General features: G+C 65.4%; 406 protein-coding genes, 4 tRNA genes and 5 pseudogenes (1 of these 415 only partly in view). 202 read left to right on the top strand and 213 right to left on the bottom strand.

The window, feature by feature from the left end; translation table 11 throughout:
* The 3 genes from gmhB to U0042_RS21365 all read left to right on the top strand — a co-directional run.
* Positions 1–459, top strand: partial view of a D-glycero-beta-D-manno-heptose 1,7-bisphosphate 7-phosphatase gene (gene gmhB / locus U0042_RS21375; protein WP_114809247.1) — the 3' portion only. It extends 105 nt beyond the left edge of the window; the window shows 459 of its 564 coding nt (coding positions 106–564); its start codon lies beyond the left edge, outside the window; the stop codon is at positions 457–459.
* A gap of 72 nt (positions 460–531) precedes the next feature.
* Complete coding sequence (locus tag U0042_RS21370; protein ID WP_114809248.1) at positions 532–1,293, top strand: lysophospholipid acyltransferase family protein; 762 nt, start codon at positions 532–534, stop codon at positions 1,291–1,293.
* An 81-nt stretch (positions 1,294–1,374) separates the two neighbouring features.
* Entirely contained in the window at positions 1,375–2,316 is a 942-nt protein-coding gene (locus tag U0042_RS21365; protein WP_114809249.1) for a M48 family metallopeptidase, read from the top strand.
* Position 2,317: 1 nt separating this feature from the next.
* Here the strand turns inward: U0042_RS21365 and gloA are convergent, their stop codons facing one another.
* On the bottom strand, positions 2,318–2,704 hold the full coding sequence (gene gloA, locus U0042_RS21360) for a lactoylglutathione lyase (RefSeq protein WP_114809250.1): 387 nt from the start codon (positions 2,702–2,704) through the stop codon (positions 2,318–2,320).
* A 225-nt stretch (positions 2,705–2,929) separates the two neighbouring features.
* Here gloA and U0042_RS21355 point away from each other — a divergent pair, with 225 nt between their 5' ends.
* The 4 genes from U0042_RS21355 to U0042_RS21340 all read left to right on the top strand — a co-directional run bounded on the left by U0042_RS21355 (position 2,930) and on the right by U0042_RS21340 (position 6,587).
* Entirely contained in the window at positions 2,930–3,955 is a 1,026-nt protein-coding gene (locus U0042_RS21355) for a LysR family transcriptional regulator (RefSeq protein WP_114809251.1), read from the top strand.
* A 126-nt stretch (positions 3,956–4,081) separates the two neighbouring features.
* Positions 4,082–5,038: a 2-dehydropantoate 2-reductase gene (gene panE, locus U0042_RS21350; protein ID WP_114809252.1), complete on the top strand. Its 957-nt coding sequence runs from the start codon at positions 4,082–4,084 to the stop codon at positions 5,036–5,038.
* Positions 5,035–5,472, top strand: a complete 438-nt coding sequence (locus tag U0042_RS21345; RefSeq protein WP_114809253.1) for a MarR family winged helix-turn-helix transcriptional regulator — start codon at positions 5,035–5,037, stop codon at positions 5,470–5,472. The genes panE and U0042_RS21345 overlap by 4 nt, the downstream gene beginning before the upstream one ends.
* Before the next feature lie 155 nt (positions 5,473–5,627).
* Positions 5,628–6,587 carry a DMT family transporter gene (locus U0042_RS21340; protein WP_114809254.1) on the top strand — a complete coding sequence of 320 codons (960 nt, stop codon included), beginning with the start codon at positions 5,628–5,630 and terminating at the stop codon, positions 6,585–6,587.
* Here the strand turns inward: U0042_RS21340 and rsmA are convergent.
* From rsmA to U0042_RS21320, 4 genes are all read right to left on the bottom strand, one after another.
* Entirely contained in the window at positions 6,556–7,401 is an 846-nt protein-coding gene (rsmA, locus tag U0042_RS21335) for a 16S rRNA (adenine(1518)-N(6)/adenine(1519)-N(6))-dimethyltransferase RsmA (protein WP_114809255.1), read from the bottom strand. The genes U0042_RS21340 and rsmA overlap by 32 nt on opposite strands.
* Before the next feature lie 46 nt (positions 7,402–7,447).
* Positions 7,448–8,473, bottom strand: coding sequence for a 4-hydroxythreonine-4-phosphate dehydrogenase PdxA (pdxA, locus tag U0042_RS21330; RefSeq protein ID WP_114809256.1), 1,026 nt, complete (start codon positions 8,471–8,473; stop codon positions 7,448–7,450).
* A 29-nt stretch (positions 8,474–8,502) separates the two neighbouring features.
* A complete protein-coding gene (locus tag U0042_RS21325; RefSeq protein WP_232833226.1) occupies positions 8,503–9,861 on the bottom strand; it encodes a peptidylprolyl isomerase in 1,359 nt (452 codons plus the stop codon).
* Positions 9,862–9,966: 105 nt separating this feature from the next.
* On the bottom strand, positions 9,967–12,339 hold the full coding sequence (locus U0042_RS21320; RefSeq protein WP_114809258.1) for an LPS-assembly protein LptD: 2,373 nt from the start codon (positions 12,337–12,339) through the stop codon (positions 9,967–9,969).
* Positions 12,340–12,582: 243 nt separating this feature from the next.
* On the opposite strand from U0042_RS21320, the gene U0042_RS21315 reads away from it, so the two are divergent.
* Both U0042_RS21315 and murU read left to right on the top strand, forming a co-directional pair.
* Positions 12,583–13,674 carry an aminoglycoside phosphotransferase family protein gene (locus U0042_RS21315; protein WP_114809259.1) on the top strand — a complete coding sequence of 364 codons (1,092 nt, stop codon included), beginning with the start codon at positions 12,583–12,585 and terminating at the stop codon, positions 13,672–13,674.
* Positions 13,675–13,690: 16 nt separating this feature from the next.
* Positions 13,691–14,422: an N-acetylmuramate alpha-1-phosphate uridylyltransferase MurU gene (gene murU / locus U0042_RS21310; protein WP_114809260.1), complete on the top strand. Its 732-nt coding sequence runs from the start codon at positions 13,691–13,693 to the stop codon at positions 14,420–14,422.
* Here murU and U0042_RS21305 read toward each other — a convergent pair.
* The gene (locus tag U0042_RS21305) at positions 14,406–16,346 is read right to left on the bottom strand and encodes an ABCB family ABC transporter ATP-binding protein/permease (protein WP_114809261.1); all 1,941 of its coding nucleotides are present in this window, start codon (positions 16,344–16,346) and stop codon (positions 14,406–14,408) included. The two genes, murU and U0042_RS21305, sit on opposite strands and share 17 nt — an antisense overlap.
* A 177-nt stretch (positions 16,347–16,523) precedes the next feature.
* On the opposite strand from U0042_RS21305, the gene U0042_RS21300 reads away from it, so the two are divergent.
* Positions 16,524–16,919, top strand: a complete 396-nt coding sequence (locus tag U0042_RS21300; RefSeq protein WP_114809262.1) for an acyl-CoA thioesterase — start codon at positions 16,524–16,526, stop codon at positions 16,917–16,919.
* Positions 16,920–16,956: 37 nt separating this feature from the next.
* On the opposite strand, the gene U0042_RS21295 is transcribed toward U0042_RS21300, so the two are convergent.
* Together U0042_RS21295 and U0042_RS21290 are read right to left on the bottom strand one after the other, a co-directional pair.
* Complete coding sequence (locus U0042_RS21295) at positions 16,957–20,073, bottom strand: EAL and GGDEF domain-containing protein (RefSeq protein ID WP_114809263.1); 3,117 nt, start codon at positions 20,071–20,073, stop codon at positions 16,957–16,959.
* A gap of 146 nt (positions 20,074–20,219) precedes the next feature.
* A complete protein-coding gene (locus U0042_RS21290; protein WP_114809264.1) occupies positions 20,220–20,702 on the bottom strand; it encodes a nitrate reductase associated protein in 483 nt (160 codons plus the stop codon).
* A gap of 150 nt (positions 20,703–20,852) precedes the next feature.
* Between U0042_RS21290 and fdhD the strand changes: the two genes are divergently transcribed.
* Complete coding sequence (gene fdhD, locus U0042_RS21285; RefSeq protein WP_114809265.1) at positions 20,853–21,677, top strand: formate dehydrogenase accessory sulfurtransferase FdhD; 825 nt, start codon at positions 20,853–20,855, stop codon at positions 21,675–21,677.
* Between the two features lie 107 nt (positions 21,678–21,784).
* Here the strand turns inward: fdhD and U0042_RS21280 are convergent, their stop codons facing one another.
* From U0042_RS21280 to U0042_RS21195, 18 genes are all read right to left on the bottom strand, one after another.
* Complete coding sequence (locus U0042_RS21280; RefSeq protein WP_114809266.1) at positions 21,785–22,558, bottom strand: enoyl-CoA hydratase; 774 nt, start codon at positions 22,556–22,558, stop codon at positions 21,785–21,787.
* Positions 22,559–22,680: 122 nt separating this feature from the next.
* The gene (locus U0042_RS21275; protein ID WP_114809267.1) at positions 22,681–23,880 is read right to left on the bottom strand and encodes an acetyl-CoA C-acyltransferase; all 1,200 of its coding nucleotides are present in this window, start codon (positions 23,878–23,880) and stop codon (positions 22,681–22,683) included.
* 30 nt (positions 23,881–23,910) lie between these two features.
* Positions 23,911–26,349: a 3-hydroxyacyl-CoA dehydrogenase/enoyl-CoA hydratase family protein gene (locus tag U0042_RS21270; RefSeq protein ID WP_114809268.1), complete on the bottom strand. Its 2,439-nt coding sequence runs from the start codon at positions 26,347–26,349 to the stop codon at positions 23,911–23,913.
* Positions 26,350–26,473: 124 nt separating this feature from the next.
* Entirely contained in the window at positions 26,474–28,261 is a 1,788-nt protein-coding gene (locus U0042_RS21265; RefSeq protein ID WP_114809269.1) for an acyl-CoA dehydrogenase C-terminal domain-containing protein, read from the bottom strand.
* Positions 28,262–28,336: 75 nt separating this feature from the next.
* Positions 28,337–28,936, bottom strand: coding sequence for a TetR/AcrR family transcriptional regulator (locus tag U0042_RS21260; RefSeq protein WP_017772698.1), 600 nt, complete (start codon positions 28,934–28,936; stop codon positions 28,337–28,339).
* 236 nt (positions 28,937–29,172) lie between these two features.
* Entirely contained in the window at positions 29,173–30,432 is a 1,260-nt protein-coding gene (clsB, locus tag U0042_RS21255; protein WP_419150534.1) for a cardiolipin synthase ClsB, read from the bottom strand.
* Positions 30,433–30,464: 32 nt separating this feature from the next.
* Positions 30,465–30,947 (bottom strand): dihydroneopterin triphosphate diphosphatase, encoded by a 483-nt coding sequence (gene nudB, locus U0042_RS21250; protein WP_114809512.1) that lies wholly within the window; start codon positions 30,945–30,947, stop codon positions 30,465–30,467.
* A gap of 224 nt (positions 30,948–31,171) precedes the next feature.
* Positions 31,172–32,974, bottom strand: coding sequence for an aspartate--tRNA ligase (gene aspS, locus U0042_RS21245; protein ID WP_114809271.1), 1,803 nt, complete (start codon positions 32,972–32,974; stop codon positions 31,172–31,174).
* Positions 32,975–33,039: 65 nt separating this feature from the next.
* Positions 33,040–33,699: a DUF502 domain-containing protein gene (locus U0042_RS21240; RefSeq protein ID WP_114809272.1), complete on the bottom strand. Its 660-nt coding sequence runs from the start codon at positions 33,697–33,699 to the stop codon at positions 33,040–33,042.
* 76 nt (positions 33,700–33,775) lie between these two features.
* Complete coding sequence (locus U0042_RS21235) at positions 33,776–34,138, bottom strand: FmdB family zinc ribbon protein (protein ID WP_114809273.1); 363 nt, start codon at positions 34,136–34,138, stop codon at positions 33,776–33,778.
* 141 nt (positions 34,139–34,279) lie between these two features.
* On the bottom strand, positions 34,280–34,888 hold the full coding sequence (locus tag U0042_RS21230; protein ID WP_114809274.1) for a methyltransferase domain-containing protein: 609 nt from the start codon (positions 34,886–34,888) through the stop codon (positions 34,280–34,282).
* A gap of 175 nt (positions 34,889–35,063) precedes the next feature.
* On the bottom strand, positions 35,064–36,644 hold the full coding sequence (gene ubiB / locus U0042_RS21225) for a ubiquinone biosynthesis regulatory protein kinase UbiB (protein ID WP_114809513.1): 1,581 nt from the start codon (positions 36,642–36,644) through the stop codon (positions 35,064–35,066).
* A gap of 15 nt (positions 36,645–36,659) precedes the next feature.
* Positions 36,660–37,295, bottom strand: coding sequence for a ubiquinone biosynthesis accessory factor UbiJ (locus tag U0042_RS21220; RefSeq protein WP_114809275.1), 636 nt, complete (start codon positions 37,293–37,295; stop codon positions 36,660–36,662).
* 121 nt (positions 37,296–37,416) lie between these two features.
* Positions 37,417–38,454 (bottom strand): Tim44 domain-containing protein, encoded by a 1,038-nt coding sequence (locus U0042_RS21215; protein WP_114809276.1) that lies wholly within the window; start codon positions 38,452–38,454, stop codon positions 37,417–37,419.
* A 36-nt stretch (positions 38,455–38,490) separates the two neighbouring features.
* A complete protein-coding gene (ubiE, locus tag U0042_RS21210; protein ID WP_114809277.1) occupies positions 38,491–39,222 on the bottom strand; it encodes a bifunctional demethylmenaquinone methyltransferase/2-methoxy-6-polyprenyl-1,4-benzoquinol methylase UbiE in 732 nt (243 codons plus the stop codon).
* An 86-nt stretch (positions 39,223–39,308) separates the two neighbouring features.
* Positions 39,309–39,722, bottom strand: coding sequence for a gamma-butyrobetaine hydroxylase-like domain-containing protein (locus tag U0042_RS21205; protein ID WP_017772687.1), 414 nt, complete (start codon positions 39,720–39,722; stop codon positions 39,309–39,311).
* Positions 39,723–39,730: 8 nt separating this feature from the next.
* A complete protein-coding gene (locus tag U0042_RS21200) occupies positions 39,731–40,159 on the bottom strand; it encodes an HIT family protein (RefSeq protein WP_114809278.1) in 429 nt (142 codons plus the stop codon).
* 42 nt (positions 40,160–40,201) lie between these two features.
* A complete protein-coding gene (locus U0042_RS21195; protein ID WP_114809279.1) occupies positions 40,202–44,311 on the bottom strand; it encodes a DUF3683 domain-containing protein in 4,110 nt (1,369 codons plus the stop codon).
* Between the two features lie 464 nt (positions 44,312–44,775).
* On the opposite strand from U0042_RS21195, the gene ilvA reads away from it, so the two are divergent.
* Genes ilvA through queF form a run of 3 tightly spaced genes read left to right on the top strand, consistent with a single transcriptional unit; the run spans position 44,776 to position 48,063 of the window.
* On the top strand, positions 44,776–46,299 hold the full coding sequence (gene ilvA, locus U0042_RS21190) for a threonine ammonia-lyase, biosynthetic (protein ID WP_114809281.1): 1,524 nt from the start codon (positions 44,776–44,778) through the stop codon (positions 46,297–46,299).
* 40 nt (positions 46,300–46,339) lie between these two features.
* Positions 46,340–47,242, top strand: a complete 903-nt coding sequence (locus U0042_RS21185) for a 5'-nucleotidase (protein WP_114809282.1) — start codon at positions 46,340–46,342, stop codon at positions 47,240–47,242.
* On the top strand, positions 47,239–48,063 hold the full coding sequence (queF, locus tag U0042_RS21180; protein WP_114809283.1) for an NADPH-dependent 7-cyano-7-deazaguanine reductase QueF: 825 nt from the start codon (positions 47,239–47,241) through the stop codon (positions 48,061–48,063). Before U0042_RS21185 ends, queF begins: the two co-directional genes overlap by 4 nt.
* Before the next feature lie 8 nt (positions 48,064–48,071).
* Here queF and U0042_RS21175 read toward each other — a convergent pair whose 3' ends face one another.
* From U0042_RS21175 to U0042_RS21165, 3 genes are all read right to left on the bottom strand, one after another.
* Positions 48,072–48,461, bottom strand: a complete 390-nt coding sequence (locus U0042_RS21175) for a RidA family protein (RefSeq protein WP_114809284.1) — start codon at positions 48,459–48,461, stop codon at positions 48,072–48,074.
* Positions 48,462–48,577: 116 nt separating this feature from the next.
* Complete coding sequence (locus U0042_RS21170; protein ID WP_114809285.1) at positions 48,578–50,059, bottom strand: N-acyl-D-amino-acid deacylase family protein; 1,482 nt, start codon at positions 50,057–50,059, stop codon at positions 48,578–48,580.
* Between the two features lie 3 nt (positions 50,060–50,062).
* Positions 50,063–50,953 (bottom strand): MurR/RpiR family transcriptional regulator, encoded by an 891-nt coding sequence (locus tag U0042_RS21165; RefSeq protein ID WP_114809286.1) that lies wholly within the window; start codon positions 50,951–50,953, stop codon positions 50,063–50,065.
* A gap of 190 nt (positions 50,954–51,143) precedes the next feature.
* Here U0042_RS21165 and U0042_RS21160 point away from each other — a divergent pair, with 190 nt between their 5' ends.
* Positions 51,144–52,436: an amino acid deaminase gene (locus U0042_RS21160; RefSeq protein ID WP_114809514.1), complete on the top strand. Its 1,293-nt coding sequence runs from the start codon at positions 51,144–51,146 to the stop codon at positions 52,434–52,436.
* A 31-nt stretch (positions 52,437–52,467) separates the two neighbouring features.
* Here U0042_RS21160 and U0042_RS21155 read toward each other — a convergent pair whose 3' ends face one another.
* Complete coding sequence (locus U0042_RS21155; RefSeq protein WP_114809287.1) at positions 52,468–52,932, bottom strand: MarR family winged helix-turn-helix transcriptional regulator; 465 nt, start codon at positions 52,930–52,932, stop codon at positions 52,468–52,470.
* Positions 52,933–52,963: 31 nt separating this feature from the next.
* On the bottom strand, positions 52,964–54,559 hold the full coding sequence (locus U0042_RS21150) for an MDR family MFS transporter (protein WP_114809288.1): 1,596 nt from the start codon (positions 54,557–54,559) through the stop codon (positions 52,964–52,966).
* 137 nt (positions 54,560–54,696) lie between these two features.
* Between U0042_RS21150 and U0042_RS21145 the strand changes: the two genes are divergently transcribed.
* Entirely contained in the window at positions 54,697–55,590 is an 894-nt protein-coding gene (locus tag U0042_RS21145; protein WP_114809289.1) for an EcsC family protein, read from the top strand.
* Here the strand turns inward: U0042_RS21145 and U0042_RS21140 are convergent.
* From U0042_RS21140 to U0042_RS21130, 3 genes are all read right to left on the bottom strand, one after another.
* Positions 55,563–56,552 (bottom strand): alpha/beta hydrolase, encoded by a 990-nt coding sequence (locus U0042_RS21140; RefSeq protein WP_114809290.1) that lies wholly within the window; start codon positions 56,550–56,552, stop codon positions 55,563–55,565. The two genes, U0042_RS21145 and U0042_RS21140, sit on opposite strands and share 28 nt — an antisense overlap.
* 138 nt (positions 56,553–56,690) lie before the next feature.
* On the bottom strand, positions 56,691–57,125 hold the full coding sequence (locus U0042_RS21135; protein WP_114809515.1) for a CHRD domain-containing protein: 435 nt from the start codon (positions 57,123–57,125) through the stop codon (positions 56,691–56,693).
* Positions 57,126–57,500: 375 nt separating this feature from the next.
* Positions 57,501–58,862: an MFS transporter gene (locus U0042_RS21130; protein WP_114809291.1), complete on the bottom strand. Its 1,362-nt coding sequence runs from the start codon at positions 58,860–58,862 to the stop codon at positions 57,501–57,503.
* A 105-nt stretch (positions 58,863–58,967) separates the two neighbouring features.
* Here U0042_RS21130 and U0042_RS21125 point away from each other — a divergent pair, with 105 nt between their 5' ends.
* Positions 58,968–59,882, top strand: coding sequence for a LysR family transcriptional regulator (locus U0042_RS21125; RefSeq protein ID WP_114809292.1), 915 nt, complete (start codon positions 58,968–58,970; stop codon positions 59,880–59,882).
* Positions 59,883–59,984: 102 nt separating this feature from the next.
* On the opposite strand, the gene U0042_RS21120 is transcribed toward U0042_RS21125, so the two are convergent.
* Positions 59,985–60,959: a threo-3-hydroxy-L-aspartate ammonia-lyase gene (locus tag U0042_RS21120; RefSeq protein ID WP_114809293.1), complete on the bottom strand. Its 975-nt coding sequence runs from the start codon at positions 60,957–60,959 to the stop codon at positions 59,985–59,987.
* Positions 60,956–61,657 (bottom strand): helix-turn-helix transcriptional regulator, encoded by a 702-nt coding sequence (locus tag U0042_RS21115; protein ID WP_232833227.1) that lies wholly within the window; start codon positions 61,655–61,657, stop codon positions 60,956–60,958. The genes U0042_RS21120 and U0042_RS21115 overlap by 4 nt, the downstream gene beginning before the upstream one ends.
* A gap of 174 nt (positions 61,658–61,831) precedes the next feature.
* Between U0042_RS21115 and U0042_RS21110 the strand changes: the two genes are divergently transcribed.
* Positions 61,832–62,707, top strand: a complete 876-nt coding sequence (locus U0042_RS21110) for a formate/nitrite transporter family protein (protein WP_114809294.1) — start codon at positions 61,832–61,834, stop codon at positions 62,705–62,707.
* Positions 62,708–62,821: 114 nt separating this feature from the next.
* Here U0042_RS21110 and U0042_RS21105 read toward each other — a convergent pair whose 3' ends face one another.
* Both U0042_RS21105 and U0042_RS21100 read right to left on the bottom strand, forming a co-directional pair.
* Complete coding sequence (locus U0042_RS21105; protein ID WP_114809517.1) at positions 62,822–63,343, bottom strand: single-stranded DNA-binding protein; 522 nt, start codon at positions 63,341–63,343, stop codon at positions 62,822–62,824.
* 164 nt (positions 63,344–63,507) lie between these two features.
* Entirely contained in the window at positions 63,508–64,695 is a 1,188-nt protein-coding gene (locus tag U0042_RS21100; protein WP_114809295.1) for an MFS transporter, read from the bottom strand.
* Between the two features lie 104 nt (positions 64,696–64,799).
* Between U0042_RS21100 and uvrA the strand changes: the two genes are divergently transcribed.
* Positions 64,800–67,682, top strand: a complete 2,883-nt coding sequence (gene uvrA, locus U0042_RS21095) for an excinuclease ABC subunit UvrA (RefSeq protein ID WP_114809296.1) — start codon at positions 64,800–64,802, stop codon at positions 67,680–67,682.
* Between the two features lie 49 nt (positions 67,683–67,731).
* A complete protein-coding gene (locus tag U0042_RS21090; RefSeq protein ID WP_114809297.1) occupies positions 67,732–68,817 on the top strand; it encodes an AI-2E family transporter in 1,086 nt (361 codons plus the stop codon).
* A 61-nt stretch (positions 68,818–68,878) separates the two neighbouring features.
* On the opposite strand, the gene purU is transcribed toward U0042_RS21090, so the two are convergent.
* From purU to U0042_RS21065, 5 genes are all read right to left on the bottom strand, one after another.
* On the bottom strand, positions 68,879–69,748 hold the full coding sequence (purU, locus tag U0042_RS21085) for a formyltetrahydrofolate deformylase (RefSeq protein ID WP_114809298.1): 870 nt from the start codon (positions 69,746–69,748) through the stop codon (positions 68,879–68,881).
* Between the two features lie 79 nt (positions 69,749–69,827).
* Entirely contained in the window at positions 69,828–70,673 is an 846-nt protein-coding gene (locus U0042_RS21080) for an NUDIX hydrolase (protein WP_114809299.1), read from the bottom strand.
* Between the two features lie 14 nt (positions 70,674–70,687).
* Positions 70,688–71,302, bottom strand: a complete 615-nt coding sequence (locus U0042_RS21075; protein ID WP_114809300.1) for a LysE family translocator — start codon at positions 71,300–71,302, stop codon at positions 70,688–70,690.
* A 125-nt stretch (positions 71,303–71,427) separates the two neighbouring features.
* A complete protein-coding gene (locus tag U0042_RS21070) occupies positions 71,428–71,994 on the bottom strand; it encodes an adenine phosphoribosyltransferase (RefSeq protein WP_114809301.1) in 567 nt (188 codons plus the stop codon).
* A 128-nt stretch (positions 71,995–72,122) separates the two neighbouring features.
* Positions 72,123–74,120 carry a cation:proton antiporter gene (locus U0042_RS21065; protein WP_114809302.1) on the bottom strand — a complete coding sequence of 666 codons (1,998 nt, stop codon included), beginning with the start codon at positions 74,118–74,120 and terminating at the stop codon, positions 72,123–72,125.
* Between the two features lie 158 nt (positions 74,121–74,278).
* Between U0042_RS21065 and kdsD the strand changes: the two genes are divergently transcribed.
* The 11 genes from kdsD to U0042_RS21010 all read left to right on the top strand — a co-directional run bounded on the left by kdsD (position 74,279) and on the right by U0042_RS21010 (position 83,814).
* Positions 74,279–75,262, top strand: a complete 984-nt coding sequence (gene kdsD, locus U0042_RS21060) for an arabinose 5-phosphate isomerase KdsD (RefSeq protein ID WP_114809303.1) — start codon at positions 74,279–74,281, stop codon at positions 75,260–75,262.
* The gene (locus U0042_RS21055; RefSeq protein WP_114809304.1) at positions 75,262–75,810 is read left to right on the top strand and encodes a KdsC family phosphatase; all 549 of its coding nucleotides are present in this window, start codon (positions 75,262–75,264) and stop codon (positions 75,808–75,810) included. The genes kdsD and U0042_RS21055 overlap by 1 nt, the downstream gene beginning before the upstream one ends.
* A complete protein-coding gene (gene lptC / locus U0042_RS21050; protein WP_114809305.1) occupies positions 75,807–76,406 on the top strand; it encodes an LPS export ABC transporter periplasmic protein LptC in 600 nt (199 codons plus the stop codon). The genes U0042_RS21055 and lptC overlap by 4 nt, the downstream gene beginning before the upstream one ends.
* A 32-nt stretch (positions 76,407–76,438) precedes the next feature.
* Positions 76,439–77,116, top strand: a complete 678-nt coding sequence (gene lptA, locus U0042_RS21045; protein WP_114809306.1) for a lipopolysaccharide transport periplasmic protein LptA — start codon at positions 76,439–76,441, stop codon at positions 77,114–77,116.
* Positions 77,113–77,895 carry an LPS export ABC transporter ATP-binding protein gene (gene lptB / locus U0042_RS21040; protein ID WP_114809307.1) on the top strand — a complete coding sequence of 261 codons (783 nt, stop codon included), beginning with the start codon at positions 77,113–77,115 and terminating at the stop codon, positions 77,893–77,895. The genes lptA and lptB overlap by 4 nt, the downstream gene beginning before the upstream one ends.
* 290 nt (positions 77,896–78,185) lie before the next feature.
* The gene (locus U0042_RS21035; protein WP_114809308.1) at positions 78,186–79,694 is read left to right on the top strand and encodes an RNA polymerase factor sigma-54; all 1,509 of its coding nucleotides are present in this window, start codon (positions 78,186–78,188) and stop codon (positions 79,692–79,694) included.
* 171 nt (positions 79,695–79,865) lie between these two features.
* Positions 79,866–80,225, top strand: coding sequence for a ribosome hibernation-promoting factor, HPF/YfiA family (gene hpf, locus U0042_RS21030; RefSeq protein ID WP_114809309.1), 360 nt, complete (start codon positions 79,866–79,868; stop codon positions 80,223–80,225).
* 275 nt (positions 80,226–80,500) lie between these two features.
* A complete protein-coding gene (gene ptsN, locus U0042_RS21025; protein WP_017772651.1) occupies positions 80,501–81,016 on the top strand; it encodes a PTS IIA-like nitrogen regulatory protein PtsN in 516 nt (171 codons plus the stop codon).
* A gap of 152 nt (positions 81,017–81,168) precedes the next feature.
* Positions 81,169–82,137 (top strand): HPr(Ser) kinase/phosphatase, encoded by a 969-nt coding sequence (hprK, locus tag U0042_RS21020; RefSeq protein WP_017772650.1) that lies wholly within the window; start codon positions 81,169–81,171, stop codon positions 82,135–82,137.
* A 66-nt stretch (positions 82,138–82,203) separates the two neighbouring features.
* A complete protein-coding gene (gene rapZ, locus U0042_RS21015) occupies positions 82,204–83,097 on the top strand; it encodes an RNase adapter RapZ (RefSeq protein ID WP_114809310.1) in 894 nt (297 codons plus the stop codon).
* Between the two features lie 81 nt (positions 83,098–83,178).
* The gene (locus tag U0042_RS21010) at positions 83,179–83,814 is read left to right on the top strand and encodes an LON peptidase substrate-binding domain-containing protein (protein ID WP_114809311.1); all 636 of its coding nucleotides are present in this window, start codon (positions 83,179–83,181) and stop codon (positions 83,812–83,814) included.
* 32 nt (positions 83,815–83,846) lie between these two features.
* Here U0042_RS21010 and mutY read toward each other — a convergent pair whose 3' ends face one another.
* Together mutY and mutM are read right to left on the bottom strand one after the other, a co-directional pair.
* Positions 83,847–84,953, bottom strand: a complete 1,107-nt coding sequence (mutY, locus tag U0042_RS21005; protein WP_114809312.1) for an A/G-specific adenine glycosylase — start codon at positions 84,951–84,953, stop codon at positions 83,847–83,849.
* 35 nt (positions 84,954–84,988) lie between these two features.
* Positions 84,989–85,819: a bifunctional DNA-formamidopyrimidine glycosylase/DNA-(apurinic or apyrimidinic site) lyase gene (gene mutM / locus U0042_RS21000; protein ID WP_114809313.1), complete on the bottom strand. Its 831-nt coding sequence runs from the start codon at positions 85,817–85,819 to the stop codon at positions 84,989–84,991.
* An 87-nt stretch (positions 85,820–85,906) separates the two neighbouring features.
* Here mutM and U0042_RS20995 point away from each other — a divergent pair, with 87 nt between their 5' ends.
* From U0042_RS20995 to hisC, 8 genes are all read left to right on the top strand, one after another.
* Positions 85,907–87,754 carry a tetratricopeptide repeat protein gene (locus U0042_RS20995; RefSeq protein ID WP_114809314.1) on the top strand — a complete coding sequence of 616 codons (1,848 nt, stop codon included), beginning with the start codon at positions 85,907–85,909 and terminating at the stop codon, positions 87,752–87,754.
* Positions 87,754–88,422: a lipoprotein insertase outer membrane protein LolB gene (gene lolB / locus U0042_RS20990; RefSeq protein WP_114809315.1), complete on the top strand. Its 669-nt coding sequence runs from the start codon at positions 87,754–87,756 to the stop codon at positions 88,420–88,422. Before U0042_RS20995 ends, lolB begins: the two co-directional genes overlap by 1 nt.
* A gap of 21 nt (positions 88,423–88,443) precedes the next feature.
* Positions 88,444–89,325, top strand: coding sequence for a 4-(cytidine 5'-diphospho)-2-C-methyl-D-erythritol kinase (ispE, locus tag U0042_RS20985; RefSeq protein WP_114809316.1), 882 nt, complete (start codon positions 88,444–88,446; stop codon positions 89,323–89,325).
* Between the two features lie 52 nt (positions 89,326–89,377).
* Positions 89,378–89,454, top strand: a tRNA-Gln gene (locus U0042_RS20980).
* A 42-nt stretch (positions 89,455–89,496) separates the two neighbouring features.
* Positions 89,497–90,453, top strand: a complete 957-nt coding sequence (locus U0042_RS20975) for a ribose-phosphate pyrophosphokinase (protein WP_114809518.1) — start codon at positions 89,497–89,499, stop codon at positions 90,451–90,453.
* Between the two features lie 155 nt (positions 90,454–90,608).
* Positions 90,609–91,223, top strand: a complete 615-nt coding sequence (locus tag U0042_RS20970; RefSeq protein WP_114809317.1) for a 50S ribosomal protein L25/general stress protein Ctc — start codon at positions 90,609–90,611, stop codon at positions 91,221–91,223.
* A gap of 138 nt (positions 91,224–91,361) precedes the next feature.
* Positions 91,362–91,961 carry an aminoacyl-tRNA hydrolase gene (gene pth, locus U0042_RS20965; protein WP_017772639.1) on the top strand — a complete coding sequence of 200 codons (600 nt, stop codon included), beginning with the start codon at positions 91,362–91,364 and terminating at the stop codon, positions 91,959–91,961.
* Positions 91,962–91,980: 19 nt separating this feature from the next.
* Positions 91,981–93,051 carry a histidinol-phosphate transaminase gene (hisC, locus tag U0042_RS20960; protein ID WP_114809318.1) on the top strand — a complete coding sequence of 357 codons (1,071 nt, stop codon included), beginning with the start codon at positions 91,981–91,983 and terminating at the stop codon, positions 93,049–93,051.
* 31 nt (positions 93,052–93,082) lie between these two features.
* Here hisC and U0042_RS20955 read toward each other — a convergent pair whose 3' ends face one another.
* The 3 genes from U0042_RS20955 to rsmD all read right to left on the bottom strand — a co-directional run bounded on the left by U0042_RS20955 (position 93,083) and on the right by rsmD (position 94,746).
* The gene (locus tag U0042_RS20955; RefSeq protein WP_114809319.1) at positions 93,083–93,340 is read right to left on the bottom strand and encodes a YfhL family 4Fe-4S dicluster ferredoxin; all 258 of its coding nucleotides are present in this window, start codon (positions 93,338–93,340) and stop codon (positions 93,083–93,085) included.
* 156 nt (positions 93,341–93,496) lie between these two features.
* Positions 93,497–94,006, bottom strand: a complete 510-nt coding sequence (gene coaD, locus U0042_RS20950; protein ID WP_114809320.1) for a pantetheine-phosphate adenylyltransferase — start codon at positions 94,004–94,006, stop codon at positions 93,497–93,499.
* A gap of 110 nt (positions 94,007–94,116) precedes the next feature.
* Positions 94,117–94,746, bottom strand: coding sequence for a 16S rRNA (guanine(966)-N(2))-methyltransferase RsmD (rsmD, locus tag U0042_RS20945; protein WP_114809321.1), 630 nt, complete (start codon positions 94,744–94,746; stop codon positions 94,117–94,119).
* Positions 94,747–94,969: 223 nt separating this feature from the next.
* Here rsmD and ftsY point away from each other — a divergent pair, with 223 nt between their 5' ends.
* Complete coding sequence (gene ftsY / locus U0042_RS20940) at positions 94,970–96,319, top strand: signal recognition particle-docking protein FtsY (protein WP_114809322.1); 1,350 nt, start codon at positions 94,970–94,972, stop codon at positions 96,317–96,319.
* Positions 96,320–96,431: 112 nt separating this feature from the next.
* Here ftsY and maiA read toward each other — a convergent pair whose 3' ends face one another.
* Both maiA and U0042_RS20930 read right to left on the bottom strand, forming a co-directional pair.
* A complete protein-coding gene (gene maiA / locus U0042_RS20935; RefSeq protein WP_114809323.1) occupies positions 96,432–97,076 on the bottom strand; it encodes a maleylacetoacetate isomerase in 645 nt (214 codons plus the stop codon).
* Positions 97,077–97,103: 27 nt separating this feature from the next.
* Positions 97,104–97,802 carry a fumarylacetoacetate hydrolase family protein gene (locus U0042_RS20930; protein ID WP_114809324.1) on the bottom strand — a complete coding sequence of 233 codons (699 nt, stop codon included), beginning with the start codon at positions 97,800–97,802 and terminating at the stop codon, positions 97,104–97,106.
* Positions 97,803–98,068: 266 nt separating this feature from the next.
* Between U0042_RS20930 and ybiB the strand changes: the two genes are divergently transcribed.
* Both ybiB and leuA read left to right on the top strand, forming a co-directional pair.
* Positions 98,069–99,049, top strand: coding sequence for a DNA-binding protein YbiB (gene ybiB / locus U0042_RS20925; protein WP_114809325.1), 981 nt, complete (start codon positions 98,069–98,071; stop codon positions 99,047–99,049).
* Positions 99,050–99,403: 354 nt separating this feature from the next.
* Positions 99,404–101,092, top strand: a complete 1,689-nt coding sequence (gene leuA, locus U0042_RS20920; RefSeq protein ID WP_114809326.1) for a 2-isopropylmalate synthase — start codon at positions 99,404–99,406, stop codon at positions 101,090–101,092.
* A gap of 34 nt (positions 101,093–101,126) precedes the next feature.
* On the opposite strand, the gene U0042_RS20915 is transcribed toward leuA, so the two are convergent.
* Complete coding sequence (locus tag U0042_RS20915) at positions 101,127–101,510, bottom strand: nuclear transport factor 2 family protein (protein WP_114809327.1); 384 nt, start codon at positions 101,508–101,510, stop codon at positions 101,127–101,129.
* A 48-nt stretch (positions 101,511–101,558) separates the two neighbouring features.
* Complete coding sequence (locus U0042_RS20910) at positions 101,559–102,122, bottom strand: acyloxyacyl hydrolase (protein WP_114809328.1); 564 nt, start codon at positions 102,120–102,122, stop codon at positions 101,559–101,561.
* Positions 102,123–102,478: 356 nt separating this feature from the next.
* Between U0042_RS20910 and rpoH the strand changes: the two genes are divergently transcribed.
* The 6 genes from rpoH (at position 102,479) to U0042_RS20880 (ending at position 110,669) form a co-directional block, all read left to right on the top strand.
* Complete coding sequence (gene rpoH, locus U0042_RS20905) at positions 102,479–103,414, top strand: RNA polymerase sigma factor RpoH (RefSeq protein WP_114809329.1); 936 nt, start codon at positions 102,479–102,481, stop codon at positions 103,412–103,414.
* Positions 103,415–103,743: 329 nt separating this feature from the next.
* A complete protein-coding gene (cydD, locus tag U0042_RS20900; RefSeq protein ID WP_114809330.1) occupies positions 103,744–105,522 on the top strand; it encodes a thiol reductant ABC exporter subunit CydD in 1,779 nt (592 codons plus the stop codon).
* On the top strand, positions 105,519–107,354 hold the full coding sequence (gene cydC, locus U0042_RS20895) for a thiol reductant ABC exporter subunit CydC (protein WP_232833228.1): 1,836 nt from the start codon (positions 105,519–105,521) through the stop codon (positions 107,352–107,354). Before cydD ends, cydC begins: the two co-directional genes overlap by 4 nt.
* A 362-nt stretch (positions 107,355–107,716) precedes the next feature.
* Complete coding sequence (locus U0042_RS20890; RefSeq protein WP_114809331.1) at positions 107,717–109,306, top strand: cytochrome ubiquinol oxidase subunit I; 1,590 nt, start codon at positions 107,717–107,719, stop codon at positions 109,304–109,306.
* A gap of 18 nt (positions 109,307–109,324) precedes the next feature.
* Positions 109,325–110,461, top strand: coding sequence for a cytochrome d ubiquinol oxidase subunit II (cydB, locus tag U0042_RS20885; RefSeq protein WP_114809332.1), 1,137 nt, complete (start codon positions 109,325–109,327; stop codon positions 110,459–110,461).
* Positions 110,462–110,471: 10 nt separating this feature from the next.
* Entirely contained in the window at positions 110,472–110,669 is a 198-nt protein-coding gene (locus U0042_RS20880; protein ID WP_114809333.1) for a hypothetical protein, read from the top strand.
* Positions 110,670–110,820: 151 nt separating this feature from the next.
* Here U0042_RS20880 and nagE read toward each other — a convergent pair whose 3' ends face one another.
* The 5 genes from nagE to U0042_RS20855 form a co-directional block, all read right to left on the bottom strand.
* A complete protein-coding gene (gene nagE / locus U0042_RS20875; protein WP_114809334.1) occupies positions 110,821–112,605 on the bottom strand; it encodes an N-acetylglucosamine-specific PTS transporter subunit IIBC in 1,785 nt (594 codons plus the stop codon).
* Between the two features lie 127 nt (positions 112,606–112,732).
* A complete protein-coding gene (ptsP, locus tag U0042_RS20870) occupies positions 112,733–115,360 on the bottom strand; it encodes a phosphoenolpyruvate--protein phosphotransferase (protein ID WP_114809335.1) in 2,628 nt (875 codons plus the stop codon).
* Between the two features lie 12 nt (positions 115,361–115,372).
* On the bottom strand, positions 115,373–116,389 hold the full coding sequence (locus U0042_RS20865) for an SIS domain-containing protein (RefSeq protein WP_114809336.1): 1,017 nt from the start codon (positions 116,387–116,389) through the stop codon (positions 115,373–115,375).
* Positions 116,382–117,482 carry an N-acetylglucosamine-6-phosphate deacetylase gene (nagA, locus tag U0042_RS20860; RefSeq protein ID WP_114809337.1) on the bottom strand — a complete coding sequence of 367 codons (1,101 nt, stop codon included), beginning with the start codon at positions 117,480–117,482 and terminating at the stop codon, positions 116,382–116,384. The genes U0042_RS20865 and nagA overlap by 8 nt, the downstream gene beginning before the upstream one ends.
* 88 nt (positions 117,483–117,570) lie before the next feature.
* A complete protein-coding gene (locus tag U0042_RS20855; RefSeq protein ID WP_114809338.1) occupies positions 117,571–118,305 on the bottom strand; it encodes a GntR family transcriptional regulator in 735 nt (244 codons plus the stop codon).
* Positions 118,306–118,644: 339 nt separating this feature from the next.
* On the opposite strand from U0042_RS20855, the gene U0042_RS20850 reads away from it, so the two are divergent.
* Positions 118,645–119,574, top strand: coding sequence for a bifunctional helix-turn-helix transcriptional regulator/GNAT family N-acetyltransferase (locus U0042_RS20850; protein WP_114809339.1), 930 nt, complete (start codon positions 118,645–118,647; stop codon positions 119,572–119,574).
* Positions 119,575–119,627: 53 nt separating this feature from the next.
* On the opposite strand, the gene chrA is transcribed toward U0042_RS20850, so the two are convergent.
* The 3 genes from chrA to U0042_RS20835 all read right to left on the bottom strand — a co-directional run bounded on the left by chrA (position 119,628) and on the right by U0042_RS20835 (position 124,109).
* Positions 119,628–120,839 carry a chromate efflux transporter gene (chrA, locus tag U0042_RS20845; RefSeq protein WP_198665218.1) on the bottom strand — a complete coding sequence of 404 codons (1,212 nt, stop codon included), beginning with the start codon at positions 120,837–120,839 and terminating at the stop codon, positions 119,628–119,630.
* 259 nt (positions 120,840–121,098) lie between these two features.
* Positions 121,099–121,911 (bottom strand): MetQ/NlpA family ABC transporter substrate-binding protein, encoded by an 813-nt coding sequence (locus tag U0042_RS20840; RefSeq protein ID WP_114809341.1) that lies wholly within the window; start codon positions 121,909–121,911, stop codon positions 121,099–121,101.
* Between the two features lie 233 nt (positions 121,912–122,144).
* Positions 122,145–124,109: a methyl-accepting chemotaxis protein gene (locus U0042_RS20835; RefSeq protein WP_114809342.1), complete on the bottom strand. Its 1,965-nt coding sequence runs from the start codon at positions 124,107–124,109 to the stop codon at positions 122,145–122,147.
* A gap of 261 nt (positions 124,110–124,370) precedes the next feature.
* Here U0042_RS20835 and U0042_RS20830 point away from each other — a divergent pair, with 261 nt between their 5' ends.
* A complete protein-coding gene (locus U0042_RS20830) occupies positions 124,371–124,661 on the top strand; it encodes a YciI family protein (protein WP_114809343.1) in 291 nt (96 codons plus the stop codon).
* Positions 124,662–124,725: 64 nt separating this feature from the next.
* On the opposite strand, the gene U0042_RS20825 is transcribed toward U0042_RS20830, so the two are convergent.
* The 5 genes from U0042_RS20825 to U0042_RS20805 form a co-directional block, all read right to left on the bottom strand.
* Positions 124,726–125,352 (bottom strand): SCO family protein, encoded by a 627-nt coding sequence (locus tag U0042_RS20825; RefSeq protein WP_114809344.1) that lies wholly within the window; start codon positions 125,350–125,352, stop codon positions 124,726–124,728.
* 4 nt (positions 125,353–125,356) lie between these two features.
* Positions 125,357–126,262, bottom strand: coding sequence for a heme o synthase (cyoE, locus tag U0042_RS20820; RefSeq protein ID WP_017772609.1), 906 nt, complete (start codon positions 126,260–126,262; stop codon positions 125,357–125,359).
* A gap of 8 nt (positions 126,263–126,270) precedes the next feature.
* The gene (locus tag U0042_RS20815) at positions 126,271–127,380 is read right to left on the bottom strand and encodes a COX15/CtaA family protein (RefSeq protein WP_114809345.1); all 1,110 of its coding nucleotides are present in this window, start codon (positions 127,378–127,380) and stop codon (positions 126,271–126,273) included.
* A gap of 73 nt (positions 127,381–127,453) precedes the next feature.
* Positions 127,454–128,134 carry an SCO family protein gene (locus tag U0042_RS20810; RefSeq protein ID WP_198665219.1) on the bottom strand — a complete coding sequence of 227 codons (681 nt, stop codon included), beginning with the start codon at positions 128,132–128,134 and terminating at the stop codon, positions 127,454–127,456.
* Positions 128,135–128,225: 91 nt separating this feature from the next.
* Complete coding sequence (locus U0042_RS20805; RefSeq protein WP_114809347.1) at positions 128,226–128,951, bottom strand: SURF1 family protein; 726 nt, start codon at positions 128,949–128,951, stop codon at positions 128,226–128,228.
* 99 nt (positions 128,952–129,050) lie between these two features.
* Between U0042_RS20805 and U0042_RS20800 the strand changes: the two genes are divergently transcribed.
* Positions 129,051–129,260: a twin transmembrane helix small protein gene (locus U0042_RS20800; protein WP_017772605.1), complete on the top strand. Its 210-nt coding sequence runs from the start codon at positions 129,051–129,053 to the stop codon at positions 129,258–129,260.
* Positions 129,261–129,416: 156 nt separating this feature from the next.
* Here the strand turns inward: U0042_RS20800 and U0042_RS20795 are convergent, their stop codons facing one another.
* The 8 genes from U0042_RS20795 to U0042_RS20760 all read right to left on the bottom strand — a co-directional run bounded on the left by U0042_RS20795 (position 129,417) and on the right by U0042_RS20760 (position 136,607).
* Complete coding sequence (locus U0042_RS20795; RefSeq protein WP_114809348.1) at positions 129,417–130,274, bottom strand: cytochrome c oxidase subunit 3; 858 nt, start codon at positions 130,272–130,274, stop codon at positions 129,417–129,419.
* Positions 130,275–130,416: 142 nt separating this feature from the next.
* Positions 130,417–130,644 carry a DUF2970 domain-containing protein gene (locus U0042_RS20790; protein WP_114809349.1) on the bottom strand — a complete coding sequence of 76 codons (228 nt, stop codon included), beginning with the start codon at positions 130,642–130,644 and terminating at the stop codon, positions 130,417–130,419.
* A 34-nt stretch (positions 130,645–130,678) separates the two neighbouring features.
* The gene (locus U0042_RS20785; protein WP_114809350.1) at positions 130,679–131,320 is read right to left on the bottom strand and encodes a cytochrome c oxidase assembly protein; all 642 of its coding nucleotides are present in this window, start codon (positions 131,318–131,320) and stop codon (positions 130,679–130,681) included.
* 31 nt (positions 131,321–131,351) lie between these two features.
* Positions 131,352–131,486 (bottom strand): cytochrome oxidase small assembly protein, encoded by a 135-nt coding sequence (locus U0042_RS20780; RefSeq protein ID WP_017772601.1) that lies wholly within the window; start codon positions 131,484–131,486, stop codon positions 131,352–131,354.
* Between the two features lie 97 nt (positions 131,487–131,583).
* Entirely contained in the window at positions 131,584–133,197 is a 1,614-nt protein-coding gene (ctaD, locus tag U0042_RS20775; RefSeq protein WP_114809351.1) for a cytochrome c oxidase subunit I, read from the bottom strand.
* A 43-nt stretch (positions 133,198–133,240) separates the two neighbouring features.
* Positions 133,241–134,827: a cytochrome c oxidase subunit II gene (gene coxB, locus U0042_RS20770; RefSeq protein ID WP_114809352.1), complete on the bottom strand. Its 1,587-nt coding sequence runs from the start codon at positions 134,825–134,827 to the stop codon at positions 133,241–133,243.
* 75 nt (positions 134,828–134,902) lie between these two features.
* On the bottom strand, positions 134,903–135,379 hold the full coding sequence (locus U0042_RS20765; RefSeq protein WP_114809353.1) for a DUF2244 domain-containing protein: 477 nt from the start codon (positions 135,377–135,379) through the stop codon (positions 134,903–134,905).
* A gap of 262 nt (positions 135,380–135,641) precedes the next feature.
* Positions 135,642–136,607 (bottom strand): methyltransferase domain-containing protein, encoded by a 966-nt coding sequence (locus U0042_RS20760; protein ID WP_114809354.1) that lies wholly within the window; start codon positions 136,605–136,607, stop codon positions 135,642–135,644.
* Positions 136,608–136,691: 84 nt separating this feature from the next.
* Between U0042_RS20760 and U0042_RS20755 the strand changes: the two genes are divergently transcribed.
* Both U0042_RS20755 and trmL read left to right on the top strand, forming a co-directional pair.
* Entirely contained in the window at positions 136,692–137,525 is an 834-nt protein-coding gene (locus tag U0042_RS20755) for a phosphoribosyltransferase family protein (protein WP_419150448.1), read from the top strand.
* 25 nt (positions 137,526–137,550) lie between these two features.
* The gene (trmL, locus tag U0042_RS20750) at positions 137,551–138,021 is read left to right on the top strand and encodes a tRNA (uridine(34)/cytosine(34)/5-carboxymethylaminomethyluridine(34)-2'-O)-methyltransferase TrmL (RefSeq protein ID WP_114809356.1); all 471 of its coding nucleotides are present in this window, start codon (positions 137,551–137,553) and stop codon (positions 138,019–138,021) included.
* Positions 138,022–138,083: 62 nt separating this feature from the next.
* Here the strand turns inward: trmL and U0042_RS20745 are convergent, their stop codons facing one another.
* The 4 genes from U0042_RS20745 to U0042_RS20730 form a co-directional block, all read right to left on the bottom strand.
* Positions 138,084–139,082 carry an NAD(P)H-dependent glycerol-3-phosphate dehydrogenase gene (locus U0042_RS20745; RefSeq protein ID WP_114809357.1) on the bottom strand — a complete coding sequence of 333 codons (999 nt, stop codon included), beginning with the start codon at positions 139,080–139,082 and terminating at the stop codon, positions 138,084–138,086.
* Between the two features lie 21 nt (positions 139,083–139,103).
* Positions 139,104–139,577 (bottom strand): protein-export chaperone SecB, encoded by a 474-nt coding sequence (gene secB, locus U0042_RS20740; RefSeq protein ID WP_114809358.1) that lies wholly within the window; start codon positions 139,575–139,577, stop codon positions 139,104–139,106.
* A gap of 157 nt (positions 139,578–139,734) precedes the next feature.
* Positions 139,735–139,995 carry a glutaredoxin 3 gene (grxC, locus tag U0042_RS20735; RefSeq protein WP_114809359.1) on the bottom strand — a complete coding sequence of 87 codons (261 nt, stop codon included), beginning with the start codon at positions 139,993–139,995 and terminating at the stop codon, positions 139,735–139,737.
* Entirely contained in the window at positions 139,992–140,417 is a 426-nt protein-coding gene (locus U0042_RS20730) for a rhodanese-like domain-containing protein (RefSeq protein WP_114809360.1), read from the bottom strand. Before U0042_RS20730 ends, grxC begins: the two co-directional genes overlap by 4 nt.
* A gap of 177 nt (positions 140,418–140,594) precedes the next feature.
* On the opposite strand from U0042_RS20730, the gene gpmA reads away from it, so the two are divergent.
* The 3 genes from gpmA (at position 140,595) to U0042_RS20715 (ending at position 144,114) form a co-directional block, all read left to right on the top strand.
* A complete protein-coding gene (gene gpmA / locus U0042_RS20725) occupies positions 140,595–141,341 on the top strand; it encodes a 2,3-diphosphoglycerate-dependent phosphoglycerate mutase (protein WP_114809362.1) in 747 nt (248 codons plus the stop codon).
* A 273-nt stretch (positions 141,342–141,614) separates the two neighbouring features.
* Positions 141,615–143,198: a S41 family peptidase gene (locus U0042_RS20720; protein WP_114809363.1), complete on the top strand. Its 1,584-nt coding sequence runs from the start codon at positions 141,615–141,617 to the stop codon at positions 143,196–143,198.
* A 157-nt stretch (positions 143,199–143,355) separates the two neighbouring features.
* Entirely contained in the window at positions 143,356–144,114 is a 759-nt protein-coding gene (locus U0042_RS20715) for a HesA/MoeB/ThiF family protein (protein WP_114809364.1), read from the top strand.
* A gap of 45 nt (positions 144,115–144,159) precedes the next feature.
* On the opposite strand, the gene ptsP (U0042_RS20710) is transcribed toward U0042_RS20715, so the two are convergent.
* From ptsP (U0042_RS20710) to U0042_RS20680, 7 genes are all read right to left on the bottom strand, one after another.
* Positions 144,160–145,902 (bottom strand): phosphoenolpyruvate--protein phosphotransferase, encoded by a 1,743-nt coding sequence (gene ptsP, locus U0042_RS20710; RefSeq protein ID WP_114809365.1) that lies wholly within the window; start codon positions 145,900–145,902, stop codon positions 144,160–144,162.
* Positions 145,903–146,118: 216 nt separating this feature from the next.
* The gene (locus U0042_RS20705) at positions 146,119–146,388 is read right to left on the bottom strand and encodes an HPr family phosphocarrier protein (RefSeq protein ID WP_114809366.1); all 270 of its coding nucleotides are present in this window, start codon (positions 146,386–146,388) and stop codon (positions 146,119–146,121) included.
* A 66-nt stretch (positions 146,389–146,454) separates the two neighbouring features.
* A complete protein-coding gene (locus U0042_RS20700) occupies positions 146,455–146,952 on the bottom strand; it encodes a PTS sugar transporter subunit IIA (protein ID WP_114809367.1) in 498 nt (165 codons plus the stop codon).
* 262 nt (positions 146,953–147,214) lie between these two features.
* The gene (gene gshB / locus U0042_RS20695) at positions 147,215–148,171 is read right to left on the bottom strand and encodes a glutathione synthase (protein WP_114809368.1); all 957 of its coding nucleotides are present in this window, start codon (positions 148,169–148,171) and stop codon (positions 147,215–147,217) included.
* 154 nt (positions 148,172–148,325) lie between these two features.
* Complete coding sequence (gene gshA, locus U0042_RS20690; RefSeq protein ID WP_114809369.1) at positions 148,326–149,615, bottom strand: glutamate--cysteine ligase; 1,290 nt, start codon at positions 149,613–149,615, stop codon at positions 148,326–148,328.
* Positions 149,616–149,886: 271 nt separating this feature from the next.
* On the bottom strand, positions 149,887–151,395 hold the full coding sequence (locus tag U0042_RS20685) for an ammonium transporter (protein WP_114809370.1): 1,509 nt from the start codon (positions 151,393–151,395) through the stop codon (positions 149,887–149,889).
* A gap of 26 nt (positions 151,396–151,421) precedes the next feature.
* Positions 151,422–151,760: a P-II family nitrogen regulator gene (locus tag U0042_RS20680; protein WP_006048089.1), complete on the bottom strand. Its 339-nt coding sequence runs from the start codon at positions 151,758–151,760 to the stop codon at positions 151,422–151,424.
* 409 nt (positions 151,761–152,169) lie between these two features.
* Here U0042_RS20680 and U0042_RS20675 point away from each other — a divergent pair, with 409 nt between their 5' ends.
* Both U0042_RS20675 and U0042_RS20670 read left to right on the top strand, forming a co-directional pair.
* Positions 152,170–152,424 (top strand): accessory factor UbiK family protein, encoded by a 255-nt coding sequence (locus tag U0042_RS20675; RefSeq protein ID WP_114809371.1) that lies wholly within the window; start codon positions 152,170–152,172, stop codon positions 152,422–152,424.
* Between the two features lie 106 nt (positions 152,425–152,530).
* Positions 152,531–154,069 carry a YifB family Mg chelatase-like AAA ATPase gene (locus U0042_RS20670; protein ID WP_114809372.1) on the top strand — a complete coding sequence of 513 codons (1,539 nt, stop codon included), beginning with the start codon at positions 152,531–152,533 and terminating at the stop codon, positions 154,067–154,069.
* Between the two features lie 341 nt (positions 154,070–154,410).
* On the opposite strand, the gene U0042_RS20665 is transcribed toward U0042_RS20670, so the two are convergent.
* On the bottom strand, positions 154,411–155,088 hold the full coding sequence (locus tag U0042_RS20665) for a hypothetical protein (protein WP_232833229.1): 678 nt from the start codon (positions 155,086–155,088) through the stop codon (positions 154,411–154,413).
* Positions 155,089–155,226: 138 nt separating this feature from the next.
* Between U0042_RS20665 and U0042_RS20660 the strand changes: the two genes are divergently transcribed.
* Positions 155,227–155,751, top strand: coding sequence for a peroxiredoxin family protein (locus U0042_RS20660; protein ID WP_114809521.1), 525 nt, complete (start codon positions 155,227–155,229; stop codon positions 155,749–155,751).
* Between the two features lie 120 nt (positions 155,752–155,871).
* Here the strand turns inward: U0042_RS20660 and U0042_RS20655 are convergent, their stop codons facing one another.
* The 6 genes from U0042_RS20655 to U0042_RS20630 form a co-directional block, all read right to left on the bottom strand.
* Entirely contained in the window at positions 155,872–157,227 is a 1,356-nt protein-coding gene (locus U0042_RS20655; protein WP_198665229.1) for a sigma-54-dependent transcriptional regulator, read from the bottom strand.
* 20 nt (positions 157,228–157,247) lie between these two features.
* Complete coding sequence (locus tag U0042_RS20650; protein WP_114809373.1) at positions 157,248–159,293, bottom strand: ATP-binding protein; 2,046 nt, start codon at positions 159,291–159,293, stop codon at positions 157,248–157,250.
* A 4-nt stretch (positions 159,294–159,297) separates the two neighbouring features.
* Entirely contained in the window at positions 159,298–160,581 is a 1,284-nt protein-coding gene (locus U0042_RS20645) for a dicarboxylate/amino acid:cation symporter (RefSeq protein ID WP_114809523.1), read from the bottom strand.
* 649 nt (positions 160,582–161,230) lie between these two features.
* On the bottom strand, positions 161,231–162,232 hold the full coding sequence (gene lipA / locus U0042_RS20640) for a lipoyl synthase (protein WP_114809374.1): 1,002 nt from the start codon (positions 162,230–162,232) through the stop codon (positions 161,231–161,233).
* A 13-nt stretch (positions 162,233–162,245) separates the two neighbouring features.
* Positions 162,246–163,022 carry a lipoyl(octanoyl) transferase LipB gene (lipB, locus tag U0042_RS20635; RefSeq protein WP_114809375.1) on the bottom strand — a complete coding sequence of 259 codons (777 nt, stop codon included), beginning with the start codon at positions 163,020–163,022 and terminating at the stop codon, positions 162,246–162,248.
* 56 nt (positions 163,023–163,078) lie between these two features.
* Positions 163,079–163,405 (bottom strand): DUF2917 domain-containing protein, encoded by a 327-nt coding sequence (locus tag U0042_RS20630; RefSeq protein WP_017772573.1) that lies wholly within the window; start codon positions 163,403–163,405, stop codon positions 163,079–163,081.
* A gap of 100 nt (positions 163,406–163,505) precedes the next feature.
* On the opposite strand from U0042_RS20630, the gene U0042_RS20625 reads away from it, so the two are divergent.
* Positions 163,506–164,465 carry a transcriptional regulator GcvA gene (locus tag U0042_RS20625; RefSeq protein ID WP_114809376.1) on the top strand — a complete coding sequence of 320 codons (960 nt, stop codon included), beginning with the start codon at positions 163,506–163,508 and terminating at the stop codon, positions 164,463–164,465.
* A gap of 20 nt (positions 164,466–164,485) precedes the next feature.
* On the opposite strand, the gene U0042_RS20620 is transcribed toward U0042_RS20625, so the two are convergent.
* The 8 genes from U0042_RS20620 to U0042_RS20585 all read right to left on the bottom strand — a co-directional run bounded on the left by U0042_RS20620 (position 164,486) and on the right by U0042_RS20585 (position 171,587).
* Complete coding sequence (locus U0042_RS20620; RefSeq protein ID WP_114809377.1) at positions 164,486–164,755, bottom strand: DUF493 family protein; 270 nt, start codon at positions 164,753–164,755, stop codon at positions 164,486–164,488.
* 183 nt (positions 164,756–164,938) lie between these two features.
* Positions 164,939–166,168 carry a D-alanyl-D-alanine carboxypeptidase family protein gene (locus U0042_RS20615; RefSeq protein ID WP_114809378.1) on the bottom strand — a complete coding sequence of 410 codons (1,230 nt, stop codon included), beginning with the start codon at positions 166,166–166,168 and terminating at the stop codon, positions 164,939–164,941.
* Between the two features lie 452 nt (positions 166,169–166,620).
* Positions 166,621–167,265, bottom strand: coding sequence for an alpha/beta hydrolase (locus U0042_RS20610; RefSeq protein WP_114809379.1), 645 nt, complete (start codon positions 167,263–167,265; stop codon positions 166,621–166,623).
* Positions 167,262–167,579: a (2Fe-2S) ferredoxin domain-containing protein gene (locus U0042_RS20605; RefSeq protein WP_114809380.1), complete on the bottom strand. Its 318-nt coding sequence runs from the start codon at positions 167,577–167,579 to the stop codon at positions 167,262–167,264. Before U0042_RS20605 ends, U0042_RS20610 begins: the two co-directional genes overlap by 4 nt.
* A 229-nt stretch (positions 167,580–167,808) precedes the next feature.
* Positions 167,809–168,378 carry an ABC-type transport auxiliary lipoprotein family protein gene (locus U0042_RS20600; protein ID WP_232833242.1) on the bottom strand — a complete coding sequence of 190 codons (570 nt, stop codon included), beginning with the start codon at positions 168,376–168,378 and terminating at the stop codon, positions 167,809–167,811.
* 164 nt (positions 168,379–168,542) lie between these two features.
* A complete protein-coding gene (locus U0042_RS20595; protein WP_114809381.1) occupies positions 168,543–169,508 on the bottom strand; it encodes an MlaD family protein in 966 nt (321 codons plus the stop codon).
* A 70-nt stretch (positions 169,509–169,578) separates the two neighbouring features.
* Positions 169,579–170,457 (bottom strand): ABC transporter ATP-binding protein, encoded by an 879-nt coding sequence (locus U0042_RS20590; RefSeq protein ID WP_114809382.1) that lies wholly within the window; start codon positions 170,455–170,457, stop codon positions 169,579–169,581.
* Positions 170,454–171,587 (bottom strand): MlaE family ABC transporter permease, encoded by a 1,134-nt coding sequence (locus tag U0042_RS20585; RefSeq protein WP_114809383.1) that lies wholly within the window; start codon positions 171,585–171,587, stop codon positions 170,454–170,456. The genes U0042_RS20590 and U0042_RS20585 overlap by 4 nt, the downstream gene beginning before the upstream one ends.
* A gap of 103 nt (positions 171,588–171,690) precedes the next feature.
* Here U0042_RS20585 and U0042_RS20580 point away from each other — a divergent pair, with 103 nt between their 5' ends.
* The 3 genes from U0042_RS20580 (at position 171,691) to U0042_RS20570 (ending at position 173,729) form a co-directional block, all read left to right on the top strand.
* Entirely contained in the window at positions 171,691–172,596 is a 906-nt protein-coding gene (locus U0042_RS20580; RefSeq protein WP_114809384.1) for a biotin--[acetyl-CoA-carboxylase] ligase, read from the top strand.
* Positions 172,593–173,363 (top strand): type III pantothenate kinase, encoded by a 771-nt coding sequence (locus tag U0042_RS20575; RefSeq protein ID WP_114809385.1) that lies wholly within the window; start codon positions 172,593–172,595, stop codon positions 173,361–173,363. The genes U0042_RS20580 and U0042_RS20575 overlap by 4 nt, the downstream gene beginning before the upstream one ends.
* Positions 173,364–173,489: 126 nt before the next feature.
* Positions 173,490–173,729 carry a hypothetical protein gene (locus U0042_RS20570; RefSeq protein WP_114809386.1) on the top strand — a complete coding sequence of 80 codons (240 nt, stop codon included), beginning with the start codon at positions 173,490–173,492 and terminating at the stop codon, positions 173,727–173,729.
* A 130-nt stretch (positions 173,730–173,859) separates the two neighbouring features.
* Here the strand turns inward: U0042_RS20570 and rfaE2 are convergent, their stop codons facing one another.
* The 5 genes from rfaE2 to U0042_RS20545 form a co-directional block, all read right to left on the bottom strand.
* Positions 173,860–174,342, bottom strand: coding sequence for a D-glycero-beta-D-manno-heptose 1-phosphate adenylyltransferase (gene rfaE2, locus U0042_RS20565; protein ID WP_114809387.1), 483 nt, complete (start codon positions 174,340–174,342; stop codon positions 173,860–173,862).
* A 31-nt stretch (positions 174,343–174,373) separates the two neighbouring features.
* Positions 174,374–175,255 carry a ferritin-like domain-containing protein gene (locus U0042_RS20560; RefSeq protein WP_114809388.1) on the bottom strand — a complete coding sequence of 294 codons (882 nt, stop codon included), beginning with the start codon at positions 175,253–175,255 and terminating at the stop codon, positions 174,374–174,376.
* Positions 175,256–175,826: 571 nt separating this feature from the next.
* Complete coding sequence (locus U0042_RS20555; protein WP_114809389.1) at positions 175,827–176,582, bottom strand: PhaM family polyhydroxyalkanoate granule multifunctional regulatory protein; 756 nt, start codon at positions 176,580–176,582, stop codon at positions 175,827–175,829.
* A gap of 172 nt (positions 176,583–176,754) precedes the next feature.
* Positions 176,755–177,579, bottom strand: a complete 825-nt coding sequence (locus U0042_RS20550) for an enoyl-CoA hydratase/isomerase family protein (RefSeq protein WP_114809390.1) — start codon at positions 177,577–177,579, stop codon at positions 176,755–176,757.
* A 96-nt stretch (positions 177,580–177,675) separates the two neighbouring features.
* Positions 177,676–178,668 carry a fumarylacetoacetate hydrolase family protein gene (locus tag U0042_RS20545; protein WP_114809391.1) on the bottom strand — a complete coding sequence of 331 codons (993 nt, stop codon included), beginning with the start codon at positions 178,666–178,668 and terminating at the stop codon, positions 177,676–177,678.
* A 94-nt stretch (positions 178,669–178,762) separates the two neighbouring features.
* Between U0042_RS20545 and U0042_RS20540 the strand changes: the two genes are divergently transcribed.
* The 7 genes from U0042_RS20540 (at position 178,763) to U0042_RS20510 (ending at position 187,314) form a co-directional block, all read left to right on the top strand.
* Positions 178,763–179,683 (top strand): IclR family transcriptional regulator, encoded by a 921-nt coding sequence (locus tag U0042_RS20540; protein WP_114809392.1) that lies wholly within the window; start codon positions 178,763–178,765, stop codon positions 179,681–179,683.
* Positions 179,684–180,023: 340 nt separating this feature from the next.
* Positions 180,024–181,418 (top strand): DUF3108 domain-containing protein, encoded by a 1,395-nt coding sequence (locus U0042_RS20535; protein ID WP_114809393.1) that lies wholly within the window; start codon positions 180,024–180,026, stop codon positions 181,416–181,418.
* Positions 181,419–181,677: 259 nt separating this feature from the next.
* Positions 181,678–182,466 carry a 3-oxoadipate enol-lactonase gene (pcaD, locus tag U0042_RS20530; RefSeq protein WP_114809525.1) on the top strand — a complete coding sequence of 263 codons (789 nt, stop codon included), beginning with the start codon at positions 181,678–181,680 and terminating at the stop codon, positions 182,464–182,466.
* Between the two features lie 116 nt (positions 182,467–182,582).
* Positions 182,583–182,840, top strand: a complete 258-nt coding sequence (locus U0042_RS20525; RefSeq protein ID WP_114809394.1) for a DUF3567 domain-containing protein — start codon at positions 182,583–182,585, stop codon at positions 182,838–182,840.
* 220 nt (positions 182,841–183,060) lie between these two features.
* On the top strand, positions 183,061–184,149 hold the full coding sequence (locus U0042_RS20520; RefSeq protein WP_114809526.1) for a homocysteine S-methyltransferase family protein: 1,089 nt from the start codon (positions 183,061–183,063) through the stop codon (positions 184,147–184,149).
* A gap of 51 nt (positions 184,150–184,200) precedes the next feature.
* Positions 184,201–186,918, top strand: coding sequence for a methionine synthase (gene metH / locus U0042_RS20515; RefSeq protein ID WP_198665220.1), 2,718 nt, complete (start codon positions 184,201–184,203; stop codon positions 186,916–186,918).
* Positions 186,919–187,098: 180 nt separating this feature from the next.
* Positions 187,099–187,314, top strand: coding sequence for an acid-shock protein (locus U0042_RS20510; RefSeq protein WP_114809395.1), 216 nt, complete (start codon positions 187,099–187,101; stop codon positions 187,312–187,314).
* 100 nt (positions 187,315–187,414) lie between these two features.
* On the opposite strand, the gene U0042_RS20505 is transcribed toward U0042_RS20510, so the two are convergent.
* Complete coding sequence (locus tag U0042_RS20505) at positions 187,415–187,741, bottom strand: DUF1840 domain-containing protein (protein WP_114809396.1); 327 nt, start codon at positions 187,739–187,741, stop codon at positions 187,415–187,417.
* A gap of 445 nt (positions 187,742–188,186) precedes the next feature.
* Between U0042_RS20505 and argS the strand changes: the two genes are divergently transcribed.
* The 6 genes from argS to U0042_RS20475 all read left to right on the top strand — a co-directional run bounded on the left by argS (position 188,187) and on the right by U0042_RS20475 (position 195,198).
* The gene (argS, locus tag U0042_RS20500; RefSeq protein ID WP_114809397.1) at positions 188,187–189,971 is read left to right on the top strand and encodes an arginine--tRNA ligase; all 1,785 of its coding nucleotides are present in this window, start codon (positions 188,187–188,189) and stop codon (positions 189,969–189,971) included.
* A gap of 89 nt (positions 189,972–190,060) precedes the next feature.
* Positions 190,061–190,855, top strand: coding sequence for an SPOR domain-containing protein (locus tag U0042_RS20495; RefSeq protein WP_114809528.1), 795 nt, complete (start codon positions 190,061–190,063; stop codon positions 190,853–190,855).
* A gap of 130 nt (positions 190,856–190,985) precedes the next feature.
* Positions 190,986–191,624, top strand: a complete 639-nt coding sequence (locus U0042_RS20490) for a thiol:disulfide interchange protein DsbA/DsbL (protein WP_114809398.1) — start codon at positions 190,986–190,988, stop codon at positions 191,622–191,624.
* A gap of 16 nt (positions 191,625–191,640) precedes the next feature.
* On the top strand, positions 191,641–192,411 hold the full coding sequence (locus tag U0042_RS20485; protein ID WP_114809399.1) for an SDR family oxidoreductase: 771 nt from the start codon (positions 191,641–191,643) through the stop codon (positions 192,409–192,411).
* A 70-nt stretch (positions 192,412–192,481) separates the two neighbouring features.
* Positions 192,482–193,294 carry a helical backbone metal receptor gene (locus U0042_RS20480; protein ID WP_114809400.1) on the top strand — a complete coding sequence of 271 codons (813 nt, stop codon included), beginning with the start codon at positions 192,482–192,484 and terminating at the stop codon, positions 193,292–193,294.
* Positions 193,295–193,593: 299 nt separating this feature from the next.
* Positions 193,594–195,198, top strand: coding sequence for an ABC transporter substrate-binding protein (locus tag U0042_RS20475; protein WP_114809401.1), 1,605 nt, complete (start codon positions 193,594–193,596; stop codon positions 195,196–195,198).
* A 100-nt stretch (positions 195,199–195,298) separates the two neighbouring features.
* On the opposite strand, the gene U0042_RS20470 is transcribed toward U0042_RS20475, so the two are convergent.
* A complete protein-coding gene (locus U0042_RS20470) occupies positions 195,299–196,369 on the bottom strand; it encodes an MBL fold metallo-hydrolase (RefSeq protein WP_114809402.1) in 1,071 nt (356 codons plus the stop codon).
* Positions 196,370–196,554: 185 nt separating this feature from the next.
* On the opposite strand from U0042_RS20470, the gene U0042_RS20465 reads away from it, so the two are divergent.
* From U0042_RS20465 to bioB, 12 genes are all read left to right on the top strand, one after another.
* The gene (locus tag U0042_RS20465) at positions 196,555–196,992 is read left to right on the top strand and encodes a MerR family transcriptional regulator (protein WP_114809403.1); all 438 of its coding nucleotides are present in this window, start codon (positions 196,555–196,557) and stop codon (positions 196,990–196,992) included.
* A gap of 420 nt (positions 196,993–197,412) precedes the next feature.
* On the top strand, positions 197,413–199,281 hold the full coding sequence (gene aceK / locus U0042_RS20460; protein WP_114809405.1) for a bifunctional isocitrate dehydrogenase kinase/phosphatase: 1,869 nt from the start codon (positions 197,413–197,415) through the stop codon (positions 199,279–199,281).
* Between the two features lie 85 nt (positions 199,282–199,366).
* The gene (can, locus tag U0042_RS20455) at positions 199,367–200,137 is read left to right on the top strand and encodes a carbonate dehydratase (protein ID WP_114809406.1); all 771 of its coding nucleotides are present in this window, start codon (positions 199,367–199,369) and stop codon (positions 200,135–200,137) included.
* Positions 200,130–201,332 carry an acetyl-CoA C-acetyltransferase gene (locus U0042_RS20450; RefSeq protein ID WP_198665221.1) on the top strand — a complete coding sequence of 401 codons (1,203 nt, stop codon included), beginning with the start codon at positions 200,130–200,132 and terminating at the stop codon, positions 201,330–201,332. The genes can and U0042_RS20450 overlap by 8 nt, the downstream gene beginning before the upstream one ends.
* Before the next feature lie 33 nt (positions 201,333–201,365).
* A complete protein-coding gene (locus U0042_RS20445; RefSeq protein ID WP_114809408.1) occupies positions 201,366–202,043 on the top strand; it encodes an SDR family oxidoreductase in 678 nt (225 codons plus the stop codon).
* 102 nt (positions 202,044–202,145) lie between these two features.
* Positions 202,146–203,276, top strand: coding sequence for an acyl-CoA dehydrogenase family protein (locus U0042_RS20440; RefSeq protein ID WP_114809409.1), 1,131 nt, complete (start codon positions 202,146–202,148; stop codon positions 203,274–203,276).
* A 32-nt stretch (positions 203,277–203,308) separates the two neighbouring features.
* Positions 203,309–203,761, top strand: a complete 453-nt coding sequence (locus U0042_RS20435) for a YchJ family protein (protein WP_114809410.1) — start codon at positions 203,309–203,311, stop codon at positions 203,759–203,761.
* A 607-nt stretch (positions 203,762–204,368) separates the two neighbouring features.
* A complete protein-coding gene (locus U0042_RS20430) occupies positions 204,369–205,778 on the top strand; it encodes a dienelactone hydrolase family protein (RefSeq protein ID WP_114809411.1) in 1,410 nt (469 codons plus the stop codon).
* Between the two features lie 708 nt (positions 205,779–206,486).
* Positions 206,487–207,833, top strand: coding sequence for an adenosylmethionine--8-amino-7-oxononanoate transaminase (gene bioA, locus U0042_RS20425; RefSeq protein WP_114809412.1), 1,347 nt, complete (start codon positions 206,487–206,489; stop codon positions 207,831–207,833).
* Positions 207,833–209,023: an 8-amino-7-oxononanoate synthase gene (gene bioF / locus U0042_RS20420; protein ID WP_114809413.1), complete on the top strand. Its 1,191-nt coding sequence runs from the start codon at positions 207,833–207,835 to the stop codon at positions 209,021–209,023. The genes bioA and bioF overlap by 1 nt, the downstream gene beginning before the upstream one ends.
* Complete coding sequence (gene bioD, locus U0042_RS20415) at positions 209,020–209,787, top strand: dethiobiotin synthase (RefSeq protein WP_114809414.1); 768 nt, start codon at positions 209,020–209,022, stop codon at positions 209,785–209,787. Before bioF ends, bioD begins: the two co-directional genes overlap by 4 nt.
* Before the next feature lie 40 nt (positions 209,788–209,827).
* A complete protein-coding gene (gene bioB, locus U0042_RS20410; RefSeq protein WP_114809415.1) occupies positions 209,828–210,883 on the top strand; it encodes a biotin synthase BioB in 1,056 nt (351 codons plus the stop codon).
* A 39-nt stretch (positions 210,884–210,922) separates the two neighbouring features.
* Here bioB and U0042_RS20405 read toward each other — a convergent pair whose 3' ends face one another.
* Positions 210,923–211,525 (bottom strand): RBBP9/YdeN family alpha/beta hydrolase, encoded by a 603-nt coding sequence (locus tag U0042_RS20405; RefSeq protein ID WP_114809416.1) that lies wholly within the window; start codon positions 211,523–211,525, stop codon positions 210,923–210,925.
* Positions 211,526–211,780: 255 nt separating this feature from the next.
* On the opposite strand from U0042_RS20405, the gene U0042_RS20400 reads away from it, so the two are divergent.
* The 6 genes from U0042_RS20400 (at position 211,781) to U0042_RS20375 (ending at position 215,952) form a co-directional block, all read left to right on the top strand.
* A complete protein-coding gene (locus U0042_RS20400; protein ID WP_114809417.1) occupies positions 211,781–212,746 on the top strand; it encodes a 2-hydroxyacid dehydrogenase in 966 nt (321 codons plus the stop codon).
* A gap of 47 nt (positions 212,747–212,793) precedes the next feature.
* Positions 212,794–213,720 (top strand): hydroxymethylglutaryl-CoA lyase, encoded by a 927-nt coding sequence (locus tag U0042_RS20395; protein WP_114809418.1) that lies wholly within the window; start codon positions 212,794–212,796, stop codon positions 213,718–213,720.
* Between the two features lie 79 nt (positions 213,721–213,799).
* On the top strand, positions 213,800–214,333 hold the full coding sequence (locus U0042_RS20390) for a YbaK/EbsC family protein (protein ID WP_114809419.1): 534 nt from the start codon (positions 213,800–213,802) through the stop codon (positions 214,331–214,333).
* The gene (locus U0042_RS20385) at positions 214,333–214,551 is read left to right on the top strand and encodes a DUF1289 domain-containing protein (RefSeq protein ID WP_114809420.1); all 219 of its coding nucleotides are present in this window, start codon (positions 214,333–214,335) and stop codon (positions 214,549–214,551) included. The genes U0042_RS20390 and U0042_RS20385 overlap by 1 nt, the downstream gene beginning before the upstream one ends.
* Complete coding sequence (locus U0042_RS20380) at positions 214,548–215,000, top strand: MaoC family dehydratase (protein ID WP_114809421.1); 453 nt, start codon at positions 214,548–214,550, stop codon at positions 214,998–215,000. The genes U0042_RS20385 and U0042_RS20380 overlap by 4 nt, the downstream gene beginning before the upstream one ends.
* A gap of 10 nt (positions 215,001–215,010) precedes the next feature.
* Entirely contained in the window at positions 215,011–215,952 is a 942-nt protein-coding gene (locus U0042_RS20375) for an MBL fold metallo-hydrolase (RefSeq protein WP_114809422.1), read from the top strand.
* 243 nt (positions 215,953–216,195) lie between these two features.
* Here U0042_RS20375 and U0042_RS20370 read toward each other — a convergent pair whose 3' ends face one another.
* Complete coding sequence (locus U0042_RS20370; protein ID WP_114809423.1) at positions 216,196–217,137, bottom strand: DMT family transporter; 942 nt, start codon at positions 217,135–217,137, stop codon at positions 216,196–216,198.
* Positions 217,138–217,271: 134 nt separating this feature from the next.
* Here U0042_RS20370 and U0042_RS20365 point away from each other — a divergent pair, with 134 nt between their 5' ends.
* Entirely contained in the window at positions 217,272–217,745 is a 474-nt protein-coding gene (locus U0042_RS20365) for an Lrp/AsnC family transcriptional regulator (protein ID WP_114809529.1), read from the top strand.
* 39 nt (positions 217,746–217,784) lie between these two features.
* On the opposite strand, the gene U0042_RS20360 is transcribed toward U0042_RS20365, so the two are convergent.
* Positions 217,785–218,681: an alpha/beta fold hydrolase gene (locus tag U0042_RS20360; protein WP_114809424.1), complete on the bottom strand. Its 897-nt coding sequence runs from the start codon at positions 218,679–218,681 to the stop codon at positions 217,785–217,787.
* Between the two features lie 282 nt (positions 218,682–218,963).
* Here U0042_RS20360 and U0042_RS20355 point away from each other — a divergent pair, with 282 nt between their 5' ends.
* Positions 218,964–219,923, top strand: a complete 960-nt coding sequence (locus U0042_RS20355; protein ID WP_114809425.1) for an NAD(P)H-dependent flavin oxidoreductase — start codon at positions 218,964–218,966, stop codon at positions 219,921–219,923.
* Between the two features lie 35 nt (positions 219,924–219,958).
* Here U0042_RS20355 and icmF read toward each other — a convergent pair whose 3' ends face one another.
* The 4 genes from icmF to U0042_RS20335 all read right to left on the bottom strand — a co-directional run bounded on the left by icmF (position 219,959) and on the right by U0042_RS20335 (position 226,941).
* Complete coding sequence (gene icmF / locus U0042_RS20350; RefSeq protein WP_114809426.1) at positions 219,959–223,378, bottom strand: fused isobutyryl-CoA mutase/GTPase IcmF; 3,420 nt, start codon at positions 223,376–223,378, stop codon at positions 219,959–219,961.
* Positions 223,379–223,556: 178 nt separating this feature from the next.
* Positions 223,557–224,495 carry a LysR family transcriptional regulator gene (locus U0042_RS20345; RefSeq protein WP_114809427.1) on the bottom strand — a complete coding sequence of 313 codons (939 nt, stop codon included), beginning with the start codon at positions 224,493–224,495 and terminating at the stop codon, positions 223,557–223,559.
* Between the two features lie 403 nt (positions 224,496–224,898).
* Entirely contained in the window at positions 224,899–225,975 is a 1,077-nt protein-coding gene (locus U0042_RS20340) for a porin (protein WP_114809428.1), read from the bottom strand.
* A 489-nt stretch (positions 225,976–226,464) separates the two neighbouring features.
* Complete coding sequence (locus tag U0042_RS20335) at positions 226,465–226,941, bottom strand: hypothetical protein (RefSeq protein WP_114809429.1); 477 nt, start codon at positions 226,939–226,941, stop codon at positions 226,465–226,467.
* Positions 226,942–227,435: 494 nt separating this feature from the next.
* On the opposite strand from U0042_RS20335, the gene U0042_RS20330 reads away from it, so the two are divergent.
* The 9 genes from U0042_RS20330 (at position 227,436) to U0042_RS20290 (ending at position 240,418) form a co-directional block, all read left to right on the top strand.
* On the top strand, positions 227,436–228,497 hold the full coding sequence (locus tag U0042_RS20330) for a bile acid:sodium symporter family protein (protein WP_114809430.1): 1,062 nt from the start codon (positions 227,436–227,438) through the stop codon (positions 228,495–228,497).
* Positions 228,498–228,832: 335 nt separating this feature from the next.
* Positions 228,833–230,767 carry an EAL domain-containing protein gene (locus tag U0042_RS20325; protein ID WP_114809431.1) on the top strand — a complete coding sequence of 645 codons (1,935 nt, stop codon included), beginning with the start codon at positions 228,833–228,835 and terminating at the stop codon, positions 230,765–230,767.
* Between the two features lie 423 nt (positions 230,768–231,190).
* Positions 231,191–232,180, top strand: coding sequence for a LacI family DNA-binding transcriptional regulator (locus tag U0042_RS20320; protein ID WP_114809432.1), 990 nt, complete (start codon positions 231,191–231,193; stop codon positions 232,178–232,180).
* Positions 232,177–233,808, top strand: a complete 1,632-nt coding sequence (locus U0042_RS20315) for an AGE family epimerase/isomerase (RefSeq protein ID WP_114809433.1) — start codon at positions 232,177–232,179, stop codon at positions 233,806–233,808. The genes U0042_RS20320 and U0042_RS20315 overlap by 4 nt, the downstream gene beginning before the upstream one ends.
* Positions 233,805–234,779, top strand: coding sequence for a carbohydrate kinase family protein (locus tag U0042_RS20310; protein ID WP_114809434.1), 975 nt, complete (start codon positions 233,805–233,807; stop codon positions 234,777–234,779). The genes U0042_RS20315 and U0042_RS20310 overlap by 4 nt, the downstream gene beginning before the upstream one ends.
* Positions 234,780–234,913: 134 nt before the next feature.
* The gene (locus U0042_RS20305; protein ID WP_114809435.1) at positions 234,914–235,135 is read left to right on the top strand and encodes a hypothetical protein; all 222 of its coding nucleotides are present in this window, start codon (positions 234,914–234,916) and stop codon (positions 235,133–235,135) included.
* An 87-nt stretch (positions 235,136–235,222) separates the two neighbouring features.
* Positions 235,223–235,468: a hypothetical protein gene (locus U0042_RS20300; protein ID WP_114809436.1), complete on the top strand. Its 246-nt coding sequence runs from the start codon at positions 235,223–235,225 to the stop codon at positions 235,466–235,468.
* Positions 235,469–235,602: 134 nt separating this feature from the next.
* Positions 235,603–236,604 carry an ion channel gene (locus tag U0042_RS20295; protein WP_114809437.1) on the top strand — a complete coding sequence of 334 codons (1,002 nt, stop codon included), beginning with the start codon at positions 235,603–235,605 and terminating at the stop codon, positions 236,602–236,604.
* A 196-nt stretch (positions 236,605–236,800) separates the two neighbouring features.
* Entirely contained in the window at positions 236,801–240,418 is a 3,618-nt protein-coding gene (locus U0042_RS20290) for an indolepyruvate ferredoxin oxidoreductase family protein (protein WP_114809438.1), read from the top strand.
* A gap of 82 nt (positions 240,419–240,500) precedes the next feature.
* Here U0042_RS20290 and U0042_RS20285 read toward each other — a convergent pair whose 3' ends face one another.
* Positions 240,501–241,775: an EAL domain-containing protein gene (locus tag U0042_RS20285; RefSeq protein WP_114809439.1), complete on the bottom strand. Its 1,275-nt coding sequence runs from the start codon at positions 241,773–241,775 to the stop codon at positions 240,501–240,503.
* Between the two features lie 395 nt (positions 241,776–242,170).
* Here U0042_RS20285 and U0042_RS20280 point away from each other — a divergent pair, with 395 nt between their 5' ends.
* Positions 242,171–243,841, top strand: a complete 1,671-nt coding sequence (locus U0042_RS20280; protein ID WP_114809440.1) for a Na+/H+ antiporter — start codon at positions 242,171–242,173, stop codon at positions 243,839–243,841.
* Between the two features lie 86 nt (positions 243,842–243,927).
* On the opposite strand, the gene U0042_RS20275 is transcribed toward U0042_RS20280, so the two are convergent.
* The 7 genes from U0042_RS20275 to ptsP (U0042_RS20245) form a co-directional block, all read right to left on the bottom strand.
* Positions 243,928–245,232, bottom strand: a complete 1,305-nt coding sequence (locus tag U0042_RS20275) for a solute carrier family 23 protein (protein WP_114809441.1) — start codon at positions 245,230–245,232, stop codon at positions 243,928–243,930.
* A 164-nt stretch (positions 245,233–245,396) separates the two neighbouring features.
* Entirely contained in the window at positions 245,397–246,053 is a 657-nt protein-coding gene (locus tag U0042_RS20270) for a DUF2239 family protein (RefSeq protein WP_114809442.1), read from the bottom strand.
* A 138-nt stretch (positions 246,054–246,191) separates the two neighbouring features.
* Complete coding sequence (locus U0042_RS20265; protein ID WP_114809443.1) at positions 246,192–247,808, bottom strand: sensor domain-containing diguanylate cyclase; 1,617 nt, start codon at positions 247,806–247,808, stop codon at positions 246,192–246,194.
* A 199-nt stretch (positions 247,809–248,007) separates the two neighbouring features.
* Positions 248,008–249,960 carry an AI-2E family transporter gene (locus U0042_RS20260; RefSeq protein ID WP_114809444.1) on the bottom strand — a complete coding sequence of 651 codons (1,953 nt, stop codon included), beginning with the start codon at positions 249,958–249,960 and terminating at the stop codon, positions 248,008–248,010.
* 120 nt (positions 249,961–250,080) lie between these two features.
* On the bottom strand, positions 250,081–251,907 hold the full coding sequence (locus tag U0042_RS20255) for a PTS fructose-like transporter subunit IIB (protein ID WP_114809445.1): 1,827 nt from the start codon (positions 251,905–251,907) through the stop codon (positions 250,081–250,083).
* Between the two features lie 23 nt (positions 251,908–251,930).
* Entirely contained in the window at positions 251,931–252,998 is a 1,068-nt protein-coding gene (locus U0042_RS20250) for a 1-phosphofructokinase family hexose kinase (protein ID WP_114809446.1), read from the bottom strand.
* Positions 252,995–255,547, bottom strand: a complete 2,553-nt coding sequence (gene ptsP / locus U0042_RS20245) for a phosphoenolpyruvate--protein phosphotransferase (protein WP_114809447.1) — start codon at positions 255,545–255,547, stop codon at positions 252,995–252,997. Before ptsP (U0042_RS20245) ends, U0042_RS20250 begins: the two co-directional genes overlap by 4 nt.
* 219 nt (positions 255,548–255,766) lie before the next feature.
* Here ptsP (U0042_RS20245) and U0042_RS20240 point away from each other — a divergent pair, with 219 nt between their 5' ends.
* Positions 255,767–256,756 carry a LacI family DNA-binding transcriptional regulator gene (locus tag U0042_RS20240; protein ID WP_114809448.1) on the top strand — a complete coding sequence of 330 codons (990 nt, stop codon included), beginning with the start codon at positions 255,767–255,769 and terminating at the stop codon, positions 256,754–256,756.
* Between the two features lie 145 nt (positions 256,757–256,901).
* Here the strand turns inward: U0042_RS20240 and U0042_RS20235 are convergent.
* The 5 genes from U0042_RS20235 to U0042_RS20215 all read right to left on the bottom strand — a co-directional run bounded on the left by U0042_RS20235 (position 256,902) and on the right by U0042_RS20215 (position 259,405).
* Positions 256,902–256,977 (bottom strand) — tRNA-Ala (locus U0042_RS20235).
* Between the two features lie 120 nt (positions 256,978–257,097).
* A complete protein-coding gene (locus U0042_RS20230) occupies positions 257,098–257,466 on the bottom strand; it encodes a c-type cytochrome (RefSeq protein ID WP_114809449.1) in 369 nt (122 codons plus the stop codon).
* The gene (locus tag U0042_RS20225; RefSeq protein WP_114809450.1) at positions 257,466–258,269 is read right to left on the bottom strand and encodes a BON domain-containing protein; all 804 of its coding nucleotides are present in this window, start codon (positions 258,267–258,269) and stop codon (positions 257,466–257,468) included. The genes U0042_RS20230 and U0042_RS20225 overlap by 1 nt, the downstream gene beginning before the upstream one ends.
* 20 nt (positions 258,270–258,289) lie before the next feature.
* Positions 258,290–258,877: an SIS domain-containing protein gene (locus U0042_RS20220; protein WP_114809451.1), complete on the bottom strand. Its 588-nt coding sequence runs from the start codon at positions 258,875–258,877 to the stop codon at positions 258,290–258,292.
* A 93-nt stretch (positions 258,878–258,970) separates the two neighbouring features.
* Positions 258,971–259,405 (bottom strand): YraN family protein, encoded by a 435-nt coding sequence (locus U0042_RS20215; RefSeq protein ID WP_114809452.1) that lies wholly within the window; start codon positions 259,403–259,405, stop codon positions 258,971–258,973.
* Positions 259,406–259,442: 37 nt separating this feature from the next.
* Here U0042_RS20215 and rsmI point away from each other — a divergent pair, with 37 nt between their 5' ends.
* Positions 259,443–260,312, top strand: a complete 870-nt coding sequence (gene rsmI, locus U0042_RS20210; RefSeq protein WP_114809453.1) for a 16S rRNA (cytidine(1402)-2'-O)-methyltransferase — start codon at positions 259,443–259,445, stop codon at positions 260,310–260,312.
* 230 nt (positions 260,313–260,542) lie between these two features.
* On the opposite strand, the gene U0042_RS20205 is transcribed toward rsmI, so the two are convergent.
* On the bottom strand, positions 260,543–261,151 hold the full coding sequence (locus tag U0042_RS20205; protein ID WP_114809454.1) for a septal ring lytic transglycosylase RlpA family protein: 609 nt from the start codon (positions 261,149–261,151) through the stop codon (positions 260,543–260,545).
* 143 nt (positions 261,152–261,294) lie between these two features.
* Positions 261,295–261,582 carry a hypothetical protein gene (locus U0042_RS20200; protein WP_157977780.1) on the bottom strand — a complete coding sequence of 96 codons (288 nt, stop codon included), beginning with the start codon at positions 261,580–261,582 and terminating at the stop codon, positions 261,295–261,297.
* Between the two features lie 384 nt (positions 261,583–261,966).
* On the opposite strand from U0042_RS20200, the gene U0042_RS20195 reads away from it, so the two are divergent.
* From U0042_RS20195 to U0042_RS20185, 3 genes are all read left to right on the top strand, one after another.
* Positions 261,967–262,635 (top strand): MBL fold metallo-hydrolase, encoded by a 669-nt coding sequence (locus tag U0042_RS20195; RefSeq protein WP_114809455.1) that lies wholly within the window; start codon positions 261,967–261,969, stop codon positions 262,633–262,635.
* The gene (locus U0042_RS20190; protein ID WP_114809456.1) at positions 262,632–263,285 is read left to right on the top strand and encodes an exonuclease; all 654 of its coding nucleotides are present in this window, start codon (positions 262,632–262,634) and stop codon (positions 263,283–263,285) included. Before U0042_RS20195 ends, U0042_RS20190 begins: the two co-directional genes overlap by 4 nt.
* A gap of 118 nt (positions 263,286–263,403) precedes the next feature.
* A complete protein-coding gene (locus tag U0042_RS20185; protein WP_006050474.1) occupies positions 263,404–263,862 on the top strand; it encodes an Lrp/AsnC family transcriptional regulator in 459 nt (152 codons plus the stop codon).
* 10 nt (positions 263,863–263,872) lie between these two features.
* Here U0042_RS20185 and U0042_RS20180 read toward each other — a convergent pair whose 3' ends face one another.
* The 3 genes from U0042_RS20180 to U0042_RS20170 form a co-directional block, all read right to left on the bottom strand.
* A complete protein-coding gene (locus U0042_RS20180) occupies positions 263,873–265,153 on the bottom strand; it encodes a cation diffusion facilitator family transporter (RefSeq protein WP_114809457.1) in 1,281 nt (426 codons plus the stop codon).
* Between the two features lie 263 nt (positions 265,154–265,416).
* Positions 265,417–265,713 carry an H-NS family nucleoid-associated regulatory protein gene (locus U0042_RS20175; RefSeq protein ID WP_114809458.1) on the bottom strand — a complete coding sequence of 99 codons (297 nt, stop codon included), beginning with the start codon at positions 265,711–265,713 and terminating at the stop codon, positions 265,417–265,419.
* Positions 265,714–266,115: 402 nt separating this feature from the next.
* Positions 266,116–266,781, bottom strand: coding sequence for a HugZ family protein (locus U0042_RS20170; RefSeq protein WP_114809459.1), 666 nt, complete (start codon positions 266,779–266,781; stop codon positions 266,116–266,118).
* A gap of 205 nt (positions 266,782–266,986) precedes the next feature.
* Here U0042_RS20170 and U0042_RS20165 point away from each other — a divergent pair, with 205 nt between their 5' ends.
* Both U0042_RS20165 and U0042_RS20160 read left to right on the top strand, forming a co-directional pair.
* Complete coding sequence (locus tag U0042_RS20165) at positions 266,987–268,198, top strand: MFS transporter (RefSeq protein WP_114809460.1); 1,212 nt, start codon at positions 266,987–266,989, stop codon at positions 268,196–268,198.
* A gap of 288 nt (positions 268,199–268,486) precedes the next feature.
* Complete coding sequence (locus U0042_RS20160) at positions 268,487–269,926, top strand: collagen-like triple helix repeat-containing protein (RefSeq protein ID WP_327204994.1); 1,440 nt, start codon at positions 268,487–268,489, stop codon at positions 269,924–269,926.
* A gap of 111 nt (positions 269,927–270,037) precedes the next feature.
* On the opposite strand, the gene U0042_RS20155 is transcribed toward U0042_RS20160, so the two are convergent.
* Positions 270,038–271,069 carry a cupin-like domain-containing protein gene (locus tag U0042_RS20155; RefSeq protein ID WP_114814116.1) on the bottom strand — a complete coding sequence of 344 codons (1,032 nt, stop codon included), beginning with the start codon at positions 271,067–271,069 and terminating at the stop codon, positions 270,038–270,040.
* A gap of 160 nt (positions 271,070–271,229) precedes the next feature.
* Positions 271,230–272,375 (bottom strand): branched-chain amino acid ABC transporter substrate-binding protein, encoded by a 1,146-nt coding sequence (locus U0042_RS20150; RefSeq protein WP_114814117.1) that lies wholly within the window; start codon positions 272,373–272,375, stop codon positions 271,230–271,232.
* Positions 272,376–273,091: 716 nt separating this feature from the next.
* Here U0042_RS20150 and U0042_RS20145 point away from each other — a divergent pair.
* On the top strand, positions 273,092–273,790 hold the full coding sequence (locus U0042_RS20145) for a dienelactone hydrolase family protein (protein ID WP_114814118.1): 699 nt from the start codon (positions 273,092–273,094) through the stop codon (positions 273,788–273,790).
* 41 nt (positions 273,791–273,831) lie between these two features.
* Complete coding sequence (locus U0042_RS20140) at positions 273,832–275,442, top strand: amidase (protein WP_232833525.1); 1,611 nt, start codon at positions 273,832–273,834, stop codon at positions 275,440–275,442.
* Between the two features lie 82 nt (positions 275,443–275,524).
* On the opposite strand, the gene U0042_RS20135 is transcribed toward U0042_RS20140, so the two are convergent.
* The 4 genes from U0042_RS20135 to U0042_RS20120 form a co-directional block, all read right to left on the bottom strand.
* On the bottom strand, positions 275,525–276,817 hold the full coding sequence (locus tag U0042_RS20135) for an MFS transporter (RefSeq protein WP_114814119.1): 1,293 nt from the start codon (positions 276,815–276,817) through the stop codon (positions 275,525–275,527).
* A 279-nt stretch (positions 276,818–277,096) separates the two neighbouring features.
* A complete protein-coding gene (locus U0042_RS20130; protein ID WP_026120968.1) occupies positions 277,097–277,408 on the bottom strand; it encodes a high-potential iron-sulfur protein in 312 nt (103 codons plus the stop codon).
* Positions 277,409–277,613: 205 nt separating this feature from the next.
* Entirely contained in the window at positions 277,614–278,720 is a 1,107-nt protein-coding gene (locus U0042_RS20125) for an NAD(P)/FAD-dependent oxidoreductase (RefSeq protein ID WP_114814215.1), read from the bottom strand.
* Between the two features lie 466 nt (positions 278,721–279,186).
* Positions 279,187–280,170: an AAA family ATPase gene (locus U0042_RS20120; RefSeq protein WP_114814121.1), complete on the bottom strand. Its 984-nt coding sequence runs from the start codon at positions 280,168–280,170 to the stop codon at positions 279,187–279,189.
* A gap of 380 nt (positions 280,171–280,550) precedes the next feature.
* On the opposite strand from U0042_RS20120, the gene U0042_RS20115 reads away from it, so the two are divergent.
* The 14 genes from U0042_RS20115 to U0042_RS20050 all read left to right on the top strand — a co-directional run bounded on the left by U0042_RS20115 (position 280,551) and on the right by U0042_RS20050 (position 295,412).
* Positions 280,551–281,042 carry a hypothetical protein gene (locus tag U0042_RS20115; protein ID WP_114814122.1) on the top strand — a complete coding sequence of 164 codons (492 nt, stop codon included), beginning with the start codon at positions 280,551–280,553 and terminating at the stop codon, positions 281,040–281,042.
* Positions 281,043–281,074: 32 nt separating this feature from the next.
* Complete coding sequence (locus U0042_RS20110) at positions 281,075–281,869, top strand: endonuclease/exonuclease/phosphatase family protein (RefSeq protein ID WP_114814123.1); 795 nt, start codon at positions 281,075–281,077, stop codon at positions 281,867–281,869.
* Positions 281,870–281,926: 57 nt separating this feature from the next.
* Positions 281,927–282,571: a LysE family translocator gene (locus tag U0042_RS20105; RefSeq protein ID WP_114814124.1), complete on the top strand. Its 645-nt coding sequence runs from the start codon at positions 281,927–281,929 to the stop codon at positions 282,569–282,571.
* 291 nt (positions 282,572–282,862) lie between these two features.
* Entirely contained in the window at positions 282,863–283,633 is a 771-nt protein-coding gene (locus tag U0042_RS20100; protein ID WP_114814125.1) for a ferredoxin--NADP reductase, read from the top strand.
* Positions 283,634–284,110: 477 nt separating this feature from the next.
* Positions 284,111–285,088: a sensor histidine kinase gene (locus tag U0042_RS20095; protein WP_114814126.1), complete on the top strand. Its 978-nt coding sequence runs from the start codon at positions 284,111–284,113 to the stop codon at positions 285,086–285,088.
* Complete coding sequence (gene rqpR, locus U0042_RS20090; protein WP_114814127.1) at positions 285,085–285,741, top strand: response regulator transcription factor RqpR; 657 nt, start codon at positions 285,085–285,087, stop codon at positions 285,739–285,741. The genes U0042_RS20095 and rqpR overlap by 4 nt, the downstream gene beginning before the upstream one ends.
* 359 nt (positions 285,742–286,100) lie before the next feature.
* Positions 286,101–287,504 (top strand): amino acid permease, encoded by a 1,404-nt coding sequence (locus tag U0042_RS20085; RefSeq protein ID WP_114814128.1) that lies wholly within the window; start codon positions 286,101–286,103, stop codon positions 287,502–287,504.
* 401 nt (positions 287,505–287,905) lie between these two features.
* Positions 287,906–288,391 (top strand): (2Fe-2S)-binding protein, encoded by a 486-nt coding sequence (locus U0042_RS20080; RefSeq protein ID WP_114814129.1) that lies wholly within the window; start codon positions 287,906–287,908, stop codon positions 288,389–288,391.
* Positions 288,392–288,402: 11 nt separating this feature from the next.
* Positions 288,403–290,796 (top strand): xanthine dehydrogenase family protein molybdopterin-binding subunit, encoded by a 2,394-nt coding sequence (locus tag U0042_RS20075; protein WP_114814130.1) that lies wholly within the window; start codon positions 288,403–288,405, stop codon positions 290,794–290,796.
* Positions 290,797–290,809: 13 nt separating this feature from the next.
* Positions 290,810–291,613: an FAD binding domain-containing protein gene (locus tag U0042_RS20070; RefSeq protein WP_114814131.1), complete on the top strand. Its 804-nt coding sequence runs from the start codon at positions 290,810–290,812 to the stop codon at positions 291,611–291,613.
* A 94-nt stretch (positions 291,614–291,707) separates the two neighbouring features.
* Positions 291,708–292,595: an AAA family ATPase gene (locus tag U0042_RS20065; RefSeq protein WP_114814132.1), complete on the top strand. Its 888-nt coding sequence runs from the start codon at positions 291,708–291,710 to the stop codon at positions 292,593–292,595.
* Positions 292,574–293,812 (top strand): vWA domain-containing protein, encoded by a 1,239-nt coding sequence (locus tag U0042_RS20060; RefSeq protein WP_232833526.1) that lies wholly within the window; start codon positions 292,574–292,576, stop codon positions 293,810–293,812. The genes U0042_RS20065 and U0042_RS20060 overlap by 22 nt, the downstream gene beginning before the upstream one ends.
* Positions 293,803–294,417 carry a CoxG family protein gene (locus U0042_RS20055; RefSeq protein WP_114814134.1) on the top strand — a complete coding sequence of 205 codons (615 nt, stop codon included), beginning with the start codon at positions 293,803–293,805 and terminating at the stop codon, positions 294,415–294,417. Before U0042_RS20060 ends, U0042_RS20055 begins: the two co-directional genes overlap by 10 nt.
* Positions 294,390–295,412: an XdhC family protein gene (locus U0042_RS20050; RefSeq protein ID WP_114814135.1), complete on the top strand. Its 1,023-nt coding sequence runs from the start codon at positions 294,390–294,392 to the stop codon at positions 295,410–295,412. Before U0042_RS20055 ends, U0042_RS20050 begins: the two co-directional genes overlap by 28 nt.
* A 130-nt stretch (positions 295,413–295,542) precedes the next feature.
* Here U0042_RS20050 and U0042_RS20045 read toward each other — a convergent pair whose 3' ends face one another.
* The 3 genes from U0042_RS20045 to U0042_RS20035 all read right to left on the bottom strand — a co-directional run bounded on the left by U0042_RS20045 (position 295,543) and on the right by U0042_RS20035 (position 298,052).
* Positions 295,543–296,301 (bottom strand): PepSY-associated TM helix domain-containing protein, encoded by a 759-nt coding sequence (locus U0042_RS20045; RefSeq protein ID WP_114814136.1) that lies wholly within the window; start codon positions 296,299–296,301, stop codon positions 295,543–295,545.
* A gap of 423 nt (positions 296,302–296,724) precedes the next feature.
* The gene (locus U0042_RS20040; protein WP_114814137.1) at positions 296,725–297,753 is read right to left on the bottom strand and encodes a serine/threonine protein kinase; all 1,029 of its coding nucleotides are present in this window, start codon (positions 297,751–297,753) and stop codon (positions 296,725–296,727) included.
* Between the two features lie 86 nt (positions 297,754–297,839).
* Positions 297,840–298,052, bottom strand: a complete 213-nt coding sequence (locus U0042_RS20035; RefSeq protein WP_017772415.1) for a hypothetical protein — start codon at positions 298,050–298,052, stop codon at positions 297,840–297,842.
* A gap of 626 nt (positions 298,053–298,678) precedes the next feature.
* On the opposite strand from U0042_RS20035, the gene U0042_RS20030 reads away from it, so the two are divergent.
* Together U0042_RS20030 and U0042_RS20025 are read left to right on the top strand one after the other, a co-directional pair.
* Positions 298,679–299,824 carry an MFS transporter gene (locus U0042_RS20030; protein WP_327205067.1) on the top strand — a complete coding sequence of 382 codons (1,146 nt, stop codon included), beginning with the start codon at positions 298,679–298,681 and terminating at the stop codon, positions 299,822–299,824.
* A gap of 376 nt (positions 299,825–300,200) precedes the next feature.
* Positions 300,201–300,386 (top strand): hypothetical protein, encoded by a 186-nt coding sequence (locus tag U0042_RS20025; protein WP_042299277.1) that lies wholly within the window; start codon positions 300,201–300,203, stop codon positions 300,384–300,386.
* A 98-nt stretch (positions 300,387–300,484) separates the two neighbouring features.
* Here the strand turns inward: U0042_RS20025 and U0042_RS20020 are convergent, their stop codons facing one another.
* On the bottom strand, positions 300,485–301,582 hold the full coding sequence (locus U0042_RS20020) for a fatty acid desaturase family protein (protein ID WP_114814139.1): 1,098 nt from the start codon (positions 301,580–301,582) through the stop codon (positions 300,485–300,487).
* A gap of 247 nt (positions 301,583–301,829) precedes the next feature.
* Positions 301,830–302,873 carry an L-glyceraldehyde 3-phosphate reductase gene (gene mgrA, locus U0042_RS20015; RefSeq protein WP_114814140.1) on the bottom strand — a complete coding sequence of 348 codons (1,044 nt, stop codon included), beginning with the start codon at positions 302,871–302,873 and terminating at the stop codon, positions 301,830–301,832.
* Between the two features lie 164 nt (positions 302,874–303,037).
* Between mgrA and U0042_RS20010 the strand changes: the two genes are divergently transcribed.
* On the top strand, positions 303,038–303,244 hold the full coding sequence (locus tag U0042_RS20010; RefSeq protein ID WP_114814141.1) for a DUF3185 family protein: 207 nt from the start codon (positions 303,038–303,040) through the stop codon (positions 303,242–303,244).
* Positions 303,245–303,379: 135 nt separating this feature from the next.
* Here U0042_RS20010 and U0042_RS20005 read toward each other — a convergent pair whose 3' ends face one another.
* Positions 303,380–304,141, bottom strand: coding sequence for a phytanoyl-CoA dioxygenase family protein (locus U0042_RS20005; RefSeq protein WP_114814142.1), 762 nt, complete (start codon positions 304,139–304,141; stop codon positions 303,380–303,382).
* Positions 304,142–304,661: 520 nt separating this feature from the next.
* Here U0042_RS20005 and U0042_RS20000 point away from each other — a divergent pair.
* Positions 304,662–305,039 (top strand): hypothetical protein, encoded by a 378-nt coding sequence (locus U0042_RS20000; protein ID WP_114814143.1) that lies wholly within the window; start codon positions 304,662–304,664, stop codon positions 305,037–305,039.
* A 158-nt stretch (positions 305,040–305,197) separates the two neighbouring features.
* Here U0042_RS20000 and metK read toward each other — a convergent pair whose 3' ends face one another.
* Positions 305,198–306,385 (bottom strand): methionine adenosyltransferase, encoded by a 1,188-nt coding sequence (gene metK / locus U0042_RS19995; protein WP_114814144.1) that lies wholly within the window; start codon positions 306,383–306,385, stop codon positions 305,198–305,200.
* 271 nt (positions 306,386–306,656) lie between these two features.
* On the opposite strand from metK, the gene U0042_RS19990 reads away from it, so the two are divergent.
* The 9 genes from U0042_RS19990 (at position 306,657) to hslU (ending at position 316,267) form a co-directional block, all read left to right on the top strand.
* The gene (locus U0042_RS19990) at positions 306,657–307,541 is read left to right on the top strand and encodes a lipid A biosynthesis lauroyl acyltransferase (RefSeq protein WP_114814145.1); all 885 of its coding nucleotides are present in this window, start codon (positions 306,657–306,659) and stop codon (positions 307,539–307,541) included.
* Between the two features lie 53 nt (positions 307,542–307,594).
* Positions 307,595–308,470 carry a diaminopimelate epimerase gene (dapF, locus tag U0042_RS19985; RefSeq protein WP_114814146.1) on the top strand — a complete coding sequence of 292 codons (876 nt, stop codon included), beginning with the start codon at positions 307,595–307,597 and terminating at the stop codon, positions 308,468–308,470.
* 114 nt (positions 308,471–308,584) lie between these two features.
* Positions 308,585–309,361: a DUF484 family protein gene (locus U0042_RS19980; RefSeq protein ID WP_114814147.1), complete on the top strand. Its 777-nt coding sequence runs from the start codon at positions 308,585–308,587 to the stop codon at positions 309,359–309,361.
* Between the two features lie 29 nt (positions 309,362–309,390).
* Positions 309,391–310,314 (top strand): tyrosine recombinase XerC, encoded by a 924-nt coding sequence (xerC, locus tag U0042_RS19975; RefSeq protein ID WP_114814148.1) that lies wholly within the window; start codon positions 309,391–309,393, stop codon positions 310,312–310,314.
* Between the two features lie 136 nt (positions 310,315–310,450).
* On the top strand, positions 310,451–311,653 hold the full coding sequence (locus U0042_RS19970; RefSeq protein ID WP_114814149.1) for a class I SAM-dependent rRNA methyltransferase: 1,203 nt from the start codon (positions 310,451–310,453) through the stop codon (positions 311,651–311,653).
* Positions 311,654–311,828: 175 nt separating this feature from the next.
* A complete protein-coding gene (locus tag U0042_RS19965; protein WP_114814150.1) occupies positions 311,829–312,902 on the top strand; it encodes a CobW family GTP-binding protein in 1,074 nt (357 codons plus the stop codon).
* Between the two features lie 623 nt (positions 312,903–313,525).
* Positions 313,526–313,945: an RNA polymerase-binding protein DksA gene (gene dksA, locus U0042_RS19960; RefSeq protein ID WP_017772397.1), complete on the top strand. Its 420-nt coding sequence runs from the start codon at positions 313,526–313,528 to the stop codon at positions 313,943–313,945.
* 398 nt (positions 313,946–314,343) lie between these two features.
* Complete coding sequence (hslV, locus tag U0042_RS19955; RefSeq protein WP_114814151.1) at positions 314,344–314,880, top strand: ATP-dependent protease subunit HslV; 537 nt, start codon at positions 314,344–314,346, stop codon at positions 314,878–314,880.
* A 43-nt stretch (positions 314,881–314,923) separates the two neighbouring features.
* The gene (gene hslU, locus U0042_RS19950; protein ID WP_114814152.1) at positions 314,924–316,267 is read left to right on the top strand and encodes an ATP-dependent protease ATPase subunit HslU; all 1,344 of its coding nucleotides are present in this window, start codon (positions 314,924–314,926) and stop codon (positions 316,265–316,267) included.
* An 88-nt stretch (positions 316,268–316,355) separates the two neighbouring features.
* On the opposite strand, the gene U0042_RS19945 is transcribed toward hslU, so the two are convergent.
* From U0042_RS19945 to U0042_RS19935, 3 genes are all read right to left on the bottom strand, one after another.
* Positions 316,356–316,898 carry a response regulator transcription factor gene (locus U0042_RS19945; RefSeq protein ID WP_114814153.1) on the bottom strand — a complete coding sequence of 181 codons (543 nt, stop codon included), beginning with the start codon at positions 316,896–316,898 and terminating at the stop codon, positions 316,356–316,358.
* A 155-nt stretch (positions 316,899–317,053) separates the two neighbouring features.
* Positions 317,054–318,424: an ATP-binding protein gene (locus U0042_RS19940; protein WP_114814154.1), complete on the bottom strand. Its 1,371-nt coding sequence runs from the start codon at positions 318,422–318,424 to the stop codon at positions 317,054–317,056.
* Positions 318,425–318,539: 115 nt separating this feature from the next.
* Entirely contained in the window at positions 318,540–318,779 is a 240-nt protein-coding gene (locus U0042_RS19935; RefSeq protein ID WP_114814155.1) for a cysteine-rich CWC family protein, read from the bottom strand.
* 346 nt (positions 318,780–319,125) lie between these two features.
* On the opposite strand from U0042_RS19935, the gene argB reads away from it, so the two are divergent.
* The 7 genes from argB to U0042_RS19900 all read left to right on the top strand — a co-directional run bounded on the left by argB (position 319,126) and on the right by U0042_RS19900 (position 326,262).
* Positions 319,126–320,025 (top strand): acetylglutamate kinase, encoded by a 900-nt coding sequence (argB, locus tag U0042_RS19930; protein WP_017772391.1) that lies wholly within the window; start codon positions 319,126–319,128, stop codon positions 320,023–320,025.
* 17 nt (positions 320,026–320,042) lie between these two features.
* Entirely contained in the window at positions 320,043–320,837 is a 795-nt protein-coding gene (locus U0042_RS19925) for a pyrimidine 5'-nucleotidase (protein ID WP_114814156.1), read from the top strand.
* Positions 320,804–321,568, top strand: coding sequence for a nucleoid occlusion factor SlmA (gene slmA, locus U0042_RS19920; protein ID WP_232833527.1), 765 nt, complete (start codon positions 320,804–320,806; stop codon positions 321,566–321,568). Before U0042_RS19925 ends, slmA begins: the two co-directional genes overlap by 34 nt.
* A 293-nt stretch (positions 321,569–321,861) precedes the next feature.
* Positions 321,862–323,007, top strand: a complete 1,146-nt coding sequence (metX, locus tag U0042_RS19915; RefSeq protein ID WP_114814157.1) for a homoserine O-succinyltransferase MetX — start codon at positions 321,862–321,864, stop codon at positions 323,005–323,007.
* Complete coding sequence (metW, locus tag U0042_RS19910; RefSeq protein WP_114814158.1) at positions 323,004–323,612, top strand: methionine biosynthesis protein MetW; 609 nt, start codon at positions 323,004–323,006, stop codon at positions 323,610–323,612. The genes metX and metW overlap by 4 nt, the downstream gene beginning before the upstream one ends.
* A gap of 74 nt (positions 323,613–323,686) precedes the next feature.
* Positions 323,687–325,081 (top strand): AmpG family muropeptide MFS transporter, encoded by a 1,395-nt coding sequence (locus U0042_RS19905; protein ID WP_114814159.1) that lies wholly within the window; start codon positions 323,687–323,689, stop codon positions 325,079–325,081.
* 86 nt (positions 325,082–325,167) lie between these two features.
* On the top strand, positions 325,168–326,262 hold the full coding sequence (locus U0042_RS19900; protein ID WP_327204992.1) for a M48 family metallopeptidase: 1,095 nt from the start codon (positions 325,168–325,170) through the stop codon (positions 326,260–326,262).
* Here the strand turns inward: U0042_RS19900 and U0042_RS19895 are convergent.
* From U0042_RS19895 to gatC, 5 genes are all read right to left on the bottom strand, one after another.
* Entirely contained in the window at positions 326,259–327,044 is a 786-nt protein-coding gene (locus tag U0042_RS19895; protein WP_114814161.1) for an exodeoxyribonuclease III, read from the bottom strand. The genes U0042_RS19900 and U0042_RS19895 overlap by 4 nt on opposite strands.
* A 66-nt stretch (positions 327,045–327,110) precedes the next feature.
* A complete protein-coding gene (locus tag U0042_RS19890) occupies positions 327,111–327,950 on the bottom strand; it encodes a PPK2 family polyphosphate kinase (RefSeq protein WP_114814162.1) in 840 nt (279 codons plus the stop codon).
* Between the two features lie 117 nt (positions 327,951–328,067).
* Positions 328,068–329,540: an Asp-tRNA(Asn)/Glu-tRNA(Gln) amidotransferase subunit GatB gene (gene gatB, locus U0042_RS19885; RefSeq protein WP_114814163.1), complete on the bottom strand. Its 1,473-nt coding sequence runs from the start codon at positions 329,538–329,540 to the stop codon at positions 328,068–328,070.
* A 1-nt stretch (position 329,541) separates the two neighbouring features.
* Positions 329,542–331,044: an Asp-tRNA(Asn)/Glu-tRNA(Gln) amidotransferase subunit GatA gene (gene gatA / locus U0042_RS19880; protein ID WP_114814164.1), complete on the bottom strand. Its 1,503-nt coding sequence runs from the start codon at positions 331,042–331,044 to the stop codon at positions 329,542–329,544.
* Between the two features lie 191 nt (positions 331,045–331,235).
* Positions 331,236–331,535, bottom strand: coding sequence for an Asp-tRNA(Asn)/Glu-tRNA(Gln) amidotransferase subunit GatC (gene gatC / locus U0042_RS19875; RefSeq protein WP_042299255.1), 300 nt, complete (start codon positions 331,533–331,535; stop codon positions 331,236–331,238).
* A 376-nt stretch (positions 331,536–331,911) separates the two neighbouring features.
* Here gatC and U0042_RS19870 point away from each other — a divergent pair, with 376 nt between their 5' ends.
* From U0042_RS19870 to rodA, 5 genes are all read left to right on the top strand, one after another.
* Complete coding sequence (locus U0042_RS19870; protein WP_017772379.1) at positions 331,912–332,955, top strand: rod shape-determining protein; 1,044 nt, start codon at positions 331,912–331,914, stop codon at positions 332,953–332,955.
* Between the two features lie 120 nt (positions 332,956–333,075).
* Positions 333,076–334,221, top strand: a complete 1,146-nt coding sequence (mreC, locus tag U0042_RS19865) for a rod shape-determining protein MreC (protein WP_114814165.1) — start codon at positions 333,076–333,078, stop codon at positions 334,219–334,221.
* Complete coding sequence (gene mreD, locus U0042_RS19860; RefSeq protein ID WP_114814166.1) at positions 334,218–334,730, top strand: rod shape-determining protein MreD; 513 nt, start codon at positions 334,218–334,220, stop codon at positions 334,728–334,730. The genes mreC and mreD overlap by 4 nt, the downstream gene beginning before the upstream one ends.
* Before the next feature lie 58 nt (positions 334,731–334,788).
* Positions 334,789–337,203: a penicillin-binding protein 2 gene (gene mrdA, locus U0042_RS19855; RefSeq protein WP_114814167.1), complete on the top strand. Its 2,415-nt coding sequence runs from the start codon at positions 334,789–334,791 to the stop codon at positions 337,201–337,203.
* Positions 337,204–337,222: 19 nt separating this feature from the next.
* Complete coding sequence (gene rodA, locus U0042_RS19850; protein WP_114814217.1) at positions 337,223–338,371, top strand: rod shape-determining protein RodA; 1,149 nt, start codon at positions 337,223–337,225, stop codon at positions 338,369–338,371.
* Between the two features lie 76 nt (positions 338,372–338,447).
* Here the strand turns inward: rodA and U0042_RS19845 are convergent, their stop codons facing one another.
* From U0042_RS19845 to def, 14 genes are all read right to left on the bottom strand, one after another.
* Positions 338,448–339,092, bottom strand: coding sequence for a tetratricopeptide repeat protein (locus tag U0042_RS19845; protein WP_232833531.1), 645 nt, complete (start codon positions 339,090–339,092; stop codon positions 338,448–338,450).
* 47 nt (positions 339,093–339,139) lie between these two features.
* Positions 339,140–339,922 carry an HpcH/HpaI aldolase family protein gene (locus U0042_RS19840; protein WP_114814169.1) on the bottom strand — a complete coding sequence of 261 codons (783 nt, stop codon included), beginning with the start codon at positions 339,920–339,922 and terminating at the stop codon, positions 339,140–339,142.
* 243 nt (positions 339,923–340,165) lie between these two features.
* Positions 340,166–340,609, bottom strand: coding sequence for a 6-carboxytetrahydropterin synthase QueD (gene queD, locus U0042_RS19835; RefSeq protein WP_114814218.1), 444 nt, complete (start codon positions 340,607–340,609; stop codon positions 340,166–340,168).
* A gap of 9 nt (positions 340,610–340,618) precedes the next feature.
* Positions 340,619–341,251 carry a 7-carboxy-7-deazaguanine synthase gene (gene queE, locus U0042_RS19830; RefSeq protein WP_114814170.1) on the bottom strand — a complete coding sequence of 211 codons (633 nt, stop codon included), beginning with the start codon at positions 341,249–341,251 and terminating at the stop codon, positions 340,619–340,621.
* Positions 341,252–341,330: 79 nt separating this feature from the next.
* Entirely contained in the window at positions 341,331–342,062 is a 732-nt protein-coding gene (gene queC, locus U0042_RS19825; protein ID WP_114814171.1) for a 7-cyano-7-deazaguanine synthase QueC, read from the bottom strand.
* A gap of 435 nt (positions 342,063–342,497) precedes the next feature.
* Positions 342,498–342,573 (bottom strand) — tRNA-Phe (locus tag U0042_RS19820).
* 101 nt (positions 342,574–342,674) lie between these two features.
* Entirely contained in the window at positions 342,675–343,364 is a 690-nt protein-coding gene (gene esaR, locus U0042_RS19815; protein WP_114814172.1) for a response regulator transcription factor EsaR, read from the bottom strand.
* Complete coding sequence (locus U0042_RS19810; RefSeq protein WP_114814173.1) at positions 343,365–345,788, bottom strand: sensor histidine kinase; 2,424 nt, start codon at positions 345,786–345,788, stop codon at positions 343,365–343,367.
* A complete protein-coding gene (locus U0042_RS19805; RefSeq protein WP_114814174.1) occupies positions 345,778–346,368 on the bottom strand; it encodes a DUF4390 domain-containing protein in 591 nt (196 codons plus the stop codon). Before U0042_RS19805 ends, U0042_RS19810 begins: the two co-directional genes overlap by 11 nt.
* Positions 346,365–347,894: a 16S rRNA (cytosine(967)-C(5))-methyltransferase RsmB gene (gene rsmB / locus U0042_RS19800; RefSeq protein WP_232833528.1), complete on the bottom strand. Its 1,530-nt coding sequence runs from the start codon at positions 347,892–347,894 to the stop codon at positions 346,365–346,367. The genes U0042_RS19805 and rsmB overlap by 4 nt, the downstream gene beginning before the upstream one ends.
* A 149-nt stretch (positions 347,895–348,043) precedes the next feature.
* Entirely contained in the window at positions 348,044–348,901 is an 858-nt protein-coding gene (gene htpX / locus U0042_RS19795) for a zinc metalloprotease HtpX (RefSeq protein ID WP_114814176.1), read from the bottom strand.
* Between the two features lie 122 nt (positions 348,902–349,023).
* The gene (locus U0042_RS19790; RefSeq protein WP_114814177.1) at positions 349,024–349,677 is read right to left on the bottom strand and encodes a LysE family translocator; all 654 of its coding nucleotides are present in this window, start codon (positions 349,675–349,677) and stop codon (positions 349,024–349,026) included.
* 139 nt (positions 349,678–349,816) lie between these two features.
* Complete coding sequence (fmt, locus tag U0042_RS19785) at positions 349,817–350,827, bottom strand: methionyl-tRNA formyltransferase (RefSeq protein ID WP_114814178.1); 1,011 nt, start codon at positions 350,825–350,827, stop codon at positions 349,817–349,819.
* Between the two features lie 69 nt (positions 350,828–350,896).
* The gene (gene def, locus U0042_RS19780; RefSeq protein ID WP_026120955.1) at positions 350,897–351,400 is read right to left on the bottom strand and encodes a peptide deformylase; all 504 of its coding nucleotides are present in this window, start codon (positions 351,398–351,400) and stop codon (positions 350,897–350,899) included.
* A gap of 288 nt (positions 351,401–351,688) precedes the next feature.
* Here def and dprA point away from each other — a divergent pair, with 288 nt between their 5' ends.
* The 3 genes from dprA (at position 351,689) to U0042_RS19765 (ending at position 356,249) form a co-directional block, all read left to right on the top strand.
* Complete coding sequence (dprA, locus tag U0042_RS19775) at positions 351,689–352,939, top strand: DNA-processing protein DprA (RefSeq protein WP_114814179.1); 1,251 nt, start codon at positions 351,689–351,691, stop codon at positions 352,937–352,939.
* 80 nt (positions 352,940–353,019) lie between these two features.
* Positions 353,020–353,397, top strand: coding sequence for a thioredoxin family protein (locus U0042_RS19770; protein WP_114814180.1), 378 nt, complete (start codon positions 353,020–353,022; stop codon positions 353,395–353,397).
* A 197-nt stretch (positions 353,398–353,594) separates the two neighbouring features.
* On the top strand, positions 353,595–356,249 hold the full coding sequence (locus tag U0042_RS19765; RefSeq protein WP_114814181.1) for a DNA topoisomerase III: 2,655 nt from the start codon (positions 353,595–353,597) through the stop codon (positions 356,247–356,249).
* 190 nt (positions 356,250–356,439) lie between these two features.
* Here the strand turns inward: U0042_RS19765 and U0042_RS19760 are convergent, their stop codons facing one another.
* Together U0042_RS19760 and U0042_RS19755 are read right to left on the bottom strand one after the other, a co-directional pair.
* Positions 356,440–357,537 (bottom strand): LysR family transcriptional regulator, encoded by a 1,098-nt coding sequence (locus U0042_RS19760; protein ID WP_114814182.1) that lies wholly within the window; start codon positions 357,535–357,537, stop codon positions 356,440–356,442.
* 349 nt (positions 357,538–357,886) lie between these two features.
* Entirely contained in the window at positions 357,887–359,746 is a 1,860-nt protein-coding gene (locus U0042_RS19755; RefSeq protein ID WP_114814183.1) for a phosphoenolpyruvate carboxykinase (GTP), read from the bottom strand.
* A 356-nt stretch (positions 359,747–360,102) separates the two neighbouring features.
* On the opposite strand from U0042_RS19755, the gene U0042_RS19750 reads away from it, so the two are divergent.
* The gene (locus U0042_RS19750; protein ID WP_114814184.1) at positions 360,103–361,116 is read left to right on the top strand and encodes a D-2-hydroxyacid dehydrogenase family protein; all 1,014 of its coding nucleotides are present in this window, start codon (positions 360,103–360,105) and stop codon (positions 361,114–361,116) included.
* Between the two features lie 40 nt (positions 361,117–361,156).
* Here U0042_RS19750 and U0042_RS19745 read toward each other — a convergent pair whose 3' ends face one another.
* A complete protein-coding gene (locus tag U0042_RS19745) occupies positions 361,157–362,026 on the bottom strand; it encodes a patatin-like phospholipase family protein (RefSeq protein WP_114814185.1) in 870 nt (289 codons plus the stop codon).
* A gap of 63 nt (positions 362,027–362,089) precedes the next feature.
* Positions 362,090–362,492: pseudogene (locus U0042_RS19740) on the bottom strand (PaaI family thioesterase).
* 178 nt (positions 362,493–362,670) lie between these two features.
* Here U0042_RS19740 and U0042_RS19735 point away from each other — a divergent pair.
* Positions 362,671–362,746, top strand: a tRNA-Lys gene (locus U0042_RS19735).
* 160 nt (positions 362,747–362,906) lie between these two features.
* Here the strand turns inward: U0042_RS19735 and U0042_RS19730 are convergent.
* The 4 genes from U0042_RS19730 to U0042_RS19715 form a co-directional block, all read right to left on the bottom strand.
* A complete protein-coding gene (locus U0042_RS19730) occupies positions 362,907–363,572 on the bottom strand; it encodes a DUF799 domain-containing protein (RefSeq protein ID WP_114814186.1) in 666 nt (221 codons plus the stop codon).
* A gap of 10 nt (positions 363,573–363,582) precedes the next feature.
* The gene (locus U0042_RS19725; RefSeq protein ID WP_114814187.1) at positions 363,583–363,954 is read right to left on the bottom strand and encodes a DUF4810 domain-containing protein; all 372 of its coding nucleotides are present in this window, start codon (positions 363,952–363,954) and stop codon (positions 363,583–363,585) included.
* Between the two features lie 95 nt (positions 363,955–364,049).
* Positions 364,050–364,736 (bottom strand): CsgG/HfaB family protein, encoded by a 687-nt coding sequence (locus U0042_RS19720; protein WP_114814188.1) that lies wholly within the window; start codon positions 364,734–364,736, stop codon positions 364,050–364,052.
* 426 nt (positions 364,737–365,162) lie between these two features.
* Positions 365,163–366,053, bottom strand: a complete 891-nt coding sequence (locus tag U0042_RS19715; protein ID WP_114814219.1) for a LysR family transcriptional regulator — start codon at positions 366,051–366,053, stop codon at positions 365,163–365,165.
* A gap of 182 nt (positions 366,054–366,235) precedes the next feature.
* Here U0042_RS19715 and U0042_RS19710 point away from each other — a divergent pair, with 182 nt between their 5' ends.
* Positions 366,236–366,961 carry a pirin family protein gene (locus tag U0042_RS19710; RefSeq protein WP_114814189.1) on the top strand — a complete coding sequence of 242 codons (726 nt, stop codon included), beginning with the start codon at positions 366,236–366,238 and terminating at the stop codon, positions 366,959–366,961.
* Positions 366,962–367,084: 123 nt separating this feature from the next.
* On the opposite strand, the gene U0042_RS19705 is transcribed toward U0042_RS19710, so the two are convergent.
* The 5 genes from U0042_RS19705 to U0042_RS19685 all read right to left on the bottom strand — a co-directional run bounded on the left by U0042_RS19705 (position 367,085) and on the right by U0042_RS19685 (position 371,523).
* A complete protein-coding gene (locus U0042_RS19705) occupies positions 367,085–367,876 on the bottom strand; it encodes an ABC transporter substrate-binding protein (RefSeq protein WP_114814190.1) in 792 nt (263 codons plus the stop codon).
* Positions 367,877–368,013: 137 nt separating this feature from the next.
* Complete coding sequence (locus tag U0042_RS19700; protein WP_114814191.1) at positions 368,014–368,871, bottom strand: carbon-nitrogen hydrolase family protein; 858 nt, start codon at positions 368,869–368,871, stop codon at positions 368,014–368,016.
* Between the two features lie 11 nt (positions 368,872–368,882).
* Positions 368,883–370,037 carry a pyridoxal phosphate-dependent aminotransferase gene (locus U0042_RS19695; protein WP_114814192.1) on the bottom strand — a complete coding sequence of 385 codons (1,155 nt, stop codon included), beginning with the start codon at positions 370,035–370,037 and terminating at the stop codon, positions 368,883–368,885.
* A 170-nt stretch (positions 370,038–370,207) separates the two neighbouring features.
* The gene (locus U0042_RS19690) at positions 370,208–370,402 is read right to left on the bottom strand and encodes a hypothetical protein (RefSeq protein WP_114814193.1); all 195 of its coding nucleotides are present in this window, start codon (positions 370,400–370,402) and stop codon (positions 370,208–370,210) included.
* Between the two features lie 65 nt (positions 370,403–370,467).
* Entirely contained in the window at positions 370,468–371,523 is a 1,056-nt protein-coding gene (locus tag U0042_RS19685; protein ID WP_114814194.1) for a helix-turn-helix domain-containing protein, read from the bottom strand.
* A 369-nt stretch (positions 371,524–371,892) separates the two neighbouring features.
* On the opposite strand from U0042_RS19685, the gene adh reads away from it, so the two are divergent.
* The gene (adh, locus tag U0042_RS19680; protein ID WP_114814195.1) at positions 371,893–373,413 is read left to right on the top strand and encodes an aldehyde dehydrogenase; all 1,521 of its coding nucleotides are present in this window, start codon (positions 371,893–371,895) and stop codon (positions 373,411–373,413) included.
* 217 nt (positions 373,414–373,630) lie between these two features.
* Positions 373,631–374,023, top strand: coding sequence for a DUF779 domain-containing protein (locus U0042_RS19675; protein ID WP_114814220.1), 393 nt, complete (start codon positions 373,631–373,633; stop codon positions 374,021–374,023).
* Positions 374,024–374,080: 57 nt separating this feature from the next.
* Here U0042_RS19675 and eutC read toward each other — a convergent pair whose 3' ends face one another.
* The 5 genes from eutC to U0042_RS19650 form a co-directional block, all read right to left on the bottom strand.
* The gene (gene eutC, locus U0042_RS19670) at positions 374,081–374,875 is read right to left on the bottom strand and encodes an ethanolamine ammonia-lyase subunit EutC (RefSeq protein WP_114814196.1); all 795 of its coding nucleotides are present in this window, start codon (positions 374,873–374,875) and stop codon (positions 374,081–374,083) included.
* Entirely contained in the window at positions 374,872–376,266 is a 1,395-nt protein-coding gene (locus U0042_RS19665) for an ethanolamine ammonia-lyase subunit EutB (protein WP_114814197.1), read from the bottom strand. Before U0042_RS19665 ends, eutC begins: the two co-directional genes overlap by 4 nt.
* A gap of 79 nt (positions 376,267–376,345) precedes the next feature.
* Entirely contained in the window at positions 376,346–377,749 is a 1,404-nt protein-coding gene (gene eat, locus U0042_RS19660) for an ethanolamine permease (RefSeq protein ID WP_114814198.1), read from the bottom strand.
* Between the two features lie 143 nt (positions 377,750–377,892).
* On the bottom strand, positions 377,893–380,673 hold the full coding sequence (locus U0042_RS19655) for a hypothetical protein (protein ID WP_114814199.1): 2,781 nt from the start codon (positions 380,671–380,673) through the stop codon (positions 377,893–377,895).
* Between the two features lie 154 nt (positions 380,674–380,827).
* The gene (locus tag U0042_RS19650) at positions 380,828–381,418 is read right to left on the bottom strand and encodes a hypothetical protein (protein WP_114814200.1); all 591 of its coding nucleotides are present in this window, start codon (positions 381,416–381,418) and stop codon (positions 380,828–380,830) included.
* 378 nt (positions 381,419–381,796) lie between these two features.
* On the opposite strand from U0042_RS19650, the gene U0042_RS19645 reads away from it, so the two are divergent.
* Together U0042_RS19645 and U0042_RS19640 are read left to right on the top strand one after the other, a co-directional pair.
* On the top strand, positions 381,797–382,252 hold the full coding sequence (locus U0042_RS19645; RefSeq protein WP_114814221.1) for an HrpB1 family type III secretion system apparatus protein: 456 nt from the start codon (positions 381,797–381,799) through the stop codon (positions 382,250–382,252).
* Positions 382,253–382,374: 122 nt separating this feature from the next.
* The gene (locus U0042_RS19640; protein ID WP_114814201.1) at positions 382,375–383,805 is read left to right on the top strand and encodes a pyridoxal phosphate-dependent decarboxylase family protein; all 1,431 of its coding nucleotides are present in this window, start codon (positions 382,375–382,377) and stop codon (positions 383,803–383,805) included.
* Positions 383,806–383,828: 23 nt separating this feature from the next.
* Here U0042_RS19640 and U0042_RS19635 read toward each other — a convergent pair whose 3' ends face one another.
* On the bottom strand, positions 383,829–384,524 hold the full coding sequence (locus U0042_RS19635; RefSeq protein ID WP_114814222.1) for a phosphatase PAP2 family protein: 696 nt from the start codon (positions 384,522–384,524) through the stop codon (positions 383,829–383,831).
* 272 nt (positions 384,525–384,796) lie between these two features.
* A pseudogene (locus U0042_RS19630) lies at positions 384,797–385,225 on the bottom strand (HAD-IC family P-type ATPase); the annotation flags it as partial.
* Between the two features lie 200 nt (positions 385,226–385,425).
* Between U0042_RS19630 and U0042_RS19625 the strand changes: the two are divergent.
* From U0042_RS19625 to U0042_RS19615, 3 genes are read left to right on the top strand one after another with little or no spacing between them, the layout of a single operon-like run.
* Entirely contained in the window at positions 385,426–386,052 is a 627-nt protein-coding gene (locus tag U0042_RS19625) for a LemA family protein (protein WP_114814202.1), read from the top strand.
* 14 nt (positions 386,053–386,066) lie between these two features.
* Entirely contained in the window at positions 386,067–386,900 is an 834-nt protein-coding gene (locus U0042_RS19620; protein ID WP_419150533.1) for a TPM domain-containing protein, read from the top strand.
* A 2-nt stretch (positions 386,901–386,902) separates the two neighbouring features.
* Positions 386,903–387,400, top strand: a complete 498-nt coding sequence (locus U0042_RS19615) for a TPM domain-containing protein (protein WP_114814204.1) — start codon at positions 386,903–386,905, stop codon at positions 387,398–387,400.
* Positions 387,401–387,426: 26 nt separating this feature from the next.
* Here U0042_RS19615 and U0042_RS19610 read toward each other — a convergent pair.
* Positions 387,427–387,807, bottom strand: a pseudogene (locus U0042_RS19610) (alanyl-tRNA editing protein); the annotation flags it as partial.
* Positions 387,808–388,272: 465 nt separating this feature from the next.
* Here U0042_RS19610 and U0042_RS19605 point away from each other — a divergent pair.
* From U0042_RS19605 to U0042_RS19575, 7 genes and pseudogenes are all read left to right on the top strand, one after another.
* Positions 388,273–388,728 carry an antitoxin Xre-like helix-turn-helix domain-containing protein gene (locus U0042_RS19605; protein ID WP_114814205.1) on the top strand — a complete coding sequence of 152 codons (456 nt, stop codon included), beginning with the start codon at positions 388,273–388,275 and terminating at the stop codon, positions 388,726–388,728.
* Positions 388,725–389,180 (top strand): annotated as a pseudogene (locus U0042_RS19600) (RES family NAD+ phosphorylase). The gene U0042_RS19605 and the pseudogene U0042_RS19600 overlap by 4 nt, the downstream one beginning before the upstream one ends.
* Before the next feature lie 1,011 nt (positions 389,181–390,191).
* Positions 390,192–391,622, top strand: a complete 1,431-nt coding sequence (locus U0042_RS19595) for a hypothetical protein (RefSeq protein WP_232833530.1) — start codon at positions 390,192–390,194, stop codon at positions 391,620–391,622.
* Complete coding sequence (locus U0042_RS19590; protein ID WP_114814206.1) at positions 391,619–393,556, top strand: phospholipase D family protein; 1,938 nt, start codon at positions 391,619–391,621, stop codon at positions 393,554–393,556. The genes U0042_RS19595 and U0042_RS19590 overlap by 4 nt, the downstream gene beginning before the upstream one ends.
* A complete protein-coding gene (locus U0042_RS19585; RefSeq protein WP_114814207.1) occupies positions 393,549–396,356 on the top strand; it encodes an SNF2-related protein in 2,808 nt (935 codons plus the stop codon). The genes U0042_RS19590 and U0042_RS19585 overlap by 8 nt, the downstream gene beginning before the upstream one ends.
* A gap of 129 nt (positions 396,357–396,485) precedes the next feature.
* Positions 396,486–396,938, top strand: coding sequence for a hypothetical protein (locus tag U0042_RS19580; RefSeq protein WP_157977885.1), 453 nt, complete (start codon positions 396,486–396,488; stop codon positions 396,936–396,938).
* Between the two features lies 1 nt (position 396,939).
* Positions 396,940–397,758 carry a hypothetical protein gene (locus U0042_RS19575; protein ID WP_157977886.1) on the top strand — a complete coding sequence of 273 codons (819 nt, stop codon included), beginning with the start codon at positions 396,940–396,942 and terminating at the stop codon, positions 397,756–397,758.
* A gap of 124 nt (positions 397,759–397,882) precedes the next feature.
* Here the strand turns inward: U0042_RS19575 and U0042_RS19570 are convergent.
* A pseudogene (locus U0042_RS19570) lies at positions 397,883–398,046 on the bottom strand (IS3 family transposase); the annotation flags it as partial.
* A gap of 457 nt (positions 398,047–398,503) precedes the next feature.
* On the opposite strand from U0042_RS19570, the gene U0042_RS19565 reads away from it, so the two are divergent.
* From U0042_RS19565 to U0042_RS19540, 6 genes are all read left to right on the top strand, one after another.
* On the top strand, positions 398,504–401,329 hold the full coding sequence (locus U0042_RS19565; RefSeq protein WP_114814208.1) for a type VI secretion system Vgr family protein: 2,826 nt from the start codon (positions 398,504–398,506) through the stop codon (positions 401,327–401,329).
* 19 nt (positions 401,330–401,348) lie between these two features.
* Positions 401,349–403,673, top strand: coding sequence for an effector protein Tle3 domain-containing protein (locus U0042_RS19560; RefSeq protein ID WP_114814209.1), 2,325 nt, complete (start codon positions 401,349–401,351; stop codon positions 403,671–403,673).
* Entirely contained in the window at positions 403,670–405,349 is a 1,680-nt protein-coding gene (locus U0042_RS19555) for a type VI lipase adapter Tla3 domain-containing protein (protein ID WP_114814210.1), read from the top strand. Before U0042_RS19560 ends, U0042_RS19555 begins: the two co-directional genes overlap by 4 nt.
* Complete coding sequence (locus U0042_RS19550; RefSeq protein ID WP_114814211.1) at positions 405,346–405,768, top strand: hypothetical protein; 423 nt, start codon at positions 405,346–405,348, stop codon at positions 405,766–405,768. The genes U0042_RS19555 and U0042_RS19550 overlap by 4 nt, the downstream gene beginning before the upstream one ends.
* A 17-nt stretch (positions 405,769–405,785) precedes the next feature.
* Positions 405,786–406,046: a PAAR domain-containing protein gene (locus tag U0042_RS19545; RefSeq protein WP_114814212.1), complete on the top strand. Its 261-nt coding sequence runs from the start codon at positions 405,786–405,788 to the stop codon at positions 406,044–406,046.
* 69 nt (positions 406,047–406,115) lie between these two features.
* Positions 406,116–406,388 carry a hypothetical protein gene (locus U0042_RS19540; protein WP_157977887.1) on the top strand — a complete coding sequence of 91 codons (273 nt, stop codon included), beginning with the start codon at positions 406,116–406,118 and terminating at the stop codon, positions 406,386–406,388.
* Between the two features lie 445 nt (positions 406,389–406,833).
* Here U0042_RS19540 and U0042_RS19535 read toward each other — a convergent pair whose 3' ends face one another.
* Together U0042_RS19535 and U0042_RS19530 are read right to left on the bottom strand one after the other, a co-directional pair.
* On the bottom strand, positions 406,834–407,295 hold the full coding sequence (locus U0042_RS19535) for an HAD domain-containing protein (protein WP_232833533.1): 462 nt from the start codon (positions 407,293–407,295) through the stop codon (positions 406,834–406,836).
* Between the two features lie 48 nt (positions 407,296–407,343).
* Positions 407,344–407,835, bottom strand: a complete 492-nt coding sequence (locus tag U0042_RS19530; protein WP_232833534.1) for a hypothetical protein — start codon at positions 407,833–407,835, stop codon at positions 407,344–407,346.
* 345 nt (positions 407,836–408,180) lie between these two features.
* Here U0042_RS19530 and istA point away from each other — a divergent pair, with 345 nt between their 5' ends.
* Together istA and istB are read left to right on the top strand one after the other, a co-directional pair.
* Positions 408,181–409,707: an IS21 family transposase gene (gene istA, locus U0042_RS19525; protein ID WP_327204975.1), complete on the top strand. Its 1,527-nt coding sequence runs from the start codon at positions 408,181–408,183 to the stop codon at positions 409,705–409,707.
* The gene (gene istB, locus U0042_RS19520) at positions 409,697–410,473 is read left to right on the top strand and encodes an IS21-like element helper ATPase IstB (RefSeq protein ID WP_327204976.1); all 777 of its coding nucleotides are present in this window, start codon (positions 409,697–409,699) and stop codon (positions 410,471–410,473) included. Before istA ends, istB begins: the two co-directional genes overlap by 11 nt.
* A 269-nt stretch (positions 410,474–410,742) precedes the next feature.
* Here the strand turns inward: istB and gyrB are convergent, their stop codons facing one another.
* From gyrB to dnaA, 3 genes are all read right to left on the bottom strand, one after another.
* Complete coding sequence (gene gyrB / locus U0042_RS19515) at positions 410,743–413,214, bottom strand: DNA topoisomerase (ATP-hydrolyzing) subunit B (RefSeq protein ID WP_114813960.1); 2,472 nt, start codon at positions 413,212–413,214, stop codon at positions 410,743–410,745.
* 112 nt (positions 413,215–413,326) lie between these two features.
* Positions 413,327–414,430 (bottom strand): DNA polymerase III subunit beta, encoded by a 1,104-nt coding sequence (gene dnaN, locus U0042_RS19510; protein WP_114813959.1) that lies wholly within the window; start codon positions 414,428–414,430, stop codon positions 413,327–413,329.
* A 333-nt stretch (positions 414,431–414,763) separates the two neighbouring features.
* Complete coding sequence (gene dnaA / locus U0042_RS19505; RefSeq protein ID WP_232833507.1) at positions 414,764–416,350, bottom strand: chromosomal replication initiator protein DnaA; 1,587 nt, start codon at positions 416,348–416,350, stop codon at positions 414,764–414,766.
* A gap of 533 nt (positions 416,351–416,883) precedes the next feature.
* Here dnaA and rpmH point away from each other — a divergent pair.
* The 4 genes from rpmH (at position 416,884) to yidC (ending at position 419,720) form a co-directional block, all read left to right on the top strand.
* Positions 416,884–417,018, top strand: coding sequence for a 50S ribosomal protein L34 (rpmH, locus tag U0042_RS19500; RefSeq protein WP_026120950.1), 135 nt, complete (start codon positions 416,884–416,886; stop codon positions 417,016–417,018).
* A 59-nt stretch (positions 417,019–417,077) separates the two neighbouring features.
* On the top strand, positions 417,078–417,608 hold the full coding sequence (gene rnpA, locus U0042_RS19495; protein WP_232833513.1) for a ribonuclease P protein component: 531 nt from the start codon (positions 417,078–417,080) through the stop codon (positions 417,606–417,608).
* Between the two features lie 193 nt (positions 417,609–417,801).
* Complete coding sequence (gene yidD / locus U0042_RS19490; protein WP_114813958.1) at positions 417,802–418,053, top strand: membrane protein insertion efficiency factor YidD; 252 nt, start codon at positions 417,802–417,804, stop codon at positions 418,051–418,053.
* 8 nt (positions 418,054–418,061) lie between these two features.
* Complete coding sequence (yidC, locus tag U0042_RS19485) at positions 418,062–419,720, top strand: membrane protein insertase YidC (RefSeq protein WP_114813957.1); 1,659 nt, start codon at positions 418,062–418,064, stop codon at positions 419,718–419,720.
* Positions 419,721–419,832: 112 nt separating this feature from the next.
* Here yidC and U0042_RS19480 read toward each other — a convergent pair whose 3' ends face one another.
* Positions 419,833–420,255: a transcriptional regulator gene (locus tag U0042_RS19480; RefSeq protein ID WP_114813956.1), complete on the bottom strand. Its 423-nt coding sequence runs from the start codon at positions 420,253–420,255 to the stop codon at positions 419,833–419,835.
* Positions 420,256–420,634: 379 nt separating this feature from the next.
* Here U0042_RS19480 and mnmE point away from each other — a divergent pair, with 379 nt between their 5' ends.
* From mnmE to U0042_RS19465, 3 genes are all read left to right on the top strand, one after another.
* A complete protein-coding gene (mnmE, locus tag U0042_RS19475) occupies positions 420,635–422,035 on the top strand; it encodes a tRNA uridine-5-carboxymethylaminomethyl(34) synthesis GTPase MnmE (RefSeq protein WP_114813955.1) in 1,401 nt (466 codons plus the stop codon).
* A 90-nt stretch (positions 422,036–422,125) separates the two neighbouring features.
* Positions 422,126–423,556, top strand: a complete 1,431-nt coding sequence (locus U0042_RS19470; RefSeq protein ID WP_114813954.1) for a hypothetical protein — start codon at positions 422,126–422,128, stop codon at positions 423,554–423,556.
* 202 nt (positions 423,557–423,758) lie between these two features.
* Entirely contained in the window at positions 423,759–423,944 is a 186-nt protein-coding gene (locus U0042_RS19465) for a hypothetical protein (protein WP_114813953.1), read from the top strand.
* A 365-nt stretch (positions 423,945–424,309) separates the two neighbouring features.
* On the opposite strand, the gene U0042_RS19460 is transcribed toward U0042_RS19465, so the two are convergent.
* Positions 424,310–424,693, bottom strand: a complete 384-nt coding sequence (locus tag U0042_RS19460; protein WP_114813952.1) for a hypothetical protein — start codon at positions 424,691–424,693, stop codon at positions 424,310–424,312.
* On the opposite strand from U0042_RS19460, the gene U0042_RS19455 reads away from it, so the two are divergent.
* Positions 424,692–424,859: a hypothetical protein gene (locus tag U0042_RS19455; RefSeq protein WP_157977880.1), complete on the top strand. Its 168-nt coding sequence runs from the start codon at positions 424,692–424,694 to the stop codon at positions 424,857–424,859. The genes U0042_RS19460 and U0042_RS19455 overlap by 2 nt on opposite strands.
* Before the next feature lie 52 nt (positions 424,860–424,911).
* Here the strand turns inward: U0042_RS19455 and U0042_RS19450 are convergent, their stop codons facing one another.
* The 3 genes from U0042_RS19450 to U0042_RS19440 form a co-directional block, all read right to left on the bottom strand.
* A complete protein-coding gene (locus tag U0042_RS19450) occupies positions 424,912–425,088 on the bottom strand; it encodes a hypothetical protein (RefSeq protein WP_157977879.1) in 177 nt (58 codons plus the stop codon).
* A 47-nt stretch (positions 425,089–425,135) separates the two neighbouring features.
* Positions 425,136–425,300: a hypothetical protein gene (locus tag U0042_RS19445; RefSeq protein WP_198665385.1), complete on the bottom strand. Its 165-nt coding sequence runs from the start codon at positions 425,298–425,300 to the stop codon at positions 425,136–425,138.
* Positions 425,301–425,631: 331 nt separating this feature from the next.
* On the bottom strand, positions 425,632–426,291 hold the full coding sequence (locus U0042_RS19440; protein ID WP_114813951.1) for a LysE family translocator: 660 nt from the start codon (positions 426,289–426,291) through the stop codon (positions 425,632–425,634).
* Positions 426,292–426,865: 574 nt separating this feature from the next.
* Between U0042_RS19440 and sap1 the strand changes: the two genes are divergently transcribed.
* Both sap1 and U0042_RS19430 read left to right on the top strand, forming a co-directional pair.
* Entirely contained in the window at positions 426,866–427,207 is a 342-nt protein-coding gene (sap1, locus tag U0042_RS19435) for a surface attachment protein Sap1 (RefSeq protein WP_114813950.1), read from the top strand.
* Positions 427,208–427,628: 421 nt separating this feature from the next.
* A complete protein-coding gene (locus U0042_RS19430) occupies positions 427,629–428,186 on the top strand; it encodes a YaeQ family protein (protein WP_114813949.1) in 558 nt (185 codons plus the stop codon).
* A 38-nt stretch (positions 428,187–428,224) separates the two neighbouring features.
* Here U0042_RS19430 and U0042_RS19425 read toward each other — a convergent pair whose 3' ends face one another.
* Positions 428,225–428,650: a VOC family protein gene (locus U0042_RS19425; protein ID WP_114813948.1), complete on the bottom strand. Its 426-nt coding sequence runs from the start codon at positions 428,648–428,650 to the stop codon at positions 428,225–428,227.
* Between the two features lie 519 nt (positions 428,651–429,169).
* Here U0042_RS19425 and ada point away from each other — a divergent pair.
* The 4 genes from ada to U0042_RS19405 all read left to right on the top strand — a co-directional run bounded on the left by ada (position 429,170) and on the right by U0042_RS19405 (position 433,942).
* Positions 429,170–430,336, top strand: coding sequence for a bifunctional DNA-binding transcriptional regulator/O6-methylguanine-DNA methyltransferase Ada (gene ada, locus U0042_RS19420; RefSeq protein ID WP_114813947.1), 1,167 nt, complete (start codon positions 429,170–429,172; stop codon positions 430,334–430,336).
* Positions 430,333–431,292 (top strand): DNA-3-methyladenine glycosylase family protein, encoded by a 960-nt coding sequence (locus U0042_RS19415; RefSeq protein WP_232833506.1) that lies wholly within the window; start codon positions 430,333–430,335, stop codon positions 431,290–431,292. The genes ada and U0042_RS19415 overlap by 4 nt, the downstream gene beginning before the upstream one ends.
* A gap of 312 nt (positions 431,293–431,604) precedes the next feature.
* Complete coding sequence (gene gshA, locus U0042_RS19410) at positions 431,605–433,221, top strand: glutamate--cysteine ligase (RefSeq protein WP_114813946.1); 1,617 nt, start codon at positions 431,605–431,607, stop codon at positions 433,219–433,221.
* A 223-nt stretch (positions 433,222–433,444) separates the two neighbouring features.
* A complete protein-coding gene (locus tag U0042_RS19405) occupies positions 433,445–433,942 on the top strand; it encodes a hypothetical protein (RefSeq protein ID WP_232833505.1) in 498 nt (165 codons plus the stop codon).
* Positions 433,943–434,012: 70 nt separating this feature from the next.
* Here U0042_RS19405 and U0042_RS19400 read toward each other — a convergent pair whose 3' ends face one another.
* Together U0042_RS19400 and U0042_RS19395 are read right to left on the bottom strand one after the other, a co-directional pair.
* A complete protein-coding gene (locus U0042_RS19400) occupies positions 434,013–435,575 on the bottom strand; it encodes a DHA2 family efflux MFS transporter permease subunit (RefSeq protein WP_114813944.1) in 1,563 nt (520 codons plus the stop codon).
* A gap of 152 nt (positions 435,576–435,727) precedes the next feature.
* A complete protein-coding gene (locus U0042_RS19395; protein WP_114813943.1) occupies positions 435,728–436,228 on the bottom strand; it encodes a MarR family winged helix-turn-helix transcriptional regulator in 501 nt (166 codons plus the stop codon).
* A 127-nt stretch (positions 436,229–436,355) separates the two neighbouring features.
* Here U0042_RS19395 and U0042_RS19390 point away from each other — a divergent pair, with 127 nt between their 5' ends.
* Positions 436,356–436,652 (top strand): multidrug ABC transporter ATPase, encoded by a 297-nt coding sequence (locus U0042_RS19390; RefSeq protein WP_232833504.1) that lies wholly within the window; start codon positions 436,356–436,358, stop codon positions 436,650–436,652.
* Between the two features lie 315 nt (positions 436,653–436,967).
* On the top strand, positions 436,968–438,521 hold the full coding sequence (locus U0042_RS19385) for an efflux transporter outer membrane subunit (protein ID WP_114813976.1): 1,554 nt from the start codon (positions 436,968–436,970) through the stop codon (positions 438,519–438,521).
* Positions 438,522–438,528: 7 nt separating this feature from the next.
* On the opposite strand, the gene U0042_RS19380 is transcribed toward U0042_RS19385, so the two are convergent.
* The 8 genes from U0042_RS19380 to gspG all read right to left on the bottom strand — a co-directional run bounded on the left by U0042_RS19380 (position 438,529) and on the right by gspG (position 444,566).
* On the bottom strand, positions 438,529–439,308 hold the full coding sequence (locus tag U0042_RS19380) for a type II secretion system protein N (RefSeq protein ID WP_114813942.1): 780 nt from the start codon (positions 439,306–439,308) through the stop codon (positions 438,529–438,531).
* A gap of 22 nt (positions 439,309–439,330) precedes the next feature.
* Positions 439,331–439,834 (bottom strand): type II secretion system protein M, encoded by a 504-nt coding sequence (locus U0042_RS19375; protein WP_114813941.1) that lies wholly within the window; start codon positions 439,832–439,834, stop codon positions 439,331–439,333.
* Positions 439,831–441,258, bottom strand: a complete 1,428-nt coding sequence (gene gspL, locus U0042_RS19370; RefSeq protein WP_114813975.1) for a type II secretion system protein GspL — start codon at positions 441,256–441,258, stop codon at positions 439,831–439,833. Before gspL ends, U0042_RS19375 begins: the two co-directional genes overlap by 4 nt.
* A 19-nt stretch (positions 441,259–441,277) precedes the next feature.
* Positions 441,278–442,399 carry a type II secretion system minor pseudopilin GspK gene (gene gspK, locus U0042_RS19365; protein ID WP_114813940.1) on the bottom strand — a complete coding sequence of 374 codons (1,122 nt, stop codon included), beginning with the start codon at positions 442,397–442,399 and terminating at the stop codon, positions 441,278–441,280.
* 2 nt (positions 442,400–442,401) lie between these two features.
* Positions 442,402–443,130, bottom strand: coding sequence for a PulJ/GspJ family protein (locus tag U0042_RS19360; RefSeq protein WP_114813939.1), 729 nt, complete (start codon positions 443,128–443,130; stop codon positions 442,402–442,404).
* Positions 443,131–443,158: 28 nt separating this feature from the next.
* Complete coding sequence (gene gspI, locus U0042_RS19355; RefSeq protein WP_232833512.1) at positions 443,159–443,512, bottom strand: type II secretion system minor pseudopilin GspI; 354 nt, start codon at positions 443,510–443,512, stop codon at positions 443,159–443,161.
* A 91-nt stretch (positions 443,513–443,603) separates the two neighbouring features.
* Complete coding sequence (locus U0042_RS19350; protein WP_232833503.1) at positions 443,604–444,083, bottom strand: GspH/FimT family pseudopilin; 480 nt, start codon at positions 444,081–444,083, stop codon at positions 443,604–443,606.
* 18 nt (positions 444,084–444,101) lie between these two features.
* Positions 444,102–444,566, bottom strand: a complete 465-nt coding sequence (gene gspG, locus U0042_RS19345) for a type II secretion system major pseudopilin GspG (protein WP_114813938.1) — start codon at positions 444,564–444,566, stop codon at positions 444,102–444,104.
* A 180-nt stretch (positions 444,567–444,746) separates the two neighbouring features.
* On the opposite strand from gspG, the gene U0042_RS19340 reads away from it, so the two are divergent.
* A complete protein-coding gene (locus tag U0042_RS19340; protein ID WP_114813937.1) occupies positions 444,747–445,157 on the top strand; it encodes a general secretion pathway protein GspC in 411 nt (136 codons plus the stop codon).
* A 29-nt stretch (positions 445,158–445,186) separates the two neighbouring features.
* Here U0042_RS19340 and gspF read toward each other — a convergent pair whose 3' ends face one another.
* The 3 genes from gspF to gspD are packed head-to-tail and all read right to left on the bottom strand — an operon-like array spanning position 445,187 to position 450,408.
* Entirely contained in the window at positions 445,187–446,404 is a 1,218-nt protein-coding gene (gene gspF / locus U0042_RS19335) for a type II secretion system inner membrane protein GspF (protein ID WP_114813936.1), read from the bottom strand.
* Between the two features lie 6 nt (positions 446,405–446,410).
* Positions 446,411–447,961: a type II secretion system ATPase GspE gene (gene gspE, locus U0042_RS19330; protein ID WP_114813935.1), complete on the bottom strand. Its 1,551-nt coding sequence runs from the start codon at positions 447,959–447,961 to the stop codon at positions 446,411–446,413.
* A complete protein-coding gene (gspD, locus tag U0042_RS19325; protein ID WP_114813934.1) occupies positions 447,958–450,408 on the bottom strand; it encodes a type II secretion system secretin GspD in 2,451 nt (816 codons plus the stop codon). Before gspD ends, gspE begins: the two co-directional genes overlap by 4 nt.
* Before the next feature lie 536 nt (positions 450,409–450,944).
* Between gspD and U0042_RS19320 the strand changes: the two genes are divergently transcribed.
* Both U0042_RS19320 and zigA read left to right on the top strand, forming a co-directional pair.
* Entirely contained in the window at positions 450,945–451,397 is a 453-nt protein-coding gene (locus tag U0042_RS19320) for a lytic transglycosylase domain-containing protein (protein ID WP_114813932.1), read from the top strand.
* A 157-nt stretch (positions 451,398–451,554) separates the two neighbouring features.
* On the top strand, positions 451,555–452,823 hold the full coding sequence (zigA, locus tag U0042_RS19315; RefSeq protein WP_114813972.1) for a zinc metallochaperone GTPase ZigA: 1,269 nt from the start codon (positions 451,555–451,557) through the stop codon (positions 452,821–452,823).
* 149 nt (positions 452,824–452,972) lie between these two features.
* On the opposite strand, the gene U0042_RS19310 is transcribed toward zigA, so the two are convergent.
* On the bottom strand, positions 452,973–453,251 hold the full coding sequence (locus U0042_RS19310; RefSeq protein WP_006401505.1) for an HU family DNA-binding protein: 279 nt from the start codon (positions 453,249–453,251) through the stop codon (positions 452,973–452,975).
* Between the two features lie 432 nt (positions 453,252–453,683).
* Here U0042_RS19310 and mnmC point away from each other — a divergent pair, with 432 nt between their 5' ends.
* Entirely contained in the window at positions 453,684–455,666 is a 1,983-nt protein-coding gene (gene mnmC, locus U0042_RS19305; RefSeq protein WP_114813930.1) for a bifunctional tRNA (5-methylaminomethyl-2-thiouridine)(34)-methyltransferase MnmD/FAD-dependent 5-carboxymethylaminomethyl-2-thiouridine(34) oxidoreductase MnmC, read from the top strand.
* The last annotated feature ends 672 nt before the right edge of the window (positions 455,667–456,338 follow it).

Genomic DNA, 456,338 nt, shown 5'->3' with positions numbered 1-456,338 from the left:
CCGGGCAGCCTCGAAGCCATCGCGCGCCTGAACCAGGCGGGCTATCGCGTGGCCGTGGCGTCGAACCAGTCGGGCATCGGCCGCGGCCTCTTCGACATGGCGGCGCTCAACGCAATGCATCTGAAGATGCATCGCATGGCCGCCGCGGTGGGCGGCCGTATCGACGCCGTGTTCTTCTGCCCGCACACGGCCGAAGACCAGTGCGAGTGCCGCAAGCCGAAGCCGGGCATGCTGAAGATGATTGCCGAGCGCTTCGAGATCAGCCCTGAAGACACGCCGGTGGTGGGCGACGCGCTGCGCGACTTGCAGGCCGGCGCCGCGCTCGGCTTTCAGCTGCATCTTGTGCGCACCGGCAAGGGTACGAAGACGCTCGCGGGCGGCGGGCTGCCCGAAGGCACGAAGGTCCACGACGACCTGCGCGCCTTCGCGCTCGACTTTCTCGCGAGCCAACACGAGTAACGCAGCCAGCACCGCGCTTGCCGCTTGCGGTTCGCCATTGGAAGCTGGACGCCTGTTTGCAGGATCACACCGATGCTCTTTGTCCGTTCGCTGTTGCTGCTCGTGTACTTCGCCGTGTTCACGGTGCCGTACGCGACCGCCTGCTTCATCGCCTTCCCGTTCATGCGCGCCGACCGGCGCTACTGGATGGCCGTGGGCTGGTGCCGTACGACGATGTTCGTCACGCGCTGGCTCAACGGTATCCGCTATCGCGTGCAGGGCATGGAAAATCTGCCCGACGGCCCGGCGGTGTTGCTGTCGAAACACCAGTCCGCGTGGGAGACGGTCGCGTTTCCCGCCGTGATGCCACGGCCGCTCTGCTACGTGTTCAAGCGCGAGCTGCTCTACGTGCCGTTCTTCGGCTGGGCGTTGGGCATGCTGAAGATGGTCCACATCGATCGCAAGGAAGGCAAGCATGCGTTCGATTCCGTCACGCGCCAGGGCAAGCAGCGCATGAGCGAAGGCGCCTGGGTGATCATGTTTCCCGAAGGCACGCGCACGCCGGTGGGCAAGCAGGGCAAGTACAAGACCGGCGGGGCGCGCTTCGCGCTCGCGACCGGCGCGCCGGTGGTGCCCATCGCGCACAACGCCGGGCGCGTGTGGCCTCGCAACTCGTTTTTTAAATATCCGGGTATAGTCACGGTGTCGATCGGCCAGCCCATTGATACTGCGGGACTCACGGCCGACGAAGTGAATACGCGCGTGGAAACGTGGATCGAGGCGGAGATGCGCCGCATCGATCCTGCCGCGTACAGCGTGACGGACGCTCCGCCCGCCACCACCGCCCGGATCTGACGCGCTACCGCCTTACGTTCGCACTTCGCCCCGAGGCGCGAACGACGCGTAAATTGCGAGCGTTTCGCCAAGCCGAATTCGATGCACAAGCCTCCCAGGCCGCGGCACGCCGCGGCGCTCGACAGCCGGCAACTCGACCTGCCGCTCTTTCCCGAGCCGGTTCAGGTGCCGCTCGCGCCGCAGTCGCTTGCGCCGCTCACGTCCATCCACCCGGCCGCGCCGGCTTTTCCTGCTGCACCGGTTTCTCCGCTCTCTCCGCTCACGCCTTCGCCGTCTGCGCCGCCACGCGCGCCGGACGGCACGAAGCTGCGCGCGCTCACGCTCGGTACGAAGACGCTGCACTACCGGCTCAAGCGCTCCTCGCGCCGCTCGATCGGCTTCACCATCGACGGTACGGGCCTCACCATCACGGCGCCGCGCTGGGTCACGCTCGCGGATATCGAAGCGGCGATCGCAGGCAAGGAACGCTGGATTTTTGCGAAGCTCGCCGAATGGCAGACGCGCACGGAACAGCGTGCGCTGCCTCAGGTGGAATGGAAAGACGGCGCCGAAGTGCCCTATCTCGGCAAGCCGGTCAGCGTGACGCTCGCGGCACCGCACGGCACGCTCGCCTTCGACGAAGCGGCAAGGGCGCTCGCACTGCCGCTGCCGCCGCATGCGGACCCGCAGCAGATCAAGGACCGCGTGCAAGGCTGGCTGCAGAACGAAGCGAAGCGGCTCTTCGGCGAGCGCCTCGCGGTCTATGCGGACAAGCTGGGCGTGACGTATCGCGCGTATGCGCTTTCTTCAGCGGCGACGCGCTGGGGCAGTTGTTCGAGCGACGGACGCATCCGCCTCAACTGGCGGCTGATCCACTTTCCGCTCTCGGTGATCGACTACGTCGTCGCGCACGAACTCTCGCATCTGCGCGAGATGAATCACAGCCCGCGCTTCTGGCAAACCGTGGAGTCGATCTTTCCCGAGTTCCGCGAAGCCCGGGAGGCGCTGCGCCAGCACCCGCCCGAGCTGCTGCCGGTGATGTGAGTTACTTCTTTTTCTGGATGAACTCGATCTTGTAGCCGTCCGGGTCCGTGACGAACGCGATCACGGTCGTGCCGTGCTTCATCGGACCCGCTTCGCGCACTACCGTGCCGCCTTGCGCCTTGATCTTCTCGCATGCGGCGTAGGCGTCTTCCACTTCCACGGCGAGGTGGCCGAAGCCGCTGCCCAGGTCATACGACGCGGTGTCCCAGTTGTGGGTCAGCTCGATGACGGTGCCGTCGCGTTCATCGGTGTAACCCACGAACGCGAGCGTGAATTTGCCTTCGGGATAGTCTTCGCGGCGCAGCAGTTTCATGCCGAGCAGCTCTGTGTAGAACTTGATCGAGCGGTCGAGATTGCCGACCCGGATCATCGTGTGCAGCAAGCGCATCGCGTACTCCGTTTTGCCTTCGTGAAAACGCGCAGGTTACCAAAAATGCTCGCCGCTTGCCGTCTACCGTTGCCGGCCCCGTGTGTGTGAATGCACAAGTCTGCGCTGCGCGCGTCGCCCCGGCGCATTACGCATTCTTACTGCTGCTTGCGACGCCTCACGCGCGAAATGCGCGCTTCTGCGATGATGCAATCCCGTGCGGCGTGGCATGCATCAGGAGGCGGTATGGATCACCTTGAGTCATTGCGGATCTTCTGCGCGGTCGTGGAAGCGAAAAGCTTCACGCGCGCCGCGCAATCGGTGGGGCTGTCGACGCCCGCGGTCTCGCGCTCGATATCGGACCTCGAAGAGCGGCTCGGCGTGCGCCTTTTTCAACGCACCACGCGGCATATCGCCCTCACCGAAGCGGCCGAGCATTTCTATGCGGGCTGCTCGCGCGTCATCAACGAACTGGATGCGCTGGAGGCCGACGCCGGTCAGCACAGCCGCGATCCCTCTGGCGTGTTGCGGCTCGTCGCGCACGCCACCGCGGCCGTGCAGCTGTTGCCTTCGCTCATCAACGGGTTTCGCGTGGCCTGTCCGAACGTGCAGGTGGAACTCACGCTGGCCGAGCGGCCCGTGGATCTCGTGGAAGAGGGTTACGACCTCGGCATCGTGCTGCCCTACATGCTGACGAGCGACCAGACCATTACGCGCGTCATCAATCGCATTCCGCTCGTGGTCGCGGCTTCCGCCGAGTACATGAAAGGTCGCAAAGCGCCGAAGACGCCCGAGGATCTTGCGACGCTCGACTTCGTCACCATGCTCACATCGATTCGCGAACCGAAGCTGCGCTTTCGCAGTCGCGCGTCTCTTCCGACCGATGCGGCCGATGCCGCCGACGCATTCGCTCAGTACGACGCGCATCACGAGATCGTGGTGCCGCTGCGATACGACATCTCGACGAACAGCGCGGCGTTCAACAAGGAACTGGTGCTGGGCGGCGCGGGACTCGGCATTCTGCCGCGCTCGATGATCGAGCGCGAACTCGCAAGCGGCCGGCTCGTGCAGATCTTGCCGGAGTTCGAACTGATCGACGGCGAGATCGAGTTGCAGCTCGCGTGGCGTGACCGCCGGCTCATGGCGGCGAAGGTGCGGGCGTTCGTCGACTTCGCCACGACGTTCTTCGTCGCGCCGCCCGCGCCCGCAGCCTCGCCGCCGTTGACCGCTCCGCGCAAACGCAGCCGCGCGAGCGCCGCACAGCAGATCTGAGCAGGCTGCACTACCATACGAACGCATGTGCATGCATATGCACAACTCGGGCCGTGCGCCCCTCGCATCCCCCTTGATGCATGGCGATGCGGATTTCCGCAAGCAACCTGCAAGGAGACTCGAAGCATGCGAATTCTGGTCGTAGGCGCCGGTGGTGTCGGCGGATATTTTGGGGCGCGTATGGCGCATGCCGGACGCGACGTCACGTTCCTCGTGCGGCCGAAGCGTGCCGAAGAACTGCGCCGCGCGGGCCTCGTCGTGCGCAGCCGGTACGGCGATCTCACACTGCGCGACGTGAAGACCGTGGTGAAGAGCGATCTGCGCGAGCCGTTCGACCTGATCCTGCTCAGCTGCAAGGCCTACGATCTCGCGGACGCCATCGACTCCTTCCAGGCCGCGGTCGGCCCCTCCACCTTGATCCTGCCGCTCCTGAACGGCATGCAGCACATCGACGAACTGCAACGCCGCTTCGGCGCGTCGCAGGTGCTGGGCGGTTTGTGCCTGATCGCGGCCACGTTGAACGCCGAACGCGAAATCGTGCATCTCAACGACATGCAGGCCATCGTGTTCGGCGAACTGGCGGGCGGCCTCTCGGAACGCACGCAGGCCGTGGTGGAGGCGATGGGCAACGCCGGGTTCGACGTCACGGCGAGCCCGAACATCGTGCAGGAACTGTGGGAGAAGTGGGTGTTTCTCGCGACGCTCGCGGGCATTACGTGTCTCTTCCGGGCCTCGATCGGAGAAATTCTCGCGACGCCGGACGGCGAGCGCGCCATCGCGAACCTGTTTGCCGAATGCTCGGCCATTGCCGCCCACAACGGCTACGCGGTGCGGCCCGAATTCAACGCGCGGATGCACGCGGTGCTGTTCGCTGCCGGCTCGCCGCTCACGGCGTCGATGCTGCGCGACCTTCAGGCCGGCTCGCGCATCGAAGCCGACCACGTGCTGGGCGACCTGATCCGCCGCGGCGGCGACCGCCAGCGCGACGATGCCGCACTCTCGGTGCTGCGGCTCGCCTACAACCATCTGAAAGCCTACGAAGTGCGCCGCGCGGCGCAGTTGCAGGCCGGAGCCGCATCATGAGCAAAGCCCCGTCCTACGACGCCTGCAACTGCTTCGCGCTGCGCCAGGCATCGCGCTACGTCACGCAGATCTACGAACGGCATCTGGCGTCGTCGGGTCTCTCGGCCGCGCAGTTCGCGATTCTCGCGCGCCTCTCGCGCAAGCCGGGCTCCACCATGCTCGCACTCGCCGACGCGATGGTGATGGACCGCACGACGCTCGTGCGCGCACTCAAGCCTCTGCAACGCGAAGGGCTGGCCACGGCCGAGCCTTCCGACGAAGACGCGCGCGCCTTGGTCTACAGCCTCACCGCGAAAGGCGCGCGCGTATTCGAGAAAGCGTGCGTGGCGTGGCGCGCGGCGCAAACGGAGTTCGAGCAGCATTTCGGACGCGAACGGGCCAAGGCGCTGCGCAGCGAATTGTTCGACATCACGCAGGCGATGGCGCATCGATAAGGGCTTCCCGCTAACAGGCGCAAGCAACAGCCACACAACAGGCGCGCGTCGCGCGACGCAGTGCAGCAAGCACATGCCGAACGTGGGGTCATGGCGCCGGCAGGCGTAGCGTTTTGCTATCGTGAGGCTCCTTTTCCTTGCCGAAACGATCACGCATGAGCACCGCCGCGTTGCCGGCCCGCCGTCCGCTGGATGGCTTCGCCACGATACTGATGATCGTGCTGTGCGCGATCTGGGGCTTTCAGCAGGTCGCCATCAAGAGCACGAACGTCGTGCTGCCGCCCCTCTTCCAGGCGGGACTGCGCTCGGCCATCGCCACGCTGCTCGTATGCGGCTGGGCACGCACACGCGGCACGCCGCTCTTTCGCGACGACGGCACATTGGGCGCAGGGCTGCTTGCGGGCGTGCTGTTTGCGGCGGAGTTCATCTGCATCTTCGTCGGACTCTCACTCACGAGTGCCTCGCGCATGGCCGTGTTTCTGTACACGGCGCCCTGCTTCACCGCGCTTGGGTTGCATTGGTTCGTGCGCGGCGAAAAGATGTGGCGCACGCAGTGGACGGGCATCGGCGTGGCATTCGCGGGCATGGCTCTCGCCTTCGCCGACGGCTTCGCGCACCACGCGCCCGGCGGCACCGCAGACAGCACGCATTCGATGCTGGCCGGCGTGGCCGGTGACGCGCTCGGCGTGCTCGCCGGCATCGCCTGGGCCGCCACGACCGTCGTCGTGCGCGCAACGAAGCTCGCGCACACGAGCGCGAGCAAGACGCTCTTCTATCAACTTGCGGTATCGGCGGTGGTGTTGCTCGCGCTGGCGGTCGGCCTAGGCCAGGCGCGCTTCGAGGCCATCGTCTCGATCACGCCGCTCACGCTCGCGAGTCTTGCCTATCAGGCTGTGATCGTGGCCTTCGTGAGCTATCTGTTGTGGTTCTGGCTGCTCACGCGCTATATGGCGTCGCGGCTTTCGGTGTTTTCGTTTCTCACGCCGCTCTTTGGCGTGACGTTCGGCGTGCTGCTGCTCGGCGAATCGTTCAGTTCGCGTTTTCTCGCGGCCGCGGCCATGGTGCTCGCGGGCATTGCCCTCGTCAACGCGCCGGCTCGCCGTCGGGCCTCGTAGCGGCGCCGCTTGCCGCCTGCGCGACGCGCACGTATTCCTCCACCGGCACGTCTTCGGCCCGGCGCGCCAGATCAAACCCGAGCGCGTCGAAATCCACGCGGTCGCGAAACGCACCCAGCGTGTTGCGCAGCATCTTGCGCCGCTGCGAGAACGCGGCGGTCACTACTTCGCCCAGTGCGCGTTCGTCGACGTCCGGCAGTTCGTGCGGTGCATACGGAATCATCCGCACGATCGCGGAATCCACCTTCGGCGGCGGCTGGAACGATTCGGGCGGCACGTCCAGCATCTTTTCGATTGCGTAGCGGTACTGCAGCATCACGCTGAGGCGGCTGAACGCCTTGCTGCCCGGCTCCGCGACCATCCGCTCCACCACCTCGTTCTGCAGCATGAAGTGCTGGTCGATCACGCAATGCGCGAACGCGGTGAGGTGAAACAGCAGCGGGCTGGAAATGTTGTACGGCAGGTTGCCGACGATACGCAGCGTCGGCTTGTCACCGGGCGCGGCAAGCGAGCCGAAGTCGAACTCGAGCGCGTCGCCCGCATGCAGCGCGAGCCGGTCGCCGAACTTCTTTTTCAGGCGGTCGATCAGGTCGCGATCCAGTTCGACGGCGTGCAGCGGCTGCTCAGGCGTGGCCACGCACTCGACGAGCGGCTCCGTGAGCGCGCCCAGCCCCGGCCCGATTTCTACCATGCGCTCGCCGCGCTGCGGGCGAATCAGTTGGACGATGGCGTCGATCACGCCCATGTCGACCAGAAAGTTCTGCCCGAAACGCTTGCGCGCGAAATGACCCTGGTGCTGTCGGCTGCTGGACATCGATGGAGAAAACCGGAAAAGAGTGAAAGCGAAGCGTCGTAACGCGTCAAGCCGCGCGACGGTGCCGCGCCATGGAAACGGCGGCGTCCACGGCGGCGACCATGCTGCCCGCGTCCGCGCGGCCCGTGCCGGCCAGATCGAGCGCGGTGCCGTGATCAACGGAGGTCCGCACGATGGGCAAGCCCAGCGTGACGTTGATGCCTTCGCCGAAGGTCGCGTACTTGAGCACCGGCAGACCCTGGTCATGGAACATGGCGAGCACGCAGTCGGCGTCCTTCAGATAACGCGGCTGGAACAGCGTGTCGGCGGGGTACGGGCCGCGGGCGTCGATACCTTCGGCGCACGCGGCATTCAGCGCCGGCGAGATCACGTCGATTTCCTCGCGCCCGAGGTAGCCGTTCTCGCCCGCGTGCGGGTTGAGGCCCGTCACGAGAATGCGCGGCAGCGGCACGCCGAAATGGCGGCGCAGGTCGCTGTTGATGATACGCAGCGTCTCGACCAGACCTTCAATGGTGAGCGCCGCGGAGACGTCCTTGAGCGGCAGATGCGTGGTGGCCAGCGCCACGCGCAGCGGCCGTTGGCCCGTGCCCGCCAGCATCATCACGACGCGCGGCGTGTGGGTGCGCTCGGCGAGATATTCGGTGTGGCCGGTGAACGGCACACCGGCGTCGTTGATCGTGCTCTTTTGCAGCGGCGCGGTGACCATGGCGTCGAACGTGCCGGCCATCGCGCCGTCGATGGCGGTATCGAGCAACGTCAGCACGTAGCGGCCGTTGGCGGCATCGAGCTTGCCCGCCTCGGCCGGCACAGCAACCGGCACGTGCTGCACGCGAACCCGCCCGCTTGCCGCAAGCGATGCCCAGTCCACGCCGACGGCTTTCGCGCGCTGCGCGAGCAACTGCGCATCGCCGATCACTACGAACTGCGCGTCCGGCCAGTGCGCGGCCGCGCCTGCGAGTGCCGCCGCCGTCAGCTCGGGCCCCACGCCGGCTGGCTCGCCGGTCGTGATGGCGATTTGCAGCGGCGCTTGCGCAGCGCCGGCGGCGGACGAAGGAGTCGAGGCGGCAGTCATGGCGTGGAGTGGACGGCGGACGTTACCGTCTATTGTAGGGACGGCATGCCGACCTTGTAGTCCACATAGGCGCTGTCGCGCAGCTGACGCAGCCAGTCGGCGTAGGCCTGCTCCGCCTTGCGCTGGCCGATGGCCTGGCGTGCGAGGTCGATCTGCTGTGCGACCGACCCCTGCGCTTCGCGGCGGCCCAGCACCTGGATCAGGTGGTAGCCGTACTCGGTGCGAACCGGCTCGCTTACCTGGCCGTCCTGCAGCGAATTCATGGCGCGCTCGAATTCAGGCACCGTCTCGCCCGGGCTGATCCAGCCCAGATCGCCGCCCTGCGAAGAAGAGCCGTCCTGCGAGTAGGTGCGCGCGAACTTGGCGAAATCGCCGCCCGCCAGCACCTCACGGCGAATCTCGAGCAGCTTCTGGCGCGCCTGCGGCTCGGACATGCCGTCGCCCACGCGCAGCAGGATGTGGCGCACGTGCGTCTGCGTGAGGTGCGAGGCGTCCGCCGAAGGCGAGCCCTGGCCTGAGCGGCGCTCCATCAGGCGCACGATTTCGAAACCGTCACCGGTGCGGATCACCGACGGGTTCACCTGGCCCGGACGCAGCGTGGAAGCCGCCGTCACGAATTCGGCCGGCAGCTTCGAGGTGGGTTGAAAGCCCATGTCGCCGCCCTTGCCTGCATCGCTTGCCTGCGAGTCGGACTTCGCGAGCTTTTCGAAGTTGGCACCGCCCAGCGCCTGTTGCAGCAGCGCCTGCGCCTTCTGCTGCGCGGCCTCGATCTCGGTCTGCGGCGCATTCTGCGGCGCCTTGAGCAGAATGTGCTCGAAGCGCAGATCGCTCGTGAGACCGGCGTTCGGCCCGCGCTGGCTCGCGATGTAGTTCGCGACCTCGCCGTCCGACACGGTGATCTTGCTGTCCACTTCCTTCTCGCGCAGCTTCGAGAGCGTGAGCTCGGTGCGTGCGTCGTTCGTGAACGTGCTCCAGCGCACGCCTTCGGCCTCGATCCGCGCGCGGTACGTGGCGAGATCCATGTTGTTGGCCTGGGCGAGGCGGGCGAGCGTGCGCTGCACGGTGGCGTCGTCGATCACGATGCCGTCTTCCTTCGCCTTCTGCAGCTGGATGCGTTCGAGCACCATCTGATTGAGCACCTGGAGGCGCAGCTGGTCCGTCGGCGGCACGGGCGCGCCCTGCTGCGTGAGACGCCGCGCGACGAGGCCTGCCCGTTCGTCCAGCTCGCGCTGCGTGATGACCCCGTCGTTGACCACTGCCGCGATCGTGTCGGCCAGCTGGCCGTTGTTCGGGGCGCTCAGTGCCTGAGCACTCGCCGGCGCGACCGGCAGGAAATACGCCGCGGCGGCGAAAGTGGCAGCCCATGCTGCCAGGCGAAGCTTTTTCATGATTCCCACAGATACTCCAAAGATGGCGGGCCGCTTCGCCCGTCTACTCGCGTTCGATGACGCATTGCCCACGCATCGTCGTGCCTGCTGCGCCGCGGTCATGTGTCATTCGTAGTTGGTGAAACGTGAATCGGGCGGCGGAGCCGGCGGCAGCGGCGTGTAGCCCGCCACGCCCGCGCGGAACGCAGCAACGAGGCCGTTGTCGACGTTCGAGAGCCCTTTGAGCGTGAGCTGCGCCAGAAAGCGCGTGCCGGTGGTCTGATTGCCTACCGTGTTCACCCCGTTCGCGTAGCGCTGGATACCCACGCCGAGCACCCAACAGTCCGCGTCGTACTGCATGCCGACGAGGCCGTCCACGATGCGGTGCCCGCCCAGGTCGTAATTGAAGCGGGCCACACCGTACACGCGGTGCGAGAGCGGCCATTGCCCCGAAATCAGAATCTGGTTGATCGGCTCGTTGGTGAGCGTCGTGTTCTGGCGCGTGTAGCGATAGGCGACGTTCACGACACGCGAGGTGCCCGGACTGAAGCCGAAACCCACGCTCGCCTTCGTCAGCTGATTGTTGTCGGCATTATATTGGAACGCCGTTTCCGAAGCGAAACCGGCCCCGAGCTTGAGCGCGGCGCCCAGAATCAGGTCCGAGTGCGTCGTGGCTTCCGACGTGGCCTGCCCCGGCAGCAGCGTGACGCGCTGGTCGCGGAAGTAGTACTGCTGCGCGATCACGAAGCGCGCGCGCTCGTCGCCCGTCGCCGGGTTGAGGAAGCGCGTGGTGAGGGCGGCAGTGATGCGGTTCGCGTCGGCGATGCGGTCGTTGCCGACGAACGTGTTCGGCGTGAAGATTTCCGCCAGCCCGAAGTCCGATTCGGCGGTGTCGAAAACCGGCGCGAAGTTCTGGTTGTGGTACGGCGTGTAGACGTAATAGAGCCGCGGCTCGAGCGTCTGGATGTAATCCTCGCCGAACACGCGCACCGAGCGGTCGAAGATCAGCCCGCTGTCGAAGCTGAACGTGGGCACTTGCTCGGTGAAGTCCTTCGGCTGGCCCGCCGGCGACCCCGTACCGATATTGCTCAGGTTGTACGACGCAAAGTGCCACTGCACCTTCGGCGTGACGAAGTAGCCGGGGCCCACGACCGAGTACGACACGTACGGATTGAAGACGATACGGTCGCCCTGCGTCGCGTCCTGCGTCGTGATGCGAAAGCGCGAGTAGTCGGCTTCCGCGCCGAAGTCGAAGCCGCCCACGTTGTACTTCGCGTACTTCACGTTGAGCTCGGGCTCGCGGCCGTACGGCGGCGCCGAAGGCGCGAGCGTCTGCCAGTGCTGCCAGCGCGCGAGCACCGACCACGGGCCGTTGTTGTACGTGAGCCCCGCTTCCTGCTGATACGTCGTCTGCAGCCCGTTGATGAACTGCGTGGACGTGCCCGCCAGGTCTTCCGGATACGTGTTGTCCGAGACCTTGTTGTAGTACACGTAGCCGCCGAACCCGCCGCCGAAATTCTGGTTGTGCTGGATGTACAGCGCGTAGCGGTTGGTCTTCGTGATCGCGTCGTTCGGCAGGAGCTCGCCTGTAATCTGGCCGGCGTAGTTGGGCGACAGATAACGGTAGTTGACCTGCGTGAGCACGCCGCGCTTCGAGATGATGCGCGGCGTGATCGTGGCATCGCGGTTCGGCGCGATGTTGAAGTAGTACGGCACCGAAAGCTCGAAGCCGTTGTTCGAGCTGAGCGAGAAGGTGGGCGGCAAGAGGCCGCTGCGCCGGTCGCCGGAAAGCGGGAACGACAGCCACGGGCTCGCGAAGATGGGCAGGCCCTGGAAGAACAGCACGCCGTTGTGGGCCACGCCTTCGTCGGCGCCCGTGTCGAAGTCGAACTCCGTGCCCTTGATGTACCAGGCCGGGTCCGACTCGCAGCGGCACGCCGTGTAGGTGCCCTTCGTGAACACCGACCGTTCGTTGTCGATCAGGTCCACGCGTTCCGCGCTGCCTGAGCCGCCCGTCAGCGTGAAGTGGTACTTCGGCGCGGTCATGAAGCCTTCGCTCGACTCCACCTTGAGGTGCGCCTCGGGGCCGACGAACGTGTTGCCGTTCTGGGTGATGCGCACGTGGCCGTACGCATCGGCCATGTCGGTGTCTTCGTCGTAGTGGAGCGCGTCCGCCTTGACGATGGCCGTGTTGTGACGCACCTCGGCCGAACCCTTCGCGGCGATGTCCTGATTGGCCGTGCCCGTCGTGCTGTCGCCCAGCACGAACGTCGCCGGACGCTGGCCGGATGCCACCGGATGTTCTTCGAGCTGGGGCGCGAGGCGCAGGCTCCACGGGCCGTCGAGCGCCTGTGGCTGCGCGGCGTCCCCGGCGAGCTGGGCGTGCGCGAACGCGGGCACGAAGCCCGGCACGGCCACGAGCGCCGCGATGAGCCGCCTTTTGCCCGGCACGCAGTCGTCACTGGAGGAGATCGTCTGGAAAAACTGTCTGGGCGGCATGTAAGGTTTTGGCGGATCGGCCCGGCCGGGCGCCCTTCGGCTCACGATCTGCCGCCTCGCGCAATCGAACCGTGACAGTTGGAATGCACAACCATTAACAATTCATCGGGCAAGCGCTCTGCGATGAAGGTAGGAAGCGGGCGGGCGAACCGTTTGTTCGGGGCTTTGGCGCGAGTCGCGTCAAAAAAGTCGTGGGGTATTATATGGCAATACGTTGTCCCCTCCCGTTTTCGCCCGGTTTTCATGACGCTCCACGCTGCCGCCCTTCGCCCGCCCGGCTCCCCCGATCCCCGACTCGATCTGCTCACCGCCTGGCTTGGCGGCCGCGCCTCACGGCACGGGCTCGATCTGGCCACGCTGGCGCCGGCTTCGTCCGATGCCAGCTTTCGCCGCTACTTCCGGCTCGCCGCCGGCACGCAACAAGGCGGAACCGCGATTGCCGTGGACGCCCCGCCGCCCGAAAAGTGCCGCGAGTTCGTCCAGGTGGCGCAACTGCTCGCCGATGCCGGCGTGCATGTGCCGACCGTGCTGGAGGCGGACTTCGATGCGGGCTTCATGCTCGTCACCGACATGGGCACCGATTCGTATCTGAACGCGCTCAAGAGCGCGGCGCCGGACGGCACGACCTCAGCGGCAGACCCAGGCCGCCCCGCGCCGCGCCAACTGATGCGTGACGCGCTCGACGCGCTCATTCGCTGGCAACTCGCATCGCGCGAAGACGTGCTGCCGCCGTTCGACGAAGCGTTCCTGCGCCGCGAAATGGAGCTGATGCCCGAGTGGTACATCGGTCGTCATCTGGGCCATACCGTAGATGAAGCGACGCGCGGCGTGCTGGACCGCACCTTCGCGCTGCTCATTGCGAGCGCACGCGCGCAACCCCAGGTGTTCATGCTGCGTGACTTCATGCCGCGCAATCTGATGATCGCCACGCCGAACCCTGGCGTGATCGACTTCCAGGACGCCGTGTACGGGCCCATCACCTACGACGTCGTCTCGCTGCTGCGCGACGCGTTCCTGTCGTGGGACGAGGCCTTCGAGCTGGACTGCTTCGCGTGGTACTGGGAGCGCGCGAAGAAGGCGGGCCTGCCCGTCGACGCAGACTTCGGCGAGTTCTACCGGCAGCTCGAATGGATGGGCCTGCAACGCCACATCAAGGTGCTGGGCCTTTTCTGCCGTATCAACTATCGCGACGGCAAGCCGCATTACCTGGCCGATCTGCCGCGCTTCGTGAACTACGCGCGCAAGGTGACGCAGCGCTACGCGCCGCTCGCGCCGTTTGCGAAGCTGCTCGATTCGCTCGAAGGCCGCAGCGCCGAAGTCGGCTACACGTTCTGACCGATCGTTCTGACCCATGAGCCAATCGCTCTTCAACCGCAAGGCGATGATCTTCGCCGCCGGCCGCGGCGAACGCATGCGTCCGCTGACCGACACCTGCCCGAAGCCGCTGCTGCCCGCTGGCGGCAAGCCGTTGATCGAATGGCAGATCGAAAGGCTCGCGCAGGCTGGCTTTGCGACCATCGTGATCAATCACGCGTGGCTGGGGGCGCAGATCGAAGCGCGGCTCGGTGACGGTTCGCGCTGGGGCGTCGCGCTGCGCTACTCGCCGGAGCACGAGGCGCTGGAAACGGCGGGCGGCATTGCGCAGGCGCTGCCGCTGCTCGAAGACGCAGGTACGCCGGAAGTCTTTCTCGCCGTGAGCGGCGACGTCTACAGCGACTTCGACTACGCGCATCTCGCGCAGCACGCCGAACGGCTCGCCGCACAGCCCGAGCCGGGCATGCATCTCGTCATGGTGCCGAACCCGCCGTTTCATCCGTCGGGCGATTTCGCGCTGGACGACCGCGCGGGCGGCACGCTCTCCCTCGAAGGCTCGCCGCGCTACACGTTCGGCAACATCGGCCTGTACGACACGCGCATGTTCCACGCACTGCCGCGCGGCACGCGCTGTGCGCTGAAACCGTACTATCGCGAGTCGATTGCGCGTGGGCTCGTCACAGGCGAGCTTTACGAAGGCGTCTGGGAAAACGTGGGCACGCCCGCGCAACTCGCCGAACTGGACGCCCGGCTCAAGCGCGTCCGCTAGTCTCCGTCTGCGATAACGCACTCGCATCGTGCGGCGCGTCTTCCGCGCTTCCGCCCGCCCCGTCCCCATCGCGCGCTTCCTGTTCCGCACGCTGCTGCTGAAGCGCCCACATCTGCGCGAACAGGCCGCCCGCGCGCAGCAACTCCGCATGCGTGCCCTGCTCCACGATGCGCCCGCGATCCATCACGATGATCTGCTGTGCGTGCACGACCGTAGAAAGCCGGTGCGCGATGATGAGCGTCGTGCGATTGCGCGCGATCTGGTCGAGTTCGTGCTGGATCGCGCGTTCCGAGCGCGAGTCGAGCGCGGACGTGGCTTCGTCGAACACGAGAATCGGCGGGTTCTTGAGCAGCGTGCGCGCAATCGCCACGCGCTGCTTTTCGCCGCCCGAGAGCTTGAGCCCGCGCTCGCCCACCGACGTCTCGTAGCCCTTGGGCAGACTTTCGATGAACTCGTGGATGTGCGCCGCGCGCGCCGCCGCGATCACCTCGTCGCGCGACGCCAAGGGCCTGCCGTACGCGATGTTGTAGTAGATCGTGTCGTTGAAGAGCACCGTGTCTTGCGGCACGATGCCGATGGCCGCACGCAGCGTGTCCTGCGCCACGTCGCGAATGTCCTGGCCGTCGATGGCGATCGCACCGCCGGTTGCGCGGTCCAGATCGTAGAAGCGGAACAGCAGCCGCGCGAGCGTCGACTTGCCCGAGCCGCTGTGGCCCACCACCGCCGTCGTGGTACCCGCGGCAATCGTGAAGCTCACGTCGTGCAGGATGGGCCGCGAAGGCTCGTAGGCAAAGTTCACGTGATCGAAGCGCACCTCGCCGCCGCGCACGGCGAGCGGCGGCGCATTCGGCACGTCGGGCACTTCGCGCATCACACCCATCAGCGAGAACATGCGATCCATGTCGGTCAGGCTCTGCTTGAGTTCGCGATACACCACGCCGAGGAAGTTGAGCGGGATGTAGAGCTGCAACATGAACGTGTTGATGAGCACCAGGTCGCCCAGCGTGAGCCGGCCCGCCATCACGCCTTGCGTCGCGCGCCAGAGAATGAACACGAGCCCGATGCCGATAATGGCCTGCTGCCCGAAGTTCAGCGCCGAAAGCGAGTTCTGCGACTTGATGGCCGCCGCGCGATAGCGCTTGAGGTTTTCGTCGTAGCGCTGCGCTTCCCATTCCTCGTTGCCGAAGTACTTCACGGTTTCGTAGTTCAGCAGCGAATCGATGGCACGCGAGTTCGCGCGCGAATCGAGCTCGTTCATCGTGCGACGGAAGTGCGTGCGCCATTCGGTCACCTTCACCGTGAACACGATGTACGCCACCAGCGCCACGAGCGTGACGACGGCGTAATAGGCCTCGTAGCGCACCACGAAGAAGCCCAGCACGAGCCCGACTTCGACGAGCGTGGGCAGGATGCTGTAGAGCGAATACGAAATGAGCTGCGTAATGCCGCGCGTGCCGCGCTCGATATCGCGCGACATGCCGCCCGTCTGCCGGTCCAGGTGAAAGCGCAGCGACAGCGCATGCAGATGCCGGAACACCTTGAGCGCGAGTTGCCGCACGGCGCTTTCCGTGACCTTCGAAAACAGGATTTCGCGCAGTTCGGTGAAGAGCGAAGTCGAGAGTCGCACCACGGCATACGCAATCACGAGCAGCCCGATGCCGCCCGCCAGCACGATGGAGGGCGCATGCTCGGCGCGCCCGAGCGCCGTGAGCTGCTGCACGGAGGCGAGACTGTCGACGATGCGCTTCATCACGACAGGCACGCCCAGGTTCGCCACCTTCGCGCCGATCAGGCAGGTCAACGCGAAGATCACGCGCCACTTGTAGGTGGCAAGGTAGGGCAGCAGCGAAACGATGGTCTGCCAGTCGTTACGCGGACCGGTTGCGAGCGGCGAAGGCTCGCCGGAAGGGGGAAGGCGACGCATGGATTGTGCAGTGGGGTTCGTGACGGGAGGGCTCTGCGCGCCTCGCCGCTGCGCACTTTCCCGTACAATTTCTGATCTTCCGTATTGTCGCAGAAGGCCGCGCCCGCCGCTTCAGGGCGCCGCGCCTCCCCCATACACGCAAACCCGCCCACACGCGCCCTATCCATGGATAAACACATGACCGAGTCCATCCACCTTCCGCAGAAGCCGCCCGCACTACGCGTCGTGCCGCAGCCTTCGGACGCGAACGTCCACGGCGACGTGTTCGGCGGCTGGATCATGGCGCAGGTGGACATTGCCGGCTCGATTCCGGCCAGCCGCCGCGCCAATGGGCGGGTCGCCACCATCGCGGTCAACTCGTTCATCTTCAAGCAGCCGGTATTCGTGGGCGACCTGCTGAGCTTCTACGCGGACATCGTGAAGACGGGCAACACGTCGATCACCGTGTCGGTGGAGGTTTACGCGCAGCGCATGAGCCTCACACAAGACGTCGTGAAGGTGACCGAAGCCACGCTCACCTACGTCGCCACCGACTCCGACCGCCGCCCGCGCGCCCTGCCCACGCTGGACTGAGCACGCATCCCGGGAACGCGCCGCCCGCGCTTGCGGGCTAGGCCTCGGCGCACTCCACGCCGCCCTGCAGCAGATTCGCGATGGCGTCGCGCGGCATCGGGCGAGCGAAGAAGAACCCCTGCATCTCGTCGCACGCTCGTTCCTTGAGGAAGTCGAGCTGCGCCGACGTCTCCACGCCTTCCGCAATCACCTGCAACTCCAGCGAGTGCGCGAGCGCGATGATCGCGGACGTGATCGTCTCGTCGTCGCCCGAAATGCCGATGTCCGACACGAACGAGCGGTCGATCTTGAGGCGGTCCACCGGAAAGCGCTTGAGGTAGCTCAAGCTCGAATAGCCGGTGCCGAAGTCGTCGATGGCAAGGCCGATGCCGAGCGCGTGCAGGTCGTTGAGCATGATCACCGCTTCCTCGGCGTTGCGCATGATCGTGCTTTCGGTGAGTTCGAGTTCCAGATACTGCGGATCGAGCCCGGTCTCTTCGAGCACCTGCGTGACGAGCTGCGTGATGTTGCGCTGCTGGAACACGCGCGCCGACAGATTCACCGACACGCGTGCCGGCGGCAGCCCCGCTACCTGCCACGCCTTGTTCTGGCGACACGCTTCGCGCAGCACCCATTCGGAAAGCGGCCCGATGAGCCCGCTTTCCTCGGCGACCGGAATGAACGCCGACGGCGAGACGAGCCCGGCTTCCGGGTCCTGCCAGCGCACGAGCGCTTCCATGCCCACGATACGGCCGGTATCGATGTCGATCTGCGGCTGGTAGTGCAGCAGGAATTCGTTGTCGCGCAGCGCCCGCCGCAGGCGCCGCTCCAGCGAGAGCCGCGCGGTCGCGCTCGCGTTCATCTCGGGCTGGAAGAACTGGAAAGTGTTGCGGCCCATGTCCTTCGCGCGGTACATCGCCAGGTCGGCCTTCTTCATCAGCGTTTCGGCGTCGTCGCCGTCTTGCGGGAAGAGGCTCGCACCCATGCTGCAGCCCACGTAAAGCTCGTTGCCGTCGAGCCAGACCGGCTCCGAAATCGCGGCCCGCGCGCGCTCCATCCACGCAATGAGCGACTGCTCGTCCACCGTGTCCGCCATCACGATCACGAATTCGTCGCCGCCGTGGCGCGCCACCGTGTCGCTCGCGCGAGCACAGCGCGCAAGGCGTTCGGCCACCACAGAAAGCAGCCGGTCGCCGATGCTGTGACCCAGGCTGTCGTTCACGTTCTTGAAGCCGTCGAGGTCGATGAACACGACCGCGAGTCCGCGCTCGCGCCGCTGCGCCGCGACGAGCGCCTGCTGAAGCCGGTCGCGCAGCAGGTTCCGGTTGGGCAGCCGCGTGAGGCTGTCGTAGTTCGCCTGGTATTCGAGCTGCTCCTGGTAGCGCATCAGCTCGGTCACGTCGCTCACGATGCCGACGTGGTGCGTGGTGCGCCCGTCCGCATCCGGCACCGGCGCGATGAAAAGCTGATTCCAGAACAGCGCGCCGTCCTTGCGATAGTTGCGCAGCACGGCGCTCACCTCGCGGTTGGCCGCCAGCGCCTGGCGAATGGCGTGCAGCCCTTCCTGGTCGCGGTCGTCGCGCTGCAAAAGCCGGCAGTCCTGCCCCACCACTTCGGCAGGATCGTAGCCCGTGATGCGCGCGAAGGCCGGGTTCGCGTACTCGATCAGATGGCCGCCCGGCCCTGGGCCGGTGATGATGATTGCGTTCACGCTCGCATCCAGCGCGCGGCTTTGCAGGCGCAGCGCGAGGTCGGCGCGCTTGCGCTCCGTGATGTCGGTGTAGGAGCCGAGCACGCCCAGCACATTGCCGTCGCCCGCCGTGAACGGCAGCTTGCTCGTGACGGTGGTGCGATGCACGCCGTCGATCACGAGGTCCACTTCGAAGTTGAGCTTGGGCACGCCGGACTCGATCACCTCGCGGTCGTGCGCGCGCACGGTGTCCGCGAACTGGCGCCAGGGCAGGTCGTGGTCGGTCTTGCCGATCACCTGTTCCGGGTACGAGAGCCCCGCATCGCGCGCGAACGCCATGTTGCAGCCCAGATAGCGGGACTCACGGTCCTTCCAGAAAATGCGCTGCGGAATGCTGTCGATCACCGTCTCCAGCATCTGGTTGGAGCGCTGGGCCTCGGCTTCGGCGGCGATCTGCTCGGTCACATCGTCAGCCAGCACGAACACCGCGCTGCGGCCCATGAACGTGAGCGCGTGGTACGACACGTCCGCGCTCACGTGCGAGCCGTCGCGCCGCACGTGATGCCAGATGCCGGCCATGGTGCGCCCGTCATGCGAGGCGGGGTCGCTGCGCGTGAGATGCAATTCGAGCCGGGTCGCTTCCTCGGGCGTATGAATGGCGCGCACCGACATGGCGAGAAACTCGGCTTCGCTGTAGCCGTACTGCTGGATCGCAGCCGTATTGACGGCGAGAAAGCGCAGCGTGTCGCGATCGAAGATGTACATCGCCACGGGGTGCGCTTCGAACAGGCCGTGAAAGCGCTCGTCGCTGCTGCGTAGCGCCCGCGCGATGCGCAACTTTTCGCGCGCCGCGTTCTCGCGCACGCCGAAGGTGTAGATGAGCAGCGTGCCGCCCGCGAGCATCGAAATGACGAGCAGCACCACGGCCCGGCGGTTCGCGGCGATGGAGTCGTCGATCACCTTTTCGAGCGCGATGCGCTGCTTCTGCTGCAACGCCGCGAACTGCGCTTCGAAGCGGCCCATCTGCACGTCGAGCCGCATGTACACGGGCGCCACCCACGTGCGCGAGTCGTCGCTGCCGGCCGGCGCCGGGGTCGCGGTGCGATCCAGTGCCACGCGGACGTCGCGTTGAAAGGCCGCGGCGTCGAGCGCGAGATTGTCGAAATCGGCCGCCATGTCGGGCATGTCGGCGAACGCGGTGCGCAGTCGCGCCGTGGCCTTGTCGAGCGTTGCGGCGCGCTCGCGCCTCGCTGCCTCGCTTTCGCCCTCGCCCGCGGTCTCGTAGCGGCCGAGCGCCATCAGCTCGTCGTTGAGCGTGTCGCGAAAGGTGTCCAGATCCTGGCGGATGTGCGTGGCCTGCAAGGTGCGGGCGTCGGCCTCGCGCTGCCCGCGTATCTGCGTGTACGCGACGAACGCGTTCGCGCCGACCGCGGCGGCCACGACTGCCACGTTGATCAGCAGCCGCTTCGAGAAGAAAGAGTTCATGGGTTCCGGGCGTCGTTCGTCCTGCGGTCGGGGTGCCTGCGGGGCTTTATTGACAACATATCTGCGACGGGCAGGCGCGCGATGCGCCTCAACCTATGGATAACGGCAGCGTCCGGAACAGTTTGAGGGAAAAGAAAAAAATTCGTTCAGGCGGCCGCAGCCAGACCAAATTCGCGCATGGCAGGCAGGAAATCGTGATTGCCTTCCGGCTTGCGCGAGAGCTTGGCAAGAACGTAGCGCTTGAAAGGGGCCAGCTGCGCCCATTGCTCGATGCCCGGAGCCGCGAGGCCGGCAAGCGACGCCTGGTTCAGCACGCCTTCCGGCACCGCGCCGGTCTCGCGCCAGGCCGGCGCGGCATCGGGCGTGAACCATTCCGGCTCCACGTTGGCGTGCGTGCGCAGCATCTCGAAGAGCGCGTGGTCGAAATTCGGCTCGATCTGCGCGTCTTCCTCCACCGGAAAGCGCGCGAGCAGCTTGCGGTCCTCGTAAGGCAGCATCTGCCATTGAGCGAGCGAGATGCGCAGACCGAAGCGGTCCAGGTTGAAGCGGACGGACATCGGAATGTAAGTGAGGTCCTCGGATGAGGCGATCTCGAACTGGAAAAGCAGCGGCGCTTCGTGGAGTCCCATGGCGGTATATCCCAGGTTCTGTCAGCCAGGTTCTGTGGGGCGCCGGCCACACGGGGCGCCGGCTTGGGGTATTTTAGAACCTTCTGCGCGACCCACGAGCCCGCCTCAGGCTGGGCTCCCCGTCAGGGCGACGCACCAAGGAGTCCACGCTTGAACCCACTGGAAACCGCCGGCCAGCCCGGCGCCATCGAATTGCCCGTCACGCGCCACCGCGGCGGCGGCGCCGAAACGCTCGTCGATCACGTCGGCCAGGAATGGCCCGTGGCGCTTGTGTTCAACGGCATCTCGCACGCGGTGATGATGTGCACGCCGCGCGACCTGGAAGCCTTCGCGGTGGGCTTCGCCATTTCGGAAGGCATCGTGGACCGCAACGCCGACATTCAGGACATCGAGGTCGCGTTTCGCGAAGACGGCGAGTTGCCTTACGCCGAAGTGCAGCTGACCATCGTGCAGCAGGCGTTCGCGGGATTGAAGGAGAAGCGCCGCGCGCTTGCGGGCCGCACGGGCTGCGGCGTGTGCGGCATCGAAAGCATCGACCTGCTCGATCTGCAACCGGAGCGCGTGCCGGATACGGGCTTTCTCGCGCGGCTCGCGTCTGACGCGCTCGCCCGCGCCGCACACGACCTGCCCGCGCACCAGGCGCTGACGAAGCTCACCGGCGGTCTGCACGCCGCGGCCTGGTGCAACGCGCAGGGCGAGATTCTGCATGCCTTCGAAGACGTGGGCCGCCACAACGCGCTCGACAAGCTGATCGGCCAGCTCGTGCTGGAGCGCGCCGACACCACGGACGGCTTCGTGTTTCTCTCCAGCCGCGCCAGCTACGAACTCGTGCGCAAGGCCGCGCGCGTGGGGGTGCCGCTGGTGGCGACTATTTCGGCGCCGTCGTCGCTGGCCATTGCCATCGCGAAGAAGGCGGGCTTGCGGCTCGTGAGCTTTTGCCGGGAGTCCGGGTATGTGGAATATGGAACGGCGTAACGGGAAGGTCGACGCGTGACGTGCGTGGTTGTTTGCGTGAGGTGCGAGGCAAAAAGAACGGCGCCGAAAGCGCCGTTCTTGTTCGTCCAGTCAGTCGTTCACGGGGCTCAATCGAACTGCCTGAAATCCGGCTTGCGCTTCTCGAAGAACGCCTTGAACGCCTCGCGCGCTTCGGGCGCGAGCAGCATCTTGCCGAAGTGCACGGCCTCTTCCGTCATGCGGGTATGGACTTCGTGCTGCGCCGCGCCTTTCATCAGCGCCTTGGTCACACGCAGCGACGACGCCGGCAGCGCCGCCAGCTTGCTCGCCTGGGCAAGCGCAAACGCCTCCACCTCCGCGGCGGGCAGCACGCGATTCACGAAGCCCATGCGCAGCGCCTCCTGGGCGTCGAACGCGTCGCCCAGCAGCAGCTTTTCGGCTGCAAGCGGATAACCCGCAATGCGCGGCAAGAGCAGCGACGATGCCGCCTCCGGGCACAGCCCGAGTTGCGCGAACGGTAGCGAGAACTTCGCCGTGTCCGCGGCGTAGACGAGATCGCAATGCAGCAGCAGCGTCGTGCCGATGCCCACGGCCGCGCCCGCCACCGCCGCGACCACAGGCTTTTCCGCCGTGCTGATGGCGCGCAGGAACTGGAACACCGGCGCGTCCTCGCCCGCAGGCGGCGCCTTCATGAAATCTTCGAGGTCGTTGCCGGCGCAGAACGTGCCCTCGCTGCCGCGAAACAGCACGACGCGCACGGCCTTGTCGTGCTGCGCGGTCACGAACGCGTCGGCCATCGTCTGGTACATCGCTGCCGTAATCGCGTTCTTGCGCGCCGGCCGGTTGAACGTGATGGTGAGCACGCCGTCGTCGGCCTGGCTCGTCAGGATGTCGGGGGTCATTCGCGGGTCTCCTCCGTTGAACGAAAACGGCTCGCAAACCTCGCGGCCTGCGAACCGTTCATGCCTTTACGGTGTCTCCTCGCTGCCCGGGCAAGCGAGCATGCGAAGAAGCGGCCTGCACCTTACAGACGCTCGATGATGCCGGCCGCGCCCATGCCGGTGCCCACGCACATCGTCACCATGCCGTAGCGCAGGTTGCGACGGCGCAGCGCATGCACGACGGTCGCCGCACGAATCGCGCCCGTGGCGCCGAGCGGATGGCCCAGCGCAATCGCGCCGCCCATCGGGTTCACCTTGGCGGGATCGAGGCCCAGGTCCTGGATCACGGCGAGCGACTGCGCGGCAAAGGCCTCGTTCAGCTCGATCCAGTCGATGTCGTCCTGCGTGAGACCCGCGGCCTTCAGCGCCGCGGGAATGGCTTCCTTCGGCCCGATGCCCATGATCTCCGGCGGCACGCCGCGCACCGCGAAGCTCACGAAGCGCGCGAGCGGCGTGAGGTTGAACTGCTTCAGGATCTTCTCGGACACCACGATCAGCGCGCCCGCGCCGTCCGAGGTCTGCGAGCTGTTGCCCGCCGTCACCGATCCCTTGTTGGCAAACACGGTGCGCAGTTTCGCGAGGCCTTCCAGCGACGTGTCGGCGCGCGGACCTTCGTCCAGCGCGACTTCACGCGTCTTCACCTTCACCTCGCCGCTCGCCAGATCAGGCACGCGCTCGGTCACGGTGTACGGCGCGATCTCGTCCTTGAACTCGCCCGCCTGCTGCGCGGCAATCGCGCGGCGATGCGACTCCAGCGAAAACGCGTCCTGCGCTTCGCGGCTCACCTGCCAGCGCTCGGCCACGCGCTCGGCCGTAAGACCCATGCCGTAAGCGATGCCGATGTTCTCGTTGGCGTCGAAGATGTGCGGCGACATCGACGGCTTGTTGCCCATCATCGGCACCATGCTCATCGACTCGCAGCCGCCCGCGATCATCGCGTCCGCTTCGCCCACGCGAATGCGGTCCGCGGCCATCGCGAGCGCCGTCACGCCGGAGGCGCAGAAACGGTTCACCGTGACGCCGCCCACCGTGTTCGGCAGGCCGGCGAGCAGCGCGCCCATGCGCGCCACATTGAGGCCCTGCTCCGCTTCCGGAATGGCGCAGCCGATGATCGCGTCTTCGATCACCTTCGTGTCGAGTCCCGGCACCTGCGCCACCGCGGACTTGATCGCGTGCACCAGCAGCTCGTCAGGCCGCGTGTTGCGGAACACCCCGCGCGGCGCCTTGCCAATGGGCGTGCGGCTCGCGGCGACGATATATGCATCCTGTAACTGTTTGCTCATGTGAGACTCCGATCCGAATGACTCGCCGCTTCAGTTGCGCACCGGCTTGCCGGTCTGCAACATGCCCATGATCCGTTCCTGCGTCTTCTGCGTGCCGAGCAGGTCGACGAACGCGCGACGCTCCAGCGCGAGCAGCCATTCTTCGTCGACGAGGCTGCCGGCTTCGACGTCGCCGCCGCACACCGCTTCGGCAATGCGGCTCGCAATCAGGAAATCGTGATCGCTGATGAAGCGGCCGTCGCGCATGTTGACGAGCGACGCCTTGATGGTCGCGATCGCCGAACGTCCGGCCACCGGTACCTGCGTTGCGCGCAGCGGCGGGCGGTAACCCGCGGCGGCAAGTGCGCGCGCTTCCTTCTTCGCCGTGTCGAGCAGTTCGAACACGTTGAAGACGATGGTGTCCGACGGCTTCAGGTAACCCATCGCGCGTGCTTCGAGCGCGGAGGCCGAGACCTTCGCCATCGCGGCGTTTTCAAACGACTTCTGTACGAAGCGCAGCAGGTCGCTCGGGGTCGCGCCCACGGCCTCGGCAGTCTGCGCCGCACGCAGCGCCGCTTCCTTCAGACCGCCGCCCGCCGGCACGAGACCCACGCCGACTTCCACGAGACCCACGTAGCTCTCGATATGCGCGACGCGCTTCGCGCTATGCAGCAGCAGTTCGCAACCGCCACCCAGCGCGATGCCCGACACCGCCGACACCACCGGCACGTTCGCGTACTTCACGCGCAGCATGCCCTGCTGGAATTTCTTGACGAACGGTTCGATGCCCTTCGCGCCGCCCATCATGAACGCGGGCATCGCTTCTTCGAGATTCGCGCCCGCCGAGAACGGACCGCCCGGCGCGCCGAGCTTGAGCGAGGTCGGCTGCCACACCACCACGGCACGGTACGACTGCTCCGCGAGTTCAATGGCTTGCGTGAGACCGTCGATCACGCCGGGGCCGATCGTGTTCATCTTGCTCCTGAACGACACGATCACGACGTCGTCTTCGCCGGCACGGTCGTCCACCCAGGCACGTACGTGGTCGGTCTCGAAGAGCGTCTTGCCGAAGGTCTTCGGGTCCCCGCCCTTCTCGCCTTGCAGCGGCGCGCGGAACACCTGGCGTTCGTAGACGGAGAGCGACGAGCGCGGCACGAAGCGCTTCGCCGCGGGCGACCAGGAGCCTTCGGACGAATGCACGCCGCCGTTCTCGGCGACCGGCCCTTCGAACACCCAGGCGGGCAGCGGCACGTTCGCGAGCGCCTTGCCCGCGGTGATGTCGTCCTGCACCCATTCGGCGACCTGCTTCCAGCCCGCCGTCTGCCAGCCTTCGAACGGACCTTCGTTCCAGCCGAAGCCCCAGCGGATGGCGAGGTCGACGTCGCGCGCGTTGTCCGCAATCGATTCGAGGTGCACGGCGATGTAGTGGAACACGTCGCGGAAAATCGACCACAGGAATTGCGCCTGCGGATGCGTGGATTCACGCAGCAACTTCAGGCGCTCGGCGGGCGGGCGCTTGAGGATGCGCCCCACCAGTTCGTCGGCCTTGGCGCCGGCTTCCACGTACTCGCCGGTTTTAGCGTCGAGCACCTTGATGGCCTTGCCTTCCTTGCGATAGAAGCCCGCGCCGCTCTTCTGCCCGAGCGCGCCTTTCTGCACGAGCGCGGCCAGCACGGCCGGCGTCTCGTAGACGGGGTAGAACGGATCGTTCGCGAGGTTGTCCTGCATCGTCTTGATGACGTGCGCCATCGTGTCGAGACCCACCACGTCCGCAGTGCGGAACGTGGCCGACTTGGCGCGGCCCAGACGGCTGCCCGTCAGATCATCGACTTCGTCGAAACGCAGACCGAACTTCTGCGCTTCCGTAACCACCGCGAGAATCGAGAAGATGCCGACGCGGTTCGCGATGAAGTTGGGCGTGTCTTTCGCCCGCACCACGCCCTTGCCCACCGCGCTCGTGAGGAACGTTTCGAGTTGATCGAGAATCTCGGGCCGCGTGTGCGCCGTCGGGATCAACTCCACGAGATGCATGTAGCGCGGCGGATTGAAGAAGTGCACGCCGCAGAAGCGCGCCTTCAACTCGTCCGAAAAACCGTCGGACAACGCCGTGATCGAAAGGCCCGAGGTATTCGAAGCAAAGATCGCGTTCGCGCCGATATGCGGCGCGACCTTCTTGTAGAGGTCGTGCTTCCAGTCCATGCGCTCGGCGATGGCCTCGATCACGACGTCGCATTCGGCCAGCTTCGCGAGGTCATCCTCGTAATTGGCGGGCTCGATGTACTGCGCGTCCTCTTTCACGCCGAACGGCGCGGGCGACAGTTTCTTGAGGTTCTCGATCGCCTTGAGCGCGATCGCGTTCTTCGGACCTTCCTTGGCGGGCAGATCGAACAGCAGCACGGGCACCCGGGCGTTGATCAGGTGCGCGGCGATCTGCGCGCCCATCACGCCGGCGCCGAGCACGGCCACCTTGCGAATGATCAGATTGCTCACGTTGTTCCTCCAGCGGAATGTGCAATGTCGAGCGAATTGAATGGAATGAGGTAGAGGCCGGGATGGTTCATGCGTCGCGCGGCTCTGTTGGTCCGCGCGACGCAAAAGACAGGCCGGCGGGCGCCTAGAACAGCGCTTCGTCGATGTCCATCAGCGTCTTCGAGCCCGCGCGGGCCTGGCGGATCGTGGTGGCCGTTTCAGGCAGCAGCTTCGCGAAGTAGAAGCGCGCGGTGGCGAGCTTGGACTTGTAGAACGGGTCGCCGGACGCTTCCTTGTCCAGCGCGATGCGGGCCATGCGCGCCCAAAAGTACGAGAACACGAGGTGGCCCACGGTGCGCAGATACGGCACGGCGGCGGCGCCCACTTCGTCGGGGTTCTGCATCGCCTTCATGCCGATTTCCATGGTGAGCTTCTGCACCTTGTCGCCGATGTCGGCGAGCGGGTTCACGAACTCCTGCATCTCGGGCTTCACGCCCTCCTCTTCCACGAAGTCGCTCACGAGCTTGCCGAACTTCTTGAGCTTGGCGCCCATGTCGCCCAGCACCTTGCGGCCGAGCAGGTCGAGCGACTGAACTGCGTTGGTGCCTTCGTAGATCATGTTGATGCGGGCGTCGCGCACGTATTGCTCCATGCCCCATTCGGCGATGAAGCCGTGGCCGCCGTACACCTGCAACGCGTGGTTGGTGCACTCGAAGGCGTTGTCGGTGAGGAACGCCTTGATGATGGGCGTGAGCAGCGCGACGAGGTCGGCGGCTTCCTTGCGCACGGACTCGTCGCTGTGCGACAGCTCGCGGTCGATCTGCAGCGCGGTCCAGTACGAGAACGCGCGGCCCGCCTCCACGTAGGCCTTCTGCGTGAGCAGGATGCGGCGCACGTCGGGGTGCACGATGATCGGATCGGCGGGCTTGTCCGGCGCCTTCGGTCCCGTGAGCGAGCGCATCTGCAGGCGCTCCTTCGCGTACACCAGCGCGTTCTGGTACGCGACCTCGGTGAGGCCAAGACCCTGCATGCCGACGCCAAGACGCGCGGCGTTCATCATCACGAACATCGCGTTGAGGCCCTTGTTCGGCTCGCCAACGAGCCAGCCCTTCGCGTTGTCCAGATTGATGACGGCCGTGGCGTTGCCGTGAATGCCCATCTTGTGTTCGATGGAGCCGCACTTCACGCCGTTGCGCTCGCCGGGTTCGCCCGCTGCATCGGGAATAAACTTCGGCACGATGAAAAGCGAGATGCCCTTCGTGCCGGCTGGCGCATCGGGCAGACGCGCGAGCACGAGGTGAACGATGTTCTCGGCGAGGTCGTGCTCGCCTGCGGAGATGAAGATCTTGGTGCCGGTGATGGCATACGAGCCGTCGCCGTTCGGCTCCGCCTTCGTGCGCAGAATGCCGAGGTCGGTGCCGCAATGCGGCTCGGTGAGGCACATGGTGCCGGTCCAGACGCCGGAAACGATCTTCGGCAGATAGGTCTTCTGCTGCTCCGGCGTGCCGTGCGCATGCAGGCATTCATAAGCGCCGTGCGAGAGGCCGGGGTACATCGTCCACGCCTGGTTGGACGAGTTCATCATTTCGTAGAGCGCGTTGTTCACGAACGCGGGCAACCCCTGGCCGCCGAATTCGGGATCGCAACCGAGCGCAGGCCAGCCCGCCTCGACGTACTGCTGGTACGCCTCCTTGAACCCTGTGGGCGTGGTCACCACGCCGTCGCCGACGTAGGTGCAGCCTTCGCGGTCGCCGACCTGGTTCAGCGGGAACAGCACTTCGGAGCAGAACTTGCCGGCCTCTTCGAGCACCTGGTTGACGGTGTCCGCGTCGAGGTCCGCGTGCTTCGGCATTTGCTTCACTTCGGCTTCGACGTTCAGCAGTTCATGCAGCACGAATTGCATATCGCGCAGCGGCGGGGCGTACTGTCCCATGACTTCTTCTCCAAGGATGAGGACTGACAAGCTCGCCGCCTGCTTGCGGCGCGGTGCCGACCGCGCCGTGTCCCGCTAGCGGCTTTCGCTCTGATACGAAACGATCAGCTTTTCCAGCGCAGCCCACGTCAGGCGCACGGCATCGGGCAGATGCAGGAAGCGTGCGTCGTGATGCAGGCCGAGCGTGAAGCTGTACAACTCGAAGAGCATCAGCTGCGGATCGGTATCGGCGCGCAGATGCCCTTCTTCCATTGCCTGCGAAATGGCCCGCATGAGCGCGGCGCGCCACATCGTGACGCTCGCCACCAACTGCTCGCGCACGGCGCTGTCCGCACGGTCGTCGTACTCGACGGCGCCGCTGATGTAGATGCATCCAGTGGTGACTTCCTGAATGCGCTTCTCCATCCAGCGCGACAGCATGGCACGCAAACGCGGCAGACCGCGCGGTTCGCGCAGGCTGGGGAAGAACACTTCCTCCTCAAAGCGGCGGTGATACTCACGCACCACTTCCACCTGCAAGTCTTCGCGCGACCCGAAATGCGCGAACACGCCACTCTTGCTCATCTGCATACGCTCGGCCAGCAAACCGATGGTCAGACCTTCGAGTCCATCCCGGCTGGCCAGGTCGAGTGCTGCATCGAGAATTGCGGCTCGCGTCTGTTCGCCTTTTCGCATAGCTTTATACCGTTACGATGTGACCGAAATAAAATCGAACGGCCGTACTATTGTTAGGTACGACCGCCCGCTGAACAAGGACTTTATTAGAAACCGGGGTCTAACAGGCACTCTAATTCTGCGCCGCATGGGGTGGGAGCAGAAGCCGATATTTCCTCGATTGCGCGCGCCGGGTCGCGTGTGGCAGCGTGCAGGGCCAGACGGGTACGAGGAAACGGGCGAAACGTGGCCGCAGCCTAGTCGTAGCCGCCCACGGTCAAGAGCTTCATGGTGGCCCGATACGCCGCGTAGGCCAGCCAGTTGAGCAGCCGCTCGGCGGCCGGCCGGGCCTCGTACCGGGCCTCGTCGATCAGGCGCGACTCGTTGAACGCGGTGAGGATGGCGCCGCGCAACGCATCGATCTCCGGATGCAGCACCAGCATCACATTGGCCTCGTTGTTGAGCACGAGGCTGAGCGCATCGAGATTGGAGGAGCCCACCGTGGCCCAGTTCGAATCGACCACGGCGACCTTTCCGTGCAGCATCGTCTTTTCGTACTCGGCAATGCGTACGCCCGCCTTCAATAGCGAGTGGTAGAGGAACGGCACGGCGTAGTCGAGGGCGGCGAACTCTTTTCGGCCGATCAGAAGCCGTACCTCCACGCCGCGCCGCGCCGCGTGGATCAACGCCCGCCGCAGTCGCCGCCCCGGCATGAAGTACGGATTCGCGAGCAGCACTTCCTTGCGCGCCTGTCCGATGGCGGCGAGGTAGGCCTTTTCGATGGCGCGCCGGTTCACGACGTTGTCGCGTGCGACGAAGGCCACGCAGGGCTCGCCACTCGGACGGACGCGCCGCGCGCGGAAGCGGCCGCTAAACGCGGTGCGCAGAAACGAAGAGGGTCTGCGACGCGCAGCACCTACCGCCGCGCCTTCATCGTCCGATCGAACGGGGGGCCGGTGGCCGAGCACGATGCGCTGCCATTGCAGTTCGAACGCCTCGCGCACGTCCGCCACCACGGGGCCGCGCAGTTCGACGGCAAAGTCCCAGCGCGCATGCGGCAGGCGGGTACCGTTGTGGTCGAAGTCGTCGACGATGTTGATGCCGCCGCACCAGGCGAACGTGCCGTCGACCACGGCAAGCTTGCGGTGCGTGCGCGCAAAACCGAAGCGACCGAACAGATGCGGGTTGAAGATGCGATGCTCGATGCCCGCGGCCACCCATGTATCGAAGAACGGCAACCGGCCCGTGCCGATGCCGTCGGTAATGATGCGCACCCGCACGCCGCGGCCTACTGCGCGCAGCAGGGCTTCGGAGACGGCCCGGCCTGCCGCGTCGTCGCAGAAGATGTAGGTCTCCAGCATGACGTCGCGCGTGGCGGCGTCGATGCGCTGCACGAGCGCGTCGAAGTATTCGTCCCCGGAGCAAAAGAGCTTGACGGCGTTGCCCGCCGTGAAGCGATATCGCGACCAGTAGCGGCGGCCCAGCAACGTGCGGCCCAGGCGTTCGAGCCGCGGCAGGCGCGCGGGCACCGACGATTCGCGCGTCGCCGTCATCGGCCGGCCGCCTGGCGGCGCGCCTCGAGTCGAGCAGGCAACTGGAGAATGGCGTCCTGGTTCGACGACGAGAAGCAACGGCTCGCGGCTTCCTGCCAGGGCAGCCAGAGGAACGCGGTGTGTTCGCGCGGCGCCAGCGTCACCTCGAGCCGCTGCGGCACTTCGAGACTAAACCAGTGCTCGACGTTGCGCGTCACGCCTTCCTCGTAGCGGTGCCGCCACACGGGGTAGATCTCGTAGTCGATCTGGTACTGCCAGTCGAAGAGCGCCGTGTATGGCACGTCCGCCGCGCCCACGACGATGCCTGTTTCCTCGGCCACCTCGCGTACGGCCGTTTCGGCAAGCGGCTCGTCGAGCCGGTCCTTGGAGCCCGTGACCGATTGCCAGAAGCCCGGACGATCGGCGCGCTCGATGATGAGCACGTCGAGCTGCGGAGTGTGAATGACGACGAGAACGGATTCCGGAATCTTCTTCGGCATGGTGGCGAAGCGCAGCGCGAGCGGTGCGCGGGCATGTCGGCGGTGAAATCGGGGAAGCCGGCTGTCTGGCGGCGCAACGCATTCGATGCTCGCGACGCCCCGCAGCCGGCCAGTACGAATGTAGCGCAAAAAGCAGAAAAGGCGCGTGACGCGCCTTTTCTGTGTGGTGCGGAAGCGGTGCGCTTCGTCGCTTCGGCCCCTCGCGACGAGAGGCCGCCAGCGGCTTACTGCGCCTTCTGCTCCGGCTGACGCAGACGGATGTGGAGCTCGCGCAACTGGCGCTCGTCCACTTCGCTCGGCGCCTGCGTGAGCAGATCCTGCGCACGCTGCGTCTTCGGGAACGCGATCACGTCGCGGATCGAATCGGCACCGGCCATCATCGTGACGATACGGTCGAGGCCGAACGCAATGCCGCCGTGCGGCGGCGCGCCGTACTGCAGCGCGTCGAGCAGGAAGCCAAACTTCGCACGCGCTTCCTCCGGACCGATCTTCAACGCGCGGAACACCTTGCTCTGCACTTCCTCGCGGTGAATACGCACCGAACCGCCGCCGATTTCCCAACCGTTCAGCACCATGTCGTAGGCCTTCGCGAGACAGCGGCCCGGATCCGTTTCCAGATACTCGATGTGCTCGTCCTTCGGGCTGGTGAACGGATGGTGCGCGGCCACGAAGCGGTTCTCTTCCTCGTCGTACTCGAACATCGGGAAGTCGATCACCCACAGCGGCTTCCAGCCAGCCTCGAGGAGCCCGTTCGCCTTGCCGAACTCCGAGTGGCCGATCTTCAGCCGCAGCGCGCCCAGACTATCGTTCACCACCTTCGCGCGGTCGGCGGCGAAGAAGATGATGTCGCCGTCCTGAGCACCCGTGCGCTCGATGATCGCCGTGATGGCCGCGTCGTGCAGGTTCTTCACGATCGGGCTTTGCAGGCCGTCGCGGCCCTTCGCGGCCTCGTTGACCTTGATCCACGCCAGACCCTTCGCACCGTAGATGCGCACGAATTCCGTGTAGCTGTCGATGTCGCCGCGCGAAAGCTCACCGCCCTTCGGCACGCGCAGGGCCGCAACGCGACCGTCCTTCGTGTTGGCCGGCGTGCTGAACACCTTGAAGTCGACGTCCTTCATGGCATCCGTGAGTTCCGTGAACTCGAGCTTCACGCGAAGGTCCGGCTTGTCCGAACCGAAGCGGCTCATGGCTTCCGAGTACTGCATCACCGGGAACTTCGTGTCCAGTTCCACGCCGATCGTTTCCTTGAACACATGGCGCGCCATCTCTTCGAACAGGTCACGAATTTCCTGCTCGCCGAGGAACGACGTTTCGCAATCGATCTGCGTGAATTCGGGCTGACGGTCGGCACGCAGGTCTTCGTCGCGGAAGCACTTCACGATCTGGTAGTAACGATCGAAGTTCGCCACCATCAGGAGCTGCTTGAAGAGCTGCGGCGACTGCGGCAGCGCGAAGAACTGGCCCGCGTTCACGCGCGACGGCACGAGGTAGTCGCGTGCGCCTTCCGGCGTGCTCTTGGTGAGCATCGGCGTTTCGATGTCGATGAAGCCTTTCGCGTCGAGATACTTGCGCACCTCCATCGCGACGCGGTAGCGCAGGCGCAGGTTGTGCTGCATCTGCGGACGGCGCAGATCGAGCACGCGATGCGTGAGGCGCGTGGTTTCCGAAAGGTTGTCGTCGTCGAGCTGGAACGGCGGCGTGACGGACGGGTTCAGCACGGTCAGCTCGTGGCACAGCACTTCGATCTTGCCGCTCGTGAGGTTCGCGTTCGTGGTGCCTTCCGGACGGTTGCGCACCACGCCCTTCACCTGCACGCAGAACTCGTTGCGCACGCCTTCGGCCGTCTTGAACATCTCGGCGCGGTCCGGGTCGCAGACAACCTGAACGAGGCCTTCCCGGTCGCGCAGGTCGATGAAGATAACGCCGCCGTGGTCACGGCGCCGGCTCACCCAGCCGCACAGCGACACGGTTTGGCCCAGCAGGTGTTCGGTCACCAGACCGCAGTATTCAGATCTCATCGACATGATGTTCGTCTTTCGTTATTCAGGAATTGAACGGCTGCGCCCACAGTGACGGGCGCCAGCCGGTGTTACAGCGGAGGCTCGACGGTGCGCCGCTGCGGCGTGGGCGCCGCATGCGGCGCCGACGGCGCGACGACGCCCATCGAAACGATGTACTTGAGCGCGGCGTCGACCGTCATGTCGAGTTCGACGACCTCGCTGCGAGGAATCATGAGAAAAAAGCCCGACGTCGGATTAGGCGTGGTGGGCACGTACACGCTCACGCACTCTTGCTTCAGGTGATTCACGACGTCGCCGCCGGGAATGCCGGTCAAAAACGCAATCGTATACGAACCCTTGTGCGGGTATTCGATCAGGAGCGCCTTGCGAAACGCGTTGCCGCTGCTGGAAAGCAGCGTGTCGGACACCTGCTTGACACTCGTATAGATGGGACCGACCACGGGAATGCGGCGCACCACGGCGTTCCACGCCTCCACGAGCTTCTGCCCGACGAGGTTCTGGGTCAGCAGGCCGACGACGAAGACGAACGCGAGCGTGAGCAGCGCACCGAGCCCCGGCAGATGGAACCCGAACAGGCGCTCCGGCTGCCACGCCTCGGGCAGCAGCAGCAACGTCTGATCCATCGTGCCGATGATCAGATTGAGCACCCACAGCGTGATGGCGAGAGGCACCAGCACGAGCAGGCCAGTCAGGAAAACCGATTTGAGCGTCGCTTTCTTGGTCGTCATGTGTACCGCCGGAGAGCCGTGGCGAAGCGCCACGGCGTGGGCGCCGCCCCTCAGTCAGAATGGGACGGCTCGGGTATCAGGGACTGCCCGTCGTGCTGGCCGCGCTGGAGGTGGCCGCCGGCCCCGCGCTCGATGCGCCTTCGGAACCGCCGGCCGACTGGCTGCTGCCCGCGCCGTCGGTGGTAGTGGAAGCGCTTTCCGCAGATGCCGCGCCTTCCTTCTTCGCACCCGTGCTCGCGCCGCTGGCCGCGCCGTTGCCGCCGCGAAAATCGGTGACGTACCAGCCCGAGCCCTTCAGCTGGAAGCCCGCCGCCGTCACCTGCTTGCGGAAGGTGTCTTTCTGGCACTCCGGGCACTGCGTCAAAGGCGAATCGCTCATCTTTTGCAGCACGTCCTTCTGGAAGCCGCACGACTCGCAACGATAGGCGTAGATCGGCATGATCCTGTTCCCTGATGAAAATCTGATAAACGCTTGCAAAGCCTTGAATTATAGCCGCAAACGCCCTTCGGCCCGGCGATTTCGCCAGCCGTCGCATTGCACGGCCACCGCGCGCTCAGATGGGGGCGAGGACCGCGCGGATCAAGAGCGACTGGCGCGACGTTGCCAGGTCATCCAGCGCTCGCGGCCGGCAAAGACCGGTATCGAACCGGACACGGGCTCGTCTTCCACGAGCGTGAAGTTGGGTTCGAGCAGCGCGTCGAGCTCGGCACGGTCGATGCCGAACGGCGGCCCCTTCGGCGTGGCGCCGATGAAGAAGAAGCCGGCGAGCAGGCCGCCTTCCGGCAGGATGTCGGCCATGCGGGCAGCGTAACGCGCCCAAAAACCGCGCGGCAGGGCACACAAAAAAGCGCGCTCGTAGACCCAGCCGGGCGTGAACGGCGGCTGCCAGCCGAAGAAGTCCGCCTCTTCCACCACATGCGTGTACTGCTCGCCCAACTGGGCGCGCGCTGTGGCGACGGCGGCCGGCGAGAAGTCGATGGCGCGCACCTGGCGACCGCGCTGAGCGAGCCACAGCGCTTCCCAGGCACTGCCGCATCCAGGAATCACGACCGCTTCGGCAGGATGCCGCGCCGCGAACGCTTCGAACGCGGGCGGCACGCCGGCCTGGTCCCAAGGGGTGAAGCCCTGCTCGAAGCGCTCGTTCCAGAAAGCCGGGTCACGCGGATCGCGAGATTCGAAGTCGGGCATCGATGGCACCGCCGCTGCGGGCGTTGCCGCGGACTTTCCTGCGCCACCCGGTTCATCGGATGGGCCTGCCTGATGGGTTGGATCGGTCATGGCGCGTTTGTTCCTCGATGCTTTCGGGTCTCAAGCAGGCTTCGGCGTTCGCTCAGACGCTCTCAGCCGCCCTCACCCACCGTGTTCAGCCACCATAAGCGAGCGCGAGCCACAAACGGGCGGCGATGGCGCCGGCGCCGACCGCAAGGCCAAACATGAGCAGCCCTTGAAGCAGCCGGTTGGTCCGCTTCTGCTCCAGCAGGATCAACCGCATGGCGTCGTCGCTCGTGCCCGCATGGGGATTGTCGTGGCGCTGCGCCAGAACGTGGTGAATCAGGCGCGGCAGCTGTGGCAACGTCTTGCTCCACTGCGGCGCTTCGATCTTCAGCCGCTCATACCAGCCGCGCAGGCCGATCTGCTCGTTCATCCACCGTTCGAGGTACGGCTTCGCCGTCTTCCACAGGTCGAGGTCGGGATCGAGCGAGCGGCCCAGCCCTTCCACGTTGAGCATGGTCTTTTGCAGCAGCACGAGCTGCGGCTGGATTTCAACGTTGAAGCGGCGTGAGGTCGAGAAGAGGCGCATCAGCACCTGGCCCAGCGAGATGTCTTTCAGCGCCCGGTCGAAGTACGGTTCGCAGACGGCGCGAATGGCGCTTTCCAGTTCTTCCACGCGCGTGTTGGGCGGCACCCAGCCCGATTCCAGGTGCAGCGTTGCAACGCGGTGGTAGTCGCGCTTGAAGAAGGCGAGGAAGTTTTGCGCGAGGTAGTTCTTGTCGAAGTCCGAGAGCGCGCCAATGATCCCGAAGTCGAGCGCGATGTAGCGGCCGAAGTGCGCGGGGTCGAGGCTCACCTGGATGTTGCCCGGGTGCATGTCCGCGTGAAAGAAGCCGTCGCGGAACACCTGCGTGAAGAATATCTCCACGCCTTCGCGGGCAAGCTTCGGGATGTCCACGCCTGCGGCCCGCAAGGTTTCCACCTGGCTGATCGGCACCCCGACCATGCGCTCCATGACGAGCACGGTGGGCGTGCAGAATTCCCAGTACATTTCCGGCACGAGCAGGAGGTCGAGCCCCGCGAAGTTGCGCCGCAGCTGACTGCCGTTGGCTGCCTCGCGCATGAGGTCGAGTTCGTCGTGCAGGTACTTGTCGAATTCGGCCACCACTTCGCGCGGCTTGAGCCGCTTGCCGTCCGCCCACAGCCGTTCGGCCCACACGGCGAGGTCACGCAAGAGCGCGAGGTCGGAATCGATGACCGGCCGCATGTTCGGACGCAGCACCTTGATGGCCACGGGCTTGCCCGCGTGGTCGCCCGTCTTGAGCTTCGCGAAATGCACCTGGGCGATCGAGGCGCTCGCCACCGGCACGCGCTCGAAGTCGTCGAACAGCACGCCCACAGGCGCGCCCAGCGACCTCTCGATAAGCCCGATGGCCACATCCGAATCGAATGGCGGCACCTGGTCCTGCAAGCGCGCCAGTTCGTCGGCGATATCGACGGGCAACAGATCGCGGCGCGTGGACAGCACCTGACCGAACTTCACGAAGATCGGCCCCAGGCTTTCGAGCGCGAGCCGCAGCCGCACCCCGGGCGGCTGATCGAAACGACGGCCGATGGTGGTGATGCGCAGCAACAGCCGCACGCGGCGGTCGTTGATGCGCGAGAGCATCATCTCGTCGAGCCCGAAACGGATGACGGTGAAAAAGATCTTTAGAACTCGCAGAACGCGCATGTCGGGCCCGATCACCTAGCGCGCCGGGCGCGATGTGGCTGCCGCGCGCGAGCGCTCGCTAGCGATTTTCTGCTCCAGACGCTCCACGCGCTTTTCGACACGCGCGAGCGTGTCGCGGGCGCGAGCCAGCTCCTCGCTGAAATCCTGAAGTGCGTCGCGGCGCACCAGTTGCGGGTCTTCGTCGAGCAGGTACTCGGCCACCGAGTCGAGCAGATTGCGCCCCGCCCGGCGCGCGTGTTCGCCCGCCGTACGCACCAGCGACGAGACGCGCCACGCCGGGCCGTCGCCAATGAGTTGCGCCAGATCCTCTTCCGGCTCCCAGCGCAGATGTTCGGCCAGCTTCGCGATGGTCGTCGCGAATTCGGCATCACCCTCGATCTTGACGTGCTTCATGACGGCCGCCTGGCCGCCCTGCAGGAACGCAGGCACGGCGTCGGCGGGTACCGAGACAGTCACGTCGAACGCATGCGCGTCGCGCTCGTCCACAGCCGCCAGGTAGCCGTCCGCTTTCACGAGCAGAGTGAGGACGACGGGTGGACAGGCAAGCCGGACAGTCTTGCCGGCGTAGGGAGCGAGACGGTCGAGCGCCCACGTTTCGCGGGCGAGCAGGTGATTGACGGCAGCGGCAAAGGGCTTGGCGGCGAGGGTCATCGGCACGTGGAGGAATAAAAACCCGCGCGGGCGAAGGCCACGCGCGGGTTCCTATTGTAACGTCCGTCACGTCCGAACCGGGCCGCGCTGAGCGTCGGCCAGACGGACGATACGACGTGCGTCAGTGCGCTCCGTGGGTCAGCTGCTGGATGCCGGCGAGCAGCCAGCCTTCGCCGCGACGCGCCGACTTCGACAGGTTCCAGACCTCGGAGAACGGTTCGGCCGGCGCGCCCGCCGTCTCGCGGATGAGGCCGGAGAACTGCACGCTGGCCAGGTACTCCTCGCCACGGTCTTCGACACCGAGCAACTCGGCGTTGAGTTGCACCACATCAGTCTGGTTCGCCTGTGCGCCGCGCGAGTCGAGATCGACCTTCACTTCGGCGAACATTTCCGGCGTGGTGAATTCACGGATGTCGTCCATGTTGCCGGCATCCCAGGCAGCCTGGAGGCGCACGAAGTGAACCTTCGCATTGCGCAGGAACGCCTCGGTGTCGAAACCGGGCGGCACCGCGACCTGAGCAGCCGGCTCGGATGCCGTTGCTGCGGCAGCCGCGGGGCTCGCCGAAGCAGGCAGCGACGACATTCCGGAGAAACGCGGCTCCGCGGTATCGCGCGCCGAACTAAAGTCGCCGGCGCGGTAAGCGTCGGCGCGGCCGGCACCGGCTGCGCCGTAAGCCGGCTGGTTCGCGTCGCGGCGGCGACCCGTGAACTTGCGGATCAGCCAGATCGCGATCATGGCGATGAGCGCGATCACGATGATGTTCGCCATCATGCCGGCGAACGCTTCGCCCAGGCCAAAGTGAGACAGCAACGCGGCAATGCCGAGACCGGCGGCGAGACCGGCGAGCGGCCCAAGCCAGCGCGAACGCGAAGGCGCGGCGGCGGGCGTGGGAGTGGGTGCGGGCGCCCGCTGCGCCTGAGCGGCCTGGCCCGACTGCTGCAGGGGTTGACCGGGTTGTTGCGCAGGCGGCGTGGCCTGGCGCTGGGTCACGGTAGACGACTGCCGGCCGATGGTGCGACCGCCGCCCATGCGGCGTGCGTCGGCATCCAGCGACGCGAACGTCGCCGCGACCACCAGGCCGACGATTGCGAACCGCCCGATCCGCGCCGCCCACGAGGGAGAAAGACTTTTGAAAGACTTAGAGCGCGCATCAGACATAACTGAAATTCCTTTCAAGACAACGAGTTGGGAACGCTAATACTTTGTCGCGACATGCAAGGCTACCACGCCAGCTGACAAATTGTAATATTTGACGGCTTCAAGGCCGACTTGTTCCATCATCGTCTTCAAAGTTTCCTGGTCCGGGTGCATGCGGATGGATTCGGCCAAGTAGCGGTAGCTGTCGGCGTCTTTCGCAAAGCGGTCGCCCAGCCAGGGCAGCACCTTGAACGAATAGACGTCGTAGAACTTGCGCAGCGGCTCCCATACCTTCGAGAACTCCAGCACAAGCACGCGCCCGCCCGGCTTCAGCACGCGCCGCATTTCGGCGAGCGCCACGTCCTTGTGGGTCATGTTGCGCAGTCCGAACGCGACAGTCACCACGTCGAAGTAGTTGTCCGGAAAGGGGATTTTCTCCGCGTCGCACAGCAGCGCCGGCGTAATGACGCCCTTGTCGAGCAGCCGGTCGCGGCCCACGCGCAGCATCGATTCGTTGATGTCGGTGTGCCAGACCTCGCCCGTCGGCCCGGCCTGTTTCGCGAACGCCTTCGAGAGGTCGCCCGTGCCGCCCGCGATGTCGAGCACCCTGGCGCCGGGGCGCACCTTCGCCTGGGCGATCGTGAAGGCCTTCCAGGCGCGATGCAGCCCGCCCGACATCAGGTCGTTCATCAGGTCGTAGTTCGAGGCGACCGAGTGGAACACGCCCGCCACTTTCTTCGCTTTTTCCTGTTCGTCGACGGTCTGATAGCCGAAGTGGGTTTTGCTCATCGCGCTGGTCCTTTCGCGGGTTCGGAATTGTTGCGCCGCGCCATATGCGGCAGGCGCCATCGTATCAGGGCACGGCCGGATCGGTATTAATGACAGTGGCCGTGCGCGGCTGCGGGCGCGGGCATGGGCGCGTCGCGCTCCACGCCTGCTGCTTTCAGTTTTGCGAAGTACTCGGCCCACAGCTCGTCCTGGCGCGTGGCCAGGTCATAGAGCAGGTCCCACGAATAGATGCCCGTGGCGTGACCGTCCGAAAACGTCGGCTGCAACGCGTAGTTGCCCACGCCTTCCAGCGCCGTGATCGTGACCTCGCGCTTGCCGGTCTGCAGCGTCTCCTGGCCCGGCCCGTGGCCACGCACTTCCGCGGACGGCGAATACACGCGCATCAGTTCGAACGGAACGCGATAGCTGCGCCCGTCGGCGTATTGGAGTTCCAGCACGCGCGATACCGCGTGCACGACGACGCCGGTGGGCACCGGCGTATCGGGTTTCAGTCCACTCATGATTGACCTCAGGCGAGCGCCTGCTCGATTTCGTTACGTACGGCTTCGCGCAGCAAGGTGGCCTGGGCGCGCCGTGCGGCGAGGAGTTTTTCGGACACGGTGCGCTGGCGCGGCGCCCACACCGGCATGGGGAAATGGGCGTCGTTCGAATAGCGCGGAATGACGTGCCAGTGCACGTGCGGCACCTGGTTGCCGAGGCTCGCGAGATTCACCTTGACGGGCTGCATCACGCGGCGCAGCGCACGCTCGACCGCGTACACCGCGCGCATGATGCGTTCCCGCGCGCCGCCGTCCAGATCCGAGAACTCCGCAACGTGCGCATTCCAGATCACGCGGCAAAAGCCGGGGTAATCCAGTTCGTCGGCGAGGACGACCCGCAGGGTGTCGTCCTGCCAGAGCACCTCGCCGCCGTCCTCACGGCAGAATACGCAGTCCATCGTTGTCCTCAGGCAGATCGGCAGGATGCCGCAACGGTGCCATTAGACCAGCACGCGCTCGATTCCGCCATTGTTCGCACGCGCAACATAATCGGCCATCCAGCTCTCGCCCAGCACGTGGCGGGCGATCTCGACGACGATGTAGTCCGCTTCGATGCCGGCGTCTTCGTTGTAGCGCGAAAGCCCTTGCAGGCACGACGGGCAGCTCGTGAGGATCTTCACGTCCGCCGCACCGTTGCCTTGCGGCGCCACCGGCTGGGGACCGTCGCCGGCCTTGAGCACCGAACCCGCGGGCGCGCCTGCCGCCCCCGCGGCAGCGTTGGCCGGGTTGATCGCGTTGGCACCCGCTTGCGCCACGAGCGGAATGCCGCGCAGCTTCGCGGCACCCTTGCGGATCTCCTCTTCCTTGCGAAAGCGCACCTGCGTCGAAATGTCCGGGCGCGTCACGGCGAGCGTGCCCGACTCGCCGCAGCAACGGTCGTTCTTCTCGATGCGGTAGCCGTCTTTGTCCGAACCCATGAGTTCGTTGACGAGCTTCACGGGGTCGATCGTCTTGATCGGCGTGTGGCAGGGATCGTGGTACATGTAGCGCGTGCCCGTCACGCCGTCGAGCTTGATGCCCTTCTCCAACAGGAATTCGTGGATGTCGATGATCCGGCAGCCCGGAAAGATCTTCTCGAATTCATAGCCCGCGAGCTGGTCGTAGCAGGTGCCGCACGACACCACCACGGTCTTGATGTCGAGATAGTTCAGCGTGTTCGCGACGCGATGGAACAGCACGCGGTTATCGGTGACGATCTTCTCCGCCTTGTCGTACTGCCCCGCGCCGCGCTGCGGATAGCCGCAGCACAGGTAGCCCGGCGGCAGCACCGTCTGGACGCCCGCTTCCCACAGCATGGCCTGCGTGGCGAGCCCCACCTGCGAGAACAGCCGCTCGGAGCCGCAGCCCGGGAAGTAGAACACCGCTTCCGAATCGACCGTGGTCGTCTTCGGGTTGCGAATGATCGGCACGATCTTGTTGTCTTCGATGTCGAGCAGCGCGCGCGCCGTCTTCTTCGGCAGGTTGCCCGGCATCTTCTTGTTGACGAAGTGGATCACCTGCTCCACCACGGGCGGCTTGCCGGTGGTGGCGGGCGGATGAGCCGTCTGCTTCTTCACGACCTTCTTGAGCAGGTCGTTACCGAGGCGCTGCGCCTTGTAGCCGAAGCCCATCATCGCGGTACGCGCGAGGTTGATGGTCTGCGGGTTGGTGGCGTTCAGGAAGAACATGCCCGCCGCGCTGCCGGCGTTGAACTTCTTCTTGCCCATCTTGCGCAGCAGGTTGCGCATGTTCATGGAGACATCGCCGAAGTCGATCTTCACCGGGCACGGCGTCACGCACTTGTGGCAGACCGTGCAGTGGTCGGCCACGTCGTTGAACTCGTCCCAATGCTTGATCGACACGCCGCGGCGCGTCTGCTCCTCGTACAGGAAGGCCTCCACCAGCAGCGACGTCGCGAGAATCTTGTTGCGCGGGCTGTAGAGCAGATTGGCGCGCGGCACGTGCGTCGCGCACACCGGCTTGCACTTGCCGCAGCGCAGGCAGTCCTTGATCGAAGCGGAGATCGCGCCGATGTCGGACTGCTGCATGATGAGCGACTCGTAACCCATGAGCCCGAAGCTCGGCGTGTAGGCGTTGCGCAGATCGGCGCCGTCGAGCAGCTTGCCCGCGTTGAAGCGGCCTTGCGGATCGACGCGCTGCTTGTACGCGCGGAATTCGGCGATCTCGTCTTCGGTGAGGAACTCCAGCTTCGTAATGCCGATGCCGTGCTCGCCCGAGATCACGCCATCCAGCGAACGCGCGAGCTTCATGATGCGCGCCACGGCGGCGTGCGCGTCCTGGAGCATCTCGTAGTTGTCGGAGTTGACCGGGATGTTCGTGTGGACGTTACCGTCGCCCGCGTGCATGTGCAGCGCGACGAACACGCGGCCGCGCAGCACGCGCTTGTGGATGGCCTGAGCCTCGTCGAGGATCGGCTTGAACGCGCCGCCGTTGAAGATCTGGCGTAGTTCCGCGCGAATCTCCTGCTTCCACGACACGCGGATCGTCCGGTCCTGGGTGACGTGGAAGACGTTTGCGTCGGTCTGCACGTCGACGCGGTCGGCGAACTTCTCGGCCAGCGCCTCGTAGCCGAGCTGCACCAGATGGTGCTGCGCTTCGGCAAGCGGCATGTCGAGGTGATCGCGCAGGAATTCCCAGCGCGCACGCACGTGCCGCAGCAGGTCGAGCGCCTGCTGCACGCGGTCTTCCAGCAGCTCGGCGCTGGGAATCTCGTTGGCGTCATCGCTCTTGCCGAGCGGCAGCTTGCCCGCCTTGAAGAACGCTTCCAGCGCGTCCAGCAGTTGCAGCTTGTTCTTGATCGACAGCTCGATGTTGATGCGCTCGATGCCGTCCGTGTACTCGCCCATGCGGTCGAGCGGAATCACGACGTCTTCGTTGATCTTGAACGCGTTGGTGTGCTTCGCGATGGCGGCCGTGCGGCTGCGGTCCAGCCAGAAGCGCTTGCGCGCCTCGGCGCTTACGGCGACGAAGCCTTCGCCGCTCTTGCCGTTGGCCATGCGCACCACTTCCGAGGTGGCGGCGGCCACCGCGTCGGCGTCGTCGCCCACGATGTCGCCGATCAGCACCATCTTCGGAAACGCGTTGCGCTTCGACTTCGTCGCGTAGCCCACGGCGCGCAGATAGCGCTCGTCGAGGTGTTCCAGCCCGGCCAGAATCGCGCCGCCCTGCTTCGACGTTTCGAACAGGTAGTCCTTGATTTCGACGATGCTCGGAATGGCCTCGCGCGCCTGGCCGAAGAACTCGAGGCAGACAGTGCGCGTGTGCGCGGGCATCTTGTGCAGCACCCAGCGCCCGGACGTGATGAGCCCGTCGCAGCCTTCCTTCTGGATGCCGGGCAGGCCGGCGAGGAACTTGTCGGTGACGTCCTTGCCGAGCCCTTCCTTGCGGAAGCGCCGCCCCTCGATTTCGAGCGTCTCCGTGCGCAGCAGCTTTTCGCCCGGCGCATGTTCGCCGTCGAACCACTTCAGTTCGAAGCGCGCCACGGCAATGTCGTGAATCTTGCCCAGGTTGTGCTCGAGGCGCGTGACTTCGAGCCAGTTGCCCTCCGGATCGACCATGCGCCACCAGGCGAGGTTGTCGAGCGCGGTGCCCCACAGCACGGCCTTCTTGCCGCCCGCATTCATCGCAATGTTGCCGCCGATGCACGACGCGTCGAGCGACGTGGGGTCCACGGCGAACACGTAACCGGCCTGCTCGGCGGCCTCGGTCACGCGGCGCGTGACCACGCCCGCGCCGGAGTAAATGGTCGGCACCTTGCGGGCCACGCCCGGCAACTCCGTCAGTTCGACGGCGCCCAGTTGCTCCAGCTTTTCGGTGTTGATGACGGCCGAGAACGGCGTGAGCGGCACCGCGCCGCCCGTGTAGCCCGTGCCGCCTCCGCGCGGAATCACGGTGAGGCCGAGTTCGAAGCAGGCCTTCACGAGGCCGGCGATCTCCGCTTCGGTGTCCGGCGTGAGCACGACGAACGGATACTCGACGCGCCAGTCGGTCGCGTCGGTCACGTGCGAAACGCGCGCGAGGCCGTCGAAGCGGATGTTGTCCTTCTGCGTGCGGCGGCCCAGCACCTTCGTTGCGCGGCGACGCAGTTCGGCCATCTTGGCGAACTCGGCGGCGAAGTGGTCGATGGCGCGGCGCGTAGCGCCTACCAGCGTTTCGACGCGTGCGGCGCGGTCGATGCCCGCCTCGTCGCTGTGCTCGAGCAAGTCGGCACGGCGGCGCTTTTCGATTTCCGCGAGCCGGTGATTGAGCGCCTCGATCAGCAGGTCGCGGCGCTTCGGATTGTCGAGCAGATCGTCCTGAAGATACGGATTGCGCCTCACCACCCAGATGTCGCCCAGCACCTCGTAGAGCATGCGCGCCGAACGACCCGTGCGGCGCTCTTCGCGCAGTTCCGAGAGCGCCGTCCATGCTTCTTCGCCGAGCAGCCGGATGACGATTTCGCGGTCGGAGAACGACGTGTAGTTATAGGGAATTTCGCGCAGGCGCGGCTCGATTTCGGCGGCTACTGCCGCGGCAGCCCCGTGGGGATCGAAAACTTGAGGTGCGTTCATGTTAGGACGACTCGGTGGGTCTGCGCGGCGGACCTGTGCGGTAAGCGCCGGCTGACAGTGCGCGTGGGACGCATTCTGGGGAAGCGTGTCCGAAATATTCTGCTATTTGCGGACGACCGTGATGTGAAGCCCGCGCCGGCCAGGGTGAAGCAACGAACGCTGCCAAACTTGCCGGGGACTTCGCTGGCTCAGATTCCGCTACACGATCGTGCGTGGCGGGCGTGCCGCTGCGCCGCGGGGCGGGTCTCGCGCCGCGCGGGCATCAAATGGGCGATCCGAGGCTGCCAGCGCATCTTTCGGTCCTTGTTCCAAAACGAGATTCTAACTCATCATGCTGGCCGGCGCTGACCGCCACCCTGCCCCGCAAGGGGCTTTGCGGGGCGCCTGGCGGCGGCCTGAGCGAGGCTCAATGGCGCTATCATTGACGCTTTCCCTCCTCACCCAGCGCGGCGCGCATCCCCAGCATGGCTCCCCACGACTATCTCAAGAAGATCCTCACCGCACGCGTCTACGACGTGGCCCGCGAGACCGAACTCGAACATGCGCCGAACCTCTCGGCACGGATGCACAACGCCATTTACCTGAAGCGCGAAGACAACCAGCCGGTGTTCTCGTTCAAGCTGCGCGGCGCCTACAACAAGATGATCAATCTGCCCGCCGACGTGCGCGCGCGCGGCGTCATCACGGCGTCGGCCGGCAATCACGCGCAGGGCGTCGCCTACTCGGCCGCGCGCCTCGGCGTGAAGGCGGTCATCGTGGTGCCGATCACCACGCCGCAGGTGAAGGTGGACGCGGTGCGCGCCCACGGCGGCCCGACGGTGGAGGTGGTGCAGGCCGGCGAATCGTATAGCGACGCCTACGCGCACGCCCTGAAGATCCAGGAGGAGCGCCAGCTCGCCTTCGTGCATCCGTTCGACGACCCCGACGTCATCGCCGGCCAGGGCACGATCGCGATGGAAATGTTGAGCCAGCACCAGGGCCCCATCCACGCGATCTTCGTGCCGATCGGCGGCGGCGGCCTCGCGTCCGGCGTGGCGTCGTACGTGAAAGCGGTGCGCCCGGAGATCAAGGTCATCGGCGTGCAGACCGAGGACTCGTGCGCCATGGCCAAATCCATCAAGGCCGGCGAGCGCGTGGCGCTCAACGAGGTGGGCCTGTTCTCGGACGGCACGGCGGTGAAGCTCGTGGGCGAAGAGACGTTCCGCGTGTGCCGCGAGACGCTCGACGAAGTGATCACCGTGGATACGGACGCCCTGTGCGCCGCGATCAAGGACGTGTTTCAGGACACCCGCAGCCTGCTTGAACCCGCCGGGTCGCTCGCCGTGGCAGGCGCGAAGCAGTACGCGGAACGCGAAGGCATCGAAGGCGAGACGCTGATCGCGATCACCTCCGGCGCCAACATGAACTTCGACCGCATGCGCTTCGTGGCCGAGCGCGCCGAGGTGGGGGAGTCGCGCGAAGCCGTGTTCGCCGTCACCATTCCCGAAGAGCGCGGCAGCTTCAAGCGGTTCTGCGCGCTGGTGGGCACGCGCAGCGTGACGGAATTCAACTACCGCATCGCCGACGCGCAGTCCGCGCATATCTTCGTTGGCGTGCAGATCAAGAATCGCGGCGAGTCCGCGCAGATCGCCGGCAACTTCGAGGCGCACGGGTTCGCCACGGTCGACCTCACCGGCGACGAGCTCTCCAAGCAGCACGTGCGCTACATGGTGGGCGGCCGCTCGCCGCTCGCGCACGACGAACGGCTCTTCCGCTTCGAGTTTCCGGAGCGGCCGGGCGCGCTCATGAAGTTCCTTTCTTCGATGGCGCCGAACTGGAACATCAGCCTGTTCCACTACCGCAACCAGGGCGCGGACTACAGCTCGATCCTCGTCGGCATCCAGGTGCCGAAGGCGGAAGACGCCGAGTTCGGCCGCTTCCTTGCCACGCTCGGCTATCCGAACTGGGAAGAAACGGCGAACCCGGTCTACCGGCTGTTCCTCTCGTAAGGGCTGCGGCCTGCGCCCGTAAAAACAGGACCGCACACGCATGGCGCTCTCGCTCGCGGACAAACTGGTCGTCGCCATCTCGTCGCGGGCGCTGTTCGACTTCGAGGAAGAAAACCGCGTTTTCGAGACCGGCGACCTGCAAGCCTACGAGGCGCTCCAGCGCGAGCGCCTCACGGTTCCGGCGCGGCCCGGCGTGGCGTTCGCGCTGATCCGCAAGCTGCTCGCGCTGAATACCAGCGCGCATCGCGTGGAAGTGGCCATCCTCTCGCGCAGCGACCCCATCAGCGGGCTGCGCGCGTTCAGCTCGTGCCGCGAACACGGACTCGCCATCGAGCGCGGCGTGTTCACGCGCGGCCGTCCGCCGTTCGGGTATCTGAAGCCCCTCAACGCGTCGCTCTTTCTGTCGGCCAATCACGGCGACGTGCGCGACGCGCTCGCGGCCGGTTTCCCCGCCGCACGCGTGCTGCCCGAATCGGCGACAATGGCAAGCCGGTATCCGGACGAAATTCGTATCGCGTTCGACGGCGATGCGGTGCTCTTTTCCGACGAAGCGGAGCAGATTTTCCAGCGCGACGGGCTGCGCGCGTTCGTGAGCCACGAGCGCGACAATCGCGAGCTGCCGCTGGCCGTTGGGCCGCTCAAGCCGCTGCTGGAAGCGCTGCACCGTCTGCAGAAACTCGCCGACGAAGCCTCGCCCATGCGCATCCGCACTGCGCTCGTCACGGCGCGGTCGGCTCCAGCGCATGAGCGCGCCATTCGCACGCTGATGGCCTGGAACATCGAAATCGACGAAGCGATGTTCCTCGGCGGCCTCGACAAGGGCGCGTTCCTGCGCGAATTCGAACCGGACTTTTTCTTCGACGACCAGATCCGCCACTGCGAATCGGCCCGCGCCGTTACGGCGACGGGGCACGTCGCGAGTGGCATCGTGAACGCATCATGACACCCGAACAGTCACCGCTCGGCAAACCCGCCACGTACACCGAACAGTACGATCCCACGCTGCTTTTCCCGATTGCGCGCGCCGCGGCGCGCGAAGCCATCGGCATCGGCGCACAGTTGCCGTTCTTCGGCACCGACATCTGGAACGCCTACGAGCTTTCGTGGCTCAACACGCGCGGCAAGCCCCAGATCGCCGTGGCCACGTTCTTCATTCCGGCCGACTCGCCGAACATCGTCGAGTCGAAGTCGTTCAAGCTCTACCTCGGGTCGTTCGCGCAGACGCCGTTCGAATCCATCGACGCCGTGCGCGACACCATCAAGCGCGACGTGGCCGCGGCGTGCGGCGCGTCGGTGTCGGTGCGGCTCGACCCGCCCGCGGCATTCGCCAAGCTCCCGTTCGAAGAGTTCGAAGGGCTTTCGCTGGACCGGCTCGATCTCGACGCCGACGTCTACCATCCGGACCCGTCGCTGCTGCGCGCGGCACTGGGCGAGGCGCCGGTGGAGGAAACGCTGGTGTCGAACCTGCTCAAATCGAATTGCCCCGTCACGGGCCAGCCGGACTGGGGCAGCGTGCAGATTCACTACGTGGGCCCGCAGATCGATCAGGCGGGGCTCCTGCGCTACATCATTTCGTACCGCAATCACACGGGGTTTCACGAGCAATGCGTGGAGCGCATCTTCGTGGACATCCTGCGCGAATGCCAGCCCGTGAAGCTCGCGGTCTACGCGCGCTATACGCGGCGCGGCGGGCTCGACATCAACCCGTTCCGCACCAACTACAACCTGCCGATGCCGGACAACGCGCGGCTCGCCCGGCAGTAAGGCGCGGCTTACTTCTCTGCCGGCGCCTTGTAGGCCACGCAGTCGATCTCGACCTTGCAGTCCACCACCATGCTCGAGACGACGCAGGCGCGCGCCGGCGGATGCTCGCCGAAGTACTCGCGAAACACCTTGTTGAACGACGCAAAGTCGCGCGGGTCATCCAGCCACACGCCGCAGCGCACGACGTGCTCGCTGCCGTAGCCGGCCTCCTTCAGGATGGCGACCATGTTCTGGATCGCCTTGTGCGACTGCTCGACGATGCCGCCATTGATCACTTCGCCGTTTTCCATCGGCGTCTGGCCCGAGACGAAGAGCCAACCGTCCGCCTCCACCGCACGCGCAAACGGCATGTGCTGACCGCCCGTGCCCTTGCCGCCTTCCACACCATAACGCTTCATCGTTTCTGCTCCTGGTCGATTGTTGGCGCGCGCCGCGAAAGTGCGACGCGCGAGAGGAATGCCGTCCCGGTATGCCGGCACACCGGCCGGCATACGACGGAACTTGAACGCTGAATTCAGAACGCGCGTTGTGCCGCTCCCGCCGGCACCGCTCCGCGCGCCACGAAATGCCCGGCCCGCTCGCCGGACGGCTGACCCTCGCGGTACGACAACACGCCGTTGACCCACACGGCGTCGATGCCGTCCGCCGGTTGCTGGGGCCGTTCGAACGTCGCGGCGTCGCGCACGCGCGCCGGGTCGAACAGCACGAGGTCAGCGTGATAGCCCACGTGCACCTCGCCGCGCTGCGCCAAGCCGAAGCGGCGTGCGGAGAGCGACGTCATCTTGCGCACGGCTTCTTCGAGCGGCATGAGCGCCATGTCGCGCGCGTAGTGGCCGAGCACACGCGGAAATGCGCCCCACAGCCGCGGATGCGGCAGCGGATCGTTCGGCAAGCCGTCCGAGCCCACCATGCTGGCCGGATGCGCGAGGATGCGCCGCACGTCGTCCTCGGACATGTTGTGGTACACCGCGCCCGCCGGTTGCAGGCGCTTCGCGGCGTCCTGCTGGCTCACGCCCCACTCCGCCGCAATCTCCTTGATACGCTTGCCCGCCATCTCGGGATGCGGCTCCGACCACGTGACCGTGATGTCGATGTCGCCCGTCACCTGCTTGAGATCGAGCGTCGACGAACTGCGGTTGTACGGATAGCAGTCGCAGCCCACCGGCTGAAGGCGCCGCGCGCGCTCCAGCCGTTCGAGCACTTCGGTGCTGCGGCCCCAGTTCGACGGCCCCGCGCACTTGAGGTGCGAGATCACGACCGGCACCTGGGCGTGGCGGCCCACGCGAAACGCTTCGTCCATGGCGTCCAGAATGCCGTCGAACTCCGTACGCATGTGCGTCGTGTAGACCGCGCCCGCCGCGGCAAGCGGCTCGGCGAGCGCCATCACTTCTTCCGTCGACGCCGCGAACGCCGAGCCATACGCGAGCCCGGTGCTCAAGCCCAGCGCACCGTGCGCGAGCGCTTCTTCGAGCTGCGCGCGCATGCCGTCGATCTCGGCGGCGGTCGCGGTGCGGTCGAGCCGGTCCATGTGGTTGTTGCGCAGCGCCGTGTGGCCGACCAGCGCCGCGACGTTCACCGCGGGCCGCGCGGCGTTCACGGCGTCGACGTAGGCCGCGAAGGTCGGGTACTGGAACGCGTCGCGCTCGCCGAGCAGGTTCATCGGGTCGGGCGGCTCGCCCTTGAGCGCCATGGGCGACGCGCTGATCCCGCAGTTGCCCACGATCACCGTCGTCACGCCCTGGCTCAGCTTCGGCAGCATCTGCGGCGAGCGGATGACGTGCGTGTCGTCGTGGGTGTGGACGTCGATGAAACCCGGCGCGAGCGCGCGGCCGTTCGCCTCCACGACCTCCTCGGCCAGCCAGTTCGACAGATTGCCGATCGCGACGACGCGGCCGTTGCGGATGGCCACGTCGCGCTCCACGGGCGGCGCGCCCGTGCCGTCGTAAAGCTGGGCTCCGACGATCAGCGTATCTGCGGCTTCAGGATGCGAATGCATGGGTCAATCTCCTAGCGGTTGCCTGTCGCCGCCGCCACGGTGCGCGTCGAGCGCGTGCTTCATGCGGCGCAGCAGTTCGCGGCTCTCGTCGCCCTGGCTCACGGCGAGTTCGGTGACGAGCACGTCGAGTGCCATCATCATCGCGTAGCGCGACGACGACGGCTTGTAGATGAAGTCAGTTTCGAACGCGACGATGGGAATCAGCCAGTCCGCCAGCTTCGCGAGCGGCGAGGCAGGCGCCGTGATGGCCACCACCGTGGCGCCGTAGCTGCGCGCGATGCGGCAGTTCTCGACCATCTCGGGCACGCGGCCCGTGGTGGATAGTGCCACCACGACGCAGTCGCGCGAGAGCGTGCTCGCCACCATCCGTTGCAGCAAGGCGTCCTGGTAGGTCGCGACGGGGCGGCCGAGGCGCACGAGCCGAAAGCGCGCTTCGTCGGCGAGCGCCGTCGAGCCGCCGCCCATGCCGAACACGTAGATCATGCGCGCCTCGCGCAGCGCCGCCGCGGCCCGCGCCACGGGCGCCTGGCGCAGCAGTTGATGGTTGTGCGCGAGCGCGGTCTGCAATTCGTCGAACACGCGCGTGGCGATCGATCCGGCGGCGTCCGCAGGCGTTTCGGCGTGCAGGAAGCGCTGGCCGACGGCCGCCGCTTGAGCGAGCCGCAGCTTCAGTTCGCGCACGTCGCGGCAGCCCACCGTCTTGGCAAAGCGCGTGACGGTGGCCACGCTCACCGCCGCGTCGCGCGCGAGCGCGCCGATGCTCGCGCGAGAGGCGCCCGCGAGATCGTCGAGAATACGCGCCGCCACCTTGCGTTCCGCCGATCGCAGATCGGGCGCGCATTCGGCAATGCGCGCGACGATGTCGAAGGTCTGCGGTTCTGTGGCTGAATTCATGGAGCAGGCGGGAACGGATGCAGGACGGCAACGCAGGTCACGTGCCTCAGGTACGGTACGGACGAGGCGCAGGAACACCGCACGCTGCGCCGCCTCTGGTACTAAATAACATTTACGTCGGCATCGTACTTTCTGTACCATGGCGAAGTCAACCTGGGTTCCGCATAACAGCGTGATGGAGCAAGGCAAGATGAAAGTTACAAACTATCAGGGACGCACGATCGACCCCAACAGCAAGGGCCTCGGTAACGTACCGGGTTCGAGCATCCAGTTGACGGATGCGGGCCGCCTCGAATGGAACCTGCTCGACGAAGACGTGAGCCTGCCCGCCGCCGTGCTCTACGCGGACCGTATCGAGCACAACCTGAAATGGATGCAGGACTTCGTCGCCGAATACGGCGCGAGGCTCGCGCCGCACGGCAAAACGACCATGGCGCCGCAGCTTTTCCGCCGCCAGATCGATGCCGGCGCGTGGGGCATCACGCTCGCCACGGCGCACCAGACGCGCGCTGCGTGGCACGGCGGCGTGTCGCGCGTGCTCATGGCCAATCAGCTGGTGGGCCGGCGCAACATGATGATGGTGGCCGAACTGCTCAGCGACCCCGACTTCGAATTCTTCTGCCTCGTCGATTCCGTGGACGGCGTGGAGCAGTTGGGCCAATTCTTCGGCTCGGTGCGCAAGCAGCTCAACGTGCTGCTCGAACTGGGCGTGCCGGGCGGGCGCACCGGCGTGCGCGATGCCGCGCAACGCGACGCGGTGCTGGCCGCCGTCGAACGCTACCCGGATTCGCTGCGGCTCGCGGGCGTGGAAGTCTATGAAGGCGTGCTGAAAGAAGAAAACGAAGTGCGCGCGTTTCTGCGCGAGGCCGTGAATCTCGCCACGCAACTCGCGGACGCAGGCCGCTTCGCGCGCTCGCCGGCCATTCTCACGGGCGCGGGTTCGGCGTGGTACGACGTCGTGGCGGAGGAATTTTCAAAGGCGACGGTGGGCGGCCACATCGAGGTGGTGTTGCGTCCGGGCTGCTATCTGACGCACGACGTCGGCATCTACAAGAAGGCACAGAGCGAGATCTTCGCGCGCAACCCCGTCGCGCGAAAAATGGGGCAGGGCCTGTTGCCTGCGCTGCAACTGTGGGCCTACGTGCAGTCGATTCCCGAACCGGACCGCGCCATCGTCGGCTTCGGCAAACGCGACGCCGCGTTCGACGCAGGCTACCCCGAACCCGCACGCCACTTCCGCCCGAGCCGCGACGGCAGCGACCACGGCACGCCGCGCGACATCGCGCCGAACGAAGGCTGGGAAATCTTCGGCATGATGGACCAGCACGCGTACCTGCGCATTCCGCCGGGCGCGGACCTGAAAGTCGGCGACATGATCGCCTTCGACATCTCGCATCCCTGTCTCACCTTCGACAAGTGGCGCGAGGTGCTGATCGTGGACGCGTCGTATCGCGTAACCGAAGTGGTCGAGACGTTCTTCTGACGGGCGTGATTGTGCGATGCGGACGCGGCGCTTAAGCCGCGTCCTGCACCGGAGTAACCGGCGCGGACGCTGCCACCTCGGCAATGCGCGCCTCCAGCAAACCGAGGGCGCCGGAGAGGGCCTTGAGGGCGTCGTCCGGCATCGCCGCCATCGTGTCGTGCAGGAAAGCGTTGCGGCGCGGCAGGCTTTCTTCCATCGCGTCGCGTCCCGCCTGCGTGAGCTTCACGTTCGTGATGCGGTTGTCGCGCTCGTCGGAACTCCGCGCGATCCAGCCCATTGCCTCCAGCGCCTTGAGTTGCCGCGTGAGCGCGCCGGGATCCACGCGAAGGCGTTCCACAAGGCGCTTTTGCGACGACTCGCCGCCCTGATCGTAGAGCGCGAGCAGAATCCGCCAACGCGGCATCGGGTGGCCCACCTGCGCCTCGAACGCCGACATGAACGCCCGATAGGTGCGGCCGAATTGCTGGACGATGGCGACGCGGTCCTGTTCTTCCATGATGTGTACCGTAATGCCTGAAAACGAAACGTCAGTCGGCGGAAACAACCGGCTCGATCTGACGCCGTAGTTTAACCGGTGGTACCCGTCGGCTCTGCCAGACGGAAATCACGGCCACGGCCGCCGCGAGGGCGAGGCCCAGGTGGATGGCGGCCACCAGCGCTTCGCGCGCCGTTTCGAGCAGCACGCCGCCGTTGTGGCCCGCCTGCGCCATCTGCGTGGTAAGCGTGGTCTGCGCCTCGTGGTTGATGAGAATCTGCGGGTCGCCCAGATCGCCGAACCACTGCATGGCGTGATCGTTTTCCAGCGCGCTGCGCACGCCGCTCGCGTACATGTGCGTGACGAACGTGCCGGTGATGGCCGTGCCCACCATCCCGCCGATCATGCGCAGCGATTGCAGCAGCGCGGTGGCAATGCCCAGGTGCTCGCGGCCCGCGGTCTGCTGCGCGAAGACCGTGAGGTTCGGCATCACGAAGCCAAGCCCCAGGCCGCCGAAAATCATGAACGCCATCAGGAGCGCGTGCGGCATGGCGCGCGTGGCGATCACCACTGCGAGGCACGACACGGCGAGCATGCCGAAGCCGACATAGAGCATCAGGTTCGGATTCGGAATGCGCGACACGATGCGCCCGTTCGCAATGCTGCCGATGGTGATGAACACCACGAGCGGCGTAATCACGAGACCCGCTTCCTGCGGCGACATCCCGAAGCCGCCCTGGAACAGCAGCGGCGCGTAGAAGAGCAGCGAGAACATCGAGAAGCCGCCCAGCACGGAGAGCGTGAAGAGCGCGTTCAGGCTCCGGTTGCGAAACATGTCGACGGGAAGAATGGCTTGCGGGAAACGCTTTTCCCATTGCCAGAGCGCCCAGGCGGCCACGATGCTCACGGCGAGCAGCGCGACGGCTGCGGCGCTCACGCCGTGCTTCGGCAGCAGTTCGACGAACAACTGGAGCGAGCCGAGCGCCAACGCAATGAGCACCGCGCCCGGCCAGTCGAGCCGCATGCGCCCTTCGTGCGCGACGTGCCGCATGTGCGGCAGATAGCGCCACACGAAAAAGAGCGAGAGCAGCCCCACCGGCAGATTCACGTAGAAGACCGAACGCCATCCCGCGTACTGCGTCAGGAAACCGCCCAGCGAGGGACCAATCGCATTCGCGATGCCGAACGCCGAACTCATCATCACCTGCCAGCGCAGGCGCACGACGGAGTCCGGAAAAAGATCGGGAATGCAGGCGAACGCGGTGCCCACCAGCATGCCGCCGCCAATGCCTTGCAGCCCGCGCGCGAGCACGAGAAACAGCATGCTGTTCGCCATCCCGCACAGCACCGAGGCGCCGGTGAACACGACGATCGACGCAATCAGGAACGGCTTGCGTCCGTAGTAGTCGCCGAGCCGCCCGAAGATGGGCACGGTAATGACCGAGGCGAGCAGATACGAGGTCGCCACCCACGCGTAGAGATCGAAGCCCTTCAGTTCAGCGACGATGGTGGGCAGCGCGGTGCCGACCACGGTCTGGTCGAGCGCAACGAGCATGGTGACGAAGGAGATGCCGAGCATCGCGAGCAGCGACTCCCGGAACGGCAAAACCTGCCCACTCGAATGGTGGGTTGTGGTGTGGACGGCCATTTTTGATAGCGCAACAGTTGACTCGTCAAAGAAATGAAATCATATCACGCCTGGGTGTTCTAATCAGGCTGGTGCCCGCGGAGTCCCGCTGGCCCGGCATGGCGCTTTATCGGGACGTCAGGTCCCTCAGGAGGAGTATGGAGTGGGTTCCCACCGCGTCGGCGCAAGCACTTTCCGCCGACGACATGGCTGCGCTGGCGCGCGCGAAGCACGAGCTTGAAAGTCCGCCGCTCACCATGAAGCTGGCGGCGATTGTCGGTGCGCCTTTGGAGAAAGTCATGCTGCGGCTGCCCGCCGTCGCCAACCAGAAGGTGGCGGAAGCGACGCAGTCGGCGCTGCGCAAATGTCTGCAGATCGCGTTGAAGACGCTGCGCAAGCCGGGGCATGGAGCGGGCCACCTCGCAGTCCACGTCGGCTCGGGCGAAACCGGTGCGGCGGCTTTGCCGCCGGCCATGCCCGAGAAACCCGGCAACCTGCTCCACAAGTTCGCCGTGGCCACCACGGGCGCCGCGGGTGGGGCGTTCGGGCTGTTCGCGCTGCCGGTCGAGTTGCCGGTCACCACCACGCTGATGTTCCGCTCGATCTGCGACGTGGCGCGCAGCGAAGGCGAAGACCTCAATTCGACCGACGCCCAGCTGCAATGCCTCGCGGTGCTCGGCATGGGCAGCCATTCGAGCACCGACGACGAAGCCGACCTCGGCTACTTCATCATGCGCGGCGCGCTTGCTCAGGCGGTGTCGAAGGCTTCGTCGGAGATCGCGTCGAAGGGCATCACGGCGCATGGCTCGGCGGCACTGGTGCGCCTCGTCAACGCCATCGCGGCGCGCTTTTCGGTGCAGGTGAGCGAGCAGGTAGCCGCCAAATCGATCCCGGCGATCGGCGCGGTGCTAGGCGCGATGGTCAACACCGTGTTCATCGATCACTTCCAGCAGGTCGCGCACGGCCACTTCACCGTGCGGCGGCTGGAGCGCAAGTACGGCGAAGAGGCGGTGAAGGCGGCGTATCAGACCATCGACATCTCGCTCGCCTGATCGGCGTGTGCGTGCGTGATGCGGCGCACGAAGCGCGCCGCGTCGTCCAGCGCGCGGCGCGACTCCGGTAGAAACGGCGCGAAGATGGGCCACACGTGCGGCATCTTCGGCCAGATGTGCAGTTCCACTTCCACGCCCGCGGCGCGTGCCTTGTCGGCAACGCGCCGCGTGTCGTCGAGCAACACTTCCGTGCTGCCCGCCTGCATGAAGAGCGGCGGCAGGCCGTGCAGATCCGCATAGAGCGGCGACGCGTAGGGGTGCGTCGGCTCGGTCTCGCCCAGGTAGATCTTCGCCGCGCGCGCAATCGCGGCGCCGGCGAACATCGGGTCGACGCCGTCGTTGGAGCGCAGCGTCGCGCCGGTTGCGGCGAGATCCGTCCACGGAGAGAAGAGGACGCCGCCTGCGGGCAAGGCGTCGCCGGCATCGCGCAACGCCACCAGCGTGGCGAGCGCGAGTCCGCCGCCCGCCGAGTCTCCGGCGATCACGATGGACTGCGGCGGCGTGCCGTCCGCAATCAACCGGCGATACGCAGCGAGCGCGTCGTCGAGTGCAGCGGGAAACGGATGCTCGGGCGCAAGGCGATAGTCGAGCGAGAAGGCGCGTGCATCGGCGCGAACGGCAAGGCCGAACACGATGGCGCGGTGCGTCTGCGGCGAGCAGAAGTAATAGCCGCCGCCGTGCAGGTACAGAATGGTGCGCGTCGCCACATGAGAGGTTGCCGCGTTGGCGCCTGACGTGTTCGACGAAACCGCGTTCGCGCGACGCTCGAGCCATTCGCCCATGAGCGGCGCGTGCGTGGCGCCGTACTGTTCGCGCAGGTGCCAGCCGGGCGGCACGCGCGGCGACCACGCGCGCTTTTCAGTGCGGGCACGGGCGCGCCGCACGTTGATGGACGGCTTGAGCGTCTCGGGACGAAACTGCCTGCGCAGCACCCAGCACGCGAGTGCACTTTGCCAGCTCATCGGTATGGGCTCCATGGTCGATAAACCGCTCATGGTAAGCGGGAGCAGCGGCGAGGCGAATCGATTGAACGCTCTAGCGGCTCTGACCGCTCATCGGCATGTGCCGAAACATCCGACGTGCCGCGGCAGCCGCCGCGCTCAGTTGGTCGGCCGCACCTGGCCGCGAATCTCGCCGCTCGGGTTCTGCGCGGTATGGACGTTGAAGTACCACTGCCCCGCCATGAGGTCCGTCACCTGCTGTTCGGTGAGCGTGGCGGCGCCCTTGATGGGACTCGCGAGCGACTGTTTCTCCACCGGCACCTGCACCTTGGCGTTCTGCCCCACGGGCGCGGGACCGTGGAAGTGTGCGGCCGTGACCGGGCTGGAAAGTCCCTCGTAAGTCGCCGTCCATTGCAGCTTTTTCGTCGATGTATCGAACGTCGCGTCCAGCATGCCGTGCCCATGACTCACACGCGGCGGCACTTCACTGGACGGTTCGAGGTCCGCCCTCAACGCGACGGTATCGGCAAATGCGGCGCCCGAGATCAAGGCGCACAGCGCGACAGCGACCTTCAATGTGCGAAGCACTTTCATGTTCTTCTCCGGATTCGGCAATTCTGTCCGATGCGACATCACCACCAGGTCACATTGGGACGGCGCCCTCGCGACGCCTGCCACATGCTAGTGCAAAATCCGCTGCGCCGCCGTGCCGGCCGCCTCATCCCTCCCACTGACGGCCGCGATTCTCGCAATATTTTTGAACAGTTCCTTGTCGGATTTGTTCTCGATTTTCGTCGCTCGAACGACTACGCTTCTTCCTGCGAGAAGTGACTCTTCATTGAAGGGTCTCCAAGCTTGAACGCGGCTTCGGCCGCGTTTTTTTTCGCCTGCACATTCGCGTCGGCCACCTCGACGTGCGACCTCGTCGGCCACCTCGTTGGCGAAAGAGGCATCAGCCGATTCGTGGGATCAATTCGCCGCGCTCACCGCGCCCATCTTCACGCGATGCGCTCGCGGAAATACCGGCAAGGCGAGGAGCGCGCACACGCTCGCCGCAGCCCAGACGGCGGTCCACGAACCCACCGCGAGCAGCGGCGGAATGGCCAGCGGCGTGAGGAACAACGTCGTGAAGGCGCCGGTGTTGCCCATCGCCAGCGCCGTGCCGGCTCGTTGCGTGCCGGCGAGTGTCGCGAGTTCTGTATAAGCCACACCGTGCCAGGCCGATGCGCTCACGCCGCCCAGCACAATCGCGACGGCGAACAACGCGATCGCCGTTGAACCCGCATGCGGCACGGCGAGCGTCATCGCCGCGAGCAAGGCGAAGAGCGCCGCGGTCAGCAGGCTGCACGCCCGCATGTAGCCGCGACGGTTGCCGTGACGATCGGTCCAGCGCCCGCTCCAGACGCGCATGACAGCGGCGCCCGTCTGCACGGCGGCCATCGTCACGCTGATGGCCACGACGCCCGCATGACTGAAGTCGTGCAGAAAGACCGCTGCGAAGGTCACGACCGCGAGCTGCGGCACGCAGAGCGCCGCGATGCCGAGCGTCACGCGCCAGATGGCGGGGTCGCGCAGCGGACTCGCAGCGGCACGCGCGTGAGCAGGATGGGGGCGAAGCGGCGTCTTCGGCGCGTGGGCGCTTGCCGGAGAATTCGTCGACGGAGTCGCTGGAATCTGGCCACCGGTACGCGTCGACGCAGCGCCGCCCGCCGCATGCTCCGGCTCGTACAACCAACGCCACGCAAAGCCCGCCGTCACCGCGCACAGCACGGCGAGCACGCCATAGACCGCCGCGAACCCATACGACGTGGCCAGCGCAGGCAGCATCAGCGCACCCAGGCCGCCGCCTGCGGGTACCGCTGTCTGCCGGATGCTCATGGCGAGGCCACGCTCGCCTTCCTTGAACCAGGCCATGACGGCGCGCCCACTCGATCCGTTCACGCTGCCGCCCAGCAATCCGACAAGGAGTAGTCCCGCGGCGAGCGTGACAAGAGCCGGCACGTGGTCCGCACGCGGCACGACAAACAGCGCCATGCCCACGAGCGCCGCCGCCGTGCCGCCCAACCCGAGCAGCAGCACACGACGGTCGCCCCAGCGGTCCGTGAGCAAACCCCACGGCAACTCGCTCAGCGCGATGCCAAGGCCCAGCATGCCGAGCACGAGCCCCAGCCCGCCATTGCCGATGCCATACGCGCCGCGCAGCAACACGGCCGTGGTCGGAATGCCCGAGAACGCCGCCGCGAAGCTCGCGTTAGCCGCAAAGCCCACACCCAATACCTTCCACCGATGATTGCGCCCGCTTGCCGCGCCGCGCGCCAGGTTGCCGTTCATGCCTGCCTCCCGTGATCCAGCAAGATCGAATGGAGGCATCGTACGGATGGACGACCCATCGGAAAAGCGGGAAAATGAGATCACTTCCATCGGATAAACCGAATCATGAATCTGCGTGGTTTCGACTTCGCCCAGTTGCGTACGCTCGTCGCGGTGGCAGAAGCGGGCAGCGTTTCGGCAGCGGCCGAGCGGATCTTCCTCTCGCAGTCGTCGGTGAGCGAACAGTTGAAGAAGCTCGAAGACCGCGTCGGCCAGCCGCTCTTCGTGCGCAGCAAACAGGGCGTAGTTGCGACGCCGGCCGGCGTGAAGCTGCTCGCTCACGCCGAGCGGATCCTCGCGCTCTCCGAAGCGGCCTTCGACGACATGCAAGGCCGCGCCCTGGACGGCGAGCTTCGCATCGCGATCACCGACTACTACCGGCCGCACGAAATCGCGCTCGTGCTGAGGCGCTTTTCGGAACAGCATCCGCGGCTGAAGCTGCACGTCACCGTACTGCCGAGCGCCGTGATCGACAGCAGCGCCGACGACAACACGTTCGACATCGGTCTCTCGCTGCGCATCGTGGCACCCGCGGGACGCACGACGGCACGCGGCGCGAGCGGCACGTCGAAACTCGCGAAAGTCGCCAGGGGCAGCACCGTCGTGCGGCGCGAGAAGCTGGTCTGGGCGGCGTCGGCCGATATGGACACGCGGCGCATGGAGTCGCCGTACCGGCTGGTGCTGCTGCCCGCCACGTGTCAGTTGCAGCGCTACGTCGTGAAGCTGCTCGAGGAGCGCAAGGTGCCGTACCTCATCTCGCATTCGGCGTCGGGTGTCGCGGGACTGCAGCTCGCGCTGAAGGCCGGGCTGGGCATCTCGTGCCTGAACGAGTCGTCGGTCGGCGCAGGGCTCGTGGCGTGCGGCAAGCGCGTGGACTTACCGACGCTTCCTGCGGTGGAGTTTCATCTGCTGCCGGCGCGCCCCGGCGAGAGCGAACGGGTGGCGAACGCGCGCACAGTGCTCAGGGAATTGCTGGCGTAGCGGCGAGCGTGGGGCTCCGGCGTCCACAAGCTGAAGGCGGCGGGACGTGATGGCGTGTGTCGCGCGTGTCGGAAGGAACACCGAAGGCCCACGCCGTGCCATTCACTTCTGCGCGCCGTTCACCAACCCGGCAAAGCGCATCAGATCGACATTGCCGCCCGACACGATCACGCCCACGCGCTTGCCCTTCACGTCCACTTTGCCTTGCAGCGCCGCGGCCGCCGCGAGACAACCAGTCGGCTCCACCACGATCTTCATGCGGCTCGCGAAGAACTTCATCGTTTCGACAAGCTCCGCGTCGCTCACCGTCGCGATGTCGTCCACGAGTTGGCGGATCACCGCGAACGTGTATTGGCCGAGATGCTGGGTCTGGGCACCGTCGGCGATCGTCTTCGGCGTATCGATATGGACGATCTCGCCGCTGCGCAGACTGCGCTGCCCGTCGTTGCCGGCTTCGGGCTCCACGCCGACGATCGTGCAGCGCGGACTCAGCGCACGCGCCGCCACGGCGCAGCCCGACAGCAACCCGCCACCGCCCAGGCACACCAGCAGCAGGTCCAGCTCGCCCACGTCCTCGATCAACTCCTTGGCCGCCGTACCCTGCCCCGCCATGACGTGCGGATGGTCGTACGGCGGGATCAACGTGAGACCGCGCTCCGCCGCGAGACGCCGCCCCAGCGCCTCGCGGTCTTCGGTATAGCGGTTGTAGAACACCACCTCGCCGCCGTAGCCGCGCGTGGCCGCCACCTTCACGGCGGGCGCGTCCTCGGGCATCACGATCACCGCCTTCACGCCCAGCAGCTTCGCTGAGAGTGCGATGGCCTGCGCATGATTGCCCGACGAAAACGTGATGACGCCGCCCGCCTTCTGCTCGGGCGTGAACTGCGCGATCGAGTTGTAGGCGCCGCGGAACTTGAACGCGCCCATGCGCTGGAAGTTTTCGCACTTGAAGTACAGCTGCGCGCCGCTCAGCGCGTTCGCCGTGGACGACGTGAGCACCGGCGTGCGATGTGCGACGCCGCGCAGGCGTGCGTGGGCGGCGGCAACGTCGTCGAACGAAATGGGCAGCGCGGTCATGATCGTGGTTCCGTGGGCAAATAGGTGTAGACGGTGGAGCGCGCCACGCCGAGCGTCTGCGCGACTTCGGCGTACGCGTGACGCAGGTTCAGCAGGCCGCTGGCGGCAAGCTCGCGCAGGGCGTCGCGGCGCTGGGCGAGCGTCATGCCCATGGGCGTCGTGTTGCGCGCGGCGGCAAACCGCTCGAGCGCGGCGCGCACGTCTTCCACGCGCCGCGGCGCCAGCGACTCACCGACCGGCGCGGCGGCGCTGTCGGTCTGCATCAACTGGCCGAGACCGGCCGTCACGGCGCCGATCAACGAGATGTCCATGTTCAGGCAGATCGCCGCCACGTACTCGCCGGCGCTGTTCTTGAGTCCGATCGAAGTGCTCTTCGCCGGTCGCCCATCCGGGAAGCGGTTCGCGTAGTTCTGAACGACTTCGGGAAAGTCGGGATTCGTGATGCGCGCGAGGCCGAGTTCGGTCACGGCGTCACCGGGCTCGCGGCCGGACAGATTGTTCGCGATGGCCACCACCGCATGTTCGGGACGCGTGAGGTCGTGCAGCACCACCTCGACAAGAGGCGCGAGCGTGCGGCCCAACGCTTCGACGATCTTCGCGCCTTCGCGCAGAAGCAGGGCGTTTTCGCGTTCGGTGCCGTGCGTGCCCGAGCGTTTGCTTGGGGCCGCTTTGCGGGTTCGCGTGGATGGTCGCGTCATGAGTGACATTTTGGCGGTTTATGACGAAATGTCAATTGCGCATATTAGGCCGCCTCGTTCTGACCGCAGCGAGGGCCGCATGCGTTCGCACCGCGGTTCCGACCCTGGCACGCGTCATGCGGTCCGCAGGCAGCCGGCATGAACCACGGCCAATGAACCTGGAGCATCAACGAGATGACTAGCGAACCGAAGGAAAACCACAAGACCGACGGTCAAGCCGCGGGACGGGAATCTCCGCATCTGGACGACAAGGAGCGCGACCAGGCGTCCGTGCACAGTTCGCCGCGGGCGCTCGTCATCCACGAAATCATCCGCGAGGAAGGGGAGACCGCATTGGGCCGCAAGCCGCTCGCGCTGCTGTGGTCCGCGCTGGCTGCGGGGCTTTCGATGGGCTTTTCGTTCTTGACGCAAGCGGTGCTCGAAACCAAGGCGTCGCCGGGAGACGACAGCGTCTCGCTGATCGGCGCGGCCGGCTATTGCGTCGGCTTCATCATCGTCGTGCTGGGGCGCCAGCAACTGTTCACCGAGAGCACGTTGACCGTGGTGCTGCCGGTACTGACGCGCCGTGACCTGGGCACCGCGGCAGCCGCGCTGCGTCTATGGGCCATCGTGCTCGCCGCCAATCTGGCCGGCACGTGGATGTTCGCCGCCATCCTCACGCTGCCGACGCCTTTCACGCTCAAGCTCGCACCCATGCTCGACAAGCTCGGACAGGCGCCGTTCGAGTCGGCGTTCGCCACGACCACGTTGAAAGCGGTGCTGGCCGGCTGGCTGATTGCGCTGATGGTGTGGCTACTGCCGAATGCGCGGTCCGCGGCGGTGCTGATCGTCGCGCTGCTCACGTACGTGGTCGCCGTGTGCGGGCTTTCGCACGTGATAGCGGGATCCGTCGAAGCGGCGTACGCCGTTCTGCGCGGCAACGCGGGAGTGCCGGATTATCTGCTGCGATTTTTCGCGCCGACGTTGCTCGGCAACGTGGTGGGCGGGGTGGCGCTCGTGGGCCTGTTGAACCACGCGTCGATTGCGCCGGAGATGACGGGGCGGGCGTGAGGCCGGCAAGCGCTCGGGCAGCACGGCTTACGTCGAGTCAATCCGACTGCGGGCACAAAAGAAAACCCCGCCATCAGGGCGGGGTTGATCTTTACTGCGGTTGGTTACGGGACGTCAGAACGGAATATCGTCATCCATCTCGTCGAACCCGCCGCCCGCCGGCGCGTTCGACCGGCCCGCGCCGCCGCCTTGACTGCCGCCACGCGGGGCGCCCCCACCGGTCGCACGGCCGCCGCCACCGCCGCCGCTGCGTTCGGCCGGCTCACGATAGCCGCCGTCGTCGCCACCCATCGAGGCGCCGCCGCGGCCGCCCAGCATCTGCATCTGGTCGGCCACGATTTCGGTCGAGTACCGGTCGGTGCCGTCCTGGGCCTGCCACTTGCGCGTGCGGATGCGGCCCTCGATGTACACGGACGAGCCCTTCTTCAGGTACTCCGACACGATTTCAGCAAGCCGCCCGAAGAACGCCACGCGATGCCATTCGGTGGCTTCCTTCATTTCGCCGCTGGCGCGGTCCTTATAGCGGTCCGTCGTGGCAAGCCGGATGTTCGCCACCGCGTCGCCACTCGGCAGATAGCGTACTTCGGGATCGGCGCCGAGATTGCCGACGAGAATGACCTTGTTCACGGATGCCATGTGTTTCTCCTGTTGATTCCGTTGCAGGCGGCGCTGTGCGAGAGTGTTGCGCGGACGGTCCTGCGCGAAGCGGCGCCGCGGCAGGCCCGCTTCAGGCGAACCTGCCACCGCGCTGTGCGCGATCGCCGCCCTGTGTGCTCAATATAGATTGTGGCGCCGGCCTGTCACGCCCTGCGCGGCGGCGCCTTCATATTGGCGGCGATTATAAGCCAGCACAATACGAGCCCCGAGCAGGCAAAAAACACGGCGCTTTGTCCGCTCGACTTCAGCAGCCAGCCGCCCAGCATGCCGCCGAGCGCGAGCCCGATGGACTGCGTGGTGTTGTAGACCCCGGCCGCGGCACCCTTGCGGTTGCCCGGCGCCAGTTTCGAAACCAGCGACGGTTGCGACGCCTCGAGAATGTTGAAGCCGAGGAAGTACACGAACAGAATCGCGGTCACAGCCAGAATGGTATGCGGTGCAGCGCCAAGTAACAGCTGGCCGATCAGGATAAGGGCGATAGCGGAAAGCAGCACGGCCTTCATCTTGCCGCGCTTCTCGGCGGCGATGATGGCGGGCACCATCATCACGAAGGCAAGGCCCATGACGGGCAGGTAGACCTTCCAGTGCGAGGCTACGGGCAGGCCGCCCGCTTCCAGGATGCGCGGCACGACGAGAAAGAGCGCGGTCTGCGTGGCATGCAGCACCAGCACGCCGAAATTCAGTCGCAGCAGCTCGACGTTGCGCAGCACTTCGGCGAACGGCGCGCGCACGTGCACGGGCTTGGGGGCATCCGGCACGACCCAGAGCACCACGCCGATCGCGAGTATCGAGAACACGCCCACCAGCGAGAAAAGCCCGCTCATGCCCACCCAGTGAAACACGATAGGCGCGCCGACAATGGCCACGGCAAACGAAACGCCAATGCTGCCGCCCACCATCGCCATGGCCTTGGTGCGGTGCTCCTCGGCGGTGAGGTCGGCAATAAACGCGATCACTGCGGACGATATGGCACCCATTCCCTGGATCACGCGCCCGACGATCACCCACGCAATGTCGTGTCCGAACGCGGCCACGAAGCTGCCTACCGCGAAGATGGCGAGGCCGGTCGCGATCACGGGCTTGCGGCCCACGCGGTCGGAGACCCAGCCGTAGAAAATGTAGAGCAGGGATTGCGTCGCGCCATACGCGCCCAGCGCGATGCCGACGAGCAGCACGTTGTCGCCGCCGGGGATCGTTTTCGCGTAGATCGAAAACACCGGCATGATCATGAAAAGCCCGAGCATGCGCAGCGCGAAGATGGCTGCGAGCGACACGGTGGCCCGCAGTTCGGGCGCGCTCATGCGCGAGGAAGTGGCAGACGGATTGGACATCGGGAGAGCGCAACGGCGCGCCTGCAGGCTGTCAGCAAGCCGTAACGGCGGTCTGGAAAAGTCGCTATAGTAGCAGGTTTAGCCTTCCCTTCTCCCGCAGGTTCATGGAACAAATCCGTATCCGTGGGGCCCGTACCCACAACCTGAAAAACGTCAATCTCGATCTGCCGCGCCACAAGCTCGTCGTGATCACGGGGCTTTCGGGCTCGGGCAAGTCGTCGCTCGCGTTCGACACGCTCTACGCGGAAGGCCAGCGCCGCTACGTCGAGAGTCTGTCGGCTTACGCACGGCAGTTCCTGCAACTGATGGAGAAGCCGGACGTCGATCTGATCGAGGGACTCTCCCCCGCCATTTCGATCGAGCAGAAGGCTACGTCGCACAATCCGCGCTCCACGGTGGGCACGGTGACGGAAATCCACGACTACCTGCGGCTGCTGTACGCGCGCGTCGGCACGCCCTACTGCCCGGACCACGAAATTCCGCTCGAGGCGCAAAGCGTCTCGCAGATGGTGGACGCCGCGCTCGCGTTGCCGGAAGAAACCCGGCTCATGATCCTCGCGCCCGTGGTGGCCAACCGCAAGGGCGAACACACCGAACTCTTCGACGAGATGCAGGCGCAGGGCTTCGTGCGGTTCCGCGTGCGCTCGGGCGGCGGCACCGCCAACGAGGGCGAGGCGAAGATCTACGACGTAGATTCGCTGCCCAAGCTCAAGAAGAACGACCGGCACAGCATCGACGTGGTGGTGGACCGCCTCAAGGTGCGCCCCGACATGAAGCAGCGTCTCGCCGAATCGTTCGAAACGGCGCTGCGTCTCGCGGACGGGCGCGCCATCGCGCTCGAAATGGATACGGATCGCGAGCACCTGTTCAGCTCGAAGTTCGCCTGCCCGATCTGCTCGTACTCGCTCCAGGAGCTGGAGCCGCGCCTGTTCTCGTTCAACAACCCGATGGGCGCGTGCCCGGAATGCGACGGCCTGGGCCAGATCACGTTCTTCGACCCGAAGCGGGTGGTGGCGCATCCCTCGCTCTCGCTGGCGGCGGGCGCGGTGAAGGGCTGGGACCGGCGCAACCAGTTCTACTTCCAGATGCTGCAAAGCCTCGCGGCGTTCTACGAGTTCGAAATCGACACGCCGTTCGAAGACCTGCCCGAGAAGATCCGCAAGATCTTGCTGTACGGCTCCGGCAAGCAGGCCATTCCGTTCTCGTACATCAACGAGCGCGGCCGCACGTCGGTGCGCGAGCACGTGTTCGAGGGGATCATTCCGAACCTGGAGCGGCGCTACCGCGAAACGGATTCGGTCGCCGTGCGCGAGGAGCTGGCGAAATACCAGAACAACCAGGCGTGCCCCGCCTGCGAAGGCACACGGCTGCGCCGCGAGGCGCGCTTCGTGCGCATCGGTGCCGGCGAAGACGCCCGCGCCATCTATGAAGTGAGCGGCTGGCCGCTGCGCGACTCGCTCGGTTATTTCCAGACGCTGCGCCTCGAAGGCGCGAAGCGCGAGATCGCCGACAAGGTCATCAAGGAAATCGTCGCGCGGCTCATGTTCCTCAACAACGTCGGGCTCGACTACCTGTCGCTCGAACGCAGCGCGGAAACGCTCTCGGGCGGCGAGGCGCAGCGCATCCGGCTCGCCTCGCAGATCGGCTCGGGACTCACCGGCGTGATGTACGTGCTCGACGAGCCCTCCATCGGCCTGCACCAGCGCGACAACGACCGGCTCATCTCCACGCTCAAGCACCTGCGCGACCTCGGCAACTCCGTGATCGTCGTGGAGCACGACGAAGACATGATCCGCATGGCCGACTACGTCGTGGACATGGGCCCCGGCGCGGGCGAGCACGGCGGCATGATCATCACGCAGGGCACGCCGCAGCAGGTCGAGGCGGACGCGGCCTCGCTCACGGGCCAGTACCTCTCGGGCACGCGCCGCATCGAGTATCCCGACGAACGGCGCGACCCGGACGAGCGCCACCTGCGCATCATCGAGGCTTACGGCAACAATCTGAAGCACGTCACGCTCGATCTGCCGGTGGGCCTCCTCACCTGCGTGACCGGCGTGTCCGGCTCGGGCAAGTCCACGCTCATCAACGACACGCTGTATCAGGCCGTGGCGCAGCACCTGTACGGCTCGTCGACGGAACCGGCGCCTTACGAGGCGATCGAGGGCCTCGAACATTTCGACAAGGTCATCAACGTCGACCAGTCGCCGATCGGTCGCACGCCGCGCTCGAACCCGGCCACGTACACGGGCCTCTTCACGCCGATCCGCGAACTGTTCGCGGGCGTGCCGTCGGCCAAGGAGCGCGGCTACGACCCGGGCCGTTTTTCGTTCAACGTGAAGGGCGGGCGGTGCGAGGCGTGCCAGGGCGACGGCGTGCTGAAGGTGGAAATGCACTTCCTGCCCGACGTGTACGTGCCCTGCGACGTCTGCCACGGCAAGCGCTACAACCGCGAAACGCTGGAAGTGCTCTACAAGGGCAAGAACATCAGCGAAGTGCTGGACATGACCGTGGAGCACGCGCACGAGTTCTTCAAGGCCGTGCCGGTGGTAGCGCGCAAGCTGAAGACGCTGCTCGACGTGGGCCTCGGCTACATCCGCCTGGGCCAGTCGGCCACCACGCTTTCGGGCGGCGAGGCCCAGCGCGTCAAGCTTTCGCTGGAACTGAGCAAGCGCGACACCGGTCGCACGCTCTATATCCTCGACGAACCGACCACCGGCCTGCACTTCCACGACATCGCCCTGCTGCTCCAGGTCATTCACCGACTAAGGGATCAGGGCAATACGGTCGTTATCATCGAGCATAATCTCGATGTCATCAAAACCGCCGACTGGGTCATCGATCTGGGTCCGGAAGGCGGCGCCGGCGGCGGCCAGATCATTGCCCAGGGCACGCCGGAGCAGGTGGCGAAGTCGAAGGCGAGCTTCACGGGCAGGTATCTGGCGCCGCTGCTCAAGCGCCCGGCCGCGGTTGCAGCCGCGAAATGAATGGGAAGTCCCCCAGCGGGAAAACCCGAGGTTGGAGAGTGAAGGAACGATGGCCAAGCGCAACGAGGTGTCCGAGGAAGGACAAGTGCAGGACCTGCGCCCGCGCCCGGTCAGACTGACGAGCGACATGAGCCTGCCGAAGCTGTCGGCGGTGGAAATCGGCAGCTACATCGTCGCGCTCTTCGCGATGTGGGCGGTGCTTCACCTGAAGCTGCTGGGCGCGCTGCTCGCCGGCATGCTCGTCTTTCAACTCGTGCACACCATAGCGCCGCTCATCGAGCGCCGCATGTCGAGCCAGCGGGCGCGCTGGGCCTCCGTGGTGCTGGTCGCCACGGTGATCGTGGGCGCGCTCACGGGCATCACGATCGGCATCATCGAACACTTCGAAAGCGACGTGCCGAGCGTGCAAAAAGTGCTCGACCAGATGATGCAATTCATCGATCAGGCGCGTGGCCGAATCCCGGAAGCCATTGCGGCCTACCTGCCCGTCGATACCGACCAGATGAAAGCGAAGGCCGCAGCGCTCATGCAAGCCCATGCGAGCACCCTGCAGCAGGGCGGCAAGAGCGCGGCGCGTATTTTCGGGCACGTGGTGATCGGCATGATCATCGGCGCCATCATCGCCGTGGGGGCTCAACGGCATAGCCAGCGGCTGCCGCTTGCCAAAGCCTTCGTCACGCGCGTCGCGCGCTTTGCCGACGCGTTCCGCCGCATCGTGTTCGCGCAGGTGAAGATTTCGGCCATCAACGCCACGTTCACCGGCATCTATCTGCTGCTGATTCTGCCGGTGGTCCACGCGCCGCTACCGCTTTCCAAGACGCTCGTCGTCTTCACGTTCGTGGTGGGCCTGTTGCCGGTGATCGGCAATCTGATTTCGAACACGGTGATCGTGGCCATTGCGCTCACGGTGAGCCTGCCGGCGGCCGTCATGTCGCTGGCGTTCCTGATCCTGATTCACAAGCTCGAATACTTCCTGAACGCGCGCATCGTGGGCGGCCAGATCGAGGCGCGCGCGTGGGAACTGCTGGTCGCGATGCTGATCATGGAAGCCGCGTTCGGCATTCCGGGCGTCATTGCAGCGCCCGTGTTCTACGCGTACATCAAGCGCGAACTCATCTATCTGCGGCTCGTCTAGCCCGCATCGGGACACGGCGGCGCGGCTAGATGGCCCGCACTGCCGCCGTGTCCGCGTCCAATCAGCGAAACACCACCGTCCTGCTGCCGTTCAGCAGGATGCGATGCTCGATGTGCCACTTCACGGCACGCGCGAGCGTCACGCACTCCACGTCGCGCCCAATCGCCGTGAGCTGTTCCGGCGTCATGCTGTGGTCCACGCGCTCCACTTCCTGCTCGATGATCGGGCCTTCGTCGAGGTCCGTCGTCACGTAGTGCGCCGTTGCGCCGATCAGCTTCACGCCGCGGTCGAACGCCTGGTAGTAGGGCTTGGCACCCTTGAAGCTCGGCAGGAACGAGTGGTGGATGTTGATTGCGCGGCCCGCGAGGCGCCCGCACAACTGCGGCGACAGAATCTGCATGTAGCGCGCGAGCACGACGAGGTCGGCCTGATGCTCGTCGATCACTTGCAGCACGCGCGCTTCCTGCGCGGACTTCGCTTCGTCCGCAGAGGACGTCAGCGGGAAGTGATGGAACGGAATGTTGTAGCTCGCAGCCAGCTGATAGAAGTCCTTATGGTTCGAGATGATGGCGGGAATCTCGATGGGCAGCTGCCCCGTGCGGTAGCGGAACAGCAGGTCGTTCAGGCAGTGGCCGATCTTCGACACCATGATCACCACGCGCGGCTTCACCGACGCGTCGTGCACCTCCCAGCGCATGCCGAACTGCGCGGCGAGCGTATCGAAAGAGGCGCGCAGCGCTTCGAGCCCGGGGTCGCCGCCCACTTGCTGGAAGTGCACGCGCATGAAGAAATCGCCGGTGCGGCTGTCGCCGAATTGCGCGGAGTCGAGAATGTTGGCGCCGCGCTCGAACAGGAAGCCGGACACCGCGTGAACGATGCCGGGCCTGTCGGCGCACGACAATTTGAGAATGAAGCTGTGTTCGGTCGACATAACCGCGGTGCCCCCCTTTCCTGTTGCTTTGAACTGACTGATTGTGCGGCGTGCGGGCCGCTGCGGCGCGGTCCGGCGTTCAGGGCGCCGGCGGCGCGAACAACGCGTCGATACCCGCGCATGCGTCCGGATCGATCCAGCGGCGGCGCAAGAGGCAATCGAGCGTCGCGAGACTGGCATCCACCGTCATGGCGCCTTCTTCGATCCAGCGCGCCACTTCGTCAATGCGCGCGAGGCGATGTTCGCCCACTTCGCCATCCTGATTGAGCGGCGCGAAATCCGCGGGCAGCGCGAGGTCGTAGACGAAGATCTGCTCGGCCTGCGTGCCCTCGGGAAGCGATTGCAGCACGTGCACCGTGCGCCCCGGCGCGGCCTGCGCGGCGATGTCCTCGCCAATACCCGCCTCTTCCCAGCACTCCTTCACGATCGTGGCCTCGATGCCGAAACCCCAGCCGATGCCGCCCGCCACGACATTGTCGAGCATGCCCGGATCGGTCGCCTTGGTTTCGCTGCGCCGGGCGATCCAGAGCTGCGGCGCGCCGGCCGCGTATTCTACGACGCCGTTCAGGTGCACCGCGTAAGTCATGGTGCCGAAGAAGCGCGAGGCGGCGCGCTCGATATAGGCGAGCGGCGCGGCATCGAACGCATTGCGGATCGCGTAGGTTTCGTCGCGCCAGCCCGGAATGCGCCCTTCCGCCGCGAGCGCGCCGATGACAGCACCCAGCGCCGCGCTGCGCAGATCCACCGTGGAAAACGCCGCCGACAGGGCGATGCGCGCGGTGTCGATCTCGAACACGTCCGGCCAGCGTGCGAGCAGCGGCGCGTCGGTGCGACGCACCCAGCCCACGCGTTCCGCGCCGATATAGAAGGGCAGATGCGCGTTCGGGTCGAAGCGGCGCGCGGCGACGATGCACGGCAAGCTCATAGACGACCTCCTGCTCAGTCGCGCAACGCGACGCGAATGCCGATCGCGATGAAAGTGGCGCCCGCCACGCGATCGAGCCACACGCCCACGCGTGGCCGGCGTTTGAGCCACGTGCCGATCATGCCCGCGCAGACGCCGAACGCCGAGAACACCACCACGGTCTGCAACATGAAGAGCGCGCCGAGTTCGAGCATTTGCAGCGTGACGCTCTGCGCGCCGTGCATGTCCACGAACTGCGGCAGGAACACCACGAAGAAGAGCGTCACTTTCGGATTCAGCATGTTGCCGAGCACGCTCTGCCGGAAGATCGTGGCGAGCGGTTGGCGCGGCCGCTCGTGTGCCGTGGCGAGCCCCTGGCTGCGCAGCGCCTTGATGCCGATCCAGACCAGATACGCGGCGCCCGCGAGCTTGATGACCTGAAACGCCACCGGAGACGAGCGCAGCACCGCCGCAACGCCCAGCGCCGCAAGCGTGGTGTGGAACGTCACGCCCGCCGCAAAACCGAGAGCAGCGACGAGCCCGGCCGCACGGCCCTGCGAGATGCCGCGCGCCAGCACCTGGAGGTTGTCGGGGCCGGGCGCCAGCGTGATGGCGATCGAGGTGGCGAGAAAGAGCAGGAAGTTGGGCATGATCGTAGCGTCGGGCCGATGGCGGCAGCGATTGCGGTGGGGATGAACTGCAGGCAACAGAACCGCCCGCGTCAGCGAACCAGCCGGGGCTCAATCGGTAACCCGATCGAACCCGGCCGGGTAACTCAGTGGCCGCCGAATTCGGTCACGGTGTAGAGCGGCAGGCCGGCGGCACGCAAGAGCTGCGAGCCGCCCAGGTCAGGCAAATCGATGATCGCGGCGCCCTCCACCACCACGGCGCCCAGCCGCTCCAGCAGCTTCTTGCCGGCCATCATCGTGCCGCCGGTCGCAATCAGGTCGTCCACGATCACGATGCGGTCGCCCGCGCCGCACGCGTCCTCGTGAATCTCCACGGTCGCCGCGCCGTATTCGAGCTGATACGACTCCGACACCGTGCGGTACGGCAGCTTGCCCACCTTGCGAATGGGAATGAAGCCCAGGTTCAGCTCGTACGCGAGAATCGGCCCGATGATGAAGCCGCGCGCGTCCAGCCCGGCAACGTAGTCGAGCCGCGCGTCGATATAACGCTGCACGAACAGGTCGATCAGCACGCGCAGCGCCTTTGCGCTCTGCAAAAGCGGCGTGATGTCGCGAAACTGCACGCCGGGCTGGGGCCAGTCGGGCACCGTGCGGATCTGGTCTTTGACGAACTGGGCTGCGTCGAGCCGCGCGTTCGCGGGCGCTTGGGACATGATGTCTCCCGGTGGATCAATTCAATGGTGAGTGTTCGGGTGCCAAAGGCGCGCCGGCAGCGTGCCGCGCCGGCTCGAAGCGCCGGCAACGGCGGCTCGCGATGTTTCCGGCGACTGCATGCGTGCTGTCAGGCTGCGGCGGCCCGGCCCCGCCGCGAAAGGCGCTCTTCCGCTTCGGCCAGTTGCTCGGGTAATCCTCGCAGCACGACGATGTCGCTCGCCCGCAGCTTCGTCGACGGGTCGGGTTCCACGCCGCGAATGCCGTGCCTGCGGATCGCCGTCACTTCGACGCCCATGTCCGCGAGGCCCAGCTCGGCGAGCGTGCGGCCCACGGCGTCGGCCTTCGCGTCGATCGGCACCGATTGTAGCCGCACCTGCTCGTGACCGTCGTCCACGTCCGCGTCGTCGGCACCGTGGAAGTAGCCGCGCAGCAGGCTGTAGCGCTGATCGCGCATTTCCTCGACCCGCCGCACCACGCGCCGCATCGGCACGCCCATCACCACGAGCGTGTGCGACGCCAGCATCAGGCTGCCTTCGACGATCTCGGGAATCACCTCGGTCGCACCCGAGGCGAGCAGCTTTTCGAGATCGGAGTCGTCGACGGTGCGCACGATGACGGGCAGCGTCGGTTCGAGTTCGTGGATGTTGTGCAGCACGCGCAGCGCCGAAGGCGTGTTCGCGTAGGTGATCGCGATGGCCGCCGCGCGATGCACGCCCGCGGCCACGAGCGATTCACGACGGGCCGCGTCGCCGAACACCACCGACTCGCCCGCCGCCGCAGCGGCCGTCACGCGGTCGGGATCGAGGTCGAGCGCGACGTACGAGAGCCCCTCGTGTTCCAGCATGCGCGCGAGGTTCTGGCCGGACCGTCCATAGCCGCAGATGATGACGTGCCCACTCTGCTTGAGGCTTTGCGTGGCGATGCGCGTCATCTGCAACGACTGCTGCATCCATTCCGTAGACGAAAGCCTGAGCACGATGCGGTCGGCGTTCTGGATGACGAACGGCGCAGCAAGCATCGAGAGCAGCATCGCGGCGAGGATGGCCTGCAGCAGCGTGGCGTCCACGAGATGCTTGTCGAGTATCAGATTGAGCAGCACGAAGCCGAATTCGCCGGCCTGCGCGAGCCCGAGCCCCGTGCGCATCGCCACGCCGGGCAGCGCGCCGAAGAGCCGCGCGAGCCCCGTGATGATGACCGCCTTCAGCAGCATCGGCACGATCAGGAAGCCGAACACGAGCAACGGATGCTCCCAGATCACGCGCGGGTCCAGCAGCATGCCGGTAGTCACGAAGAAGAGCCCGAGCAGCACGTCGCGAAACGGCTTGATGTCTTCTTCCACCTGATGCCGGTACGGCGTCTCCGAAATCAGCATGCCGGCAATGAAGGCGCCCAGCGCGAGCGAGAGGCCGAACTTGTCCGTGATGAACGCCGCGCCGAGCGTGACAAGCAGCAGGTTCAGCACGAACAGTTCCTGCGAGCGCCGCCGCGCCACCACGTTGAACCAGCGCGTCATGAAACGCTGACCGACGATCAGCAGCAGCGCGAGCGCCACCACGATCTTCACCGCGGCAAGCCCGAGCGACTCCACCAGCGAAGCCGAGCCGCCGCCGAACGCGGCAATGACGATGAGAAGCGGCACCACGGCCAGATCCTGGAACAACAGCACGCCCATGATGTTGCGGCCGTGCGCGGACTCCAGTTCGAGCCGCTCCGCGAGCATCTTGCTCACGATCGCCGTGGACGACATCGCAATGGCGCCGCCCAGCGCGACGCACCCTTCCCAGGTGATATGCACCCAGCGCTCGAGCGCCAAGCCCACCACTACGGCAATCGCAATGGTCGCGAGCACCTGCAGCAAGCCGAGCCCGAACACGGCGCGCCGCATGGAGCGCAGCTTCGCCAGCGAAAACTCGAGCCCGATCGAAAACATCAGGAACACCACGCCGAACTCGGCGAGGTTCTGCGCGCCGTGCGAATCCGGGACGATACCGAAGGCGTGCGGGCCCACCACGATGCCGACCGAGAGGTAGCCGAGCATGGGTGGCAGATTCAGATAACGGAAGAGAACGACGCCCGCCACTGAGGCCAGCAGCAGAAACAGCGTCATTTCCAGCGGGGAGATCATCGTGAAAAGCGTCCTCGTTCGTCAGCGGAACCGTTGCGCGGCGGCATGGACGCCTTGCGGCGGGACCCAGGCGCAACAAGGTCGAGCGGCCGGCGAAGGCAGCGGCCGCGCGGTCGGCGCGCGGCGCGGCGAACAAACGCCTTTGCTATACTCCGCGAATGATAGCGAAAATCAATGGCGATCGGGCACTCGCGCTCGCTCGCGACGTGCTCGACATCGAAGCTGACGCCGTGCGCTCGCTTCGCGACCAGCTCGACGAAGGCTTCGTCGGTGCGGTCGATTTCATCCTCAGCTGCCGTGGCCGCGTGGTCGTTTCGGGCATCGGCAAGTCAGGCCATATCGCGCGCAAACTCGCGGCAACGCTTGCCTCCACCGGCACGCCGGCGTTCTTCGTGCATCCCGCCGAAGCGAGCCACGGCGACCTCGGCATGGTAACTGCCGACGATGTCTTTATTGCGATGTCCAACTCAGGGGAATCCGAAGAGTTGATCGCGATCTTGCCGCTCATCAAGCGGCTGGGCGCGAAGCTCATCGCCATAACCGGCCGCCCGGGTTCGAGTCTCGCGAAGCTCGCCGACGTGCACCTGAACTCCGGGGTATCGAAAGAAGCCTGCCCGCTCAATCTCGCGCCCACGGCCAGCACCACGGCCGCGCTTGCGCTGGGCGATGCGCTCGCGGTCGCCGTGCTCGACGCCCGCGGCTTCGGCGCCGACGACTTTGCCCGCTCGCATCCGGGCGGCGCGCTCGGCCGGCGTCTGCTCACCTACGTGCACGACGTGATGCGCACGGGCGACCAGATTCCGAAGGTGCCGCAAAGCGCCACCGTGCGCGATGCGCTGTTCCAGCTCACGGCCAAGCGCATGGGCATGACGGCCATCGTGGACGACACGGACCGCGTGCTCGGCATTTTCACGGACGGCGACCTGCGGCGCGTGCTGGAACGCGTGGGCGACTTCCGCGATCTGCCGATCGGTTCGGTCATGACGCACAGCCCGCGCACCATCGCGGCCGACCGCCTTGCCGTGGAAGCCGTGGAACTGATGGAGCGCCACCGGATCAATCAGATGCTCGTGGTCGATGAAGCCGGCAAGCTCATCGGCGCACTCAACATGCACGATCTGTTCTCGAAGAAGGTGATCTGATGGCCGTCTCCGCCCTTACCGCCACCGAACGCGCCAGCCGTGTGCGGCTGATGATTTTCGACGTGGACGGCGTGCTCACCGACGGCAGTCTGATGTTCACCGCGAACGGCGACACCATGAAGTCGTTCAACTCGATGGACGGCCACGGCCTCAAGCTGCTGCAGCGCGCCGGCATCGAAACGGCCATCATCACGGGGCGGCGTTCGGGCATCGTGGCGTCCCGTGCCGAGGAACTCAAGATCACGCACGTGCATCAAGGCATCGAAGACAAGCTCACGGCGTTCGCCAGGCTGCTGAAAGAGACGGGCATCCCGCCTGAGGACTGCGGCTACATGGGCGACGACTGGCCCGACCTCGCGGTGATGCTCCGCTGCGGCTTCGTTGCCGCGCCCGCGAACGCGCACCCCGAAGTGATTGCACGCGCACACTGGGTGAGCGAAGCGCGGGGCGGTCACGGCGCCGTGCGCGAGGTGTGCGACGCGCTGCTGCGCGCCCAGCATCGCTATGAAGCGATGCTGGCGGCCGCCTGCGGAGCGGCACACGAATGAACGCGCCGTTTCGCTGGACCTCGCTGATTCCCGTCGTCGCCATGGCCGCGCTCGCCGGCATCACATGGTGGCTGCTGCAGGCAACGCTGCCGCGGCCGAACGAAAGCGTACAACGCCCGAAGACGCACACGCCGGACTATTTCGCCGACAACTTCTCGGTGTCCGAACTCGATCAGTCGGGCGCCACGCAATACCGGCTCACGGCCACGCATCTCGTCCATTACGAAGACGACGAGAACAGCGATCTCACGAGTCCGGCCGTGCGCGCGTTCCAGCCGGGCAAGCCGATCGTCACGGCCACGGCGGAGCGCGGTACGGTGAACGGCGACGCGTCGATCGTGGACATGTACGACCACGCACGCATCGTGCGCGCCCCGGGCGCCGGCGACCCGCAGATGCAGGCCGATTCCGAGCATTTCCGCGTGCTGGTCAACGACGATGTGATCCTGACTGAAAAGCCGGTTAAACTTCAGCGCGGCCAGTCGGTCATGACGGCCACCAACGGCATGAACTACAACAATGTCACCCGGGTGATCCAGCTGTTCGGCAACGTCCGCGGCTCGATTGCTCCGGTCGACTCCGGCGGCTCCTCCTGACAGCCCGGGTCATCCATTCCAGGCACGACTGCATGAACCACTCGTTACCCTGTTTCGAAGCCGGCCATCGCGCGGCCGGCGGCGTCCGCCGCACCGGCTTTGCCGCGCTGGCGGCACTGACGTTCGTGCTCGCGCTCGTCGGCGTGGTGCCCGCGGCACACGCCGAGCGCGCCGACAAGGACAAGCCGCTCAACATCGAATCGGACAACATGACGTACGACGACCTCAAGCAGGTCACCATCTTCACAGGGCATGTGGTGGCCACGAAAGGCACGATCGTGATCAAGGCCGACCGTGTGGAGGTACATCAGGATCCGCAGGGCTACCAGTACGCCACGGGCACGTCGACGGGCAACAACCTCGCGTACTTCCGCCAGAAGCGCGACGGCGTGGACGAATACATCGACGGCGACGCCGAGCGCATCGACTACGACGGCAAGCAGGACCTCACCACGCTCACGACGCGCGCAACCGTGCGCCGCCTGCAAGGTCTCTCCACGGTGATGGACCAGGTGCACGGCAGCGTGATCACCTACGACGGCCAGAACGATTTCTATACTGCGAAGTCGGGCAAGGACGTGGCCGGCCCCGGCAATCCGACAGGACGCGTGCGCGCCATGCTGTCGCCGCGTAACGGCGGTGCCGCACCGCTCACGGGCGCTTCCGCTACGCTCGTGCCGTCGACGCAGTTGAAGGGAACACCGCAGTGAACGCGAGCCCCCTTCATAACCGCCAGCCTGCGGGCACCAGCAGTTCGCTCGTCGTACGCAACCTCAAGAAGCGGTACGGCTCGCGCACGGTCGTGAAAGACGTATCGCTCGACGTGAAGAGCGGCGAGGTGGTCGGTCTGCTCGGCCCGAACGGCGCGGGCAAGACCACGTCGTTCTATATGATCGTGGGCCTCGTGCCGCTCGACGCCGGCGAGATCGACCTGAACGGCCAATCCATCAGCCTGTTGCCCATCCATAAGCGCGCGTCGCTCGGGCTGTCGTATCTGCCGCAGGAAGCGTCGGTATTTCGCAAGCTTACCGTCGAGCAGAACATTCGCGCGGTGCTCGAGCTTCAGCATGACGGCGCTGGCAAGCGGCTCTCGAAGGAAGCGATCACTGAGCGCACGGAAGCGCTGCTCGACGAGTTGCAGATCGGGCATCTGCGCGAGAACCCGGCGCTATCGCTCTCGGGCGGCGAGCGGCGACGCGTGGAAATTGCGCGCGCACTCGCCACGGACCCGGCCTTCATTCTGCTCGACGAACCGTTCGCGGGCGTGGACCCGATCGCGGTGCTCGAAATTCAGAAGATCGTGAAGTTCCTGAAGCAGCGCAATATCGGCGTGCTGATCACGGACCACAACGTTCGCGAAACGCTGGGCATCTGCGACCACGCGTACATCATCAGCGACGGAAGCGTGCTAGCAGCAGGCGCGCCGGGCGACATCATCGAAAACGAAAGCGTGCGCCGCGTTTATCTGGGCGAGCACTTCCGCATGTAGGCACAGGACGGCAGCAGAGCGAGCGCTTACGCCGCGCTCGCTCTGCCACCTGCTTCATCAAGACGCACCGGCGCACGGCGACACGCCACGCAGCCGGCTTGCTCTCCGCGAGGCCGCCACCCGGCCCGCTCCTTTAGCGTTGAATGCGCCGCGCGCCAGCGCGCAGCAATTCTTACGTTCGCCGGCCGTGCGCCGCGCTCGCAGCCGCACCAGATCTGGGCACGCGTTTTCGCGTATGTCGCCGGGTATCGCGGTCGTGGCAAACTCTTTACAATGAATCTCAAATTGCCATGAAAGCCAGCCTCCAACTTCGCCTGTCGCAGCATCTTGCGCTGACCCCTCAACTGCAACAGTCCATCCGGCTGCTGCAGCTGTCTACGCTCGAATTGCAGCAGGAAGTCGCGACGGCGATCGCGCAGAACCCCCTCCTCGAAAACGAAGACGACTGGATCGCCAGCCCCTTGCGGGTGGCAGCGGACGGCTCCGTGATCGCGCAAACGCCCACGTCTTCGGCGCCCGAGCCGATGTCCGCGGCACCCTCTTCGTCGTCCTCGGCAGAGAGTTCGGAAAGCGGCGAACCGGCGAGCGTCGACGAATACAACGGCCTTGCCGGCGATGCCAACGGCGACGCGTCGCAGTGGAATCTCGACGACTATGGCCGCTCCGGCACGGCATCCGACGACGACGACCTCCCACCGCTGCAGATCCACGAATCCAGCACGTCGCTGCGCGACTATCTGATGGCGCAGTTGCGCGTCACGCAGGCAAGCCAGCGTGACCGTGCGCTCATCACGTTCCTCATCGAATCGCTCGACGACGAAGGTTATCTCACCGCAACGTGTGAAGAAATCCTCGCCGACATGCCGGCCGAGCTTGAAGTGGACGCCGACGAATTGAACGCGGCCCTCGCGTTGCTGCAAAGCTTCGACCCACCCGGCGTCGGTGCGCGTTCGGCATCGGAATGTCTGAAGCTGCAATTGCTTCGGCTCGATCCGTCGCCCACGCGCACGCTCGCGCTCGAAATCGTCGCGCACCATCTCGAGTTGCTGGCGGCACGCGACTTCACGCGTCTGCGCAAACATCTGAAGGCAAGCGACGACGAACTACGCGATGCCCATGCACTGATCCGCTCGCTCGAACCATTCCCTGGTGCTGCTTACGGCAAGGCCGAGGCCGACTACGTCGTGCCCGACGTGATCGTGAAGAAAACCGCACAAGGATGGCATGCCGAACTGAATCCCGAGGTGGTGCCGAAGCTGCGCATCAATCATCTGTACGCGAACATTCTGCGCAACAACCGCGGCGACCCAGGCAGCGGCTCGTTGCGCCAGCAACTGCAGGAAGCGCGCTGGTTGATCAAAAATATTCAGCAGCGCTTCGAAACAATCCTGCGTGTTGCGCAGGCTATTGTGGAGCGTCAGAAGAACTTTTTTGTGCACGGCGAAATTGCCATGCGCCCCTTGGTTTTGCGGGAAATAGCTGATACGCTGGGCTTACACGAGTCAACTGTCTCGCGTGTGACAACCGGCAAGTACATGCTCACCCCATTTGGGACGCTTGAATTTAAGTACTTCTTTGGATCGCACGTTTCGACGGATACGGGAGGCGCGGCCTCATCAACGGCCATACGCGCGCTCATCAAGCAACTGATAGGAGCAGAGAACCCGAAATCCCCTCTCTCAGACAGCCGCATAGCCGAACTGCTGGCGGAACAGGGCTTCGTGGTGGCGCGCCGCACAGTGGCGAAGTATCGCGAGGCGCTCAAGATTCCAGCGGTCAACCTGCGCAAGTCTCTTTAGCCCGTTGCTTACCGCGACGGGCGTTTTCCGGCCGCGTCGCTGTTGGCGGGGATGGCCGGCCGATGCGGCCCGTCCGTAGTCAGTCTCGGGGAGACGGCGTAAATCGGACAGCAGTCGACCGGTATCGCCGCATTCGAACGCGCACGGCGGCCATCAGCCTGGAGAAGCACGATGAATCTGAAGATCAGTGGACACCATCTCGAAGTAACGCCAGCGTTGCGAGAATACGTGATCACCAAACTGGACAGGGTGCTAAGACATTTCGATCAGGTAATCGATGGCAATGTGGTCCTCTCGGTCGACAATCATAGGGAAAAGGACAAGAGACAGAAGGTTGAAATCAGTCTTCATCTGAAGGGCAAAGACATCTTCATCGAAAGTGCAAACGGCGATCTGTATGCGGCTATCGACGTCATGATCGACAAGCTGGACCGGCAGGTCGTGCGCCACAAGGACCGCGTTCAGGGGCATCAGCACGAGGCCATCAAGCATCAAGCCACCACGCCGCCCGTCGAAGTTCCGCCGCAATAAGGTTAGTGCGGCACGGCACATGCCGCTGCGGCAAGGCCGGCTGGCTACCAGAAAAAACCGCCCGAAACCGGGCGGTTTTTTCATGAGTTCACCATGACCGCAAACGAAAAGACCGCGCAGAGTACCAGGTTTCGGCCCCTGGTGGAATGCATGGCGCATCGCACCATGCCGATGTATGCTTGTTCTATAATGTTTCGGTCACTTTCGGGGCATTTCCGCCGGAGTCCTGTCAAAAAAGGGCTTCGCCGCACTTCGCCGTGAGCATCCTGTCAGACATGGAATATCCATCACCCGCCGCGGCGAGCAGCATCCAGGCCACGTTTTCGCCTGCCAACATGAATCGTTTAGCCAAAATTCTTCCACTCGAGAACGTCGTCGTCGGACTCTCCGTCACCAGCAAGAAACGCGTCTTCGAGCAAGCGGGCCTGATCTTCGAAAACCAGAACGGCATCGCCCGCAGCACGGTCACCGACAATCTGTTTGCGCGCGAACGCCTCGGCTCCACTGGCCTCGGTGAAGGCGTGGCCATTCCGCACGGACGGATCAAGGGCCTCAAGCAGCCGCTCGCCGCCTTCGTCCGCCTCGCGGCGCCCATTCCATTCGAGGCGCCGGACGGTCAGCCCGTCTCGCTGCTGATCTTCCTGCTCGTACCGGAGCAGGCCACGCAGCAACACCTGGAAATCCTCTCGGAAATCGCCCAGTTGCTCTCGGACCGGGAAACGCGCGAGCGTCTGCACACTGAAGAAGACCGCGAAGCATTGCATCGCCTGCTCACCCAGTGGCAACCTTGACGTATCGCGGCCGGCCCGCCCGGCGAAAGACCGCTCTCCCCCCGACGCCGCACTCCGCGCAACACGGCTGAGGTACGCCCCATCCGATGCGCCCACCGGGCAGCCTCGCTCCGGAACGCCGGACGAGCGGCCCACCTTGGAGTCTTGGATTCATGGACACCTCCAGCATCAACGCCCAAAGCATCTTCGACGACAACGCCGCCACGCTGAAGCTCAGCTGGCTGACGGGGCATGAAGGCTGGGAACGCGGTTTCTCGGCCGAAACGGTGGTGAACGCGACATCGAGCGCCGACCTCGTGGGCCACCTGAACCTGATTCACCCGAACCGCATTCAGGTGCTGGGCGAGGCGGAGGTCAATTACTACCAGCGCCAGACCGACGAAGACCGCTCGCGGCACATGGCCGAGCTGATCGCCCTCGAGCCGCCGTTCCTGGTCGTGGCCGGCGGTGTCGCCGCGCCGCCGGAACTCGTGCTGCGCTGTACCCGCTCGTCCACGCCGCTTTTCACCACGCCGATGTCGGCGGCCGCGGTAATCGACAGCCTGCGCCTCTACATGTCGCGCATCCTCGCGCCGCGCGCCACGCTGCACGGCGTATTCCTCGACATCCTCGGTATGGGCGTGCTGCTCACGGGCGACTCGGGCCTCGGCAAAAGCGAACTGGGCCTCGAGCTGATCAGCCGCGGCCACGGGCTCGTGGCAGACGACGCCGTCGACTTCGTGCGGCTCGGCCCCGACTTCGTGGAAGGCCGCTGCCCGCCGCTGCTGCAGAATCTGCTCGAAGTACGCGGCCTCGGCCTGCTCGACATCAAGACGATCTTCGGTGAAACGGCGGTGCGTCGCAAAATGAAGCTGAAGCTGATCGTCCAGCTGGTGCGCCGCCCCGACGGCGAATTTCAGCGTCTGCCGCTGGAGAGCCAGACGGTCGACGTGCTCGGCCTGCCCATCAGCAAGGTCACGATTCAGGTTGCCGCTGGCCGCAACCTGGCGGTGCTGGTGGAAGCCGCCGTGCGCAACACGATCCTGCAACTGCGCGGCATCGACACGCTGCGCGACTTCATGGACCGCCAGCGCCTCGCCATGCAGGACCCGGACAGCCAGTTCCCCGGCAAGCTGATGTAGCGCCGCGCCGGCCGGGCAGGCGCGCGGGGCAGATGCTATGATGAAACGAACCGTTTCCCCACTCCCATGCGCATTATCCTGATCACCGGCATCTCCGGCTCCGGCAAGTCTGTTGCGTTGAACGCGCTCGAAGACGCGGGGTATTACTGCGTCGATAATCTGCCGCCGCGTTTTCTCCCGCAGCTCGCCGCCTACCTAGCGAGCGACGGCCAGGAGCAGCTCGCGGTAGCCATCGACGCCCGTTCGAGTGCTTCGCTCGACGAAATGCCCGCGATGATCCGCGACCTATCGCGCCAGCACGATGTTCGCGTGCTGTTCCTGAATGCCAGCACGCAGTCGCTGATCCAGCGGTTCTCGGAAACGCGTCGACGCCACCCGCTCTCGGGTTCCACGTTGCATGACGCCGACGTCGGATTGCTCACGTCGCTCGAGGAAGCGATCGAGCACGAACGGGAACTGGTTGCGGGGCTGGCCGAATTCGGCCATCGGATCGATACGAGCAATCTGCGCGCGAATGCGCTGCGCGCCTGGGTGAAACGCTTCGTCGAGCAGGAACGCAGCAGTCTCGCGCTCACCTTCGAGTCGTTCGGTTTCAAACGCGGTGTGCCGCTCGATGCGGACTTCGTGTTCGACGTGCGCACCCTGCCGAATCCGTATTACGACCGTGAGCTGCGTCCGCTGACCGGCCTGGACCAGCCCGTCATCGATTACCTCAACGCGTTGCCCGTCGTGCGGGAAATGATCGACGACATCCACGCGTTCCTCGTGAAGTGGCTGCCGCGCTTCAGCGAGGACAATCGCAGCTACCTCACCGTCGCCATCGGCTGCACGGGCGGTCAGCATCGCTCGGTATTCATCGCAGAGACGCTCGCCGCGCGTCTTGCGAAAGAAGCAAACGTTATCGTGCGGCACCGCGATGCGCCACTCGATGTGGGCGAATCGTCGAAGCTCGTTGCCTGACTGGCCGTGCCTTAACAGCCGTGCCTGACTGGCCGTGCCCAACTGGCCGCGCCGCGCGGCCTCAACCGAAAGCGTTGCGCCATGTCCTCTACCAATGCCGTACTCGCCGATTTACCGCTGTTCCCGCTGCACACGGTGCTCTTCCCCGACGGCCTGCTGCCCCTCAAGATCTTCGAGGCGCGTTACCTGGACATGGCGCGCAACTGTCTGCGCGAGAACACGCCGTTCGGCGTTTGCCTGCTGAAGAGCGGCGGCGAAGTGGCTCAGCCGGACGAGCCTTCCATCCCCGAAACGACAGGGTGCCTTGCCGAGATCGAACAATGCGACGTCGAGACGTTCGGCATGCTGCTGGTACGCGCACGCGGCACGCGGCGTTTCCGGCTGTTGTCGCATCGGGTGGAAGCAAGCGGGCTTCTGGTCGGCATGGCCGAGCCTATCGGCGACGACGCCCCGCTGGAAGGCACCGACCGGCTCGCTAAATTCGGCGCATGCGCAGAGGTGCTGGAGCGCATCATCGAAACGATTCGCGAGCGAGACACGGACAGCGTGCCGTTCGCCGAACCCTTCCGCCTGGACGACCCGACGTGGGTATCCAACCGGCTCGCCGAAGTGCTGCCCATTGCGCTGCGCGCGCGGCAGAAGCTCATGGAATTGCAGGACGCCGGCGCACGCATCGACGTCGTGCACCACTACATGCAGCAGCATCAATTGCTGTAGGCCATATAGCGTTCGCTGCGAGAGCCAACCCGCTACAGCAACGATCCGCGCAACCCGTCCAACAGCTTGCGCACGGGCGCGGGCACTCCATACGAATCGATGTCGCTCAGCGAGACCCAGGCGGTTTCAGCGTCGCCGGCCGCAGGCTGGGCACTCGCGACGCGATCCATTTCGATCACACGCGGCTCGATGTCGAGCCTGAAATGCGTGAACGTGTGCGTGAGCGACGCAAGCGCAGACGCCGCGCCGCGTGCACCGAACGCGCGGGCGCGCTCCGCGAGTGCCGCTTCGTTCACCGCCTCGGGCAGGCTCCACAGGCCGCCCCAAATGCCTGCTGGAGGACGCCGCTCCAGCATTACGGCATCGCCATCGATCAGCACGAGCATCCACGTACGGCGCGTCGGCACGGTCTTCTTCGGCCGCGCCGCCGGTAGCTCGCGCTGGCGGCCAGTTGTGTTCGCAACGCAGTCGTCGGCAAACGGGCAGCGCGCGCATTCGGGCTTGCCGCGCACGCACAGCGTCGCGCCCAGATCCATGAGGCCCTGGGTGTAGGCGGTGACGTCGGCGTCGCTTGCCTCGGCGCCCGGCACCAGCGATTCGGCCAGCGACCACATCGCGGTTTCCACGCGCTTGTCGCCCGGGAACCCTTCCACGCCGAACACGCGCGCGAGCACGCGCTTCACGTTGCCGTCGAGGATCGTCGCCCGTACGCCGAATGCAAACGATGCGATAGCCGCGGCCGTCGAACGCCCGATGCCGGGCAGTTCCGCGAGCGCATCTACGCTGTCCGGAAACACGCCGCCGTGCTCATCCACGACCACCTGCGCGCAGCGATGCAGGTTGCGCGCACGCGAGTAATAGCCGAGCCCGGCCCACAGCGCCATCACGTCGTCGAGCGGTGCGGCGGCGAGCGCGGCCACGTCGGGAAACCGATCCAGAAAACGCGCGTAATACGGGATCACCGTGGAAACCTGCGTCTGCTGCAGCATGATCTCCGACAGCCAGATGCGATAGGGATCGCGCGTGTTCTGCCACGGCAGGTCGTGACGGCCGTGCTGACGCTGCCACGCGATGAGTCGCGCGGAAAATGCGTCGTACGTGGGCTGCGCGGACGACGAAAGAACAGTGGGAGCGAGCATGACAAGAGCGGAAGCGAGAAAAGCGAAGCCGGGTCTCAGCGCTGGCAGACCGGGCAATAGTAGGTGGAACGCTGGCCTTGAACGATCTGCCGGACCGGCGTGCCGCACACGCGGCACGGTTGGCCAGCGCGATCATAGACGAAATAGTCGAGCTGGAAGTAGCCACTCTCACCGTCGCTGCCCACGAAGTCGCGCAGCGTACTGCCGCCCTTCTCGATGGCCGCTGCGAGCGTCGCTCTGATGGCATCCGCGAGCAGTTCGTAACGCGCGAGCGACACGCGACCCGCCGGCGTAGTGGGCCGAATGCCCGCGCGAAAGAGACTCTCCGATGCGTAGATGTTGCCCACGCCCACCACGATGTCGCCGGCCAACAGCGCCTGCTTGACGGAAACTTTGCGGCCACGCGTTTTCCGGTGCAGCAGCGCGCCGGAAAACGCCGGGGTAAACGGCTCGATGCCCAGGTTCGCAAGCAGCGGATGACCGAGCACGTCGCCCGCTTCCCGCGGGTGCCACAGTACAGCGCCGAAGCGCCGCGGATCGCGAAACCGGAGAATGAAGTCGTCGAAGATCCAGTCGATGTGGTCGTGCTTGCCCGCAGCCGGCAGATGCGGGAGGTTGCGCAGCACTCGCAGCGTGCCCGTCATGCCGAGGTGTACGATGAACCAGCCTTCGTCGATCTCGAACAGCAGGTACTTGCCGCGCCGTTCGACCTTGTGCACGGTGCGCCCCCTCAAAAGGCGGGCGAGTCCAGCCGGAACCGGCCAGCGCAGGGCGGCGGTACGCACGTCGACGCGTGCTACGCGACGGCCCGCGACATAAGGCTCGATTCCCCGACGGGTAACCTCAACTTCCGGCAGTTCTGGCATGTCTAAGTGGTTTGCTGGCTGCGTGGCCGATTGTGCGCTTATTGTAGCGAGCGCGTTACAATCGTCCGAAACATTGAACGGATTTCCATGGAACTGTCTTTCGTGAAGCTGTTTGCGAAGCGCCGGGCGCACGCCCTGCCTCAGCTCCACCTGCCGCCGGCCGTTTCGGTCCGCAGCCTCCTTGGCGCCGCGGTGGTTGCGGCGTGGACGCTCGCCGCCGCCCCCGCGTTCGCGCAGGCCCCTTCCCCGGACACGGGCGACACGTCGGCAATGCCCGATATGCTCGGCGCGCCCACTGCGGAGGAACAAAAGTCTCTGCCTGACGTTCCGCTGACGAGCCAGATCGTATTCCAGGTGCTGGCAGCTGAAATCGCGCTGCAGCGCGACCAGCCCGCGCCGGCTTACCAGACGTACCTCGCCCTCGCACGCGACACGCACGACCCGCGCATGGCGCAACGTGCCACCGAAATCGCCATCGCAGCGCAAAGTCCGTCGGACGCCCTGGCCGCCGCGCAGCTCTGGCAGCAGTACGCACCCGAGTCGGACCGCGCAGCGCAGCTCGATGCATCGCTGCTCGTGCTCTCGGGCCGTCCTGAGGACGCTGAGCCTTTGCTCGCTCGCGAGCTTGCGCGCGTGTCGGAAGAGAATCGCGGCAGCGCAATTCTCTCGCTGCAACTGCTGCTTTCGCGCGGCCCCAATCGCGTGGGCGGACTGAATACGCTCAAGGACCTGCTCAAGAACGACATGAGCCGGCCCGAGGCGCAACTTGCCATCGGCCGGCAACAACTGCTCGCCGACGACGTGCCCGGTGCGCGCAAGTCGCTCGAAACCGCGCTCTCGATTCGCCCCGACTACCTGCCCGCCGCGTTGATGCTTGCGCAGATGGGTCCGGACGAGCGCAACGAAGCAATCGCGTCACTCGAGAAGTATGTTCAGCAGAATCCGAAGTCGCACGACGGAAGGCTCGCGCTTGCGCAGACGTACCTTGCAGCGGACCGCCTCGACGACGCGCGCAAGCAGTTCGAGACCATGCGCAAGGACAGCAGCGGCGACCTCACGCCGCTGATGGCGCTCGCGCTCATCAGCATCCAGCAGAAGAAATTCCCTGAAGCACAGGCATATCTGACGCAGTACGCGCAGCAGGCCGAAAAAACGCCCGGTGGTGACCCGGGCCAGGCCTACATCTATCTCGCGCAACTCGCGCTCGAGCAGAAGAACGAGCCAGACGCGGCGAAGTGGCTCGACCGCATTCAGCCCGACAGCCAGCAGTACATTCCGGCGCAGGTTACGCGCGCGCAACTGCTCGAAAAGCAGGGCAAGCCCGACGACGCGCGCAAGCTCCTCGCCGGCATTCAGGCTGCGGACCCGCGCGATCAGGCGCTCATCGCGCGCACGGACGCCGCGATTCTCTTCGACGCGAAGCGCTACCCCGAAGCCGAAGCGCGACTCGCCAAAGCGGTGGAGCAATTTCCGGACGACCCGGATCTGACCTACGACTACGCGATGGCAGCAGAAAAGAACGCGCACTACGACGTCATGGAAACGCAACTGCGCAGGCTGATCCGCACACAGCCCAACAATCCGCAGGCGTACAACGCGCTCGGCTACTCGCTGGCCGACCGTAACCAGCGCCTCCAGGAAGCGGACAAGCTGATCGAGAAGGCCTCGTCGCTCGCGCCCAACGACGCGTTCATCATGGACAGCGTGGGCTGGGTCAAATACCGGCTCGGCGATACGTCGGATGCCATCAAGCTGCTGCGCAAGGCCTATACGTTGCAGCCGAATGCCGAAATCGGCGCTCATCTGGGCGAAGTGCTCTGGAAGAGCGGCGCCCAGGACGAAGCGCGCGCCACGTGGCGCGACGCACGCAAGCTCGAACCCGATAACGACACCCTCGTGAAAACGCTCAAGCGCTTTCAGGTGAACGATCTCTGATGCATTCATCCCGTCACGCCAATCGCTTCGCTTCCCGTTTTCCTCGTGCATCCGGCGGCGGTTACAAGGCTGCACGGCGTGGTGCCTTGGGCTTCGCCGCCGTGCTCGCCATCGCGCTTGCCGGATGCGCGAGCGTGCCGCATCCCGCCGAGTCGACCTCGAACGCGGCGACCTCTGTCACCGCGCAAACGAGCCGCGCGTATCACGGGCGCTTCGCCGTGCAGTACGTCGACCAGAACGGACAGCCGCGCAACGCGTACGGCAACTTCGACTGGCGCGAGAACGGCGACACCGTCACGCTTCAGTTGCTCAATCCGTTCGGGCAGACGCTCGCCATCGTGACGTCTTCGCCCGCGGCCGCCACGCTCGAATTGCCCAACCGGCAACCGCTTACGGCAGACAACGTATCGACGCTGATGCAAAACGCGCTCGGCTTCGCGCTGCCTGTGGAAGGGTTGCGCTATTGGCTGCAACCGTCCGTCGCGCCCACGTCGCACGCACAGACCGAAAAGGACGCCGGGCAGGATTCGCGGCTCAAGCAAATCCGCCAGGACGGCTGGACCATCGACTATCTCTCGTATGCCGATGCACCCGCCATCGGCGTGAAGCGCGTCAACCTGAGCCGCGAAGAGCCGCCGCTCGACATCAAGCTCGTGCTCGACCAGTAAGCTGCGCCCTGCGCTTTTCCCATGACCGAAACACCCGATTCGCTGCGCGGCTGCCTTGCGCCCGCCAAACTGAACCTTTTCCTGCACATCACGGGGCGCCGGCCTGACGGCTACCACTCGCTGCAGACCGTCTTTCAGCTCCTCGCATGGGGCGACACACTGCATTTCACCGCGCGCGAAGACGGCGAGATCACGCGTAAAACCGAAGTGCGAGGCGTGCCGCCCGAGCAGGACCTCACCGTGCGCGCCGCGACGCTGCTCAAGCAGTACACGGGCACGCGCAAAGGCGTCGAGATCGAGATCGAAAAGCGACTGCCGATGGGAGCGGGACTGGGCGGCGGCAGTTCGGATGCGGCCACCACGCTACTCGCACTCAATCGCCTCTGGACACTCGATCTGTCTCGTGCGGAACTGCAATCGCTTGCACTGAAGCTTGGCGCCGACGTGCCCTTCTTCGTCTTCGGCAAAAGTGCCTTCGCAGAGGGTGTTGGCGAAGCGCTTCAGGCTGTACAATTGCCGCGGCGTTTTTTCCTCGTTGTCACGCCGCGGGCACATGTCCCCACCGCCGCAATTTTTTCGGATGAGGCGTTGACAAGAAGCACGAAAGTCATCACAATGACGGACTTTCTTGCACAGCAAGGTTGCAGCGCAGGATGGCCAGAAAGCTTCGGCCGAAATGACATGCAGCCGGTTGTCGCGGGAAAATACGCGGAAGTTGCGCAGGTGCTGGGATGGTTCGACAACATCGCACCCGCGCGGATGACCGGATCAGGCGCAAGCGTTTTTGCAGCGTTTGCCAGCCAGGCCGAAGCAGAAGCGGCGCAAGCCAAAATGCCGGCAGGTTGGTTGAGCGTGGTAACGGAAAGCCTCGATACCCATCCACTCTTCGCTTTCGCGACATAGGTTTTGCGTCATCGGGCAGTCCTACCGGCCCGGTGGAGCTCAAAGTTAGTGTAGGGGAGTCGCCAAGTTGGTTAAGGCACCGGATTTTGATTCCGGCATTCGAGGGTTCGAGTCCTTCCTCCCCTGCCAAAAATTCTCGCATTCCTCCGCCCAGCCTGAAGCAGGTGCATGATGAGCAGCCATGACGGCCTGATGGTTTTTACTGGCAACGCCAATCCTGCGCTTGCTCAGGATGTCGTCAAGATTCTTGGAATTCCCCTCGGTAAAGCAATGGTGAGCCGTTTCTCCGACGGCGAAATCCAGGTTGAAATCCAGGAAAACGTACGCGGCAAGGACGTCTTCGTTTTGCAGTCCACCTGCGCGCCGACGAACGACAACCTGATGGAACTGATGATCATGGTCGATGCGCTCAAGCGCGCATCCGCAGGCCGGATCACCGCCGCCATCCCCTACTTCGGCTATGCCCGGCAAGACCGCCGCCCGCGCTCCGCGCGCGTGGCCATCTCGGCGAAGGTCGTGGCGAACATGCTGGAAATTGCCGGCGTCGAGCGGATCATCACCATGGATCTGCACGCCGACCAGATTCAAGGCTTCTTCGACATTCCGGTCGACAACATCTACGCCACGCCCGTGCTGCTCGGCGATCTGCGCAAGCAGAACTACGAGAACCTGCTGGTCGTTTCGCCTGACGTCGGCGGCGTGGTGCGCGCCCGGGCCCTTGCAAAGCAGCTCAATTGCGATCTGGCCATTATCGACAAGCGTCGTCCGAAGGCGAACGTCGCCGAGGTGATGAACATCATCGGTGAAGTGGAAGGCCGCACCTGCGTGATCATGGACGACATGGTCGATACGGCCGGCACGCTGTGCAAGGCAGCACAGGTACTGAAGGATCGCGGCGCGAAGCAGGTTTTCGCTTACGCCACGCACCCGGTGCTCTCCGGCGGCGCAGGCGAGCGTATCGCCGGCTCGTCGCTGGACGAACTGGTTGTGACGGACACCATTCCGCTTGGCGCCGAAGCCCGCGCCTGCTCGAAGATTCGTTCGCTTTCGTGCGCGGGTCTGCTCGCGGAGACGTTCTCGCGTATCCGTCGCGGCGACTCGGTGATGTCGCTGTTCGCCGAAAGTTAAAGGTTTCGCGGTAAGCGCGGTATTTCCGGATACCGCGCCTATTCGCAACAAGGCGCGAGCGAACGAAGGTTCGCGCCATTCTGTTGGGGCCTAAGCCAGCGTGCGAAGGCCCCGTTTTTACTGCCTGGTCGCGGGCAGTACATTGGAGAAGCAAGATGAAAGTAGTCGCTTTCGAGCGCAACCTGCAAGGTACGGGTGCGAGCCGCCGCCTGCGCAATACCGGCAAGACGCCGGGCATCGTTTACGGTGCCAGCGCCGAGCCGCAACTGATCGAACTCGATCACAACGCGCTGTGGCACGCCCTGAAGAAGGAAGCCTTCCACTCGTCGATCCTCGACCTGGAAGTGGCCGGCAAGTCGCAGCAAGTGCTGCTGCGCGACGTGCAATACCACCCGTTCCGTCAGCTCGTGCTGCACGTGGACTTCCAGCGCGTGGACGCAAGCCGCAAGCTCCACACGAAGGTGCCGCTGCACTACCTGAACCAGGAGTCCAACCCGGCCGTGAAGCTGTCGGGCGCGGTTATCTCGCACGTGTTCAACGAAATCGAAGTGGAATGCCTGCCGGCCGCACTGCCTGAGTTCATCGAACTCGACCTGGCGAAGATCGAAGCCGGTCAGTCGCTGCACGCGAAGGACATCCCGCTGCCGAACGGCGTTTCGCTCACGGCTCACCTCGAAGCTGAAAATCCGGTTGTCGTTTCGGCGACGATTCCGGCTGGCGCAGCATCCGATGCTGCCGCGGAAGGCGAAGGCGAGAAGCCCGCTGCCTGAGCTGAGAGATAGGCAAGCTATCCTCTCGATCCGTTTCAATGAAACGGACGACGTGACCCGCCGCGGTTCGCCCCGGCGGGTTTTTTTTCGATCGTTGCATGCCTCGCCCTCGAGCGGCGCGGCCGCGAGAACCTCATCATGATCAGGCTGATCGTCGGGCTCGGTAACCCGGGCGCCGAATACACCGCGACTCGCCACAACGCCGGCTTCTGGCTCGTGGACCAGCTCGCGCGCGAAGCAGGCACGTCGCTGCGCGACGAGCGGCGCTTCCATGGCCACTACGCGAAAGCGCGCCTTTACGGCGAGGAAGTGCATCTGCTCGAACCGCAGACTTACATGAACCGCTCCGGGCAGTCGGTGGTCGCGCTCGCGCATTTCTTCAAGATCCTGCCCGACCAGATTCTCGTCGCGCACGACGAACTCGATCTCCCACCCGGCACGGTCAAGCTCAAGCTGGGCGGCGGCAGCGGCGGTCACAACGGGCTGAAGGACATCTCCGCCCATCTGTCGACACAGCACTACTGGCGCCTGCGAATCGGCATCGGTCATCCTCGCGATCTCATTCCCGAGAGCGCGCGAGCGGGGGCAAAGCCGGATGTCGCCAACTTCGTATTGAAGCCGCCGCGCAAGGAAGAGCAGGACGTGATCGATGCGTCCATCGAACGCTCGCTCGCCGTGATGCCGCTCGTCGTGAAGGGCGAACTCGAGCGCGCGATGATGCAACTGCATCGCGTCTGAACACGAACGGGAGGCTGCCTTGAGCCGCTACTGGAGCGACATCGTCCACCGACTGGTACCCTACGTGCCCGGCGAACAGCCGGTGCTCGCGCATCCGGTCAAGCTCAACACCAACGAGAATCCCTACCCGCCCTCGCCGCGCGTGGTCGAGGCGATTCGCCGCGAACTCGGCGACACGGGCGAAGCACTGCGTCGCTACCCGGACCCGAGCGCGCGTCGGTTGCGCGAAACCGTAGCCGCGCATCACGGTATACGGGCGGACCAGGTGTTCGTCGGCAACGGCTCCGACGAAGTGCTCGCGCACGTGTTCCAGGCGCTGCTGAAGCACGAACACCCCGTGCTCTTCCCCGACGTCACGTACAGCTTTTATCCCACCTACGCACGGCTGTACGACGTGGCCTATCGCACGGTCGCGCTCGACGAAAGCTTCGGAATCCGTATCGACGACTACACCATGCCCAACGGCGGCGTGCTGTTTCCGAATCCGAATGCGCCCACGGGCCGCGCGCTGCCGCTCGACCGGATCGAAGCGCTCGTGGCGCGCAATACGGAATCGGTAGTGGTGATCGACGAAGCGTATGTGGACTTCGGCGCGCGGTCGGCCGTGAAGCTGATCGATCGCTATCCGCATCTGCTCGTGGTGCAGACGGTTTCCAAGGCGCGTTCGCTGGCGGGCATGCGGGTGGGTTTTGCGTTCGGAGATGCGGCGCTCATCGAGGCGCTGAACCGCGTGAAGGACAGCTTCAATTCGTATCCGCTCGACCGGCTGGCGCAGGTAGCCGCAACGGCCTCCTACGAAGACACGGCGTGGTTCGAGACGAACTGCGCGCGCGTAATCGCCAGCCGCGAACGCCTGACCGCAAAGCTCGAAACACTCGGATTCGATGTGGTGCCGTCAGCCGCGAACTTCGTGTTCGCTCGACACAAGGACCACGATGCCGCAACGCTCGCGGCGAAGCTGCGCGAGCGCGAAATCTTCGTGCGGCACTTCAAGGCGCCGCGCATCGACCAGTATCTGCGGATTTCGATTGGCACCGACACGGAATGCGACACGCTCGCCGGTGCGCTGGGCGAGTTGCTCGGCCGGTAGAACGGCCGCCCCGCCAGGCTAACGCTATAGGCTAGGTATTCTTCGCGGCCATCAGACCGCGATACTTTTCCATCAATTGATCACGCGTCTCCACGTGCTGGGGGTCGCGCGGAATGCATTCGACCGGACACACCTGCTGGCATTGCGGCTCATCGAAATGGCCGACGCATTCGGTGCACTTGTTGGGGTCGATCACGTAGATTTCCGGGCCCATCGAAATGGCGTCGTTCGGGCACTCGGGCTCGCAAACGTCGCAATTGATACACTCGTCGGTAATCATCAGGGCCATGCTTTTCTCACTTCCTGGCGGCCTCTTCCCTCTGGCGCCGATCGTTTCCGCTGGACGCCGCATAAGCGGCCAGCCGAAAACGGAGGCGGGGTAAACAGAGGCCGTGTTTCGTTGCGTTAGACACAGCCGCCAGTTTACGCCGCTTCGTGAAATTGCTCAGGGCTTCTTCGGAATGGCGGGGCCGCCCAGCGCGGACACCTTGTCCTGCAGCCACTTCTCGACAGACGGAAACACGAACTTGCTGACGTCGCCGCCCAGTTGCGCGATCTCACGAACGATGGTGCCGGAGATGAACTGATACTGGTCGGACGGCGTCATGAACATGGTCTCGACGTCCGGCAGCATGTAGCGGTTCATGCCGGCCATCTGAAACTCGTATTCGAAGTCGGACACGGCACGCAGGCCGCGCACGATCACACGCGCGTTGTTGCTGCGAACGAAGTCTTTAAGCAGTCCCCTGAAGCTCATGACCTGCACGTTGGGATAGTGGCCCAGCACCTCGCGGGCGATGTCGAGGCGTTCGTCGAGCGAGAAAAACGGCTTCTTATTGCGGCTGTCGGCCACGCCGACCACCAGCGTGTCGAAGATGCTCGAAGCGCGCCGCACGAGGTCTTCGTGACCGCGCGTGAGCGGGTCGAACGTACCCGGGTACACGGCGACTACCATGTTGTTTCTCCTCTCAACAGACAAATGAGGGCGCCACGCCGACGGCGACGGCCATGCCCGCGACCGCGCACGTGACGGCAAGCCGTCCGGCGCTTGTTATGGAACGCGCATTATTCCTCATTTTCGCGCTGCAGCAAATGATAGTGGACCGCCCCCGCCTTGCCGTGGCGAGCCACCGCCCAGCCAGCCAGCGCCGGGGTTTGCGCGGGGTCGAGCGGCGCGCCGGCCTCGACATAGAGGAAGCCGTCGGCGGCGACGAGCGGCGCGGCGACGTCGAGCGCCCGTTCCAGCGTCGTGCTGTCGCCGAACGGCGGATCGAGAAATACCACGTCGAACGATGCCGGCGTGAGACCCGCGGCAAGACGCAAGGCGTCCGCCTCCACGACTTCGATGGACCGCGCATCGAGACGCGCCTGGTTCGCGCGCAGTTGTGCAGCCGCGCGCGCGTTGCGCTCCACCATGAGCACGCGCTCGGCGCCGCGCGACGCGGCCTCGAAACCGAGCGCGCCGCTGCCCGCGAAGAGATCGAGACACCGCTCGCCGTCGAGCCGCTGGCCGAGCCAGTTGAAAAGCGTTTCGCGGACGCGGTCGGGCGTGGGCCGCAGGCCGTCGAGATCGAGCACCGGAAGCGGCGTGCGCTTCCAGTCGCCGCCGATGATCCGCACGGTGTGAGCCGATTTACCTCGCACCGGCGCGGCAGTGTGGGCACCATGGGCGCGCGAAGGAGAAGAACGGGACATACAGGTGATGAGCGATAAGGTGCCGGAGCGCCAACGTTACCACAGGCCTTCCCGGCAGACGCAGCCCGGTACGTGACCACCGCGCCGCAACGAGGCCGGATGCCGCCTGATAAAATGGCGCGTTTGCACGTTCCGCATTCGCGCATCCCGCACCTGCCACGCCAGTCGTTGCCGCCCAAGGGTCGGACACGGTGCGTCGGCCTCGCACCAGACACGCCAAATCATGTTCAGTTTTTTCAAGCGATTCAGAGGATCGAAAGCCGCCGAAGGCGCGCCCGCCGATGCGCAGGCCGAGACTCCGGCCGAGGTTCAAAGTGAACCAGCGCAGCAGCCGGCCGCCGTCGCGGAAACCACGCCGCCGCCGCTGGAGGCAGCCGCTCGCGTAACGCCAGCCGCGGCACCGGCGCCATCCGCACGCGAGCCTGAAGCATCACCACCTCAACAGCGACCCGCCGCCGACATCCCGGCGCCTTCGCCCGCATCCGCGCAACCCGCCGTCACGCCGCCGACGGTCGCGGCAAGGCCGGTCACGACAGATCCAGCCGTGGCGCCATCGTCCGCAGCTCAAGCCGCTGCACCACAGGTCGCCTACGCTCCCCCAACCGGCCAGGCCGACGACGAATCGGTCGAAACAGTCGAAATCGTTCCGCCGCCCGCGCCGGAACCCGAAGCGAAGAAGTCGTGGCTCTCGCGGCTCCGAAGCGGTCTGTCCAAAACCAGCTCGAACATTGCAGGCATCTTCGTCGCCACCAGGATCGACGAAGACCTGTACGAAGAGCTGGAAACCGCGCTGCTGATGTCCGACGCAGGCGTTGAAGCCACGGAGTTCCTGCTCGAATCGCTGCGCGAGAAGGTCCGTACGGGCCGGCTCACCGACGCACAGCAGGTGAAGACTGCGCTGCGGGGCCTGCTGGTCGATCTGCTGAAGCCGCTCGAAAAATCGCTCGTGCTCGGTCGCGCGCAGCCGCTCGTCATGATGATTGCCGGCGTGAACGGTGCGGGCAAAACCACGAGCATCGGCAAGCTCGCCAAGCATCTGCAGCGTTTCAATCAGTCGGTGCTGCTCGCGGCCGGCGACACGTTCCGCGCCGCCGCGCGCGAGCAACTCGCCATCTGGGGCGAGCGCAACAACGTGACGGTGGTGTCGCAGGAAAGCGGTGACCCGGCCGCCGTGATCTTCGACGCGGTGGGCGCCGCGCGCGCCCGCAAGGTCGACGTGCTGATGGCCGACACGGCCGGCCGCCTGCCCACCCAGCTTCACCTCATGGAGGAGTTGCGCAAGGTGAAGCGCGTGATCGGCAAGGCGCTCGACGGCGCACCGCACGAAGTGCTGCTCGTGATCGACGCCAACACCGGTCAGAACGCGCTCGCCCAGGTGAAAGCCTTCGACGACGCGCTGGGCCTCACCGGCCTCATCGTCACGAAGCTCGACGGCACGGCGAAGGGCGGCATTCTCGCCGCGATCGCGCGTCAGCGGCCGGTGCCGGTGTACTTCATCGGTGTGGGCGAAAAGGTGGAAGATTTGCAGCCGTTCAGTGCCGAGGAGTTCGCCGACGCGCTACTGGGCGCGTAACGCTTCGCATCGCCGGATGCAAAACAAAAGGGGCGTCCCCATCTGAGCGGCCGCCCCTTTTTCATTGCTGCGCCGCGCGACGCAATCAGCTCGCGTGCCGCGCGAACCTCGATCACTCCGAATCCGGCTGCCGCCCCGGCGCCGCGCGCTCGAACGCATCGAGCTGCACGGCGTGGTCGTAGATGCGCTGGATCGTCGGAAAGCGCGCGGTATCCACCTTGAAGCGCTGCGCGTTGAACACCTGCGGGATGAGGCAGACGTCGGCAAGCGTCGGCGAGTCGCCGAAACACAGCTTGCCCGTGCGGGCATCGCCCCCAAGTCGCGCTTCGAGCGTCTCGAAGCCCGCTTCCACCCAGTGCCGGTACCACGCGTCTTTCACGTCGTCGGTCACACCCACGGTGTGCTTCAGATACTTGAGCACGCGCAGATTATTGAGCGGATGAATCTCGCACGCGATCTGCAGCGCGAGGGACCGCACATGCGCGCGATCCACGGCCGTTGCGGGCAAGAGCGGCGGCGTGGGATGCGTCTCTTCGAGATACTCGACGATCGCGAGCGACTGTTGAAGCGCGTGGCCGTCGTCTACGAGCGTGGGCACGATCGCATCGTGATTGAGCTTGCGATACTGGGGCGAAAACTGCTCGCCGCCGCCGCGCAGCAGATGAATCGGCACGTAATCGTAGGACAGGCCTTTCAGGTTCAACGCGATCCGTACGCGATACGACGCCGAGCTTCGAAAATAGCTGTAGAGCTGCATGTGTTGTGTCTCCTCCCTGCCGACAGCTCAGACCACGCGCACCGTGAATTCGCCGAGCCCGTCCACGCCGCCTTTCATCACGTCGCCGGGCACGATGGCGCCCACGCCTTCCGGCGTGCCCGTGAAAATCAGATCGCCGGGTTGAAGTTCGAACAGCGTCGAGAGATACGCGATGGTGTCGGCCACCGGCCAGATCAGTTGCGAGATGTCGGAGCGCTGTTTTTCTTCGCCGTTCACGGTGAGCCAGATCGCGCCTTTGGCCGGATGACCGATCTTCGCCGCGGGATGGATGTGACCCACGGGAGCGGAGTGGTCGAAGCCCTTCGCGGTGTCCCACGGACGACCGAGCTTCTTCGCTTCGGCCTGCAGATCGCGGCGCGTCATGTCGAGGCCGAGCGCGTAGCCGTACACGTGATCGAGCGCGCGCTCCGCCGGAATGTCCTTGCCCGCCTTGCCGATGGCCGCCACCATTTCCATCTCGAAATGCACGTTCTTCGAGAGCGACGGATACGGAAACTCGCCCGTTTCGCCGGGCGCGACGTACACCACGGCGTCGGCCGGCTTGCCGAAAAAGAACGGCGGCTCGCGCTCCGGGTCGTGGCCCATTTCGCGGGCGTGCGCCTCGTAATTGCGGCCCACGCAGTAGATGCGGCGCACCGCGAACAGCTCGCTGGAACCCGCAACCGGCACCGCTACGACCGGCGTCGGAGCAAACACGTATGTCATTCCGTTCTCCGTCCTGTTGGAAAGCCGCGTGCGCGGCGAGAAAGCGATGAGTGTAGCGTGTGCCGCCTGCGCACGCCGGAATGCAAGGCGCCTCGCAGGCGGGCCCGGCAACGCCGTGCAAACTGCGGCGAGCATCGCTTGCACAGGCGCGAGCCGCGGGGCGCGAACGATCGTCCGTGGCAGCCTCATGCGATACTGAACGCCATTCCGTTTCAATCCGCCCGAGACACGCCAGCGCTCCAGCGCCGGCCCGCACCGCCTTTGCCATGACCGAGCCAGCCAATCTTGCCGATCCGTTTCCGTGTGCCCACCTCATCAAGGAGATCGGCCGCGGACCGCACGGTGCGCGCGCCCTTTCGTCCGAAGACACGCGCGCGCTCTACGCCGCGATGCTCGACGGCCGGGTGTCGGACCTCGAGCTCGGCGCCGTCCTGCTCGCCTACCGGCTGAAAGGCGAAACCGCCGACGAACTCGCCGCCATGCTCGCCGCCGCTCATGCATCGTTCGAACCGATCCGTGTGGCCACTGGCGCGCACGCCGTATCGGCGGTCTCCATCCCCAGCTACAACGGCGCACGGCGCCAGCCCAACCTGGTGCCCCTGCTCGCTTTGCTACTCGCGCGCGAGGGTGTGCCGGTGCTCGTGCACGGCGTGAGTACGGACCCCGGCCGGGTCACGAGTGCGGAAATCTTCGCGGCGCTCGACATCGAGGCGGCGCGCTCGCGCGACGACGCCGAAGCGCAGTTGGCCTCGCGTCGCCTTGCGTTCACGCCCATCGAAGTGCTTGCGCCGAAGCTCGCCCGGCTGCTCGCGCTGCGCCGTCGGATGGGCGTGCGCAACTCGACGCACACGCTCGTGAAAATCCTTCAGCCGTTCGCGCCGCCGGGGCTGCGGCTCGTCAACTACACGCACCCGCCTTATCGGGAAAGTCTGACGGCGCTCTTCAATTCACATCCCGACGTGGCGACCGGCGGCGCGCTGCTCGCGCGCGGCACGGAAGGCGAACCCGTGGCGGACACGCGTCGACAGGTCCAGGTGGACTGGCTGCACGACGGCGTCTGCGAGACGCTGGTTGAAGCGGAACGGTCGTCGCCCGAGGCACCACAGGCCGAATTGCCCGAAGCCCGCGATGCCGCTACCACCGCGGCCTGGATCGAAGCCGTGATGCGTGGCGAAACGCCCGTGCCGCCCGCGATTCAGCGCCAGGTCGAAGTCATTGCCGGCATCGCGAAGCGGCTGGGCGGTTGACAGCGCCCGCTGGTCTCGCATACATTGGCCCAATGCGTTCCATTCCGAACACCCTCCGAATTACCTTCGGCCGCCTACCGCGGCCCCTATCGCTACGTCTAGCGTAAGCAAGGCGTAGCGCCGCGCGCCCTCTTCAACGCGCGGTCCTCCCGGCAGTTTCCGTAGTTTCCGTTTCACCCCAAATCGCAGTTCCCTTTACAACCTGTAAGTCGTCAGTATTCGTCCGCTTACCGTGCGGGCGAATCGCGAGGGTCAAATGCACGTCGCGCCTCAGGCGCACCGTGCAGCGGCAGCAACCGGCCAGCCGCCCGATGCCCACCGCCTCTCGCAACGACACGACGAATGAGGCTCGCCATGTTGCGTCAACCCGCCGAGAAATACCGTCCCTTCCCCGCCATCCGTTTGAACGGCCGCAAGTGGCCCACCCGCACCATCGAACGCGCGCCCATCTGGATGAGCACCGATCTGCGCGACGGCAACCAGTCGCTGATCGAGCCGATGAACATTGACCAGAAGCTCGAATTCTTCGAAATGCTGGTGGCCATCGGCTTCAAGGAGATCGAGGTCGGTTTCCCCTCGGCATCGCAGACCGATTTCGATTTCGTGCGCAAGCTGATCGTCGAAAAGCGCATTCCTGAAGACGTCACCATCGAAGTGCTCGTGCAGTCGCGCGAAGACCTGATCGCCCGCACGTTCGAGGCGCTCGACGGCGTGCCGCGCGCCATCGTGCATCTGTACAACGCGATTTGCCCGTCGTTCCGCAAGATCGTGTTCGACCAGTCGAAAGACGAAGTGAAGGCGCTCGCCGTGGAGGGCACGAAGCGGATCCGCGCTCACGCCGACGCCCGGCCGCAGACGCACTGGATCTACCAGTACTCGCCCGAAACCTTCAGCATGACCGAACTCACCTTCGCGCGTGAAGTGTGCGACGCGGTGGCGCAAACGTGGCGCCCCACGCGCGATCACAAGATGATCGTGAACCTGCCTGCCACCGTGGAGGCAGCCACGCCCAACGTGTTCGCGGACCAGATCGAGTGGATGGACCGCAACCTCGCCTACCGCGACAGCATCGTGCTCTCCGTGCATCCCCACAACGACCGCGGCACGGCGGTGGCGGCCGCCGAACTCGCGCTGATGGCGGGCGCGGATCGCGTCGAAGGGTGCCTCTTCGGCAACGGCGAGCGCACGGGCAACGTCGATCTCGTCACGCTGGCCATGAACCTCTACACGCAAGGCATCGACCCCGGCCTCGATTTCTCGGACATCGACGCGGTGCGCCGCGTCGTGGAGCGCTGCAACCAGATTCCGGTGCACCCGCGCCATCCGTATGCCGGCGACCTCGTGTTCACGGCGTTTTCCGGCTCGCATCAGGACGCCATCCGCAAGGGCTTCGCGCAGCAGCGCCCGGATGCCGTGTGGGAAGTGCCGTACCTGCCCGTCGATCCCGCGGACCTGGGCCGCAGCTACGATGCGGTGATCCGTGTGAACAGCCAGTCGGGTAAGGGCGGCGCCACCTGGCTGCTCGAGCGCGGCATGGGCTTCACGCTGCCGCGCCGCGTGCAGATCGAGTTCAGCCACGCCGTGCAGGCGGCCACGGATTCGTCGGGCGCGGAGATGTCCGGCGAGTCGATCTGCGCGCTCTTCGCCCGCGAATACTTCGAAACGCAAGGGCCGGCTCGCCGCATCAGCGCGGGCAAGCTGCGCTGGAACGAGCGCGATCTGGTGGTACCCATCGCGCCGATGGCTGCTTCAGCCGGCGGGCAGCAGGCAGCGCACGACGCACACGCGCTCGAGGCCCATGCCCAGGCCATTGTTCGGGCAATGGCGGGCGCGTCGGGCGAAACCGTGGAAATCACGTCTCACGAAACGGCGCGTGCCGCGGACGGCCGGACAGCCGTGTTTGTAGGCTGCCGTGTGGGCGGCCAGGCGGTGCGCCACGGCGTAGGCGTCGCCGAGGACCCCGCGACTGCCGTGGCCGACGCCGTGGTGAGCGCGGTCAACCGTGCCGCGTGGCCGGATATCGACCGGCGCGCGGCAGCGTAGAGAGGAAACGAGAAGCGGCGCCGCAACGGCGCCGTCATTCGATCGCGCAACGCGTGGCCTGCCAGGCAACGAGGCGCCACTGGCCGTCTTCCTGCGTCTGGATGGCCGTGTACGCGATGGGAAACAGCAGCGCGCCGTTGTTCGCTTCCATTTCGATGAGCGCGCGACCGCTCACCACGCAGGTCTCGCGACCCACAGGCAGCACGTCCTGCGACTGGATCTCGATCTGGCGATAACGTCGGCGGCCCGCTGTGATCGCGTCGATGAACTGCTGCTTCGTTTCGCGCTTGCCGTTCGTGTGAACGTAAATCACGTTGTCCGAGAGCAGCGCGCTCAGCAACGGCCCGTCGCCGTCCACCATCGCGCGAAAGCGGTCGCGCTCAAGTGCGCGAATCGCCTCGATCACTTTTGCCGCCATCGCTTGCGCCCCTTATGCATCGGCGGGCTGCGCGAGAGCAGCCACGATTCAGAAGTTGTACTGCAGGTATAGCTGGCTGAAATTTATACCAGGATTGGGCTCTTTGATACCGGCGTTCGATACGTGCTGGAAGCGATAGCCGGCCTGGTACTGCTGATGGCTGCCGAACTGGGCACCCACGCCCACCATGTCGGCGAACTGGAAGGCCGTGGAAAGCGTATAGGAGGTCGAGATCGTGGGACTGGTGAGCAACCGCACGCCAACGCCGGCTTCCACGAACGGCCGCACCCAGCCCGAACTCTTCACGAACCGAAGCACCGGCCCCACGCCGAACTCGCCGATATTGTTGTGTACGTTGCCTTCGTCGGTATGCCACCACGCCGCATGGGCCTCGCCCAGCACCGTGAAGTGCCAGCCGCCGATTTCCCACCACGTGATGTTCGGATCCCAGACAAACCCCAGATCGAGCTTGCGTACATGGTGATCGGCCACCGCGCCCGTCACCTGGATACCGAATTGGTCCGCCGCCGCGCTGGCGGACAGACCTGCCAGCGCGGCCGCCAGCACGACCTTTACGACCCGGCTGCGCCACGCCCAGTTTTCTCTGATCATCGAACGCCCTGTTAGTCGGATTTTGATCTTGATCGAGGAGCGACCGCCCCAATATAGGCCAGCAGAGTAGCAAAAACCGAACCCGTCCCTCATCGCTCTTTGCAGCAAATAACTCCTTCAAATTCCGGAAAAATCGACCGCTTTTTGCGGCGCTGCTGGCTTTCGCGAGAATTCTACGCGCGGCCTGACAATTCTGCCCGCTGGGCGTCATACTATTAAGAGACGAATTTCGATAGCATTCCGGGAACCTCCGGCCCTGGAATCTATCCAAGAATTAGCACTCGGTAAACCAGAGTGCTAACATGCACCGTACAGTCGAAGTCTGACTTTGCAAGAACCCACAGGAGTTCTCATCCGTGAGCAACGCAATGACCCTTCCGAGTACTCTGAGCCCGTCGTCGGCCAAGGCCGCTCCGGCAGGTTCGCTGGCGCTCGCGCAGTTCACGCTCCTGCCCGGCCAGCTGGGCAATATCGACGCCTACATTCAGGCGGTGAACCGGATTCCCATGCTGACGCCGCAGGAAGAGCGCCAGTTCGCCACCGACTATCGTCAGCACAACGACCTCGACGCCGCGCGCAAGCTGGTGCTGTCGCACCTGCGCCTCGTGGTGTCCATCGCGCGTAACTACCTGGGCTACGGCCTGCCGCATGCCGACCTGATCCAGGAAGGCAACATCGGCCTGATGAAGGCGGTCAAGCGGTTCGATCCCGAGCAGAACGTTCGGCTCGTCTCGTACGCGATCCACTGGATCAAGGCCGAAATCCACGAATACATCCTGCGCAACTGGCGCATGGTGAAGGTTGCCACCACCAAGGCGCAGCGCAAGCTGTTCTTCAACCTGCGCAGCCACAAGCAGGGCGTGCAGGCATTCACGCCGGAAGAGATCGAGGGCCTCGCGCAGGAACTGAACGTGAAGCGCGAGGAAGTGGTGGAGATGGAAACGCGTCTGTCCGGCGGCGACGTGGCACTAGAAGGCCAGGTGGAAGACGGCGAGGAATCGTATGCGCCTATCGCCTGGCTGGCGGATTCGCACAACGAGCCCACCGCCGTTATCGCCGCGAAGCAGCACGATCGCCTGCAGACGGACGGCATCGCGAGCGCGCTCGAAGCGCTCGATGCACGTAGCCGCCGCATCATCGAAGCGCGCTGGCTCAACGTGGCCGACGACGGCTCGGGCGGCTCCACACTGCACGAGCTTGCCGACGAATTCGGCGTGTCGGCCGAACGCATCCGTCAGATCGAAGCGAGCGCGATGAAAAAGATGCGCACGGCGCTCGCCGAGTACGCGTAACCGAGCTTGACGGCGGCCGCGGTTATCCACGGCTGTCGCCCTTCCGCCATAGTTTCCAGAAGCCCGCTGCCCGAACAGGCAGCGGGCTTTTTTGCGCCTTCGTGCCGGGTCTCCGCTCTTCTGCGACAAATCATCACAAGCCGGAAATGGCGATCCGGCGACGATAGAATCTGCGTCCGCCTCCGCGCCGACGCCTTGCAAGCGCGAACTGAAGGTCGCTTGACCTAAATCACGCTTCAGAACGCGGTTCGGGTTAAAAAAAGCCCCATCACCCACCGCATGCCGGGCCGCAGACGCTGCGCCGCCCGGCGCGCCCTTCGCGCTTCCCTATGACGCCCGCCTCACCGCACCTGAACAAGACTCTCGACGCCTGGCTCGCGCGCCGCACCGGCTCCGCGCGCGGCGGCCTTCGTCTCGCCGTGGCCGCCGGCCTTGCCGCCGGTCTGCTCGTGATCGTGTCGTCAGCGCTGCTTGCATGGACGGTCAACGCCGTCATCGTGCAAGGCGGGGCGCTCGGCGACGTGTGGCTCGCGCTCGCCGCCATGTTGCCCGTGTTCGCCGCCCGCTTCGCGCTCACGCTGGCTTCGGAGCGCATCGCCTTCCGCGCGGCGGCCAAGGTGCGCGGCGAACTGCGCGCCGAACTCGTGCGCAAGATTCACGCGCTGGGTCCGGCGTGGCTCAAGGGCGAGGCAACCGGCGCGCTGGCGAGCCGCGCCGTAACCGGCATCGACGTGCTTGAGGGCTACTACGCCCGCTGGCTGCCGAATCGCGCGCTCACTTCGATGCTGCCCATCGCGATCCTCGTGGTCGTGTTTCCCATCGATTGGGTGTCCGGCCTCGTCCTCACGCTCACCGCGCCGCTCATCCCCGTGTTCATGATCCTGGTGGGCAAGCGTTCGGTGGAAATGAACCAGCGCCAATGGCATCAGCTGACGCGCCTCGCCGCGCGGTTTCTCGACACGCTGCAGGGTCTCACCACGCTCAAGCTCTTCAACGCGAGCCGGCGCGAGGCGCAAGTGGTGGCACGCCTCTCGGAAACGTATCGGCAGAGCACGATGCAGGTGCTGCGCATCGCGTTCCTCTCCGCGGTCGTGCTGGAGTTTCTCTCGACGGTGAGCATCGCGATGGTGGCCGTGCTGATCGGTTTCAACCTGCTCTACGGCAAGGTGCATTTCCAGCCGGCGTTCCTCGTGCTGCTGCTCGCGCCCGAGTTCTACCTGCCGCTGCGCACGCTCGGCACGCACTATCACGCTCGCATGGAGGCGATCGGCGCCGTCGAGCACATCGCGGCCATTCTCGATACGCCGCAACCGGACGCCCACGCCGCGCGCGTGCCGCTCGCCGCAGCGAAGGAATACGGCATCGCGTTCGATGCGGTCTCGTTCGCCTATGACGCGAACCAGCCGGCGCTCGACCGCGTGAGCTTCGCACTCGAATCCGGACGTATTACCGCGCTGGTCGGCCCGAGCGGGGCAGGCAAGAGCACAGTGCTGAACCTGCTGCTCGGCTTCGTCGCGAACCAGCAAGGCAGCATTCGCGTCAACGGACAGCCGCTCGCGGAGGTCGACCCGGCAAGCTGGCTCGAACAGGTGGCGTGGGTGCCGCAACGCGCGCACGTGTTCCTCGGCAGCGTGCGCGACAACATCCAGATCGCGAATCCGGCTGCATCCTTCGACGCCGTACGCGCGGCCGCGCAACAGGCGGGCGCCGACGACTTCATCATGGCGCTCCCGAACGGCTACGACACGCCGCTCGGCGAACGCGGCGCCGGCCTTTCCGGCGGCCAGATCCAACGCCTCGCACTCGCGCGCGCCTTCCTGAAAGATGCCCCCGTGCTGCTGCTCGACGAGCCCACGGCCCACCTCGACTCCGCGACGCAGACACACATCCACGAAGCCCTGCGCCGGCTCGCGCGTGGCCGCACGGTGCTGCTCGTGGCGCACCGGCCCGCCACGGCGCGACTGGCCGACCACATCGTGGTGCTGGACGGCGGCAAGGTCGCGCAAAGCGGAACGCACGAGGCGTTGCTCGCGGAGCACGGCCTGTATCGCCAGCTGATCGGCTCAGGCGCGGACGAAGCCGCCTCGTGCAGCGAGGTGAAGGCATGACGACGAAAACACCGCACACGATGGCTGCGCGCATGCACCTCGCCAACCGCCGCGACGCAACCGACACGGTCACCGCCCGCGCCGATCTCATACGCCTCGTCACGCTCTTTCGTCCGTACTGGAAATGGATGGCGGCCGGCATCGCCGTGTCGTTCGTCACGCTGGTCGGCAACGTCGCGCTCATGGCGATCTCGGGCTGGTTCATCGCCTCGATGGCGCTCGCCGGAATCAACCACGTCGTCTTCGACTACTTCACGCCGGCAGCACTCATTCGCGCCTGCGCCATCGTGCGCACGGGCGGCCGCTACATCGAGCGGCTCGTCACACACGAAGCCACCTTCCGCCTGCTCGCAAAGCTGCGCGTCTGGTTCTACGAACGCATCGAACCGCTCGCGCCGGCGTGTCTCCAGCACACGCGAGGCGCCGACCTGCTCACGCGCATCCACGCCGACATCGAAAGCCTGAACCACGTCTACCTGCGCGTGATCCTGCCGATGGCGACCGGCGCACTCGGCGCCCTGCTGATCGTCGCGACGATGGCGGCATTCGACGTGGCTGTGGCATTCGTCACGCTCGTCTTTCTCGCACTTGCGGGCGTCGTGCTGCCCGCGCTCGTCTATCGGCGTGCGAGCGGCCCGGCGGCCACCGGCATCGCGCAGCGCGCCCAGTTGCAGGACGCCATCGTCGACGACCTCCAGGGGCTCGCCGAGCTACGCGTGTACGGTGCGGCGGAAGGCCACGCACAACGTATCGAGCACCTCTCCGGCGCCCTGCTCGATACGCAGGTCAAGCTCAACGACATCAAGGCCATCGCGCAGGCGGCCCTGTCCGCAGCGGCGTCGCTTGCGATGTGGGGTGCGCTCCTGATCGCCATTCCGCGCGTGAGCGCCGGCACGCTGCCGCCCGCCGACCTCGCGATGCTCGCGCTCTTCGTGCTCGCGAGCTTCGAGGCCGTGGTGCCGCTGCCGCTCGCCATGCAGATGCTGGGCGAGAGCCTCGCCGCCGCGCGGCGCATCTTCGCGCTTGCCGACGCGCAGCCCGCCGTGCGCGATCCGGCGAGCGCCACGCCGCTCACGGCGGCCAACGACCTGCGATTCACGCACGTCGGCATGCGCTATCCCGACGCGGACCGCGCCGCGCTGCACGACCTCTCATTTGACCTGCCCGCGGGACGGCGCCTCGCCATCGTGGGCGGAAGCGGTGCGGGCAAGAGCAGCATCGCGAACCTGCTGTTGCGCTTCTGGGACTACCAGCAAGGCAGCATCACGCTGGGCGGCGTCGAACTGCGCGAGGCCGCGGCCACCGACCTGCGTGCGCGCATCGCGGTGGTGGCGCAGGACACCTATCTCTTCAACGCGACGATCCGCGAAAACCTGCTGCTCGCTCGCCCCGACGCCGATGAAGCCGCGCTCGAAGCCGCCTGCCGCGCCGCGCAGTTGCACGACTTCATCCGGAGCTTGCCGCAGGGGCTCGACACCGAGATCGGCGAAGCGGGCACGCGCCTGTCGGGCGGCCAGGCGCGCCGCCTCGCGGTCGCGCGCGGCCTGCTGCGCGACGCGCCCATCCTGATTCTCGACGAACCCACGGAAGGCCTCGACACGGCCACCGAAGCCGACTTGCTGCGCTCCATCATGCAGCTCATGGAAGGGCGCACGGTGCTGCTCATCACGCACCGGCTGTCAGCGCTCTCGGGGCTGGTGGACGAAGTGATCGTGCTGGACGAAGGGCGCATCGTCGAACAGGGCGCTGCGCAAACGCTGCTCGCGCGCGACGGCGGCTTCTCCACGCTCCTGCGCAACGACGGCCTTCAGGCCGCCGCGCAAGACGTCTGACATGCGGCTCGCATGAGACGGCTGTTTTGACCTGCGACAAAAACCGGGCATCACGAACTTCTTATCATCGATATGTCCACACCGGCCTTAGGGAAATTGCCGAGGAGGACATGGCATCGGATCGCACCACCGCCTGCTACGGCAGGCGCAGCGGGGCAATCCGGCCACACGCACGGCCGGCGGGAAGTCGCACAAAGATGATTCTGCTCGTCATAGAAACAAGACCAGAGGGTAGGCACTGCATGTTCGCGACCTTATGCCACACGCAACAGCAGCCACACGCGACAGCGCTTCACGTCGAGGCGCCCGCACATAGCAGCCCACCCCGCAACCGCTTCAAATCGCCTTGACTGGAGTGTCAAATGATCAACGATACCGTGGTTGAGCTATCGCGAATCCAGTTCGCCGCCACCGCGCTTTACCACTTTCTGTTCGTCCCGCTGACGTTGGGGATGTCGTTCATGCTGGCGGCCATGGAAACCGTCTACGTGATCACCGGCAAACCCATCTACCGGCAGATGACGGAATTCTGGGGAAAGCTGTTTCTCATCAACTTCGCGCTCGGCGTCGCGACGGGTCTCACGATGGAGTTCGAGTTCGGCACGAACTGGTCGTTCTACTCGGGCTTCGTCGGCGACATCTTCGGTGCGCCGCTCGCCATTGAAGGCCTGATGGCGTTCTTCATGGAGTCGACCTTCATCGGCCTCATGGTGTTTGGCTGGAAGCAGCTTTCCAAAGGCAAGCACCTGATCGTCACGTACCTTGTGGCGTTCGGTTCGAACTTCTCCGCGCTGTGGATTCTGGTGGCCAACGGCTTCATGCAGAACCCGGTGGGCGCCACCTTCAATCCCGTCACGATGCGCATGGAGCTCACCAACTTCGGCGCCCTGATCTTCAGCAACGACGCGCAAACGAAGTTCGTCCACACCAGCGTGGCCGGCTACGTGACCGCGGCGATCTTCGTGACCGCGGTGAGCGCGTATTACCTCGCACGCAAGCGTCACGTGGAACTCGCGAAGCGCTCGTTCCAGATGGCGAGCATCTTCGGCGTGCTGTCGGTTGCGGGGGTGCTGACGCTGGGCGACGCGCTCGGCTTCGTGGCCGCGCAGGCGCAACCTTCCAAGCTCGCTTCGATGGAAGCGATGTGGCAAACCGAACCGGCGCCGGCGCCGTTCAACATCGCTGCATGGCCTGATAACGAGGCACGCAAGAACACGTGGGCATTGCAGGTGCCGTATGTGCTCACGCCGCTCATGACGCACACCATGGACACGCCGGTTCCGGGTGTGGACCAGATCGTCGCCGACGCCGCGAAGCGCATCAAGAACGGCATTCCCGCCGTCAACGCGCTGAAGGTGCTGAGCAGCAATCCGGCCGACCCGACCGCGCTCGCGCAATTCAACGCGCACAAGGCGGACCTCGGCTACGGCTTCCTCGTGAAGCGCTACGCCGCAGGTCAAGACACCGCCAACGCCACGGACGCCGACATCGCCAAGGCTTCGGAATCGGTCGTGCCGAACGTGTTCTGGATGTTCTGGGTGTTCCGCCTGATGGTGGCGCTGGGCCTCCTGATGCTCGCTTACTTCGTGATCGCCGTGATCCTATCGCTGCGTGGGGACGTGGGCCGTCAACAGTGGTTCCTGAAGATCGCGCCGTGGATGATTCCGGTGCCGTTCCTCGCCTGCGAAATGGGCTGGCTCACGGCGGAAATCGGTCGTCAGCCGTGGACGGTGTTCGGCCTGCTGCCCACCTGGATGTCCGCATCCAGCCATAGCGTGGGCTACATGACGTTCTCGCTGATCGGCTTCGTGCTGCTCTACTCGATCTTCATCGCCGTCGAGGTCTACCTGATGGCGAAGTTCATCCGCAAGGGTCCGGACGAAGACCATGCCGAACCGGGCGCCACGCCCACCGTCCTCACTCCGGCATTCGCCAACGACACCGCGCGGTGATCCGCAAGGAACAAGACCATGGAACTCTATCTAATCCTCAAAGTGCTCTGGTGGCTGCTGCTCGGCGTGCTGCTCATCGGGCTTGCGACGATGGTCGGCATGGACATGGGCGTGGGCGCGCAACTGCGCGTCGTCGGCCGCACCGACATTGAACGGCGCGTCGCGATCAACACGATCGCACCGCACTGGGACGGCAACCAGGTGTGGTTCATCCTGGGCGGTGGCGCGATCTTCGCGGCATTCCCGCTCATCTACGCCACTGCGTTCTCCGGCCTCTACATCGTGATGCTGCTGTTGCTGTGGACCATGATCATGCGTCCCATCGGCTTCGAGTACCGCAGCAAGATCGACTCGCCCACCTGGCGCAGCGCGTGGGACTGGGCCCTCGTGGCAAGCGGTGTCGTGCCGATGATCGTGTACGGCGCGGGCGTGGGCAACATGTTCGTGGGCGTGCCGTTCCACTTCAACTGGGACCTCACCTCGTACTACACGGGCAGCTTCATTACGCTCTTCAATCCGTTCGCGGTGCTCTGCGGTGTGCTCTCGCTGTCGCTCGCGTTGTACATGGGCGCGGCCATGCTCGTGGGCCGCTCCGAAGGCGCGGTCGCGCAACGCGCGAAGAGCGTGGCGACGGTCGCGGTGATTCTCGCGGTCGTGGTGTTCTCGGTGTGCGGCGTGTGGGTCTCGCAGATGCAGGGCTACCGTCTCGTGCATTCGGTCAGCCCGGCGCTTGCGCAAACGCCGTTGCAGCAGCAGGTCGTCGAACTGGCCGCAGGTGCCTGGCTCGGCAACTTCCACAGCTACCCGATTCTGTGGATCGTGCCGGCGCTCGGCTATGTGGGCATGATTCTCGGCCTGCTCTCGCTGCGCGCGGGTCGTTCGACGCTCGCGTGGTGGCTCGGCGCGATCGCATGGATCGGCGTGATCGGCACGGCCGGCACAGCACTCTTCCCGTTCCTGATGCCGTCGTCCAGCATGCCTAACCAAAGCCTCACCGTCTGGAACTCGGTATCGAGCCAAACGACACTCACCTGGATGACGGGCTGGACCGTGGTGTTCGTGCCCATCGTGCTGGGCTATACGAGCTGGGCGTTCCACGTGATGCGCGGCAAGGTCAAGGCGGACCAGGTCGAAACCGATCCGCACGCATATTGAGGAATTCGCGATGAAAACCCTGTTCCACTTTCTGATCCTCGCCGTGCTCGTCGTGATCGCCATCGTGATTGGCGTCGTGGTGGGTGCTTACGGCGCGTGGTACTTCTCGTGGCTGATCGGCACGATCATGATCGTGCTGTTCGCGGCGGCGGGCGGCGTGCTCTACGACACGCAACAGAAGGAGCGCCGCGCCGCGAGCGGCAAGTAAGCGCACCTTCGCTTCACATAGACAAACAGCACCCTCGGGTGCTGTTTGCTTTTGGTGGGTCGCGATGCGAGTGCGTTGCGTATCACCGGCGTGTCACCGGTGCATTGACCGGCGCATAGGCTTAGCGCTGCCTCGCATCACGTCGACAACATCACGCAGGCTGTGCCGCCGCTCCACCGCTTGGCGGCAAGAGCCGCGTCGACAACAACTGCGCGTAGCGTTGAGCCGCGAAGCCCGCGACGATGTGGAAGGTGTCGGCGGAGACCCAAGCCACGTCGAGCGCTGCGAGCCGCTGGCGATCGACCGCCGAAGGATCGCGCACGACCACACGCAGACGCGTCGTCGCAACGGCTTCGAGGGAAACGACATTGGTCGCACCGCCGAACACCGCGAGCCAGCGCACAGGATCCGGATCGAGCGGCCCCGCTTCGGCATCTGACGACGCCGTAGCCGACGCATTGGCCGCAACCGCGTTCTGTCCGACTGCGGAGCCACCTGCTGCGCTGCCCGCACCTGCCCCCGCCATCTCCGCGCGCATTTCGTCCGCGATGATGTCCGCCTCCGGACCGATGATCACCTGCACGCTGTCGCCGCCACGTTTGAGCACGCCGCGCGCGCCGATCGTCTTCAGGTCGGACTCGGACACCTTCGCCGGGTCCGCCACGGAAAGACGCAGACGCGTCGTGCAGGCATCCACCACCTTCAGGTTAGCGGCGCCACCCAGCGCCGCGATATAACGCGACGCGCGCGACACCGCCGCGCCCGCCGTGGGTGCAACGAAACCGCCCGTCACGAACGAATCCACCTGCGCCTGTTCCGCAGCCGGCTCGCGGCCCGGCGTGGCCATGTTGAACTTGCGGATGAAGAAGCGGAACAGACCGTAGTAGACCGCGCCGTACACGAGACCCAGCGGAATCGCTTCCCAACCCTTCGTGGAGAGCCCGTAGTTCAGCACGTAGTCGATGGCGCCCGCCGAAAACGTGAACCCCAGCTTGATGCCGAGCAGCGAGCAGATCGCAAGCGAGAGCCCTGTCAGCACGGCATGAATCGCGTACAGCACGGGCGCGAGGAACATGAAGCTGAACTCGATGGGCTCGGTCACGCCCGTGAGGAACGACGTGAGCGCCATCGAAAACAGCAGGCCGCCCACCGCCGCGCGGCGCTCCTTCGGCGCTTCGTGCAGCATCGCAAGGCACGCCGCCGGCAGGCCGAACATCATGATCGGGAAGAAGCCCGACATGAAGCCGCCCGCACTCGGGTCGCCGGCAAAGAAGCGGTGCAGGTCGCCCGTGACGGCCGCGCCGCCGCCGGGCGGCGTGAACGTGCCGAACACGAACCACGCGAGCGAATTGAGGATGTGATGCAGGCCCGTGACGAGCAGCAGCCGGTTGAGCACGCCGAACACGAACGTGCCGACGGCGCCCGCCGTGGTGAGCCAGTGGCCTGCCAGATCGATGGCCGCCTGCACCGGTTGCCACGCGTAGCCGAACACGATGCCGAGACCCATACACACGAGCCCCGTGATGATCGGCACGAACCGTTTGCCGCCGAAGAACGCGAGGTAGTCGGGCAGCTTGATGTCCTTGTAGCGGTTGTAGAGCAGCCCCGCCACGAGGCCCGCGATGATGCCCGACAGCACACCCATGTTGAGCTTGTCGTTGATGTCCTTCATCACGGCGATCTCGACGAGATAGCCGATCGCACCCGCAAGCGCCGCGACACCGTTGTTGTCCTTCGCAAAGCCGACCGCCACGCCGATGGCGAAGAGCAGCGGCAGGTTGTCGAAAATCGCGCCGCCTGCGTCCGCGATCATCTTGATGTTTAAGACATCGGGCTGGCCGAGCCGCAGCAGAATGCCGGCTACCGGCAGCACTGCGATGGGCAGCATCAGCGCTCGCCCGAGCCGCTGCACTTTCAGAAACGGATTGCCATCCATTGAGTCACCTCCTGGTCCCTGTCCCGCATGGAATTGATGTGGATTGAATGCGCTGCTTGATGCGTTACGTCGTGTGTTGCTTGATGCGAATCCGTGCCGAGAACTCCGCGCCACGAAAGCGGCAAGTTCAGTCCAGCGGCCAGGCTTCGCGGCTCATTGCCCGTACGGCCTGTGCCGATTCGAGCGCCAGCGCATCCTGGGCGCGCTGACGGCACAGCGGGTAATCGAGACTGCGCACGCGTGCCTTGATGGCCGGCACACTGACCGGGTCGACCGAAAGCTCGGTGACGCCGAGGCCCACGAGGAGCGGCACGGCGAGCGGGTCGCCCGCCAGCGCGCCGCACACGCCCACCCACTTGCCGTGCTTTTCGGCGCCCTGAACCGCGATGCCGATGAGACGCAGCACCGCCGGATGCAACCCGTCGGCCTGTGCCGCGAGATCGGGCCGGCAACGGTCCATGGCGAGCGTGTATTGCGTGAGATCGTTGGTGCCGATCGAGAGGAAGTCCGCGTGGCGCGCCAGTTGATCGGCCAGCAGCGCCGCCGAGGGCACCTCGATCATCACGCCCACTTCGATGCGATCCGTGCGGCCCTGCTCGCGCGCAAGTTCGTCGATACGCGCGCGCAGCCGCACCAGTTCGCCTGCGTCCGTCACCATGGGCAGCAGGATGCGCACCGCGCCCACGGGCTGCACGGCGAGCAGGCCGCGCAGTTGATCATCGAGCAGGTCCGGGCGCACCTGGGCGAGGCGAATGCCGCGCAGGCCGAGCGCCGGGTTCGGTTCGGGCGGCAGCGTCAGGTAATCCACTTCCTTGTCGGCGCCCACGTCGAGCGTCCGGATGATCGCGGTGCGGCCCGCGAGCGCGTCCGTAATGGCCTGATAGCTTTGCCGATGCTCGTCCACCGTAGGCGCCGCCGGACGATGAATGAAGAGCAGTTCCGTACGCAGCAGGCCCACCGCGTGGGCACCGTTTTCGACAGCGATTTTCGCGTCGTCGAGCGTGGCGATGTTCGCGGCCACTTCGATTGCGCGGCCGTCACGTGTGGCTGCCGCCTCACCCGACATGCGCCGGTTCGTTTCGCGCAGTTCGTCCAGCCGGTCGCGCTCGCGCCGCGCACGTTCGATCTCCTGTTCGCCCGGCGCATATTCGAGGCGCCCCGCGCTTGCGTCCACGACGACCTGCGTGCCTTCGGCGATCGCATGCAGCGCACTGCCCACGGCGACGAGCGCCGGAATACCGGTCTGCCGCGCGATGATGGCCGCGTGCGAAGTTGCGCCGCCGCCAGCCATCACGAGCGCCGAGACGCGGCTGCGGTCGAGCGACGAGAGGTCCGACGGCGTGAACTCGTCGGCGGCGAGCACGGCCTCGTCAGGCAACGCTCGGCTCGCGGCGCTGGAGCCGCCCAGCGCGCGCAGCACGCGCTTTTCGATGTCGCGCAGATCGGCGGCACGCTCGGCGAGCAACGAGTCCTTCACGTCGGCCAGCACGGCGATCTGCGCGCGAATGGCTGCGCGCCACGCGAAGCCCGCGCTCTTGCCGAGGCTGATGAGATCGCGCGCGGCGTCGAGCAGCGTGGGATCTTCCAGCAGCACGCGATGCACTGCGAAGATACCCGCTTCGCCCACCGCGCCGCGCTGCGAGGCTGCGCGCACGGTGGTGTCGAGTTCGGCATCGACGGCGGCGAGCGCCTTGTCCAGCAACCGGCTTTCGGCGGCGGGCGTGCCGGCCGCCTGCTCGACGGGTTCCACCTCGACGTTGTCCCAGCGCACGAGCTTGCCGAGCGCGACACCCGGCGACGCGCACACGCCGGCAAGCGTGTTGGCCGGCAATGCCGACGCGGCTTCGTGCGGCAGTTCACGCGGCGCGGGCGACGTATCGCGCGCACGCGTCTCTTCGACTTCGCCGTGCGCCTCGCGCAGCAGCTCGTTGGCCGCGGCCTCCACGGCCTTCGCCGCATCTCGGCCTGTCGCGACGAGTTCGACCGTGGCGCCCTCACCTGCACCGAGCGCCAACAAGCCGACCACACTTTCGATCGGTGCCTTGCGCGCGCCGAAGTGCACTTCCACGCGCGCATCCAGACCGCGCACCGCTTCGCGCACGCGAGCCGCAGGCCGCGCGTGCAGGCCGCCCGCGTGGGCGAGCGTCACAGTGCGGCGCGCCTCGCCGGCGGAAGCAGATGCTTCGGTGTGCGATTCAGTTTGTGCCTGAGTCACCGCGCTCGCCGCACTCGCCGATGCGGACTCGCCCGCTCCCCGCGCACGCAGCACGACCAGCGCGCTCACGCCGGCCTTCGCCGCGCCTGGCCGCGCGCGGTCTACCACTTCGAACGCATCCGAATTCGCGATGGCCACCACGGAAACGAGACTCGGCGCCATGCGGGCGATGAAGTCCTGATCGAACTCGATGAGCACGTCGCCCGCGCGCACGCTCGCGCCTTCCGCAACCTTCGGCGTAAAGCCCTCGCCATTCAGCGCGACCGTGTCGATGCCGATGTGCAGCAACACTTCTGCGCCCTGCGTGGTGCGAATGGTGAGCGCGTGTCCGGTGCGCGCGAGGTGCGCCACGACGCCGTCGCACGGCGCGACGAGCCGCCCGTCGAGCGGATCGATGCCGATGCCGTCGCCGAACATGCCTTCGGCGAACACGGGGTCGGGAACATCGGCCAGCGCCACGACCGGGCCGGTCAGCGGCGCCAGAAGAACAAACTGACCTTGAGCAGGATTCATCAGATGCGACTCCACGACACGTTCCATCAGGACTCTCGCTTAATGTGTTTCGGTGACTTTATGCAGATGGCGCGGCGTATCGGGATTGCGCCCGCGCGCGGCGGCGAGGCCGGCGGCCATCACATAGAAGGAAAGAATGGCGGGGATCGGGTCCAGTGCGGCATCCGCGGCCGGTTCGAGCGGCAGGGTCACGTCGGCGATGTCGGCCGCATCGGCGGGCGCCGCAAGCAGCACGCGCGCGCCGCGCGAACGCATGTCGCGTGCGAGCTGCACGAGCCCGGCCTGCTCGGGGCCGCGCGGCGCGAACACGAGCAGCGGATAGTCGCGGTCGATGATCTCCATCGGACCGTGCCGTACTTCGGCGCTCGAAAATGCCTCGGCCTGAATGCCCGACGTCTCCTTGAGCTTGAGCGCCGCTTCCTGCGCGATGGCAAGGCCCGTACCGCGACCGATCACGATCATCTGCGAGACGTCGCGCAGTTCGTCCACCGCCTTCGACCAGTCCAGCGTGCCCGCGCGCGAAAGCACGTCGGGCAGCGAGCGCAGCGCGGCCACGAGCGCTGCGTCGCGCTGCCAGTGCGCGACGAGCTGGGCCGAAAGCGAAAGCATCGCGATATAGCTCTTCGTCGCGGCCACGCTCAGCTCGGGCCCCGCGAGCAGCGGCAAGTCGTATTCGCAAGCCTCGGCCAGCGGCGAACCGGACACGTTCACAGCCGCCACGGTCAACGCGCCCGCGGCGCGCAGCGCCGTCATCGTGCCCACCAGATCGGGGCTCTTGCCCGACTGCGAGAACGCCAGCGCGAAGGCGTCGCGCACGCGCAGCGGCGCTTGCTGAAGCGTGGCGATCGACATGGGCAGCGACGCCACCGGCACACCGATGCGGCTCATCGTGAGGCTCGCGAAGTAGCTCGCCGCGTGGTCCGAGCTGCCGCGCGCCACGGTGAGTGCCACGTGGCGCGGCTTGCCTTCGAGCCTCGCCGCCAGGGCCTCGATGCGCGAGGTGTCGGCGAGTTGCGCGGCCACCGCGTCTGCCGACGCGAGCGCCTCTTTAAGCATATTCGACAATCGCTTCTCCTTCGACGTAGGTCGCCGTCAGCGCCAACGCGCGGTCGAATACGACGATGTCGGCCCACGCGCCGCGCGCAAGGCGGCCGCGATCTTCGATGCCGAGGTAGTCGGCGGCGTAGCGCGACATGCGGTTCGAAACGTCCTCGATCGGCAGGCCGAGCGAAACGAGATTGCGCAGCGCGACGTCCATGGTGAGCGTGCTGCCGGCGAGCGTGCCGTCGGCAAGACGCACGCCGCCGAGGCACTTGGTGACGTGCTGGCTGCCGAGCCGGTACTCGCCGTCGGGCATGCCGGTGGCCGAGGTGCTGTCCGTCACCACGTAGAGGCGCGGGATGGCGCGCAACGCCGCGCGGATCGCGCCAGGGTGCACGTGCAGCAGGTCGGGAATGATCTCCGCGTATTCGGCGTGCGCAAGCGCTGCGCCCACGAGGCCGGGATTGCGGTGATGCATCGGCGACATCGCGTTGAAGAGGTGCGTGAAGCCGCGCGCGCCGTGCTTGAGCGCGGTCACGGCGTCGTCGTAGGTGGCGAGCGAGTGACCGAGTTGCACGCGCACGCCGCGCGCCGCCATCTCCGAAATGATCTCGATGTGGCCCGCGATTTCGGGCGCCACCGTCACCACGCGGATAGGCGCGATGGAGAGGTACCTGAGCACTTCGTCGAGCACGGCAGATACCGCGGCGTCCGGCTGCGCGCCGAGCTTGCCCGGGTTGATGTACGGCCCTTCCAGGTGCACGCCGAGCACGCGCGCGCCGCCCGGCGTGCGGCTGCGCGCCACGCTGCCGAGCCCGGCCACGACGTTCATCAGTTCCTCGCGCGGGGCTGTCATCGTGGTGGCGAGCAGGCTCGTCGTGCCGTATTTGGCGTGGGTGCGCGCAATGGTTTCGATGGCGTTGCCGGCTTCCATCACGTCGGCGCCGCCGCCGTGCACGTGCAGGTCGATGAAGCCGGGCAGGATGTAGGGGGCGTCGTTGGTCGCCGGGTCGACGCGCTCGCCGGCAAGCGACGTGATGCGGCCATTTGCGGTTTCGAGCGTGCCGTGAATCCAGCCGTCGGGGGTCAGTATGTTTCCGGTCAGCATGTGTGTTCCTGGTGATGCTTCGGGTGATTCCTGAGTGATACGTGCGATACGTTCATGACTGATTCGCGTGGCGCTGTTCGTGTTCCCGCTACTGCAGCAGCTCCGCCACGAAATCGTAGTAACCGTCGCGGCAATACGTGTCCGTGAGTTCGATTGCCCGCTGGTCCGCGCTAAAGCCGACGCGCTTGATGACGAGCAGCGCCGAGCGCGGCTCGATCTCCATCAGCGCGGCAATCTCGCTCGTGGCGTTCACCGCGCGAAAGTGCTGCAGCGCGCGGACCACGGGCACGCCGCGTTCCTCGAGGTGGCTGTAGAGCGACACGCCGATCGCGTGCGGGTCGGGCACGATCGAGACCGGCAACGCCGAATGCTCGACGGCCATTACGATGCCGTCCGCGCGGCGCAGGCGCCGCAGGTTCGCCACCGACGCACCCGGCGACAAGCCGAGGTGCACGATCTCGTCGCGCGTGGCGGCACGAACGTCGCGCTCGAGCCATATGGAATCGGGCGTGAAGCCGCGCTGCTGCATCTTCTTCGTGAAGCCCGTGAGGCGCGAAAGCGGATCTTCCACACGCGGCGTGATGAAACTGCCGGCACCGCGCGCACGGCGAATCAGACCTTGCTCCACGAGCAACGCAATCGCCTTGCGTGCAGTGATGCGCGACACGCCGATGGCATCGCAGAGCGTACGTTCGGAAGGCAGCGCCTCGCCTGCGGACCAGACGCCGCACTGGATCGCCGTCGCCAGATTGCGCGCCAGTTGCAGGTACAACGGTGTGACGTTGCGCGCATCGGGCAGCAACGCGGACCAGCGGGTTTCCATGAGGGCTCGGGCGGGGAGAACGGTTGGGAGGGTCTTTCAGGCTGAGCCCATTATATAACCACAATAATACCAGTCAACGAACTGGATCCCGGCGTGCCGATCTTCAATCGAGCCTTATTTGACGGGCCTTTCTGCGATTTTCACCGGCGGGAACCGGCAGTTCGGCGGCATCGGGATTTACCCTGGCGACGCCTTGGTATCGCGTTTTCGGCATACCGCTTTAATACCACTTCACCACTCAAAACCTTGCATGCTGCGCACGCGGCCCGTTCCCATATCGAGAGGCGAACCCTATAGTTGTGCATCACAGGCAAAGACGAAAAACACGGGGAGGAGGAGTTGACTGAATCTGATACGTTGAGGCGCGCGGAGGCCGTCCGCCACTTCAATCGTTTTTATACGCGCCACATCGGCGCACTCCACGAGCATCTGCAAAAGAGCGCCTTTTCGCTGACGGAGGTGCGCGTTCTCAACGAGCTGTCGCGCGGCCGCGCGAACACGGCGGCGGCGCTCGCCCGCAATCTGGGGCTCGATACCGGTTACCTGAGCCGCATCCTCACGAGTTTCGAGCGGCGCAATCTGCTGACGCGCCGGCCGTCCGAATTCGATGCGCGTCAGTCGCTGCTCTCGCTCACGGAGCAGGGCCGCGCCGAGTACGAACCGCTCGAGAAGGCGGCCGTGGCCGAAGTGCGCGCGGTGCTGACGCGCCTGCCGCAGGCGTCGCAGCAGCAGTTGATCGGCGCGATGAAGCTGATCGAACGGCTGCTCGACGACCGGCCGCAGCGGGGTCTCGTGAAACTGCGCGCGCCGACGACGGGTGAGGCGAGCTGGCTCGTGCATCGTCAGGCGCAACTCATGGCGGCTGCGCATGGCTGGGATGCACGCTTCGAGGCGCTGCTCGCCCGCACCGTGGCCGGGTTCGCCGAGTCGCACGACGCGCAGCGCGAGGCATGCTGGATCGCCGAACAAGACGGCATGACGGTGGGCTCCGCGCTCGTTGCCGCGCGCTCGCAGGACACCGCGCGCGTGCGCATGTTTTACATGGAGCCCGACATGCAGCGCCTTGGCATCGGCGCGCAGCTCCTGGAGGAATGCGTGCGTTTCGCAAAGAACGCGAGCTACGGTGTGCTCTCGCTCTCGCTCGCCACGGTGATGGAAGACGCGCGACGGCTCGCGGCGCGCATGGGCTTTCACTGCGCGGGCAGCAAGGAGGCACACCGCTTCGGGCATCCGCTCACCATCGAACGGTGGGAACTCACGCTGTCGTGAGGTGCGCGAATTGAGCACGAACCAGGCGCAATCGGTACGCGCCTGGACTCGATTCAAAAGAACAGATACCCCGCGAGCGCGGAGATCGCGACCACGAGCCAGGGTGGCAAGCGGGCCGCCATCAGTAGCGCAAGCGCCACGAGTGCGAATGCGATGTCCGCCGGCCCGCGCAGCGCATTCACGCAGAGCGGCGAATAGAACGCCGCGGCGAGGAGTCCCACCACGGCGGCGTTCACGCCCATCAGCGCGTAGCGGCACGCAGCGAGGGCCCGCAACCGCTCCCACAAAGGCATCACGCCGATCACAAGCAGAAACGACGGCAGAAAAATGGCGACCACCGCAATGGTGGCGCCCACCACGCCCGCAGGCTGCTGGTTCGATACCGCACCGAGAAACGCCGCGAACGTGAAGAGCGGACCGGGCACGGCCTGCGCAGCGCCGTAGCCGGCAATGAACGCTTCCGGCGTGACCCAATGCGGCGGCACCACCACCTGTTCGAGCAACGGCAACACGACGTGACCGCCGCCGAACACCAGCGAGCCGACGCGGAAAAAGCTCGCAAACAGATGCAGCGGATAGTTGCCGGAGACGGTGGCGAGCGCAGGCAGCCCGAGCAGCAGCAGGACGAAGAGTCCGATCATCAGCACGGCGTGCACGCGCCCACCGGCGCCGATCGCTTCGCTGTGGCCGCCCATCGCCGGCAAACGGCCACGCAGCAGCCAGCCCGCCAGCGCGCCCAGTACGAGCACCGCGAGTTGCGCGAGCGGCGTTGCGAACGCCAGCATGATGGCCGTGGATACGACGGCAATCGCCACGCGCGGACGGTCGGGCGCGAGCGTGCGCAGCATGCCCCACAGCGCCTGCGCCACCACGGCGACGGCGACGAGGCTCAGCCCGTGCAGCCAGCCGGCTTGCGCCGTCGCACCGTGTCGGCCGACGAGAAGCCCGAACGCGCAGAGCAGCGCCGCGGACGGCAGCGTGAAGCCAGTCCACGCGGCGATCGCGCCTGCGATGCCGCCCTGGCGCAGCCCGAGCGCGATGCCCACCTGGCTGCTCGACGGTCCCGGCATGAACTGGCAGAGCGCAACGATGTCGGCGAACGCAGCGTCCGTGAGCCACGCACGGCGGCGCACGAATTCCTCGCGAAAGAAGCCGAGATGCGCGATCGGTCCACCGAAACACGTGAGCCCGAGCCGAAGGAAGATCGCGAAGATCTCGAATACGGACGGCCGTGTGGGCGCGGCGGGGCGGGAAACGGAGGGCATGCGGTCGTCCATGTCGGTCGGGATGCGGTCACGTTCGAAAGGTGCGGCGCTTGGGGCGTATCGCCTCGCGCACATCGCTTCGGGCTGCGTCGCGCGACATGCTAGCAGTGTCGGGCCGAAGCGGTATGCAAGGGGCGCGTGAGGATGGCGAGGCGCTCGCATATCCGCACCAAAGCGACGAAGCAGCGAAACGGCACGGCAAAACAAAACGCCACGGCAAAGCGTGGCGTTGTCGATCATAAAAGCTGGCTGCGCCGCTTTAGAACGAGGGCACGACGGAGCCCTTGAACTGCGTCTTGATGAACTGGCGCACGTCTTCCGACTGATACGCAGCCACGAGCTTCTTCACCCACGGCTTGTCCTTGTCCTGCGTGCGCACGGCGATCAGGTTGGCGTACGGGCTGTGCACGTCTTCGAGCGCGATGGCGTCTTTCGTCGGCTGCAGTCCCGCAGCAAGGGCGTAGTTCGTGTTGATCGCGGCGGCGTCGACGTCGGCGAGCGAGCGCGGCAGTTGCGCTGCGTCCAGTTCGACCAGCTTCACCTTCTTCGGATTTTCAGCGATGTCGAGCGGCGTCGCGTTGCTGCCGCTCGCGCCTGCGCCGGCGCGCAGCTTGATCACGCCTTGTGCCTGCAACAACAGCAGCGCGCGGTTCTCGTTGGACGGGTCGTTGGGCACCGCGACCTTCGCGCCTTGCGGGAGGTCCTTCAGCGACTTGAGCTTCTTCGAGTAGACGCCGAGCGGCGAGATGTAAGTCAGCCCTGCGCTCACGATCTTGTAGCCGCGCTGCTTGATCTGGCTGTCGAGATACGGCTGGTGCTGGAAGCTGTTGGCATCGAGGTCGCCTGCGTCGAGCGCCGCGTTCGGCTGCACGTAGTCGTTGAACTCGATGACCTTGACGTTGAGGCCTTCGCGCTTCGCGACTTTATGGACGACGGACCAGATCTGCGCGTCGGGGCCGCTGATGGTGCCGACCTTGATGACGTTCTCGTCGGCGCGAGCACCGAAGCTCGCTGTGAACGCGGTTGCCGCGACGGCGGCGGAAAAGAGCTTGAGGAGATTTCTGCGCTGCATGGGATAGTTCGACTGACGTGATTCCGGGTTCTGTCGCGCCGGCAGGCCTGATGCCATACCGGCGGCGACATAAATGGTCTCATATGCCGGAGCCATTGAGAAATAACGGAATCGAATACTGGTATGCGGGGCGCGGTGCGGCGCTGTGTTGCCGAGGCAAGGCGCGAGATGCTCCTGCACCGTCGCGCGAGATGCCGCGGCGCGACGGGCGGGTGAAGCTTCGGGGGTTTCGGTTAGAACGTCGTCCAGTCGTCGTCTGCGGGGACGGCCGCGGACCGCGGCGTAGCGCGTGGAGTGACGGCTGCGGTGGCGGCTGGCGCGACGGCAGCCGTGTCGGCAAGCGGCGGCGTCGTGACGGCCGCGGATGCCGCGGCACCTGCCGAGGCGGCCTTCCGCGCCTTTGCGGGCTGCCCATGCTCGCGGCGACCGGATGCCACGTCGGCGGTCGCAACGGTCGAAGCGTTCGGGGCAATAGAAGCAGCGGAAGAAGCCACCGCGGCCTTGCCCGCCGAAGCAGAACCGCCAGCCTCCGCGCGCTTCGGCGCGGGCAACGCCGCGCGAGCGGGCGCGGCTGCCTTTGCGTTCACGGCTTTGGCGCCATCTCGCGTCGACGCACCATCCGCAGCCGATGCCCGACCACTCGCCGCCGCGCCGTCCACACGGAACGCACTCACGGCCTCGCGCAGCTTTGCCGCCTGATCCTGCAACGATGCCGCCGCCGCCGTCGCCTCTTCCACCAGCGCGGCATTTTGCTGCGTGACCTCGTCCATCTGCGTCACCGCGCGGCCCACCTGGCCGATGCCGCTGCTCTGCTCCTCGGAGGCGGCCGCGATCTCACCCATGATGTCCGTCACGCGACGCACGGCCTGGAGAATCTCGCCCATCGTCGCGCCCGCCTGTTCGACGAGCGACGACCCGTTGTTCACGCGCTCCACCGAGGCATCGATCAACTGCTTGATCTCTTTCGCCGCGGTCGCCGATCGCTGCGCGAGGCTGCGCACTTCACCGGCCACGACAGCAAAGCCGCGGCCCTGCTCGCCCGCACGCGCCGCTTCCACGGCCGCATTCAGCGCGAGGATGTTGGTCTGGAACGCGATGCCTTCGATCACGCCGATGATGTCCGCGATCTGGCGCGAGCTGTCGTTGATCTCACCCATCGTGCCGATCACGCGGTTCACCACGTCGTGGCCCTTCGTCGCGATTTCGGATGCGTTGTTCGCGAGTCCGCTCGCCTGGCGCGCGTTGTCGGCGTTCTGCTTCACCGTGGCCGTGAGCTGCTCCATGCTCGCGGCGGTTTCCTGCAGCGAGGCGGCCTGCTGCTCGGTGCGCTGCGAAAGGTCGCCGTTGCCGGCCGCGATCTGTTTCGTCGCGGCGGCAATGGATTCCGCGGAGTGCCGGATTTCACCGATAGTGCGTTGCAGCCGGTCCTGCATGTCGCGCATCGCGGCCATCATGCTGCTGGAGTCGCCGTTGCGAACGTGGACCGATTGCGAGAGGTCGCCGCGCGCGATGTGCTTCGCGAGACGCAGCGCGTCTTCGGGCTCTCCGCCCAGGCTCTTTCGGACACTGCGGATCACCACCAGCATGGCGAAGGAGATCGCCACGCCGATCACCACAATCGCGCCGAGATGCGTGAGCAGCGTCTCGTAATAGGTGGTGTCGATGTCGCGGACGAACACCGCGGTCGAAATGTTCCAGTCCCACGGCGCGAAATGCACGACGTAGCCGATTTTCGGCAACGCGGTTTCGCTGTGCGGCAGGCGCCCGCGGTACTCGGTGAAGCCGCGACCCGTCGCTTTCGCCGCATCCACGATCGAGACGTAGACCAGCTTGCCGTCCGGGTCCTTGAAGTCGCCCGCCGCTTTGCCGACCATCTGCGGCAGCGTCGGATGCATGAGCACGACGGGCTTCGAATCCATCACGAACACGTAGCCGGCGTCGCCGTAGCGCATGGTGGAGAGTCGCGCGAGCGCCTCACGCTGGGCGTCTGCCTCGCTCATCTTGCCCGCCTGGGCGAGCGTGTAGTAGCCGTTCACGACGCCTTGAGCGGCGTCCACCAGATTCGCCATGCCGGCTTTGCGCTCGGCCAGCATCGTTCCGCGCGTTTCCACCGCACTCCACAGCCCGACGCCCAGCAACCCCAGCCAGACGAATGCGAGCGACAGCCACAGCTTGCGGTTCAGACTCATCCTGCTCATAGCGTTGGTCTCTTCTTGTGGGTTTCTTGCGTGAGGCGCCCGCCCGAGAGCGCGAACGACGCGCAAACGCAGACGCAAACGATTGCCGCAGGTATAACGGCATCGCGAAGAGTCAACTTGAGAGAAAGTGTAAGGAAGGTCTGGAGACGAACAGCCGCGCCTGTCTCACCCGAAGGCAGGCACCGAACACGGCTGCGATAATGAGCCCTCACGCGCACCCACGCGCTTCACGACGACTCCACACACAAAGACGAGGCCCTCATGTACGTCATCTCGCTCACTTACACGGCACCGCTCGACCGCATCGACGACGCGCTCGAAGCCCATCGGGCGTTTCTCGCGAAGCACTTTGAAGCGGGCGTGTTCATCGCGGCGGGACCGACTGTGCCGCGCAAGGGCGGCATCATCCTGGCGGTGCGTATCGAGCGGGAGAAACTGGACGCCATTCTGGCCACGGACCCGTTCGCCCAGCAAAATCTGGCGACGTATGACATCGCGGAGTTCAAGGCTACTCGGCTCGCACCGGGTCTCAATTTCCCGATTCCGGCTTGAGCCGGGCGCGATTTGGAGAATAGCTGGAGAGGGGCCGCGCCGCGCACACGGCGCGGGCTCCGCTTCAATCGAGCAGCAGCTTGAGATCGTGCACCCACGGCTGTGCGCCCTGCCCGTCGCGGGCGAAGAGACGCAGCTTGCCGTCGGGATCGAACACGTAGCTGGCGGCAGTGTGGTCCATGGTGTAGCTATCGGGCGTCTTGCCCGGCACCTTCGCGTAGTACACGCGGAAGTCTTTGGTGATCTTTTGCAGCTGCGCGTCGTTGGCGGGGCGCAGCGCGACGAACGTCGGATTGAACGCCTGCACGTATTGCGACAACAGCGCAGGCGTATCCCGTTCCGGGTCCACCGTCACGAACAGCACCTGCACGCGCTTCGCGTCCTCGGGACCCATCTGCTGGAGCGCCTGCGAAAGCTCCGCCATCGTGGTGGGACATACGTCCGGACAGTGCGTGTAGCCGAAGAACAGCACCACGGCTTTGCCCTTGTAGTCGGCGAGCGTGCGCGTTTTGCCGCTGGTGTCGGGCAGCGAGAAATCCGAGCCGAACTGCTTGTTGCCGGTGAGATCGAGATTCTGGAACGCCGGCTGCTGTTTGCCGCAGCCCGAAACGAGCACCGCGCTGCCCAAGGCGCACACAACGAGCGCGACCAGCGCCACGCGCGACGCGCGTGCGAGCGGAGAGTTCTGCATGGTCTTATGCGCCAATGAGCGTGCGCACGTAGTGATCGACCAGCAGCGCGACGAACAGCAGCGAGAGATAAACGATGGAGTAACGGAAGGTCTTGCGTGCGAGCGCGTCCGAATACTCGCGATAGATCTTCCACGCGTAGCCGAGAAACACCGCGCCCAGCAACACGGCAGCGGCCAGATACACGGCACCGCTCATGCCGGAGATGAACGGCATCAGCGTGACCGCGAAGAGAATCACTGTATAGAGGAAGATGTGCAGCCGCGTGTACTGCTCGCCGTGCGTGTTGGGCAGCATCGGCAGGCCGGCCTTTTCGTAGTCCGTGCGGCGGTAGAGCGCGAGCGACCAGAAATGCGGCGGCGTCCACACGAAGATGATGAGCACGAGAATCCAGGCGTCGCCCGGCACCGCGCCCGTGACCGCCGCCCAGCCGAGCGCGGGCGGCATGGCGCCAGAGGCGCCGCCGATCACGATGTTCTGCGGCGTAGCGGGCTTCAGCAGCAACGTATAGATGACGGCATAGCCCACGAACGTGGCGAACGTAAGCCACATGGTGAGCGCATTGGTGAACGTGTAGAGCGTCCACATGCCAAGGCCGCCCAGCACGGCCGAAAAGAGCAGGATCTGCACGGTGGTGATCTCGCCGCGCGCGGACGGACGCCAGGCGGTACGGCGCATCATCGCGTCGACCTTCTGCTCCATGAGGCAATTGATGGCGAAAGCGGCGCCGGCGGTGAGCCAGATACCGATCGTGCCCCCGATCAGCACGGTCCAGGGCACCATGCCCGGCGTGGCGAGGAACATGCCGATGACCGCGCAGAACACCGCGAGCTGCGTGACACGCGGCTTCGTGAGCGCGATGTACTGCGAAATGCGGTTACCGGGCGTCTGGGAGAGAGTTGTGCTGTCCATAGGTGGGATCACGCTGGCGCGGCGTCGCGCGCGAGTTCGACCGTGCGGCCGGGACGGCTTGAAGCGATTCGAAAGTTTAGCATGACGAGCAGTAGCAGCAGGATCGCCGCGCCTCCGTTATGGGCCACCGCGACGGGCAGCGGCCACTGCAACACGATGTTCGAAAGTCCGGTGATGAACTGGATCACCACCACGAGCAACACGCCGTTGGCGGGCCGCACCAGCGACTCGAAGCGGCGCAGCTTCAGCGCAAACCAGATCAGGTAAGCCACCACCACCAGCGCAAAAGTGCGATGCGTCCAGTGGATCGCCACGAGCGCGTCCTGGGTAATCGCCTCGCCGTCGCCGGTCATGCCGAGCGCGCGCCAAAGGTGAAAGCCGTGGGCGAAATCCATGGGCGGGATCCAGGCGCCGTTGCACGTCGGGAAGTCGGTGCAGGCAAGTACCGCATAATTCGTGCTCACCCAGCCACCCAGCGCGATCTGCACGACGAGCAGCGCGAGTGCGGCGAGCGCGGCCACACGCCAGCGCGCCGCTTCGGGCTCGTAGGCAGGCAACGGCGTGATGCGCGCCGCGAGCCATCCGAGCGTGCCGAGCAATGCAAGGCCGAGCAGCAGATGCGTCGTGACGATGATGGGTTGCAGCTTCATCGTCACAGTCCAGGCGCCGAATGCGCCTTGCACCATGATCAGCAGCAAGAGCGCCGTGGGCCACCACGGCGATACGTGCAGCGGCCTGCGGCGGATGCGCGCCGCCCACGCGATCACGGTCTGCGCAATGATCAGCACGCCGATGGCCATGGCGAAATAGCGGTGAATCATCTCGATCCACGCCTTGGTCATGCTCACGGGGCCGGTAGGCATGGCCTGATGCGCCGCCGCGATGGCCGCGTGCGCAATGAACGGCGACGAAGTGCCGTAGCAGCCCGGCCAGTCGGGACAGCCCAGGCCTGAATCGGTCAGGCGCGTGAAGCCGCCGAACATGACGAGGTCCAGCGTCAGGAACGTGGTGACCCAGACGAGCTTGCGGAACCGGCTGTCGTCGGCTTTCACCCAGACCCACGAGAGCGGCAGCAGCGCGATGCACAAGCCGATCAGACCCAGTTGCAGTACAAACATCTCTTCTCTCTTTCCAATCTCAGGCGAGGCGCACGCACGCCGTTGCGCACCCTTGCACGCGAACCCGCCAGTATCAACCGATACTCGACCACTTGAGCAATTTAGTGACGTCTCCTTTGATCTTGCTCGGGTCCGGATCCTTCGGGAAACGCATCATGAGGTTGCCGTTCGGGTCGACCATGTAGATGTGGTCCGTTACCGCGGTGCCGGCGTCCACGGGCAGCCAGGCCGAAACGGCGGACGGATCGGCGATCAGCATGTCGGTGTCGTCGTACGCGCCCAGCACCGCGGCGGGCACGTTGTGCCCATCCGTGCGCAGCCACACGTTGACGATGCGCTCACGCTCGCCGGCCTGCGTCGCGCGCACCTGGCGCATGAAGTAGAGCTTGGTCACGCAGGCTTTGTCGCAGGCGCTGCGGTCCACGGAAATCAGCAGCCAGCGACCGCGCAGCGAGGCAAGCTTCATGGGCTTGCCGTCTTCGCCCGTCACGACGAGCGACTCGGGAATCGGGCGCTGCGGTTCGATCAGCGTGCCGTAGCTCGACGTGCCGCCCTTCGGCTTGAAGACGTAATACGCGAGATACGACGCAATCACGGGCGCTGCGCACACGAGCGCGATCAGCAGCACGACCCAGCGGCCGCGTTCCCATGACCCGCGACCACCTCCGGTCGGCGCACTGCCGGCGCCTGGGCGGCTGGACTGCGAAGCACGCCCCGTCGGACGATCCGGTCCGCGGGAGGAAGTAGTTTGCATCGACACGACATGAACCTCTTTCTTTCAGCCGCACGCGTCGGCGCATTACCGGCGGCGTGCGATAGGGATGGTGGCACCGCGCCCAGCGCGGTTACGCCTCAGACGTTTCGGACGCGCGCGGTTTCTTCGCGGCGCGGCGCGCGGCATACAGGCCGAACCCCAGGGCTGCGGCCGCCATGCCCCACCACTGGAACATGTAGCCATAGTTGCGCTCCACGCCCATGGTGGGCACCGGCCAGTCGCGCACGAGACCATCGTGCGTATCGTTCGTCTGCTGAATGACGAACGACTGCAGCGGCAAGCCCGTTTCGGTCGCATACGAAGCGACGTCGAGATTCTGGCGGATCGTCTGATGCGCCGCCGACCCGCCCTGCCCAAGTTCGAATGCGCGAGACGCATCGGCTCGCGCGATACCTTCCACCTGCACCTCGCCCGTGGGCGTCTGGTAGGGCGCGATCGACGTGCGGTCCTGCATGTTGCGCGGCAGCCAACCGCGGTTCACGAGCACATATCGGCCATCGGCAAGCTTCAGCGGCATGACGACGTAGAAGCCCGGCTGGTCGTTATACGGCCGGTTGTCGAGGTACACCACCCGCTCCGGCACGAACGTGCCCGTGGCCCGCACGCGATGAAATTCGATGTCCTTCAGCGCGACGGGTTCGGAGCCGATGGTCTGAGCGGGCGCATTCTCGAACTGCGTGATGCGCGCTTCGAGCGCCTCCTTCTGATGCGCGCGGTCACGCTGCCAGAATCCGAGCCGCACCGTCACAGCCACGACAATCAGGATAAGCAGCGCGGGAAGCCAGCGAATCTTCATCGTGCGCCGCCCTCGCCTCGCCCGCGGCAGGGACGCAACGCCGGTCGGGGTGCGATAATTGCGCTATTTCCTCTATCTCGCCGGATTTCCGCAGGTTCCATGCACATTCTCGTTCCCATCGCCTTCGCACTCATCATTGCCAGCATGATCTCGGCGCTGTATTTCATGATGCACGACCGGGGCCGCACGAAGCGGATGGTCTGGTCACTCGCGGCGCGCGTGGGGCTGTCGATCTCGCTGTTCCTGTTCATCCTGTTCGCACACTGGATGGGCTGGATCCAGTCCACCGGCATTCCTTACGGGCGCTGAAGCGCGCAATCGCCGTTCCCTCGAGCTGGAAGCAAAACGCCGCCGTCGACGTCGCCTTGACCTGTGTGTCGAAAGCGGCGTCGAGGGCGGCGTTGTATGGCTCGTTCGAAGTCCGGCGCGCAGCGTTCCGTTTCGCTGCGTACTGACCGGCTCGCCTTACAGCCAGTAGACGACCACGTAGAGACCGAGCCAGACCACGTCGACGAAGTGCCAGTACCAGGCGGCGCCTTCGAACGCGAAGTGGTGGTCTGCCGTGAAGTGACCGCGGATCAGGCGGATCATCACCACCGCCAGCATCGTGCCGCCCAGGAACACGTGGAAGCCGTGGAAGCCGGTCAGCAGGAAGAAGGTAGAGCCGTACACGCCCGACGACAGCGTGAGGTTCAGTTCGTTGTACGCGTGGAAGTACTCGAAGCCCTGCAGGAACAGGAAGCAGATGCCGAGCACGAGCGTTGCGGCAAGCCACGCAATCGCCTTCGTGCGGTGGTTGTCGCGCAGCGCATGGTGCGAGACGGTCAGCGTCGCGCCCGACGAGAGCAGCAGCGCCGTGTTGATGGTGGGCACGGGCCACGGCGTCATCGACTTGTAGGCCGACACGAGCGAAGCGGGACCGTTGTTCGGCCACACTGCCGAAAAGTCAGGCCAGATCAGCTTGTAGTCGAGGCTTGCCAGCTGGTGCATCGCAATTTCGCGCGCGTAGAACAGCGCACCGAAGAACGCGCCGAAGAACATGACTTCGGAGAAGATGAACCAGCTCATGCTCCAGCGGTACGAAGTGTCGACGCGCTTGCCGTACATGCCGCCTTCGGACTCGGCAATGGCGTCGCCGAACCAGTGCCACAGCGTGAAGAGCAGCCACAGCAGGCCCGCGGCCGCCGTGATGGGCGCCCACGACTCGCCATTCACCCATGCCGCGAGCGACGAAAGCATCACGAGCAGCCCGATGGATGCGCTGATCGGATGCCGCGACGGATGCGGTACGAAATAGTACGGGCTCTCGTTTTGACCGCTCATTCTTGATTCTCCACTTCAGTCCAGTTGTTCCGGAATCTCCGGCTGTATCTTCTCCGGCGCAGCGTGGCCGCCGCATCGGCTTGCTTCCTTGCTGCGTCCACCTTCCTGCCGCTGCCCGCAGACGCGTGGCAGTCGCGCCGCGTCAGCCCACCACGAGGTGCACCACGAAGATCAGCACCCCGATGAAGATGGCCGCGCCGATCACGCCGGCGATGATCAGGTGCAGCGGGTTCAGTTGCGCCGCGTCGGCCTCCAGGTCGCGACGCTTGCGCACGCCCAGAAACGACCATGCCACCGCCTTCACCACCTGCCCAAACGTACTCTTCTGGCCGCCGCTATTGCCTTTGTCTTTGTCGCCTTCGGCGCTCATGGCTATTCGCTCCCCTCGCTCTGCCATCGTGTTCTCAAGCCGGGTTGCGTACCGCACCGGCGGCCGTCGCGCCTGTCTGCTGCGTTGCCGCGTCCGTTGCCGGCGCGGGCGTGTTCAGCTCGAAGAACGTGTACGACAGCGTGATCGTCTTCACATCCTTCGGCAACTTCGGGTCAACCACGAATACCACGGGCATCCGCTTCGTTTCGTTGGCCTGCAGCGTCTGCTGCGTAAAGCAGAAGCATTCGATCTTGCGGAAGTACTCCGTCGCCACCTTCGGCGCGTAGCTCGGAATGGCCTGGGCCTTCACGATGCGCGCCTGCTCGTTCGACACCTCGTACATCACCGTCGTGACTTCGCCCGGGTGCACGTCGAGACTGTGTTGTTCGGGTTTGAAGCCAAGCGGGCCGCGCGCGTTCGCATCGAATTCGATCGACACCGTGCGGCTCATGTCGACCTGCGTGTTCTTCGCCTCGCGCGCCGTCGCATCGCGCTGCACGAGGTTGTTGATGCCGGTGATCTGGCAGATCGCGCGATACATCGGCACGAGCGCAAAACCAAAGCCGAACATCAGGCACGCCACCACCACGAGCTTCACCAGCATCGAGCGGTTGAACGACCGATCCGCCCGGGATTCGGCCGGGGAATCTGCTTCAGTGCGCGGCTGCGTCGACATCGAACTTCCTCAACAAACCATCAGGCCGGCGTCAGCTGAACAGCCACTGCTTGATGACGGCACCCACAAAAAAGACGGCGACGATAGCGAGCAGGATCATGCCGAGTCGCAGGTTGGCTGCGCGAATCTGCTCGGGCGTACGTCTTTTTTCTGGATTCCGGGTCATGCGTGAATTTGGGAGACTTCACGCTCCCCAGCCTCGTTGCCCGCGAAGGACGCGAGACCAGGGAGCGTTGCTGCATCTGTTGCCGCAAGCGGACGAGTTATTCGACCGTCGGCGGGTTTTCGAACGTGTGGAACGGAGCCGGGCTCGGGACCGTCCACTCGAGGCCCGTCGCGCCATCCCACGGCTTGTCCGCCGCCTTTTCGAGTTCGCCGCCGCCGCGATACGCGGGCAGCACGACCGCAAACAGGAAGTACACCTGCGCGAGGCCAAAGCCGAATGCGCCGATCGTCGCGACCTGGTTCCAGTCCGTGAACTGCGCCGGGTAATCCGCATAGCGGCGCGGCATGCCGGCGAGGCCCACGAAGTGCATCGGGAAGAACGTGACGTTGAAGAAGATCATCGACGCCCAGAAGTGGATCTTGCCGCGCGTCTCGTTGTACATCCAGCCGGTCCACTTCGGTGACCAGTAGTACCACCCCGCAAAGAGCGCGAACAGCGACCCCGCCACCAGCACGTAGTGGAAGTGCGCCACCACGAAGTAGGTACCGTGGTACTGGATGTCGAGCGGCGCCATGGAGAGCATCAGGCCCGTGAAGCCGCCCATCGTGAACACGAACAGGAAGCCGATCGCGAACAGCATCGGGGTTTCGAACGTGAGCGAACCGCGCCACATCGTGGCCACCCAGTTGAACACCTTCACGCCGGTCGGCACCGCGATCAGCATCGTCGCGTACATGAAGAACAACTGGCCCGTGACCGGCATGCCGGTTGCGAACATGTGGTGCGCCCAGACCATGAATGACAGGATCGCGATGGATGCCGTTGCATAGACCATCGAGCTATAGCCGAACAGCGGCTTGCGCGAGAACGCCGGGATCACCTGCGACACGATCCCGAACGCCGGCAGAATCATGATGTACACCTCGGGGTGCCCGAAGAACCAGAAGATGTGCTGGTACATCACCGGGTCGCCGCCGCCTGCCGCGTTGAAGAACGACGTACCGAAGTGGCGGTCGAACAGCACCATCGTGATGGCACCCGCGAGCACCGGCATCACGGCGATCAGCAGGTACGCGGTGATGAGCCACGTCCACGCGAACATCGGCATCTTCATGAGCGTCATGCCCGGCGCGCGCAGGTTCAGGATCGTCACGATGATGTTGATGCCGCCCATGATCGACGATGCGCCCATGATGTGCACCGCGAAGATCGCGAAGTCCATGCCCGGACCCATCTGCGTCGAGAGCGGCGCGTAGAGCGTCCAGCCCGCGGCCGTTGCACCGCCCGGCGCGAAGAACGAACCCACCAGCAGCACCGCAGCCACCGGCAGCAGCCAGAAGCTGAAGTTGTTCATGCGCGCGAAGGCCATGTCCGATGCGCCGATCTGCAGCGGAATCATCCAGTTCGCGAAGCCGACGAACGCCGGCATGATCGCGCCGAACACCATGATGAGGCCGTGCATGGTGGTCAGCTGGTTGAAGAACTCCGGCCGCATGATCTGCAGGCCCGGCTCGAACAGTTCGGCACGGATCATCAGCGCCATCACGCCCCCCGAAAGGAACATGACGAACGAGAAGATCAGGTACAGCGTCCCGATGTCCTTGTGGTTGGTCGCGAAGAGCCAGCGGCGCCAGCCGTGCGGCGTCTCGTGCGCATGGTCGCCGTGCACGTGCTCGTGGCCTCCGACTACATCGTGTCCGATGCTAGACATGACAATCTCCTAAAACGAATACTGCTGCGGTCCGAGTGGCACGTCAGGCCGCCGGGCTGATTTCGACACGCCGGGCTTCTTTCGCGTTGCTGCCGCCGGTGATGGTCTCCGGCTTCTTCAAGATGATGTGGTCATCGGCGATGCCGGCCGCCTTCAGCGCGTCGCGCACGGCCTGGGCACGCGTCTTGGCGAGTTCGGCGTTCGAATCAGCGGAGCCGCTCGCGTCGGTGTAACCCGACAGCGTGAACTTCGCATCCGGGTGCGCCTTAGCGTAGTCGGCCGCGGCCTGGATGGCCGCCTTCGCGTCGGCCGGCAGATCGCTCTTGCCGGTTTCGAAGTAGACGCTCGCGGGCAGGCCGGCCTGCGGGGCCGCCGCGCCGTCCGATGCAGCCGACGCCGCTTGTGCGTCGCTGGCGGCCGCGCCCGTCAGATGGTCGCCGCCCTCGGGAAGCTTGCCGTTGCGTGCGTCCGCGACCTGGCGCGGTTGCAGCACGTCGCCCGTGTGGTTGCCCCACGAGTTGCGTTCATAGGTGATGACGGAGGCGATCTCGACGTCGTTCAGCGTGGGCGCCCACGACGGCATCGCATTCTTGCCCTTCAGCACGAGGCTCACGTGCTGGGCGAGCGGACCGTTGGCGATCTTGCTGCCGTCGAGCGCCGGGAATGCGCCCGCGCCCTTGCCGGTGGGCTGGTGGCACACGGCGCAGTTCGCCGCGTAGACTTTCGAGCCACGCTCCATCAGTTCGGCCATCGTGTACGTCTTGTTGGGGTCGTCGGCGGAGGCGGACATTTTCTTCTTCTGCGCGTCGACCCACTTCGCGTAGTCGTCGTCAGAGAGCACCTCGACCACGACCGGCATGAACGCGTGTTCCTTGCCGCACAGTTCGGTACAGAAGCCGCGATAGGTACCCACCTTCTCGGCCTTGAACCACGTGTCGCGCACGAAGCCCGGAATGGCATCCTGCTTCACGCCGAACGCGGGCACGTACCACGAGTGCACGACGTCGTTCGCGGTGGTGATGATGCGGATTTTCTTGTTGACCGGCACGACGAGCGGATTGTCGACTTCCTGCAGGTAGGTGTCGTTAATCGGCGTCTGCCCGTTCACTTCGGCACGCGGGGTGGTCAGCGTGGACAGGAAGCTGATGCCCTCGCCCGGACCCTTGATGTAGTCGTAACCCCACTTCCACTGGTAGCCGGTGACCTTCACGGTAAGGTCGGCGTTGGTGGTGTCCTTCATCGCGACGACGGTGCGGGTGGCGGGCAGCGCCATCAGCACGACGATGATGAACGGCACGATCGTCCAGATGATCTCGACGGTGGTGCTTTCATGGAAATTGGCGGCCTTGTGTCCCTTCGACTTGCGGTGCGCGAAGACCGAATAGAACATCACGCCGAACACGGCGATGAAGATCGCGGTACACAGGATCAGCATCATCGTGTGGAGGCTGTAGAGCTCCTCTGCGATCCGTGTCACGGGCGGCTGGAGATTGATCTCGTTGACGGCGGGGCCGCCGGGACTATCACCAACTGCCAGGGCGGCGCCGGCGAACAAGAGTCCGCTACACGCCAGCACGCCCATGAGGGCTCGCTTGATTGTTTTCATAGCTTCCTTACCCAAAATTTCCATTCAAACCCTCGCCCCGCCGCAAGGCCATCGCCGCGCATCCCCTTGCCTCGCGCGGCGGCGCTTCGCAGCCGGCTGCTAGCCGCAACAGGCGAGCCACCTGCGCAGCTCGTCGGCAAACTGCGCGCGCCGATATTGCGCAAGATGCACGCCGACTGCGACCGTCTGCCCCCGCGATACCAGCTTGACCGGTTCGCGCGGCGTGGCGCCTGTTTCGACTCGCACCCAGCGGGGATTGAACTCGAACTGCGTGAGCTCGTCGGCGCTGACCTGCTCGACCACCAGCCGGTGCGGATACAGCCTGATGCGTTCGTAATCGACTGCATGGCGTGCGTACACGATGAACGCGACACCGACAACCAGCAGCTCGAGACCGGTGAACGGCAGTACCAGCCAGACGCCCTTCACGAGCAGCATGATGGCGATCGCCGAAGACACGAGCGCGAGCGACACATAGAAACCCACGAACTGCCGGGGCGACACCGAGCAGTTGCGCCTGATCGTCCAGTCCTTGAGAACCGTCTCCGGATTCGCCAGCAGATCGCACACCTGCATCGTCGCCTCCTGCTCACGCCGCTGCCGCAAAAGGGCTCCTCCATGTGAGCCTTCGGCACTCTTCAGCGTTGGGCCTGCCGCTTCAGAAGTGGGGACCCTGAGCGACAAACTGACGCATTATAGGCGCGATCCCTGGCGGCCACAAGCAAGGCGCCACGGGCCTCCGAGCCAGATGCGACAAGCCTCTGCGCCCTTTTGTCGCAGTTTCATGACGCGCTTTGCAACGCTGATTCCCGGGATAACGGACAAGTGCTTTACCGCGTTATCGGTTCCTCGTCCGCCCGCGTCCGATGTCCTCGATGCGCACGATGCCGTGCCCTTCCGGCGTGGTCCGGGGCACCGCTTTCCACGCGTGTCCGTAGATCACCTCGAAGGTGAGCGGGATGGTGCCGTCCTCGCGACGACGCGCTTCGAGCGCCGCATGCAGCGCCTTCACGAGCCGCCGCGAGAGGCGCGACGACGCCGCGTCGCGGTCGAACGGATAGGCGCCCCAGCGGCGCACGTCCTTCAAGAGCGACTCGGGCGATCGGTAGGTGATGGTCAAGGTCTCCTGGTCCATCACGGGAATCTCGAAGCCGCTTTCCACCAGCATGTCGCCCAGATCGTGCATGTCGACAAAGTCGATCACATGCGGCCGCGTGGCGATGCCGTGGGTCGCGTCCACTTCGGCCCACGCGCCGCGCAGTTCCTTGAGCGTATCGGGGCCGAACGTGCTGAACATGAGCAGGCCGTTCACCTTGAGCACGCGCTGCCACTCAGGGAACACGAGGTCGGGACGCGAATGCCAGTGCAGCGCCAGATTGGACCAGACGAAGTCGAACGCGCCCGATGCAAAAGGGAGCGCGCCAAAGTCGGCCTCGGCGAAGCGCGGGCCGCGTGTGCCCAGCGTTTTGCCCAGCACGGCGGGCAGGAAGCGCCGCCAGGTCGTGTCGGCGGACTCATGGCGCAAGGCGCGCAGCAGCATGCCGTGTGAAAGGTCGGCGCCGAACACCGGCGCCTCGGGAAAACGCTCACGGAGCGCCGGAAGGTCGTCGCCCGTGCCGCACCCTGCGTCCAGCACGCTGGCTGGACTTGCCTTGATGTAGTCGAGCCGCTCGCGCATACGCTGGGCGATTTCCCGCGGAAGGAACGCGACGTCGCTGAAAGTCGCGGCGCGGCGGTCGAAGATCCGCCGCAGCAGCCGGGCGTCATAGGCCGGACGGCTGGATTTTGCGGGAGACGGGGACATGGCGATCGTATTGGAGAAGAGCGCAAAGTATACTCGGTCGCTCCCGTCGATTCAGCGTAGCCGCCCGCGTGGCGCGGCCCTCCCATGCCTGCCCCGTCTCTTGCCCCCATCGTGCCGAACATGAAGAACCGCTTCGCGCAGTTTGCGAATCGGCTACGGACAACTGCGGACCTGGAAGCCCGTCGATGGCTGCCGCGCATCGCGCAGTTCGCATTACCGAATCTGTGCGCGTTATGCGGCAATATGTCGCAGAAGGTGATTTGCGCGGGCTGCGACGAGGCTTACTGGAACGAGTCGCGCCTGCGCTGCACGGCATGCGGGATACCGCTGCCCGCCGCACGAACGGTGCGCCGGCAACAGCGCGCGCGCTCGACGCCCTATCGCTGCGCCGACTGCATGGCCGCGCCGCCGCCCTTCGATGCAACCTTTGCGCTCGCCGACTACCGTCCGCCGCTCGACACGCTCGCGCGCGGCCTCAAGTTCAGCGCGCGGCTTGCGCTGGCCGGCGAATTCGCGCGGCGGCTCGCGCGGATAGCGAACGACACATTGGAGCCCGCCGAGTGGCCCGACGTCATCACCGCCGTGCCGCTTTCGCGCAAACGGCTTGTCACGCGTGGGTACAACCAGGCCTGGGAGATGGCAAAGCCGCTTGCCAAACTGCTGGACGTACGCAGCGACGCACGGCTCGTCGCCCGTGTCGCTCACACGGCGCCGCAGTCGCAACTCGATCTCGAAGCGCGCCGCCACAACTTGCAGCATGCGTTTGCGCTGGCAAAGTCCGTGGAGGGCTTGCATGTCGGTGTCGTCGACGACGTGATGACCTCCGGCGCAACGCTCGAAGCCGTTGCCCGCCTACTCAAAGACGCCGGTGCGCGGCGCGTCACAAACTTCGTCGCGCTGCGCACGCCGAAAAACTAGCCGTCCGTTTTCAACTCATCCCGATATGTTCAACGTCGTTCTCGTCGAACCCGAAATTCCGCCGAACACCGGCAACGTGATTCGCCTGTGCGCCAACACGGGCGCGACACTGCATCTGATCGAACCGCTCGGCTTTCCGCTCGACGACGCGAAGATGCGCCGGGCGGGACTCGACTATCACGAGTACGCCCAGATGCGCGTGCACGCGAATTGGGAAGCGTTCGTTGCCGCAGAGTCGCCCGCCCCGGCGCGCATGTTCGCGTTCACGACGCGCGGCTCGGGCCGGTTTCATGCGCACCAGTTTCAGCCCGGCGACTGGTTCGTATTCGGAGCGGAGACGCGTGGCCTGCCCGATGCGGTGCTCGATCGCTTCCCCGCCGAGCAGCGCGTGAGGCTGCCGATGCGACCGGGCAATCGCAGCCTGAATCTCTCGAACACGGTGGCCGTGGTCGTGTTCGAAGCGTGGCGGCAGGCGGGATTCGAAGGGGGAGAGTGAAGGAGGCGTGCGCGACGCACTCCGTCACGATTGCAATACGTTGTGCAAGGGACGAGCCGGATCTACTCGGCCTTGGAGTCACGCCTGAGCAGCGCGCTCACGGCATCGCGCGGCGCGACGCCTTCGAACAGCACCGCGCAAACGGCCTGCGTAATGGGCATTTCGATGCCATGCGCCTGCGCCAGCGCGAGCACCGCCTTCGCGCAACGCACGCCTTCGGCCACGTGGCCGAGTGCGGCAAGAATGTCGTCGAGCGTGCGACCCGACGCCAACTGCATGCCCACCGTCCGATTGCGCGAAAGATCGCCCGTTGCGGTGAGAATCAGGTCGCCGAGGCCGGTGAGGCCGGTGAACGTTTCCGCCCGACCGCCCAGCGTCACGCCGAGCCGCGACATTTCCGCGAGACCGCGCGTGATAAGCGCAGCGCGTGCGTTGAGCCCGAGCCCAAGGCCATCCGAAATGCCCGTCGCGATCGCGAGCACGTTCTTCACGGCACCGCCTACTTCCACGCCCACTACGTCATCGCCGGTGTAGATGCGCATGGCGCGATGATGAAACGCTGCGACCGTACGCTCGCGGCACACCGCCGACGCGCTCGCCACCGTCAGCGCGACCGGCAAGCCCTCCACCACTTCACGCGCGAAGCTCGGTCCCGAAAGCACCCCGTTGCTCGCATGATCGGGCAACTCCTGGCCCACCACCTGATGCGGCATGAGCTGCGTATCGGACTCGAAGCCCTTGCACAGCCATACGAAATGCGCGGGCACCTTGCCGTCATCGCGCATCGAGCGAAGCAGGCCACGCAGCCCGGCAACGGGCGCCGCGAGCACGACGAGCGAGGCGTCGTCGCGCGCGTGATCGAGCACCGTCGCAAGGTCTGCGTCGTAACGCAGACTCTGCGGCAGCGCGACGCCCGCCAGATAGCGGGCGTTTTCATGCGTCGAAGAGAGTTCGGCAACGAGCGCGCTGTCGCGCGCCCAGAGCACCGTGTCATGCCGCGCGGCCAGATGGGCGGCGACCGCGGTGCCCCATGCGCCGGCGCCGAGAACGGCAACCTTCATACCCGGCACCGTCAAGGAGGGTTAATGCGTGGCGTTGCTTTGCTGCGCGCCGCCGTCCTGCTGGGATATCTGTGCGAGGCGCTGCTCGTAGAGCGCCTGGAAGTTGATCTCGGCCAGATGGATGGGCGGGAAGCCTGCGCGCGTGATCGCGTCGGCAATATTCGAGCGCAGGTACGGGAAGATGATCGTGGGGCACGCAATGCCGACGAGCGGATCGATCTGCTCAGCCGGAATGTTGCGGATGTCGAAAATGCCTGCCTGCTTCGCTTCGATCAGAAATGCAACCTTGTCCTTGACCTTGGCCGTCACCGTGCCGGTCACCGCAACTTCGAACACGGCGTCTGCGAGACGCGCGGCGTTCACGTCGACTTCGACCTCGACCGAGGGCATGTCCTGTTCGAGGAAGATCGCCGGCGAATTCGGCTGCTCGAGCGACAGGTCCTTCAGGTAGATGCGCTGGATGTTGAAAAACGGCTGGTTGTTCTCGTCGGACATGGTAATGCGGGCTCCCTGATTAACGGATGGCGGCGGGCCCTGGCCCGCCGTGCGTGTGGTTGTGGCGCTTAATGTCGGCTGTTAGGGCGGGCATACGCTGACGGCACAGGCGGCAGCGCGAACGATACGCCATGCGCCCCTTGCGTCCCGCTTCGGCTCAGGCCGCCGCGAGCAGCGGCGTCAGGCCGCCGGCGCGATCCAGCGCGGAAAGGTCGTCGTAACCGCCAACGTGCGTTTCCCCGATGAAAACCTGAGGGACCGTGCGGCGCCCGGTGCGCGTCATCATTTCCTCGCGGCGGGACGGATCCTTGTCGATCAGCACCTTTTCGATATGCTCGACGCCGCGCGACTTTAAAAGACGTTCGGCCATCTGGCAATACGGGCACACCTGCGTGCTGTACATGAGAACCTTGTTCACTTCGCGACTCCTTGTTTGACGACCGGCATGCCGGCCTGCTGCCAGGCGTTGATGCCGCCTTCCAGCACATGGACCTCGGCGTAACCCGCATCGCGCACGATACGCGCCGCGTTGTTCGCCCGCTGCCCCGTCTGACAGACGAGCAGCACCGGATTGCTCTTGTTCTTCGCGATCTGGCCGACCTTCGCCTGCAGTTCGGCCACTTCGACATGATGCGCCGAAGGCAGATGGCCTTTGGCGAATTCGTCGGCTGTCCGCACGTCGACCACGATCGCGTTGCGGCGGTTGATCAGCTGGGTTGCCTCGGCGGCGGAAACGCCGCCGCGCCCGCCCCGCCTGATCGAAGGCCACAGGAGCAACCCTCCGGAGATGAGGACGATCGCAATGAGTACAAGGTTGATGTAATTGGAGAAGAACGTCACGAGAAAGGGAATCCGGAAGCGGGCAATCCGGTCATTATAAAATAACCGTTTGACGCGAGGGCGACGCGACCTGCGCCGCTCCAGCAGGGCATCTCACCAGCGTGCTTGCGCCCCACCCGCACCGCACTCACGCGGTACACATTGACCGCTTCCTTACTACCGACCGGCACACTCTCCATGTACAAACTCGTTCTCATCCGCCACGGCGAATCGACGTGGAACAAGGAAAACCGCTTCACCGGCTGGGTCGACGTCGACCTTACCGAACAGGGCGCCCGCGAAGCGCAACAGGCGGGCCTGCTTCTGAAGGAAGCCGGCTACACGTTCGACATCGCCTACACCTCCGTGTTGAAGCGCGCGATCCGCACGCTATGGCACGTGCAGGACCAGATGGACCTGATGTACATCCCCGTGGTGCATTCGTGGCGCCTCAACGAACGCCACTACGGCGCGCTGTCCGGCCTCAACAAGGCCGAAACCGCGGCGAAGTACGGCGACGAGCAGGTGCTCGTCTGGCGCCGCAGCTACGACACGCCGCCGCCCGCGCTGGAGCCGTCCGACGATCGCACGTCCTACAACGACCCGCGCTACGCGAAAGTTCCGCGCGAGCAGCTGCCGCTCACCGAATGCCTGAAAGACACCGTGGCGCGCGTGCTGCCCATGTGGAACGAATCGATCGCGCCGGCTATCCGCTCGGACCGCAAGGTGCTGATCGCGGCGCACGGCAACTCCATCCGCGCGCTCGTGAAGTACCTCGACGATATTTCGGACACCGACATCGTTGGCCTCAACATTCCGAACGGCGTGCCGCTCGTCTACGAACTCGACGAGAACCTGAAGCCGATCCAGCACTATTACCTCGGCGACGCCGAAGCCATCGCGAAGGCGCAAGCCGCCGTGGCGAATCAGGGCAAGAAGGGCTGAGGCAAGGTAGCCTTCCGGCCGCGATCGAAGGCTGCACCATCGCCGGCCGCCGGCGTCGCGCTACCGCGTGGCGCCGGCTTTTGCTGTGATGCTGCACCGCACTGCTCATCCGCACCATGCGGGCGGCCCCCCTTTGAACCCAGCCGGCCGGCCCCTGTCGAAGTCCCATCGGCGTTGCGCCGCCATCTGCACAGTGCGTAGCGGTGTGCAGTTATACTTGTCCGTCGCTCTCCCCTTTGACGTTGCCACGCGCTTCTGACCGCAACAGACTCTATGCGAAAGAACCTGAAAAACATCGGCCTGATCGCCGCGGGCCTTGCCACCGGCGTTTTTGCAACCCTGCAGTTCTCCGTGTCGGCCGAGCAACCCGCGAGCGCGCCGTTGCCGCTCGACCAGTTGCGACTCTTCGCCGAAGTCTTCGGGCAAATCAAGCATGAATACGTCGAGCCGGTCGACGACAAGAAGCTGCTCACCGCCGCCATCAAGGGCATGGTGTCGAGCCTCGACCCGCACTCGTCCTATCTCGACAAGACCGACTACGCCGAACTCCAGGAGCAGACCAAGGGTCGCTTCGCCGGTCTCGGCATCGAAATCTCGCAGGAAGACGGCCTCATCAAGGTGATCTCGCCGATCGAAGACACGCCCGCGTTTCGCGCCGGCATCCGTCCGGGCGACCTGATCACGCGCATCAACGACAAGCCCGTGCGCGGCATGACGCTCGACAACGCGGTCAAGCAGATGCGCGGCGAGCCCGGCACGAAGGTCACGCTCACCATCTTCCGCAAGACCGACGACCGCACGTTTCCGCTCACCGTCACGCGCGCGATCATCAAGGTCCAGAGCGTGAAGATGAAGATTCTGGCGCCAGGTTACGCGTACGTACGCATCACGAGCTTCCAGGAGCGCACCACGCCCGACCTCGCGGCACGGCTTCAGGACATCGCGCGTCAACAACCGAATCTGAAGGGCCTCGTCCTCGATCTGCGCAACAACGGTGGCGGCCTGCTGCAGAGCGCGGTGGGCGTGGCGGGTGCGTTCCTGCCGCCGGATTCCGTGGTGGTGTCCACCAACGGCCAGATTCCGGATTCGAAGCAGATCTACCGCGACACCTACGACAACTACCGGTTGCCTTCCTTCGACGGCGACCCGCTGAAAAACCTGCCGTCCATCTTCAAGACGGTACCCATGATCGTGCTGACCAACGCGTATTCCGCGTCGGCCTCCGAAATCGTGGCGGGCGCGCTGCAGGATCAGCATCGCGCGCTGATCGTCGGCAAGACCACGTTCGGCAAGGGCTCGGTGCAGACGGTGCGTCCGATGACGGCCGACACGGCGCTGCGTCTGACCACGGCGTACTACTACACGCCGAGCGGCCGCTCCATCCAGAACAAGGGCATCCGTCCTGACATCCCGGTCGATCAGTACGCCGACGGCGATCCGGACGACGCACTCGTGACCCGCGAGGTCGATTACTCGAACCACCTTGCGAACACGCAGGACCCGAACGAAAAGAAGGAACAGGAGCAGCGCGAGCAGATGCGCATGGACGAACTGCGCATGCTCGAAGAGCAGAACGACAAGAAGACGCCGGAACAGCGCGAGAAGGATCGCGAGCGCAAGCCGGTCGAGTTCGGTTCCGCCGACGACTTCATGCTCCAGCAGGCGTTGAACAAACTGGAAGGCAAGCCCGTGGTCGAATCGAAGTCGCCGATGGAGCGGCGCCTCGCGCAGAACAAGCCGCCTCAGTCCGCTTCGGCGCCTGTGTCGGTGAAACCGGCACTGCCGGCCACGCCGGGTGCCTCCGCTGCGCCGGGCGCGTCGGCTCCGGCGGCTGCCTCGGCACCGGCGGTGAAGTAAAGCCGCAACGGCTTCAATCAGTCGCTTCAAAACTGAGCCTTCGCAGCCCGCGCTGCGAAGGCTCAGTTGTTTGCGCGGCTAAAATGACGACGTCACACGCACCGTCCGCCTGACCGGCGTGCCCCGCGCTCACGCGACGACTCAACCGGCGCCTGCCATGAACGACGACCAGCTCCTCCGCTATTCCCGCCATATCCTCGTCGACGAACTCGGTATCGAGGCGCAGCAGCGCTTTCTCGACGCACACGCCATCGTGGTCGGAGCAGGCGGGCTGGGTTCGCCCGCTGCGATGTATCTGGCGGCGTCAGGCGTTGGCCGCCTCACGCTCGTAGACGACGACACCGTCGACCTCACCAATCTGCAGCGGCAGATTCTCCACGCCACGACATCGATTGGCCGCAAGAAGGTGGAGTCGGGACGCGAGACACTCGCGCGCATCAATCCGGATGTGCAGGTGAAAACGGTCGCGACGCGCGTGGATGCGGCATGGCTCGATGCCGCCGTACCGACCGCCACGGTCGTGCTCGACTGCACCGACAACTTCGCCACGCGTCATGCGATCAACCGCGCCTGCGTGGCCCACGGCGTGCCGCTCGTCTCCGGCGCGGCGTTGCGCTTCGACGGACAGATCAGCACGTTCGATTTCCGCGATCCCGCGTCGCCCTGCTATGCGTGCGTGTTTCCCGAAGACCAGCCGTTCGAGGAAGTCGCGTGCTCGACGATGGGCGTGTTTGCACCGACCGTCGGCATCATCGGCACCATGCAGGCGGCCGAAGCGTTGCGCGTAATCGCGAAGATCGGCACGCCGCTTGTCGGACGGCTCATGATGCTCGACTCGCTGAACATGGAATGGAACACGATGCGCATGGCGCGCCAGCCGGATTGCCCGGTGTGCGGCAAAGCGCATCGCGAGTGAAGCGTGGCCGGCCTGAGCGCGCCGGCCGCATGAAAAGGCCTTCGATCAAGCTTGCGCAACGCGCTTGAGCGCGGCCTGCACTTCTTCCGGCTCGAACGCGGCGAGCACGTCGGCCACCGGCTTTTCGAGCGTCTTCAGGTGCGAGCGCAGAATTTCCTGCTTCACGACCAGTAGCTGGCTGGGATGCATCGAGAACTCGGTGAGCCCCATGCCCAGCAACAGACGCGTCAACGCCGGGTCTCCCGCCATCTCTCCGCACACCGAAACAGGGACGCCCGCACGCTTCGCCTCGCGCAGCGTGAACGCGATCAAATGCAGCACGGCCGGATGCAGCGGATCGTAGAGATGCGCGACGGAGTTGTCGGCGCGGTCGATGGCGAGCGTGTACTGGATCAGGTCGTTGGTGCCGATCGAGAGGAAGTCGAGGCGCTTCAGGAACAGCGGCAATGCGATGGCGGCCGCGGGAATCTCGATCATCGCGCCCACGCGCACGTTCGGATCGTAGGCGAGGCCGGCGTCGTCGAGCTGGCGCTTCGCTTCGCGGATCAGGTCGAGCGTCTGGTCGATCTCCTGCGCGTGCGCAAGCATCGGAATCGGGATCTTCACCGTGCCGAACGCCGACGCACGCAAAATTGCGCGCAGTTGCGTCAGGAACATCTGCGGCTCGGAGAGGCTCCAGCGAATGGCCCGCAACCCCAGCGCCGGATTCGGCGCGGTTTCGTAGCTCTCCGCTGCCGCGTCGAGCGGCTTGTCGGCGCCCACGTCGATGGTGCGAATCGTCACCGGCAAGCCGTTCATGAGTTCGACCGCGCGGCGGTAGGCGGCGAACTGCTCTTCTTCCTCGGGCAACTGCTCCTTGTGATTCATGAACAGGAATTCGGTGCGAAAGAGCCCCACGCCCGTTGCGCCGGCTTCGAGCGCCGCACCCGCGTCTTCGGGCAACTCGATGTTCGCGCACAGCTCGATCTTCGTGCCGCACAGCGTCTGCGTAGGCGAGAACTTGAGCCGCTGCAGCTTCTTGCGCTCGAGCGCCTTTTCACTCTGCCGGTACGTGTACTCCTCTAGCACGATGGGCGCCGGGTCGACGATCACAATACCGTGATCGCCGTCCACGATGATGAGGTCGTCCTGGCGGATCAGCGCGCTCGCCTGCTGCACGCCGACCGCAGCGGGAATGCCGAGACTGCGTGCGACGATCGCGGTATGCGAGGTGCGTCCGCCCAGGTCGGTAACGAAGCCCTGGAACGTTTGCGTCTTGAACTGCAGCATGTCCGCGGGCGCGATGTCGTGCGCGACGACGATCATCTCGTCGCAGCTACCGTGCACGCCATTCAGGGCCGACTGCGAACCACCGGCGAGCGCCTTCAGCACGCGCTCCACGACCTGCTCGATGTCGGCTTTGCGCTCGCGCAGGTACTCGTCTTCGATGTCGTCGAAGTGGCGTGAGAGGCGTTCCAGCTGTTCGGTCAGCGCCCACTCCACGTTGTAGCGGCGCGTGCGGATGAGGTCGATGGTTTCCTGCACGAGCATGGCGTCGTTCAGGATCATCGTGTGAACGTTGAGGAAGGCGCCCATTTCGCTGGGCGCGTCCGCGGCGAGGTCCGCGCGCAGCGCCTCCAGTTCCTCGTGGACCGCGCCTTGTGCCGCGCGAAAGCGCTCGACCTCCCCTTCGATCTGGGAAGGCTCGATCAGATAGTGGTCGACGTCGAGTGCTGCCGGGGCGATGAGATAGGCCCGCCCGATGGCGATACCGCGTGACACGGGAATTCCATGCAGCGTGAACGACACGCGCACCTCCTCTAGTTGTGTGATGCCGCGGCTAACCGCTGCAATGCCTCGGACCCCGATAGCGATTATAAATTCCGCGAGGCGAATCGATGGTGTGCGGCGCAGCATCGCGAGCGGGCCGCGACGACGCCTGTACACACGCGCTCTTCGGCGCGCCAAACAAAAAACGCCGCGGCAAGCCGCGGCGTTTTTACGCACATGGATTGCGCCGCGCGCTCACTGACCCTCGCCGAATTTATCGGCGATCAGTTTCAACAGTGCGTCCATCGCGTCCTGCTCGTCCGGACCTTCGGTTTCGATCAGCACCTGGCTTCCGATACCTGCCGCCAGCATCATGACTCCCATGATGCTCTTCGCGTTGATGCGACGGCCGTTGCGGCTCATCCAGATCTCCGACTGGAAATTGCCGGCCAGTTGCGTCAGTTTGGCCGAGGCGCGAGCATGCAGGCCGAGCTTGTTCACGATGGTGGTTTCTTGTTGCAGCATGGGTGGTCCGAAACGCGGGTTGGTGGGACAGACAGGTGTGAAGTCAGGCGCTCGCCTGCGCTTTCGTTACGCTCCGGCCGGCTTCACGATCTCGTTATCCGGCAGCGCTGCACAGGGCGTGACGGCCGCCTCGGTGAGGCAGTCCGACGCCACTGCGGCGGCGCACACCGCGGGCGCGCCTGGAACGATCTCTTGAACGCCTTTGGTCGCACCGGCGAGCGCTTTATCGACGAGCGTATCGAGCGGCGTGGCGCGGTAGCAGACCGCGCGCACGAGCATGGGCAGATTGACGCCCGCCAGCACGCGCACCTGAGGCAGCGTGGCGAGCCGCCCGGCAATGTTGGACGGCGTGGCGCCGAACATGTCAGTCAGCACGAGCGCGCCGTTTTCTTCCCTCAGACGGTCGATCTCGGCGTTGGCCTGCGCCACCACCTGAGCGGGGTCGCTGTCCGGCAGCACATCGATGACACCGATGCGCGCGGGCAACCCGCCGTAAATGTGAGCGACACACTCGCGAAGCGCGGTAGCGAACGGAGCGTGCGCGATGATCAGAATGCCTGCCATATCAGCCTTGCTGCAAATAACGGCCCTGGAGCGCGGCCCGGACCGAAACCTCCGACCTTTCACGGTTGCACCCGCTCGGAGCGCAAGGGTCGGACCACGCGGTCGGCTGTTTGAAAGCCCTTGTATAGACAGCGTTTTTTCTGCCGTCCGGCCGCGCGAGCGCGCATTGTAGCAGGGTCATTTTCGCTCTTTGAACAAACATTTGCCCGACGCGAATCTGTCTTGCACCGCCTTGCCTGCCCTGCCACATGTCGCGCTACGTTTAGGCGGTCGCGCGCTCCAGCGCGTCGACGAACATGGCGGCGACATCGAAGCCCGTCTGCTCCATGATTTCGCGGAAGCACGTCGGGCTCGTCACGTTCACCTCGGTGAGCCAGTCGCCGATGGCATCCAGTCCCACGAGCAGCAAACCGCGCGCAGCGAGCACCGGGGCCAACGTCCCGGCGATCTCGCGGTCGCGCGCCGTGAGCGGCTGCGCGCGGCCAAGCCCGCCCGCGGCGAGATTGCCGCGCACCTCGTTGCCTTGCGGGATGCGGGCGAGCGAATACGGCACCGGCTCGCCGCCGATCAGCAGAATGCGCTTGTCGCCGTCCTTGATTTCAGGGATGAACTTCTGCGCCATCACCGAACGCGCGCCGTCGTGGCTCAGCATTTCGATGATGGAACCCAGGTTCATGCCGTCCGGCTTCACGCGGAACACACCCATGCCGCCCATGCCGTCGAGCGGCTTCAGGATCACGTCGCCGTGCTCGGCGTGGAACGCACGCAGCCGGTCCGCGTCGCGCGTCACGAGCGTGGGCGCCACGAACTGCGGAAATTCGCCGATGGCAAGCTTCTCCGAGTGGTCGCGAATGGCCTGCGGCCGGTTGAACACGCGTGCGCCGGCCCGTTCGGCGATTTCGAGCAGCCATGTCGACGTGACGTACTCCATGTCGAACGGCGGGTCCTTGCGCATCAGAATGGCGTCGAAGCCCGTCAACTCGCGCGTGGTGGGAGCCTCGGCGGCGTACCAGGGATGGCGATGCAGGTCCTCGCCATCGCCGATGATCTGAAAGCGCCGCACCGTTGCCTCGACCGCCCCCATCGCCCAGCCCAGGTGCTTCGGTTCGCACGCGTAGAGCGTGTGGCCGCGGCGCGCCGCCTCGGCCATCATCGCGTAGGTCGAATCCTTGTAGATCTTGAAGCGATCCAGCGGGTCGGCGATAAAAAGGATGTTCATGAATTCCCTGATGTGTTGATGGGCACTGCGTCATCCGGTGCAGCGCTTCGTTCACTGCGGCGAGCGCGTCGAAGTCGGGTGAGGGCGCCGGGCCCACCGCGCTTTCGCAGCGAGGCCTTGTCCCCACGCCGCCCGAGGCGGGACGCGCCGCGCATCACACCTGAATGGCTTCCGGATCCGTCTTTTCCAGCTCCACGGAGGCGGCGAGCAGGCCCAGCCGCGCCACCACGCCGTACATGTAGAAGCGGTTCGGCGGCGCGGCGCCCGGTTTGGCATGCGCGTCGGGCAGCGCCGTGTGTTCGAAGCCGAGCGGCACGAAATGCATGCCGGGCGCGTTCAGGTTCTGGTCGCGCTCCCGGCTGCCGTGCGCACGGTAGAAGCCGCCCACCACGTACCGGTCGATCATGTAGACCACCGGCTCGGCCACTTCGTCGCCCACGTGCTCGAAGGTGTAGACGCCTTCCTGCACGATCACGTCGTGCACTTCCAGCCCTTCCTTCGTGGCCGCCATCTTGGTGCGCTCGCGCTTCGAAAGCGCGGCGACTTCGGAGGCGTCGTGAACCGTCATCACGCCCATACCGTAGGTGCCCGCGTCAGACTTGATCACCACGTACGGCCGCTCGGAGATACCGTACTCGCGGTACTTGCGCGCAATCTTCTTGAGCACGCCATCGATCGCATCGGCCAGCGCCTCTTCACCCGTGCGCAGCTCGAAATCCACGCCCGCCACGTGCGCGAAGTACGGGTTGATCATCCACGGATCGATCTCGACCATCTTCGCAAACTTCTTGGCCACGTCGTCGTAACACGAGAAGTGAGTCGACTTGCGGCGAACCGCCCACGCGGCGTGCAGCGGCGGCAGCAGGTACTGCTCATGCAGGTTTTCGAGCACGGGCGGAATGCCGCCTGAAAGATCGTTGTTGAGCAGGATCGAGCACGGATCGAAGTTCTTGAGACCCAGCCGCCGCGGCGTGCGCTCGAGCGGCTCCAGCACGATCTTCTGCCCGTCCGAAAGTGTAATGGTGACGGGGCCTGCGATGGTTTCGTCGAGCGTGCCGAAGCGGACGTTGAGCCCCGCCTGGCGCATGATCGTGGCGAGCCGTGCCACATTTTCGAGATAGAACGCGTTGCGCGTGTGGCGCTCGGGAATCACGAGCAGGTTTTTCGCGTCCGGGCAGATCTTCTCGATTGCCGCCATGGCCGCCTGCACGGCGAGCGGCAGCACTTCCTGGGGCAGACAGTTGAAGGCGCCCGGAAAAAGGTTGGTATCGACCGGCGCGAGCTTGAAACCCGCATTGCGCAGATCGACGGAACAGTAGAACGGCGGCGTGTGCTCCTGCCATTCGAGGCGAAACCAGCGTTCGATCGCCGGCGTGGCGTCGAGGATCTTCCGCTCGAGATCGAGCAGCGGGCCGTTTAACGCCGTAACTAGATGCGGAACCATTGATCACTCGCTGACGGGAGAAAAAAGATTGTAGAGCAAATGCCTTGTGCATTTGGGGCCGCTTTCTCCGTTGGCAAGCGGGCGCCGCATGCATTGTGGCTATAGCCCTGATAGGCGGGAGGGGAAAGGAAGCAGGCGCGCGGGCGCCGTTTTGCCGGCGTCCGGGAAGAGGAGCGAAAGCGGCGGCCAGAAAAAAGCCCGCCATGAGGCGGGCCAAAGTCGCTGCGCTTGTTACTCCGTGGCGGCGGCCGGGCGGCCGCCGCGAATTCGTTTATTCGACGTGTTCGCCGTGCAGCACCACGTCCAGACCTTCGCGCTCTTCTTCTTCCGTGACGCGCAGGCCCATCACCATGTCGATCACCTTCAGCAGGATGAAGCTCAGCACGCCGCTGTAGATCACGGTGGTGAGCACGCCCTTCAGCTGCAGGACCACGCTGCCGTCTGCGCCGCCGATGTCCTTGACCGCGAACACGCCCGTCAGGATTGCGCCGATGATGCCGCCCACGCCGTGCACGCCGAAGCAGTCGAGCGAGTCGTCATAGCCGAACTTGCCCTTGAGCCACGTGGCCGACCAGAAGCAGATCACACCGGCCGCGATACCGATCACGATCGCGCCGCCCACACCCACGAAGCCGGATGCCGGCGTAACGGCCACCAGACCCGCCACGGCGCCCGACGCGATACCCAGTGCCGACGGCTTGCCCTTGGCGATCCACTCGGCAAACATCCAGCCCAGCGCGGCGAATGCGGTGGCCACTTGCGTCGTGAGCATCGCGAAACCGGCACGGCCATCCGCCGCCACTGCCGAACCCGCGTTGAAGCCGAACCAGCCCACCCACAGCATGGCGGCGCCCATCAGCGTCAGCGTGAGGTTGTGCGGAGCCATCACGTCACGGCCGTAGCCCACGCGCTTGCCCAGCACGAGCGCACACACGAGACCGGCGATACCGGCATTGATGTGCACCACCGTGCCGCCTGCGAAGTCGAGAATGCCTGCCGAGGCGAGCCAGCCGGTCGGTTCCCAGACCATGTGCGCGATCGGCGAGTAGACGAGGATCGACCACAGCGTCATGAAGACGAGCATCGCGGAGAACTTCATGCGGTCCGCGAACGCGCCGGTGATGAGCGCCGGGGTGATGATCGCGAACGTCATCTGATAGACGAAGTAGACCGTCTCGGGGATGGTCGTCGCGAGGTGGCTCACGGTGAGCGTCGTCGCCTTGTCGCCCTTGATGTAGTTCATGCCCGCGAGGAAGACGCGCGAGAAGCCGCCGATGAACGAGTTGCCCGGCGTGAACGCGAGGCTGTAGCCCACCACCGTCCAGATCACCGTGATGAGGCAGGTGATCGCGAAGCTCTGCATGATGGTCGCGAGCACGTTCTTCTTGCGGACCATGCCGCCGTAGAAGAGTGCGAGGCCCGGAATCGTCATGAACAGCACGAGCGCGGTGGAGGTCAGCATCCACGCAGTGTCGCCGGAATTGATCTTCGACGAATCCACCGAGAACGGCGCGGTCGGTGCGGCCGGAGCCGCTGCGGCGGCCGAAGCGGCCGACGCGTCGGGTGCTGCGGCGGCGCTGGCCGCCGGTGCTGCGGATGCGTCGGCAGCAGGCGCCGATGCCGGAGCCGCCGCCGATGCGTCGGGCGCGGCGCTTGCTGCCGGTTCCGATGCAGCAGCGGAAGCAGCCGCCGGCGCGGACGCGTCATCGGCCAGTGCTGCGCCGATACCGCCGGCCAGCAGCGAGCCGGCCATGAACAATGACATCAATACTTTGCGCATCTTCGTTTCCTCTTGTCTCTATATTCTTACAGGGCGTCCGCGCCGGTCTCGCCGGTGCGGATCCGGATCACTTGTTCGATCGGCGTGACGAAAATCTTGCCGTCGCCAATCTTGCCGGTACGCGCCGCGCGCTCCAGCGCTTCGATCGCCTGGTCGACGATGTCGTCGGAAACCGCTGCCTCGATCTTCACCTTCGGCAGAAAGTCGACGACATATTCGGCGCCGCGATAAAGCTCCGTGTGCCCCTTCTGCCGTCCGAAGCCCTTCACTTCCGTGACCGTGATCCCGGAGACGCCGATGGCCGACAAGGCTTCGCGCGCCTCATCGAGCTTGAACGGCTTGATGATTGCGGTAATGAGTTTCATTGAAATCCTCGCTGAAGTTGCGTAACCCTTTGCGTAACCCGCTTTTCGTGCCTTGTCCGTCGACATGCGGTACTCCCCAACCGCGTCGATGCACCGCCGGTGAGCCGGCTGTCGGTGCGCGGGGCAGTAACAGCAACTCCCATGCCAATTTACATAGCCGCATAGCCAGGGCACCTCTGCGCCCGCCGCAACGAGGCCCCTGGCCTGACGGCTAACGTGGGCCGCGCTGGGTGGCGCCACGACGCGATCGTTGCTAGAGTGTCCGCACGGTGGGCCGGGCAGCGCCCGCACCAAAGGCGCCCATAAATGTGAGATGGTCCGTTTTTCGCGCACCAAATTTGTTCATGGCGCGCCGCTCAGCACAGTCACAACGAAACTTGCACAGTCTCTGTGCAGAAAGGGGTTTGAAATGAAACAGCCGAACGACGTCTTCAACGATCTGCAGGCACGTATTGGGGAACTGCTGAAGAACTCGCCCGCGAAGGATGTGGAGCGCAACGTCAAAGCGATGCTGTCGCAAGGCTTCTCGAAGCTCGACCTCGTCACGCGTGAGGAATTCGACACGCAGACGCAAGTGCTCGTGCGTACGCGCTCGCGGCTCGAAGAACTGGAGCGGCGCGTCGCCGAACTCGAGCAGCGGCTCGCCACGGCGCAGTCCTCGTAAGGGCTCGCCAGTCGAGACCCGAGCCACGGCAAGCGAGCCGTAGAGTCATCAGCGTTTCGGAGCAGTACGGGCGTCCGTCGCCGGGCTGCTTCACCGGGAGGAAAACATGTCGCTTGCCGTGGTGCGCAGCCGCGCGCCGGCTGCTGGCCGCGCGCCCGAAGTCACGGTCGAGGTTCACCTCGCCAACGGATTACCCTCGTTCTCCATCGTCGGCCTGCCCGACCTCGAAGTGCGCGAAAGCCGCGAGCGTGTGCGCGCCGCGCTTCAGAACTGCCGCTTCGACTTTCCAGTCAGCCGCATAACCGTCAACCTGGCTCCCGCCGACCTGCCCAAGGAATCGGGGCGCTTCGATCTGCCCGTCGCGCTCGGCATTCTCGCGGCAAGCGGCCAGATTCCCGCGGAATCGCTGGTCGGGCGAGAGTTCGCCGGAGAACTCTCGCTTACAGGGGCGTTGAGGCCCATGCGCGGCGCGTTCGCCATGGCGTGCGGCACGGCCCGCAGTGGTGCCGGCGCCGAGGGCAGAACGCCCGAGCTATATCTGCCCGCGTCGAACGCGACCGAGGCCGCTCTCGTGCCGGGCGTCGCGGTGTTCGGCGCTGCGGATCTGCCTTCGCTCTGCGCGCACCTAGCCGGCGCGGCGGACGCGCGCCTTTCGCCCGTCGATACGCCGGCGCTGCCCGACACGCCCCGCCACGCAGCGCCCGACATGGCCGACGTGATCGGCCAGCGCGGCGCGCGCCGTGCGCTCGAGGTCGCCGCGGCCGGCGGCCACCACATGCTGATGATCGGGCCTCCAGGAGCCGGCAAGTCGATGCTCGCCGCGCGCTTGCCGGGACTCCTGCCGCCCATGACCGACGAAGAAGCGCTGAGTTCGGCCGCCCTGTTGTCGTCGAGCATGCTCGGCTTCTCGCCGCATCAATGGCGGCAGCGGCCGTTTCGCGCGCCACATCATTCGTCGAGCGCCGCCGCGCTGGTGGGCGGTCGCAATCCGCCGCAGCCCGGCGAAATCACGCTCGCGCATCTCGGCGTGCTGTTCCTCGATGAATTGCCCGAATTCGATCGCCACGTCCTGGAGACACTGCGCGAGCCGCTCGAAGCCGGCCGTATCACGATCTCGCGCGCCGCGCTGCAGGCGGACTTTCCGGCCGCCTGCCAGCTGGTGGCGGCCATGAATCCCTGCCCCTGCGGCTGGCGCGGCGATCCGGGCGGCCGATGCCGCTGCACGCCGGATGGCGCCGCCCGCTACATGCGCAAGCTGTCGGGACCGCTTCTGGACCGCATCGACATCCAGATCGAGATTCCCGCCCTTAGCGCGACGGAGCTCGCGGGGCGGGCCGCCGCACCGGGCGAGCCCAGCGCGGCCATTGCCGCGCGTGTTCGCGCTGCACGCGAGCGGCAGTTGGCTCGGCAGGGAAAAACCAATCGCGAACTAGCCGGACGGGAGGTGGACGAAGTCTGCGAAACGGACGCAGAAGGCGAAACGCTGTTGCGGGAAGCAGGCGAGCGCTTCGGCTGGTCGGCGCGTGCGTATTACCGCGTGCTGAAGGTGGCGCGCACCATCGCCGACCTGGCCGGCGCCGGCCGGCTCACGGCCGCGCACGTCGCCGAAGCGGTGCAGTACCGGCGGACGGCGCTATCCGTATGAAGGCAAAAAGAGCGTGTCAAGACTTGACTTATGCACAAACACAGCTATAGCCCTGCCTGAGTCAAGTTTTCTCGCCATTCGTCGGGCAGCACGACGAAACACATTGATTTTATTGATTTTTCGTACACGCCCCGATTTGCATGCAAACTGACAGAAAGCCCACGGGACGGGCCTTCCGGCGAATTTGGGCCGAGTTCTCAACAGAGTTATCCACATCGAACTCCGCGCATCGAAAAATCCCCGTGAAATCCGAGCATTAGCGTACAAAGCTGCCAAGGAACCTTCATTTAACATATTGGTCTACGGTATGTTCATACGCCTTTTGGCAGCCCGTTTAGTGATCAGTACAGCTTGAAGGACCCGAAAAACTGATCGATCTGTTCGGGCGCCGGCTCCCTGCTCGCGATCACCGCGGCCTGGTACACGTGCGTTCCTCTGGCCACCAGCCGCACGTGGATCGTTCGCGGCTCCTGCTTCGGTCCCGCCTTCCCGCTCAACGTCATTTCGAAGCCCGGCACGGCACCGCCAGCGGCGAGCGGAATCTGCACCACCCGGCCGTTCGGCGCCACGCCAACGTTGTGCGCCATACCGTTGCGCAGGAAGTCGAGCGCTTTCTGCTGTAGTTGCGGGTCGCTGGCGGGCAAAGTGAGGGTGCCCACCGCGAAGACTGTCTGGTCGGCCTCGGCGGTCTGCATGTGCATCTGCATGGACGTACCGTCGATGTCGACGCGCCGGTCGTCGGTACCGGGCCGCGCCGGCAAGTCCACGGTGTAGCCGCTGTCGTTGTTCATTACCGTGCGCCAGTCGTACGTGGGCGTGCAGGCCAGCAGCGCCCCCGCGGCAAGCCCACAACCTGCCAGCCGCAGGAGCGGTTTCAGTGAGGAGCGCGCCAGCGAGCGGAAGCGCCATACAGTCAGCAGCGGGCGGCGTTTGGCGCCGGTCCGGGCCGATCCTGTTTGCGACAAAATGAAGCGTGATGAAAACAACCGGAAAGCCAGGAGAAATGCAGTACGAAACATGAGATGCGCCAGCGGTACGTGAAGCCGAAATGGCATTATCCGCTGCCGGTCGGCATTCTGCCGCGGTCGCGGATTGCCGCTAGAATGAGCGGGTTAATCGCGTTGAGCGCCGCGCAGCGGCGAGCCGAGGTTCCATCCATGAGTCAGACACCTGTTTCCATTCGCCGTACCAGCCCAGTGCGGTACATCGCGGCGGCCATTGTCGCTGGCGCCATTGCCGTCGCCGGCTATTTCGCCTTCAATGCCCAGCAGCACGCGCCCGACGCGACCTTCACGCTGTTGTCCGGCCAGAAGGTCTCCACGTCGGAGCTGAAGGGCAAGGTCTATCTGGTCAATTTCTGGGCAACGAGCTGCACGACCTGCATGCACGAGATGCCGCAGATGGTCCAGACGTACAACCGCTTCAAGAGCCAGGGGTTGGAGTTCGTGGCCGTGGCGATGAACTACGACGCGCCCATGTACGTCGCCAACTACGCGGAAACGCGCAAGCTGCCGTTCAAGGTGGCACTGGACGACGGCTCGGCGGCCAAGCAGTTCGGTAACGTGCAGCTCACGCCAACCACGTTCGTGATCGACCGCAACGGCAAGATCCTGAAGCGTTATGTCGGCGAACCGCAGTTCGCCGAGCTCGACCAGTTGCTGGAAAAAGCGCTGAGTACCTGAGGCGTCGCCCCACCTGCACGCGGCGGCCGGCGAATACGCACCGCGGCGCTGCAATCAAAGACAAATCCAAAGCCTCTTTAACCAAAACGCCGGCCCCCAAGCCGGCGTTTTCGTTTTCGGTCACCCGCCACGCTCGCCTTCCGCTCGCGCCGCGAGCCCGTATCGCTTGATTTTCTCGTAGAGCGTCGCCTTGCCGAGTTGCAGGCGGTCCGCCGCAGCCGCCACCGCGCCGCCGCACTGCGCGAGTGCGTCTGCGATCACCGCGCGCTCGAACTGCTCTACCCGCTCCTTGAGCGACAGCGCATTGGCCTCGCCGTCCGATGCCGCGAACGAATCCTCTGTCACCCCCAGCACGTAACGCTCTGCTGCGTTGCGCACCTCGCGCACGTTGCCCGGCCAGTCGCGCTGCATCAGCGCGAGACGTTGGCGCTCCGTCAGAATGGGCGCGGGCCGCTGGTAGCGCACGGCCGCTTCCAGCAGGAAGTGTTCGAAGAGCGGCACGATGTCTTCGCGACGTTCGGCAAGCGGCGGCAGTGAAATCGTCACCACGTTCAGGCGATACAGCAGGTCGCGCCGGAACGTGCCGGCCGCTACCAGCTCCAGCATGTCGCCCTTGGCGGCGGCCACCACACGCAGATTCACGCGAATCGACTGGTTCGAGCCGAGTCGCTCGAGCACGCCGTCCTGCAGCACCCGCAAGAGCTTCACCTGGAGTGAAAGCGGCATGCTCTCGATCTCGTCGAGGAACAGCGTGCCGCCCGATGCGTGCTCGAGCTTGCCGATGCGCCGTTTGGCGGCACCGGTGAAAGCGCCGGGCTCGTAGCCGAACATCTCGGATTCGAACATCGGCTCGGGTAGCGCGCCGCAATTCAAGGCGATGAAGGGCTTGTCCTTGCGCGGCGACATCTCGTGCAGGCTGCGCGCGACGAGTTCCTTGCCCGCGCCCGTGTCGCCGTTGATCAGCACGGACGCGTCGGTAGGCGCAACGTTGGCAATGAGCCGGCGCACCTGCTCCATGGCCGGACTGCGGCCGATGATGCGCGGCGCCACGGCGTTCTGCCCCGCCAGCTCGCGGCGCAGGGCGAGGTTTTCGAGCATCAGGTTGCGCCGCTCCAACGCGCGGCGCACCGTCTCGGTCAGCCGCTCCGAGGGAAACGGCTTTTCGATGAAGTCGTACGCGCCGTCGCGCATGGCCTGCACGGCCATCGAAATGTCGCCGTGACCGGTGACGAGGATCACAGGCACATCGGGCGCGCGTTCGCGGCAGTGCGCGAGCAGATCCAGCCCGCTTGCCCCGGGCAGCCGGATGTCGCTCACGATCGCACCGGAAAAGTCCGCGCTGATCGCACCCATCGCCTCTTCCGCGGACGCATAGCCGACCACGTCGAAGCCGGCCAGCTGCAGGCTTTGCATGCCGGCGCGGCGCACGAGTTCGTCGTCCTCGATATACAGCACCTGCAAACCTTCTTTCACCATGATTCGTTCGCCATCCTGGTTCATGAGCTCGCCGCCAGCGCGGGCTTCGGCACGGCGGCACGCGGCAGCGTGAGCACGAAGAGCGCGCCGCCTGGGCCTTCCGTCGCGTTTTGGGCAATCAGTGAACCGCCGCAGTCGCGCGCAATCGACGAAGAAATCGCGAGACCCAGGCCCAGCCCTTGCCCCATCTCCTTCGTCGTGAAGAACGGCTCGAAGAGCCTCGGCAGCACGTCTTCCGGGATGCCCGGGCCGTTGTCGCGCACGCAGAACGCGAGCGTCGCGGGGTTGCTTGCGTCGATGCATACCTCCATGTGCGGCGTCGGCATGCCGGCCACCGCGTCCAATGCATTGCCGATCAGATTGATCAGCACCTGCTCGAGCCGCAGATCGTCGCATTGAGCGACGAGCGAAGTGCTTTCGTCGGCCCCTTCGGCGTTGAGATCGAAGGCGCGACGGACCGGCGCGGCGGCTTGCGTGCCCGCGTCGGATCCGGCCTCGGGCGCTTCGATCAGCGTCACGTCCAGCACGATCTGTTCGAGCCGTTTCTGCAACACCGACAGCGCATTGCGCAGTGCTCGCGCCACCGGTGCCCGCGCGCTGCGCGGCCGCGCCCGTCCCACGAACAGCTTCAACTGGTTCGTGATCTTGCCCATACGTTCGGTGAGCGAAGCGATCGCGAGCAGATTCTCGCGGGCCGAGCCGTAATCGCCGCGCTCGAGCAGCAGCCGCGTGTTGTCCGAGAACGTACGCAGCGCGGCGAGCGGCTGGTTGAGTTCGTGCGTGATGCCGGCGGCCATCTGGCCCAGTGCGGCAAGTTTGCTGGCCTGCACGAGTTCGTCGTGCGCGGCGCGCAGTTCCTGCTCGGCGCGCGTGCGCTCCGAGACTTCTTTCTTCAACTGCTCGTTGGCCTGCGAGAGGTCGACGGTGCGTTCGGCCACGCGTTCGTTGAGTTCCGCGTACGCCTTCTGCAGCAGCGCGCGGCTGCGCATCACCTCGCGCACGCGCGCGCGGCGCATGCGCCAGTAGAACGCGAGCAGACACAGCGACACGTAGCCGAAGCCCGTCACGACAGTGGTATTGCGGGCGTCGGCGTCGACGGCATCGACCGGCGACATCGTGACGAGGTGCCAGTCAGGCTCGCCCACCGCGCGGCGCGTGGCCAGGTAGCGGACGGCACCGCGCCCGCCGCCCACGCGCACGATGCGCGCGTCGTCTTCGAGCACTTGCTGCACGGTCACCGGCAGCGGCGTGATGTCTTGCTGCGCGTACTGGCGCGTCTGATAGATCGAGTCGGCCACGGCACCGGAGAGCGGCCGCACGGTGTGGTATTTCCACGCCGGGACCGAAGACAGGAAGATCACGCCGTGGTCGTCGGTGACGAAGAGCGGCTCGGACACGTCCGTGCCCGGAAACCATTCGAGATTCAGCTTGACCACCGCGACGCCCACGATGCGGCCATCGCGCAGCACCGGCTGCGAAATGTAGTACCCCGGATCATGCGAGATCGTACCGATGCCGAAGAAGCGGCCCACGCCGCCCTTGATCGCCTCGATGAAATACGGTCGGAAGCGGTACTCCACGCCGGCGAAACTGTCCGGCCGCTGCCAGTTGCTGGCGGCGACGCAGATACCGTCGGCGCGAATGATGTAGGTGGTGGTGGCCCGCGCGTGGCGGTTCACATCTTCGAGATAGCGGTTCGCGCGCTCCACGAGCGCGGAACCGGGGTTCGGCGTGACGAGCGCCTCCTGCACCGCGGGATGCCCGGCCACCAGGTACGGCAATGATTCATAGCGTTCCAGCGTGCTCTTGAGCGCACTGGTGAGCCGGTCGCTGCGCACGGCGGCGTTGCGCCGCAGGGTGTCGATACCGTGCTGCCACGTGACGATCCACGTGAGCGCGCACGCTGCGGCGAGCCCGGCGAGAAGCGCGAAGAGGATCAACAGGCGGCGCGTCACGGCAGCGGATTCCAGAGGGTGATACCCGCTCATTGTGGCATATCCGGACACGCCGCCCGAGGCGTGCTGCGCGGGCGCCGCGGCCATCCGGCACGGCGCCGCGTCATTCATGGCATCAGGCTCCGGCAGTCTCGCTGACGGCCACTTCGCCCAAAAGACCGGCACGCAATTTCGAGCGGTCCAGTTCCTTTTCCCATGCCGACACCACCACCGTCGCCACACCGTTGCCGATGATGTTCGTCAGCGCGCGACATTCGCTCATGAAGCGGTCGATGCCGAGAATCAGCACCATGCCCGAGAGCGGAATGGTGGGCACCACGGCGAGCGTCGCGGCGAGCGTGATGAAGCCCGCGCCCGTCACACCGCTTGCGCCCTTGGACGTGAGCATCGTCACGGCGAGCAGCGTGAGCTGCTGAGTAAGCGTGAGGTCCGTGTTGGTGGCCTGGGCGATGAAGAGCACGGCCATCGTCATATAAATGTTGGTGCCGTCCAGGTTGAACGAGTAGCCGGTCGGCACGACGAGGCCCACCACCGAGCGCGAGCAGCCGAGCTTTTCGAGCTTCTGCATGAGTTGCGGCAGCGCCGCCTCCGACGAACTCGTGCCCAGCACGATCAGCAGTTCTTCCTTGATGTAGCTGACGAAGCGGAAGATGTTGAAGCCCACGGCGCGCGCGATGATGCCGAGCACCACGATCACGAACACGGCGGCCGTCAGATAGAACGTGCCGATCAGCTTCAGAAGCGGCAGCAGCGAGCCCACGCCGTACTTGCCGATCGTGAAGGCCATCGCGCCGAACGCACCGATGGGCGCGAGCTTCGTGACGATACGCACCACGCCGAACAGAACGTTCGAAATGCCTTCGATGAAGTCCGTCACCACGCGGCCGCGCTCACCGAGCGTGGCGAGCACGCTGCCGAACAGCAGCGCGATCAGCAGGATCTGCAGAATTTCACCCTGAGCGAACGCCGAGAAGAACGTGTCGGGGATGATGTGCATCAGGAAGTCGACCGTGCTCTGGCCATGCGCCTTTTCAGCGAAGGACGCAACCGCCTTGCCGTCCAGCGTCGCCGGATCCACGTTGAAGCCAACGCCCGGCTTGAGCACGTGCGTCGCAATCAGACCGATGAGGAGCGCGAACGTCGAGACGATCTCGAAGTACAGCAGCGCCTTGCCGCCCACGCGACCGACCTTCTTCATGTCCTGCATGCCGGCGATGCCGGTCACGACGGTGCAGAAGATGATCGGGCCGATCACCATCTTGATGAGCTTGATGAACGCGTCGCCGAGCGGCTTCATGTCGATGGCGAGCGCCGGCGAATAATGTCCAAGAACGATGCCGATGACGATCGCGGCGATCACCTGGACGTAGAGCACTTTATAAAAGGGTTTCTTCACGATGGTTCCTGCGGGTGTTGCTGCACATGGGGAGCCGATGGCCGGCCGCCGCGTCGCGTACGGGTGCATGAAGGCTCGTCGGGACGCAGCGCATAGGCCGCGACAAGACGACGATTCAGAAGTACCGGGAAGGGGTTTTGAGCATCGGTTGTCTCCTTGCTTTAGTTGTGAGGCCGTTGCGGCCGCAACTCTTCTTTGCAAGGGCGATGCCAGTTGCGTAACGGCTTTATGCCACTGATTTCATTAATGTTTTTTGGAAGACCAGCAAACATCCGTCCGGGTTTCCGGAAATCCGGACGGGCCCTATCCGGCTTTCCGGAAACAACGACGGCTGCACGCACACAAGAGCACGCGCGCAACACGAGAGCAAAGAAAACGGGGAGAAGAACAGAAGCCGGCTCGAGCGAAAAAGCGAGCGGGCAAAAAAAATGCCTTCCCGGTGGCGGGAAGGCATGCGAAGGAGAAGTCGGAGACCCTTGCAGGCCCGTGGGCACCGACAAACGGTCAGTTGCGGCACCCACAGATCAATCTTAGGCGAGCGGGCGGGACTCCAAAGTCAACTATTGTCACAAGCGAGCGCGAGCATGATCGCCGTCGCAGGAAAGCTCCCGCAAGCACTTGGCTCTCGCGAAAGAAACGCCTCGCCGACGAATCACACCACGCCTGCGCCGTGCGCCTGCAGGTCGGCGTGATAGCTCGACCGCACCATCGCGCCCACTGCCGCGTGCGTGAAGCCCATCTTGTAAGCTTCTTCTTCGTACATCTTGAACGTGTCGGGATGCACATATGCGCGCACCGGCAGATGGTGCTCGGAAGGTTGCAGGTACTGACCGATCGTCAGCATGTCGACGTCGTGCGCGCGCAGGTCGCGCATCACCTGGAGAATTTCCTCCTCGGTCTCGCCAAGCCCCACCATCAAACCCGACTTTGTCGCGACGTCCGGATGCAGCGCCTTGAAGTCCTTCAGCAGCTTGAGCGAGTGAGCGTAGTCCGAGCCCGGGCGAGCCTCCTTGTAGAGACGCGGCACGGTTTCGAGGTTGTGGTTCATCACGTCGGGCGGCGCGGCATTCAGGATAGACAGCGCCCGGTCCAGGCGGCCGCGGAAGTCCGGCGTGAGAATCTCGATGCGGGTTTCCGGCGAGTGCGCGCGCACTTCGCGGATGCATTCCACAAAATGGCCGGCACCGCCGTCGCGCAGATCGTCGCGGTCCACGCTCGTAATCACCACGTACTTGAGCTTGAGCGCCGCGATCGTGCGCGCCAGGTTGGCCGGTTCCTCGGGATCGAGCGGATCGGGACGGCCGTGGCCCACGTCGCAAAACGGGCAGCGGCGCGTGCACTTGTCGCCCATGATCATGAACGTCGCCGTGCCCTTGCCGAAGCACTCGCCAATGTTCGGACAGCTCGCTTCCTCGCACACCGTGTGCAGGTTGTGCTCGCGCAGAATCTGCTTGATCTCGTAGAAGCGCGAGCTCCCGGTGGCCGCTTTCACGCGGATCCACTCGGGTTTCTTCAGCTTCTCGATGGGCACGACCTTGATCGGAATGCGCGCGGTCTTCGCCTGCGCCTTCTGTTTCGCGGTGGCGTCGTAGGGCGCGGGAGCGGCAGCGTCGGGAGCGGGCGTGCCAGCGAGGTTCGCGGTAGCGTCAGTCATTCGTTCGGTCCAGTCAGGCGGTGGCGGCACCGGCCTGCGGTTGGGCGACGGCCGCGCGCGTGCCGTCGAGGTTTGCAGTGAGACTTCGGGCGAGCGTGGCCGCCACGTCGTTCCAGCTCGCGGCGACGCCGAGCGTCGCCATGTCGACCGTCTCGAGCCCTGCATAGCCGCAGGGATTGATGGCGAGAAACGGCCGCAGATCCATGTTCACATTGAGGCTCACGCCGTGATAGCTGCAGCCGTTGCGGATTTTCAGCCCGAGTGCCCCGATCTTGGCGCCGACATGAACGCCGGCTGCGGGGCCGGGCGCAACGTAGATGCCGGGCGCGCCGGCCTTGCGTTCGCCAGCGAGATTATACGACGCGAGTGTATCGATCACGGCCTGCTCGATACGCGTGACGAGGTCGCGCACCATGAGCTTGCGGCGGCGCAGGTCGAGCAGCAAATAGGCTACGACCTGGCCGGGGCCGTGGTAAGTGATCTGGCCGCCGCGGTCGATCTTCACAAGCGGAATGCCGCTGTCGGCAACGAGCAGATGGCTCGGGTTACCGGCCTGGCCCAAGGTGAAGACGGGAGGATGTTCGACGAGCCAGATCTCGTCGAGCGTGTCGGGCGTTCGCGCTTCGGTGAACGCGCGCATTGCGTCGAAGCTCGCCTCGTAGGCTTCGGTGCCGCGCCAACGCAGCACGAGGGGAATCGCGTCTGAAGCGCAAGGCGCCGTAGCCGCTTCCGCAGCGGGCGCGCAATCGTCTGAGGGAAAAGGGGACAGGGAAACCGGCGTGGCACACATGATGTGCGCAGTTTACCGAAATCCCGCCCCCGCCGCCGGACATCGCCCGGCGGCGCTCACACCGTGCGCCAGCCGTCGCCCACGCGCACGCCGAGCCGTTGCGCGGCACGGGCCGCCCAGTCGATGAGCCGCTCCGACGGCCGCGCCGGAATGGCAAACGCCACGCGTGCGGCCGGCGCCCCTTCCACGCTGAGCCACAGCCGTTCGCCGCGCCGCAGCCGCAGCGTATGACCCGGCTCGAGCCAGTAATCCTCGACGTCGTCGCTGCGCGTGACCCAGACCGGGCCGCCGTGCACCGTGAGCCGCGTGCTGTTCGCGACCTTCATGGGCACCGTCTCGCCCGCGTGGATTTCGAACGTGATGTTTGAGGAAATTTCTCGCATGATCCGCTCCGCCAAAAATCGTCTTGATGGCTAGAATCGTAGACGCCGCAAGGGATTGGGCAAAACGATCATTTTTCACCGGTATGTGAGAAAAATTGCGATGGACCTGCGCGAGTTACCCGCACTGAACGCGATCAAGGCATTCGAAGCCGCGGCGCGGCACGAGAGCTTTTCGCGCGCCGCCGACGAGTTGTTCGTCACGCACGGCGCCGTGAGTCACCAGATCCGCGCGCTCGAAGCCGACCTGGGCGTCACGCTGTTCGCACGCGACGGCAAGCGCGTGCGGCTCACCGATACGGGCCGCCGCTACGCGACCCAGGTGCGCGCCGCGCTCGCGGCGCTGCTCGACGCCACGCGCGAGATTCGCGCCGGGGACCGCGAGCGGCGGCTGGTCGTCTCGATGCTCACTTCGTTTGCCGCTCGCTGGGTGACGCCGCGCATCGGCCGCTTCATCGAGGCGCACCCGAACTGGGACCTCGAACTGCTCTCCACGAACGCGCTCACCGACTTCGCACGCGACGACGTGGACGCCGCGATCCGCTTCGGCTACGGCCGCTACCCCGGGCTACACGCCGAACTGCTGCTGGAGGAGATCTTCTTTCCGGCCTGCTCGCCGCGGTTCAACGGCGGCAAGCTGCCCAGGAACCCGCGGGAGATGATGAAGCTCGCGCTGCTGCGCTCCGACGACGAACTCTGGCGTCCATGGTTCGACGCCGCCGGGCTCGACGACTTGCCCGAGCCCAAACGCGGCGTGCTCTATCAGGATTCGTCGAACCTGCTGCAGGCCGCCATGGACGGCCAGGGCATCGCGCTCGTGCGCCGTTCGCTGGCGATGCACGAGATCGCTGCGGGACGCCTCGTGCGGCTGTTCGACATCGATGGCCCCAGCCCCTGGAGCTACTACTTCATCTGCCCGCCGCACATGCTGCATACCGAGCGTGTACAGGCGTTCCGGAACTGGATTTTCGAAGAGGTGGCGAGCTTCAAGCTGCTGTTCCAGCGCGCGTGCGAGGAAGGCTCGCAGCGTGCGCGCCAGGCCTTGCCCGCAGACGAGACGTAGCGGCACCGAAGGAGCGCGGCTTACAGGACGACCTTCACCATGGGATGCCCGGTGAGGGCGAGGTAGATGGTGTCCAGGTGCTCGCGGCTCACCGCGCGCACCGTCACGGTGAGGCCCGTATAGTTGCCGCCGCTCGAAGGACGCACTTCCACGCGCGACGCGTCGAACCCGCTGTCGAACTGGCGGATCACGGCAACAATGGTTTCAGCGAATTCCGGGTGTGACTTGCCCATCACCTTGATCGGAAAATCGCAGGGAAATTCGAATAGCGATTCGTTCATCGGACTCATGCCTTACTCCTCGAGCGCCGCGGCGAAGGGCTCATTGTGCGCCTTGTGCCTGCTGTGCATCTGCTATGCGCCTGCTTTGCGCCTTGCACGCCAAGGCGTGCCGGCAGGCGGCGTAACGCGCTGCACACCCGCGCCGACGGCCCCTTTCGCTCATGCCGCCGAAGGGGAACCGTGCCATCCCTCTCACTTCTTGTTGAACATGAGCATCAGCGAATCCCACACGCGGCCGACGATGCCGGCCTGCGGCACGGCCTTCAATGCGACCACCGGGAATTCGGTGAGCGTTTTGCCGTCTGCGACGAGCTTCGCGGTACCGACCTTCTGACCGTCCGCGATTGGCGCAATCAGCGGGCTCGCAATCTCGATCTGCGGCTTGGCCTTGTCGGCGGCGCCCTTCGGCACGGTGATGTACTGGTCGGTCTTCACGCCCACCTCCACCGTATCGGCCGCGCCCTTGTAGACGCGCGGCGTAGCAATCGCCTGACCCGCCTTGTACAGGCGCACCGTGTCATACGCGGTGTAGCCGTAGTTCAGCATCTTCAGGCTGTCCTGCACGCGGTCGTGCTCTCTCTGCTCGCCCATCATCACGGTGACGAGACGGCGCGACGCGTCGGCCACGCCAGGCAGCGGACGCTTCGCCGTGGCGATCAGGCAGTAGCCCGCCGCCTGCGTATGGCCGGTTTTCAGGCCGTCCACGGTGGGATCGATCCACAGCAGCCGGTTGCGGTTCGGCTGCTTGATCTTGTTGTACGTGAACTCCTTCACCGAGAAGATGCTGTAGTAGTCGGGGAAGTCGCGGATCAGGCGCGTAGACAACACGGCCAGGTCGCCCGCCGTCGTGTAGTGCTGCGAGTCGGGCATGCCGTTCACGTCGGCGAAGTGCGTGTGCGTCATGCCGAGGCGCTGCGCCTCGGTGTTCATCATGTTGACGAACTGCGCCTCGCTGCCGCCCACGAGTTCCGCGAGCGCGATGGCGGCGTCGTTGCCCGACTGCACGATCATGCCGTAGACGAGGTCGTGAACCGTCACCGGCTTGTTCGCCTCGATGAACATGCGCGACTCGTCGTTGCGAACGCGGCGCACAGCCTCGCTCGGCATGACGGTCTGCTCCATCGTGATCTTCTTCGTCTGCAACGCCTGGAAGACGAGATAGGCCGTCATCAGCTTCGTGAGCGACGCCGGCTCCACACGCTCGTCAGGATTGCCCGAGGCGAGCACCTGGTTCGCTGTGGCATCGACGAGCACCCACGAACGCGCGTTCACCGCGGGCGGCGGCACCTGCGCGAAGGCGGTGGATGCGGCGACCAACGTTGCCGGCAGCAGCACGCCGAGCGTGACTGCGCGAACAACGGAACGAGGGACGAAAGACGGGGAAACAGCCAGAGGGGAAGTACCGGAAGTGACGAGACGCATAGGATCGTTTCAGCTTTGATTGGGGCTGTGCCTGCCGCTTCGCACGGGCTTCGCGCGATACGGCACGCATTTGGAATGAGCCGGAGGGCGGACGCTGTGCGGCACGCTCTGCTGGCTTCGCGTGATGCAAACGGTTGCACACGGAGCAGCGAGACAAGGCGGATAAGGTCGGCTTCGCGGCGCTCGTTTGACCCGCTGTGGCGCGAACGGTTCGCGCGGCGTGCAGCGTGCCGCAAGCGACGCCCGACCCGCAAAACGCACGGCGCAGCGCCCAAAAAAGAGCGCTCATTATACGCGCCGCTTCGTGCGCCACCCCGTCGATTCGATGACGATTTCGCGTTTTACGCGTACCTGTATGAGGTTTTCGCAAAACGCGCGGCGTGCGCGACGTCCGCGATGGAGGTTACACGACGGTTACACGCGAGCCGCGCGACGCGTCTCGCGGCGCTGCCCTATCGCCATGCATCCACGATGATGCGCTTGAGCACATGCAGCTTGCGATGCAGAAAATGCTCCGCGCCCGGAATGACGACGATGGGCAATTCCTGCGGCCGCGCCCACTCGAAGACGGACAGAATCGGCACCGTATCGTCGAGTTCGCCGTGAATGACGAGCGTGTTTTCCGGCACCGGCGCCACTTCCCAGCGGCTCGCCGCGGTACCGACGAACACCATGCGCTCGATCGCACCACCCGCTTCGGTCAGACGCTTCGCAACATGCGAAAGCACGAACGTGCCGAACGAGAAACCGGCCAGCACGAGCGGCAGATCGGCATGCTCCGGCTGCGCGCGCATGTGGTCGAGCACCGCGAGCAGATCGTCCTGTTCGCCAAGGCCGTTGTCGTGCTCACCCGCGGTTTGCCCCACGCCGCGAAAATTCGAGCGATACGTGACGTAGCCAAGCTGCACGAGCGTACGCGCAAGCGTCTGCGCGACCTTGTTGTCCATCGTGCCGCCGAAAAGCGGATGCGGATGCGCGACGAGCGCCATGCCGCGCGGCGCCGCGCCGTTCTCGCGGGTTTGATCGGGCAGATCGAGCGCGACTTCGATCTTGCCGACGGGCCCGTCGATCAGATACTTCTGCGTGTGAACGTTCATATCTTGAGGCGCTCGACCACCTTGCCGTGCTGAAGATGCGATTCGACGATCTCGTCGATGTCGCTTTCGTCGATGTACGTGTACCAGGTGCCTTCCGGGTAGATGACGACGGTCGGCCCTTCCTCGCAGCGGTCGAGGCAGCCAGCCTTGTTGATGCGCACCTTGCCGGGCCCGGCGAGCCCCAGTTGCTTCACGCGCTTTTTCGCGTGCTCCTGCATGGCCTGTGCATTGCAGTTGCCGCAGCTCGGACGATCCGCGCCGGGCTCGCGCTGATTCAGGCAAAAGAAGACGTGGTACTGGTAGAAAGAATCCATGGCTTATCGGGCAAAGATGGCGGAAAGATTCGCGGAGAAAGCGGAATGGCGTTCGTCGTCAGCCGCATGACACGTGCCTTGCGTGAGACCTGGGCTCGGGGCCTCAAGGCCCACACAGGGCGAACGCCGCTTCATGCGAAGGTGCCTGGCCGTCCGACGACCGAACCACGACCGGCCGATTATAGCGATCGACTGTGCGCCCCGTCGGGCGCAGCCGCGCCGCACGCGCTCACTGATTCGCGAGCAGGGCCTGCACGCCGAGCCACGCGCCGATCTGCGCGACGAGGTCGTCGCTCGCGGCCGCGAGGGCACGCGCACCGCCCGATGCGTCCGGCGAACTGGCGGGTGCGCGGGCAATGAAGGTGCGCTGACTCAGCACCTTGTTCGCCTGAAACAGCGTGGCGCGCGCGGTGATGACGCCCGAACTCTCGGTCTGGCTATCGAAAACCTGCTCGAACTGCTCGAGCTCCACCTTCAGCACCGGGGCACGCACGCCATCGCCGCCCGTCAGCACGGTGCCGTGCGACGAAAGCGTATTGCGCAGCCGTTGCGTGAGAAGCCGCGCGGGCGACATAGTCCAGTGCGTGTCCGCGTAGGCGCCCGTACGCTGCGCGTTCGCGTAGCTCAAGCGATAGAGCAGACGGTCGGTGTCGATGGTCGACGGCGCGCCCACGTCGAGCACCTTCACCACGGGCAACGTGCCCGACATCGAGGCGGCAGGCGCAGGACCGAAGTCGTAGCGAATGTCCGAGAGCACGGCGGGATTGCCCGCGCATGCGGCAAGCAGCAGGCAAAGCATAGCTGCGGAGCCTGCCGCGAAGCGGCCTTTCAAGCTCGCCTGCCCGTTTGGACCGCCTGCCTGCTGCCGCCCCGTGGCGACCTGTTCGATTGCGTGTGGCATGTTCTTTCCTTCGATCGTTGTGCTTGCGCGCCGGAGTGCCGTCGTGGTGTCGGCGGGGTGCATCAGCGGTTCGCGTGCGCGGCCGGCCACGCGAAACCCGCTTCGCCCGGACCGGGCGCCGCGTGCGGCGCGCCGCCGAACAGCACGCTGCGCGGATTCGCGTTGAACGTCTCCGCGGCGCTATCCACCGAGCGCACCGCCGAACGCACGTCGTCCGCGAGCGAATTCACGCGCGGCAGCGTGTCGTACCCCACGCGCGACGAAAGCTCCTGCAGCGAGCTATCCACGGAGGTCAGCGCCTCGCCCGCCTGCTGCGCCGCCGTGCCGACCTTGTTGAGGTTCGTCTCGAACGGCCCGTCGGGACGGTTGATACTCGAAATTAGCTGGTTCGTGGAGGCCAGCGTCGTGTCGAGCGTGGTCAGCGTGCCCGAGAGCTTGCCCGCGGCGGGCGCCATCTGCTGCGTGAGCGTCGTGACGCCGTCCGCCGCGTGTTGCAGGCTCGCGGCCGTGGCCATCAGCTGCCGGCGCGTTTCGTCGGAGAGCATGTTGTCCACGTCGGTTGCGACCCGTTCGAGCTGACGCATGAGGATGTCGCCACGTTGCTGCAACTGGTCGAACAGCCCCGGATGCATGGGAATCTGCGCGATCTGCTTCGGCGACGATTCGAGCGGCGCCGGGTTCGCGCCGGTATCGTCGAGTTGCACGAACGCGATGCCCGTCACGCCCTGCAGGCCCAGGCTGCCGAAGGTGGACTGCGTAATGGGCGCGTTCTTGTCGACGAGAATGCGGATCACGATCTGCCCCGGATGCTGTCGGTCGAAGTGGATGGACTGCACCTTGCCCACGTCGAGGCCGCGATAGCGCACGGCCGCGTCGGTATAGAGCCCCGTCACGTTGGTGCGCGCGATGAGGTCGTAAGGCACACGCACGGTTCGGTCGACGTTGAAAAAGAACGCCGCCGCGCCGATTGCCAGCAGCAGCGCCACCGTGAAGAGCCCGGCCCAGAAGGCGTGGGATTTGTTTTCCATCGTCAGGTTCCCTCGTTCACACCGGAAACGGCGGCATTCGGGCGATGATCAGCCTGCCGCCCTCCCGCGCTCATAGGTGAATTTCGGCCGGCGCCGGCTCGAGCGCCGCCGGCGGCAGCTTCGCGCGCCGGTCGGGCGGCAGCGCCTGCAGCGCGCGGCGCCCGCGCAGGCCCAAAAAATACTCGCGGATAAACGGATGATCGACGCCCGCCGCCTCTTCCACCGGCGCGGCCACCAGCACCTTTCGGTCAGCCAGCACGGCCACGCGCGTGGAAAGCGCGACCATGGTGTCGAGGTCGTGCGTCACCATCACGACGGTGAGGCCCAGCGCGCGATGCAGCGTGCTGATCAGTTCCACGAATTCGTCGGAGGCCTGAGGATCGAGCCCGGCCGTGGGTTCGTCGAGGAACAGCATCTCCGGCTCGAGCGCGATGGCGCGTGCAATGCCCACGCGCTTCACCATGCCGCCCGACAGCGCCGCGGGCATCTTCGATGCGTGCTTGCACGGCAGCCCCACCATTTCGAGCTTGAGCATCACGATGTCGCGCAGCAGTTCGTCCGGAATCTTGCCCAGTTCGCGCAGCGGTTGCGCGACGTTGTCGAACACGTTGAGCGACGAAAACAGCGCGCCGTGCTGGAACAGCATGCCCATCCGGCTGCGCATCATGAGCGCGGTATTCCCGTCGAGCGTCGACGTGTCTTCGCCGAACAGCTTGATGGTGCCGGACGACTGCCGCTCGAGCCCGAGAATCTGCCGCACGAGCGTGGTCTTGCCCGACCCGGACCCGCCCACGACCGCCACGATTTCGCCCCGGCGCACATCGAAATCCAGATGCTGGTGAACGATGTTGCGTCCGTAGCGCTTGGTGAGGTCGCGCACCTCGATCACCGTTTCGGCGATGGTGGGCAGCGGCCGTCCGCGCACGGCGTCCTTGAGCGGCGTACTCATCCCAGCCCCACGTTCTGGAACATGATCGCGAACACCGCGTCGGCGAGAATCACGATGGTGATCGAAGTCACGACGGATGTGGTCGTGCCTTCGCCGAGGCTCTGGGAATTCGCCTTGATCCTGAAGCCGAAGTGGCAGCCCACCAGCGCGATCAGCATGCCGAACGCCACGCCTTTGCCAAGGCCGATCCACAGGTTCGCAATGGGCACCACGCCGGGCAGCGAACGCGCGAAATACGAGAGATCGATGCCGAGCACGAGCTTCGCGGCAAGCGCCCCGCCGAAGAGCGCGATGATGTTCGTCCACATGACGAGCAACGGCATGGCGATGCCGAGCGCCAACACGCGCGGCAAGATCAGGCGCAGCCCATGCGGTATGCCCATCACGCGCATGGCGTCGAGCTCTTCGGTCACGCGCATCACGCCGATCTGCGCCGTGATCGCGGACCCGGACCGGCCCGCGACGAGAATGGCGGAAAGCACGGGCCCCAGCTCGCGAATCACCGAGAGCCCGAGAATGTTCACGATGTACTGGTTCGCGCCGAAGATGCGCAACTGCTGCGCCGAGAGGTACGACAGCACGATGCCGATCAGAAACGCCACGAGCGCGGTGATGGGCAGCGCTCGCGTGCCGGCGTTGTAAACGTTCGCTGATATCTCGGTCCACGGCGTGATCTTCGGATTGCGCGCAATGGAGGCCAGATCGAGCACCACGCGGCCCAGCATCACGAGGCCGCCGTAGAGATGCTCGAGGAACGTGAAGATGCCGAAGCCGAGGCGTGTAAACGGATCGAGCCGCACCACCGGTTCGGGCGGCTCGCGGGCGGCATCGAGCAACGCGATGCGGTCGAATATTTCGCGCTGCGTATCGGTGAGCGCCACCAGTTCGTGGGGAAAGCGGTGGCCCCAGACGTGCCACAGCGCCTGACCGCCCACATGATCCATATGTTCGATGTGCGACAGATCCCAGTGATCCACGGACTCCGCGGCGAGCTTGCGCAGCCGCATGGTCACGCCGCCGCGAGCTCGGTCGCGCGCGAGCGCGAGCGCCGTCCATTGCCCGGACAGCCGGACGATCTTGCCCTGAGTGCCGGCCGCGATCTCGAGGCCGGGTGGCGTGTCGTAATTCAAGGGTCGATGGATCCGCCGGAATGAAGACAGCAGCATTGTAACGAACGGCCCCCGTTTAGCGCCTGCGACATGTACAGCCCATGCCGTCGCTACAATACGGGCCATGAACGTTCCCCCGCCCCCCTCCGCAGCCGGTTCCGCCGACGACTGGCGCATCGATCGCGATCGCGCGGTCACGCTGTTCGGCCCCGCCGCGCTCGACTGGCCGCTCGAAATCGTCGAGGAAACCGGCTCCACCAACGCCGACCTCATGGCGCGCCTGAAGGCGCTGCCGCGCGACGCGGGCGCGCTCGCGCGGCCCATCGTGCGCGTCGCCTATCTGCAGACCGCCGGCCGCGGCCGCCGCGGCCGCCCCTGGTACGCCGAGCCCGGCAACGCGCTGCTGTTTTCGATTGCGTGCGTGATGCCGCGGCCGCTCGAAGGGCTGGCGGGCTTGAGCCTCGCCATCGGCGCGGCGCTGGTGGACGGGTTGCGTTCGCTGCCCGTCGCCGGCCCGGGGCAGATCGCGCTGAAGTGGCCCAACGACGTGCTGCTCGAAGGCGACAAGCTCGCAGGCATCCTGATCGAAACGGCGTGGAGCACCGAGGATGCCAGCGCCGTGGTGATCGGCATCGGCACCAACGTGAAGGGCGCCGACCAACTCGCAGCGAAGGTGAGCGAACTGAATGCCGGCGCCCCGGCCCAGGTGCGCGGCGCCGTGCCGACGGCGCTTTCGCGCGCGCTGCCGAACGCCAATCTCACCGACACGCTCGCCGCCGAACTCAACGCGCTCGAACCAGCGTTGCAACGTTTCAGCGCCAGCGGATTCGCGCCATTCCAGGCGCGCTGGAACGCGTGCCATGCCTACGCGGGTCGCGAGGTCGTGCTGATCGAGCAAGGCGTGGAAGTGGCGCGCGGCGTGGCGACGGGCGTGGACGAACGCGGACAGCTGCTGCTCGATACGCCCACGGGGCGGCGCACCATCGCGACCGGCGACGTCTCGCTGCGGCTCACGGACGGCGGCGCATGAGCGGCGCGCCGTTCCTGCTCATCGACGCCGGCAACAGCCGGCTCAAGTGGGCACTGGCCGACGTCAGCGGCACGCACGCGTATGCCGGCGTGTCGTCGGACGAGCCCGACTGGGCGGAACTGCCGCGTCCCGCGAGTGCATGGATCTCGAACGTTGCGGGCGACGCGATGGCCGAGCGCATCGACGCATGGCTCGATGCGCGCTGGCCGAGCTTGCCGCGCACGACGATTCGCGCCACCGCGCACCAGTGCGGCGTGACGAACAGCTATGCCGCGCCCGGCACGCTGGGCAGCGACCGTTGGGCGGGACTGATCGGCGCGCACGCCGCCTTTCCCGGCGAGCATCTGCTGATCGCGACGTTCGGCACGGCGACCACGCTGGAAGCCCTCCGCGCCGACGGCACGTTCGTGGGCGGATTGATCGCGCCCGGGTGGTCGCTGATGATGCGCTCGCTCGGCGAGCGGACCGCGCAACTGCCCACCATCGACGCCGGCGAAGCGCGCGACCTGCTGACATCGGCAGCCCGACCCGAACCGTTCTTCGCCACGGACACCCATCGCTCCATCAGCGCAGGCTGCGCGCTCGCGCAGGCCGCGTTGATCGAGCGGATGTGGACGGAACTGAGCGACGAATGGCAGGTGCCGGTGCGGCTCGTACTGGGCGGCGGGGCGGCTGGCGAAGTGACAGCAGCGCTGAAGGTGCCGCATACTCGCCACGACACGCTGGTGCTGGCGGGGCTCGCGTTGATTGCCGCCGAATGCGGCTGATGGGTCAAAGCCGACAAGCGACGCGCGGGCGCTTCGAAGTCGACGCGGATCTGGCTCGCCGTCAGTTGGGCCTCGCCGGGTAATCGGCAGATAAGGAACGAAGCCGTTCTTCAAGGAGAAACGACGATGCTGCGATGGCTCATCGCCATTCTTTTTCTCGCGAACCTGATCGCGCTTGCGGCAATCAGCGGCGCATTCGGGCCGACGCCGGCGTCCGGTCCGCGCGAGCCCGGTCATCTGAACCGTGAGGTTCACCCGGACTGGCTGAAGGTGAGGCCGATATCGCCGGCGGAATCGGCCGACGCGACGATCGTCGGCGGCCCGGTGCCGATGCCTGCGGTGAAGAGTTCGGAGTTGACGCAGTAGTCGCGCGCGGTTCATGCGCTTTGTCGGCGCGCACAGTGCGAAAGCGCATCGCGCCCGCAGTGAAACGTGCACCGCCTTTCGAGCGACACGACACACGCGCCGCCGTTTCTGCCGCGGCTGCGTCGTCTCATCAGCCGAGGCTGCGCACCTTCTTGAGGAGCTTCGTGGTCGAGCGGTCGTGCTCGAACGGAATGGCGAGCGCCCGCCCGCCCCAGCCACGAACGAGCGCCGATTCGGGCAGCACGTCCATGTCGTAATCGCCGCCTTTCACGAGCACGTCGGGCCGCAACGCTTCGATGAGCGAAACCGGCGAGCGCTCGTCGAAGCGAACCACCCAGTCCACGCTTTCGAGCGCTGCAAGCAACGCCATGCGGTCTTCTTCGGCGTTGATGGGACGGTCGTCGCCCTTGCCCAGCATGCGCACCGAGGCGTCGCTGTTCACGCCGACGATGAGGCAGGCGCCGAGCGCCCTGGCGTCGGCGAGGTAGGTGACGTGACCGCGATGGAGGATGTCGAAAACCCCGTTCGTGAACACGACGGGGCCGGGCAGCGACGCGCGGCGCTCAGCGAGCGCCTCACGCGTGACGATCTTGCGTTCGAAAGCAGCGGGCATTGGGAGGACAGACAGCGATGGCGTAATCGCGTCAGGCAGGCTGCTGTTGTGCGGACGGGTCCTGGCCCGAAGCCTGCAGCCGCGTCGTCACTTCCTTCCGATAGCGGTTCAGTTCCTGCGCCGTGTTGAAGGTGCGCTCGAACAGAATCGAAAGGTTGTGCAGAATGCGCTCGACAACCTTCTTCTCCCAACCGTCGTCGAAGCGAATCTGCTCGTCGAGCCAGCGCTCCAGCCATTCGGGATCAGGCAGACGCGACTGCACCGTGTCTCGCGGGAACAGCGACTGGTTCACGTGCAGGTTCGTGGGATGCAGCGGCTTCTCGGTACGACGCGCCGACGCCATCAGCACGCCGATCTTCGCGAACGCGGCGCGAGCCACATCGCCGCAGTTGACGAGCGCCTTCTTCATGTAGCGCAGATAGGCGCCGCCGTGACGCGCTTCGTCGCGCGAGATGGTTTCGTAGATGTGCTTGATGACCGGTTCGGTGTGCCATTCGGCAGCGCGGCGATACCAATGGTTGAGGCGGATTTCGCCGCAGAAGTGCAGCATCAGGGTTTCGAGCGGCGGAGCCGGATCGAACTCAAAGCGCACCGCATGCAGCTCTTCCTCGGTCGGCACGAGCTCCGGCTTGAAGCGGCGCAGGTACTCCATCAGCACCAGCGAATGCTTCTGCTCCTCGAAGAACCACACGCTCATGAAGGCCGAGAAGTCGCTGTCGTGATGGTTATCGCGCAGAAACATCTCCGTTGCCGGCAGTGCGGACCACTCGGTGATCGCATTCATCTTGATCGTACGGGCCTGCTCGTCGGTGAGGAGCGACGCGTCGAACTTGTCCCATGGAATGTCCTTCTCCATGTCCCATCGGACCGATTCGAGCGATTTGTAAAGTTCCGGATAAAGCATCGTGTTCATAGTCCCGCCCCTGTTCAGCGCTTGACGACTTTTGACTTCGTGCCGCGCCCGCGCACCTCTGCGCTGTCGAGCGAAGCATCTAATTTTACGCGGTAATCGGACACCCAGAATCCCCGTCGGGCGACGAAGCGCCCGCGGTTCTCCATGTGCGTGCGAATACCGGAATGGTGTGCGGCATGACGGCCGTGGGTAGGGACGGGCCCGTTCCTTCAATCCGTGCCGCGAGCGGCGCGTGTGCGCCGCGTTGCCGGGCGAATGCAACCACCCGGACCGGCCCTTGCGCCGGCCACCGGAACAGCCGTTCCGGCTTGCGCCAGCGGGCCGCAAAGCGTTCGGCATGATAGCACGCCGCCCCTGCCCGACCCTTCCGGCCCGAAAAACGCGCACCACTATGAGCCGGGCGCTGCATTTCCGCACATATACGCAGATAAACCTTGACGTATCTCAATAACGAGCCAAGTAAACGCCGATGACGCGGGTGAGCAAACGGCGCGCCCGTTCGAGCCGCGCAGAACGCAGCCAACCATCCATGTGGCATGACGGACGCCGCCGTCCGCCTTGCCCGTAAACGTCATTCCGGCTTGTTCGACGACGACTTCTTTGCCGTGCGCCCCGCCATGGCGCCGCTTGAACTCTTCGTCTGGGACGGCCGTTTGGTGGCGGTGCGCCTGGCCGCCGTCCCGACGCTGCCCGCTGCGTCGCCTTCGCCGTTGTCGCCGTTTCCACTTGCCGTGCCGGCTGCGGCCGGGTGCGCCACAGCGAACTGCGCAAGCTGGTTGAACTGGGACTGCAGCAGGTTCCACCACGCCGTGGGGTCAAATGTGGGCGGCGCGGATTGCTGGGCGTCTGCCGTCCCTTCTGCGCCTTCTGCGTCTTCGGCCCCGACACTCGCCTCACGCGGTGGTGCGTCGCTTGCCGCTGCCCGGCCGCGCGGTCCCTCGTCCGTCGGCTTGGGACTGGCCGGCTCGGTCATCTGCGACTGGGCGAATGCGCCGAACGCGCGCAACGTGGCAAGCGTCGCGCGCTGCACCTCGAGCGCCTGGATCGCCGATTGCAGCATGTTGAGGTTCAGCTTGAGCCATTGCTCGACGGCGCGCATGTCGGTGATGCGCTTGTCGAGTTCTTCGACGCTCGTGAGCGGCGCGAGCATGTCGGACATCATCGAGAGCGACGGTCCCAGGCCTTGCGCGGCACCGGGTTGCATGCCCGGGAAGGCGCTGCCGAACGGTGTGAGACGCATCATGTCCCACATGCGGTCGAGCATCTCCGCCGGAGGAAAACCGGGAAAGCCCGGGAAGGGTGGCGTGGAACCTGGCTGATCGGTCATGCGTGTCTCCTCACGTGGGGATTGAAACGCGGCGGACCACGTGTAGCGCGCGGCGTGTCGATATTGCTCCGATCATACAGCGCCGCCCCGTGCCGCAACGAACGGGGTTAGCCCTGAGCACCGCGGCGTGCGAGCCCTGTGCCACGTCGAAGCAAGGTGCTCCCCGACTCGATCAGAACGGGTCGCCGCCAGGAAAATCCGGCGATCGCCGTTCGCGCAACGACTGCACGCCTTCACGCACGTCGGGACCTGAGAAGCCCATGAACTCGAGCGCGAGCGACGTATCGAATGCCGGCCCTGCTGAACGCAGCCAGTTGTTGAGCGCGTACTTCGTCCAGCGGATGGCGGTCTGCGAACCGTCAGCAAGACGCTTTGCCACGTCGAAGGCTTTGGGCATGAGGTCGTTCCCGTCCACGGCGAGCGACACGAGCCCGATGCGCTCGGCCTCTTCGCCGCTCACCGGCTCACAGAGCAGCAGGTAATACTTCGCCTTCGCCATACCGCACAGAAGCGGCCACACGATGGCCGCATGGTCGCCCGCCGCCACGCCGAGCCGCGTGTGTCCGTCGATGATGCGCGCCGTCTTCGAAGCGATCGAAATATCGGCGAGTAGCCCCGCCACCAGACCCGCACCGACCGCCGGCCCATGCATGGCCGACACGATGGGCTTGCTGCAATTGATCACGTTGTAGACGAGGTCGCGAGCCTCGCGCCACACGCGCGCACGCACGTCGAAATGCGTGGCCATGTCTTCCACGAGTTGCAGGTCGCCACCTGCCGAAAAACCTTTGCCTTCGCCCCGGATCAGCGCAACGCGCGCATCGGGATCGCGGTCGATGTCGCGCCAGATGTCGGCGAGTTCGCGGTGCATCTCTGCATCGGCGGTGGCAAGGCCGCTGCGGTTCGCCCCTGCACCGCTCATCACGACTTCGACGATGCCGTGTGCGTGACGCACCACCTGCAGCGCGTGATAGTGAGCGTAGAACGGGTCGTTCATGGCAGTCTCCTCGCTGGTTCTGCGTATGTGGTGTCGGGCGTACCTACGCGGCACATGGCGATGCCGGCGCCGCGGCATGCATCACGCCGGCAACGCTCAGGCCGCGCCTTCGAGCGGCGCCACGGCCTGATCGATTGCACCGAAAATCGACTTGCCGGCCTCGTCGAACATCTCGATCTTCACCGTGTCGCCGAACTTCATGAATTCGGTGGTGGGCGCGCCGTGCTCGATGGTTTCCAGGCAACGCTTCTCCGCGATGCAGCAGTAACCGCGCTTCGCGTCCTTGTTCGACACCGTGCCCGAACCGACGATCGAGCCGGCCCGCACGTTGCGCGTCTTCGCCGCGTGCGCGATGAGTTGCCCGAAATGAAACACCATGTCGGTACCGGCATCGGGCTGCCCAACCTTGCGGCCGTTCCAGTGGACGATCATCGGCCGATGCAGGCGGCCTTCGCGCCAGTGCTCGCCCAACTCGTCGGGTGTGACGGCCATCGGCGCAAACGCCGTGGCCGGCTTGCTCTGAAAAAAGCCGAAGCCCTTCGCGAGTTCCGCGGGAATCAGGTTGCGCAACGACACGTCGTTGGCAAGCGTGACAAGCCGCACGCCCTTGAGTGCCTGCTCGGGCGTGGCGCCCATCGGCACGTCCGAGGTGATGACCGCGACTTCGGCTTCGAAGTCGATGCCATAGGCTTCGGACGCGCACACGATGTCGTCGGTCGGGCCGATGAAATCGTCGCTGCCGCCCTGGTACATCAACGGATCGGTCCAGAACTCCGGCGGCATTTCCGCGCCGCGCGCGCGGCGCACGAGTTCGACGTGATTCACGTAGGCCGAGCCGTCCGCCCACTGGAACGCGCGCGGCAGCGGCGCCATGCAGTCTTTCGCGTTGAACGCGAAGGAATGACGTGCGCGGCCGTGGTTGAGCTGGTCGTACAGGTCACGCAGTTGCGGCGCGTAGAAGGCCCAGTCGTCGAGCACGCGCTGCAGCGTGGGCGCAATCGCGTCGGCAATTGCGGCGGTTTGCAGGTCGCGAGAAACGACGATCAATTGGCCGTCGCGGGTGCCGTCCTTCAGCGTGGCGAGTTTCATAGGCGGGCAATGAGGATGACGATAGAAGGAATGTATTCTACGATGGTGAACCGGTCCGCCCCACCTGGCCCTGTGGCCTATTCCATCAAGCTAGATGACATCACCTGCCCGCTCCGGCAAGCTTCGCATGTCTGCCGTATCTCCTGACGAGACCGCCCGCGACAAGGCCGCCCATGAACTGGATGCTGCGGACCTAGTCGGCGATGACACCGTCGAGCCCGGCGAAGAAAAGCTGCGCTCGGGCATTCAGTCGATCGAGGTCGGCTTCAGGCTGCTCGACGTACTCACGCGCGAACCGCGCGCCATGATGCTGCGCGATCTCGCGCAGCGCGCCGGCATGAGTCCGGCGAAGGCGCATCGCTACCTCGTGAGCTTTCAGCGCCTGGGCGTGGTGGCGCAGGATCCGCTATCGGGGCGTTACGAACTGGGCGGCTTCGCGTTGCAGCTCGGGCTCGCACGGCTCGCGCGCGTGGACGGCGTGAAGCTTGCGCGGCTCGCCCTCGCCGAACTGCGAGACACGCTCGACATCACGGTGGGCATCGCCGTGTGGGGTAACCAGGGGCCAACGGTCGTGCACTGGATGGAATCGACGCACCCAGCCAAAGCGGCGCTCAAGCTCGGTGACGTGATGCCGCTGCTGAGCTCCGCGACCGGCCTGCTGTTCGCCGCGTACCTGCCGCGCAACAAGACCGAAGCGATGATCGCGCGCGAACTGGCCGACACGCGGCATTCGTCGCACGCCGGCGCGCCGCGCACGCCGGAGGACGTCGAGCGGGTACTTGCCGAAGTACGCGCACACGAAGGCGCGCGAGTAGAAGGCATGCTGCTGCCCACCATCCACGCGTTCTGCACGCCCGTGTTCGACTCCGCGGGCGACCTCGCACTCGGGCTGATTGCGCTCGGCCACGAAGGATCGTTCGACATCGGCTGGAACGGCGCCGTGTACACCGCGCTGCGCGAGTGCGCACAGAAGATTTCGTACGAACTCGGGTATAGTCCGACGCCTCGGGCATAGAGGTTGAGCGGCGCCGGGGCGTGACGCGAATCGTGGTCTGTAGCAGCCGCAGGCCGCGGCACGGGTTCAGCCGTTACCAACGGTCGGCCCCTGGGGAACACGGTTCACGGCAGTGCAGTCGAACGGTTTTCCGCTGAAGAGAAGAGACCGCACAAGTGCGGCATCGTCTCGTGGACCGGCAAGCAGGCAGGCGACGCGCGAACGCAGGCGCAGAGCACGACGGCCAACACGTCAGCACACCGCGAGGCGGCGCGCTGGTCGCCATGCCGCCCCACGGCAGCGAAGTTCTCCACCTTCACGTTTTGCACGCTCGCCGCTCATAGACCGTTAGACCGTTTCGATGTCGTCCCCGTCCGTCGCTCAAGGCTCCGCCTCTCTCACCGCCGCCGCAGGCGCCCGTGCGCGTCCGTGGCGCTGGCTGGCCGCGCTTGCCGTCGTAGGTGCGCTGCACTGGATCGCCGCGCAATGGGTGGAACGCAACCGCGATACGTTCATTTCGCCGGAGACGCAGCGTGTGCCGGTACAGGTGCAGTTGCTCAAGCCTGAGCGCGTGGAGCGGACGCCCGCCGGCGCCAAGACGAAGCAAGCAGCGCCGGCTCGGGAGGCGAAGGCTCGCGCGGCGCCGCGTCCGCGAAGCGAGCACGTGCTTACTGCCGTCAATCCACAGCGCGACGCACCGCGAGCGCAGAGAACGGCAACGGCTACGGACCAAAAACCGGATGCGGCCGCGGCGTCCGAAGCCGCGTCATCTCCCGTTGCGGCATCCGGGGCCGCTGGGAGCACCGGCACGACTGCGAACGCCGCATCCGGCGCCGCGGCCAACGGCGCGCAGGGCACCGGCGCGGCGGCATCACATGGAGTGAAATTCTCGGTGCCGCCTTCGGGCGACCTTCAGTACGACACCTTCTACAACGGCGTGCGCAACCAGACCGGCACCCTGCACTGGACGACCGACGGACAGCACTACGAAATGGTGATTGCCGTGCCGCTGCCCTTCGTCGGTACGTTCCGCTGGACGAGCCACGGTCATGTGGACGCGTTCGGCCTCGCGCCCGACCAGTACATCGAGCAGCGCGGCCACCGGCCCGAGGACGTCACCGTGTTCAACCGCGAGCAGAAGCAGATCGTCTTTACGCGTACGCCGAACTCGCTGGCGTTGCCGGACGGCGCGCAGGACCGCTTCAGCATGGTGATGCAGCTCGCGAGCCTCGTGCGAGGCGACCCGGACGCCTACAAACCGGGCGTCACTCGCGAGTTCTACGTCGCCGACAACGACAGCGGCGAAACCTGGCCGATCGAAACCATCGGCGACGAGACCATCCGCACGGCGCAGGGCTTCGTGACCGCGCGGCACTTCATGCGCCTGCCGCGCCATGAGGGCGATCGGCGGCGAATCGACGTGTGGCTTGCGCCGTCGCTGGGCTGGCTGCCCGCGCGGCTCATGCAGACGGAGCCGAATGGCAGCGAGATCGAACTCGTGTGGCATGGCAATGCAAAGGCGCCACCTGCGGACGCAGCGTCCACGGGCCGGGCAGACAGCGCGCCCGATACGGCAGCGGCACCGTCGGCCCAGCCAGGCGACGAAGGGGGTTCGGCCGTCAGCCAGCCGCAGTCCAACGAGGGACAGCCACCCGCAGGCCAGAACGCGGTGTCGCCCGGCGCTGCGCAAACTACGCCGGGTACGCAGCCGACGCCCCTATCGCCTGGCACCTCGAGCACCGGCGAGAAACCCTGAGCGACACGCTAGCGGCGGCGAGGTGCGCCGCCACCCTCTGCCCTCCGCCCGCTCACAGCGGACCGGCCGGCGTCGCACATCTACGACCGAACAATCCCTCCAACCCGCGAGGAACGTTCTCGCATCAGAACCCCTCGCACCGCACTGAAGCCCGACGGGCCGTCAACGCAACGCAGCGGCGCAGCACGCTTCACGCGTCGCCACGATAATGGCGTTCACAGGCGGTTCCTTTCATCGTTCATACGTGACGGAGCAAAGCATGCAAGTGACCATCAACGGCATTGAAACGCGCTACGTGCTGGACAACGAAGGCGGCGGTCCATGGCTCACGTTCGTGCATCAGCTGGGCGGCGACCTCTCGGTGTGGGATCAACTGGCGGGCTACTTTCGCGACGACTACACCGTGCTGCGCTACGACCTGCGCGGGCACGGCGCGTCCGCTGTACCGGACAAGCCGTTCACCGTCGCAGATCTCGCCGCCGATCTGGCCGCGCTGCTCGATGCGCTGGGTGCCCCGTCCACACACCTGGTCGGTCTCTCGCTGGGCGGCATGACGGCACAGCACTTCGCACTGGATTACCCCTCGAAGGTCGAAACGCTCACGCTCGCCGACACGCTGAGCCGCACACCGCCCGAAAACCGCGCGCTGTGGGAACAACGCGCGGCCACGGTGCGCCGCGAAGGCGTCGCCGGGCTCGTGCCTGCCACGCTCGAACGCTGGCTCACGGCCGACTTTCGGCAGGCGCATCCGGAAGTGGTCGAGCAGATCGGCGAGGTCATGACGCAAACGTCTGCGCAAAGCTACGCCTTTGCCTGCGAAGCGTTGCGCGACTTCGACGTGCACGCGCGGCTGGGCGGCATCCGGGTTCCGACGCTCGCCGTGGCGGGTCGCCACGACCCGGGCACGCCGCCTGCGGCGACGGAAGCCATGGCGCGCGCGATTCCGGGCGCGCGCTTCGAGGTGCTGGAAGCCGCCCATCTCGCGCCGGTGGAGCAATCCCACCGATTTGCAGCCTTGCTGGAAACGTTTCTGGATACAAGGGTCTAAGATTTAGAAGTGGAAATTTTTACGCGGCAGTCTGGGCCTCCCCTTGAATTGCACAGCGGGCGCTCCACTTACGGGGTGAGGCAAAACGCCAGGAGCACAGAAAGAGGAGTGTCGCCATGCAAATGATCTACAACAGCCCTAACTATTGCGTCGTCGAGTTTCCGCCGCAGGACGGTCACCTCGCCATGAAGGCGGGAGGCTATGAGATCGTCGACAAGAACGCGCGGCGCGAAATCTTCATCGACGGCGAAATGGCGGCACAGTTTCGCGAACACGTGCAGAAGCTGATTGAAGGCGAACCGTCACTGGACGAAGTCGACGAATTCCTCGGCCAGTTCGACAGCCTGATGCAGCAGCCCGTCATCCTGCACTGACACTGCCCGGCAGGCGCGAAGACGGCGCCATGCCCCAGGAAACCCCCATCCGCCAGTGCGCGGATGGGGGTTTCCTTTTTCCACACCACGCCGGGCCTCGACCGCCGCTGTGCGGCAAGCCGCCGCGGCTGCCGCTACAATCTCTAGTTTCCCGAAGCGCGTTCGCAACGCACGCGCAAGAATGCGCCTTCGAAAGCCCGATTCCGACTCCGAGTCCGCCATGAACCAGCCCGCTTCTGCAGCTTCGAATGCAGCCACGACCGCCGTGCCCCGCCCGGAAGCGCCGTACACGCGCGGCGCGGCCCTGCCCGCCCTGCTCGCGTCGCGCATCCTGATTCTCGACGGCGCAATGGGCACCATGATCCAGCGCTACAAGCTCGACGAAGCAGCCTATCGCGGCGAACGCTTCAAAGACTATCCGCGCGACATCAAGGGCAACAACGAACTGCTGTCCATCACGCAGCCGGCCATCATCAGCGAGATTCACGAGCAGTACCTGGCGGCGGGCGCGGACATCATCGAAACCAATACGTTCGGCGCGACGAAGGTGGCCCAGGCCGACTACGGCATGGAAGACCTCGCCGCGAAAATGAACCTGGCTTCGGCAAAACTGGCGCGCGCCGCCTGCGACAAGTACTCGACGCCCGACAAGCCGCGCTTCGTCGCCGGCGCAATCGGGCCGACGCCGAAGACGGCGAGCATCTCGCCCGACGTCAACGACCCCGGCGCGCGCAACGTCACGTTCGAGGACCTGCGCGCCGCGTACTACGAGCAGGCGAAAGCGCTGCTCGACGGCGGCGTCGATCTGTTCCTCGTGGAAACGATCTTCGACACGCTGAACGCGAAAGCCGCACTCTTCGCGCTCGACCAGCTGTTCGACGACACCGGCGAGCGCCTGCCCATCATGATCTCGGGCACCGTGACCGACGCCTCGGGCCGCATCCTCTCCGGCCAGACCGTGGAAGCCTTCTGGAACTCGCTGCGTCACGCGCGGCCGCTCACGTTCGGTCTGAACTGCGCGTTGGGCGCGGCGCTCATGCGTCCGTACATCGCCGAACTCTCGAAGCTCTGCGACACCTACGTGTCGTGCTACCCGAACGCGGGCCTGCCCAATCCGATGAGCGATACGGGCTTCGACGAAACACCGGCCGACACGTCGGGGCTCCTCAAGGAATTCGCGCAGGCGGGCCTCGTCAACATCGCGGGCGGCTGTTGCGGCACGACCCCCGAGCACATCGCCGCCATCGCCAGGGCACTGGCCGACGTGAAGCCGCGCCGCTGGCCGGGCCAGTATCGCGACGCGGCGTGACACCACTCGCCACCTGACAAGACGCCAGCCACCCACGAGACACTTCACGCCATGACCGATCACACCCTGCGCCTCTCCGGCCTCGAGCCGTTCAACGTCACGTCCGGCACGCTCTTCATCAACGTCGGCGAGCGCACCAACGTGACGGGCTCCAAGGCCTTCGCCCGCATGATCCTGAACGGCCAGTTCGACGAAGCGCTTGCGGTGGCGCGCCAGCAGGTCGAAAACGGCGCGCAGGTCATCGACATCAACATGGACGAAGCGATGCTCGATTCGAAAGCGGCCATGGTGCGCTTTCTGAACCTCATCGCGTCGGAGCCCGACATCGCGCGGGTGCCGATCATGATCGACTCGTCGAAGTGGGAAGTGATCGAAGCCGGGCTGCAATGCGTGCAGGGCAAGGCCATCGTGAACTCGATCTCGTTGAAGGAAGGCGAAGAAGCGTTTCGCCATCACGCGAAGCTGATTCGCCGCTACGGCGCCGCGGCGGTCGTGATGGCCTTCGACGAAAAGGGCCAGGCCGACACGTTCGAGCGCAAGACGCAGATCTGCCGCCGCTCGTACGACGTGCTCGTGAACGAAGTGGGCTTTCCGCCTGAAGACATCATCTTCGACCCGAACATCTTCGCCATCGCCACGGGTATCGAAGAGCACAACAACTACGCCGTCGATTTCATCGAAGCCACGCGCTGGATCAAGCAGAACCTGCCGTACGCGAAGGTGAGCGGCGGTGTCTCCAACGTGTCGTTCTCGTTCCGCGGCAACGACCCTGTGCGCGAAGCCATTCACACGGTGTTCCTCTACCACGCCATCCAGGCCGGCATGGACATGGGCATCGTGAACGCGGGGCAGCTCGGCGTGTACCAGGACCTCGACGCCGAGTTGCGCGAGCGCGTGGAAGACGTCGTGCTGAACCGCCGCCCCGACGCGACCGACCGTCTTCTCGAAATCGCGGACCGCTTCAAGGCCGGCGCCGCGAAGAAGGAAGAGAACCTCGAGTGGCGCAATCAGCCCGTCGAGAAGCGCCTCGCGCACGCGCTCGTGCACGGCATCACGAACTTCATCGTGGAAGACACCGAAGAAGCGCGCGTGAAGATAGCCGACGCGGGCGGGCGGCCCATCAACGTGATCGAAGGCCCGCTCATGGACGGCATGAACATCGTGGGCGACCTCTTCGGGCAGGGCAAGATGTTCCTGCCGCAGGTGGTGAAGTCGGCACGCGTGATGAAGCAGGCGGTGGCGCACCTGATCCCGTTCATCGAGGAAGAAAAGAAGAGGCTTGCCGAAGCGGGCGGCGACGTGCGCGCGAAGGGCAAGATCGTGATCGCCACCGTGAAGGGCGACGTGCACGACATCGGCAAGAACATTGTGTCGGTCGTACTCCAGTGCAACAACTTCGAAGTGGTCAACATGGGCGTGATGGTGCCCTGCAACGAGATCCTCGCGAAGGCGAAGGTGGAAGGCGCGGACATCGTCGGGCTGTCGGGCCTCATCACGCCGAGTCTCGAGGAAATGGCCTACGTCGCCTCGGAAATGCAGCGCGACGACTATTTCCGCGTGAAGAAGATTCCGCTGCTGATCGGCGGCGCCACGACCTCGCGCGTGCACACCGCGGTCAAAATCGCGCCGAACTACGAAGGGCCCGTGGTGTACGTGCCCGATGCGTCGCGCTCGGTGTCGGTCGCGTCGAACCTGCTTTCGGACGAAGGCGCCACGAAGTACCTCGACGAGCTGAAGGCCGACTACGAGCGCATCCGCACCCAGCATGCGAACAAGAAGGCACAGCCGCTCGTCACGCTGGCCGAGGCGCGCGCGAACAAAACGAAGATCGACTGGGCGCATTACCAGCCGGTGAAGCCGAAGATCATCGGCCGGCGCGTGTTCCGCAATTACGACCTCAACGAACTGGCCGAGTACATCGACTGGGGTCCGTTCTTCCAGACGTGGGACCTCGCGGGCTCCTATCCGGCCATTCTGAATGACGAGATCGTGGGCGAATCGGCGCGCAAGGTGTTTTCGGACGCGAAGTCGATGCTCTCACGTTTGATCCAGGGCCGCTGGCTCACAGCGAACGGCGTCATTGCGCTGCTGCCTGCCAACACCGTGAACGACGACGACATCGAGATCTACACCGACGAGTCCCGCTCCGAAGTCGCGCTCACGTGGCGCAACCTGCGCCAGCAGAGCGTGCGGCCCGTGGTGGACGGCGTGCAGCGCCCGAACCGGTCGCTGGCGGACTTCATCGCGCCCAAAGACTCCGGCGTAGCCGACTACATCGGGCTCTTCGCGGTGACAGCCGGCATCGGCGTGGACAAGAAGGAAGCGCAGTTCATCGCCGACCACGACGACTACAGCGCCATCATGCTGAAGGCGCTTGCGGACCGTTTCGCCGAAGCGTTCGCCGAAGCGATGCACGCGCGTGTGCGGCGCGATCTGTGGGGCTACGCCGCAGACGAGTCGCTTTCGAACGACGACCTGGTCGCGGAAAAATACCGCGGCATCCGCCCCGCCCCCGGTTACCCGGCCTGCCCGGACCACCTCGTGAAGCGCGACATGTTCACGTTCCTTCAGGCGGACGAAGTCGGCATGAGCGTGACCGAGTCGCTCGCGATGCTGCCTGCGGCGAGCGTGTCGGGCTTCTATATCGCGCATCCGGACAGCACGTATTTCTCGGTGGGCAAGATCGGCGAAGACCAGCTCGAAGACTACGCCCGCCGCATGGCGCTTTCGAAGGAAGACGCGAGCCGCGCGCTGGCGCCGCTGCTGTAGATCGGTTGAAGCGAGGCGCGTGCGAAGCCTACATATCGCTCACGAAAGCCTGAATATTTGCGGCTGCAAAAATTTCGGCTTTGTAGACTGGTTGCGCAGTACGTCTTCGCCGCGCGCTCAGGACACAACGGACCGCACACGCGCTGGCCATCCATGCAACCGTCAACGGAGAAAAATCGTATGAAGAAGCTGACGCTGATGTTGACTGCGCTTGCGCTCACAGGCGGAAGCCTGCCCGCGTTCGCCCAGCAGGCCACGCCGGGCGAAGCAAGCGCGGTAAGCAGCTATTCGCCGCCGCGCCAGAAACACGTGAAGAAGCCGAAGAAGAAAAAGATGAAGCACGGCGCGTCGGCTGCCGTAACCGCGGAACCCGCTGCACCGGCAGCCAGCCAGTAACCGGTTGAGCCCGCACAGCCTGAAGCCGCGGAACGTAACGCAAGCGTCACATTGCAAAAGAGCCCGCTCCATCGAGCGGGCTCTTTTCACATGGGCGGCGTCAGATGCCCCAGACGATATCGGACTGTTCCTTGTGCGCAGCTCGCAGCATGTCGAGGAACGGATACGCACGCTGTGCAAGCCCGACCGGAATCTCGTGCGGCTCTCGACCGTCTTCGCCCTCGTGGAAATGTCCGTCGTGCTCGGCGCGCTCGCGCTTGTCCGTGGCGATGGCCGCTTCAAGCTTCGTGATGGCCGGTTCGAGCTGATCGTGCGTGATCACGCCTTGCTTGTCGAGCCGTTTGCCGATAATGCCGAGCAGGTACTGCGCCAGATTTTCCAGCATCGTGACATCCGGCGACGCATGGCACTTGAAAGTAATCAGCATGACTGCTCCCCTTCTCATTTTGTTGAACCTCGTGCGCCTCGCTGCGGCCCGCGCAAGCGACATCGGCCGGTATCATGCAACGGCGCAATGCCTCTCTGCGGCTCGTCGCGGGCGTCGTATTGGACATATTAGCACCTGCTAAAATCCCTCTGAACGGAAAACCGAACGGCCGCCGTGCAGCGCGCAAGCGTTGCCGGATGCCCGGAGCAGGCGACAGGCGGCTCACCCTCGCCAGCATGCAGGCCTGCATGCCGCACAGCAAGCCAACCGCAAGCGCCGTCGCTCGCGAGGCGCGTGTAACCGCGCAGGCAGTCGCCCGGACAGCCGCTTAACGAGTTGCCTGGGGTTCGCGCGAACGCTGCCGCGCCCGCTTTCCATCCATTCATGATGGCCCCCACGAAAGGCCGGCCACAGCCGAATTACCCGCATAGGACCCGCAACAAGCATGCTGCCCGCACAAAAACAGACTCTCGAAACGCTGTTCGCCGACGCGGTGAAGAAAGTCGCCGACGCAACCCAGGGCGCCGCAGACGCCGCATTCGTCGCGCCCGCCATCGCGCTCGAACGCCCGAAGGTCGCCGCGCACGGCGACGTGGCCTGCAACGTCGCCATGCAACTGGCCAAGCCGCTGCGCGCGAATCCGCGTCAACTCGCCCAGCAGATCGTCGATGCCATCGTGGCAAGCGCCGCAGCGAAGGGGCTCGTCGAGCACGCCGAAGTGGCAGGCCCAGGCTTCATCAACCTGCGTCTTACTGCGGACGCGAAGCGCGCCGTGATCGGCGCGGTGTTCGCCGAACGCGACGCATATGGCCGCTCGCAGCGCGAAGCCGGCAAGCGCGTGCTGGTGGAGTTCGTCTCGGCGAACCCCACCGGTCCGCTGCACGTGGGCCACGGTCGTCAGGCCGCGCTCGGCGACGCCATTTCGAATGTGCTCGCCTCGCAGGGCTACGCCGTGCATCGCGAGTTCTACTACAACGACGCGGGCGTGCAGATCCAGAATCTCGCCGTCTCCACGCAGGCGCGCGCCCGCGGGCTGAAACCCGGCGACGCGGGCTGGCCCGAAGCCGCCTACAACGGCGAGTACATCGCAGAGATCGCGCACGACTTCATGGCAGGCGAAACCGTCTCGGCCAAGGACGGCGAGCCCGTGAAGGGCACCGGCGACGTCGAAGACCTCGATGCCATCCGCCGCTTCGCCGTGGCCTATCTGCGCCACGAGCAGGACATGGACCTCCAGGCGTTCGGCGTGAAGTTCGACCAGTACTACCTCGAGTCGTCGCTCTACACCGAAGGCCGCGTGGAAAAGACCGTCGAGGCGCTGATCAAGACCGGCGAGACCTACGAGCAGGACGGCGCGCTGTGGCTGCGCACGACCGACTACGGCGACGACAAGGACCGCGTGATGCGCAAGTCCGACGGCACCTACACGTACTTCGTGCCCGACGTCGCCTATCACGTGACCAAGTGGGAGCGCGGCTTCACGAAGGTCATCAACATCCAGGGCTCGGACCATCACGGCACTATCGCTCGCGTGCGTGCGGGTCTGCAGGGCCTTGGCGTCGGCATTCCGAAGGGCTACCCCGACTACGTGCTGCACAAGATGGTCACCGTCATGCGCGACGGTCAGGAAGTGAAGATTTCGAAGCGCGCGGGCAGCTACGTGACCGTGCGTGACCTGATCGAATGGTCGGGCGGGGCGACCCCGGGTTCGGAAACGGCGCCCGATCTGCTCGACGAAGCCACCATCCGCCGCGGCCGCGACGCCGTGCGCTTCTTCCTGATCTCGCGCAAGGCCGACACGGAATTCGTGTTCGACATCGACCTCGCGCTGAAGCAGAACGACGAGAACCCGGTTTATTACGTGCAGTACGCGCATGCACGCATCTCGTCGGTGTTGAACGAGTGGAAGTCACGTCACCACGGCGACGAAGCCGCGCTGCCGACCATCGACCTCTCGCCGCTCGCGAGCGAACGCGCGCTTGCGCTCGTGGCGAAGCTCGCCGAGTACCCCGACATGCTGACCCACGCGGCCGACGAGCTCGCGCCGCACGCAGTGGCCTTCTACCTGCGCGAACTCGCGGCGGAGTTTCACTCGTTCTACAATGCCGAACGCGTTCTCGTCGACGACGCGAAGGAGCGCGATGCGCGCATCGCCCTGCTCGCGGCTACGCGCCAGGTGCTTGCCAACGGCCTCGCCATGATCGGCGTTTCGGCACCCGAGCGCATGTAAGTTCCCGACGTCACACGAGTGGCAACACGTGGCCGCCGCGACGAACGGCGGCCCTCCCAGGATTCTTTTGTTCGCAGGTGATTCAAACGATGGCCAAACCACGCCGCACTACAAGTCAGTCGAAACAGACCGGGGGAACGTTTCTCGGTATCGTGCTGGGCCTGATTGTCGGCCTCGCGATCGCGGTGGTGGTGGCGCTCTACATCACGCGCGCGCCGTCGCCGTTCGTGGCGAAGGTGGCGCCGCCGGCAGCCTCCGATACGGGCGCAAGCGGCGCGCAGCAGTACGATCCGAACCGCTCGCTGCAGGGCAAGACGCCGGGCCAGCCGGTGCCGCAGGCCGCACAAGCCGCGCCGCCCAACACAGCGCCGGGCCAGAGCACGAGCCAGTCGCAGTCGGGCATGCTGGAGGAACCGCAGATCGTCGAAGTACCGCCGTCCAGCGCGCCGGCCGCCGCCAACAACGGCGTCGCCGTGCCGCCGAAGCCCGCCACGGACAACAACGCAGCGCAGTCCGCACAGAAGCCGGCCGGCAACACCGCGCAACTGGCGAACAATCCGCCGCCCAAGGCGCCGGCCGTTACGCCGAAGCCCACTCCGGCCTCGCCCGCCCAGCAAGGCGCGGCGCCTGCCGCCGGCGACGCGAACACCGGCTACTTCCTGCAGGTGGGCGCCTACAAGACCGCCGCGGACGCCGAACAGCAGCGCGCGCGCCTCGCGTTCCAGGGTTTCGAATCGAAGGTCACGCAACGCGACGCAGGCGGCATCACGTATTACCGCGTGCGCATCGGGCCGTTCTCGAAATTCGACGACATGAACACGACGCGCCAGCGGCTCTCCGACGCGGGCATCGACACGGCCGTCATCCGTTTCACGAAACAGTAACGCTTTCGATGCGCCGGCCGCTGAACCGCGCGCGGCCGGCGCTGGTCTGAGTAGCACGGGCGGCGCACAGCGAGCGCCCCCTGAGCAGCACTAACGCGTGCCAACACATGCCAACGTGGGTCACAAGGAAATGAAAAAACTCTTTAGCGCACTGTTTCTTTCTCTTTCGATCGTCGCCGTCGGCGCGCAGGCGAGCCCCGCCGCGCCGGTCGCCGGCACGGACTACAGCGTCCTGAAGACGCCGCAGCCGGTGGACGTGCCGGCCGGCAAGATCGAGGTCACCGAATTCTTCTGGTACGGCTGCCCGCACTGCAACGAGTTCGAGCCGTACCTGGAAGCGTGGGTCAAGAAGCAAGGTCCGGACGTGGTGTTCAAGCGCGTGCCGGTGGCGTTCCGCGACGACTTCCTGCCGCACTCGAAGCTGTATCACGCACTGGACGCGCTGGGCGTCGAACCGCAACTCACGCCGAAGGTCTTCAACGAAATCCACGTGAACCGCGACTACCTGCTCAAGCCCGAAGACCAGGCGAAATTCCTTGCGAAGAACGGTGTGGATACGAAGAAGTTCATGGACGCCTACAACTCGTTCTCCACGCAAAGCGCCCTGCAACGCGACAAGAAGATGATCGCGGACTACAACATCGACGGTGTGCCGACGCTTGCCGTGCAAGGCAAGTACGAGACGGGCCCCGCGATGACAAACAGCCTGCCCGGCACGCTCCAGGTGCTGGACTACCTGATCGCCCAGATTCGCGCCAAGAAGATGTAAGCGCCGAAGCGCCGGCATGAACCCACCCCTCAAGGTTTTCATCACCGGCGCTTCGAGCGGCATTGGCCTCGCGCTCGCCGCCGAATATGCGCGGCGCGGCGCAATTCTCGGCCTCGTCGCCCGCCGCGGCGACGCTCTCGCCGACTTCCGCCAGACTCACCCGTCCCATCCCATCGCCATTTACGCCGTCGACGTGCGCGACGAGGCTGCGCTCGCCATCGCCGCGCAGCGGTTCATGGCCGACTACGGCTGCCCTGACGTGGTCATCGCCAACGCGGGCGTGAGCCGCGGCGCGATCACAGGCCAGGGCGACCTCAAGACATTCCGCGACGTCATGGACGTCAACTACTACGGCATGGTCGCCACCTTCGAGCCATTCGCGGCCGCCATGGTGGCCGCGAGGCGCGGCACGCTGGTCGGCATTGCGAGCGTGGCGGGCGTGAGAGGCTTGCCGGGGTCGGGGGCCTACAGCGCATCGAAAGCGGCGGCGCTCAAATACCTCGAAGCGCTGCGCGTGGAGATGCGGCCGCACGGCGTGGCAGTCGTCACCATTGCGCCCGGCTACATCCGCACGCCGATGACGGCGCGCAACTCCTACCGCATGCCGTTCCTGATGGACGTGGACCGTTTCGCGGCGAAAGTCGCAGACGCCGTCGCGCGCAAGACGCGCTTCGCCGTGTTCCCGTGGCAGATGCGCGTAGCGGCCGCGCTGCTGCACGGGCTGCCGCGCTGGATCTACGACCGCGTCTTCGAAAAGGCGCCGCGCAAGCCACGCGCGGGCGAATAGGCGCGTGAGCGCGGCTGCAACCGCTGGCCAGCGTTCGCCTGTGCCGACGCCTGCGGCAGATGTCCACGGCATGGATCACGCCGCCATAGACGCCGCCGGCACCGAACACGGCCGGGCAGGTTCCTCTGCCCGCATCGTTTCGCTCGTTCCGAGCATCACCGAACTGCTGTTCGCCCTCTCGCTGGATGCCCACATCGTGGGCCGCACGGGCTTCTGCATTCATCCGCGTGAACGCGTGCGCCACGTGCGGAAGGTAGGCGGCACGAAGGCCGTCAAGATCGACGCCGTTCGCGCGTTGCGGCCCACGCACGTCATCGTCAACATCGACGAAAACGAAGCACACACCGTGGATGAACTGCGCCGCTTCGTGCCGCACGTCATCGTCACGCATCCGCTCGCGCCGCGCGACAACCTCGCGCTGTACCGGTTGCTGGGCGCCATCTTCGACCGCGAACGCGAAGCCGAAACGCTCTGCACGGCCCTGCAAGCGAGGCTCGATGCCGTGGCGGCACGTGCCTGGCCCGAACGGCACGTGGTCTACGCCATCTGGCGTGAACCGTGGATGACGGTGGCGCGCGACACCTACATCGCCGCCATGCTGCGTCTCGTGAACTGGCAGACACTGCCTGTGACCTATGGCGGCTCCGCTGGCGCCGCACGCTACCCCGGGTTCGATTTCGACGCGCCCTGGCTTGCGGACGTAGACCGCGTGCTGTTGTCGAGCGAGCCCTATCGCTTCACCGAAACCCACGCAGACGCCCTGCGCCGCGACCCGCGGCTCGCAGGCAAACGTGTCGCGTTGATCGATGGCGAGTTCGTCTCGTGGTACGGATCGCGCGCCATTGCGGGCATCGGGTATCTGATGGACTTCGCTTCGGCCTGACATACGCACACTCCCTCACGTTCGGTGGACACGCGCAGCACTGGGCGGCTGCTTGAGTCAGCGCCCGCGAGTTCGTAGCTTGCGCGTGGCCGCGGCGCATATCCATATGCCGATCGGACGGGTTGTCGCGGCAATATCCCTTCGATAAGCTTGCCGGGCTGGAATCGCTCGAATCCGCAGACAGGCCGGTGCCGGGTCGCGGGCCACGCCGCATGGGCGCGGCCGGTCCGAACGTGCGATCCTTCGCTTGCACCAGAAGCCAGACGAACTGCCTGACCACGACTGTTATGGGAGAACCTATGCACCTCAGACTGCCCGCCACCGTGCTCTCCGCGTTGGTGCCGCTCCTCGTGGCCGTGCCCGCGCTGGCACTGGCCAAACCGCTCACGGTGTGCACGGAGTCGAGCCCGGACGGTTTCGACGTCGTCCAGTACAACTCGCTCGTCACCACGAATGCCTCCGCCGACGTGATCTTCAATCCGCTCGTCGCTTACGACGAGGCCGCGAAGAAGGTCGTGCCGGCGCTCGCCGACAAATGGGAAGTCAGCGACGACGGGCTCACCTACACGTTCCATCTGCGCCCCAACGTGCAGTTCCAGACCACGGACTACTTCAAGCCCACGCGTCCGCTCAACGCCGACGACGTCGTCTTCACGTTCACCCGCATGCTCGACGACAGCAACCCGTGGCACAAGGTGACGGGGCCGAGCGGCTTTCCGCACGCACAGTCGATGGGCCTGACGAAGCTGATCAAGTCCGTCACGAAGGTGGACGACAGCACCGTGAAGTTCGAACTCAACGAACCGAACGCCACGTTCCTGCCCATCCTCACGATGGGCTTCGCCTCGATCTATTCAGCCGAGTATGCCGACCAGTTGCTCAAGGCCGGCAAGCAGACGGACCTCAACGCGAAGCCGATCGGCACCGGGCCGTTCGTGCTGAAGAGCTACACGAAAGACGCGCTGATCCGCTACGAAGTGAACCCGACGTACTGGGGGCCGAAGCCAAAGATTGACCGGCTCATCTACGCCATCACGCCTGACGCCGCCGTGCGCGCGCAAAAGGTCAAGGCCGGCGAATGCCAGATCGCGCTGTCGCCGAAACCGCAAGACGTGGCCGACGCGAAGAACGAGAAGTCACTGAAGGTCGTGCAGACGCCCGCCTTCATGACCGCCTTCGTCGCGCTGAACACCGAGAAGAAGCCGCTCGACAACCAGAAGGTGCGCCAGGCGCTCAACCTCGCCTTCGACCGCGCCACTTACCTCAAGGTCGTGTTCGACAACACGGCGACGCCGGCAGTGAACCCGTGGCCGCCCAACACGTGGAGCTATGACAAGGGCATCCAGCCGTATCCGCACGACATCGCGAAGGCCAAACAGCTGCTCGCCGAAGCCGGTCTGCCGAACGGTTTCTCCACCACCATCTGGGTGCGGCCAACCGGCAGCGTGTTGAACCCGAACCCGAAAGCGGGTGCAGAACTGCTGCAGGCCGACTTCGCGAAGATCGGCGTGAAAGCGGACGTGAAGGTGATCGAATGGGGCGAGCTGATCAAGGAGGCGAAGCAAGGCCAGCACGACAGTCTCTTCATGGGCTGGGCCGGCGACAACGGCGACCCCGACAACTACCTGTCGCCGCTCTTTAGTTGCAACGCCGTGAAGTCGGGCATCAACTTCGCACGCTACTGCGACCCTCAACTCGACAAGCTGATCGCCGAAGGCAAGACGACAGCAGACATCGGCAAGCGGACCAAAGCCTATGAGGCCGCGCAAAAGATCATCCACGACGAGGCGCTGTGGATTCCGCTCGGTTATCCCATGGCTGCCGCGATTACGCGCGCGAACGTCAGCGGCTATCAGGTCAGCCCGTTCGGGCGGCAGAACTTCGGGAACGTGGTGGTGCAGTAACGCTCAAGCGGACCGGGCCGGGTCGGACAGGCCTGCCCGGACCGCTTTGGTCTGGGTCTCTTTAGCCCCGGTCTCGCCGTGCAGGTGATTCAGTCTGACGTCACACCACAAAGCGGATCACCCCGTCTTCGCCCTGCACGCGCTTGAGCTGGCCCGCCAGCCACAGCAGGTGCAAATGCGCGAGCGCTTCGCCCATCGCGAAGGTCATCTGGTGAATGTCCAGTTCGCGCTTGAACATCATCGGAACAATGTCGGCGGCGCTGCACGGTGCTTTCTCGCAAGCTTCGCGCACTTCGGCAAGCCGCGCGTCGTGGTGCGCGCGCAATTGGGCGATACGCGTGTGCAGCCCGCGGAATGGCTTGCCGTGCGAGGGCAACACGAGCGTGTCCGTCGGCATGGTTTCGTAGCGGCCCAGCGACTCGAGATACAGCGCGAGCGGGTTGCCTTCGGGTTCGATGTCGAACACCGAAACGTTGGTGGAAATGCGCGGCAGCACCATGTCGCCGGAAATCAGCACGCCTGCCTCTTCACAATGCAGCGCGCAATGCTCGGGCGAGTGACCGAAGCCCGTCACCACGCGCCAGCTGCGTCCGCCGATGTGCACTTCGTCGGCCTCGCGCAGCCGCCGATATTGACTCGGGATCGCCGGCACGAGGCTCGAGTAGTAGCTGCGGCGGCTGCGCAGTTTCTCCAGCGACGCTTCGTCGGCCAGTCCGTGGCGCGCGAAGTGCCGCGCGGCACCCTCGCCGCCCGCGTTCGACCCGTCCCCCGCGCCCATCACGCGACCCAGCATGTATTCGCCCAGCGTGATCCACAGCCGCACGTTCCAGCGCTCGCGCTCGCCGCCATTGCACAGCCAATGTGCGAGTCCGAGATGGTCGGGATGGCAGTGCGTGACGAGCACGCGCAGCACCGGCAAGCCCTCCAGCACGCTGTCGAACACGGTTTCCCAATGCGCCTTGATCGTGTCCGAGGCGATGCCGCAATCGATCACCGTCCAGCCGCGCTGTCCGTCAATTTCGTCGCGCAGCAGCCAGAGATTGATGTGATCCAGCGCGAACGGCAGCGGCATGCGCAGCCAGAACACGCCGGGCGCCGCTTCGAATACGCTGCCGGGCTCGGGCAGCGTGTCGGCAAAGGGATAGTCGAGCTGGTGTTCGAGTGCATTCATCGCGGGTCTCTTCTCCTTTCTCCTGCCTGGCTCGTCGTTGGCGGCGTCTTTGGCCGCCTTTCGCCAGGTTGCGCAAGTTTCAAGTTGACGATAACGTAAACGTCGATTCTATCGTTCATTTGGACCCGCGTGCCGGCCACCACCCAGCCGAACGTTCGCCACGCCGGCCCGACGCCTTCCGAGCCATGACCATCCAGTACACGATCACCGAGCTTGCCCGCGAATTCGACGTCACGCCCCGCGCCATCCGGTTTTACGAAGACCAGGGCCTGCTTTCGCCCAGCCGCGAAGGGGCGAGCGGCCTGCGGCGCGTCTATTCGGGGCGCGACCGCACGCGCCTCAAGCTAACGCTGCGCGGCAAGCGCCTTGGCTTCACGCTCTCGGAAATCCGCGATCTGCTGGACCTCTACGAATCGCCAACGGACACCCTGCCCCAGCTCCAGGCGTTTCTCGCCACGGTGGTGCGCCACCGCGAGGTGCTGGAACGGCAGCGCGAAGACCTGAATGCGACGCTCGAAGACCTCGCGCAGTACGAAGCCCAGGCGCGCGCGCTGCTCGAAGGCAACCGGCACAAAGGCGAACGCAGTACGGAAGCGGCTACATCGTCGGGCGAGACGTCCTGATCCTGGAACAGGGCCGAACCGGACCGGAAACCGCCGCACGGAAGCGAAGGGCGAGCACCGGGAAACAGAGACAACCGAAGCAGACGCACCCAAGGCCCGCATCAACGAACGGAACGAGGAAACAACGGCACGCAACAGCGGCAAGCAACCGGCACACGGCGCACCTCGGCACAGGGCCCGCGCCCCACGTCGCCACCAGGCGCGTCGCCACAGGGTAGTCAGCACTGGCGCGTGTCGCGCCGTTCGCGCACGATGCCATCACGATCGCGCGCGATGGCCCAAAGAAGCGCCCACGGCCGGCCGGGTGCGCACAGAACGAAGCGCGCAAAAGCGGCCAAAACACGAGGCCGCGAACAGCCAGGACACCCGCGGACGATACAATCCCGTGTGTCCTCACGACATGGAACATGCACGGTCGACATGAATCACTTTCCTAAACTGCTGTCGTCGCAGATCGGTTTCGACCTCGCGCAAACCATGCTCGAAGGCTTCGACCGGCACTACCGGATTTTCCGCGACGCGGCCATTCGTGCCAAAGAGCTGTTCGAGGCCGGCGACTGGCATGGCCTGCAGCGCCTCGCGCGCGAACGCATCACGTCGTATGACGAGCGCGTCGAAGAATGCGTCGAGCTGCTCGAAGACGAATACGACGCCGAGAACATCGACGACGAAGTCTGGCAGCAGATCAAGCTGCACTACATCGGTCTGCTCACGCGCCACCGCCAGCCCGAGTGCGCCGAGACGTTCTTCAATTCGGTCTGCTGCAAGATCCTGCACCGGTCGTATTTCAACAACGACTTCATTTTCGTGCGGCCCGCCATCTCGACCGAGTACATCGAGAACGACGAGCCCGCCGCGAAGCCCACCTACCGTGCCTACTACCCCGGCAAGGACGGGCTCGCCGCCACGCTCGAGCGCGTCGTCACGAACTTCCAGCTGGAGCCGCCGTTCGAAGACCTCACGCGCGACGTCGGTTGCCTGATGCAGGCCATTCACGACGCGTTCGGCGAATTCGAGGAAGCCGCGAACTTCCAGATTCACGTGCTTTCGTCGCTGTTCTTCCGCAACAAGGCGGCCTACATCATCGGGCGCATCATCAACGGCGACGTCATGCTGCCGTTCGCCGTGCCCATCCGCCACGCGAAGCCCGGCGTGCTCACGCTCGACACCGTGCTGCTCAAGCGCGAGCAGCTGCTCATCATCTTCAGCTTCTCGCACTCGTACTTCCTCGTGGACATGGAAGTGCCCTCGGCCTACGTCGAATTCCTGCGCACCATCATGCCGGGCAAGCCGAAGGCGGAAATCTATACGTCGGTGGGTCTGCAGAAGCAGGGCAAGAACCTGTTCTACCGCGACCTGCTGCATCACCTCTCGCATTCGAGCGACCAGTTCATCGTCGCGCCCGGCATCAAGGGCCTCGTGATGCTGGTGTTCACGCTGCCGTCGTTCCCTTACGTGTTCAAGCTCATCAAGGACGCGTTCCCGCCGCCCAAAGAGACCACGCGCGAGCAGATCGTCGCGAAGTACCAGCTGGTGAAGCGGCACGACCGGCTGGGCCGCATGGCCGACACGCTCGAATATTCGAGCGTCGCGCTGCCGGTGTCGCGCCTCGACGACGCGCTCATCAAGGAACTGGAAACCTACGCGCCCTCGATGATCGAGTACGAGGGCGACAACCTCGTGATCCGCCACGTCTACATCGAGCGCCGCATGGTGCCGCTCAATATCTACCTGCAAAACGGCACCGACGAGCAGGTGGAACACGCGGTGAAGGAATACGGCGACGCGGTGAAAGAGCTGATGCAGGCGAACATCTTCCCGGGCGACATGCTCTACAAGAACTTCGGCGTGACGCGCCACGGCCGCGTGGTGTTCTACGACTACGACGAGATCGAGTACCTCACCGACTGCAACGTGCGCGCCGTGCCCGAGCCGCGCAACGAGGAAGACGAACTCTCCGGCGAGCCGTGGTACGCCGTCGGCCCGCACGACATCTTCCCGGAAACCTACGGCACGTTCCTGCTGGGCGACACGCGCGTGCGGCAATACTTCCTCGCGCACCACGCCGACTTCTTCACGCCCGAACTCTGGCAAAGGCACAAGGATCATCTGCTGAAGGGCGAGTTGCCCGACTTTTTCCCGTACGACCAGAGCATCCGTTTCTGCGTACGGTATCCCGAGCGCTTCGTCGGCGCCGCAAGCCACGTGGGGCAGGCCTCTAATGCGGCCACGCAGCCCGCAGCGGGCACGGCCGCCACCGCCGACGAAGCCGCCGTGAAGGTGGCGTGAACGCCATGCGCGCGCTCTACGTCACCTTCTTTCTGCCTCAACCGGTGGGCCGCCCCCGCGGCCCCGAAACACCAACCGAGTCATCATGAACACGACTTCTCCAGACCATCCGCTCTCACACCTGTTCGACAACAACCGGAAGTGGGTTGCCTCGAAGCTCGCCGCCGACCCGCAATACTTCTCGCGCCTCGCCGACCAGCAGGCGCCCGAGTATCTGTGGATCGGCTGTTCCGATTCGCGGGTGCCCGCCAACCAGATCATCGGCCTGCCGCCGGGCGAGGTGTTCGTTCATCGCAACATCGCCAACGTGGTGGTGCATTCGGACCTCAACTGCCTTTCGGTGATCCAGTTCGCCGTCGACCTGCTGAAGGTCAAGCACATCATGGTGGTGGGTCACTACGGCTGCTCGGGCGTGGGCGCGGCGCTGCACGGCCGGCGTGTGGGCCTTGCGGACAACTGGCTGCATCACGTGCAGGACGTGCGTGCCAAGCACGCGGCCTTGCTCGAGGAATGGCCCATCGGCGAAGCGCGCCACCGGCGGCTCGTCGAACTCAACACCATCGAGCAGGTGCTCAACGTGTGCCGCACCACCATCGTCAACGATGCATGGGCGCGCGGTCAGTCGCTTACCGTTCACGGCTGGGCCTACGGCGTGCATGACGGCCGCGTGCGCAACCTCGGCATGACGATCTCGTCGGCCGATCAGCTCGACGAAACGTATCAGCGCTGCGTGAGCGGCGCCACGACCAGCCACGCCCACGAAACCGACAACGACGTGGTCGCCGCCGATGCCGCGAAGCTCGGCGACGTACCCGCCGTCGTACAAGGCGTTATCAAGGAGCTCAAACATGAGTGAGATGAAGGAGACAGCGCGCGATCCGGTCGTCATCGTGGCGGCCGCGCGCACGCCGATGGCGGCGTTCCAGGGCGAGTTCGCGGCGCTCACGGCGCCGCAGCTCGGTTCGGCGGCGATTGCCGCGGCCGTCGAACGCGCGGGCCTCAAGCCCGAGCACGTCGACGAAGTGATCATGGGCTGCGTGCTGCCTGCGGGCCAGGGCCAGGCGCCGGCGCGCCAGGCGTCGCTGGGCGCGGGGCTGCCGCTGTCGGCGGGCTGCACCACCGTCAACAAGATGTGCGGCTCGGGCATGCGCGCCGCCATGTTCGCGCACGACATGCTGCTCGCCGAGTCGGCGCAGGTCGTCGTGGCGGGCGGCATGGAAAGCATGACCAACGCGCCGTACCTGTTGCCGAAGGCGCGCGCCGGCATGCGCATGGGCCACGGCCAGGTGATCGACCACATGTTCTACGACGGCCTTGAAGACGCGTACGAAAAAGGCCGCCTGATGGGCACGTTCGCCGAGGAATGCGCGGCGTCGTTCGACTTTTCGCGCGAGCAGCAGGACGCGTTCGCCATCGAATCGCTCAACCGCGCGAAGCGTGCGAACGAAGACGGCTCCTTCGCGTGGGAGATCGCGCCGGTCACGGTGGAAAGCCGCAAGGGCAACGTGCGGGTGGAACGCGACGAACAGCCGTTCAAGGCCAACGTCGAGAAGATTCCGAGCCTCAAACCCGCGTTCAGCAAGACCGGCACGGTGACGGCGGCGAACTCGTCGTCCATTTCGGACGGCGCGGCGGCGCTCGTCATGATGCGCGCCTCGACGGCCGCGCGCCTCGGTCTCTCGCCGCTCGCGCGCGTGGTGGGCCACGCCACCTTCGCGCAGGAACCCGCGAAGTTCACCACGGCGCCGGTGGGCGCCATCCGGCGTCTCTTCGAGAAGAACGGCTGGCGCGCCGGCGACGTCGATCTCTACGAGATCAACGAGGCCTTCGCCGTGGTCACGATGGCCGCGATGAAAGAGCACGGGCTGCCGCACGACAAGGTGAACATCAACGGCGGCGCGTGCGCGCTGGGGCACCCTATCGGCGCATCGGGCGCGCGCATCGTCGTCACGCTCATCGGCGCGCTGCGTCAGCATGGATTGAAGCGCGGCGTGGCAAGCCTGTGCATCGGCGGCGGCGAGGCCACGGCGATGGGCATCGAACTCGTCTGAAAAACGGCAAGCGAGATACATGGAGGTGACAGCATGAGGACAGCGCTCGTGGTTGGCGCATCGCGCGGCATCGGCCGCGAGTTCGTGCGGCAGTACCGCAAGTCCGGCTGGCGCGTGCTGGCCACGGCGCGCGACGACGCGTCCCTCGCCGAACTCGGCGAGATGGGCGCGCAGACCTTCTCGCTCGACATCACCGAGCCCGAGCAGATCGCGGTGCTCGGCTGGCAGCTCGATGGCGAGCGGGTCGACGTCGCGTTGATCGTCTCGGGCGTGTACGGGCCGCGCACCGAAGGCGTCGAGACCTTCACGGCCGAAGACTTCGATTACGTGATGGCCACCAACGTCCGCGGCCCGATGCAGTTGATGCCGATTCTGCTGCCGCTCGTCGAAGAGGCGCACGGCGTGCTTGCCGTGCTGTCGAGCCGCATGGGCAGCATTGCGGGTGCGGGCGGTACGACGGGCTGGCTCTATCGCGCGAGCAAGGCGGCGCTGAACGACGCGCTCAAGGTCGCTTCGTTGCAGGCGCGCCGCGCGACGTGCGTATCGCTGCATCCTGGCTGGGTGCGCACCGACATGGGCGGCGCCGAGGCCGCCATCGACGTGCAGCACAGCGTGAACGGCCTGCGCGAAGTGCTGGCCGAAGCCGCCGTGGAGCGCGACGTGTTCAACGGACGCTTCTTTCAGTACGACGGCACGGAGCTGGACTGGTAGCGCGCCGCAACGCCACCCCGCGCCACCCCGCGCCACCCCGCGCCGCGCTGCGCGCACGAGCCATCCCAAAAACTTCACTCAAAAAACGGAGACACCCCCGACATGCTGCTCGACGAGGATCATCTGATGGTCCGCGACGCGGTGCGCACCTTCGTGCGCGAGGAAGTGGCGCCGCATGCGGCCACGTGGGACCGCGAGCGCGTCTTTCCCGCGCAGGTGCACCGGCAGCTGGCGCAGCTGGGCGCCTACGGCGTGATGGTGCCGCCCGCGTACGGCGGCGCCGGCCTCGACGCGCTGGCGCTCGCCGTCATGCTGGAAGAAATCGCGGCCGGCGACGGCGGCACGTCCACGGCCATTTCGGTCAACAACTGTCCCGTGTGCAGCATCCTGCTCGCCTACGGCAACGACGTTCAGAAGCGCGACTGGCTCACGCCGCTCGCGCGCGGCGACATGCTGGGCGCCTTCTGCCTGACCGAGCCGCAGGCGGGCTCGGACGCCTCCGCGCTGCGCACCACCGCCACGCGCGACGGCGACAGCTACGTGTTGAACGGCGTGAAGCAGTTCATCACGAGCGGCAAGAACGGCCAGGTAGCGATCGTGATGGCGGTCACCGACAAATCCGCCGGCAAGCGCGGCATCAGCGCGTTCATCGTGCCCACCGACACGCCCGGCTACGTCTTGGCGCGGCTTGAAGACAAGCTGGGCCAGCATTCATCGGACACGGCGCAGATCGTGTTCGAAGACTGCCGCGTGCCGGCGGCGAACCTGATCGGCGCGGAGGGCGAGGGTTATCGCATCGCGCTTTCGGGGCTCGAGGGCGGACGCATCGGCATCGCGGCGCAGAGCGTGGGCATGGCGCGCGCGGCGTTCGAGGCGGCGCTCGCCTACGCGAAGGAGCGCGAGAGCTTCGGCGAGCCGCTCTTCGCCCACCAGGCCGTGCAGTTCCGGCTCTCGGACATGGCCACGCAGCTCGAAGCCGCGCGGCAACTCGTGTGGCACGCGGCGGCGTTGAAGGACGCCGGCCAGCCCTGCCTCACGGAAGCCGCGATGGCGAAGCTGTTCGCCTCCGAAGCCGCGGAGCGCATCTGCTCGGCCGCCTTGCAGATTCACGGCGGCTACGGCTACCTCAGCGATTTTCCAGTGGAGCGCATCTACCGCGACGTGCGCGTGTGCCAGATCTACGAGGGCACGAGCGACATTCAGAAAATCCTGATCGCACGCGGACTCGCCTGACGCTTGCCGCCCACCTCACCACGCTTCGACCGATGACATCAGCCTCCAAAGGCAGTACCCGCCCCCACGACTGCCCCTGCGGCGCCGCCGCGCCGGACCAGAAAAGCGGCGCCCGCCCGCCGCGTTACGCGGACTGCTGCGGTCGCTTCATCGACGGCGGCGCCGCGGCGCCCCGCGCGCTCGAACTCATGCGTTCGCGGTACTCGGCGTACGTGCTGGGCGAGTCGGCGTATCTGCGCGACACGTGGGCGCAAGAAACTTGCCCCGCGGACCTCGACGTGGACCGCACCGCGCCCGACGCCCCACGCTGGCTCGGCCTCGCCATCAAGCGACACACGCCCATCGACGAAACGCACGCCGAAGTCGAATTCGTCGCCCGCTACAAAGTGGGCGGGCGCGCCCACCGGCTGCACGAGACGAGCCGCTTCCTGCGCGGCGCCGACGGACGGTGGCGATACGTGGATGGCGACGTTCGCGAGGAGTGAGGCGAAGGGCCGTGGTGCCGGCTGATTCAGACGGCGCCATCCCCGCCACTGTCGCACTTTGCATACGGCGCTTATTACCGCGCCTCACGCATTTCTTCCCAACTTTCTTACCGATTCCGCAGGCGCGCCCACTAACGAACGGCCCCGCGCGGTTCTGCGTCGCATCCCCATTTTGGGACCGCCCTTTGTTGCACGCGTGCGCGGGTTAGCCCCGAATTGCACAAAGGTAATTTGTCGTGCGAGGATCATTCGCAGGTTTCGCGCAGGTCTTCCTGCCGTGACGGGGCCGGTTCAAGGCGCTTCCGTCACTGCAGGATTTCATTCATCAAGCTGACGTTTTGTTCTGTCGGCTTGACCCGGTCGGTGCTCCAGCGAGCGCGTCGGCGGCCGGTGGTGAATGAAGGTCTGGCGTGTTGCCTGTTGAGCGGCGTTTCGGCGTGGTCTCGGGAAGGTCCACGAAGAAATGCCCGGCCGTTTTTCTCCCCTTGGCGGGTTCGGCTGCCGTGTGTGCGAAAGCGCACACGCGCGGGAATCTCGCTGTGTCCGCAAAACGGACGGTGGGCGGCCTCAAGAGCAAAAAGCGGGTTTGGGTAGCTGAATGCAGCGGATGGATTTCAAAAAGATTCTCGCCGGATGGGCAGCGGTCTGCGCCGTGGGTACGGTTTCGAACGTGCACGCGGGCACGTTCGACGCGCCCGTTTCCGTCGCGAGCGCCGCGCCCTCCCCGGCCACGCCCGCCACCACCTCAGTTGCCACGCTCGCGCCCGGTCCGCTCGGCAGCGCGCGCGTCCAGAGCCTGCGTTTCGACTACGGCAGCGAGCCGCGCGTCGGCGCGCGCCTCAACGAGCAGATCATCCGCATTCCCGCCGATGCAACGGGCAGCGTGACGCTCGAAACCACGATCTATCGCCCCGACGGTCCGGGCCCGTTCCCGATGATCGTCTTCAACCACGGCAAGATTCCCGGCGATCCGCGCGGCCAGGCCCGCAGCGAACCGATGTCGCTTGCGCGCGAATTCGTGCGGCGCGGCTACGTGGTGGTGGCGCCGAATCGCCGCGGCTTTGCGGGTTCGGGCGGCACCTACGAGCAGGACGGCTGCGACGTGGAACGCAATGGCCTCGGCCAGGCTGCGGACGTGGCCGCGACCATCGACTACATGGCGAAGCAGCCGTACGTGGACGCGCAGCACATCGTCGTGGCCGGCACCTCGCACGGCGGCCTTGCCACCATCGCCTACGGCACCGAAGCGAAGGCCGGCGTGCGCGGCCTCATCAACTTCTCGGGCGGCCTGCGTCAGGACGCCTGCACCGGCTGGCAAGACAACCTCACGCAGGCGTTCGGTTCGTACGGCGCGAAGACGCAGGTGCCTTCGCTCTGGCTCTACGGCGATAACGATTCGGTGTGGCCCGCCGCGCTCGTCACGCGCATGTACAGCGCGTACACGCAGGCACAGACGGGCGGCGCGACGGGGCCGGACGTCGAAGCGCGGCTCATCGACTTCGGCTCCTACAAGAACGACGCGCATCGCCTCGTGGGCGACCGCGACGGCGTGCGCGTGTGGTGGCCGGCCGTCGAAACGTTCCTGCGGCGCATCGGCATGCCCACGGCCGTGGAATATCGCGTGTCCGATCCCACGCAGCCGAAGCCCACTGGCTTTGCCGCGCTCGACGCCGTGAACGCCGTGCCGTTCCTCGACGAAGCCGGCCGCGCGGGCTATCGCAATTTCCTCAAGCAGTATCCGAGCCGTGCGTTCGCGGTCTCCGAAAACGGCGCCTGGTCATGGGCCGAAGGCGGCGACAACCCGATGGCCGTGGCTATCGCGAACTGCCAGAAGGAAGGCGCGGGCGCCTGCCGCCTCTATGCGGTCAACGACTCGGTGGTGTGGAAGAACGACGACGAGGCCACGGCGCAAGCGTCCGCAGGCACCGAAGATGCCGACCAACGCGACGAGCGCGGCGTCACGGCGCGCGAGAGCGCATCCACCGCAGGCGAAACGCCGGCCATCGCGAGCCGCTGATCGTTCGGCTCAGATCCCCTTCACGGCGGCGCTGCCCGTCGGACCGCAACAGTCTTCATTGATCGTGGCGTGTTTCGCGTGGCGGGTCTTGCGCGTCGTGCTGCGCGATGTGCGCGATCGGTACGGTACGTACTGTCAGCGTGTTTATATCGTGCACGCAGTCCCCCGCGCTACCAGCCGCAGCCCTTCACGCCTCTCCACGTTCCGCCTCCCATTGCGACGCCTTGCTCGCGTCGCGCGCTTCTCGTCCGCCTTCGCATTTCGCTAAAACCCTCCGCGTGCGGACCGCAAACCGGCCTTTCGCCCGCCACTCCACACGATTTTTTGCACAAGGGATAGCTCACTTTGCCGTCGTCATCTACGGCCATTTCGAGCCTTCTGTCCCGAACCGTTCCGTGCTGTTCCGAACTGCGCGGAACGCCCGCCCAGCAAGGCTTCCGGGCCTATTTTCACAGTAGTGCATTGCGGCTCGTTACGCGCTAATCTCGACGCCGCTGCCGTTCCGGCGAGCCGCACATGGCACCGGTTGCGAAACGCGCCTTCGCTGCGCTTCGCGTCCAACGCATGCGCGCCACACCGCCCCTCGCCGGCAGCCTTCGCACGACGCGAACCCATGAGCGCCGCGCGACGCGATCCGAAGTCCCGAAACATTCGCATGACGATGCACGACGCGCCGCGTGCGGCATCCATGCGCCGGAGTAGTGAGTCTTGAACAACCTGGCAACCGAAGACTGGGTGGCCCGCAGCCTGCGCGCCGTGTGGCACCCGTGTACGCAGATGAAGCATCACGAGCGGCTGCCGCTCGTCGCGGTCTCGCACGCGAAGGGCGCGTGGCTCTACGACCGCGACGGCCGGCGCTATCTCGACGCCATCAGTTCGTGGTGGGTCAACCTGTTCGGCCACGCGAACCCGCGCATCAACGCGGCGCTGAAGGCGCAGCTCGATACGCTCGAACACGTCATGCTCGCGGGCTGCACGCACGAGCCCGCCGTCGAACTGGCCGAGCGTCTCGCCGCGCTCACGCAGCACACGCTGGGGCACGCGTTCTTCGCGTCGGACGGCGCATCCGCCGTCGAGATCGCGCTGAAGATGAGCTTCCACGCCTGGCGCAATCGCGGCTACGGCAACAAGCGCGAGTTCGTCTGCGTGGCGAACGGCTATCACGGCGAGACCATCGGCGCGCTCGGCGTGACGGACGTGCCGCTCTTCAAGGACGCCTACGATCCGCTCATTCGCCACGCGCACGTGGTGGCGTCGCCGGACGCGCGGCTCGCACGCGAAGGCGAAAGCGCCGCGGACGTCGCGCGCCGCGCCCTCGCCGAGGTGCGCGCCCTGTTCGAAGCGAAGAGCGCGAAGATCGCGGCGCTGATCGTCGAGCCGCTCGTGCAATGCGCGGCCGGCATGGCGATGCACGACACCTCGTATCTCGCCGGCCTGCGCGCGCTATGCGACCAGTACGGCGTCCACCTGATCGCCGACGAAATCGCCGTGGGATGCGGGCGCACCGGCACCTTCTTCGCCTGCGAGCAAGCGGGCATCTGGCCGGACTTCCTGTGCCTTTCGAAGGGCATCAGCGGCGGCTATCTGCCGCTCTCGCTCGTACTGTCGCGCGACGAAATCTACGCGGCGTTCTACGACGACGACACCGCGCGCGGCTTCCTGCACTCGCATTCGTACACGGGCAATCCGCTCGCGTGCCGCGCGGCGCTGGCCACGCTCGACCTCTTCGCAAGCGACGACGTGCTCGCCACGAACGCGCGCAAGTCGGCGCATCTGCGCGAGGCGCTCGCGCCGCTGGCCGCGCATGCGCGCGTGCGCCACTTCCGCCAGCGCGGCACGATCTTCGCGTTCGATGCCGTCGTCGACGATGCACAGCAGGCGAAGACCTTCTCGCGCCGCTTCTTTCAGCACGCGTTGCAGCGCGAACTGCTGCTGCGCCCCATCGGCACGACGGTGTACCTGATGCCGCCCTACGTACTCGATGCACACGAACAGGCGCTGCTTGCCGAACGCACGCTCGATACGTTCGAAGCCACGCTGAAGGAGGCGCACTGATGCAGCTGCTCGACTCGCTCGAACAGGGCCTTGCGGACCTCGCCGCACGCGGTCTGACGCGCCGCCGCCGCACCATCGACTCGCCGTGCGCCGCGCACATGATCGTGGACGGCCGCGCCATGATCGGCTTCGCAAGCAACGATTACCTCGGGCTCACGGCGCATCCGCAACTCGTGGCCGCCATCGCGGAAGGCGCGCAGCGCTATGGCGCGGGCAGCGGCGGCTCGCATCTGCTGGGCGGCCATTCGCGCGCGCATGCGCAACTCGAAGACGACCTCGCGGCATTCGCGGGCGGTTTCGTCGATGCACCGCGTGCGCTCTACTTCAGCACCGGCTACATGGCGAACCTCGCCGTGCTCACGGCGCTCGCGGGCCGCGGCACGACGCTCTTTTCGGATGCGCTGAACCATGCGTCGCTCATCGACGGCGCGCGGCTCTCTCGCGCCGACGTGCAGATCTATCCGCACGCCGACGTCGAAGCGCTCAGCGCGATGCTCGATGCTTCGGATGCCCAGGCAAAGCTCATCGTGACCGACTCCGTGTTCAGCATGGACGGCGACATTGCGCCGCTCGCGCCGCTGCTCGCGCTGGCGGAGCGGCACGGCGCATGGCTCGTGGTGGACGACGCGCATGGCTTCGGCGTGCTCGGTCCGCAAGGGCGCGGTGCCATCGCACAGGCCGCGTTGCGCTCGCCGCATCTGGTTTCCGTCGGCACGCTTGGCAAGGCGGCCGGCGTGTCCGGCGCGTTCGTCGCGGCGCACGCAACGGTGATCGAGTGGCTCGTGCAACGCGCGCGGCCCTACATCTTCACGACAGCGTCCGCGCCTGCGGTGGCGCACGCGGTGTCGGCCAGCCTCAAGATCATCGCGGGCGACGAAGGCGACGCACGGCGCGCGCATCTGCACGCGCTGATCGAACGCACGCGCGCGCTGCTCAAACAAACCTGCTGGCTGCCTGTGGATTCGCACACCGCCGTTCAGCCGCTCATCATCGGTGCCAACGACGCCACGCTCGACATGGCCGCGGCGCTCGACCGCGAAGGGCTCTGGGTGCCCGCCATCCGGCCGCCCACCGTGCCGGCCGGCACGTCGCGTTTGCGCATCTCGCTTTCGGCGGCCCATTCGCATGACGACCTCGACCGGCTCGAAGCCGCGCTGCTTCGTCTGAGCAAAGCGGAGGCCGCATCATGAACACGACGTTATCGAGCACGACGCAAGCGCGCTCGCTTTTTGTAACCGGCACAGATACGGAAATCGGCAAGACGCTGGTTTCGGCGGCCTTGCTGCGCGGCTTCACGCGCGCGGGGTTGCGTGCGGCGGCGATGAAGCCCATCGCGGCCGGTGCATTCAAGCGCGACGGCATCTGGCACAACGAAGACGCGGATCAGCTCGATGCCGCCGCCAGCGTGCTGTTGCCGCCCGCCGTTCGCACGCCGTATCTGCTGAAAGAACCGGCCGCGCCGCACATTGCCGCCGCGCTCGAACACGTGACGCTGGACCCGGCGCGCATCGTCGCGTGTCATGCCGAGGCCATGCAGCGCGCCGACGTCGTGGTGGTGGAAGGCGTGGGCGGCTTTCGCGTGCCGCTCACGGACACCTGCGACACCGCCGACCTCGCCCGCATGCTCGGCTTGCCCGTGCTGCTCGTGGTGGGCATGCGGCTGGGCTGCATCAGTCACGCGCTGCTCACCGCGGAAGCCATCGTCGCGCGCGGCCTGCCCCTCGCGGGTTGGGTGGCCAATCGCGTCGATCCCGCCATGACGTTCGCCGACGAAAACATCGCCGCGCTGCGCGAACGGCTGGGCCGCGAGTACGACGCGCCGCTCGTCGGCGTGGTACCGCATCTCGCAACTCCGTCAGCCGATGCCGCAGCGGATTGCCTCGACACGGCATCGCTGCTGCAAACGCTCCGCACGCTCGACACATCGCGCGGCTCGCCGCTCAACATGCAATAGACCCCGCTCAAGACAAACCTGGACACGAAGGACTCACGACATGCCCTCCCCTTCCATCGACACTTCGAACGCCCAAACAGCGGCCACCCTGCAAGCCACCACGACCCACACCGGCGGCGCGCGCTGGAAAGTGGCCGACGTGGTCGCGCTCTACGACCTGCCGTTCAACGACCTGCTGTTCCGCGCGCAGCAGGTGCATCGCGAGCACTTCGACGCGAACGCCGTGCAACTCTCCACGCTGCTTTCGATCAAGACGGGCGGCTGCGAGGAAGACTGCGCGTACTGCCCGCAATCGGCGCACTACGAAACCGGCGTGAAGGCCGAAAAGCTGATGGAAGTGGATGCCGTGCTCGCCGCCGCCCGCGTGGCGAAGGAAAACGGCGCGACGCGTTTCTGCATGGGCGCCGCGTGGCGCAATCCGAAAGACCGGCATCTGGAGCCGATCAAGGACATGATTCGCGGCGTGAAGGCGATGGGGCTCGAAACCTGCGTCACGCTCGGCATGCTCGAAGCGCACCAGGCGCAGTCGCTGCGCGACGCGGGGCTCGACTACTACAACCACAACCTCGACACCTCGCCCGAGTTCTACGGGCAGATCATCTCCACGCGCACCTACGAAGACCGGCTCGCCACGCTCGAACGCGTGCGCGACGCGGGCATCAACGTGTGCTGCGGCGGCATCGTGGGCATGGGCGAATCGCGGCGCGAACGCGCCGGGCTCATCGCGCAACTGGCGAACATGGACCCGTATCCGGAGTCGGTGCCCATCAACAACCTCGTGCAGGTGGACGGCACGCCGCTCACGGGCACGGAAGCGCTGGACCCGTTCGAGTTCGTGCGCACCATCGCCGTGGCGCGCATCACGATGCCGCGCGCGATGGTCCGCCTTTCCGCAGGCCGCGAGCAGATGGACGACGCGTTGCAGGCGCTGTGCTTCCTCGCGGGCGCGAACTCGATTTTCTACGGCGATCAGTTGCTCACCACCGGCAACCCGCAGGCCGAAGCCGACCGCAAGCTGCTCGCGCGGCTCGGCATTCGCGCGGAAACGGCGAACGCGCTGCCCGCCCATGAGCACGAGGGTTGCCGCCACGGCTGATCGAACGCATGCGCTGATGCCGTGAACAAAGCGGTGCGATTACACGAACGCGTGCGCGTCCTCGGTCTGCGGCGCTTCGCGAAAGCGGCGCGGGGCTGCGCAGTGAATCAGCGTATCGACGAAATGCTTTGCGCGCGGCCACGGACCGAACCCGGCCGCCGTGTTGATGTGCCCCGCGTCGCCCAGATTCACGAACGCGCTGCCCAGGTGCTGCGCGAGCGCGAGGGCGCCGGCGGCAGGCATCCACGGGTCCGTTTCGCTGCCGATCAGAATGGACGGCACCGGCAGCCGCCGCGGCTCGAGCGCGCCCGCAAAACGAAACTTCTCCGGACTCGCGGGCGCGACGAGCAGCACGCCCGCCACGTCCGCGGCGCTACTACCCTGGAGCAACGCGTGCGCCGTCGCAAGGCACCCGAAGCTGTGCGCGGCCAGCACGAACGGCCCGCGTTCACGCGCCAGCAGCGCGCCTAGCGCCTCGCCCCACACCGCGAGATTGGGCGCATCCCAGTCCGCCTGCTCCACGCGCAACGAGCGCGGAAACTGGCGCTCGAGCCAGGTCTGCCAGTGCGCGCCCTCGCTGCCATGAAGGCCCGGCACCGTCACGAGTCGCGGCGGCCACGTCGATTTGCTGCACGAAAGCATGATTTTTCCCCGCTTCCGGAATCTGTGAACGGATTGTGGCCTGCACCGTCGCAGCGCCGAACCAATTTTTTTTGCTTTGTTTTTTCCGGCGCGCCGCTTCGGCGCGAACGCCTTGCTGCGCGCGGGCGCAACGTCGGTCGAAAAAGTAGAATGAACGCTTCCGCATGGCGGTCGCCCGCTCACACGAGCGCTTCTGCCCGCCTGCTTGTGCCTTCTTGCGGCTTCCAAAGCCTTCTCAAGCTCCACGCGCATTCGATGAAGATCCTGTTCTATCAGCCGCACTCGAACCACGACACCGCGGACAACGACGCCTGGCTGCGCGGTCTGCAACAGGCGCTGCCGCACGCCGAGCTGCGCGAGTGGCAGCCCGGCGACCATGCCGGCGCCGACTACGCGGTGGTGTGGCGTCCGCCGCGCGAACTCTTCGCGGGGCGCCACGACCTGCGCGCCATCTTCAACCTGGGCGCAGGCGTGGACGCGATACTCGGACTCGAACGCGACTTCCCCGGCACGCTGCCGCGCGACGCGCTGCTCGTGCGTCTGGAAGACACGGGCATGGGCCAGCAGATGGTCGAGTACATCGCCCATGCGGTGCTGCGCTACCTGCGCCGCTTCGACGAGTACGAGCAGCTTCAGCAGGCGCGCCGCTGGAAGGTGCTGGAACCGCATCCGCGCGCCACGTTCACGGTGGGCGTGATGGGCCTCGGCGTGCTCGGCACTCAGGTGGCGCACGCGCTGGCCGCGCTCGGTTTGCCGGTGCGCGGTTTCAGCCGCAACGCGAAACGGATCGAAGGCGTTGCATGCTCGTCGGGCGAACTGCACGGCGCGGCGTTCGACGCGTTTCTCGATGGCGTGAAGGTGCTCGTCAATCTATTGCCGCACACGCCCGATACGGCCGACGTCCTGAACGCCCGCACGTTCTCGAAGCTCGCGCGTGGCGCGTATCTCGTCAACGTGGCGCGCGGCGGGCATCTGGTCGAACACGATCTGATCGATGCGCTCGCGCACGGCCAGATCGCAGCGGCCACGCTCGACGTATTTCGCGAGGAACCGCTGCCCGCAGCGCATCCGTTCTGGAGCGAGCCGCGCATCACGATCACGCCGCACAGCGCGGCGCAAACGCTGCGCGACGAAAGTATCGAGCAGGTGGCGCAAAAGATTGCATCGCTCGCGCGTGGCGAGCCGATCAGCGGCATCGTGGAGCGCGAGCGCGGCTATTGAGGCCGCCACAGCAGACAACGGCAGCAGCACAACCGCAGGAGAGGGACATGGCATTGCCAGCAACAGTGAAGATCGTTGAAGTGGGGCCGCGCGACGGCTTGCAGAACGAGAAGGAATTCGTGCCCACCGAGATCAAGATCGAACTCATCAACCGGCTTTCGGCGGCGGGCTTTCCGAACATCGAGTCGGCGTCGTTCGTCTCGCCGAAATGGGTGCCGCAGATGGCGGACGGCGCGGAAGTGATGGCCAGCATCGAGCGCCGCGCGGGCGCCATCTACTCCGTGCTCACGCCGAACATGCGCGGCTTCGAAGGCGCACAGGTCGCGAACGCAGACGAGATCGTCATCTTCGGCGCCGCGAGCGAAGCGTTCTCGCAGAAGAACATCAACTGCAGCATTGCCGAGAGCATCGAGCGCTTCGCGCCCGTTGCGCAAGCCGCGAAGGCGCACGGCATGCGCGTGCGCGGCAGCGTGTCGTGCGCGCTGGGCTGCCCGTATCAGGGCGAGGTGCCGGTGGCTTCCGTGGTGGACGTGGTCGAACGCTTCGCGGCATTGGGCTGCGACGAGATCGACATTGCAGACACCATCGGCGTAGGCACGCCGAAGCGCACGCGCGAAGTCTACGAGGCCGTGACGAAAGTGTTTGCGCGCGAACGGCTGTCGGGCCACTTTCACGACACGTATGGCCAGGCGCTCGCCAACATCTACGCGGCGCTGCTGGAAGGCATCGAGATTTTTCATGCGTCCGTGGCAGGCCTCGGTGGTTGCCCGTACGCGAAGGGCGCAACGGGCAACGTCGCGACCGAAGACGTGCTGTACCTGATGAACGGCCTCGGCATTCGCACCGGCATCGACCTCGATCAGGTGGTGGCCGCGGGCGATTTCATCTCGACGGCGATTGGCCGCGCCAATGCTTCGCGCGCGGGCAAGGCGCTGCTCGCGAAGGCCCGCGGCGCCGCGGCGCGTTGCGTGTAATCGCGCTCGCCTGCACGCAACGAACTGACCCAGGACAGCTGCAAACAGAAGCCACCGGAAAAAAAGCGGAAACATCGACATGACGGAAAACATCGCACCCGACAACCAGGACACGCAAAACAACCTCGACACCCTGCCCGACTCCGCGCGTCGCGTCGCGCTGCTGCTGCGCGAGCGCGGTCACACGAAGCCCGTGGTCATGCTGCCGGAAACCGGCAAGACCTCGGCGGAAGCGGCGGCGGGACTCGGCTGCTCGGTCGCGCAGATCGCGAAGTCGATCCTGTTTCGCCGCGTGGAAGACGACGCGCCCGTGCTCGTCATCGCAAGCGGCGCGAATCGCGTGGATGAAAAGAAGGTGGCGGCGCACGTAGGCGCCGTGGGGCGTGCGGACGCGAAGTTCGTGCGCGAGAAAACGGGCTACGCGATTGGCGGTGTGTGTCCGATCGGACATGCCGTGCCGCCTGTCACGCTGATCGACGCAGACCTGCTCGAACTCGCGAGCCTCTGGGCCGCGGCGGGGCATCCGCACGCCGTGTTCAACCTCTCGCCCGACGAGTTGATTGCGCTGACCGGCGCACCCGTCGCGGACGTCGCGCTGCGCGACGCGTCGTGATGAGCGCATCGCAAGACCACACGCCGCCGCAGGACCGCACGCCCGTGCCGTCGCCGTGCATCAACGTCTGCAAGATGAGCGCGGCCACCGGATGGTGCGAAGGATGCCTGCGCACCATCGATGAAATCGCCGGCTGGTCGTCGTTCGACGACGCCGCGAAGCGCGCCGTGTGGGACGCCATCGAGCGGCGCCACGCGCAACTCGTCGGCTCGCCATGAATGCGCCGCCGCGCGTGGTGACGATGGGCGAAACGTGCACGTGCACGCTCGCGCTCACCGCAGAGTCCATCAAGTCGTTCGCTACGCTCGTGGACGACCGCAACCCGCTGCATCACGACGACGCGTACGCGGCGCAAAGCCGCTTCGGCGGACTCATCGCATCCGGCACGCAGCCCACCGCGCACTTCATGGCACTGCTCGCTACCCACTTCTCGCAGTACGCGCAGCCGCTCGGGCTCGAGTTCGACGTGAAGCTCAAGCGCGCCGCACACGCGGGCGACACGCTCACCATGACGTGGCGCGTGACCGATGCATGGTGGAAGCCGAGCCTCGACGGCGACCTCGTGCAACTGGAAGGCAGCGTCGCGAACCAGCGCGGCGAAACCGTCGTGGCGGGCAAGGCGACGATTCTCGTGATGCCGAAGCCGTCGGCGTCCAGCGGTTCGTGATCGCGCGACGATGAACCTCGACACGCCGCGCCTGCCCGCTTCGATGCGCGTCTTCGAACGCGGCTGGCTCTCGTCCAACAACGTGCTCTTCGTGGACGACACGCAGGCCGCCATCGTCGATACCGGTTACGCGACGCACGAGGCGCAGACAGTCGAACTCGTGCGTCACGCGCTGGGGGCACGTCCGCTCGATCTCATCGTGAACACGCATCTGCATTCGGACCATTGCGGCGGCAACGCGCGACTGCAAGCCGAATGGACCTGCGACACGCTCATTCCCGTCGCCGAAGCCGACGCAGTGAGCGCGTGGGACGAACACCGGCTGACGTTCCGCGGCACCGGGCAGACCTGCGAGCGCTTCGCTTTCTCGGGCACCCTCGCGCCCGGCGCCGCGCTCGTGCTGGGCGGCCCGCGGTGGGACGTGCTCGGCGCGCCGGGGCACGATCCGCATTCGGTCATGCTCTACTGCGCGAGCGAACGCGTGTTAATCAGCGCGGACGCGCTATGGCAGAACGGCTTCGGCGTGATCTTCCCCGCACTCGATGGGGAATCTGACGAAGGCTTTGCCGAGCAGCAGGCGGTGCTCGAAGCCATCGCGAAGCTGGACGTCGCCGTCGTCGTGCCGGGACACGGCGCGCCATTCACGAACGTGCAGGAGGCGCTGGACCGCGCGTTTTCGCGCCTTGCGTGGCTGCGCGCGGACCCCACGCGCAACGCGAAGAACGCACTGAAAGTGCTGACCGTATTCAAGTTGCTCGAACTGCGGCAGACCACCTTTGCGGCGCTGCTCGACATGCTCGACGGCGCGCACATCATGGGCGCCGCGGCCGCCATGCTCGCACCGCGCCACGCGTGGCCCGCGCTCATGCGCAGCGTGCTCGAAGATCTCGCGAAGAACGGGGCGCTGGGGGTGGAAGGCGAACGCGTCACGGCGCCGCGCGGGTCGGTATGAAGCCGCATGCGCAAACAAGCGCGCGGGCTCTCAAGCAGAAACAGAAAAGCGAGGAATGGTGAAAGCGGCCATCGAAACCATCCAGCCGCCGCACCAAAAAGAAAGCCGCTCGCAGACCCTAAAGTGAACACCTTAAGCGGACAGCGAACGGCGCAATTTTCGACGTGATCAGCGTCCCACGCATCATACCGGCGCCCCCTGGGCCCCGCATCGGTGATTTCCCTACAGAAGTTTGACGCGTGCTTAACGACGGCCTACAGACGCATTGCAGGCGGCAGATTGCCCTTCCCGCCGACGCGCGCGCCGCTGCGGCACGATGCGCCAGCCCAGGTTCACACCCGCCGCCGCAAGCAGAATCAGCACCGCACCCAGCAGCTGGATCCACGCCAGCCGCTGACCGAACGCCACGCGATCCACCACGATGGCCACCACGGGATAGATGAACGACAGCGCGCCCGTCATCGCCGTGGGCAGTTTCTGGATGGCACCGTAAAGCAGCACGTACATCACGCCGGTGTTCACCACGCCGAGCGTCACGAGCTGCGCCCAGTGCACCGCCGTAACCGGCATCGCGTCGAAGCGCGCGAGCGGTGCGAGCGCCACCGCGCCGAACGCGAGCTGCACAAGCGCAATGAGATGCGGCGGCGTGCCCTTCAGGTGCTTCGTGATGATGGACGACACGGCATACAGGAAGGCCGCGCCCACCGCGAGCGCGACACCTTGCAGGTATTGCCCCGGCACGGCGAGCACCGCCGGCTCCACCTTCACGACGAACACGAGCCCGACGAACGCCACGAGCAGCCACACCACCGTGGAAGCCGTCAGGCGCTCGCGAAACACTACCGCCCCGAGCGCCACCAGCATGAACGGTTGCGTGTTGTAGACCGCCGTGGCCATCGAGATCGACGCACGCGAATACGCGGCGAACAGCAAGACCCAGTTGAGCACGATGGCGACGGCGCCCAGTACGGCGAGCCCGACGATGCGCCACGACAGCAGCGCGCGTTTCAGCAGCCCGAGCGCCGCACAGATCAACGCGAGCGTCGCGCCGCCGAACACGCAGCGAAGAAACACGACGTTGAGCGCGGGTTGCTGCGACGACACCACGAGCCAGCCGATCGATCCCGACATCAGCATCGCGACGGTCATCTCGGCGGCGCCGCGGCGGATTTCGCTTGAAGCCATGCCTGTCACTCTCCTTTGTTCTCGACAACGCGAAGACACGACGAAGTCGCGATTCAGTGTAGAGATTCGGGCGTGCGATAGATATGCTGAAATTGAGGCTCGAATGCCCTTTCGCCTATGAATCGAAGGTCATCATGAACAAACGCCTTGCATCGCCGACCGCGTCCGTCATGCTGGACGAAACGGACCGCACACTCCTCTCCGCCCTCGCCGATGACGCGCGCCAGCCCGTGAGCGAACTCGCGCGCCGCGTCGGGCTTTCGGCGCCGAGCACGGCCGAACGTCTGCGGCGGCTCGAAGCGCAGGGCGTGATCGAAGGCTTCACGGTCCGCCTCAATCCGTGCGCGCTCGGCTACACGTTGCAGGCCATCGTGCGCGTGAAGCCGCTGCCGGGGCAGTTGCACCTCGTGGAAGAAGTGATCCGGCGAATTCCCGAGTTCGTGGAATGCGACAAGGTGACGGGCGACGACTGCTTCATCGCGCGACTCTATCTGCACTCCATCGATCAGCTCGACGAGATTCTCGCGAAGGTCACCGAGCGTGCCGAAACGAGCACGGCCATCGTGAAGTCCACGCCGGTGGCAAGGCGGCTGCCGCCGTTGCCGTGATTCAGCAACGCGCGTGCCGTGGATGAGTGGGACGAGGCGTCAGCGGTCCAGCGCCTCGAAGAACGACAGCATTTCGTCGACCAGCAATTCGGGCGCCTCTTCGGGAACGTAGTGGCCGCACGGCAGCGCGCGGCCGCTCACGTCGCGGGCCACCTTGCGCCATTCGTCGAGCGGCCTGAAGCAGCGCTCCACCACGCCCTTCTCGCCCCACAGCACGCGCAGCGGACACGCCACCTTGTTGCCGCGTTCGATGTCGGCGCGATCGTGTTCGAGGTCGATGGTGGCAGAGGCGCGGTAGTCCTCGCACATCGCATGCACGGCGCCGGGCTGGCGCAACGCGCTGCGGTAGGCGTCGAGCGCGTGCGGCGCGAACGGCGCGAGACCCGCATGGCGGCCGCCCATCACGCGCTCCACATAGACATCGGGATTGGCGCCGATGAGCGTCTCCGGCAACGGCTCCGGCTGGATCAGGAAGAACCAGTGGAAGTAGAGCGTGGCGAAGGTGCGGTCCGTGGCTTCGTACATGGCGAGCGTGGGCGCAATGTCGAGCAGCATCAGCCGCTCCACGGCGCCCGTATGGTCCAGCGCCATGCGGTGCGCCACGCGGGCGCCGCGGTCGTGCGCGCAGACCAGAAAGCGCTCGAAGCCGAAGTGACGCATCACCTCCACCTGGTCGGCGGCCATCGCGCGTTTCGAGTACGGCGTGTGCCGCTCGTCGCTCGCGGGTTTGCCCGACGCGCCGTAGCCGCGCAGGTCGGTGGCAATCACCGTGAAGTGCCGCGCCAGCGCAGCTACGCACCGATGCCAGATCATGTGCGTTTGCGGATGGCCGTGAAGCAGCAGCAAGGGCGGACCGGAACCGCCCTTCACCCCGAAAATATCGACACCGCTTGTGGCAGTCGTCACGCGAAAGGGTGTGAAGGCCTCGAAGGACATAGTCGTCTCTTGTCGTTGTTGGTCTGGTTCGCGGATTGTAGAACGCGGAGGGGTACCTTCGTGGTGGGATGGCGCACGCAATCCGTAGAACCCGAACACTCCTTCCAGTACGAGGCACGATGCCAGCGGCAGATGCATCGCCTATAATCGAACGATCGTTCTCTAAAGCGACCCACATGATGGGACGCGCGGTGCACCCTGCACCGCTCTGCTTCACCGCTACACTCATATCGCCGAGCCGTCTGTCACTCTCACGCGGCCATCATTCAGGAGACTCTCGCCATGGCCTTGCCCGCCGTCCTGCAAAACCTTGCGCTGCCTGTCGTCGCTTCGCCGATGTTCATCGTCAGCTACCCCGAACTCGTGCTTGCGCAGTGCAAGGCCGGCATCGTCGGCTCGTTTCCCGCCCTCAATGCGCGGCCCGCGGAATTGCTCGACGAATGGCTCACGCAGATCCAGCAGCAGCTCGCGGCGCACAAGGCCGCGCATCCCGACGCCGTGATCGGTCCCGTTGCCGTGAACCAGATCGTGCATCAGTCGAATGTGCGGCTCGAACAGGACATTCGCGTGTGCGTGGAGCACAAGGTGCCCATCTTCATCACGAGCCTGCGGGCGCCGGCCAAAGAAATCGTGGACGCCGTGCACAGCTACGGCGGCATCGTGCTGCACGACGTGATCAACATGCGGCACGCGAGCAAGGCGCTCGAAGCCGGCGTGGACGGTCTCATCCTGGTGGCCGCGGGCGCCGGCGGCCATGCGGGCACGATGTCGCCGTTCGCGCTCGTGGGCGAGGTGCGCCGCGTGTTCGACGGTCCCATCGTGCTGTCGGGCGCCATCGCGAACGGCGGCTCGATTCTCGCCGCGCAGGCGATGGGCGCGGACCTCGCCTACATGGGCACGCGCTTCATCGCGACGCAGGAAGCGCACGCCGTGGACGACTACAAGCGCGCCATCGTCAAGGCGAACGCCGCGGACATCATCTATACGAACCTCTTCACGGGCGTGCACGGCAACTACATTCGCGAGAGCATCGTGAATGCCGGGCTCGATCCGGACGCGCTGCCCGAATCGGACAAGTCGCGCATGAACTTCGGCAGCGACAAGGCGAAGGCGTGGAAGGACATCTGGGGCGCAGGCCAGGGCGTGGGCCTCATGGACGACGTTCCGACGGTGGCCGAACTCGTCGCACGGCTGAAGAAGGAATACGACGAGACGAAGGCGCGGCTGGGGATGGCGCGCTGACCCGCCTGCGTGAGCGCGTTTAGCGCATCACGCCCTCACATATTCCGCCGATACTGCCCGCCCACCTCGAATAACGCGTGCGTGATCTGCCCGAGCGAGCAGACGCGCACCGCATCCATCAGCACGTCGAACACGTTCGCGTCATTCATGACCGCCTGCTTGAGGCGCGCCAGCGCCTCGGGTGCGTCGTCGCGATGGCGCGCCTGAAAGTCGCGCAGGCGCGCAAGCTGGCTGCGCTTCTCGTCTTCCGTGGACCGCGCGAGCGTGAGCGTGGCGGGCGCCTCGTGCGCATGCGGATTCACGAACGTGTTCACGCCCACGATCGGATACGACCCGTCGTGCTTGCGATGCTCGTAAAGCAGCGACTCGTCCTGGATGCGTCCGCGCTGATAACCGGTCTCCATGGCGCCCAGCACGCCGCCGCGCTCGGTGAGGCGGTCGAACTCCGCGAGCACCGCGGCCTCCACGAGATCCGTCAGTTCCTCGACTACGAAACTGCCCTGGTTCGGGTTCTGGCTCTTCGCGAGCCCCCATTCGCGATTGATGATGAGCTGGATGGCAAGCGCACGCCGCACGGACTCTTCCGTAGGCGTGGTGATGGCTTCGTCGAATGCGTTCGTGTGCAGCGAGTTGCAGTTGTCGTAGATCGCGATGAGCGCCTGCAGCGTGGTGCGGATGTCGTTGAAGTCGATTTCCTGCGCGTGCAGGCTGCGCCCCGAGGTCTGCACGTGGTACTTGAGCTTCTGGCTGCGCTCGTTCGCGCCGTAACGCTCGCGCATCGCGAGCGCCCAGATGCGGCGTGCCACGCGGCCGAGCACGGTGTACTCGGGGTCCATGCCGTTCGAGAAGAAGAACGAGAGATTCGGCGCGAAGGCATCGATGTGCATGCCGCGCGCGAGATACGCCTCCACGTACGTGAAGCCGTTTGCCAGCGTGTAGGCGAGTTGCGAGATGGGGTTCGCGCCGGCTTCGGCGATGTGATACCCGGAGATCGAAACCGAATAGAAATTGCGCACGCCTTGCTCGACGAACCACGCCTGGATGTCGCCCATCACCTTGAGGCTGAATTCCGTCGAGAAGATGCAGGTGTTCTGCCCCTGGTCTTCCTTGAGGATGTCGGCCTGCACCGTGCCGCGCACGTTGTGCAATGCGTGCCGCCGGGCTGCGTCGATTTCTTCTGCCGTCGGTTCGCGGCCTTCGTTCGCCGTGCGCGCACACAGCCGTTCGATCTGCTGGTCGATGGCCACGTTGAAGAACATGGCGAGAATGGCGGGCGCGGGTCCGTTGATGGTCATCGACACCGACGTGTCGGGCGCGCACAGGTCGAAGCCGTCGTAGAGCGCCTTCATGTCGTCGAGCGTCGCCACCGAGACGCCCGAGTTGCCGATCTTGCCGTAGATGTCGGGGCGCTCGTCGGGCTCTTCGCCGTAGAGCGTGACGGAGTCGAACGCGGTGGACAGGCGCTTCGCCGGCATGCCGTCGGCGAGCAGCTTGAAGCGGCGGTTCGTGCGCATCGGATCGCCTTCGCCCGCGAACATGCGCGTGGGGTCTTCGTTTTCGCGCTTGAATGCAAACACGCCGGCCGTGAACGGAAAGTAGCCGGGCAGGTTTTCGAGCATGAGCCAGCGCAGCGTCTCGCCGGGGTCCGCGAATTTCGGCAGCGAAATCTTGCGCATCGTCGTGCCGGAAAGCGTCGTGACGGTGAGCGCGGTGCGGATCTCGCGGTCGCGTACTTTCACGACGTGTTCCTCGCCCGAATACGCGGCGACTGTCTGCGGCCACTCGGCGAGCAGCGCCTTTTCGCGCGCACCGAGTTGCGCCTCCCGTTCGGCGATGAGCGCATCGATTTGTCCACCCGGCGTGGCGGTCGCATTTGCATCCGCCGCGTTCGTGACGTTGGCCTCGCCGCCTGCGCTCGACGCCAGCATGCGGCGCGTTTCCATGAGCTGCCAGCGTTCGCGCGCCAGCTGCGACTGCGCGACGACGCGCTGACGATACGCGCGCACCGTCTCGGCAATGTCGCTCAGATACCGCACGCGCCCGGGCGGCACGATGGCGTGCAGGCCGCTCGAATGACGCTGGCCGTCGAGCGCCGGCAGCGTGCCGCCGCCCTCGCGCAGCCCGTGCTCGCGCAATGCGCGCGCGATGTGCTGATAGAGCGCCGTCACGCCGTCGTCGTTGAAACGCGAGGCCACCGTGCCGAACACGGGCATCGCCTCCGGTGCCGCCGTGAAGCCGCGATTGCGCTGCACCTGCTTCGCGACGTCGCGCAGCGCGTCGGCTGCGCCGCGGCGGTCGAACTTGTTGATGGCGACCACATCGGCGAAGTCGAGCATGTCGATCTTTTCCAGCTGGCTCGCCGCGCCGAATTCGGGCGTCATGACGTAGAGCGACTGATCGGCGAGCGGCACGATGGCCGCGTCGCCCTGGCCGATGCCCGACGTCTCCACCACCACGAGATCGAAGCCAGCGGCCTTGCAGGCGACGATGGCGTCGGGCAACGCATCCGATATCTCGCTCGATGCTTCCCGCGTGGCGAGCGAACGCATGAACACGCGTGCGCCGCGCCCCCAGTTGCCGATCGCGTTCATACGGATGCGGTCGCCCAGCAGCGCGCCGCCGGACTTGCGACGCGACGGGTCCACGGCAAGCACGGCGATGGCGAGCGCGTCGTCGAAGTCGAGCCGGAAGCGCCGCACGATTTCGTCCGTGAGCGACGACTTACCCGCGCCGCCCGTACCGGTCACGCCGAGCACGGGCACGCGCCGCGCGGCCGCGCGCGCAGCCAGTTCGGCGCGTAGCGGCACACCCGCCTGGCCGGTTTCGAGCGCGGAAATGAGCACGGCGAGTTGACGGAAAACCGGCGATGGGTCGGCGGGCAGCGCGAGCGTGGAGAGGGTGTCGGCGCGCGGGCTGTCGGGGGCGCCGTGCGGGCTCGCAGCATCGTCGCGTGAGTCGGCCACCTCTTCGCGCGACGTCGCGGCCTGTGCGCAGCGCGCAATCATGTCGTCGATCATGCCTTGCAGGCCAAGCCGTTGACCGTCCTGCGGCGAGTAGATGCGCGCCACGCCGTAGCGCTCCAGCGCCGCGATTTCTTCGGGCACGATCACGCCGCCTCCGCCGCCGAACACCTTGATGCGTTCGCCGCCGCGTTCGCGCAGCAGGTCGACGAGATAGCGGAAGTACTCGACGTGGCCGCCCTGATAGCTCGACACGGCTACGGCGTCGGCGTCTTCTTCGAGTGCGGCGGTGGCGACTTCGTCCACCGAACGGTTGTGGCCGAGGTGAATGACCTCGACGCCGCTTGCCTGGAGAATGCGGCGCATGATGTTGATCGACGCGTCGTGGCCGTCGAACAGCGCGGCGGCGGTGACGAAGCGCAGACGGCGGACCGGAAGCGGCGAGCGCAGCGACTTGTGGTCGCCGGCGCGCTGCGGCGTGGAAAGGTCGGTCATGTCTCCCCCGGGTCGTCCTACGGGTTCGGTTGTCTGCCCAGTATAGACAAACGGAGGGGCCGGCCTGCGCGCTGCTTTTCCGCCTGTTCTGCGCTTCTTGCTGCTACGTTTCCTGCGATCTTTCCTGCGATCTTTCACGCGGTCTTCGCGAAAACGGACGCGTTTTCGCAGTCCCTTCTCAGCTCGCCGCGGCGGCCCGGATCTGTTCGAGCGTCGGCCACAGCCCTTGTCCGGCAAAGCGCTGGGCCATGAAGTCCACGAACGAGCGCACCTTCGCCGAGAGGTACCGGCGACTCGCATACACCACGTGGATGGGCAACTCGCGCGGCGGCGCCACGTCGACGAGAATCGGCACGAGGCGGCCGGCGGCGATGTCGTCGCCGATTACCTCAGTGCCCAGCAGCGCGACGCCCGCGCCGTGCAGCGTCACCACGCGCTGCGCTTCCAGGTGATTGACCACCATGTTGCCCGCCAGCCGCACGCGCGAACCGCCCGCCATAGACGAGAGCGTGAGTTCCTGCGCGGACACGTCCGCGTAGTGAATGAAGTTGTGGCGCGTGAGGTCGTCGAGCGTCTTCGGCGTGCCGTGCCGGGCCAGATAGTCGGGCGACGCACAGAGCAGGATGTGCGCGGTCGCAATCTGCCGCGCGATCAGCGAAGACGACTTGAGCCCGGACGGCGACGCGCGCACGGCCACGTCGAAACCTTCGTCGATCAGCTCGACCACGCGGTCCGACAACTGGATATCGACGGTGACCTTCGGGTACTGCGCGGCGTAATCGGCGGCCGCACCCATGATGTGGCGCAGGCCGAACGCCGACAGGCACGTTACGCGCAGCCGCCCTTGCGGCACGACGCTGGCGGCGCTCACCGCCTGCGCGGCCTCCTCGATTTCGCCCAGCGCCTGCGAGAGCCGCTCGTAATACTCGCGCCCCGCCTCGGTGGGCGCGACGCGCCGCGTGGTGCGGTTCAGAAGCCGCGCGCCCAGTTGCTGCTCCAGATGCATGACGTGCTTGCTCGCCATCGCGGGCGACATCTCGGCACGCGCGGCGGCGCCCACGAAGCTGCCCGTCTCCACGACGTGGCGGAACACTTTCATGCTGACGAGGGTATCCATCGCAATCGCTCACCGGAGGAATCAATCGGCGCCATTGTGCGCGCTTTATCAAGTGGAAGTGAGCAAAGGGTGGAATGGGGCGCACTCGGTGAGAGCGGTACAGGTGAGCGCGCGAGGCGCGCCGGCATCGGCGAACAGATGCAACGTGGCGGGGGACGCCTGGAGGAAGAGGCAGGCGGAAGAAGCAGCGCCCATCCACGCGAACCGCGACGGGCGGTGCCAACTGGGCGAACCGGGCGACGCACATTCGCGTAGCAGCCAGCGTAGCCGTTCGCGGCCCCGCGCGCGAGATCGTCGCACAGCGTGCGCGTCGGCACAGATGCCGTGCCGATCGGCGAGGCGGTGCCGCTGCCCGCCGCGCCTAGCCCGCCCACCGGCACAACCAACGCGCCCGCCGGCGCAATCAAAACTTCGCGCGCATGCCGACGCCGAAGGTGTCCCCCGACGACTGGTTGCTGATGTGGTCGTACATGTAGGCGGCGTACACGTCGGTGCGCTTCGAGAGCGGATAGTCGTAGCCCACGGCCCACGTCTGGCGCGTCTGGTCGAGGCCGCCGCCGTCGCGCGAGTATGCGTACGACGCCATCGCCGTGCCCGTGCCGAGCGGCGCGCTCACGCCGCCCTGCGCCGTGTTCACATGCCAGCTGCCCACGTTCTGGTCGTTCTTCGTGTACATGTACTGACCGAACAGCTTCACGTACTTGAGGTCGTACGAGACACCGAGCTGCGCGACGCTCTGGCTCTTCAGCCCCGTGACGAGGCTGTTCAGGTCGGTGGGGCTGTCGTTGAAGTTCACATACTGATAGACCGCGGTCGCCGCGAACGGGCCGTGGAAGTACAGCACCTGACCGCTCCACTTCTTCGAGCCGTTGTGGTCGGCGCTGTTGCCGAGCGCGTACATGGCGGCGCCCGAAAGACCGTTGAAGTCCGGCGTTGCGTACTGCACGGCGTTGTTCCAGCCCGAATCACCCACTACACCCTGGTCCGTGGTGTAGGTCGGGAACGTGCCCAGGCCGAGGAATACGTGATACACCATCGGCGAGAAGGTGTACGAGTCGATGAACGGGTTGAACAGAATCGTCGAAACGAACAGATGCGTCGTGAGACGGCCTGCCGTGACGGTGCCGTAAGGCGACTCGATGCCGACGTACGAGTTGCGGGCGAAGAACGTGTCGCCCTGGAAGCGCCCGTACTGGCCGTTCTGCGCGCGGAAGAAGCTTTCCAGCGCAAAGACCGCCTTGTAGCCGCCGCCCAGGTCCTCGGCGCCCTTCAGCCCCCAGTAGGACGTCGACATGCCGCCGCCCGACACGTTCCAGGCGCGCTGACTGCCGGGAAATTTCGTGGCGCCCACCCATTCGTCGACCTGGCCGTAAAGCTGCACGCTGGATTGCGCGAATGCCGACGATGCGCAAGCCAGCAATGCGACGACGGCGCCCGCTTTGAGCGTGGTGTTCAGCGCACGGCTGACGGTTGTCTTCATAGAATCTCCTGTCTTTGTCAAAGGGCCTGAAAGGCCAAAAAGGCTGTCATGGCTGGGCGGGGCGAGTTGCTCGCGCAAGCCGTTTGTTGTGAGTCCGTTGGGGCACCGGGCCAAATGCAGGCGGGACCATCTTTGCGGACCATTTTTATGAACAGAAATACCGCGACTTATTGCCGGTATACGTGCCGGATTAGTTTTGGCGTGCCCCGGGCTGCTAGTCCTTCGACGCTCACCGCCAAGCGGCAATGCATGACGGCTGGACCACCCCGCGAACCCTTACTGGGCGCGGCGCGGGCTGGGCGAGCCAACGCTCACCCGGACGCGATACGCCACGCCACATAGGGCGCGGAATTGTCAGGGATTGGATTGCCCGGAGCGTTCCGGCGCAGGGAATTTTCAAAAAAGTGTGGTAATGACGCGTCAGTTCCGCGCGGCCTGGACAGCCGCGCGAACAACGGAAGGGGAACAGCGGAAAACGACGGAAGTTCGCTAGTTGCGATACGGAGAGGGCATCGGCTGACGCGGCCCTTCTTCAGCCTGACGCGGAAGCGGCCGGTACGTACTGCGCTCCTCGTTATAGCGGGCGACGTCTTCGCGGATGGAACCCGCCCGCACGGGCGAATTCGCAGGCGGATGAGGTACGGGCCGGGCTTCGGTACTAATCGGCGTGATGGCGCCGGGGTATGGGACGTTGCCCCCATTACCCGGCCGGTAGACGTCGGGACCGGCGACGCGCAGGGGCGCCACGCCACGATTGCCGCTGCGGCCGGGGTGCGCCCGCGGGGCGCCGCCTTCGCGACCACCGCCACGCGGCGCAGCGGCAATTCGGGCGCCGAAGCCGCCGCCGAATGCATGCGAGCCGTGCGGCGGACCGCCGCCTTCGGGCCTGGCATGCGCGAACGCGACCGCGGCGGCCAGCAGCGCGCCCGCCATCCATCGTCCCGTTCTTGCCAGCCCTGCGTACATGTCTTGCCTGCCTCGCCCGACCATCGTCCCCGCGGCCGCGTACCGGGTGAGTCGGACCTGTTCGAGGCGCTATGCGCGGTGAGTAACTGTTTCCGCCGGACGCGCCTCGCGACCTTTGAGCAGTAATTTATGGGGGCGGCGTAAGAGGTGTCGAGCCAAAAAGTGTTATGCCCCAGGCAGGGATGTAACCACGTGTTACTGCACGATTTTTGCGCCTTTTGCGCCCTTTTTGCGCGCCATTTGGCGCCCGTGAGCGCGCTGCGACGCACGCACTCAAGCGCGTCCAAGCGTTGTTGAAACACATCACACGCCGCACGCCGAAACCCGTCACGACAGGCACGTTCCATGCACACCGTTCATTAATGAATTCCGGAAATGAATTTGCTTTTTTAATCGAAACGCACCGACAATAGTGAATTCCGCTTTCATACTGCACCGCCGCAACGCGTAGCCGCGGCAGCCGTTTCTGCGTTGCCGCGCGCCCCGAGATTCCGATGGCCCGTCCAAAATTCCTTCCCGACAACTTCACGCTGTGCCTCGTCGGTACGGTGATTCTTGCGAGTCTTCTGCCCGTGCACGGCGAAGCCTCGACGCCGTTCAACTGGCTCACCAACATTGCGGTGGGACTGCTGTTTTTCCTGCACGGCGCCAAGCTATCGCGCGAAGCGATCGTGGCGGGAGCCACGCACTGGCGCCTGCATCTGCTCGTACTCGCGAGCACTTTCGTCCTGTTCCCGCTCCTCGGCGTCGCGCTTAAGCCGCTCCTTTCGCCACTTGTCACGCCTGCGCTTTATGCCGGCGTCCTGTTTCTCTGCACGCTGCCGTCCACCGTGCAGTCCTCCATTGCGTTCACGTCGATTGCCAAAGGCAACGTGCCGGCGGCCGTGTGCAGCGCCTCGGCTTCCAGCCTGATCGGCATCTTCGTCACCCCGGCGCTGGTGAGTCTGCTCGTTACGAACCAGGCGGCCGGCGGCACGTCGGCGTGGCACACGGTGGGCAACATCGTGCTGCAACTGCTGGTGCCGTTTCTGGCCGGGCAGGCGCTGCGTCCCGTGATCGGCGGCTGGATCGAGCGCAACCGCGGCGTACTCAAGTTCGTCGATCAGGGGTCGATCCTGCTCGTCGTCTACGGCGCGTTCAGCGAGGCGGTGAACGAGGGCCTGTGGCATCACCTTTCGGTGGGCGCACTGGCCGGACTCGTGGTGGTGAACGCGGTGCTGCTCGCGCTTGCGCTCGCCGTCACGATGTTCACCAGCAAGCGGCTTGGCTTCTCCCGGCCGGACCAGATCACGATCATCTTCTGCGGATCGAAGAAAAGCCTTGCCGCCGGTGTGCCGATGGCCAAGGTGATCTTCGCCTCCAACGCCGTGGGCGCGGTGGTGCTGCCGCTCATGTTGTTCCACCAGATCCAGTTGATGGTGTGCGCGGCGCTCGCGCAGCGCTGGGGCGCACGGCGGACGGAAACCCAGACGGGCGACGAGTCGCGTGCCGCTCCACGGCCCGCGCGCGATCCCGCGACCCTGGGCCGTCGCGAAGCGGCTTCCAGCAACAAATAAGGCGTTCATGGCATTCCTTGAGGGGGTCCCCGGGCGGATTCCTCGGGCGTGTTAACCGCTGGCCGCCCTGCGCGGCGTCCCGCTATTCCACGCAAAATGCCGCCTCGCGTCTGCCTGGCCGGATGGTCATGCGCTGTCTTGCCCGAGCCGCGAACGAACGAACCCCACCGCGCCTCGGAAAAAACTAGCGAACGCTTGCCCTCCCCCAATGCGCCGCGCATAAAGGCTGCGCGGCCGACAGGCACCACAGCGGTGCATCGCGTCACCAAAAATTCATTCAACTCCCGCCCCTGGCAGCCGTTAAGGCGACCATCGTTAGCCCCGGCTGTCCGTCCATGTCACCTCGCGCGCCATCGCAATCTGTTGCACCGTGCATCGAAGACCTGATCGCGCGGCGCGAGTTGTCCGCCGTGTTCCAGCCGATCATCGACTTCGACGGCGGCTCCATCGTCGGGTATGAAGGTCTGATTCGCGGCCCGGCCGGCACGCCGCTGGAGTCGCCGTTCCGGCTTTTCGCGCAGGCCGCCGCCGAGGGCCGCACGATGGCGCTCGAGCAGGCCGCCGCCCTCACCTGCATCGAGGCCTTCGCGCACTTCGCCTGCACGGGCAAGCTGTTCCTCAACTTCAGCGCGGCCGCCATCCGCCACTTGATGGAAAACGGCGAACCCGCCTTCGCGCTCCTGCGCCAGCGGGGTCTGGATACGAACCGCGTCGTGATCGAACTCACTGAGCAGAGCGCGATTGCCGACCTGAACGACTTCCTGCCCGTGGTCGCGTCGCTGCGCTCCATGGGCGCGCAGTTCGCCCTCGACGACTACGGCACCGCGAACGCGAGCATGAATCTGTGGGTGCGCCTGCAGCCGGACGTGGTGAAGATCGACCGCTTCTTCATCCACGAAATTGCCAGCGATCCGCTTAAGTTCGAAGCCGTGCGCGCCATGCAGCATTTCGCGAACGCAAGCGGCGCGCGGCTCGTGGCCGAAGGCATTGAAAACGAAGCGGACCTCATCGTGCTGCGCGACATGGGCATCGGCTGCGGCCAGGGTTACTTCTTCGGGCGGCCCGCCTCGCGGCCCGCGCTGGCCGTGGCCGAAGAGGCGCGCAACGCGATCGGCGCGGGCCATATCGCGGTGTTTCCCGAGACCACGCGCAACGCGCCGGCGTCGCCCTCAGGCAGCATGGCGTCGGCGCGCATGCTCGTGCAGGCGCCCGCTCTGCCGCGCCAGGCGACCAACAACGACGTGCTCGAACTCTTCAACCGGCTGCCCGACCTGCACGCAGTCGCCGTCGTGGAAAACGACGCGCCCATCGCGCTCATCAACCGACGCGCCTTCATGGACCGCTACGCGTTGCCGTATCACCGCGAGCTGTTCGGCAAGAAGCCGTGCCTGCAGTTTGCGAACGCGTCGCCGGTGGTGATCGAAAAGTCGATGACGGTCGAGCAGATGGCCAAATTGCTCGCGAGCGACGACCAGCGCTATCTGGCCGACGGTTTCGTGATCACCGACAACGGCCGCTACGCGGGCCTGGGCACCGGCGAGAACCTCGTGCGCGCGGTCACGGAGGTGCGCATCGAAGCGGCGCGCTACGCGAATCCGCTCACCTTCCTGCCCGGCAACATTCCGATCAGCTCGCACATCGAGCGCCTGTTGAGCCACGACGCGGGCTTCTACGCCTGCTACGTCGATCTGAACCACTTCAAGCCGTTCAACGACCAGTACGGCTACTGGCAAGGCGACGAGGTGCTGAAGTTCGCCGCCGCCGTGCTGGCGGACGTCTGCGACCCGACGCGCGACTTCCTTGGTCACGTGGGCGGCGACGACTTCCTGATCCTGTTCCAGAGCGACGACTGGCACGAGCGCGCGATGCGCGCCATCCACCTCTTCAACGAAGGCGCGCAGCGCTTCTACGCGCCCGCCGACCGGCAGGCAGGCGGCATCCACGGCGAGGACCGGCGCGGCAATCCGACCTTCTTCGGCTTCGTCACGATGGCGATTGGCGGCGTGCGCATCGAGTCCGGCGGCGGCGCGAAGTACAGCAGCGACGAGATCGCGTCGGTGGCCGCGCTTGCCAAACGCCGGGCGAAGCACGAGTCGTCGGGCTTCGTGCTGGTGGATGCCGGCGAGAGCGCGGCGCAACTGCGCGGACGCCCCGAGACGCCGCATGCTGCCGAAGGCGGCGCGCGAGGCAAGCCGGCGGACGCGGGCGGTTCGCACGCCGCGTCGCGCAGCGCCGCCCGGGCCTCTTGCGAGAATTCGACGGCGCGGTGAGGCGCGCGGCTTAGGCCTTCGGCTGGGCCATGTCTCCAAGCCACGCGCTCTTATCCCGGCGGGACCGCGTCTGCGGTTCCGAAGCCACCATCCGGGGTACGCGCACCGAATCGCGTCGACAACGCTGCGCCCCCTCGCTTTCTCCGCTTACCGACCTCCCCTCTGAACGCCTCATCCCCGAGGCGCATTGTCCCGGCTCATCAATTTGCCTCAACGTCGCGGGTCCGGCCTCTTTCACCCAGGTTCCCACGCCTGTTTAGCATTTTTTAGTAAACAAAAAGAAACAGCTTTCAGCCCTTTTTCTACGGGTATTTACGCGTATCTCACGTGGCTAAACAGGGCTTCTGAAGCGGCCTTTTACTATACAATCGTCCGAACTCAAAACGCCTGCGGTCAAGCCTCTCGCGCTGCCGCCACGAACTCATGGGGACAACCATTCGCGATGTCGCTCGCGCGGCCAGCGTGTCGATCGGCACCGTTTCGCGAGCCCTGAAGAACCAGCCCGGCCTCTCCGACGCCACGCGCACCCGCGTGATCGAGGTCGCGCGCAGTCTCGGCTACGACCCGGCTCAATTGCGCCCGCGCATCCGCCGGCTCACCTTTCTGCTGCACCGCCAGCACAACAACTTCGCCGCGACCCCCTTCTTTTCGCACGTGCTGCACGGCGTGGAAGACGCCTGCCGCGAGCGCGGCATCGTGCCGTCGCTGCTCACCGCGGGCCCCACCGAAGACGTCGTGCAGCAACTCCGCCTGCATGCGCCGGACGCCATCGCGGTAGCCGGCTTCGTCGAGCCCGAAACGCTTGCCACCCTCACTGCCATGCAGCGCCCGCTCGTGCTGATCGATCTCTGGGCACCCGGGCTGCGCTCGGTGAATCTCGACAACGCCGCGGGCGCCGGGCTCGCCATGCGCCATCTGTTCACGCAGGGCCACAAGCGCATCGCGTTCATCGGCGGGTCGCTCGCGCACTTCAGCATCGCGCAGCGCGCGCTCGGCTACCGGCGCGCGTTCTTCGAGGCGGGGCTGCTCTTCGATCCGTCGCTTGAAGTGAACATCGACGCCGGGCTCGATCCCGATGCCGGCGCCTCGCTCGCCATGCAGCGGCTGCTCGATGCGGGCGAGTCCGCGCGGCCCGACGCCGTGTTCGCCTACAACGACGCCGCCGCGCTCGCCGCGATGCGCGTGTGCCTCGCCAACGGACTGCGCGTGCCGGAGGACATCGCCATCGTCGGCTTCGACGACATTCCGGGCGCCGCGCACGCCAGCCCGCCGCTCACCACGGTCGCCGTGGACAAGGAAGCGCTGGGGCGCCGCGGCGTGGCACTGCTGCTCGAAGATGCGCCCGGCGAAACCGAAATCCGCCTGCCCGTTCAACTGATAACCCGCGCCAGCACCTTGGGGAGACAGCCATGACGCAACCACGATCGCCCGGCACGGGCACAACGAAGCCGGCCGCAGCCGCGCGGGCGCCGCACGCTCCGCTCGCACCGGCAGCAGGGGCGGCAACCACGCCGGCCGGTGTGCCGCCCGTCGAAAGCTTTCGCGACCGCCGCTTCCTGCTCTCGCACATCGAAGACACGCTGCGCTTCTACGCGCCGAACGTGTTCGACGAAAGCGGCGGCTTCTTCCACTATTTCCGCGACGACGGCTCGGTCTACAACGCGAGTTCGCGGCACCTCGTGAGCAGTTGCCGCTTCGTCTTCAATTACGCGATGGCGTACCGCCAGTTCGGCGACCCGCTCCACCTCGACTACGCGCGCCACGGCCTGCGCTTTCTGCGCGACGCCCACTGGGACGCACAGCACGAAGGCTACGACTGGGAAATCAAGTGGCGCGACGGCCACCGCCGCACGCTGGACGGCACGCGCCACTGCTACGGTCTCGCCTTCGTGCTGCTCGCCTGCGCGCACGCGGCGATGGCCGGCATCGAAGAAGCGCGGCCGATGATCGGCGCCACCTTCGAGCTCATGGAGCGCCGCTTCTGGGACGGCGCCGCCGGCCTCTACGCCGACGAAGCCACGCCCGACTGGCGCGTGTCGAGCTACCGCGGCCAGAACGCGAACATGCACACCACCGAGGCGCTGCTCACCGCGTACGAAGCCACCGGCCACCTCGTCTACCTGGACCGCGCCGAGCGCGTGGCGTCGAACATCACGCTGCGCCAGGCGAAGCTCTCGCACGGCCTCGTGTGGGAGCACTTTCACGCGGACTGGTCTGTGGACTGGCATTACAACGAGGAAGACAGCTCGAACATCTTCCGCCCCTGGGGCTTTCAGCCGGGGCATCAGACCGAGTGGGCCAAGCTGCTGCTGATTCTCGAGCGGCACCGTCCGTTGCCGTGGCTCGCGCCGCGCGCCATCGAGCTCTTCGACGCCGCCATGGCGCACGCCTGGGACGACAACCACGGCGGCCTCTATTACGGCTTCGGCCCCGACGGCACCGTCTGCGATCACGACAAATATTTCTGGGTGCAGGCGGAAACCTTCGCGGCCGCCGCGCTGCTCGCCAAGCGCACCGGCAACGAACGCTTCTGGGACTGGTACGACGAGATCTGGCGCTATAGCTGGGCGCATTTCGTCGATCACCGCTACGGCGCGTGGTACCGCATCCTCACCTGCGACAACCGCAAATACAGCGACGAGAAGAGCCCGGCCGGCAAGACCGACTATCACACGATGGGCGCGTGCTACGAAGTGCTGAATGCGCTGCCGGCGCAAGCGTCGGCGGACACGGACGCGACAGGCGGCGCGAACGAAGCCAACGGCCGCGCGCGCCCCGCCACGGGCAAAGGCACAGCCGCAGGTAACGGAAAGCACAACGGCAAGAGCGCCTCCGCATTGCGCGCCAAGTCCCAACGGACTTCGGGCAGCCCCTCGAACGTCGGCTCGAAACCCGGCGCGAACGTCGCCCCGGAAAGCGCGGCCCGCGGCAAAACGAAGAAGGACGAAACGCCGCCCGCGAACAAGAACGGCGGAAGCCGCGCAGCGGCCCGCACTCGCGCGGCGCACGCCGCGCCCCGTCGCACAGGATCAGCACGATGAACACTCCGGCACCTACCCACGCGCCGCAAGGCACCGCAGCGAGCGGCCTGCCCGTCTTCGTTTCCGCGGGCGACATCCTCACCGACCTCGTGCGCACCGGCGAGGACCACGAGTCGCACTGGCTCTCGCGTCCCGGCGGCGCGGGCTGGAACGTGGCGCGCGCCGTCGCGCGGCTGGGTCTGCCCACGGCATGCGCGGGTTCGCTCGGCACCGACTGCTTCTCCGACGAACTCTGGAACGCGAGCGTCGTCGCGGGTCTCGACATGCGTTTCATGCAGCGCGTGGAGCGGCCGCCGCTGCTCGCCATCGTGCATCGCACGCATCCACCCGCGTACTTCTTCATGGGCGAAAACAGCGCGGATCTCGCCTTCGACCCCGCCGGCCTGCCCGAGGGCTGGATGGCGCAGGTGAAGTGGGCGCACTTCGGCTGCATCAGTCTCGTGCGCCAGCCGCTCGGCGAAACGCTCGCGACGCTCGCCGCGCAACTGCACGCACGCGGCGTGAAGATCAGCTTCGACCCGAACTACCGCAACCTGATGGAGCATGGCTACGAGCCGACGCTGCGCAGAATGGCTGCGCTCGCGGACCTCATCAAGGTATCGGACGAAGATCTGCGGCTGCTGTTCAAGACCGACGACGAAGCCGCCGCCCTCGCGACGCTGCGCGAGATGAACCCTGCGGCCACGCTGCTCGTCACGCGCGGGCCGGACAAGGCGACGCTGTTCGTGCCGGGCGCAGAAGGCACGGGGACCACGACGTTCGAAGCCAGCCCGCCGCGCGTCGAGGTGGCGGATACGGTGGGTGCGGGCGATGCGTCTATCGCGGGCCTGCTGTTCAGTCTCATGACAGCGTCGCAGCGCTCGTGGCCCGAGCACCTTGCATTCGCCCTCGCAGCCGGCGCGGCCGCGTGCCGGCACAAGGGCGCGCATTCGCCGTCGCTGGACGAAGTGGTGTCGCTGCTGGAGCGCTGAAACCGTCGCTGCGGCAAGGCGTCAGGAAGGGTTCCAGGCACGCCGCCTGCGAGGCCTTCGCCATGCGTGCGCGCTGGCGGTAAGCCTCGAATCGGCGTGCTAGGATAAAAGTTCCTTCCAGCTGGAGCCGCATCATGGAAGACGTCACCTACACCAAAGGGATCTACACGGCCACGGCCACCGTCCGTCCGGCGAACAGCGGGCACTATCAGGGCGTGGTCTCGCTCGCGCGCGACGACGGCGAGGAACCGGAAAACGTGCTCTACGAAGTCGAGGCCACGTCGGCCACGGCCACTGAAGCGCTGGAAGAAGCCAAGGCGCTCGCGCATCGCATTCTCGGCGAGCTCGAACTGTAGGGCCGCTCGTGGGCGCCAACTCAGGCGCCCGACCCGGGCCCGCCGCTCAGGCGACCCAAGGCTGGCACTCAACCGCTGGAGGCGACCATGGCCGATCAGCTCTTTCTCTATGGCGTCTACGCCATCCACGTCCGTCCCATCGAGCTGCAAGGTGCGCGCTGGGACGCGGAGTACGAAATCCGGCATCAGGACAAAGCCGTGCAGCCGTGGACCACGGTGGGCGGCGACAACGGCTATGCCGACGCAGGCGAAGCGATCGAATTGGCGCATCGCCAGGCCGTGGCCGACATCGAGCACGGCGCGGGCATTCCGAAGCCGCGCGTGTTTCCCTGATGCCGTGATGGTTCGCCAACGCTGTGCCCTGGAACCGCGGGGCCGCTGAACCGCGCGCCGCGCACTCACGATGAGGGCACCGCGTGCCGCCGCCGTGCTACGCTCGTCCGCGTTTTCATCGCTCAGGGAACGCAATGGCAGACGACACGTGCGGCGAAGCCCGCAGTGATTCAGACAACGAACCCTGCCCCGTGAAGCCCGGCAAGGACAGCGGCGACGACGCAAACGAGCGCCGCGCGAAGCGCTGGCGCGACGGCCGGCGTGTCGCGTTCGGTTCGCGCGTGGTCATTGCGCACGGCCTGCCGCTGCCTTTCTGGCAGGACTTCTATCACCGTGCGCTCACCGTGAGTTGGCCGATGTTCTTCGGCGCGCTCGCGGCATTTTTTCTGCTGCTCAACACCGGCTTCGCGGTGCTCTATGAACTGAACGGTCCGGGCATTGCGAACCAGAATCCTGCCGGCTTCGCCGGTGCGTTCTTCTTCAGCGTGGAGACGCTCGCCACCGTGGGTTACGGCGACATGCATCCGTCGACGGTCTACGCGCATCTCGTTGCCACGCTCGAAATCTTCTGCGGCATGTCGGGCATCGCGCTCGCCACGGGGCTCGTGTTCGCGCGCTTCTCGCGGCCGCGCGCGAAGATCATGTTCACGCGCTACGCCATCGTGCGTGAACTGGAGGGCCGCACCACGCTCATGGTGCGCGCCGCCAACGCGCGCCAGAACGTGATCGCGGAAGCCAGCGCGAAGCTGCGTCTCCTGCGCCGCGAAACCATGCCGGAGGGCTATACGCTGCAGCGTATCTACGATCTGAAGCTGATCCGCGACCAGCATCCCATCTTCCTGCTGGGCTGGAACCTCATGCACGTGATCGACGAAACGAGCCCTCTCTACGGCGAAACGGTCGAATCGCTCGTGCGTCAGAACGCGTCGCTGCTCATCATGATCGAAGGTTCGGACGAGTCCACTTCGCAGACCATGCAGGCGCGTCATGCCTGGGACGCCCGAGACATCCGCTGGAACCATCGCTATGTGGACCTCATTTCGGAAGTGGATGGCGTGAGCCATATCGACTACGCGCGATTCCACGACGTCGTGCCGCTCGGCGTGCACGACGTTGCCCCTGCGGATCAGGCATAGCGGCCGCGTAAAACGCAGCACGCGGCAAATCCCGCTCAAATCGCGGCGCAATCGTCCGGCTCGTTGCGATGTTCGACGCGCCGCATGCCGAGATAGCAAAAACATTCCTTCATCGGCGCGAAAAAATAAGGTCTCTTCTCGCGCGGCGCGGCACCCACAGCCAGCGCGCGCGACACGCATAACAAGGAGACGCTTCATGACCGCCCGTCTGCCCGACGAGAGCCTGCCGCCGAAGTCGCCCACGCCGCTTGCCGACTATCGCCTCACCGACAACCTCGCCGCCACGCGCGGCCGCATCTTCCTCACCGGCACGCAGGCACTGGTGCGCCTCGCGCTCATGCAGGCCGCGCTCGACCGCGCCGCAGGTCTGAATACCGCGGGCTTCATCAGCGGCTATCGCGGCTCGCCGCTCGGCATGGTGGACCAGCAACTGTGGAAGGCAAAGAAGCTGCTGGACGGCGCCGGCGTGCGCTTTCTGCCCGCCATCAACGAGGAACTGGGCGGCACTGCCGTGCTCGGCACGCAGCGCGTGGAAGGCGACCCCGAGCGCAACGTCGACGGCGTGTTCGCCATGTGGTACGGCAAGGGCCCGGGCGTGGACCGCGCGGGCGATGCGCTCAAGCACGGCAACGCCTACGGTTCGTCGCCGCACGGCGGCGTGCTGGTGGTGGCCGGCGACGATCACGGCTGCGTGTCGTCGTCCATGCCGCATCAGAGCGACTTCGCGATGATGGCGTGGCACATGCCCATCGTGAATCCGTCGAATATCGCGGACATGCTCGAATTCGGCCTGTACGGCTGGGCGCTATCGCGCTTCTCGGGTGCATGGGTCGGCTTCAAGGCGATTTCGGAGACAGTCGAATCCGGCTCCACGGTGGACCTCGACGCGCTGCACACGCACTGGCCCGCGCCCGCCGGTTTCGAGCCTCCCGCAGGCGGCCTGCACAACCGCTGGCCCGACCTGCCGAGCCTCGCCATCGAAGCGCGGCTGGCGGCGAAGCTCGACGCCGTGCGCCACTTCGCGCGCACGAACAGCATCGACCGCTGGATCGCGCCCAGCCCGCACGCGAACGTGGGCATCGTGACCTGCGGCAAGGCGCATCTCGATCTCATGGAAGCGTTGCGCCGGCTCGATCTCACGGTGAGCGATCTGGACGCGGCGGGCGTGCGCATCTACAAGGTGGGCCTGTCGTTTCCGCTCGAACTTTCGCGCATCAACGCCTTCGTGTCGGGCCTGACCGACGTGCTCGTGATCGAAGAAAAGGGGCCCGTGGTCGAACAGCAGATCAAGGACTCCCTCTACAACCGCGAAGCGGGCGCCCGTCCGCGCGTGCTCGGCAAGCACGCGGCCGACGGCGCGCCGCTGCTTTCGGCATTGGGCGAACTGCGCCCCTCGCGCATCCTGCCCGTGTTCGCGGACTGGCTCGCGCGCCACAAGCCCGCACTCGACCGGCGCAACCGCGTGGTCGACCTCGTCGCGCCGCAGATTCTCTCCAACGAAGCCGACGGCGTGAAGCGCACGCCGTACTTCTGCTCGGGCTGCCCGCACAACACGTCGACGAAGGTGCCCCAAGGGTCCGTCGCGCAGGCGGGCATCGGCTGTCACTTCATGGCGTCGTGGATGGACCGCGACACGACGGGTCTGATCCAGATGGGCGGCGAAGGCGTGGACTGGGCCTCGCATTCCATGTTCACGAACACGCGCCACGTGTTCCAGAACCTGGGCGACGGCACCTACTTCCATTCGGGCATTCTCGCGATTCGCCAGGCGGTGGCCGCGAAGGCGAACATCACCTACAAGATCCTCTACAACGACGCGGTGGCGATGACGGGCGGCCAGCCCGTGGACGGCAGCATCTCCGTGCCGCAGATCGCGCGCCAGGTGGAAGCCGAAGGCGTGTCGCGCTTCGTCGTGGTAAGCGACGAGCCCGAAAAGTACGACGGCCATCACGACCTCTTTCCGAGGGGCACGACGTTCCACCATCGCCGCGAAATGGACACCGTGCAGCGCGAATTGCGCGACACGAGCGGCGTAACGGTGCTGATCTACGACCAGACCTGCGCCGCGGAAAAACGGCGCCGCCGTAAGAAGGGCGAATTCCCCGATCCCGACCGGCGCCTCTTCATCAACGAGGAAGTCTGCGAAGGCTGCGGCGATTGCGGCGTGCAGTCGAACTGCCTTTCCGTGGAGCCGGTGGAAACCGTGCTGGGCCGCAAGCGCCGCATCGACCAGTCGTCGTGCAACAAGGACTACTCGTGCGTGAACGGCTTTTGCCCGAGCTTCGTGACGATCGAAGGCGGCAAGCTGAAGAAGGCAGCGGGCGTCGCATTCGACGTGGATGCGCTCGCCGCACGCGTGAACGCGCTGCCGGTGCCGGCATCGAAGCTCGACGCCGCGCCCTACGACATCCTCGTCACGGGCGTGGGCGGCACGGGCGTGGTGACGGTGGGCGCGCTCATCAGCATGGCCGCGCATCTGGAGGGCAAAAGCGCATCGGTGCTCGACTTCATGGGCTTCGCGCAGAAGGGCGGCTCGGTGCTGTCGTTCGTGCGCTTTGCCGCGCGCGACGAGTGGCTGAACCAGGTGCGCATCGACACGCAGCAGGCCGACGTGCTGCTCGCCTGCGACATGGTGGTGGGCGCGAGCGCCGATGCGTTGCAGACGGTGCGCCACGATCGCACGCGCATCGTCGTCAACACGCACGCCATTCCGAACGCGTCGTTCGTGCAGAACCCCGACGCGAATCTGCACGCCGACGCGCTGCTCGCCAAGATGCGCCACGCGGCAGGCGACGGCCGGCTCGACGCGTGCGACGCACAGGCTCTCGCGAGCCGCTTTCTCGGCGACACCATCGGCGCGAACATTCTGATGCTGGGCTTCGCCTGGCAGCTGGGGCTCGTGCCGGTTTCGTTCGCGGCGCTCATGCGCGCTATCGAACTGAACAACGTCGCGGTGCAGGCGAACCAGTTGGCATTCTCGATCGGCCGTCTCGCCGCCGCGGACCCGGCCGCGCTCGAAGCACTCTGGCAAGCGCGCCACGCCGCGAAGTCGGAAGCACGCGTGGAAACGCTCGACGAAATCGTCGCGGACCGCGAAGCGCGCCTCTCAGCCTATGGCGGCACGCGATACGTTGCGCGCTATCGCGCGCTCGTGGATGCCGCGCGTGCCGCGGACCGCACGCGCGATGAAGCCGTGAGCCGCGCCGTGGTCACCACGTTCTACCGGCTGCTCGCGGTGAAGGACGAATACGAAGTGGCGCGCCTGCACACGCAGCCGGCGTTTCGCGAAGCATTGGAAGCGCAGTTCGAAGGCACGGCGGGCCGCGACTTTCGCGTGAAGTTCAATCTCGCGCCGCCGGTGCTCGCTCATGGGAAGCGTGGGGAACCGCCGCGCAAGATGCAGTTCGGCGCGTGGCTGTGGCCCGTGCTCGGCGTGCTCGCGAAGGTACGTGGCCTGCGCGGCACGGCGTTCGATCCGTTCGGCCGCACGCTGGAACGCCGCATGGAACGCGAACTCGCCCACGACTACGAAGCCACGATGCGGCGCGCGCTCGCGAAGCTGGCCGCGAGCCACGCAAATGCCAATGCCAACGCCGACTCGGAGGACATCGCAAAACTCGCGGCACTGCACGCACGCGTGCGCGGCTACGGGCACGTGAAGCTCGCCAACCTCGCGGCTGCGAAGCGCAGCGAACGCGAACTGGCGGCGCGCCTCGGCATCGAAGCGGCCACGGGCAAGCACGTCAAACAGGCACTCGATCAGGCAAGAGGCGCGGGCACGCTGCGCGGCATTCCGGTCGTGGTGGCGAAGTGACCTGAAGCGCCAACGTCAATCGCCGGGCTGCGGGCTGCGGGCTGCGGGCTGCGGGCTGCGGGCTGCGGGCTGCGGGCTGCGGCTAGAGCGTATCGTCTTTCCAGTCGATATCGCCGCACAGCACGCCCAGCCGCTCGCCCACCTGCACGGCGACGGAGAGCGTCACGCACGGAATGGCCTCGTTGATCGAGAGATACGGCTTCGTCACGTGCACGCGGCCCGGCTCGCTGATAGCTGCGCGGAAATAAGGACGGCGCAGCCAGTTGGCGCCCTGCGCATCGGAAAGCGGCAAGAAGCGTGTTTCGTGCTGCGCGCGGTCCATGCGCAGCACCACGTTGCGGCCCGCCTGGCGGCCGTGCGAGTCGAGCAGGAAGCAGCGCGCCGCGTCGTCGAGTGCGAGGAAATTCCAGCACACCTCTTCGAGCGGCTCGCCCGCACCCAGCCGCTCCGCCGCGCGCTCGAAGGCACGCAGATACGGCGCGAGGCGGGTTGCCGTGCTGCGCTCGCGCGCCTCGGTCTGCACGCGGTAGCGCTCGGTCACGTCGCCGATCACCGTGGCCGCCAGCGACGCGTCGGCAAGGCCCGGATGCGGCCGCGCGAAGAAGAAGCCCTGCACGAAGTCGGCCTCGCAGGAAAGCGCCAGTTGCGCTTCGTGCTCCGTCTCCACGCCTTCGATCAGCACGAGCTTGCCCGCTTCATGCAGCAGCGACACGAGCCCGTGCAGGATCGCCGCCATGTCCCGCCGCAGCGACGCGTGCAGCAGCATGATGCGGTCGATCTTCACGAGGTCCGGGTTCAGTTGCCACACGCGTTCCAGGTTCGAATGACCGGCGCCGAAGTCGTCGAGCGCGATCAAAAAGCCGCGTTCGCGAAACTCCTGCACGGACTCGGCAAGGCGTTCGATGTCGTCCGTACTCTGCTCCAGTACTTCGAGCACGATGCGGCGCGGCGGAATGTCGAGCCGGCGCAGGTTGGCGAGCAGCGCCGCCGCGTGATACGGCTCGGTGAGCGTGCCCGGATGCACGTTGAGGAAGAGCCACTCGCGCTGCGCGCCGAGCAGCCTGAAGTTCTCCAGATGCAGCGCCTGGGCGAGCCGGTCCACCTGCAAGACCTCGCCTAAGCGCGCCGCGGCGCCGAATACGTCCACGGGCGCGACCGGGCGGTCGAGTCCGTCGTGGGCGCGCAGCAGGCCCTCGTAGCCCACGGCCCGCATGTGCGAGAGGCTGAATACGGGTTGAAATACGCTGGTCAATGTCCAGTCGCCGTGCTGCGCGGCATAGCGCTGCATGCCGGATGCCATGCTCAGCTCGAAGCCGTGCGGTACGGCGAAAGTTCGTTCCTGTTGCTCGATGGTCATGCGTTCCTCTCGTGCGAGCCTCGTCGCCGGTGTAGGCGCGGCTCTCGCGCCGCCGATGGCGTGCGGTCTCGCGGTGTACGTCGTCAGCGGGGAGTAAAGCAAGGTCCATGCGCACTACGGCCCGTGTTCCGATGAACGCGGCATAAGCCGCTGCACCGGCGGCACTGCGCATGCGTCGCGAGCGGGCACGCGTGCACGCGGCTGGTGCATCGGCGATGCGCGCCGTGTTTCGTTTCGAGCGGCTTTTCAAGCGTTATTTGCTGCACGCGAGGCGAGGCGCGCTGCGGTGTCCCCCCACGGCGCGGCGCGCCATAACCCCAGGCTACACTTCAGCCTCGTTGACTCATGCTGCGCACAAGAACAACGGCACTTCGGTGTCCTCGCGCACACAAACGATGGAAACCGTCTTTGTCGTCCTGATTCTTCTGCTCGCGGTCGCGCTCTCCGGCGCTCTCGTGCGCGTGCTGCCTTTCACGCTTCCGCTGCCGCTCGTGCAAATCGCCCTGGGCGCCGTACTCGCGTGGCCCCGGCTGCATGTGGACGTCACCTTCGATCCCGAAATCTTCATGCTGCTGTTCGTGCCGCCGCTGCTCTTCGGCGACGGCTGGCGCATTCCCAAGCGCGAGTTCTTCATGCAGCGGCGCGCGATTCTCATGCTCGCGCTCGGCCTCGTGTTCGCCACCGTGCTCGCGGTCGGGTATTTCATTCACGCGTTGGTGCCGGTCATTTCGCTGCCCGTCGCGTTCGCGCTGGCCGCAGTGCTCTCGCCTACCGACGCAGTCGCGCTGTCGGCCATCGCCGGCAAGGGACGCATTCCCGCGCAGCTCATGCACATCCTGGAAGGCGAGGCGTTGATGAACGACGCGTCGGGCCTCGTCGCGCTGAAGTTCGCGGTGGCCGCCGCGCTCACGGGCGTGTTCTCGCTGCACGAGGCGTCGCTGAGCTTTCTCGTCATTGCGGCGGGCGGGCTGGCTGTCGGCATCGCCATCGGCTGGATCTTCGCCTTCGCGTTCGCGCGCTTCTTCGCGTTGTCAGCGGACGGCGACCCCGCGCCGGGCGTCATCATGACCATGCTCGTGCCGTTCGCCTCCTATCTGCTCGCGGAACACTTCGGGTGGTCCGGCGTGCTTGCGGCGGTATCGGCCGGCATGACGATGAATTCCACCGACTTCGCGCACAGCGGCCCCGTCTCGGCGCGCGTGCGCGGCGCGAGCACGTGGACCATGCTCGAATTCGTGTTCAACGGCATGGTGTTCACGCTGCTCGGGCTGGAGTTCCCGCTCATCATCGGCAAGGCGCTCGTGGACGCGCATCACGCGGGCCGCGCGCAGTTCTGGCAATTGATCGGCTACGTGGCCGCGGTGCTGGCCGCGCTCTACGCCATCCGCTTCGTATGGGTCTGGCTGCTGCGCTGGTTCGCCAGCCGCAGCGCGGCGAAGCACGGTGTGGCGAACGCAGTGCCGGGGCTGCGCACCGTGTCCATCACCACCTTTGCCGGCGTGCGCGGCGCAATCACGCTGGCGGGCGCGCTTTCGCTGCCCGTCGCGCTCTCCGACGGCCAGCCGCTGCCGGGGCGGGATACGGCAATCTTCATCGCGTCGGGCGTGATTTTCGTGTCGCTGATCGTCGCCGTGGTGGCGTTGCCGTTGCTGTTGCGCGGCGTGACGCTGCGCGGCCGCGACCCGCACGCCGCCGAGGAGCGCGCGGCCCGCACGCTCGCCGCGCAGGCCGCGATTCGCGCGGTGGATCAGCAGCACGAAAAGGTCTGCGCCGATCTGGACGAAGCCGAGGCCGCCTCTGCCACCGACGTGGCCGCTCGCGTGATGGACATCTATCGACGACGCCTCGCGACACTGGGCGACGACGACGCGGGCAAGCGCGCCGAAGCGCGACGTGCCGAGGCGCTGGAATTGCAGATGCGGCTTGCCGCGATGCGCGCCGAACGCGCGGCGCTGCTCGCGCAACGCAACGAACAGAAGATCAACGACGAAACGCTGAACAAGCTGATGCGCGAAGTCGACTGGTCCGAGACGGCACTGACTTCGCGGGGACGCGGGCACGAGTGAGAACTAGCGGCACGTCCACTGCAAGCAGAAGACTCGCGCGGCGGCCGTGCCGCACGAGTCGAGCAACAGCGGTTTAAGACAGCGCGTTAAACCGCCGCCTGCTGCGCCGGCTTGCGACGCAGCAGCGCGTAGAGAATGATGGCGCCGAACGTCGCGGTGCCGATGCCGCCCAGGCCGAAGTTGCCGAGCTTCAAGGAGAAGTCCCCCGCGCCCAGCACGAGCGTGACGGCCGCGACGATCAGATTGCGGTTGTCCGAGAAGTCCACCTTGTTGACCACCCAGATGCGTGCGCCCGTCACCGCGATCAGCCCGAACACGACGATCGAGACCCCGCCCAGCACCGGGCCTGGAATGGTCTGGATCACGGCGCCGAACTTCGGCGAGAAGCCAAGCACGAGCGCGATCACCGCGGCCACCACGAACACGAGCGTCGAGTAGATCTTCGTCACGGCCATCACGCCGATGTTTTCCGCGTAAGTCGTCACGCCCGTGCCGCCCGCGAAGCCGGACACCACGGTGGCCAGCCCGTCGCCGATGAACGCACGGCCGATATAGCGGTCCAGGTTCTGCCCCGTCATCGCGCTCACGGCCTTGATGTGACCCAGGTTCTCGGCCACGAGGATCACGGCGATGGGCGCAAGCAGCGTGACGGCGTGCGCGTCGAACACGGGCGCCGCGAAGTGCGGCATGCCGAACCAGGCGGCGTTGGCCACCACGGCAAAGTCGATCGGCTTGCCCAGGCCAAGGCCGTTCGTGACGACGGCATAGATCACGTACGCGATGATGAGTCCCACGAGGATCAGCAGCCGTTGCAGCATGCCGCGCGCAAACACGGCCACGCCGCCCACGCACAGCACGGTGACGAGCGCCATCCACGAGTCGAACGACGAACCGCTCACGCCCTTCACGGCGATCGGCGCGAGGTTGAGCCCGATCACGGCGACGATCGCGCCCGTCACGACAGGCGGCATCAACGTTTCGATCCATTGCGTGCCCACCGCGGAAACGATGAGCCCGATCACCGCGTACACCACCCCGCACGCCACGATGCCGCCCAGCGCGAGCGGAATGTTCGGATTCGGTCCGTGGCCGCTGTAGCCGGTCACGGCAATCACGAGACCGATGAACGCGAAGCTGGACCCGAGATAGCTCGGCACCCGCCCGCCCACGATCACGAAGAAGATCAGCGTGCCGATGCCCGACATGAAGATGCAAAGGTTCGGATCGAAGCCCATCAGCAGCGGCGCGAGCACCGTGGCGCCAAACATGGCGACGACGTGCTGCACGCCCATGGCCAGCATCTGCGGCCAAGGCAGCCGTTCGTCGGTCGCGACCACACGGTGCGCGGCGCCAGGCTGGGTACGCCAGCGCGGGAAGTAGGAATCGGACATCGCGGTGGTTCTCCTCTTGGGGCGTTATGGTTGGATGGGGAGGGACTTGCCTCTGCGGCGGCTTCGCTTCTGGACGCGTGCCGCGCAGACGTGGGCGCCCGCGTGTGCCGCCCACGGCAAATTACGCGCGAGTGTACGAAGAGGGAATAGGGCTGGCAAGGCGCTCACTCGAACGCGGGTGCGGCGAGCGTTGCGGCGTAGTCGCGCACGTCAGCGGGCCACCCAGCGAGCAAGGCGTCGAAGCGGGCGGCGTCGCTCGCGTAAAGCGCGCGGGTGGCCTCCTCGTAGCCCGCCAGGTCGCCGGCCAGCGCGGTCATGAAGCGCCAGGCCGCTTCCTGCGCGGCGCGAATGCGGTCTTTGTTGCCGTTCGCCGCGCGCGCCGCCTCGACAAGACGGCGCAGCGCCACCGAAGCCCCGCCCGGCTGGCCGTTGAGCCACTCCCAATGACGCGGCAGCAGCGTGACTTCGCGAGCGATCACGCCGAGCTTCGGGCGGCCCCGGCCGCGTGGGGCGGCTTCGGTTTGGGCGGCTTCCGCTTGCGGGGCGTGGTCGGCTCGCACCTCGGACGCGGATGCCGTGGACGCGTCGCCCGGCGCATCGAACCGTGCTTCGACTTCCGCCACCGTGCCGCGCAGGTCGAATTCCACCTGCCGGCCCGAACTGTCGTCGAAGATCAGCAGTGGCGCGCGAGGGTCAGCGTGCGCCGCGTCCGTGCCGATATCGTCCAGCCACCGCCGCACCGCCGCGGCGACCTGCCGGGGCGTGCCACTCGCAATGCGCCGTGTGCCTTCGAACGCCGTACAACTCGCCGTGCTGCTCATGCCGAAACTCCTGTGGGTAGTCATGAGCGACGGATTATACCCGGGTATAAATTGAACGCGCAATATTACCCGGGTTAAATTTGGATGCGCGGCGGTGCGTCGCCCAACGGGCAGGCACCACGACGCCGGCGTGGGCAACTAGGACAGCGACTCCGTGTGCGGGTCTTGCTGGACCTTGCTCGCGGCGCCTTCCGTTTCCTTCGCGCTTTCCGTCGTGAGCTGCGGCGTCGTTTCAGACGCCGTTGGGGGCACCATTGAGGACACCGCTTCCAGCGCCCGCGCCTGCCGCACGCAGTTGCGCCCATCCGCCTTGGCCCGATACAGCGCCGCGTCGGCGGCCTCGAGGAGTTCCGACAGCGTGCCGAACGTGTGCTCGTCGGTGCCGGCCACGCCGATGCTCACCGTCAGCACGCCGCGCGGATTGCCGGCGTGGCGCAGCTTGAGCGCCTCCACGGCTGCGCGAATCTGCTGCGCGAGCCGCATGGCGTCGCGTTCGGCCGTCTCTGCCAGCAGCACCGTGAACTCCTCGCCGCCATAGCGCGCGGCGCTGTCGCCGGGACGCCGCGCGTACGACGCGATGCAGCCCGCCACTGCCGTGAGCGCGTCGTCGCCCGCCGCGTGGCCGTAGCGGTCGTTGTAGGTCTTGAAGTGGTCGATGTCGCAGATCAGCGCCGACAGCGGCCGGCCGCTGCGTCTCGCGCGCCGCCATTCCGTATTCGCGCGCTCGTCGAAGGCCCGACGGTTGTTGATGCCCGTGAGCCCGTCGGTGCGAGCCAGCACGCGCAGCCGGTCTTCCATGGCGATACGCCGGCGCAGTTGCTGCGAAAACAGCACGGCCAGCGCCACGATGGCGACGTCGAGCAAAACAGTCAGCACGCCGATGATCCACGCGCGCCGCCGCCATTCGGCGTCGATGTCGTCGATGGCCTGGCCCACGCTCAGGATCATCGGAAAACCGTGGATGTGGCGATAGACGTACCAGCGGTCCACGCCGTCGATGGCCGACTGCGCGAAGAACCGCCCTTCGGGCGCGCCCTGGAAGGCGTTGAAATTGTCCGAGCCGGCAAGGTTGACGCCCACCATCCAGGCCCGCAACGGTCGGCGCATCAGCACGGTGCCGTCCGTGAGCATCAGCGTGATGGAGCCGCGCTCGCCCAGGTTCGTGCCCTCGAAGAGCCGGCGGAAATAGGCGAGCCGCATCGTGCCCACCACGATGCCGGCGAAGCTGCCGTCCGGGTTCGAAAGGCGGCGGCTCAGCGCAATGCTCGTGTCGCCCGCGGTGAGCCGCGGCTTGAACGGCCGGCTGACGTAGAGCCCCACGTTCGGCGAATCGCGGTGCACCTTGAAATAGTCGCGGTCCGAAACGTTCACGCGGCGCGGCGGCACCGCGCGCGAATCCGCCACCACGTTGCCGTGCACGTCGATCACGAACAGCGAGCCGAGGTCCTGCGCCATGGCCGAGCTGTCGAACAGCACGCGCTGACGCATCTGCGGCGCGAGTTTCATCACGCCGGGCTCGTGCAGGCCGCCGATAACGGCCTTCAGCGACAGATCGTAGAGTTCGAGGTTGCGCGCGGTGTCGCGCTCGATCAGCAGCGAGACGTTCTGCGCCGTCTCGTTCGCGCGGCGCATCGCGTCGTGCTGCATCTCGACGGCCGCCCAGACCGCGACCGCGCTGATCGCCATGGCGAGCGCGAGACTCACCCAGACGACAGAGGCGGGATGGCGCAGCAGACGGATCAGACGTTTCAGCATGAGGAACGGCGCAAGGTACGGGGCGGGACAGTGTTCGGCGCGGCCGGATGTCATGCAGGCGCACGCCGCGAGTTCGCCCAGAAAGAGCGTACCCGCATGCCGGCGGATTCAATCTGGTGAACTGAGGAAGGTCTCAGCGGTTGTCCGCACGTTTGGGCGCGCAGGCGCGGGGCGCATCCGGCCCCGCGCGGCGCCCGGTCTAGCCTCGCGCGGGCGCGGAGGCGCTCGCCGCCAGCGCCGCCGTCCGGCATTGCTCCACGAGCGCGCGGAACGTCGTGGCCTCGTACAGCGGCCCGGTGGCCTCGGCCGCATCGACGCCGGGCGCGTCGTCCGGCTGTTTGCCGAAGCCCACCACGATGGCGGCGGGCGACTGCTGGCTGCGCAGGCGCCGCAGCAGGTTGCGCAGGTACGGCGGCCAGTCCGCGGCATCGAGCGACACGATGCAGACCACCGGCGCCAGCTCGATCTCCGGCGCGTCGGCGCGCGGATAGCGGAACTGCTCGTAGCGCGCGGCCGTGCACGGAATCTTGAGCCGCGCGAGCAGTTGCATCGTGATGGCGGCGGCTACTTCGTCGAAGGCGCCGCGGCCGGAGATGCAGAGCACCGAGATGCCTTCAGCGAGCGACGCCGGGCTGGCATGGGCGCCGGGCTCAGCCTGGCTTGCCGCGGCGCGCGGCTCTCGCTCGCGCCCCTCCGCCATCAGCGTGCGGCCGTTCTGCCCCGAGGTGAGCGGGTCCGGCGCGCCCTCCACCGTTTCGAGGTTCTCCACGATGTCGATCAGCGTTTCGTTCACGCGCGCCAGCTGTTCAGACGTGAGCACGCCGCGCAGCGCATCGTTGCGCGCGAGTTGCAGACCTTCCAGCGCCACCTGGTCGTAGTAATCGACCACGGACATCTCGTGCAGCAGCCGCCCGGCCTGCACGATGGCGTCGTGCGCTTCGTCCGCGAGCAGCCGTTGATAAAAGCTCTGCGCCGGCGTGAGCGCGGGCTGGTCGCCCAGCAAAACGGTGAGGAAATTGAGGCGATGCGTGTAGCGACCCAGCGTGACGATGCACAGCGTAAGCGGCGTCGACAGCACAAGGCCGATGGGCCCCCAGAGCCAGCTCCAGAAAATGGCGGCCACCACCACCGCGAGCGGCGAGAGACCGGAGCCGCGGCTGTAGAGCAGCGGCTCGGCCACCTGGCCCGCGACGACATCCACGACGATGAAGAGGATCAGCGTCCAGACCGCCATCGTCCATTGCGGCTGGATGGCGGCGGCAAGGCACGTGGCGAGCGCCGCGGCAATCCAGATGCCGATGTACGGCACGAAGCGCAGGAACGCGGCGATCACGCCGAACAGCAGCGCGCCCGGCACGCCGATGGCCGCAAGACCGATGGTGAGCACCGCACCCACGCTGAGGTTGAGCCCCAGTTGCGTCACGAAATAGCGGCTCAGACGGCGCGCGGCGTCGTCGATGGCGGTCGTCGTGCGATGCAGGTCGCGCGAGCCGAACAGGCTGATGAGGCGGTCGCGCAGATCCTCACGCTGCAGCAGGATGAAGATCGTCACCACCAGCACGATGAACGTGGTTTCCAGCGGCGCCACCACCGGCGAAAACGCGCGCCGCACGAGTTGCATGGGCGTGGGCACCGGCTCGTGGACCTCGACCGGAATCGGGTTGCCCGACGCCGTTCTCGCCACGCGGCTGCCGAAACCCTGCGGCGGGCTGGGCCGCGAAGGCGCGAGGCGCTGCAGCGTGGACGCGGCCTTGCTCGCGAGCACGTCCGCGCGGCGCACGGTTTTCTCCTGCACGGTTTCGATCTTGCGTTCGATGGCGACCTGGTACTGCGGCAGATCGGCTGCAAGCTGGACCACCTGAGCGCCGATCAGCATGCCCACGCCGAGCAGCGCCGCAAGCGCGAAGAACACGGCCACGAGAATCGACGCGAACTGGCCCAGCCGCACGCGCCGCAGCATGTTGACGAGCGGCGCGAGCAGAAAGCTCAGCAGTACCGAGAGCGTGATCGGAATGAGTACCGCGCGGCCCAGATAGAGGCCGGAAACGACCGCGGCGCCGGCCAGCACCGAAACGGGCCCATAAAGGCCCGGCGGCGCACCGCGCGGGTAGACGCGATTCGGCCGCCCTTGAGGCGGCAAGGGGAATTTCATGAGGTGACGGTCCGGTTGCGCGGCGCCTTCGGGGCGGCGCCGTTTGCTGAGCCAAGAGGATACAACCGGATGGGGCGTCAGGCGCCTGTCACGGCGCCTTTGCGATTCTGGCCCTCGGGCTCAGGCAGCCGCGGCTTGCGCCTTGCCGCCATTCTGCGGCGCACGCTTCAACAGGCCCACCGCGAGCGCCGTCACGAGCGTGCCCGCGACAATGGCCAGCGCGTAGACGCCGAGGTGCGTGACGGCGTTCGGAATGGGCAGCACGAACACGCCGCCGTGCGGCACCTTGAGTTCGACGCCGGCCGCCATCGAAATCGCGCCCGCTACGGCCGAGCCCGCGATGCACGACGGAATCACGCGCATCGGGTCGCGCGCCGCGAACGGAATCGCGCCTTCGGTGATGAACGCGATGCCCAGCACGGCGGCCGCCTTGCCCGCTTCGCGCTCTTCCTCGCCGAAGCGGCCGCGGAAGAGCCAGGTGGCGAGCGCGATGCCGAGCGGCGGCGTCATGCCGGCCGCCATCGTCGCGGCCATCGGCGTGTAGACGTGGCTCGCAATCAGCCCGGCACTGAACGCGTAGGCCGCCTTGTTCACGGGGCCGCCCATGTCGACAGCCATCATGCCGCCCAGAATCAGGCCGAGCACCACGGCGCTGCCCGCCTGCATGGAACGCAGCCAGCCTTCCAGCGCGTGCAGCGCGGCGGCCACCGGCGAGCCCACCACGTAGATCATCAGCAACCCGACGATCAGCGTGGAAACGAGCGGAATGATGAGCACGGGCTTGAGCCCTTCCAGGTTGCGGTGCAGCTTCAGGTGCCGGTTGATGAGCAGCGCCGTGTAGCCCGCGAGGAAGCCTGACACGATGCCGCCCAGGAACCCCGCGCTGAGGCTGGCCGCGAGCATGCCGCCCACCATGCCGGGCGCAACGCCCGGCCGGTCTGCGATGGAGTACGCGATGTAGCCCGAGAGCACCGGCACGATGAGCGCGAAGGCCGACTTCGCGCCGATCTGGAACAGCGACCAGGCGAGCGTGCCTTTGTGCGCGTCGTCGAACGCGTAGATGCCGCCCAATGCGAACGAGAGCGCGATCAGCAGTCCGCCCGCCACGACGAACGGCAGCATGTACGAAACACCCGTCATGAGGTGCCGATACGGACCGGACGCCTTCGCCGAACGCGCCTGCTTGGCCGCCGCCACCTGATCGGCGAGCGCCGCGCCGCTTGCGGCCGCACCCGCTGCGCCGCCTTCGACACGCGCTTGCGCGATCGCGCTTTCGATCAACGCCGCGCCCTTGCCGATGGCGCCCTTCGTGCCGGTTTCGTAGAGCCGCTTGCCCTTGAAGCGGCTCTTGTCGACCTGGGTGTCGGCGGCAATCACGACGAGGTCGGCTTCGGCAATCTGCGCGTCGGTGAGCTTGTTCTGCGCGCCTACCGAGCCTTGCGTCTCCACGTGGATGGTGTGGCCCAGCGCCTTCGCGCCTTGCGCAAGGCCTTCGGCGGCCATGAAGGTGTGCGCGATGCCCGTGGGGCACGAGGTGATGGCGACGATCTTCAAAGGCCGCTTTGATTCAGCGGATTCAGCGGGCGATTTCGCGGTGTCGTCTTCCTGACGCGGCGCAGGCGGCGACGCCACACGCGATGCGCCGGCAGCCGCTCGCGCGATCACCGCTTGCGCGTCGCGGATCGCTTCGTCCAAGGTCACGCGTTCGATCGTCTTGCCGGCGAACGGCGTTTCGTCCACGGCGGCGGGGTCGTCTGCCGCGATCAGCACGCCGCTCGCCGCGCGAATCGCTTCCGCGGAAAGCGGCGTCTGCACGCCGAGCGCGCTGCGCGTTTCGACGGCGAGCGTCACGCCGCGCGCCTCGGCGGCGCGGCTCAGCGCCTGCGCGGCGAACGTGGGCGCAGCGCTCTGTCCGGGCGCCGCCACGAGTCCGATGATTTTTTCCATTGCAGTGTCTCCGGCCTCGCGGCTCATGGCTGTACGGCGCCGTCCGCGGCGGCGGCCAGCGTGAATGTTTCGACTTCGACGCGCGCCGCGAGCGCGGCCAGCGTCGCATGATCGGGCAGATGCGGGCCCACGCGCGCGAGCTTCCCGGCGGCGAATGCGGTGGCCTGCCGGCCCGCTTCGGCCCAGGTGCGTGCTTCGAGCAGACTCGCGACGAGTCCCGCGACAAACGCATCGCCCGCGCCTACTGTGCTCGCGACAGGCACGCGCGGCGGCGTCGCACGAAAGACCTGGAAGGCACGCGGCGCGGCGCGCAAGGCCGCTGCGGATGCGCGCGACTGCGGCGGCGCACTGTGCGACCCCGCTGGCGGCTGGCTCGCCATCACGCCGAGCGCCCCGCGACCACCCAGCGACACGACCACGTAGCGGATGCCGCGCGCCGCGAGTTCGCAGGCGGCGGCAATGATGGCTTCGTCGTCGTGGAGCGTGCGGCCCAGCAGCGCTTCCAGTTCGGCCTGGTTCGGCTTCACGAGGTCGGGCAGATCGCGTGGATCCGTAGCGGCGAGGGCTTCGGTGAGCGGCGCGCCGCTCGTGTCGAGCGCCACGTGGACGCCCGCGTCGTGCAGCACGCGCGTCATGCGTCGATAGAACGATGGATCGACACCGGGCGGCAGGCTGCCCGCGAGCACGCACCACCGGCCCGGCCGCGCGAGTTCCGCGATGCGCCGCTCCAGCGCTTCGACGCAGCCGGGCGCGGGCGGCGTGGTGGCGAGGTTGATGTCGGTGGTCTCATGGCGCGCGGTATCCACGAGCTTCACGTTGATGCGCGTGCGGCCCGGCACGCGCACGAAGCGGTCGTCGATGCGCTTGGCGGCAAAGAGCGCGTCGAACGCGGCGCTGTCTTCCGCGCCGAGCAACCCCGTGACGATGGTTGCGACGCCGTAGTCCGCGAGACAACCCGCCACGTTCACGCCCTTACCGCCCGCGTTGAATTCGAGCGACTCCGCGCGGTTCACGTCGCCCGGCGTCAGGTTCGCGACGCGCACGGTCTGGTCGAGCGCCGGGTTCAGCGTGACCGTGATGACGGTGTTCATGCCGCCACCCTCACGTCGGCCGCGTCGAGCGCGCGCACCGCGTCGACGTCGCCGCATTCCAGCGCGCGCTGGGCCAGCGCCTGCATGGAATCGAGCCGCTCGCCGCGCAGGCGCGCCTTCACGGCCGCGATATCGCGCGGGCTCATCGAGAGTTCGTCCACGCCGAGGCCCGCGAGAATCGCCGCGCCGAGCGGGTCGCCCGCCAGGCCGCCGCACACGCCTACCCACTTGCGATGGCGACGCGCGCCCTCCACCGTCTGGCGGATCATGCGCAGCACGGCGGGATGCAGGCTCTCGGCGTTGCGCGCCAGTTCGGGATGCTCACGATCGATGGCGAGCACGTATTGCGTGAGATCGTTGGTGCCGATCGAGAAGAAATCGACGGCCTGCGCGAAGTGGTCCGCGAGCGCGGCGGCCGAGGGCGTCTCCACCATGATGCCGAGCGGCACCTTCGGCGCATCGAGTTCGGCGCGCACGGTGTCGGCCAGCGCAATGGCCGCGCGCGCTTCGTCGAGCGTGGAGACCATCGGGAACATGATCCACAGCGGACCTTCCTTGGCCGCGCGGTAGAGCGCACGCAACTGCGGCACGAAGAGATCGGGCCGACGCAGGCACAGACGCACGCCGCGCACGCCGAGGAACGGATTCGTTTCGTGAGGCAGGTTCAGATACGGCACCTGCTTGTCGCCGCCGATGTCCAGCGTGCGGATGATGAGCCGCCGTCCGCCGCTCGCCTGCACCATCTGGCGATAGCACGCGTACTGCTCGTCTTCGCTCGGCGCGTCGTGGCGCTCGAGGAACAGGAACTCCGTGCGCATCAGGCCGATGCCGTCCGCGCCGTGGGCGAGCGCGTCGGCCACCTGGCTCGGGCGCGTGATGTTGGCGCCGATCTCGAAGGCGTGGCCGTCGAGCGTCGTGGCCGGCAACGCGCGATTCGCCGCCGTGCGGGCGCGCTCTTCGGCAAGACGCAACGCGGTTTGACGCGCGCGCTCCGCGTCGCGCGGCGAGACGCCGACGTAGAGCCGGCCCGCGTTGCCGTCGAGCACGGCATGTGCGCCGTCGGCGATGTCGAGCAGCTTCGCGCCGCAGGCCACCGCCGCCGGCACGCCCAGCGTGCGGGCGAGGATCGCGGTGTGCGAGGTCGGGCCGCCGCTCACCGTGCAAAAGCCCAGCGTGATGGCGGGGTCGAGCTGCGCCGTGTCCGAGGGCGTGAGGTCTTCGGCAATGAGGATGGCGGGGGTTGCTGCAACGCCCGTTGCTGCGTGCTGATTCGCCGTGTTTTGGTCGAGGTGCTTGAGCACGCGGCGCGCGACGTCGCGCAAGTCGGTTGCGCGCGCGGCGAGCAGCGGGTCGGCAAGCGCCGCGAGTTGCGCCGCGCGCGACTCCGCTGCGCGATGCCACGACCACTCGACGCCGTGGCCGTCGATGGTAAGGCGTGCGGCATCGCCGAGCAGATCGGCGTCGTTCAGCAGTTCGCGCTGGGCCGCGAAGATCTCGCCTTCGGCTGCGCCGAGCCGCGTGGTCGTTTCGCGCGCGAGCGCATCGAGTTCGGCGGCCGTGTCGGCCAGCGCTTTTTCGAGACGGCGCGAGGCGTCGAGCACATCGCCCGGACGATCTTCGATGTCGAGCCGCGCATGGCGCACTACTCGCACCGGCCCCGCGACGAAGCCGGGACCCGCGCCCACGCCTTCGATCACCGTTGCCGGATCTTCGGGCGTGAACAACGCCGGCTGCGCGGCCTCGCGACGCGAGCGCGCAGCGGCGGCGCGCTCGTGCTCTTCCGCGGCCAGCGATTCGATGGTGCGCTTGAGCGCGGCGAGCGCGTCGGCGGCGTCGCCGCCCTGCGCCGAGAGAACGAGCCGCGCCTGCGCCGTGGCGCCCAGTTGCAGCAGGCTCACGAGGTTCTTAGGATCGGCGGCCACGCTGCCGTTGCGCACCCGCAGCGCCGATTGAAAGCGCTTCGCCGTGGCCACCCACGCACTCGCGGGACGCGCGTGCAGACCGTGCGGATAGTCGAGGATCAGTTCGAGGTGCTGGTCGTAGTCGGCTGCTGCGGCTGCTGCGGCTGTTGCCGTTTCTGTTTCTGGGGACGTTGGGCTGCCGCTCGTAGCGGCGAGCGGCACGCCGTTCAATGCATCGACGACGATCTGCGGATCGCGCGCCGTCAGCAGCCCCTCCAGCTGCGCCGGGTCGCCGATCAGCCGCGTGAGACGTTGCAGCAGCGCAATGTGCTCGTCGGACTGCGCCGCGATTGCGACGATGAGCCGCGCGCGTTCGCCGCCCTGCCATTCGACGCCCTCCGGCACCTGGAGCACCGCGACGCCCGTGCGGCGAATCAGATGGCGGTCTTCCTGCAGGCCGTGCGGAATCGCCACACCGCTGCCCAGATACGTGTTCGATACCTGCTCGCGCCCTTGCAGACTATCGACGTAACCCGGCTCGATGACGCCCGCCGCGACGAGCAGCGCGCCCGCCTCACGGATCGCATCGTGTTTCGAACCCGGCCCGGCACCTAGCCGGACGAGCTCCGCAGTAAGCAGCGGCGACATCGCGTCTCCTCGTTGGTCGTGGAATGTGCGCTATTGGAATCGATACCACTTTGGACGTCAAGTCGGCATACAGTCGCCGGGAAGGATGAAAGTTGCGCCGAGGCCCGATAGAATAGCCGCGCGTCGCCCGTCCCGCCGGGGCGCGGCACTGCAAGATGCGCGAACGGATACCGCGAGACCAGGGTATACGCCGATTCATCAAGAAATCGATTTCATTCCATGGCGCCAAGAATCAAGGATGTGGCGGAGGCAGCGGGCGTGTCGGTGACGACCGTCTCGCGCGTGCTTTCGAACAACGGCCCGGTGCGCGACAGCGTGCGCCGGCGCGTGCTCGAGGTCATCGAACAGCTCGACTACCGGCCCAACGCCGCCGCGCAGCGCCTGCGCTCGGGCGACACCGCGACGATCGGCCTCATCGTCTCCGACGTGCGCAACCCGTTCTTCACCGAGGTGAGCCGCGCCGTGGAAGACGCCGCGTACGCGCAGGGCATGCGCGTGATCCTCTGCAACACGGACGAGAACCCGGAAAAAGAGGCCATGTACCTGCGGCTCATGGAAAGCGAGCGCGTGACGGGCGTGATCTACTCGCCGACCTACGAGGCCGCGCGCCGGTTCGACGCGCGCACGTACGCGTTCCCGGTGGTGATGATCGACCGCGCGGGCCCGGCGGGCGTGACCGACGCCGTGACGCTCGACAACCGCGACGCCGCGACGCGCCTCGCCGAACACCTGGTGGAGCGCGGCTACAAGCGGTGCGCGGGACTCTTCGGCAATGCGAGTACCACCGGACGCGAACGACACGCGGCGTTTGTCGAAGCACTGCAGCAGCATGGCGTTTCGGCGGCGGCGGAATTCGTCGATCCGCATCCCGAGGCCGCACACGCGCGTGTGACGGCGTGGCTTGCGGCAGAGTCAGACGAGCGGCCGGATGCGATTGTGGCAAGCAATGGTTTGCTGCTGCTGGGAGCCTATAGGGCGCTGCGCGAGCACGGGGCGCGTATGCCGGACGACGTAGCGCTCGCCGGCTTCGATAACGACGCGTGGACGGACCTGGTGACGCCTGGCGTCACGGTTATCGCGCAGCCGGTGTATGAGATCGGGAAGAATGCGATGCAATTGCTGACGCAGCGACTCGCCGAACCGGAGATGTCGACGCGCACGCTGGTGTTGCCGGGGGAGTTGGTGGTGAGGGGGTCGACGGGGGCGTAGGAGGTGTTGGCCAGCGTGGTCCTTCCCGAGTGGCCGCGTACCTGACGTCGAGTGATGTCGTAAAGCGTCGCCCGAAACAAAAAACCCCGCGAGCCTTGCCGGCTGCGGGGTTTGCGGAATACTGCGGAACTGCCTGAATGTCTGTTGGTGGAGCGGAGGAGGATCGAACTCCCGACCTTCGCATTGCGAACGCGACGCTCTCCCAGCTGAGCTACCGCCCCAACGAAGCTGCGATTCTAGCACAAGCGATCGGCGGTTTGCCAAGCGCCGCGCTAGGCGTAGCACGCGGTCTCCAGACAAGCAGGCCGCGAAACCACAGGCAAACGCAAAACAGCCCAACCTCACTTCTCAGGCGCCCCCGCCAATACCCAAGCCACCACGGTGCGAATGTCCGCGTCGCTCATGCGCGGATGCGAGGGCATCGGAATGGCGCCCCACACGCCCGAGCCGCCGTCCTTGACCTTCAGTGCCAGCTTTGCCGGCGCTGCTGCGTCACCCTTGTATTTCGCTGCGATCTGCTGGAACGACGGTCCCACCAGCTTGCGGTCCACGGCGTGGCAACCCATGCACGCATTGCTGCGCGCTACCACGAGGCCCGCGGGCGTGTCCGCCGCACGGGCTGCGGTGGCCGTGATCGATAAACCGAGCACTACGCCTGCGGCCAGCAGCGGCGCCAGCCGTTTCCACAAACCTATACCCGCGCCGACCATCATTTCGGCGCCGCCACGGTTCCGGGTTTAGCGGGGGACGAGTTCGTCACGGGCGCCGGCGCCTGCTGGTCGAGCGGGCGCGCGCTCACGGACGAGTCCGGCACGGCGCCCGCCGTTGCGTCGCTGGAAATTGCCGGCGCGCTCGCGGCACCCGGTGCGCTAGCGCCGGACTGCGCCGCCGCGTTCAATGCTGCGGCCTCCTGCGGCTGGATGTACTGGAACACCTTCACCACCTGCACGACGCCCGGCACCTGGCTCGTCGCGGCGGCGGCAATACCGCCCTCCTCCTGCGTGACGAGGCCCATCAGGTAGACGATGCCGCGCTCGCTCACCACCTTGAAGTTGTTCGCGGAAATGTACTTCTCCGCGATCAGCGCTGTCTTCACGCGTCCTTCGAGGTAAGCGTCGTTCGAGCGCGACGAGAACGAACTGGCTGGCTGCACGGCCAGTTCGTTGACGACCGAATTGACGTTGTTGATGCCGCGCACGAGAGTCTCGGCCTTCTGCTTCGACGCGTCGTCGGGCACTTCGCCCGTAATCAGCACGCGGCGATTGAACACGGCCACGTTGATGTGCGAGTCCTGCGGCAGGTTGTTGCTCAGCTGCGAGAGCGCCTTCACCTGAATCTCGCGGTCTTCGGTTTGCGTACCGACTGTGCGCCGATCGGTTGCCACCAAAGCGCCGCCGCCCGCGGCACCCGCGAGTGCGAGCACGCAGCCCTGCAAACCGGCGGCGAGCCCTGCGGCGAGCCCGATTGCGAGAGTGGTTCTCGCCAGCGTATTCCTGATGCGGTGTCCGCTCATCAACTACTTCTCCTCGAATGTCAGTCTTCGCCAAGCAGCATCGCGTCGATGCCGTCGCACAGACAATGAATGGTCAGCAAGTGAACTTCGTGCACGCGTGCGACCCGCGCGGACGGCACGCCAATGTGAATGTCGGTGTCCGCGAGCGCTTCCACGACTTTCGCGCCGCCGCTGCCCGTGAGCGCAACGACGATCATCTCGCGCTCGTGCGCGTTCTCGATGGCGGCGAGCACGTTGGCCGGCTCGTCGGACGTCGTGATTGCAAGCAGCACGTCGCCGGGCTGGCCGAGCACGCGCAGCTGTTTCGCAAAGATCTGGTTCAGCGCCTCTTCGGTCGCCACCGTGGCGAGCGCGCTGGTGTCGGTGGAGAGCGCGACTGCGGGCAGGCCGGGGCGCTCGCGTTCGAAGCGGTCGATCAGGCCGGCAGCGAAGTACCGCGCCTGCGCCGAGGACCCGCCGTCGCCGCACGCGATGATCTTGTTGCCGTTCGCGAGCGCGGCGAAGATCGTGTCGATGGCCGCAGCGATCGGCATGGCCAACGCCTCCAGTGCCTCGAGTTGAACAGCGGCGCTGTCGCGAAAGAGTTGTTGAATACGTTCGACTGACATCGAGTTTCTATCTGGTACTGCGTGGTGTCGCGGGAACTTGCCGCGTGGGCGTCCGCAAGTTTATCGCACTCGAGCCCGCGAAAAGCGCCGTTTTCAGGTGCCATCTGCGCGAAACGCGTCGCGCATCCATACGAGGCGCCCTGCCTCGAACGCCACGACATCGAACCGGCAGCGCGACATCGCGCCTTGCCGCGACGCCAGGAAAAACTGCGCGGCGTGCACGATACGTTGCTGCTTTTGCCAGCCGATGCTCGCCGCCGCGCCGCCATACCTGCGCGATGCCCTCGCCCTCACTTCGACGAACACCAGCGTGCCGTCCGGCTCGCGCATCACCAGATCGATTTCGCCGCCGCGGCACGTGACGTTTCGTGCAACGAAGCGCAGCCGCTGGCGGCGCAGAAAGTCGAGGGCAAGCGTTTCGAACGTCGCGCCGAGTTTCTTCGACTCGTGCCTGCGCGAAAAGTTGTCGTCGCGGCCCGCGTTGCCGTCGCTGCGCGCGGTCTGCGGCTTATGACCTGCGTGGCACAATGTCGGCCTCGTTCCCTTCGCCTGCGTGTTCTGACTCATGATCCCTCTCTCCGAACTCGCACAAGCGCAGCAGTACCCCGCCGCCGCGCTGTACGTGGTGGCCACGCCCATCGGCAATGCCGCCGACATCACGCTGCGCGCCCTGCACGTGCTCGGACTCGTGGACCGCATCGCCGCCGAAGACACACGCAACACCGGGCAGTTGCTCTCCCGCTATGGCCTCTCCAAGCCGCTGCTTGCTGTGCATGAGCACAACGAGCGCGAAGCTGCGCAGCGCGTTATCGAACACCTGCGCGCGGGCGAGCGCGTGGCGTACGTCTCCGATGCCGGCACGCCAGGCATTTCGGACCCCGGCGCCAAGCTGGTCGACGCAGTACGCGCTGCGGGCTTCGCCGTGGTGCCGCTGCCGGGCGCGAGCGCACTCGCCACAGCGCTTTCGGTGGCCGGCGACTGGGCAGGAACGTTCACGTTCCTCGGCTTCCTGCCGACCAAGGCAAAGCAGCGGATCACAGCACTGCAATCGCTCGCCTCGCATTCGCATGCCATGGTGTTCTACGAAGCACCCCACCGCGTGATCGAAAGCGTCCAGGCACTCGCCGACGCATTCGGCGGTGCACGCCGCCTGCTGATCGCCCGCGAGCTGACCAAGTTACATGAGGCCATTCACTGCTGCACCCTGGCCGAAGGGCCAGCGTGGCTCGCAGGCGACCCGAACCGGCAGCGCGGCGAGTTCGTTCTGGTGGTGGAAGGAGCGCCCACTCAGCCGTCGGGCGGGGTCGAGGATCACGACGCGCTATTGCGTACGCTGCTGGAAGAGCTGCCGGTGAAGGGCGCGGCGAAGGTGGCGGCGGCGCTCACGGGCGTGTCGCGCAACGATCTGTATGCACGCGCGTTGGAGCTCAAATAACGGTAGCCGTTGGCAGCACGACGGTTTGCGTCGCGTATTGCTCGCGGACATCAGCACAACGGCGAGCGTGCGGAATTTGCGTGAGCGGGCATCCAGGCGACGCCTGCCACCGCGGCACACACGGCCCAGCGAAGCGCAACGCAGGTTGCCTCAAACAAGACAGCGAAAAAGAAACGGGCCGCGCGAGCGGCCCGTCTTGTCGTCGGCAATCGCCGTGAGGCGCGAAGAGATCAGCGATTAGGCGAGTTTTCCGCCAGCATCTCGGCGCGAGCTTCGCGGGCTTCCTGTTGCGTGAGTCCCTCGATCTGCACGCGCGCCGTGCCCGCGTTCTGAAGACCGAGCACCTTCGCGGCCGCGAAGGAGAGATCGATCACACGGCCGCGCATGTATGGGCCGCGATCGTTGATCTTCACCACCACAAACTTCGACGTTCCCGGCAGGCTCACGCGCACGTAGGACCCCAGCGGCAACGTGCGGTGCGCGGCGGTAAGCGCGTGCATGTCGTAGCGTTCGCCGCTCGCCGTGCGGCGGCCGTGGAAGAATCGGCCATACCACGAGGCGCGGCCCGTCTGACGGAAGTCAGACACGTCAGGACCGTCCGTCAGCGGCTGCGCGTTCGCCAGCGGGCTCGTGCCGGCATCGGTATCGGATGCCGCGATGTTGTGGTCGAACGCCGCGCCGAAGCTTTGCGGCGCCGTGGAATGCGCGCCGTTGCGGGCGTCTGTGCGAACCGGCGTACCGTTGTTCGCCTGAGTTGCCGGGCCCGGAGGCATCGCACAGCCGGTCAGAATCGCAAAGGCGACAAGACTCCCGAACTGTCGAGATCGTCCAGATTTCATAAGTTAGCCATCACTAGTGCGAAGCCGCGCCACGCGTTGGACACATGGCTGATTGCGGCTTCGGCGGCCACAGGCACGACAAGACGCTCGCGCATGACGAGAGCGCGTCGACACCCGGATGCGGCGTATTCGCCGCGAACCGCTCAGTTATCTTCCACGTCTGGCACAGCCTGTCCCCAGCAGCCTGACCAGACACCAAACGTCACCATCGAGCGCGAATAAACAGCGCTCTGGCGCACCCGCAACCGGCGGCGCGCAGGAACGGCGACGTAGGCCCCATCCAGCGTCACGGCAGCTAGGCCGTTGGCAGGCGCGCGGCGCCTGGCTGGACAAGACGTGTGGCAACGAACGTAGTCGATGCCGGATTTGCCAATCGCGTTGATGAAGAATCGCAACGACGGCACTTGCTTGACAGCGATCTGGAGCCCCATCAAAAGGGTCCATATCGCCACGAGAGCGCACGGCTTCCGTGCGTAATGGGCCGCATTATACCCAAAACGATTCGGCGTCATCCCTGCGGATCAAAAAACGTGACATTTCTTTACTATTGGATCCCGCCGATCCATTGCTGCGCCGCACTCTGTAACCGCTCGTAACCGCCTTGCGCGGCCCAGTGCGTAAGGTCTACCGGACGGCGCAACGCCGCTCCCCATGGCCGCACGGCCGCACGCGCGGAGCAGCCTCGGCCTGATGGCCAGATCCTTTTTATTCGCACATACGAGCCAGGCGGCGGCGAGTCGCCCCCGGTACAATCGGAATCTTTGCGGCCTCGTTCCTGCATCGTTCGCGTCGGCCGCGACTCATCCCCGTTCACCATGAAAGTCACGCTGATCCCTGTCACCCCGTTCCAGCAGAATTGCTCGCTGCTCGTTTGCGAAGCCACGGGGCGCGCCGCCGTGGTGGACCCGGGCGGCGACCTGGAGGTTATCCAGCGCGAAGTCGAGCGTCAGCAGGTCACGGTCGAAAAGGTGCTGCTCACGCATGGCCACATCGACCATTGCGCGGGCGCGAAAACGCTCGCCGATCACTACGGCGTGCCGATCGAAGGGCCGCACGAAGACGAGCGCTTCTGGATCGAGAAGCTGCCCGATCAGAGCACGCGTTTCGGCTTCCCCGCGGCGCAAGCTTTCGAACCGAACCGCTGGCTGCACGACGGCGACACCGTGCAGTTCGGCGACGAAACGCTTGAGGTCTACCACTGTCCAGGACACACGCCGGGGCACGTGGTGTTTTTCAGCCGCAAGCATCGCATCGCCATCGTGGGCGACGTGTTGTTCGCGGGATCGATTGGCCGCACGGATTTTCCCCGCGGCAACCACGCCGACCTGATCCGCTCCATTCGCGAGAAACTCTGGCCGCTCGGCGACGACGTCACGTTCGTACCCGGCCACGGTCCTGTCTCGACGTTCGGCGAAGAGCGCCGCACGAATCCGTATGTGGCGGACCGGGTGACTGGCGGGATGGCCCACGGGGTGGCCAGATGAGCACCGAAGAGATCTACGTCAGCACGGACGTGGAGGCGGACGGCCCCATTCCCGGGCCCCATTCGATGCTGAGCTTTGCCTCGGCCGCCTACACGGCGGACAAGCGCCTCGTCGCCACTTTCTCTGCCAATCTGGAATTGCTCGATGGCGCTGCGCCCCACCCTGTGCAGGCCGCCTGGTGGGAAACGCAGCCCGAAGCGTGGGCCGCGTGCCGCACGAATCTGCGCAAGCCGGAAGAAGCGCTGGTGGCTTACGTGGAATGGGTCGAGGCGTTGCCGGGCAAGCCGGTGTTCGTGGCCATGCCGGCGGGCTTCGATTTCACCTTCATGTTCTGGTACATGATGCGTTTCGCGGGCCGCTGCCCGTTTTCGTGGTCCGCGCTCGACATCAAGACGCTCGCGTTCGCCATGACCGGCCTGCCTTATCGCAAGTGCATCAAGCCGCGCTTTCCGAAGCACTGGTTCGACGACCATCCGCACACGCACGTCGCGCTGGATGACGCCATCGAGCAAGGCGCGCTCTTCTGCAACATGCTCGCCGAATTGCGCGGCGGCACCGTGCCCGAAGCCTTGGCGACTGGCGCCAAAGCGGATGCGGGCGGAAAAATTGACCTCCCGCCGGCATCCACGGAGGCCGGCAAGGCAGAATAAAACGCCGAGCGCTGGCAGCCAATCCAGGCAAATCTCGCTCACCAGGGGTCGCCTTGATTGCGTTTCGTTTTTCCCGCCTCTAACATGCAGGGACACGGCGACGCAAACGGAGGCGCAGTTGACACTCGATACGTTCTCTCAAAAAATCCTGCGCCTGCTGCAGCTCGATGCGCGTCGTTCGGTCCAGGAAATTTCGGACCAGGTGGGGCTCTCGAGCACGCCCTGCTGGCGACGCATCAAGGACATGGAACAGTCGGGGGTGATCCAGCGTTACACCGCGTTGCTGGATCGCGAGAAACTCGGCCTGCATGTCTGCGCGCTCGCGCATATCCATCTGACGCGCCATACCGAAGGCGGCGTCGAACAGTTCGAGCGGGAAATCGCTACCTGCCCGGAAGTGACCGAGTGCTACAGCACCACAGGCGAGTCCGATTACATCCTGAAAATCGTGGCGCCCGACATCAAGGCCTACGACACCTTCCTGCACGAACGCATCTTCAAGATTCCGGCGGTCGCCCAGGTTCGCACGAGCGTCGTGCTGCGGGAAATCAAGTTCGATACGCAGCTGCCGTTGTGACCGTGCCGCTTCAGTGCGTGCCGTGCGGCACGCGGTGGTCCTTTTCTGCGCGAGGCTGAACCGGCTTTCGGCCTTCGTCCGGATCGTGCCGTCGCGCATCGGCGGCAGGGCCGGCCCCGCCGGTTGCTGTCGCCGTGGCCTGCATGGACAGCCGCACGTCCAGCCTGCGCGCGCCCAGCCGACGCCGCAACGCATCCAGATCGAGGCGCTCGATGAGCAGGGCGTCGTCCGCGTCGTGCTCGCGGGCATCGCGCTGTAACGTGACTTCGACGTCGAGCCCCGTGCTCAGGTAGTGCAAATTCACCGGCCCTGCCTTCGCGCCCTGCTCGCCGAGCGCTTCGTCCAGTTGGGCGAGGACCTGCTCGCGCGGGGGCAAGTTCACGGGTGGCCGGGCCACGGCGTCGTTTTCGGGGTCGACGTGAATGAGCGCGTCGATCACGCGGGGGTCGGTAAGCACGCGTGCCCGAGCCGACTCGGCGATGTAGTGCCCCTCGGAAACCGAGATCAGCGGATCGACCAGGATGTGCGCATCCACCAGCGCGGAGTCGCCCATCTTGCGCGTGCGCAGTTCGTGCACGTCGCGCACGCCAGGCGTCGCGAGCAGCAGCTTGCGGATGTCATCGGTTGCGGTTTCGTCCAGCGCGCGGTCCGAAAGGTCCTGCAGCGCGTCCCAGCCGAACGTCCAGCCCATGCGCGCCACCATGAAACCGACGATGGCAGCCGCGATCGGGTCGAGCAGCCGCACGCCCGCCACGCTGCCCACAATGCCGATCGCCACCACGAGCGACGAGGCCGCGTCCGAGCGGGCGTGCCACGCATTGGCGACGAGCATGGCGGAACGCACGCGCTGGGCTTCGCGCAGCATGTAACGGAAGAGCGCTTCCTTCGAAACGAGCACGAGCACCGCCACGGCGAGCGCGACCAGATGCACGGGCGGAATTTCGTCGAGATTGGCAAGCCGGGTGCCGGCGCGCCACAGCATGCCCACGCCCACCGCGATCAGTAGCGCCCCGAGAAACAGCGACGCCACCGTCTCGTAGCGGCTGTGTCCGTAGTTGTGGTCGGCATCGGGTTGTGCGCCGCTATGACGATTCGCGAGCAGCACGACGAAATCGGAAATGAGATCCGCAAGCGAGTGAACGCCGTCGGCCACCAGCGCCTGGGAATGCGCGAACAGGCCCACGGCGATCTGCAAGACCACCAGGACCGAGTTGAGAGCGACGCTCACCAGCGTACTCTTGCGGGCGACGTCCTGTTTTTCCGCGATATGGACAGTTGCGGCGTTGGGCATGATGCGACGGGAAGTGTAAGACGGATTATTTCAACGGATGGCGCCATTGTACCGGCGCCATCGTGAAATTCCGTTGCAGCACTCAAAATTTCCCTTTGAAATCAGCCTGTTATACAAACACGAAGCATTCGCATTCCAGCCGGTTCCGTTTCGTGGACGTCGCAATATGCAGTCCCGAAACATAATAGAAAAGCCGCGTGCGCTAAACAGCGCACGCGGCTTTCTTTAGACGGGACGCCTCGTGAGGCGCGACCGTATTACTGCTAGATAAGGAACTTTTCGCGATCTTTGCCCGCAATCCAGCGCGGCGGCTTGCCACGACCCGACCACGTGCTACCGCTTTCCGGGTCGCGATACTTCGGCGCTACGCTTGCGCGCGAACGGCTTGCCGCCTTGCCCTGCTTACCGCGGCCGCCACCGAGTTCAGCCAGCGTAATGCCGTAGTCGGCCATTTTCTGCTTGATCTCGTTGAGCACCTCCGCATATTCACGCGCTTTGGCTTCTTCGATCTGCTTTTCCAGCTTCTCTCGCTGCGCGAGTAGTTCCTTGTAGGAAGACATAGGTTCCCTTGTGGTTTGGATAAATGGCTTCCAGTCTTGTGCCGGGTTTGCCGTTTGAAGGTTATCATGCCTCGGAATTTGGAGGCGAGATTAACACAAAATCGAAAGAAGAGAAAAGATGCCGCGCTCATTATTATTAATTTTTCTTTCAGCAACAGTACGGAGTTTCCCGTTGCGGCGCAACGGCTTTCGCGCGATGCAATTTCGTATTTTCCCGAAAAACTTCGCTGATCCGGAAAAAAAATATCGGACGAATTGGCGCTACCGATAATTAAATGCAAGCTTCACAAAAAACATTTCATGTCATGAGAGTTTTTTGGCCCTTGGCGCGTCAAAACGGTCATGTCGCGCAGCAAAAGCGTCACGCTTTTATCCCGGAACCGCGCAGCAACGCCGCGGCGGTCAGGGCGCAGCGTGACGCTCGATGCAGTCGGCAAGCGCACCATGCAAGGATGTGGAATCCGGTTTAGGTGCATCGAAGATGAAACGCGTGCGTGCGCCGTCAATCCGCAGGTCCGCTCCGTAACGGTCGACGCCCGTCAGTTCCAGATTCCTGGCACGCCGCGGATGACGCTCGAAGAAGTCCACAAGGGCCGTTTCTTCGTCAGGAGCGAGCGGCGTAAGCGCATCGAGCTCGCTGCCGTCCAGCCAGCCCATGGCGCCGAATCCGCCGATATAGCGCAGCCGTTCGACGTTCATCGTCCAGAACGTGAAGTCGCCGAGCGCCAGAAAGCGTTCGGCGCCTGGGTGGTAACGCAGGTAGCGCGCCACCAGTGCCGGCGCCGGCTCGACTGGCTCGAAGACGCCGAGCAGCGTGGCACGCTGCCCTTCGAGCACGTCGCCGTCCACGGCATGCGCAACGAGAAAGCCGGCCCGCGGATCGGCATGCAGGTTGCGCGTATGCTCGGCGAGGCCGCTCACGAGTATGGTCGGACGATGGCGTGAATCCGGCGCGAACGGCAAAACCGTCGGGTACGGATACCCTTGCGGCTGCCGCGCGTGCGTAGCCAGCGTGCCGATATTCGCCTGATGCAGCAGATGCAACGGAGCGTGAGCGGGAATGTTCAAGTTCGCGTCCTCGTGGAACTGTCTCGGCCCGATAATGCCGGTCCGACGTTATCGGGATTATGCATGTTGGGCGGCGGGCATTTGCGCGAAGGTCGATGACGCCAATCGATCACGGGTCATTCCACCTACGACCGTCAGGGAATTAAAGCTTCGTTAGAATCGTCCTGCTTTCGATCTGCCTTCTCTTTCCTTTCCCAATCTTCCCGTGTCCAATCAATCGTCCGATTTTGCCGCCTTGCCTGCCGCGCACCGCAATCTTCCTGCCGCCGCGCGTAATCGGGCCCGCATCGCGACCATGGCACTGTTTTTCATTGCCGGGATGATGTACGCGTCCTGGGGCGTCCACGTGCCGACCGTGCGCGATCGCTTTCATCTCGATCCGGCGCATCTGTCGTATGCACTCTTCGCCGTGGCGGGCGGGTCGATCGCCGCGATGGCGACCAACGCGTCGTGGATCGCGCGCGTCGGCACGCGCCGCGCGTGTCTTGCGGGCGGTCTCGCCATGGTGGTGTGCGGCGCGCTCATTCTGGTCGTGCCGACGTACTGGCTGCTGCTACCGGTGCTCGCGGGATTCGGCGTCGGCATGGCAACCCTCGACGTCGCCATGAACGCAGAAGCCAGCGCCGTGGAAAAGACGATGGGCCGGCCCATCATGTCGTCGCTGCACGGCATGTTCAGTGTGGGCGGCATGGCCGGTGCGGCCGTAGGCGGCGCGCTGCTCGCGCATGGCATGGCGCCTGCGGTGCACCTTGCGCTCGCCTCGGCGCTCGTCGCGGCCGTGCTGTTTGCCGCGTGTCCCGCGGTACTGCCCCACGTGCCGCACGCCGAGCATCCCGATTCGGCGACGCCGCGCGCGAACCGCTGGCGCTCGCCCGCCTTGTGGATGCTCGGTGCAATCGCCCTGATCGCGCTCGTCGCCGAAGGCGCCATGTATGACTGGGCCACCGTCTACATGCGGGACGTCGTGGTATCGAGCCCCGCCGTCGCAAGTGCCGCGTATGCGGCGTTCTCGGGCGGCATGGCGGCGGCGCGCTTCGCCGGCGACGCCGTGCGCGCCCGCTTCGGCGCACCGCAACTCGTCATGGCGAGCGCCTCGCTTGCGTGCGTCGGCATGGTCGGCGCGCTGCTGTTGCCTTATCCGGTCACGGCGATGACCGGCTTCACGCTCATGGGCCTCGGTCTCGCGAACATGATGCCCGTGCTGTTCGCGGCGGCGACGCGCGTGAATGGCATCCACGCCGCCGAAGGGCTCGCTCATGTCGCCGGACTTGCGTATTTCGGTCTGCTGCTGGGGCCGGTGGTGATCGGCGGGGTCGCGCAGTTCACGAATCTTTCCATCGGACTCTCCGTGGTGGCGCTGTGCGCAGCGCTCGTGGCTGCCGTGGCGCCGCGCGTGTTGCGGCGGCTCAAGGTCTGAGCGGCGCCGGCGCTTTTCTTCGCTGAAGCGTCTGCCTTCGACGCCACGCCCCGGAGCGCCGTTGAGGCGCGGGAAGCCATGTCCGGCGCGTAGCGCGTTACGTTACGTTGCCCCTGGCTGGCATCGATGTTCCGCGACACACGACGGAACTCGTCCTTTGCCTGCCGTTCGTTTCAAACCGCGTGGGCCTTGATTTTGCTGGGTCTGCGCGCTCCGGGCCGTCGACCGCGCTCGATGGCATAGGGCTTGCATTCTGTCTCCCGCGAATTCCGATACGGGGGCAGAAAAATGAATCAAACCTTCAAGCTGACGGCGATCGCGTTGTGCGTATCGTCGATGGTCGCGCTCACGGGCTGCGGTACCACACTCGACACGCCCGCGAAGCCGGCGATCTCCGGCAGCACCGGCGCGGGGGCGGGGGCGGGACTGGGCAGCGGGGCGGGCGGTGGGTCCGGCGGCGGCTCGGGTGGGGGGAGTGGGACGCCCACTCCGACTCCGACTCCGACTCCGACTCCGACTCCGACGCCGACGCCGACGCCGACGCCGACGCCGACGCCTACGCCTACACCAACACCAACGCCGACACCAACGCCCACGCCCACAACCAGCAATCTCCTCGGCCAGGTCGTCAAAGCGGCGAGCAACGTGGTGACGGCGACAGGTCAAACCGTGTCGACAGTCGGTAGCCAGATCGGCCTCACGCCCATTCCGGGCGCCGGCTCCGGCACGACAGGAGCGCTCGGCAGCGCAGTATCGGATCTGGGCAACGGCGTCACGGCGCTGGGCCAGGGTGCGGGCAACGGTCTCGGCCAGTTGGGCAATTCGACGGATCCGCTCGGCACCACGCTCGCGAGCAGCGGCAATCTGATCTACGACGCCGGCCAGGCCGTCAACAGCACCGGCCAACTCGTCAACAGCCTCGGCACGGGACCGGCAGCACCGCTGAGTCCGCTCACGACGCCGGTCGGCGGCGCGGTCTCGCAGGTGGGCAACGCGGTGAGCAGCCTCGGTACGCAGTTGGGTAGCACGGTGGCAGGCGGTCCGGTTCAGCAAGTAACGCAGTCGGTGAGCACGATCATCACGCCCATCACGACCGCGCTCGGTCAGACGACGCAGGCAATTGGCGACACCACCGGTCTGGGCGCTCCACTTTACGGTCTGTTCGCGACGCTCGGCCACGGACTCGACAGCGCCGGCACGCAGGTCGGCAGCGCCACGACCAGCCCCGTAGGCCCGAGTCTCGGCAACGTGCTGACGAAGACAGGCGACACGGTCACGACGGCGGGCACGCTCTTCACCGCGGGCGGCACGACGGGCAGCAACCCGCTCGCACCCATTACGGATCTCGTGACGTCGCTCACCGGCGCCTTGCCTGGAGGAACGGGCGGGACGGGTGGAACAGGCGGCACCGGCAATCCGCTCGCGCCCATCACGTCGCTCATCTCGTCGCTCACGGGCGCGCTCGGTGCGCCGCTCAACATCAGCGCTGGCGTGGGAGGCGGCGTCACCGTCACCAAGCCGGGCGGAAGTTCGGGAAGCCCAGGCGGTTCGTCGGGCAGTGGCGTGTTGGCCGGCGGCGGCGCGGGCGGCAGCGTGACGAGCGGCGGCAATCTGCTCGCGCCGGTCACGAGCCTCGTGGGTGCGCTGACCGGCGCGCTCGGCGGGGCGACCTCGGCCGTCGGCTCCGGCACGCCCGCTACCGTGCCCGCACTCGCAGCGAAAAAATAACGACGGCAGCCAAAGCGTCAGGGAGGAAAGCGGACCGGTTACCCGGTCCGCTTTTTCATTTCCACGCTCGTTGCGCCGCTCATCTCGACATCGCGACGTGCGCCCCTCGCCTCAAAGCTCGTGATACGTGCTGTAGGCGCTCGCGAAATCGTTGTGACGCAGGAAGTTGGTGAACGTCATGGTCACGGACACGTCGAGTCCTTCGACGTAATGCCACCATCCGATCGGCAGAAACAGCAACTCGCCTGGCCCGAGCGTGCACTCGATCACCTGCGCATTGCTCATCGCCGGAAAGCGTTCGGTATCGATGGCGCTGCCGTCCACCTGCGAGAAACAGTGGAAGTGGTTGTACATGAACGGCGTATCCGCAAGCGGCACGAGGCGCACCCGCTTGCGGCCCATCACCTGTGCCATGAAATTGTTGGTGAGGTCGTGGTGGAACGGTGTCTTCGTGCCGGCCGGGCCGAACCAGAAGAAGCCTTTGTCCGGCGAGCTTGCGTCGAGGTAGGTGTCGATAGGCGGAATGTCGTCCCACAGCGCCGCGAGCGCCACGCGATTGCGCGACGTGTTGTTGGCCGTCATGTAGAAATCGTTGGTGGGAGCGCTTTGCTCCACGAGGTCCACGTAGTCGCGAAAGCCCATGAGCCGCTTGTGCTTCGGCTGGTTGATCTCGTAGTTCTCGTCGGAGTCGCGACCGAACTGCACTTCCACTTCGGCGTCGCCGCAACGCGCGCGGAAATAGTCGTAGCCCCACTTGCCGAGCGCGGGCCACGCATCCAGCATGCCGCCGATCAGCACGGGCCGGTTCTGGCAGTAATACGACTCGAAGAATTCGTCGCGCGAGAGCCGTTCGCGGCGCTCCACTATCGCGACGCCACCGTTTGCATCGGCGTGCGGCGCAGTGCGCATGCGCGCGAGCGTGCGATACACCGTGAGCATCCAGTCGCGTTTGCGCAAACGGTTGCGAAGCCGCGCGCCGCCTTGCAGATATGGACTCGCGAGCGCCGCTTCTATCTCGCGCGCGGCATCGGCCGGCGCGAAGCCGTGCGAGGCGAGCGCTGCGCCCAGCGTTTCCGGCGCCACGTCGAGCAGCAGGTTTTCGGCAATCCAGCGGCGCCAGTCGTCATCGAACGAACGGCTCATGGCCCTCTCCTCCAGCTTGTTATCGATGCCTCCGCCTCGCATGCAGGCCACCAAAACAAAAGGCACGCGTGCATGATGCACGCGTGCCTCGTTCAGCCTGTCGTTGTCGACATGAACCGCACCGGTGAGCGCGAAGCGCCGGCCGATGCGGCCTGTGACATTACATCTTCACGACGTCGAGCAGGGTCTTCTTGCCGCCCTTGTAGTTGTACAGCGAGATCACGCCGTGCTTGAGGTCGCCCTTCGAGTCGAACGTGGTTTCGCCAATCACGCCCTTGTAGTCGGTGCTCGGCATGGCGGCGAGAATCTTCGCCGGGTCCGTCGAGTTTGCACGCTTCATTGCATCGACGATGATGTACACCGCGTCATACGTGAACGGAGCGTAGATCTGGATCGGCTGGCCGAAGCGCTTCTGATACTTCGCCTGGAACGCTGCGCCGCCTTCCATCTTCTCGAGCGCCATACCGGCTTCCGAGCACACGACGTTGTCGGTTGCGTCGCCGGCCAGGTCCGACAGCTTGTCGGTACACACGCCGTCACCCGCGAGCACCTTCGCGCGCAGGCCCAGCTGCTTCGCCTGCTTGGCGAACGGGCCGCCGGTGGCGTCCATGCCGCCGTACATGATCGCGTCCGGGTTCTCACCCTTGATCTTCGTCAGAATCGCGCGGAAGTCCACGGCCTTGTCGTTCGTCGCATCGTGCGACACGACCTTCAGGCCCAGTGCCTTCGCGGTCTTCTCGAATTCGTTCGCCAGACCCTGGCCGTAAGCCGTGGAATCGTCGACGATCGCGACGCTCTTCACCTTCAGGCCCTTCGCGGCGTAGTTCGCGAGTGCCGGACCTTGCTGAGCGTCCGTAGCCACCACGCGGTACGTGGTCTTGAAGCCTTGCTGCGTGTAGGCGGGGTTCGTTGCCGACGGCGAGATCTGGACGATGCCCGCGTCGCTATAGATCTTCGAAGCCGGGATCGAAGTACCCGAGTTCAGGTGGCCGACCACTGCCACGACCTTGTCGTCGACGAGCTTCTGGGCAACCTGGGTAGCCGTACGCGGGTCAGCCGCGTCGTCCTGGGCGTCGAGTTCCAGCGTGATCTTCTGGCCGCCGATCGTCAGGCCCTTGGCATTGATTTCTTCGACAGCGAGACGCGCGCCGTTCTCGTTGTCTTTGCCGAGGTGAGCAATGCCGCCCGTCAGCGGAGCGACGTGACCGATCTTCACGACCTGGTCAGCTGCCGCGGTCGTTGCGATCGACGCAAACAGCATGGCGGCCGCGCTGATCGGCAACAGCTTTTGAATCTTGATGTTCATGTAAGTCTCCAGTTTCGGTCCCAAATTACGTAATCGCCCTGTGCCCCGCTCCCTTCACGTGTCGCTCTATTGGCGGACGACCACGCAGGATGCATCGTTCATGCACCTGGCTAGCATGACATTCGCCGGTTTGTGACAGGCGGCCAATCATACTTGCGCGCAAGTGTAGGCGATCAAATTAATTTAGGGGATTTTTTTGGGTAAGTGGTGACACTACCAATAGCGTTTGTCCTGTCAACCGAACCGCGGGACGCGATGCGAGCACTTCGATGCCCGTATAGCGGCCGCATATGCGGCTCTGCGCATACCCGGTCCGGCTATGTGAGCGGCGCTTCGCAAAGGTTTGCGCAAGGCCGGCTCAATCGGCGCCTCTGCCAATGTGACGATTTGTCCGTCCGCACTAAAGTAATGGCGGTTAATAACCGTTAATGGTTCAAATAAGCATCGCAAGCATGCATGCGCCGATCACCGGACCATCAGTGGTCCGGCAGGACCGTCGCGTGCGGCAAGACCGGCCTCGAGACACGTTGCGAGGCTTCCTGCAGGGCCGTCCACCCATGTGGCAAACTGGCTCTCCATATTGATTCCCCTGGTTCGATTCGCCGCCTCGCGCCCGCCGTGCCTTGCAGGGCCTCGTCAGGCTTTGCCGCGCTTTCGGCGCGCGGCCCTGGGTGTCGCGGTGTCTCGCTCCACGACCGTCTTCAAGGAGAAACGCTGTGAGCATCACATCCCGCTGGATCGACATCCCGACCGGCAATGAAAGCTTCGAAGGCTACCTGGCGCTGCCGAAGACGGGCAAGGGCCCGGGCATCGTCATCGTTCAGGAAATCTTTGGCGTCAACGGCCATATTCGCGACGTCGCGGAACAGTACGCGCAGGACGGCTACGTCGCGCTCGCACCGGACATCTTCTGGCGCACCCAACCGCGCGTGGAGCTCGATTACGTGGGCGCGGACCGCGACCGCGGCATCGAACTGCTGCAGAAGACCAACGTCGATCTCGCGGTGGCAGACATCGGCGCCGCCGCGTCAGCGTTGCGCGCCATGCCTGAGGTGACCGGCAAGGTGGCCGCCATCGGCTACTGCTTCGGCGGACGCCTCGCGTATCTCGCCGCGGCCCAGGGCACGCTGGATGCCGCCGTGTCGTACTACGGCGGCGGTATCCAGAACCGTCTGGAAGAAGCGCCGAACGTCAAGGTGCCCATGCAGTTCCACTACGCCGAGCACGATCACTCCATTCCGCTCGAAGCCGTGGGACAGGTGAAGGAGCGCTTCACCGGCCGCGACAACGTGGAGTTCCACCTGTACCCCGGCGCCGAACACGGCTTCAACTGCACGGAGCGCGCGTCGTACAACCAGCACGCCGCCGCGCTCGCGCATGGCCGCACGCTGACGTTCCTCGGCGAGCTGATGTAAGCGCCGCGCACACCCTCACCCCGCACGCGAGAAACCGACCGATGGTGTCCGACTACCTTGCCCACGACGCAATCGGCCTCGCCGAACTCGTGAAGCGTCGCGAAGTCAGCGCGCGCGAACTGCTGGACGCCGCGATCTCGCGTGTGGAAGCGGTGAACCCGGCCATCAACGCTGTCGTGCTCAAAGACTACGACGCGGCCCGCAAGCGCGCGCTCCGCAGCGGCGATGGCATGCAAGGCATCGCCGACGGGCCGCTCGCAGGCGTGCCGTTTCTCGTCAAAGACCTGGGTGCGCCGGTAGCGGGCCTGCCGATGTCGATGGGAAGCCGCCACTATCGCCACTTCGTGCCCACGCAAGACGCGCCGGTGGTCGCGCGCTTTCGCGAGGCGGGGCTCAACATCTTCGCGAAGACGAGTACTTCGGAGCTCGGGCAAATGCCTTATACGGAGCCCGAACTGTTTGGTCCGTGCCGCAACCCGTGGAACCTCGATCACACGCCGGGCGGATCGAGCGGTGGTTCTGCAGCAGCAGTGGCGGCCGGCGTCGTGCCCGTTGCACACGCATCCGATGGCGGCGGCTCGATCCGCATTCCTGCTTCGTGCTGCGGTCTCTTCGGACTGAAGCCTTCGCGTTCGCGTCAGCCGCCACGCGTCGAAGCGCCGCCGCCGGGCGAACTCGGCGTGGATCACGCCATCTCGCGCAGCGTGCGCGACAGCGCCCTGCTGCTCGACCTCGTGGCGGGCGACCCCGCGCTGCCGCCGGGTACGCCCGGCACGCTGCTCGCCGCGACGCGCGAGCCTTGCAAGCCGCTGCATATCGCGCTGATCTCGCACCCCATGCTCGCGCCTTCGCTCTCCGCCGATGCGCGCGCCGCGCTCGATGACGCCGCAAAGCTGGTCGAGTCGCTCGGGCATCATGTCGAGCCGGTCGAACTGGACATCGACTTCGCCTCTGTCGCTCACGCTTTTCTGATGCTGTGGTCCGTGGTGGCCGACGAATTCGTGCTAAACGCAGATCGCCTCTCGGGCCGCAAACCTCGCCGCACCGACTTCGAAATCGCGACATGGGCGATGGCGCACGTGGGCCGCAAGCTCGGCGAAAACGCGCTGCCGGGCGCGCTCGAAACGCAGCGCCGCGTGAGCGCGAAACTCGCGGATCTCTTCACGCGCTACGACGTGATTCTGTGCGCGACGCTCGCATCCGCGCCCATCAAGATTGGCGAGATGCGGCCCACGCAGATGGAGCGCATCCAGATGCGCGCGGTCACGGCCATGCCCGTCGAGCCGCTCATGAAACGCCTGCTCGCCGAGGCGTCAGCCAAGGCATTCGCATGGGCAGGCTGCACAGAGTTGTTCAATCTCACCGGCCAGCCGGCGATGTCGGTGCCGCTCTACTGGAACGCGCGTGGGCTGCCCATCGGCGTGCAGTTCGCAGCGCGCGAGGGCGACGACGCCACGCTGTTCCGGCTCGCCGCACAGCTCGAAGCGGCGCGTCCGTGGTTCGATCGCCGGCCGCCGTTGATTACTGGAACGCGCGTGGGCTGCCCATCGGCGTGCAGTTCGCGGCGCGCGAGGGCGACGACGCCACGCTGTTCCGGCTCGCCGCACAGCTCGAGGCGGCGCGTCCGTGGTTCGATCGCCGGCCGCCTTTGATGCAGGCGCGCGCTTGAACGCGCGCGCGTGAAACCGCGGCGCGACTGCGCTCAACGCTCTCTCTATAACAGCCGAAACGCGTTCACGCCGGCTTGCGACGCGCGTCCAGATCGGCATGGCGCTGCGCGGGCACGCAGGCCACTGCAACGATCGATACCGCGAGTCCGCCCATCACATAGTACGTGGGCGCAAGCGGCGAATCGAAGGTCTCGATCAACCACGTCACGATGAACGGACCGAACCCGCCGAACAGCACCACGGCGAAGTTGTAGGCAAGCGAGAGACCTGTGGAGCGCACGTTGGCCGGGAACAGTTCCGCGATCAGCGCGCCGAACGGTCCGTAGTAGCCGGAGAGCGTGACCGAAAGCAACGTCTGCACGAGAACGAGCTTCGACACGGTAGGCGCGGCCGCGAGCCACGAGAAGAGCGGATACATCAACACGAACGTGGCAACGAGCGACCACAGCGAGAGTCCCTTGCGTCCGATGCGGTCGGACCACGCGCCCATCACGGGCGACAGCACCATGAGCACCACGTTGCCCGCGATCACCGCGTGGAACGACTCCGCGTACGAGAGCTTCAGCTCGCGCACCGCGAACGTAGGCAAGTAACTGATGAGCACGTAGACCGTCACGGTGAGCGCAATGACAGCGCCCAGCCCGCACAGCACGTCGCTGCTGTGGCTGGCGAAGACCTCGCGCAAGGTGGCGCGGCGCGCGGTCTGCTTCGCGTGAAGAAATGCTTCGGAGTCCGCGAGGTGTCGGCGGATGTAGAAACCGATAGGCCCGATCAGGAGCCCGACGATGAACGGCACGCGCCAGCCCCACGCCTTGAACGCCTCGGGCGGCAGGCCGTGAGCGATCGTCGCGCCTACGAGCGCGCCCAGGAGCAACGCGCCGGCCTGGCTCGCCATCTGCCAACTGCCGTAGAGCCCACGTTTAGAAAACGGCGCGGCTTCGATCAGCAACGCAGTCGAACTGCCGAACTCGCCGCCGGCGGAAAAGCCTTGCAGCATGCGGCCCAGCACGATCATGAGCGGTGCGCCCACGCCGATGGCGGAATACGGCGGTGCGACGGCGAGCAGCAGCATGCCGAGCGTCATCAGCAGCATGACGAGCGAGAGCGCGGCCTTGCGGCCCGCGCGGTCGGCATAGAGGCCGAGCACGATGCCGCCCACCGGGCGCATCACGAACGCGGCGCCGAACGTTGCCGTGGTGAGAAGCAGCGACGCGTATTCGCTGCGGGCGGGAAAGAACAACTGGGCGATGACGACGTTGAGAAAGCCGTACACGGTGAAGTCGTACCACTCGAGCGCATTGCCGATCACGGCGGCCGCGACTGCCCGGGTGTTGAAGCTTCTCGACGCTGGTGCCATCCGGTTCTCCGGCCTTCACGAGGGAGGATATTTCGTTATGCAGCCGCCGATAGCTGCGTACCGGCCTTCGCCGATGCCCTGCGAGTGTAAAGACCGGTCAAGGTGATTTCAAGCTGCGTTTGAAGCGGCCGTCCATGTTGCCGCATGAGGACACCAAAGCTCGACAACCAGGCGGGGCGGCGAACGATGGTGAGCACGGCGCCCCGCGTTTCAAACTCTGTCTGCTCATGCTGCGCCGCATCGAACCAACCCCGGCGCAGCATATGAGGCGCGCAGCGCTCAGGCCTTCTTCGTATATGCGCTGCACCAGCCCTTGCCGGACACCTGCTTGCCGCCGAACATCGGGCACGGCGCCCACGCGTCGGTGGGCTTGCCCTGGAAGAACTGGCAGTTGTTGCACTGCTGGCCGGCCGCGTACTTCGCGTACTTGGCCTTGTCGACCTGCGCCGCGTCGTTCTTGTAGCCGAGCGCAACGGCCGTGGGATCGGATTCGGAGACCTTCGGCGCGTCGGCAAACGCCTGACGGGACAAGGCCAACGAAGAGGCAACACCAATGCTAGTGATAAGGAAAGTACGGCGGGACGATTTCATGGGGAGTCACTCCAGGTCATTGGGACAGGTAAGGCTCACCTGCTCGCCGTTCTGACGACGGCGCGTGACAAGCATAACAACGAAGCCGCCTCGCGTGATGGCCCAAATGATGGAGATAAGCGGCGATGCGCAACAGGCACTTGCCGCAGCGACCGTTTCAATGCCGCAAGCCCGCCTCGCTCGATACATCGAGCGCCGCATCCGCTCACGCGCGGCCGACCACCTCGCACACGCGCTGCGCAATGGCGAGCGACGCCGTGAGCCCCGGCGACTCGATGCCGAAGAGGTTCACGAGCCCGCGCACGCCGTGCGCGGCCGGCCCCTGGATCATGAAGTCCGCCGCGGGCTCGCCCGGCCCGGAGAGCTTGGGCCGGATGCCCGCGTAAGCCGGCTGCAACGCGCCATCGGGCAGCCCCGGCCAATACGCGCGAATCTGCGCATAGAACGACTCGGCCCGGCGCGGATCGACGTCGTAGTTGATGCTGTCCACCCACTCCACGTCCGGACCGAAGCGCGCCTGTCCGCCGAGGTCCAGCGTGAGATGCACGCCCAGCCCCGCCTCGTTGGGCATGGGATAGATGAGCCGGCTGAACGGCGCGCGTCCTGAGATGCTGAAGTAGTTGCCGCGCGCCAGATAGAGCGGCGGCACCTGGCGGGCGTCGAGCCCGCGGATGCGCCGGGCAAGCCCGTTCGCGTGCAGTCCCCCGCTGTTGATCACGCAGGCGCAGCCGATCTCCGTGGGTTCGTCGCCGCCTACCCGCACGACGAAGCGTCCGTTGGCTGCTTCGATCTCCTGCACGGGCGCGTGAAACGCGAACACGGCGCCGTCGTGCTCGGCATCGCCCTGCAAGGCGAGCATCAGTTGATGGCTGTCCACGATGCCCGTCTGCGGAGAGAACACCGCTTCCACGCATTCGAGCGCCGGTTCGAGCGCCGTGGCCTCGGCGCCGCTGATGCGCACGAGGTCGAACACGCCGTTCTCCTTGCCGCGCGCGAGGATGCTCTCAAGCTGCGGCACCTGATTGCGCGCCGTCGCGACGAGCAGCTTGCCGCAGCGCTGGTGCGGCACGCCGTGTTCGGCGCAGTAGTCATAGAGCATTTCGCGGCCGCGCACGCACAATGCCGCCTTGAGCGAGCCGCGCGGATAGTAGAGACCCGCGTGAATCACTTCGCTGTTGCGCGAGCTCGTGCCCACGCCGATCGCTTCGGCCGCTTCGAGCACGATCACCTCGCGGCCCCGCGCCGCCAACGCCCGGGCTATCGCCAGCCCGACCACGCCCGCGCCGATCACCACACATTCGATTTGATCCATGTCCCACGTCCGCTTGGAGGCAAGGTGCGACTGCCAGTCCCACATCATGCCTTCGTTCGTGCCTTCCTGGTTCCTGCCGCCGGCCTGCCACTGGCGCTCGATAACGCTCGATGGTCTCGATAGCGCTCGCCACGCGGCCCGTCTCCACCGATGCGGCCGACATTGTCAAAATTGTACGACGCTGCCGCAGGCGCCGACGGCCACGAGTTGGGGCAGCCCCGGCATGCGGAACGCCCCCTGGCAATCCGTCTGCCAAGGCGCTCGAGGGACATTGTGACGATGCATCGCCGCCATCATTGTTGAGAAAACAACAATGTGCTTACGATTCCCTTCGTTTTTTGGAACGATCGCCCGCAGATGTGGAAAAAGCCGCCCGGAGGCGGCTTTTTTGGGGTCAAACGAGGCGTTTTTGTGCAAAAACGCGATCCGATGGTCGGCGCGCGTCCCGCGTCGCGGCGGCACCTCGCTATCCCTGGAATCCGATGGATTTGCGCCGCGAGCCGTAATCGAGCCGGACATCCCTCGCCTCCACCTCGTCCCGACCGTCGATGCGCGCCGTACCGAACGCGTTCAGAATGGCCCGGCGCATTTCGCGCGGCGATGCCTTCGCGAGCGCGTCGAGCGGACCGTCGCCGAGCACGGCCGGAAAGCGCTCGCCCCAGCTGTGCGCGCTGCGGATCTCGTCGTAGATGGACTGCGCGATGCGCCGCGCGCCGTCGCGGTCGGGCGGCGCGATCTCGTAGACGTTCATGCGGTTGAGAATGGGCTCGGGAATCGCGCGCTCGTCATTGGCGGTCGCGATCCAGATGACGTGGCCCGCATTGATGGGCACTTCGGCGAATTCGTCGATGAAGGTCTGCGCCGTGTCGTGCTCCAGCAGCGCGTAGAGCGCGCCGAGCGGGTCGTATTGCGAATCGCCGCTCGCCTTGTCGATCTCGTCCACGGCGATCACGGGGTTGGCGTAGCTGCCATGCACGAGCGCATCGAACACCTTGCCCGGCTTCGCGTTCTTCCACTGCGACGACGCGCCCGACAGAACCCAGCCCGCCGTGAGCGAACTCATCGCGACGTAGTGATAAGACGTGCCGAGCAGTCGCGCGAGCTGCTTCGCGAAATGCGTCTTGCCGATGCCCGGGTCGCCCAGCAGCAGAATGGGCATCAGTTCCAGGCGGTCGTCCGTTTCAAGGCACAGCGCCACTTGCCGCCGCACGTCGTCGAGCGGATCGGCGAAGTTGGGCAGCGCGCCGATCAGGTCGTCGATGGAAGGCATGCGGTTCGGCTTCACGCAAAAACGCAAATTGCCGACTTTGAGCATCTTCTCGTAGGTGCTACGCAGCGCGTCGTTCGCACTCTCCCCAAGATCGTTCAGCGCCGTCTCGACGTGATCGATGTCGTAGACCTTGCTGAACGACGCCACCGCAATTTCCTGTTTGATCACTGCCGTCGTCATGTGTCACCCCGTCCTGCTTTCCGTTTTACGGGCTACGCAAGCACCGTTCCAGTCCAGTGTAGCCATGCAATATTGGCGTGCAAGCCAGCAGCCGCGAGACTGTGCTGCTAACAGGGTCCGCGGATTGCGTACCCGCAGCGAGCAACGGTGTGTTGCTGAACCCATCCCGCGGATGCGCTGTCACATGTGAGCCCTATCCTCGATCGGTTCGGGCCGCCTGCGCGCCATGAGGCCGCAGCGGCCTGCGGACGGCCTCGTGGGGCGCCGCACGGATCGGGCGTAAGATGGTCGATTGCGAATGGAGGCGGATTGGCGGAACAGCCAGACGCGTAAAACGTCTGCGATTGACGCAAAGGTCCGCGCACGGAGCCAGAAGAATCATGTGGAAAACGAGCCTCGCCGCCCTGCTGCCTGGCGCCTTGCTGCTGGGCGCCCCGCTGTTCGCCGATGCGCAGCAGGCCGTGCAATGGGAGTTGCAGGTCATGCGCGACGGCCAGCAGATCGACACCTTCGAAGCCACCACGACGGTGGGCCAGGCGCGCACCGACACGCATCATCACGTGGTCACTCATAACGTCGGCTGCAAGCAGCAGCCGGCGGGCAGCATCGACCTCGCCCGCACGCTCACGGTCTCGCCCGTCGACGCGAATGCGAACGAAGTGACGCTCGCCATCGACGCCCAGGAAGTGCTCGAGGAAGACACGCCGCAACGTACGGCCGAAGGCTGCGCGCTGCCGCCGCAGCCGCGCCAGGTGGCGGCGAGTCATCCCGGCCTGCGCGTGCCGTCGGGACAGTGGGCGACCTGGCAGATCCTTCCGAAAGACCCGGCGCTCGAATATCGCGTGCGGGCAAGCCTCGTGAACCAGCCGTGAGAGCAACAACGAACCACACGGACACCATCGGCATGCGAAACCCCGAACACCTGCCCGGCGCGGCTCAAGGCAAGGACTTCGTCGCGGTGAGCTGGAACCTGCACAAGGGCCGCTCGCCGCTCGGCTTCACCGCGTGGCAGGCCATGCAGCGCTGGGTGCAGTCCGTTCACGCGGACGCCTACTTCCTCCAGGAAGCCATGGCGCGGCGCATGCCGCAGCCGGTGCTTTCGGCGGGGTTCGGCGAACGCATGGCAGACGCCACCGACGACGTCTGGCACTGCCAGGCCACCGAACTCGCGCAAGCGCTCGATCTCGAAATCGCGCTGGGGCCCAACGTCTTCAAACCGTCATGGCGGCACGGCAACGCGATTCTCTCGCCGCATCCGCTCGACCCCGGCGGACGCTGGGACATCTCGGCCCACCGTTTCGAGCGGCGCGGGCTGCTCGTCGCGCGCGCGACGTTTGGCGGGCACTCGGTCACGCTGCTGTGCGCGCACCTTGCGCTCACGCGCCAGGCCCGGCTGCGCCAGATGCACTGGATCGCCCACTGGATCGCACGCGAAGCGCCCGAAGGACCGCTCGTGCTGGCCGGCGACTTCAACGACTGGCGCAACGACTCGGTGCCGCTCTTCGCCGAACACGGCCTGTCTGAAGTGGCCACGCTGCTCGGCGAGCCGGCCCGCACGTTCCCGGCGTTCTCGCCCGCGCTCGCGCTCGACAAGATGTTCGTGCGCGGCATGAAGCCGGTCGAACTGATCCAGCCCGCCGCCGAAACGTCGTGGCTCTCCGATCATCTGCCGTACATCGCGAAACTGCGTCTGGACTGAGCGCGGCGGCGCTAGAATCGGCGCTTCGCCTCGCCGTTCCGCTTCTGCGCCCCCTCCATGCACTACCTGCCGATCCTGCTGCAAATCGCCGTCGTCTACCTGTTCGCCGCGGCAAGCCCGGGCCCGAACTTCTTCATGATCACGCAGCTGTCGCTTGCGGGACGGCGGGGCCTGGGCGCCGCATCGGCGCTGGGCGTGGGCACGGCCTCCACGATCTGGGCGGCGCTCGCCATGCTCGGCGTGGCCGCGGTGCTGCAAAAAATCGACTGGCTCTATGGCGGCATCCGCATTGCCGGTGCGCTGTATCTCGTCTACTTCGGCATCAAGCTGCTGCGTTCCGGCGCACGGCGCGACGATGCTGTGCAAACCAGGCTGCCCGCCGATACGCCGCCCGCGGCCGATCGTCGCGCGTACTTCCGCGCGTGGCGCACCGGCCTCGTTACGTGCCTCACGAATCCCAAGTCGTGCGTGTTCTGGACGAGCGTGTTTGCCGCGATGTTCCCGCAGCACCCGCCACTGTGGTTCTACGGCGTGGTGCTCGTGCTGATCTCCGCGCTCTCGGCCGGCTGGTATAGCAGCGTGGCCTTCATGTTCGCGGCCGAGCGTACGCAGCGCGGCTACCGGCGACTGCGCCGGCCCGTGGATGCGCTCTGTGGCGCCGCGCTCGTCGGGCTGGGTGTGAAGCTCGCCGCCGACCGTTGAAAGCGTCGGCAGGCGCCTGCCAGCACCTCTTCTCGCAGGAGGGTCAATGCTGCGGCGCAGGAGCGGTTTGGTATCATTTCATGAAAATCGTCTGCCGGGCCGCATGACCATCCGCACGCGAGCCATACCCCCACACCCGTCCCGCGTTCCGCCGCTACGGCGCCCGCCCTCACGAGGCGCGGTAAAATAGCCGATTGCGCATTGTTCCCGGACCGGGTTCGCGCAGCACACAGCCTTTGCCTGCCAGCCGGCGCCTGCCGCCGCGGCCCTTGTTTTGCACATCCTGGAACCATGAGCAATCTGACCACGCAAACCGTTCTTTCCGTCCATCACTGGACCGACACGCTCTTCACCTTCACCTGCACGCGCGACCCGGGCCTGCGTTTCGAGAACGGCCAGTTCACGATGGTGGGCCTCGAAGTCGACGGCAAGCCGTTGATCCGCGCCTACAGCATGGCGAGCGCGAACTACGAAGAGCACCTGGAATTCCTGAGCATCAAGGTTCAGGACGGCCCCCTCACCTCGCGTCTGCAACACCTGAAGGTGGGCGACTCGGTGCTGATCGGCAAGAAGCCTACCGGCACGCTCATGGCTGACAACCTGCTGCCCGGCAAGACGCTGTGGCTGCTTTCCACGGGCACGGGGCTCGCGCCGTTCATGTCGATCATCAAAGACCCGGACGTGTACGACCGCTACGAAAAGGTGGTGCTCACGCACACCTGCCGTTTCGTCGACGAACTGGCGTACAAGGAATTCATCACCGAAGACCTGCGCAACCACGAGTACCTGGGCGACGTCGTGCGCGAAAAGCTGGTCTATTACCCGACGGTCACGCGCGAGACGTTCGAGAACCGCGGCCGCATCACCGAGCTGATCGAAACGAAGAAGCTGTTCGAAGACCTGAACGTGCCGCCGTTCTCGCTGGAAAACGACCGCGTCATGCTGTGCGGCAGCCCGCACATGCTGCGCGACACGCGCGAACTGCTGGACGGCCTCGGCTTCAAGGAAGGCAGCAATAACGACCCCGGCCACTACGTGGTGGAAAAGGCGTTCGTGGGCTGAGGGTGAAACGCGCACTACGGTGTGCGGATGGATAACGCCTCGCCGCTCGGCGGCGGCTGGCAGTGGAAACCGGAGCTTTGGGCTCCGGTTTTTTTTCGTCTGGAAGGGATGTGGGGCAGACGCAACCTGACCGCACCGCCGCGGTGTCCCGCCGTTACAAATCCCCACCTTCCCTTTACCTTTCATGTCGGCATTCTTCCTACAAGGACTTGGCCGACATACCTCAGACTGTCGTATAAAAACCGCTCGCGAAGCCTTGTCCTGACTGCTTTTTACATTTTTTTGGGCTATCATCGCGGCGCAGCCTGGGCATGCCTTGGGGCCGTCAAGACTGCGCGCCGCCTTGTTACTGAATGTAAATTTCGTTACGCCCGGCCGTGGTAATTTTCTGGTTCCGCGCCGTAGCGCGATATCCGTTCGGCGCCTTCGTCAATCGACGCAAACCGTCTGGCTGAACCGCTTCCTCAAGGGAGAGTCATGGATACGTCGACCGTCATACCGATCAGCGGCAGTGTGCCCGCCCGCCCAAAGCGTGCGGCACGCGGCACGCCGGCCGCAGACATGCGCACGCTCGCACCGGGCGATCCGCCTTCGCTCGCCGTAACCGCGGCTGCGGCCACGCCGTTGCAGGCCAATGGCGTCTCCGAACTCGTCCGCCTGCGGACTCGCGTGAACGCGCTCGCCGCCGAACTGGCCGCTGTGGGCGAAGCCACGCGACGCCAGCTCGCGCGCGAGTTGCACGACAGCGTGGGCGCCGAACTCACGGCCACCCACTTTGCCCTCGCCAATCTCGAAACACGCCTTGCCGACCACGCCCCGCAAGCCGCGCTGGAGGCGTTCGCGCTCGTCCGTCGGTCGCTCGAAGCGACGGGCGACGCCGTGCGCCAGGCCCTCGCCGGTCTGCACGCACCGCAACTGGACGCGGGCATCGTGCGCGCGCTGTCTCAATGGACGGGCGGCTTCGCCCAGCGCACCGGCCTTCGCACCAGCCTGGTCTGCGCCGCCGACGTGCGGCTCACGCGGCTTCCGCCGGCCTCTGCGCTGGCCGTCTTCCGGGTCGCACAGGAAGCGCTCACTAACGTAGCGCGGCACGCGCAGGCAACGGGCGCCGACGTCCAGATCGAAACGAGCCGCCGCTACCTCACGCTGATCGTCAGCGACGACGGTGTCGGTCTCTCCCCGCGCGCCGCCCGGCGCTGCCGCTCGGCAGTCGACCACGACGACGCCGAGTTCGACGGCCATTTCGGCGTCAGCGGTATGCGGGTGCGCTGCGAAGCCTTCGGCGGCAAGTTGCAGATCATGGCAAAGCGCCTTGGTGCAACCGCTATCGCTACCACCGCCGCCGGCCGCCCGAAGCACGGCACCCGCCTGCGCGCCCGCTTCGCGTGGGACGCGCTGATGGGCGCCGTCCCCGCGCAAGCCAGCGCCGTTTGCCAGGCGAAGGTCCTGCGATGAGCCTGCGCATCCTGCTCGTGGACGATCACGCCGTGGTGCGCCAGGGCGTGCGTCAATTGCTGCTGGACCGCCGCGTGGCGCGCGAAGTCTCCGAGGCCGAAAACGGCGCGGACGCGCTCGCCGCCGTCGGCAAGTACGTCTACGACGTCGTCCTGCTCGACATTTCGTTGCCCGACACGAACGGCGTCGAGGTGCTGAAGCGGATCAAGCGCAAGGCGCCGCGCATACCGGTGCTGATGTTCTCGATGTATCGCGAAGACCAGTACGCCGTGCGCGCGCTCAAGGCCGGCGCGGCGGGCTATCTCTCCAAGACCGTGGACGCCGCGCAGATGATCGCCGCGATCCAGCAGGTCGCGGCCGGCCGCAAGTACGTGAGCCCGGCGATGGCCGAAGCGCTCGCCGATTACGTCTCGTTCGACGGCGAGCAGTTGCCGCACGAAAAACTCTCGGACCGCGAGTACCAGACGCTCTGCATGCTGGCTTCGGGCAAGCGCCTCACGGACATCGCAGAAGCGCTGTCGCTGTCGGTCAAGACGGTGAGCGTGTACCGCACGCGGCTGCTGGAGAAGATGAAGCTCAGCAACAACGCCGAACTCACGTTCTACGTGATGAGCAACCGCCTCATCGACCTGAACCCCGCGATGACGGGCTGAGGCAGCGGCACGGCGAACGCTCGGGGAAGGCCCAAGAAGGGCCCCCGAAACGCATCTGCACGCCGCCGCGCTTTCATTGCGGCAATTTGCCCGAATCCGCAAAAGCCCGCTCCCCCTGCGTACCCAAGCGTGAACTTCGCGCTCCCTGCGCCCCAACATGGGGCGACTTTCTCTCCATTCCACCCTGCCGGAGCGCCGCGCCCGAGAGAGCCGCCATCCCACATCGGCTAAAATCGCGGGTTTCCCCTTAGTTTTCCGTTTAGTTTCGCCTCAGTTTCCGCTCATCCGGAAACGCACTATCGGCGCGCCCCCGCACAGAACGCGGACGGCGGCGCAGGCATCACAGGAGACCCCGGACAATGTCCCTCTTTCGCAGGAAAAACGTCGAACACATGCTGGCCGGGGCGCAAAGCGCCGGCCTCAAAAAAGCCCTCGGCGCCCTCGACCTCACGTTTCTCGGCATCGGCGCCATCATCGGCACGGGCATCTTCGTGCTGACCGGCACAGGCGCAGTTCAGGCCGGCCCCGCGCTGATGGTCTCCTTCGTGATCGCCGCCATTGCCTGCTGTTTCGCCGCGCTCGCCTACGCCGAGTTCGCTTCCACGATCCCTGTTGCCGGCTCCATCTACACCTATTCGTACGCGACGCTCGGCGAGCTTGCAGCCTGGGTCATCGGCTGGGACCTGATGCTGGAATACGGGCTCGCCACCTCGGCGGTCTCGGTGGGCTGGTCGGGCTACCTGCAATCACTGCTCTCGGGCTTCGGCATTGCGCTGCCCGTGGCGCTCACGGCCGCGCCGGGGGCCGTAAAGGGCGTCACCACGCTCTTCAACTTGCCCGCCTTCCTCGTGATGATGGCGATCACCGCGCTGCTCTCCGTCGGCGTGCGCGAATCCACGCGCATCAATAACATCATGGTCGCGATCAAGGTGACGGTCGTGCTACTCGTCATCGCAGTGGGCGTGTTCCACGTGACGCCCGCCAACTGGACGCCGTTCATGCCGAACGGCTGGCACGGCGTGTTCGGGGCCGCGGCCGTCATGTTCTTCGCGTTCATCGGCTTCGATTCGGTCTCGTCCGCAGCCGAGGAAGTGAAGAACCCGAAGCGCGACCTGCCGGTGGGCATCATCGCGTCGCTCGCTGTCTGCGCCGTGCTCTACGTGGTCGTGGCGGCGGTCGTGACCGGCATCGTGCCGTCGGCGAAATTTGCCGACATTTCTCACCCGGTGTCGTACGCGTTGCAGGTGGCCGGCCAGACGTGGGTGGCCGGCTTCATCGACCTGGGCGCCGTGCTCGGCATGCTCACCGTGATTCTCGTGATGAGCTACGGCCAGACGCGCGTCATCTTCGCCATGTCGCGCGATGGCCTGCTGCCCGCCGCGCTTTCGCGCGTGCATCCGCGCTTTGCGACGCCGTTCCTCACCACGTGGCTCGTGGGCATCTTCTTCGGCCTGATCGGCGCGCTCGTGCCGCTCAACGTGCTGGCCGAACTCATCAACATCGGCACGCTCGCGGCTTTTTCGATGGTCTCCATCGCCGTGCTGGTGCTGCGCAAGACGCATCCCGAGCTGCCGCGCGCCTTCCGCTGCCCCGGCGTGCCGGTGGTGCCGGTGCTCGCGGTGGCGTCGTGCCTCTTCCTGATGGTGAACCTGCAGCCCGTTACGTGGATCGCGTTCCTCGTATGGCTCGTGATCGGGATGGTGGTGTACTTCGGCTACTCGCGTCATCACTCGCGTCTGGCGCATACGACCGACGCGCACTGAGCCAAGCCACTGAGCAAGGCGCACGCGGCGCCTTCCGCTCGCTCCGATACCGCGCACGGCCAGCCTTCGCCGCCGCGCATACCCAACGGCACATCCGGCAACGGATGTGCCGTTTTTTCACGCCTCGCGCCGAGCCGGCCACCGCCGCGCCAACCCGGCCCGAGCGGTAAAACCCGCGCAGCACGACGGCGGAATTTGTGCTTTACTTCCCGGGCAGCACTGAAGGCGACATTCGTAGCAACACCGCGAGCAACACCGTAAAAGCACAAACCAGCCGGACCCCAGTCGGACCCTCTATGCAGGTGTGCCGCAGGCCACACAAGCGGCAGCCGGGCGACATGGCAGGACAGTGAAGGTGAATGCGGGCCCAGGCAGGTCTCTACCCCCATAGGAGACAAGCGATGGCGATCAGTATCCGCCTGACGGTCAACGACGCGCCCGTGACCGCCGAGGTCGAGCCTCATACGCTGCTGGTCCAGTTTCTACGCGACAAGCTGCGCCTGACCGGCACCCACATCGGCTGCGACACCGCGCAATGCGGCGCCTGCACCGTCCATCTGAACGGCCGCGCCGTGAAGGCGTGCAACATGCTTGCCGTGCAGGCCGAAGGCGCCGACGTCACCACCATCGAAGGACTCGCGGCCAACGGCGCGCTGCATCCCATGCAGGCCGCGTTTCGCGAATGCCACGGACTGCAATGCGGTTTCTGCACGCCGGGCATGGTGATGAGCGCCGCGGCCCTCGTTGCGCAGAACCCCGATCTCACCGAAGCCGACGTGCGCCGTCAGCTGGACGGCAACCTGTGCCGCTGCACGGGTTATCACAACATCGTGAAAGCCGTGCTGGAAGGCGCCGCCGCCATGAAGGCGGACGCGCCGCGCGCGTGAAGGAGCCGACCATGAACGCACCCGAACAGCAACGGATGATCGGCGCCTCCGTGAAGCGCAAGGAGGACTATCGCTTCCTCACCGGCAGCGGCCAGTACACCGACGACATCGTGCTGCCGCAACAGACGTACGCCGTATTCGTGCGCTCGCCTTACGCGCACGCCACGATCCAGAGCGTGAATACGGACGCCGCGAAGGCCATGCCCGGCGTCATCGCGATATTCACCGGCGCGGACCTCGCCGCGGAAAACGTGGGCGGCCTGCCGTGCGGCTGGCTGATTCACAGCATCGACGGTTCGCCCATGCGCGAGCCGCCGCATCCCGTGATCGCGCATACGAAGGCGCGGCACGTGGGCGACCAGGTCGCGCTCGTCATCGCGGAATCGGTGAAGGAAGCAAAAGACGCGGCCGAGACCATCGAGGTCGAGTACGACATGCTGCCCGCCGTGATCGACACGGCGCATGCCGCGGACCCCGGCCAGCCGCTCGTGCACGACGACGTGCCCAACAACACCTGCTACACGTGGGGCCACGGCGACAAAAGCGCGACAGACGCCGCGTTCGCCGGCGCCGCGCACGTCACCACGCTCGAGATCGTCAACAACCGGCTGATCCCGAACGCCATCGAGCCGCGCGCCGTCAACGCGAGCTACTCGCCGCAGGACGACAGCTACACGGTCTACGTGGCGAACCAGAACCCGCACGTCGAGCGTCTGTTGATGGCGGCGTTCGTGCTCTCGCTGCCCGAATCGAAGGTGCGCGTGGTGGCGCCCGACGTGGGCGGCGGCTTCGGCTCGAAGATTTTTCTCTACGCCGAGGACGTGGCGCTCACCTGGGCCTCGAAGAAAATTCGCCGGCCCGTGAAGTGGACAGCCGACCGCTCCGAGTCCTTCATCTCCGACGCCCACGGCCGCGACCACGTGACGAAGGCCGAACTCGCGCTGGACGCCAACGGCAAGTTCCTCGCCATGCGCGTGCACACCACGGCGAACATGGGCGCGTATCTCTCGACGTTCGCCTCCAGCGTGCCGACCATCCTCTACGCCACGCTGCTGGCTGGGCAGTACACCACGCCCGCCATCTACGCCGAAGTGAAAGCGGTGTTCACGAACACTGTGCCCGTGGACGCCTATCGCGGCGCAGGCCGCCCCGAAGCGACCTACGTGGTGGAGCGCCTTGTCGAGACCGCGGCGCACGAGATGAACATCGATCCGGCCGAACTGCGCCGCCGCAACTTCATCCGCGCGTTCCCGTACGCAACGCCCGTCGGGCTCACCTACGACACCGGCGACTACGAAGCGTGCCTTGGCCGCGCGCTCGAACTTGCGGACGTCGCAGGCTTCGCGGCCCGGCGCGATGCGTCGAAGCGGAACGGCAAGCTGCGCGGGCTCGGCTACTCGTGCTACATCGAGGCCTGCGGGCTCGCGCCGTCGAACATCGCGGGCGCGCTCGGCGCGCGCGCCGGGCTCTTCGAGGCGGGCGAGATCCGCGTGCATCCCACCGGCTCCGTCACCGTGTTCACCGGCTCGCACAGCCACGGCCAGGGCCACGAAACGACCTTCGCGCAGGTGGTCTCCGACCGCCTCGGCGTGCCCATCGACAACATCGAGATCGTGCACGGCGACACCGGCCGCATTCCGTTCGGCATGGGCACGTACGGCTCGCGCTCCATCGCGGTGGGCGGCTCGGCCATCATGAAGGCGCTCGACAAGATCGAGGCGAAGGCGAAGAAGATCGCGGCGCACCTGCTGGAAGCGTCGGCGGAAGACATCGAGTTTCATAACGGCGTGTTCCGCGTGAGCGGCACCGACCGCACGAAGACCTTCACCGACATCTCGCTCGCCGCGTACGTGCCGCACAACTATCCGCTCGAAACGCTGGAGCCGGGCCTCGACGAAAGCGCCTTCTACGACCCGACCAACTTCACGTATCCCTCGGGCGCCTACGTCTGCGAAGTCGAGGTGGACCCCGACACGGGCGAGACGCGCATCGACCGCTTCACGGCCGTGGACGACTTCGGCAACGTCATCAACCCGATGATTGTCGAAGGCCAGGTGCATGGCGGCCTGGGCCAGGGCATCGGCCAGGCGCTGCTGGAACGCTGCGTCTACGACACGGAAACCGGCCAGCTGCTCTCCGGCTCGTACATGGACTACGCGATGCCGCGTGCCTCCGACCTGCCCTCGTTCAACGTGGAAACAGCCAAGGGCACGCCCTGCACGCACAATCCGCTCGGCGTGAAGGGCTGCGGCGAAGCGGGCGCCATCGGTTCGCCGCCGGCCATCATCAATGCGATTGTCGACGCCCTCGCGCCGCTCGGCGTGAAGGACATCCAGATGCCCGCCACGCCGCATCGCGTGTGGTCGGCGATCCGCGCGGTGCAAAGTCCGGCGACCCACAGCTGAGGGAGAAGACGACATGTACTCGTATTCGTTCGACTATCAGCGCGCCGCCGATGCGAAGGCCGCCGTCGCCGCGCTCTCCGGCAACAGCGAGGCGAAATTCCTGGCGGGCGGGCAGAGCCTGCTGCCCACCATGCGCCTGCGGCTCGCGCAGCCTTCGGCGTTGATCGACGTCACCCGCATCCCGGCGCTCAAGGACATTCGCGCCGACGCGAAGACAGTGACCATCGGCGCGGCCGTGTGCCACGCGGACGTCGCCGGGCACGCGGAGATACGGCGCGTGCTGCCGGCGCTGGCCGATCTCGCGGGCAACATCGGCGACCGCCAGGTGCGTGCGCTCGGCACCCTCGGCGGCTCGATTGCGAACAATGATCCCGCCGCCGACTACCCGGCCGGGCTTGTCGCGCTCGGCGCCACCGTGGTCACCGACCGTCGCCGCATCACCGCCGACGACTTCTTCCTCGGCATGTACGAAACCGCGCTCCACGCCGACGAACTCATCACCGCCGTCGAATTTCCCGTGCCCGAGCGTGCCGCGTACGAGAAGTTCTTCAACCCGGCGTCGCATTTCGCGCTGGTGGGCGTATTCGTGGCGAAGTCGGCAGGCGGCGTGCGCGTTGCGGTGACGGGCGCGGCGCCTTCCGTGTTCCGCGCCACGGACCTGGAAGCCGCGCTCGCCGCGAACTTCACGCCCGAAGCCGCACGCGCCGTGACGGTATCCGCCGATGACCTCAACAACGACCTGCACGGCAGCGCCGAGTACCGCGCGCATCTGATTCCCGTGCTCGCCGCGCGCGCGGTCGCGAAGGCCAACGGGTAGCGCGGACGCTCGCGTCTGCGAAGTCGCCGCGGGTGCAGTGCCGACCCGCGGCGACTTCGCAGCAGCGCCAAAACGAGCGACAGTCAGGAGCACCATGCAGCCCGCCTCAATCGACGACACCCTCGCGCAACTCGCGGCGCAAGGCTATCTGGCGAGCCGCGAACTCGCCACCGCGCTCTATCTCGCGCTGCGCATGGAGCGGCCGCTCTTCCTCGAAGGCGAGCCGGGCGTCGGCAAAACGGAACTCGCGAAGGCCGCAGCGGGCATGCTCGGCACGACGCTCTTGCGGCTGCAATGCTACGAAGGGCTCGACACCGCGAGCGCGCTCTACGAATGGGACTACCCGCGCCAGATCATGGCGTTGCGTCTGGCCGAAGCCGCGGGCGAACGGCCCGACAACGACACGCTGTACCGCGGCGAATTCCTGCTCAAGCGTCCGCTGCTGCAAGCGTTGCTGCCCGACGAGCATCATCCGGGCGCGCGGCGCGTGCTGCTCATCGACGAAATAGACCGCGCCGACGAGCCCTTCGAGGCGTTTCTGCTGGAACTGCTCTCCGACTTCCAGGTGTCCATTCCCGAGTACGGCACCGTGCGCGCACAACAGCCGCCGCTCGTCGTGATGACGTCGAACCGCACGCGCGAAGTGCACGACGCGCTCAAGCGCCGCTGCCTCTATCAATGGATCGGCTACCCCGACCGCGAGCGCGAACTCGCCATCGTGGCGGCGCGTGCGCCGCAGACGTCGGCGGAGTTGCAGCGCCGCGCCGTGGATTTCGTGCACCAGTTGCGCGGCATGGATCTCTTTAAGGCGCCGGGCATCGCGGAGACCATCGACTGGTGCCGGGCGCTCGCCGCGCTCAGCGTGACGGAGCTCGATCCGCAGTCGGTGCAGAACACGCTCGGTGTGCTGCTCAAGTATCAGGACGACCTCGCGCGGCTCGACGCACAGCAGATCGCGCAATGTCTCGCCATGAGCCCATGACCGCCATGCCGCCTCTCGTGCGCAACGTCGTGCACTTCGTGCGCGTGCTGCGCGCCGCGGGTCTGCCGATGTCGCCGGCCCACGCCGTGGACGCGCTCGACGCCTTGGGCTGGATCGACATCGGCCGCCGCGACGACGTGCGCGCCGCGCTCGCGACGCTGCTCGTTTCGGCGCCCGACGAGCGCGAGCTGTTCGACGCCGCGTTCGATCTCTTCTGGCGCGACCCGGACTGGGAAGGCAAGCTGCGCGCGCTCCTGCTACCGAAGGTGCAAGGCGCCATGCCGCCGCCGAAGCGCAACAACCGTCTCGCCGATGCACTCGCCGCACGTCGTCCGCCCGCGGGCGCGAACCCGCCGTCTGCCGCGCAAGAGCGCCACGAACTGCACGCGCGAGTGACGTTCAGCGCAGAGGAACGTCTGCGCCAGCGCGATTTCGACACGCTCTCGGCCGACGAATGGCGCGCGCTGCGGCATCTGATACGCGGCCATCGTCTGCCGCTCGCGACTGAGCCGACGCGGCGGCTCAAGGCCGCGTCGCGCGGCAGCCGCGCCGATCTGCGCGCGAGCGCCCGCCACGCCGTGCGCGCGGGCGGCGACTGGACCGTCTGGAAGTACCGTGCCGTCGTGCAACGCAAGCCGCCGCTCGTGCTGCTGCTCGACATCTCCGGGTCGATGAGCAGCTACTCGCGCGCGGTGCTCTATTTCTGCCACGCGCTCCTGCAATCGCGCGAGCGGCTTCAGGTGTTCCTGTTCGGCACGCGGCTCACGCATGCCACGCGCGCGCTGCGCGAACGCGATCCCGACGTGGCCATCGCGGCGCTCTCGGCACAAGTGTCGGACTGGTCGGGCGGCACGCGCATCGGCGCCGCGCTCGCGGAGTTCAACCGACGCTGGGCCCGGCGCGTACTCGCGGGCCGCGCCACCGTGCTGCTCGTCACGGACGGCCTCGACTACGAAGCCATCGACGTGCTCGAAGCCGAGATGGCCCGCCTGCATCGCTTCGCGCATCGCGTGGTGTGGCTCAATCCGCTGCTGCGCTATCGTGATTTCTCGCCGACCGCACGGGGCGTGCAGGCGATCGCGCCCCATGTCGATTCTTGCCATCCGATCCATAATCTCGAAAGCCTCGAAGCGTTTGCCCGCAGCCTTGGCGGACCGTGGCCACAGGCGCTGACATCGCACACGAAAACAACCGGAGGAGCGACGCAATGCAACTGACGGAAAGCTACACGTTGCCAGTCCCGCAGCAGCGCGCATGGGAAGCGCTCAACGACACGGCCATCCTGCGCCAATCCATTCCGGGCTGCGAAAGCATCGAGCCCGACGGCGAGAATGCGTACGCACTCACGATGCAGGCGCACGTCGGGCCCGTGAAGGCGCACTTCAAAGGACGCATGCTGCTCACCGACATCGACGCGCCGCGTGCCTACACCATCGTGTTCGAAGGCCAGGGCGGCGTAGCGGGCTTCGGCAAGGGCAGCGCGCAGGTGACGCTCGAACCCGAGGGCGATGCCGCGACGAAGCTCTCGTACACGGCGCATGCGCAGGTGGGCGGCAAGCTCGCGCAGATCGGCTCGCGGCTCGTGGACGGCGCGGCGCGCAAGATCGCGGGCGAGTTCTTCAAGCGCTTCAGCGAACACGTGGGTGGACCGGCAGCGTCTGACGCCGCGGACGAAGAAGGCACCCTGCAAACAGCAAGCGGCGCCACGGAAAGCGAGGCGGAATCGCTCGAAGGCGCGGCCGGCGCAGCAGCGGGAACAGAAGCAGATACCGGCGAAACGAAGAGGAAAAAGTCATGGAAAGCGTGGATCTCGAGGTCCTGAAGTCCAGCGCACGCTGGCTTGAAGAAGGACATCGCGCGCTGCTCGTCACAGTGGTGAAGACGTGGGGCTCGTCGCCTCGGCCCGAAGGCGCGATGCTCGCCGTGCGCGACGACGGGCTGGTGGTGGGCTCGGTATCGGGCGGCTGCATCGAAGACGATCTGATCGACCGCGTACGGCGGCTCGGCATCGAACAGACGCACCCGGAGAGCGTGAAGTACGGCATCACCGCGGAAGAAGCGCATCGCTTCGGACTGCCGTGCGGCGGCACGATCCAGCTGGTGCTGGAACCGCTGACGAAAGCGGGCGGCATCGGCGAACTATGCCAGGCCGTGGAGGAAGGGCGGCTCGTCGCGCGCACGTTGGACATGGCCACGGGCAAGGCGACACTCGGCCCCGCACTCGCCACCGACGGCGTGGATTTCGACGGCGCGCGCCTGCTCACTATTCACGGGCCGCGCTACCGCATGCTCGTGATCGGCGCGGGGCAGCTCTCGCGCTACCTCTGCCAGATCGCGGTGGGCCTCGACTACCAGGTGACCGTGTGCGATCCGCGCGAGGAATACACCGACGTGTGGGACGTGCCGGGCACGAAGATCGTCCGCACGATGCCCGACGACACCGTGCTCGACATGAAGCTCGACGAGCGCTGCGCGGTGATCGCGCTCACGCACGACCCGAAGCTCGACGACCTCGCGCTGATGGAGGCGCTCAAGACGCCCGCGTTCTACGTGGGCGCGCTGGGCTCGCGCCGCAACAACGCGGCGCGGCGCGAGCGTTTGAAGGAGTTCGACCTGAATGAAGCGCAGCTTGCGCGGCTGCATGGTCCGGTGGGCATCTACATCGGCAGCCGCACGCCGCCGGAGATTGCCGTCTCGATTCTGGCCGAGGTGACGGCCGCGAAGAACGGCGTTTCGCTGCCTACCCTGCTGCAAGTGGAAGGCGCGAAGGCTGCGCGCGAAATTGCAGCGAATGCGGGCGCGGCGTGCAAGGTGTAGCGCCGCGGCACAGGAGGCAAGCCGCGCCGTTGGGATGCTGCGTTTGAGAAGCAGGGCACGCAGCGGCTGAAGGCGCCGGCAAGCGTTAGCTCGGGCCCCAAAGCGCCGCGATCTCGTTATCGCATCAGAATCACATCAGCCCGGCCGCCAGCGCCGCTGCCACTGAACCCAACACCAGCACCACGCCGACCGTGCGCTTCTTGTGCAGCTCGGTCCAGAGCAGCACGCCCGTGAGCGAGAGCAGGATCAGCGAACCCGCGATGGTGTCCATGAGCAGCACCCACACCAACGACACGCCCACGCCGCGGTGCAGGTTCGTGAGCGTCGCGAAGAACGTGTTGCTCGTGTTCTTCACCGAAACATAGCCGTTGCCCACCCAGTATTCGGCCTGCACGCTGTGGCCGGGTGCGGCGAGCGTTATCTGCCAGAACTCCGGCTGCACGGTACGCTGATCGCCCCATGCCACAGGGTGAGCCGGCTCGCGACGAACACGGCCCGGCTTGCCGTCGATCTTCAGTTCGCGTTGAAGCCAACGCATCATTTCCTGCGGCGAGCGAGGCGGCGTGTCAGGCAGCGCGACCTGCACCTGCTCGACGCGCGGCTCGCCGGTGGACACCTTCAGCGGTCCCCCGCGATGGTTGAGCAGGAAGCCCGTCACGCCGAACATCAGCCCGATCACGGCTCCCCACAGTCCGATCCAGCCGTGCACATTGCGCAGCCACTTGATGAAGTTCGCGCGCCGCCAACGCTGTCGACGCGCGGCCTCTTCCACGTCGTCGATGCGCGGAAGGGTGCTCGTGCTCTGCAGCGCCGCGGCGGCAACCGGTTTCGCCGTGATGGGCGTGCTCCGCATGGGAGAAAGGGCATCGATGGATTCAGGCGCGTTCAACTCAAGCTCCGTGCGCAGGCACAACGAGGTTCAAAGGATAGGGGCGACCACCACGCGCTTCTCGCGGCGTGAAGCCGCAGAAGAGAGCGATGACGATGGTTCAGGACGCAGAAACGACCGCACCGGACGGCACGCAGATCAGTCGCGCCGCCAACGGCATGGCCGATGTGCACGATCGTCGGTCCGGGTTAGATCCTGCCTGGAGGCTGGCTGGCGGTCACAGAGGAGAGATGTGACGAAGGCTGGCGATGCCTTTCAATTGAGAATCGCTATCATTACACGAGATAACCGATTTCTCAACTTGCGGGTATTTCGGCTCGTTACGTGTCAGCGGAGTGCGCGAAAGGCACCACGCCGCGAGGCGAAAGCCAGCGGCGTGTGCAGTGAAGTAAAGAGAACGGTAAAACGCGAAATCAGAAGGCTTCAGACCGGCCAGAGCGGCCCTTCCTGCATCGCGCCAATCTGCTCCCGCAGTTCGAGAATGCGGTCTTCCCAATAGCGCTGCGTGTTGAACCAGGGGAACGCCACGGGGAACGCGGGATCGTGCCACCGTCGCGCGAGCCACGCGGAGTAGTGAATCAGCCGCAGCGTGCGCAGCGCTTCGATCAGATGCAGTTCGCGCTGATCGAACTCGCAGAAGTCTTCGTAGCCCGCAAGAAGGTCCGTGAGCGCGCGCGATGCGCCGGCGCGGTCGCCGGGCAGCAGCATCCAGAGGTCCTGCACGGCGGGGCCCATGCGGCTGTCGTCGAAGTCCACGAAATGCGGACCGTCGTCGGTCCACAGCACGTTGCTTGGATGGCAATCGCCATGCAGGCGGATACGCCGGTACGTGCCGGCCCGCTCGAATGCGCGCTCCACGCCCTCGAGCGCGAGCGCGACCGCCGTGTCCCACGCGTGGCGCACGTCGGCGGGTACGAAGCCGTGCGAGACGAGGAAGTCGCGCGAATCGTAGCCATACGTCTGAATATCCAGCGACGGACGCGCCCGGTAGTCCTGCGTGCCGCCCACCGCATGAATGCGTCCGATGAAACGGCCGAGCCATTCGAGCGTTTCGCGTCGGTCGAGATCGGGCGCGCGGCCGCCGCGACGTTCGAATACGGCGAAGCGAAAGCCGTCGAACGTGTGCAGGGTGCGTCCGCCAAAGGAACGCGCGGGCACGGCGGGAATTTCGCGATCTGCGAGCTCAGCAACGAACGCGTGTTCTTCGAGTATCGCTTCGTCGGACCAACGATTCGGCCGATAGAACTTCGCGATCACGGGCGGACCGTCTTCCACGCCGATCTGGTAGACGCGGTTCTCGTAGCTGTTGAGCGCCAGCATGCGGCCGTCGGTGCGCAGACCGACGGTGGAGAGCACGCCGTCCAGCGCATCGAGCACGCATTCGGGTGTGAGCCGGGCGTAGGGCGCTTCGTCGCTTGCGCCCTCGTTCGGGGAAGAGATGTCGTCGTTCATCCCCGCATTGTGCACCTGTGTGCACGCAGGCGGGCGATGAAAGACGGTGCCGCGTGGTGGGTGGCCAGCCGGAATAATCGCTTCGCTCAGTGCACCTGCACGCCCGTGGGACGTACGAATTCGCCGGTATCGATCAGGTCTTCCAGAAAGAACGGCTCGGTGTTGAGTTGCAGCGATGCGCCGGGCTCGCCGGCATACCAGGTCACCATGGCCATGTCGCCGAGAATGCGCATGACGATGCCGCGCGCGCCTGCCGGCACGGCGATGTGGACGGAGCGGACAATAGAACCGACTTGCATGATGTTTCCCCGTTCTCGATGCCGGCTTCACACGTATGAAACGCCGGTCAATGTGGTGACAAAAAACGCCGCCTCGCAGAACGTTGCGCGCGCACCCGGCTGCGTTGCCTGCGCGATCCGCGTGGCCGGCTAAACGTCATGGTTGCCGTTTTTCCGCTTCCCGTAAAGGGCTTAAATAGCGACGAAACCCCGCTATTTCGGCACTTTGGACTTACGGACCGCTGACTGTAACGCCGGGCAAGCTCCCGATCATACGCTGTGCCGCTGCTGCGCCTCGAAACTGCGGCTGACGCCGTGGCTGATCCTCGTGGGCTCGACCCTCCTTTCGGCGATGGCATCCGTCATCGCACGCTTTGGTGGCATGAGGTTGAAGCGGTGTTCGTGCTCGCGCGAGTCGCACGCCGTAGATGCAGGCCGCACGGACGCATCCACGTGATCGGTGTATGGTTGGGCCTTTGTCTCTGGATGCTTCAGCTGTGACCGCCCCGCTGGAACCCGACCAACGCTCCGCTTCGTCCTCCTCGGCGGCTTCATCGTCGCAATCGCGCGCTGCCGGTCCTGGCTCTGCTTCAGCGCAGCCCTACCTCGAACGCGGCACACGCGCTTACTGGCAGGCGAGCCTCGCGCTGCTGTTCGCGGGATACGCGACGTTCTCGCTGCTCTACTGCGTGCAGCCGCTCCTGCCTGCGTTCTCCACGGCGTTCGACGTGAGTCCCGCGCAAAGCAGCCTCGCACTCTCGCTCTCCACCGCGACACTCGCGTTTGCCGTGTTCGTGGCCGGCTTCGTCTCCGAGGGATGGAGCCGGCATCGGCTTATGACTGCGTCGCTGACGGCGTCGTCGGTGCTCACGCTCGCGGTGGCGTTCGTGCCGCAGTGGCATCAACTGCTCGTGCTGCGCGCGCTCGAAGGGCTCGCCCTGGGCGGCGTGCCTGCCGTCGCCATGGCCTACCTCGCCGAAGAGGTGAACCCGAACGGGCTCGGCCTCGCGATGGGGCTTTACGTGGGCGGCACCGCGATAGGCGGCATGGCGGGACGGGTCATCACGGGCATCGTCGCGGACCTGCTCGGCTGGCGGGCGGCCGTGGGCACGATCGGGGTGCTGGGCATTCTCTCGACGCTCGCGTTCCGTTCGCTGCTGCCGCCCTCGCGCCACTTCGTGCCGCGCCGGGGGCTCGGCATCACGCATCACCGCAGTGCACTGGTGAAGCATTTCGCGCGCCCAGGGCTGCCCGTGCTGTTCTTCATGGCCTTCGTGCTGATGGGCAGCTTCGTCACGCTCTACAACTACATCGGCTACCGGCTCATCGCGCCGCCGTACCGGCTCAACCAGACGACCATCGGCGCGATCTTCGTGGTCTATCTGACGGGCGTGATCGCGTCGCCGCTGTCGGGCCGCATGGCGGACCGCTTCGGACGCGGACGCGTGCTGATCGCCTGCATCGCCATCATGATTGCCGGCCTGCTGCTCACCATGCTGCATCCGCTCGCGGCTATCGTCGCGGGCATTGCGTGCGTGACGTTCGGCTTCTTCGCCGGTCACGCGGTGGCAAGCGGCTGGGTGGGACGGCTCGCGAAAGAGGCCAAGGGCCACGCCGCCGCGCTTTATCTGCTCACGTATTACCTTGGGTCGAGCGTCGTGGGCTCGTACGGCGGACGGTTCTGGACGGCCTACGGCTGGAACGGCGTCGCGGCGCTGGTGGGGGCGCTGCTTGCCGTGGGCATCGTGGCCGCGACATGGTTGCAGGGACGCGAGCGCGTGGGAGCGGCATAGCGACCGCTGCTTGCGTCCACGCTGCGGAGTTGCGGCTCGTTTTCGACGAGCGTGCTTGCCCGCTGCTAGTCGGCTGTCTTCGCTTTGGCGGCCAATCCTGCCCCCAATCGCATCGCATCAAACGAAAGGCGCCCGTAAGTGTGTACTACACGGTCAAAGCGCCGCGCCGCGCACGCCGACATGCCCGAAGAAGCCCGTCGCAGCGGGCTCTGAGCAACGCATGCCACTTGCCCAGATGCCTCGCCCCGCGCGAGTGCACTTGCTACGGTCTCCTATACTGATTCAGGCAGCCCGGCCGCCCGGACGAAGCATGCCTGACGCGTCGCACAAACACGCGTCGGCAGCACCGCTGCCAATACACGATAAGGAGACGAGCATGACGCACTACTTCACGATCAGCGACTTCATTTTGCTTATCCCGATGGCGCTTGCCGGTGCCCTCTTTCTTGGCGCCGTGCCGTGTGCCACGCAGTTGAGGCACAACGCGCTGCGGGTGATTGGTGCGTTGCTCGGCGTCCTGTTCGCGATCGTGCTTGTCGAGGGATTGCCTGCGCTCGTGTAGCGTCGGGCTGCGTCGCGGCGCCGTCGTTCTCTGCGCGCGTTGGTCGAACTCGCAGGCGCTGCGTCTCATCGATAAGCTGGCCTGATCGTTACCGACGCTTATTGCTCTCGTGGCCGCGATGACCCGGCATCGGTCACGTGCGCGCCGACGCCTAACTGCACGTGTACGCCGCGCGGGCCACGTAGCTGGCGCAGCGCGGCCCGGAAATAAGGGATGTCGGCGTGATGAGCGCCGGCGCTCTCCAAGGCTTTCTCCGTAACGCCCCTCTCGTTTTGCCTGTCCACGTCGCCTGACTGTGCGCGCGCCACGGCGGGCAGCGCCGTCCACGGCAACGTCGGATAGCGGTGATGCCACTGATGCAGGTGATGGTTCATCAGCAGCAACGGCCAACCGCGGGGCACGCGGAAATTGCGGGCACGTCCCGGCTCGCCCAGCCCCACGCCGTAGTGCGGCAGGTTGTCGGCGAGCGAAAGCCACAGGCCGCGCAGATACATCGTCGCAGCAAGAACGGGCCACCACGCGCCATACATATAGAGAGACGCACCGTAGACCGCCACCGACAGCAGCCAGTCGCGCCGCGTGCGATAACGCCGCACCGGGTCGGCAGCGAAATTGCCGAAGAGCCGTTGCACCTCGGGGCCGACCGGTCCTTCCTCGCCTACCGCGCTCAGCACAACCGTCCGCGAAAGCCTGCGCGGCAGGAACGCCAGCAGCGGCACCACGAGTTCTCCCACGTAGAGGCCGCCGAACAGGCGCACGTAATACATGAGCCAGGTGCGCCAGCGTGGTGCGCCCGTTTCGTGCACGTCGGGACGGTCGTAGGGCTCGCGCGTGAAGCGGTGATGCATCAGGTGACCGAAGCGAACGGTGTCGAAGGGCAGCGCAAGCGCAATGCAGAGCGCGCGTGCCAGCCATTCGTTGAGCCGACGCCCTGGCATCAACTGCCCGTGGATGCCTTCGTGAACGAGGCCCCAGTGCATCGGCGTCAAGAGGACGATGGGCACCATCGCGGGCACGACGGCGATCAGCGCGGCCGGTCCCCAGGCGCACAGCGCGCATGGCAGTGCAATCAGTTGCACGCCCGCTGCGAGCATCGCCAACGTGGCGAGTGCAGCATTCGCGCGTACGTCGATCGCGGCGCGTGGGGCAGGCGGCCGCTCGCGGCCCGTCGCCGATGCGGCGGCACGGAGGTCCATCGTTTCTCCTCGGTTGTCGGCTGCGGGCGAACTTAGCAGCGGCTTATGACAGCGAGAAGACGCGGTAACGGGCGGTAAGCGAGAGGGCAAGCATCGGTGTGAAAGAACCTGCTCGTGGGCCGTCGCGGCGCATTGCGCGCTCACACCCCGGGGCCAATGAAAAAGCCGCCTTGCGGCGGCTTCGTGTGCGGTGCGGACGCATCGAACCGGCACGGCATGCGCGGCCGCGTACGATGCATCGATTCCGTCAGACGTGCTGATCGGTTGACGGCTTCTCCCACAGGTTCACGCCGCCTTCCACCGCGTAACGGTCGATCTCCGCGAGTTCTTCCTTCGAGAACTCAATGTTCTTCAACGCGGCAACGTTCTCACGCACCTGCTCGGCACGGCTTGCACCGATCAGCGCCGACGTCACGCGGCCGCCGCGCAGCGTCCACGCAATCGCCATCTGCGCGAGGCTCTGGCCGCGGCGTTGTGCGATGTCGTTGAGCTTGCGCACGTGTTCGAGGTTCGTCTCGTTCAGATGGCTCTGCTGCAGCGAGCCGCCGCCCGGACGGTTCACGCGGGCGTCCTGCGGCACGCCGTGCAGATACTTGTTGGTGAGCAGCCCCTGAGCGAGCGGCGTGAACGCGATGCTGCCCACGCCGAGCGTGTCGAGCGTATCGAGCAGTTCGTGCTCGATCCAACGGTTCAGCAGGTTGTAGGCCGGTTGATGGATCAGCAGCGGCACCTTGTATTCGGCCAGCAGCTTCGCCATCTCGCGCGTTTTCGCCGCCGAGTACGACGAAATGCCCACGTACAGCGCCTTGCCCTGCTGCACCGCGGACGCGAGTGCGCCGGCGGTTTCCTCGAGCGGCGTATCCGCGTCGAAGCGGTGCGAATAGAAGATGTCGACGTAATCGAGTCCCATGCGCGCGAGGCTCTGATCGAGGCTCGCCAGCACGTACTTGCGCGAGCCGCCGCCCTGGCCGTACGGACCGGGCCACATGTCCCAGCCGGCCTTCGACGAGATCAGCAACTCGTCGCGATAGGGCCGGAAGTCGTCCTTGAAGATGCGGCCGAAATTGGTTTCCGCGCTGCCGTACGGCGGGCCGTAGTTATTCGCCAGATCGAAGTGCGTGATGCCGAGATCGAACGCGGTGCGCAGGATGTCGCGCTGCGTCGAAATGGGCGTGGTGTCGCCGAAGTTGTGCCACAGGCCGAGCGAGAGTGCCGGCAGTTTGAGTCCCGACTTGCCGCATACGCGGTACTGCATGTCCGAATAGCGTTCTGAAGCTGCTTCGTAGGCCATTGCAAGAGTCCTTGAAAGACGGGGAAAAAACGCGGACAGCTATGTTAGCCAATCGCCAGGCGACGTGCAGACGCCCACATAGCGGGACGGCCGTGGACGCCGTCACGCGCCTCCCCTACACTGCGGCGACGCAATCACCCCGCATTCACCATCGAGGTATCCCCATGGCAAAAGCGATTTCGATCGCGTTGATCGTCGGCGGCGTCGTGCTGCTGTATTTCGGCGGACAGTCGTTTCACTCGTTCAGCAACGACATGTCGCGCCTCTTCACGGGCGCACCCACCAACAAGACCATCTTTCTGATTGCAGGCGGCGCCGTGGCGTTACTGGCCGGGCTGACGGGCCTGGCTTCGTCGGGCAGGAAGCGCTAGGCAGACAGGCGCTACCGGCAAGCGCCTGGGGAAGCGCCGCGCGGAGGTCTTTGCGCGGCGCGTGTCTGCCGGTGCGGCCTCGCGAGGAGCGACGCGCGGCGCACCACATTTCACAGCGAAAAGCGGCACGAAAAATCAAAACGGCACTTCAGGCTTCGACGCCGAACGTGTGCCCGGCAACGGCACGTTGCTCGCGCCGTGATAGGTGAAGACGAGCGAAAACTTCACGCGGTCCGTGAGATTCTTGCCCGCCGAATGCAGCGTGTTGCAGTGGAAGAACACGACGTCGCCGGCCGAGAGCGCCGGCGAGATCGCAGTCTGGATCAACGCCTGGTTCTCGGGCAGATCCGAGCGGAAGAATTTCGCGTCGTCGAAACGATCGGACGTGAACGTCGCGCTGTGCGAGCCGGGCACGAACCAGAGTCCACCGTTATCCACGGTCTCCTGCCCGAGCGCGAGCCACACCGACACCAGATCGTCGCGCTCGAACGACCAGTAGCGCACGTCGCGATGCCAGCCAGTCAGGCTGCCGTACGCTGGGTGCTTCGTCATCATGCAGTTGTGATGCGCGCGGGACAGCACCGGCTCTTCGCCGAAGTAAAGCTCCATCCAGCCGCGGATTTCGGGCGCCGTGGCCCACTGCGCAAAACGCGGATGACGTCCGTACGCGTCGAGCAGACGCCGCACCGTATGGCCGCCAGGCGATTCGCGCGAGTCCGGCGCGCCGGGATAGCGCAGGTCCGCCTCGTATTCGAGCGGCGCGGCCGCTTCGATCAACTGCTGTTCCGCAATGCTCTTCAGTTCCGCGCAACGTTCAGGCGAAACCAGACCCGGAACCACGACGAAGCCGCGCTCGCGCAGCATTTGCACCTGTTCCTTCTTCGAATGGGCTGACATGAGACTTCCGCTGTTTCGGTTTATTGGGTTCGATTGTTTGCATGCGGGTTACGGCAACGGCCGGGCGCCCCGCAGACAAGCAGTCATGTCGCGATTGTAAAACGTACGCAAAGGGCCCGACCGCGGCCCCGCCGACGCAAGCCACCGGCACGCGGAGCCCCGCACAGCGCCAGGGCGGCCCGCGCACCGACAGGCCGCAAAGGGCGCGATCGTCTGCGTCGAAAACGCGCACACGCGCGAGGCGATGTGCGGCCCACGCCGGGATAACACCGACTTTCGACGGTCATGATTCGCGTGTAGCCTGCGCGCATGTCAGTCGTTCCCGCCGTACCGTTCACTCGCCCGCGCCGCGTCACACGGACCGCCGGCGCTCCGTACGCGCTTTGCGCCCCACGTCGCCGAACCCTCCCCCGTTTATTCGAGTCGCGCAGCGCCGCCACCGCCGCTTTCATTGGCATGCTTGCTGCTCGATTCGCGGCACCGTGCGATGCGCACTTTGAAGTCCGATTCTGCTGAAGCCATGCATACCTTCTTAAGCACTCGCATCAAACGTGCGGCCCTGAAGGCCGCTCGTCCCGCCCGCCGTCACGTGATGCGCGCCCTGCGGCACCACTCCGCGCGCACTCGCGCGCTGGCGGGGCAACTGCGCGAAGCACGTCCCGTGGACAGCATGCGCGCCTGGTTCAATTCGTTCTTTTCCGTGCTACGTGTACGCACCGGCGCCCGGCACTTCTCGCTGCGCACGCTGCTCTATCGGCCCGACACGCCGCTGCGCTCGCTGAGCGCACCGCGTCCGTCGCACACGTCATCGCAACACGCGGCGAGCGGCAGCTACAGCCGTCGCCCGCGTCGCATGGCCGCCGCAAGCAACGGCTGGTTCGCGTTCGCAGCGCGATAGCGGAACTGCGGCCTGCTATCGCACTGCGAAGAAACGAAGCCGTTAAAACCCGCTCCGCAAGATCAGGGCCCAAAGAAAAACCCCGCCCGGCTCGACGCCGGACGGGGCTCTTCACTGTTCCATGCGCTACGCGGCTTTCGCCGCGCAAACTAAACCCCTTAAGCGATCGCGACAGCCGGCTCCGTGCCCGCTGCTTCGGCGAGCGCCAGCGCCTTGTCCGTTGCTTCCCACGAGAACTCCGGCTCTTCGCGACCGAAGTGACCATACGCGGCCGTCTTCTCGTAGACGGGGCGCAGCAGGTCGAGCATCTGGATGATGCCCTTCGGACGCAGGTCGAAATGCTCGCGCACGAGTTGCGTGATGGTTGCATCCGACACGCGACCCGTGCCGAACGTGTTCACCATGACCGAAGTGGGCTGCGCCACGCCAATCGCGTACGACACCTGGATCAGGCAGCGCGACGCAAGGCCTGCGGCAACGATGTTCTTCGCCACGTAGCGGCCCGCGTAAGCGGCCGAACGGTCCACCTTCGACGGGTCTTTGCCCGAGAACGCGCCGCCGCCGTGCGGTGCCGCGCCGCCGTACGTATCGACGATGATCTTGCGGCCCGTCAGACCGCAGTCGCCTTGCGGGCCGCCAATCACGAAGCGGCCGGTCGGATTCACGAGGAACTTGATGTCGCCCTTGATGAGGTCGGCCGGCAGCGTGGGCTTGATGACCTCTTCGATCACCGCTTCGCGCAGCGTGGACAGTTCGATGTCCGGCGCATGCTGCGTGGAGAGCACGACGGTGTCGATGGAATACGGCTTGTTGTCGACGTAGCGAATGGTGACCTGCGACTTCGCGTCCGGACGCAGCCAGGGCAGGCGGCCGTCGCGGCGCAGGTTTGCCTGGCGCTCAACGAGGCGGTGCGACAGGTGGATGGGCAGCGGCATCAGTTCGGGCGTTTCATCGCACGCGTAGCCGAACATCAGGCCCTGGTCGCCGGCGCCCTGGTCGAGGTTGTTGTCGTGCGCGCGGTCCACGCCCTGGGCGATGTCCGGCGACTGCTTGTCGTAGGCGACAAGCACCGCGCAGCCGCGGTAGTCGATGCCGTAGTCGGTGTTGTCGTAGCCGATGCGCTTGATGGTGTCGCGCGCAATCTGGATGTAATCGACGTTCGCGGTCGTGGTGATTTCACCGGCGAGCACGACGAGACCCGTGTTGCACAGCGTCTCGGCGGCGACCCGCGAATACTTGTCCTGCGTCAGGATGGCGTCGAGAATGGCGTCCGAGATCTGGTCTGCGACCTTGTCCGGATGGCCTTCGGAAACGGATTCAGACGTAAAGAGGAAGTCGTTTGACACGTTGCAGACTCCTTGTAATTCCTTGGTTACGGTTGATCTTCACGTAGCCAGCTTCGGGAGTCTGAAGCGGCGACGCTTTAGCGGATTTGCTGCCAGGCCGGCGTTTGTCGCGCGTGCCTGTTTCGCCCCGCAAGTTGTCTATTAACTCGGCGAAGCCCGTATTATAGCGGCTTCCTTGATTTGTCGCTGAGTAACCACGCGTGCTGTATTACGACCTTTTCCCTGTCTTTCTGAAGTGCGCCGGGTTCGAGGCGCGGCCCGGAGCCCGCGCATGCTAGGCCGCCTCGGCACCCATTTCGGCATCGCCCTCCTCAAGCTGTTCGCGATCCTGCCGTACGGTTTCGTCGCGCGCCTGGGCGACGGCCTCGGCTGGCTGCTCTACCAGATTCCCAGCCGCCGCAAGCGCATCGTCCACATCAACCTCAAGCTCTGTTTTCCGGACTGGAGCGACGAACGTCGCGAGGAAGTGGCCGGCAAGCATTTTCGGCATGCCATCCGCAGCTATCTGGAGCGCAGCGTCCAGTGGTTCGGTTCGGCGAAGAAGCTCGAAAAGCTTATCCAGGTGGAAAGCGAAGTGGACCTGAGCGACCCGGACCTGCCGCCCACGCTCTTTCTCGGCCTCCACTTCGTCGGTATCGAAGCGGGCTCCATCTTCCTCAACTATTCGCTGCACCGGCGCTGCGGCTCGCTCTATCAGCCGATGTCGAACCCGCTGCTCGAAGAGGTGGCGAAGGCGGCGCGCGCGCGCTTCGACGCCGACATGGCGAGCCGCGCCGACAGTGCGCGCATCGTGCTGCGCTGGCTGCGCGAGCGCAAACCCGTGATGCTCGGCGCCGACATGGACTACGGCGCGCGCAACTCGACGTTCGTGCCGTTCTTCGGCGTGCCCACCTGCACGCTTACGGCAGTCGGCCGCCTTGCCAAGGTGGGACGCGCGCAGGTGGTGCCGTTCATCGGCGAAGTGCTGCCCCACTACAAGGGCTACAAGCTCAAGATATTCAAGCCGTGGGACAACTACCCCACCGGCGACGACGACGCGGACGCGCGCCGCATGAACGCGTTTCTCGAAGAGCAGATTCCGCGCATTCCCGAGCAGTACTACTGGGTTCACAAGCGCTTCAAGACGCGGCCGCCCGGCGAGCCCAGCGTGTATTGAGCCGACGTCGGCAAAGGCATAAGCGGGCTCGGCGCGTCGCTTACAATAGCGGGATGAAACTGAAATTCACCAAAATGCACGGCGCGGGCAACGACTTCGTCGTGCTGGACGGCTACACGCAGCCGCTCTCGCTGAGCCCTGCGCGCGTGCGCGCGCTCGCCGACCGGCATTTCGGCGTGGGCGCCGACCAGCTGCTGCTGGTGGAAAAGCCCACGATCGAAGGCGTCGATTTCAGATACCGCATCTTCAATTGCGACGGCGGCGAGGTCGAGCATTGCGGCAACGGCGCGCGCTGCTTCGTGCGTTTCGTGCGCGAACGCAAGCTCACCGACGCGACGAGCATCCGCGTCCAGGTGCAGAACGGCGTGATTGCACTCACGGTGCAGGAGAACGGCGAGGTCGTCGTAGACATGAGCACGCCCGTGTTCGAGCCCGCCCGGCTGCCGTTCGACACGAAGGGGCTGGAAGGCCGCCGCGAAGGCAACGACACGCTCTGGCCGCTCGACGTGAACGGTACGGTGCGGTGGGTCTCGGCCGTATCGATGGGCAATCCGCATGCCGTACAGGTGGTGGACGACGTCGAAGCGTTCCCCGTTGGCGAAGACGGCCCCGTGATCGAGTGGCACCCGCGCTTCGCGCAGAAGGTGAACGCCGGGTTCATGCAGATCGTGTCGCGCCACGAGATTCGCCTGCGCGTCTACGAGCGCGGCGCGGGCGAAACGCTTGCGTGCGGCACGGGCGCGTGCGCCGCGGTGGCGGCGGGCATCCGGCGCGGGCTGCTCGACACGCCGGTGACGGTGCACACGCACGGCGGCGTGCTGACAATTTCGTGGGACGGCGCGCACGACGAAGCCGCGCCGCTCTTCATGGCCGGCCCGGCCACGACCGTTTTCGAAGGCGAACTGGACCTGGACACGCTGCCCGAATAAGCTGCCACACAAGCAAAAGCGTGCCGCAGCCTGACGACAGCCGAACCAGCCGACTCATCCGCTCCAACCGATTGACCGACGCGCGGCCCGCCGCGCCTCTCCCAAGCCCAGACCATGAACGATCGCGAAGTCGCCGACTATCTGCTCGCCAATCCCGATTTCTTTACCGAGCACGCCGAACTGCTGGCCACGATCCGGCTCGGTAATCCGCACGGCAAGGCTGCGGTGTCGCTGCAGGAGCGACAGATGGAAATGCTGCGAGACAAGAACAAGTTGCTCGAACGACGTCTTGCCGAGCTGCTGCGCTACGGCCACGAGAACGACAGCATCGCCGCGAAGTTCAACCGCTGGACCACGCGCGTGATCTCGGAGCGCGACCCGTACGCGCTGCCGCGCACCATCGCCGACAACCTGCGCGACGTGTTCGACGTGCCGCACGCTGCGCTGCGTGTGTGGGACGTGGCCGAGCAGTACGCGCAGGCCGATTTCGCCCGCCACACCGGCGAGGAAGTGCGGATCTTCGCGAACAGCCTCGCGGCGCCGTACTGCGGAGCGAACACCGGCTTCGAGGCGGCGCAGTGGCTGGCGTCGGCGGCGGCTGCGCCTGGCGCCGCTGCGGTAACCGCTTCACCTCTGGCCGATGCCGGCCCGGCGCGCATGGAAGCCGCCGGCAACGACGGGACCGTCGCCGCTGCATCCGGCACCGGCATCGAATCGATCGCCATCCTCGCGCTGCGCGACCCGCAGGCCGACGCCGCGGCGCCGGCGTTCGGCTTGCTCGTGATGGGCTCGCCCGATCCGCGCCGCTTCCACGAAGGCATGGCGACAGACTTCCTCTCGCAGATCGGCGCCCTCGCGAGCGCCGCGCTCACGCGCCTGCTGCCGCGCTGAGCCCGCTTGATCCAGCCTCGTCGAACCACGTGAACGCCACCGACCCCACCGCCGCCTACCTGTCGAGCCTCGAGCACGAGCGGCGGCTGTCGGCGCATACGTTGCGCGGCTATACGCACGAACTCGACGAACTGAAGAAGCTCGCGAACGGCCGGCCGCTGGAAAGCCTGACAGCCACGGACATCCGTGGCGCGGTGGCCCGCGCGCACGCAGGCGGCCTCTCGGCGCGCTCCATTGCGCACCGTCTTTCGGCCTGGCGCGCGTTCTACCGCTGGTACGCCGGCCATGTGGAACTGGCCGCCAATCCGGTCGCCACGGTGCGCGCGCCGAAGCGGGCGAAGACCTTGCCGAAGGCGCTTTCCGTCGACGACGCCAACGCGCTCATGGACGCGCCGTCGCCCGGCACGGCCGAAGGCCTGCGCGACCACGCTATGCTCGAGCTGTTCTACTCGTCGGGCTTGCGGCTCGCGGAGCTGGTCGGTCTCGACGTGAACTACGCGAAGGCGGACGGCTACGAATCCGCCGGCTGGCTCAAGCTCGACGCCGCCGAAGTGGAAGTGCTCGGCAAAGGCAATCGGCGACGTGTGGTGCCGGTGGGCCGCAAGGCGCTCGACGCGCTCAACGCCTGGCTCGCCGTGCGCCACGAATTCGTGAAGACCGACCCGCAGCCGCTGTTCCTCTCGGTACGCGGCAACCGAATGTCGCCCAACGTGGTGCGCGAGCGCGTGAAGCGCGCCGCCATCGCGGCGGGCATTCCGGCCAACGTGCATCCGCACGTGCTGCGCCACTCGTTCGCCACGCACGTGCTCCAGTCGAGCGGCGATCTGCGCGCGGTCCAGGAACTGCTGGGACACGCGAGCATCACCGCCACCCAGGTCTATACGTCGCTCGATTTCCAGCATCTCGCGCGCGTCTACGACCAGGCCCATCCGCGAGCGAAGAAACGCGATTGACGCCTGAAGCCCGTGCGTCGGGCGTCGCGCTGCGCCGACTCCTGCAGCGCGGCCCTTCTTCGTGCGTCGCCACCCTTTGCGAAAACGCGCTATCGCCGCCTTTTAGCGCCTCACGTTTCACCCAACCGAATCCGTCATGAACATCGTTACGCTCAAACCGTCGAAAGAGAAGTCGCTGCTGCGCCGCCACCCATGGGTCTACGCGAATGCGATCGACCGCGTCGACGGCAAGCCGGCTTCCGGCGCCACCGTCATCGTGCGCGCCCACGACGGCCGGTTCCTCGCGCGCGCCGCCTGGAGCCCGCACTCGCAGATCCGCGCCCGCGTGTGGACCTTCGACGAAACCGAGCCCATCGATCACGCCTTCTTCAAGCGCCGCGTGCAGCGCGCGCTGGCCCATCGCCAGCAGATGGTGCGCGACACGGGCGCAGTGCGCCTGATCTTCGGCGAGGCGGATGGTCTGCCCGGCCTGATCGTCGACTACTACACCGCCGACGATGCGCAGGCGCGCGGCCAGCTGGTCTGCCAGTTCATGGCGGCGGGCGTCGAGGCGTGGAAGGAGGCGATCGTGGCGGCGCTCGTGGGCGCGACCGGTTGCCCGAACGTCTACGAGCGCTCGGACGTATCGATCCGCGAGAAGGAAGGGCTCGAACAAACAACGGGCGTGCTGGCGGGCGAGGCGCCGCCCGAGACGCTCGTCGTCACCGAGAACGGCGTGCGTTACCACGTGGACGTGCGCAGCGGCCACAAAACCGGCTTCTACATCGACCAGCGCGACAACCGCGCGCTCGTGCAGACCTTCGCGCAAGGCCGCGACGTGCTGAACTGCTTCTGCTACACGGGCGGCTTTTCGCTTGCGGCGCTCAAGGGCGGTGCGGCGCGCGTGGTCTCCATCGATTCGTCGGGCGAGGCGCTTGCGCTTGCCCAGCAGAACGTCGCGGCGAACGGCTTCGACGCAGCGCGCGCCACCTGGCTCGACGCCGACGCGTTCCGCACCCTGCGCAGCCTCTACGACGACGGTCAGCGCTTCGACCTGATCGTGCTCGATCCGCCGAAGTTCGCGCCGTCGCGCGAGCACGTCGATCGGGCCGCGCGCGCGTACAAGGACATCAACCTCAGCGGCTTCAAGCTGCTGCGTCCGGGCGGCCTGCTGTTCACCTACTCGTGCTCGGGCGCGATCGACGCGGAGCTGTTCCAGAAAATCGTCGCCGGTGCGGCCGCGGACGCGCGCGTGGACGCGCGCATCCTCAAGCGGCTCGGCGCAGGCGTCGATCACCCGCTGCTCACGGCATTTCCGGAAGGCGAGTACCTGAAGGGCCTGCTGTTGCAAATCGCCTGAGCGGCCCCATTTGGGAGGCTGTTTGTGCGGTGGCAGCCGCCTTGTCCGCATGGCTAACGCGTCTTGCCGCCGCAAGCGGTGGCAAGGCAGATATGTTTCAATAGGCAGTTCGATTGCCCCGGCCACGGCGCCCGGGCCACCCTATTCACGATTCACGCATTGACAGGCGACCAGCATGATTCCCGTTACCATCCTCACCGGCTTTCTGGGCAGCGGCAAAACCACGCTGCTCAAGCGCATCCTGAACGAGAAGCACGGCATGAAGATCGCCGTGGTGGAAAACGAGTTCGGAGAGGAGAACATCGACAACGATATCCTCGTGCAGGACTCCAACGAGCAGATCATCCAGATGAGCAACGGCTGCATCTGCTGCACCATTCGCGGCGACCTCGCGCGCGTGCTGGGCGATCTGGCGGCGAAGAAGCGCGACGGCAAGCTCGACTTCGACCGCGTCGTGATCGAGACCACTGGCCTTGCCAATCCGGGTCCGGTCGCGCAGACGTTCTTCATGGATAACGAGATCGCCGACGAATTCCTGCTCGACGCCATCATCACGCTCGTGGACGCGAAGCACGCGAACCACCAGCTCGACGAGCACGAAGTCGTACAGCGCCAGGTGGGTTTCGCCGACCGCCTCTTCATCACGAAGTCGGACCTCGTCGACGAAAACGCGTTGGCGGACCTGCGCCACCGGCTCGTTCACATGAACCCGAAGGCGTTCATCCGCGTGGTCAATTTCGGCGAGGCGGACATCAAGGAAGTGTTCGACCTGCGCGGTTTCAATCTGAACGCGAAGCTCGAGATCGATCCGGACTTCCTCGCCGAAGACGAGCACGATCATGACCACGAGCACCACGATCACGACCATGCTGATTGCGACCACGACCACGACCAGTGCAATCACGAAGGCCACGATCATGGCCATCACCACCATCACCACGCGCATCACGACGACAAGATCAAGTCGTTCGTCTACCGGAGCGACCGCCCGTTCGATCCGAACCGACTGGAAGACTTTCTCGGTGGCATCCTGCAGATCTACGGCGAACGCCTGCTGCGCTACAAGGGCGTGCTGTACATGAAGGGCGTCGACCGCAAGGTCGTGTTCCAGGGGGTGCATCAGATGATGGGCAGCGACCTCGCCGCGAAGTGGCTGCCGGCAGAGAAGAAGACCAACAAGATGGTGTTCATCGGCATCGAGCTGCCGCAAGACCTGATCACCGACGGCCTCGACGCCTGCCTCGCCTAAGCTCCAGCCAACAGCAGCACGGGGTTCCGGCGGCCCACGAGGCGCCGCGTAGGGCTCCGGTAAGGGTCGGCCCGCATTCAGAAATGCGGGCCGACGCCGTTAAGAAAACGCAAACGCGAATCGTCGCTTTTTCGCAGTTGGCGGGTTATATTTTCGGGATTACGGGCATGGCCTCCGCGGGTTTCCCTGCTTGCGGCGGCAGATTGTGATTCAGTTACAATACGTGCCCACTAGAGAATGAGAACCTTGGCCCGGTTATGGAGCGTGCGCCTAAGGCGGTGCCGGAAGGAGGCGAGGCAGACACCTCGATGGCATCTGCAACAGCGCACGGCAACGGGTAAGAAACGGCAAGTACGGCACCGGGAAACCTTATCCGGAGCATGCCGATGGCCATGCCGGCGAATCGCGCCAGAGGGCGCTCGCCGGTACAAAAAATGCCTCAGGAGCATCTGTAGATCGGTTTCCAGAGGAGTTCGGCCCCGCATCGGCGCTTCGGCGTCACGACAAAGAGCCTGTCGTCCGTGTTCGCCGGCACTCGTTGAGCGCCATGAAGGCCATTGCGGGTAACACGAAAGTGCGGGCAACATGTAACAGTTTTGCCTCACATTGAAGAAGCAAGCCAGATGACGACGAAACGACTCTTGACCGAAGCCGAAATCCTGAAGATGAGCGACAAGGATTACATGAACGACGATCAGCTCGCTTTCTTCAAGAACCGGCTTGAACAGCTGCAGGCGGAAATTCTCCGCAATGCGGGCCAGACAACCGAGAATCTTCGTGAAACCGTGATCGTGCCGGACCCGGCCGACCGCGCGACCATCGAAGAAGAGCATGCGCTGGAACTGCGCACGCGCGACCGTGAGCGCAAGCTGCTGAAGAAGGTACAGCAGTCGCTGGCGCGCATCGAATCGGGCGAGTACGGCTGGTGCGAAGAAACCGGCGAGCCGATCGGCATTCCGCGTCTGCTCGCGCGGCCCACGGCCACGCTCTCGCTCGAAGCGCAGGAGCGGCGCGAACTGCGCCAGAAGCTGTTCGGCGACTGACCACTGCGGCGCGGCCTGGCCTCAAATCAGATCCGCGCACATCAATGAGCTTCATGACGAGGCGCACGGCTTGCCGTGCGCCTTTTTCTTGGGCTCGCCCTTTGTCTCGTCTCCGGCGCTTGCCTCTCGCGCGTCTTCGGCGCGTTGGCCACCGCCGCACGGTACGGCGCGAGGTTGTCCCCGCGTCGGCATGTGGCACTTAATAACCCGCCCGACGCACTGCGCAATGCATGCCAGGCATCCCGTCGCGGCTGCCCTTGATATGCGCAGGCCCGCCCTAAAATAGACCGAATACGCGTGTACCGGCGCGCCGCTGCATGCGCGCCGCCCGCTTCCGGATTCCGGCGGCAGCGCCTCAGCGCTGCGGCCTCCACCCGTTTTTGCAACAAGGAACGCACATGGAGCAATTTCACGGTACGACGATCGTTTCCGTGCGACGCGGCGACAAGGTCGCGCTGGGCGGCGACGGCCAGGTCACCCTCGGCAACATCGTCATGAAGGGCGGGGCGAAGAAGGTCCGGCGCATCTATAACGGCAAGGTGATGGTCGGCTTCGCAGGCGGCACCGCCGACGCGTTCTCGCTGCTCGACCGCTTCGAAGCGAAGCTCGAAAAGCATCAGGGCAATCTCACCCGCGCCGCGGTGGAACTGGCCAAAGACTGGCGTACCGACCGCATGCTGCGTCGTCTCGAAGCCATGCTGATCGCCGCGGATTCGCAAACCACGCTCGTCATTACCGGCAACGGCGACGTGCTGGACCCCGAAGGCGGCATCTGCGCCATCGGCTCGGGCGGTGCCTACGCTCAGGCGGCCGCGCGTGCGCTGGCGGAAAACACCGACCTGTCGCCGCGCGAGATCGTGGAGAAGTCGCTGGAGATTGCCGGCGACATGTGCATCTACACGAACCACAACCGCGTCATCGAGACCATCGAGTAACGGACGTAACGGACATAACGGACGAGCCAAGGACTGATCCACGATGAGCACCATGACCCCTGCCGAGATCGTCTCGGAACTCGACAAGCACATCATTGGCCAGGCGCGCGCGAAGAAAGCCGTCGCCGTCGCATTGCGCAATCGCTGGCGCCGGCAGCAGGTGGCCGAGCCGCTGCGCCAGGAAATCACCCCCAAGAACATTCTGATGATCGGACCGACGGGTGTCGGTAAAACCGAAATTGCGCGCCGTCTCGCGAAGCTGGCCGACGCGCCGTTCATCAAGATCGAAGCCACGAAGTTCACCGAAGTGGGCTACGTGGGGCGAGACGTCGACAGCATCGTGCGCGACCTGATCGAAATCTCCGTCAAGCAGACGCGCGAAGCGGAAATGCGCAAGGTCCGCACGAAGGCGCAAGACCTCGCCGAAGACCGCATTCTCGATATCCTGCTGCCGCCCGCACGCCCGGTCGGCTTCGGCTCCACGGGCGACAGCAGCCACGGCGACACGGACAGCACCACGCGCCAGACCTTCCGCAAGCGTCTGCGCGAAGGCCAGCTCGACGACAAGGAAATCGAACTCGACGTGGAGTTGCCGCAAGTCGGCATGGACATCATGGGACCGCCGGGCATGGAAGATATGACCGAGCAGATCCGTTCGATGTTCGCGAATCTGGGCGGCGGCAAGAAAACGCGCCGCAAGCTGAAGGTGAGCGAGGCGCTGAAAGTGCTGACCGACGAAGAAGCCGGCAAGATGCTCAACGAAGAGGAAGTGAAAACGAAGGCCGTGCAGAACGTCGAGCAGAACGGCATCGTGTTCCTCGACGAAATCGACAAGATCACCTCACGCAACGAAGCCGGCGCCGGCGAGGTGTCGCGCCAGGGCGTGCAGCGCGACCTGCTGCCGCTCGTGGAAGGCACCACTATCAACACGAAGTACGGGATGGTGAAGACCGATCACATCCTGTTCATCGCGAGCGGCGCGTTCCATCTGGCCAAGCCGAGCGACCTGATTCCCGAACTGCAGGGACGCTTTCCGATCCGTGTCGAACTGGATTCGCTTTCCGTGAAGGACTTCGAGGCGATTCTGGTGGCCACCGACGCGAGCCTCGTCAAGCAATACCAGGCGCTGCTCGCCACCGAAGACGTGCAGCTCGACTTCGCCGAAGACGGCATCCGGCGCCTCGCGGAGATTGCCTACGCGGTGAACGAGAAGACCGAGAACATCGGCGCGCGCCGGCTCTACACGGTGATCGAAAAGCTGCTGGAGGAAATCTCGTTTGCTGCCGGCAACCATGCGGGCAACAGCGTGACCATCGACGCCGCTTACGTGGATCGCGCATTGAACGAAGTCTCGCAGGACGAGGACCTCTCGCGCTACGTGCTTTAATCAGCCTTCAAGTCGAACTGAGCAGGACGCCCGGCGCACGACGCGCCGGGCGTTTTCGTTTCCGCGGCCGCCTTCCAGCGTCCCGCGTTCACTGCTTCACCGGCCGCTTCGCGAGCTTGCGCTGCAGCGTGCGCCGATGCATGTTGAGCGCCCGCGCCGTCGCGGAGATATTGCCGCCGTTCTCGGCCAGCACGCGCTGGATGTGCTCCCATTCGAGCCGCGCCACCGAAAGCGGCATGGGGTGTTCTAGCGCCTCTTCGGCCTGGACCGCACTCGCCTCGGTCTGCAGCGCCGAAAGAATCGTCTCGACGTTCGCGGGCTTGGCGAGGTAGTTGTCCGCGCCGTCCTTCACTGCCTGAACGGCGGTGGCAATGCTCGCGTACCCGGTCAGCACGAGGATGCGCGCGTCCGGCTGAAGCTCGCGCAGCGGCGCCACAAGGCTCAGCCCGGAATCGTTGCCGAGATGCAGGTCCACCGTGATCTGGCCGAATTTCTGCTGATTCGCCAACCGGACCGCCTCGTCCCCATCGTGTGCCTGCTGCACCGTAAAGCCGCGCCGGGCGAGGCCGCGGGCCAGAATGCCCGAGAACACCTCGTCGTCGTCGATCACCAGGAAATTCATGTCGCTCATTGATCTTTTCTCCGTGTTATGCGGTGCGGCCGCCCAACCCTTTAGACCTTTCAGGCCTTCAGGTCCTTTGTCCCTGGCCGTTTGTCCTTCACCAGCCACCGCGCCTGGTTAATTCCTGATGCTGCGCCTTTCGCGCCGCGATGAAATGACCTGGATCATGTCGCCGCAGAACCGGTGACGCCGCCAGCAGCATCCACCCCGGTTGAGGCCGCAACCGCGATACGCGTGGCGGGCATGCGCAAGAGCGCGCGCGTACCGCGTGGCGCCCGGCCGCTCCCGGCCGCCGGCCCTGCCGACGAAGCCGACGACGCCGCCGACGCCCCGGCAGGAGCCACATCGGCCAGCTCGATCGATCCGCCCAGCCGCGCCGCCGCCGAAAACGCGAGGTACAGCCCCACGCCGTGGCCGCCCTGCGTGCTATCCACCGGCGTCGTACCGAGCGATGCCCGCAACGACGCGGGAATGCCGGGGCCGGCGTCGCACACCTCGAATTCGACGAGGTCGTCGCGGCCGGCAGAACGCGCGGCCAGCGTGACGTGATCGCGGCTCACGCGCGCGGCGTTGTCGAGCAGGATGGTGAGAATCTGGCCAACGGCCACCGTGTCGTCCACGGCGAGGTTGGCGGGAGGGTCACCCATCAGCTCGAACTTCACATGCGGATGGCGCAGCCGCCATTGCTCGGCAAACGGGCCCATCCATTCGCTCACCGCCTGGCGGCTGCCGCCCGACGACGCGCGGCTACGCAGCCGGGCCAGCGCCGAGGTGCACAACGTCATCTGCTTTTCGAGCAGCTCGAGGTCAGCTGCGTAGGGCGCGAGGCCCGCGTCGGTGCGGGCGGCGTCGCGCAGCTCCTCGGTCAGCATGGCGATCGTGGAAAGCGGCGTGCCGATCTCGTGCGCGACGGTGGCGGCCTGCACGCCGAGGGCCACGGCTCGCTCGTCGCGCAACAGCCGCTGCTGCGCGTCGCCGAGCGCCGCGTCGCGCTGGCGCAGCGCGCCCGACATGCGCGCCACGAACCACGCGATCAACCCCACACTCACCATGAAGTTCACCCACATGCCGGCGCGGTAGTAGTCGAACAGGTTCGCCGGGTTGTCCATGTTGAGCGGCACCGAGTCGAACCCGAGTACCGCGTAGCACGACACCGCGAACGCCGCGAGCCACAGCATCAGGTGCCACGGCAGCACCGCGGCGGCAATGGCAAGCGACGGCAGATAAAGCGAAACGAACGGATTGGTCGTGCCGCCGGAGAGAAACAGCAGCGCCGAGAGCGCGCCCAGGTCCACCCAGATCTGGCCGAACAGTTCCAGATTGGATTCCGGCCGCTCCTGCGAAACGCGCAGCCACGTGAGCCCGTTGAAAATGACCTCCAGCGCGATCACGAGCAGCATGGCCGGAATGGGCAGGTGCACGCCGAAGAAGATCTGCACGGCGGCGATCGTGCAGAGTTGCCCGATGATCGCGAGACTGCGCAGCCAGAACAGATGGCCGAGATTGACGCGGCCGGTCATGGTGATTCGATGCATGCGGGGAGTTTAACCGCTCGCGGCACTGCGGCGCGGACTCGTTATTTCGTCCACGTCAACACCTGTGCATTGTCGCCGCAGGGAGAACGGACCCTTCCCACCGCCCCCCCCCGGCTCAGGCGCCCGTGGGCCCGAGCGGATCGGTGGGCCGCGCCTGGGCGCTGGCGAGGTCGTCGGCGAGGCACTCGGGGCACAGGCACGGCATGCCGTGGACCAGGCGGTCGGCCTGCACAGCCGGCATGGCCTGGCACCAGCAGTCGAACGGGTCGGTGTGGCGGCCGCAGTCGAACGCCCGGCCGCAGCGCGGGCACCGCACACTCGCCGGCTCCCTGGAGGTGGATGCGGACTGGCTCATTGCGATTTCCCGTGGAAAAAGACGGACGAAGCTGAAGGTGAGGAAATGATGCCACGAGTCGCGAGGCCCGACTGTGCGTGAGCGCCCCGGGGGTTGCACGCGCAGTTTCCTGCCAACGCTGTCGCGCAGATGTGCCGGATGCAGCGGCAGACGGGTTTTACACATCGCGCAAGAGCGTGGGCGGAAGCAAGACAAAAACCGCATGCTCCCCCCGCGATACCCCATTCGGCAGCCCCCGAATGCACGGGCGGAAATGCCTGTTGCAGCGCGCCAGTCCTGTACAATTCGCGGTTGATTCCACCCACCGCCGTCGATTCTTTTACCGTTTCACGCCGAGCCCGCCGCCATGTCCGAACCTGCCGACCTCTCGCAGATTCCTCCCACCCTCAAGGCCGAAATCCTGGCCGAGGCGCTGCCCTACATTCGCCAGTATCACGGCAAGACCGTGGTCATCAAGTACGGCGGCAACGCCATGACGGAAGAGCGGCTCAAGCAGGGCTTCGCGCGCGACGTGATCCTGCTGAAGCTGGTGGGCATCAATCCGGTCATCGTGCACGGCGGCGGACCGCAGATCGACCAGGCGCTCAAGAAGATCGGCAAGCAGGGCACCTTCATCCAGGGCATGCGCGTCACGGACGAAGAGACGATGGAAGTCGTCGAATGGGTGCTGGGTGGCGAAGTGCAGCAGGACATCGTTACGCTCATCAACCACTTCGGCGGCCACGCGGTGGGCCTCACGGGTAAGGACGGCGGTCTCATCCATGCCCGCAAGCTGATGATGCCGGACCGGGACAATCCCGGTCAGTACGTCGACATCGGCCAGGTGGGCGAAGTCGAAGCCATCAATCCCGCGGTGGTGAAGGCGCTCCAGGACGACGCGTTCATCCCCGTCATTTCGCCCATCGGCTTCGGTGAAGACGGCCTCTCGTACAACATCAACGCCGACCTCGTGGCCGGCAAGCTGGCCGTCGTGCTGAACGCCGAGAAACTGGTGATGATGACCAACATCCCGGGCGTCATGGACAAGGCCGGCAACCTGCTTACCGACCTCTCCGCCCGCGAGATCGACGCGCTCTTCGCCGACGGCACGATTTCAGGCGGCATGCTGCCGAAGATCGCGTCCGCGCTGGATGCCGCCAAGAGCGGCGTGCATTCGGTTCACATCATCGACGGCCGCATCGAGCACTCGGTGCTGCTCGAAATTCTCACCGAGCAGCCCTTCGGCACGATGATCCGCTCCCATTGAGCGGCCACGGAACGCACGTGCCCACGTTCGTCCGTGCGCGGCGCCGGCGGCCTCGCGCGCATCGCGGCGCGCCGGTGTGGCTCTTCGATCTGGACAACACGCTGCACGCGGCCTCGCACGCGGTCTTTCCGGCCATCAATCGGGCGATGACGCAATACATCGTCGACGTGCTCGAGGTCAGCCACGACGAGGCCAACCAGTTGCGCACGAGTTACACGCAGCGGTACGGCGCCACGCTGCTCGGCCTCACGCGTCACCATCCGGTCGATCCGCACCATTTCCTCGAGGTCGTCCACACCTTCCCGGACCTGCGTTCCATGCTGCGCGCCGAGCGCGGCATCGCGCGCCTCGTCGCCGCGCTGCCGGGGCGCAAGATCGTGCTCACCAACGCGCCCGAGGCCTATGCGCGCGCCGTGCTCGCGGAACTCGGCATCGAGCGGCTCTTCGAGCGCGTGATCGCCATCGAACACATGCGCGACCGCCACGGCTGGCGCGCCAAGCCGGACGCCACCATGCTCCGGCGAGCCATGCGCGACGCCCACGTGCCGCTGCGCGACGCAACGCTCGTCGAAGACACGCGCGGCCACCTGAAGCGCTACCGGCGCCTCGGCATCCGCACCGTCTGGATCACGGGACACCTGGCCGCCCTGCCGCGCGCGCCCGGCGTGCCGGCCCGGCTGCCCGGCACTGGCCGTCCGCATTATGTCGATCGCTGCATTCGTTCGCTAAAATCGTTGCACACCGGCACCGGCCGGACGCGATTCAAGGGGCGACACTCATGCAGCCAAACGCCAGACCTGACGCAGCCGTAGACGAAGATCTGCCCGACGCTGGGCGCTCCGCCGCGCCGTCGTCGCCACGAGCGGCAACCGCGGACGGCGACGCAGAAGCAGGCGCCCCGTCGGCGTCCCAGCGGGCAGGTCGCCCGAAACCCGGCGAGCGCCGCGTGCACATTCTGCAAACGCTCGCCACCATGCTCGAAGCGCCCAAGAGCGAAAAGATCACCACGGCGGCGCTCGCGGCCCGCATCGGCGTATCCGAAGCGGCGCTATATCGCCATTTCGCGAGCAAGGCGCAGATGTTCGAAGGCCTTATCGAGTTCATCGAGCAGACCATCTTCGGGCTCATCAACCAGATCGTCGCAAAAGAGCCGAACGGCGTGCTCCAGGCGCGTGCCATCGGGCTCATGCTGCTCAATTTCGCCGCGAAAAATCCCGGCATGACGCGCGTTCTGACGGGCGAGGCCCTGGTGGGCGAGCACGAACGGCTCACCGAGCGCGTGAACCAGATGACCGAGCGCATCGAGGCGTCGGTGAAGCAATGCCTGCGGGTCGGGCTGACGGACGCCGGCACGTCAGCCGCGTCGGCTCACGGCAGCGCCGAGACTGCCGCCGTGCCGCTGCCGCCCGATTACGACCCGGTGGTTCGCGCGAGCCTGCTCGTGAGCTACGTGATCGGCCGCTGGCATCGCTACGCCAAGAGCGGCTTTGTGCGCGAGCCCGGCGAGCAGGCCGACGCGCAGTTGCGGCTCATCCTCCAGTAGCATCGACGGCCGCCGCGAGGCGGCAGCCGGTGAGCGCTCAAAGAGCGCCCCGAGCCCCGTCATTCAACCGAAGCGCTTCAGCCGGTCGCCGCGCATTTTCCGCTATACTCTGCGTTCACCAAGGCATCACCAATACGCGCCGATTTGCTGACTCGATTGCGGGCGCGCGAACCAGCCGGGCCAGTCCCAGCGGTTCACTACAAATGCGGCTAAAGAGGTCGTCAGCCGCGCACTCTCCTTCCTCCCGCGCACCGCAGACACCATTTAGCCGCCCTGTCATCTAGGCGGAATGAATGGAATCCATCGGGATCGTCGCTCCACAAAAACTGCATTTTGCCGAGCCGCTGCGTCTGCAGAACGGCAGCTCGCTGGCCGGCTACGACCTCATGGTCGAGACCTACGGCACCCTCAATGCCGGGCGCAGCAACGCCGTGCTCGTCTGCCACGCGCTCAACGCCTCGCACCACGTTGCGGGCGTCTACGCCGACGACCCCAAGAACGTCGGCTGGTGGGACAACATGGTGGGCCCGGGCAAGCCGCTCGACACTAACCGCTTCTTCGTGATCGGCGTGAACAACCTGGGTTCGTGCTTCGGCTCCACGGGACCCATGAGCATCGACCCCAGCACGGGCCGCCCGTATGGCGCGAGCTTTCCTGTCGTCACGGTGGAAGACTGGGTGAACGCGCAGGCCCGCGTGGCCGACCTGTTCGGCATCGAAAAATTCGCGGCCGTGATGGGCGGTAGCCTCGGCGGCATGCAGGCGCTCGCGTGGAGCACGATGTACCCGGACCGCGTGGGCCATTGCATCGTGGTCGCGTCCACGCCCAAGCTCTCGGCACAGAACATCGCGTTCAACGAGGTGGCGCGCTCCGCGATTCTCTCGGACCCCGACTTCCACGGCGGCGACTACTACGCGCACGGCGTGAAGCCCAAGCGCGGCCTGCGCGTGGCGCGCATGATCGGCCACATCACGTATCTCTCCGACGACGACATGGCGGCCAAATTTGGCCGGGCGCTGCGCCGCGCCGAAGGCGCCCACGACGCCTACAACTTCAGCTTCGACGTGGAGTTCGAAGTGGAGTCGTACCTGCGCTACCAGGGCGACAAGTTCGCCGAGTACTTCGACGCGAACACCTACCTACTGATCACGCGCGCGCTCGACTACTTCGACCCGGCCAAGGCCTACGACGGCGACCTCACCGCGGCGCTCGCCCATACGAAGGCGAAGTACTTCATCGCGAGCTTCACGACCGACTGGCGTTTCGCGCCCGCGCGTTCGCGCGAAATCGTGAAGGCGCTGCTCGATCACAAGCGCCAGGTCACGTATGCCGAAATCGACGCGCCGCACGGCCACGACGCCTTCCTGCTCGACGACGCGCGCTACCACAACCTGATGCGCGCCTATTACGAACGCATTGCCGCCGAGGTTGGCGTATGAACCAGACCGCATTCGACAATCTCGCCACGCGCGAGGACTTCCGCGCCATTGCCCGCTGGGTGGAGCCGCGCTCCACGGTGCTCGACCTCGGCTGCGGCGACGGCTCGCTGCTCTCGCTGCTCACCGAGGAACTCGAGGTGTCGGGCTACGGCATCGAGATCAACGACGCCGGCGTGCTCGCTTCCACGAAAAACGGCATCAACGTGATCCAGCAGAACCTCGAAGACGGCCTGCGGCTCTTCGAAGACGCCAGCTTCGACTTCGCGATCCTCTCGCAAACGCTGCAGACCATCCACCAGACCGCCGCGATCCTGCGCGAGACCGTGCGCGTGGGCAAAGAGTGCATCGTGTCGTTCCCGAACTTCGGCTACTGGCCGCACCGGCTTTCGGTGCTGCGCGGCCGCATGCCGGTATCGAAGTCGCTGCCGTACCAGTGGCACAACACGCCGAACGTGCGCGTGCTGACCATCAAGGACTTCGAAGCGCTCGCGCCGGAAGTGGGCATCGAAATTCTCGACCGCGTGGTGCTGCACGGCGGCCAGACGGTGCGTTGGGGCGCGAACTGGCGTGGTAGTCTTGCGGTCTATCGCGTCAGGAAAAGCTGACCGGGCCGCCGCGACGGGGCCGATCGGCGCGATTCCAACTCCATCCGCTGACCCACGCTCCACACCGCTGCCACATGCCGAATCCGCCGCACGAGGTGCCCGCACTCACTGCCCACGAAGAACATCCCGGCTGGCGTGCGTATCTGAACACGCACATGCTGATCTGCGTGTTTCTGGGCTTCACGTCGGGCTTGCCGCTCTTCACGCTGGTCTATCTCGTGCAGGCGTGGCTGCGTTCGGAAGGCGTGAACCTCAAGGAAATCGGTCTCTTCGCGTTGATCCAGTTTCCCTACACGTGGAAGTTCGTGTGGGCGCCGCTCATGGACCGCTACGTGCCGCGTCTGCCGGGCTGGCGGCCGGGCCGTCGGCGTGGCTGGATGCTGCTCACGCAGATCCTCGTGGCGGGCGCCATCGCGGCGCTCGGCTTCGTCTCGCCGCGTGATTCGATCTGGACCGTGGCCGCGCTCACCGCGCTCGTCGCGTTCTTCGGCGCGAGCCAGGACATCGTGATCGACGCCTACCGCCGCGAACTGCTCTCTGACACGCAACAGGGCCTCGGCAACGCGGTGCACGTGAACGCGTACAAGATTGCCGCGCTGATTCCCGGTTCGCTCGCGCTGATTCTGTCCGACCATCTGCCGTGGACCACGGTGTTCGCCGTCACCGCCGCGTTCATGCTGCCCGGCATGATCATGACGCTCGTGGTGCGCGAGCCCGAAGTGCACGGCACGCCGCCGAAGAACCTTCGCGACGCCATCATCCTGCCGTTTCGCGAGTTCGTTCAGCGCGACGGCTGGCGCGGCGCACTGTTCGTGCTCGCGTTCATCTTTCTCTACAAGCTCGGCGACACGATGGCGACCACGCTCTCGACGTCGTTCTTTCTCGATATCGGCTTCTCGCGCACGCAGATCGGCGTGATCGCGAAGACGACGGCGTTCGGCGCGAGCCTCGCGGGCGGCATCATAGGCGGCGTGTGGCTGGTGAAGATCGGCATTGGCCGCGGGCTCTGGATCTTCGGCGCGTTGCAGATGATCTCGACGCTCGGCTTCGCGTGGCTCGCGCAGGTGGGGCCCGACTCGCCCGTGCTCGCGGCACTCTACGACTTCACTGTGGCCACAAGTCACTTGATGAGCAAGCTCTTCGCCGTGTTCGGCGCGAGTTCGCAGATGCAGCTCGATCCGAAGTCGGTCGCGCTCGCACTCGTGTTCGGTCTGGAGACCTTCGCGACCGGCCTCACGATGGCCGCGTTCACCGCCTACATCGCCAGCACCACGGACCCGCGCTACACGGCCACGCAGTTCGCGCTCTTCACGAGCCTCGCTTCGGTGCCGCGCACGCTTGCGTCGGCGGCGAGCGGCTATGTGGTCGCGCAGATCGGCTGGTTCGATTACTTCCTTGCGTGTACCGCGCTTGCGCTGCCGGGCATGCTGCTGCTCGTGCGCATCGCGCCGTGGAGGCTGCGCTCGTGAAGACGCTGGCCACCGTGGCAGCGGACTGCGGACGCGGCGCTTCGTGGCCGGCATCGTCGCGGCTTGGCGCGTTGGCAGTTTTCGGAATGCTGACCATCACGGGGCTTTTGCACACAGCACGCGCCGCCGATGCGCCCCCAGGCGGCACGGGCAGCGCAGCTGGCGTGGGCAGTGCCACCGGCATGAGCAGCTCCGGCGCAACGACCAGCGCTACGCCCACCACGGCACCGGCATTCAACACAGCAGGCCATCCGTCCGCGGCCACACCGGCTTCGACCACCTCCACGGCGGCACACGGCGCACCCGCGGCTACACCGGGGTCCGCCACGACCATGGGCAACAGTTCCACGCCCGCCGGCACGCCCTTCAGCCCGACCGGCCAGGTGCGCTACGGCCCCAACATGGCGACGTTCCGCAACCTGATTCCGTCGTCGATGCTCGAGGCGCAGGCTGCCGAAGAGTTCCAGCAGATCGTCTACGGCGCGCAGCACCAGGACCGGCTGTATCCCGAAAGCGATGCGCGCGTGAAGCGCGTGCGCGCCGTCGTGAGCCGGCTCGCGTCCTACTCGTCGAAGTGGAACGACCGCGTGAAGGGCTGGAAGTGGGATGTCGCGGTGATCCAGTCGTCGGCGATCCGCATGTACTGCCTGCCGGGCGGCAAGGTGGTGATGTACGCCGGCATGCTGGACCGCGTGCGGCTCAACGACGACGAACTGGGCGTGCTCACAGCCCACGAGATCGCGCACGCGCTGCGCGAACATGCGCGCGAACGCCTCGGCGAACAGCAGGCGGCGCAGCTCGGCTCGGGCACCATTCCGCAGCTGTTCGGCCTCGCCGATCTCGGCGCGGCGCCGCTCGGCATCGGCACGCAGTTGCTCGAAATGAAGTACGAAAGCGCCGATGAAACGGAAGCCGACGTGATCGGCGCGGACATCGCCTCGCGCGCGGGCTACGATCCGCGCGCCGCCGTCACGCTGTGGGACAAGCTCGCCGTCGCGACGCGCACCGACCGCGAGCAGGGCTTCATCTACGTGCACCCGTACACGGCCGCGCGCCGCAAGGACATCATGAAGCGGCTCACCGACATGCTGCCGCTCTACGCGAAAGCGGTGGGCAGCACGGTGGATGCGCTGCCTGACTACGCAGGCATGCCGCGCACGCCTGCAGGACAACGGCGTTAAGCCTTCGCCTTGAGCTTGTGGTCGTAGTCGACCGTGAGCGGCGCGTGATCGCTGAACTTGATGTCTCGAAAGATCGAGGTGCGCTTCGCCTTGCCGGCAATGCCGGGCGTCGCGATCTGATAGTCGATGCGCCATCCCACGTTCTTCGCATACGCCTGACCACGATTGCTCCACCACGTGTACTGCTCGGGCCGCTGGTCAAGTGTGCGGAACACGTCGACGTAACCCACTTCGTCGAAGAGCTTCGTGAGCCACGCGCGCTCTTCGGGGAGGCAGCCCGAATTCTTCTGGTTGCTCTTCCAGTTCTTGATGTCGATTTCCTTGTGGACGATGTTCACATCGCCGCACACGATCACCTCGCGCTCCTCACGCAGCGCCGCGAGGTGCGGCATGAACTCGTCCATGAAGCGGTACTTGGCCTGCTGGCGCTCGTCGCCGCTCGAACCGGAGGGCACATATACGGAGACGATGGAGAGCTTGCCGAAGCGCGCCTCGACATAGCGGCCTTCCGGGTCGAACTCCTTGCTGCCGAAGCCGATCACGACTTCGTCCGGCTCATGCCGCGTATAGAGCCCCGCACCGCTGTAGCCCTTTTTCACCGCGTGCTGGAAGTAGCCGGTGAAGTCGTGCGGCGCGAGGAACTCGGGCGTCATGTCGTCCTGCGAGCACTTGATTTCCTGCACGCAGAGCACGTCGGCGCCCTGGGTGCCGAACCAGTCGAAGAAGCCTTTTTTCGCCGCGGAACGAATGCCGTTGAGGTTGGCGGTGATCACACGCAACATGTCTTTCCTTCTTTGTAGTGGGTTGCCGCGGGCCGGCGCTCATGCGCCGGCGCACACGGATCGTGCTTATTCCACCTGCAGGCCCTTCAGCGATTCCTTCGCCGCCGGGTATTCGAGGTTCATCGATTCGAGCAGACGCAGCAGTAGTTCCGCCACCATGAGGTTACGGTGCGTCTTCGAGTCGGCGGGAACCACGTACCACGGCGCGATTTCGGTGGACGTGGCCGCGAGCGCCTCGCCGTAGGCGGTCTGATACGGGTCCCAGAGCTTGCGGGCGGCGAGGTCGGAGACGTCGAACTTCCAGTGCTTGGTGGGGTCGTCGATGCGCGCCTGGATGCGCTTGCGCTGCTCTTCCTTCGAAATGTGCAGCAGGCACTTGATGATGGCCGTGCCGCTCTCGGCCAGCAGCGACTCGAACTGGCGGATGTGGCGAAAGCGCCGTTCGCGCTCCACGTCGTCGATCTGGCCCAGCACGTAGGGCACCAGCACGTCTTCGTAGTGGCTGCGGTTGAAGATGGCCAGTTCGCCTGCGGCGGGCGCGTGAGCGTGCACGCGCCAGAGGAAGTCGTGCGCCGATTCGATGGGCGTGGGCGCCTTGAACGGCACGATGCGGATGCCGAGCGGGTCGACCTCATGGAATACGGCACGGATCGTGCCGTCCTTGCCGCTCGTATCCATGCCTTGCAGCACGAGCAGCACGCGCTGGTAACGCTGCGCGTAGAGCCGGTCTTGCTGCGAGTCGAGCTTCATCGTGACTTCGGTGAGGCGCTCGCGGTCCGCGTCCTTCGATCCTCGCGAGAACGGCTTCGCAGCCGGGTCGAAATCTGCGAGTGCGAACTTCTTCGCCTTCTTGCTTTCGCCGAAGAACGGCACGCGGAAATCGTCGAGGTCGGGTGCTTTCGCCATCCAGTGCTCCAGTCAAGACAAGCGCATGGCGGCGCGCTTGCCGGGACGAACCGGCTGGTTCGCCCCGTTCGGTTCACGCGCGATGGCGCGAGCCGAGGCGCGCCGCCGCCAGCCGGCTTACGAGGATAGCTTCTTCTTCAGCAATTCGTTGACCTGCTGCGGATTCGCCTTGCCCTTGGTCGCCTTCATCGCCTGGCCGATCAGCGCGTTGAATGCCTTGTCCTTGCCCGCGCGGTACTCGTCCACGGACTTCTGGTTGGCGGCCAGCACTTCGTCGATGATCGCTTCGAGCGCGCCGGTATCCGAAATCTGCTTGAGACCCTTCGCCTCGATGATGCGGTCGGCCGCGCCTTCGTCCGTGGCCTTCTCGTCCCACATGGCGAGGAACACTTCCTTGGCGATCTTGTTCGAGATCGTGCCGTCCGCAATGCGTTGCAGCAGCAATGCGAGTTGCGCCGCGGAAACCGGGCTCTGCTCGACATCGAGCCCTTCGCGGTTCAACTGCGACGACACTTCGCCCATCAGCCAGTTGGCCGCGACCTTTGACTGGGCTGCGCCCGCCTTCGCCACCACCGCCTCGAAGTACCCAGCCATCGCCTTGCTCGACGTCAGCACGCCCGCGTCATACGGCGTCACGCCGTACTGTTCGACGAAGCGCCGCTGCATGCCGGCCGGCAGCTCCGGCATCTCGCCCTTCACGCGTTCCACCCAGGCCGCGTCGATCACGAGCGGCATCAGGTCAGGGTCGGGGAAATAGCGGTAGTCGTGGGCGTCTTCCTTGCTGCGCATGGAGCGCGTCTCGCGACGGTCCGGGTCGTAGAGACGCGTTTCCTGCACGACGGTGCCGCCGTCTTCGATCAGCTCGATCTGGCGGCGCACTTCGTAGTTGATGGCGTCTTCGAGGAAGCGGAACGAGTTGAGGTTCTTGATCTCGGCGCGCGTGCCGAATTCCTTCTGGCCCACCGGCCGCACGGACACGTTCGCGTCGCAACGGAACGACCCTTCCTGCATGTTGCCGTCGCAGATGCCGAGCCACATCACGAGCGCGTGCAACGCCTTCGCGTAGGCGACGGCTTCGGCGGCACTGCGCATTTCCGGCTCGGTGACGATTTCGAGCAGCGGCGTGCCGGCGCGGTTCAGGTCAATGCCCGTCATGCCCGCGAAGTCTTCGTGCAGCGACTTGCCGGCGTCCTCTTCGAGGTGGGCGCGCGTGAGGTTGATGGTCTTCTCGTAAGCGGCCGCGCCGGTCTTTTCGTTAGCGGGCACCTGGATCGTGACGGTGCCGCCCTGCACGACGGGAATCTCGTACTGACTGATCTGATAGCCCTTCGGAAGATCAGGGTAGAAATAGTTCTTGCGCGCGAAGATGCTGCGCGGGGCCACCGTCGCGCCGATCGCAAGACCGAAGCGGATGGCGCGTTCCACGGCGCCGCGGTTCATCACCGGCAGCACGCCGGGCAAGGCGAGGTCCACGGGGCATGCCTGCGTATTCGGCGCCGCGCCGAACTGCGTGGATGCGCCGGAGAAAATCTTCGAGGCGGTCGAGAGCTGCGCGTGCGTCTCGAGGCCGATCACCACTTCCCACTGCATGTCAGATTCCTCCCGGTGCCTTGCGATGCCAGTCGGTCACGCGCTGGAACGCGTCCGCGACCTGCAGCATCCGGGCTTCGTTGAAATAGTTGCCGATGATCTGCAAGCCCACTGGCCGCTGACCGTTCGCGCCCGCGCCGAAGCCGCAGGGCACGCTCATGCCGGGCAGACCCGCGAGGCTCACCGACAGCGTGTAGATGTCCGCGAGGTACATCTGCACGGGATCGTCGCCCTTCGCGCCGATATCCCACGCCACCGAAGGCGCCACCGGCCCCATGATGACGTCGCACTGGCGGAAGGCTTCCTGGAAGTCCTGCGCGATGATGCGGCGGATTTTCTGCGCCTGGAGGTAGTAGGCGTCGTAGTAGCCGTGCGAGAGCACGTAGGTGCCCACAAGGATGCGGCGCTTCACTTCGGGACCGAAGCCCTCGGCGCGCGACTTCTTGTACATGTCGAGAAGATCGCGATATTCGGCCGCGCGGTGGCCGTAACGCACGCCGTCGAAGCGCGACAGGTTCGACGAAGCCTCGGCCGGCGCGATCACGTAGTAGACGGGGATCGAAAGCTCGGTCTTGGGCAGCGACACTTCCACGAGCGTGGCGCCGAGTGCCTCGTACTGGCGCAGCGCGGCGTCCACGGAGGCGCGCACGTCTTCGGCAAGACCCGCGCCGAAGTACTCCTTCGGCAGACCGATGCGCAGGCCGGCGAGCGGCTTGTTCGCGGCGGCGTTGTCGGCGGCGTCGGCGGACCACGCCTTGCCGAGGTAGCGCGTGTAGTCTTCGTCGTCGCGCACGAGGCTCGTCGAATCGCGCTCGTCGAAGCCGGCCATCGCATTGAGCAGCGTGGCGCAATCGGCGGCGCTGCGCGCCATCGGGCCAGCCTGGTCCAGCGACGAGGCGAACGCGATCATGCCGTAGCGCGACACGCGGCCATACGTCGGCTTGATGCCTGTGACGCCCGAGAACGACGCGGGCTGACGGATGGAGCCGCCCGTGTCCGTCGCGGTGGCAGCAGGCGCGAGACGCGCGGCCACAGCCGCTGCCGAGCCGCCCGACGAGCCGCCCGGCACGGCCTTCACGTCCCACGGGTTGTGCACGGCGCCGAACGCGGAGTTTTCGTTCGACGAGCCCATTGCGAACTCGTCCATGTTGGTCTTGCCGACGCAGACCATGCCCGCACGTTCCAGCCGCGCCACGACCGTGGCGTCGAACGGGCTCACGTAGTTCGCGAGCATCTTCGAGCCCGCCGTGGAGCGCCAGCCGCGCGTCACGAACACGTCCTTGTGGGCAACCGGCACACCCGTGAGCGGACCGGCGTCGCCAGTCGCGAGACGGACGTCGGCGGCTTTCGCCTGCGCGAGCGTGAGGTCCGGATCGACCTGCACGAAGGCGTTCAGGCCCTGCTGCGCTTCGATTCGCTTCAGATACAGCTGCGCCAGCTCCACTGCGGAGCATTCCTTCGCAGCGAGCGCGGCGCGCAGTTCGGTCAAGCTTTTTTCATGCATTGCGTGGTTCCTGGAGAGCGCGGCAGTGCGCTAAAGCGCTGCCGGTGGGGCTGGCCTGCCCGCCGGCAGGTTGCGTCCCGAATGCAAAAAGGCCAAAGAGGCGGGGCGACGGATCGGGCGAAACGCGATCACAAGGTCGCCACATGCGCCGCGGCGCCTGCGGCGCAAGGCCGCTGTGCCGCCTGCCGCCGTTACTCGATCACCTTCGGCACGAGGTAGAGCCCGTCCTGCACCGCCGGGGCCACGCGCTGGTACTCGTCGCGCTGCACGGTCTCGGTCACGGCGTCGTCGCGCAGACGCAGCGCGACGTCTTCGATCTGCTCGATCGGGTGCGCGAGCGGCGCAATACCCGTGGTGTCCACGGCCTGCATCTGCTCGACGAGGCCGAAGAATTCGTTGAGCTGGGCAAGCGTGTGTTCGGCGTCGGCGTCGGGCAATTCGAGCCGCGCCAGGTGCGCAATACGCTTCACATCGTTAAGGGTCAGGGACATGCGGTCACCGGAAGAGATTCAGTGGGTCGCCGCGCGCAAAAAATGGTGCCGCGACAGCAGGTTACGACGCAGGAACCGGCCCCGGAAGGGCGTGCCGGCGACAGCAAAAAGTACCGTCCTTATCCTGCAAAACAGGCAAAATTATAAGGTATCATTACGCGTTCGACCCAAACCCGGACCGCCCTGCGCCCCTTCCCGAACCACCTGCGTCATGCCGCAGCGGGATCGCAGGAAGCCCGGCAAGCCTCCGGTAGACATCCCCGCAGCTTCGTGCTCCCCATGGCGGCGCATCTGCCGACGCGAAGCTGTTTAATTATCCGCTGCCGCCCTCCACCATTGCGATGCGAGGCACGGCCCCAGCGAGACAGGATTTTGAATGTTCGGTTTTTTGCGCAGCTACTTCTCCAACGATCTGGCGATTGACCTCGGCACTGCCAACACGCTCATCTACATGCGTGGCAAAGGAATCGTCCTCGACGAACCCTCGGTCGTCTCCATCCGCCAGGAAGGCGGTCCCAACGGCAAGAAAACCATCCAGGCAGTGGGCCGCGAAGCCAAGCAGATGCTCGGCAAGGTGCCGGGCAACATCGAAGCCATCCGGCCGATGAAAGACGGCGTGATCGCCGACTTCACCGTCACCGAGCAAATGATCAAGCAGTTCATCAAGACGGCTCACGAATCGCGCATGTTCTCGCCGTCGCCGCGCATCATCATCTGCGTGCCGTGCGGTTCCACCCAGGTGGAACGCCGCGCCATCAAGGAAGCGGCGCACGGCGCAGGCGCCTCGCAGGTCTATCTGATCGAAGAGCCGATGGCGGCCGCGATCGGCGCGGGCCTGCCGGTGTCGGAAGCCACGGGTTCGATGGTCGTGGACATCGGCGGCGGCACCACGGAAGTGGGCGTCATCTCGCTGGGCGGCATCGTCTACAAGGGCTCCGTGCGCGTGGGCGGCGACAAGTTCGACGAGGCCATCGTCAACTACATCCGCCGCAACTACGGCATGCTGATCGGCGAACAGACCGCCGAAGCCATCAAGAAGGAAATCGGCTCAGCGTTCCCCGGCTCCGAAGTCAAGGAAATGGAAGTGAAGGGCCGCAACCTCTCCGAGGGCATTCCGCGCAGCTTCACCATCTCCAGCAACGAAATTCTCGAGGCGCTCACCGATCCGCTGAACCAGATCGTGTCGTCGGTGAAGATCGCGCTCGAACAGACGCCGCCCGAACTGGGCGCGGACATCGCCGAGCGCGGCATGATGCTGACGGGCGGCGGCGCCCTGCTGCGCGACCTGGACCGTCTGCTCGCCGAAGAAACCGGCCTGCCGGTGCTCGTGGCCGAAGACCCGCTCACCTGCGTGGTGCGCGGCTCGGGCATGGCCCTCGAGCGCATGGACAAGCTCGGCAGCATCTTCTCGTACGAGTGAAGCGGGGTTCTTCTCTGATGCCAGCAGTGCGGCTCGCTCGGGTTCCCCGGGCCGCCGCCCGCTGAAGGCGCACGCCAGCGCCGCTGTTACGCCCAACCGCTCACGCCCCCGGCGCCGACCATGGAATACAGTCCGCCGCCCCTCTTCAAGCAAGGCCCGTCGGCTCTCGTACGGCTGATCTTTTTCGTCGTACTTTCGCTCGTGCTGCTCGTCTCCGACGCGCGGTTCAACACGCTGGAAATCGTGCGCGGCATTCTTGGAGCGGGCCTCTATCCGCTGCAGCGCGCAGCGCTCGTGCCGCGCGACCTGTTCATGGGCGCGGCGGACCTGGCCGTCACCAGTTCGCAACTGCGCAGCGAAAACACCCAGCTTCACGCGCAGAACCTGAAGCTCGCTCAGGAAGCCAATCTTGCCGCCTCGCTCAGCGTGGAAAACGCGCACCTTCGTGCGCTGCTGCAGCTTTCGCAACACGCCAGCACGCAATCCATCCCGGTCGAAATTCAGTACGACACCGCCGATCCGTTCACGCAGAAGATCGTGATCGGCAGCGGCTCTCAGCAAGGCATTCACAACGGCGCGCCCGTCGTGAGTGAAGACGGCGTGGTGGGGCAGGTCACGCGCGTGTTCCCGCTGCAATCCGAAGTCACGCTGCTCACCGACAAGGACCAGGCCGTGCCCGTGCAGGTACTGCGCACCGGCCTGCGCAGCGTGATCTACGGCACGCCGAAGGGCGACTCGCTCGACCTGCGCTTCGTGCCCATCAGCGCCGACGTGGTGGCCGGCGACGAACTCGTGACGAGCGGGCTCGACGGCGTCTATCCGCCGGGGCTGCCAGTCGCCAAGGTGATTCGCGTGGACAAGCAGGCCGACACCGCGTTTGCCCGCGTGATTTGCGTGCCCGTTGCCGCCGTGCGCGGTGCGCGCCAGATGCTCGTGCTGCGCTATCAGACCGACGCGCCGCCACGTCCCGCGGAACCCGAGCCGGCGTCTGCGGCAAAAGACGCGAAGACGAAGAAAGGCGCGAAGAGCACCGATAAAGGCGCAGCCAAAGGCACCGAGAAAGCGCCCGAAAAGGGCACAGAGAAGAGCACCGACAAGCCGGACGGCAAACCCGCCACCACGGGCAAGGCAGCAGACGCAAAAGCGCCGCCCGCAGAAACGAAACCGAAAACCGCCGAGGCAAGAGCACCCACCGAGGCAGCCGGCAAGCCGGCGACGGCCCGCGCCGCCAGCCAGCCGCGCCCGGCGCAGGGGAGCAAGCCATGAACCGCCCCCAGTACATCCTGCAGCCCGTCAATCCGTACTTCATCGTCTTCAGCCTCGCCGCCGCGTTCCTGCTGAACCTGATGCCGTGGGGCAAGCTGATCGGCGTGCCCGACTTCGTCGCGCTCGTGCTGCTGTTCTGGAACGTGCACCAGCCGCGCAAGGTGGGCATGGGCACCGCGTTCCTGCTCGGCCTGCTCATGGACGTGCACAATGCAAGCCTGCTGGGCGAGCACGCGCTCGCCTACACGTTGCTGTCGTACGGCGCGATCACGATTCATCGCCGCGTGCTGTGGGTCTCGCCGCTCTGGCAGACGCTTGCCGTGATGCCGCTGCTGGTGGGCGCGCAAGTCGTGCCGTTCATCATTCGCCTGTTGATGGGCGCAGCCTTTCCCGGCTGGGGCTATCTGATCGACGGCTTCGTGGAAGCCGCGCTGTGGCCGCTCGCCAGCATCCTGTTGCTGATGCCGCAGCGCCGTCCGGTAGACCCGGACGACACGCGGCCTATCTGAGCAGGCCACGCCGCTTTTTCGGTCGCGACCTTTTCCCGCGCGGCCCTTTGGTTTACGCATGACCGAATTCAAGGACACCCAGCAGCAACTCTTCAGGTTCCGCCTGCGCGTGACGGCGGCGGGCCTGTTCGTGTTCGTCTGTTTCGGGCTCATCGTGCTGCGGTTCCTGTACCTGCAGGTCTGGCACCACAGCAAGTATTCGTTGCAGGCCGACGAGAACCGTATTTCGGTCGCGCCCATCGTGCCGAACCGCGGCATCATCACCGACCGCAACGGCGTGGTGCTCGCGAAGAACTACTCGGCGTACACGCTCGAAATCACGCCGTCGAAGCTCAACGACACGCTGGACAACGTGATCGACCAGCTTTCCACGGTCATCACGATCGACGCGCGCGACCGGCGCCGCTTCAAGAAACTGCTGGAAGATTCGAAGCACTTCGAAAGCCTGCCCATCCGCACGCGCCTCACCGACGAGGAAGTGGCGCGCTTCACCGCGCAGCGCTTCCGCTTTCCGGGCGTCGAGGTGCGCGCGCGGCTGTTCCGTCAATATCCGCTCGGACCCACGGCGGCGCACGTGATCGGCTACATCGGCCGGATCTCGCAGCGTGACCAGGAACGCATCGACGACCAGAGCGAGCAGAACAACAGCGACCCCGAGCATTACGACCCGCGGCTCGACGCGAACAACTACAAGGGCACGGACTACATCGGCAAGATCGGCGTCGAACAGAGCTACGAAACCGAGCTGCACGGGCTGACGGGCTTCGAGGAAGTCGAGGTGACGGCGGGCGGGCGGCCCGTGCGCACGCTCTCGCGCACGCAGGCGACGCCTGGCAACAACCTCGTGCTCTCGCTCGACATCGGGCTGCAGGAAGTGGCGGAGCAGGCCTTCGCGGGCAAGCGCGGCGCGCTGGTGGCCATCGAGCCCTCCACGGGCGACGTGCTCGCGTTCGTTTCGGCGCCCAGCTTCGATCCGAACTCGTTCGTGGACGGCATCGACCAGCAGACCTGGGACGAACTCAACAACTCGCCCGATCATCCGCTGCTGAACCGTCCGCTGCACGGCACCTATCCGCCCGGCTCCACGTACAAGCCGTTCATGGCGCTCGCCGCGCTCACGCTGCACAAGCGCACGCCGCAATGGGGTTTCCAGGACCCCGGCTACTACACGTTCGGCAACCACACGTTCCGCAACGACGTGCGCAGCGGCCAGGGCTGGATCGACATGAACCGCGCCATCATGGTGTCCAACGACACCTATTTCTACATGGTCGCGCACGATCTGGGCGTCAACGCCATCGCCGACTTCATGAAGCCGTGGGGCTTCGGCCAGATCACGGGCATCGACATTCCGGGCGAAGCGCGCGGCATCCTGCCCTCCACCGAGTGGAAGCGAAAGGCGTACCGCAAGCCCGAAATGCAGCGCTGGTACGAGGGCGAGACGATCAGCCTCGGCATCGGCCAGGGCTACAACTCGTTCACGATCCTGCAACTCGCTCACGCGGTGGCGACGCTCGCGGACAACGGCGTGGTGATGAAGCCGCACCTCGTGAAGGAAATCGAAAACCCCATCACGCACGATACGCATCTCACCGTGCCGCACGAAAGCGGGCGCATCGACGTGAAGCAGTCCGACATCGACGTCGTGAAGCGCGGCATGGAAAACGTGATGATGAATCCGTCCGGCACCGCGTATAAAGTCTTCGCCAATGCTCCGTACGAGTCCGCGGGCAAGACCGGTACGGCGCAGGTGTTCTCGCTCCAGGGCAGCAACTACCGGGCGCACGGGCTTTCCGAAAAGCTGCGCGACCACGCGCTCTTCATCGCGTTCGCGCCGGTGGACCATCCGCAGATCGCGCTCGCGCTGATCGTCGAAAACGGCGGTTGGGGCGCGGAATCGGCGGCGCCGATCGCCCGCCGCGTCATGGACTACTACCTGGTGGACCGCAAGAAGCCCGGCATGCAAGCTGCCGAAGTGGCTGCGGCGGCGTCCGCGGCACAGGAAAGCTCGGCGCCCGCGATTGGGGACACGGCGACGTCGGCCGTAGGCGCCGTTGGGCCCATCGCCATCGCGCCCGGCTTCAAGGCGCTGCCGATGCCGGTCACGGCGCAGACGAAGGCGGCAACGGCGGCATCCGATGTGGCGGGAGCGTCGGGGACGAGTGCCGGTTTGGCTGCATCTTCGTCTGCGCCCGTTGCGCCGGACGCCGTCCCGCGTGCAGGAACAGCCTCAGTCAACGTGACGCCGCGTGCCGCAGGCGCAGCCAGTAGCAGCGCAGCGACGCTCGACGCGGCAACCTCGGGCGCCAAGGCCGAGGCCCCGCGCCGCCCCGCGCCGCGCCCCTCGCGCCGTGGCGCAGGCGACCCCGCCTCGGCCGTGCTCGCGCCGCCGCCCGGCCGCGAGACCGGCGGCGACGCAGCAGACCACACCGTCGTGCCCCCCGCGCCCGCCACCGGCGGCATCGACGAGTAAGGAGAGCAGCATGCAGTTCATGCAAATCGACAAGCACGCCGTGCTCGACCGCATCAAGCGGATGTTCGCGGGCTTTGACCGTCCGCTCGCGCTCACCGTCTTCCTGCTGCTGTGCGTCGGCATCGTCACGCTGTACAGCGCGAGTCTGGACGTGCCGGGCCGCGTGGAAGACCAGCTTCGCAACATCCTGCTGACGTTCGTGCTGATGTGGGCGCTCGCCAATGTGCCGCCCACTACGCTGATGCGCTTCGCGGTGCCGCTCTACACGGTGGGCATCGCGCTGCTGGTGGGCGTCGCGATGTTCGGCCTCACGCGCAAGGGCGCGAAGCGCTGGATCAACGTCGGCGTGGTGATCCAGCCCTCGGAGATTCTGAAGATCGCCGTTCCGCTCATGCTGGCCTGGTACTTCCAGCGTCGCGAAGGCGTGATCCGCTGGTACGACTACGTGGTCGGCTTCGTGATCCTGGGGCTGCCGGTTGCGCTCATCGCCAAGCAGCCGGACCTGGGCACCGCCGTGCTCGTGTTCGCCGCGGGCTTTTTCGTGATCTATTTCGCGGGGCTCAGCTTCAAGCTGCTCGTGCCGGTGCTGATTGCGGGCGTGATTGCGGTGGCGTCCATTGCGGCCTTCCAGGACCGCATCTGCCAGCCCGAAGTCAACTGGCCGCTGATGCATGACTACCAGAAGCACCGCATCTGCACGCTGCTCGACCCCACGTCAGACCCGCTCGGCAAGGGCTTTCACACCATTCAGGCGGTGATCGCGATCGGCTCGGGCGGACCGCTCGGCAAGGGCTGGCTCAAGGGCACGCAGGCGCACCTCGAATTCATCCCCGAAAAGCACACCGACTTCATCTTCGCCGTGTTTTCCGAAGAATTCGGGCTGGTGGGCGGCATCGTGCTGCTTACCCTGTACATGGCGCTGATTGCGCGCGGGCTCTACATCGCCGCGAACGGCGCGACGCTGTTCGGGCGACTGCTGGCAGGCTCCCTGACGATGGCGTTCTTCACCTACGCCTTCGTCAACATCGGCATGGTGAGCGGCATTCTGCCGGTGGTCGGTGTGCCGCTGCCGTTCATGAGTTACGGCGGCACTGCGCTCACGACGCTCGGCATCGCGATCGGACTCATCATGAGCGTCGCGCGGCAAAAGCGGTTGATGCAGAGCTAGGGTGCGCTTGCGCTCAGCGGTTCGCGGCCATCCAGCTATCACCCGCTGCCGCCAACCGAAGCGCATGACCTGATTCTTATTGCTTCGGCGCCGCGTTCTGAAGCTGCGCGCTCAACTGCTGGTACTTGAGGCGCGCAGCCGGGTCGCCCTGGGCCGCCGCGGCCGCGTAGTAGGCGCGCGCCACGTTCAGGTTCTTCTCCACGCCGTCGCCGCCGCGCTCGTAAAACGAGCCGGCCACGTACTGCGCGGTCATGTCGCCGCCCTCGGCGGCCTTCTTGTACCAGTAGAACGCCTGGCGGTTGTCGCGCGAGGTGCCGCGACCGTCCAGAAACTGATTCGCCAGCGCGAGTTCGGCCTGCACATGCCCCTGCTGCGCCGCCTTCAGGAACCACTGGTGCGCCTCCACCGGATCGCGACCGACGAAGTCGCCATCGTCGTACATCTTCCCGTAGACGTACTGCGCGTGCGACATGTTGGCGTCCGCGGCCTTGCGCAGCCACTTCTTGCCCTCGTCGACGTTGGCGGCCGTGCCCTCGCCGTTGAGCAGCATCATCGCGTAGTTGAATTCGGCGAGCCGGCTGCCGCGCTGCGCCGCCTGACGGAACTCCGCGAGTGCCGCGCCGACGTTGCCGGCGTTGTAGTCCGCCACCGCCGATTCAGTCTGAGGGTCGCTCTTGGCGCCACCTTGCTGCTGCGCGAGCGCCAAGGCCGGGCCGCCCATGCAGAGCCCGCCCGCAGCCGCGAGCGCGGCGATCAGCTGAACCGTTTTCATGACCGTACCTCCTGCAACGCCTGACGCGTTGCCCGCAACATCCACATGACGTCCGCAGCGAGCGCGATGAAATTGAAGCCCGCTTCGCGGTACTGACGCGCACTGGCCACGTCCAGTGCAAAAATGCCCGCCGCGACACCCGCCGCGCGCGCCGCCGCAACAACCTTCGCCATGGCGGCCTGCACGTCGGGATGCTTCGAATCGCCCAGATGGCCGAGGCTCGCCGCCAGATCCGCGGGACCGACGAACACGCAGTCCACGCCCGGCGTGGCCGCAATGCGCTCCACCTCTTGCAAGCCTTGCGCCGACTCGATCTGCACGATGGTCGCGATCTGCGCGTTGGCCGTCTGAAGATAGTCGCGCCGCATGCCGTAGGCTGCAGCACGCACCACGCCGGCCACGCCACGCAGGCCATCGGGTGTGCTCTCCGACGGATATTGCGTGAGCCGGACGGCATGCGCCGCCTGGTCGGCCGACTCGACGTTCGGGAACATCACCGTGCGCGCGCCGATGTCCAGCACGCGCTTGACGAGCCACGGCTCGTTAGCCGGCAGGCGCACCACGGGTTCGCTCGGCAGATGTGCCGCGGCAATCGCGCGTAGCTGGGCGGCCACGTCGACGCTGTCGTTGGGCGTGTGTTCCATGTCGATCAACAGCCAGTCGAAGCCTGCATGCGCGAGCGCTTCAGCGGCTGTTTCGCTGCCCATGGAAAGCCACAAGCCATACAGCGGCCCGGCTTCCTTGAGCCGCTCTTTGAGGGAATTCGTGAAGGTGCTCATCGCCGCGCTCCTTGCGAAAGAGCGACGGCGCCGGCCGGCGGACGCGATTCAGCCAGGCGGTGCGCGCCCGATGGACGCGTGCCGCGCCCATGCGTGTATGGCTGAACGGCTTGGAAGATGGCGGCCGGCACGTCTCGCTCCATGTGGTTGTGGAGCGATCATACCGTGACAATAACGGGCACGCGTCGGGGCGGGTGGGCGCTCTTAGCCGGCCGGAATCGCGGGCCTCGCGGGCCGCTCCAACTAGTCGCGGGTCACTTCGGCCCAACAGTTCGGCGTTTCATAGAGACGCACGCGCGCGAGCCGCAGATTCACGCCGTAGTGGGCATCGTAGACGTTCGAGAGAATGTCGAACGCGATGGCCGCGAGGTTTTCGACCGTGGGAATGCGGTCCAGCACGACGGTCTTGTGGCCCGGCAGCGAATCGAGAAAACCGCGCACCTGGGTGTCGCCTTCGAAGACGAGGAACGCGTGGTCCCAGCGGTCCACCAGGTGCTCGTTCGCGAGCGCCTTCACGTCCGCGAAGTCCATCACCATGCCGCGGTCCGGCGCGCCTTCCGTTTCCACCAGATCGCCCTGCAGCGTGATTTCCAGCACGTAGCGATGGCCGTGCAGATTGCGGCACTGGCTGCGGTGGTCGGGAATGCGGTGGCCCGCATCGAATTCGAGTTTTCGGGTAATCGTCAGCACGGCGGATCAGGGAATGTTCAGGTACTTGTGAGTCTGCATGGACAGCCGCCAACGCGGATGCCGCTTGCACCAGTCGATGGCGAGCTTCGTGTTGATGTCGCGCGACGGACCGTCCATGGGTTGCACGAGAAAGTAATCGAAGTCGAGCTTCTCGTAGTCGGCAAGGCGCTGGTTGTCCTGCGGCACGACAACCTTCAGCTCGTTGCCCTTCGTCACGACGAGCGGTGCGTCGGCCTTCGGGCTCACGCAGATCCAGTCGATCGTGTCGAGCACCGGCAGCGAGCCGTTCGTTTCGATGGCGATCTCAAAGCCCGCTTCATGCAGCGCATCGACGAAAGGCGGGTCGATCTGCAGCATGGGCTCGCCGCCCGTGCAGACCACGAAGCGGTGCGCTTCGCCTTCCGGCCACAGCGATGCGATCTTCGCGACGAGGTCGGCCGCGTCGCGGTACTTGCCGCCGTTCTCGCCGTCGGTGCCGACGAAATCGGTATCGCAAAAGCGGCAGACGGCAGAGCTGCGATCCTCCTCGCGCCCGGACCACAGGTTGCAGCCGGCGAACCGGCAGAACACGGCCGGACGGCCGGCGTTCGCGCCTTCGCCCTGCAACGTATAGAAGATTTCCTTGACCGCGTACGTCATGCTGCTTTCTGTCTGTGTTCGTCCCGGCGTGGGATCACGCCTTCGTTTTGCGTACCTGCTGCATGTGCCGGCCGCCTGCTCACACAGGCGAAGTCACCTTCTCGCCGGCGAGCCATGCCTCGTATCCGCGTTTGCGCAACCGGCATGCCGGACATTCGCCGCAACCGAAGCCCCAGCTGTGCAGTTCCGCGCGCTCGCCGACGTAGCACGTGTGCGTTTCCACGCGGATCAGTTCCACGAGCGCATCGCCGCCAAGCTCGTGCGCAAGCCGCCACGTATCCGCCTTGTCGAGCCACATGAGCGGCGTTTCCAGCACGAAGCGGCTGTCCATGCCGAGATTGAGCGCTACCTGCAACGCCTTCATGGTGTCGTCGCGGCAATCCGGGTAGCCGGAGAAGTCCGTTTCGCACATGCCGCCCACCAGCACCTGAAGGCCGCGCCGATAAGCAATGGCCGCGGCGATCGTCATGAACATCAGATTGCGGCCCGGCACGAACGTGTTCGGCAGTCCGTTGGCCGAGGCCTCGATCTCGATCTCGCGCGTCATCGCGGTGTCGCTGATCGCGCCCAGCACCGAAAGGTCGATCATGTGATCGTCGCCCAGACGGTCGCCCCAAGCCGGAAACTGCCGCGCGATCGCACTGCGGAAGCTCTCGCGGCACTCCAGTTCGATGCGGTGCCGTTGGCCGTAATCGAAGCCCAGCGTTTCTACCGTTTCAAAGCGGTCGAGCGCCCATGCAAGGCAAGTGGCCGAGTCCTGGCCGCCCGAAAACAGCACAAGCGCGCTGTTTTTAGCGTCTGTTCGAGTCACCGTGAAGCTCCGTGTATTGAGTGAGGGCGCCGCGCTCGCCTCGTGTGCGCCCTTGTGCGATGAAGCCGCGCAAGTGCGGCCGTGCCGCGGCCCGGGCAGTATAGGTCGCGCCATTTGCCGCAGGGCGCGCACGCGCTTATACCGCCAATCGTCAGAATTTGCAGCGCCGGCACGCTGGCGACGCAGCGGGTTCGGCCCGGCGCACACTCGTGCCGTTGCTGGAACGGCCGGCCGGGATCGAACGGAATCGGAACTCGCGGACGGGGCAATCGGCGCATGGCGATTGCGGCTTCCGTCTTGCCGCTTCGCTCGCGATGTAGCGCGTTATATTATCACGCGCCCCATACCGCCACCGGCGAGCCGGCCGGACCCTCAGCCTGGAAGTTGGCCAAAACGAAAGCCCCAGGAATCTGACGATTTCCTAGGGCTTAATTCTGGTGGCCTGGGGCGGAATCGAACCACCGACACGCGGATTTTCAATCCGCTGCTCTACCAACTGAGCTACCGGGCCAACGAAGAAGCGAGAGTATAGCAAAGCACTACGTGCACCTCAAGCCCTCGTCCGAAAATTTCCGCAGCGCGACTTTCGGCTCCCGACGGGCGCCGCACCCGTCATTCCCCCTTGTTTTTGCCGAGGTCGACGCCGAGCTGTTTGAGCTTGCGGTACAGGTGCGTACGTTCGAGGCCGGTTTTTTCCGCCACGCGCGTCATGCTGCCGTTCTCGCGCGCAAGGTGGTACTCGAAATACGCGCGCTCGAAAGCGTCGCGCGCGTCGCGCAACGGAATGTCGAACGAAATCGATGCGGTTTGCAGCGCGGCCCCGGCGGTCGTCACGCCGTCGGCAGAGAGAATGGGCAGCGCCGCAGCGGACGCAACCACCGTCGATCCCGCCGACGCAACCGGCTTGGCCGCCGCGCCCGCCATCACTGGTGCCGCCGTGCCGCGCGCAAGTCCCTGCTCCACGGCCTTCAACAGCTTTTGCAGCGCAATCGGCTTCTCGAGGAAATTGAGCGCGCCGATCTTAGTGGCCTCGACGGCGGTGTCGATCGTCGCGTGTCCCGACATCATGATGACCGGCATGGTGAGCTGCCCTTGGGCCGCCCACTCCTTCAACAGCGTGACGCCATCGGTGTCCGGCATCCAGATGTCGAGCAGCACGAGATCGGGCGCCTGACGCAGGCGGAAGTCGCGTGCTTCCTGTGCGTTTTCCGCCACCTCGACGACGTGTCCCTCGTCGCTCAGGATTTCCGAGAGCAATTCCCGGATACCCATTTCGTCATCTACCACCAGGATGGTTGCCATTTAAGCTGCCCTTGTCTGCACTGTTGCTTTCGTCGTTCCCTGTGAGGCCGCGCGGGCCGTCTTCTCCCCTGTGCTGGGGGCGGCGGCATCGTCCGCGAGCTGGAGAAAGAGAATCGAAATCTGGGCGCCCTCGACCACGTCGCCCGCTCTCAGCCGGTTGCGAATGTCGATGCGCGCGCCGTGTTCGTCGACGATCTTCTTGACCATCGCGAGTCCCAGCCCTGTCCCTTTGGCCTTGGTCGTCACGTAAGGTTCGAATGCGCGCGTCAGGATGCGCGCGGGAAAGCCGGGCCCGTTGTCGGAGACGGTCAGCCGCACCGCGACGCGCGTCTTACCTTCGGCGTCGGGATCGCCATATTCTACTGTTCTCGTTTCGAGCAGCACACGCGGCTGCTCGACATCCGCCACCGCGTCTTGCGCATTCTGCAGCAGGTTATGGATCACCTGACGCAGTTGCGTCGCGTCGCCGCGAATCACGGGCAGCGTGGAAAGCTCGACGTGAATCGCGCTCTTGCCTTCCTCGATGCCGTAGAGCGTGAGCACTTCGCCCACCAGATCGTTGAGCTGAAGATTCGCGAGCACCGCGGGCGGCGTGCGGGCGTAGTCGCGGAAGTTGTCGACCATCTGCTTCATCGCCGCGACCTGATTGACGATGGTCGTGGCGCCGCGCTTGAGCACGTCGGCGTCGGCGGGCGCGAGCTTGTCGGAGAGCTTCATCTGCAGGCGCTCGGCCGAAAGCTGGATCGGCGTGAGCGGATTCTTGATCTCGTGTGCAAGACGCCGCGCCACCTCGCCCCAGGCAACGGAACGCTGCGCGGAAATCACGTCGGAGATGTCGTCGAACACCACCACGTAGCCGGACGTCTGCGCGTTGCCATTGGCATCGCCCGCGTCGCCGGCCGTCGCCTCGGAAACGAGCCGCGCGCCGCGCACGAGCAGCGTGAGCGGATCCGTCTCGCCCGGCACCTGCACCGAGAACTGCTGCTGCCAGTGTCCGCGATCGGCATGGCCGTCGCCGGCTGCTTCGCGATCGGCAAACGCCTTGCGCACCATCGCGCCGAACTCCGCAAGCACGCCAATGCGTTCGAGCGACGAGCCCAGCATCGCCTGGAACGGCTGGCGGAAAATGCGCTCGGCGCCGGGGTTCGCCGTGGTCAGGCGAAACTGCCGGTCGAACACGAACACACCCGCCGTGAGATTCGCAAGAATGCTTTCGAGGTACGCCTTCGAATGTTCGAGCGCGATGCGGTTCTTCTCCACGGCTGCGCGCGCTTCGGAAAGCTGCCGCGTCATCGCGTTGAACGACTGCGTGAGGAAGCCCAGCTCGTCGCGCGACTTGACCTCGCGCTTGGGCGTGTAGTCGCCTTCGGTCACTTCCTTCGTGCCTTGCGCGAGCAGGAAAAGCGGTCGGGCGAGCTGGTTGCCGAGCGCGAGCGCAATCATCATCGCGATGAAGGTGGCGAGGAAGAGCGCGAGCGTGAGCGTGCCGATGTACATCTTGCGCAAGCCCGTTCGGCCGAGCGCCTTCTCCTGATATTCGCGATAGGCGCGCTGCACGGCGTCGGCGTTGCGCGCGAGCGTGGGCGAGACCGGCTGCGTGAGCTGCAGGAAGCGCTCGGTGGGCTGCAGCAGCGACGCGTTAGTGTCCGGAATGCGCTGGACCACGCGCAAGCGCAACACGCCTTTGCTGCCGTGCTCGCGCGGGTCGCCGTCCACTTCGCCTTCGATCGCAGCGAAGCCGCGACCGCGCGCCTGGTCGATCATCAGCGGCGTGGGCAGATCGGTGGGCACGAGCGACGAGAGATTGCCCGAAGCCTGTGCCACCACGTGCATGTCGGGCGTGGCGCCCGACATGCTGCGCACGGGCTCGACGATGGTCGCATCCTGCACGCCGAACTGGTCGCGCAGACGCAGCAGCGTGAGCGTGGTGCCGGCGGCGTCGGCGCTCGCTAGCTGCTCGGCCATGAGGCGGCCCTTCGTCTGCAGATCCGAGAGCGACGCGTCCAGCATGCCGCGCCCGAGGTTGAGGCCGGACGTGAGCGCCGTTTCGACATTGACGTCGAACCACGACTCGATGCTGCGCGAGACGAACTGATACGACACCACGTAGATGATGCCGCCCGGCACGACGCCCACCAGCGCGAAGAAGAACGCCAGCTTGGCGAGCAGCCGCGTGCCGAACTTGCCCTTCCGGAGCCGCGAGACGATCACGACCACAAGCGCCGTCACCACGAGCATGAAGATCAGCGCGACGGCGATGTTGGCCGCGTAGAGCCACGAGTAGTAGCGGTCGAAGAATTCGGTATTCGCGCTCGCTGCCGCCAGCAGCACGAGCAGCAGCACGGCCGTGACGGCGACCGTCAGAACAAGCAGCCTGACGACGACGCTACTGACACTGGTGGCGCGGCGCACTCTATTTAGCACGATCGCTCACCGTGAAAGTGAAGCGCTTCCAGTCGGAAGCGAGATTCCAGTCGCGATTGTTCACCGCGTCGATCTGGAACGGCTTGGGCATCAATGCAATGTCGAGCTGCATGCGCACCGACGCGTTGTAGGTCTCGTCCACATGGACCTGATTGCGGTCGATCACGTGCCACGACGTGACGTGTTTGATCACCGCGAGCGCTTCCTTCAGCGACGAAAAGCCGAGTTGCAGGCCGCCGCTCGACACGCGGTACTCGCGCGTGAGCGGCTGAAACGAGAGGCGGATGCTTTGCGAAACGCTCACCGGTTGCTCGTCGAACCAATACCAGCGCGGACGGCTCAATTCAAAATCGGTCGTGAAATAGAGCGGAATGCCCTTGTTGACAGCGTCTTCGAGGCTGCTGTTGAGCTCGAAATCGAAACGCGCGTCGAGGCTCCAGCCGTTGTTGTCCGCCTGAAGCGACGCACGCTGGACGGCGATCTGATCGGCACGCGCCGGCCCGGCTGCGGTCAGGCAGACGGTCAGCGTGATCCACAGCACGACCGCGAGCCGGAGCGGAAAGAAGCGTTTGATGGTCACCGTTTCTGAAAGCGCGCGTAGAAGAATCCGTCGTGATCCGCGTTGTGCTCTGAAACCGCGGCGGCGCGGCTGGCCCCTGCGGCGGCACCGGAACCGCCTCGCGCCTCTGCTGGCGCGCGATGAACGGTGGGCAGCAGCTGCCCGGGCGCGTCCAATCGTACCGCATCCTGGTGGAAGCTTTCAAACCAGCGCGCCTGCAACTCACCTTCCTCGGGAAAGATCGAGCAGGTGACGTAGAGCAACTCGCCGCCCGGCTTCACGAGCAACCACAACGCCTCCAGAATGCGGCGCTGTTCGGCGACGAGGGCGTCGATGTCCGACGCGCGCCGCAGCCACCGAATGTCGGGATGCCGCCGTACGATGCCCGAAGCGGAACACGGCACGTCGGCAAGAACGCGATCGAACGGGCGGCCGTCATGCCATTGCGAAGGGTCACCCGCATCGCCCACGCGAATTTCGGCATCGAGACCCAGGCGCTGCAAGTTCTCGGCGATACGCGGCGCGCGGGCGGGGTCGCTTTCGAGCGCAACGAGTTCGATATCCGCGAGCTCCAGCAGATGGCCGGTCTTGCCGCCAGGCGCCGCGCAGGCGTCGAGCACGCGCATGCCGTCGCGCACGTCGAGCGAACGCGCCGCCAGCTGCGCGCCGGCATCCTGCACGGAGACGAGACCGCTCGCAAAGCCCGGAATGCGATCCACCGGCGTGGGCACCACGAGCGTCACCGCCTGCTCGCCGGATTGCGTCGCGTCGATGTGCTGTTCGCGCAGCAGGGCCAGATAGTCGTCCACGCTCGAGCGACGCGTGTTCACACGCAAAGTGAGCGGGCCGTGGTCATTGCCGGCCGCGAGAATGTCTTGCCAGGCGTCGGGCCACGCGCGACGCGTGGCGTCTATCCACCATTGCGGATAGTTCCAGCGCGCGACCTCGTCCTGGCGCACCTCGGCAAGCAGCGCGTCGCGTTCGCGCAGGAAGCCTCGCAGCACCGCATTGACGAGCCCCTTCGCGAAGCTGACCTCGCGGCGCGCGCCCACGGCATTCACGGCCTGGTCCACGACGGTGAACGCGGCATACGAAGGTGGCTCGCTCTCGTCGCAGAGAAGCGCCAGCGCGCAGGCGAGCATGTTCGTGACGTGAGCGGGCGGCGTCTTGTGGACGCGCAACGCGATCACGCGATCGACCGTCGCGAGGCAACGCATGGTGCGATAGGCGATGTCTTGCGTCGCGCCGCGCGCGAGGCTGGCTGCGGAAGCGGGAAGCGAACCGGATACGGCTGCGAGCGCAGCAGGGAGTGCCGCGCCGCCACGTACGGCGGTCACGGCCTGGGCTGCGCAATCGAGTGCGAAGCCCAGCGAATCGGGCGCAACGCGCAAAGCGGAGAGGCGCGGCTCGCGGCTCTGCGGCGAACGACCGGATTGCGGCACTTGAGCGCGGTGCGCCGGACGGTCCTGCCCCGATTGCGCGGGTCTCGAAGGACGCGAACGCGCCGTGTGTTCAGCGGCGGGACGCCGGGAAGGTTTGGATGTCATGAAAAACGAGGGCGGCCACGCAATGCACGGTGTGCAAACGGTGCATTGTAACGTGACGCGCCACTCGTTCTTTGTCGAGGCGGGCGGCGTTGGAGGGAAGCGCCTCGGCCCGCGATAGCGGCACCGTTAGAGGCGCGCGCCCCTGACGGTCAGTCGAAGCGTCCGGTTCGTGCCATCTCCATCAGGCGCGCAATGCGCTCTTCGGTAGAGGGGTGCGTGGAGAAGAGATTCGCGATACCGCCTGCATGCAGGGGATTCACGATCATCATCTGCGCAGTGGCCGGATGCTCTTCGGCCGCGGCAAACGGAACGCCGCTCGCATAGCGGTGAATTTTGTCGAGCGCGGCAGCCAGCGCCTGCGGATCGCCGGAAATCTGCGCGCCGCCGCGGTCGGCCTCGAACTCGCGAGCGCGCGAAATGGCCATCTGGATCAGGCCGGCCGCAATCGGGGCCAGCAACGCAACGGCGATACCCGCAATCGGGTTGGCAGGACGCCCGTTCTCGTCACGCCCGCCGAAGAACATCGCGAAGTTGGCGAGCGCGGAGATAGCGCCAGCCATCGTGGCCGAAATCGTGGAGATCAGGATGTCGCGGTGCTTCACGTGAGCGAGTTCATGCGCCATCACCCCACGCATTTCGCGCTCGGACAGCACCCGCAGAATGCCCGTGGTGGCCGCGACAGCGGCGTGTTCAGGATTGCGGCCCGTGGCGAACGCGTTCGGCGCAGCTTCGTCGATCAGGTACACGCGGGGCATCGGCAGGCCGGCACGCGTGGCGAGGTCACGCACCATGCGGTAGAACTGCGGCGCGGTGGTTTCATCGACTTCCTGCGCGTTGTACATGCGCAGGACCATCTTGTCGGAGAACCAGTACGAAAAGAAGTTCATGCCGAGCGCGACCAGAAGCGCCAGCATCATGCCGCGCTGGCCCCCGATCATGCCGCCGATCACGATGAAAAGGGCCGTGATCGCGGCCATCAACATCGCGGTTTTGACCCAATTGAACATGTGCGTTGCTCCTTGCCCGTAGAAGTTCATCACCGCCTGCCTGCCCGAAGCACGGCGCTCGTGGCGGGAAAGCGGCTTATTGTAAGCGAGTTGTTAGATATGACCGGGCGCGGAAAATTCAATCAGCGTGTGGCGGTGGCGAGGCGGATGCCGAGACCGACGAAAGCGGTGCCCACGCCGCGGTCCAGCCACCGCTTGAGGGCGGGCTTGCCCGAGAACCGTTGCGTGACGCTACCGGCAACCCACGCAACAAAACTGTTCCAGATCGTGCTCATCGCGACGAACACAACGCCGAGCGTCAAAAACGCAACCACCTTCTGATCGCTGCCCGGCACCACGAACTGCGGGAAGAACGACACGAAAAAGAGCACGACCTTCGGATTCAGCACGTTCGTCCAGAAGCCTTGCAGGAAAAGCTGCCGCAGGGAACGGTCCGTTGCCGGCATCTGCGAGGCCGCGGAATTCGCGGCGTCTTCGGCACGCTTGTCCGGTTTCGTGAAGATGAGCCGCACGCCGAGATAGACCAGATAAAGCGCGCCGACAAACTTGATTACCGTGAACGCAGTGGCCGAAGCAGCAAGCAGTGCGGTAAGCCCGAATGCGCAGGCAAGCGAATGCACGCAGCAGCCGGCCGAAATGCCGAGCGCCGACATCAGTCCGGCACGGCGGCCCTGAGCCACGCTGCGTCCAACGATGTACGCGGTGTCGGGCCCCGGTGTCACGTTGAGCAGAAAGACCGCGACGACGAAAAAACCGAAATGAGTGATGCCGGACATGAAGAACCTCGAAGTCTTTGGAAGACCCGGTTAAACGCAAAGCACTGCAGTAAGAATTTTAGCGCCGGCCACAGCGGCGACGCGACCCGGCCGATCGGCCGATGGCGTGCAGCGTCACGCACGTTTATCGTTTCAGCAATCAGGCCTTGGAGACCGGACCCACCGCCGGCTCGGGCAAGGCGAAACGCTGGTCGGTGACAAGCGGCGAGCCCGCCAGAAACTCGCGTACGGAAAGCCGTTTGCCGCCGGGCTTCTGCAACTGCGTGATGCGCAAAGCGCCTTCACCGCACGCCACGACAACGCCCTCGGCCGATACATCGACGATCTGGCCAGGTTGCGTGTGGCCCCGCGGGAGAGCGTCGACCGGTTCGGCCGCCCAGATTTTCAGCGGGGTGCCGTCGAGTGTGCCGACACCGCCCGGGAACGGGTCGAAGGCACGCACCTGGCGCGCGAGCGCCGCAGCGGGACGCCGCCAGTCGAGCGCCGCTTCGTGCTTGCCGATCTTCTCGGCGTAGGTGGCGCCCTCGGCGGGTTGAGGAATGGTGGGCAGGCGGCCGTCCCGCTCCAGATCCACGAGCGCACCGACGATCAGCTGCGCACCCAGCTGTGCAAGACGGTCGTGCAGGGTCGCAGTGGTATCGACCGGGGTGATGGTCGTACGCGCCTCGCGGATCATCGCGCCCGTGTCGAGGCCGGCGTCCATCTGCATTAGCGTGATGCCGGTTTCGGCGTCGCCTGCCTCGATCGCGCGGTGGATGGGCGCGGCGCCCCGCCAGCGCGGCAACAGCGAGGCGTGGATGTTGATGCAGCCATGCGGCGCGATATCGAGCACTTCCTGCGGCAACAACAAGCCGTAGGCGGCAACCACCATCACGTCGTGCGGCGTGGCGCGCAGTTGGTCGATAGCGGCGGCGGCTTCGGCCGGAAACTTGCCGTTACGGCGCAGCGACGGCGGCTGCGCCACGGCCAGACCGTGCTCGGTCGCGTAACGCTTGACCGGGCTCGCCTGCATTTTCATGCCGCGCCCGGCTGGTCGGTCCGGCTGGGTCAGGACGAGCGGCACCGCAAAGCCGGCTTCGTGGATGGCGGCAAGCGCCGCCGCGGCAAACTCCGGCGTACCGGCAAAAACGACGCGTAGGGAATGACTCATGAGGCAAACGACCAGACGTGATGACGGCACAAGTTGAAAGCAGCGGTGCGGGGCACCGCAAGCCACGCATCACATCGCGCGCTCGAGCTTCTTCATCTTGCTCTTGATGCGCGTCTGCTTGAGCGGCGAGAGGTACTCGACGAACACGCGGCCCATCAGGTGATCCATTTCGTGCTGGATGCACACGGCGAGCAGCCCTTCGCAATCCAGTTCGAACGGCTCGCCTTTTTCGTTGAGAGCGCGCACGCGCACCTTGTCGGCGCGCTCCACATTGTCGTAAATGCCCGGCACCGAAAGGCAGCCCTCTTCCGAGAGCTTCTTCTCGTTGCTCGACCACACGATTTCGGGATTGATGAACGTGAGCAGCTGGTCGTGCGTTTCGGAAACGTCGATCACGATCACGCGCTCGTGCACGTCCACCTGCGTCGCGGCCAGCCCTACGCCCGGCGCCTTGTACATCGTCTCGGCCATGTCGGCGACGAGCTTGCGGATACGGTTGTCGACCTCTGCAACGGGTTTCGCGACCTTGTGCAGCCGCTTGTCGGGATAGTGAAGGATGTTCAGTAAAGCCATGGCATCAAGAGGATTTTCGTGGCGCGCCGCACGCCGAATGGGGCAGCGGCCAGATTGGCCATACGGCCAGCTTGGCGACCGCACGGGCGACGCACACCATATAACGACTGAGAGCGCCAGATTCAACGCATGAGCCTGCGCTGATCGGTTCAGCTACGACGGTCGCACGGACACGCCGCAGGTTGTCTTTCATTTCGGATGATGAAAATTTTAGCATGGGCTGCCCGCGGCTGCTTCCGCCGGCGAGCCCGCTTTGAACCGCTACGGGATTAACGCAACGTGGATACGATGCATTCGCTGCCGATGACCGACGCCGAACTTATCGGCTGGCTGCGCCTGTCTTGCGCGCCGGGCGTGCCGCCCGCCGCCCTGCGCAAGCTGCTCCAGACATTCGGCTTGCCGGAGGCTGTGCTGGCGCAGTCGTTCGCCGCGCTGGCAAGCGCAACCGATACGCGCACAGCTCAGGCCGTGCTCGCGGCGCCGGGTCCGGCCTTCGCGGAGCAGGCTTCAGCGGCCCTTGCCTGGCGGGAGGAAGCCGGCAATTGGGTCTTGACCTTGTGCGACCCCGCTTACCCGCCCATGTTGCTCACCATGCCGGATCCGCCGCCACTGCTATATATAAAGGGGCAACTCGACTCGCTCCACCGGAAGGCGGTGGCCGTCGTCGGAAGCCGAAGTGCGACACCGCAAGGCACCGAGGACGCCGCGCGCTTCGCTCGCGCCTTTTCCGAGGCGGGTCTCACGGTCGTGTCCGGTCTTGCGCTCGGCATCGACGGGGCTGCTCATCGTGGCGCGCTGACCGGTCTGGGCGGAACGGTTGCCGTGATCGGCACCGGCATCGATATCGTCTATCCGCCTTCGCATCGGACGCTCGCCGCGCAGATCGCCGAACAAGGTGCGATCGTCTCCGAGTGGCCGCTGGGCACGCCGGCGCGACCGTCGAACTTTCCTCAGCGCAATCGCCTGATTGCGGGACTTTCCAGCGGCGTGCTGGTGGTCGAAGCCGCGATGCGCTCCGGTTCGCTGATCACCGCGCGGCTTGCCAACGAAATGGGGCGGGACGTTTTCGCCCTGCCTGGGTCCATCCATGCGCCGCTTTCCAAGGGTTGCCACCGCATGCTCAAACAGGGCGCGATGCTCGTGGAGACGGCCGAAGAGGTGCTGGAACAGCTGGGCGTGGCCACGGCGCCGCGCCCGGGGCCGGCCGTTGTCGAGGCAAAGGCGACAGCCACCCGTTCGAGCCGCTCACGCGACGATCGCGCAAACGGCCGATCAGGCGCAGGCGAGTCTGCGGAAGGCATGCCGTCCGAACCCTCGCCCCAACGCACCCCGAGCCTCGACAACACCGCCTCGCCGCTCACGCCAGACGCCCAGCGACTACTGGATGCACTCGGTCACGCCCCGGCCACGCTTGAAATCCTGGCCCAGCGCACCGAAATGGAAGAAGCGGCACTGCAGCGAGCGCTGTTGTACCTCGAACTGGCGGGCCGCGTCACCGCCCTGCCCGGCGGCCGTTTCACCCGGGCGAGCCGCGACTGAGGCGGCGTCATGCTAAATTCGGCGGACCAGCCGGCTTGCTCCGGAGACCATCAGCACAAGAGAGATCGCGAGGAACCATCATGCCCGCGCTGAACCTCGATACCGATTCCGAGCGAATCGCCGAGCGCGTCAACGACCCCAACACACTATTCGTCGCCTGCCTGTGCGCTGAATGGTGTGGCACCTGCCGCGAATACCGCACGGCATTTGACCGGCTCGCCGATGCCCATCCGGAAGTCTGTTTCGCCTGGATCGACATCGAAACGCATGCAGACCGCTTCGACGACCTCGATGTAGAAAACTTTCCTACGATTCTGATCGAAGATGCCAGCGCCACCCGCTTCTTCGGTACCGTGTTGCCGCAGGCGGCCATCGTGGAGCGCATGCTTGCTGACCTGACGGCGTTGCCGGGCGTGACCGATGCGCCCAAGCTGCGGCCGGCCCTCACGATGGCCTGAACCCGTAGGCCCGTCCATAGCGGCCGGCGCGATCGGCCAGAGCACCGCTCAGCCCCGCGGTGCCGCGCTTGCCGCCACCCTGGCACCCCATTATGATGGGGCGCTTTTTTGGGGCGTCGAAACCGCCGCTGGCGCAGCGTGTGCTATAAAGCGGTCGTTATGGGCGTCTGCCCGACTCTACCCACTTGCAACCAGTCATGTCGAAAGCACTGATCATCGCCGAGAAGCCGTCCGTCGCGAACGACATCGCGCGCGCTTTGGGCGGCTTCACCAAGCATGACGAATACTACGAAAGCGACGAGTACGTGCTTTCGTCCGCTGTCGGCCATCTGCTCGAAATCGCCGCCCCCGAAGAGTACGAAGTCAAGCGCGGCAAATGGAGCTTCGCGCATCTGCCCGTCATCCCGCCCCACTTCGATCTGAATCCCATCGCGAAAAGCGAGTCGCGGCTCAAGGTGCTCACAAAGCTGATGAAGCGCAAGGATGTCGACCGCCTCATCAACGCATGTGACGCGGGGCGTGAAGGCGAACTGATCTTCCGTCTGATCGTTCAGCACGCGAAAGCGAAGCAGCCCGTGCAGCGCCTGTGGTTGCAATCGATGACGCCGGCCGCGATCCGCGAAGGCTTCGCCCATCTGCGCAGCGACGAAGACATGCAACCGCTCGCGGACGCCGCTCGCTGCCGCTCGGAAGCCGACTGGCTGGTCGGGATCAACGGCACGCGCGCCATGACCGCGTTCAACAGCAAGGGCGGCGGCTTCTTCCTCACCACGGTGGGTCGCGTGCAGACGCCGACGCTTTCCATCGTCGTCGAGCGCGAAGAAAAGATTCGCCGCTTCGTGCCGCGCGACTATTGGGAAGTGCGCGCCGAGTTTGTCTGCGCCGCGGGCTTCTACGAGGGGCGCTGGTTCGACCCGAAGTTCAAGCGCGACGAGTTCGATCCCGAGAAGCGCGAATCGCGTCTGTGGAGTCTGCCCGCGGCGGAAACCATCGTCGCGGCGTGCCGGGGCCAGATGGGCACGGTCACAGAGGAATCGAAGCCGTCGACACAGCTGTCGCCGCTGCTCTTCGACCTGACCAGCCTGCAGCGCGAAGCGAACGGCCGCTTCGGCTTTTCGGCCAAGAACACGCTGGGCCTCGCCCAGGCGCTGTACGAAAAGCACAAGGTGCTCACCTATCCGCGTACCGACGCGCGCGCGCTGCCGGAAGACTATATCGGCACCGTGAAGAGCACGCTCGAAATGCTCAAGGAGAGCAACAACTACCTGCCGCACGCAAAGCAGGTGCTCGACAAAGGCTGGGTGAAGCCGAACAAGCGCATCTTCGACAACTCGAAGATCAGCGACCACTTCGCCATCATCCCCACGCTGCAGGCGCCGAAGGCGCTGTCCGAGCCCGAGCAGAAGCTCTACGACCTCGTCGTGAAGCGCTTCCTCGCCGTGTTCTTCCCCGCAGCTGAATACCGCGTCACCACGCGTATCACCGAAGTAGTCGGCCATCACTTCAAGACCGAAGGCAAGGTGCTGATCGAGCCGGGCTGGCTGCAGGTGTACGGACGGGACGCGGGCGGCGACGACGCCAATCTGGTGCCCGTGCAAAAGGGCGAAAAGGTGGAGACCGACAAGATCGCCGCCCAACAGCTCACCACCAAGCCGCCCGCGCGCTACAACGAAGCCACGCTGCTGTCGGCCATGGAAGGCGCGGGCAAGCTCGTCGAAGACGACGAACTGCGCGAGGCCATGGCCGCGAAGGGGCTCGGTACGCCGGCCACGCGCGCGGCCATCATCGAAGGTCTGCTCGGCGAGAAGTATCTGGTTCGGGAAGGCCGCGAGCTCATTCCAACGGCCAAGGCGTTCCAGCTGATGACGCTGCTGCGCGGCCTCGGCGTCGAGGAACTGACTGCGCCCGAGCTCACCGGCGAATGGGAACACAAGCTCGCGCAGATGGAGCACGGCAACCTGCATCGCGACGCGTTCATGCAGGAAATTGCCCGCATGACGCAGACCATCGTGAAGCGCGCGAAGGAGTACGACTCCGATACCATTCCGGGCGACTACGCGACGCTCGAAACGCCGTGTCCCAACTGCGGCGGCCAGGTGAAGGAAAACTACCGGCGCTTTGCGTGCACGAAATGCGAGTTCTCGATCTCGAAGATTCCGGGGGGCCGTCAATTCGAGATTCCCGAGGTCGAAGAGCTGCTGCAGAAGAAGCAGATCGGTCCGCTCTCGGGATTCCGCAGCAAGATGGGCCGGCCGTTCTCGGCCATCCTCAAGCTCTCGTTCGACGACGAAACGAAGAACTACAAACTCGAGTTCGACTTCGGCCAGGATCAGGGCGGCGAAGACGGCGAGGCGCCCGACTTTTCCGACCAGGAGCCCGTGGGCGCCTGCCCGAAGTGCAAGGCGCGCGTGTTCGAGCACGGCATGAGCTATGTGTGTGAGAACTCGGTGGCCAATCCGAAGACCTGCGATTTCCGCTCGGGCAAGGTGATCCTGCAACAGGAGATCTCACGCGAGCAGATGGCGAAACTGCTTGCCGAAGGCCGCACGGATCTGCTGACCGGCTTCAAGTCGTCGCGCACGGGCCGCAACTTCAAAGCGTTCCTGGTGAAACAGAGCGACGGCAAGATCGGCTTCGAGTTCGAGAAGAAGGAGCCTGCCGCTGGCAAGACCGCCGCCAAAACGGCTGCGAAAAAGGTGGCGGCGACAGCCGGCGCCGACGCGGAAGGCGATGGCGACACGGTGACGGAAGCGGTTGCCGCTACGCCCGCGCGCAAGACGGCCGCGGCGAAGACCACTGCGGCGCGCAAGGTGGCAGCGAAGAAGACACCGGCGCGCAAAACAGGATCGTAACTGACGAGGACGCCCGCGAAAGCGGGCTTCTGAGCTTCACGCCGCCGTCGTCTGACGCTTCTCCCGAAGCAGAACGTTCAAACGTATAGAGCAAAAAAAACGCAGCCCAGGCTGCGCTTTTTTCATTTCGCGATACGCGTACATCGCAAGCGGTATCTCGACGACGGCCGCCCTGCGCGACCAGCCAGAATCAAACCGGCGACGCCGCGCTCGACCGACGTACGCGCCCAGGCGAGCGCTGCGTCTTCGGCGCGATCTCGCGATCGAGCAAACTGGAGAGCGGTTCGGCACCGTCGAACGCTTCGGGCGCCAACATCTCGCCGTCCGTATGCGCTGCAACGCCGGCAGCCGGACGCCCATAGCCGTCCTTGATCCACTGCTCGCCCAGCACGCCGTTCGGCGTCTGGCTGAAATGCTCCACCAGGTGATCGATGAACGTGCGGACCTTCGCCGGCAGATGGCGCCGGCTCGGATACGCAATATTGAGTTCGACCTGCGGCAGCCGATAGTCGCCGAGCAGGCGCACAAGGCGCCCGCGCGTCATGTCGCGGCCGATCAGGTAGCTCGGCAGGATCGCGATGCCCATGCCGAGCAGCGCGAACTGACGCAGCATCTCGGTATTGTTCGCCACCACCACGTTGGTGGGGCGCACCCGCACCTCGCCCTCGGGTCCCGTGAACACGCGCTCGTCGCCCCAGTATTCGGAAGGCGGCGACAGGCACGGATGCTCCATCAGATGCTCCGGCCGGGTGGGCGTGCCGTGCTTTTCGAGATAGGCCGGCGTGGCGCATACCGTCATGCAGCCGGTAGTGAGGCGCCGCGTCACGATACTGGCGCCGCGCATCTGCCGCGCGACCACGACGCCCACATCGAAACCTTCTTCCACGAGATCCACTTGCCGGTCCACCAGCGTGACGTCCGGAATCACCTTCGGATAACGTTCCGCGTAGGTTTGCAGCACCGGGGCAAGGTTATGCAGGCCGAACACCACGGGCGCCACGATACGGAGCGTGCCGACCGGCTCGTGATTGCGGGCCACCACCATCTGCTCGACGTCTTCCAGTTCGTCGAGAATCTGACGCGCGCGCTCCAGGTAGACCTGGCCCGACTCCGTCAGCGAGAGGCTGCGCGTCGTGCGGTTCAGCAAGCGGGTACCCAGCCGTCCTTCCAGGTCGGCAACATGACGGGTGGCAACTGCATTCGAAATGTCCATCGCGCTGGCGGCGCGGGCGAAACTGCCGAGATCCGCCACCTTGACGAATACCCGCATCGACTGCAAATGATCCATATGAAACTCCTGCCGTTTATTACTAGTGCCTTTCGGAGTCCGTAGGCGAATTCGGAATTCTCCTACGACTCTCAAATTCGTGCAGAAGTTGCCTAAGAAGCCGCTAAATTTCCTTAAATTCGTGCCAATGTGGATTTTCCCGCAACTCTGACCACCCTATTGTTCCTCGGCAGGGAACAATCTGGTGCAGCGCAACGGGGTAGGTTCACTCCGGTGAACAAGCGGCCAATAACGACGGACATGGCGCAAAGCAGGGACGCAACAAGAGCGATAGAACCTGTCACCGCTGCCAGAAACGCCAAGAAAAAAGCCGCCCGTAGGCGGCCTTAAAGCGAAGCAGGCGCTCACATCAATTTTCTGACAAGCGCTTCTCCAGCGCTTCCCGCGCCTCGTTCAGCGCGGGCGGCAAGCGATGCTGCAGCGTGTCGAAGAGTTCGGCATGCAGCCGCAGCTCGCTTCGCCACGCGTCCGCGTCGACGGACATGACCAGGTCGAACTGCTCTTCGGTGAAATCGAGCCCGCTCCAGTTCAGGTCGTCGTAGCGTGGCGAGACGCCGAACGCGTGCTCGTCGCCGTCGGCCTCGTCGTCCACGCGGCTCACCATCCAGTCCAGCACACGCATGTTCTCGCCGAAACCCGGCCACACGAACTTGCCGTCCGGCCCCTTGCGGAACCAGTTCACGCAGAAGATCTTCGGCAGCTTCGCGCCCAGCTGCGTCAGGCGCGCGCCCACCGTCAGCCAGTGCGCGAAGTAGTCGCTCATGTTGTAGCCGCAGAACGGCAGCATGGCGAACGGGTCGCGGCGCACCACGCCCTGCTGGCCCGCCGCCGCGGCCGTGGTTTCGGAGCCCATCGTCGCGGCCATGTAGACGCCTTCCACCCAGTTGCGCGCCTCCGTGACGAGCGGCACCGTGCTGGAACGGCGGCCGCCGAACACGAAGGCGTCGATAGGCACGCCGGCCGGGTTCTCCCAGTCCGGGTCGATCGACGGGCATTGCGAGGCCGGCGCCGTAAAGCGCGCGTTCGGATGCGCCGCCTTGCGACCGGTTTCCTTCGCGATTTCCGGCGTCCAGTCCTGGCCTTGCCAGTCGATCAGGTGCGCCGGCGGCTCGTCCGTCATGCCTTCCCACCAGACGTCGCCGTCGTCGGTGAGCGCGACGTTCGTGAAGATGACGTTCGCCTTGAGCGTCGCCATTGCGTTGTAGTTCGTCTTCTCGCTCGTGCCCGGCGCCACGCCGAAGTAGCCGGCTTCGGGGTTGATCGCGTAGAGGCGGCCGTCCTTGCCCGGCTTGATCCAGGCAATGTCGTCGCCGATGGTCGAAATTTGCCAGCCGTTCATGCCCGGCGGCGGAATCAGCATCGCGAAATTGGTCTTGCCGCAAGCGGACGGGAACGCCGCCGCGACGTGGAACTTGCGGCCTTCGGGCGTCGTCACGCCGAGAATCAGCATGTGTTCGGCGAGCCAGCCCTCGTCGCGGCCCATCGTTGACGCAATACGCAGCGCAAAACACTTCTTGCCGAGCAGCGCGTTGCCACCGTAGCCGGAGCCGTAGCTCCAGATCTCGCGGCTTTCCGGAAAATGGACGATGTACTTCGTGTCGTTGCACGGCCACGGCACGTCTTGCTGGCCCGCAGCGAGCGGTGCGGCCACCGAATGTACGCACGGCACGAACTCGCCGTCTTCGCCCAGCACGTCGTACACCTTGCGGCCCATGCGCGTCATGATCCGCATGTTCACCACGACGTACGGGCTATCGGAAAGCTCCACGCCGATGTGCGCGATGGGCGAGCCGAGCGGCCCCATGGAAAACGGCACCACGTACATCGTGCGGCCGCGCATGGCACCGTCGAAGAGGCCGTCGAGCGTGGCGCGCATCTCGCCGGGCGCCACCCAGTTGTTGGTGGGGCCTGCGTCCTCCTTGCGCTGCGAACAGATGAACGTGCGGTCTTCCACGCGCGCGACGTCGGACGGCGACGAACACGCCAGATACGAATTGGGCCGCTTCTCGGGATTGAGCTTTCTCAGCGTGCCGGCCTCCACCATCTGCGCGCACAGGCGGTCGTATTCCTCCTGCGAACCGTCGCACCAGACCACGCGCGCGGGTTTCGTCAGCGCGGCGACGCGCTGCACCCATTCGATGAGCTTGCGGTGTTTGACCCAGGCCGGCGCTTCTACGGCGGCTTGACCTGCAAAGGCGGGATGGTTCATCGAGCTGTCTCCGTTTTGTAAAAAGTAAAGGGAAAACGGCACGAGCCACGAGACGCTGCTGCGAGAGGCGGCGCGGTCTCGCCACCGCAACATGCGTGGGCAAGAGGGAGCGCAAGTCGTCAAGGGCCCTGCAGCCTGTCGTTCGAAACCGTCTGTAAAGCGGCTTGCATCGAGGCGCGACAAGCTGTTAAAAACGCGGTAACTCTGTCTTGCATGACGCGGTGCGGCGCCGCTACGGCACTGCAAGCGACACGACACAATCACGATTCGTACCACTATGGACGCCGCGCTTCGGTGGGACAGCCAGCATATCGCTCCGTTCCGCTCCCAGTGGTGCGTCGCAAAACTCAGACGCCATGAAAATTGCCATCCTCGACGACTATCAGGACGCCGTTCGCAAACTCGACTGCTTTCAACTGCTGGCCAATCACGAGGTCAAGGTCTTCAACAACACGGTGCGCGGACTCGGACAGCTGGCAAGCCGCCTTGCCGAAGTCGACGCGCTGGTGCTGATCCGCGAACGGACCCGCATCACCTCGCAACTGCTCGACAAACTCCCGCACCTTCGCATGATCAGCCAGACGGGCAAGGTGTCGAGTCACATCGATCTCGCTGCCTGTACCGAGCGCGGCATCGCCGTGCTGGAAGGCACCGGGTCGCCCGTGGCGCCCGCCGAATTGACGTGGGCCCTCATCATGGCGGCCCAGCGACGCATTCCGCAATACGTGGCAAACCTTAAGCAAGGGGCCTGGCAGCAGTCGGGATTGAAGACCTCGGCGCTGCCGCCGAACTTCGGCCTGGGCCAGGTGATGCGCGGGCAGACGCTCGGCATCTGGGGCTATGGAAAGATCGGGCGGCTCGTGGCCGGCTATGGCAAGGCGTTCGGCATGAACGTGTTGATCTGGGGCCGCGAGCACTCGCTGGAAGCAGCCCGCGCGGACGGCTACACGGCGGCGGAAAGCCGCGAAGCGCTATTCGAACAGAGCGACGTGCTCACGCTGCACCTTCGCCTGCACGACGACACGCGCGGCATCGTCAAGCTCGACGACCTCATGCGCATGAAGCCCACGGCGCTGCTCGTCAACACAAGCCGCGCGGAGCTGCTGGAAGACAACGCGCTGGTGAACGCGCTCTCGCGCAACCGTCCGGGGATGGTGGCCGTCGACGTCTACGAAAGCGAGCCGATTCTGCAGGGCTATAGCCTGCTGCGCATGGAGAACGTGATCTGCACGCCGCACATCGGTTACGTGGAACGAGAAAGTTACGAGCTGTATTTCAGCGCCGCGTTCCGCAATATTCTCGCGTTCGATAGCGGCGATACGTCGAGCGTCGCGAACCCCGACGCATTGCAGGGCGGGCGGCGGCGGTAGCGGACTTGGCGTGTGAAGTGTTGCCGCCGCTCGTTATAGGTCAGCTCGACTCGCCGGCCAGTTCGAGCAGTTCGGGCACACGAGCGAGGAACTGTTCGCCGTCCGCGCGACCGAGGTTGTACGCGTGCTGCATCTGCGAAGGACTCGTGTAGTCCCAGCTCGAGATGGGCACCTTGCGCGACGGTTGCACATAGATGCGCTGCTGCGCGCCGTGCGGCACGACAAACATCTGCGGACGCGGGTAGAGACGCGTCACCATCACGAGCACGAGGCCCGGCGCAGCATCGAGCGCGCCGACCGGCACGTTATCCACCATGCCGCCATCGAGCACGGGCCGCCCGTTACGCCGCAACACCGGCGTGAAGGGCGGCGTGCACGATGACTGCAGGATCAGGTCGGCCAGTTCCTCCACCGACGCACACGTCTGCGCCGTCACGAATTCCGGCTGAAAGCCGAGCTTGCGGCCGAGTGTGGGGTGCAGCGTCTTGCGAACGTACTTCTCGATGTTGTAGGCAACGAGTCCGGCCGCCACCGCGCTGCGTGCGCCGAGCCAGCGCGGCAGATGCGACACGCCGATGCGGATGGCGGGCGCGTGTTTCAACTGCTCGAAGCGCTCGCCGTAGATATCGAGCAGCGCCTGACGGTAGATGCGGTAGTGCGGAAACACCGACTCGCCGCGCAGCAGATTGCCCCAGTACGCGTTGCGCGTGTTGTGACGCAAGGCGTTCTCGTAATAGCGCATCACCCAGTCGGCATCGCGCGTGTAGAGCATGCAGGCCGTGGCCGCGCCGGCCGAGATGCCGGCGATCACGCGCGGACGGACATCGAGCGCGGGCTGCACGACGTCCCAGAAACCGGCCTGCCACCAGCAACGGTTTCCGCCGCCGGCAAATACCACCTGATCGAACATGTTCTTCCTTCGGTCTTTCCCGGCTTGGTTCTCGATGCTTGCTCGCGATGAACGCCGCCGCGTTCAGTCGAGCAACGCGTACGTGGTGGTGGCGTGGACCGCCATCTTGCCGTCCTCGTCGAACAGCTCCACTTCGCCGAACACGAGGTTGCGGCCCATCCTCAGCACGCGCGCGGTCACGAGCACGTCGCCTTTGCGTACCGGCCGCATGAAGTTGATGTTCAGCGAGACCGTGGTCATAGGCCGGAACTCGCCGAGCGCCGCCGAAATGGCGACGATCATCGCCGTGTCGGCCGCCGCCATGAACACCTGACCGCAGATCCCCGCCCGCATGACGCAGCTCGCCGGAAAACGGCAACCGCAGCGTGGCGCCCTCCTCGCCTGCGGAAACGGGCGTGAGCGCGAGCGCCCGCACCCACGGCGCGAGCACGCGGTCGAGCAGGTCACGGATGGCGGTGTCGTCCATTGTTTTTTCTGTGCTTTGTCGTGTCGCGACATGATAGCGGCATGGACGCTCTCCCGCCCCGAGGGCACGCTCGGGCCTCGCCAGATGCACCTACGCGGTCCGTGGCAGAATTTTTTGAGAAAATCGATGGAAGGGGCTAGGCAAGAGCAAAAAAGTCCTGCATAATTCGCAGTCTCTTGGGGCGTTAGCTCAGTTGGTAGAGCAGCGGACTCTTAATCCGTAGGTCGAGTGTTCGAGTCACTCACGCCCCACCAAGGAATTCAAGGGCTTAGCGTTTTGCGCTAAGCCCTTTTTCATTTCTGCGGCGGCTCGATATTGGGCGGGTGCCTACGACGCCCGCCCTCATTCACCGAGAGCAACAGCAGCCAGCGCACGCCCCCAACCCGCGTCCCCGCTGCCGTCGCCAGCCCCGCCTTAATCCGTCCCGTACTTCGGCGACCGCGGCCCGTACAGCAGCCCGCTCGGCGGTCCCGCATGCAGCAGGCGATAACTCGTCACGCCCGCGATGTCGTGGCTCTTGTCCGTGAGCGAGTTGGCAATCTGCTTGATCGCGGCGGTCACGAGCATGCCGATCAGGCCGCCGCCGCTATTGTTGTTGCCCTCGTTGCTGCTCGCGCTCGCCGTGCCCTGCCACAGCACGTCGCCGGTCTTCAGGTCCACGAGCTTCGCCCCGGCCGTTACGACAGTGGCACTGTCCAGCACGCGGTACACCGTGCCGTACTGCGTCACCTTGCAGTACAACGCGGCGTCGGCGCCGAAGATCTCGCGCAGCTTCGCGGGGGACGTGGCCTGGATGTCGGCTGCGGTCGTGAGGCCGTTCTGCTTGAACGTCTCGTCCATCACCGCCACCGGCACCACGTAGTAGCCCGCTTCGGCGAGCGGCATGGTCATCTGCGAGAGCATGCTGTTGGTCGCCTGCACGTCGGCCGTTTCGTTGGTGGGCGGCAAGACGAGGATGGAGCGCGGACGGCTGTTCTTGAACGCGGTGTAGTCCGCGTGCTTCACGGGCTGCGCGCAAGCGGCGAGCAGGGCGAGCGTCGAGAAGGCAAACCAGAGTTTGAGAGAAAGGAATTTGGACATGGCGGCTCGCTCAGGGTTGTTTCGGTTTCTTCATCAGGAAGTCCATGTAGGTCGAGGACTCCGGAAAGAGCTCTTTCTCGGCCTCGAACTCCTGCATGGCCTGCGTGTCGTTCCCGACGCTCGCGTACAGCATGCCCAGTTGCGCGTGGAAGCCCGGCGGCGGCGTGTGACCCTGGCCGCGAATTTCCTGCAACGACTTCTCGAGCGAATCGATCTGCGCCTGCGGTGCCTTGCCGCCCTTCAGGTAGTCGTAGACCGCGGGCTGGTAGCCGTTCCACTGGTAGAGCGGCGGCGGACTGTTCGCGACGCATCCCGTGAGGAGCATCGCAGCGCCTGCCATGGCCGGCAGGCCGATTCCCCGTATCGTGCCGATGTACTTCATTGGTAACCCCGTCTTCGTGGTTGTTGTCAGTGATTGATTCCTGCGGGACGCACCGGTCGGTGCGCCCGTGGCGCGATGAACTGCGCCGACTGCTGTTACTGCGCCGCCTTCAGCGCACCCGCATCCACCTGGTCAGCCAGATGATTGACGGCTTCCTGAATCGCCAGCTCCAGCACCTTGCCGTTGAGCGTGGAGTCGTAGCTCGCCGTGCCGCCAAAGCCGATCACTTCTCGGTTCGACAGACTGAATTCGCCCGCGCCCTGGCTCGATGCCACGACTTCGGACGTCGTCGTGTTCACCACGTTGAGGCTCACCTTCGCGTACGCCACCTGGTTCTTGCCGCGGCCCAGAATGCCGAAGAACTCGTGGTCGCCCACTTCCTTGCGGCCGAACTCGGTCACGTCGCCGGTGATCACGTAGTTGGCGCCCTTGATGGCTTGCCCCTTCTTCATGAAGCCGGCTTCCTGGCGGATCTCTTCGAGGTTGTCGCGATCGAGCACGTTGAAGCGCCCGCTCTGCTGAAGCGACGTGATGAGGATGGTCTTGGCCTGGCCGCCCAGGCGGTCGATGCCGTCGGAGAAGATGCCGCGCATGTAGCTCGAACGGTTGTCGAACTTGCCGACGGCGATGCCGACAGGCTTGCCGGTGGCCGGCCGCTGCGCGCTCGCGACGGGCGGCACGGGCAGCGTGCGCGACGACTCGGTGGCACATCCGCCTAACGCCGCCGCGGCAATGGCGGCGACGGCGGCAAGCGCGATCCCGCAGGTTTTGGAGAGCTTCATTTTTCTTCCTCGATGGTCACGAAAACAGCAAAGGGCAACACGCGGCGCGCGACACGACGGCCGTGCAAAAGCACGTCGGCAAACGCAACGCGTGAAAGGACTAGAACGCCTGTGAGAGGCGGGAAACTTGGGGGAGGTGGCACCGGTGGTGTCCGGGCCGCAAGGTGTGCAGCGCGCGCGATGACGCGCGGCCCGCTGCGGTCTCATGGTCTGCTCGACCGGCTTGATCTGACCGGACGACGATCGTTTCTTCAGCGACCGTAGCCGGCATTCCCCGAAGCCCAGTGGGCTCGAACCCGTAGATGCAGTGGTTCATTTTTATCGTAGAAGCCTGTTTGTAACAGGATGTAATCTACCGAAATTTGCAATGACCCGCGACTGAACTTCGCAAGAAATGCATAAATACGACAGCCTATGCGGCATGCATTACAGGCCGAGGCCGCGCGCAAACCGCTGCCGCAAAAACTGGGTGAACGCGCGAATCGTGACAGCGCCCTCGCGGTGCTGCGGATACACCGCGTAAAGCGCAAGCGGCGGCGCGACGAAGCCGTCGAGCACTTCGATCAGTTTGCCGCTGCCAAGCGACGCCGCCACGATGAACTCGGGCAGCAGCGCGATACCCAGCCCCGCCATTGCCGCATCGCGAATCATCTCGCCGTTGTTGGCGCGCAGCGGCCCGTGCACCTCGAAGGTCTGCCGCGAACCGTCCACGACGAACTCCCACCCCGTGCGTCCCTCCTGCCCGTAGAGCAGGCAGCTATGGCGCGCCAGGTCCGCGGGCGCGGCGGGCAAGCGGTGCCCCGCCGCATAGCCGGGACTGCAACACGCCACCATGCGGATTTCCGCGAGCTTCTGGGCGATCAGCGTGGAATCGGCCAGCGTGCCGATGCGTAGCGCCATGTCGAAGCCCTCGCCCACCACGTCCACTACGCGGTCGCTCAGGTCCATGTCCACGCGCACGTCGGGGTTCGCGCGCATGAAGTCGGCGATGAGCGGCGAAAGATGAACGGTGCCGAACGACATCGGCGCACTCAGGCGCAGGAGCCCGCGCGGGTCGGCACGGCGCGACGACATGGCCTGCTCGGCGTCGGCCACGTCCGCGAGGATGCGCTTGGCGCGCTCGTAGAAGTCGTTGCCCAGATCCGTGACCGCGAGCTTGCGCGTGTTGCGCACGAGCAGCCGCACACCGAGGCTCGCTTCGAGCGCCATCACGCGCCGGCTCACGAACTGTTTGGAGAGTTGGAGCCGGTTGGCGGCGGCCGTGAAGTTACGCGCCTCCACGGTCGCCACGAAGATTCGCAGGTCATCCAGTTGCATGATGCCATCCGGTTCGGTGTCGAGAAGGTGGGCCGCGCTGCGTGCCGCTTTGTCCACCACATGGAGACAGTGATTCACATTTGACGGCGATTATAGCCCCATGGATTGACCTACACTGCCTTCACTGCTTCCGACAACGACGTCGTCGCTGCCGGCCCAGAAACAGATCACCGGAGAACGTCATGCTTGAAATCAGACATGCCAGCGAACGCGGTCGCGCCGAACACGGCTGGCTCAGCTCGCGCCACACGTTTTCGTTCGCCAACTACTACGACCCGAAGCAAATGGGCTTTTCGGATCTGCTCGTGATCAACGACGACCGTGTCATGCCGGGCCGCGGCTTCGGCAAGCATCCGCATCGCGACGTGGAGATCTTCTCGTACGTGCTGGAAGGCGCACTCGAACACAAGGACACAATGGGCAACGGCTCCGTGATCGTGCCCGGCGACATCCAGTTGATGAGCGCCGGCACGGGCGTGGCGCACAGCGAGTACAACCCGTCGGCCACGGACCGCGTGCACTTCCTGCAGATCTGGATCGCCACGCAGAAGAACGGCGAAACGCCGCGCTACCAGCAGCGCATGTTCACGCCGGAAGAAAAGCGCGGCACGCTGCGGCTCGTGATCTCGCCGGAAGAGAACGGCGAGTCGCTGCAGATCCGTCAGGACACGCGGGTCTATGCCGGTCTCTTCGACGGCGACGAGCGCGCGGAACTGGACCTCGCGGCCGACCGCTACGCCTACGTGCACGTCGCACGCGGCAGCATCGAAGTGAATGGCGTGGCGCTGGGCGAAGGGGATGGTGTGCGCATCCGCGACGAACGAAAGCTCACGTTCAGTGGCGGCAAGGACGCCGAGATCCTTGTGTTCGACCTGCGCAACATCGAGGTCTCGGACTTCTGGGGCTGATGCGCCCGCGGGTAGGTGAATGAAAGATGGCGCGGTACCTGACGTACCGCGCCATCGTTTTATTGTCCAGCCGGAACGAGCGCTAAAACCGCACCCGCTCGCGCCGCGCTCAACTTTGTCCGCTTATTTCGCCGACACGTCGATGTCGCCGAAATACTTGCGCGCCAGCGTCTTCACGGTGCCCTCGGCCTGCACCTTCGCGATGGCCGCGTCGAGCTGCTTCTTCAGCGCGGCGTCGCCCTTGCGGATGCCGAATGCGATACCGCTGCCGAGAATCTTGTCGTCACGCACGGGCTGGCCCACGAACGCGAAGTCCTTGCCGTCCGGACGCGAGAGGAAGCCTGTCTGCCCCGCCGGCGCGAGCACGAGCGTGGCGTCGAGGCGCCCCGCCTGAAGGTCCGCGTACACCTGGTTCTGGTCCTGATACGGCACCACCGTTACGCCCGCGTTCTCCCAATGCGCCTTCGCGTAGCTCTCCTGAATCGATGCCTGCAACACGCCTACGCGCTTGCCCTTCAGCGATTCGGGCGTGGGCAGCAGGCCGCTGTCGCGACGCGCGATCAGTTGCGTCGGCACGCGGTAGATCACGGTGGTGAAGTCGATGGCTTCGCGCCGCTTTTCCGTGGCATTCATGGCCGAGTTGATGGCGTCGAACTTGCGGCCCTGCAACGCGGGAATCAGCCCGTCGAACGAGGTTTCCACCCACTTGCACGTCAGATGCGCCGCGCCGCACACCGCGTTGCCGATGTCGATGTCGAAGCCTTGCAGTTCGCCGTTGGGGCCCTTCGATTCGAACGGCGGGTACTGTGCTTCCAGACCGAAGCGCAACACCGAATCCGCAGCGAACGCGCTGACCGACGCGGATGCCGAGGCGAACGCGCATGCAAGCACGAGCAGTTTTCCGAGCAACTTCATGGATGATCCCCTTTCGTCTGTGATGTGACGCCGCTTGTGGACGTCCATAAGCGATGCGCGGACGTATCCGCGCCGCCCTCTTTTCCAACCTCGTGCTACCCACTCGTTGTGGCCGACTTTCACGCCGACCCTACCGATCATGCGGCGGGCTCAACCTGCGCAGACGTCGCAATGCGCCTGTGTTCGAGCACGGGCAAGCGCGAGCGCACGGCGTCGAGCGTCTCCGCGCTCAGCGTGGCGAGCGCCACGCCGGGCCCATCCGCGTGGCACGCCAGCACCTCGCCCCAAGGCCCGACGATCATACTGTGGCCAAAAGTGCGCCAGCCATTCGCATGCGTGCCGCACTGGCCCGACGCGAGCACGTACGCCTCGTTCTCCACGGCACGCGCTCGCAGCAGCAGTTCCCAATGCGCGAGGCCGGTGGTGTGCGTGAACGCGGCCGGCACGGCGATCACATCGGCCGCCGGTTTCGCACGATAAAGCTCGGGAAAGCGCAGGTCGTAGCACACGGACATACGTAGCATTCCGAACGGACCTTGCGCGGTGCCGATGGCATCGCCGCCCACCATCGTGTCGCCCTCGGCGTGCTGTTCCGCGCCCTGGTTGAAGCTGAAGAGATGAATCTTGTCGTAGCGTACCGTGCAGGCGCCCGTCGGATCGAACAGCAGCGACGTGTTGTACGCGTGCGTGTCGCGCTGCTCGCCGCTCGCAGGACGAATGGGCACCGTGCCGCCGACGAGCCACGTCTGCGTGTCGCGCGCAAGGTCGGCGAGCGCCTTTTGAATCGGCCCATCGCCGAATGTTTCGGCCAGCTTCACACGCTCGTCCTCGCCCACGCCGATCCAGCAGAAGTATTCGGGCAGGCACACGAGCGTGGCGCCGCGGCGTGCCGCTTCTTCCACCCAACGGCGTGCCTCGGCCAGGTTGTGCGCCACGTCGGGCGTGCTGCTCATCTGCACGACCGCTGCCGTGGTTGTGCCTTGCATGGCGCTCATGCCGCGCTCCCTCAGATTTCGCACAGCCGCCGCGCGCCTTCCAGCAGCGTGGCGTCGTCTTTCGAAAAGCTCAGGCGGATCAGGCCGGAGTCCGTGCCATCGGTGTAGAACGCCGACAGCGGAATAGTGGCCACGCGGGCATCGCGAATCAGGCGCAGCACGAAGTCGCTGTCGCGCTCGTCGGAGAAGTGGCGAAAGCGCGCGAGCATGAAGAAGCTGCCTTCGCTCGGCAGCAATTCGAAGCGCGATCCGGCCAGCGCGTTCGCGAGCAGATCGCGCTTGCGTTGATAGAACGCGGCGAGGTCGAGGTAGCTCGCAGGGTCGGCAAGCGCCTCGACGAACGCGTACTGCATCGGCGTGTCCGCGGAGAACACCATGAACTGGTGCACCTTGCGGATCTCGTCCATCAACGCCGCGGGCGCGAGGCAATAGCCCACGCGCCAGCCCGTGACGTGATACGACTTGCCGAACGACGACACGATCACGCTGCGTTCGGCGAGTTCGCGGTGGCGCGCCATGCTGTGGTGGCGAGCGCCGTCGAAGATCACGTGCTCGTAGACCTCGTCCGCGAGCACCACGATGCCGGTGTTGTGCGTAACGGCCTTGAGCCGCTCGATGTCGGCGTCGCTGAATACCGTAGCCGTAGGGTTGTGCGGCGTGTTCACGATGATCATGCGCGTCTTCGGTGTGATCTTCGCGGCCACTTCGTCCCAGTTCACGCGGAAGTGGTCGGTGGAAAGCTTGATGGCGACGGGCGTGGCGCCCTGCAGCCGCACGATGGGCGCGTAGCTGTCGAACGAGGGTTCGAAGTAGATCACCTCGTCGCCCGGATGCACGAGCGCGCTGATGGCCGAATACAGGCCCTCGCTCGCGCTGGCGATCACCGTGACCTCGGTAGCCGGGTCGTAGCGCGTGCCGTAAAGCTGTTCGACCTTTTCTGCGAGCGCGTCGCGCAGCGCACCGACGCCTGCCATCGGCGCGTACTGGTTGTGGCCCTCGCGCATGGCGCGCGTCACGCCGTCAACCAGCCTTGCATCCGGATCGAAATTGGGTGCGCCCTGCGAGAGGTTCAGCGCGTCGTGTTGCGCGGCGAGCTGGCCAATCACCGTGAAGATCGTGGTACCGACGTCGGGCAGTTTCGAGCGAATCTGCAAGGCGCTCTGCATGGGGCTTTCTCCATCTGACAGGATCTGCGGCCGGCCTGCGCGGCAGGCGGCGCCTCGATCCGATGGTAGCGATTAAGCCCGATCCACCCTGCGCCCACAATCGAAACTTCGTCATGCGGGCCATGCATTTACATCATGACGGCGGCGCTCACAGAGGCGCCGCGTCGCATTCACTGCAACGGCCGCCCTTCGATCTGTTCATACAGAACGTTGCCCTCGTCGTCCTCGAAGCGCTCCACGTAATTGCGTGCGCCGCACAACGGGCAGCGGAATAGCAGGCCTTGCCCTTCGTTCTTGATGACGACATCGGACAGCTCCCACGGCTGGCCGCAGGACTGGTTTCGGCAGACAAACTGGGTGGACATGCTCGGTTCTCCTGGCGGTAGGGCTGCCAAGACTACCGCATGTGAGCGGACAAGGGAGAAAACCGCTAGTGCGCGAAGGCCGGCGTCGGCATGCCGGTCATGCCTTTGAGCGTCTCCGAGGGACGCACGCCGAAGAGCCGCCGGTAGTCCGTGGCGAACTGGCTCAGGTGCCAGAAGCCCCACGCCGCGGCCACCTCCTGTACCGAGCAGGCGTCCTGCGCAGCGCGGCCTTCGCGCGCCGCGTTGCACAGGTCGCGCCGCGCGCCGTTCAGGCGAATAGCGCGCAGATACGTGGCGGGCGCCATGCCGAGCACGTCCTGAAAGCAGTACTGCAATGTGCGGCGGCTCACGTGCAGCCGTTCGCAGAGTTCCGGCACGCCCACCGGCCGGTCGCGGTTCTCGAGTACGTGGGCACGCGCCGCGGCGACGATCGACTGGCGACGTTGCGGCGTGGTCGCCGCGAGCGGCTGCGCATGCTCGGGCGAACACAAATCGAAGAGCGCAGCCAGCACCGACGACTGCAGGTTGCTGCGCGCGAAGCCCGAAAGCGGCACGTCGGCCTGCGCGCCGTCGTCCAGCATCTGGCGCAGCGACGTGCACAGGCGCAGCTTGCGCGCCGCGCCAATGGAGACCACCTCGGTGTGCGGCACCTGGTCCGTGAGCCCCAGGTGCTCGACCTCGGCCGCGTAGCGCCGCAGCACATCGCCCTGCACCACCACGCCGAAAAACTCGTAGCCCGCCGGCGTAACGAGTTCGAATTCGACGCCGCCCGGCCGGAACGCAAGGGCGTCGTCGCCGATCAGCTGGGCGTCGATGCGCCCGTTGCCCTCGCGGCAAAGCGGAATGCCGAACCAGTACGCGTCCGACTGCACCTCGCACGTCTGGCGCAGCGCGTGGCTCGTCGTTTCGCGGAACACCGTCATGTGGTCCAGAAACAGCTCGGTGAGCGTGCCCGTGAAGCGGCCCGCGCTCAGCTGATCGTAGATCTGGTCCCAGCCGTGCAGGCTGCGCGCCTGCTCGTCCGCATCATGCGCGACCGAGTTGCGCAGGCACAGGTCGTCGTCCGTGGCGGCACGGACGGTGGGCACAGCGGCGTCGGCATACGGGGAGTCGGTGCTCATACCAGGTCGGCAAGCGGATCGGCGCGAAGAGGCATTCATGGCGGTTCATCACGCAAGTCCCATGCCGATGGGGCTCGATGCCCTGCCGTGACGTGTCGCGGCGAGGCTGCTCCATTCGTGAACAGAGCCGCGGAATCTGTTCAGAAATGGCGCGGTACAGGAAGCAGCACGAAACACCAAAGGAACCGCGAGGCAGCAGCGTAACGCCATGCCACAACGCGTTTTGGCCCGCGCATGCCTCGCCGCAGTGCGCCGCGCACCGCGATGCGTCATGCCGCGTCCGCATTGGCACGCTTCTGGCGTAACGAGCGCCCGGCAGGCGCGCCGCAGCGCCGGACCAACAATGCAGACACATGTGAGGAGCGACTGATGAACCACGCGGAAATGCAGTTCCTGACCACCGAATACCCCTACAAAAAGCAGTACGGAAATTTCATCGGCGGCGAATGGGTGAAGCCTGTCGGCGGCGAGTATTTCGATAACGTCTCGCCCATCACCGGCGAGCCGTTCACCTCCATTCCGCGCTCGCGCGCCGAAGACGTCGAACTCGCGCTCGATGCCGCGCATCGCGCGAAGGACGCCTGGGGCAAGGCCTCGCCTGCTGACCGCGCCAGCGTGCTCAACCGCATCGCGGACCGCATGGAAGCGAACCTGCAGCGCCTCGCCGTGGCCGAGACCATCGACAACGGCAAGCCCCTGCGCGAAACCATGGCCGCCGACATCCCGCTCGCCATCGACCACTTCCGCTACTTCGCCGGCTGCATCCGCGCCCAGGAAGGCTCGGTCTGCGAGGTCGATCACGACACCGTCGCCTATCACTTCCACGAGCCGCTCGGCGTAGTCGGCCAGATCATTCCGTGGAACTTCCCGATCCTGATGGCCGCCTGGAAGATCGCCCCGGCACTCGCGGCCGGCAACTGCATCGTGCTCAAGCCCGCCGAGCAGACGCCCGCCTCCATCCTCGTGCTGATGGAACTGATCCAGGACATCCTGCCGAAAGGCACGCTCAACGTCGTGAACGGCTTCGGCCTGGAAGCGGGCAAGCCGCTCGCCACCAGCAAGCGCATCGCGAAGGTCGCCTTCACGGGCGAGACCACCACGGGCCGCCTCATCATGCAGTACGCGAGCGAGAACATCATTCCCGTCACGCTCGAACTGGGCGGCAAGAGCCCGAACATCTTCTTCGCCGACGTGATGGACCGCGACGACGGCTACTTCGACAAGGCGCTCGAAGGCTTCGCGATGTTCGCGCTGAACCAGGGCGAAGTGTGCACGTGCCCGTCGCGCGTGCTGATCGACGAGAAGATCTACGACCGCTTCATGGAACGCGCGCTCAAGCGCGTGGCCGCCGTGCAGCAGGGCCACCCGCTGGACCCGAAGACGATGATCGGCGCGCAGGCCTCGCAGGAGCAGCTCGAAAAGATCCTCTCGTACATCGACCTGGGTCGCCAGGAAGGCGCGCAGTGCCTCGCGGGCGGCGAGCGCAACGTGCTTTCGGGCGAACTCTCGAAGGGCTACTACGTGAAGCCGACGGTGTTCCGCGGCCACAACCGCATGCGCATCTTCCAGGAGGAGATCTTCGGGCCGGTGGTGTCGGTCACGACGTTCAAGACCGAGGAAGAAGCGCTGGAGATCGCCAACGACACGCTGTACGGCCTGGGCGCCGGCGTGTGGACGCGCGACGGCACGCGTGCGTACCGCTTCGGCCGCGCCATCCAGGCGGGCCGCGTGTGGACGAACTGCTATCACGCGTACCCGGCGCATGCGGCGTTCGGCGGCTACAAGCAGTCGGGCATTGGCCGCGAAACGCACAAGATGATGCTCGACCACTACCAGCAGACGAAGAACCTGCTGGTGAGCTACAGCGAGCAGCCGCTGGGGTTCTTCTGAGCACGGGCTTGATGCGTTGGTGAAAGACGGGCGGCGTGCGGGAGAAACGCACGCCGCCCACGTTTTCTTCTACAAGGGAGGCTCGCATGAGTATGCGCAACTGCGCAGCTTTCCGCGCGGCGGCATCGGCACGCCGGCGCACCGCACGCAGCTATCCGCGTGGGCGTTCGCGCCCCGGCGGCGCGGCCGTCACGCATCACCATCACGGAGCAACACGATGTCTGTTGAAGACGTCTCTCGCGTAATCGCCACGCCGGCCGCCGTGGCGCTGATCGACAAGCTCAAGGCCGAGCACGGCGACGTGATCTTTCATCAGTCGGGCGGGTGCTGCGACGGCAGCGCGCCAATGTGCTTTCCCGCTGCGGAATTCCGCGTGGGTGCATCCGACGTGAAACTCGGTGCCATTGCGGGCGTGCCGTTCTACATGAGCGAATCGCAGTTCGAATACTGGCAGCACACGCAATTGATCATCGACGTGGTGCCGGGCAACGGCGGCATGTTCTCGCTCGAGCGTCCCACGGGCCTGCGCTTTCTCACGCGCTCGCGGCTCTTCGACGACGCCGAAAACGACTGGCTCGCCGCCCATCCCGTGGAGCGGGCCGACGCTTAACGCTCGAAACGGCGGGCACCGCCACCGCGTGCTACGCATGGCCAGGTAGTGGAACGGTTACAGCTGCCCGCCCGGTGCTTGTACTGCCGCAGGGGCCGCCGCCGAAGAGAGCAACGCGTCGCTGTCGTCCTTGAGTCCGACGCCGGTCAGGCCCAGTCTGCGCGCGTGCGTGAGCAGATAGTGGAGCTTGTGTGCCGCGGCCGCGTAGCTCAGGCCTTCGGGGCGCACGTTCGAAATGCAGTTACGTTCGGCGTCGGTACGGCCCACCTTCGGTTCGTAGGTGAGATAGACGCCCAGGCTATCCGGCGAACTCAAACCGGGCCGCTCGCCGATCAGCATCACCACCAGCTTCGCGCCGAGCAGTTCGCCAATCTCGTCGCCCAGTGCCACGCGCGACTGCCGCGCCACGATCACCGGCCCGATCTTCCAGTCCGCGAGCTTCGCCTGCATTTCGAAGAAAAGCGGCAACGCCTGCTTCGACGCGGCGAACGCCGAGAGCCCGTCGGCAATCACGAATACGACGTCGGGCGCGTCGTCCGCAGCTGCCGTGCGCAGCGTTTCGCGACTTTCGTCCGAGAGCCGCCGGCCCAGGTCCGGACGGCGCAGATAGTGTTCGCGGTCGGGCGCGGCACTGTGCACATCGAGCGAGACGATGCCGCGTGCGCGCAGCGCATCGTGCAGCGGGCCGGCATCGAGGGGCTGATGCACGGCGTCGCGTGCCTGCGCATGCGAGAGATTGAACGCGAGCAACGGCTGCGTGGGCAGGCTGTTGCCTGTGCGGCCCAACGCGATGCGCGCCTGCGTGAAGCGCCGCAGCGCCTGCCACGGGTTCTTTTCGAGGAAGTCGCTCATGCCACACCCATCCATTCGCTCGCGCCTTCCAGCAGCGGCTGGCGCGGCGACACGGGCAGCAGCGCGCCGCGCGCGTCGATGATCTGCATGGACTCCAGCCATTCCTCGAACTCGGGTGCACGGCGCAGGCCCAGCACCTCGCGAACGTAGAGCGCGTCGTGAAACGAGGTGCTCTGGTAGTTGAGCATGACGTCGTCCGCACCGGGGATGCCCATGATGAAGTTGATGCCCGCCACGCCGAGCAGCGTGAGCAGATTGTCCATGTCGTCCTGGTCCGCTTCGGCGTGGTTCGTATAGCAGATGTCGCAGCCCATCGGCACGCCCAGCAGCTTGCCGCTGAAATGATCTTCGAGCCCCGCGCGAATGATCTGTTTGCCGTCGTACAGGTACTCGGGCCCGATGAAGCCCACCACCGTATTCGTGAGCAGCGGACGGAAGCGGCGTGCCACGGCATAGGCGCGCACTTCGCAGGTCTGCTGGTCCACGCCGAAATGCGCGTTCGCCGAAAGCGCGCTGCCCTGCCCGGTTTCGAAATACATCACGTCGTCGCCCACCGTGCCCCGCTTGAGCGACAGCGCGGCGTCGTGCGCCTCGGCCAGTAGCGCAAGCGATATGCCGAAGCTCGCGTTGGCCTTCTCAGTGCCGGCAATGGACTGGAACACGAGGTCGACAGGCGCGCCCTTTTCGATGGCCGCGATGGAATTCGTGACGTGCGTGAGCACGCAGGTCTGCGTGGGCACGTTATAGCGCTGACGAAACTCGTCCATCATCACCAGCAGCGTGGTGATGGCGGCGAGGCTGTCCGTAGCGGGATTGATGCCGATCACCGCGTCGCCGCAGCCGTACATCAGGCCGTCCAGCATCGAAGCGGCAATGCCTTTGACGTCGTCGGTGGGATGGTTGGGTTGCAGGCGCACCGACATGCGCCCCGGCAAGCCGATCGTGTTGCGAAAGCGCGTGATCACCGGACGCTTGCGCGCCACGGTGACGAGGTCCTGGTTGCGCATGAGCTTCGAGACGGCGCCGACCATCTCGGGCGTGAGGCCATCGGCGATACGCACGAGCGCGTCGGCATCCGTCGTGCCCGAGAGCAGCCAGTTGCGAAAGTCGCCCACCGTAAGGTGCGCGATTTCGGCAAACGCTTCGTTGGAGTGGCCGTCCATGATGAGGCGCGTGATCTCGTCGGTCTCATAGGGAATCACGGCTTCGTTCAGGAACGTGCGCAGCGGCACCTGGGCGAGCGCCATCTTCGCGGCCACGCGTTCTTCCTCGCTCGCCGCGGCCACGCCCGCGAGTTGATCGCCGGAACGCAGCGGGCTCGCCTTCGCGAGCAGCGTCTTCAGGTCGGCGAAGCGATAGGTGCGTGCGCCGATTGTCTCCGTATAGCTCATCGTCTTTGCTCCATCGCGCGGACGCCGCCTGCGGGCCAGTGGTACCCGCAGGCGGCGCCGCGCGCGTCTTGCGGGTCTCTTACTCTTCGAGCAGCGCGTCGGCCGGTGCCGTCTCGCGCTGGCTGCGCGTAGCGAGAAAGTACACGTAACCGAGCGCCATGAACGCCGCGAACACCAACGCTACTTCGAGGTTGAAGTACACCATCGTCGCGAGCGAAATCACGGCGGCAACGAGCGCGAACGCCGGGAAGAACGGGAACAGCGGGGCGCGGAACGGGCGCTCCATGTTCGGGTCGGTACGGCGCAGCTTGAAGAGCGCCAGCATGCTCACGATGTACATGACGATAGCGCCAAACACCGACATCGTCACGATGTTCGCCGTGAGCGTCTGGCCCGCGAACTGAATCAACTCGTCGCTATAGATGGCCGCGATACCAATCACACCGCCCGCCAGAATCGCACGATGCGGAGTTTTGAAGCGCGGATGCACCTTCGCGAGCCACTCGGGCAGATAGCCCGCGCGAGCCAGCGCGAAAATCTGCCGCGAGTAGCCGAGGATGATGCCGTGGAACGACGCCACGAGCCCGAACAAGCCGAGCCACACGAGCATGTGCATCCAGCCGCTGTGCTCGCCCACGATGTACTTCATGGCTTGCGGCAGCGGGTCGTTGATGTTCGAGAGTTTGGTCCAGTCGCCTGCACCGCCTGCGAACACCATCACGCCGATGGCGAGCGCAACGAGCGTCAGAATGCCCGTGACGTACGCAATGGGAATGGAACGCTTCGGGTTCTTCGCTTCCTCGGCGGCCATGGCCACGCCTTCAATGGCGAGGAAGAACCAGATCGCGAACGGGATAGCCGCGAACATGCCGTGAAACGAACCCATGCTGAAGTGATCGGCGCCGGCCCAGCCGCCCTTCGTGAAGTTCGACCATGCGAAACCGGGCGACACCACGCCCATGAACACAAGCAGCTCGAAGATGGCAAGCAGCGTGACGAAAAGCTCGAAGGCCGCGGCCACCTGCACGCCGACGATGTTGAGCGCCATAAATATGAGGTACGCCGCCATGGCCGCGTGCTTCGGTTCGAGGCCCGGAAACTGCACGTGCAGATACGCGCCGATGGCCAGCGCGATGGCCGGCGGCGCGAACACGAATTCGACGAGCGTCGCGGCCCCCGCGATGTAACCGCCCACCGGACCGAACGCGTGCCGCGCGTAGGCGAACGGGCCGCCCGCGTGCGGAATCGACGTGGTGAGTTCCGTGAAGCTGAAGATGAACGTGGTGTACATCGCGGCGATGAAGATCGCCGTCACGACGAAGCCGAGCGTGCCCGCGCTTGCCCAGCCATAGCTCCAGCCGAAATACTCGCCGGAAATGACGAGCCCCACCGCTATACCCCACAGCTGCCACGTACCCAGCGTCTGCTTCAGCTCATGATGCGAGACCTGCCCTACATGCTGGCCCTTCGACTCTGCTTTCATCGGTATCTCCCCTGACGTTGCGGCCCGGCGCCCCACGCGGACCGACAGCCTTGGGCGGATAGTAGAAAGCCATAAATCGAGGCGTTATCGAAAATCGGCAAACCTGTGCTGCATCGCCGTACCGCTTTTTATGGAGCGGCTGCTTATTGCGCGTCGCCGGGCGCTTCGATTTCGGCCTTCGCCTTGCGGTCTACCGCATGGCGCCAGCGCGCGCCGAACGTGAGGTTGTGCAGCCAGATGGTGAGTACGCCCATGAAGGTTTCGTACGAGCCCGCTGCCGCGTAGGCGATCGGCACATGCAGAAACAGCGGGCCGAGCAGCGCGCCCATCGCGGGCGCCGAATAGGTGCCGAGCGTAAGACCGAGCCGCGCAGGGTTCACGCCCATCGCTTCCTTCATGCCGGCGCGCCACGCTTCGAGCCGCCCTGCGGGCGCGCTCTGGTTCAGCAATGACTCGATGGCCTGCGGGCTGTCCAGTTGCCTCATTTGCGCGACGATGCGTTCGCGTTCGGCGCGGTCGGCACCGCATTGGTCGAGGGCCGCATCCACGATGCGCGCGAGCTCTTCCGGCGAGGGGTTTTCTGCCGCGAGCGCATCCAGCCGTTCACGTGTGGCGGCATCGAGCACGATGCGCTCGGGCAATTTGCCTTCGCGCTCCAGCTTCCGGTAGTTATCCGCGAAATATTTCACGGACATGAGCCCGGTTGCCGCCGAGAGCATCACGGCGCCGGTGGAAAACAGCGCGCCGCCCGCGTGATCGCCCACGGTATGCGAGACCTCGTCGATGGAATTCGCCGCGAACAGCGCGAGCACCGCGACAGGCGCGAGCGTGGCGATACGCTTGCGCATCTCGTCGTTGCTCATGCCCGCGCCGCGCAACGCGGAGAGTTCGGCACCTTCGGCCATGACGTCGTCGGCCGATGCGGCGAGGAACTTCGCGAAGCCGCCCATGTGCAGCGCGTCCTGCACCACTTCCACGGTGGGCGCCATGACGGCGAGCGAGGTGAGAATGGCGCGCGCGCCTTCGGACGTGCGGTTCGCGTCGTCGGCACTCAAACGTCGCAGCGCGTATTCGCGGCCGAACGTGCCGGCGAGCAATGTGTTGAGCCGCGCGAGATCGGCCTGCGTGCGCGCATCGTGCTCGCCGCCGGACGCAGAAACGCTCAACACGTCCGACGAAAAATCGCGAATGAGGTCGACGGGCGTGTCGAAGTCTTCGTCGTCGGCAAGCGCGTCGCCCGACATCTGCGTGAGAACTGCGCCGCGAAAACCCTCTCGCGCCTGCGGGCGTGCTTTTTCGAGCGCGCGGCCCAACTGCTTGCCGCTCTCTTCGCGCAGGCGTTCGAGATCGCTGTCCAGCACCTTCGGGCGCACACCGGCGCGCACGAGTCCAGGCAACCACGTGGTGACGAACTTGTGCTGCGAGTGCGTTGCCACGTGGCGGATCGCGTCGAGCACGGCGTCCGGCGTCTGCGAACAGCGCACGACGTGCAGCGTGGTGCCCTGCGCATAAAGACGCTCCACGATCTGTGCCGCCTCCGGATACATTTCGACGAGCGCCGCCATTTCCATGGGCATTTCGTCGCTGTCGGCATCGAACGATTCGCGCTCGAAGTGCGCTGCGACGAACTCCTCGGCCTCGGGCCCGCTCGTCACGCCGAGTGTGCTCCACCGATCGCGCCGCGCCTGCAATGCTTCGCGCTCCGGCTGCGGCAGTGCAGCCAGCACGTCGGCGGGCACGTTGAGCATGTGGCCCGCGTCGAACGACGTTTCGTGCTGGCCATCGTGCGTCGCGATCTTGAATCCCTGAGTCCACGCGGGACCACCAGACGCCTCGTGCACCGCGTGCAGGCCTGCACGCTGCTGCGGGCTGAGTGCACCGAACCAGTCGGAGAGCGCATTGCGCTGGGCCCATTCGTCGTGCTCCCAGACGGCTCGCTCGTGCAGATGCGCGACCACGTCTTTCATGCGCTCGTCGCAACTCTTCATGCGCGGCACGACGCGGCGTACGGTGTCTGCGCTGCGGCGAAAGAACGGTGCGCGTTCATAGCCGAGCACATAAGCGATGTCGCGCGCGGAGAGCTTCACCTCGGCCGCATTGGCCGTGGAGAGCAATGTGATGGCGCGGCTCAGTTCTTCGCGGCCCGCGGTGGTATCGAAGGGAGGCGGCAGCGAAGGCGTGGCGTAAGCTTGCGGCTCATCCGCGTCGTTCTCATCTTCGTCACGCGAGCCGCCTGCGATGGGAAAGATCGGACCACGTGCGCCGGTGCCTATGGCGGCGAGACCCGTGCGCGGGTCGATGGCGGTATAGCCCTTCGGCAAGCCGGTCTTCGCGTCGGCAGCGATCAGCGCGTAGCGTGTCGTTCCGCTTGCTGCGTCGTAGTGCATCGCGAGGTAGGCGTCGGTGCCTGCAGGCTTCACGAGTTCGCCGCCCGGTGCCGCGAAAAGTGCCTCTCTGTCGACCGAGTAGCCCAGGCTCGATACACGAACCATCGGCACAGTGCCCTGTTCATCGAGCAATGCACGGTTGGCGGCAGCGCTTTCACGCAGCCGTGCAGCGCCGGTCATGGCGGGCACAACGCGCGCGCCGTTCGCCGCGATGCTGACGAAATGCGTGAGAGCGGGTGCGGGCTGTGAGGGCTGCGGCGACTTCGATCTGGCCGACAGAGGCACCGGCAGCGAGGAGGTGCGCCGAAGCGACGTGGGGCGATTCGACGAAGCGCCTGCTGCCGCCGCGGTCTCTCGCTCAACCGATACCCCGTTGCGCTGCCCACGCGGACTCGGACCGAGCGCCGCAAGCCCGGCGCCGACCGCAGGCCGCTGCATGGGTGCGGGAGGGTCAGCGTTGTCTCCCGGTGCGGCGAGGTCGTTGTTGTTCTGCGCGCCAATATCCTTCGCGGCACCGCCGCCCGAATTTACTTTCATATTGGATTCCTTACTAATGGTCGGGTGGTGTATCGCGGTACCGGGTCGAGCCGTGCACGCAGCGTGGCTCGCGTGACGCCTCCATACGTCACGCGAGCCACGTCGTGCCCGCTCACGACAAGCGGCGGGCACGTTCGCGTCGTGCCGACAGACGTCAGAAATCGTTCTGCTGGTTCAGGTCGCCCGCGCTCACCGTCACGTCCGACGACGAGAACGTGACGTTGCCGCCGTCGCCCGTCTGCCCCTTCACCGCATGACCCGAGAGCAGCGCGAGCGGATTGCCGCCGTCCTGCAGGCGCTCGATCTCTTTCGTAGCGCCGGAATTCAGCGTGACGTTGCCTTGCGAATCGATCACGCCTACCGAATCGCCGCTCTTGTTGTAGAGGTTGCCGTTCGAGTCTTCCTGCAGATGCAGCGCCTCGCCGCCCGCCTTCGAATTGATCTTCACATCGTGCAAGCCCTGTCCGTTCGGCGCGCCGGTGCCGGCAGTCGAAGGCCGGCCCGAGAAATTGACCGGCGTGTACGGAGTTTGGGACTGCCCTGTCGTCGTCGCGCCGCCCTGTTGGGGCAACTGCCCGGTGCTCGGCAGATTGGTGGGCGTGCTTGCGCTGTTCGTGTCCGACAGCAGCTTCTCGATGTCCTGAAGAATCTCTTCGGTGAAGCCCGCGTTGTTCGATCCGCCCGTCTCGAACGACGGCTGCGTTTGCGAATTCAGATATTGGGTTGTGATGGCGTTCGTGCTCATGGAGTTCTCGCAAAGGTTGACACAGTGGGTCAGCAAGACAAACCGGACAATGAAAGGCAGGCGGCCCGCGCGCGGACATCGCCCCATCGCATAGCGTAGAAACTGCCCGTGGCAAAGCGATGCGCGACGCGAAGCGAGGTTCCGCGCTGCGAAACGTTGTAGCGATCGTGGTGACGGCGCGCGAGGCGTTCCGCGCTCGTCGCAGGCGCGCTTTAAACGCCGCGCGGCGCGTTCGTTGCATCGATTCGTTCCGGCATGCGCGGCTTCGCATGTCATACGCGGGCAGCGCACCTCGGCAAGAGAATCAGAGACCGGCCTTGCGAACGGCGGGTGCAGGCGCGCGCGTGCTGCCCGCGTTCGCATTCGCAATTGCTCACGATGCTCGATATTCAATGCGATCCTGTGGTGCTCGGCGTGCTGCTCTCGGTCTTCGCCGCGGGGCTGCGTATCGGCGCACACGCGGAGCTTGAAGAGCTGCTCATCGTCTTGCGCCTGCTGCATCCGAAGCCCGCCGCCGTGGACATCTGCGAAGTGCGTCTGCTGATCGCAAGGCGCCGCTGGGTGGATGCATTGCGGCTGCTGCGGCAGATGGAGGAACAGGGCAACGGCTCTCCCGTGGTCTGGGCGCTCCAGGGTTGGTGCCTTTACGTGATGCGCGATACGGACTGGCGACGTTGCGTGTCTGCCGTGCTGCGCGCCGGCGAGCCGACGGCGCTCGCCATTACCGCGCGATTCCTCGAAGTGCCCGATGCCGGCGACGCCACCGCCGCGCACATCGCCGACGCGATGGAACGAGGCCGGCGCATCGGTGCGCGGCTCGTGCAGCGCTGGTGACACGCGCACGCATCCACGTTTCAGTGCTCCCCGCAACGTCGCGCGCCGGTCTTCGCTAGAATCATTCGCGAACGCCCACCGCCACGCATAGATGGTGCAACGCACCGAACGGGGACCACGCCATGAGCGACACGAGCAACGCACACGCATTTCGTCCTGCACTCCAACGCGCGCTGGATCATTCACTCGATTACCTGGAAGCACTCGAGGAAAACCCCGTGGCCGCAACAGCGAGCCTTTCCACTTTGCGCGAACGTCTGGCAAAACCGCTCGGCGATGAAGGCGTCACTGCCGAACGCGTAATCGACGATCTCGTGCAAGACACGACGGGCGGCATCGTGGGCAGCGCGGGGGGACGCTTCTTCGGCTGGGTGATCGGCGGATCATTGCCCGCTGCGCTCGCGGCCGACTGGCTCACGAGCGCCTGGGACCAGAACGCCGCATCGTTTTCGTGCGCGCCCGCCGAGGCGGTGGTGGAAGAAGTGTGCGGCACGTGGCTCAAGGAACTGCTCGGTTTGCCGGCGCATGCCAGCTTCGGCCTCACGAGCGGCTGCCAGATGGCGCATGTCACCGCGCTTGCCTCCGCGCGTCATGCGTTGCTCGCGCATCGCGGCTGGGACGTGGAACGCGATGGCCTGTTCGGTGCGCCCGCCATCCGTCTGCTGAGTAGCGATCAATTGCACGGCAGCATCTCGCAAGCCACGCGGCTGATCGGCATGGGAACGGGCGCGGTGCAGACTTTGCCTTGCAACGACACCGGGCAGCTCGATGCAGCCGTGCTCGAAGCGGCACTTCAACAAGCCCCCGATGCGCCGACCATCGTGTTGCTGCAAGCGGGCGATCTCAACATCGGCGCTTACGATTGCTTCGCCGAACTCATTCCACTGGCACACCGCTACCGCGCGTGGGTGCATGTGGATGGTGCGTTCGGCTTGTGGGCGAATGCGAGCCCGCGTTACAGGCATCTGCTCGCGGGCGTCGAACACGCGGACTCGTGGACCACGGACGGCCACAAGTGGCTCAACGTCCCCTACGACAGCGGCTACGCGTTCGTTGCGCATCCCGAAGCGCACCAGCGCACCATGGGCTATCAGGCGAGCTACATCAGCTACAACGAACAGGTGCGCGAGCAGAAAGATTGGAGTCCAGAATGGTCTCGCCGCGGACGCGGCTTCGCCACTTACGCCGCGTTACGGCAACTGGGACGCGGCGGTGCGGCGAGCCTGATCGAACGCTGCTGCGAAGCCGCGCATGCAATCGTGACGGGCGTTGCAGCGCTGCCCGGTGCGCAACTCATGTGGGAACCGCAAATCAACCAGGGGCTCGTGCGCTTTCTGAGCCCGAAGCCGAACGCAACCGAGAGCGACCACGACCAGTGGACGGACGCCGTGACAGCGGCCATACTCGCAAGCGGGGAAGCGCTATTCAGCAACACGACATGGCGCGGCAAGCGGTGCATGCGCACATCTGTCTGCAACTGGCAGACCGATGACGAGGACGTGAAGCGATCGATAGCCGCTGTAGCCAGCGCGCTGCGACAGCGCCAGGCGTGAGCAAACGGCGCGCTTCGTGCGCGTCAAAGCACCTTCGCCGCCGAATGCCACAACTGCATCAGTTCATCGAACTGCGTGATGAGCTCATAGCTCAAGAGGAAAGCGAGCATGTAGCCCGGTCCGGGAAAACGCTCCACGCCATAAAGAATGGGACGGGCGATGCGTGTCCTCACCACGTCGCGCGTGAGCACGCAGGTGATGACAATGCCGATCACCGCACCCGCAATCACGTCAGTGGGATAGTGCAAGCCGAGATACACGCGCGGCGCACAGATGAATACCGCGGTGTAGATCAACGCGAGCGTGCCGATGCCGCGCCACACGAGGAAGATGCCTGTGGCAATGGCGAACCACAGCATGGCGTGATCGCTGGGAAACGAACTCCACGTTCGCATCACGCTATCGCCCAGACCTACAGCGGGGAAGTCGAGATGAAGAGTCGTGTCGTAGATGGGCCGCTCGCGAAACGGCAGGGCGTGCGCAAGAAGGCGACCCGTCATGAGCGCAATGAAACCGCTCGCGATTGTGACCACCACCATTTCGCGCGCCCATTCGCGGCGCTCGCCGGGCGTGAACCAGATCCACCACAACGCGGCAATCAGCATGAGGCCCTTGAAGAGATACAGGGCCGCGATCGTTCTGATGGCGTGATTGATTATCGCGGAGTGGGCTGCGTGGTTGACGACGAAGGTCTGGACTACTGTATCGAAACCGCTCACTTTGACGTCCTGAGTTGCCATGGAAAATAAACGAGGTCTTGTTCTCGTGTTTTCCTCTCGCCGTCCCCGTCAAAAGATTGCGCACTCGCTGCTGCATTGCGCAACCGTGGCACGTACAGATCGCCGTGTGGTGAGGGTCGATGATACGGTCAAAGGCTTAGCCGACAGGCATAAAAATCGTAACGGGGGGTAACGGGAAAGCGAGGCGGGCGTGCACACACAAAGTGCGCTCGTTGTTTTACGCATCGAAAGCAGGCCATTGGCATCGGCGATCAAACGGCCCACAACCTCAACGCATTCCCGATCACCGAGACCGAACTCAGCGCCATCGCCGCGCTCCCAATAATGGGGCTCAGCACAATGCCGGGTCACGAGTAGAGAGCGCCCGCTGCAATGGGAATGCTCACCGCGTTGTACGCGAACGCGAGGAACAGGTTCTGGTGAATGTTCCTCATTGTCGCCACGCTCAGCGCGCGCGCAATGCCGCGCACCTGTGCGAGTGCGGGCGCGTCGTTGACGCCGTCGCCGGCCATCGCCACCACGTGGCCCTCCGCCTGAAGCGCCTGCGCGTGCTTGTATTTGTCTTCAGGCAGCACGCCCGCCTTCACGCCATGCAGAGCCAATGCCTTTGCCACGGCATTCGCCGTGACAGGGTTGTTGCCCGTGAGCATCACGATACGCACTCCCGATGTTTTCAGCATGCACCGCGGCGATCACCGCGGCTAAGTCCACGGACACGCTCAAAAAACGGCAAAGAGCCCGATTGACCTGCATCAACAGCGTCCGATACCGGCCGCGTAGCGTGTTAGCAGTTGCGCCTGTGCTGAGGGCAGCGGACACCTGGGCCGCTGCATGCTTCGCGCTCGCCGGAACGGCGATGCGTTCCTTGCGGAATCCGAATATGTGGACACGTGCATTGTTTAGCCTGTTGCTGCTGGCCATCGTCGCGGCGTTGCCCGGATGCGGCTACAACGCCATCCAGACCGAAGATGAACAGGTGAAGGCGAGTTGGTCGGAAGTGCTGAATCAGTATCAGCGCCGCGCAGACCTTGTGCCGAACCTCGTCAACACGGTGAAGGGATACGCGAATCAGGAAAAGGACGTGCTTACGCGCGTGACCGAGGCGCGAGCGCAGGTGGGTTCCATTCAGGCCACACCTGGCCTTATTTCGGATTCCCAGGCATTTGCGAAGTTCGAGGCTGCTCAGGGGCAACTCACGTCGTCCCTTTCCCGATTGCTGGTGGTGTCGGAGAACTATCCCCAACTGAAATCGGACGCGAATTTCAGAGACTTGCAGGCACAGCTCGAAGGAACGGAAAACCGTATTGCCGTCGCGCGAAACCGCTATATCAAGGCGGTGCAGGCGTACAACGTCACCATTCGATCGTTTCCCAGCAACCTCACCGCGAAGGCCTTCGGCTATCAGGAACGACCCAATTTCTCGGTGAGTAACGAAGCCGAAATCTCGAAACCGCCGCGCGTGGACTTCGGCACCACGCCGGCATCTGCGGGCGGAGCGTCCAATTGAACGGGGTTCGCCTTGTGATTGCGCTCATCGTCGCGTTGGTCGCGCTCGTGGGCGCGCCCGCTTACGCCGATGCACCGGTGCCGGCGCTGGCGGCTCGCGTCACCGACGAAACGGGCACGCTCACCGGCGAGCAAAAGACTACGCTCGAACAGTCGCTCAGAGACTTCGAGACCCAGAAAGGCGCACAGATCGCCGTGCTGATCGTTCCCACTACGGCACCTGAAACGATCGAGCAGTATTCGATTCGCGTGGTCGAGCAGTGGAAACTCGGGCGCAAGAACGTGGACGATGGTGTGCTGCTGATCGTGGCGAAGAGCGATCGCACCTTGCGTATCGAGGTGGGCTATGGCCTTGAAGGCGCACTCACGGACGCCACGAGCAACCGCATCATCAACGAGACCATCGTGCCGCGCTTCAGGAAGGGCGATTTCTATGGCGGCATCTCGGCGGGCGTCGACAGCATCATGCGCGTCGTGAGCGGCGAGCCATTGCCTGCACCGCCCGCACAGAAACGCAGCAGCGACGGCGCCGGGCGTTTGTTACCCGTGCTTTTCCTGCTCACCGTGGTGGCCGGCGGCATATTGCGCGCGATATTGGGACGACTTCCGGGGGCGCTCGTGACAGGCGGCGTGATCGGCTTTCTCGCGTGGCTGCTTTCCGGTGCGATGCTCGTCGCCATCGCGGCCGGCGCGATTGCGCTGCTGTTCACGCTGCTGGGCAGCGGAATGGGCGCCTACGTAGGTGGGCGGTCCATTGGCGGCGGGCGATTCGGTGGCGGTTCGAATCGCGACATCTTTCGCGGCGGCGGCGGTGGGTTCGGCGGCGGCGGCGCCTCGGGCAGGTGGTAGCGATGAACGTGAAGCGTCTTCTCACGCACCTCTTCATGACGCGTTGGCGAGTCAACGCGGCGTTCCCGGGCGCGTCGCTGCAGGCCATCGAGAAAGCCGTGCACGAAAGCCATCGAATGCATGCGGGCCAGATACGCTTCGCCGTTGAAGGCGCCTTGCACAGCGGCGCGCTGCTCAAAGGCCTGTCCGCACGCGAGCGCGCTATCGACGTGTTCTCCGAACTACGTGTCTGGGACACCGAACACAACAATGGCGTTCTGATTTATCTGCTTCTGGCGGATCGCGACGTGGAGATCATCGCCGACCGCGGTATCGACGCGAAGGTCGACCGCGAAGAATGGGAGACCATCTGTCGCGCAATGGAAGCCGAATTCGGGCGCGGAAACTACCAGACCGGTGTGATGCATGGAATTGCGCAGGTCACGCAACTGCTGAAGACGCACTTCCCGGCGCATCGTCCTCCGCGCGAAGAACTGCCGAGTTATCCGGTAGTGCTTTGACGTGGCTAGATAGTCTGGATGCCTTACTATCGGATCGAGCCTACTAGCGTGATCTCGATCCGCTCCTTTCCCTTGCCTGTATTTTTGCGCTTGAGCTTCAAGGCGCCAACTTCACCCGTCGATTTCGGATGCGTGCCGCCGCACGCCATCGAGGCAAAGCCATGGACTTTCCAGTATCGACGCTGTGTTTCCACATCGCTGTAATCGGTCACGATGGCCAGGTCGCGCCTCGTCAAATCCGATGCTGCCTGCACGATCTCGGGAAACAGCGACGAGAGATTCTCATCGCTCGCGAAGTCGATACGCGCCTTGTCTTGCGCGATATGCGCACCAATGCGCTCGATGCCTGGCCTGAATCGATACACGAGTTGCAGCACCATTTCGGCTGCGAAGTGCAAACGCATGAGCAAACGCGTGGACGTCGATCCGCGCGTCTGGGGCGCCGTGTGGCAACTCGATAGACAGCTTGTCGGCGCTCCGTAGGACGCCATAGTTAATGCGACGGTGCATACTAAAAATCAAAGACTTATGCGAAGCCGCGCCACAGATGTCTTGTCGGATGCGACGGAGTTCATGCGACTGGCCTACCGTCGCGCCAAAGTAATCGCATTTTGGTGCGACCCGATTATCTCCTGCAGAAAATGCAACATAGACGGCAACTAGCGGAAAATCACGAAGGGCGGGCCGGCGGCCTGTGCTGACCCGACAGAGTTTTTCGCGTCGGACAAGGTTCGGCTGCAGCTCGCTGGGCGGCGGGGGCAAGATACGCCTGCAACTCGCATATCCGGGACCCTTAGTGGCAAGCCCTCCTGCCCGGCATTTTATGGCAGCATGCCACCAATAGAAGAGCAATCTGCCATGGAGATAACGCCATGTCCGCCGTTGAATTCCGGCCCAGCGGGAAACTGCATCCCCGTGCGGCCGAATTTTCCCTGCTCGGGGACCTGCTCCAGGCGCCTGTTCGCTCGGATGGCGACCTTGCGGCGCTTGCAGAGCAGCGAGTCAGCATCGACGTGCTTGACCGTCTGGGCGAGCGTGGCCTGAAAGCAGATGAGCTGATGTTCATCATTCCTCGTCGCACGCTGTCGCATCGTCGGCAGCATGGCGAACGCCTGTCTCCAGACGAGTCCGACAGGGCCATCCGCCTAGCAAAGATTGTGGCCCTGGCGGAAGCGGTTTTCGGCAACCGGGAAAAAGCGATGGCGTGGTTGCGTGCTCAGCAGGCGCGGTTCGCCGGCAAAACAGCGCTTGGACTTGCCGCAACCGAGCACGGTGCGCGGCTCATGGAAGACGCCCTCGTGCAGATCGACGAAGGCTACTTCGCCTGATGGATCTCTGGCGCGTCAGCAACTACGTGAATCTACAGGGCCCGTGCGGTCTTCGCGCCGCTGGCCGCTGGCACGACCGGAGGCAACCTGTCGTGTATCTCGCCGAACATCCAGCCCTCGCCTTGCTGGAAACGTCGGTCCACCACGTGATCGCCTCGATCGCAGCCCTGCCGGACAGCTATCGGTTGCTGCGGGTCGAAGCTGATGATGGCGTTGCAATGGCAGCGGTGACGTCCCCGCGCTGCCAGATGGCAGGCGAGAAATATGCAGTGGACCCAAGCAGCCCGCGGCGAGCGACTCGCTTTCGGTCAATCCGCGTTGCTGAAGGTACCGAGCGCGATCCAGTCTCAAGCGAACAATTACGTCTTCAACCTCTTCACCTAGATGCCGGCCGCATCCGCGTGACAGAGGTTCAGCGTACGGTATGGCGCGCAAATTCTCGCGCTACTTAATCAGACTTGATCCCCATCCACATAGCGTACGCCAATCGCAGCCTGCGCAGCACGATAGACGCTAAAGATCAGACGAATAGTGTCGATATTGGAGATTATCCGCGTAAAGCTGGTTGCAGCAGACTCCAGTCAGCAATGCGTCATCGGCTGTTGTCGACCAAGACCGGCGTTCAGCTACCAAGAAATGCGTTCTCGCACGGTCTCGAACAACAACGGCGTTCAAGTGTATCAGGCGATCCAATCGGTGCTAAACCCATGCGTATCGTAATGAAACGCGAATCGCCCGCTTCCACACTCCACCTCATCGAAAGACACCTAATGCGTCAAGTTCGTCGAAGAACACGCAGAGTTGATTTTGAGTCATCTCAAGTCTTTTCTCGCCCTCTCGAAACCGCCTGCTATCTTCCGTAAAAGCCTCCAAGGCAGCCCGTTGTTGCGACAGAGTCTCCTCATCCGCGCCCCCCCCGAGCATCCTCGACGTGATGTTTAAGGCGGAAAATGCCGAAGCGCCGACGACAAGTCATCATCTAGCGACAAACCGATCGACGCGGGAACGTACCGACCACGCGTCTGTGCATAAAACTGCCGTTGCAAGTCGCAAGTGCCGAAAACGTCGATGTCACCAAGGCCCTTCAAATTACCTTTGGGGGTAAGATGAAGAACTTTCGTTAAAAGATAACCGGAATCATTGGGATAACGCTCGATAACCTGACGATCATTGCCCGGCCACTCCGAAATCCGTCGCTCTATATGCTCGGTAAAAAAGACTCGTGCGGATCTATTGCTGAAGTATTCGACACCGATTCCAGCCACTCACGTCGGGCTTCTATCTGCCCTGCGACGCCCTCGACCCGCTACCTTCGGTATCAAGATCCCCCGTTCGATGCCGATATACTGCGATGCCTAGGTAATAAATACGCGCGCATACAGGGCAGCAACGGCGGTGTGCGTCCTTTTTGTAGCGACGGTGGGCGGCATCCCCCTTCAATCTGAGCTTGGTCTCGTGGGCGGATGTCCCTCATCGCCTACAGTCGCATTGAAATTCCTAAACACAGCATGGCACTCTTCTTGGACAGGTATCTCACCGAGTACGACGAGAGTCTGTCGGCCGATTCCTATATCGACCCGGTCGGTACGCTTATCATCTGGTCCGCATTCGGTCGACGGGTGTTCAATAACCGCATCAATTCGATCTCGAACGACGTCCGCAACTACACCCTGAACCTCTTTCATCACTTCCTGGTCCGAAAGCTCGTTGATGACGACGAGGCAAAGCTCAGCGCTTCGCTGCAGCAAAAGTACCAAGACAGGGGCGCCCCCCCCTTTAAACAGGCGTGCCTCATATTTCTGGAAAACCTGTTCGTCTACTCGGTACTTCATCACCAACAGATGAGGGGCGTAGAGCCGAGTGGCATTCTCGGTATTTCCAACGCGCGTCGCCGCTGGGACAAGGAGAATGGCGACCCAGCGATCGCCTTCACGCATGAACCCGCCGGCCAGATTCTGGTGCGTCAGCTCGGTCTTGGCGTGAGCGGCCGCTACAAGACACCCCTGATGGAAATCGGCTTCTTCGACGCGAGCTATCAGTACCACAAGCTCAACTTTCAGCCGCGTTGGGCTGGTGCACAAACCTTCATCGCCGGCGACCGGCACAGCTTGCTCGGCAAGCTTGAGCGTGTCGCCTACCCATTCCTTAAGCAATGCGTGGCCGAGCTACGCCATGGCGAAAAGCTTAACTTCAAGAGCGGCATACCGAAGGCGCTCGCAAAGGCTTATGTTCGGGCGTTCGCTTCGCCCAGCACAGTAGGCGAGTACGCACGTGATTTCTGGCTAACACAGACTGGGCTCGACAGCGGTGCCGCCGGCGCACTCTACACGGTGCTGGCGAATCTCGGAGAAAAACAGGTCGAATCACAGCATGTGTTGGAGCAGGCGTTGGACCATACATTTCAGCCCGAGGAAAAAGCCAAGCTTGAGCATATCGCCGAAATAGAGCCCTTCCTGTCTGACTGTATGCTGCTCTTTACGCTGATGGCAGCTGAACGCACGCATTCGATCGATGCGGTCGCCGGACATTGGAAGCGATTCGATCGCCGTGCGAATCGTCTTCCTGCCCTCGGAAAGCGAGTGGAAGAGTTCGCGAAACTGCCTTTCCTGAAAGGCAGCGAGGCTGCTCGACGTCTGATGCAATTACAGCAGGTGGCGAATGCCGGTGGCATCGAACAGCAGGTTCGCGCGCTCGCCGATTACCACGGAAAGGTTATGCAATCGCGCGGCCAGCCGGCATGGCTTGCTATTGAGCACAATGGCATCATCAAAGTGAATGCGCGCACGATGTCGCGCCCGGACCCGAGAAAATGGCAACCCGGCGCATGGTACAACCAGTACTATTTGCCCCAATTCAGGAGCTTCGTGACCGGTCTGCAAGGAGTCGGCGCATGAAGCTCCTCGCCGAATTGCAAAAGCAGGTGGGGCGCATGGGCACGCTCCGCCGGGCCTGGTTCACAAGCTTCAACACCGACATCGAGTTCGTCGAAACCTATGTCCTGCCCGCGACCCTTGGCGCGACTACGCCGCGCAACCGGATCGAATACGAGCAGTTGCAACAGGAGCTCACAAAGGAAGACATAGACTTCCGCGTGTTTTGCGATCCCCGCTTTCTCGAGACGAACCGCGTGAAACGGACCTGCATTCCGGTTCACGGTATCAGGCCGCAGCGCGAGCCGGAATGGTTCTCGGAAGCAAGTCTATTCCACGCGAAAGTCATCTACCTCGAAGATCGTGAGGGCAAGCGCGTCATCGGTGCCGGCAGCGCCAACCTCACGCTCTCGGGGTGGGGACGCAATCTCGAGGTTTTCCATTTCTTTGAAATCTCCACGTACGCGAACTACCGTGAGATCCGTCGATTCTTTGAACATCTGTGCGATGCCGCGGATATTCGCTGTACTCTGGACGAACGACGCAACTTCACCGGGAAGCCCGAGAAATGGCGCTTCGTGCACAGCTATCAGGATAAGCCGTTCCCAGAGCAACTGCTCGCCGACATGCGCGACACGGATCTCACCGTCTGGTCACCCTATCTTCCGCGCGATCTCGCCGGCTTCATCGCAAAACTGCAAGTAGCTTCGGGTGCCGATGGCCTGCGCGTGCATTTGGTCCCAGACCGCATAGAGGGAAGGTATCTGCGTACGCAGTGGAGCGACGAGCTGTCCCGAATGAAGGCGGATCAGCGCCTAACCTTTTACGACAGCCCGGTGATGCGGCACGCGAGCACCGATCTCTGCCATGCCAAGCTATGGAAACTTCCCGGCAAGCTAGCTGTGGGCTCATGGAACTTCACGGGCCCAGGGTCGAACTGCCTGCGCGACGATCAAGGCGGCTGGAGCCTGGATAACAACGTCGAAGCAGGATTCATCATCGACGACCTCAACGACTGGCGCGAGGCTACCGGTAAACCACTCGATCTGGGGGCAAGTGATTGCGCCACGGCAGATCTGCTCGACAAGGAAGGCCTTTTCGTGAATTCGCTGCCGCCGTTTGACCTTCATATCAGCTTCGACTGGCATGCGCAGGCCTACGCATTCCACGGCACATGGCTCGGTGACGAGCAACGAGATGGCTACTCCGTTCGTCTTCCCGGGGTAGCAGAGGCAGTGCCCCTCGTCTGGAACACGCGCCGTTCGCCGGAGCAGCCCGATCACCTATCTGTGGACGACTGTGCGCTGCTGCGCGACCGAGTTTTCAAGGTCATACGGGCCGGTAGGGAAATCCAGCGAGGGTTGGTCAGCGAGCTGCATGTCAAGTCCCGGCGGGCGCAGGCATTTGATACGCTGCAGGATCTGCTCGAAGCCTTCGTACATGGCGACGACCCCCAGTCCGTGCACGATCTGCCGTTCCGCACCCAGCTAGACACCGATGCCTTCGCGGACAACCCTCTGGCCGTAGCTGTAGACGAGGACGCGCCACTGAATGGCGACGCGTCGCCACCTGGCGACATCAGCTACTTCCGGTTGTTTCAGTCGATACATGCCTACCAGCAAAACCTTTTGAAGCTGGAGAGGCTCGAGGCTCTGGACAGCCACGTATTCTTCTGGCCGGGATGCCTGCTAGAGCTTGTCGGCAAAACCCGTGAGGAGCTCCAGAAGTCTGGCCGCGAAGTCTTCAAGTGGTTTCTTGCGAACGAAGTGTACTCGCTCTGCCAGTGTGCGCACTCGCGGCGCCGCTCGCTCGTTCGAGGCTCGAAGGAACGAGAGCCCCTTTACACTGCCGTTCCCGAGACTCGTTGGCGGGAATTGGCCTTTCAGCTCCCCGGTTTACCAAGGGGGGTATCGGCTCAATACTCCGACCTTGTAAGGAATCAGTGTCGCTATGGCTAAACAATGGGGCGGGCTGCGACCAGAACAGGTCACACAGTGGATCAACTTCGATGCGCAAGATTCCGAGTGGCGCTATGTGCTCAAAGCGCCACCCAGTATGGCGTCGCAGCAGACTGAAGGCGTCGCACATCTGTGGAATCTGCTGTCGAGGCATGGCGTAGCGTTGCTCGCGGACGAAGTGGGTATGGGCAAGACCTTCCAGGCGCTTGGCGTAGCAGCGTTGTTGTGGAGGATGAAGCCCGATGCGAAGGTGCTTGTAATGGCACCGAACCGTGATATCTGTGCGCACTGGAAGCGTGAGCTCACCGCGTTTGTTCGTTTCCACTATCGCGAGGCCGACGAGCGCGTAAAAGCTTCCGGGTCTGGGCGGCCTGTGCCCGAAGTCGAGTTTTACTCTCAGCTCAGGGATCTGGCTGCGGCGATTGAATGTCGTGCGACGCAAGCGCCCCCCACAAACCTCTACCTGACGACCATCCGTTCGCTCAGTCTGCTCGTGGATGCCACTGACCAGCAGCGCGACAAGCTCGCGACAGCGAAAAGAGCCGCACGTGAGATGCACGAGCGAATTCTAAGCGCTCTCGACAACCATGGTTTCGATCTCGTCATCGTCGACGAGGCGCATTACTTCCGTAACCCGCAAGGTGGATCGCAGCGCGCGGCAGCGGCAAAGGAGTTCTTCGGTCAGGGCCCGCACCGCATTGCACAACGCGCGTTACTGCTGACAGCGACCCCGAGCCATACTAACCTCCGCGATGTCGCGAATATTCTCAGCTACTTCATCGGGATGGACGAGGCTGCACGCAACCAGCCCGCAGAGGAGCTGATGCGCAAGTACGCTCTGCGTCGCTTCCGGATCATGGCGGGCAATGGCGTCGGCTACATGAAACATCAATACCGACGCGAGGAGGCCACGCCCTGCGACTTCGCGGGACGCCCAGAGGCAGAGATGTTCTTCGCGCTCTACCAGCGCAGACTGATTCACGATCTCGGCGTTCTAGACGAGAAGCGTCGCGTGCTATACGGCTTCCTTGAGGGCTTCGAGTCGGCCGGCGTGCCGGTTCGAACGCTCGCCGCGCAGGAACGCGAGGAGGACCAGCCCCAAGACGAATGCGCGAAAGACTTTAGCACCGCCGACGATACGCAACTGTTGCGCGGTATGAGCATGGATTACCGCGGGATTTTCGGCCATGCGCCAGATCACCCAAAGTACGGCAGGCTCGTAATGCGATGCGCACCACAGGGGCTGTTTCCCATGGCAGCCGATCGCGAGCTGCACGAAGACAAGCACCTAGTCTTCGTCAGGCGGATCCCGTCCGTGCGCGAGCTGACCAAGCGCATCAACGAGCACTATGACCGGCTGCTGGCTCAGGAAATTTGTGCGGCTTGGGATCTGAGCATGAACGAGCCGCGCATTGTGCGGTGGGAGCGTCAACACTGGTCGCGCGACGGCTTCAACGAACTCATGCAGGCGCTAGTCAGGACGCAAGGTGCGATTGAATATGAGGACGTCGAGGAAGACGAAGGTGAAACCCATAGCAGGGAAGTCGACGGCGTGCCACAGGCGCAGAACGCCTACCTCGGTTCGAAGATTGCTGACCTGTTCGTGACGAAGAGGGCAAAGGATAACGAACCGCCTTCGCCACCCACCGACTGTTCGCGCTTCAGTCTTAACCTGCGCAAGACCACCAGTATCCACGCGATGTTCATGGAGCCGGCCTCCGACTATATGGCGGCCGGATACCTTTGGCATTACGAGTTTCGCCAAGGCGATAAGCCTCGCCCCGACTACACCAAGGCCGCGCTAGCGCGGCGCCTGTCGACTCACGGTATGGTCTCGCAAGACTTTCTCGAGTCATTGGCGCCAAACGGCGCCGCCATGCGTGAGTACGACGAACCCATCGAGACGCTGTGGTCGCTCGTCTTCCCGTTGCTTGATGCGAGCAGGCAGGCCCGACTTCGCCGTTGGGCCGCGGAGCGCCCCGACATCGCCGAAAACTTCGGCAATTACATTAAAGCAGGCTTCCTGTTTGCGAGCCCGGTGGTGGTAGAGCTTTACGGCTGGCATACGCGCTTCCAGAGGTCAATCGGCTCCGCGCCTTACGCAAACGTGCAGGCGCGCTACCGCGACTTCGTGGCTTACGCTCGCCAGCGTATCGCGGGCTCGCTGCTGCTCAGGTACTTCGCTGCCGCGCTGGACAGCTTCGAGCAGCTCTGCGACAAGATCATCGACCACCCAGCAGGCGACTGGCGTGCGGGCTGGCGCACGCTTACCGCGCTGTCCAGTCCCGCGTGGTACGCGAGCGGCGACTCCAGTCACCGGCAGCATCTGATTCTCGGCTTTAACAGCCCGTTCTATCCCAACACTCTGGTAGCAACGTCCGTGTTTCAGGAAGGCGTGAATCTCCATCTGCAATGTCGAAAGGTACACCACTACGGAATTGCGTGGACACCCGGCGACAACGAGCAGCGCGTTGGTCGAGTCGACCGGTTGTTCAGCAAGGTCAACTACCTACTCAAGGAGAGCGGGCCGGAGGGCATCACCCTCGATATCAACTACCCCTACCTCAAGGACAGCTTCGACGAAGACCAGGTCGGCTCGTTTATCGAGCGCAAGTATGCGGTCGAGGAGAAGATGGACCGTTGCACGCAAGGAACCTTCGAAAAACAGGTTCGGATGACCCGTCCCGGGTGGCACGAATTCCTGCGTCAGCCAATTGTGGAATCATTGATGCAACATCCATATCCGGCTAGGTTCAACGATGAGGACATACCTAGAGGAGCATATCCCGGTGCTGACTAGACGTAAACCAGATAAGGAGCCTGACCATATCGACGGCATAGAGGATTGAAATCAAACGGCCTCCGGAACTTTTCGTGTACTGCATCAGATTCACTCCTCGTATCAATCAACATGCTGGAAGATAGCCAAATGAACATTAAGAACGCCACCGTGGTGAGCCTTCTGTCAATCACAGCCCTTTGGCACGTGGCATATGCGGCTGCTCCGGCCGATCAAACCCGCCTTATATCGGATACGGCGGACCGAATCTGCGTTCAAGCGGCGACTGGCGGAACAAGTCATTCAGCCAAGTTGCAAGCCTCTGTCGGCGCGGAGCTAAGCAATTTGTTTCGCCGATTAGTAAACGCGAGGGCAAACGTCCGCGCTGAAGCGCAGGGGGAAATTCATAGCGGAGTACTTCCTGGCCAAGTTCTGACAGCGGCGGAACAAGCCAACAATTGCAAGTTAAAGGTTTTGCAGATCCTGACACCCGCTCTCCTTGGGAGAACAGGTAACGGCCGTGACGTACAGACCACGTACGGGCCCAATAGTCCGATTTTCGGCAACGTGTCTGGTGGCACGATTAATATCAACGGGAAATAAGATGAAGTATCTGATCTCATTTTCGCTTCTGGCCTGCTCTGCCGCGTCTGCACAAACTACGCATGGCAACTGCAGCCCCACTTTCGGCACCATTGGTGGGAACGCAGTTGTCAACATTTGCCCGGGCGATCGATTTTCCTCCGCTCAGGAGGCTTTTTTTGTCGCGTCGCACCCGACTACGGTGACCGTGGCTGATCTTCAATTTAAGAGTTGGTTCGAAGACGCAACAACTCCGTTCTTGACGGTGGTATTGGACAACAAGTCCGATGTTCCTGCGCTAGATGTGTCTGTGGACGTTCTCAATGAAAGAACCGGTTCTAGCTATTCCGCGCTCCGTCCTTTCAAGTTACATCAAAGCGGTGTGTTCAAACGCTTGGGCGCGCGAGCGATCTCGATTGCCGCCAAACAACAGGGGGAATACCCTCTCCTGTCTGTACCCGATCTCTGGGCGCAGGTTCATCCCGAAATTCCCGCCAACTATTGCCCATACGACGCTAGTATTTCGCTGATTGATGAAACAGAAGCGAGCGCCGCGGAATTTCAATCGTTTTTAGAGCACCGAGCGTCCGATGCGACTTCTGATAATAATGACGGGCGGCTTCATCCGAAACGTGTAACGCAGGAAATCGGCACGCTTCTCCGGATTCGCTACCGAACCATCTTTGACCAACGAGTAACGTCTTATGCTGTTGTGTTCATTCACTATGCTGATACGACCGGCCAGGGAGACGTTTGGTATCCGAGCCGGAAAGCAGTTGGTTCACTTCGCTGTATCAACAGATCAATGGAAGGTATGCCGGTAGTGAATTTCACTTCCTGAGCATCGATCACCGCGAGACAACCTTGTGCCCATTCCCGCGGAGCGAGAACATGGTAATGCCCGGTGCAGAGAAGTGGAGTTTTGGCCGAGGTTTGCCTGGGCGCCGTCTGCTTTTGGCCGAATTGTATTCTTCTCTCAGGGCGTCAACCAGCGTCGTCCTCTCCCGGTTGCTCAGGAGTGACAGGTCGACGCCCAGGTCTTTTTTTTTAGTAATTCATTCGCCCTCCTCAGCAGGTCGTGTTCAAGCTGCAGATTGCGAATGTCGCGCCGGAGCTTTTCGACCTGCCGCGCACCCTCTGCTAGCTGAGACCCTCGTCAGCGAATTCCATATGGGCCAGGAGGTCGCCCCGCCTGCGTCCATGGGCCAGATAAGCGTGCTGCCTTGACCTGTAGTGCTGAAATGCAAACCAGCTTGCAATCCGGGAGGCGCCCACATAAGCGACCTTAGTTGCCACGCTGCTCCGCACGATCGAAAATCCGCGATCCCGCTTAGAGCTACGGGAGCCTCACACGCAAACGGATAAGCTAGCCTGGTGGGCGATTTTTCCGAATTCTGAAGCCGCCTGATTCCGGCCAGCTATATGCGAATTGCGTAATATTTGTTAAATCCTTCATCGATCGGCATAAACCTGCCTTAAAAAACGGACATTTTTGATATCCTCTGCTGAATTCGGGCTGCCCCCCAGGCCACATCAAGAGCGACCTCGTCCGCCGCGACGAAAAGCCCCATTCTGAGAGATCCGCGATGAACCTCGCTGCTTCCCTGCGCGCCCTGGCGTCGGCCGCGCTCGATCCCGACAATCGCCCCGCGCGACTGAACTTCGGCCCCCAACATCGCGATCTTGAACAACTGATCCTGCTGCAGCAGCTCAGCATCCGTGAAGGTTTCATGACGGGCTTGCATGGCGTGCTGACGTGTGTGACCTCGCAGGCGGATCTGTCAGAAAAGCAGCTCCTCGGTGTTCCGGTTGGCGTCCAGATCGTGACAGACCGCGGGCAGTTGCGACCCGTCAACGGTATCGTTACGAAATTCCGGCGTGGACAGAGCGATGGCGGCCTGACGGTCTGCCAGCTGACCATGGCGGATGGCCTCTCGGTGCTGGCGAAGCGCCGCAATTCCCGCGTCTTCATCAACAAAAGCCTGCCCGACATCCTGCAGACCATGCTGTCCGAGTGGCGCGGCCGCAGCCCGACGCTCGCGCGGGCGTGCGAGTTTGACCTGTCGGGGTTGAACCGCAGCCGGTATCCGGTGCGTTCATATGTGCGGCAGGACAACGAGACCGACGCCCGCTTTATCCAGCGGCTACTGCGTCGCGACGGCGTCACCTGGTTCGTGAAGGCCGGTCCTGCACAGAGCAGCAATCAAACGTCCAGCGCGCAGGACGACGCGCCGGTCCACACGCTCGTGTTCTGTGACGATCCGATGCGCCTGTCGCAGTGCGCCGCAGGCACCGTGCGCTATCACGCGCGCGACGCCGGCACGGAGATGCGCGATTCGATCACGTACTGGTCCTGGCTGTTTGAACTGGTCGCAGGCCGGGTCGAGCATGCGAGCTGGGACTACAAGAGCGGGCAGGTCCATCAGGTCGAACAGGTCAGTGCGATTGATCAGGGTCCGTCCGGTAACGACCTTGCGCGGCTGCTGTCCGATTCGACGATCGACGTGCCGCACGCGTACGACTCGTGGGACGATCATTCGCGCATCGCGCACGACCGGATGCTGGCGCACGAGGGCCAGGCCGCACGGATCGACGGCATCAGCGGGGTACGAGACCTGGCAGTCGGGTTCTGGTTCGGGCTGGTCAACCACCCTGTAGTCGATGCTCAGGATCCTGCGGACCGGCAGTTCGTGACCACATCCCTGCATCATCGGGCCGACAACAATCTGCCGAAGGAACTGGACGACCCCGTCACCGCGCTGCTCGACGCGAGCCGCCCCCTGTTCGATGTGCACGCAGCGAACCGCACGCAGCCGGCCACGAATGTCTCTGCCGCGCAGTCCCCCGGCCCATCCGACACGCGTTATCAGAACACGTTCTCCTGCGTGCGCCGGGGAGTTCCGCTCACGCCCGCATATGACCCGGCAATCGATCTGCCGCCCGACCATCTCGTCACCGGTGTGATCGTCGGTCCGAAGGGCGAGGAAGTATTCGCCGACGAACTTGGACGGGTGCGCGTGCAGATCCAGGGGCTGAATGCCGACGACCATGCGCATGCCCAGGGAGCGGGCACGAACAGCACTCCGTCTGACAGCGCGCCGGTGCGGGTTGCATCCGCGCTGGCGGGGCAGGGATTCGGCATGAACATTCCGTTGCGCATCGGCATGGAATGCCTGCTCGCGACCGTCGGCGGGGACCCGGACAAGCTGGTGATCGTCGGCGTGCTCAGCAGTGGGGTGAATGTGCCCGCGCAGTTCACCCATACCGGCGCGATGCCCGGCAATCGTTATGTTTCGGGTCTAAAGACAAAGGAGATCAAGGGACAGCGATATAACCAGTTGCGTTTCGATGACACCGCCGGAGAGATCAGCAGCCAGCTTGCATCGGAGCATTCGTATAGCCAGTTGAATCTGGGGTCCATGACGCATCCACGCACCGATGGCCACGGCGAGGCGCGCGGCGACGGTGCCGAGCTGCGTACGGACGCCGCTGCCGCTGTACGGGCGGCTAAGGGTATTCTGCTGACCACCTACGCGCGTAATCAGGCGGCAGGACACCAGCTGGACCGCGACGAGCTCAACAGGCTGCTGGCCGAGTGCACCGAGCTATTCAAGGCGCTGGGCGACTATGCAGGACAACATGGCGGCCAGGCGGGCGATACGCAGCCCCAGAGCGCAATCGCCGCGACAGTGAAAGACTGGGACCCCACTACGTCGGCAGGCTCGGGCACCGCTGGCGCCGCGGCTGGCCAGCCCGGCGTCGTTGCGATTGGCGCGGAAGCGGGGACCGTCAACGTCACGCCGAAGACTCACGTCACCTATGCGGGCGAAAACATTGATCAGGTGGCGCAGCAACATGTGCAGCTGACGAGCGGCCAGAGGCTGAACGCGATGGCGGGACAGGGAATGCATCTGTTCGCGCGCGGGGACGGGGTGCAGGCGGTGGCAGCGGAGGGGCCGCTGCTGCTGCAGGCGCAGGCCGATTCCCTGACTGCGAACGCGCAGAAGGGCGTGCGAATCACGTCCAACGCGGGGGAAATCCTCGCGACTGCGCCCACGATCCGTCTTGTGGCTGAAGACGGCAGCTACGTCCAGATCGGCAACGGCGGCATCACGCTCGGCACAAAGGGCGATATCAAGTTGCTGTCGGCTTCTCACCAGTGGGCCGGTCCGTCGACGCAACAGGCCCCCAGGACGTCCTTCAATAACGCCCCGACCGACCAGCAGTTCCGGCTGCACTATCCGGGGCACACAGCCGACTCGCCTGCAGTCGCGAGCAACCAGAACTACCGTATGACGCTTGACGACGGGCGTGTGCTGGAAGGCAAAAGCGACGCGGGTGGCCTGACTAGCCTCGTGAAGGACGACGCGATGCGAATCGCCAGAATCGACATTCTCAAACCTTCGCTCTGAGAGGCAAACCGAGTTCATCATGGCAGAGACCAGCAACGACTATCACGTCACGGCGCAGGGCGCGGGCGTGACCATGAGCAACCGGCCCGATGCACGGCCAGTCCCGTTGCCCCGGGACCTTCCAGGTATCGTGATCTTCATTCATGGCGTGAACGATCCAGGGGCGGTGTATTCCGTGGTGGAGCAGGGCCTGTGTCACGGACTGAACGAACGGCTCTCGCGCGATGACCTGAAGGAAGGTGTTTACGGCGTTCGCTATCGTCAGGCCAAGGCGAAAAAAGAGACAAGTAAGCGCCAGGATGAAGTGCTGTCGGACCCCGACACATACCTGTACCAGCGCACAGAAATCCCCGCCGCCACAAAAAGTGTGTTTATCCCGTTTTACTGGGGGCTGCGTGCCGATAACAAGGACATTGCGAAGCTGAACAACCCGGGAGACGTCAAGAGTCGCACCGCCGACGTGAACGGCAACCTGATGACGCGCGGCCAGTATCAGGACACGCGTGGCAACAGGCTCGATGCCCACTTCGCGAAGGCCGGCGGCTTCTTCGCGAACGCGACCAACAACATCCCCGACATGTACGGCCCAGGATTCAAGGCGGACAGGGCGGCGACCTTGATGACGCACACGAACGCTGGCGGGAATTATGTCTATGCGGCTGATGCACCCGACCGTCGCTACTTCGTGCTGGCGGCGACGCGTCTGGCCAACCTCATCATGACGATCCGCACGATCCAGCCGAAGGCCCTGGCCGATGCGCACGGGATGAACCCGGAACACGAAACGATCACGGTCATGGGACACAGCCAGGGCACGATCATCACCCTGCTGGCGCAGGCCATTCTGAAGGCGAACAATCAGCGCTGTGTCGACTGCTTCATCATCGTCGATACGCCCTACAGCCTCTATGCGACGGACGACAGCAACCAGACAGGACACGCAAAGCTCAAGACGCTGATCGACATTGTGAACGCCGTGACCGAGAAGCCTTACTCCGTTCCGGATCTCGCCGAGCTGCTCGTGAGTCACGAAAAGCACGGGGGACGAGCTGGCGCCGACTGGACGCCGAAGCAGGGCAAACGTCGCGACAAAAGCGGCAAGGACTGGGTGACGTTCGACGAGCGGGACAACCGCGGCAAGGTGTACCTGTACTTCTGTCCGGAAGACACGGTTGTGGGAATGAAGCGGGTTCATGGGATCGGTACGTTCGGCGTGCCTGACGAGGTGCCGGCGGACGGCGAGGCGCTCAAGGCAGGCAAGACCATGCCCGCCATGAAGGCACTGAGCGGCAAACGGTTTTTCCAGCGGATGTGGACGCGCATGGAGCGCGATCACCAGGGCGACGGAAATTTCCGGAAGGTGCTGGTCGGCACTGCCCCCGCCCATGTGCCAGTCCGCGACGCGTTTGAGCGACTGACACCCGGGCCGGACACTGACGGATCGATGCTCGGAACGGCCATGGAATCGGGGAAAAACGCATTCCTCCAGGCAAACTTCACCCGCAACGATATGCGTTATATCAACGGCGAAGAACTGAAACCGCCGTGCGAGCCAGACCTCTATGGTGGAGAGGTGAAGCGAGGCGGACCACGGCCAGGACATGCCGACGTGGCAGGCATGGTGGCGCCGGATGACGTGTCGAAAGACGTTGCGCTGGGCAACCAGTATGCAAACCTGAACTGGAAGACGGTGGAAGGGTTCTCGATGGACGCACCAGGCGATCTCGAAAAACTCAAGGCGCAGTTCAATGCCGGCAAGCCGGTCGATGAGCAATCCCAGAACTGGCGCCTGAAGGACGTGGCACTTCCGCTGGGAGGGCCCTTTAGTCCGAAGGTGGCGTATGGCGTTGAACGCGAGGAAACGCCGGCCGAAGCCCGCGCGCGGATGGAATCCGATCCCAAAGCCTGGGACGCAAACAACTATCACTCGGGAATCCTGCACAGCGCGGAAAACCACCGATGGGTGACGGCGATGGACGTCGCCATCGGCCAGGCGATCACGCTTGATGATCCGGTATGGCGGGAACTGCTGATTCTGATGGCGGACTGGAAGATGACCCCTCAGAACTACAAAAAGATCAAGGACAATGCAAATTATGACCGGCTAGACCAAAGCACCAAGGATTTGATCGATGGTTGCAGGGACTACTACATAAAGGGCGTTTTTCCGGAGAAATACGTATCGATGGACTGGCCCAAACTGGTAACAAGCGAGCTAACGCCAGCGGCGAAAGCCGCTCAGGAGCAGGCGCAGGCCGAATATTATGAGCAGATGTCGAAGCAGGCCCAGATGCAGTACGGGAACAAGTCGCTCGGCGAAATCTTCCAGGGCCTCCCGAGATGATCGCGAAACCCCGGATCTGGCCGTATGCTGCCGGCTTCGCGCTGGCAGCGATCACCTGGACCGTCCTCGTGATGGTCCGTCATCATGGTTATTGGGAATCAACCGGTCAGGAGATGCCGAACATGGGTAGCAGTATCCGCAATGGCGTGCTGGCGGTGTTTGTACTGGCGATTCTGGTGTATGGCTTGATGTGGCTGCGCCATTCGGTCAGTGCACCCGCCGTCGCACCCGTTTCGGCACAGGCCAGGCAGAAAGATCCCGTGGTCTCGGGCTTCAACGGCTCGCCTGCGCTTCTATTGCAGACGGGGCAGAAGTATGTGCTAGAAGTGCGGGCGATGGGTGTCGTCGTCGGTGAGCTCGCTGACGAAGAAATCTGGGGGGCAATCGAGAAGAAGGCCGACAACCATATGTCGTATATGTCGACCAACCCCGATGACTATCCGGATAGTGACGACCTCCGGATGAGTGATCTCGGAGTATCGACACAACTTGCATTTAAGGAAGGTGCGCGCCGCGCCGTCGAATGCTGGCCGGTGCCGGTGATCATTTGGGGGCCGCCGAAGGATATGAAAAGCGATGCGCGTGCTGCCGCAGACATCGCGGGATTCCGACAGGCTGCCGGTCTGGGCGTAACGCTGTTTCTCTGGCAGGACGATGCCAATACGGATGATGGCACGGCCATGCTTGAAAAGCTGTTTGCATTTTTCGATGCCCACCCGGATGTTCCAGAGGCTCTGGTTTTTAGCGCAGATGGTTCTGCTACGCGCTCGCTCCTGAGAGCACCCGGTAGCGGTGGTGCCCCGCAGGCCGGTCATATCATTCCGGCTTTGCCGGATAGCATCGGCGCGATTCTCGTGTCGCGCTCGGATCGCGTCGACAAACTGATCAGACCGTTTGCCGTCGAACAGACAGACAACATCAACAAGAACACGACTGACTACGACATTATCAAATTGTGGAATTTCTTCTGGGATACGACGAACGATGAGGGGCCCGGCGGGTTCGATGCGCAGTTCAAGAAAAAAGAGAAGGAAAGCGGCGTGAAATACCCGTCGTCGCCGGGCGTGATCACGTCCGACTGGTGGCAGTCGAAGCTGCCGGAGTTCTGGAAAACGATCAACAACAAGGGGCCCGGGCAGTTTACGCCGACGCCATACATTCCGGTGCGCTGGACCACGTGGCAGCTCAAGCAGTTTGATGACGCGCCGTTGCTCGGTTATCTGCATCGTCCCGTCGACGTGAAGCTGACGGACGATCAGGGCCAGCCGCTCAAGATGAACGAGCAGGCCGCGGCATTGAAAGCCGGTTGGGAACAGGCTCTTGCAACCTTGCCAGACGGTCACGAGCCGAAGCGGGTTTTCTACGACACGACGGGCGACCGGCAATGGGTCATTCCATTGAACCATGCGTTGGCCCAGGTGGGCACGTCGGCACCGAGCATCAGTGAGATCAAGGAAGGCTATGACATCGGTGCGCGTATCGGCAATACCGGCGTGAGCTCTCCGCTCGTGCAGATCGGTCTGGGGCTGATCGCCAGCTATCACGAGGGCGGAGCAAGTGCAACGGTCAACCACCGTCCCGACGGATCGGCGAGCATCATCATGGTGAGCCCGCCCGGTGACGCGGTCAAAGCCGCATGGGCGCAGAAAGCAAACGGCGTTAGCCCTTTCAAATGAAACAACAGGAAGGCGCTGCGGTGGAAGACGAGGGCGTACCTCCGCAGCAGCCGGTCGAGCCGAAAATGGGCCCGACACGCCCCTCGTTGCCGCGCACTGCGATGTTCGCGCTGACCCTGGTCGGGTTCTGGATATACGGGCCCATCGGTCTGTTCTTTACGTACGTCAGCGCCCAGAATCCGTTCGGTGCCAGCGACAGCGACATCCTCTGGCTTGCATGGGTGTACTGGAACACAGGAGCTCTCCTCCTTATTCACGCGGTGTACGCTTTACTGACTTCACCCTGGGAAACCCGTGGCCCCGGATACCGTGGCTACGTGGTCAACTGTATTGCCCTGGTCATTGGGGCTCTGCTCCTGGCCAGGCTGACGCTGAGTTTTCCGGAACTGCTGCAGCTCGTATTTGGCAATTTGCAATAGCTGAGGAAGGCAACATCATGCGCGGCGTGATTCGAGTGGGAGATGTGACGGACCGTGGATGCGAGGTCCAGACCGGGTGCGAAACGTCGACGGTCGGTGGTCGTGCAGTGGCTCGCGTTGGCGACCGTTGTCGATGCGCGTCGGGACTCGGTATCTGCGAGATCATCGAGGGCGACCGGAACGCGACGATTGAAGGGCGCAACATTGCATTCGACCACCACCGGACATCATGTGGTGGTTACCTGATTTCTTCAGCGAAGACGTCCGGTATCGCCTGAGCCTTCCGGTGCAACTGCGACCTGCGCGATCCCGGGTGACAGGGTGCGCATACGCTCGGAACCAGAGATATGACGCATTCGGAATTTTCTGGGCGGGACGCGACGCCGGAGCCTGCTTCTCGAAGGACCTTCCGCGTGGGAAGCAATCCGCGTCTTTACGGTGATCAGCCCAACACCAGCGACATCTTTCGGCTTGCGATGAATGCGTCGGTCGAACTAAACGGCCTGCCTGTGGTTTGCTACGACCTTCTGCCCGAGGCATCGATGCGGATCTGCGCATCCTGCACGACGTTCTGGTTCGCGCCGTCGGTCGCCGGCTTGCCCGCTCCCGGACGGCGCTAGTCTCGTCCTCGACCTGGTGTTGGAGATTCGTTCAGGCGCGGCCGTTGCGTTTCGCCACCGCAGATTTTCCGTCAGTCTTCAAGGTGGACGCAGGCATGTACGGCAGGTCAGGGCTGCCACCACCGCCACCCGTATGCGAGAAGCCCGGCGATTCGATCTTGTGCGTCCCACTCGACGAGACAGGACATTCCCGTCCGCCAGCGAATACGTGACACCGTTAACCTTGAGCACGACACTCGGCGCCTCGACGAGCAGTTCCTTTAGCGAATGCAGATGCAGCCATTCGAAGAGCCGATTTCAGCCTTGCCCTGTTGCGCCTGCACGATGATCTCGCCCGTTCCGGATACTGCGCCGGATCTATCAAGTCTACGGCCCTGAGCGCTGCGTGCGCCTGCAGCACCTTTCGGCGCCTTATCTGTACAACGCGCGACGTTCGCAGACTTACCTACCTTGGGTTGCCGATCAACATACGGTTAAGCCGCTGAGCTACAACATCGCTAAATCCGCAATCACAAACGATGAGGTTGGGACATTCAGGCGGAAAGAGCGTTGCATCATCGTCTAACGCGATCCACCGTCGGGCTGGATGGTCATAGAGATAGCACTGGATCTCCCGGTATCGGCTTCCCGCCAGATCATTCGCGCTATCGATCGCAAGGATGGGCGTCTTGCCTATGACACGCGGCTGGATATCCGGCGAGAAAATCCCACGTAGTTCGGAAAGCGGCCTGTCCTCGCGAAGGCTTGACGTTATAACGATCCTCGCCTCGTCGCTGAGCCGCAGAACCCGTTCAAATTCCGGCAGATCACAATATCGCCGTATATGGCGATCCGCAAATGGATGCAGCACGCCATCAAAATCGAGAAATATGAGCAGCGGTTCGATGAGTTTCCCCTCTTTCTCCACAGTCAATTGCGGACACCGGAATACGCCACGACACGTCAAGGCACAATGTCAAGCGGAGGGAGTTTGCCCTTGCATAGCGTACCGCAATGCGCGCGCATCATGCAGTGCGTGATGCCGGCCGCCAAATTTCCGAAAGTACAGCTCCAGTCGGGCCTTGTCAGCTTGATCCCATACGAGCTCAATACCCCATCCATCTGGTACGCCGTTCAGGGCATCTACGAGCAAATCCCAGTCTGTGCGAAAGTCTATACAGAATGTTCCACCATCAAACTGCCCTATCCACTCAATAAGCGCTGATCGAAGACCCTCACGGGTAAACGTTCGATCAGGATATCGACCAAGCTGCGGAAGAACGGCCTCGCGAACGAATGCGTTGCAGGCTTGATAATCAAAATCAATCCGTTCCCCATAGAATTCGCGGTCGTCGTCTGTAACCAGTGCAATGCTGATCAGATCACAGTCGATGAAGTCGGTGAACTCAGTATCGACAAATACGCGCATAAACTGGTTCACCTCGTAAGAGCAGCTTGACGGTTTCACCGTCAAAGGTGCGGTTGCTTCTTACCTGACTAACTGACGGCGAGTCAGGGTGTTCGACGACGTCAGACCACCGCGGCGTCACTACCATTCGGCGCTGCGTGTTCCGTCGACGCCACGAGGCAAGCCCCGCTCTAGTTGATTGAGCCGATGCTCTACAGCGCGCACAAGATCGACGAACTCCGTCCAGTTCTCGATCCTGTCAGCGTCCGGGGGGCGCAAGTAACCCTGTCGCACACCCCTGGCTGTTGATTTGCACGGAAACCTGACCCGGCCAGGGCAGTAATTTGCATCGAATATTGACCCACGTAGAACACTGACCTGCTCGGCAACGGGCAGGGGAACGGAGTGATCGACGTGGCTATATTGAGCATCATCCGACGCTGGCACTTTCGCGATCAGGTCTCGTTGCGCGAGATTTCCAGACGGCTGGGCGTGTCCAGAAACACGGTCAGGCGTTACATCCGGGCCGGCACGGTTCTGCCGGCCTATCCCGAGCGCCACAGCCCCAGCAAACTCGACGGGTTTGCCGCGAAGCTCGCAGGCTGGCTCAAGACCGAGGCGAACCGGCCGCGCAAGCAGCGCAGGACGCTCAGGCAGATACACGCGGATCTGTGCGCGCTTGGCTTCACGGGCTCCTATGACCGCGTGGCGGCGTTTGCCCGGCGGTGGCGGCAGGAACAGCACGAGCAGGCGAAGACCACGGGACGCGGAACGTTTGTGCCGCTGCGCTTTGCCCCTGGCGAGGCATTCCAGTTCGACTGGAGCGAGGACTGGGCGGTGATCAACGGCGAGCGTGTCAAGCTGCAGGTCGCGCAGCTCAAGCTCAGCCACAGCCGGGCCTTCTTCCTGCGCGCCTACCTGCTGCAGACCCACGAGATGCTGTTCGATGCGCATCATCATGCGTTCGTCGCCTGGGGCGGCATTCCACGCCGCGGCATCTACGACAACATGAAGACTGCCGTTGACCGGGTGCGTCCCGGCAAGGTGCGCGAGGTCAACGCGCGCTTCAGCGCGATGGTGAGCCACTACCTGTTTGATGCCGAGTTCTGTAACGTGGCCTCGGGCTGGGAGAAAGGGCAGATCGAGAAGAATGTCCAGGACAGCCGCCACCGCCTCTGGCAGAAGGTGCCGGCGTTCGGTTCACTGGATGCGCTGAACGACTGGCTGGCCGACCAGTGCGTACTGCTGTGGCAGCAGACGCGGCACCCGGAGCAGGACATGACGGTCTGGGATGCGTGGTCGGCCGAGCGGCCCCACCTGATGCCGGTGGGCCAGCCGTTCGATGGCTTCGTCGAACATGTCAAACGCGTTTCGCCCACCTGCCTGGTGAACTTCGAACGCAACCGCTACAGCGTGCCGGCGTCGTTCGCCAACCGGCCCATCAGCCTGCGTGTGTATGCCGCAAGGCTGGTGTTCGTTGCCGAGGGGCAGGTGATCGCCGAGCACGGGCGGCGTATCAACCGCAGCCATGACCGCGGCGAGACGGTCTACGACTGGCGTCACTACCTGGCCGTCCTGCAGCGCAAACCGGGCGCACTGCGCAATGGCGCACCGTTCGCCGAGTTTCCGGAGGCCTTGCGCAGGCTGCAGGGCGTGCTGCTCAGGCACCCGGGCGGCGACCGCGAGATGGTCGAGATCCTGGCGCTGGTGCTGCTGCACGACGAACAGATGGTGCTCACCGCAGTTGAGCGGGCGCTTGAGGCGGGTGTGCCGAACAAGCAGACGGTACTGAACATCCTCAGCCGCCTGCTCGACAGCCCGCCTGTGCCGCCGCTGCAGACGCCGCAGGCCTTCGCACTGAAGGTCGAGCCACAGGCCAACGTCGGCCGCTACGACCGCCTGCGTGGCCGGGAGGACAGCCATGCAGCCTGAGGCCATGATGCAGATGCTCAAGTCACTGAAGCTGCACGGCATGGCCCAGGCGCTGGGCGAACTCGCAGCGCAGGACTCGCCGGCGTACAAGGCGGCTTCGCTGGTGCTGGCCGGGCTGCTCAAGGCGGAGATTGCCGAGCGCGAAGTGCGTTCCCTCGCGTACCAGATGAAGGTGGCACGCTTCCCGGCGTACCGCGACATGGGCGGGTTCGACTTCAGCTGCAGCGATGCCGACGAGGCGCTGGTGCGCCAGCTGTACCAGTGCGACTTCATCGACTCGGCGCACAACATCGTGCTGGTGGGTGGGCCCGGTACGGGCAAGACCCATCTGGCAACGGCCATCGGTGTGCAGGCGCTCGAACATCATCGCCGCCGCGTGCGCTTCTTCTCCACCATCGAACTGGTCAACGCCCTCGAGCAGGAGAAGCTGGGCGGCAAGCCCGGGCAACTGGCCACACGGCTCATGTATGCCGACCTCGTGGTGCTGGACGAACTCGGCTACCTGCCGTTCAGCCAGACCGGCGGGGCGCTGCTGTTCCATCTGCTCAGCAAGCTCTACGAGCGCACCAGCATCATCATCACCACCAACCTGAGCTTCGCCGAATGGGCCAGTGTGTTTGGCGATGCAAAGATGACCACCGCGCTGCTCGACCGGCTCACACACCACTGCCACATTGTAGAAACAGGCAACGATAGCTATCGTTTCAGAAACAGCACAACACAGCCAAAGAAGGAGCGAAAGAAGACCCAGATACCCACCGCATAACCCGCAAGGCTGGTCCAAGGGGTGGGTCAGAATTCAATGCAAATCGTGGGTCAGGCTTCCGTGCAAATCAACAACTCCATGGCTCCGAGTTCCGATCTCGGCAGGCCAGCCTTTTACCAAACCTGGTCGAAACACCGCTTCGCGGCTGCACTGTGAACTGAATGCGGCGACCAGCTTTGTAGGCCAGTCGCACTAACTAGTGTTCTACAGTCGCAAAACTGTGGCGCCAGTCGCAATTACTCTGGCGCCCTACGACGGCTCAACAAACCTCAAACATCAATATTCCCCGCCCTCAATGCATTCGACTCGATAAAGGCCCGACGTGGCTCCACGTCGTCGCCCATCAGCGTCGTGAAGATGCCGTCGGCGGCGATCGCGTCTTCGATCTGCACGCGCAGCAGGCGCCGCACGTTCGGGTCCATCGTCGTTTCCCAGAGCTGCTCGGGGTTCATCTCGCCGAGGCCTTTGTAGCGCTGCTTCGAGACGTTGCGCTCGGCGTCCGTCATCAGCCACTTCATCGCGCTCTTGAAGTCGTTCACGGCCATGCTGCGTTCGCCGCGCTTGATTACAGCGCCCTTGCCGATCAAGCCCTTGAACGTGTTGGCCGTATTCAACAGTTGTTGATAGTCGGCGGTCAGCAGGAATTCTTCGTCGATCACCGTGACCTTCACGTTGCCGTGGTGGCGTCGCTCCACGCGCAGCGAGCGCAGTTCGCGCACCTGATCGTACATGGGCACCACGCTGACTTCGGGCTTCAGCGGGTCGTCGCGCAAGGCGACTTCGAGCGCCTGGGCCGATGCCTGGGTCGATGCCTCGCTCGTGAGGTCAATGGCCACGCCGTCCATCACGGCCTCGAGCGCGCGTTCGTCATAGAGACGGCTCAGGCGATTCACCACCGCACGCGCGAGCAGGTATGACCGCGCGAGTTCGCCCAGCGCGTCGCCTGCGATGGGCGAGCCGTTTTCCGTGGGCAGCAGTTCCGACCCATTCAACGCCACTCGGAGCATGTGCGCGTTGAGCTCGGCGTCGTCCTTCAGGTATTGCTCGTCTTTGCCGGCCTTGAGCTTGTAGAGCGGCGGCTGCGCGATATACACGTAGCCGCGCTCGATCATGTCCGGCATCTGGCGATAGAAGAACGTAAGCAGCAGCGTGCGGATGTGCGCGCCGTCCACGTCCGCGTCGGTCATGATGATGATGCGGTGATAGCGCAGCTTCTCGAGGTTGTAGTCTTCCTTGCCAATGCCGCAGCCCAGTGCGGTGATCAGCGTGACGATCTGCTCGGAAGACAGCAGTTTGTCGTAGCGCGCCTTCTCGACGTTGAGCACCTTCCCGCGCAGCGGCAGGATTGCCTGGAACTTACGGTCGCGACCTTGCTTGGCCGACCCGCCTGCCGAGTCGCCCTCCACGATGTAGATCTCCGACTTCGCCGGGTCTTTTTCCTGGCAGTCCGCGAGCTTGCCGGGCAGCCCCACGCCGTCCAGCACGCCCTTGCGGCGCGTCATCTCGCGCGCCTTGCGTGCGGCATCGCGCGCACGCGCGGCGTCCACGATCTTGCCGCAGATGATCTTCGCGTCGTTCGGCGTTTCGAGCAGGAACTCTTCCAGTGCCTTCGCCACCACTTCCTCAACGGGCGCGCGCACTTCGGAGGAAACGAGTTTGTCCTTCGTCTGCGAGCTGAACTTTGGCTCGGGCACCTTCACGGAGAGCACGCACGAAAGGCCTTCGCGCATGTCGTCGCCGGAGGTTTCCACCTTCGCCTTCTTCGCGACTTCGTTATCCGCGATGTACTTGTTGATGACACGCGTCATCGCCGCGCGCAGGCCGGTCAAGTGCGTGCCGCCGTCGCGCTGCGGAATGTTGTTCGTGAAGCACAGCACGTTCTCGTTGTAGCTGTCGTTCCACTGCATGGCCACTTCCACGCCCACGCCGTCTTTTTCGCTGCTCACGTGGAAGATCGTGGGATGCAGCACCTGCTTCGTCTTGTTGATGTACTCCACGAAGCCCTTCACGCCGCCCACGAACGCGAAATCGTCTTCCTTGCCAGTGCGCTGGTCGGTGAGGCGAATGCGCACGCCGTTATTCAGGAACGACAGCTCGCGAATGCGCTTGGCGAGAATGTCGTAGTGGTATTCGACGTTGCCGAAGATCGTCTCGTCGGCCATGAAGTGGACTTCGGTGCCGCGATTTTCGGTTTCGCCCACGTACTGCATCGGCGAAACGCGCTCGCCGTTCACTTCTTCGATCACGCGGTTCTGTGCGATGCCGCGGTGAAATTCCATGAAGTGCTTCTTGCCGCCGCGCCGCACGGTGAGGCGCAGCCAGCTGGAGAGCGCGTTCACGCACGACACGCCCACGCCGTGCAGGCCGCCCGACACCTTGTAGCTGTTCTGGTCGAACTTGCCGCCCGCGTGCAGCTCCGTCATCACGATTTCGGCGGCGCTGCGCTTCGGGTCGTGCTTGTCGTCGAGCTTGATGTCGGTGGGAATGCCGCGGCCGTTGTCCTGCACGGAAATGGAGTTGTCCGCGTGGATGATCACGTGGATGTCGTTGCAGTGGCCCGCCAGCGCTTCGTCGATGGAGTTGTCGAGCACTTCGAACACGAGGTGGTGCAGACCGGTGCCGTCCGACGTATCGCCGATATACATCCCCGGGCGCTTGCGGACCGCCTCCAGACCCTCGAGGATCTGAATGGAGGAGGCGCCGTAGCTGTTGTCGGGTTGCGTATTGTTCAGTTCACTCATGGAATTTTCCGGTTCTGCGTTACTGCCAGTGTTGCTGCTCGATACGTTTCAAAAAGCCATAAAAACGCCAAAGGGGCGCTGCGCCCCCTGGTGTTCTTGTTTTTTTGCGGCGTCAGATGCGCATTGGCATCACCACATACTTGAACTGTTCGTTCTCTGGAATGGTGATGAGCGCGCTGGAACTGGCATCGCCCAGGCTCACCTGCAGCATGTCGACCTTCAGGTTCGCGAGTACGTCGAGCAGGTACGTGACGTTGAACCCGATGTCGATGGTGTCGCCTTGATAGGCGATCTCCAGTTCTTCCTGCGCCTCCTCCTGGTCCGCGTTCGTGGACATGATCTTCAGCTGACCCGGCTGCATGATGCAGCGCACGCCCTTGAACTTGTCGGACGTGAGAATGGCCGCGCGCTGCAGCGAGTGCTGGAGTTCTTCGCGGCCAATCAGGAACGTGTTCTTGTGCGACTTCGGAATGACCCGCTGGAAGTCGGGGAACTTGCCTTCCACGAGCTTCGACACGAGCTCGACCTGGCCGAAGGTGAACTTCACCTGGGTCTGCGCGATGTCGATTTTCAGCGTGTCGTCGATATCTTCGAGCAGGCGCTGAAGTTCGAGAATCGTCTTGCGCGGAATGATGACTTCCTGGCGCGGGAACGAGCCTTCGATCTTCATCGACGAGAACGCAAGGCGGTGGCCATCCGTCGCGACTGCCATCAGCTGATCGCCGTCCACCACGAGCAGCATGCCGTTCAGGTAGTAGCGGATGTCCTGCTGCGCCATGGCGAAATACACCTGGCCCAGCAACTGGCGGAACGTTTTTTGCGGAACCGTGAGGCTCGCGCCGAAGTCTTTAGCTTGCGCGACGGTGGGGAACTCGTCCGCGGCGAGCGTCTGCAGGGCGAAGCGGCTCTTGCCCGACTGCACGGTCAGGCGTTTGTCGGAGAGTGACAGGCTCACCTCGCCGCCGGGCATGGCGCGCAGGATGTCCAGCAGCTTGCGGGCAGCCACCGTCGTTGCGATGGAATCGCTGCCTACGCCGAAATCGGCGCGCGTGGTGATCTGAAGTTCGAGGTCCGTGGACAGGAACGACACATCGGAACCGGTTTTGGTGATCAGCAGATTGGCGAGGATCGGCAACGTGTGGCGGCGTTCGACAATGCCGCTCACCGTTTGCAGCGGCCTGAGGAGGTTATCGCGTTCGGTCTTGACCAGTTGCATAGAGTTCCTTCGTTGATGTGACGGCCTGCGCGTCTCGCCCGGCTCGTCACCGCGCGGCCCCGGTCCCCCGCCGGCGCCTGCGTGCAGCACCGGCCTCGGCGTGAAAATCCCGCCCGCGACCGCCGGGCGGTTAAACCTGTATTGTGCCTGAAAACGGAACCACTTCCCCAAAATGGGGGTGTTCTGCGAAATAAACAGAGGGGGCTCACGCTGCCTTGCCGCCCCGCTACACTGCCCTTCCCGCCTGTGTTTCAACGGCGCAGCCGGCCCCGGCGGCAGACGCGTCTGCGGCCGCGATTGGGCCGCAATCTGCAACAGTGGCAACCGGTCCCGCTATCCCTTCAACGTCTGTTCCAGCACATGCAGTTCGTGATTGAGCTGGGCGTCCTTGCTGCGTTCGTCGGCGATCTTGCGCACGGCGTGCAGCACGGTCGTGTGATCGCGGCCACCGAACAGCTCGCCGATTTCGGGCAGGCTCTTCTGCGTCAGCTCCTTCGCGAGGTACATGGCGATCTGCCGCGGCCGCGCGATATTCGCCGGACGCTTCTTCGAGTACATGTCCGCGACCTTGATGCTGTAGAAATCGGCCACCGTCTTCTGGATGTTTTCCACCGAAATCTGCCGGTTCTGCACCGTGAGCAGATCTTTCAGCGCTTCCTTGGTGAGCTCGATCGAAATCTCGCGGCCGTGGAACTTCGAATAAGCGAGGATCTTGCGCAGCGCGCCTTCCAGTTCGCGCACGTTCGAGCGCAGATGCTTGGCCACGAAGAACGCGACGTCCTCGTTCAGGCTTACCCCTTCGGACTGCGCCTTGCGCATCAGGATGGCCACGCGCATTTCGAGCTCGGGCGGCTCGATGGCCACGGTCAGGCCGGAGTCGAAGCGCGAAATCAGGCGGTCGTCGATGCCGGAAATCTCTTTCGGATACGTGTCGCTGGTGATGATCACCTGCGCCTTGTTCGCCACTAGCGCCTCGAACGCATAGAAGAACTCTTCCTGCGTGCGCGACTTGCCCGAGAAGAACTGAATGTCGTCGATCAGCAGAAGATCGAGCGAATGGTAGTAGCGTTTGAAATCGTCGAACGCCTTGCGCTGGTACGCCTTCACGACGTCGGACACGTACTGCTCCGCGTGGATGTAGCGAATGCGCGCGCCGGGCTTGTCCATCAGCAGCTGGTTGCCGATGGCGTGAATCAGGTGGGTCTTGCCGAGACCCACGCCGCCGTACAGGAACAGCGGGTTGTAGGAGATGCCGGGGTTGTCGGCCACCTGGATCGCGGCGGCGCGGGCGAGCTGGTTCGCCTTGCCGGTCACGAAGTTATCGAAGGTGAGCACGGGATTCAGCTTGGAGCGCTCGTAGGTGGGGTCGGCTTCGTTGCCCGCTGCGCCATTGCCGGCTGCGGCCGCCGCATTGCCGCCCGGGCGCCACGTACGACGCGCCGCCGCGGCTTCATTGGCGTCGAGGCTGGGGAGGTCGAGGTCTGCAGCGTCGTCGGCGATCTGGTTTGCACCGTTGCCGGCCGTCGCCACCTGGGCGACCTGGACCGCCGCATGAGCCGCATGCGCGGCCTGCACGGCGCCTACCGCGGAATCCACGGCCGCCGCGCCCGGCGTCGCGGCAGCACCGAGCGGGCCAAGCGGTGCGCGCGGCGCGGCGGGCGGCCGCACGCCGCCCTTGGGATCGAGCACGAACTGGACATCGATCGGCGCCTGCCAGAACTCGCGCGCCAGATCGGCAATGCGACCGGAAAACTGGCTCTTGACCCAGTCGAGCTTGAAGCGGTTCGGCGCTGCAATGCGCAGCGTGTTCGCTGCGGCGTCGAAGGCGACCGGGGCCAACGGTTTTATCCACGTCACGTACTGCTGGGGCGTCAATTCACGCTCCAGCAGTGCGGAACAGTGTTGCCAGAAATCGTTCATCAAGTTGCTTCGTTTTGTATGCACCGCCTCCGTCTGCCACCGCCGTCGAGCAAACACGACGAGGCCCGGACAGCAGGCGGACAACGCCCCGCCGGGTCCGCGCAGCAAGCGTTTGCGCAAGCGGGCCAAGCCGGAGCGTGGTGCAGGATTCTTGGGATCAAGGCGAGATTCTACCGCCAAACTCCAGGGGCAAGGGAGTTATCCACAGGGCCGGATCAAGGGCCGGCGTGGAGGCGGCGCCCTCCCGGAGCAGCCTGGGCCACCACCCGAGCCACCGCCTAAACTATTGACGACCAAGAGAAAACCAGCTTAAATAGCGGGTTCCGCGAAAACCAAATCCCTTGACCTGCCGGTTGTCGCCTTGTGTGGCCGGTGCTGACGCTGGTCATGCCGGTTATCGGCTGGTCGTAGCGTGAAATGCGCGCGTGAGATGCGGCTGCCCATGCAGCCTTCCATGCGATACCCGCAGCGATGTCCGCGCGGTGGATCCCGGCGAGCAGGCCGGCAACCGACTCTCGACAAGTGAGATCAACATGAAACGTACTTTCCAACCTTCCGTGACGCGCCGTAAGCGCACCCATGGCTTCCGCGTTCGCATGAAGACCGCGGGCGGCCGCAAAGTGATCAACGCCCGCCGCGCGAAGGGCCGCAAGCGCCTCGCCGTCTAAGGCGCGCAGCGAGCGGATTGCGCGCCGGTTCCGGCACTCGCGCCAGCGCGAAACCGGATCTGCGCGCCGCATCAGGCCCAGTTCCGTTGCAAGCGCAAGCCGCCTTTCCCAAAGCCGCAAGGCTGCTGAAAACGGATGAGTTCTCATCCGTTTTTCGTTTGCGTCCGTGGCGCCGTTCGGCGCACTTCGTGGTGTACGGCCGGCCCACCGGCAACGAAGCGCGCCTCGGCCTCGTGATCGGCAAGAAGTTCGCGCCGCGCGCAGTCACGCGCAACCTCGTGCGCCGCGTCGCGCGCGAGGCATTCCGGGTGCGCCGTGCCGAGTTCGGCGGCTGGGACGTGCTGTTGCGTCTGCATACGCGCATCGACCGCAAGGCTTTGCCGAGCGCCTCCTCGCCGCCGCTGAAAGCGTTGTGCCGCGCCGAGATCGGCATGTTGCTCGACAAGGCCGCACGCGAGATCGCGAAGCGCGAAGCGCAGACGGCACCGCAAGGTGTTCAGCCAGGCTCAGGCGAGGCGCCGCAAGCGGTACAGCCCACGGAGCCGACCGCTCCTGGGGCGCCTGGCTCCGGCAAGACAGCGCCGGCGTGACCATGACGGCAAGCGACGTAGGCGACCTGCTACGATCCGGGCGGAGCGCGAACGCTACCACTGCAATCGCGCTTGCCGCACGAACGCCGGCCGCTCCGCCAAGCGGAAGGCGCCCACGGCCCAACCGGGGCAAGCAGCGCGGCAAAAAGCCCGTTATCCGCTCCTCTTCGCGGCTTCACCTTGCCGCACTGCCATGCAAACGGTACTGATCGCGTTACTGCGCTTCTACAAGATTGCCGTGAGCCCGCTGCTCGGCAACCGGTGCCGCTTTTACCCCTCCTGTTCCGACTACGCGCGCGAAGCAATCCAGTATCATGGCGCCGCGCGTGGTACTTACCTCGCGGCAAGGCGTCTGTGCCGGTGCCATCCGTTTTCCGCGGGCGGCATCGATCTGGTCCCGCCACCTACTCCCCAAAGCGCTGACGCGCCACGCCATCGACACTGAGACAACGCATGGATATCAAACGCACCGTCCTATGGGTCATCTTCTTCATGTCAGCGGTCATGCTGTTCGACAACTGGCAACGCGACCACGGACGCCCGTCGATGTTCTTCCCGAGCGCGACGCCTACCCAGACCGCCGCAGGCGGAGCTTCGGGTGCCACCGCGGCTTCCGCAACGCCGGAGGCCGCCCAGACCCTGCCGGCCGCCAGCGGCGCCGCGCCCGCGAATACGGCGCCTGCCGCGCAGGCGCAGCTCGTGCATTTCCGCACCGACGTCTATGACGGCGAGATCGACACGCGCGGCGGCACGCTGGCCAAGCTCTCGCTCGTGAAGGAAGAAGACGGCAAGCCGAACCAGTACATCACGCTCTTCGACCACACGAAGGACCACACGTATCTGGCCCGCACGGGTTTGCTCGGCGGCGACTTCCCGAATCACAACGACGTCTTCACGCCGGCCGCCGGTCCGCGTGAACTGACCGGCAACGCAAATTCGTTCCAGCTGAGCTTCGAGTCGCCCGTGAAAGGCGGTGTGAAGGTCGTGAAGACGTACACGTTCACGCGCGGCAGCTACGTGATCGGCGTGGACACGAAGATCGACAACGTCGGCACCGCGCCCGTCACGCCTACGGTCTACATGGAACTGGTGCGCGACAGCCAGCCCGTGGAAACGCCGCGCTTCTCGCACACGTTCATCGGGCCGGCGGTCTACACGAACGAGCATCACTTCCAGAAGATCTCGTTTAGCGACATCGACAAGAACAAGCAGGACTACGCGAGCTCGTCGGACAACGGCTGGGTCGCGATGGTGCAGCACTACTTCGCCACCGCGTGGATTCCGAAGCAGGGTGCGAAGCGCGACATGTACGTGGAGAAGATCGACCCGACGCTGTACCGCGTCGGCGTGAAGGAGCCGGTGGGCACCATTGCGCCGGGGCAGTCGGCTGACGTGTCGGCACGTCTCTTCGCCGGCCCGGAAGAAGAGCGCATGCTCGAAGGCATCGCGCCCGGGCTCGAACTCGTGAAGGACTACGGCTGGGTCACGATCATCGCGAAGCCGCTCTTCTGGCTGCTCGAAAAGATTCACAGCGTGGTGGGCAACTGGGGCTGGGCGATCGTGCTGCTCACCGTGCTCATCAAGGCCGTGTTCTTCCCGCTTTCGGCGGCGAGCTACAAGTCGATGGCGCGCATGAAGGAGATCACGCCTCGCATGCAGGCGCTGCGCGAGCGCTTCAAGAGCGACCCGCAGAAGATGAACGCCGCGCTGATGGAGCTCTACAAGACCGAGAAGGTCAATCCGTTCGGCGGCTGTCTGCCGGTGGTGATCCAGATTCCGGTGTTCATCTCGCTGTACTGGGTGCTGCTCTCGTCGGTCGAAATGCGCGGCGCGCCGTGGATTCTGTGGATTCACGACCTCTCGCAGCAAGACCCCTACTTCATCCTGCCGGTGCTGATGGCCGTCTCGATGTTCCTGCAGACGAAGCTCAACCCCACGCCGCCGGACCCCGTGCAGGCCAAGATGATGATGTTCATGCCGATCGCCTTTTCGGTCATGTTCTTCTTCTTCCCGGCCGGCCTCGTGCTGTACTACGTGGTGAACAACGTGCTTTCCATCGCGCAGCAGTGGTACATCACGCGCATGATGGGTCAGAAGAAGAAGGCGGCCTGACCGTCGCCCGCGTTGCAAAGAAAGCCGCCCGGTTATCGACCCGGGCGGCTTTTTCTTTTGGGGCGTCGTGCGGCCGGCAACACATCACAACGAGCCGACTCGCTTCGCGTGGTCAGCTTTTGCCGGCGTTACCGTAGAACTCCGAAATGAGTTCTTCCACGAGATAGCGATGATGCGGCGACAGTGCCTCGATCTTCGAGGCCAGTTCCAACGCTTCAGGCGACAGCGGATACTTTTCGTCGCGCGGCAGCGGCTTCGGCACCGTTGCGGAGCCGGTGCCGCCGGAGGGCGGTCCGTAATGCAGCCAATGCAGATCGACGCTGAACCATTCGGCCAGCGTGCGCAGTTTGTCTTCCTTTGGAATGGTGCGTCCGGTCAGCCACTTGTGGGCCGTTTGGGGCGATACTGGCTCACCGTGATAGCGCAGATTGAAATGCATCGCGAGGTCAGTACCGCCGCGAAGCTTTTCGGGCGCGCGCTTCATCGCGAACTTGAGTCGTTCGGTAAAAGCGGCTTTTTCTTCGGGCGTTGGCATGGCGCGATTGTGCAATCCGCCTCATAGAGTGCTAACAACCAGTCGGGCTATATTTAGTGCATTTAAGCTATATATAGCTTGATTTGACGATTCTTTGATGCAAAACGAATTCGATCGACCAACTCCTCGCCCAGCCTTGCAGGTAGCCGGTCTCATCATGAAGCGACAAAATAGTCCACGCCATTTTCGGCTCAAATGCATTAGCTAATTCGAGATATCGGCTCGCCATTCCCTATTCGCTATCGTTGCTTCGCAAAGCGCGCACTTCGCGTTCCTGACCTCGACGGCGTGCGCGCTACAATGCCGGGCGCTTTATGCTTGAACCCGCACTGCGCATCCGCAGCACGTCGCTCCACCCTCTCCGTTCCGACTCGCCACCATGCACGCCACCGACTCCGATCCCATCGTCGCCATTGCCACTGCGCCGGGGCGCGGCGGAATCGGCGTAGTGCGCGTTTCGTTCGGCCGCGCCGGCGAACCGGCCGCCCAGTTGCTCATGCAGGCCATTACGGGGCAAACGCTCGCCCCGCGTCACGCGAGTTACGTGCCGTTCCTCGATGCAAGCGGCAATGCGCTGGACCGCGGCATCGCGCTGTACTTCCCCGCGCCGCACTCGTACACCGGCGAGCACGTGCTCGAGCTGCAAGGGCACGGCGGCCCCATCGTGCTGCAGCTGCTGCTGCAACGATGCATCGACGCGGGTAGCCCATTCGCGCTGCGGCTCGCCGAACCCGGCGAATTCACGCGTCGAGCGTTTCTCAACGACAAACTCGATCTGGCACAGGCCGAAGCCGTGGCGGACCTGATCGAAGCCAGCACGGAGGCGGCCGCGCGATCGGCCGGTCGGTCGCTCGAAGGCGCGTTTTCGCGCGATATCCACGCGCTGGTAGACGACGTCATCGCACTGCGCATGCTGGTGGAAGCGACACTCGATTTCCCCGAGGAAGAGATCGACTTCCTCGAAGCCGCGGACGCCCGCGGCAAGCTCGCTCGCATCCGCGAACAGCTGGCTCACGTGCTGGCGGAAGCGCGGCAAGGCGCGCTGTTGCGCGAGGGATTGTCGGTCGTGCTCGCGGGGCAGCCGAACGTCGGCAAGTCGTCGCTCCTGAACGCGCTGGCCGGTGCGGAACTGGCCATCGTCACGCCGATTGCCGGCACCACGCGCGACAAGGTTTCGCAGACCATCCAGATCGAAGGCATTCCGCTGCACGTGATCGATACCGCAGGGCTGCGCGAGACCGAGGACGAGGTGGAGAAGATCGGCATCGAACGCACGTGGAACGAGATCGAACGCGCCGACGTAGTGCTGCACCTGCTCGACGCGCGCGTCGGCATGACGGACGAAGATCGCGCCATCGCGACGCGATTCCCGGCCGCCGTGCCCGTCATCCGCGTGCTCAACAAGACCGATCTGACCGGCAACGAGCCGTCCGTGAACCGGCTGGATCCGGCCGCCGAAGGAGACCTGTGCGAAGTGCGACTATCGGCCAAACAAGGCGACGGCGTTTCGCTGCTGCGAGCGGAGTTGCTGCGCATTGCAGGTTGGCAGGCCGGCGCGGAGAGCGTGTACCTCGCCCGCGAACGTCATCTGATCGCGCTGCGCGCAGCGGCCCAGCACCTCGAACAGTCGGCCATGCACGCCGGCCAGAACGCCCAGGCACTGGATCTCTTCGCCGAGGAACTACGGCTCGCCCAGGAACAGCTGAATTCGATTACAGGCGAATTCACGTCGGACGACTTGCTGGGGGTGATTTTTAGTCGGTTTTGTATCGGCAAATAGGCCCGCGCCGGAAATCACCCCCACCTCGCACCTTCACACGCGCCCTCCTTCAACGTCATGTAAGCGGCTCAACCCACCGGAGACGCTTCCATGCCCAAGCCCATCGTCATCTACGGTAACGCCGTCCAGGACGCCCGCAACCGTCTGCGCTCGGCGCAGATTTCCACCATGCTCGACGTTCTGCGTAACGCGGCGTTCGCTGACAGCGGCGAGACCGCCACGAGGTTCGCGGCCGAGCTCGAATCCGACATCGAAGCGCTTCCCGCCGCGCCCGTCGACAAGCCGAAGGCTCAACAGGCGCTCGAAAACGCGAAACGCCGCATCGCAGCCTTCGTGGCGGGCGACAGCGTACGGGACGTGTTCGCGGTCGGCGACGCGTTGCGCTACGTCGGCGAATACATCGAGGAAGGTGGCGCGCCGGAAAGCGTCGCCGCCTTTCGCGGCGGCCTGCGCAATGCCTTTGCGTTCAAGTCGAGCAATCGCGCCCGTGAAGGCGTTTCCGGCTACATCCGCAGCGAACGGCCGGAACTCGGGCTCTTCAAGTGGAAGTTGCTCGACGGCAGCGTGATCAAATACATGGAACGGTTCTACGGCTCGTACCTGGGCGCAGACATTTCGGGCACCACGACGGACGCCCTGGCCGCGCTCGCCTGGCTGCTCTGGGACCGTATCCGACCCACACCCGACCAGCGGAACCTTCAATTCCAGGCGAGCTCCGCCATCGCCACCGGGCACGAGCTCGTACCGATTGCCGCGATGGTCCTGCAGTACCACCACAGCCTGCTCGAGTGCGGCACGGCGCTCGCGCTCACAAGCAAGGCTATGTCGGACAAGCCCGCCCTCGCCTCATACAACCTCTACGACTACACGACGCTCGCCAATACCGGCACAGCGCCCATCGACCAGTTACTCGCCAACGGCAACCAGACGCTCGCGGCCGATCTGGGCGGATGCGGCCTGACCGTCATTCGCGACTTCATCGATATCGATAACGCGCGCTATCCGGACTGCGAGATCGCCCTGCTCGTTGCGAACCCAGCGGCGAACGACCTCTTCAGCCTCGCTCCGCAATATCAGACGTTCGCCGATGCGCGGCGCGCCGGCGCCATCGAGGGCGAGTCGTACGCGAAGGGCGACCCGACGCTGCAAATCGTCGCGAAGGCATTCCTGGATCTCATGGGGCTGGAGTTGCCGGCGCTCAGTCGGCTCATCAAGTCGGACCGCAACGATCTGGATGCGCTCAAAAACGAGGATCCGCAAACGTTCTTCGACAACCTCGACGACGCGATTGCCGAGGCCGTCAACCCGCACGCATCGGCGACCTCGACACGCAATGTGGGTGGTCCGGTCCCGGCAACGACGCTGCCGGTCGCGTCCGCAATAGCCACAGCTTCAAGCGCTGCCGATATCGCGTCTACAGCCGGTCGGACAACGGTCCCATTGCCTTCGGCGGGCGCCGCATCGCTCAGTCCCGAGCAACTGCAAAAGGCGTTGGCGATCGTCGAGCTGTTGGGAAAATGACGGCGCGCGTGGGCGCGGCAACGCGCCTCGCGGAAAATAGAAACGAGGCGCTACAAACGCCGATTCGAATCGGTCGTGCCCCGCTTGGTGCCGCGGCCCGTGCGGGCCGTCAGAAACCGTACGAACGGTAATTTTCGGACACAACTACTACAGACCGAAGGCGCTATTCTCGCCCTCCATGACTCAATGAGGAGCACCCATCATGGTGAGGCTACTGACGGTTCTCATGCTGACGGCGGGACTGGCGGGCTGCGTCGTGGCCCCGCCCGGCTACTACGGCTACGCGCCGGCGCCCGCGTACTACGGCTATGCGCCCGGCTACTACTACGGACCGTCGATCGATGTCGGTATCGGCTTCGGCGGCGGGCATGGCTGGCATGGCCGCTAGACCAACAAGACGAACGGGCATCGGCAACGCGCCGATGCCCGCGTTAAAGACGCGCGATCAGCTCAGCGCCCAAGGCGGCATGTCGAACGGCGCTTAGCGTCGGCGGAAGTGCCCGCTTCTGGGATCGACGAAAGATGCAAAGGCGACAAGCGCGCCGATAGCGATCGGCGACGCAATCAGGACTGCGGTCAGCATGACATGCCCCGTAACGAAACAAGTGGTCTAAACGTCTACGGCTTTTAGGTATGGTGGGCGAATCATCGGACAAGAGCGCCATCAGGCCAATAGGGACCGCACACTACGTGAATTCCCTGTCGGAGCTTCCTTACCGCGTCTCGCCGTGCGCGTCGTTTTCGGACCTTCGGTCAATTGACCTTTTGCGCCCTTGCCTGCTGCTCCGAAAAAGCCAGCAGATCGCCCAGCGACTTGTGAAGATCTCGCAGGCTTTGCAACGGCAACGCGAATGCGAGCCAGCCGAAACGCGTGTGGCGCAGCTGTAGCAGCGCGCCGCCCACGAACATCTCCGGCGCGACCCACCACCGCGGATCGAGCTGGGCCTGAACCTGTTCGCCCGCAACGGGGTCGCGCGTCCGCACGGGCGGCTGCAATTGCTCGCGCAATACCCCCAGGCCTTCGATGAGCCGTTCGACGTGCTCAGCGGCAAGCGGCAAGGTGGCATCGGCGCGCTGGCAGTTCATCGAGATGCGCCCGTTTTCGTCGATCAGAGAAACCGTCACTAAGGTGGTCATGCTGCGCTTCGTGCTGCCTGTGCTGCCGCGTGTGGATGAAAAACGTGATCGCCGTCGCGCGAGCGAAGCGCCGATCCATGAGCGCGGCGCGCGCGTGCCGCCGGGCCGGCACGCCGCGAGCGTGCGCAGCTATCGTACTGGCACGCCAGGAGGAAAACGAGAGTGAAGATCTTGCCAACTCTTGCGGTTGTGCGGAGTTGTAAGGCTAGCGCGTAGGGTTAGCCGTGAATCCGACTGTGTTGGCCGTGCGCGGCGTCGTGCTCATCGGCATCGACGCTCGGCGCGTCATTGCGCTGACGTGGCGGCACCGCGCACAACGTAGTCAGCGCGATGCTGAGCGCCATCAGCGCAAGGAGCGCGAGGAAGTAGGTCATCCAGGAGAACTCGAGCAACACGAGCGACTCCCTTCCCTCATGCAACGGACCGACGAGGCGCGGTGACGTCAGTGATGAATGAAACTGCGGACGGGGTGCCGCCAGTCCATACGACGCTGCTCCGTATCGTGAACACGCCGCCTGTGCTCCTGCCAAAGCTCGTCCGAGAACAGGAACGCAACGATTAACAACGGCACGATGAGAAACGCGCCCAGTACCAGATGCTCGATCACGATAAGCCTCCTGATCGCCGAGGAGCCGTAATTTTCATTCTAGACGGCTGTCGGCGAATTGCAGCGTGGGCAAACGCGCATTGCAGGCCATCGCGTCGGCGCCGCAAGGCTTGAGGCGGTGCTGTCAAACGGCGGGCAACCCGCACGGACGCTGGCGAAGCGGGCCTTCGCGACGGCCGCGCCAAACGCGCCGCGTGAGCTCGCTCCCCTTGATTGAATGTGATGAACGCGCGGGGCTCGCTATGTGGCCGACGTCTATCGCGGCGACGGATGAGGCCACGGGCGCCATCCGCACGCTGGCCGGCGACATCTCGGCATCCCGTCTTCGTCTTCAGGCAGCCGACTTCTTCCACACGGCAGCCAGCAGCCCCGCTCCAATCAGCAGCGTACCGCCGGTGCGGTTCACGGCCCGCTGAACCTGCGCGCTACGGATCGCACTGCGCGCCGCCGACGCCAGCATGGCGTACGCAAAGGCGTTGGCCGTGGCCAGCGCCACGAACGTTGCTTCGAGGATGACGATCTGCGGCCACGTTGGCGCGTGAGCATCGAGAAACTGCGGCACGAACGCGACGAAGAAGATGATGCTCTTCGGGTTCAACGCGGTGACGGCGTAGGCGTGCGCGAAGATGTGGCCGGTGCGCGTTTCGGCGGCGGCCGGCATGTCGTCTTCCGTGGGCGTACCGTTCTGGGCCGCGGCTGCGGACGTAGTGGGCGCACGCCACAGCTTGACGCCCAGATACACCAGGTAGGCCGCGCCCACCCACTTGAGCGCGGTAAAGAGCGTGGCGGATGCGGCAAGCACGACGCCCAGTCCCAGCATGGACGCCGTCATCGACGTGAGGTCGCCGAGCGCGACGCCGGCCGTGGTGGCAAGCGCATAGCGCCGGCCATGGCCGAGCGCGTACGAAATCACAAGCAAAACGGTGGGACCTGGAATGGCCACGAGAATGGCGGAAGCGACGGCAAACGGAAGCCAGTGAGCAAGGGTCATGGAGATCTCCGGGGAAGACGTTCGATTTATCCATGAAGTCGCAGCGCGCGCAAGTGCGCCGGACGGCTAGCAAGACGAAATACGGAATGCGCGGGTTAACCCGCGTGATTGGTACTCCAAGGCGTATTCGTTTGCCGCATGTTTCCCGTATCGGGATGATAAAGCCGATGATATGGCATCCTTTTTATTCTGCATTCGATGCGTTACGAGGCGCCTATCGCGGAAATTTCACGTCGCATTGATGTGACTTTAGGTGCGGCGCGTCATTTTCTGCCAGCATTTAGTAAATCACTTAACTGTATTTTCCAGTTAACGATTTGGGCCACGCGCAGCCTTATAAAATAAGCCCTTGCCAGCCAGTCCCGCGCCAGACGCAACACGCCCGTTTCCCTTTTCCCACCGCGCTCCACGGCTGCGTCGATATGTCGCACGCGATGCGACATATCGACGCTGTTGCGAACGCACACAAGATGTGCTTGCAGTCTTTTTCGCTTCTTCTAGATTGGAAGCTGCGGGAATTCCTTTGAAGTTAAATACATAGCTAACCTGAGCAAATTACCCGCAGGAGGCGAATATGAAGATGCTAGCCGGTTTGATTGTCGCAGCAGCGGGAGTCGTTGCCGTTTCGGCCGTTCAGGCACAGGACACGGTAATCAGGCCGCAACAAACCATTCAGTTCAAGCCAGGCGCCTACGGCTGTCTTTCGCGAGACAAGCTGGACGCGGTCAACGACCATGCGCGCGCCGGCGAACAACAGAAGATGCAGGAGTTCTTCTCCGGCTTCGAATGCCTGTCCACTCCGGAAAACCAGCAATTCCGCGTGGTGCAGGTTGTCGGCCATGAAGTGGAATTCGTGAACGCAGGCAATACCGATCAGCAAGGCCTCTGGACAAACGACGGGTTCATCAAGCAATAACGCTGCGGTCGTTCGCCATACGAGCGTGAGACGGCGCCGCCGAGCGCCGTGGAAGGCGCGCATGCACGGCGAACAGTGACGAACGGTCTGGCCATCGCGCCAGGCCGTTTGTTTTTGTCCTTTCTCTGCCGGGTGGCCTGCCCGCTACGCCGCGCGGCACGCCGCCACCGCCTGATCCCATCACACCGAAGCGACATAGCGGCGCGACCGCAGGGTGTCCGGTATCATCACGCGCCGACGTTCAGTCCGAATGACCGAATGTCGTCTTCATAAATGGCGACGGCGCTGCGGTCGCCTTCACTGTTTGACCGGGAACAGCGCGTGCTCTTCCCGCGACATGAAACGCACGCTGTCGCGCCGGTCAATCGTGCTCGAAAGGCTCGAAATAAGACGGCCCGTTTTTTCGGGTCCGGGATACTCCATGGCGCTCAAATCGACGATATACAAGGCCGAACTCCAGATCGCGGATATGGACCGCCATTACTACGCCGATCATGCCCTCACGATCGCGCGGCATCCGTCGGAAACGGACGAGCGAATGATGGTGCGCATCGCAGCATTCGCACTCTTCGCCCAGGAGCGGCTCGAATTCTGCAAAGGCCTGTCGGATACCGACGAGCCCGACCTCTGGCAAAAGGACCTTACGGGCGCCATCGAGCGCTGGATCGAAGTCGGGCAGCCGGACGAGCGGCGCATCGCCAAGGCGTGTGGCCGCGCAGAGGACGTCGTCGTGATCGCGTACGGCGGCCGTACCTCGGACATCTGGTGGCAGGGCGTCCAGACGCGACTCGACCGGCTTCGTAACGTCACGGTGTGGTCGTTGGGCGAAGGGGTTGCGGCGTCGCTTGGCGCACTCGCGGAGCGCACCATGCGCCTCCAGTGCACCGTGCAAGACGGCGCCGCCTGGCTTGGCAGCGCGACGACCGAACCGGTCGCGATCGACTGGACAGTACTGAAAGCGCCGGCGAATGCGGCATAACAGGGCATAGCGCGCGAGGGCGGATGCGCGGCCCAAACCTAGAGCGAAGTGGTCAGCGCGTGGTCGGGCGGACCTTTGAGCTCGACCATGTTGCCTTCGGGATCAAACAGATAGAGCGACGGGCCGTAACCGTCCGCGCCGTAACGCACGCCGTGAGCGCCCACGTCGGCACCATGCGCCTTCAGATGGGCGACCAGCGCCTCGGCATCGAACTGCTCGATGCGCAGACATAGATGGTCCATATTGCGACCGGCGCCGGGCGTGCCGCTTTCGGGCCGGTCGATTTGGCCGCCCACCTGCAGCAGATCGATCAGCGAACGCCCCGCGCGCAACTGCACGAGCCCCAGATCGCGCTGCTCCTTCTCGACGAAACAGCCCAGCACGTCGCAGTAAAAGCGCGCCAACGCGTCCAGAGCGGCGGCGCGGATCACGACATGGTCGATTTCGCGGATATGAATCTTCATCGGAAAGCCTCCCGGCACATTCGCGGCGGATACGGGCAGTGTAGGGGACAGGAGAAGCAGTGGTGCAGGCTGCGCGATTGCGGACGCGGCGCGACGCAAAGGCGCGGGCCAGCACAGACCCACGCCACAATGGAGGTGCCCCAAGCCGACGGCACCCCAAGCGGGTACGATGAGACGCTAACGGGAAGAAAAGAATCGGCCGCTGGAACCCGGGCAAACCGCCCGCCGGCCTGTTTCCGAAACGTATGGACGAAAAAAAGCCCACTCAGTGAGCGGGCTTAATCCATATCAGGAGGAGACATGGAGGAGACAGAGACCAGTATACACAACGGGTTGGTGCGACGCAATGTTTTTTTAAGGGAAAACCCGTAACGAGGTCGATTTGTCGCACTTTTCCCACTGCGACCGCCGAACGGCCCGACGGCGCGGGGCCGGCAATGACACCGCAAGAACCGGAGCGTACCGCCCACGCGCCGCCGCTACATTGGAAGCGTCCAAACACATTGCAGGGGCTCTGAGATGAAAACAGCCTGGGCAACCGATACCGAGCGCTGGGACGCCGTGACCCGGCGCAACGCCGAAGCCGACGGCGCCTTCTTCTACGGCGTGCGGACAACCGGCGTCTTCTGCCGTCCGTCATGCGCCTCGCGCCTGCCGCGCCGGGGAAACGTCCAGTTTTTCGCCTCCGCCGACGCCGCGCGCGCCGCCGGCTATCGCGAGTGCAAACGCTGTCAGCCGGGCGGGCTGCCGCGCGAGCTGGAGGTCGTCAATCGTGCGTGTGCCGTGCTGGACGCCGCTGCGCACGAGCGCCTCACGCTCGCGCAGTTGAGCGATGCCGTGCACCTGAGCCCATTCCACCTCCAGCGGCTGTTCAAGCGGGTAGTGGGCGTGTCGCCGCGGCAATATCAGGCCGCTCGTCGCGCCGCCGCGTTGCGCGATGCGCTCCAGCGCGGCACCGGCGTGACGCGGGCAAGCGTCGATGCCGGCTTCGGCTCGCCGTCGCGTCTGTACGACAGCGCCGGCGTGGAGCTCGGCATGGCGCCCTCCGTGTACCGGCGCAAGGGCGCCGGGCTAGTCGTGCGCTACGCGAGCGCGCCGACAGCACTCGGTTACGTGCTCGTCGCCGCCACGGACAAAGGCATCTGCCGGATCGCGTTCGGCGACGAGCCGGCCGCGCTCGCCGACGAGCTCCGAGCCGAGTTCTCAAACGCGAAACTCACCGAAGACCCTGCGCGCCTCGCGCCTTTCATCGCCCGGGTCGAGGCGTACCTGCGTGGCGAGCAGGAGCGTGTCGAGCTGCCGCTCGACATCGCCGCCACCGCGTTTCAGCAACGCGTCTGGGACGCGCTCCAGCGCATTCCGTACGGCGAAACGCGCAGCTACTCGCAGATCGCCGAGGTCGTGGGCGCGCCGCGCGCCGTGCGTGCCGTGGCGAGCGCGTGCGCGTCGAATCCGGTGGCGCTGGCCATTCCGTGTCATCGCGTGGTGCAGAAGGGCGGCGCGCTCGCCGGGTACCGGTGGGGATTGCAGCGCAAAGCGGCATTGCTCGCCGCCGAGGCCTCGCGCGGCATCGCGCAACCGGCCGCGACATCGGCCAGGGGAAACGGCGAAACCACCGGCAAGTCGACGACATCGGCAAGCGGCAATCCCGCCGCCGAGCCGATTTCCTGGGACCACGCCGCTTGAGCGCCGCCGCCCCGCCCTTCACGTCGGCGGTGTCCGTTGAAACGGACACCGCCACGCTGGAACTGCCGTTCAAAGCACCTTATGACTGGCCGCGCCTGTTGCGATTTTTCGCGGGGCGCGCGACGCTGGGCGTCGAAGCAGTGGAAGACGGCGCCTACCGCCGCGCCATCGAATGGCACGGCGCGGAGGGCACGCTCACCGTGCGCCGGCACCCGCGCAAACGCTGCGTCGTCGCGACAATCGAAGGCGCGGCGAGCCGCCATGCCGACGCGCTCGCCGCCCCCATCGCGCGCATGTTCGACCTGCATGCGAACCCGGCGCAGATCCACACGCACCTTGGCGCGGACGCCTGGCTCGCGCCGCTCGTCGAGGCCGCGCCGGGGCTGCGCGTGCCGGGCGCGTGGTCGGGCTTCGAGCTCGTGGTGCGCGCTATCGTCGGTCAGCAGGTGAGTGTGAAGGCCGCGACGACCATCATCGGGCGCCTCGTGCAGCGCGCGGGCTGCCGCATCCATGGTCATCCGCACGAAAGCACGGCGTGGCGCTTTCCGACGCCCGCCGCGCTCGCCGCCGCGGACCTCGACAAGATCGGCATGCCGGGCAAGCGCGTCGCCGCGTTGCAAGGCTTTGCGCGAGCGGTGGCATCGGGCGACGTGCCCATCGACGACGCTGCTGTCGCCACCCACGATGCCGCGGCATTGCGCGCGTCGCTGCTCGCGTTGCCCGGCATCGGACCGTGGACCGTCGAGTACGTCGCCATGCGGGCCTGGCGCGATCCCGACGCATGGCCCGCTACGGACCTCGTGCTGATGCAGTCGATTACCGCACGCGACCCGTCGCTCGCCAGGCCCACGCAGCAACGCGCGCGCACCGACGCGTGGCGGCCGTGGCGCGCGTACGCGGCCCTTCATCTATGGAACGAGGTGGCCGACCGGGCGGGCACGGCACGCGGCGGTTGAAGACGAGAGCAAGGGTGTGCAAGCGCGGCAGTTACAGATAAGGCGACGCCGGCATCCGGCGCGCGAAACGCACACGGCATATAAAAACAAGGCAAAAAGCCGCAGCAGAGGTAAGGGCAAAAAGAGAAGCGGAACCGCTCCGGCACGGCCGCGAGAGCACGCGACACGCGGCGCCCACCGCGCCCGAAGGCACGCCAAGCAGCGCGCGTGACGAGATGTTAAAGTGCCCGCTACCGAAAAATTTACCGCCTGCCGCGGCCGCGCCATCACTACGCGAATCGCGCACGGGCGGCTCCTGCCTGACCCGACTCAATGCCAGACACGACCTCCATCCGCACGAACGACGTTCTCTCGCAGCGCCTCTCCGTGCTGAGTGCCGGGCCGCAGCGCAACGCGCTCACGCGCGGCTTGCGCGGCATCGAAAAAGAGAGCCTGCGCGTCACGCACGACGGCCGGCTCGCCATGACACCGCATCCGGCGGTGCTCGGCTCGGCGCTCACGCATCCGTCGCTCACCACGGACTACTCGGAAGCACTGCTGGAGCTCATCACGCCCGCCGAGCACGACGCGGCCGACACCCTCGCGCGCCTCGACGAACTGCATCGCTTCGTGTACGGCTCGATTGACGACGAGATCCTCTGGAACAGCTCGATGCCGGGCCTTTTGCCCGACACCGACGACGGCATTCCCATCGCGCGTTACGGCAGCTCGAACATCGGCAGGCTCAAGTACGTATATCGCGTGGGACTCGCACTGCGCTACGGACGCACGATGCAATGCATCGCCGGCATCCACTACAACTATTCGCTGAACGAAGAAGTGTGGCGCCTGCTGCACGCGCACCATCAATCCACGGCAACGGCCGTCGATTACCAGTCGGAGCGCTACTTCGCGCTCATCCGCAACTTCCGCCGCACGAGCTGGCTGCTCATGTATCTGTTCGGCGCGTCGCCGGCACTGGATGCGCGCTTCCTGCGCGGCCGTCCGCACACGCTGGAAACGTTCGACGCCGACACGCTCTATCGCCCCTACGCGACGAGCCTGCGCATGAGCGACCTCGGCTATTCGAACACCACGGGTCAGTCCGCGCTGCATGCCGATTACGACACGCTGCAGGGCTATCTCGATGCGCTCGCCCAAGCGGTGAGCCAGCCGTATCCGCCCTACGAGGCGATCGGCACGCATCGCGACGGCGAATGGATTCAGATCAACACGAACGTGCTGCAGATCGAAAACGAGTTCTACTCGACCATCCGCCCGAAGCGCGTCACGTATCCCGGCGAGCGTCCGCTCCATGCGCTCGCCTCGCGCGGCGTGCAGTACGTCGAAGTGCGCTGCATGGACATCGATCCGTTCGAGCCGGTGGGCATTGCGCTTCCCACGGCGCGTTTTCTGGACGCGTACCTGCTGGCGTGCGTGCTCGACGACAGCGCCGCGCTGCCGCCCGAGGCCTACGCCGAAGCGAACCGCAACTTCGGGCGCGTGACGATAGAAGGGCGCAAGCCGGGACTCGAACTCACGCGCGACGGCAAGACGGTCTCCATGCGGGATTGGGCGGCCGAATTGCTCGAGAAGATCGACGTCGCCGCGGCGACGCTCGACGCAGCCGCCGGCAGCGACGAGCACGCGCGCGCCGTCGCCATGCAGCGCGCGAAACTCGCCGACGCATCGCTCACGCCGTCGGCGCGCGTTTTGCAGACCATGCGCGAACGGCAGCAGAGCTTCCTGCAGTTCGGCCTCGCGCAAAGCGAAGAGCACGCGGCGTTTTTCCGCGCAAGGCCGCTCGATGCCGCGACGACCGCGCAATTCGAGGCACTGGCCGCGCAGTCCATCGAAGAGCAGGCGAAGATGGAACGCGAGGAAGCGGGCTCGTTCGATGCTTTCGTCGCCGCGTATCGCGCGTACACGCTGAACCGCTTCAGCGTCTAGCCCGCTGCCGCGCAGGGCATCTGTCCTCTGCAGCACGGCATCGCGTGGCGCGGTGCCGACGCGCCGCTTCGCATGAAACACACGCGCCTTCGCGCAGTCCAACTTTCAAGAACTCGAGCGCCGCTCAGCCGACCCGGGTTGGCTTGGACGAGCCTCGGCCGGCAACAGACGCGAGCCCGCATCATCGCGGCTCGCCGTTCCGCTCAGGGAGGGTATGAACGCAATGAAACGAATCTTTCCGGCCTTGCTGTGCGTTGCCGCCGCAGCATGCACCACGCGTGGCGAAGTCAAACCTGAAGTCATGCAGATCGCGACCACGCCGCTCACGTGCACGAGCAAGTCGCAATGCGATGCCTGGTGGCAGCGGGCCCAGACCTGGGTAAAAGACCATTCGAAGTACGACCTGCAAACCGTCAACGACTCGCTGATCCAGACCGCCGGTCCCGACGGCGGCCGTCGCGCACTCGCATTCGAGATCACGAAAACGCCGAACCCCGATGGCAGCATGACCATCGGCTTCGCCGCGCATTGCGACAGTTCGCTCGGCTGCAAGCCCGACCCATGGAACGCAGGCGCCGACTTCAAGGCCTATGTGCGCGGCAACCAGACGACGCCCGCTGCGCCACACACGCCCGCCGCAACTCAGAAGCAGGGCGCGCTGCCGGATCAACCGGCTGCATCGCCGGGCACGTCGTCGGACAGTCCGCCTGTCTCGCAATAGAGGCGGGCAACGTTGGGCATGAGCGAGCGCGTCGTTCAAGGCTTCATTCAACGCCTCGCTCGACGCCCCCTCAGTGCCCCATGGACGCGGCCGCGCCCTTCTTCGGCCGCGTAATCCACACCAGCCCCGCCAGCACAAGAAAGCCGACGCACGAGATCCTGAAGAAGTCGTTGGTCGCCATCATGTAGCCCTGCTGCGTGATGATTTGATCGATCTGCGCATTCGCGCTCTGGCCCGCAACGCCCAGACTCGCGAGCGCGTTGCTGAACGAACTCGTGGTTTGCGAATAGACGCTCACCGATTCGGTCAACACCGCGTGGTGACGAATCGCGTCGTTTTCCCAGAAGGTATTGCTCACCGCCGTGCCGATGGCGCCCGAAAGCGTGCGCAGAAAATTCGATAGCCCCGACGCACTCGCGAGCCGTTCATCGGGCACGCTTGACAGCGTGATCGTTGTCATGGGCACGAAGAAGCACGCCACGCCGATGCCCTGCACGAGCCGCGGCAGGATCACCTTGTCGAACGGCACGTCGAGCGTGAAGCTCGCGTTCCAGTACGAGACGAACGCGAACACCAGAAACGCGAAGCTTGCCACCATGCGCAGGTCCAGCCGCTCCATGTTGCGTCCGATCATGGGCGAGAGCACGAGTGCGAGCAGCCCGACCGGCGCAGTGGCGAGCCCCGCGAGGCCGGACGTGTAGCCCATCACCGTCTGAAGCCACAGTGGGAAGATCACCACCGAGCCGAAAAACGCCATGTAGCCGAACGAGATGATCAACGCGCCGAGCGCGAAATTGCGGTCTTTGAAAAGCGAAAGGTCGACCACCGGCTCCTTTTCGGTCATTTCCCACACGAGCATGAACGCAATTGCGACCACCGCGATGATGGCGAGCGCCACGATGAATTTCGAGTTGAACCAGTCGCGGTCCTTGCCGAGGTCCAGCATCATCTGCAGGCACGACACGCCGATCACGAGCAGCGCGAGGCCCACGGCGTCGATGCGCTGCTTCGTCGTCTTCGTCTCGCGTCCGCGCAGGAGGAAGAACGCGCAGGTCGCGGAGAAAATGCCGATGGGCAGGTTGATGTAGAAGATCCACGGCCACGTGTAGTTGTCCGTGATCCAGCCGCCCATCACGGGGCCGAAGATGGGCGCGACGATCACCGTCATCGCCCATAACCCGAGCGCGAGCCCACGTTTCTCGGGCGGATACGAGCGCATCAGGATGGTCTGCGAGAGCGGCACCATCGGGCCCGAAACGAGACCCTGCACGAGCCGGAACGCGATCAGCGTCTCGAAGTTGGAGGCAAACCCGCACGCTGCCGAAGCGAGCGTGAAGAGCAGCACGGAGAGCGTGAAGAGCCTCACTTCGCCCACGCGGCGCGCCAGCCAACCGGTAAGCGGCACGGCGATGGCCGACGCCACCGAGTACGACGAAATCACCCACGTGCCTTCGCTGTTCGCCACGCCGAGGTTGCCCGAGATGGTGGGCACCGCGACGTTCGCAATCGAGGTGTCGAGCACCTCCATGAAAGTGCCGAGGGCAAGCCCGACAGTGAGCAGGGCGAGGGCGCCGCCGGAGAACGGCGCGGGTTCCGCGGGCGCGGGCAGGGCGGATGAAGCGGTTGCGTTCATGGTCCAGTCTCTCGTTGGCCCGGCAGAATCCTGTCATGTCATGGATTCGGGCCGGGAGAGCGGCGCTACATCCATGCAACAACACTTTCTGCCCAGACAGATAAATCCCGGCAATACGGCGCGCTGAGGTACGGTCACGCGCCGTTGTTAGGTCAACAATGCGAATCTTTCCCGGCGGCCACAGGGCAGCCGCCCGTTTCCACGTCCGGCGCGTTGGCGATGAACCGCCCGAGCAGGCTCTCCAGTTGCGTCACTTCTTCTTCCGAAAAGCCGCGCAACTGCTCGTTAAGCACTCGCGCGATGATGGCCGGCAACTGCCGGGCCGCATCCTCGCCCGGTGCAGTGAGCGTCAGCTCCACCACGCGCCGGTCGGTGCTGCTCCGGCTACGCACGATAAGGCCCTTCTTCTCCAGCCTGTCCAGCATGCGCGTCATCGACCCGCTGTCGTACGAAAGCTCGCGCGACAGGTCGTACGGCGTATTCGCGCGGCGCCACAACAGCAGCAGCATCACGCCAATCTGCGAGGCGGTCAGGCCCAGTGGCTCGAGTGCGCGGTCCATCCGCTGTCCGAGGACATTGCGAGCCTTGGACAGGTAGTAACCGAGACTGGACTCCAGCCTGATGTCAGCCGGGTCGTAAGGGCCATTGCTCATCGACAAAGTTCCGCAGTGAACAACACGTCACCTGATTTGGCGCAGAGTATGTTGCAAATTAATTGCATAGTCAATATTATTGAAGGCAATCAATTACGCGCACTCCGACCGGCCCGCGCGTGCAAGGATGTTCGCCATGCCGTACCTGAAAAACGCCCTCGGCGGCCTTGGCCGCTCTCTCACCGACATCGCGCTGGAGTCGCTCCAGAAGCCGGTGCGCTGGTGGAAGATCGCGTTGTACGCGGCGATGTTCGTGCTGCCCGGCGGCTCGCTGGCGGTGCTCTTCTTTGCCTGGTCAGAGCGGCGGCGCCAGAAGCGCGATACGCGCACCGCCGAGCCTTGCGCAGCCTGCGCCGGCAAAGCGCCCGCCTGCCGCGCGGCCACGCCCGTGGCACGGCGATCGGCAGGCCGTAACGACGAGTAATCGTCGGGCCCGCGCCGGTAACACACCCTTCACCTGTCGCGCATTACCCTTGCGGTTTCGCGCCGGTTCGCGCGCTGCGCTACCATTTGCCCGATCCACTGCACTGCGGACGGAACGTCCGGTCCCGCCGCACACGGGCGCCGCGGTACGCCAGTGCCGCATTCGGCAAGCCCGGCCGGCGCCGCATGCGCGCCGCCCGCATCGACAGGAATTCATTGCATGCCGTTTCATCGAATCACGCGCTCGCCCGCTGCGGTGCCAGGTTCCCTGCCGGCCAGCCGGCCAGGCCGACCGCACCTCGCGACGCTCGCGCTCATGGCCACCGCCGTGGCGCTCCTCGCAGGCTGCGCCGTGGGCCCCGACTACCACCGCCCGGCCACGGCCATTCCCGCGACCTACAAGGAAACGCCCGAAGGCTGGAAAGTGGCGCAACCCGCCGACCAGCACGATCGCGGCGACTGGTGGTCCATCTACAACGACGCGCAGTTGAACGCGCTCGAAGACAAGCTCAATCGCAACAACCAGTCGATCGCGCAGTACGCCGCCGCGTACCGCCAGGCGCGGGCGCTCGTCGGCGAGGCGCGCGCGTCGTATTTCCCCACCATTACCGCTTCGGGCAGCGCCAGCCGTTCGCGCACGCCGCTCAGTTCGAGCAGTTCGTCCAGTGTGTCCAGCGGCCGCTCGGGCGTCATCAGCAACAGCTACAGCGCGTCGCTGGACGCCAGTTGGGAACCCGACCTTTGGGGCAAGATTAGCCGCACCGTGGGGGCGCAGGAAGCCAGCCAGCAAGGCGCCGCCGCCGACCTGGCCAACGCGCGCCTCTCCGCCCAGGCCACGCTCGCGCAGACCTACTTCTCGCTGCGCTCGCTCGACGCCCAGCAGAAGCTGCTCGACGACACCGTCGCCGCCTACGCGCGTTCGCTACAACTCACGCAGAACCAGTACGCCCAGGGCGTGGCGGGCCGCGCCGACGTGATCCAGGCGCAAACGCAACTGCAATCGGCCCAGGCATCGGCCATCGACAACGGCGTGACGCGCGCCCAGGACGAGCACGCCATCGCCGTGCTGGTGGGCGAGCCGGCCTCCACGTTTTCCATTCCGCCCGCGCCGCTCGACGCCGTGCCGCCGCAGGTGCCGGTGCAAATGCCGTCGGCGCTGCTCGAACGTCGCCCCGACATCGCATCCGCCGAGCGCAAGGCTGCCGCCGCGAACGAAGAAATCGGCGTGGCAATTGCAGCGTATTTCCCCTCGCTCACGCTTTCGGCAAGCGGCGGCTTCGAAAGCTCGGTGTTCTCGAAGCTGCTTTCCATGCCGTCGCGTTTCTGGACGCTCGGGCCGTCGCTGGCCGGCACGATCTTCGACGCGGGCCTGCGGCGCGCGCAGACGGACGCCGCGCGCGCCGCCTACGACCAGCAGGCCGCCGCATACCGCCTGGCCGTGCTGACCGCGTTCCAGGACGTGGAAGACAACCTGGCATCGCAGCGCATCCTCGCGCAGGAAATCGTTGTGCAGCAGCAGGCGGTGGAGTCCGCCAAGCACGCGCTCGACATCATCACGAACGAGTACAAGGCCGGCACCGTCGCGTATCTGAACGTGCTCACGGCACAGACCACGGCGTTCACGGCCGAGCAGAAGCTCGCGAGCCTGGCGGGACAGCGGATGGTGTCGTCGGTGGGACTCGTGAAGGCGTTGGGCGGCGGCTGGGACGTCGCGCAGATGGATCGCGAAACGGGCGACGTGATGGCGCCCGCGGCCACGCCGGCTTCGACGCCGGCCGCAGCCGCGCCGCAATCGCAGAGCGCGGCGCCCGCCGGTGCCGCTTCTGATCAAACGCCGGGTCAAGCGCCAGGCCAGGCGCCGGCGAGTTAAAGAACCGTCAGCGGAAGAACACCAGCGCGACCGTTCCGGGCCCCGTGGGGCGCCCCAGCAGATTCAGCAGTCCGGCCAGGTTGTCGCGCTGGTCGGGCGTCGCGCTTGCGGTGCCCTGAAACGACGTGGACGTCGGTGCAACCACACCGTGGCCGGCCAGCATTAGCGGCCCCTTCAGGGTGGAAAGATCCAGCGTCGATGAAACGCCCTGCGCCTGAAACACCACCTGGTACGTGCCGAGCGGCTTCACGAGCGACACGCGCGAGCTCATGTCGTCGAGCGTGATGGTGAGGCGGCCGAACGCTTCGTTGCCGAAGGTGCGCCAGTCGGTCCAGGCAAGCCGGACGTCGCCTTGCAGATCGAGCGTATTGAAGGGCGCGCCCAGGCCGCTCAGCAGCGAAGCCGGCACGGTCATCGCGCCTGCGGATAGCACGGCGCCACGCGTGGTGGCGTCCACGGTGACCGGGTCGGGCATCGCCTGGCTTTGGCGCATGCGCATCTGCACGCGGCCCGTGAAAAGCGGCCAGAACGCGGTCTGCCATTCGATGCGACCGGGCAGCATCGTGGCGCCGGTTTCGTCCGGACCGGCCGCGAGCATCAGCGAAGCCGAACCGTGCCACAACGAGCCAGCCGGCTCCACCAGGTTCACGTGCCCGTGCGTGGCCTTCGCGAACTGCGGCGCAATCCACGCGGCCGGCAGCATGGCGAGCAGCACGACGCCGCTCGAAAGCAGCCCCACTACGAGCCACGGCAGCGCGGCGCGCACGTAGCGCATCCAGAAGCTCATGCGAAGTCCCGTGCGTCTGCCATCAATGGACAGCCGGCGGCTGTAGCGATGCGGTGAGGTCCACCTGGCCGTCGGCTTTCAGCGCCGTCACGTGGGCCTCGGAAACCTGCACCTTGAACTGCTTGCGGGCATCGTCGAGCCATGCCACCCACGCCGGGAACGACGCGTTCTTCATCTGCACCTGCACCGCGTTGCCCATCACCTGCACCTGCGCGGGCGGCAGGCCGTGATCGTTGAGCGACGCCGCCAAAGCGTCGCGCAGCGCGGCACCCGTGGGCGCCACGCCCTGGGCCGCGGCCGAGAGCGTGCGCGCCTCGTTGGCCTGTGCCGTCATCTGCGCGAGCTGGCGCTGCATGGCGGGCAGCGTCTCGCGCAGCTGCGCGCGGCCCTCTTGAGCCGGCGACCACAGCACCGACCAGCCGATCACCACAGCCAGCACCGCGCCGCCCCACGTGATGAGCTGCTTTTCGCGCGCGGTGCGCGTTTCCCAGAAACGGGCCCAGGCTTCTGCGAGTGCCGACTTCATGATCCGCTCCTGATGGTCCACTTGCCCGTATTGCTATCGATGGCGCCCGAGAGTCCGTTGCGCTCCAGCCGCTTGCCGAAGTCCGCGTCCACCTTGACCTCGGGCTTGAAGGTCACGTCGAGCCGACGGTCGTGGTAATCCAGCGCCGCAATGCCGTTCACCGGCACCGGCCCCAACGAACGCGCGAGCCCGTCGGCCAGCGAGAGAAAGTCCGCCGGCGACAGCTCGCCCGCCGCCACGCGCAGTTGCTGAAGCTGGCGCGACATCTGGTCGGGTGCGTCGAGCACCACCGTCGTCTTCGGAAACGCGTTGAGCAGCGTTTCCGTCATCTGCGCGCTGAGCGCGTCGCGCTGGCGCGCCATCATGAGCCACTGCACGTTCGCGCCGATGATCGCCGCGAGGAGCGACGCCACCACGAGCGCGAGCGGCAGCCGCAGGCGACGCAGCGTCGCGCGGTCGAGCCGCCACGGCTGCACCATGAACTCGAACTGGCACAGGTCGAAGCGGCTTTCCGGCGCGCGCCGCGCGAGCGCTTCGAACGTCAGCGGGCGGGCGTTGGGCACCGGCGGCATCGCGGCGGACGAAGCCAGTTGCGGCTCGCCGGGCACGTCGGTCAACGAGTACACCGTGAGCGGCGCGCCGACCGCGAGGGCATCGAGCGTGGCTGCCACGCTCGATGCGGGCACCGCGAGGCCTTCGCCCTGCACGCCTCGTGCTACAGCAAGCTCGACGCGCGGCGTAGCGGTGGCGATCGTGGCCGTTTCGGCGTCCGCAGCGTCAGTGAAAAGGGCGGGCGCCGCCTGCGCGACCTTGCCGAGCAACGCGGCCACGACGGGCGTCGCGGCAAGCGTGTCGAGCGCGGTGTCTTCGGCGAGCGCCGTGTCGGCGCCGGTTGCCCCCACGTCGCCGCGCGTGGCCGGCGTCGTCTTGCCGGGCTCGGCGGCATCATCTTCGCCCGACGCGCGAGGCGCCGCAGCTTCGGGCGCCGCCGGCAGGCACCGCGTAACCGGCACCGCGTGCAGGTTGCGATGCCCGGCGGACGTGAAGGCGTCGATGAAAAAGCGGAACCAGGCACGGTCGATGACCGCCACGATCTGCCGGCCGTCCGGCAGCGGCTGCGGGTCGAGCGCGAGGTGGCAATGCTGGGGGTCCTGGATCAGGTGGTCCTCCACCACGTTGGGCAGCGCCTGGCGCAGGCGCGGCCCCTTGAGCGGCGGCACGGCGGCGGGAATCATCAGCACGTCGCGGGCGGCAATCATCAGCACCGTTTGCGTGGCGCGCGGCAACAGCGCGAGCGCCGAGCGGCCCGTGCGCTGCGTGCGCCCCGCCTTGTCGACGAGCAGGAACGGCAGTTCCGGCAGTTGCCATTCCTGCGAGGGCACGGCCGGATCTCGTGGCGGCATCAGGACAATCAGCGTGCTCAAAGGCATCTCCCGGCGATATTCACAGTTGGTCTCGTATCCAGACAATGCGCGTCGTGTGCGTGAGCGGATCGCGCCAGATCAGCGTCGTGCGGTCCAGCTCGGCCCGCTGATGCTGCACGCGGCCATGTACCAGAAAATAACTCGTGTTCACGTCGAACTGGTTGGGGTCCACGGCCGTCTGCTCTACGCCCGCGCCGCGCAGCGCGAGCTGCACGTCGCCGACGTTGTGAAAAAACACGGTCTGCCGGCGCGCCACGAACGCCTGTGCGCTCGACAGGTTCATGCCCGGCACCACGGCCGCAATCACCTCGGCGGGCGCGGTGTTCATGTTCACGGGCGTCATGGTGGGCAGCACGGTCACGAATGGCCGCAGCCGCTCGACGATGTCGTGCGAGAAGCCGGGCACGTCGAGCAGTGAATCGACGCTCGTCATCAGCAACGGCGCGACGGCGCTGTTGTCGTTGCTGTCCTCGAGGCCCGGGTTGTTGCTGAAGTTCGTGCCGCCCGTCGCGCCGCCCGCAGCGAGGTTCTGAAGCTGCTGCGTGGACGATTGTCCCGTGGTGCTGCCGGGCGCGGTCTGCGTCTGGAAGCGCGTGGCCGAATGCGCGAGACCCGCGCGCATCTGCAGCGCCACCGCCTTCGCCAGTTGCCCGTTGAGGCCGAGTATCTGCAGCAGCCGCTGGAACGACTGGATCTGCTGGACGTCGAGTTGCAGCGCGCCGGGCGTCGCCGTGGAAACGAGGTCGCGCAGATTGAAGCGCGCCTGCGCATCTTCGATCGATCCCGACAGATACGTGGACGCCCCCTGCTGCGCGCCCGCATCGCCGATCTGGCCGAGGAAGTCCGACAGTCGCGTCTTCGCAATGGGCACGCCCCAGACGCCGCCCAGGTACGTCACGCCCGCGGATGTATCGGCTTCGGAACGCAATATCAGCCGTGTCCAGTCCGTCGCGCCGCGCGCCACCCACTGCGCCTGCGCGAGCAGGCGCTGGTTTTCGATGCGACGCACCTGCACCTGCTGCCGCCACAACATGCCGGAAACCAGAATCGCCGAGAGCGCGACCACCAGCAGCGCGCTGATGATCGCCGCCCCGCGCTGCCGACGACCCCGAACACGATGACGAGAGTGGAGCGCGCGCATCGTCACTCTCCCACCAGAAACACGCGCGTCACGGGCCGCTGCAGCGACGCCGCGCCGATGCTCACCTCGAGCCCCGTCACCGAGCGCGGCAGCGGCGCATTGCCGAGCTGCGGCACCTTGAGGTTGTTGTCGTTCTCGGTGATCGCGCTTTGCACGTCTTTCATCTGCGTCGTCCAGCCCACCTTCGGCACGAAGAGCCGCGCATTGATGGCGCCCACGCCGCCCATCAGCGGCACGGCGCTCCACTCGTCGGTTTCGCTGCCGCGCAGCGCGCGCCGCAGTTCGCCCACGTTCGCGAGCGGCGGCGACGCATAACGAATCACGCGACCGGCGGCAATGCGATAGCGCACCACTTGCAGCCGCGGCGCGTTGCCCGGCGCCACCGCGAAACTGCGCACGATCTGCAGTGCGCCGCCGCTCACGGAGACCGCGGCTTCGCCCGTTTCGTCATCCGAAGCAGCGAGCCGGGCGTCAATGCGCATCTGGTCGAACAATTGCGCGAACACGCGCTCGTCTTCCATCGAACTCGTCACGATCTGACGGCCGCGGATGATCTGATCCAGCCCGCGCCACGACAGCACCGCAATGACCGCAAGTATGGCGATGGCGACCAGCAGCTCGATGAGCGTGAAGCCGCGCGCGGTGCGCCGTGAAGCGCGCGATGCAGCACGACGCGCGCCGTGCTGCGAAGCATGCGGGCCGGCGTGCGCCTCGCGTGCCTCGCGCAACATATCGCGGCACTCGCGGCGGCCGGCACGATCACAACGGCCGGCTGGTTTCATTCGCAACCACCGTCACCATCTGCGCGAGATTGCCGTCGCGCCCGGGCATCGTCACCGATACTTCCACGCGCCGAAACACCGGATTCGGCGTCGCGCTCACACGTTCGGTGCAGAGCAGTTGCAGATTGCCCTGCGAGCAATCGAAGCTCTGCTCGCCCACCTCCGGCCACGCGTGCGCGAGGTGCAGTTGAGCGAGCGCGTTGTCCGCGCTCCAGCCGGCCAGGAGGCGCCGATGCAGGTCGGCCTCGCCGGCCGCAAGACTGCCCACGGCCCGCAGCGACGCCGCAAGCGCCACCGCGATGATGGCAAGTGCGACCAGCACTTCGATCATCGTGAAGCCGCGCGTCGAACGGACGCGAAGGGCAGGGCGCAGCGCACCATGCGCTTCGCTACCGGCGCGGCGGCAAGCGCGAGCGGCCATCTCAATGCACCTCGTAGCGGCCATTACCGGTGCCGACGATCGTTGCATTGCCCGCAGCCGAAAAGAGCGTGACGCGCACCGGCACATCGACGCTTTCGGTGCCGAACACGATGCGGTCCGCGCCCGTGTCCGAACCGGGGTAATCGATCGACACGCCCGTCACGCCGCCTTCCCAATGACGCGGCCCGAGCAGGTCGTCGTCGCGCAGCGGGCGCCAGCCGTCGTCGGTTCGCACGTCGAAGCGAAAGCCGCTGTCGAGCGGTTGCCACGCGATGGGGCGCGCGCGCACCTGTGCCTCGTCGCCCGCGGTTTCGAACAGCAGCGCGAGCCGCTGCGCTTCTTCGTTGAGATCCGTGCGCGGATTGCGCGTGAGCGAAAGCGAGGCAAGCGAGACGAGCAAGCCTGCGATCACCAGCACCACCAGCATTTCGAGCAGCGTGAAGCCACGTTCACGCCGCGCGCACGGCAAACCTTCTTTCATCGCTCTATCGCTGTCTCGCTATTGCCACGAGCCTACGTCGGCGTCGTTGCCTTCACCGCCCGGCTTGCCGTCGGCGCCGTAGCTGAATACGTCGATCTCGCCGTGCACGCCGGGGTTCAGGTACTGATAGCTGTTGCCCCACGGGTCGTTAGGCAGACGTTCCAGGTAGCCGCCGTCTTTCCAGTTGTTCGGCACCGGGTCCACGGAAGGCTTTTCGACCAGCGCGCGCAAACCTTGCTCCTGGGTCGGATAGCGGCCGTTGTCGAGCCGGTAGAGTTTCATGGCCTGCATGATGGTGCCGATGTCCTGACGCGCCGCCACGCGCCGCGCCTCGTCGGGGCGGCTCATGATTTTCGGCACGATCAGCGCGGCGAGAATGCCGAGAATCGCGATCACGACCATGATTTCGATGAGCGTGAACCCGCGTTGGCGGCGAGCGCGCAGCGCTTCGATTTCGGCACGGCCTTTGGTCCACATTTGCATGACTTGCTACCTCGTTTGCGAAAAAATTTGAGTTCACCCATTCGGGCCGGCACGCGTGATACGCTGCGCATCACGAACCGTACGGCGCCCGGCCGGTCATTGTAATGGCGAGGGCACACAAGCTTTCAGATGCTTTCCCGACCAGCCTCAAACTTCCCAATACTTCGTACAATGCGCGCCATGAACACCCTGCAAATCCGCCTTCTGTCGCTCGCGCTTTTCGCCGTGTTCTGCGCGACGCTGACCTACTGGATCGTCACGCTCACCGCACGTTCGGCGCCCGTGCCGGCTGCGGCCGTACATGCGCCTGTTTCCGTCGATCAGGCCGCCACGCTGTTCGGCGGCCAGCTCACGCGCAGCGTGAACCAGGACGTGCGCCTTTTCGGCATTCTTGCGCTCAAGCAGGGCGCGGCGGCTATCGTCAGCGTGGGCGGTGAGCCGCCGAAGGCCATCTCGCTGGGCGGCCCGCTCACCGAGGGCGCGAAGCTCGCCGAAGTGCGCGCGCGCTCCATCGTGATCGACCGCAACGGCGTGCATTCCGAAGTCTTCCTGCCGGCCAACGCCGCCGGCCCCACCATCTACGTGCGCTAGGCGCGCGGTTACGTCTTTACTGCAGGCATTTACTGCACGAGGTTGTTGAGCTCGATGATCGGCAGCATCACGGCCAGCACGATCACGAGCACCACACCGCCCATCGCCAGAATCAGCAGCGGCTCGAGCAGGCTCGTCAGGAACATCGTGCGCCGCTCCAGTTCGCGCGACTCGCCTTCGGCGGCACGGTCCAGCATGGTGGTCACGTCGCCGGTCGCTTCGCCCGAACGGATCAGGTGAACCAGCACGGGCGGAAACGTCTTCGTGTTGCCGAGCGCGCGTGAAAGCGACGTGCCTTCGCGCACGCGCACAATCGCATCTTCGATGTTGCCGCGCATCGCGCGGTTGCTGAGCGTTTCGCCGGCCGCCTGCAACGCGCGCAGGATCGGCACACCCGCCGCCGAGAGAATGCCCAGCGTGCTCGCAAAGCGCACGGTGTTGTAGCCGCGCACGAGCTTGCCCGCGAGCGGCGCCGTGAGCAGCCAGCGGTCGAACGAGAGCCGCGGGCCCGGCTGCGCGAGGATGGAACGCACCAGGTACACGACCACCACGATGCCGATCAGCAGCGCCCACCACCAGTGCCGCACGAAGCCGGAGAGCGCCATCATCACGACGGTCAGGATGGGCAGCTGCTGCTTCGTGCTCGCAAACACGTTCACCACTTGCGGCACCACATAGCTGAGCAGGAACGTGACGATGCCGAACGCGATGATCGTGACGATGGCGGGATACGTGAAGGCCAGCACGATCTTCTGCTTGAGCGCGTTGCGTTGCTCGATGTAGTCAGCGAGCCGCGACAGCACGAGGCCCAGCTTGCCGGTGTGCTCGCCGGCCGCAACGAGCGCGCGATAGATGTCGGGAAAGTCGCGCGGATGCTGTGCCAGCGCATTGGCGAGCGAATGGCCGCCCAGCACCTCGGCGCGAATCGCGGCCATCAACTCGCGGATGTAGTCGCGCTCGGACTGGTCGGTGAGCACGGCAAGCGCTTCATCGAGCGGCAGGCCAGCGACGAGCAGGCTCGCGAGTTGCCGCGTCAGGATGGCCTGCTCGCGCTGCGACAGCCGGCGGCCGATCGCGAGACGCTGCTGACGCTCGCCGCGCGTGCGGCTCGCCGCAGGTTCGACGACGAGCGGCGTGAGGCCTTGCGTGCGTAGCTGCGTGCGGGCACTGCGCGCGCTGTCCGCGTCGAGCACGCCCTTCTGCGCCTTGCCCGCCGCGTCGATCGCTTCAAAACGGAATGCCGGCATGACGCGTCAGGCTCCGCCCGTCACGCGGATCACTTCTTCCAGCGACGTCATGCCCGCCGCCACCCAACGCTCGCCGTCCTCGCGCAGCGTGCGCATGCCCTGGGCGCGACCCGCGGCGAGAATCTCGGCGTCTGCCGCGTTGCGGTGGATGAGCGAGCGGATGGTGTCGTCCACGAGCAGCAGTTCGTACACGCCGCGCCGGCCTGCATAGCCCGACTGTCCGCACTTGTCGCAGCCCACGGGATGCCAGTGCGCGTGGCCGTCTTCGCTGCGCTCCTGTTTGCACACCGGGCACAGCTGACGCACCAGCCGCTGCGCCAGCACGCCGAGCAACGACGACGCCAGCAGATACGGCTCCACGCCCATATCCGTGAGACGCGTGACGGCCGAGGCCGCGTCGTTCGTGTGCAGCGTCGCGAGCACGAGGTGACCCGTGAGCGACGCTTGCACCGCGATCTGCGCGGTCTCCAGGTCGCGGATTTCACCGATCATGATGATGTCCGGGTCCTGCCGCAAAATGGACCGCAGCGCGCGACCGAACGTCATGCCGATGCGCTCGTTCACCTGCGTCTGGCCGATGCCGGCGAGGTCGTACTCGATCGGGTCTTCCACCGTCATGATGTTCGTGGTGGCCGTTTCGAGCCGCGACATCGATGCGTACAGCGTCGTCGTTTTACCCGAACCCGTAGGGCCCGTGACGAGCACGATGCCGTGCGGGCGCGATATCAGCCGGTCGAACTTCGCGAGCGTATCCTGCGCCATGCCGAGCGCTTCGAGATTCAGGCGCTGCGCGTCTTTTTCCAGCAGACGCAGCACGGCGCGTTCGCCGTGGCCCGTGGGCAGCGTCGAGACGCGCACGTCCACCGGACGCCCGCCCACGCGCAGCGTGATGCGACCGTCCTGCGGCAGACGTTTTTCCGCGATATCGAGCTGCGCCATGATCTTGATGCGCGAAATCAGCGCGCCGTGCAGCGCTTTCTTGGGACGCACGACGTCGCGCAGCGTACCGTCCACGCGAAAACGCACTACCGACGCGTTTTCGAACGGCTCGATGTGAATGTCCGATGCCTGTTCGCGCGCGGCCTGCGTGAGCAGCGCGTTGATCATGCGGATGATCGGCGCGTCGTCTTCGGACTCCAGCAGGTCTTCCACTTCGGGAATGTCCTGCATGAGACGCGAGAGATCCACTTCGCCTTCCACTTCGCCCACCACCTGGGCCGCGCTGCCGTCCTGGCGCGCGTAGGCCTGGTTGATGGCCTGCGCGAGTTCGTCGGCGGGCAAGCGCACGATGGAAAGCGCGCCGAAGTTGCGTGCGATCTCGGCGAGCGCGGCGTCGTTCGTGCGGTCGCTGATCCACACTTCGAGCGCATCGGCGTGTTGATGCGCGACGAGAATCTGGCCGTTTCTTGCGAAGCCATAGGGCACGAGCCGCGCGGCCAGCGCCGAAGGCGGCTCGCGGTCGGCTGCGCCTGTCGAGGAAACAGCGGACGAAACTTCGGGCGGCCGCCCCGGACGTGCGCCGGCAGAGACGCCGCCCGCCGATGCCGGTGTGTTCACGGATGCGCTCCTGGTGATGCAACGGAGTTGTTCGTGGTATTCGGCGTTGCGTTGGTTGTTGCGTTGTCGGGTGCATTGGGCGCCGTGAGCGGTGCCTGCTGCAACGGCGCAGCCGGCGCGCTCGTCCCCACGCCTGTCGATGCGCCGCCACCCGGCACCGCGTAGCTCGACACGCCCGCGCCACTTCCCGACTGAGGTGCAGCAGGCGGCGTGCCGCCTGCCGGCTCCCCGTTCTGCGGCGCGGACTGGCGCCGCATGCTGTTGAGATCGAACAGATTCTGCGCCGGCACGGCGCCTTCGCTCGGGCCCGGCGGAGGCGGCGGCAGCATCGGAATGTTCTGGTCGCGGATCAGGCGGTTGTCGGTCTGATAGCCGCCTTGCTGGTCACGCAGGTAGTCGTAGCGGTTCAGCGTGATCGCGGAACTCGTGGCCTGATCGCGCACGATCACGGGCCGCAGGAACACCATCAGGTTGCTCTTCGTGCGCGTCTTGTTTTCCGAGCGGAACAGCTGGCCGAGCCATGGAATGTCGCCGAGCAGCGGCACCTTGCTGTTGCCGTTCGAATACTGGTCCTGCATCAAGCCGCCCAGCACGATGATCTCGCCGTTGTCGCACAGCACGGTGGACTGGATGGAACGCTTGTTGATCGTCACGCCGCCCGGGTTGTTCACCGTGGTCGGGTCCACCGTCGAATCTTCCTGGTAGAGCTGCAGCTTGAGGATGCCGCCCTCGGTGATTTGCGGCTTCACGTGCAGCGTAACGCCCACGTCGATGCGGTCGAACGTGTTGAACGCGGTCACCGATGTCGCCGCGTTCGCGGTGGGCGTTGCGTAAGAGCCCGTGACAACCGGCACGTTCTGGCCCACCACGATCTTCGCTTCCTCGTTGTCGAGCGTGATCAGGTTAGGCGTGGACAGCACGTTCGAGTCGCTCGACGTCGCCAGCGCATTGAGCAGGCCGCCCAGCCCGAACACGCTGCCGAAACGGTGCAGCAGACCAATGTTCAGGCCGTTGGGCAGCAGGTTCGACGAATTCGTGCCGAGCAGGTTGGTGTTGTTCGCAATCGCCGCGCCTTGCGCCGTGAGGTCAACGATGCTCGAGCTGCCCGAGCCGAAATTCGAGCCGCCATAAACCGCGTTGTTGCCGCCCAGCAGCGCGCCTTGCCACTGAATGCCGAGGTTCGCCGCGGTGGTCGCATTGAGTTCGACGATGAGCGCTTCGATGTAGACCTGCGCGCGGCGCGAATCGAGCTGGTCGATCACGCTGCGCAGGTTGCGGTACACCGGCTCAGGCGCCGTGATGATGAGCGAGTTGGTGGCGGCATCGGCCTGGATCATGCCGCCGCCGGACTGGTTCTCGTCCTGGTTGTTGCTGCCTTCTTTTTCGCCGAGGAACGGCGCGCTGTTGCTGCCCGTGCCCGACGAACTACCGCCCGTCATCGAATTGCCGAGCGACGAGCTGGTCGAACCCGACGGCAGCGGCGGCGTGCCGGCCGTGCCCGTCGAGCCGGACAGCCCGCCCGCTGCACCGCCCGCATTCTGGTTGAACGCGTTGGCGCCGCCGCTGTTCGACGTGTCGTTACCCGAACCCTTACCCATCATGCCGCGCAACGTGCGCGCGAGGCGCACAGCGTCCGCGTTGCGCAGCATGACGACGTGCATGTTGCCCGGCTGGCTCGTGGGCGCATCGAGCTGTTTGGCAAGCGACTTCGCCGCGGCAAGACGCTGCGCGTTCGAGGCGCGCAGCAGCAGCGAATTCGTACGCGGATCGGCCGTTACTGAAACCTTGAGCGTGGGGTCCGTGCTGCCGATCGTACCAGGGTCCAGCATCTTCGAAAGCTGCTGGGCCGTATCGAGCGCATTCGCATTCTTGAGCGGCACGACCGAGACCTGCTGACCCGCGGCTGTATCGATGCCCGCGATGATCGCTGCGAGACGCCGTACGTTGTCGGCGTAGTCGGTCACGACGAGCGCATTGTTGCCGGGATACGCGGCAATCGTATTGTTCGGCGAGATGAGCGGCCGCAACACGGGCAGCAGGTTGTTCGCCGACTCGTTCTTGAGCTGGAAGACTTGCGTGATGACCTGGTCGCCGCGCGCAGGCGTGCTGTTGCCCACATAGGTGGGCACGCCTTGCAGTTTCGCGTCGGCTTCGGGCACGACCTTCAGTACGCCGTGGTCCTGAACCAGCGAAAAGCCCTGCATGCGCAAGGCCGACTGCAATGTCTTCAGAGCCTGTTCTTCAGGAACCGGATTTTCCGAAACCAGGTTGAGCTGACCCTTGACGCGAGGGTCCACGATAATGGTTTTGCCGGTTGCGGCACCGATGGCTTTCGCCACCTGATCGATATCCGCGTTGACGAAATTGAGCGTGACCTGCGCCTGTGCGACCTGCGCGGTAATCAGCCCACTCACGAGCAGCGCCGTGGCGACGCGACGCAATGCCATTCGGTTTCTTCTCATGGAATGTGAAGTCGATATCGACTGCGGACACGTACGGCAGTCCTGCGCATTCAACTCGCTGCTGCGCGAAAACGATGACGCCGATACGCCCAGGTGCCGATCCCTCTTGTCAGTCACCTGGCTAATCAAAAGGATGAACACTACCAGCTTTTTATGTCGTTTTCGTCACAAATCAATTGGGGCCGTGGCGCTCCTCTAAACTTCGCCGGGACTGTGCCGTTGTTCCGTCAAGCTGCCTGAAAGGTCCATTCCGTACGGGTAATAACTGGTAAGGATCATCCACCCAAGCCCGTAGATGCCATTTCGTTTTCTGCCGGATTTTGTCGGGTAGCTAACTTGACGCAAGGATGTCTGCCGGTATGATACGGGCCGATCGGCATGCCGGGCTTGCCATACATGAGCGGGTTTTCCCCAATGCCGAGGCTGGCCCGGGCGTCTGCCCGCAGCGGTGTCCCGATAAGTGAACGTATCCGGGGCATTCGGCCGGCGTGCTTTTCTGGCTCATCTGCTTAGTGGTCTTGATGAAACGCGCTTCGTCTCTCGTCGCTGCACTTGCTGCGCTCGGCCTCGCGGTCGGGAGCGTGCCTGCGCGCGCGGACTGCTTCGACGAAGCCGCGAGTTACCAGAAAGTCAATCCGCTGATCCTGCGCGCCATCGCATGGCAGGAATCGCACAATCATCCCGATGCGGTCCACAAGAACGCCAATGGGTCCACGGACTACGGCGTCATGCAGATCAATTCGGTGCATCTGCCCGTGCTGTCCCAATACGGCATCTCGTCGAATACGCTGATGGAGCCGTGCAAGAACGTCTACATCGCCGCCTGGCACTTGCGGCAGAAGATGAACAAGTACGGCAACACGTGGCAGGCCGTGGGCGCCTACCATTCGGAAACGCCGTCGCTGCGTGACCAGTACGCGCGGCAGATCGCGGCCATCCTGCGCAAGTGGAAGCTGCTGCCCGATTCACGCTAGGTCGGCACGTCGGCCGATAGCCGCACGCCCCGGGGACTCGGCGCCGGCCGCCGCTTTCCCACCTGGTGCACAATGCGGGTTCATGCCGCCGCGGCGCCTCGCCCATGCCTGGCATCCGCGTGTCGCGCGCTTTCTTCCCTTCGCTTTGCGTACCGAAATGAACCAGCCGCCACTGCCCGTTACTGTGCTCTCCGGGTTTCTGGGCGCGGGCAAAACCACGCTCCTGAACCATATCCTCGCCAATCGCGCAGGCCTGCGCGTGGCTGTGATCGTGAACGACCTCGCCGCGGTGAACATCGACGCCGCGCTGGTGCGCGACTCGTCGGCGCTTTCGCATGTCGAGGAGCGGCTCGTGGAAATGTCGAACGGCTGCATCTGCTGCACGCTGCGCGACGATCTGCTGACCGAGATCCGCCGCCTTGCCGACGAAAAGCGCTTCGACGCGATCCTTATCGAATCGACCGGCATCGCCGAGCCGATGCCCATTGCCGAGACGTTCACGTTCGTGGACGACGATGGTGTGTCGCTCGCCGAGGTCGCGCGCCTCGACACCATGGTGACGGTGGTCGACGCCTTCAATTTCCTGCGCGATTACGCGTGTGCCGACGCACTCGCTGAACGCGGCCTCGCCGCCACGGAAGAAGACGACCGCACGCTCGTCGAACTGCTGGTGGAACAGATCGAGTTCTGCGACGTGCTCGTCGTCAACAAGGCCGACCTCGTTTCTGCCGACGACCTGGCGCGGCTGCAGCGCATTCTCGCGCGCATCAATCCGCGAGCCGTGCAGGTGGTTAGCCGCTTCGGCGCCGTTCCGCTCGCGGAGGTGCTCGATACGAAGCGCTTCGATTTCGACGCGGCATCCAGCGCGCCGGGCTGGCTCGCGTCGCTCAACGAACACGGTCACACGCACGGCGAGGCGGACGAGTTCGGCATCGGCAACTTCGTTTATCGCGCGCGCCGCCCGTTCCATCCCGAGCGGCTCTGGGCGCTGCTGCACGAAGAATGGAAAGGTGTCCTGCGCACCAAAGGCTTCTTCTGGCTCGCCACGCGCAACGACGTGGCGGGCTCGCTGTCGCAGGCGGGCGGTGCGTGCCGGCACGGTCCGGCGGGCATGTGGTGGGCGGCGCAGGATCGCAGCGCCTGGCCTGCCGACGAAGGCCTCGAAGCGGAAATTGCCGCGGACTGGTACGGCGATGCGGACGATATGTCGATCGGAGATCGTCGGCAGGAACTCGTGATGATCGGCGTGGATCTGGACGCGCAGGCGTGGCGCGCGAAGCTCGACGCGTGTCTTTTGACCGACGCCGAATATGCCGCGGGTCCGGACGCGTGGCGCCAGTTGCCCGATCCGTTTCCGGCATGGGACATCGACAGCGATGAGCACGACGAAGCCGGCGACGGCGAGATCGTTCACCGTCCCGGCTGATTCTTTTCGATTCTTGCCGAGCTTGCTGGGAGCAGGGGGCCGCGGCGCCCCTGCCCATCCATATCGCCAGTAGTGCGAATTTGCGTGAGCAAAAAACGCAGGCGAAAAAAAACCCGCCAGCGGCGGGCGTCAACCTGAGCGGCTGATACTTAGCGCTTGTTGACTGCGTCCTTGAACGCCTTGCCGGCCGTGAACTTGACAGTCTTGGCAGCCGGGATCTTGATGGTCTCGCCCGTCTTCGGGTTACGGCCCGTACGTGCTGCGCGCTTGCCCGAACCGAAGCTGCCGAAGCCGATCAGTTGCACCGCGTCACCCTTCGACACAGCTTTCTTGATCACTTCGAGAAGCGTGTCCAGCGTTTCGCCGGTTTGAGCCTTGCTAGCGCCCGTCTGTGCTGCGACGGCGTCGATCAGTTCCTGTTTGTTCATTAAAGTTCCTTTCTGAGTTTAGGTTGACACGAACAGCGCGAACGCGCCGATTATACGTGCGCGGGCCACGCCGTCGAGCAGCGCCGGTCTCCGGAGACCCCGGATAAAAGCTTTGCGCAGCAGGCTGCGCTACGGCCGTGCTGCCGCTCCCTGAGCGGCGCTTGCTATGATAGCGCAGCGCAAACCCAATAACGACAAGGGTTTCGAAGATTTACAGCGTGAGCGGCGCGTTTTCCCGACGACGGCGAAATTCCTCTGAGCCCCGTCAGATAAGGCCTCCGGCGTTCACCATTCGTGACATGTGGCGTTGGTTTTATCCAACGCTTTGCCCGCAAAGCCCCGTGCGGCGGGGTTCTCCGGGCGTCGGCAAGCCCTTTGCCGCACGCTGCGAGAGCGTCCCGGAAGCCTCGGGCACCCCACTTTTTGCAGCGTATGACCGCTTCCCTGACTCCCGCCGCGCTCGCATTCAACGACAACGGCACCCCGTTCTCCCCGCTCTACGACGACGTCTATCACAGCGCCGCGGGCGCCTTCGCGCAGTCCGAAGCCGTTTTCTTGCGGGGCAACGCGCTACCCGCGCGATGGCAGCGGCGCCGAAATTTCACCATTCTGGAGACGGGCTTCGGCCTCGGCGTCAACTTCCTCGCCACGTGGAAAGCGTGGCGCGATGACGCAGCGCGGTGCGAACGCCTGCATTTCGTATCGGTGGAAAAGCATCCGTTCGTCGCAGCGGACCTGCGACGCGCGCTTGGGCCGCTGGTTGCGGATGCATCGATCGCCCCGCTCGCGCAGCAGCTCGCCGATGCCTGGCCGATGCTCGTGCCGGGCACGCATCGGCTCGAATTCGAAGGAGGACGAGTCACACTGACGCTCGTCTTCGGTGACGCCACTGAAACGGTTCCCACGCTCTGGTTGCGAGCCGACGCGTTCTATCTGGACGGTTTTGCGCCCGCAAAAAATCCGGACCTCTGGTCACTCGCCATCTTCAAGGCACTGGCGCGCGTGGCGGGCGAAGGCGCGACGTTCGCCACATGGTCGAGCGCGGGCGACGTGAAACGTGCGCTCGAACAGAGCGGCTTCGAATACCGGAAGGTGGAAGGCTTCGGCACGAAACGCGCGATGCTGGTAGGGCGTTTTGCGCCGCGCTGGCGAGTGCGGCGTTACGAGCCGCCATTGCCCGCCGCCGTTACCGAACGGCACGCCATCGTGATCGGCGCGGGGCTTGCCGGTTGCGCAATGGTGGAACGGCTCGCCGCTCGCGGCTGGCACATCACGCTGCTCGAGCGCCATCATGCCGCGGCGCAAGATGCCTCCGGCAATCCCGCCGGCGTATTTCACCCCATGATCTCGCGCGACGACAGCAGTGCATCGCGCATCACGCGCGCCGGCTTCCTCTATGCGCTGAAGCGCTGGGCCGAACTCGAACGAGCCGGTCTGAATCTTTCGCGCGGCACCGGCGGTCTGTTGCATCTCGCCGCAAACGACGAAGAAGCGCTCGCCATGAACGATGCGCTTGCAACGTTCGCATGGCCGGCCAATTACGTGAGGCCTGTCACGCGCGAGGACGCGCAGCGCATGGCCGGCGTCGCCGTCGCGCAGCCGGGCTGGTTCTATGAACAGGGCGGATGGATCCAGCCGGCGTCCGTCTGCGCGGCTCAATGTGAAGCGGCGGGGGGCCTGCTCGAACGGCGTTTCGGCGTGCAAGCCGCACGTATCGAACGAAGCGGGGACGGTCGATGGACCGTGTTCGACGAAGCGAACCACGTCGTTGCACGTGCGCCCATCGTCATCTTGGCGAACGCGCACGACGCCGCACGCGTAGCCGGCCTGCGTCACGCGCCGACGCGCAGCATCCGCGGCCAACTCACGCTCGTGCATTCCGCCCACCACAGCTGCCGCGCCGCCCATCCGCTCGCCGCGCTGCGCGTGCCCGTGATCGGCGAGGGCTACGCCATTCCGCTTGCGAACGGCATCACGCTCACCGGCGCGACCTACGAGCTCGACGACCCCGAGGCGTCCATGCGCGAAGCCGGCCACGTCGAAAACGTCGAACGCGTGTCGCAGATGCTGCCGGACACACGGGCGGCGCTGGATGCAACGTTCACCGGCCGCGTCGGCTTTCGCTGCGTGACGAGCGACCGCTTGCCCATGCTCGGGCAGCTTGCCGACGAATCCGCGGCGGCCCGCGATGCCGTTCGTCTGCGCGGCGCGTGGCCGCTCGACCTGCCGCGCGCCGAAGGACTCTATGGTGCCTTCGCGTACGGATCGCGTGGATTGGTGTGGGCCGCGCTCGGCGCCGAGTTGATCGCCTCGCAGATCGAAGGCGAGCCGTGGCCGCTCGAACGGGATCTCGCCGAGAACCTGGACCCCGGTCGTTTCCTTCTGCGCGCGCTACGACAGCAGACGCTGGCCTGAGGCCTTCGATTCGACAGAAGGTTGTCCACGCCAGGTTGTGGATAACCGCTGGAAGGACCGGCGCAACTCATGTGGAACCGGTGTGGACGTAATCGGGATAACCGACGTCGTCGTTTCCGGTCCGCGAAAGTTACCAGGAGAAGCGAGCCTGCGCCACACACGCTTTACATCGGGTTGTGCGCGCAGCAAGCCGCTGATCCCTCACGGTAAACCGCCGTTATCCACAGAAAAGCGACCGGCTTGTTAACTTCTACTACGTATACATACAGATAAACATGTAAACCAAAGGCTAGCCCGGACCTGTCTGGAATGCGAAGGTCCGGAAAAGCGCGCCGCCTCGGGCGCAATCCACGGTGCCTCCGCGTTCGCTCCGCCGCACACCACCTCCCCAGAGCAACGCACGGATTCGGTCTTTTTTGCCTGACCGGCGCCAGCTATCCCCAGATCAATTACGTATTTACCGTTTTGAGCGCGAGTTCGTCGCAGATGGCGACTGGTGCAAAAAAGCTGTGGCACAATCGCCGTTCTCCAGGCGCCCATGCTCCGGCAGCGGGCGTATCCACGGAACGGTTGCCGGTCGCCCGGAATCTCAGTGCGTAGGGCATAGGGCAACGTTCATTCATCGATCGCAGACTCGTCGCTACGGCAGCGCGTCTGCAAATGCGCCGGTCC

This window comes from Paraburkholderia kururiensis, from assembly GCF_034424375.1.
Taxonomy (GTDB): domain Bacteria; phylum Pseudomonadota; class Gammaproteobacteria; order Burkholderiales; family Burkholderiaceae; genus Paraburkholderia; species Paraburkholderia kururiensis_A.
The sequence above is the reverse complement of the archived record's forward strand: the minus strand, read 5'-3'. Positions and strand labels throughout refer to the sequence as shown.

What these genes read in the sequence shown, in the direction of transcription:
- bioD (WP_114809414.1), top strand. Translation starts at nt 209,020, where the DNA reads ATGAACACGACGTTATCGAGCACGACGCAAGCGCGCTCGCTTTTTGTA.
- lolB (WP_114809315.1), top strand. Translation starts at nt 87,754, where the DNA reads ATGCATTCATCCCGTCACGCCAATCGCTTCGCTTCCCGTTTTCCTCGT.
- U0042_RS20625 (WP_114809376.1), top strand. Translation starts at nt 163,506, where the DNA reads ATGGACCTGCGCGAGTTACCCGCACTGAACGCGATCAAGGCATTCGAA.
- U0042_RS20840 (WP_114809341.1), bottom strand. Translation starts at nt 121,911, where the DNA reads ATGCAGCGCAGAAATCTCCTCAAGCTCTTTTCCGCCGCCGTCGCGGCA.
- U0042_RS20555 (WP_114809389.1), bottom strand. Translation starts at nt 176,582, where the DNA reads ATGACCGATCAGCCAGGTTCCACGCCACCCTTCCCGGGCTTTCCCGGT.
- U0042_RS20375 (WP_114809422.1), top strand. Translation starts at nt 215,011, where the DNA reads ATGAACCTCGACACGCCGCGCCTGCCCGCTTCGATGCGCGTCTTCGAA.
- U0042_RS20095 (WP_114814126.1), top strand. Translation starts at nt 284,111, where the DNA reads ATGGATACGTCGACCGTCATACCGATCAGCGGCAGTGTGCCCGCCCGC.
- U0042_RS20020 (WP_114814139.1), bottom strand. Translation starts at nt 301,582, where the DNA reads ATGGACCTCCGTGCCGCCGCATCGGCGACGGGCCGCGAGCGGCCGCCT.
- gloA (WP_114809250.1), bottom strand. Translation starts at nt 2,704, where the DNA reads ATGCGCTTGCTGCACACGATGATCCGGGTCGGCAATCTCGACCGCTCG.
- nagE (WP_114809334.1), bottom strand. Translation starts at nt 112,605, where the DNA reads ATGGATGGCAATCCGTTTCTGAAAGTGCAGCGGCTCGGGCGAGCGCTG.
- U0042_RS20890 (WP_114809331.1), top strand. Translation starts at nt 107,717, where the DNA reads ATGATCAACGATACCGTGGTTGAGCTATCGCGAATCCAGTTCGCCGCC.
- U0042_RS20910 (WP_114809328.1), bottom strand. Translation starts at nt 102,122, where the DNA reads ATGATCAGAGAAAACTGGGCGTGGCGCAGCCGGGTCGTAAAGGTCGTG.
- U0042_RS19385 (WP_114813976.1), top strand. Translation starts at nt 436,968, where the DNA reads ATGGCCACCGCCGTGGCGCTCCTCGCAGGCTGCGCCGTGGGCCCCGAC.
- U0042_RS20495 (WP_114809528.1), top strand. Translation starts at nt 190,061, where the DNA reads ATGGCCAAACCACGCCGCACTACAAGTCAGTCGAAACAGACCGGGGGA.
- U0042_RS19405 (WP_232833505.1), top strand. Translation starts at nt 433,445, where the DNA reads ATGAAACGAATCTTTCCGGCCTTGCTGTGCGTTGCCGCCGCAGCATGC.
- U0042_RS20680 (WP_006048089.1), bottom strand. Translation starts at nt 151,760, where the DNA reads ATGAAACTCATTACCGCAATCATCAAGCCGTTCAAGCTCGATGAGGCG.
- U0042_RS19940 (WP_114814154.1), bottom strand. Translation starts at nt 318,424, where the DNA reads ATGCATCGAATCACCATGACCGGCCGCGTCAATCTCGGCCATCTGTTC.
- U0042_RS19465 (WP_114813953.1), top strand. Translation starts at nt 423,759, where the DNA reads ATGGTGAGGCTACTGACGGTTCTCATGCTGACGGCGGGACTGGCGGGC.
- U0042_RS21365 (WP_114809249.1), top strand. Translation starts at nt 1,375, where the DNA reads ATGCACAAGCCTCCCAGGCCGCGGCACGCCGCGGCGCTCGACAGCCGG.
- U0042_RS20300 (WP_114809436.1), top strand. Translation starts at nt 235,223, where the DNA reads ATGGCCGATCAGCTCTTTCTCTATGGCGTCTACGCCATCCACGTCCGT.
- U0042_RS21110 (WP_114809294.1), top strand. Translation starts at nt 61,832, where the DNA reads ATGACTAGCGAACCGAAGGAAAACCACAAGACCGACGGTCAAGCCGCG.
- U0042_RS20115 (WP_114814122.1), top strand. Translation starts at nt 280,551, where the DNA reads ATGTGGAAAACGAGCCTCGCCGCCCTGCTGCCTGGCGCCTTGCTGCTG.
- U0042_RS20835 (WP_114809342.1), bottom strand. Translation starts at nt 124,109, where the DNA reads ATGAGCAGGATGAGTCTGAACCGCAAGCTGTGGCTGTCGCTCGCATTC.
- eat (WP_114814198.1), bottom strand. Translation starts at nt 377,749, where the DNA reads ATGAAAGCAGAGTCGAAGGGCCAGCATGTAGGGCAGGTCTCGCATCAT.
- trmL (WP_114809356.1), top strand. Translation starts at nt 137,551, where the DNA reads ATGTTCAACGTCGTTCTCGTCGAACCCGAAATTCCGCCGAACACCGGC.
- U0042_RS21115 (WP_232833227.1), bottom strand. Translation starts at nt 61,657, where the DNA reads ATGACGCGACCATCCACGCGAACCCGCAAAGCGGCCCCAAGCAAACGC.
- pcaD (WP_114809525.1), top strand. Translation starts at nt 181,678, where the DNA reads ATGCAAGTGACCATCAACGGCATTGAAACGCGCTACGTGCTGGACAAC.
- U0042_RS20830 (WP_114809343.1), top strand. Translation starts at nt 124,371, where the DNA reads ATGTACGTCATCTCGCTCACTTACACGGCACCGCTCGACCGCATCGAC.
- U0042_RS19615 (WP_114814204.1), top strand. Translation starts at nt 386,903, where the DNA reads ATGAACGTGAAGCGTCTTCTCACGCACCTCTTCATGACGCGTTGGCGA.
- gspD (WP_114813934.1), bottom strand. Translation starts at nt 450,408, where the DNA reads ATGGCATTGCGTCGCGTCGCCACGGCGCTGCTCGTGAGTGGGCTGATT.
- U0042_RS20510 (WP_114809395.1), top strand. Translation starts at nt 187,099, where the DNA reads ATGAAGAAGCTGACGCTGATGTTGACTGCGCTTGCGCTCACAGGCGGA.
- U0042_RS19560 (WP_114814209.1), top strand. Translation starts at nt 401,349, where the DNA reads ATGGCAGAGACCAGCAACGACTATCACGTCACGGCGCAGGGCGCGGGC.
- U0042_RS19895 (WP_114814161.1), bottom strand. Translation starts at nt 327,044, where the DNA reads ATGTTGCGTGTGATCACCGCCAACCTCAACGGCATTCGTTCCGCGGCG.
- U0042_RS20975 (WP_114809518.1), top strand. Translation starts at nt 89,497, where the DNA reads ATGAGCAGCCATGACGGCCTGATGGTTTTTACTGGCAACGCCAATCCT.
- U0042_RS19690 (WP_114814193.1), bottom strand. Translation starts at nt 370,402, where the DNA reads ATGTCCACCCAGTTTGTCTGCCGAAACCAGTCCTGCGGCCAGCCGTGG.
- U0042_RS19725 (WP_114814187.1), bottom strand. Translation starts at nt 363,954, where the DNA reads ATGAAGTACATCGGCACGATACGGGGAATCGGCCTGCCGGCCATGGCA.
- U0042_RS19980 (WP_114814147.1), top strand. Translation starts at nt 308,585, where the DNA reads ATGAACGATCGCGAAGTCGCCGACTATCTGCTCGCCAATCCCGATTTC.
- U0042_RS20000 (WP_114814143.1), top strand. Translation starts at nt 304,662, where the DNA reads ATGCATACCTTCTTAAGCACTCGCATCAAACGTGCGGCCCTGAAGGCC.
- U0042_RS19580 (WP_157977885.1), top strand. Translation starts at nt 396,486, where the DNA reads ATGAACATTAAGAACGCCACCGTGGTGAGCCTTCTGTCAATCACAGCC.
- U0042_RS20485 (WP_114809399.1), top strand. Translation starts at nt 191,641, where the DNA reads ATGAACCCACCCCTCAAGGTTTTCATCACCGGCGCTTCGAGCGGCATT.
- U0042_RS20615 (WP_114809378.1), bottom strand. Translation starts at nt 166,168, where the DNA reads ATGCGTCTCGTCACTTCCGGTACTTCCCCTCTGGCTGTTTCCCCGTCT.
- U0042_RS20325 (WP_114809431.1), top strand. Translation starts at nt 228,833, where the DNA reads ATGTCACCTCGCGCGCCATCGCAATCTGTTGCACCGTGCATCGAAGAC.
- gshA (WP_114813946.1), top strand. Translation starts at nt 431,605, where the DNA reads ATGCCAGACACGACCTCCATCCGCACGAACGACGTTCTCTCGCAGCGC.
- U0042_RS19375 (WP_114813941.1), bottom strand. Translation starts at nt 439,834, where the DNA reads ATGAAGTCGGCACTCGCAGAAGCCTGGGCCCGTTTCTGGGAAACGCGC.
- U0042_RS19760 (WP_114814182.1), bottom strand. Translation starts at nt 357,537, where the DNA reads ATGGATCATTTGCAGTCGATGCGGGTATTCGTCAAGGTGGCGGATCTC.
- fmt (WP_114814178.1), bottom strand. Translation starts at nt 350,827, where the DNA reads ATGAGTCATTCCCTACGCGTCGTTTTTGCCGGTACGCCGGAGTTTGCC.
- dnaN (WP_114813959.1), bottom strand. Translation starts at nt 414,430, where the DNA reads ATGCAACTGGTCAAGACCGAACGCGATAACCTCCTCAGGCCGCTGCAA.
- aspS (WP_114809271.1), bottom strand. Translation starts at nt 32,974, where the DNA reads ATGTCGATGAGATCTGAATACTGCGGTCTGGTGACCGAACACCTGCTG.
- U0042_RS19590 (WP_114814206.1), top strand. Translation starts at nt 391,619, where the DNA reads ATGAAGCTCCTCGCCGAATTGCAAAAGCAGGTGGGGCGCATGGGCACG.
- panE (WP_114809252.1), top strand. Translation starts at nt 4,082, where the DNA reads ATGCGAATTCTGGTCGTAGGCGCCGGTGGTGTCGGCGGATATTTTGGG.
- eutC (WP_114814196.1), bottom strand. Translation starts at nt 374,875, where the DNA reads ATGAGCGACTTCCTCGAAAAGAACCCGTGGCAGGCGCTGCGGCGCTTC.
- U0042_RS19350 (WP_232833503.1), bottom strand. Translation starts at nt 444,083, where the DNA reads ATGAAAGAAGGTTTGCCGTGCGCGCGGCGTGAACGTGGCTTCACGCTG.
- U0042_RS21035 (WP_114809308.1), top strand. Translation starts at nt 78,186, where the DNA reads ATGAAAGCCAGCCTCCAACTTCGCCTGTCGCAGCATCTTGCGCTGACC.
- U0042_RS20525 (WP_114809394.1), top strand. Translation starts at nt 182,583, where the DNA reads ATGCAAATGATCTACAACAGCCCTAACTATTGCGTCGTCGAGTTTCCG.
- U0042_RS20060 (WP_232833526.1), top strand. Translation starts at nt 292,574, where the DNA reads ATGTCTCGCCATGAGCCCATGACCGCCATGCCGCCTCTCGTGCGCAAC.
- kdsD (WP_114809303.1), top strand. Translation starts at nt 74,279, where the DNA reads ATGATAGCGAAAATCAATGGCGATCGGGCACTCGCGCTCGCTCGCGAC.
- U0042_RS20070 (WP_114814131.1), top strand. Translation starts at nt 290,810, where the DNA reads ATGTACTCGTATTCGTTCGACTATCAGCGCGCCGCCGATGCGAAGGCC.
- U0042_RS20265 (WP_114809443.1), bottom strand. Translation starts at nt 247,808, where the DNA reads ATGCTGAAACGTCTGATCCGTCTGCTGCGCCATCCCGCCTCTGTCGTC.
- U0042_RS20800 (WP_017772605.1), top strand. Translation starts at nt 129,051, where the DNA reads ATGCACATTCTCGTTCCCATCGCCTTCGCACTCATCATTGCCAGCATG.
- dapF (WP_114814146.1), top strand. Translation starts at nt 307,595, where the DNA reads ATGAAACTGAAATTCACCAAAATGCACGGCGCGGGCAACGACTTCGTC.
- U0042_RS19720 (WP_114814188.1), bottom strand. Translation starts at nt 364,736, where the DNA reads ATGAAGCTCTCCAAAACCTGCGGGATCGCGCTTGCCGCCGTCGCCGCC.
- U0042_RS19905 (WP_114814159.1), top strand. Translation starts at nt 323,687, where the DNA reads ATGCCGAATCCGCCGCACGAGGTGCCCGCACTCACTGCCCACGAAGAA.
- U0042_RS21300 (WP_114809262.1), top strand. Translation starts at nt 16,524, where the DNA reads ATGACCGAGTCCATCCACCTTCCGCAGAAGCCGCCCGCACTACGCGTC.
- U0042_RS20630 (WP_017772573.1), bottom strand. Translation starts at nt 163,405, where the DNA reads ATGCGAGAAATTTCCTCAAACATCACGTTCGAAATCCACGCGGGCGAG.
- U0042_RS20075 (WP_114814130.1), top strand. Translation starts at nt 288,403, where the DNA reads ATGAACGCACCCGAACAGCAACGGATGATCGGCGCCTCCGTGAAGCGC.
- U0042_RS19700 (WP_114814191.1), bottom strand. Translation starts at nt 368,871, where the DNA reads ATGAGCGCCATGCAAGGCACAACCACGGCAGCGGTCGTGCAGATGAGC.
- U0042_RS20320 (WP_114809432.1), top strand. Translation starts at nt 231,191, where the DNA reads ATGGGGACAACCATTCGCGATGTCGCTCGCGCGGCCAGCGTGTCGATC.
- rqpR (WP_114814127.1), top strand. Translation starts at nt 285,085, where the DNA reads ATGAGCCTGCGCATCCTGCTCGTGGACGATCACGCCGTGGTGCGCCAG.
- U0042_RS19440 (WP_114813951.1), bottom strand. Translation starts at nt 426,291, where the DNA reads ATGACCCTTGCTCACTGGCTTCCGTTTGCCGTCGCTTCCGCCATTCTC.
- U0042_RS20550 (WP_114809390.1), bottom strand. Translation starts at nt 177,579, where the DNA reads ATGAACGACCCGTTCTACGCTCACTATCACGCGCTGCAGGTGGTGCGT.
- ptsP (WP_114809447.1), bottom strand. Translation starts at nt 255,547, where the DNA reads ATGTCGCCGCTGCTTACTGCGGAGCTCGTCCGGCTAGGTGCCGGGCCG.
- U0042_RS19640 (WP_114814201.1), top strand. Translation starts at nt 382,375, where the DNA reads ATGAGCGACACGAGCAACGCACACGCATTTCGTCCTGCACTCCAACGC.
- U0042_RS20080 (WP_114814129.1), top strand. Translation starts at nt 287,906, where the DNA reads ATGGCGATCAGTATCCGCCTGACGGTCAACGACGCGCCCGTGACCGCC.
- U0042_RS19645 (WP_114814221.1), top strand. Translation starts at nt 381,797, where the DNA reads ATGCTCGATATTCAATGCGATCCTGTGGTGCTCGGCGTGCTGCTCTCG.
- U0042_RS19585 (WP_114814207.1), top strand. Translation starts at nt 393,549, where the DNA reads ATGGCTAAACAATGGGGCGGGCTGCGACCAGAACAGGTCACACAGTGG.
- hpf (WP_114809309.1), top strand. Translation starts at nt 79,866, where the DNA reads ATGAATCTGAAGATCAGTGGACACCATCTCGAAGTAACGCCAGCGTTG.
- hslU (WP_114814152.1), top strand. Translation starts at nt 314,924, where the DNA reads ATGAGCACCATGACCCCTGCCGAGATCGTCTCGGAACTCGACAAGCAC.
- U0042_RS20620 (WP_114809377.1), bottom strand. Translation starts at nt 164,755, where the DNA reads ATGAGTCCGATGAACGAATCGCTATTCGAATTTCCCTGCGATTTTCCG.
- U0042_RS20365 (WP_114809529.1), top strand. Translation starts at nt 217,272, where the DNA reads ATGAACAAACGCCTTGCATCGCCGACCGCGTCCGTCATGCTGGACGAA.
- U0042_RS20390 (WP_114809419.1), top strand. Translation starts at nt 213,800, where the DNA reads ATGACGGAAAACATCGCACCCGACAACCAGGACACGCAAAACAACCTC.
- U0042_RS21170 (WP_114809285.1), bottom strand. Translation starts at nt 50,059, where the DNA reads ATGCATTCGCATCCTGAAGCCGCAGATACGCTGATCGTCGGAGCCCAG.
- U0042_RS19390 (WP_232833504.1), top strand. Translation starts at nt 436,356, where the DNA reads ATGTTCGCCATGCCGTACCTGAAAAACGCCCTCGGCGGCCTTGGCCGC.
- U0042_RS21235 (WP_114809273.1), bottom strand. Translation starts at nt 34,138, where the DNA reads ATGCCGATCTACGCCTATCGTTGCGAGTCGTGCGGCTTCCAGAAGGAC.
- U0042_RS19340 (WP_114813937.1), top strand. Translation starts at nt 444,747, where the DNA reads ATGAACACCCTGCAAATCCGCCTTCTGTCGCTCGCGCTTTTCGCCGTG.
- U0042_RS19540 (WP_157977887.1), top strand. Translation starts at nt 406,116, where the DNA reads ATGACGCATTCGGAATTTTCTGGGCGGGACGCGACGCCGGAGCCTGCT.
- U0042_RS20580 (WP_114809384.1), top strand. Translation starts at nt 171,691, where the DNA reads ATGAACGTTCCCCCGCCCCCCTCCGCAGCCGGTTCCGCCGACGACTGG.
- U0042_RS19675 (WP_114814220.1), top strand. Translation starts at nt 373,631, where the DNA reads ATGTCTGTTGAAGACGTCTCTCGCGTAATCGCCACGCCGGCCGCCGTG.
- cydC (WP_232833228.1), top strand. Translation starts at nt 105,519, where the DNA reads ATGACGACGAAAACACCGCACACGATGGCTGCGCGCATGCACCTCGCC.
- metH (WP_198665220.1), top strand. Translation starts at nt 184,201, where the DNA reads ATGACCGATCACACCCTGCGCCTCTCCGGCCTCGAGCCGTTCAACGTC.
- U0042_RS19730 (WP_114814186.1), bottom strand. Translation starts at nt 363,572, where the DNA reads ATGTCCAAATTCCTTTCTCTCAAACTCTGGTTTGCCTTCTCGACGCTC.
- nudB (WP_114809512.1), bottom strand. Translation starts at nt 30,947, where the DNA reads ATGCCGAAGAAGATTCCGGAATCCGTTCTCGTCGTCATTCACACTCCG.
- rapZ (WP_114809310.1), top strand. Translation starts at nt 82,204, where the DNA reads ATGCGCATTATCCTGATCACCGGCATCTCCGGCTCCGGCAAGTCTGTT.
- U0042_RS20010 (WP_114814141.1), top strand. Translation starts at nt 303,038, where the DNA reads ATGGCAAAAGCGATTTCGATCGCGTTGATCGTCGGCGGCGTCGTGCTG.
- U0042_RS20315 (WP_114809433.1), top strand. Translation starts at nt 232,177, where the DNA reads ATGACGCAACCACGATCGCCCGGCACGGGCACAACGAAGCCGGCCGCA.
- secB (WP_114809358.1), bottom strand. Translation starts at nt 139,577, where the DNA reads ATGTCCGACGAGAACAACCAGCCGTTTTTCAACATCCAGCGCATCTAC.
- U0042_RS20160 (WP_327204994.1), top strand. Translation starts at nt 268,487, where the DNA reads ATGAATCAAACCTTCAAGCTGACGGCGATCGCGTTGTGCGTATCGTCG.
- U0042_RS19935 (WP_114814155.1), bottom strand. Translation starts at nt 318,779, where the DNA reads ATGAGCCAGTCCGCATCCACCTCCAGGGAGCCGGCGAGTGTGCGGTGC.
- U0042_RS21315 (WP_114809259.1), top strand. Translation starts at nt 12,583, where the DNA reads ATGACGCTCCACGCTGCCGCCCTTCGCCCGCCCGGCTCCCCCGATCCC.
- U0042_RS20915 (WP_114809327.1), bottom strand. Translation starts at nt 101,510, where the DNA reads ATGGCGGCAAAAGTGATCGAGGCGATTCGCGCACTTGAGCGCGACCGC.
- lipA (WP_114809374.1), bottom strand. Translation starts at nt 162,232, where the DNA reads ATGACTGACGCTACCGCGAACCTCGCTGGCACGCCCGCTCCCGACGCT.
- U0042_RS21355 (WP_114809251.1), top strand. Translation starts at nt 2,930, where the DNA reads ATGGATCACCTTGAGTCATTGCGGATCTTCTGCGCGGTCGTGGAAGCG.
- metW (WP_114814158.1), top strand. Translation starts at nt 323,004, where the DNA reads ATGAACCAGACCGCATTCGACAATCTCGCCACGCGCGAGGACTTCCGC.
- U0042_RS21305 (WP_114809261.1), bottom strand. Translation starts at nt 16,346, where the DNA reads ATGCGTCGCCTTCCCCCTTCCGGCGAGCCTTCGCCGCTCGCAACCGGT.
- pth (WP_017772639.1), top strand. Translation starts at nt 91,362, where the DNA reads ATGATCAGGCTGATCGTCGGGCTCGGTAACCCGGGCGCCGAATACACC.
- U0042_RS20755 (WP_419150448.1), top strand. Translation starts at nt 136,692, where the DNA reads ATGCCTGCCCCGTCTCTTGCCCCCATCGTGCCGAACATGAAGAACCGC.
- U0042_RS19545 (WP_114814212.1), top strand. Translation starts at nt 405,786, where the DNA reads ATGCGCGGCGTGATTCGAGTGGGAGATGTGACGGACCGTGGATGCGAG.
- gatC (WP_042299255.1), bottom strand. Translation starts at nt 331,535, where the DNA reads ATGTCCCTGACCCTTAACGATGTGAAGCGTATTGCGCACCTGGCGCGG.
- ptsP (WP_114809335.1), bottom strand. Translation starts at nt 115,360, where the DNA reads ATGGAACGTGTCGTGGAGTCGCATCTGATGAATCCTGCTCAAGGTCAG.
- ada (WP_114813947.1), top strand. Translation starts at nt 429,170, where the DNA reads ATGAAAACAGCCTGGGCAACCGATACCGAGCGCTGGGACGCCGTGACC.
- U0042_RS20250 (WP_114809446.1), bottom strand. Translation starts at nt 252,998, where the DNA reads ATGAACACCGTCATCACGGTCACGCTGAACCCGGCGCTCGACCAGACC.
- ilvA (WP_114809281.1), top strand. Translation starts at nt 44,776, where the DNA reads ATGGCTCCCCACGACTATCTCAAGAAGATCCTCACCGCACGCGTCTAC.
- ftsY (WP_114809322.1), top strand. Translation starts at nt 94,970, where the DNA reads ATGTTCAGTTTTTTCAAGCGATTCAGAGGATCGAAAGCCGCCGAAGGC.
- U0042_RS21135 (WP_114809515.1), bottom strand. Translation starts at nt 57,125, where the DNA reads ATGAAAGTGCTTCGCACATTGAAGGTCGCTGTCGCGCTGTGCGCCTTG.
- U0042_RS19970 (WP_114814149.1), top strand. Translation starts at nt 310,451, where the DNA reads ATGAACATCGTTACGCTCAAACCGTCGAAAGAGAAGTCGCTGCTGCGC.
- U0042_RS21105 (WP_114809517.1), bottom strand. Translation starts at nt 63,343, where the DNA reads ATGGCATCCGTGAACAAGGTCATTCTCGTCGGCAATCTCGGCGCCGAT.
- ybiB (WP_114809325.1), top strand. Translation starts at nt 98,069, where the DNA reads ATGACCGAGCCAGCCAATCTTGCCGATCCGTTTCCGTGTGCCCACCTC.
- U0042_RS19380 (WP_114813942.1), bottom strand. Translation starts at nt 439,308, where the DNA reads ATGAGCTTCTGGATGCGCTACGTGCGCGCCGCGCTGCCGTGGCTCGTA.
- U0042_RS21260 (WP_017772698.1), bottom strand. Translation starts at nt 28,936, where the DNA reads ATGCGAAAAGGCGAACAGACGCGAGCCGCAATTCTCGATGCAGCACTC.
- hslV (WP_114814151.1), top strand. Translation starts at nt 314,344, where the DNA reads ATGGAGCAATTTCACGGTACGACGATCGTTTCCGTGCGACGCGGCGAC.
- queE (WP_114814170.1), bottom strand. Translation starts at nt 341,251, where the DNA reads ATGACGTACGCGGTCAAGGAAATCTTCTATACGTTGCAGGGCGAAGGC.
- U0042_RS21175 (WP_114809284.1), bottom strand. Translation starts at nt 48,461, where the DNA reads ATGAAGCGTTATGGTGTGGAAGGCGGCAAGGGCACGGGCGGTCAGCAC.
- ctaD (WP_114809351.1), bottom strand. Translation starts at nt 133,197, where the DNA reads ATGTCTAGCATCGGACACGATGTAGTCGGAGGCCACGAGCACGTGCAC.
- U0042_RS20825 (WP_114809344.1), bottom strand. Translation starts at nt 125,352, where the DNA reads ATGCAGAACTCTCCGCTCGCACGCGCGTCGCGCGTGGCGCTGGTCGCG.
- U0042_RS19655 (WP_114814199.1), bottom strand. Translation starts at nt 380,673, where the DNA reads ATGAAAGTAAATTCGGGCGGCGGTGCCGCGAAGGATATTGGCGCGCAG.
- U0042_RS21065 (WP_114809302.1), bottom strand. Translation starts at nt 74,120, where the DNA reads ATGATCTCCCCGCTGGAAATGACGCTGTTTCTGCTGCTGGCCTCAGTG.
- U0042_RS20780 (WP_017772601.1), bottom strand. Translation starts at nt 131,486, where the DNA reads ATGACCCGGAATCCAGAAAAAAGACGTACGCCCGAGCAGATTCGCGCA.
- U0042_RS20475 (WP_114809401.1), top strand. Translation starts at nt 193,594, where the DNA reads ATGCACCTCAGACTGCCCGCCACCGTGCTCTCCGCGTTGGTGCCGCTC.
- U0042_RS20480 (WP_114809400.1), top strand. Translation starts at nt 192,482, where the DNA reads ATGGATCACGCCGCCATAGACGCCGCCGGCACCGAACACGGCCGGGCA.
- U0042_RS20790 (WP_114809349.1), bottom strand. Translation starts at nt 130,644, where the DNA reads ATGAGCGCCGAAGGCGACAAAGACAAAGGCAATAGCGGCGGCCAGAAG.
- U0042_RS20255 (WP_114809445.1), bottom strand. Translation starts at nt 251,907, where the DNA reads ATGGAAAAAATCATCGGACTCGTGGCGGCGCCCGGACAGAGCGCTGCG.
- U0042_RS20655 (WP_198665229.1), bottom strand. Translation starts at nt 157,227, where the DNA reads ATGGTGAAAGAAGGTTTGCAGGTGCTGTATATCGAGGACGACGAACTC.
- U0042_RS20505 (WP_114809396.1), bottom strand. Translation starts at nt 187,741, where the DNA reads ATGCTGATTACTTTCAAGTGCCATGCGTCGCCGGATGTCACGATGCTG.
- adh (WP_114814195.1), top strand. Translation starts at nt 371,893, where the DNA reads ATGAACCACGCGGAAATGCAGTTCCTGACCACCGAATACCCCTACAAA.
- can (WP_114809406.1), top strand. Translation starts at nt 199,367, where the DNA reads ATGAACACGACTTCTCCAGACCATCCGCTCTCACACCTGTTCGACAAC.
- U0042_RS20815 (WP_114809345.1), bottom strand. Translation starts at nt 127,380, where the DNA reads ATGTTTGTACTGCAACTGGGTCTGATCGGCTTGTGCATCGCGCTGCTG.
- U0042_RS21140 (WP_114809290.1), bottom strand. Translation starts at nt 56,552, where the DNA reads ATGAGCTGGCAAAGTGCACTCGCGTGCTGGGTGCTGCGCAGGCAGTTT.
- U0042_RS20575 (WP_114809385.1), top strand. Translation starts at nt 172,593, where the DNA reads ATGAGCGGCGCGCCGTTCCTGCTCATCGACGCCGGCAACAGCCGGCTC.
- rsmA (WP_114809255.1), bottom strand. Translation starts at nt 7,401, where the DNA reads ATGTCCAGCAGCCGACAGCACCAGGGTCATTTCGCGCGCAAGCGTTTC.
- U0042_RS20745 (WP_114809357.1), bottom strand. Translation starts at nt 139,082, where the DNA reads ATGAAGGTTGCCGTTCTCGGCGCCGGCGCATGGGGCACCGCGGTCGCC.
- U0042_RS20050 (WP_114814135.1), top strand. Translation starts at nt 294,390, where the DNA reads ATGGAAAGCGTGGATCTCGAGGTCCTGAAGTCCAGCGCACGCTGGCTT.
- istB (WP_327204976.1), top strand. Translation starts at nt 409,697, where the DNA reads ATGCAGCCTGAGGCCATGATGCAGATGCTCAAGTCACTGAAGCTGCAC.
- U0042_RS21280 (WP_114809266.1), bottom strand. Translation starts at nt 22,558, where the DNA reads ATGACCCCCGACATCCTGACGAGCCAGGCCGACGACGGCGTGCTCACC.
- gatA (WP_114814164.1), bottom strand. Translation starts at nt 331,044, where the DNA reads ATGCATGAAAAAAGCTTGACCGAACTGCGCGCCGCGCTCGCTGCGAAG.
- ubiB (WP_114809513.1), bottom strand. Translation starts at nt 36,644, where the DNA reads ATGCGCGTTCTGCGAGTTCTAAAGATCTTTTTCACCGTCATCCGTTTC.
- def (WP_026120955.1), bottom strand. Translation starts at nt 351,400, where the DNA reads ATGGCTTTACTGAACATCCTTCACTATCCCGACAAGCGGCTGCACAAG.
- U0042_RS21240 (WP_114809272.1), bottom strand. Translation starts at nt 33,699, where the DNA reads ATGACGACCAAGAAAGCGACGCTCAAATCGGTTTTCCTGACTGGCCTG.
- U0042_RS19840 (WP_114814169.1), bottom strand. Translation starts at nt 339,922, where the DNA reads ATGAGCACCTTCACGAATTCCCTCAAAGAGCGGCTCAAGGAAGCCGGG.
- U0042_RS20760 (WP_114809354.1), bottom strand. Translation starts at nt 136,607, where the DNA reads ATGTCCCCGTCTCCCGCAAAATCCAGCCGTCCGGCCTATGACGCCCGG.
- U0042_RS19555 (WP_114814210.1), top strand. Translation starts at nt 403,670, where the DNA reads ATGATCGCGAAACCCCGGATCTGGCCGTATGCTGCCGGCTTCGCGCTG.
- gpmA (WP_114809362.1), top strand. Translation starts at nt 140,595, where the DNA reads ATGTACAAACTCGTTCTCATCCGCCACGGCGAATCGACGTGGAACAAG.
- U0042_RS19605 (WP_114814205.1), top strand. Translation starts at nt 388,273, where the DNA reads ATGTCCGCCGTTGAATTCCGGCCCAGCGGGAAACTGCATCCCCGTGCG.
- cydB (WP_114809332.1), top strand. Translation starts at nt 109,325, where the DNA reads ATGGAACTCTATCTAATCCTCAAAGTGCTCTGGTGGCTGCTGCTCGGC.
- U0042_RS21370 (WP_114809248.1), top strand. Translation starts at nt 532, where the DNA reads ATGCTCTTTGTCCGTTCGCTGTTGCTGCTCGTGTACTTCGCCGTGTTC.
- U0042_RS20025 (WP_042299277.1), top strand. Translation starts at nt 300,201, where the DNA reads ATGACGCACTACTTCACGATCAGCGACTTCATTTTGCTTATCCCGATG.
- metX (WP_114814157.1), top strand. Translation starts at nt 321,862, where the DNA reads ATGGAATCCATCGGGATCGTCGCTCCACAAAAACTGCATTTTGCCGAG.
- nagA (WP_114809337.1), bottom strand. Translation starts at nt 117,482, where the DNA reads ATGCTGACCGGAAACATACTGACCCCCGACGGCTGGATTCACGGCACG.
- U0042_RS20190 (WP_114809456.1), top strand. Translation starts at nt 262,632, where the DNA reads ATGAGCACCGAAGAGATCTACGTCAGCACGGACGTGGAGGCGGACGGC.
- U0042_RS20470 (WP_114809402.1), bottom strand. Translation starts at nt 196,369, where the DNA reads ATGAATGCACTCGAACACCAGCTCGACTATCCCTTTGCCGACACGCTG.
- U0042_RS21150 (WP_114809288.1), bottom strand. Translation starts at nt 54,559, where the DNA reads ATGGCCGTCCACACCACAACCCACCATTCGAGTGGGCAGGTTTTGCCG.
- U0042_RS19400 (WP_114813944.1), bottom strand. Translation starts at nt 435,575, where the DNA reads ATGAACGCAACCGCTTCATCCGCCCTGCCCGCGCCCGCGGAACCCGCG.
- U0042_RS20340 (WP_114809428.1), bottom strand. Translation starts at nt 225,975, where the DNA reads ATGAAGACAACCGTCAGCCGTGCGCTGAACACCACGCTCAAAGCGGGC.
- U0042_RS20110 (WP_114814123.1), top strand. Translation starts at nt 281,075, where the DNA reads ATGCGAAACCCCGAACACCTGCCCGGCGCGGCTCAAGGCAAGGACTTC.
- U0042_RS21195 (WP_114809279.1), bottom strand. Translation starts at nt 44,311, where the DNA reads ATGAACGCACCTCAAGTTTTCGATCCCCACGGGGCTGCCGCGGCAGTA.
- gspK (WP_114813940.1), bottom strand. Translation starts at nt 442,399, where the DNA reads ATGCGCGCGCTCCACTCTCGTCATCGTGTTCGGGGTCGTCGGCAGCGC.
- U0042_RS20490 (WP_114809398.1), top strand. Translation starts at nt 190,986, where the DNA reads ATGAAAAAACTCTTTAGCGCACTGTTTCTTTCTCTTTCGATCGTCGCC.
- U0042_RS19425 (WP_114813948.1), bottom strand. Translation starts at nt 428,650, where the DNA reads ATGAAGATTCATATCCGCGAAATCGACCATGTCGTGATCCGCGCCGCC.
- U0042_RS20650 (WP_114809373.1), bottom strand. Translation starts at nt 159,293, where the DNA reads ATGAATGACGCGGCGCCGTGCCGGATGGCCGCGGCGCCCGCGCAGCAC.
- U0042_RS20270 (WP_114809442.1), bottom strand. Translation starts at nt 246,053, where the DNA reads ATGAGCAGCACGGCGAGTTGTACGGCGTTCGAAGGCACACGGCGCATT.
- rpmH (WP_026120950.1), top strand. Translation starts at nt 416,884, where the DNA reads ATGAAACGTACTTTCCAACCTTCCGTGACGCGCCGTAAGCGCACCCAT.
- U0042_RS21295 (WP_114809263.1), bottom strand. Translation starts at nt 20,073, where the DNA reads ATGAACTCTTTCTTCTCGAAGCGGCTGCTGATCAACGTGGCAGTCGTG.
- U0042_RS19870 (WP_017772379.1), top strand. Translation starts at nt 331,912, where the DNA reads ATGTTCGGTTTTTTGCGCAGCTACTTCTCCAACGATCTGGCGATTGAC.
- U0042_RS20595 (WP_114809381.1), bottom strand. Translation starts at nt 169,508, where the DNA reads ATGGAAAACAAATCCCACGCCTTCTGGGCCGGGCTCTTCACGGTGGCG.
- U0042_RS21275 (WP_114809267.1), bottom strand. Translation starts at nt 23,880, where the DNA reads ATGAGCAAACAGTTACAGGATGCATATATCGTCGCCGCGAGCCGCACG.
- mgrA (WP_114814140.1), bottom strand. Translation starts at nt 302,873, where the DNA reads ATGGCCTACGAAGCAGCTTCAGAACGCTATTCGGACATGCAGTACCGC.
- purU (WP_114809298.1), bottom strand. Translation starts at nt 69,748, where the DNA reads ATGTCGACCGAACACAGCTTCATTCTCAAATTGTCGTGCGCCGACAGG.
- leuA (WP_114809326.1), top strand. Translation starts at nt 99,404, where the DNA reads ATGTTGCGTCAACCCGCCGAGAAATACCGTCCCTTCCCCGCCATCCGT.
- U0042_RS20765 (WP_114809353.1), bottom strand. Translation starts at nt 135,379, where the DNA reads ATGCAGGTGTGCGATCTGCTGGCGAATCCGGAGACGGTTCTCAAGGAC.
- mreD (WP_114814166.1), top strand. Translation starts at nt 334,218, where the DNA reads ATGAACCGCCCCCAGTACATCCTGCAGCCCGTCAATCCGTACTTCATC.
- U0042_RS20465 (WP_114809403.1), top strand. Translation starts at nt 196,555, where the DNA reads ATGACCATCCAGTACACGATCACCGAGCTTGCCCGCGAATTCGACGTC.
- U0042_RS20150 (WP_114814117.1), bottom strand. Translation starts at nt 272,375, where the DNA reads ATGAACATCAAGATTCAAAAGCTGTTGCCGATCAGCGCGGCCGCCATG.
- U0042_RS19845 (WP_232833531.1), bottom strand. Translation starts at nt 339,092, where the DNA reads ATGGGCGGCCCGGCCTTGGCGCTCGCGCAGCAGCAAGGTGGCGCCAAG.
- U0042_RS20280 (WP_114809440.1), top strand. Translation starts at nt 242,171, where the DNA reads ATGGAAACCGTCTTTGTCGTCCTGATTCTTCTGCTCGCGGTCGCGCTC.
- mutY (WP_114809312.1), bottom strand. Translation starts at nt 84,953, where the DNA reads ATGCTCGCTCCCACTGTTCTTTCGTCGTCCGCGCAGCCCACGTACGAC.
- U0042_RS20670 (WP_114809372.1), top strand. Translation starts at nt 152,531, where the DNA reads ATGTCGCTTGCCGTGGTGCGCAGCCGCGCGCCGGCTGCTGGCCGCGCG.
- U0042_RS20430 (WP_114809411.1), top strand. Translation starts at nt 204,369, where the DNA reads ATGGATTTCAAAAAGATTCTCGCCGGATGGGCAGCGGTCTGCGCCGTG.
- U0042_RS20970 (WP_114809317.1), top strand. Translation starts at nt 90,609, where the DNA reads ATGAAAGTAGTCGCTTTCGAGCGCAACCTGCAAGGTACGGGTGCGAGC.
- U0042_RS20995 (WP_114809314.1), top strand. Translation starts at nt 85,907, where the DNA reads ATGGAACTGTCTTTCGTGAAGCTGTTTGCGAAGCGCCGGGCGCACGCC.
- lipB (WP_114809375.1), bottom strand. Translation starts at nt 163,022, where the DNA reads ATGTGTGCCACGCCGGTTTCCCTGTCCCCTTTTCCCTCAGACGATTGC.
- rsmB (WP_232833528.1), bottom strand. Translation starts at nt 347,894, where the DNA reads ATGACATCCAAACCTTCCCGGCGTCCCGCCGCTGAACACACGGCGCGT.
- U0042_RS19890 (WP_114814162.1), bottom strand. Translation starts at nt 327,950, where the DNA reads ATGGCGAAAGCACCCGACCTCGACGATTTCCGCGTGCCGTTCTTCGGC.
- U0042_RS20275 (WP_114809441.1), bottom strand. Translation starts at nt 245,232, where the DNA reads ATGTCCGATTCCTACTTCCCGCGCTGGCGTACCCAGCCTGGCGCCGCG.
- U0042_RS20005 (WP_114814142.1), bottom strand. Translation starts at nt 304,141, where the DNA reads ATGTCAGCCCATTCGAAGAAGGAACAGGTGCAAATGCTGCGCGAGCGC.
- U0042_RS20535 (WP_114809393.1), top strand. Translation starts at nt 180,024, where the DNA reads ATGTCGTCCCCGTCCGTCGCTCAAGGCTCCGCCTCTCTCACCGCCGCC.
- yidC (WP_114813957.1), top strand. Translation starts at nt 418,062, where the DNA reads ATGGATATCAAACGCACCGTCCTATGGGTCATCTTCTTCATGTCAGCG.
- U0042_RS19565 (WP_114814208.1), top strand. Translation starts at nt 398,504, where the DNA reads ATGAACCTCGCTGCTTCCCTGCGCGCCCTGGCGTCGGCCGCGCTCGAT.
- U0042_RS19595 (WP_232833530.1), top strand. Translation starts at nt 390,192, where the DNA reads ATGTCCCTCATCGCCTACAGTCGCATTGAAATTCCTAAACACAGCATG.
- U0042_RS21125 (WP_114809292.1), top strand. Translation starts at nt 58,968, where the DNA reads ATGAATCTGCGTGGTTTCGACTTCGCCCAGTTGCGTACGCTCGTCGCG.
- U0042_RS20445 (WP_114809408.1), top strand. Translation starts at nt 201,366, where the DNA reads ATGAGGACAGCGCTCGTGGTTGGCGCATCGCGCGGCATCGGCCGCGAG.
- ptsN (WP_017772651.1), top strand. Translation starts at nt 80,501, where the DNA reads ATGGAATATCCATCACCCGCCGCGGCGAGCAGCATCCAGGCCACGTTT.
- ubiE (WP_114809277.1), bottom strand. Translation starts at nt 39,222, where the DNA reads ATGAGCAAAACCCACTTCGGCTATCAGACCGTCGACGAACAGGAAAAA.
- U0042_RS19360 (WP_114813939.1), bottom strand. Translation starts at nt 443,130, where the DNA reads ATGTTGCGCGAGGCACGCGAGGCGCACGCCGGCCCGCATGCTTCGCAG.
- U0042_RS20570 (WP_114809386.1), top strand. Translation starts at nt 173,490, where the DNA reads ATGCTGCGATGGCTCATCGCCATTCTTTTTCTCGCGAACCTGATCGCG.
- U0042_RS21290 (WP_114809264.1), bottom strand. Translation starts at nt 20,702, where the DNA reads ATGGGACTCCACGAAGCGCCGCTGCTTTTCCAGTTCGAGATCGCCTCA.
- U0042_RS20805 (WP_114809347.1), bottom strand. Translation starts at nt 128,951, where the DNA reads ATGAAGATTCGCTGGCTTCCCGCGCTGCTTATCCTGATTGTCGTGGCT.
- U0042_RS20520 (WP_114809526.1), top strand. Translation starts at nt 183,061, where the DNA reads ATGAACCAGCCCGCTTCTGCAGCTTCGAATGCAGCCACGACCGCCGTG.
- U0042_RS21080 (WP_114809299.1), bottom strand. Translation starts at nt 70,673, where the DNA reads ATGAGCTTGCCGTGCATCGTCGCCGCGCGCCGCTTCGACCCGAACGCG.
- U0042_RS20700 (WP_114809367.1), bottom strand. Translation starts at nt 146,952, where the DNA reads ATGGCAGGCATTCTGATCATCGCGCACGCTCCGTTCGCTACCGCGCTT.
- coxB (WP_114809352.1), bottom strand. Translation starts at nt 134,827, where the DNA reads ATGGAAATTTTGGGTAAGGAAGCTATGAAAACAATCAAGCGAGCCCTC.
- U0042_RS19650 (WP_114814200.1), bottom strand. Translation starts at nt 381,418, where the DNA reads ATGAGCACGAACGCCATCACAACCCAATATCTGAATTCGCAAACGCAG.
- U0042_RS21165 (WP_114809286.1), bottom strand. Translation starts at nt 50,953, where the DNA reads ATGAATTCAGCCACAGAACCGCAGACCTTCGACATCGTCGCGCGCATT.
- U0042_RS20785 (WP_114809350.1), bottom strand. Translation starts at nt 131,320, where the DNA reads ATGTCGACGCAGCCGCGCACTGAAGCAGATTCCCCGGCCGAATCCCGG.
- hprK (WP_017772650.1), top strand. Translation starts at nt 81,169, where the DNA reads ATGGACACCTCCAGCATCAACGCCCAAAGCATCTTCGACGACAACGCC.
- U0042_RS19320 (WP_114813932.1), top strand. Translation starts at nt 450,945, where the DNA reads ATGAAACGCGCTTCGTCTCTCGTCGCTGCACTTGCTGCGCTCGGCCTC.
- U0042_RS20405 (WP_114809416.1), bottom strand. Translation starts at nt 211,525, where the DNA reads ATGCTTTCGTGCAGCAAATCGACGTGGCCGCCGCGACTCGTGACGGTG.
- U0042_RS20180 (WP_114809457.1), bottom strand. Translation starts at nt 265,153, where the DNA reads ATGCCCAACGCCGCAACTGTCCATATCGCGGAAAAACAGGACGTCGCC.
- U0042_RS20155 (WP_114814116.1), bottom strand. Translation starts at nt 271,069, where the DNA reads ATGAGCCGTTCGTTCGATGACGACTGGCGCCGCTGGATTGCCGAAAAC.
- sap1 (WP_114813950.1), top strand. Translation starts at nt 426,866, where the DNA reads ATGAAGATGCTAGCCGGTTTGATTGTCGCAGCAGCGGGAGTCGTTGCC.
- U0042_RS20360 (WP_114809424.1), bottom strand. Translation starts at nt 218,681, where the DNA reads ATGTCCTTCGAGGCCTTCACACCCTTTCGCGTGACGACTGCCACAAGC.
- U0042_RS21155 (WP_114809287.1), bottom strand. Translation starts at nt 52,932, where the DNA reads ATGGAAGAACAGGACCGCGTCGCCATCGTCCAGCAATTCGGCCGCACC.
- U0042_RS19395 (WP_114813943.1), bottom strand. Translation starts at nt 436,228, where the DNA reads ATGAGCAATGGCCCTTACGACCCGGCTGACATCAGGCTGGAGTCCAGT.
- U0042_RS19745 (WP_114814185.1), bottom strand. Translation starts at nt 362,026, where the DNA reads ATGTTCGATCAGGTGGTATTTGCCGGCGGCGGAAACCGTTGCTGGTGG.
- mutM (WP_114809313.1), bottom strand. Translation starts at nt 85,819, where the DNA reads ATGCCAGAACTGCCGGAAGTTGAGGTTACCCGTCGGGGAATCGAGCCT.
- U0042_RS21340 (WP_114809254.1), top strand. Translation starts at nt 5,628, where the DNA reads ATGAGCACCGCCGCGTTGCCGGCCCGCCGTCCGCTGGATGGCTTCGCC.
- U0042_RS20310 (WP_114809434.1), top strand. Translation starts at nt 233,805, where the DNA reads ATGAACACTCCGGCACCTACCCACGCGCCGCAAGGCACCGCAGCGAGC.
- rsmI (WP_114809453.1), top strand. Translation starts at nt 259,443, where the DNA reads ATGATCCCTCTCTCCGAACTCGCACAAGCGCAGCAGTACCCCGCCGCC.
- U0042_RS20260 (WP_114809444.1), bottom strand. Translation starts at nt 249,960, where the DNA reads ATGAAATTCCCCTTGCCGCCTCAAGGGCGGCCGAATCGCGTCTACCCG.
- dprA (WP_114814179.1), top strand. Translation starts at nt 351,689, where the DNA reads ATGCATTCGCTGCCGATGACCGACGCCGAACTTATCGGCTGGCTGCGC.
- U0042_RS21230 (WP_114809274.1), bottom strand. Translation starts at nt 34,888, where the DNA reads ATGCCCGACTTCGAATCTCGCGATCCGCGTGACCCGGCTTTCTGGAAC.
- gatB (WP_114814163.1), bottom strand. Translation starts at nt 329,540, where the DNA reads ATGCAGTGGGAAGTGGTGATCGGCCTCGAGACGCACGCGCAGCTCTCG.
- U0042_RS20335 (WP_114809429.1), bottom strand. Translation starts at nt 226,941, where the DNA reads ATGTACGCAGGGCTGGCAAGAACGGGACGATGGATGGCGGGCGCGCTG.
- U0042_RS20715 (WP_114809364.1), top strand. Translation starts at nt 143,356, where the DNA reads ATGAACGACGACCAGCTCCTCCGCTATTCCCGCCATATCCTCGTCGAC.
- pdxA (WP_114809256.1), bottom strand. Translation starts at nt 8,473, where the DNA reads ATGACTGCCGCCTCGACTCCTTCGTCCGCCGCCGGCGCTGCGCAAGCG.
- U0042_RS20065 (WP_114814132.1), top strand. Translation starts at nt 291,708, where the DNA reads ATGCAGCCCGCCTCAATCGACGACACCCTCGCGCAACTCGCGGCGCAA.
- U0042_RS20660 (WP_114809521.1), top strand. Translation starts at nt 155,227, where the DNA reads ATGAGTCAGACACCTGTTTCCATTCGCCGTACCAGCCCAGTGCGGTAC.
- U0042_RS20125 (WP_114814215.1), bottom strand. Translation starts at nt 278,720, where the DNA reads ATGGATCAAATCGAATGTGTGGTGATCGGCGCGGGCGTGGTCGGGCTG.
- U0042_RS19695 (WP_114814192.1), bottom strand. Translation starts at nt 370,037, where the DNA reads ATGCAGAGCGCCTTGCAGATTCGCTCGAAACTGCCCGACGTCGGTACC.
- U0042_RS20435 (WP_114809410.1), top strand. Translation starts at nt 203,309, where the DNA reads ATGACATCAGCCTCCAAAGGCAGTACCCGCCCCCACGACTGCCCCTGC.
- rodA (WP_114814217.1), top strand. Translation starts at nt 337,223, where the DNA reads ATGCAAATCGACAAGCACGCCGTGCTCGACCGCATCAAGCGGATGTTC.
- U0042_RS19990 (WP_114814145.1), top strand. Translation starts at nt 306,657, where the DNA reads ATGCTAGGCCGCCTCGGCACCCATTTCGGCATCGCCCTCCTCAAGCTG.
- U0042_RS19770 (WP_114814180.1), top strand. Translation starts at nt 353,020, where the DNA reads ATGCCCGCGCTGAACCTCGATACCGATTCCGAGCGAATCGCCGAGCGC.
- cyoE (WP_017772609.1), bottom strand. Translation starts at nt 126,262, where the DNA reads ATGGACAGCACAACTCTCTCCCAGACGCCCGGTAACCGCATTTCGCAG.
- U0042_RS21265 (WP_114809269.1), bottom strand. Translation starts at nt 28,261, where the DNA reads ATGGGACAGTACGCCCCGCCGCTGCGCGATATGCAATTCGTGCTGCAT.
- cydD (WP_114809330.1), top strand. Translation starts at nt 103,744, where the DNA reads ATGACGCCCGCCTCACCGCACCTGAACAAGACTCTCGACGCCTGGCTC.
- U0042_RS21090 (WP_114809297.1), top strand. Translation starts at nt 67,732, where the DNA reads ATGGCCAAGCGCAACGAGGTGTCCGAGGAAGGACAAGTGCAGGACCTG.
- U0042_RS21010 (WP_114809311.1), top strand. Translation starts at nt 83,179, where the DNA reads ATGTCCTCTACCAATGCCGTACTCGCCGATTTACCGCTGTTCCCGCTG.
- gyrB (WP_114813960.1), bottom strand. Translation starts at nt 413,214, where the DNA reads ATGAGTGAACTGAACAATACGCAACCCGACAACAGCTACGGCGCCTCC.
- U0042_RS20685 (WP_114809370.1), bottom strand. Translation starts at nt 151,395, where the DNA reads ATGCGCAAAGTATTGATGTCATTGTTCATGGCCGGCTCGCTGCTGGCC.
- U0042_RS19765 (WP_114814181.1), top strand. Translation starts at nt 353,595, where the DNA reads ATGTCGAAAGCACTGATCATCGCCGAGAAGCCGTCCGTCGCGAACGAC.
- U0042_RS21100 (WP_114809295.1), bottom strand. Translation starts at nt 64,695, where the DNA reads ATGTCCAATCCGTCTGCCACTTCCTCGCGCATGAGCGCGCCCGAACTG.
- U0042_RS21120 (WP_114809293.1), bottom strand. Translation starts at nt 60,959, where the DNA reads ATGACCGCGCTGCCCATTTCGTTCGACGACGTTGCCGCCGCCCACGCA.
- U0042_RS20345 (WP_114809427.1), bottom strand. Translation starts at nt 224,495, where the DNA reads ATGGATACCCTCGTCAGCATGAAAGTGTTCCGCCACGTCGTGGAGACG.
- U0042_RS20605 (WP_114809380.1), bottom strand. Translation starts at nt 167,579, where the DNA reads ATGGATTCTTTCTACCAGTACCACGTCTTCTTTTGCCTGAATCAGCGC.
- U0042_RS20720 (WP_114809363.1), top strand. Translation starts at nt 141,615, where the DNA reads ATGCGAAAGAACCTGAAAAACATCGGCCTGATCGCCGCGGGCCTTGCC.
- U0042_RS19625 (WP_114814202.1), top strand. Translation starts at nt 385,426, where the DNA reads ATGTGGACACGTGCATTGTTTAGCCTGTTGCTGCTGGCCATCGTCGCG.
- U0042_RS21325 (WP_232833226.1), bottom strand. Translation starts at nt 9,861, where the DNA reads ATGAAAAAGCTTCGCCTGGCAGCATGGGCTGCCACTTTCGCCGCCGCG.
- U0042_RS20380 (WP_114809421.1), top strand. Translation starts at nt 214,548, where the DNA reads ATGAATGCGCCGCCGCGCGTGGTGACGATGGGCGAAACGTGCACGTGC.
- U0042_RS19665 (WP_114814197.1), bottom strand. Translation starts at nt 376,266, where the DNA reads ATGAGCTATACGGAGACAATCGGCGCACGCACCTATCGCTTCGCCGAC.
- chrA (WP_198665218.1), bottom strand. Translation starts at nt 120,839, where the DNA reads ATGCCCTCCGTTTCCCGCCCCGCCGCGCCCACACGGCCGTCCGTATTC.
- gshA (WP_114809369.1), bottom strand. Translation starts at nt 149,615, where the DNA reads ATGGTTCCGCATCTAGTTACGGCGTTAAACGGCCCGCTGCTCGATCTC.
- U0042_RS21075 (WP_114809300.1), bottom strand. Translation starts at nt 71,302, where the DNA reads ATGCCCAACTTCCTGCTCTTTCTCGCCACCTCGATCGCCATCACGCTG.
- U0042_RS20330 (WP_114809430.1), top strand. Translation starts at nt 227,436, where the DNA reads ATGGCCCGTCCAAAATTCCTTCCCGACAACTTCACGCTGTGCCTCGTC.
- dksA (WP_017772397.1), top strand. Translation starts at nt 313,526, where the DNA reads ATGACGACGAAACGACTCTTGACCGAAGCCGAAATCCTGAAGATGAGC.
- slmA (WP_232833527.1), top strand. Translation starts at nt 320,804, where the DNA reads ATGCAGCCAAACGCCAGACCTGACGCAGCCGTAGACGAAGATCTGCCC.
- coaD (WP_114809320.1), bottom strand. Translation starts at nt 94,006, where the DNA reads ATGGTAGTCGCCGTGTACCCGGGTACGTTCGACCCGCTCACGCGCGGT.
- murU (WP_114809260.1), top strand. Translation starts at nt 13,691, where the DNA reads ATGAGCCAATCGCTCTTCAACCGCAAGGCGATGATCTTCGCCGCCGGC.
- ispE (WP_114809316.1), top strand. Translation starts at nt 88,444, where the DNA reads ATGACCGAAACACCCGATTCGCTGCGCGGCTGCCTTGCGCCCGCCAAA.
- U0042_RS20560 (WP_114809388.1), bottom strand. Translation starts at nt 175,255, where the DNA reads ATGAACACGATGCTTTATCCGGAACTTTACAAATCGCTCGAATCGGTC.
- U0042_RS19575 (WP_157977886.1), top strand. Translation starts at nt 396,940, where the DNA reads ATGAAGTATCTGATCTCATTTTCGCTTCTGGCCTGCTCTGCCGCGTCT.
- U0042_RS19750 (WP_114814184.1), top strand. Translation starts at nt 360,103, where the DNA reads ATGAAAATTGCCATCCTCGACGACTATCAGGACGCCGTTCGCAAACTC.
- U0042_RS20135 (WP_114814119.1), bottom strand. Translation starts at nt 276,817, where the DNA reads ATGGCACCAGCGTCGAGAAGCTTCAACACCCGGGCAGTCGCGGCCGCC.
- queF (WP_114809283.1), top strand. Translation starts at nt 47,239, where the DNA reads ATGACACCCGAACAGTCACCGCTCGGCAAACCCGCCACGTACACCGAA.
- U0042_RS20880 (WP_114809333.1), top strand. Translation starts at nt 110,472, where the DNA reads ATGAAAACCCTGTTCCACTTTCTGATCCTCGCCGTGCTCGTCGTGATC.
- U0042_RS20225 (WP_114809450.1), bottom strand. Translation starts at nt 258,269, where the DNA reads ATGAGCGGACACCGCATCAGGAATACGCTGGCGAGAACCACTCTCGCA.
- lptA (WP_114809306.1), top strand. Translation starts at nt 76,439, where the DNA reads ATGAACCACTCGTTACCCTGTTTCGAAGCCGGCCATCGCGCGGCCGGC.
- U0042_RS19715 (WP_114814219.1), bottom strand. Translation starts at nt 366,053, where the DNA reads ATGCAACTGGATGACCTGCGAATCTTCGTGGCGACCGTGGAGGCGCGT.
- U0042_RS20440 (WP_114809409.1), top strand. Translation starts at nt 202,146, where the DNA reads ATGCTGCTCGACGAGGATCATCTGATGGTCCGCGACGCGGTGCGCACC.
- U0042_RS20400 (WP_114809417.1), top strand. Translation starts at nt 211,781, where the DNA reads ATGAAGATCCTGTTCTATCAGCCGCACTCGAACCACGACACCGCGGAC.
- U0042_RS20105 (WP_114814124.1), top strand. Translation starts at nt 281,927, where the DNA reads ATGCACTACCTGCCGATCCTGCTGCAAATCGCCGTCGTCTACCTGTTC.
- gshB (WP_114809368.1), bottom strand. Translation starts at nt 148,171, where the DNA reads ATGAACATCCTTTTTATCGCCGACCCGCTGGATCGCTTCAAGATCTAC.
- U0042_RS19550 (WP_114814211.1), top strand. Translation starts at nt 405,346, where the DNA reads ATGAAACAACAGGAAGGCGCTGCGGTGGAAGACGAGGGCGTACCTCCG.
- aceK (WP_114809405.1), top strand. Translation starts at nt 197,413, where the DNA reads ATGAATCACTTTCCTAAACTGCTGTCGTCGCAGATCGGTTTCGACCTC.
- U0042_RS20175 (WP_114809458.1), bottom strand. Translation starts at nt 265,713, where the DNA reads ATGTCTTCCTACAAGGAACTACTCGCGCAGCGAGAGAAGCTGGAAAAG.
- bioB (WP_114809415.1), top strand. Translation starts at nt 209,828, where the DNA reads ATGCCCTCCCCTTCCATCGACACTTCGAACGCCCAAACAGCGGCCACC.
- U0042_RS20930 (WP_114809324.1), bottom strand. Translation starts at nt 97,802, where the DNA reads ATGACATACGTGTTTGCTCCGACGCCGGTCGTAGCGGTGCCGGTTGCG.
- U0042_RS20130 (WP_026120968.1), bottom strand. Translation starts at nt 277,408, where the DNA reads ATGAAATCGTCCCGCCGTACTTTCCTTATCACTAGCATTGGTGTTGCC.
- U0042_RS20305 (WP_114809435.1), top strand. Translation starts at nt 234,914, where the DNA reads ATGGAAGACGTCACCTACACCAAAGGGATCTACACGGCCACGGCCACC.
- U0042_RS20370 (WP_114809423.1), bottom strand. Translation starts at nt 217,137, where the DNA reads ATGGCTTCAAGCGAAATCCGCCGCGGCGCCGCCGAGATGACCGTCGCG.
- U0042_RS20120 (WP_114814121.1), bottom strand. Translation starts at nt 280,170, where the DNA reads ATGACGACGGCAGTGATCAAACAGGAAATTGCGGTGGCGTCGTTCAGC.
- U0042_RS21055 (WP_114809304.1), top strand. Translation starts at nt 75,262, where the DNA reads ATGGCCGTCTCCGCCCTTACCGCCACCGAACGCGCCAGCCGTGTGCGG.
- U0042_RS21145 (WP_114809289.1), top strand. Translation starts at nt 54,697, where the DNA reads ATGGAGTGGGTTCCCACCGCGTCGGCGCAAGCACTTTCCGCCGACGAC.
- lptC (WP_114809305.1), top strand. Translation starts at nt 75,807, where the DNA reads ATGAACGCGCCGTTTCGCTGGACCTCGCTGATTCCCGTCGTCGCCATG.
- mreC (WP_114814165.1), top strand. Translation starts at nt 333,076, where the DNA reads ATGGAATACAGTCCGCCGCCCCTCTTCAAGCAAGGCCCGTCGGCTCTC.
- U0042_RS20590 (WP_114809382.1), bottom strand. Translation starts at nt 170,457, where the DNA reads ATGAGTACGCCGCTCAAGGACGCCGTGCGCGGACGGCCGCTGCCCACC.
- gspI (WP_232833512.1), bottom strand. Translation starts at nt 443,512, where the DNA reads ATGATCGAAGTGCTGGTCGCACTTGCCATCATCGCGGTGGCGCTTGCG.
- rsmD (WP_114809321.1), bottom strand. Translation starts at nt 94,746, where the DNA reads ATGTCCCGTTCTTCTCCTTCGCGCGCCCATGGTGCCCACACTGCCGCG.
- U0042_RS19480 (WP_114813956.1), bottom strand. Translation starts at nt 420,255, where the DNA reads ATGCCAACGCCCGAAGAAAAAGCCGCTTTTACCGAACGACTCAAGTTC.
- U0042_RS21220 (WP_114809275.1), bottom strand. Translation starts at nt 37,295, where the DNA reads ATGACCCTCGCCGCCAAGCCCTTTGCCGCTGCCGTCAATCACCTGCTC.
- U0042_RS20195 (WP_114809455.1), top strand. Translation starts at nt 261,967, where the DNA reads ATGAAAGTCACGCTGATCCCTGTCACCCCGTTCCAGCAGAATTGCTCG.
- U0042_RS19790 (WP_114814177.1), bottom strand. Translation starts at nt 349,677, where the DNA reads ATGTCCGGCATCACTCATTTCGGTTTTTTCGTCGTCGCGGTCTTTCTG.
- U0042_RS20295 (WP_114809437.1), top strand. Translation starts at nt 235,603, where the DNA reads ATGGCAGACGACACGTGCGGCGAAGCCCGCAGTGATTCAGACAACGAA.
- U0042_RS20055 (WP_114814134.1), top strand. Translation starts at nt 293,803, where the DNA reads ATGCAACTGACGGAAAGCTACACGTTGCCAGTCCCGCAGCAGCGCGCA.
- U0042_RS19945 (WP_114814153.1), bottom strand. Translation starts at nt 316,898, where the DNA reads ATGAGCGACATGAATTTCCTGGTGATCGACGACGACGAGGTGTTCTCG.
- U0042_RS20795 (WP_114809348.1), bottom strand. Translation starts at nt 130,274, where the DNA reads ATGAGCGGTCAAAACGAGAGCCCGTACTATTTCGTACCGCATCCGTCG.
- U0042_RS19965 (WP_114814150.1), top strand. Translation starts at nt 311,829, where the DNA reads ATGATTCCCGTTACCATCCTCACCGGCTTTCTGGGCAGCGGCAAAACC.
- htpX (WP_114814176.1), bottom strand. Translation starts at nt 348,901, where the DNA reads ATGTTCAATTGGGTCAAAACCGCGATGTTGATGGCCGCGATCACGGCC.
- U0042_RS20290 (WP_114809438.1), top strand. Translation starts at nt 236,801, where the DNA reads ATGACCGCCCGTCTGCCCGACGAGAGCCTGCCGCCGAAGTCGCCCACG.
- U0042_RS20955 (WP_114809319.1), bottom strand. Translation starts at nt 93,340, where the DNA reads ATGGCCCTGATGATTACCGACGAGTGTATCAATTGCGACGTTTGCGAG.
- U0042_RS20285 (WP_114809439.1), bottom strand. Translation starts at nt 241,775, where the DNA reads ATGACCATCGAGCAACAGGAACGAACTTTCGCCGTACCGCACGGCTTC.
- U0042_RS21205 (WP_017772687.1), bottom strand. Translation starts at nt 39,722, where the DNA reads ATGAGTGGACTGAAACCCGATACGCCGGTGCCCACCGGCGTCGTCGTG.
- U0042_RS21185 (WP_114809282.1), top strand. Translation starts at nt 46,340, where the DNA reads ATGGCGCTCTCGCTCGCGGACAAACTGGTCGTCGCCATCTCGTCGCGG.
- U0042_RS20675 (WP_114809371.1), top strand. Translation starts at nt 152,170, where the DNA reads ATGAAACAGCCGAACGACGTCTTCAACGATCTGCAGGCACGTATTGGG.
- maiA (WP_114809323.1), bottom strand. Translation starts at nt 97,076, where the DNA reads ATGCAGCTCTACAGCTATTTTCGAAGCTCGGCGTCGTATCGCGTACGG.
- rfaE2 (WP_114809387.1), bottom strand. Translation starts at nt 174,342, where the DNA reads ATGCCCGCTGCTTTCGAACGCAAGATCGTCACGCGTGAGGCGCTCGCT.
- U0042_RS20385 (WP_114809420.1), top strand. Translation starts at nt 214,333, where the DNA reads ATGAGCGCATCGCAAGACCACACGCCGCCGCAGGACCGCACGCCCGTG.
- U0042_RS19710 (WP_114814189.1), top strand. Translation starts at nt 366,236, where the DNA reads ATGCTTGAAATCAGACATGCCAGCGAACGCGGTCGCGCCGAACACGGC.
- argS (WP_114809397.1), top strand. Translation starts at nt 188,187, where the DNA reads ATGCTGCCCGCACAAAAACAGACTCTCGAAACGCTGTTCGCCGACGCG.
- U0042_RS20395 (WP_114809418.1), top strand. Translation starts at nt 212,794, where the DNA reads ATGGCATTGCCAGCAACAGTGAAGATCGTTGAAGTGGGGCCGCGCGAC.
- U0042_RS21320 (WP_114809258.1), bottom strand. Translation starts at nt 12,339, where the DNA reads ATGCCGCCCAGACAGTTTTTCCAGACGATCTCCTCCAGTGACGACTGC.
- U0042_RS20610 (WP_114809379.1), bottom strand. Translation starts at nt 167,265, where the DNA reads ATGAACGTTCACACGCAGAAGTATCTGATCGACGGGCCCGTCGGCAAG.
- mnmE (WP_114813955.1), top strand. Translation starts at nt 420,635, where the DNA reads ATGCACGCCACCGACTCCGATCCCATCGTCGCCATTGCCACTGCGCCG.
- mnmC (WP_114813930.1), top strand. Translation starts at nt 453,684, where the DNA reads ATGACCGCTTCCCTGACTCCCGCCGCGCTCGCATTCAACGACAACGGC.
- U0042_RS21070 (WP_114809301.1), bottom strand. Translation starts at nt 71,994, where the DNA reads ATGTCCCAAGCGCCCGCGAACGCGCGGCTCGACGCAGCCCAGTTCGTC.
- U0042_RS19685 (WP_114814194.1), bottom strand. Translation starts at nt 371,523, where the DNA reads ATGAGCACCGACTCCCCGTATGCCGACGCCGCTGTGCCCACCGTCCGT.
- U0042_RS20100 (WP_114814125.1), top strand. Translation starts at nt 282,863, where the DNA reads ATGAGCAATCTGACCACGCAAACCGTTCTTTCCGTCCATCACTGGACC.
- U0042_RS20205 (WP_114809454.1), bottom strand. Translation starts at nt 261,151, where the DNA reads ATGAAATCTGGACGATCTCGACAGTTCGGGAGTCTTGTCGCCTTTGCG.
- argB (WP_017772391.1), top strand. Translation starts at nt 319,126, where the DNA reads ATGTCCGAACCTGCCGACCTCTCGCAGATTCCTCCCACCCTCAAGGCC.
- U0042_RS20220 (WP_114809451.1), bottom strand. Translation starts at nt 258,877, where the DNA reads ATGTCAGTCGAACGTATTCAACAACTCTTTCGCGACAGCGCCGCTGTT.
- U0042_RS20230 (WP_114809449.1), bottom strand. Translation starts at nt 257,466, where the DNA reads ATGGTCGGCGCGGGTATAGGTTTGTGGAAACGGCTGGCGCCGCTGCTG.
- U0042_RS20865 (WP_114809336.1), bottom strand. Translation starts at nt 116,389, where the DNA reads ATGCTTAAAGAGGCGCTCGCGTCGGCAGACGCGGTGGCCGCGCAACTC.
- uvrA (WP_114809296.1), top strand. Translation starts at nt 64,800, where the DNA reads ATGGAACAAATCCGTATCCGTGGGGCCCGTACCCACAACCTGAAAAAC.
- U0042_RS20355 (WP_114809425.1), top strand. Translation starts at nt 218,964, where the DNA reads ATGGCCTTGCCCGCCGTCCTGCAAAACCTTGCGCTGCCTGTCGTCGCT.
- U0042_RS19460 (WP_114813952.1), bottom strand. Translation starts at nt 424,693, where the DNA reads ATGACCACCTTAGTGACGGTTTCTCTGATCGACGAAAACGGGCGCATC.
- U0042_RS20665 (WP_232833229.1), bottom strand. Translation starts at nt 155,088, where the DNA reads ATGTTTCGTACTGCATTTCTCCTGGCTTTCCGGTTGTTTTCATCACGC.
- U0042_RS20855 (WP_114809338.1), bottom strand. Translation starts at nt 118,305, where the DNA reads ATGGAAACCCGCTGGTCCGCGTTGCTGCCCGATGCGCGCAACGTCACA.
- U0042_RS20140 (WP_232833525.1), top strand. Translation starts at nt 273,832, where the DNA reads ATGGTGTCCGACTACCTTGCCCACGACGCAATCGGCCTCGCCGAACTC.
- zigA (WP_114813972.1), top strand. Translation starts at nt 451,555, where the DNA reads ATGAACCAGCCGCCACTGCCCGTTACTGTGCTCTCCGGGTTTCTGGGC.
- bioF (WP_114809413.1), top strand. Translation starts at nt 207,833, where the DNA reads ATGCAGCTGCTCGACTCGCTCGAACAGGGCCTTGCGGACCTCGCCGCA.
- U0042_RS19455 (WP_157977880.1), top strand. Translation starts at nt 424,692, where the DNA reads ATGCTGCGCTTCGTGCTGCCTGTGCTGCCGCGTGTGGATGAAAAACGT.
- U0042_RS20705 (WP_114809366.1), bottom strand. Translation starts at nt 146,388, where the DNA reads ATGCTGCAACAAGAAACCACCATCGTGAACAAGCTCGGCCTGCATGCT.
- U0042_RS20450 (WP_198665221.1), top strand. Translation starts at nt 200,130, where the DNA reads ATGAGTGAGATGAAGGAGACAGCGCGCGATCCGGTCGTCATCGTGGCG.
- U0042_RS21345 (WP_114809253.1), top strand. Translation starts at nt 5,035, where the DNA reads ATGAGCAAAGCCCCGTCCTACGACGCCTGCAACTGCTTCGCGCTGCGC.
- U0042_RS19310 (WP_006401505.1), bottom strand. Translation starts at nt 453,251, where the DNA reads ATGAACAAACAGGAACTGATCGACGCCGTCGCAGCACAGACGGGCGCT.
- esaR (WP_114814172.1), bottom strand. Translation starts at nt 343,364, where the DNA reads ATGGCAACCATCCTGGTGGTAGATGACGAAATGGGTATCCGGGAATTG.
- U0042_RS20200 (WP_157977780.1), bottom strand. Translation starts at nt 261,582, where the DNA reads ATGGGGCTCCAGATCGCTGTCAAGCAAGTGCCGTCGTTGCGATTCTTC.
- U0042_RS21200 (WP_114809278.1), bottom strand. Translation starts at nt 40,159, where the DNA reads ATGGACTGCGTATTCTGCCGTGAGGACGGCGGCGAGGTGCTCTGGCAG.
- U0042_RS20240 (WP_114809448.1), top strand. Translation starts at nt 255,767, where the DNA reads ATGGCGCCAAGAATCAAGGATGTGGCGGAGGCAGCGGGCGTGTCGGTG.
- dnaA (WP_232833507.1), bottom strand. Translation starts at nt 416,350, where the DNA reads ATGAACGATTTCTGGCAACACTGTTCCGCACTGCTGGAGCGTGAATTG.
- U0042_RS21160 (WP_114809514.1), top strand. Translation starts at nt 51,144, where the DNA reads ATGAAAGTTACAAACTATCAGGGACGCACGATCGACCCCAACAGCAAG.
- U0042_RS20600 (WP_232833242.1), bottom strand. Translation starts at nt 168,378, where the DNA reads ATGCTTTGCCTGCTGCTTGCCGCATGCGCGGGCAATCCCGCCGTGCTC.
- icmF (WP_114809426.1), bottom strand. Translation starts at nt 223,378, where the DNA reads ATGACCGACCTTTCCACGCCGCAGCGCGCCGGCGACCACAAGTCGCTG.
- U0042_RS19705 (WP_114814190.1), bottom strand. Translation starts at nt 367,876, where the DNA reads ATGAAGTTGCTCGGAAAACTGCTCGTGCTTGCATGCGCGTTCGCCTCG.
- U0042_RS19755 (WP_114814183.1), bottom strand. Translation starts at nt 359,746, where the DNA reads ATGAACCATCCCGCCTTTGCAGGTCAAGCCGCCGTAGAAGCGCCGGCC.
- U0042_RS19470 (WP_114813954.1), top strand. Translation starts at nt 422,126, where the DNA reads ATGCCCAAGCCCATCGTCATCTACGGTAACGCCGTCCAGGACGCCCGC.
- U0042_RS21215 (WP_114809276.1), bottom strand. Translation starts at nt 38,454, where the DNA reads ATGTCTGATGCGCGCTCTAAGTCTTTCAAAAGTCTTTCTCCCTCGTGG.
- U0042_RS20545 (WP_114809391.1), bottom strand. Translation starts at nt 178,668, where the DNA reads ATGAAACTCGCCACGCTGAAGGACGGCACCCGCGACGGCCAATTGATC.
- yidD (WP_114813958.1), top strand. Translation starts at nt 417,802, where the DNA reads ATGCAAACGGTACTGATCGCGTTACTGCGCTTCTACAAGATTGCCGTG.
- gspF (WP_114813936.1), bottom strand. Translation starts at nt 446,404, where the DNA reads ATGCCGGCATTCCGTTTTGAAGCGATCGACGCGGCGGGCAAGGCGCAG.
- U0042_RS20810 (WP_198665219.1), bottom strand. Translation starts at nt 128,134, where the DNA reads ATGCAAACTACTTCCTCCCGCGGACCGGATCGTCCGACGGGGCGTGCT.
- U0042_RS20085 (WP_114814128.1), top strand. Translation starts at nt 286,101, where the DNA reads ATGTCCCTCTTTCGCAGGAAAAACGTCGAACACATGCTGGCCGGGGCG.
- gspG (WP_114813938.1), bottom strand. Translation starts at nt 444,566, where the DNA reads ATGCAAATGTGGACCAAAGGCCGTGCCGAAATCGAAGCGCTGCGCGCT.
- U0042_RS20040 (WP_114814137.1), bottom strand. Translation starts at nt 297,753, where the DNA reads ATGAACGACGACATCTCTTCCCCGAACGAGGGCGCAAGCGACGAAGCG.
- U0042_RS19430 (WP_114813949.1), top strand. Translation starts at nt 427,629, where the DNA reads ATGGCGCTCAAATCGACGATATACAAGGCCGAACTCCAGATCGCGGAT.
- U0042_RS19900 (WP_327204992.1), top strand. Translation starts at nt 325,168, where the DNA reads ATGCTGACCATCACGGGGCTTTTGCACACAGCACGCGCCGCCGATGCG.
- U0042_RS21130 (WP_114809291.1), bottom strand. Translation starts at nt 58,862, where the DNA reads ATGAACGGCAACCTGGCGCGCGGCGCGGCAAGCGGGCGCAATCATCGG.
- U0042_RS20540 (WP_114809392.1), top strand. Translation starts at nt 178,763, where the DNA reads ATGACATCACCTGCCCGCTCCGGCAAGCTTCGCATGTCTGCCGTATCT.
- mrdA (WP_114814167.1), top strand. Translation starts at nt 334,789, where the DNA reads ATGACCGAATTCAAGGACACCCAGCAGCAACTCTTCAGGTTCCGCCTG.
- U0042_RS20035 (WP_017772415.1), bottom strand. Translation starts at nt 298,052, where the DNA reads ATGCAAGTCGGTTCTATTGTCCGCTCCGTCCACATCGCCGTGCCGGCA.